This window comes from Pseudomonas sp. CFBP 13711 (assembly GCF_014842265.1).
Classification (GTDB): domain Bacteria; phylum Pseudomonadota; class Gammaproteobacteria; order Pseudomonadales; family Pseudomonadaceae; genus Aquipseudomonas.
The window spans coordinates 115,344-576,716 of sequence record NZ_JACYVI010000001.1 but is presented as its reverse complement, the minus strand read 5'-3'; the positions used below and the strand labels follow the sequence as shown (position 1 = coordinate 576,716).

The 461,373-nt window shown below is 60.1% G+C and carries 409 protein-coding genes, 5 tRNA genes, 1 other RNA gene, 6 pseudogenes and 2 riboswitches (2 of these 423 running past the window's edge); of the genes and pseudogenes, 210 read left to right on the top strand and 211 right to left on the bottom strand.

What is annotated here, in order from left to right; all coding sequences use genetic code 11:
• Both IFT47_RS02610 and pap read left to right on the top strand, forming a co-directional pair.
• Positions 1 to 3,365, top strand: partial view of a dermonecrotic toxin domain-containing protein gene (locus IFT47_RS02610; protein WP_192170971.1) — the 3' portion only. The gene continues 934 nt to the left of window position 1, outside the view; the window shows 3,365 of its 4,299 coding nt (coding positions 935-4,299); the start codon falls outside the window, past its left edge; the stop codon is at positions 3,363 to 3,365.
• A gap of 157 nt (positions 3,366 to 3,522) precedes the next feature.
• Complete coding sequence (gene pap, locus IFT47_RS02605) at positions 3,523 to 5,025, top strand: polyphosphate:AMP phosphotransferase (protein WP_192170972.1); 1,503 nt, start codon at positions 3,523 to 3,525, stop codon at positions 5,023 to 5,025.
• 75 nt (positions 5,026 to 5,100) lie between these two features.
• Here pap and IFT47_RS02600 read toward each other — a convergent pair whose 3' ends face one another.
• The gene (locus IFT47_RS02600) at positions 5,101 to 5,688 is read right to left on the bottom strand and encodes a UPF0149 family protein (protein ID WP_192170973.1); all 588 of its coding nucleotides are present in this window, start codon (positions 5,686 to 5,688) and stop codon (positions 5,101 to 5,103) included.
• A gap of 210 nt (positions 5,689 to 5,898) precedes the next feature.
• Between IFT47_RS02600 and recQ the strand changes: the two genes are divergently transcribed.
• The 5 genes from recQ to IFT47_RS02575 all read left to right on the top strand — a co-directional run bounded on the left by recQ (position 5,899) and on the right by IFT47_RS02575 (position 12,345).
• The gene (gene recQ / locus IFT47_RS02595; RefSeq protein WP_192170974.1) at positions 5,899 to 8,025 is read left to right on the top strand and encodes a DNA helicase RecQ; all 2,127 of its coding nucleotides are present in this window, start codon (positions 5,899 to 5,901) and stop codon (positions 8,023 to 8,025) included.
• A gap of 175 nt (positions 8,026 to 8,200) precedes the next feature.
• Positions 8,201 to 8,635 carry a MarR family transcriptional regulator gene (locus tag IFT47_RS02590; protein ID WP_065986915.1) on the top strand — a complete coding sequence of 145 codons (435 nt, stop codon included), beginning with the start codon at positions 8,201 to 8,203 and terminating at the stop codon, positions 8,633 to 8,635.
• Between the two features lie 143 nt (positions 8,636 to 8,778).
• Positions 8,779 to 11,106, top strand: coding sequence for a FimV/HubP family polar landmark protein (locus tag IFT47_RS02585; RefSeq protein ID WP_192170975.1), 2,328 nt, complete (start codon positions 8,779 to 8,781; stop codon positions 11,104 to 11,106).
• A gap of 3 nt (positions 11,107 to 11,109) precedes the next feature.
• Positions 11,110 to 11,406: a SelT/SelW/SelH family protein gene (locus tag IFT47_RS02580; protein WP_065986919.1), complete on the top strand. Its 297-nt coding sequence runs from the start codon at positions 11,110 to 11,112 to the stop codon at positions 11,404 to 11,406.
• Between the two features lie 120 nt (positions 11,407 to 11,526).
• The gene (locus IFT47_RS02575) at positions 11,527 to 12,345 is read left to right on the top strand and encodes a UDP-2,3-diacylglucosamine diphosphatase (RefSeq protein WP_192170976.1); all 819 of its coding nucleotides are present in this window, start codon (positions 11,527 to 11,529) and stop codon (positions 12,343 to 12,345) included.
• Between the two features lie 69 nt (positions 12,346 to 12,414).
• Here the strand turns inward: IFT47_RS02575 and IFT47_RS02570 are convergent, their stop codons facing one another.
• Positions 12,415 to 12,726: an Mpo1-like protein gene (locus tag IFT47_RS02570; RefSeq protein ID WP_192171058.1), complete on the bottom strand. Its 312-nt coding sequence runs from the start codon at positions 12,724 to 12,726 to the stop codon at positions 12,415 to 12,417.
• A gap of 107 nt (positions 12,727 to 12,833) precedes the next feature.
• Positions 12,834 to 14,288 (bottom strand): TrkH family potassium uptake protein, encoded by a 1,455-nt coding sequence (locus tag IFT47_RS02565; protein WP_192170977.1) that lies wholly within the window; start codon positions 14,286 to 14,288, stop codon positions 12,834 to 12,836.
• Positions 14,289 to 14,462: 174 nt separating this feature from the next.
• Between IFT47_RS02565 and IFT47_RS02560 the strand changes: the two genes are divergently transcribed.
• A complete protein-coding gene (locus tag IFT47_RS02560; protein ID WP_192170978.1) occupies positions 14,463 to 15,023 on the top strand; it encodes an NAD(P)H nitroreductase in 561 nt (186 codons plus the stop codon).
• A gap of 135 nt (positions 15,024 to 15,158) precedes the next feature.
• On the opposite strand, the gene IFT47_RS02555 is transcribed toward IFT47_RS02560, so the two are convergent.
• From IFT47_RS02555 to IFT47_RS02535, 5 genes are all read right to left on the bottom strand, one after another.
• Positions 15,159 to 16,496 carry an ATP-binding protein gene (locus IFT47_RS02555; RefSeq protein ID WP_192170979.1) on the bottom strand — a complete coding sequence of 446 codons (1,338 nt, stop codon included), beginning with the start codon at positions 16,494 to 16,496 and terminating at the stop codon, positions 15,159 to 15,161.
• Between the two features lie 93 nt (positions 16,497 to 16,589).
• Complete coding sequence (locus IFT47_RS02550) at positions 16,590 to 17,033, bottom strand: Spy/CpxP family protein refolding chaperone (RefSeq protein ID WP_192170980.1); 444 nt, start codon at positions 17,031 to 17,033, stop codon at positions 16,590 to 16,592.
• A 256-nt stretch (positions 17,034 to 17,289) separates the two neighbouring features.
• Positions 17,290 to 17,967, bottom strand: a complete 678-nt coding sequence (locus IFT47_RS02545; protein WP_074890298.1) for a response regulator transcription factor — start codon at positions 17,965 to 17,967, stop codon at positions 17,290 to 17,292.
• 273 nt (positions 17,968 to 18,240) lie between these two features.
• Positions 18,241 to 18,540 (bottom strand): YciI family protein, encoded by a 300-nt coding sequence (locus tag IFT47_RS02540; protein WP_192170981.1) that lies wholly within the window; start codon positions 18,538 to 18,540, stop codon positions 18,241 to 18,243.
• Position 18,541: 1 nt separating this feature from the next.
• Complete coding sequence (locus IFT47_RS02535) at positions 18,542 to 19,150, bottom strand: septation protein A (protein WP_192170982.1); 609 nt, start codon at positions 19,148 to 19,150, stop codon at positions 18,542 to 18,544.
• 65 nt (positions 19,151 to 19,215) lie between these two features.
• Here IFT47_RS02535 and IFT47_RS02530 point away from each other — a divergent pair, with 65 nt between their 5' ends.
• The 6 genes from IFT47_RS02530 to rluB all read left to right on the top strand — a co-directional run bounded on the left by IFT47_RS02530 (position 19,216) and on the right by rluB (position 24,086).
• Positions 19,216 to 20,076, top strand: coding sequence for a PHP domain-containing protein (locus IFT47_RS02530; protein ID WP_192170983.1), 861 nt, complete (start codon positions 19,216 to 19,218; stop codon positions 20,074 to 20,076).
• Positions 20,077 to 20,089: 13 nt separating this feature from the next.
• A complete protein-coding gene (locus IFT47_RS02525) occupies positions 20,090 to 20,722 on the top strand; it encodes an L-threonylcarbamoyladenylate synthase (protein WP_192170984.1) in 633 nt (210 codons plus the stop codon).
• 140 nt (positions 20,723 to 20,862) lie between these two features.
• Positions 20,863 to 21,561, top strand: a complete 699-nt coding sequence (locus IFT47_RS02520) for a segregation and condensation protein A (RefSeq protein WP_192171059.1) — start codon at positions 20,863 to 20,865, stop codon at positions 21,559 to 21,561.
• A gap of 17 nt (positions 21,562 to 21,578) precedes the next feature.
• A complete protein-coding gene (gene scpB / locus IFT47_RS02515; protein WP_192170985.1) occupies positions 21,579 to 22,382 on the top strand; it encodes an SMC-Scp complex subunit ScpB in 804 nt (267 codons plus the stop codon).
• A 54-nt stretch (positions 22,383 to 22,436) separates the two neighbouring features.
• A complete protein-coding gene (locus IFT47_RS02510) occupies positions 22,437 to 22,625 on the top strand; it encodes a DUF1289 domain-containing protein (protein ID WP_163022138.1) in 189 nt (62 codons plus the stop codon).
• Between the two features lie 213 nt (positions 22,626 to 22,838).
• Positions 22,839 to 24,086 (top strand): 23S rRNA pseudouridine(2605) synthase RluB, encoded by a 1,248-nt coding sequence (gene rluB / locus IFT47_RS02505; RefSeq protein WP_192170986.1) that lies wholly within the window; start codon positions 22,839 to 22,841, stop codon positions 24,084 to 24,086.
• Between the two features lie 83 nt (positions 24,087 to 24,169).
• Here the strand turns inward: rluB and IFT47_RS02500 are convergent, their stop codons facing one another.
• A complete protein-coding gene (locus IFT47_RS02500) occupies positions 24,170 to 25,138 on the bottom strand; it encodes a leucyl aminopeptidase (protein WP_192170987.1) in 969 nt (322 codons plus the stop codon).
• Between the two features lie 69 nt (positions 25,139 to 25,207).
• Positions 25,208 to 25,345 (bottom strand): hypothetical protein, encoded by a 138-nt coding sequence (locus tag IFT47_RS02495; RefSeq protein WP_163022139.1) that lies wholly within the window; start codon positions 25,343 to 25,345, stop codon positions 25,208 to 25,210.
• A gap of 484 nt (positions 25,346 to 25,829) precedes the next feature.
• Between IFT47_RS02495 and IFT47_RS02490 the strand changes: the two genes are divergently transcribed.
• Positions 25,830 to 27,254 (top strand): amino acid permease, encoded by a 1,425-nt coding sequence (locus IFT47_RS02490; protein ID WP_192170988.1) that lies wholly within the window; start codon positions 25,830 to 25,832, stop codon positions 27,252 to 27,254.
• Positions 27,255 to 27,307: 53 nt separating this feature from the next.
• Positions 27,308 to 27,721: an alternative ribosome rescue aminoacyl-tRNA hydrolase ArfB gene (arfB, locus tag IFT47_RS02485; protein WP_065986956.1), complete on the top strand. Its 414-nt coding sequence runs from the start codon at positions 27,308 to 27,310 to the stop codon at positions 27,719 to 27,721.
• A 15-nt stretch (positions 27,722 to 27,736) separates the two neighbouring features.
• Here arfB and IFT47_RS02480 read toward each other — a convergent pair whose 3' ends face one another.
• The 5 genes from IFT47_RS02480 to phhA all read right to left on the bottom strand — a co-directional run bounded on the left by IFT47_RS02480 (position 27,737) and on the right by phhA (position 31,899).
• On the bottom strand, positions 27,737 to 28,951 hold the full coding sequence (locus IFT47_RS02480; protein WP_192170989.1) for an MFS transporter: 1,215 nt from the start codon (positions 28,949 to 28,951) through the stop codon (positions 27,737 to 27,739).
• 235 nt (positions 28,952 to 29,186) lie between these two features.
• Complete coding sequence (locus tag IFT47_RS02475; protein WP_192170990.1) at positions 29,187 to 29,324, bottom strand: hypothetical protein; 138 nt, start codon at positions 29,322 to 29,324, stop codon at positions 29,187 to 29,189.
• A gap of 180 nt (positions 29,325 to 29,504) precedes the next feature.
• Entirely contained in the window at positions 29,505 to 30,701 is a 1,197-nt protein-coding gene (locus IFT47_RS02470; RefSeq protein ID WP_192170991.1) for an amino acid aminotransferase, read from the bottom strand.
• Positions 30,702 to 31,058 (bottom strand): 4a-hydroxytetrahydrobiopterin dehydratase, encoded by a 357-nt coding sequence (locus IFT47_RS02465; RefSeq protein WP_074890313.1) that lies wholly within the window; start codon positions 31,056 to 31,058, stop codon positions 30,702 to 30,704. It lies immediately after the preceding gene.
• 52 nt (positions 31,059 to 31,110) lie between these two features.
• Entirely contained in the window at positions 31,111 to 31,899 is a 789-nt protein-coding gene (phhA, locus tag IFT47_RS02460) for a phenylalanine 4-monooxygenase (RefSeq protein WP_192170992.1), read from the bottom strand.
• Positions 31,900 to 32,170: 271 nt separating this feature from the next.
• Here phhA and IFT47_RS02455 point away from each other — a divergent pair, with 271 nt between their 5' ends.
• Positions 32,171 to 33,724 carry a sigma-54-dependent transcriptional regulator gene (locus IFT47_RS02455; protein WP_192170993.1) on the top strand — a complete coding sequence of 518 codons (1,554 nt, stop codon included), beginning with the start codon at positions 32,171 to 32,173 and terminating at the stop codon, positions 33,722 to 33,724.
• 143 nt (positions 33,725 to 33,867) lie between these two features.
• Here IFT47_RS02455 and IFT47_RS02450 read toward each other — a convergent pair whose 3' ends face one another.
• The gene (locus IFT47_RS02450) at positions 33,868 to 34,134 is read right to left on the bottom strand and encodes a DUF2790 domain-containing protein (protein ID WP_192170994.1); all 267 of its coding nucleotides are present in this window, start codon (positions 34,132 to 34,134) and stop codon (positions 33,868 to 33,870) included.
• Between the two features lie 451 nt (positions 34,135 to 34,585).
• On the opposite strand from IFT47_RS02450, the gene acs reads away from it, so the two are divergent.
• From acs to astE, 14 genes are all read left to right on the top strand, one after another.
• Positions 34,586 to 36,541, top strand: coding sequence for an acetate--CoA ligase (acs, locus tag IFT47_RS02445; protein ID WP_192170995.1), 1,956 nt, complete (start codon positions 34,586 to 34,588; stop codon positions 36,539 to 36,541).
• 1,308 nt (positions 36,542 to 37,849) lie between these two features.
• Entirely contained in the window at positions 37,850 to 38,626 is a 777-nt protein-coding gene (locus tag IFT47_RS02440; protein ID WP_192170996.1) for an ABC transporter substrate-binding protein, read from the top strand.
• A gap of 91 nt (positions 38,627 to 38,717) precedes the next feature.
• Complete coding sequence (locus IFT47_RS02435) at positions 38,718 to 39,407, top strand: ABC transporter permease (RefSeq protein ID WP_065986205.1); 690 nt, start codon at positions 38,718 to 38,720, stop codon at positions 39,405 to 39,407.
• Positions 39,404 to 40,102 (top strand): ABC transporter permease, encoded by a 699-nt coding sequence (locus tag IFT47_RS02430; protein WP_192170997.1) that lies wholly within the window; start codon positions 39,404 to 39,406, stop codon positions 40,100 to 40,102. Before IFT47_RS02435 ends, IFT47_RS02430 begins: the two co-directional genes overlap by 4 nt.
• 1 nt (position 40,103) lies before the next feature.
• Positions 40,104 to 41,216 carry a succinylglutamate desuccinylase/aspartoacylase family protein gene (locus IFT47_RS02425; protein ID WP_192170998.1) on the top strand — a complete coding sequence of 371 codons (1,113 nt, stop codon included), beginning with the start codon at positions 40,104 to 40,106 and terminating at the stop codon, positions 41,214 to 41,216.
• A gap of 21 nt (positions 41,217 to 41,237) precedes the next feature.
• On the top strand, positions 41,238 to 42,002 hold the full coding sequence (locus IFT47_RS02420; RefSeq protein ID WP_192170999.1) for an ABC transporter ATP-binding protein: 765 nt from the start codon (positions 41,238 to 41,240) through the stop codon (positions 42,000 to 42,002).
• A gap of 149 nt (positions 42,003 to 42,151) precedes the next feature.
• Complete coding sequence (argR, locus tag IFT47_RS02415; protein WP_192171000.1) at positions 42,152 to 43,135, top strand: transcriptional regulator ArgR; 984 nt, start codon at positions 42,152 to 42,154, stop codon at positions 43,133 to 43,135.
• A 224-nt stretch (positions 43,136 to 43,359) separates the two neighbouring features.
• Entirely contained in the window at positions 43,360 to 44,580 is a 1,221-nt protein-coding gene (locus IFT47_RS02410; protein WP_192171001.1) for an aspartate aminotransferase family protein, read from the top strand.
• 193 nt (positions 44,581 to 44,773) lie between these two features.
• Positions 44,774 to 45,805 (top strand): arginine/ornithine succinyltransferase subunit alpha, encoded by a 1,032-nt coding sequence (aruF, locus tag IFT47_RS02405; RefSeq protein ID WP_192171002.1) that lies wholly within the window; start codon positions 44,774 to 44,776, stop codon positions 45,803 to 45,805.
• Positions 45,806 to 45,926: 121 nt separating this feature from the next.
• A complete protein-coding gene (astA, locus tag IFT47_RS02400; RefSeq protein ID WP_108121441.1) occupies positions 45,927 to 46,952 on the top strand; it encodes an arginine N-succinyltransferase in 1,026 nt (341 codons plus the stop codon).
• Positions 46,949 to 48,418: a succinylglutamate-semialdehyde dehydrogenase gene (gene astD / locus IFT47_RS02395; protein ID WP_192171003.1), complete on the top strand. Its 1,470-nt coding sequence runs from the start codon at positions 46,949 to 46,951 to the stop codon at positions 48,416 to 48,418. The genes astA and astD overlap by 4 nt, the downstream gene beginning before the upstream one ends.
• Before the next feature lie 70 nt (positions 48,419 to 48,488).
• The gene (gene astB, locus IFT47_RS02390) at positions 48,489 to 49,835 is read left to right on the top strand and encodes an N-succinylarginine dihydrolase (RefSeq protein WP_192171004.1); all 1,347 of its coding nucleotides are present in this window, start codon (positions 48,489 to 48,491) and stop codon (positions 49,833 to 49,835) included.
• A gap of 76 nt (positions 49,836 to 49,911) precedes the next feature.
• Positions 49,912 to 50,205, top strand: coding sequence for a topoisomerase II (locus IFT47_RS02385; protein ID WP_065986195.1), 294 nt, complete (start codon positions 49,912 to 49,914; stop codon positions 50,203 to 50,205).
• Between the two features lie 20 nt (positions 50,206 to 50,225).
• The gene (gene astE / locus IFT47_RS02380) at positions 50,226 to 51,233 is read left to right on the top strand and encodes a succinylglutamate desuccinylase (RefSeq protein WP_192171005.1); all 1,008 of its coding nucleotides are present in this window, start codon (positions 50,226 to 50,228) and stop codon (positions 51,231 to 51,233) included.
• A 291-nt stretch (positions 51,234 to 51,524) separates the two neighbouring features.
• Here the strand turns inward: astE and IFT47_RS02375 are convergent, their stop codons facing one another.
• A complete protein-coding gene (locus tag IFT47_RS02375) occupies positions 51,525 to 52,019 on the bottom strand; it encodes a 6,7-dimethyl-8-ribityllumazine synthase (RefSeq protein WP_192171006.1) in 495 nt (164 codons plus the stop codon).
• 126 nt (positions 52,020 to 52,145) lie between these two features.
• A riboswitch (FMN riboswitch) is annotated at positions 52,146 to 52,304 on the bottom strand.
• Between the two features lie 183 nt (positions 52,305 to 52,487).
• Between IFT47_RS02375 and ltaE the strand changes: the two genes are divergently transcribed.
• From ltaE to mgtE, 8 genes are all read left to right on the top strand, one after another.
• Positions 52,488 to 53,492: a low-specificity L-threonine aldolase gene (ltaE, locus tag IFT47_RS02370; RefSeq protein ID WP_192171007.1), complete on the top strand. Its 1,005-nt coding sequence runs from the start codon at positions 52,488 to 52,490 to the stop codon at positions 53,490 to 53,492.
• A gap of 142 nt (positions 53,493 to 53,634) precedes the next feature.
• Entirely contained in the window at positions 53,635 to 56,253 is a 2,619-nt protein-coding gene (gene alaS, locus IFT47_RS02365; protein WP_192171008.1) for an alanine--tRNA ligase, read from the top strand.
• A 90-nt stretch (positions 56,254 to 56,343) separates the two neighbouring features.
• Complete coding sequence (locus tag IFT47_RS02360) at positions 56,344 to 57,576, top strand: aspartate kinase (RefSeq protein ID WP_065986190.1); 1,233 nt, start codon at positions 56,344 to 56,346, stop codon at positions 57,574 to 57,576.
• Between the two features lie 178 nt (positions 57,577 to 57,754).
• Positions 57,755 to 57,943, top strand: a complete 189-nt coding sequence (gene csrA, locus IFT47_RS02355) for a carbon storage regulator CsrA (RefSeq protein ID WP_002554426.1) — start codon at positions 57,755 to 57,757, stop codon at positions 57,941 to 57,943.
• 62 nt (positions 57,944 to 58,005) lie between these two features.
• A tRNA-Ser gene (locus IFT47_RS02350) sits at positions 58,006 to 58,096 on the top strand.
• A 107-nt stretch (positions 58,097 to 58,203) separates the two neighbouring features.
• Positions 58,204 to 58,280, top strand: a tRNA-Arg gene (locus IFT47_RS02345).
• A gap of 139 nt (positions 58,281 to 58,419) precedes the next feature.
• Positions 58,420 to 58,496: transfer RNA gene (locus tag IFT47_RS02340), tRNA-Arg, on the top strand.
• Positions 58,497 to 59,344: 848 nt separating this feature from the next.
• On the top strand, positions 59,345 to 60,787 hold the full coding sequence (gene mgtE, locus IFT47_RS02335; protein ID WP_192171009.1) for a magnesium transporter: 1,443 nt from the start codon (positions 59,345 to 59,347) through the stop codon (positions 60,785 to 60,787).
• A gap of 126 nt (positions 60,788 to 60,913) precedes the next feature.
• Here mgtE and IFT47_RS02330 read toward each other — a convergent pair whose 3' ends face one another.
• The 3 genes from IFT47_RS02330 to IFT47_RS02320 form a co-directional block, all read right to left on the bottom strand.
• Positions 60,914 to 61,240: an Arc family DNA-binding protein gene (locus tag IFT47_RS02330; protein WP_192171010.1), complete on the bottom strand. Its 327-nt coding sequence runs from the start codon at positions 61,238 to 61,240 to the stop codon at positions 60,914 to 60,916.
• 414 nt (positions 61,241 to 61,654) lie between these two features.
• Entirely contained in the window at positions 61,655 to 61,852 is a 198-nt protein-coding gene (locus tag IFT47_RS02325; protein WP_192171011.1) for a PA3371 family protein, read from the bottom strand.
• A 74-nt stretch (positions 61,853 to 61,926) separates the two neighbouring features.
• Positions 61,927 to 62,175: a hypothetical protein gene (locus IFT47_RS02320; RefSeq protein ID WP_192171012.1), complete on the bottom strand. Its 249-nt coding sequence runs from the start codon at positions 62,173 to 62,175 to the stop codon at positions 61,927 to 61,929.
• 285 nt (positions 62,176 to 62,460) lie between these two features.
• On the opposite strand from IFT47_RS02320, the gene IFT47_RS02315 reads away from it, so the two are divergent.
• Positions 62,461 to 62,532: transfer RNA gene (locus tag IFT47_RS02315), tRNA-Arg, on the top strand.
• Between the two features lie 83 nt (positions 62,533 to 62,615).
• Here the strand turns inward: IFT47_RS02315 and IFT47_RS02310 are convergent.
• The 4 genes from IFT47_RS02310 to IFT47_RS02295 all read right to left on the bottom strand — a co-directional run bounded on the left by IFT47_RS02310 (position 62,616) and on the right by IFT47_RS02295 (position 68,677).
• Positions 62,616 to 64,193, bottom strand: coding sequence for a sensor domain-containing diguanylate cyclase (locus tag IFT47_RS02310; RefSeq protein ID WP_192171013.1), 1,578 nt, complete (start codon positions 64,191 to 64,193; stop codon positions 62,616 to 62,618).
• A 22-nt stretch (positions 64,194 to 64,215) separates the two neighbouring features.
• Positions 64,216 to 64,812, bottom strand: a complete 597-nt coding sequence (locus tag IFT47_RS02305; protein ID WP_192171014.1) for a chemotaxis protein CheB — start codon at positions 64,810 to 64,812, stop codon at positions 64,216 to 64,218.
• Between the two features lie 205 nt (positions 64,813 to 65,017).
• A complete protein-coding gene (mqo, locus tag IFT47_RS02300; protein ID WP_192171015.1) occupies positions 65,018 to 66,658 on the bottom strand; it encodes a malate dehydrogenase (quinone) in 1,641 nt (546 codons plus the stop codon).
• Between the two features lie 378 nt (positions 66,659 to 67,036).
• Positions 67,037 to 68,677 (bottom strand): methyl-accepting chemotaxis protein, encoded by a 1,641-nt coding sequence (locus IFT47_RS02295; RefSeq protein ID WP_192171016.1) that lies wholly within the window; start codon positions 68,675 to 68,677, stop codon positions 67,037 to 67,039.
• Between the two features lie 310 nt (positions 68,678 to 68,987).
• Between IFT47_RS02295 and IFT47_RS02290 the strand changes: the two genes are divergently transcribed.
• A complete protein-coding gene (locus tag IFT47_RS02290) occupies positions 68,988 to 70,592 on the top strand; it encodes a tetratricopeptide repeat-containing response regulator (protein ID WP_192171017.1) in 1,605 nt (534 codons plus the stop codon).
• Positions 70,589 to 71,281: a sensor histidine kinase gene (locus tag IFT47_RS02285; protein WP_192171018.1), complete on the top strand. Its 693-nt coding sequence runs from the start codon at positions 70,589 to 70,591 to the stop codon at positions 71,279 to 71,281. Before IFT47_RS02290 ends, IFT47_RS02285 begins: the two co-directional genes overlap by 4 nt.
• Before the next feature lie 91 nt (positions 71,282 to 71,372).
• On the opposite strand, the gene IFT47_RS02280 is transcribed toward IFT47_RS02285, so the two are convergent.
• Positions 71,373 to 72,095 (bottom strand): FadR/GntR family transcriptional regulator, encoded by a 723-nt coding sequence (locus IFT47_RS02280; RefSeq protein ID WP_133773389.1) that lies wholly within the window; start codon positions 72,093 to 72,095, stop codon positions 71,373 to 71,375.
• 409 nt (positions 72,096 to 72,504) lie between these two features.
• Positions 72,505 to 74,247, bottom strand: coding sequence for an IlvD/Edd family dehydratase (locus IFT47_RS02275; RefSeq protein WP_192171019.1), 1,743 nt, complete (start codon positions 74,245 to 74,247; stop codon positions 72,505 to 72,507).
• A gap of 230 nt (positions 74,248 to 74,477) precedes the next feature.
• On the opposite strand from IFT47_RS02275, the gene IFT47_RS02270 reads away from it, so the two are divergent.
• From IFT47_RS02270 to IFT47_RS02245, 6 genes are all read left to right on the top strand, one after another.
• Positions 74,478 to 75,794 (top strand): MFS transporter, encoded by a 1,317-nt coding sequence (locus tag IFT47_RS02270; protein ID WP_192171020.1) that lies wholly within the window; start codon positions 74,478 to 74,480, stop codon positions 75,792 to 75,794.
• Between the two features lie 51 nt (positions 75,795 to 75,845).
• Positions 75,846 to 76,838: an AraD1 family protein gene (araD1, locus tag IFT47_RS02265; protein ID WP_192171021.1), complete on the top strand. Its 993-nt coding sequence runs from the start codon at positions 75,846 to 75,848 to the stop codon at positions 76,836 to 76,838.
• Positions 76,839 to 77,054: 216 nt separating this feature from the next.
• Positions 77,055 to 78,380, top strand: a complete 1,326-nt coding sequence (locus tag IFT47_RS02260; protein WP_192171022.1) for an MFS transporter — start codon at positions 77,055 to 77,057, stop codon at positions 78,378 to 78,380.
• A gap of 84 nt (positions 78,381 to 78,464) precedes the next feature.
• The gene (locus IFT47_RS02255; protein WP_192171023.1) at positions 78,465 to 78,770 is read left to right on the top strand and encodes a DUF5629 family protein; all 306 of its coding nucleotides are present in this window, start codon (positions 78,465 to 78,467) and stop codon (positions 78,768 to 78,770) included.
• A 240-nt stretch (positions 78,771 to 79,010) separates the two neighbouring features.
• Positions 79,011 to 80,180 carry a lactonase family protein gene (locus tag IFT47_RS02250; RefSeq protein WP_192171024.1) on the top strand — a complete coding sequence of 390 codons (1,170 nt, stop codon included), beginning with the start codon at positions 79,011 to 79,013 and terminating at the stop codon, positions 80,178 to 80,180.
• 183 nt (positions 80,181 to 80,363) lie between these two features.
• Positions 80,364 to 80,546 carry a hypothetical protein gene (locus tag IFT47_RS02245; RefSeq protein ID WP_074890378.1) on the top strand — a complete coding sequence of 61 codons (183 nt, stop codon included), beginning with the start codon at positions 80,364 to 80,366 and terminating at the stop codon, positions 80,544 to 80,546.
• Between the two features lie 385 nt (positions 80,547 to 80,931).
• Here the strand turns inward: IFT47_RS02245 and IFT47_RS02240 are convergent.
• From IFT47_RS02240 to IFT47_RS02215, 7 genes and pseudogenes are all read right to left on the bottom strand, one after another.
• A pseudogene (locus tag IFT47_RS02240) lies at positions 80,932 to 81,204 on the bottom strand (hypothetical protein); the annotation flags it as partial.
• Positions 81,205 to 81,323: 119 nt separating this feature from the next.
• The gene (locus IFT47_RS02235; RefSeq protein WP_192171025.1) at positions 81,324 to 81,887 is read right to left on the bottom strand and encodes an imm11 family protein; all 564 of its coding nucleotides are present in this window, start codon (positions 81,885 to 81,887) and stop codon (positions 81,324 to 81,326) included.
• Positions 81,888 to 82,322, bottom strand: coding sequence for an AHH domain-containing protein (locus IFT47_RS28035; protein ID WP_446731157.1), 435 nt, complete (start codon positions 82,320 to 82,322; stop codon positions 81,888 to 81,890).
• Positions 82,314 to 83,736: pseudogene (locus tag IFT47_RS02230) on the bottom strand (RHS repeat-associated core domain-containing protein); the annotation flags it as partial. The gene IFT47_RS28035 and the pseudogene IFT47_RS02230, both read right to left, overlap by 9 nt.
• Positions 83,737 to 83,809: 73 nt before the next feature.
• The gene (locus IFT47_RS02225; RefSeq protein WP_192171026.1) at positions 83,810 to 84,220 is read right to left on the bottom strand and encodes an immunity 22 family protein; all 411 of its coding nucleotides are present in this window, start codon (positions 84,218 to 84,220) and stop codon (positions 83,810 to 83,812) included.
• Complete coding sequence (locus tag IFT47_RS02220) at positions 84,221 to 88,441, bottom strand: RHS repeat-associated core domain-containing protein (protein ID WP_244655829.1); 4,221 nt, start codon at positions 88,439 to 88,441, stop codon at positions 84,221 to 84,223.
• Positions 88,442 to 88,446: 5 nt separating this feature from the next.
• Positions 88,447 to 88,587: a hypothetical protein gene (locus IFT47_RS02215; RefSeq protein ID WP_192171027.1), complete on the bottom strand. Its 141-nt coding sequence runs from the start codon at positions 88,585 to 88,587 to the stop codon at positions 88,447 to 88,449.
• Between the two features lie 548 nt (positions 88,588 to 89,135).
• Here IFT47_RS02215 and IFT47_RS02210 point away from each other — a divergent pair.
• Positions 89,136 to 89,327, top strand: a complete 192-nt coding sequence (locus tag IFT47_RS02210) for a hypothetical protein (protein ID WP_192171028.1) — start codon at positions 89,136 to 89,138, stop codon at positions 89,325 to 89,327.
• A complete protein-coding gene (locus IFT47_RS02205; protein WP_192171029.1) occupies positions 89,324 to 89,554 on the top strand; it encodes a hypothetical protein in 231 nt (76 codons plus the stop codon). Before IFT47_RS02210 ends, IFT47_RS02205 begins: the two co-directional genes overlap by 4 nt.
• 34 nt (positions 89,555 to 89,588) lie before the next feature.
• Here the strand turns inward: IFT47_RS02205 and IFT47_RS02200 are convergent, their stop codons facing one another.
• The 11 genes from IFT47_RS02200 to IFT47_RS02150 form a co-directional block, all read right to left on the bottom strand.
• Positions 89,589 to 90,218: a glutathione S-transferase gene (locus IFT47_RS02200; protein ID WP_192171030.1), complete on the bottom strand. Its 630-nt coding sequence runs from the start codon at positions 90,216 to 90,218 to the stop codon at positions 89,589 to 89,591.
• Between the two features lie 2 nt (positions 90,219 to 90,220).
• Positions 90,221 to 90,730, bottom strand: coding sequence for a peptidylprolyl isomerase (locus IFT47_RS02195; RefSeq protein ID WP_037013702.1), 510 nt, complete (start codon positions 90,728 to 90,730; stop codon positions 90,221 to 90,223).
• A 101-nt stretch (positions 90,731 to 90,831) separates the two neighbouring features.
• Positions 90,832 to 94,479, bottom strand: coding sequence for an AAA family ATPase (locus IFT47_RS02190; RefSeq protein WP_192171031.1), 3,648 nt, complete (start codon positions 94,477 to 94,479; stop codon positions 90,832 to 90,834).
• Positions 94,476 to 95,717: an exonuclease SbcCD subunit D C-terminal domain-containing protein gene (locus tag IFT47_RS02185; protein WP_192171032.1), complete on the bottom strand. Its 1,242-nt coding sequence runs from the start codon at positions 95,715 to 95,717 to the stop codon at positions 94,476 to 94,478. The genes IFT47_RS02190 and IFT47_RS02185 overlap by 4 nt, the downstream gene beginning before the upstream one ends.
• 68 nt (positions 95,718 to 95,785) lie before the next feature.
• A complete protein-coding gene (locus tag IFT47_RS02180) occupies positions 95,786 to 97,480 on the bottom strand; it encodes a BatD family protein (protein ID WP_192171033.1) in 1,695 nt (564 codons plus the stop codon).
• On the bottom strand, positions 97,477 to 99,210 hold the full coding sequence (locus tag IFT47_RS02175; RefSeq protein WP_192171034.1) for a VWA domain-containing protein: 1,734 nt from the start codon (positions 99,208 to 99,210) through the stop codon (positions 97,477 to 97,479). The genes IFT47_RS02180 and IFT47_RS02175 overlap by 4 nt, the downstream gene beginning before the upstream one ends.
• On the bottom strand, positions 99,207 to 100,274 hold the full coding sequence (locus IFT47_RS02170; RefSeq protein WP_192171035.1) for a vWA domain-containing protein: 1,068 nt from the start codon (positions 100,272 to 100,274) through the stop codon (positions 99,207 to 99,209). Before IFT47_RS02170 ends, IFT47_RS02175 begins: the two co-directional genes overlap by 4 nt.
• Positions 100,267 to 100,758, bottom strand: a complete 492-nt coding sequence (locus IFT47_RS02165; RefSeq protein WP_192171036.1) for a DUF4381 domain-containing protein — start codon at positions 100,756 to 100,758, stop codon at positions 100,267 to 100,269. Before IFT47_RS02165 ends, IFT47_RS02170 begins: the two co-directional genes overlap by 8 nt.
• On the bottom strand, positions 100,755 to 101,699 hold the full coding sequence (locus IFT47_RS02160) for a DUF58 domain-containing protein (protein ID WP_172611290.1): 945 nt from the start codon (positions 101,697 to 101,699) through the stop codon (positions 100,755 to 100,757). Before IFT47_RS02160 ends, IFT47_RS02165 begins: the two co-directional genes overlap by 4 nt.
• 4 nt (positions 101,700 to 101,703) lie before the next feature.
• A complete protein-coding gene (locus IFT47_RS02155) occupies positions 101,704 to 102,663 on the bottom strand; it encodes an AAA family ATPase (protein ID WP_037013687.1) in 960 nt (319 codons plus the stop codon).
• Between the two features lie 187 nt (positions 102,664 to 102,850).
• Positions 102,851 to 103,213, bottom strand: a complete 363-nt coding sequence (locus tag IFT47_RS02150) for a hypothetical protein (RefSeq protein WP_192171037.1) — start codon at positions 103,211 to 103,213, stop codon at positions 102,851 to 102,853.
• 818 nt (positions 103,214 to 104,031) lie between these two features.
• On the opposite strand from IFT47_RS02150, the gene IFT47_RS02145 reads away from it, so the two are divergent.
• The gene (locus IFT47_RS02145) at positions 104,032 to 108,888 is read left to right on the top strand and encodes an NAD-glutamate dehydrogenase (RefSeq protein WP_192171038.1); all 4,857 of its coding nucleotides are present in this window, start codon (positions 104,032 to 104,034) and stop codon (positions 108,886 to 108,888) included.
• Between the two features lie 209 nt (positions 108,889 to 109,097).
• Positions 109,098 to 109,565 (top strand): hypothetical protein, encoded by a 468-nt coding sequence (locus tag IFT47_RS02140; protein WP_192171039.1) that lies wholly within the window; start codon positions 109,098 to 109,100, stop codon positions 109,563 to 109,565.
• A 339-nt stretch (positions 109,566 to 109,904) separates the two neighbouring features.
• Here IFT47_RS02140 and IFT47_RS02135 read toward each other — a convergent pair whose 3' ends face one another.
• Positions 109,905 to 110,408: a GNAT family N-acetyltransferase gene (locus IFT47_RS02135; RefSeq protein WP_192171040.1), complete on the bottom strand. Its 504-nt coding sequence runs from the start codon at positions 110,406 to 110,408 to the stop codon at positions 109,905 to 109,907.
• 699 nt (positions 110,409 to 111,107) lie between these two features.
• Here IFT47_RS02135 and IFT47_RS02130 point away from each other — a divergent pair.
• The 9 genes from IFT47_RS02130 to pdeM all read left to right on the top strand — a co-directional run bounded on the left by IFT47_RS02130 (position 111,108) and on the right by pdeM (position 121,866).
• Positions 111,108 to 112,160, top strand: a complete 1,053-nt coding sequence (locus tag IFT47_RS02130) for a ligase-associated DNA damage response exonuclease (protein WP_192171573.1) — start codon at positions 111,108 to 111,110, stop codon at positions 112,158 to 112,160.
• Positions 112,157 to 113,872: an ATP-dependent DNA ligase gene (locus IFT47_RS02125; protein WP_192171574.1), complete on the top strand. Its 1,716-nt coding sequence runs from the start codon at positions 112,157 to 112,159 to the stop codon at positions 113,870 to 113,872. Before IFT47_RS02130 ends, IFT47_RS02125 begins: the two co-directional genes overlap by 4 nt.
• 380 nt (positions 113,873 to 114,252) lie before the next feature.
• Positions 114,253 to 115,035: a transporter substrate-binding domain-containing protein gene (locus IFT47_RS02120; RefSeq protein WP_192171575.1), complete on the top strand. Its 783-nt coding sequence runs from the start codon at positions 114,253 to 114,255 to the stop codon at positions 115,033 to 115,035.
• A gap of 79 nt (positions 115,036 to 115,114) precedes the next feature.
• Positions 115,115 to 115,843, top strand: coding sequence for an ABC transporter permease (locus IFT47_RS02115; RefSeq protein WP_172609418.1), 729 nt, complete (start codon positions 115,115 to 115,117; stop codon positions 115,841 to 115,843).
• Positions 115,840 to 116,550, top strand: coding sequence for an ABC transporter permease (locus tag IFT47_RS02110; protein WP_192171576.1), 711 nt, complete (start codon positions 115,840 to 115,842; stop codon positions 116,548 to 116,550). Before IFT47_RS02115 ends, IFT47_RS02110 begins: the two co-directional genes overlap by 4 nt.
• A 9-nt stretch (positions 116,551 to 116,559) precedes the next feature.
• Entirely contained in the window at positions 116,560 to 117,678 is a 1,119-nt protein-coding gene (locus tag IFT47_RS02105) for a succinylglutamate desuccinylase/aspartoacylase family protein (protein WP_192171577.1), read from the top strand.
• Between the two features lie 12 nt (positions 117,679 to 117,690).
• The gene (locus IFT47_RS02100; RefSeq protein ID WP_192171578.1) at positions 117,691 to 118,455 is read left to right on the top strand and encodes an ABC transporter ATP-binding protein; all 765 of its coding nucleotides are present in this window, start codon (positions 117,691 to 117,693) and stop codon (positions 118,453 to 118,455) included.
• A gap of 265 nt (positions 118,456 to 118,720) precedes the next feature.
• Positions 118,721 to 121,213, top strand: coding sequence for a ligase-associated DNA damage response DEXH box helicase (locus IFT47_RS02095; RefSeq protein ID WP_192171579.1), 2,493 nt, complete (start codon positions 118,721 to 118,723; stop codon positions 121,211 to 121,213).
• Positions 121,210 to 121,866, top strand: a complete 657-nt coding sequence (gene pdeM / locus IFT47_RS02090) for a ligase-associated DNA damage response endonuclease PdeM (RefSeq protein WP_192171580.1) — start codon at positions 121,210 to 121,212, stop codon at positions 121,864 to 121,866. The genes IFT47_RS02095 and pdeM overlap by 4 nt, the downstream gene beginning before the upstream one ends.
• Before the next feature lie 119 nt (positions 121,867 to 121,985).
• Here the strand turns inward: pdeM and IFT47_RS02085 are convergent, their stop codons facing one another.
• Together IFT47_RS02085 and dcd are read right to left on the bottom strand one after the other, a co-directional pair.
• Positions 121,986 to 122,207, bottom strand: coding sequence for a hypothetical protein (locus IFT47_RS02085; protein ID WP_074889014.1), 222 nt, complete (start codon positions 122,205 to 122,207; stop codon positions 121,986 to 121,988).
• Between the two features lie 109 nt (positions 122,208 to 122,316).
• Complete coding sequence (dcd, locus tag IFT47_RS02080; protein WP_002554836.1) at positions 122,317 to 122,883, bottom strand: dCTP deaminase; 567 nt, start codon at positions 122,881 to 122,883, stop codon at positions 122,317 to 122,319.
• A 310-nt stretch (positions 122,884 to 123,193) separates the two neighbouring features.
• Here dcd and IFT47_RS02075 point away from each other — a divergent pair, with 310 nt between their 5' ends.
• On the top strand, positions 123,194 to 123,403 hold the full coding sequence (locus tag IFT47_RS02075) for a cold-shock protein (RefSeq protein ID WP_002554837.1): 210 nt from the start codon (positions 123,194 to 123,196) through the stop codon (positions 123,401 to 123,403).
• A 166-nt stretch (positions 123,404 to 123,569) separates the two neighbouring features.
• Here the strand turns inward: IFT47_RS02075 and apbC are convergent, their stop codons facing one another.
• On the bottom strand, positions 123,570 to 124,664 hold the full coding sequence (gene apbC / locus IFT47_RS02070) for an iron-sulfur cluster carrier protein ApbC (protein WP_192171581.1): 1,095 nt from the start codon (positions 124,662 to 124,664) through the stop codon (positions 123,570 to 123,572).
• Between the two features lie 182 nt (positions 124,665 to 124,846).
• Between apbC and metG the strand changes: the two genes are divergently transcribed.
• From metG to IFT47_RS02050, 4 genes and pseudogenes are all read left to right on the top strand, one after another.
• A complete protein-coding gene (gene metG / locus IFT47_RS02065) occupies positions 124,847 to 126,895 on the top strand; it encodes a methionine--tRNA ligase (RefSeq protein ID WP_192171582.1) in 2,049 nt (682 codons plus the stop codon).
• Positions 126,858 to 127,793: pseudogene (gene rsxB / locus IFT47_RS02060) on the top strand (electron transport complex subunit RsxB); the annotation flags it as partial. The gene metG and the pseudogene rsxB, both read left to right, overlap by 38 nt.
• A 20-nt stretch (positions 127,794 to 127,813) precedes the next feature.
• Complete coding sequence (nth, locus tag IFT47_RS02055; RefSeq protein ID WP_108122181.1) at positions 127,814 to 128,452, top strand: endonuclease III; 639 nt, start codon at positions 127,814 to 127,816, stop codon at positions 128,450 to 128,452.
• A 105-nt stretch (positions 128,453 to 128,557) separates the two neighbouring features.
• Positions 128,558 to 128,746 (top strand): PA3496 family putative envelope integrity protein, encoded by a 189-nt coding sequence (locus IFT47_RS02050; RefSeq protein WP_192171584.1) that lies wholly within the window; start codon positions 128,558 to 128,560, stop codon positions 128,744 to 128,746.
• Between the two features lie 100 nt (positions 128,747 to 128,846).
• On the opposite strand, the gene IFT47_RS02045 is transcribed toward IFT47_RS02050, so the two are convergent.
• Positions 128,847 to 129,473 carry a response regulator transcription factor gene (locus tag IFT47_RS02045; RefSeq protein ID WP_037012286.1) on the bottom strand — a complete coding sequence of 209 codons (627 nt, stop codon included), beginning with the start codon at positions 129,471 to 129,473 and terminating at the stop codon, positions 128,847 to 128,849.
• A 1,150-nt stretch (positions 129,474 to 130,623) separates the two neighbouring features.
• Here IFT47_RS02045 and IFT47_RS02040 point away from each other — a divergent pair.
• A complete protein-coding gene (locus tag IFT47_RS02040; RefSeq protein WP_244655866.1) occupies positions 130,624 to 131,178 on the top strand; it encodes a hypothetical protein in 555 nt (184 codons plus the stop codon).
• 170 nt (positions 131,179 to 131,348) lie between these two features.
• Here the strand turns inward: IFT47_RS02040 and IFT47_RS02035 are convergent, their stop codons facing one another.
• Together IFT47_RS02035 and IFT47_RS02030 are read right to left on the bottom strand one after the other, a co-directional pair.
• Complete coding sequence (locus IFT47_RS02035) at positions 131,349 to 132,566, bottom strand: argininosuccinate synthase (protein ID WP_007938916.1); 1,218 nt, start codon at positions 132,564 to 132,566, stop codon at positions 131,349 to 131,351.
• A 130-nt stretch (positions 132,567 to 132,696) separates the two neighbouring features.
• Positions 132,697 to 133,683, bottom strand: a complete 987-nt coding sequence (locus IFT47_RS02030) for an OmpA family protein (protein ID WP_192171585.1) — start codon at positions 133,681 to 133,683, stop codon at positions 132,697 to 132,699.
• Positions 133,684 to 133,827: 144 nt separating this feature from the next.
• On the opposite strand from IFT47_RS02030, the gene pyrC reads away from it, so the two are divergent.
• The 4 genes from pyrC to bfr all read left to right on the top strand — a co-directional run bounded on the left by pyrC (position 133,828) and on the right by bfr (position 137,082).
• A complete protein-coding gene (gene pyrC, locus IFT47_RS02025) occupies positions 133,828 to 134,874 on the top strand; it encodes a dihydroorotase (protein WP_192171586.1) in 1,047 nt (348 codons plus the stop codon).
• Entirely contained in the window at positions 134,871 to 135,548 is a 678-nt protein-coding gene (gene rnt / locus IFT47_RS02020) for a ribonuclease T (RefSeq protein WP_122536107.1), read from the top strand. The genes pyrC and rnt overlap by 4 nt, the downstream gene beginning before the upstream one ends.
• A gap of 638 nt (positions 135,549 to 136,186) precedes the next feature.
• The gene (locus IFT47_RS02015) at positions 136,187 to 136,405 is read left to right on the top strand and encodes a bacterioferritin-associated ferredoxin (RefSeq protein ID WP_065992556.1); all 219 of its coding nucleotides are present in this window, start codon (positions 136,187 to 136,189) and stop codon (positions 136,403 to 136,405) included.
• 200 nt (positions 136,406 to 136,605) lie between these two features.
• The gene (gene bfr / locus IFT47_RS02010) at positions 136,606 to 137,082 is read left to right on the top strand and encodes a bacterioferritin (RefSeq protein ID WP_065992554.1); all 477 of its coding nucleotides are present in this window, start codon (positions 136,606 to 136,608) and stop codon (positions 137,080 to 137,082) included.
• 88 nt (positions 137,083 to 137,170) lie between these two features.
• Here bfr and grxD read toward each other — a convergent pair whose 3' ends face one another.
• The 3 genes from grxD to IFT47_RS01995 form a co-directional block, all read right to left on the bottom strand.
• The gene (gene grxD / locus IFT47_RS02005) at positions 137,171 to 137,500 is read right to left on the bottom strand and encodes a Grx4 family monothiol glutaredoxin (protein WP_065992552.1); all 330 of its coding nucleotides are present in this window, start codon (positions 137,498 to 137,500) and stop codon (positions 137,171 to 137,173) included.
• 107 nt (positions 137,501 to 137,607) lie between these two features.
• Positions 137,608 to 139,716 (bottom strand): molybdopterin oxidoreductase family protein, encoded by a 2,109-nt coding sequence (locus IFT47_RS02000; protein ID WP_192171587.1) that lies wholly within the window; start codon positions 139,714 to 139,716, stop codon positions 137,608 to 137,610.
• A gap of 147 nt (positions 139,717 to 139,863) precedes the next feature.
• A complete protein-coding gene (locus IFT47_RS01995; RefSeq protein WP_192171588.1) occupies positions 139,864 to 140,166 on the bottom strand; it encodes a hypothetical protein in 303 nt (100 codons plus the stop codon).
• Positions 140,167 to 140,616: 450 nt separating this feature from the next.
• Between IFT47_RS01995 and argF the strand changes: the two genes are divergently transcribed.
• Positions 140,617 to 141,537, top strand: a complete 921-nt coding sequence (argF, locus tag IFT47_RS01990; protein WP_192171589.1) for an ornithine carbamoyltransferase — start codon at positions 140,617 to 140,619, stop codon at positions 141,535 to 141,537.
• A complete protein-coding gene (locus IFT47_RS01985) occupies positions 141,534 to 142,613 on the top strand; it encodes an ABC transporter ATP-binding protein (protein WP_192171590.1) in 1,080 nt (359 codons plus the stop codon). The genes argF and IFT47_RS01985 overlap by 4 nt, the downstream gene beginning before the upstream one ends.
• Before the next feature lie 42 nt (positions 142,614 to 142,655).
• Here the strand turns inward: IFT47_RS01985 and IFT47_RS01980 are convergent, their stop codons facing one another.
• Positions 142,656 to 143,444: a PhzF family phenazine biosynthesis protein gene (locus tag IFT47_RS01980; RefSeq protein ID WP_192171591.1), complete on the bottom strand. Its 789-nt coding sequence runs from the start codon at positions 143,442 to 143,444 to the stop codon at positions 142,656 to 142,658.
• Positions 143,445 to 143,552: 108 nt separating this feature from the next.
• On the bottom strand, positions 143,553 to 144,023 hold the full coding sequence (gene ybaK / locus IFT47_RS01975) for a Cys-tRNA(Pro) deacylase (RefSeq protein ID WP_192171592.1): 471 nt from the start codon (positions 144,021 to 144,023) through the stop codon (positions 143,553 to 143,555).
• Between the two features lie 297 nt (positions 144,024 to 144,320).
• On the opposite strand from ybaK, the gene glpK reads away from it, so the two are divergent.
• The 9 genes from glpK (at position 144,321) to IFT47_RS01930 (ending at position 155,465) form a co-directional block, all read left to right on the top strand.
• The gene (gene glpK / locus IFT47_RS01970) at positions 144,321 to 145,826 is read left to right on the top strand and encodes a glycerol kinase GlpK (protein ID WP_192171593.1); all 1,506 of its coding nucleotides are present in this window, start codon (positions 144,321 to 144,323) and stop codon (positions 145,824 to 145,826) included.
• Positions 145,827 to 145,921: 95 nt separating this feature from the next.
• Positions 145,922 to 146,677 carry a DeoR/GlpR family transcriptional regulator gene (locus IFT47_RS01965; RefSeq protein ID WP_074888955.1) on the top strand — a complete coding sequence of 252 codons (756 nt, stop codon included), beginning with the start codon at positions 145,922 to 145,924 and terminating at the stop codon, positions 146,675 to 146,677.
• 215 nt (positions 146,678 to 146,892) lie between these two features.
• Positions 146,893 to 148,464, top strand: a complete 1,572-nt coding sequence (glpD, locus tag IFT47_RS01960; RefSeq protein ID WP_192171594.1) for a glycerol-3-phosphate dehydrogenase — start codon at positions 146,893 to 146,895, stop codon at positions 148,462 to 148,464.
• A 398-nt stretch (positions 148,465 to 148,862) separates the two neighbouring features.
• Positions 148,863 to 149,777, top strand: a complete 915-nt coding sequence (locus tag IFT47_RS01955; RefSeq protein ID WP_122622341.1) for a glutamate/aspartate ABC transporter substrate-binding protein — start codon at positions 148,863 to 148,865, stop codon at positions 149,775 to 149,777.
• A 117-nt stretch (positions 149,778 to 149,894) separates the two neighbouring features.
• Entirely contained in the window at positions 149,895 to 150,641 is a 747-nt protein-coding gene (locus IFT47_RS01950; RefSeq protein WP_192171595.1) for an amino acid ABC transporter permease, read from the top strand.
• Positions 150,638 to 151,306 carry an amino acid ABC transporter permease gene (locus IFT47_RS01945; RefSeq protein ID WP_172612954.1) on the top strand — a complete coding sequence of 223 codons (669 nt, stop codon included), beginning with the start codon at positions 150,638 to 150,640 and terminating at the stop codon, positions 151,304 to 151,306. Before IFT47_RS01950 ends, IFT47_RS01945 begins: the two co-directional genes overlap by 4 nt.
• Positions 151,303 to 152,037, top strand: coding sequence for an amino acid ABC transporter ATP-binding protein (locus tag IFT47_RS01940; RefSeq protein ID WP_192171596.1), 735 nt, complete (start codon positions 151,303 to 151,305; stop codon positions 152,035 to 152,037). Before IFT47_RS01945 ends, IFT47_RS01940 begins: the two co-directional genes overlap by 4 nt.
• An 88-nt stretch (positions 152,038 to 152,125) precedes the next feature.
• Positions 152,126 to 154,024, top strand: a complete 1,899-nt coding sequence (locus tag IFT47_RS01935; RefSeq protein WP_192171597.1) for a sensor histidine kinase — start codon at positions 152,126 to 152,128, stop codon at positions 154,022 to 154,024.
• Positions 154,025 to 154,139: 115 nt separating this feature from the next.
• A complete protein-coding gene (locus tag IFT47_RS01930; RefSeq protein WP_192171598.1) occupies positions 154,140 to 155,465 on the top strand; it encodes a sigma-54-dependent transcriptional regulator in 1,326 nt (441 codons plus the stop codon).
• A 227-nt stretch (positions 155,466 to 155,692) separates the two neighbouring features.
• On the opposite strand, the gene IFT47_RS01925 is transcribed toward IFT47_RS01930, so the two are convergent.
• The 7 genes and pseudogenes from IFT47_RS01925 to IFT47_RS01895 all read right to left on the bottom strand — a co-directional run.
• Positions 155,693 to 156,622, bottom strand: a complete 930-nt coding sequence (locus tag IFT47_RS01925) for a PfkB family carbohydrate kinase (RefSeq protein ID WP_192171599.1) — start codon at positions 156,620 to 156,622, stop codon at positions 155,693 to 155,695.
• Positions 156,612 to 158,081 carry a purine-cytosine permease family protein gene (locus IFT47_RS01920; RefSeq protein WP_192171600.1) on the bottom strand — a complete coding sequence of 490 codons (1,470 nt, stop codon included), beginning with the start codon at positions 158,079 to 158,081 and terminating at the stop codon, positions 156,612 to 156,614. The genes IFT47_RS01925 and IFT47_RS01920 overlap by 11 nt, the downstream gene beginning before the upstream one ends.
• A 159-nt stretch (positions 158,082 to 158,240) precedes the next feature.
• The gene (locus tag IFT47_RS01915; protein WP_192171601.1) at positions 158,241 to 159,257 is read right to left on the bottom strand and encodes an ADP-ribosylglycohydrolase family protein; all 1,017 of its coding nucleotides are present in this window, start codon (positions 159,255 to 159,257) and stop codon (positions 158,241 to 158,243) included.
• Positions 159,254 to 159,967 carry a GntR family transcriptional regulator gene (locus tag IFT47_RS01910; protein WP_192171602.1) on the bottom strand — a complete coding sequence of 238 codons (714 nt, stop codon included), beginning with the start codon at positions 159,965 to 159,967 and terminating at the stop codon, positions 159,254 to 159,256. Before IFT47_RS01910 ends, IFT47_RS01915 begins: the two co-directional genes overlap by 4 nt.
• Before the next feature lie 169 nt (positions 159,968 to 160,136).
• On the bottom strand, positions 160,137 to 160,805 hold the full coding sequence (locus tag IFT47_RS01905; protein WP_192171603.1) for a DsbA family oxidoreductase: 669 nt from the start codon (positions 160,803 to 160,805) through the stop codon (positions 160,137 to 160,139).
• A gap of 110 nt (positions 160,806 to 160,915) precedes the next feature.
• Positions 160,916 to 161,908, bottom strand: a complete 993-nt coding sequence (locus tag IFT47_RS01900; protein WP_192171604.1) for an alpha/beta fold hydrolase — start codon at positions 161,906 to 161,908, stop codon at positions 160,916 to 160,918.
• Between the two features lie 156 nt (positions 161,909 to 162,064).
• Positions 162,065 to 162,673: pseudogene (locus IFT47_RS01895) on the bottom strand (5-methyltetrahydropteroyltriglutamate--homocysteine S-methyltransferase); the annotation flags it as partial.
• A 207-nt stretch (positions 162,674 to 162,880) separates the two neighbouring features.
• Between IFT47_RS01895 and metR the strand changes: the two are divergent.
• Entirely contained in the window at positions 162,881 to 163,798 is a 918-nt protein-coding gene (gene metR, locus IFT47_RS01890; RefSeq protein WP_065992512.1) for a transcriptional regulator MetR, read from the top strand.
• A gap of 40 nt (positions 163,799 to 163,838) precedes the next feature.
• On the opposite strand, the gene IFT47_RS01885 is transcribed toward metR, so the two are convergent.
• From IFT47_RS01885 to IFT47_RS01875, 3 genes are all read right to left on the bottom strand, one after another.
• Positions 163,839 to 164,243, bottom strand: a complete 405-nt coding sequence (locus IFT47_RS01885; RefSeq protein WP_192171606.1) for an NUDIX domain-containing protein — start codon at positions 164,241 to 164,243, stop codon at positions 163,839 to 163,841.
• Positions 164,244 to 164,245: 2 nt separating this feature from the next.
• Positions 164,246 to 165,337, bottom strand: a complete 1,092-nt coding sequence (gene ddlA / locus IFT47_RS01880) for a D-alanine--D-alanine ligase (RefSeq protein ID WP_192171607.1) — start codon at positions 165,335 to 165,337, stop codon at positions 164,246 to 164,248.
• A gap of 163 nt (positions 165,338 to 165,500) precedes the next feature.
• Positions 165,501 to 165,770 (bottom strand): type B 50S ribosomal protein L31, encoded by a 270-nt coding sequence (locus IFT47_RS01875; protein WP_122536087.1) that lies wholly within the window; start codon positions 165,768 to 165,770, stop codon positions 165,501 to 165,503.
• A 195-nt stretch (positions 165,771 to 165,965) separates the two neighbouring features.
• Between IFT47_RS01875 and IFT47_RS01870 the strand changes: the two genes are divergently transcribed.
• Positions 165,966 to 166,337 carry a hypothetical protein gene (locus IFT47_RS01870; RefSeq protein WP_192171608.1) on the top strand — a complete coding sequence of 124 codons (372 nt, stop codon included), beginning with the start codon at positions 165,966 to 165,968 and terminating at the stop codon, positions 166,335 to 166,337.
• A gap of 79 nt (positions 166,338 to 166,416) precedes the next feature.
• On the opposite strand, the gene IFT47_RS01865 is transcribed toward IFT47_RS01870, so the two are convergent.
• Both IFT47_RS01865 and IFT47_RS01860 read right to left on the bottom strand, forming a co-directional pair.
• Positions 166,417 to 167,742 (bottom strand): APC family permease, encoded by a 1,326-nt coding sequence (locus IFT47_RS01865; RefSeq protein WP_192171609.1) that lies wholly within the window; start codon positions 167,740 to 167,742, stop codon positions 166,417 to 166,419.
• 160 nt (positions 167,743 to 167,902) lie between these two features.
• Positions 167,903 to 168,718, bottom strand: a complete 816-nt coding sequence (locus IFT47_RS01860) for a carbon-nitrogen hydrolase family protein (RefSeq protein WP_192171610.1) — start codon at positions 168,716 to 168,718, stop codon at positions 167,903 to 167,905.
• Between the two features lie 132 nt (positions 168,719 to 168,850).
• On the opposite strand from IFT47_RS01860, the gene IFT47_RS01855 reads away from it, so the two are divergent.
• From IFT47_RS01855 to IFT47_RS01835, 5 genes are all read left to right on the top strand, one after another.
• Positions 168,851 to 169,663 carry a helix-turn-helix transcriptional regulator gene (locus IFT47_RS01855; RefSeq protein ID WP_192171611.1) on the top strand — a complete coding sequence of 271 codons (813 nt, stop codon included), beginning with the start codon at positions 168,851 to 168,853 and terminating at the stop codon, positions 169,661 to 169,663.
• 228 nt (positions 169,664 to 169,891) lie between these two features.
• A complete protein-coding gene (locus IFT47_RS01850) occupies positions 169,892 to 171,034 on the top strand; it encodes an OpgC domain-containing protein (RefSeq protein ID WP_192171612.1) in 1,143 nt (380 codons plus the stop codon).
• A gap of 213 nt (positions 171,035 to 171,247) precedes the next feature.
• On the top strand, positions 171,248 to 174,370 hold the full coding sequence (locus tag IFT47_RS01845; RefSeq protein ID WP_192171613.1) for a transglycosylase domain-containing protein: 3,123 nt from the start codon (positions 171,248 to 171,250) through the stop codon (positions 174,368 to 174,370).
• Between the two features lie 130 nt (positions 174,371 to 174,500).
• Positions 174,501 to 175,094, top strand: coding sequence for a PadR family transcriptional regulator (locus tag IFT47_RS01840; protein ID WP_192171614.1), 594 nt, complete (start codon positions 174,501 to 174,503; stop codon positions 175,092 to 175,094).
• Positions 175,091 to 175,861 (top strand): siderophore-interacting protein, encoded by a 771-nt coding sequence (locus IFT47_RS01835; protein ID WP_192171615.1) that lies wholly within the window; start codon positions 175,091 to 175,093, stop codon positions 175,859 to 175,861. Before IFT47_RS01840 ends, IFT47_RS01835 begins: the two co-directional genes overlap by 4 nt.
• A 73-nt stretch (positions 175,862 to 175,934) precedes the next feature.
• On the opposite strand, the gene IFT47_RS01830 is transcribed toward IFT47_RS01835, so the two are convergent.
• Both IFT47_RS01830 and IFT47_RS01825 read right to left on the bottom strand, forming a co-directional pair.
• The gene (locus IFT47_RS01830; RefSeq protein WP_192171616.1) at positions 175,935 to 176,597 is read right to left on the bottom strand and encodes a Pr6Pr family membrane protein; all 663 of its coding nucleotides are present in this window, start codon (positions 176,595 to 176,597) and stop codon (positions 175,935 to 175,937) included.
• Between the two features lie 28 nt (positions 176,598 to 176,625).
• Positions 176,626 to 176,856, bottom strand: coding sequence for a VF530 family protein (locus IFT47_RS01825; protein ID WP_192171617.1), 231 nt, complete (start codon positions 176,854 to 176,856; stop codon positions 176,626 to 176,628).
• 571 nt (positions 176,857 to 177,427) lie between these two features.
• On the opposite strand from IFT47_RS01825, the gene IFT47_RS01820 reads away from it, so the two are divergent.
• Positions 177,428 to 178,810, top strand: coding sequence for a carbohydrate porin (locus IFT47_RS01820; RefSeq protein WP_192171618.1), 1,383 nt, complete (start codon positions 177,428 to 177,430; stop codon positions 178,808 to 178,810).
• Positions 178,811 to 178,923: 113 nt separating this feature from the next.
• Positions 178,924 to 181,356, top strand: a complete 2,433-nt coding sequence (locus IFT47_RS01815; RefSeq protein ID WP_192171619.1) for a glucose/quinate/shikimate family membrane-bound PQQ-dependent dehydrogenase — start codon at positions 178,924 to 178,926, stop codon at positions 181,354 to 181,356.
• A gap of 105 nt (positions 181,357 to 181,461) precedes the next feature.
• Here IFT47_RS01815 and IFT47_RS01810 read toward each other — a convergent pair whose 3' ends face one another.
• The 4 genes from IFT47_RS01810 to IFT47_RS01795 are packed head-to-tail and all read right to left on the bottom strand — an operon-like array spanning position 181,462 to position 185,811.
• On the bottom strand, positions 181,462 to 181,893 hold the full coding sequence (locus tag IFT47_RS01810; RefSeq protein WP_192171620.1) for a group I truncated hemoglobin: 432 nt from the start codon (positions 181,891 to 181,893) through the stop codon (positions 181,462 to 181,464).
• Positions 181,893 to 182,783, bottom strand: coding sequence for a DUF3034 family protein (locus IFT47_RS01805; protein WP_192171621.1), 891 nt, complete (start codon positions 182,781 to 182,783; stop codon positions 181,893 to 181,895). Before IFT47_RS01805 ends, IFT47_RS01810 begins: the two co-directional genes overlap by 1 nt.
• Positions 182,784 to 182,797: 14 nt before the next feature.
• Entirely contained in the window at positions 182,798 to 185,143 is a 2,346-nt protein-coding gene (locus IFT47_RS01800) for a bifunctional diguanylate cyclase/phosphodiesterase (protein WP_192171622.1), read from the bottom strand.
• On the bottom strand, positions 185,140 to 185,811 hold the full coding sequence (locus IFT47_RS01795) for a methylamine utilization protein (protein ID WP_192171623.1): 672 nt from the start codon (positions 185,809 to 185,811) through the stop codon (positions 185,140 to 185,142). The genes IFT47_RS01800 and IFT47_RS01795 overlap by 4 nt, the downstream gene beginning before the upstream one ends.
• Positions 185,812 to 186,071: 260 nt before the next feature.
• Here IFT47_RS01795 and lon point away from each other — a divergent pair, with 260 nt between their 5' ends.
• Complete coding sequence (gene lon, locus IFT47_RS01790) at positions 186,072 to 188,489, top strand: endopeptidase La (protein ID WP_192171624.1); 2,418 nt, start codon at positions 186,072 to 186,074, stop codon at positions 188,487 to 188,489.
• Positions 188,490 to 188,619: 130 nt separating this feature from the next.
• Positions 188,620 to 189,012 (top strand): protease inhibitor I42 family protein, encoded by a 393-nt coding sequence (locus IFT47_RS01785; RefSeq protein WP_192171625.1) that lies wholly within the window; start codon positions 188,620 to 188,622, stop codon positions 189,010 to 189,012.
• Positions 189,013 to 189,097: 85 nt separating this feature from the next.
• Here IFT47_RS01785 and IFT47_RS01780 read toward each other — a convergent pair whose 3' ends face one another.
• Positions 189,098 to 190,894, bottom strand: a complete 1,797-nt coding sequence (locus tag IFT47_RS01780; protein WP_192171626.1) for a methyl-accepting chemotaxis protein — start codon at positions 190,892 to 190,894, stop codon at positions 189,098 to 189,100.
• 216 nt (positions 190,895 to 191,110) lie between these two features.
• Between IFT47_RS01780 and IFT47_RS01775 the strand changes: the two genes are divergently transcribed.
• The 3 genes from IFT47_RS01775 to cmoB all read left to right on the top strand — a co-directional run bounded on the left by IFT47_RS01775 (position 191,111) and on the right by cmoB (position 195,086).
• Positions 191,111 to 193,231 carry a TonB-dependent siderophore receptor gene (locus IFT47_RS01775; protein ID WP_192171627.1) on the top strand — a complete coding sequence of 707 codons (2,121 nt, stop codon included), beginning with the start codon at positions 191,111 to 191,113 and terminating at the stop codon, positions 193,229 to 193,231.
• A gap of 155 nt (positions 193,232 to 193,386) precedes the next feature.
• On the top strand, positions 193,387 to 194,130 hold the full coding sequence (gene cmoA / locus IFT47_RS01770; protein ID WP_192171628.1) for a carboxy-S-adenosyl-L-methionine synthase CmoA: 744 nt from the start codon (positions 193,387 to 193,389) through the stop codon (positions 194,128 to 194,130).
• Positions 194,127 to 195,086: a tRNA 5-methoxyuridine(34)/uridine 5-oxyacetic acid(34) synthase CmoB gene (gene cmoB, locus IFT47_RS01765; protein WP_192171629.1), complete on the top strand. Its 960-nt coding sequence runs from the start codon at positions 194,127 to 194,129 to the stop codon at positions 195,084 to 195,086. The genes cmoA and cmoB overlap by 4 nt, the downstream gene beginning before the upstream one ends.
• Before the next feature lie 236 nt (positions 195,087 to 195,322).
• Here cmoB and pdxJ read toward each other — a convergent pair whose 3' ends face one another.
• The 11 genes from pdxJ to rpoE form a co-directional block, all read right to left on the bottom strand.
• A complete protein-coding gene (pdxJ, locus tag IFT47_RS01760) occupies positions 195,323 to 196,078 on the bottom strand; it encodes a pyridoxine 5'-phosphate synthase (RefSeq protein ID WP_192171630.1) in 756 nt (251 codons plus the stop codon).
• A gap of 90 nt (positions 196,079 to 196,168) precedes the next feature.
• Positions 196,169 to 196,858, bottom strand: coding sequence for a DNA repair protein RecO (recO, locus tag IFT47_RS01755; protein ID WP_192171631.1), 690 nt, complete (start codon positions 196,856 to 196,858; stop codon positions 196,169 to 196,171).
• A 202-nt stretch (positions 196,859 to 197,060) separates the two neighbouring features.
• Positions 197,061 to 197,963, bottom strand: a complete 903-nt coding sequence (era, locus tag IFT47_RS01750) for a GTPase Era (protein ID WP_192171632.1) — start codon at positions 197,961 to 197,963, stop codon at positions 197,061 to 197,063.
• Positions 197,956 to 198,645, bottom strand: a complete 690-nt coding sequence (rnc, locus tag IFT47_RS01745) for a ribonuclease III (protein WP_037014347.1) — start codon at positions 198,643 to 198,645, stop codon at positions 197,956 to 197,958. The genes era and rnc overlap by 8 nt, the downstream gene beginning before the upstream one ends.
• Positions 198,642 to 199,019 carry a DUF4845 domain-containing protein gene (locus IFT47_RS01740; protein WP_192171633.1) on the bottom strand — a complete coding sequence of 126 codons (378 nt, stop codon included), beginning with the start codon at positions 199,017 to 199,019 and terminating at the stop codon, positions 198,642 to 198,644. The genes rnc and IFT47_RS01740 overlap by 4 nt, the downstream gene beginning before the upstream one ends.
• Positions 199,020 to 199,119: 100 nt before the next feature.
• Entirely contained in the window at positions 199,120 to 199,974 is an 855-nt protein-coding gene (gene lepB / locus IFT47_RS01735) for a signal peptidase I (protein WP_192171634.1), read from the bottom strand.
• Between the two features lie 9 nt (positions 199,975 to 199,983).
• Entirely contained in the window at positions 199,984 to 201,780 is a 1,797-nt protein-coding gene (lepA, locus tag IFT47_RS01730) for a translation elongation factor 4 (RefSeq protein WP_192171635.1), read from the bottom strand.
• 169 nt (positions 201,781 to 201,949) lie between these two features.
• Positions 201,950 to 203,386 (bottom strand): DegQ family serine endoprotease, encoded by a 1,437-nt coding sequence (locus IFT47_RS01725; RefSeq protein WP_197983661.1) that lies wholly within the window; start codon positions 203,384 to 203,386, stop codon positions 201,950 to 201,952.
• A gap of 292 nt (positions 203,387 to 203,678) precedes the next feature.
• Positions 203,679 to 204,641 (bottom strand): MucB/RseB C-terminal domain-containing protein, encoded by a 963-nt coding sequence (locus IFT47_RS01720; RefSeq protein WP_192171636.1) that lies wholly within the window; start codon positions 204,639 to 204,641, stop codon positions 203,679 to 203,681.
• Positions 204,642 to 204,649: 8 nt separating this feature from the next.
• Positions 204,650 to 205,237, bottom strand: coding sequence for a sigma-E factor negative regulatory protein (locus tag IFT47_RS01715; protein WP_192171637.1), 588 nt, complete (start codon positions 205,235 to 205,237; stop codon positions 204,650 to 204,652).
• 33 nt (positions 205,238 to 205,270) lie between these two features.
• Entirely contained in the window at positions 205,271 to 205,852 is a 582-nt protein-coding gene (rpoE, locus tag IFT47_RS01710; protein WP_037014368.1) for an RNA polymerase sigma factor RpoE, read from the bottom strand.
• A 495-nt stretch (positions 205,853 to 206,347) separates the two neighbouring features.
• Here rpoE and nadB point away from each other — a divergent pair, with 495 nt between their 5' ends.
• Positions 206,348 to 207,964 (top strand): L-aspartate oxidase, encoded by a 1,617-nt coding sequence (nadB, locus tag IFT47_RS01705; protein WP_192171638.1) that lies wholly within the window; start codon positions 206,348 to 206,350, stop codon positions 207,962 to 207,964.
• On the opposite strand, the gene IFT47_RS01700 is transcribed toward nadB, so the two are convergent.
• Together IFT47_RS01700 and IFT47_RS01695 are read right to left on the bottom strand one after the other, a co-directional pair.
• On the bottom strand, positions 207,933 to 208,400 hold the full coding sequence (locus tag IFT47_RS01700) for a protein YgfX (protein WP_192171639.1): 468 nt from the start codon (positions 208,398 to 208,400) through the stop codon (positions 207,933 to 207,935). The two genes, nadB and IFT47_RS01700, sit on opposite strands and share 32 nt — an antisense overlap.
• On the bottom strand, positions 208,384 to 208,638 hold the full coding sequence (locus IFT47_RS01695) for an FAD assembly factor SdhE (RefSeq protein WP_065992433.1): 255 nt from the start codon (positions 208,636 to 208,638) through the stop codon (positions 208,384 to 208,386). Before IFT47_RS01695 ends, IFT47_RS01700 begins: the two co-directional genes overlap by 17 nt.
• A 142-nt stretch (positions 208,639 to 208,780) precedes the next feature.
• Here IFT47_RS01695 and ygfZ point away from each other — a divergent pair, with 142 nt between their 5' ends.
• Complete coding sequence (ygfZ, locus tag IFT47_RS01690) at positions 208,781 to 209,722, top strand: CAF17-like 4Fe-4S cluster assembly/insertion protein YgfZ (protein ID WP_192171640.1); 942 nt, start codon at positions 208,781 to 208,783, stop codon at positions 209,720 to 209,722.
• 97 nt (positions 209,723 to 209,819) lie between these two features.
• Positions 209,820 to 210,641 carry an HDOD domain-containing protein gene (locus IFT47_RS01685; RefSeq protein WP_192171641.1) on the top strand — a complete coding sequence of 274 codons (822 nt, stop codon included), beginning with the start codon at positions 209,820 to 209,822 and terminating at the stop codon, positions 210,639 to 210,641.
• Between the two features lie 18 nt (positions 210,642 to 210,659).
• Here the strand turns inward: IFT47_RS01685 and IFT47_RS01680 are convergent, their stop codons facing one another.
• Together IFT47_RS01680 and IFT47_RS01675 are read right to left on the bottom strand one after the other, a co-directional pair.
• Complete coding sequence (locus IFT47_RS01680; RefSeq protein ID WP_192171642.1) at positions 210,660 to 212,084, bottom strand: sensor histidine kinase; 1,425 nt, start codon at positions 212,082 to 212,084, stop codon at positions 210,660 to 210,662.
• Positions 212,077 to 212,748 carry a response regulator gene (locus IFT47_RS01675; RefSeq protein WP_192171643.1) on the bottom strand — a complete coding sequence of 224 codons (672 nt, stop codon included), beginning with the start codon at positions 212,746 to 212,748 and terminating at the stop codon, positions 212,077 to 212,079. The genes IFT47_RS01680 and IFT47_RS01675 overlap by 8 nt, the downstream gene beginning before the upstream one ends.
• 496 nt (positions 212,749 to 213,244) lie before the next feature.
• Between IFT47_RS01675 and IFT47_RS01670 the strand changes: the two genes are divergently transcribed.
• The 4 genes from IFT47_RS01670 (at position 213,245) to IFT47_RS01655 (ending at position 217,298) form a co-directional block, all read left to right on the top strand.
• Positions 213,245 to 214,225, top strand: a complete 981-nt coding sequence (locus IFT47_RS01670) for a Bug family tripartite tricarboxylate transporter substrate binding protein (protein ID WP_192171644.1) — start codon at positions 213,245 to 213,247, stop codon at positions 214,223 to 214,225.
• A gap of 74 nt (positions 214,226 to 214,299) precedes the next feature.
• Entirely contained in the window at positions 214,300 to 214,758 is a 459-nt protein-coding gene (locus tag IFT47_RS01665) for a tripartite tricarboxylate transporter TctB family protein (protein WP_192171645.1), read from the top strand.
• Position 214,759: 1 nt separating this feature from the next.
• The gene (locus tag IFT47_RS01660; RefSeq protein WP_192171646.1) at positions 214,760 to 216,274 is read left to right on the top strand and encodes a tripartite tricarboxylate transporter permease; all 1,515 of its coding nucleotides are present in this window, start codon (positions 214,760 to 214,762) and stop codon (positions 216,272 to 216,274) included.
• Positions 216,267 to 217,298: an AbrB family transcriptional regulator gene (locus tag IFT47_RS01655; RefSeq protein WP_192171647.1), complete on the top strand. Its 1,032-nt coding sequence runs from the start codon at positions 216,267 to 216,269 to the stop codon at positions 217,296 to 217,298. The genes IFT47_RS01660 and IFT47_RS01655 overlap by 8 nt, the downstream gene beginning before the upstream one ends.
• Positions 217,299 to 217,485: 187 nt before the next feature.
• Here the strand turns inward: IFT47_RS01655 and ung are convergent, their stop codons facing one another.
• Positions 217,486 to 218,181, bottom strand: coding sequence for a uracil-DNA glycosylase (gene ung, locus IFT47_RS01650; RefSeq protein WP_192171648.1), 696 nt, complete (start codon positions 218,179 to 218,181; stop codon positions 217,486 to 217,488).
• A gap of 171 nt (positions 218,182 to 218,352) precedes the next feature.
• Here ung and IFT47_RS01645 point away from each other — a divergent pair, with 171 nt between their 5' ends.
• A complete protein-coding gene (locus IFT47_RS01645) occupies positions 218,353 to 219,465 on the top strand; it encodes an enoyl-CoA hydratase/isomerase family protein (RefSeq protein ID WP_192171649.1) in 1,113 nt (370 codons plus the stop codon).
• Between the two features lie 401 nt (positions 219,466 to 219,866).
• Here IFT47_RS01645 and IFT47_RS01640 read toward each other — a convergent pair whose 3' ends face one another.
• Positions 219,867 to 220,442 carry a hypothetical protein gene (locus IFT47_RS01640; protein WP_192171650.1) on the bottom strand — a complete coding sequence of 192 codons (576 nt, stop codon included), beginning with the start codon at positions 220,440 to 220,442 and terminating at the stop codon, positions 219,867 to 219,869.
• Between the two features lie 277 nt (positions 220,443 to 220,719).
• Positions 220,720 to 220,821: riboswitch (guanidine-I (ykkC/yxkD leader) on the top strand.
• A gap of 59 nt (positions 220,822 to 220,880) precedes the next feature.
• On the opposite strand from IFT47_RS01640, the gene IFT47_RS01635 reads away from it, so the two are divergent.
• The 18 genes from IFT47_RS01635 (at position 220,881) to IFT47_RS01550 (ending at position 246,053) form a co-directional block, all read left to right on the top strand.
• Positions 220,881 to 221,948, top strand: coding sequence for a putative urea ABC transporter substrate-binding protein (locus IFT47_RS01635; protein ID WP_192171651.1), 1,068 nt, complete (start codon positions 220,881 to 220,883; stop codon positions 221,946 to 221,948).
• 18 nt (positions 221,949 to 221,966) lie between these two features.
• Positions 221,967 to 222,782: an ABC transporter permease gene (locus tag IFT47_RS01630; protein ID WP_192171652.1), complete on the top strand. Its 816-nt coding sequence runs from the start codon at positions 221,967 to 221,969 to the stop codon at positions 222,780 to 222,782.
• Positions 222,779 to 223,543, top strand: a complete 765-nt coding sequence (locus IFT47_RS01625) for an ABC transporter ATP-binding protein (RefSeq protein WP_192171653.1) — start codon at positions 222,779 to 222,781, stop codon at positions 223,541 to 223,543. Before IFT47_RS01630 ends, IFT47_RS01625 begins: the two co-directional genes overlap by 4 nt.
• 12 nt (positions 223,544 to 223,555) lie before the next feature.
• Positions 223,556 to 224,281, top strand: coding sequence for an urea amidolyase associated protein UAAP1 (locus tag IFT47_RS01620; protein ID WP_192171654.1), 726 nt, complete (start codon positions 223,556 to 223,558; stop codon positions 224,279 to 224,281).
• A gap of 10 nt (positions 224,282 to 224,291) precedes the next feature.
• Positions 224,292 to 224,915, top strand: coding sequence for an urea amidolyase associated protein UAAP2 (locus IFT47_RS01615; protein ID WP_192171655.1), 624 nt, complete (start codon positions 224,292 to 224,294; stop codon positions 224,913 to 224,915).
• A gap of 128 nt (positions 224,916 to 225,043) precedes the next feature.
• A complete protein-coding gene (uca, locus tag IFT47_RS01610; RefSeq protein WP_192171656.1) occupies positions 225,044 to 228,733 on the top strand; it encodes an urea carboxylase in 3,690 nt (1,229 codons plus the stop codon).
• 151 nt (positions 228,734 to 228,884) lie between these two features.
• A complete protein-coding gene (locus IFT47_RS01605; protein ID WP_192171657.1) occupies positions 228,885 to 232,277 on the top strand; it encodes a dermonecrotic toxin domain-containing protein in 3,393 nt (1,130 codons plus the stop codon).
• A gap of 82 nt (positions 232,278 to 232,359) precedes the next feature.
• The gene (locus IFT47_RS01600; RefSeq protein WP_192171658.1) at positions 232,360 to 232,578 is read left to right on the top strand and encodes a cysteine-rich CWC family protein; all 219 of its coding nucleotides are present in this window, start codon (positions 232,360 to 232,362) and stop codon (positions 232,576 to 232,578) included.
• Positions 232,568 to 233,260: a pseudouridine synthase gene (locus IFT47_RS01595; protein WP_192171659.1), complete on the top strand. Its 693-nt coding sequence runs from the start codon at positions 232,568 to 232,570 to the stop codon at positions 233,258 to 233,260. Before IFT47_RS01600 ends, IFT47_RS01595 begins: the two co-directional genes overlap by 11 nt.
• Before the next feature lie 83 nt (positions 233,261 to 233,343).
• The gene (locus IFT47_RS01590) at positions 233,344 to 234,228 is read left to right on the top strand and encodes an alpha/beta fold hydrolase (RefSeq protein WP_192171660.1); all 885 of its coding nucleotides are present in this window, start codon (positions 233,344 to 233,346) and stop codon (positions 234,226 to 234,228) included.
• A gap of 278 nt (positions 234,229 to 234,506) precedes the next feature.
• A tRNA-Gly gene (locus IFT47_RS01585) sits at positions 234,507 to 234,580 on the top strand.
• Between the two features lie 852 nt (positions 234,581 to 235,432).
• Positions 235,433 to 236,899 carry a tyrosine-type recombinase/integrase gene (locus tag IFT47_RS01580; protein WP_192171661.1) on the top strand — a complete coding sequence of 489 codons (1,467 nt, stop codon included), beginning with the start codon at positions 235,433 to 235,435 and terminating at the stop codon, positions 236,897 to 236,899.
• Positions 236,896 to 240,309, top strand: a complete 3,414-nt coding sequence (locus IFT47_RS01575; protein ID WP_104723196.1) for a site-specific integrase — start codon at positions 236,896 to 236,898, stop codon at positions 240,307 to 240,309. The genes IFT47_RS01580 and IFT47_RS01575 overlap by 4 nt, the downstream gene beginning before the upstream one ends.
• Before the next feature lie 2 nt (positions 240,310 to 240,311).
• A complete protein-coding gene (locus IFT47_RS01570; RefSeq protein ID WP_080269598.1) occupies positions 240,312 to 240,986 on the top strand; it encodes a hypothetical protein in 675 nt (224 codons plus the stop codon).
• Entirely contained in the window at positions 240,973 to 241,311 is a 339-nt protein-coding gene (locus IFT47_RS01565) for a hypothetical protein (protein WP_229610940.1), read from the top strand. The genes IFT47_RS01570 and IFT47_RS01565 overlap by 14 nt, the downstream gene beginning before the upstream one ends.
• On the top strand, positions 241,308 to 243,209 hold the full coding sequence (locus IFT47_RS01560) for a hypothetical protein (protein ID WP_104723195.1): 1,902 nt from the start codon (positions 241,308 to 241,310) through the stop codon (positions 243,207 to 243,209). Before IFT47_RS01565 ends, IFT47_RS01560 begins: the two co-directional genes overlap by 4 nt.
• Positions 243,210 to 243,574: 365 nt before the next feature.
• Positions 243,575 to 244,621 carry a hypothetical protein gene (locus IFT47_RS27495; RefSeq protein WP_231992855.1) on the top strand — a complete coding sequence of 349 codons (1,047 nt, stop codon included), beginning with the start codon at positions 243,575 to 243,577 and terminating at the stop codon, positions 244,619 to 244,621.
• A 439-nt stretch (positions 244,622 to 245,060) separates the two neighbouring features.
• Positions 245,061 to 246,053 carry an SIR2 family protein gene (locus IFT47_RS01550; RefSeq protein ID WP_104723194.1) on the top strand — a complete coding sequence of 331 codons (993 nt, stop codon included), beginning with the start codon at positions 245,061 to 245,063 and terminating at the stop codon, positions 246,051 to 246,053.
• Between the two features lie 199 nt (positions 246,054 to 246,252).
• On the opposite strand, the gene IFT47_RS01545 is transcribed toward IFT47_RS01550, so the two are convergent.
• Entirely contained in the window at positions 246,253 to 247,029 is a 777-nt protein-coding gene (locus tag IFT47_RS01545; protein ID WP_024678832.1) for a hypothetical protein, read from the bottom strand.
• Between the two features lie 354 nt (positions 247,030 to 247,383).
• Here IFT47_RS01545 and IFT47_RS01540 point away from each other — a divergent pair, with 354 nt between their 5' ends.
• Both IFT47_RS01540 and IFT47_RS01535 read left to right on the top strand, forming a co-directional pair.
• Positions 247,384 to 247,752, top strand: a complete 369-nt coding sequence (locus IFT47_RS01540; protein ID WP_024678831.1) for a histone-like nucleoid-structuring protein, MvaT/MvaU family — start codon at positions 247,384 to 247,386, stop codon at positions 247,750 to 247,752.
• A 74-nt stretch (positions 247,753 to 247,826) separates the two neighbouring features.
• The gene (locus IFT47_RS01535) at positions 247,827 to 248,036 is read left to right on the top strand and encodes a hypothetical protein (protein ID WP_192171662.1); all 210 of its coding nucleotides are present in this window, start codon (positions 247,827 to 247,829) and stop codon (positions 248,034 to 248,036) included.
• Positions 248,037 to 248,056: 20 nt separating this feature from the next.
• Here the strand turns inward: IFT47_RS01535 and IFT47_RS01530 are convergent, their stop codons facing one another.
• The 5 genes from IFT47_RS01530 to IFT47_RS01515 all read right to left on the bottom strand — a co-directional run bounded on the left by IFT47_RS01530 (position 248,057) and on the right by IFT47_RS01515 (position 250,774).
• On the bottom strand, positions 248,057 to 248,260 hold the full coding sequence (locus IFT47_RS01530) for a hypothetical protein (protein WP_032608730.1): 204 nt from the start codon (positions 248,258 to 248,260) through the stop codon (positions 248,057 to 248,059).
• A gap of 84 nt (positions 248,261 to 248,344) precedes the next feature.
• Positions 248,345 to 248,977, bottom strand: coding sequence for an HAD family hydrolase (locus IFT47_RS01525; RefSeq protein ID WP_104723191.1), 633 nt, complete (start codon positions 248,975 to 248,977; stop codon positions 248,345 to 248,347).
• 49 nt (positions 248,978 to 249,026) lie between these two features.
• On the bottom strand, positions 249,027 to 249,395 hold the full coding sequence (locus IFT47_RS28030) for a DUF6957 family protein (RefSeq protein ID WP_371321908.1): 369 nt from the start codon (positions 249,393 to 249,395) through the stop codon (positions 249,027 to 249,029).
• Between the two features lie 342 nt (positions 249,396 to 249,737).
• Positions 249,738 to 250,034 carry a hypothetical protein gene (locus IFT47_RS01520; RefSeq protein ID WP_024678825.1) on the bottom strand — a complete coding sequence of 99 codons (297 nt, stop codon included), beginning with the start codon at positions 250,032 to 250,034 and terminating at the stop codon, positions 249,738 to 249,740.
• Positions 250,031 to 250,774, bottom strand: a complete 744-nt coding sequence (locus IFT47_RS01515) for a metallophosphoesterase family protein (protein ID WP_024678824.1) — start codon at positions 250,772 to 250,774, stop codon at positions 250,031 to 250,033. The genes IFT47_RS01520 and IFT47_RS01515 overlap by 4 nt, the downstream gene beginning before the upstream one ends.
• 285 nt (positions 250,775 to 251,059) lie before the next feature.
• On the opposite strand from IFT47_RS01515, the gene IFT47_RS01510 reads away from it, so the two are divergent.
• The 9 genes and pseudogenes from IFT47_RS01510 (at position 251,060) to IFT47_RS01480 (ending at position 260,276) form a co-directional block, all read left to right on the top strand.
• Entirely contained in the window at positions 251,060 to 251,536 is a 477-nt protein-coding gene (locus IFT47_RS01510; RefSeq protein WP_024678823.1) for a helix-turn-helix domain-containing protein, read from the top strand.
• A 162-nt stretch (positions 251,537 to 251,698) separates the two neighbouring features.
• Positions 251,699 to 253,606, top strand: coding sequence for a DUF7380 domain-containing protein (locus IFT47_RS01505; protein ID WP_050586418.1), 1,908 nt, complete (start codon positions 251,699 to 251,701; stop codon positions 253,604 to 253,606).
• 271 nt (positions 253,607 to 253,877) lie between these two features.
• Complete coding sequence (tnpA, locus tag IFT47_RS01500; protein ID WP_003317539.1) at positions 253,878 to 254,210, top strand: IS66-like element accessory protein TnpA; 333 nt, start codon at positions 253,878 to 253,880, stop codon at positions 254,208 to 254,210.
• Positions 254,207 to 254,542 (top strand): IS66 family insertion sequence element accessory protein TnpB, encoded by a 336-nt coding sequence (gene tnpB / locus IFT47_RS27490; RefSeq protein WP_004409766.1) that lies wholly within the window; start codon positions 254,207 to 254,209, stop codon positions 254,540 to 254,542. The genes tnpA and tnpB overlap by 4 nt, the downstream gene beginning before the upstream one ends.
• 83 nt (positions 254,543 to 254,625) lie before the next feature.
• Positions 254,626 to 256,152: an IS66-like element ISPsy43 family transposase gene (locus IFT47_RS01490; RefSeq protein ID WP_192171663.1), complete on the top strand. Its 1,527-nt coding sequence runs from the start codon at positions 254,626 to 254,628 to the stop codon at positions 256,150 to 256,152.
• 286 nt (positions 256,153 to 256,438) lie between these two features.
• Positions 256,439 to 257,599, top strand: a pseudogene (locus tag IFT47_RS28025) (HAMP domain-containing protein); the annotation flags it as partial.
• Complete coding sequence (locus tag IFT47_RS28020; protein ID WP_370661146.1) at positions 257,600 to 258,475, top strand: methyl-accepting chemotaxis protein; 876 nt, start codon at positions 257,600 to 257,602, stop codon at positions 258,473 to 258,475.
• A gap of 189 nt (positions 258,476 to 258,664) precedes the next feature.
• The gene (locus tag IFT47_RS27485; RefSeq protein WP_080269596.1) at positions 258,665 to 258,931 is read left to right on the top strand and encodes an antirestriction protein ArdR; all 267 of its coding nucleotides are present in this window, start codon (positions 258,665 to 258,667) and stop codon (positions 258,929 to 258,931) included.
• Positions 258,932 to 259,094: 163 nt separating this feature from the next.
• Entirely contained in the window at positions 259,095 to 260,276 is a 1,182-nt protein-coding gene (locus IFT47_RS01480) for a hypothetical protein (protein ID WP_244655867.1), read from the top strand.
• 116 nt (positions 260,277 to 260,392) lie between these two features.
• Here IFT47_RS01480 and IFT47_RS01475 read toward each other — a convergent pair whose 3' ends face one another.
• Complete coding sequence (locus tag IFT47_RS01475; protein ID WP_104723184.1) at positions 260,393 to 262,552, bottom strand: YecA family protein; 2,160 nt, start codon at positions 262,550 to 262,552, stop codon at positions 260,393 to 260,395.
• Between the two features lie 697 nt (positions 262,553 to 263,249).
• Between IFT47_RS01475 and IFT47_RS01470 the strand changes: the two genes are divergently transcribed.
• Both IFT47_RS01470 and IFT47_RS01465 read left to right on the top strand, forming a co-directional pair.
• On the top strand, positions 263,250 to 264,881 hold the full coding sequence (locus IFT47_RS01470) for a HamA C-terminal domain-containing protein (RefSeq protein WP_163022604.1): 1,632 nt from the start codon (positions 263,250 to 263,252) through the stop codon (positions 264,879 to 264,881).
• Positions 264,882 to 264,978: 97 nt separating this feature from the next.
• Positions 264,979 to 267,120, top strand: coding sequence for a DEAD/DEAH box helicase (locus tag IFT47_RS01465; RefSeq protein ID WP_104723183.1), 2,142 nt, complete (start codon positions 264,979 to 264,981; stop codon positions 267,118 to 267,120).
• Between the two features lie 795 nt (positions 267,121 to 267,915).
• On the opposite strand, the gene IFT47_RS01460 is transcribed toward IFT47_RS01465, so the two are convergent.
• The 4 genes and pseudogenes from IFT47_RS01460 to IFT47_RS01445 form a co-directional block, all read right to left on the bottom strand.
• On the bottom strand, positions 267,916 to 269,070 hold the full coding sequence (locus tag IFT47_RS01460) for a hypothetical protein (protein ID WP_158661238.1): 1,155 nt from the start codon (positions 269,068 to 269,070) through the stop codon (positions 267,916 to 267,918).
• Between the two features lie 670 nt (positions 269,071 to 269,740).
• Positions 269,741 to 270,775: a serine/threonine-protein kinase gene (locus IFT47_RS01455; RefSeq protein WP_104723180.1), complete on the bottom strand. Its 1,035-nt coding sequence runs from the start codon at positions 270,773 to 270,775 to the stop codon at positions 269,741 to 269,743.
• On the bottom strand, positions 270,772 to 271,155 hold the full coding sequence (locus tag IFT47_RS01450; protein ID WP_231992853.1) for a hypothetical protein: 384 nt from the start codon (positions 271,153 to 271,155) through the stop codon (positions 270,772 to 270,774). The genes IFT47_RS01455 and IFT47_RS01450 overlap by 4 nt, the downstream gene beginning before the upstream one ends.
• A gap of 232 nt (positions 271,156 to 271,387) precedes the next feature.
• Positions 271,388 to 271,504, bottom strand: a pseudogene (locus IFT47_RS01445) (efflux transporter periplasmic adaptor subunit); the annotation flags it as partial.
• A gap of 765 nt (positions 271,505 to 272,269) precedes the next feature.
• On the opposite strand from IFT47_RS01445, the gene IFT47_RS01440 reads away from it, so the two are divergent.
• Positions 272,270 to 273,079: an EAL domain-containing protein gene (locus tag IFT47_RS01440; RefSeq protein ID WP_192171885.1), complete on the top strand. Its 810-nt coding sequence runs from the start codon at positions 272,270 to 272,272 to the stop codon at positions 273,077 to 273,079.
• A 57-nt stretch (positions 273,080 to 273,136) separates the two neighbouring features.
• Here the strand turns inward: IFT47_RS01440 and IFT47_RS01435 are convergent, their stop codons facing one another.
• The 3 genes from IFT47_RS01435 to IFT47_RS01425 all read right to left on the bottom strand — a co-directional run bounded on the left by IFT47_RS01435 (position 273,137) and on the right by IFT47_RS01425 (position 275,280).
• Entirely contained in the window at positions 273,137 to 273,907 is a 771-nt protein-coding gene (locus tag IFT47_RS01435) for an alpha/beta hydrolase (protein ID WP_192171664.1), read from the bottom strand.
• 442 nt (positions 273,908 to 274,349) lie between these two features.
• Positions 274,350 to 274,826, bottom strand: coding sequence for a hemerythrin domain-containing protein (locus IFT47_RS01430; protein ID WP_133772400.1), 477 nt, complete (start codon positions 274,824 to 274,826; stop codon positions 274,350 to 274,352).
• 256 nt (positions 274,827 to 275,082) lie between these two features.
• Positions 275,083 to 275,280, bottom strand: a complete 198-nt coding sequence (locus tag IFT47_RS01425; protein ID WP_192171886.1) for an SPOR domain-containing protein — start codon at positions 275,278 to 275,280, stop codon at positions 275,083 to 275,085.
• A 213-nt stretch (positions 275,281 to 275,493) separates the two neighbouring features.
• On the opposite strand from IFT47_RS01425, the gene IFT47_RS01420 reads away from it, so the two are divergent.
• Positions 275,494 to 276,525, top strand: a complete 1,032-nt coding sequence (locus tag IFT47_RS01420; protein WP_192171887.1) for a DUF4917 family protein — start codon at positions 275,494 to 275,496, stop codon at positions 276,523 to 276,525.
• A 3-nt stretch (positions 276,526 to 276,528) separates the two neighbouring features.
• Here IFT47_RS01420 and IFT47_RS01415 read toward each other — a convergent pair whose 3' ends face one another.
• The 3 genes from IFT47_RS01415 to IFT47_RS01405 form a co-directional block, all read right to left on the bottom strand.
• Positions 276,529 to 276,972 carry a DUF2442 domain-containing protein gene (locus tag IFT47_RS01415; RefSeq protein WP_192171665.1) on the bottom strand — a complete coding sequence of 148 codons (444 nt, stop codon included), beginning with the start codon at positions 276,970 to 276,972 and terminating at the stop codon, positions 276,529 to 276,531.
• 3 nt (positions 276,973 to 276,975) lie between these two features.
• Complete coding sequence (locus tag IFT47_RS28015) at positions 276,976 to 277,209, bottom strand: DUF4160 domain-containing protein (protein ID WP_192171666.1); 234 nt, start codon at positions 277,207 to 277,209, stop codon at positions 276,976 to 276,978.
• Between the two features lie 120 nt (positions 277,210 to 277,329).
• Complete coding sequence (locus tag IFT47_RS01405; protein WP_192171667.1) at positions 277,330 to 277,560, bottom strand: hypothetical protein; 231 nt, start codon at positions 277,558 to 277,560, stop codon at positions 277,330 to 277,332.
• 374 nt (positions 277,561 to 277,934) lie between these two features.
• On the opposite strand from IFT47_RS01405, the gene IFT47_RS01400 reads away from it, so the two are divergent.
• A complete protein-coding gene (locus IFT47_RS01400) occupies positions 277,935 to 278,834 on the top strand; it encodes a DMT family transporter (RefSeq protein WP_192171668.1) in 900 nt (299 codons plus the stop codon).
• Here the strand turns inward: IFT47_RS01400 and IFT47_RS01395 are convergent.
• The 4 genes from IFT47_RS01395 to IFT47_RS01380 all read right to left on the bottom strand — a co-directional run bounded on the left by IFT47_RS01395 (position 278,831) and on the right by IFT47_RS01380 (position 282,225).
• Positions 278,831 to 280,048, bottom strand: a complete 1,218-nt coding sequence (locus IFT47_RS01395; RefSeq protein WP_192171669.1) for a class I SAM-dependent methyltransferase — start codon at positions 280,046 to 280,048, stop codon at positions 278,831 to 278,833. The genes IFT47_RS01400 and IFT47_RS01395 overlap by 4 nt on opposite strands.
• Positions 280,049 to 280,171: 123 nt before the next feature.
• Entirely contained in the window at positions 280,172 to 280,789 is a 618-nt protein-coding gene (locus IFT47_RS01390) for a TPM domain-containing protein (protein ID WP_192171670.1), read from the bottom strand.
• 27 nt (positions 280,790 to 280,816) lie between these two features.
• Positions 280,817 to 281,602, bottom strand: coding sequence for a TPM domain-containing protein (locus IFT47_RS01385; RefSeq protein WP_192171671.1), 786 nt, complete (start codon positions 281,600 to 281,602; stop codon positions 280,817 to 280,819).
• Positions 281,602 to 282,225 carry a LemA family protein gene (locus IFT47_RS01380; protein ID WP_192171672.1) on the bottom strand — a complete coding sequence of 208 codons (624 nt, stop codon included), beginning with the start codon at positions 282,223 to 282,225 and terminating at the stop codon, positions 281,602 to 281,604. The genes IFT47_RS01385 and IFT47_RS01380 overlap by 1 nt, the downstream gene beginning before the upstream one ends.
• Before the next feature lie 282 nt (positions 282,226 to 282,507).
• Between IFT47_RS01380 and bglX the strand changes: the two genes are divergently transcribed.
• From bglX to IFT47_RS01345, 7 genes are all read left to right on the top strand, one after another.
• On the top strand, positions 282,508 to 284,805 hold the full coding sequence (gene bglX, locus IFT47_RS01375) for a beta-glucosidase BglX (RefSeq protein ID WP_192171673.1): 2,298 nt from the start codon (positions 282,508 to 282,510) through the stop codon (positions 284,803 to 284,805).
• A 43-nt stretch (positions 284,806 to 284,848) separates the two neighbouring features.
• On the top strand, positions 284,849 to 286,612 hold the full coding sequence (locus IFT47_RS01370) for a sensor histidine kinase (RefSeq protein ID WP_192171674.1): 1,764 nt from the start codon (positions 284,849 to 284,851) through the stop codon (positions 286,610 to 286,612).
• Positions 286,606 to 287,952 (top strand): sigma-54-dependent transcriptional regulator, encoded by a 1,347-nt coding sequence (locus IFT47_RS01365; RefSeq protein ID WP_192171675.1) that lies wholly within the window; start codon positions 286,606 to 286,608, stop codon positions 287,950 to 287,952. The genes IFT47_RS01370 and IFT47_RS01365 overlap by 7 nt, the downstream gene beginning before the upstream one ends.
• 220 nt (positions 287,953 to 288,172) lie before the next feature.
• Positions 288,173 to 289,495, top strand: coding sequence for an MFS transporter (locus IFT47_RS01360; RefSeq protein ID WP_192171676.1), 1,323 nt, complete (start codon positions 288,173 to 288,175; stop codon positions 289,493 to 289,495).
• Positions 289,496 to 289,732: 237 nt separating this feature from the next.
• Positions 289,733 to 290,197 carry a hypothetical protein gene (locus IFT47_RS27920; RefSeq protein WP_192171677.1) on the top strand — a complete coding sequence of 155 codons (465 nt, stop codon included), beginning with the start codon at positions 289,733 to 289,735 and terminating at the stop codon, positions 290,195 to 290,197.
• Positions 290,198 to 290,604: 407 nt separating this feature from the next.
• Positions 290,605 to 290,928, top strand: a complete 324-nt coding sequence (locus IFT47_RS01350) for a hypothetical protein (protein WP_192171678.1) — start codon at positions 290,605 to 290,607, stop codon at positions 290,926 to 290,928.
• Between the two features lie 211 nt (positions 290,929 to 291,139).
• Entirely contained in the window at positions 291,140 to 291,763 is a 624-nt protein-coding gene (locus IFT47_RS01345) for a flavin reductase family protein (RefSeq protein WP_192171679.1), read from the top strand.
• On the opposite strand, the gene IFT47_RS01340 is transcribed toward IFT47_RS01345, so the two are convergent.
• Together IFT47_RS01340 and IFT47_RS01335 are read right to left on the bottom strand one after the other, a co-directional pair.
• Entirely contained in the window at positions 291,764 to 292,003 is a 240-nt protein-coding gene (locus IFT47_RS01340; RefSeq protein ID WP_192171680.1) for a hypothetical protein, read from the bottom strand.
• Positions 292,004 to 292,120: 117 nt separating this feature from the next.
• Positions 292,121 to 292,474 carry an antibiotic biosynthesis monooxygenase family protein gene (locus tag IFT47_RS01335; RefSeq protein WP_192171681.1) on the bottom strand — a complete coding sequence of 118 codons (354 nt, stop codon included), beginning with the start codon at positions 292,472 to 292,474 and terminating at the stop codon, positions 292,121 to 292,123.
• 369 nt (positions 292,475 to 292,843) lie between these two features.
• Between IFT47_RS01335 and IFT47_RS01330 the strand changes: the two genes are divergently transcribed.
• Complete coding sequence (locus IFT47_RS01330) at positions 292,844 to 293,797, top strand: AraC family transcriptional regulator (protein WP_192171682.1); 954 nt, start codon at positions 292,844 to 292,846, stop codon at positions 293,795 to 293,797.
• Between the two features lie 27 nt (positions 293,798 to 293,824).
• Here IFT47_RS01330 and IFT47_RS01325 read toward each other — a convergent pair whose 3' ends face one another.
• Positions 293,825 to 295,453 carry a 5-guanidino-2-oxopentanoate decarboxylase gene (locus IFT47_RS01325; RefSeq protein ID WP_192171683.1) on the bottom strand — a complete coding sequence of 543 codons (1,629 nt, stop codon included), beginning with the start codon at positions 295,451 to 295,453 and terminating at the stop codon, positions 293,825 to 293,827.
• 147 nt (positions 295,454 to 295,600) lie between these two features.
• Between IFT47_RS01325 and IFT47_RS01320 the strand changes: the two genes are divergently transcribed.
• Both IFT47_RS01320 and IFT47_RS01315 read left to right on the top strand, forming a co-directional pair.
• Positions 295,601 to 296,488, top strand: a complete 888-nt coding sequence (locus IFT47_RS01320) for a LysR substrate-binding domain-containing protein (RefSeq protein ID WP_192171684.1) — start codon at positions 295,601 to 295,603, stop codon at positions 296,486 to 296,488.
• A 458-nt stretch (positions 296,489 to 296,946) separates the two neighbouring features.
• A complete protein-coding gene (locus IFT47_RS01315; RefSeq protein WP_192171685.1) occupies positions 296,947 to 298,452 on the top strand; it encodes a DHA2 family efflux MFS transporter permease subunit in 1,506 nt (501 codons plus the stop codon).
• 18 nt (positions 298,453 to 298,470) lie between these two features.
• Here IFT47_RS01315 and IFT47_RS01310 read toward each other — a convergent pair whose 3' ends face one another.
• Both IFT47_RS01310 and IFT47_RS01305 read right to left on the bottom strand, forming a co-directional pair.
• Positions 298,471 to 299,292: a cache domain-containing protein gene (locus IFT47_RS01310; protein ID WP_192171686.1), complete on the bottom strand. Its 822-nt coding sequence runs from the start codon at positions 299,290 to 299,292 to the stop codon at positions 298,471 to 298,473.
• Between the two features lie 228 nt (positions 299,293 to 299,520).
• A complete protein-coding gene (locus IFT47_RS01305) occupies positions 299,521 to 300,165 on the bottom strand; it encodes a TetR family transcriptional regulator (RefSeq protein ID WP_192171687.1) in 645 nt (214 codons plus the stop codon).
• Positions 300,166 to 300,421: 256 nt separating this feature from the next.
• On the opposite strand from IFT47_RS01305, the gene IFT47_RS01300 reads away from it, so the two are divergent.
• From IFT47_RS01300 to IFT47_RS01290, 3 genes are read left to right on the top strand one after another with little or no spacing between them, the layout of a single operon-like run.
• On the top strand, positions 300,422 to 301,582 hold the full coding sequence (locus tag IFT47_RS01300) for an efflux RND transporter periplasmic adaptor subunit (RefSeq protein WP_192171688.1): 1,161 nt from the start codon (positions 300,422 to 300,424) through the stop codon (positions 301,580 to 301,582).
• 3 nt (positions 301,583 to 301,585) lie between these two features.
• Positions 301,586 to 304,720 (top strand): efflux RND transporter permease subunit, encoded by a 3,135-nt coding sequence (locus tag IFT47_RS01295; RefSeq protein ID WP_192171689.1) that lies wholly within the window; start codon positions 301,586 to 301,588, stop codon positions 304,718 to 304,720.
• The gene (locus tag IFT47_RS01290) at positions 304,717 to 306,183 is read left to right on the top strand and encodes an AdeC/AdeK/OprM family multidrug efflux complex outer membrane factor (protein WP_192171690.1); all 1,467 of its coding nucleotides are present in this window, start codon (positions 304,717 to 304,719) and stop codon (positions 306,181 to 306,183) included. The genes IFT47_RS01295 and IFT47_RS01290 overlap by 4 nt, the downstream gene beginning before the upstream one ends.
• Positions 306,184 to 306,265: 82 nt before the next feature.
• Here IFT47_RS01290 and pcaD read toward each other — a convergent pair whose 3' ends face one another.
• From pcaD to IFT47_RS01255, 7 genes are all read right to left on the bottom strand, one after another.
• The gene (pcaD, locus tag IFT47_RS01285) at positions 306,266 to 307,054 is read right to left on the bottom strand and encodes a 3-oxoadipate enol-lactonase (RefSeq protein ID WP_192171691.1); all 789 of its coding nucleotides are present in this window, start codon (positions 307,052 to 307,054) and stop codon (positions 306,266 to 306,268) included.
• Between the two features lie 87 nt (positions 307,055 to 307,141).
• Entirely contained in the window at positions 307,142 to 308,431 is a 1,290-nt protein-coding gene (locus IFT47_RS01280) for an MFS family transporter (RefSeq protein ID WP_192171692.1), read from the bottom strand.
• A 169-nt stretch (positions 308,432 to 308,600) separates the two neighbouring features.
• The gene (gene pcaF, locus IFT47_RS01275; RefSeq protein ID WP_192171693.1) at positions 308,601 to 309,803 is read right to left on the bottom strand and encodes a 3-oxoadipyl-CoA thiolase; all 1,203 of its coding nucleotides are present in this window, start codon (positions 309,801 to 309,803) and stop codon (positions 308,601 to 308,603) included.
• A complete protein-coding gene (locus IFT47_RS01270) occupies positions 309,800 to 310,579 on the bottom strand; it encodes a CoA-transferase subunit beta (RefSeq protein ID WP_192171694.1) in 780 nt (259 codons plus the stop codon). Before IFT47_RS01270 ends, pcaF begins: the two co-directional genes overlap by 4 nt.
• Positions 310,576 to 311,436: a CoA transferase subunit A gene (locus tag IFT47_RS01265; RefSeq protein WP_192171695.1), complete on the bottom strand. Its 861-nt coding sequence runs from the start codon at positions 311,434 to 311,436 to the stop codon at positions 310,576 to 310,578. The genes IFT47_RS01270 and IFT47_RS01265 overlap by 4 nt, the downstream gene beginning before the upstream one ends.
• Positions 311,437 to 311,594: 158 nt before the next feature.
• Positions 311,595 to 312,437, bottom strand: a complete 843-nt coding sequence (gene pcaR, locus IFT47_RS01260; protein ID WP_192171696.1) for a pca regulon transcriptional regulator PcaR — start codon at positions 312,435 to 312,437, stop codon at positions 311,595 to 311,597.
• 416 nt (positions 312,438 to 312,853) lie between these two features.
• Positions 312,854 to 313,051: a hypothetical protein gene (locus tag IFT47_RS01255; RefSeq protein WP_192171697.1), complete on the bottom strand. Its 198-nt coding sequence runs from the start codon at positions 313,049 to 313,051 to the stop codon at positions 312,854 to 312,856.
• Between the two features lie 205 nt (positions 313,052 to 313,256).
• Here IFT47_RS01255 and IFT47_RS01250 point away from each other — a divergent pair, with 205 nt between their 5' ends.
• Positions 313,257 to 313,454 (top strand): hypothetical protein, encoded by a 198-nt coding sequence (locus IFT47_RS01250; protein ID WP_037014498.1) that lies wholly within the window; start codon positions 313,257 to 313,259, stop codon positions 313,452 to 313,454.
• 244 nt (positions 313,455 to 313,698) lie between these two features.
• Entirely contained in the window at positions 313,699 to 315,171 is a 1,473-nt protein-coding gene (locus IFT47_RS01245) for an inorganic phosphate transporter (protein ID WP_192171698.1), read from the top strand.
• A 60-nt stretch (positions 315,172 to 315,231) separates the two neighbouring features.
• Here IFT47_RS01245 and IFT47_RS01240 read toward each other — a convergent pair whose 3' ends face one another.
• On the bottom strand, positions 315,232 to 316,722 hold the full coding sequence (locus tag IFT47_RS01240; protein WP_192171699.1) for a helicase HerA-like domain-containing protein: 1,491 nt from the start codon (positions 316,720 to 316,722) through the stop codon (positions 315,232 to 315,234).
• A 229-nt stretch (positions 316,723 to 316,951) separates the two neighbouring features.
• Here IFT47_RS01240 and IFT47_RS01235 point away from each other — a divergent pair, with 229 nt between their 5' ends.
• From IFT47_RS01235 to IFT47_RS01225, 3 genes are read left to right on the top strand one after another with little or no spacing between them, the layout of a single operon-like run.
• On the top strand, positions 316,952 to 318,064 hold the full coding sequence (locus IFT47_RS01235; RefSeq protein ID WP_192171700.1) for a glycosyltransferase family 4 protein: 1,113 nt from the start codon (positions 316,952 to 316,954) through the stop codon (positions 318,062 to 318,064).
• Positions 318,057 to 318,836 carry a DUF2334 domain-containing protein gene (locus IFT47_RS01230; protein ID WP_197983663.1) on the top strand — a complete coding sequence of 260 codons (780 nt, stop codon included), beginning with the start codon at positions 318,057 to 318,059 and terminating at the stop codon, positions 318,834 to 318,836. The genes IFT47_RS01235 and IFT47_RS01230 overlap by 8 nt, the downstream gene beginning before the upstream one ends.
• Positions 318,833 to 319,828 (top strand): flippase-like domain-containing protein, encoded by a 996-nt coding sequence (locus tag IFT47_RS01225; protein WP_192171701.1) that lies wholly within the window; start codon positions 318,833 to 318,835, stop codon positions 319,826 to 319,828. Before IFT47_RS01230 ends, IFT47_RS01225 begins: the two co-directional genes overlap by 4 nt.
• On the opposite strand, the gene IFT47_RS01220 is transcribed toward IFT47_RS01225, so the two are convergent.
• Together IFT47_RS01220 and purU are read right to left on the bottom strand one after the other, a co-directional pair.
• Positions 319,805 to 319,993 carry a hypothetical protein gene (locus IFT47_RS01220; RefSeq protein WP_192171702.1) on the bottom strand — a complete coding sequence of 63 codons (189 nt, stop codon included), beginning with the start codon at positions 319,991 to 319,993 and terminating at the stop codon, positions 319,805 to 319,807. The genes IFT47_RS01225 and IFT47_RS01220 overlap by 24 nt on opposite strands.
• Before the next feature lie 126 nt (positions 319,994 to 320,119).
• Positions 320,120 to 320,971 carry a formyltetrahydrofolate deformylase gene (gene purU, locus IFT47_RS01215; RefSeq protein ID WP_192171703.1) on the bottom strand — a complete coding sequence of 284 codons (852 nt, stop codon included), beginning with the start codon at positions 320,969 to 320,971 and terminating at the stop codon, positions 320,120 to 320,122.
• Between the two features lie 347 nt (positions 320,972 to 321,318).
• Between purU and mvaT the strand changes: the two genes are divergently transcribed.
• A complete protein-coding gene (gene mvaT, locus IFT47_RS01210) occupies positions 321,319 to 321,696 on the top strand; it encodes a histone-like nucleoid-structuring protein MvaT (RefSeq protein WP_192171704.1) in 378 nt (125 codons plus the stop codon).
• A gap of 99 nt (positions 321,697 to 321,795) precedes the next feature.
• On the opposite strand, the gene sbcB is transcribed toward mvaT, so the two are convergent.
• Entirely contained in the window at positions 321,796 to 323,226 is a 1,431-nt protein-coding gene (gene sbcB, locus IFT47_RS01205; RefSeq protein WP_192171705.1) for an exodeoxyribonuclease I, read from the bottom strand.
• A gap of 235 nt (positions 323,227 to 323,461) precedes the next feature.
• Between sbcB and IFT47_RS01200 the strand changes: the two genes are divergently transcribed.
• The 4 genes from IFT47_RS01200 to IFT47_RS01185 are packed head-to-tail and all read left to right on the top strand — an operon-like array spanning position 323,462 to position 328,032.
• Entirely contained in the window at positions 323,462 to 324,199 is a 738-nt protein-coding gene (locus IFT47_RS01200; RefSeq protein WP_192171706.1) for an RDD family protein, read from the top strand.
• A complete protein-coding gene (locus tag IFT47_RS01195) occupies positions 324,196 to 325,176 on the top strand; it encodes a stage II sporulation protein M (protein ID WP_192171707.1) in 981 nt (326 codons plus the stop codon). The genes IFT47_RS01200 and IFT47_RS01195 overlap by 4 nt, the downstream gene beginning before the upstream one ends.
• The gene (locus tag IFT47_RS01190; protein WP_192171708.1) at positions 325,163 to 326,809 is read left to right on the top strand and encodes a DUF4129 domain-containing protein; all 1,647 of its coding nucleotides are present in this window, start codon (positions 325,163 to 325,165) and stop codon (positions 326,807 to 326,809) included. Before IFT47_RS01195 ends, IFT47_RS01190 begins: the two co-directional genes overlap by 14 nt.
• Positions 326,806 to 328,032, top strand: a complete 1,227-nt coding sequence (locus IFT47_RS01185) for a DUF4350 domain-containing protein (RefSeq protein ID WP_192171709.1) — start codon at positions 326,806 to 326,808, stop codon at positions 328,030 to 328,032. Before IFT47_RS01190 ends, IFT47_RS01185 begins: the two co-directional genes overlap by 4 nt.
• 51 nt (positions 328,033 to 328,083) lie before the next feature.
• Here the strand turns inward: IFT47_RS01185 and IFT47_RS01180 are convergent, their stop codons facing one another.
• The gene (locus tag IFT47_RS01180) at positions 328,084 to 328,770 is read right to left on the bottom strand and encodes a zeta toxin family protein (RefSeq protein WP_192171710.1); all 687 of its coding nucleotides are present in this window, start codon (positions 328,768 to 328,770) and stop codon (positions 328,084 to 328,086) included.
• 43 nt (positions 328,771 to 328,813) lie between these two features.
• A complete protein-coding gene (locus IFT47_RS01175) occupies positions 328,814 to 329,077 on the bottom strand; it encodes a hypothetical protein (RefSeq protein WP_192171711.1) in 264 nt (87 codons plus the stop codon).
• Positions 329,078 to 329,373: 296 nt separating this feature from the next.
• On the opposite strand from IFT47_RS01175, the gene IFT47_RS01170 reads away from it, so the two are divergent.
• Entirely contained in the window at positions 329,374 to 330,495 is a 1,122-nt protein-coding gene (locus IFT47_RS01170; protein WP_197983667.1) for an AAA family ATPase, read from the top strand.
• Positions 330,492 to 331,847: a DUF58 domain-containing protein gene (locus tag IFT47_RS01165; RefSeq protein WP_192171713.1), complete on the top strand. Its 1,356-nt coding sequence runs from the start codon at positions 330,492 to 330,494 to the stop codon at positions 331,845 to 331,847. The genes IFT47_RS01170 and IFT47_RS01165 overlap by 4 nt, the downstream gene beginning before the upstream one ends.
• Before the next feature lie 11 nt (positions 331,848 to 331,858).
• On the opposite strand, the gene IFT47_RS01160 is transcribed toward IFT47_RS01165, so the two are convergent.
• Positions 331,859 to 332,218 carry a PilZ domain-containing protein gene (locus tag IFT47_RS01160; protein ID WP_192171714.1) on the bottom strand — a complete coding sequence of 120 codons (360 nt, stop codon included), beginning with the start codon at positions 332,216 to 332,218 and terminating at the stop codon, positions 331,859 to 331,861.
• Between the two features lie 313 nt (positions 332,219 to 332,531).
• Complete coding sequence (locus tag IFT47_RS01155) at positions 332,532 to 332,903, bottom strand: tetratricopeptide repeat protein (RefSeq protein ID WP_192171715.1); 372 nt, start codon at positions 332,901 to 332,903, stop codon at positions 332,532 to 332,534.
• Between the two features lie 179 nt (positions 332,904 to 333,082).
• Here IFT47_RS01155 and pyk point away from each other — a divergent pair, with 179 nt between their 5' ends.
• Positions 333,083 to 334,534: a pyruvate kinase gene (pyk, locus tag IFT47_RS01150; RefSeq protein WP_133772322.1), complete on the top strand. Its 1,452-nt coding sequence runs from the start codon at positions 333,083 to 333,085 to the stop codon at positions 334,532 to 334,534.
• A 74-nt stretch (positions 334,535 to 334,608) separates the two neighbouring features.
• Here the strand turns inward: pyk and IFT47_RS01145 are convergent, their stop codons facing one another.
• Positions 334,609 to 335,547, bottom strand: coding sequence for an iron-sulfur-binding ferredoxin reductase (locus IFT47_RS01145; RefSeq protein ID WP_192171716.1), 939 nt, complete (start codon positions 335,545 to 335,547; stop codon positions 334,609 to 334,611).
• A complete protein-coding gene (locus tag IFT47_RS01140) occupies positions 335,540 to 336,646 on the bottom strand; it encodes a GGDEF domain-containing protein (RefSeq protein WP_192171717.1) in 1,107 nt (368 codons plus the stop codon). Before IFT47_RS01140 ends, IFT47_RS01145 begins: the two co-directional genes overlap by 8 nt.
• Before the next feature lie 417 nt (positions 336,647 to 337,063).
• On the opposite strand from IFT47_RS01140, the gene IFT47_RS01135 reads away from it, so the two are divergent.
• Positions 337,064 to 338,587, top strand: coding sequence for a fumarate hydratase (locus IFT47_RS01135; RefSeq protein ID WP_081567934.1), 1,524 nt, complete (start codon positions 337,064 to 337,066; stop codon positions 338,585 to 338,587).
• Between the two features lie 74 nt (positions 338,588 to 338,661).
• On the opposite strand, the gene IFT47_RS01130 is transcribed toward IFT47_RS01135, so the two are convergent.
• From IFT47_RS01130 to IFT47_RS01120, 3 genes are all read right to left on the bottom strand, one after another.
• Positions 338,662 to 339,819, bottom strand: coding sequence for a phospholipase D-like domain-containing protein (locus tag IFT47_RS01130; protein WP_192171718.1), 1,158 nt, complete (start codon positions 339,817 to 339,819; stop codon positions 338,662 to 338,664).
• Positions 339,820 to 339,968: 149 nt separating this feature from the next.
• Positions 339,969 to 340,307: an amidase gene (locus IFT47_RS01125; RefSeq protein WP_192171719.1), complete on the bottom strand. Its 339-nt coding sequence runs from the start codon at positions 340,305 to 340,307 to the stop codon at positions 339,969 to 339,971.
• Complete coding sequence (locus tag IFT47_RS01120; protein WP_192171720.1) at positions 340,304 to 341,398, bottom strand: serine hydrolase domain-containing protein; 1,095 nt, start codon at positions 341,396 to 341,398, stop codon at positions 340,304 to 340,306. Before IFT47_RS01120 ends, IFT47_RS01125 begins: the two co-directional genes overlap by 4 nt.
• Before the next feature lie 195 nt (positions 341,399 to 341,593).
• Between IFT47_RS01120 and olsB the strand changes: the two genes are divergently transcribed.
• Both olsB and IFT47_RS01110 read left to right on the top strand, forming a co-directional pair.
• Entirely contained in the window at positions 341,594 to 342,349 is a 756-nt protein-coding gene (olsB, locus tag IFT47_RS01115; RefSeq protein WP_192171721.1) for an L-ornithine N(alpha)-acyltransferase, read from the top strand.
• Positions 342,349 to 343,137: a lysophospholipid acyltransferase family protein gene (locus IFT47_RS01110; protein ID WP_192171722.1), complete on the top strand. Its 789-nt coding sequence runs from the start codon at positions 342,349 to 342,351 to the stop codon at positions 343,135 to 343,137. Before olsB ends, IFT47_RS01110 begins: the two co-directional genes overlap by 1 nt.
• On the opposite strand, the gene IFT47_RS01105 is transcribed toward IFT47_RS01110, so the two are convergent.
• Entirely contained in the window at positions 343,098 to 343,694 is a 597-nt protein-coding gene (locus IFT47_RS01105) for an acyl carrier protein phosphodiesterase (protein WP_192171723.1), read from the bottom strand. The genes IFT47_RS01110 and IFT47_RS01105 overlap by 40 nt on opposite strands.
• A 280-nt stretch (positions 343,695 to 343,974) precedes the next feature.
• On the opposite strand from IFT47_RS01105, the gene IFT47_RS01100 reads away from it, so the two are divergent.
• The 3 genes from IFT47_RS01100 to IFT47_RS01090 all read left to right on the top strand — a co-directional run bounded on the left by IFT47_RS01100 (position 343,975) and on the right by IFT47_RS01090 (position 346,598).
• On the top strand, positions 343,975 to 344,283 hold the full coding sequence (locus IFT47_RS01100; protein WP_192171724.1) for an ArsR/SmtB family transcription factor: 309 nt from the start codon (positions 343,975 to 343,977) through the stop codon (positions 344,281 to 344,283).
• A gap of 37 nt (positions 344,284 to 344,320) precedes the next feature.
• The gene (locus tag IFT47_RS01095) at positions 344,321 to 345,487 is read left to right on the top strand and encodes an MFS transporter (protein WP_192171725.1); all 1,167 of its coding nucleotides are present in this window, start codon (positions 344,321 to 344,323) and stop codon (positions 345,485 to 345,487) included.
• 61 nt (positions 345,488 to 345,548) lie between these two features.
• Positions 345,549 to 346,598 (top strand): alkene reductase, encoded by a 1,050-nt coding sequence (locus tag IFT47_RS01090; protein ID WP_192171726.1) that lies wholly within the window; start codon positions 345,549 to 345,551, stop codon positions 346,596 to 346,598.
• Between the two features lie 304 nt (positions 346,599 to 346,902).
• On the opposite strand, the gene IFT47_RS01085 is transcribed toward IFT47_RS01090, so the two are convergent.
• From IFT47_RS01085 to IFT47_RS01075, 3 genes are all read right to left on the bottom strand, one after another.
• Positions 346,903 to 347,760, bottom strand: a complete 858-nt coding sequence (locus IFT47_RS01085) for an ATPase (RefSeq protein WP_192171727.1) — start codon at positions 347,758 to 347,760, stop codon at positions 346,903 to 346,905.
• A gap of 66 nt (positions 347,761 to 347,826) precedes the next feature.
• Positions 347,827 to 348,825, bottom strand: coding sequence for an NAD-dependent epimerase/dehydratase family protein (locus IFT47_RS01080; protein ID WP_192171728.1), 999 nt, complete (start codon positions 348,823 to 348,825; stop codon positions 347,827 to 347,829).
• Positions 348,826 to 348,913: 88 nt separating this feature from the next.
• Positions 348,914 to 349,813, bottom strand: a complete 900-nt coding sequence (locus IFT47_RS01075; RefSeq protein WP_192171729.1) for a LysR family transcriptional regulator ArgP — start codon at positions 349,811 to 349,813, stop codon at positions 348,914 to 348,916.
• 109 nt (positions 349,814 to 349,922) lie between these two features.
• Between IFT47_RS01075 and IFT47_RS01070 the strand changes: the two genes are divergently transcribed.
• The 11 genes from IFT47_RS01070 to IFT47_RS01020 all read left to right on the top strand — a co-directional run bounded on the left by IFT47_RS01070 (position 349,923) and on the right by IFT47_RS01020 (position 364,787).
• Positions 349,923 to 350,321: an ACT domain-containing protein gene (locus tag IFT47_RS01070; protein ID WP_192171730.1), complete on the top strand. Its 399-nt coding sequence runs from the start codon at positions 349,923 to 349,925 to the stop codon at positions 350,319 to 350,321.
• A gap of 36 nt (positions 350,322 to 350,357) precedes the next feature.
• Complete coding sequence (locus IFT47_RS01065) at positions 350,358 to 350,960, top strand: LysE/ArgO family amino acid transporter (protein WP_192171731.1); 603 nt, start codon at positions 350,358 to 350,360, stop codon at positions 350,958 to 350,960.
• Between the two features lie 202 nt (positions 350,961 to 351,162).
• A complete protein-coding gene (locus tag IFT47_RS01060; protein ID WP_065992213.1) occupies positions 351,163 to 351,759 on the top strand; it encodes a superoxide dismutase in 597 nt (198 codons plus the stop codon).
• Between the two features lie 311 nt (positions 351,760 to 352,070).
• Positions 352,071 to 354,122, top strand: a complete 2,052-nt coding sequence (locus IFT47_RS01055; RefSeq protein WP_192171732.1) for a putative bifunctional diguanylate cyclase/phosphodiesterase — start codon at positions 352,071 to 352,073, stop codon at positions 354,120 to 354,122.
• A gap of 209 nt (positions 354,123 to 354,331) precedes the next feature.
• Positions 354,332 to 355,687 carry an imelysin family protein gene (locus IFT47_RS01050; RefSeq protein ID WP_192171733.1) on the top strand — a complete coding sequence of 452 codons (1,356 nt, stop codon included), beginning with the start codon at positions 354,332 to 354,334 and terminating at the stop codon, positions 355,685 to 355,687.
• A 256-nt stretch (positions 355,688 to 355,943) separates the two neighbouring features.
• Positions 355,944 to 356,483: an AP2/ERF family transcription factor gene (locus IFT47_RS01045; RefSeq protein WP_065992198.1), complete on the top strand. Its 540-nt coding sequence runs from the start codon at positions 355,944 to 355,946 to the stop codon at positions 356,481 to 356,483.
• Positions 356,484 to 356,621: 138 nt separating this feature from the next.
• The gene (locus IFT47_RS01040) at positions 356,622 to 358,049 is read left to right on the top strand and encodes a di-heme oxidoreductase family protein (protein ID WP_192171734.1); all 1,428 of its coding nucleotides are present in this window, start codon (positions 356,622 to 356,624) and stop codon (positions 358,047 to 358,049) included.
• 27 nt (positions 358,050 to 358,076) lie between these two features.
• Positions 358,077 to 359,141: an imelysin family protein gene (locus tag IFT47_RS01035; protein WP_192171735.1), complete on the top strand. Its 1,065-nt coding sequence runs from the start codon at positions 358,077 to 358,079 to the stop codon at positions 359,139 to 359,141.
• 1 nt (position 359,142) lies between these two features.
• Entirely contained in the window at positions 359,143 to 360,240 is a 1,098-nt protein-coding gene (locus IFT47_RS01030; protein WP_192171736.1) for a DUF1513 domain-containing protein, read from the top strand.
• A gap of 291 nt (positions 360,241 to 360,531) precedes the next feature.
• The gene (locus IFT47_RS01025; protein ID WP_192171737.1) at positions 360,532 to 361,698 is read left to right on the top strand and encodes an efflux RND transporter periplasmic adaptor subunit; all 1,167 of its coding nucleotides are present in this window, start codon (positions 360,532 to 360,534) and stop codon (positions 361,696 to 361,698) included.
• A gap of 14 nt (positions 361,699 to 361,712) precedes the next feature.
• Complete coding sequence (locus IFT47_RS01020) at positions 361,713 to 364,787, top strand: multidrug efflux RND transporter permease subunit (RefSeq protein ID WP_192171738.1); 3,075 nt, start codon at positions 361,713 to 361,715, stop codon at positions 364,785 to 364,787.
• 75 nt (positions 364,788 to 364,862) lie between these two features.
• Here IFT47_RS01020 and IFT47_RS01015 read toward each other — a convergent pair whose 3' ends face one another.
• From IFT47_RS01015 to colR, 5 genes are all read right to left on the bottom strand, one after another.
• Positions 364,863 to 365,090, bottom strand: coding sequence for a hypothetical protein (locus IFT47_RS01015; RefSeq protein WP_108120736.1), 228 nt, complete (start codon positions 365,088 to 365,090; stop codon positions 364,863 to 364,865).
• Positions 365,087 to 365,806 (bottom strand): lipopolysaccharide kinase InaA family protein, encoded by a 720-nt coding sequence (locus IFT47_RS01010; protein WP_192171739.1) that lies wholly within the window; start codon positions 365,804 to 365,806, stop codon positions 365,087 to 365,089. Before IFT47_RS01010 ends, IFT47_RS01015 begins: the two co-directional genes overlap by 4 nt.
• 4 nt (positions 365,807 to 365,810) lie before the next feature.
• Positions 365,811 to 366,479: a class I SAM-dependent methyltransferase gene (locus IFT47_RS01005; RefSeq protein WP_192171740.1), complete on the bottom strand. Its 669-nt coding sequence runs from the start codon at positions 366,477 to 366,479 to the stop codon at positions 365,811 to 365,813.
• 161 nt (positions 366,480 to 366,640) lie between these two features.
• Positions 366,641 to 367,963: a sensor histidine kinase gene (locus tag IFT47_RS01000; RefSeq protein ID WP_192171741.1), complete on the bottom strand. Its 1,323-nt coding sequence runs from the start codon at positions 367,961 to 367,963 to the stop codon at positions 366,641 to 366,643.
• Positions 367,953 to 368,636 (bottom strand): two-component system response regulator ColR, encoded by a 684-nt coding sequence (gene colR, locus IFT47_RS00995; protein WP_037014624.1) that lies wholly within the window; start codon positions 368,634 to 368,636, stop codon positions 367,953 to 367,955. Before colR ends, IFT47_RS01000 begins: the two co-directional genes overlap by 11 nt.
• Before the next feature lie 234 nt (positions 368,637 to 368,870).
• Here colR and IFT47_RS00990 point away from each other — a divergent pair, with 234 nt between their 5' ends.
• Positions 368,871 to 369,614 carry a phosphatase PAP2 family protein gene (locus IFT47_RS00990; protein ID WP_192171742.1) on the top strand — a complete coding sequence of 248 codons (744 nt, stop codon included), beginning with the start codon at positions 368,871 to 368,873 and terminating at the stop codon, positions 369,612 to 369,614.
• A gap of 589 nt (positions 369,615 to 370,203) precedes the next feature.
• Here IFT47_RS00990 and groL read toward each other — a convergent pair.
• The 5 genes from groL to IFT47_RS00965 form a co-directional block, all read right to left on the bottom strand.
• On the bottom strand, positions 370,204 to 371,847 hold the full coding sequence (groL, locus tag IFT47_RS00985; RefSeq protein WP_133772246.1) for a chaperonin GroEL: 1,644 nt from the start codon (positions 371,845 to 371,847) through the stop codon (positions 370,204 to 370,206).
• Between the two features lie 49 nt (positions 371,848 to 371,896).
• Positions 371,897 to 372,190 carry a co-chaperone GroES gene (locus tag IFT47_RS00980; RefSeq protein WP_065992178.1) on the bottom strand — a complete coding sequence of 98 codons (294 nt, stop codon included), beginning with the start codon at positions 372,188 to 372,190 and terminating at the stop codon, positions 371,897 to 371,899.
• A 253-nt stretch (positions 372,191 to 372,443) separates the two neighbouring features.
• Positions 372,444 to 372,950, bottom strand: a complete 507-nt coding sequence (locus IFT47_RS00975) for an FxsA family protein (RefSeq protein ID WP_192171743.1) — start codon at positions 372,948 to 372,950, stop codon at positions 372,444 to 372,446.
• Positions 372,951 to 373,016: 66 nt separating this feature from the next.
• On the bottom strand, positions 373,017 to 373,748 hold the full coding sequence (locus IFT47_RS00970) for a HugZ family pyridoxamine 5'-phosphate oxidase (protein WP_192171744.1): 732 nt from the start codon (positions 373,746 to 373,748) through the stop codon (positions 373,017 to 373,019).
• A 221-nt stretch (positions 373,749 to 373,969) separates the two neighbouring features.
• Complete coding sequence (locus IFT47_RS00965) at positions 373,970 to 374,977, bottom strand: DUF481 domain-containing protein (RefSeq protein WP_065992174.1); 1,008 nt, start codon at positions 374,975 to 374,977, stop codon at positions 373,970 to 373,972.
• A gap of 160 nt (positions 374,978 to 375,137) precedes the next feature.
• Here IFT47_RS00965 and IFT47_RS00960 point away from each other — a divergent pair, with 160 nt between their 5' ends.
• Positions 375,138 to 375,506 (top strand): MGMT family protein, encoded by a 369-nt coding sequence (locus tag IFT47_RS00960; protein WP_192171745.1) that lies wholly within the window; start codon positions 375,138 to 375,140, stop codon positions 375,504 to 375,506.
• Between the two features lie 42 nt (positions 375,507 to 375,548).
• Positions 375,549 to 377,114, top strand: coding sequence for an AmpG family muropeptide MFS transporter (locus IFT47_RS00955; RefSeq protein WP_192171746.1), 1,566 nt, complete (start codon positions 375,549 to 375,551; stop codon positions 377,112 to 377,114).
• A 176-nt stretch (positions 377,115 to 377,290) separates the two neighbouring features.
• On the opposite strand, the gene IFT47_RS00950 is transcribed toward IFT47_RS00955, so the two are convergent.
• Entirely contained in the window at positions 377,291 to 378,139 is an 849-nt protein-coding gene (locus IFT47_RS00950) for a mechanosensitive ion channel family protein (RefSeq protein ID WP_133772600.1), read from the bottom strand.
• Positions 378,140 to 378,290: 151 nt separating this feature from the next.
• Positions 378,291 to 378,776 (bottom strand): YajQ family cyclic di-GMP-binding protein, encoded by a 486-nt coding sequence (locus IFT47_RS00945; RefSeq protein ID WP_065992166.1) that lies wholly within the window; start codon positions 378,774 to 378,776, stop codon positions 378,291 to 378,293.
• A gap of 172 nt (positions 378,777 to 378,948) precedes the next feature.
• On the opposite strand from IFT47_RS00945, the gene IFT47_RS00940 reads away from it, so the two are divergent.
• The 3 genes from IFT47_RS00940 to IFT47_RS00930 all read left to right on the top strand — a co-directional run bounded on the left by IFT47_RS00940 (position 378,949) and on the right by IFT47_RS00930 (position 382,563).
• Positions 378,949 to 379,869 (top strand): putative 2-dehydropantoate 2-reductase, encoded by a 921-nt coding sequence (locus tag IFT47_RS00940; protein ID WP_192171747.1) that lies wholly within the window; start codon positions 378,949 to 378,951, stop codon positions 379,867 to 379,869.
• 62 nt (positions 379,870 to 379,931) lie between these two features.
• Entirely contained in the window at positions 379,932 to 381,980 is a 2,049-nt protein-coding gene (locus IFT47_RS00935) for a sensor histidine kinase (protein ID WP_192171748.1), read from the top strand.
• Positions 381,981 to 381,984: 4 nt separating this feature from the next.
• Complete coding sequence (locus IFT47_RS00930) at positions 381,985 to 382,563, top strand: cob(I)yrinic acid a,c-diamide adenosyltransferase (RefSeq protein WP_192171749.1); 579 nt, start codon at positions 381,985 to 381,987, stop codon at positions 382,561 to 382,563.
• A 247-nt stretch (positions 382,564 to 382,810) separates the two neighbouring features.
• Here IFT47_RS00930 and IFT47_RS00925 read toward each other — a convergent pair whose 3' ends face one another.
• The 4 genes from IFT47_RS00925 to secA all read right to left on the bottom strand — a co-directional run bounded on the left by IFT47_RS00925 (position 382,811) and on the right by secA (position 388,526).
• Positions 382,811 to 383,755 (bottom strand): Nudix family hydrolase, encoded by a 945-nt coding sequence (locus IFT47_RS00925; protein ID WP_192171750.1) that lies wholly within the window; start codon positions 383,753 to 383,755, stop codon positions 382,811 to 382,813.
• 2 nt (positions 383,756 to 383,757) lie between these two features.
• Positions 383,758 to 384,384 (bottom strand): glutathione S-transferase family protein, encoded by a 627-nt coding sequence (locus IFT47_RS00920; protein WP_192171751.1) that lies wholly within the window; start codon positions 384,382 to 384,384, stop codon positions 383,758 to 383,760.
• A gap of 38 nt (positions 384,385 to 384,422) precedes the next feature.
• The gene (argJ, locus tag IFT47_RS00915) at positions 384,423 to 385,640 is read right to left on the bottom strand and encodes a bifunctional glutamate N-acetyltransferase/amino-acid acetyltransferase ArgJ (protein WP_192171752.1); all 1,218 of its coding nucleotides are present in this window, start codon (positions 385,638 to 385,640) and stop codon (positions 384,423 to 384,425) included.
• A gap of 135 nt (positions 385,641 to 385,775) precedes the next feature.
• Positions 385,776 to 388,526 (bottom strand): preprotein translocase subunit SecA, encoded by a 2,751-nt coding sequence (gene secA, locus IFT47_RS00910; RefSeq protein ID WP_192171753.1) that lies wholly within the window; start codon positions 388,524 to 388,526, stop codon positions 385,776 to 385,778.
• Positions 388,527 to 388,845: 319 nt separating this feature from the next.
• On the opposite strand from secA, the gene IFT47_RS00905 reads away from it, so the two are divergent.
• Positions 388,846 to 389,313, top strand: a complete 468-nt coding sequence (locus IFT47_RS00905) for a DUF721 domain-containing protein (protein WP_192171754.1) — start codon at positions 388,846 to 388,848, stop codon at positions 389,311 to 389,313.
• 536 nt (positions 389,314 to 389,849) lie between these two features.
• On the opposite strand, the gene lpxC is transcribed toward IFT47_RS00905, so the two are convergent.
• From lpxC to rsmI, 18 genes are all read right to left on the bottom strand, one after another.
• Positions 389,850 to 390,761 (bottom strand): UDP-3-O-acyl-N-acetylglucosamine deacetylase, encoded by a 912-nt coding sequence (gene lpxC, locus IFT47_RS00900; RefSeq protein WP_065992158.1) that lies wholly within the window; start codon positions 390,759 to 390,761, stop codon positions 389,850 to 389,852.
• 112 nt (positions 390,762 to 390,873) lie between these two features.
• Positions 390,874 to 392,064: a cell division protein FtsZ gene (gene ftsZ, locus IFT47_RS00895; RefSeq protein ID WP_074884474.1), complete on the bottom strand. Its 1,191-nt coding sequence runs from the start codon at positions 392,062 to 392,064 to the stop codon at positions 390,874 to 390,876.
• Positions 392,065 to 392,127: 63 nt separating this feature from the next.
• Positions 392,128 to 393,387, bottom strand: a complete 1,260-nt coding sequence (gene ftsA / locus IFT47_RS00890) for a cell division protein FtsA (RefSeq protein WP_037014678.1) — start codon at positions 393,385 to 393,387, stop codon at positions 392,128 to 392,130.
• Between the two features lie 15 nt (positions 393,388 to 393,402).
• Positions 393,403 to 394,275 (bottom strand): cell division protein FtsQ/DivIB, encoded by an 873-nt coding sequence (locus IFT47_RS00885; protein ID WP_192171755.1) that lies wholly within the window; start codon positions 394,273 to 394,275, stop codon positions 393,403 to 393,405.
• 3 nt (positions 394,276 to 394,278) lie between these two features.
• Entirely contained in the window at positions 394,279 to 395,238 is a 960-nt protein-coding gene (locus IFT47_RS00880) for a D-alanine--D-alanine ligase (RefSeq protein WP_192171756.1), read from the bottom strand.
• Positions 395,235 to 396,695, bottom strand: coding sequence for a UDP-N-acetylmuramate--L-alanine ligase (murC, locus tag IFT47_RS00875; protein WP_133772215.1), 1,461 nt, complete (start codon positions 396,693 to 396,695; stop codon positions 395,235 to 395,237). Before murC ends, IFT47_RS00880 begins: the two co-directional genes overlap by 4 nt.
• The gene (gene murG / locus IFT47_RS00870; RefSeq protein WP_192171757.1) at positions 396,688 to 397,761 is read right to left on the bottom strand and encodes an undecaprenyldiphospho-muramoylpentapeptide beta-N-acetylglucosaminyltransferase; all 1,074 of its coding nucleotides are present in this window, start codon (positions 397,759 to 397,761) and stop codon (positions 396,688 to 396,690) included. Before murG ends, murC begins: the two co-directional genes overlap by 8 nt.
• Positions 397,748 to 398,965 carry a putative lipid II flippase FtsW gene (ftsW, locus tag IFT47_RS00865; protein WP_133772211.1) on the bottom strand — a complete coding sequence of 406 codons (1,218 nt, stop codon included), beginning with the start codon at positions 398,963 to 398,965 and terminating at the stop codon, positions 397,748 to 397,750. The genes murG and ftsW overlap by 14 nt, the downstream gene beginning before the upstream one ends.
• Positions 398,962 to 400,308: a UDP-N-acetylmuramoyl-L-alanine--D-glutamate ligase gene (murD, locus tag IFT47_RS00860; RefSeq protein WP_192171758.1), complete on the bottom strand. Its 1,347-nt coding sequence runs from the start codon at positions 400,306 to 400,308 to the stop codon at positions 398,962 to 398,964. Before murD ends, ftsW begins: the two co-directional genes overlap by 4 nt.
• A gap of 5 nt (positions 400,309 to 400,313) precedes the next feature.
• Entirely contained in the window at positions 400,314 to 401,396 is a 1,083-nt protein-coding gene (gene mraY, locus IFT47_RS00855; RefSeq protein WP_037014691.1) for a phospho-N-acetylmuramoyl-pentapeptide-transferase, read from the bottom strand.
• The gene (locus tag IFT47_RS00850; RefSeq protein WP_192171759.1) at positions 401,396 to 402,766 is read right to left on the bottom strand and encodes a UDP-N-acetylmuramoyl-tripeptide--D-alanyl-D-alanine ligase; all 1,371 of its coding nucleotides are present in this window, start codon (positions 402,764 to 402,766) and stop codon (positions 401,396 to 401,398) included. Before IFT47_RS00850 ends, mraY begins: the two co-directional genes overlap by 1 nt.
• Entirely contained in the window at positions 402,759 to 404,222 is a 1,464-nt protein-coding gene (locus IFT47_RS00845; protein WP_192171760.1) for a UDP-N-acetylmuramoyl-L-alanyl-D-glutamate--2,6-diaminopimelate ligase, read from the bottom strand. Before IFT47_RS00845 ends, IFT47_RS00850 begins: the two co-directional genes overlap by 8 nt.
• Positions 404,222 to 405,967, bottom strand: coding sequence for a peptidoglycan D,D-transpeptidase FtsI family protein (locus tag IFT47_RS00840; protein ID WP_407073217.1), 1,746 nt, complete (start codon positions 405,965 to 405,967; stop codon positions 404,222 to 404,224). The genes IFT47_RS00845 and IFT47_RS00840 overlap by 1 nt, the downstream gene beginning before the upstream one ends.
• Positions 405,967 to 406,260 (bottom strand): cell division protein FtsL, encoded by a 294-nt coding sequence (gene ftsL, locus IFT47_RS00835; RefSeq protein ID WP_192171762.1) that lies wholly within the window; start codon positions 406,258 to 406,260, stop codon positions 405,967 to 405,969. Before ftsL ends, IFT47_RS00840 begins: the two co-directional genes overlap by 1 nt.
• Positions 406,257 to 407,204: a 16S rRNA (cytosine(1402)-N(4))-methyltransferase RsmH gene (gene rsmH / locus IFT47_RS00830; protein WP_192171763.1), complete on the bottom strand. Its 948-nt coding sequence runs from the start codon at positions 407,202 to 407,204 to the stop codon at positions 406,257 to 406,259. Before rsmH ends, ftsL begins: the two co-directional genes overlap by 4 nt.
• Positions 407,201 to 407,656: a division/cell wall cluster transcriptional repressor MraZ gene (gene mraZ, locus IFT47_RS00825; RefSeq protein ID WP_192171890.1), complete on the bottom strand. Its 456-nt coding sequence runs from the start codon at positions 407,654 to 407,656 to the stop codon at positions 407,201 to 407,203. Before mraZ ends, rsmH begins: the two co-directional genes overlap by 4 nt.
• A gap of 307 nt (positions 407,657 to 407,963) precedes the next feature.
• An RNA gene (gene rnpB, locus IFT47_RS00820) (RNase P RNA component class A) lies at positions 407,964 to 408,321 on the bottom strand.
• Between the two features lie 86 nt (positions 408,322 to 408,407).
• On the bottom strand, positions 408,408 to 409,313 hold the full coding sequence (rsmI, locus tag IFT47_RS00815; RefSeq protein WP_244655870.1) for a 16S rRNA (cytidine(1402)-2'-O)-methyltransferase: 906 nt from the start codon (positions 409,311 to 409,313) through the stop codon (positions 408,408 to 408,410).
• 222 nt (positions 409,314 to 409,535) lie between these two features.
• On the opposite strand from rsmI, the gene IFT47_RS00810 reads away from it, so the two are divergent.
• From IFT47_RS00810 to IFT47_RS00795, 4 genes are all read left to right on the top strand, one after another.
• Complete coding sequence (locus tag IFT47_RS00810) at positions 409,536 to 411,350, top strand: penicillin-binding protein activator (protein ID WP_192171765.1); 1,815 nt, start codon at positions 409,536 to 409,538, stop codon at positions 411,348 to 411,350.
• Positions 411,347 to 411,721: a YraN family protein gene (locus IFT47_RS00805; protein ID WP_244655871.1), complete on the top strand. Its 375-nt coding sequence runs from the start codon at positions 411,347 to 411,349 to the stop codon at positions 411,719 to 411,721. Before IFT47_RS00810 ends, IFT47_RS00805 begins: the two co-directional genes overlap by 4 nt.
• 194 nt (positions 411,722 to 411,915) lie before the next feature.
• Positions 411,916 to 412,509, top strand: a complete 594-nt coding sequence (locus IFT47_RS00800; protein WP_065992135.1) for a phosphoheptose isomerase — start codon at positions 411,916 to 411,918, stop codon at positions 412,507 to 412,509.
• Positions 412,506 to 413,084: a BON domain-containing protein gene (locus IFT47_RS00795; protein WP_192171767.1), complete on the top strand. Its 579-nt coding sequence runs from the start codon at positions 412,506 to 412,508 to the stop codon at positions 413,082 to 413,084. Before IFT47_RS00800 ends, IFT47_RS00795 begins: the two co-directional genes overlap by 4 nt.
• A 78-nt stretch (positions 413,085 to 413,162) precedes the next feature.
• On the opposite strand, the gene IFT47_RS00790 is transcribed toward IFT47_RS00795, so the two are convergent.
• The 7 genes from IFT47_RS00790 to rplM form a co-directional block, all read right to left on the bottom strand.
• Positions 413,163 to 413,576 carry a ClpXP protease specificity-enhancing factor gene (locus IFT47_RS00790; RefSeq protein WP_192171768.1) on the bottom strand — a complete coding sequence of 138 codons (414 nt, stop codon included), beginning with the start codon at positions 413,574 to 413,576 and terminating at the stop codon, positions 413,163 to 413,165.
• Between the two features lie 18 nt (positions 413,577 to 413,594).
• The gene (locus IFT47_RS00785; protein ID WP_037014722.1) at positions 413,595 to 414,212 is read right to left on the bottom strand and encodes a glutathione S-transferase N-terminal domain-containing protein; all 618 of its coding nucleotides are present in this window, start codon (positions 414,210 to 414,212) and stop codon (positions 413,595 to 413,597) included.
• A 226-nt stretch (positions 414,213 to 414,438) separates the two neighbouring features.
• Positions 414,439 to 415,206 carry a cytochrome c1 gene (locus IFT47_RS00780; protein WP_192171769.1) on the bottom strand — a complete coding sequence of 256 codons (768 nt, stop codon included), beginning with the start codon at positions 415,204 to 415,206 and terminating at the stop codon, positions 414,439 to 414,441.
• Positions 415,206 to 416,417, bottom strand: a complete 1,212-nt coding sequence (locus IFT47_RS00775; protein WP_192171770.1) for a cytochrome b — start codon at positions 416,415 to 416,417, stop codon at positions 415,206 to 415,208. Before IFT47_RS00775 ends, IFT47_RS00780 begins: the two co-directional genes overlap by 1 nt.
• Positions 416,417 to 417,010: a ubiquinol-cytochrome c reductase iron-sulfur subunit gene (gene petA, locus IFT47_RS00770; protein ID WP_192171891.1), complete on the bottom strand. Its 594-nt coding sequence runs from the start codon at positions 417,008 to 417,010 to the stop codon at positions 416,417 to 416,419. Before petA ends, IFT47_RS00775 begins: the two co-directional genes overlap by 1 nt.
• 123 nt (positions 417,011 to 417,133) lie before the next feature.
• Positions 417,134 to 417,526 carry a 30S ribosomal protein S9 gene (gene rpsI / locus IFT47_RS00765; RefSeq protein ID WP_065992123.1) on the bottom strand — a complete coding sequence of 131 codons (393 nt, stop codon included), beginning with the start codon at positions 417,524 to 417,526 and terminating at the stop codon, positions 417,134 to 417,136.
• Positions 417,527 to 417,540: 14 nt separating this feature from the next.
• Positions 417,541 to 417,969 (bottom strand): 50S ribosomal protein L13, encoded by a 429-nt coding sequence (gene rplM / locus IFT47_RS00760; protein ID WP_019693576.1) that lies wholly within the window; start codon positions 417,967 to 417,969, stop codon positions 417,541 to 417,543.
• Positions 417,970 to 418,209: 240 nt separating this feature from the next.
• On the opposite strand from rplM, the gene IFT47_RS00755 reads away from it, so the two are divergent.
• Positions 418,210 to 419,247: an NADP(H)-dependent aldo-keto reductase gene (locus IFT47_RS00755; RefSeq protein WP_192171771.1), complete on the top strand. Its 1,038-nt coding sequence runs from the start codon at positions 418,210 to 418,212 to the stop codon at positions 419,245 to 419,247.
• A gap of 78 nt (positions 419,248 to 419,325) precedes the next feature.
• On the opposite strand, the gene IFT47_RS00750 is transcribed toward IFT47_RS00755, so the two are convergent.
• Positions 419,326 to 420,462 carry an acyl-CoA dehydrogenase family protein gene (locus tag IFT47_RS00750; protein ID WP_192171772.1) on the bottom strand — a complete coding sequence of 379 codons (1,137 nt, stop codon included), beginning with the start codon at positions 420,460 to 420,462 and terminating at the stop codon, positions 419,326 to 419,328.
• Between the two features lie 220 nt (positions 420,463 to 420,682).
• Between IFT47_RS00750 and IFT47_RS00745 the strand changes: the two genes are divergently transcribed.
• Positions 420,683 to 421,603: a GlxA family transcriptional regulator gene (locus tag IFT47_RS00745; protein ID WP_172612965.1), complete on the top strand. Its 921-nt coding sequence runs from the start codon at positions 420,683 to 420,685 to the stop codon at positions 421,601 to 421,603.
• An 83-nt stretch (positions 421,604 to 421,686) separates the two neighbouring features.
• Here the strand turns inward: IFT47_RS00745 and zapE are convergent, their stop codons facing one another.
• From zapE to IFT47_RS00730, 3 genes are all read right to left on the bottom strand, one after another.
• Positions 421,687 to 422,781, bottom strand: a complete 1,095-nt coding sequence (zapE, locus tag IFT47_RS00740; protein WP_065992112.1) for a cell division protein ZapE — start codon at positions 422,779 to 422,781, stop codon at positions 421,687 to 421,689.
• Positions 422,782 to 422,842: 61 nt separating this feature from the next.
• Positions 422,843 to 424,192, bottom strand: a complete 1,350-nt coding sequence (locus IFT47_RS00735) for a tryptophan--tRNA ligase (RefSeq protein WP_192171773.1) — start codon at positions 424,190 to 424,192, stop codon at positions 422,843 to 422,845.
• A 27-nt stretch (positions 424,193 to 424,219) separates the two neighbouring features.
• Positions 424,220 to 424,849: an alpha/beta hydrolase gene (locus tag IFT47_RS00730; protein ID WP_192171774.1), complete on the bottom strand. Its 630-nt coding sequence runs from the start codon at positions 424,847 to 424,849 to the stop codon at positions 424,220 to 424,222.
• Between the two features lie 145 nt (positions 424,850 to 424,994).
• On the opposite strand from IFT47_RS00730, the gene IFT47_RS00725 reads away from it, so the two are divergent.
• Positions 424,995 to 425,432 carry a YhcB family protein gene (locus tag IFT47_RS00725; protein WP_133772171.1) on the top strand — a complete coding sequence of 146 codons (438 nt, stop codon included), beginning with the start codon at positions 424,995 to 424,997 and terminating at the stop codon, positions 425,430 to 425,432.
• 143 nt (positions 425,433 to 425,575) lie between these two features.
• On the opposite strand, the gene cysN is transcribed toward IFT47_RS00725, so the two are convergent.
• The 3 genes from cysN to IFT47_RS00710 all read right to left on the bottom strand — a co-directional run bounded on the left by cysN (position 425,576) and on the right by IFT47_RS00710 (position 429,313).
• On the bottom strand, positions 425,576 to 427,474 hold the full coding sequence (gene cysN / locus IFT47_RS00720; protein ID WP_192171775.1) for a sulfate adenylyltransferase subunit CysN: 1,899 nt from the start codon (positions 427,472 to 427,474) through the stop codon (positions 425,576 to 425,578).
• 15 nt (positions 427,475 to 427,489) lie between these two features.
• Positions 427,490 to 428,407, bottom strand: coding sequence for a sulfate adenylyltransferase subunit CysD (gene cysD, locus IFT47_RS00715; protein ID WP_065992104.1), 918 nt, complete (start codon positions 428,405 to 428,407; stop codon positions 427,490 to 427,492).
• A 147-nt stretch (positions 428,408 to 428,554) separates the two neighbouring features.
• A complete protein-coding gene (locus IFT47_RS00710; RefSeq protein ID WP_192171776.1) occupies positions 428,555 to 429,313 on the bottom strand; it encodes a Nif3-like dinuclear metal center hexameric protein in 759 nt (252 codons plus the stop codon).
• A gap of 98 nt (positions 429,314 to 429,411) precedes the next feature.
• Here IFT47_RS00710 and algW point away from each other — a divergent pair, with 98 nt between their 5' ends.
• Entirely contained in the window at positions 429,412 to 430,578 is a 1,167-nt protein-coding gene (algW, locus tag IFT47_RS00705) for a Do family serine endopeptidase AlgW (protein ID WP_192171777.1), read from the top strand.
• A 26-nt stretch (positions 430,579 to 430,604) separates the two neighbouring features.
• Here the strand turns inward: algW and hisC are convergent, their stop codons facing one another.
• The 10 genes from hisC to IFT47_RS00655 all read right to left on the bottom strand — a co-directional run bounded on the left by hisC (position 430,605) and on the right by IFT47_RS00655 (position 438,623).
• Positions 430,605 to 431,663: a histidinol-phosphate transaminase gene (gene hisC, locus IFT47_RS00700; RefSeq protein ID WP_192171778.1), complete on the bottom strand. Its 1,059-nt coding sequence runs from the start codon at positions 431,661 to 431,663 to the stop codon at positions 430,605 to 430,607.
• Between the two features lie 2 nt (positions 431,664 to 431,665).
• Positions 431,666 to 432,994 (bottom strand): histidinol dehydrogenase, encoded by a 1,329-nt coding sequence (hisD, locus tag IFT47_RS00695; protein ID WP_192171779.1) that lies wholly within the window; start codon positions 432,992 to 432,994, stop codon positions 431,666 to 431,668.
• 145 nt (positions 432,995 to 433,139) lie between these two features.
• Positions 433,140 to 433,775: an ATP phosphoribosyltransferase gene (hisG, locus tag IFT47_RS00690; protein ID WP_192171780.1), complete on the bottom strand. Its 636-nt coding sequence runs from the start codon at positions 433,773 to 433,775 to the stop codon at positions 433,140 to 433,142.
• 164 nt (positions 433,776 to 433,939) lie between these two features.
• On the bottom strand, positions 433,940 to 435,205 hold the full coding sequence (murA, locus tag IFT47_RS00685; protein WP_122536135.1) for a UDP-N-acetylglucosamine 1-carboxyvinyltransferase: 1,266 nt from the start codon (positions 435,203 to 435,205) through the stop codon (positions 433,940 to 433,942).
• Between the two features lie 23 nt (positions 435,206 to 435,228).
• Positions 435,229 to 435,468, bottom strand: a complete 240-nt coding sequence (locus IFT47_RS00680; RefSeq protein ID WP_065992095.1) for a BolA family protein — start codon at positions 435,466 to 435,468, stop codon at positions 435,229 to 435,231.
• 114 nt (positions 435,469 to 435,582) lie between these two features.
• Positions 435,583 to 435,888 (bottom strand): STAS domain-containing protein, encoded by a 306-nt coding sequence (locus tag IFT47_RS00675; protein WP_192171781.1) that lies wholly within the window; start codon positions 435,886 to 435,888, stop codon positions 435,583 to 435,585.
• The gene (locus IFT47_RS00670) at positions 435,885 to 436,538 is read right to left on the bottom strand and encodes an MlaC/ttg2D family ABC transporter substrate-binding protein (protein WP_192171782.1); all 654 of its coding nucleotides are present in this window, start codon (positions 436,536 to 436,538) and stop codon (positions 435,885 to 435,887) included. Before IFT47_RS00670 ends, IFT47_RS00675 begins: the two co-directional genes overlap by 4 nt.
• 11 nt (positions 436,539 to 436,549) lie before the next feature.
• Positions 436,550 to 437,017: an outer membrane lipid asymmetry maintenance protein MlaD gene (gene mlaD / locus IFT47_RS00665; RefSeq protein ID WP_192171783.1), complete on the bottom strand. Its 468-nt coding sequence runs from the start codon at positions 437,015 to 437,017 to the stop codon at positions 436,550 to 436,552.
• Entirely contained in the window at positions 437,017 to 437,814 is a 798-nt protein-coding gene (gene mlaE / locus IFT47_RS00660; RefSeq protein ID WP_192171784.1) for a lipid asymmetry maintenance ABC transporter permease subunit MlaE, read from the bottom strand. The genes mlaD and mlaE overlap by 1 nt, the downstream gene beginning before the upstream one ends.
• Positions 437,814 to 438,623 (bottom strand): ATP-binding cassette domain-containing protein, encoded by an 810-nt coding sequence (locus IFT47_RS00655; protein ID WP_065992087.1) that lies wholly within the window; start codon positions 438,621 to 438,623, stop codon positions 437,814 to 437,816. The genes mlaE and IFT47_RS00655 overlap by 1 nt, the downstream gene beginning before the upstream one ends.
• Positions 438,624 to 438,931: 308 nt before the next feature.
• Here IFT47_RS00655 and IFT47_RS00650 point away from each other — a divergent pair, with 308 nt between their 5' ends.
• From IFT47_RS00650 to IFT47_RS00600, 11 genes are all read left to right on the top strand, one after another.
• Positions 438,932 to 439,906, top strand: coding sequence for a KpsF/GutQ family sugar-phosphate isomerase (locus IFT47_RS00650; protein ID WP_192171785.1), 975 nt, complete (start codon positions 438,932 to 438,934; stop codon positions 439,904 to 439,906).
• Positions 439,907 to 440,440, top strand: a complete 534-nt coding sequence (gene kdsC / locus IFT47_RS00645) for a 3-deoxy-manno-octulosonate-8-phosphatase KdsC (protein WP_065992081.1) — start codon at positions 439,907 to 439,909, stop codon at positions 440,438 to 440,440. It begins immediately after the preceding gene.
• Positions 440,441 to 440,450: 10 nt separating this feature from the next.
• Entirely contained in the window at positions 440,451 to 441,023 is a 573-nt protein-coding gene (lptC, locus tag IFT47_RS00640) for an LPS export ABC transporter periplasmic protein LptC (RefSeq protein WP_192171786.1), read from the top strand.
• Positions 441,010 to 441,552, top strand: a complete 543-nt coding sequence (lptA, locus tag IFT47_RS00635; protein WP_037014791.1) for a lipopolysaccharide transport periplasmic protein LptA — start codon at positions 441,010 to 441,012, stop codon at positions 441,550 to 441,552. The genes lptC and lptA overlap by 14 nt, the downstream gene beginning before the upstream one ends.
• Entirely contained in the window at positions 441,552 to 442,277 is a 726-nt protein-coding gene (gene lptB / locus IFT47_RS00630; protein WP_074884367.1) for an LPS export ABC transporter ATP-binding protein, read from the top strand. The genes lptA and lptB overlap by 1 nt, the downstream gene beginning before the upstream one ends.
• A gap of 188 nt (positions 442,278 to 442,465) precedes the next feature.
• On the top strand, positions 442,466 to 443,959 hold the full coding sequence (locus tag IFT47_RS00625) for an RNA polymerase factor sigma-54 (RefSeq protein ID WP_192171787.1): 1,494 nt from the start codon (positions 442,466 to 442,468) through the stop codon (positions 443,957 to 443,959).
• A gap of 76 nt (positions 443,960 to 444,035) precedes the next feature.
• Positions 444,036 to 444,344 (top strand): ribosome hibernation-promoting factor, HPF/YfiA family, encoded by a 309-nt coding sequence (gene hpf / locus IFT47_RS00620; protein ID WP_037014798.1) that lies wholly within the window; start codon positions 444,036 to 444,038, stop codon positions 444,342 to 444,344.
• Positions 444,345 to 444,356: 12 nt separating this feature from the next.
• A complete protein-coding gene (ptsN, locus tag IFT47_RS00615) occupies positions 444,357 to 444,821 on the top strand; it encodes a PTS IIA-like nitrogen regulatory protein PtsN (protein ID WP_192171788.1) in 465 nt (154 codons plus the stop codon).
• 2 nt (positions 444,822 to 444,823) lie between these two features.
• Positions 444,824 to 445,681 carry an RNase adapter RapZ gene (gene rapZ / locus IFT47_RS00610; protein ID WP_192171789.1) on the top strand — a complete coding sequence of 286 codons (858 nt, stop codon included), beginning with the start codon at positions 444,824 to 444,826 and terminating at the stop codon, positions 445,679 to 445,681.
• Between the two features lie 16 nt (positions 445,682 to 445,697).
• Positions 445,698 to 445,970 (top strand): HPr family phosphocarrier protein, encoded by a 273-nt coding sequence (locus IFT47_RS00605; RefSeq protein ID WP_192171790.1) that lies wholly within the window; start codon positions 445,698 to 445,700, stop codon positions 445,968 to 445,970.
• Positions 445,971 to 446,014: 44 nt separating this feature from the next.
• Entirely contained in the window at positions 446,015 to 447,544 is a 1,530-nt protein-coding gene (locus IFT47_RS00600; protein WP_407073216.1) for a sensor domain-containing diguanylate cyclase, read from the top strand.
• A gap of 42 nt (positions 447,545 to 447,586) precedes the next feature.
• Here the strand turns inward: IFT47_RS00600 and IFT47_RS00595 are convergent, their stop codons facing one another.
• On the bottom strand, positions 447,587 to 448,060 hold the full coding sequence (locus tag IFT47_RS00595; RefSeq protein WP_192132711.1) for a PA2169 family four-helix-bundle protein: 474 nt from the start codon (positions 448,058 to 448,060) through the stop codon (positions 447,587 to 447,589).
• Between the two features lie 232 nt (positions 448,061 to 448,292).
• Between IFT47_RS00595 and IFT47_RS00590 the strand changes: the two genes are divergently transcribed.
• Positions 448,293 to 448,556, top strand: coding sequence for a DUF3820 family protein (locus IFT47_RS00590; protein ID WP_192171792.1), 264 nt, complete (start codon positions 448,293 to 448,295; stop codon positions 448,554 to 448,556).
• A gap of 28 nt (positions 448,557 to 448,584) precedes the next feature.
• Positions 448,585 to 449,790, top strand: coding sequence for an aminotransferase class V-fold PLP-dependent enzyme (locus tag IFT47_RS00585; RefSeq protein ID WP_192171793.1), 1,206 nt, complete (start codon positions 448,585 to 448,587; stop codon positions 449,788 to 449,790).
• Positions 449,791 to 450,138: 348 nt separating this feature from the next.
• Here IFT47_RS00585 and IFT47_RS00580 read toward each other — a convergent pair whose 3' ends face one another.
• Genes IFT47_RS00580 through zwf form a run of 3 tightly spaced genes read right to left on the bottom strand, consistent with a single transcriptional unit; the run spans position 450,139 to position 453,006 of the window.
• The gene (locus IFT47_RS00580) at positions 450,139 to 450,813 is read right to left on the bottom strand and encodes a bifunctional 4-hydroxy-2-oxoglutarate aldolase/2-dehydro-3-deoxy-phosphogluconate aldolase (RefSeq protein ID WP_122535897.1); all 675 of its coding nucleotides are present in this window, start codon (positions 450,811 to 450,813) and stop codon (positions 450,139 to 450,141) included.
• A gap of 17 nt (positions 450,814 to 450,830) precedes the next feature.
• Positions 450,831 to 451,550 carry a 6-phosphogluconolactonase gene (pgl, locus tag IFT47_RS00575; RefSeq protein WP_192171794.1) on the bottom strand — a complete coding sequence of 240 codons (720 nt, stop codon included), beginning with the start codon at positions 451,548 to 451,550 and terminating at the stop codon, positions 450,831 to 450,833.
• Complete coding sequence (gene zwf / locus IFT47_RS00570) at positions 451,537 to 453,006, bottom strand: glucose-6-phosphate dehydrogenase (RefSeq protein WP_122535895.1); 1,470 nt, start codon at positions 453,004 to 453,006, stop codon at positions 451,537 to 451,539. Before zwf ends, pgl begins: the two co-directional genes overlap by 14 nt.
• Positions 453,007 to 453,237: 231 nt before the next feature.
• On the opposite strand from zwf, the gene IFT47_RS00565 reads away from it, so the two are divergent.
• On the top strand, positions 453,238 to 454,107 hold the full coding sequence (locus IFT47_RS00565; RefSeq protein ID WP_065992054.1) for a MurR/RpiR family transcriptional regulator: 870 nt from the start codon (positions 453,238 to 453,240) through the stop codon (positions 454,105 to 454,107).
• 39 nt (positions 454,108 to 454,146) lie between these two features.
• Here the strand turns inward: IFT47_RS00565 and IFT47_RS00560 are convergent, their stop codons facing one another.
• The 7 genes from IFT47_RS00560 to IFT47_RS00530 form a co-directional block, all read right to left on the bottom strand.
• Positions 454,147 to 455,022 carry an aldose epimerase family protein gene (locus IFT47_RS00560; protein WP_192171795.1) on the bottom strand — a complete coding sequence of 292 codons (876 nt, stop codon included), beginning with the start codon at positions 455,020 to 455,022 and terminating at the stop codon, positions 454,147 to 454,149.
• A gap of 168 nt (positions 455,023 to 455,190) precedes the next feature.
• The gene (locus IFT47_RS00555) at positions 455,191 to 456,546 is read right to left on the bottom strand and encodes a carbohydrate porin (protein ID WP_192171796.1); all 1,356 of its coding nucleotides are present in this window, start codon (positions 456,544 to 456,546) and stop codon (positions 455,191 to 455,193) included.
• A 137-nt stretch (positions 456,547 to 456,683) separates the two neighbouring features.
• Positions 456,684 to 457,844, bottom strand: a complete 1,161-nt coding sequence (locus IFT47_RS00550) for an ABC transporter ATP-binding protein (RefSeq protein WP_122535892.1) — start codon at positions 457,842 to 457,844, stop codon at positions 456,684 to 456,686.
• Positions 457,845 to 457,846: 2 nt separating this feature from the next.
• On the bottom strand, positions 457,847 to 458,692 hold the full coding sequence (locus tag IFT47_RS00545) for a carbohydrate ABC transporter permease (protein WP_133772127.1): 846 nt from the start codon (positions 458,690 to 458,692) through the stop codon (positions 457,847 to 457,849).
• The gene (locus IFT47_RS00540; RefSeq protein WP_037014845.1) at positions 458,685 to 459,593 is read right to left on the bottom strand and encodes a carbohydrate ABC transporter permease; all 909 of its coding nucleotides are present in this window, start codon (positions 459,591 to 459,593) and stop codon (positions 458,685 to 458,687) included. The genes IFT47_RS00545 and IFT47_RS00540 overlap by 8 nt, the downstream gene beginning before the upstream one ends.
• Positions 459,594 to 459,749: 156 nt before the next feature.
• Positions 459,750 to 461,036 (bottom strand): ABC transporter substrate-binding protein, encoded by a 1,287-nt coding sequence (locus IFT47_RS00535; protein ID WP_192171797.1) that lies wholly within the window; start codon positions 461,034 to 461,036, stop codon positions 459,750 to 459,752.
• A gap of 138 nt (positions 461,037 to 461,174) precedes the next feature.
• Positions 461,175 to 461,373 carry the end of an ATP-binding protein gene (locus IFT47_RS00530; RefSeq protein ID WP_192171798.1) on the bottom strand. It continues 1,262 nt past the right edge of the window, so 199 of the gene's 1,461 nt are visible here — the last part of the coding sequence; its start codon lies beyond the right edge, outside the window; its stop codon occupies positions 461,175 to 461,177.

Below are 461,373 nucleotides of genomic sequence, written 5' to 3'. Positions count from 1 at the left end.
TCTTCAAACGCTTGCACGAGCGCCTGGCGCCCCATGTCCTGCACAGCGTCGCCCGTGGCAAAGGTTTTCACCGACAGCTGATCAGCGTTTCGGAAGTGGATCAGAATGCGTTCCTCGACCTGGAAGCCATCGATATGGGCGGCGCGCTGGGTGATGTTTTCTATCTTCATCAACTGCTGCGACTGAAGGATGACGCTCGCGTGCTCGCCGTCCCCACCGACGACGAGGACCAGAAAACCCGCGACCAGCGCCTCGCTGACTGGCTGAACTACGGCTTGGATGCACTGAATATCGCCGCGCTGTTCGTTCCCGGTCTGGGCGAAGTCATGATGGTTGTCGCGGGGGCGCAATTGCTCGACGAGACATTCGAAGGCATTGAAGCGTGGCGCCATGGCGACATGGATGAAGCGCTGGACCACTTGGGCAATGTCGCGGAAAACCTGGCATTCATGGGGGCGCTGGGTGTCGCAGGTGCCGTGACCGGCGCAATGGCGGCAGAGGCCGGTGGGTCGCAGCCACCATCGTTCATCAAACGTAGCGTTCCCGCCCGAAACGCTGCAGGTGGCCTACGCCTGACCGACGTGAGCGTGGCTTTGCGTCGTTTGCATCCGGAACTCGCGGACATCGACGACAACACCGTCGGCCGAATAATGGCAGTGAGCGGGGTAGATGAAGAGCATCTGGCCGCACTGCACATCGCCAATCAATCTGCACCCGCAGCGCTGCTCGATACCGCCAAGCGTTTTCGCCTGAGTCAGCAGGCGGCAGACTCAGCCGACGCCTTCAACGCGGCGTACCTCGCCAGCGAGCAGTCGAGCGATCCGCTGATCGTACTGCTCAGACGGGATTTCCCGTCCCTCACGTTGGCGGCAGGCCAGGAGCTGATCGCTGAAACCGCCAGCGAACAGAAACTGGCCATGCTGGACACTCAACGCATTCCGCTCGAAGCGGCCGGAAAGGTCCGTGGGCATCTGCGTCAGACCCGCATGAACCGAGCGCTGGAGGGTTTCTTTCTGACGCCCAGCACGGCCAACGCCGATCTCCAGCGCCTGACGGTGCGCAGCCTTGAAACATTCCCGGGATGGCCCGCTGACCTTCGCATCGAACTGAGGGAGGGCAGCACCACCGGGCCTTTGCTGGACAGCATTGGCGCCAAGAGTGCCTCGCAATGCCGTGTGTTGATCAAGGGCGACAAAGGCTTTCAGGTAGCGGGCACCGAGGAGTCGGAGAAAAGGGTCAGCCTGTTTGCCGCGATCTTGCGTGCGCTGCCAGAGAGCAGTCGTCAGACGATGGGGTTCAACAACCCGGAAACGGGCGCACGGGCCTTCAAGCGTCGCATTTTTAATTGGGTCCGGTCGCAGCCGGAGTGGGCGGCGGAGCAGTTGGGGCAATGGACGTTACCGACCGGGTTCAGGCCGCCGCAGCGTTTGCTTGACGGGCGCATCGGCTACCCACTCAGCGGGCGCGGTGTGCCTGTGGCTGACAGCGCGGTTCATCAGCAATTGCTCCAGGCAATGGCGCAGCTCTACCCGGAGAGTCTCGAGATGACGGAGCAGGTGCGTGGCATGGCCCGGCGGGGGCGATCACTGGAGCAACTGCTGCACGCGACGCGCGCTCGTGCTGTGGCCTATGACCAGTTGCACGTGAGCCTGATCGCCTGGGCGGAAGCCGACGATATCAGCGTGCTGCTCAATGACGGTGAACGTCTGGCGCGGCGTCGGGTGGCCAACGCGCTGGGTCGGGCCTGGCGCTACAGCCATGCTGATGCGCCACGGGGTACGCGCTGGCTGACGCTTGAGTTCCTGACAATGCCGGAATTGCCGCCCTTGCAAAGTTTCTATGGGGACATCACACAGATCGAGCTCAATAACGTGCAGTTTGATACCAACGCTGCCAATGCGTTTCTGGCGAACTTTCCGAACATGACCCACTTGAACGTGCGCGGAAGCTTCACCGAGCTCCCGAGTGTGTTACCGCAGTTTGAGTCCCTGCAGCACCTTTCGCTGGAGAACATGCAATGGCCCCTGGGCCAGCCTGCCATGGACACACTGATGGACATCCCCGCGCTGAATTCCCTGAGTCTGGCCGGCAGCCAGTTGGGTGAATTCACCGACACCAGCCGCCTGAGCCTGTCGACCTTGTGGATTAACAACACCGGCCTTACCCAGTGGCCTGAATGGACCGATTCGCTGGGCCTTGGCGAGCTGGACATCAGTGACCACCAGATCACCGACATCCCTTCCGACGTGATCGAAAACTCAAGGGATGATGGCCAGCACACGGTGATCTACGCCTACAACAACCCGTTCAACCGCCAGGACCTTGAGGATTACTGGCGCAACGACACCGGCTACGGTCATCGCTATCAGCTCGATTACGACTTTCCCGAAGACATCCGCGAGATCCACGTCGAAGGCGCGCCGATGGACACAGACTCTGAGCCATCTGATGACGAGTCCGCGTCTCATGGTCACCGCTCTGGTCCGAGCGCGGGTGCTGCCAGACCCTCGGCGCAGGTATGGTTGCGCACGGGGGAAGATGTGTTGAATCAGCGGTTGCTGGCAGCGTGGACGCAGGTCGAACAGGCCGCCGATGCGCCTCATCTGCTGGTGTTGTTGCAGCGTTTGAGGGAAACCCCGGACTTCCGCCAGTTCCATGCCGAGCTTGCCAGTGAAGTGCTCACTGTTCTGGAAACAGCTGCGCAGGATGCCGGGTTGCGCGGGCAGATCGAGGTCATGGCCAACGACCGCTTGTTCGGCGCCAACCAGACCTGTCAGGACGGGGCACGCCTGATCTTCAGCGACATCCAGGTCGCGGTTTACAGCCATGGTGCGCTGCGGGGCGTTGCAGAAAGCCAACGCACGGACGCCTTGCTGGGTGTCCTGCGTCAGCTTTTTCGCCTCAACGAAGTGCAGGCGATTGCGGATGCGGAGATTGCCCGGCGCGAAAGCCTGGGGATGGCGCTGGATCATGCCGAGGTGCGACTGGCCTACCGCGTCGGGCTCGCGGATGAACTCGGGCTGCCCGGTCAGCCTTACCGCATGGTCTGGGCGCGTCTGGCGGCGGTCGACCGTGGGGCATTGCTGGACGCTCGTCGCCAGGTGCTGGAAGCGGAACGCGGCCCGGCTTTCCTGCACTTTGCCGTCGGTGACCAGCAGTGGAACGCGCGGTTGCGCTCCGAGCATGCGCCCGCGCTGGCTTTGGCCACTGAATCAGTGCGCGCACGCATGGCCGCCCTGGAAGAGCATCCGCCAACCGATCCTGACGAGTACCACCGACAGGGCCTGGCCCTCATCGCCGAACGCGATGCGGCCGAGGCGCTGATGCTCACGCAGTTGACCGATCTGTACCGCGCGGGCTGGTAATTTGCTGAACAAGGTGGCACTCCCACGGTGCCGCCTCGTTACACCTGCAACCGAATGTTTCCCGCTGCAGTGATCCATCGCAGCGGTTGGCGGTCATAACCTGCATCGGCGCTGCCCGCCGCCTGCTAGTCTTGACCGATCCTGAAGGGAGCCTTGAATGTTCGAATCCGCTGAAATCGGCCACACCATCGACGACGAAACCTACGACGCTGAAGTCCCGGCGCTGCGCGAGGCGCTGCTGGAAGCTCAGTACGAACTGCATGAGCAAGGCAAGCGCCAGATTATCGTGCTGATCAATGGCATCGAGGGCGCAGGCAAGGGCGAGACCGTCAAGCTGCTCAACGACTGGATGGACCCGCGCTACATCGAAGTGCGCACTTTCGATCAGCAAACCGATGAAGAGCTGGCCCATCCGCCGGTCTGGCGTTACTGGCGCCAGTTGCCGCCGAAAGGCCGCATCGGCGTATTTTTCGGAAACTGGTACAGCCAGATGATCCAGGGCCGGGTGCACAAGCGCTTCAAGGACCCCGTGCTGGATCAGGCCATCAACGGCGCCGAGCGACTGGAAAAGATGCTGGTCGACGAAGGCGCGGTGATCTTCAAATTCTGGTTTCACCTGTCCAAGCGGCAGATGAAGCTGCGCCTCAAAACCCTCAAGGATGATCCCCTGCACAGCTGGCGGATCAGCCCGCTGGACTGGCAGCAATCGAAGACCTATGACCGCTTTGTGCGTTTTGGCGAGCGCGTGCTGCGCCGAACCAGTCGCGACTACGCGCCCTGGCACGTCATCGAAGGCGTCGACCCGAACTACCGCAGTCTCACCGTTGGCCGCTTGCTGCTCGAGGGTTTGCAAAATGCTCTGAAGACGCCTGAAGGGGCGACCCATCTAGTCGGACTCGGCCCTTTGCCCAACAACAGCAACGAGCTGAGCCTGCTCGACAACCTCGACATGACCCTGGCGCTGGAAAAAGACGACTACGACGAGCAGCTGATCACCGAGCAGGCGCGGCTTTCGGGGCTCATGCGCGACAAACGCATGCGCCGTCACTCATTGGTGGCGGTGTTCGAGGGCAACGATGCAGCGGGCAAGGGCGGCGCGATCAAACGTGTCGCCGGAGCCCTCGATCCGAGGCAATACCACATCGTGCCAATCGCCGCGCCCAGTCAGGACGAGCTGGCTCAGCCTTATCTGTGGCGGTTCTGGCGGCAGATTCCGGCGCGGGGGAAATTCACCGTGTTCGATCGGTCATGGTACGGGCGCGTGCTGGTCGAGCGAGTCGAAGGCTTCTGCTCCGAGGCGGACTGGTTGAGGGCTTACAGCGAGATCAACGACTTCGAAGAGCAGCTCACGGATTTCGGCGTGGTGGTGGTGAAGTTCTGGCTGGCGATCGACGACAAAACCCAGCTGGAGCGTTTTCAGGCGCGGGAGAAAGTGCCGTTCAAGCGCCACAAGATCACCGAGGATGACTGGCGTAACCGCAGCAAGTGGCCGCTTTACCGCGAGGCGGTGGGCGATATGGTGGACCGCACCAGCACTGAAATCGCCCCGTGGACGCTGGTGGAGGCTAACGACAAACGCTGGGCACGGGTAAAGGTACTGCGCACGATCAACGAAGCGATCGAGGCGGCATTCAAGAAGAGTGACAAAAAGCACAAGTAGCAGGGAGGGGGACGTACGAGCCGGAGTCGGCTCGTACGCTTCTCAATCGGTAACGGTGGGACGTTATTGTCGAGCTTAGTGGTGGCGCGGCTTGAGGATCGCCGGCTTTTCATCCGGGGCTTGAAGCAGCAGATACAGCGCGGTCAGCGCTTCCGGGATCTGCACGATCATGTCGTCCATCAGGTTGGCATCGGCGGCGATGTCGGCGAACTCTGGCTGTTCATCGAAGAGACCGGAACCGACCATGATCGGCAACAGCATCTCGCTGACTTCCTCTTCGTCGTTCTCGAACCAGGCGGATTCGCGCAGGAACACGCCTTCCATGAAACCGATGCACCAGCCACGCAGCTCGGAGTCGTCGGGGTCATCGCCCAGGTCGAGATCGCACGGCAATTCGAACTCTTCGTCCGACGCCAGCTGACGAGCGATGTGCGCCTTGAGCTGGATCAGGGTGGCTTCGATTTCCTCGTGCTGCGCTTTGTCAGCGTAGTGCGGGGGCTCGGCGAACAGTGCGTCGATCCACTCGCGATCCGGCACGGTTTCGGCGCAAATGGACAGCGCGGTCAGATAGCCGTGGGCGGCTACGTAGTCCAGCGCTTCGTCATGCAGCTCATCGGCATCGAGGAAGGCTTGCAGGCGGTGTAATTGCTCAGCGAAGGACATTGACAGACTACCTTGGGAATAAACGATGCTGAATTCTAGGCCCTGAGGGCGCCCGGCGCCAGCGGCGAGGCCACTGGAATCGGTATTCCGGTTAATTTCGACCGCCGGTGTCACCGCTGTCCAATCTGTCGGAGCGCTCCGGTATACTGCCGCGCTTTGCGATTTCCACAGCGATTCTCGACCGCTGTTGCGGCACCATCCGGGGTACTTATGCTCGACCAGGCTCAACGCGTACTTAAAGACATCTTCGGCTACGACAGCTTCCGTGGTCGCCAGGGTGCCATTATCGAGCGCGTGGCCAGTGGCGGTGATGCATTGGTGCTGATGCCCACCGGGGGCGGCAAATCCCTGTGTTTCCAGGTGCCGGGCCTGTTGCGCGACGGCCTCGCGGTGGTGGTTTCGCCGCTCATTGCGTTGATGGACGATCAGGTGGCGACGCTGGAAGAACTCGGTGTTTCAGCCGCCGCGCTGAATTCCACGCTCAGCGCCGAACAACAGCGCGACCTCGCCAACCGCATTCGCCTGGGCGAAATCAAGATGCTGTACCTGGCGCCGGAGCGTCTGGTCCAGCCGCGCATGCTGTCGTTTCTGCAGAACCTCAAAATCGCCCTGTTCGCCATCGACGAAGCCCACTGCGTGTCGCAGTGGGGGCATGATTTCCGTCCGGAATACCTGCAGCTGGGGCAACTGGCCGAGCTGTTCCCGGACGTGCCGCGCATTGCCCTGACCGCCACGGCCGACAAGCGCACCCGCGAAGAGATCGTCGAGCGTCTGCACCTGCAGAACGCCGAGCGCTTCCTGTCGAGTTTCGATCGCCCGAATATTTTTTACCGCATCGTGCCCAAGGAACAGCCGCGCAAGCAGTTGCTGGCGTTTCTGTCCGAGCGGCGCAGCGACGCCGGCATTGTTTATTGCCTGTCGCGCAAAAAGGTCGAAGAGACCGCGGCGTTCCTCAGCGACAACGGCTATCCGGCGCTGCCCTACCACGCCGGCTTGCCCATCGAGACCCGCTCCGGCAATCAACGGCGCTTCCTCAATGAGGAAGGGCTGATCATGGTTGCCACGATTGCATTCGGCATGGGCATCGACAAACCCAACGTGCGGTTCGTGGCGCACATGGATCTGCCCAAATCGCTGGAAGCCTACTACCAGGAGACGGGCCGGGCAGGGCGCGACGGTCTGCCGGCCGATGCGTGGATGGCATACGGTCTGCAAGACGTCCTGATGCTCAAGCAGATGCTGCAGAACTCCGAAGGCGACGAGCGCCACAAGCGCGTCGAGCAGCACAAGCTCGACGCGATGCTGGCGCTGTGTGAAGAAACACGCTGCCGGCGTCAGTCGCTGCTCGCCTACTTCGACGAAATCATGCCCAACCCCTGTGGGCATTGTGACAACTGCGTCGATGGTGTGCAGACCTGGGACGCCACCGAACCCGCGCGACAGGCGCTGTCAGCGATCTACCGAACCGGCCAGCGCTACGGTGTGGGCCATCTGGTCGATGTCTTGCTGGGCAAGGAAAACGACAAGGTCCAGAGCTTCGGTCATCAGAAGCTGGCGGTGTTCGGTGTCGGCAAAAGCCGCAGCGAAGGCGAGTGGCGTTCATTATTCCGACAGCTGGTGGCGCGCGGTCTGGCGGACATCGATCTGGAAGGCTACGGCGGCCTGCGCCTGAGCGACACATGCCGACCGCTGTTGCGTGGTGAAGTCACCTTGCAGTTACGCCGTGACCTGAAACCGCAGACCACCGCGAAAGCTTCCGGCAGCCCGGCGAGCCAGCTGGTGCGCGGCGAAGAGCGCGAACAGTGGGAAGCGCTGCGTACGTTGCGGCGCAAACTGGCGGAAGAACATGGCGTGCCGCCGTATGTCATCTTCCCGGATTCAACCTTGCTGGAAATGCTTCGCAGCCAGCCGGGCACCATGGCCGAAATGGGCCGGGTCAGCGGGGTGGGCGCGCGCAAGCTGGAGCGTTACGGCGAGGCCTTCCTCGAAGTGCTTGGCGGTGCTGCACCCGCGCCGCGTGTGGTCGCCGATGTGCGGCATGAACTCATCAGCCTCGCTCGCGCGGGCATGACGCCGATGCAGATCGCCGGGCAACTGCAGTGCTCGGAGAAGAACGTCTATACGATGCTCGCCGAAGCGATCGGCAAACAGCAGCTTTCGCTGGATCAGGCGCTGGACCTGCCCGAGGACCTGATGACCGAGATTCAGGACGCGTTCCTCGACGGCGAAGGCGAACTGCCCCCCGTTGCCGCCATTGCCGAGCTGTTCACCGGCCGTGTTCCCGAAGGGGTGCTGTATTGCGTGCGCGCGGCGTTGCAGTCGGAATTCGAGGTTTAACCCGGCTCCCACCGCGGCCGGCTGCAAACGTTCAAGCAGTTCAAGGCACTTCAAAGGCATACCCGCCGCATCCCGGCCTGTGCGACGAATCACCGTGTCCAGGCGCTTGCCTCATGCCGGGCTCCATGGTTAGCTGCCTATTAATTAGGAATCGCCTTTAACCATCGAGTTACCTATGCCGTTAACCGAAGAACACCGCTTTGGCATGCAGCTAGCCCATATGTCCCGGGGCTGGCGTGCCGAGCTGGATCGCCGGCTGGCTGACCTGGGATTGTCCCAGGCGCGCTGGCTGGTTTTACTGCATCTGGCCCGTTTCAAAACGCCGCCGACCCAGCGTGAACTGGCCCAGAGCGTGGGCGTTGAAGGGCCGACCCTGGCACGGTTGCTGGACAGTCTGGAAAATCAGGGGCTGGTTCTGCGGCAGGCAGTGCTCGAAGATCGTCGGGCGAAGAAGATCGTTCTCTGCGACACAGCGCGGCCGTTGATCGAGAAAATTGAAACCATCGCCACTGCGTTGCGCCACGAGTTGTTTGCCGGCATCGATGAAGAAGAACTGCTCATGTGCATGCGCGTTCATTCGAAAATCCTCGCCAATCTCGAAAAATCCTGAAAACCGCGCGAACGCCCGCGACAAATACATTGATGCGGGCGAAACATCCTGTTCTATTTGCACCCATACTGATGATGCCCGGATGACGTGTCCGGGCGTACCGAATGTGCAGGGAAGCCTGCCTCGTCTTCAAAAGGGTTCGCATGCGGAAGAGTTTTCAGGCCGGTAGTCGTCGCGAAGGAGATGCGCCCCTTCGCGTTCAGTCAGGTCTTCGTTCGGGTTTGCTCGCCATCGGTCTTGCTTCGGCCGCGTTGCTGCACAGCTCCGTGGCGGCTGCGCTGGGGCTGGGCGAGATCAGCCTGCATTCCGCCCTCGGGCAACCCTTCAATGCCGATATCGAATTGATCGAAGCGGGTGGGCTGAGTCCCGAGGAAATCGTCGTTGGGCTCGCGCCGCCCGAGGCCTTCACCAAGGCTGGCGTTGAACGCGTGTTCTTTCTCAACGACCTGCGTTTCACCCCGGTGATCCGTGGCAACCGCAGTGTGATTCACATCGAATCGCACAAGGCAGTCACCGAGCCTTATTTGAATTTCCTCGTCAGGCTGGTACGGCCTAACGGCGACCAGCTGCATGAATACACCGTGTTGCTCGACCCGCCGACATCGCCCACGGGACTCGCCGCGACGCGCAGCCGTACTCAATCGCCGGCGGCCAGCGCGAAGAATGATGAGTCGCGTCTGCCGGTTGCGCCGCCCCAGGCTCGACAAGGCAAGCATTACACGGTTGTGTCCGGCGACACCCTGGCGGGTATTGCCCGTCAGGTACAGGCGCCGGGCAGCAAGACCTCTTCTGCCGAGTTGATAAAAGGTGTGGTGGCGCTCAATCCGCAAGCGTTTCCCAATGGCGAGCGCAGCCAGTTAAAGGTCGGTCAGAGCCTTTTGCTGCCGGACAACGCCGTTGAACCGAAGACCGCCAGTGCGCCCGCCGCTGCAGGCAGCAACCCCTCGGCAGCAGCTTCCACCTCGACGTCTACCCCGGCGAACCAGAACGCGGTCGATCAGTTGTCGGCGACGGCACTGGAAAACCAGCAATTGAACAAAACGCTGGACGACCTCAAACAGCAAGTCCAGACGTCCACCGTCGAAGAGGCCGACAAGGACAAGCAGATCATCGAACTGCAGACCCAGCTCGCCGAACTCAAGGCGCAGTCGGCCAAACCTGCGCCCGCTGCTCCGACGGCAGGGGCGGTGACGACTGCGACTCCCGCTACAGCGCCAGCTCCGATAGCCACTCCCGCACCAGCGCCGACGCCGGTGCCGGTTGCCGCCGTGGACGATGACTTTCCCTGGACGTCGATTCTGGCGGCGCTTCTGGTGGTGTTGCTGCTCCTTGCGCTGGCCTGGTCGGTGCGCCGCAACCGGATCAAAAATCAGCGGGCCCTTGAGCCCGTGCCTGTCGAGCCAGTGGTCAGGCCTGCCGCGACGGTCACGCCGGTCTTCGAAGTGCCGGCTGTTACTGCGGCGCGTCCAGCCTCGGCAGCGCCTGCCGGCCAGCGCCTGGCGGGTGCCGCCACCGACGCGCTGGATGGTGCAAGCATCTACATCGCCTACGGTCGTTTCGCCGAAGCGCTGGCCATTCTGCGCGACGCGTTGGACAAACAGCCCGAGCGTACCGATGTCCGCCTGCGCATCCTTGAACTGCTCGGCGAGCAGGGCGACGTGGAAGGGTATGACGAAGAAGAAAAGGTTCTGCTGAGCCAGGGCGTCGATGGGCAGAAGCTCCAGGACATCCGCAGCCGCTATCCGAAACTGAAGCCCGAGCCCGTTGCTCCCGAACGGCCGTCCGCGCCAGTCGCCTCGCCTCCCATGACCTCGGCGGCAGCGCCTGCGGCGGCGCTGGGTGCAGCCGCGGTGCTGGCCAGTCAAACAGCCTCGGCCAGTCAAGCATCAGACGACCACCCAGAGCTCAGCCTGACAGAGCCCGCCCAGCTGGACGAAAATACGGCCGCATCGCTGAACCCGGTTGACCCTGCCGACGATTTCCAGCTCAACCTCGACGATCTCTCCATGGACGCCGACTGGGATCTGGTTGATCCGTTCGACAGCAAGCCCGCTCCCCGCAAGCCCGCGCCGGCGCCCGAGGCCGAACCTGAACTGGACACGTCGTTCTCGTCCGACCTGACGCAACTGCCTGAGGTTTTCGAGATGCCGGAAGAGCAGTTCCTCAGCGATTTTGCCGAAGAGGAAACGCCGCCGGAAATGGACGTCCAGTTCGAACCGGGTCCGGCAGCCGTCGTGCAGAGCAACAGCGATTTGCTGGACGACGCTTTTCTCGACAGCTTCATGATCGAGGAGGGCGGTTTCGATTTGCTGAGCCTGGACGAAGAACCGCTGAGCAAGATCAATGAGGCGCAGGTTCTGATTGATGAAGGCAACATCGACGGAGCCCGCCGGCTGTTGCAGGAAGTGATCGACGGCTCTGCCGACGGCCCCCAGCAAACGGCCCGTGATCTGCTGGCAGGGTTGGGCTGACCGATGTCCGCCAAGCCTGAAATCACCATCACCTACTGCACGCAATGCCAATGGCTGTTGCGTGCCGCCTGGCTGGCTCAGGAGTTGTTGAGCACCTTCACCGATGACCTCGGCAAGGTGTCGCTGATCCCGGGCACCGGCGGTGTGTTCCGCATCACCTGCGATGATGTGCAGATCTGGGAGCGCAAGGCCGACGGCGGGTTTCCCGAGGCCAAGGTACTCAAGCAGCGGGTGCGCGACCAGATTGATCCGGCCCGGGACCTGGGGCACAACGATCGTCACGCCGGCCTCGACACCTGAATGCGCATCGGCTGTCGCAAAGTGTTAATCCGTAGGCCGTGTCATCAAAGCTAAACACGGTCGTCATGTTCATATCACCGACCACGTCCACGCTTGGGAAAACCCAAGTGGAGGTGGTCCATGAGCATTGCCGAGAACGTGAAACCCAGCCGTAAGCAACGTGTCCGGACCTTGTGGATCTCCGATGTGCACCTGGGAACCCGTGACTGCCAGGCCGAACACCTCTCCGGATTTCTCAAGCAATACCATGCCGACAAGGTGTACCTGGTCGGCGACATCATCGACGGCTGGAAGATGCGCGGCGGCATGTACTGGCCGCAGGCCCACACCAACGTCATCCGCCGCCTGCTGACCATGAGCAAGCGTGGTACGGAAGTCATCTACGTCACCGGCAACCACGACGAATTCCTGCGCCGCTATTCAAAACTCATTCTGGGCAATATCCAGCTGGTCGATGAAGCCGTGCACCTGACCGCCGATGGTCGTCGGCTGCTGGTGATCCACGGTGACCAGTTCGACGTCATTACCCGCTACCATCGCTGGCTCGCCTTCCTTGGCGATTCGGCCTACGAATTCACCCTGACCCTCAATCGCTGGCTCAACCACTGGCGCGCCAAATACGGTTACGGCTATTGGTCGCTGTCGGCGTACTTGAAGCACAAGGTCAAGACGGCCGTGAGCTTCATCAGCGACTTCGAGGAAGCCATCGCCCATGAGTGCGTCAAGCGCGGGCTGGACGGGGTGGTGTGCGGACATATTCACCACGCCGAGATCCGTCAGGTGGGCGGCGTGGAATACCTCAACTGCGGCGACTGGGTGGAGTCCTGCACGGCCTTGATCGAACATTGGGATGGCACGATCGAGCTGTTCCGGCTGGCCGATGCACACGTCAAAGCCAAAAGCCCGCAAGCGCCTGAACCAGTGGGCGAAACGGTCTGAGCGCCAGCCGCTTTGTAGCTCAATCGGGGTGGCTGCAAGGCGTCATAAGTGATGCCGAGGGAGTGCCGATCAAAACGGCACTTTGCCCCTGAGCATGTCCTTGTACATCACGAAATCGCCGAGCAGGCTGTAGAACGGATGCTTGAACGTGGCCGGGCGGTTTTTCTCGAAAAAGAAATGGCCGACCCAGGCGAAGGTGTAGCCCGCCAGCGGCAAGACCCATAACAACGTCCAGCTAGCGCTGAGCACTGCGAATGTCAGGATCAGGATAACCAGGCTTGTACCGATGAAATGCAAACGGCGGCAGGTGCTGTCGCGGTGTTCCTGCAGGTAGTACGGATAGAAGTCTGCGAATCGGTCGAAACGCTTCATTGTTTCCACAAAACTGTGCTCCGAGGCAGGGTATTGGCTGAGCTTAGTCCAGCCTCCGCCGCTCGCCGCGAAATTTCTCACAGCTTCGCGAACCACATTGCCCGGCCCGCAGTGTTCTAGTGCCGCCAGAACGCCGGGATGCATAGCACCAGCACCGTGATGATTTCCAGCCGACCGAGCAGCATCCCCAATGAGAGAATCCACTTGGCGGCATCCGGCAGCGTCGAGAAATTGCCCGCCGGGCCGATGGTTTCACCCAGCCCTGGTCCTACGCCCGACACGGTGCTGGCGGCGCCGGTCAGCGCGGTCATCCAGTCCAGCCCCAGCAGCGACAGCATCAGCGCGATCAGGCAGATGGTGAAGGTGAAGAAAAACGAGAAGGTCAGGATCGAGCGCACGATCTCGTCGTCCAGCCGGTGACCGTTGTACTTCTGCTTGATCACCGCGCGTGGGTGAATCAACTGGTGCAGATTGGCGCGCAGCAGGATGTAAGCGACCTGAAAGCGGAAGACCTTCACGCCGCCGGCCGTTGACCCTGAACACCCGCCGATGAACCCCAGATAGAAAAACAGCATCAGGGCAAAGTTGCCCCACAGGCTGTAATCCCCCAGCGCGAAGCCGGTGGTCGTCACCACCGAGGTCACGTTCAGCGCCACGTGACGCAACGCGTCATACCACGGCAGATCGGTCGTCGCCCAATACCAGGCGCCCATCACCAGCCACGTCACCAGCAGCAGGACGAGGAAGCCCTGCACCTGCTGATCCTTGAGCAGCGCCCCGCGATTGCCCCGCAGCGTCGCGACATACAGGGTGAACGGCAGGGCGCCGAGGATCATCACCACGATCGCCACCCAATGCACGGCGGGTTGCGGCCATTTCGCCAGGGACTGATCCGAGGTGGAGAAGCCGCCGGTCGAAATCGCCGACATCGCGTGGTTGATCGCGTCGAACAGGCTCATGCCCGCCCACCAGAATGCCAGCGTGCCCAGCACGGTGATGCAGAGGTAAACCAGGACGATGAACTTGGCGACCATGTGGGAACGCGGCATGACTTTTTCGGAACGGTCCGACGACTCGGTCTGGAACAGGCGCATGCCGCCGATGCGCAACAGCGGAAGAATCGCCACCGCCATACCGATGAAGCCGATGCCGCCGAGCCAGTGCAGCAGCGAACGCCAGATCAAAATGCCGGGGGACATGGTGTCCAGCCCGCTGAGCACCGTGGAGCCGGTCGCGGTGATGCCGGACATGCTTTCGAAGAAGGAGTCGGTGTAGCTGATGTGTTGCGTGAGCAGAAACGGCAGCGCCGCGAAGACGCAGACGATGACCCAACTGCTGACCGTGAGCAGGTACATGTCCCGCGGGCGGAGGTGCACATGTTCAGGTCGGCCCTGACCCACCAGCGCCAGCCCGGACACGAAAGTGATCAGGCTCGACCACAGAAACGACGGCATGTCGGCGGTGCGGTGGAAGATCATCAGGGTGATCATCGGCACGACCATGGCGATGGCCAGGGTAATCAGGAAGATGCCGATAATGAAACCGATGATGCGGAGGGTCGGCAACGCCATGCAGTCGCTCTGATCAGGTAGTGAGAGGGCGGCCATTCTACTCGCGGGCCCGTTCGTGTAAACCGAGGCATTTCCGAGAGTGTTGTAAGTAAATGCCCTGGTTAATCGTTATTGAAGTTCAAGACTGCACCCAGGGCACTACAATGGCCCGTCATTTTTCCTGGAGACGACTTAATGGAAGCGCTCGACGTATTGCTTAATCGCGTGTCCGTGCCCCGCTTGATCGAACCCGCTCCAAACGCCGAGCAACGCGAGATCCTCTTTGGCGCCGCCCTGCGCGCGCCGGACCACGGTGTGTTGCGGCCCTATCGCTTTCTGACCGTCGAAGGCGACGCACGTAACCGCATGGGAGACTTGCTGGCCCAGGCATTGATCGACAAAGGCGGCGAGGTCGACGCCAAAGCGCTGGAAAAGGCTAGAAACGGGCCGTTGCGCGCGCCCTTGGTGGTCGTGGTCATCGCCAAGTTGACTGACCACTTCAAAGTGCCGAAAAAGGAACAAGTGATCACCGCAGGGTGCGCTGCCCATGGCATCCTCCTGGCCGCTTATGCGATGGGCATTGGCGCGGTCTGGCGCTCGGGGGATTTGTCCTACTCCCGCCATGTCGCCGAAGGGCTGGGGCTGACAGCAGACGAAGAAGTCGTCGGTTTTCTTTACCTGGGCACCCCGCAAAACCCGCCCCGCGAACCGGCAAAGCCGGACGTGGCCGAGTTTGTCAGCGCGTGGGAGGGTTAGTGGGACCGGCTTTAGCCGGGAAGGCATCAGGCGTTACGCCGCAAAACTGAGGGTGTGCATACCGGCCTCTTCCCGGCTGAAGCCAGTCCTACTGGGTACCGCACCCATTCAGCGGGAGTGGCTGCGACCGGTGAATCAGCCGTGCAGAGCGGTCAACTGGCGGGGCACCACGATGCTGGCCACGAATCCGCCCTGCGGGTGATTGCCCAGCACCAGCGTCCCGCCGTGCTTCTCGGCGGCGCGTTTGGCAATCGCCAGACCCAGACCGTAACCCGGTGCGGTCTGGTTTGGCGCGCGATAGAACGGCTCGCCCAGCTGCGCCAGATGCTCCGGATTGGCACCGGGCCCGTGATCCCGCACGCTGAGACGCAACTCATCCCCCGCAGTGCTCGCACTCAACTCGATCGGTTGCCCCTCCGGATTGAAACGCAGCGCGTTGCGCAGCAGATTGTCCAGTGCCCGTTCCAGCACGCTCGGCCAGCCCTGCAACTGCACGCCAGGTTCCACCGACACCGAAACCGTTTGCTCGCCGCCGCCCATTTCCGTCTCAGCCTGCAAATGATGCAGCAGCCCTGACACATCCACCGCCGTGGCGCTGCCCATGTCGGCGTCCAGCCGCGCCAGTGCCAGAATCTCACTGATCAACTCTTCCAGGCGGTCGCACTCACGGGTCAGGCGCGGCCACAGCTTGTCGCGCTCCACCGGCTCGGCGCGTTCGGCCAGGGCCAGGGCGATCCGCAGCCGGGCCAAAGGAGAGCGCAACTCATGGGAAACGTCGCGCAGCAACTGGCGCTGGCTGCTGATCTGACTTTGCAGGCGGGCGCCCATGCGGTTGAAGTCATTGGCCAGCACACCGAATTCATCGCGACGGTTGGCCAGTTGCGCCAGGCTGTTCTGCTGATACGTGGTTTGGCCGAGGTCATGCACCGCGCCGCGCAAACGGCTTAACGGGCGGGTGATCGACAACGTCACCATCAGGCTGAACAACGTCAGCACCACCAGGGCGATACCCAGCGCACTCAGCGGCCAGACCAGACTGTCGCGGTGCCAGGCGTCCAGCTCCGGATGAGGGATGCGGTAAATCAGCAGGTAGGTTTCCCCGGTTTTTTCACTGGTGTATTCGGTGGTCAGGCGCCGCCACGGCAGTGGCCGTGTGTCGTCATTCTGCCGCTCTTCAAAGGCCGCCGCGCGGGGCGGGAAGGTGCCGGGGATCACCGCTTCGCCGCTGTCGTTCAGCACCTGAACGTCGATGTGGTATTTGCGCTTGAGGTCTTGCAGATAGTCCTGGGCAGATTTCTCGCCTTGGCCTTCGTACAGCTCGACCCACTTCTGCGGCAAGTTGTGCAGACCAGGATGGCGACTGAGGATCCAGGCGTCCTGATTGAGCACATGCCCCATCAGAATCGACAGGCCCGCCACCAACGCGATCGCCAGCCAGAAGCTGGCCAGGATTCTCCAGAACAATGAACGCACGTGCTGCCCTCGACCCGGTTCGTCAAATAGAAAACCCGACACGCCGGGGAGCGTGTCGGGTTGGGGGAAGTGTAATGCCGCGCCAGCAGCCGGTTACTGGGTTTTTTGCGCTTTCTGCGCTTTCCAGGCTTCGAACTCGGCGCGATCCGCGCGACGCTGGGCCTCATCCTTCTGGATCTGGTCGAAGGTCTTCTGTTGTTCCGGCGTCAGCAAGGCGCGGATGTCGGATTGGGTTTTGGCCCGGGCAGCTTCCTGTTCATCCTTCATCGCTTTCTGGTCGGCAGCCGACAGCTTGGCCAGGTACTTCTGGGTGATCTCGTTGCGGCCGTGCCATTGAGCGCCCATCAACCTGTCGACTTGCTGACGTTGATCCGGGGTCAGGTTCAGCTGTTCCAGAGGACCTTTGCGGTGATGCATGCCAGGCCCATCAAAGCCTGGACCACCAGGGCCACCCATCGGGCCGCCTTCCGGAGGCATGGCCATTGCAACGGTAGGGAGGGCTGCGGCGAACATCAAAGCCATCAAAGTCTTGCGCATGGTGAATCTCCTTGTCTCGATTTCGGCTCTGTGCCGGTTGAGGCCAGTTTAGGGAGATCAAGGTCAAGGGAGGTCAGGCGTCGGTAAAGCTTGGGTAAAGGGGGCGCGCTGGCGTGTTGACGTAATGGGCCGGTTACCGAGTGCGCGCCCAGCTGTAAGCTTCAAGCGGCAAGCTACAAGAAGTGCGCGTCGCTGATGTTGCTTTTACTTGCAGCTTGCAGCTTGCAGCTTGAGGCTTACGCTCCCAACTCCCTCGTCAGAGGCTGTAATAATATCCACGGCTGCGCAGGGCCACTATGCGCGGGCGGCCGTCGGCGTGGGGGCCGATCTTCTTGCGCAGGTTGCTGACGTGCATGTCAAGGCTACGGTCGTAGAGCGTCAGCTTGCGACCCAGGGCCAGTTGCGCCAGCTCCTGCTTCTCGAGCGGCTCGCCGGGCTGGCCGAGCAAGGCCTCAAGCAGACGCGCTTCGGACACGGTCAGGGTGAATTCCTGCTCATCAATCGTGACCACCCCCCGCGCCGGGCTGAAGCACAGGTCGCCCAGCTCGATCTGCGACGAGACCGCCGTCGGATGGCTGCGGCGCAAGACCGCGCGCAGACGCGCCGTCAGTTCACGGGGATCGCAGGGCTTGGCCAGGTAATCGTCGGCACCCAGTTCCAGACCGAGGATGCGGTCCAGCGGTTCGCCGCGCGCCGACAGCATCAGCACGGGAAGGTCGGGGTGATCGGTGCGCAATTGTTTGAGCAGTTCCAGACCGCTGCCGTCGGGCAGCATCACGTCCAGCACCACCGCAGCGGGGGCGGATTCGGCGAGCGCCTTGCGCGCGCTCTGGCCATCGTGGCAGGCGCGCACGGCGAACCCTTCCTGACTCAACCAACTGCTCAGGAGCTCACACAGCTCCTGGTCATCATCAATAAGTAACAGCTCGCTCATGACTCACTCAATTTAGCCATTGCCGACGACGTCTACGCCGGCCGCTGGCAAAGATACCGCACTGGAGGGCCACCCTTGTTGCGCGGCCCCTCGCGACAAACCGTTGTTGTTCGATCATTACCCGCAAAGGCATGACCGCCCGTGCCTCTTTGAGCCGCCGTCAAAGCTCTTGGTTCTAGCAACTTATCGGCAGGCCAGTGCGAAGGGTGAGCAATGTAAAGCGGGTTGAAGGCGGTCCGGCTCATGTACGGAGCCGGGCGCTGGTCAGGCCTATCAGGGCAGGACTTGCTTGAACGGTTTGACGACCACGCCGGCGTAGACACCGGCTGCAACGTACGGATCGGCATCAGCCCAGGCCTGGGCGTCCTTGAGGGACTCGAATTCCGCGACGATCAGGCTGCCGGTAAAACCTGCAGTGCCCGGGTCGATGCTGTCCACCGCTGGCATCGGACCGGCGAGAACGATGCGGCCTTCGGCCTTCATTGCGTTCAGGCGATCAAGGTGCGCAGGGCGCGCGGCCAGGCGTTTTTCCAGCGAGTTGGCGACGTCGGTTGCCACGATTGCGTAGAGCATGTCAGTCCTCTCTTTTCTTGTTTGAAGGCTGGGTGGACGGGTCGGCGTCATGGATGTGGCGAGCCAGGTAGATGCCTTGGCCCACCAGGAACAGCAGGGTCATGCCCAGGCTGCCGAACACCTTGAAGTCGACCCAGAATTCTTGATAGGTAAAGGCCACATAGAGATTGGCCGCGCCGCAGAACAGGAAGAACACGATCCAGGCAATATTCAGCTTGGTCCAGACCGCCTGCGGCAGGGTCAGCGCGTGGCCCATGATGCGTTGAATCAACAGGCGGTCACCAATGAAGTGGCTGCCGGCAAAGATCAGCGCGAAGACCCAGTTGACCACCGGGGCTTTCCACTTCAGGAAGGTTTCGCTGTGGAAAGCCAGGGTCAGGCTACCGAAGACCAGACAGGCAATCAGCGTCAGCCACTGACTCTTTTCCAGTTTGCCCTGCCGGAAATAAAGGACGCCGTAGACCACCAGGGAACTGGCGATCAGCATCGCGGTGGCGCTGTAAATCCCGCCTACCATGAAGCTGTGGCCAAGGACATCGACGGCTTGCGGGCTGATTTTGTAAACGATGAAGAACAGGATGAGCGGGATGAAGTCGATGAATTGTTTCACAGTAAGAGCCAGAAGCTGGATGTGACGGCATAATAACAAACATCAATGACTGCGAAAGCGCCCCTATGAACGTCGATCTGCACTGCCACAGTACCGCTTCCGATGGCGCCCTTGCGCCCGCGGTACTCGTCGCGCGTGCCCATGAGCACGGCGTGAAAGTCCTCGCGCTGACCGATCACGACACCCTCGAAGGCCTGGCTGAAGCCCGTACTGCGGCGGTTGCGCTGGGTATGCAGCTGATCGATGGCATCGAACTGTCCTGCACCTGGGGCGGTGCCACCATTCATGTGCTGGGCTATGCATTCGATGTGGATGCCCCGCAATTGCGTGAAGCCATCGAGCAATTGCACACCGGACGCTGGTTGCGGGCCGAAGAAATAAGCCGCAAGTTGGCGATGAAAGGTATGCCCGGCGCGCTCGAAGGTGCGCGCGCAGTGCAGCAGGCACTGGGTGACAGCGGCAATGCGCCGGCCCGACCGCATTTTGCCGACTTTCTGGTGAATCAAGGGTTCGTCAAAGATCGCGCCGAAGCGTTTCGCAAATGGCTCGGTGCGGGCAGGCTGGGCGACGTCAAGCAACACTGGCCGACCCTTGAGGAAACGGTGGCGACCCTGCGCGCCGCCGGAGCCTGGATCAGCCTTGCGCACCCTTCGCATTACGATTTCACCCGCAGCAAGCGTCGCAAGCTGGTCGCTGACTTCATCCAGGCCGGCGGCCACGCAATAGAAGTGGTCAACGGCCTGCAGCCTGCCGATCAGGTCGGCAGTCTGGCGATTCTGGCCCGTGAGTTCGGTCTGCTGGTCAGTGCCGGCAGTGATTTTCATGCCCCAGGCGCATGGTCTGAAATCGGCGTTTATCGCCCATTGCCCGAAGACCTGCCCCCCCTTTGGTGTCGGTTCAAACATGACCAGCCTACTGCCGTCTGAACAGGAAATTACCGTGAGTCAATTTTTCCAGGTCCACCCGGAGAATCCGCAAGCGCGCCTGATCAAGCAGGCCGTGGAAATCATCCGGGCGGGCGGTCTGGTGGTGTATCCCACCGATTCGTCCTACGCGTTGGGTTGCCAGATGGGCGACAAGACCGCCGTCGAGCGCATCCGTCGCTTGCGTCAGCTCGATGACAAACACAACTTCACGCTGATGTGCAGCGACCTGTCCCAGCTCGGGTTGTTCGCCAAGGTCGACACGGCGGCGTTTCGCGTGCTCAAGGCGCACACGCCGGGGCCGTACACCTTTATCCTCGGCGCCACCCGTGACGTGCCGCGTCTGGTCCTGCACCCCAAGCGGCGGACCATTGGTTTGCGCGTGCCGGGTCATCCCATTGCGCAGGCGCTGTTGCAGGAACTGGGCGAGCCGCTGATGAGCGTCAGCCTGATCCTGCCCGGCGAGACCATTCCGATGAGTGACCCTTACGAGATGCGCGGGATTCTCGAGCATCAGGTCGACCTGATCATCGACGCAGGCGAGGGCGGCATTTCGGCGTCGACCGTGGTCAACCTGACCGATGGCGAGCCCCAAGTGGTGCGCGTGGGTTGCGGCGATCCGACGCCGTTCGGGGTCGAAGTCGAGTGACCCAGGCGCAAACGCTGGATGTTCAGACCGACGCTCACATCGACCCGCAGGCCAACGCCCAGCAAGAGCTGCCGTTTGCGATGGTCTATGGTCAGGCCGTCACACAGATGCCGGTCGACCTGTACATCCCGCCGGATGCGCTGGAAGTGTTCCTCGAAGCCTTCGAAGGCCCGCTAGACCTGCTGCTTTACCTGATTCGCAAACAGAACATCAACATCCTCGACATCCCCGTGGCGGAAATCACCCGCCAGTACATGGGTTACGTCGAGCTGATGAAAACCGTGCGTCTGGAGCTCGCCGCCGAGTATCTGGTCATGGCGGCCATGCTTGCCGAGATCAAATCGCGTATGTTGCTGCCGCGCTCGGAAATGGCCGAGGAGGAAGAGGGTGACCCTCGCGCCGAGCTGATTCGCCGCTTGCAGCAATACGAGCGGTTCAAGGCGGCAGCTGAAGGCATCGACCAGCTGTCTCGCGTGGGCCGTGATGTATTTATACCCAGGCTTGAGGCGCCCGAAGCGCGGGTGCGCAAGTTACTGCCGGATGTCGCCCTCGAAGAGCTGTTGATGTCGATGGCCGACGTGCTGCGCCGTGGCGACATGTTCGAAAGCCATCAGGTCAGCCGCGAGGCGCTGTCCACCCGCGAGCGCATGAGTGACGTGCTGGAGCGCTTGAAAGGCGCGGGTTTCGTGCCCTTTGCCGAGCTGTTCACAGCAGAAGAGGGGCGGCTGGGCGTGGTGGTGACGTTCATGGCCGTGCTGGAACTGGTCAAGGAGCAACTGGTGGAACTGGTGCAAAACGAAGCCTTCGCCGTTATTCATGTGCGGGCGCGAGCCGAATAAAGAGCAAGAGCTGATCAATGAACCTGAATGAACCCCGCGATCTGGCGCCGTTGCTCGAAGCGTTTCTGCTTGCCTCCGGAAAACCGCAGTCCCTGGAGCGCCTCTACGAGCTGTTCGAAGAGGGCGAGCGGCCCGAACCTCCGGTCTTCAAGAAGGCCCTGACGCTGCTGGCCAAATCCTGCGATAACCGCGCCTTTGAGCTCAAAGAAGTTGCCACCGGCTATCGCTTGCAGATCCGCGAGAAGTTCGCGCCGTGGGTCGGGCGCTTGTGGGAAGAGCGGCCCCAGCGTTATTCGCGGGCCCTGCTGGAAACCATGGCGCTGATCGCGTACCGCCAGCCGATCACCCGTGGCGAGATCGAGGACGTGCGTGGCGTCGCGGTCAATACCAATATCGTCAAGACCTTGATGGAGCGCGAGTGGATCAGGATCGTCGGCTACCGTGACGTGCCCGGCAAGCCGGCGATGTTCGCCACCACCAAAGCTTTTCTTGATCACTTCAACCTGAAAAACCTCGACGAACTGCCACCGCTGGCCGACCTGCGCGAGATGGAAACCGAGCCGGTGCTGGAATTCGACGACGCGCCGGTGCCCGCGCATTTGCAGGCGTTGGCCGACGCCAGTCTGTCGCTCGATGCTGACGCAGAGTCTGGCGCGGAGCCCGAAGCGCCCCGGGATGAGACCAGTTTCCGCAGCCTGCTGGCCGAGCTCGACACCATGGAGCAGGGCCTGAAAATCGACTTCGACGATTTATTGCTCGATGAGGCCGATAAAGAGTCTGAATTGGAAGAACCGCCGCAGGACGATGAAGATCCGCGGTGACGATGGCTGTGGCGGAAATGTCCGCAGCGCCCAATTCCTCACTCAGGCGAACCCATGAGCACCAAAAACCCCTGCATCAGCCTCTGCAAATTCGACGAGGAAATTTGCCTCGGCTGCGGTCGCAGCAAGCGCGAAATCAAGTCCTGGAAGAAGATGGAGAAGGACGAAAAGCGCTCGGTGCTCGCCGAGTCGGCTCTGCGGCTGATCAAACTCAAGGGCGCCAGTCGGCGGAAAAAGAAGTGAGCCTGAATTTTTCATCTAGTCTCTGGTGCGCAACGCGCGTCAGGCGCGTATGATTCGCGACCTTTTGGCGATCTACACGCGCCAGGGATTTCAGTTTTCTGCCCGTTCCGCTTCAGAGTTGTTCTGATCCGGAGCCGCTCTCGTCCAGAGAGCCGGGCCACAGGCCATGCCCACTCGCGCATGCCCTGATTCGACACACCGGGAGGTGCCCAGATGAGTGAACAAGACAAGCAAGACAAAGAGATCGGCCCAGCAGGCGAAAAACTGCAGAAGGTCCTGGCGCGCATTGGCGTCGGTTCCCGTCGCGACGTTGAAGCCTGGATCGGCGAAGGCCGCATCAAGGTCAACGGTGTTCAGGCCACGCTCGGTCAGCGCGTCGACCTGCACGACGCCATCACGGTCGACGGTCGCGTGATCCGCCGCGAAGAAGCCGCCGAGACCGTTCGCCGCGTCGTCATGTACAACAAGCCCGACGGTGAAATCTGCACCCGTGACGACCCTGAAGGCCGTCCGACCGTGTTTGATCGCCTGCCGCGCCCGAAAGAAGGCCGCTGGATCAACATCGGTCGTCTGGACATCAACACCACCGGCCTGCTGATGTTCACCACCGACGGTGAACTGGCCAACCGCCTGATGCACCCCTCGTTCGAAATGGACCGCGAGTACGCCGTGCGCGTCCGTGGCGAAGTCGATGACGACATGCTGGCGCGCCTGAAGGCTGGCGTGGTGCTGGAAGACGGCCCGGCGCGTTTCACCGACATTCAGCAGGCGCCGGGTGGCGAAGGCTTCAACCACTGGTACCACTGCGTGGTCATGGAAGGCCGCAACCGTGAAGTTCGCCGGTTGTGGGAATCCCAGGGGTTGGTGGTCAGCCGCCTGAAGCGCGTGCGTTTCGGTCCGGTGTTCCTCAATTCCGACCTGCCAATGGGTCGCTGGCGCGAAATGAGCCAGCAGGAAGTCGACATCCTCAGTGCCGAGGTCGGCCTGACGCCGGTCGCGATGCCGCAGATGACCGCCAAGACCAAAGACAAACTGGAGCGTTTGCAGCGCCAGTCGTCCCGTCCGTTGGGCAAAGGCGAACGTGTGCGTCAGGTTCGTCCGGCCAAGGATGCGGTGTCCCCGGATCGTCCGGCCCGCGAGCCGCGTCTGGCGGATGGCGAGCGCCCGGCGCGCAAGCCTGCGGAAAGCGGTCGTCCGGCGCGCACGCCGCGTCCGGCCATCGGTGGTCGTGGCGACACTGCCCGTGGCGGCAATCCACGTGGCGACAGCGCCCGCAGCGAAAGCGGTCGTGGCACGCCGGTGGCGGAACGTCCGAGCGACATGAACAAGCGTCCTGCCAAGCCGAAGCCTTCGCGTCCCGGCATCGGTCTGGTAGACGACAAGACCCCGTCCGGCAAACGCCGCGGCCCGCCAAGCGGCTCCGGTCAGCGTCCGGGCTTCGGTCGCCGCAAGCCTGAGTAATGCCGTTGTGAAACACTGACAGCGGTCTGCACTACGAAAAACGCCAGTCGAGAGACTGGCGTTTTTTTATGCCCGCTTGGGAGTCAGACGACGTAGGCGGTCCCGTCGAACACCACACGCTTGTCCACGGCCAGCGATCCGCTGTTGAAGATCAGGTCCATGTGATGGCTGCCCTTGGCGCCGCCGCCCAGGCCCAGGTGCAGCCCGCAGTGGCGCTCTTCGAACCCTGCGTTGCGCGCGTACAGCTGACTGACGCCTTCGTTGGTGCCGATCCCCAGTTCCTCGATGCGACGGTTCGAGGGATTGGCGTCCAGGTATTTATTGAAGTCGTGCTCCAGCCCCGGTACGTCCGTGGCGATGCGGGTCACCACGGAGTTCTCGATCCACAGTTCGAGTGGGGATTCGATGATGCCGTATTTGCGCGCGAAAGGGATGGTGCTGAGAAACGTGCCGAGAAACCGCACATGACCGTTGATGGATTCGCTGTGGGTGGCGATCTCGCCGGGTGCCAGGTCGTAGTTGCCGACGCCGTTGATGTTGGTCCACTTCTTCAGCTCGCGCAGCGGGGCCTCGAAGTACGAACCGTGGTCGTCGCTGAAGCTGAGGGTCTCGCCTTGGTTCATGGTGTCGATCAGTGCCGCATTCAGCTGCGCGATGCGCTCGGGTTCAACGCTGAAAGCGTCATAGAAATAGTCGCCGTAATCTTTGAACAGCAGGGATTTCTTCCATTGGGCCGACATCACTTCCTGCAACTGGCGAATGAACGGTGGCCCCTCCGCGCGAGGATTGGGCAGCGTTGAGGAATCGTAGAACAGGACGAAGAGATCGGAATCGGTGATGGCTTCTGTCAGTTCGCTGATAGGAGACGTGTCCAGCGGCATAGTGCTGAACCGGAAGAAATCCCGCGCCGTAGCGCTTTCGATGATGCCATTGACGATGCTGCGGTATTCCGGGGTATGGGCCAGTAGTACTTGGGGAGTGTTCATGCCGGTGACGGCGGGGTGGCGTTGCAGGTAATACAGGAAATGTTCGATTGCGCTGCTGTTATCCATAGTGCGCTCCGCTCCGAATGCTTAAAACAAGAGGGCGAACGCGTTAGCCACGTTCGCCCTTCAGCTGTTTTAGAACGGCCACATCGCGGTGCCAAACGGCACGACGGCGTCAGCCTGCATCATTTCCACAGCGGCATCATGAGTCGGTGCTTCAAACCAATCGTCCAATTGCAGTTCTTCTTCCAGAGCCAGTTCAACTGTTTGCATAGGTGAATCTCCTGAGAATGACGTACTTGCCGAATGCAGCGAGGAAGAAAGGGCATCGCCTTAAGTCCTCGTCATGGAAGCACACTGACCTTCGTGGCCAGCAAGCACTGAAAAAACTAGTGCAATAACCGGAGTGTTGCAAAATAAAAAATGGGAGATAAATGCTGGCATTTCGCCGGAATTATCGAAACTTCTTGCGAAAACAACGTTAGGCAGCTTTCGATTTTGGGGAATTATTTTTGCGACAGAATTGTGTCGGCAGAGTGATTGAGAGCCCAGTCAATAACAGATTCCCGGCTAAAGCCGGTCCTACTCTTCCGCGCAATCCGGTGTGAGCGGTGTACAATGCGCGCCCGTTTTTTCTGTGATCCACCGGCGTATGGACGCCAACCCCTCGGGGTTACCCACTCCGTTTCCCTCCGCCGCGTCATGAGCGCGTCGGGTTCGATTCCGTCACAGACAAGCGCGCCAAGGTGGTTTGCCAATGAGTGAAAACATGTCCCATTCGGGTGACTTGAAGCGTGGTCTGAAGAACCGTCACATCCAGCTGATCGCCCTCGGCGGCGCGATCGGCACCGGCCTGTTTCTGGGCTCGGCAGGGGTGCTGAAGTCCGCTGGCCCGTCGATGATTCTTGGTTACGCCGTCTGCGGCTTCATCGCCTTCATGATCATGCGCCAGCTCGGCGAAATGATCGTCGAAGAGCCGGTGGCCGGGTCGTTCAGCCATTTCGCCCACAAATACTGGGGCGGCTTTGCCGGTTTCCTGTCGGGCTGGAACTGCTGGGTCCTGTACATTCTGGTGGGCATGTCAGAGCTGACCGCCGTGGGCAAATACATCCAGTACTGGTGGCCGGAAGTCCCGGCGTGGGCCTCGGCGGCGGTGTTCTTCGTGATGATCAACGTGATCAACCTGGCCAACGTAAAAGTCTTTGGCGAGGCCGAATTCTGGTTTGCGATCATCAAGGTCGTGGCCATTCTGGGGATGATTGCCCTGGGCAGTTATCTGCTGGTGAGCGGCGAGGGTGGCCCGCAAGCGTCGGTCAGCAACCTGTGGGATCGGGGCGGCTTCTTCCCCCATGGCGTAAGCGGGCTGGTCATGGCGCTGGCGTTCATCATGTTTTCGTTCGGTGGCCTTGAGATGCTCGGCTTCACCGCAGCCGAGGCGGATCAGCCGCGCACCATCATTCCCAAGGCGATCAATCAGGTCATCTACCGGATTCTGATTTTCTACATCGGCTCGCTGGTGGTGCTGCTGTCGCTGACGCCATGGGACGCTTTGCTGATTGACCTCAATGCCTCCGGCGATGCCTACAGCGGCAGCCCGTTCGTGCATGTGTTCTCGATGCTGGGCAGCACAACGGCGGCGCACATACTCAACTTCGTCGTGCTGACGGCGGCGCTGTCGGTCTACAACAGTGGCACCTATTGCAACGCGCGCATGCTGTTCGGCATGGCCGAGCAGGGCGATGCGCCGCAGTCACTGGCGCGGGTCGATGGTCGGGGAGTTCCGGTGCGGGCGATTCTGGTGTCGGCGGCGGTGACGCTGATTGCCGTGCTGCTCAACTACCTGATGCCGCAAAATGCCCTTGAGCTGCTGATGTCGCTGGTGGTCGCCACGCTGGTGATCAACTGGGCGATGATCAGCTACTCCCACCTCAAGTTCCGCCAGCACCTGACCCGGGTCGGCCAGCAGCCGCTGTTCAAGGCGCTGTGGTACCCGTACGGCAACTACGTCTGTCTGGCGTTTGTGGTGCTGATTCTCGGGATCATGCTGATGATTCCCGGCATCCGGATTTCGGTCTACGCGATCCCGGTCTGGCTGGCGGCAATGTGGGTGTTCTACCTGATCAAGAACAAGCGTCGGGCCAGTAGCGAGTCAATGGCCCAGCGGACGTCGATCATCAAATAAGGCGAGAGCCGCCGGTGACGTCGCGGCGGCTTCGAACCAGGACACAGATTGCCATGCTGATCATTTCCAACAACATCCATCTGCCGGACAGCGACGTCGAGCTGACCGCCATCCGTGCCCAGGGTGCGGGTGGTCAGAACGTCAACAAGGTGTCCAGCGCCATGCACCTGCGCTTCGACATCAACGCCTCGTCGCTGCCGCCGTTCTACAAGGAACGCCTGCTGGCGCTGCGTGACAGCCGCATCACCAGCGACGGCGTGCTGGTCATCAAGGCGCAGCAGTACCGGACGCAGGAACAGAACCGGGCCGATGCGCTGGAACGCCTGAGCGAGCTGATCATCAGTGCGGGTAAGGTCGAGAAGAAGCGTCGGCCGACCAAACCGACCCTGGGCTCGAAGACCCGCCGGCTGGAGTCGAAAACCAAGCGCGGGTCGATCAAGGCAGGGCGGGGCAAGGTCGATTTTTAAACAGCGTTGACGGGATCAGCTGGCGACCGGCTTTTCACGCGTCCTGTTCGCGTGCTTGTACAGATACACACTCAGCCCCAGCCCGCTCAGCGAAGCCAGCGCGGCGAACAGGAAGATCGACGCAAAGCCGAAACCTGCCGCCACGGCACCCGCCACCGGCCCGGTAATCCCCAGCGACAGGTCGATGAACAGCGAATAAGCCCCCACTGCCGCACCCCGACTGGCCGGCGGCACCAGATTGACTGCTTCGACGCCGAGCGCCGGGAACACCAGCGAGAAGCCGAAGCCAGTCAGCGCCGCACCGGCCAGCGCCAGATTCGGGTTGGGCGCCAGCCACAGCAGCAGCAACCCCAACGTCTCCACTGACAGGCAGGCAATCGCCACGCGGAAGCCGCCGATGCGGTTGATCAGGTTGCCGAACAGCAGGCGTGCGCCGATGAAGCAGGCGCCGAACAGGCTCAGGCACAACACCGCATTCGGCCAGGTATGGCTGGCGTAATACAGGGTGATGAAGGTCGCGATGGTGCCGAAGCCGATCGAACCCAGCGCCAGCCCGGTGCCGTGGGGCAGCACGCGGCCGAGCACGTGAAGGAAGGGCAAACGCTCCCCGTGCACCAGCGGCGCCGGAGTTTTCTTCCAAGCCAGGGAAATACCCAGCGCTGCCAGCAGCATGATGCTGACGCCCATGCTCCACAGCCCCAGCGCGTTGACCAGCAACACACCCACCGGCGCGCCGATGGCCAGTGCGCCATAACTGGCGATGCCGTTCCATGAAATCACTTTGGCCGTATTGGCGGCGCCAACGCGGCCGATGCCCCAGCCGATCGAGCCTGAGCCAACCAGGCTCTCTGCGCTGCCGAGCACCAACCGGCCCACGAACAAGCTGATCAGGCTCACCATCGGCCAGGCGTCGAGCCAGTCGGCGAGGAGCATGAACACGCCGCTCAAGCCGCAGCCGAACAGGCCGATGATCACCGCTTTCTTCGGGCCCCGGGTGTCGATGATGCGCCCGGCGTAGGGGCGGCTGAGCAGGGTTGCGAGGTATTGCACGCTGATCACCAGTCCGGCGGCGACCGCGCCGAAGCCAAGGTCGGTGTGCACATAACCGGGCAATACGGCCAGCGGGATACCGATGTTCAGGTAGCCGATGAAGGTGAACAGCACGATGGAAACAACCTGCAGCGTGACAGCCATAGGACGTTGAGGGGCAGCGCTCGAAGCGTCTGGCATGGGCATAGATCCACGGTTACGACGGAAAAAGAATAGCGAGGGGGCAATCGGGTTGAAGCGTAGACGCTTGAATCCGCGCGAGGGCACATGATAACGAGGCACGGCGGTTCATGGGAGTGGCGGATGGGTGGATATGGGTCGGGGTGGAGCAGAGGTGAAACCTGTCGCGGATGATTCAGCCCTTATGGAAATACACCTTGAAGACGCTCTTCCATAGGGGCTGGACAATTAGCCTTCAGCGCGGGCTTTGGGCTTTGCTGCTCTCGTTACGTTTACCGCTGGCTTTCATCTCGATCGGCTGACCGAGTTCCTGGCGGGCTGCTGCGCTTTGCTGGGTTTGGCTTGGGAAGGGGAAGTTCGGGATTTCATGCATATCGTCGCTCCTCACAAGTGTGTTGCGGCTGAATTGAACAGCGCGTCCTAAAACGCTCAGGGAGGATACAGCAGTACAAATGACAATCAGACTTTTAAATGCGGGCCGCCGGTCATGTAGTGAGGATGGGTTCCTGCAACATCCGCGCGGCCCGCTAAAAGCGTTGAATCAGTGATCGCCTCAGTCTTTGCAAACCGCCGCAAACGCCGCTGCCAGTTCATCCAGCCGCGTGGCATCAATCCCCGCAACGTTGGCTCGACCCGCCGCCACCATGTACACGCTGTGCTCGTTGCGCAGACGCGCTACCTGATCGTCGTTCATGCCGGTGTAGGAAAACATGCCGCGCTGCACGGCGATGTGGGCGAAACGCTCACCCAGGCCCAGCGGTGTAAGCGCCTCCACCAGCCCGACGCGCAACTGCGCAATTCGGCTGCGCATCTCTTCCACTTCTTCAGCCCACAGGGTTTTCAACTCAGGATCGCCCAGGATCTCGGCGACAACGGCGGCACCATGATCCGGCGGGTTCGACCACAGATTACGGGCGGTCGCCGACAGCTGACTGCGCACATCCATCAGCTTCTCGGGGGTGTCAGCGCAGACCAGCAAGGCGCCGGTGCGCTCGCGGTACAGGCCGAAGTTTTTCGAGCACGAACTGGTGATCAGCAGTTCAGGCAGCTCGCCAGCAAACAGACGAACCGCCCAGGCGTCTTCTTCAAGACCGTCGCCAAAACCCTGATACGCGAAGTCGATCAGCGGCAGCAGATTGCGTTGCTTGACGATTTCCAGCACCGCGTACCAATCATCAGGGGACAGGTCGAACCCGGTCGGGTTGTGACAGCACGCATGCAGTAGGACAACGTCGCCTTCCGGAATGGTCTTCAACGTCGCCAGCATGGCCTGCACGTTGAGCGTGTTGTCGCTGCCCACGTAGGGGTAGTGGCTGACCTTCAGGCCTGCAGCGGCATAGATGGTTTCGTGAATCGGCCAGGTCGGATCGCTCAGCCAGATGCCTTTGCCCGGCAGGCAGTTGGCAATGAAGTCGGCGCTCAACCGCAGCGCGCCCGTGCCGCCAGGAGTCTGGGTAGCGCCGACGCGTTTGCTGGCGATCAGCGGTGAATCGGCGCCCATGACCAGCTCACAGATCAGCGTGCCGAAACGCGGTTCGCCATGGCCACCGATGTAGCTCTTGGTGGGCTGGGAATCGACCAGCCGTTGCTCGGCGATTTTCACCGCGCGGGGAATGGTGGTCAGGCCCTGCGCATCTTTATAGACGCCCACGCCCAGGTCGAACTTGTTCGGATTCGGGTCTTTGGCGTAGGCCTGAATCAGGCCCAGGATGGGATCGTCCGGTACGCGCTGGATCTGTGAAAAATGCATTTACTTACGGCCCTCGGCGCTTTTGGCCACCTCGTCTGTGCGGGAGGCCATGATGAAATCGTTGCGGTGCAGCCCCTTGATGGAATGGCTCCACCAGGTCACGGTCACTTTGCCCCATTCGGTCAGCAGACCCGGGTGGTGACCTTCGGCCTCGGCAATTTCGCCGACAGCGTTGGTAAACGCCAGCGCAAATTTGAAATTCTTGAACAGAAAGACTTTTTCCAGCTGCATGACGCCGTCACGCACTTCGATGTTCCAGTCCGGGATCTGCTTGAGCAAATCCGGCAGCTCGGCGTCGCTGACCTGTGGGGCGTCGGCGCGGCAGGCTTCGCATTGGGATTGGTTGAGAGCGGTCATTGAAAGATTCCTTGATCGGGTTCGGGCTGCTTTTTTTGGGGCGGCTTTTGTTTTAAGCGGCTTTATTTTTCGGTGGAAATTTCGGCGCGTGCAGCCCCAGTTCAGCCGCCGTGCGGGCCATGCCCATGATGTCTTCATGGGCTAGGTCGAACAGGCGCTTGAGGTCCGGCAGCACGAAATACAGCGGCTGCAGAATGTCGATACGGTAGGGCGTGCGCATGGCTTCAATCGGGTCGAAGGGCTGATGTTCAGGGGTTGTTGACACGCTGTAAACGGTTTCCTTGGGCGAGGAGAGGATGCCGCCGCCGTAGATCTTGCGCCCCTGGGGCGTGTCGACCAGGCCGAACTCGATGGTCATCCAGTAGAGGCGGGCAAGATACACGCGCTGCTCTTTGCTGGCTGCCAGACCGAGCTTGCCGTAGGTGTGGGTAAATTCTGCAAACCAGGGGTTGGTCAGTAAGGGGCAGTGTCCGAAAACCTCGTGAAAGATGTCGGGCTCTTGCAGGTAGTCGAGCTCTTCTTCGCTGCGAATAAATGTGGCGACCGGAAATCGCTTGCTCGCCAGCAAATCGAAGAAGGTTTGAAAGGGGATCAGCGCCGGCACGCGCTCGACTTGCCACCCCGTGGTCGCGCCCAGCACTCGGTTGATTTCGCCAAGCTGCGGAATACGGTCCTGGGGCAGGGCGAGCTGCTCGATGCCATCCAGATACTCCTGGCACGCACGACCTGCGATCACCTTGAGCTGGCGGGTGATGAGGGTGTTCCAGATTCTGTGCTCGGCTTCCGAGTAATCAATGAATCCGGTGGCGTCCGGCTCGCGGGCGACGTACTGCGTACTCATGGGGCTCTCCTGATGGTTTGTTCTTATATGGAGCAATGCGATTGGGGGTAAAACTGATGGGGCTATTGTTAGCTGATTTGGCGACTCTCAACTGCAAGGCTCCAGCCCGAGTTGCTGAGCCCTGTCCGATAATTCGTAAAGAAATCGTGACGATTGATCGGCTTCGCCTGAATACATTCACCCTACCGTCTCGTCTGGCCCTTGCGCTGTAACGTATTCTTGACGATAAACTCGGGCCAACCCGAAATCGATGCCACCCCGCGAGCCCTCCATGCGTATCAAAGTCCATTGCCAGAACCGCGTCGGTATCCTGCGCGACATCCTCGAGCTACTGGTGGCCTACGGCGTCAACGTCTCCGGCGGAGAAGTCGGCGGTGAGCATGGCGACGCCATCTATCTGCGCTGCCCAAACCTGATCAATCTGCAGTTCCAGGCGCTGGTGCCGAAATTCGAGACCGTCGCTGGGGTATTTGGCGTCAAGCGTGTGGGATTAATGCCCAGCGAGCGTCGGCACATGGAGCTAAACGCCTTGCTTGGCGCCCTTGAGTTTCCCGTGCTCTCCATCGACATGGGCGGCTCCATCGTCGCGGCCAACCGCGCCGCAGCGCAGTTGCTGGGCGTGCGGGTCGATGAAGTGCCGGGCATTCCGCTGTCCCGTTACGCCGAGGATTTCGACCTGCCGCAACTGGTGCGCGCCAACCGCTCGCGCATCAACGGTCTGCGCGTGAAGGTCAAAGGCGACATCTTTCTGGCTGACATCGCGCCCCTACAGTCCGAGCACGAAGACAGCGAAGCCATGGCCGGCGCGGTGCTGACGCTGCACCGCGCCGACCGGGTGGGCGAGCACATCTATAACGTGCGCAAGCAGGAGTTGCGGGGGTTCGACAGCATCTTCCAAAGCTCGAAAGTGATGGCGGCCGTGGTCCGGGAGGCCCGGCGCATGGCGCCGCTGGATGCGCCGTTGCTGATCGAAGGCGAAACCGGAACGGGTAAAGAACTGCTCGCGCGGGCCTGTCATCTGGCCAGCCCTCGCGGCCAGTCCCCGATGATGGCACTCAACTGCGCGGGGTTCTCCGAATCCATGGCCGAGACCGAGCTGTTCGGCTACGGCCCCGGCGCGTTCGAAGGTGCCCGCGCCGAAGGCAAGTTGGGGCTGCTGGAGCTGACCTCGGGCGGCACGTTGTTTCTCGACGGCGTTGCGGAAATGAGTGCGCGGTTGCAGGCGAAACTGTTGCGCTATTTGCAGGAAGGCTGCTTTCGACGCGTAGGCAGCGACGAAGAGGTTTACCTGGACGTGCGCATCATCTGCGCGACGCAGGTGGATCTTTCCGAACTTTGCGCCCGGGGTGAATTCCGCCAGGACCTCTACCTCCGGCTCAACGTGCTATCGCTGCACATTCCGCCCCTGCGCGACTGCCTGGACGGCCTCGCGCCGCTGGTTGAGCACTTTCTCGATCAGGCCAGCCGACAGATCGGCTGCACTTTGCCCCGGCTGGCGCCAGCGGCAATGGAACGCCTCAGCCAATACGATTGGCCCGGCAATGTACGGCAACTGGAAAACGTATTGTTCCAGGCTGTTTCGCTGTGCGACGGCAAATGGGTAAAAGCCGAACATATTCGCCTTCCGGATTACGGCGTGCGCCCACCCTTGGGCGACTTCTCTCTGGAAGGCGGGCTGGAAGATATTGTCGGGCGATTCGAGAAGGCAGTACTTGAGCAACTCTATGCGGCACACCCGAGCAGCCGCTTATTAGGCAAGCGATTGGGTGTTTCCCATACAACTGTCGCCAACAAGTTGAAGCACTATGGAATAGGCCAGAGTTGATAGTGGGTTATGACTGCAGAAGTGCGCTTGCCCGCGAATCGGTAATACTGCTGGCGGATATATAAACTCATGCACCGCAATACACGGGCAAGCACGCTCCTGCAAGTAAGCGGCGCGCTCAACTGATCAACAGAGCGTGCTGATCAACCGTTGCTGCACCCGTTACCCATGACCTGATACTCAAGCACGTGGCGTTTGCCCTGCGAGTCTTCGTAAGTCATGTGCTGCGGGACGACCTGGCAGACGTTAGGCACTTCGTCCACCGAAATGACTTTCGCGATATCCAGTTTGGTAGAGTAGGTGTACTTCTCGACACGCTGTTGCTGAGCCGCCACTTTCGCGCCGGATTCTTCTGCCATTGCCATGGCGCTGAAACCACAAAGAGCCATTACAACCAGTGCAGCTTTCATTACTCATTTCCTCTAAGTTGCTTCATTCACATTGCGTCGCAAGAACTGCGGTCGACAGGGTGCACAAAACCTTTTTGGGGCTCTGCTTGAAGCGAATCATGACCGGGTAGGTTTAGTTGATTGACAGTCCAGTGTGGGGGGGCTGTTGTTTATCAATCATTTGCCGTGTTGGCGGAACGGATTCTATGCCCCTGTTCTGAATTCATATAGAAACCATTTTGATAAAGTCTATTGAGCGAAACGGCAACAATCGCCGTTGTCGGGTTGCGGCCAGGCGTTCGATGGGTTCTTCAGTCGTAGCCGGGACATGAAGATTTGCCTGGAATCGGGCACTGGACCTGCTTTCGGCGCTATGCTCGGAGTCGGTAAGACCATCGTCGAATGGCCTTTACAGCCATCGGCGGATACAACAGGGTCATAAAACAACAACATTTCCACCGAGGTAAGAAAGATGAGTGCGGCTTCCCTGTACCCCGTCCGCCCTGAAGTGGCAGCCAACACGCTGACTGACGAGGCGACCTACAAGGCGATGTACCAGCAGTCGGTGGTCAATCCCGATGGCTTCTGGCGCGAACAAGCCCAGCGCCTTGACTGGATCAAGCCATTCACCACCGTCAAACAGACCTCGTTCGACGACCACCGCGTCGACATCAAGTGGTTCGCCGACGGCACCCTGAACGTTTCCTACAACTGCCTCGACCGCCATCTGGCCGAGCGCGGCGATTCGATCGCGATCATCTGGGAAGGCGACGATCCTTCCGAGAGCCGCAACATTACCTACCGCGAGCTGCACGAAGAAGTCTGCAAGTTCGCCAACGCGCTGCGCGGGCAGGATGTCCATCGCGGCGATGTCGTCACCATCTATATGCCGATGATCCCGGAAGCCGTGGTTGCCATGCTGGCCTGCGCGCGCATCGGTGCGATTCACTCCGTGGTGTTCGGTGGTTTCTCCCCGGAAGCACTGGCCGGTCGCATCATCGACTGCAAATCGAAAGTGGTGATCACCGCTGACGAAGGGCTGCGTGGCGGCAAGAAGACCGCGATGAAAGCCAACGTCGACCGTGCGCTGACCAACCCGGAAACGGCGAGCGTACAGAAGGTCATCGTGTGCAAACGCACCGGCGGCGACATCGAGTGGAACCGTCATCGCGACATCTGGTACCACTCGCTGCTGGACGTGGCTTCCAGCACCTGCGCGCCGAAAGAAATGGGCGCCGAAGAATCGCTGTTCATCCTTTACACCTCGGGCTCCACTGGCAAACCGAAGGGCGTGTTGCACACCACTGCGGGCTATCTGCTGTACGCCGCGCTGACCCACGAGCGCATATTCGATTACCGTCCGGGCGAAGTGTACTGGTGCACCGCGGACGTCGGCTGGGTCACCGGCCACAGCTACATCGTCTACGGCCCGCTGGCCAATGGCGCGACCACGCTGTTGTTCGAAGGGGTGCCGAATTACCCGGACATCACCCGCGTGTCGAAAATCGTCGACAAGCACAAGGTCAACATCCTTTACACCGCACCGACCGCCATCCGCGCCATGATGGCCGAGGGCACCAAAGCCGTAGAAGGTGCTGACGGTTCGAGCCTGCGCTTGTTGGGTTCGGTGGGTGAGCCGATCAATCCGGAAGCCTGGAACTGGTACTACAACACCGTCGGCAAGAAGAATTGCCCAATTGTCGACACCTGGTGGCAGACCGAAACCGGCGGCATTCTGATCAGCCCGCTGCCTGGCGCCATTGCCTTGAAGCCGGGTTCGGCGACGCGTCCGTTCTTCGGCGTGATTCCGGCCCTTGTGGATAACCTGGGCAACCTCATCGAAGGCGCAGCGGAAGGCAATCTGGTGATTCTCGACTCGTGGCCGGGTCAGTCGCGCAGCCTGTATGGCGATCATGACCGTTTCGTCGACACTTACTTCAAAACCTTCCGCGGCATGTATTTCACCGGCGACGGTGCCCGTCGTGACGAAGACGGTTACTACTGGATCACCGGCCGCGTCGACGACGTGCTCAACGTGTCCGGCCACCGTATGGGCACCGCCGAGATCGAGAGCGCGATGGTGGCCCACCCGAAAGTCGCCGAAGCGGCCGTCGTGGGCGTGCCTCACGATTTGAAGGGGCAGGGCATCTACGTCTACGTCACCCTTAATGGCGGTGAGGTTCCGGACGAAGCGTTGCGCATCGAATTGCGCAACTGGGTGCGCAAGGAGATCGGTCCTATTGCTTCGCCGGATGTGATTCAGTGGGCGCCGGGTCTGCCGAAGACCCGTTCCGGCAAGATCATGCGACGCATCCTGCGCAAGATCGCAACCGGGGAGTACGACGCGCTGGGCGATATCTCGACGCTGGCCGATCCGAGTGTGGTTGCGCATCTGGTTGAGACCCACAAGACCATGACTGCGGCGTGAAAGCCTTTAACGTCAAGAGCGTCTGCCTGGGCGCAGACGTTTCGCCTTCGGCGAGTTACTTTTAAAAAGCACTAAAAGTAACCAAAAGTGCCTGCTCTCGGTTGGGCCCGACTTCGTCGGGTTCCTTCACTCCGGTCTCGCTCCGTGGGCCCGCGCCGAACGGACATCCATGTCCTGACGGCGCTCTCGCGGCATCCATGCCGCTCGGCCCACTCCTCGAGACCTCCGTTCAGCCTGCACCAAAGTCGCGTTTTGCGGTGTCTGGGCTATCGCGTAGAAGATCAACTGCAAAAGCAAAAGCTTCCCGGCTGAAGCCGGTCCTACAGTCGGAGCCAGTCCTACTGACTGAACGCGCTGCTGTCAGTGGGACTGGCTTTAGCCAGGAAGAGGCCAGTCCAGGCGCCAACAATTTTGCTGATCGCACCCCCTCCCTGTGGGAGCGAGCTTGCTCGCGAATGCTGTATTCCAAGCACCAGATATTCGATGGATGTACCAACCCCTTCGTGAGCAAGCTCACTCCCACAAGTCCTCAGCGTTTGATCTGCCCTTGATTGGCCTTTGATCTGCTTTTGATCTTCATATGCAAAAGGCTCAGACACCGCCAATCGCGACTTGGGTGCAGGCTGAACGCAGGTCTCGTGGAGTGGGCCGAGCGGCATGGATGCCGCGAGAGCCGCCCCCCGCCATGGATGGCGGATGGCGGCGGGCCCACGGAGCGAGACCGGAGTGAAGGAACCCTGAGGAACGAAGGGCCCAACCGAGAGCAAGCACCCTTGGTTACTTGGGGTGCTTTTCCAAGTAACTCGCCGAAGGCGAAACAGTCCGCCCCCAGGCGGACGCTCTTGATCCTAATACCCGGACGGTCCCCCGAAGAATCGGGAAATATCGATTTGTTACCCCACACCCGCCCCGGTAACCTCCCGCCCCGCTGTGGGGCGTTTCCACCCGAAAACAAAGCATTTCATCGCCCCGAATCAACCCGCTCCCACGCTGGACTTGCCGGATCATAAGGCTTTGCCAATAATGGGCGCGTTATTTGCTTCGTTGATAGGTTTGCCAACTCTGGCACTTGCATAAAGCTTTTTGGATGTCAATTCGCCTGATCACGATTTCATGTGCTTCTGTAACTAGTTGTCGCATTGAAGAAATATCGACTTTCAGCCTGCCGCTAAAATGCCGACCACTCGCCGAAGGCTTGTCGGGTCCAGAGACCCGCCGGCACCTCGCGTCGCAATTTCTGATTCCTCCTGTTCATTGAGCGTCTCGCTCACTGCCATTTGTCGCGTTATACCGATGGAGTTCCAAGAAATGAAAAAGCTCATGCTGCTGGGTGCGCTGGCACTGACCGTATTGGCACAGCCCGTATTCGCCGATGAAAAGCCCATGAAGATCGGCATCGAAGCGGCATACCCTCCGTTTGCCTCCAAGGCGCCGGACGGCAGCATCGTCGGTTTCGACTACGACATCGGCAACGCCCTGTGCGAAGAGATGAAGGTCAAGTGCGTATGGGTCGAGCAGGAATTCGACGGCCTGATCCCGGCGCTGAAAGTGCGCAAGATCGACGCCATCCTGTCTTCGATGTCCATCACCGAAGACCGCAAGAAGTCCGTCGACTTCACCAACAAGTACTACAACACCCCGGCCCGTCTGGTCATGAAGCAGGGCTCCGTCGTCAGCGACGCGCTGACCGAACTCAAGGGCAAGAACATCGGCGTGCAGCGTGGCTCGATCCACGAGCGTTTCGCCCGCGAAGTCCTGGCCCCGCTGGGTGCTGAAATCAAACCGTACAGCTCGCAGAACGAAGTCTATCTGGACATCGCCGCCGGTCGTCTCGATGGCACCGTGGCGGATGCCACCCTGCTGCAGGACGGCTTCCTGAATACCGAATCCGGCAAAGGCTACGCATTCGTCGGCCCGGCCTTCACCGACGTCAACTACTTCGGCGACGGCGTCGGCATTGCCGTGCGCAAGGGCGACAAGGCTGATCTGGACAAGCTCAACGCAGCCATCGCGGCCATTCGTGCCAACGGCAAATACAAAGCCATTCAAGACAAGTACTTCGACTTCGACATCTACGGCAAGTAACGTGGTTTGAAGCCGTCAATGGCGCAAGCAGCCGGTCACCGCACCGACTGATTGCGCCATTTTTCTATCCCGCGCTTGAGGGCCAAACAACATGTTGAAAGGTTACGGAGCCGTCATCCTCGACGGTGCATGGCTGACCTTGCAGCTCGCTCTGTGCTCCATGGCGCTGGCGATCGTGCTCGGCCTGATCGGCGTGGCATTGCGGCTGTCGCCGGTGCGCTGGCTGGCATGGCTGGGCGATCTGTATTCCACCGTGATCCGCGGCATTCCCGATCTGGTGCTGATTCTGCTGATTTTCTACGGCGGTCAGGACCTGCTCAACCGCATCGCGCCGCTGCTCGGTCACGACGACTACATCGACCTTAACCCGCTGGTGGCCGGTATCGGCACGCTGGGTTTCATCTTTGGCGCGTACCTGTCGGAAACCTTCCGCGGCGCGTTCATGGCCATCCCGAAAGGGCAGGCCGAAGCAGGCATGGCCTACGGCATGAGCAGTGGCCGGGTGTTCTTCCGCATTCTGGTGCCGCAGATGATTCGTCTGGCGATCCCCGGGTTCACCAATAACTGGCTGGTACTGACCAAGGCCACCGCGCTGATTTCCGTGGTCGGTCTGCAGGACATGATGTTCAAGGCCAAGCAGGCGGCCGATGCCACCCGCGAACCCTTCACTTTCTTCCTCGCAGTCGCGGCCATGTACCTGGTCATCACCAGTGTCTCGCTGCTGGTACTGCGCTACATCGAAAAACGTTACTCGGCCGGCGTGAGGGTGGCAGACCTATGATTTTCGATTACAACGTCGTCTGGGAAAGCCTGCCGCTGTACTTCGGCGGTCTGCTGATCACCCTCAAACTGCTCGCGCTGTCGCTGTTTTTCGGCCTGCTCGCTGCCCTGCCGCTGGGCCTGATGCGCGTGTCGAAAATCGCCTGGGTCAATCTGCTGGCGTGGAGCTACACCTACGTCATCCGCGGCACGCCGATGCTGGTGCAGTTGTTCCTCATCTACTACGGGCTGGCGCAATTTGAAGCGGTGCGTGAAAGCATCCTGTGGCCGTGGCTGTCGAGTGCGACCTTCTGCGCGTGCCTGGCTTTCGCTATCAACACCAGCGCCTACACCGCTGAAATCATCGCCGGCAGCCTGAAATCCACGCCGCCGGGCGAGATCGAAGCAGCGCGGGCAATCGGCATGTCCAAAGCCAAGATGTACCGCCGGATTTTGCTGCCATCGGCCCTGCGCCGTGCGCTGCCGCAGTACAGCAACGAAGTGATCATGATGCTGCAGACCACCAGTCTGGCCTCGATTGTCACGCTGATGGATATCACCGGTGCGGCGCGCGCGGTCAACGCGCAGTTCTACCTGCCGTTCGAGGCCTACATCACGGCGGGCGTTTTCTACCTCTGCCTGACGTTCATTCTGGTGAAACTGTTCAAGCTGGCCGAGCGCCGCTGGCTCATTTACCTCGCCCCGAGGAAGCACTGATATGCAGCGCATCGATCACGATCTACCGTGGGGCAATCTCGGCACCCAGCGCACCCTGAGTGTGTTCCGTTTCGGTCAGGGCGAGCGCAAGGCCTACATTCAGGCCAGCCTGCACGCCGACGAGCTGCCGGGCATGCGCACCGCCTGGGAATTGAAGAAACGCCTGACCCAGCTGGAAGAACAGGGCCTGCTCAAGGGCGTCATCGAGCTGGTGCCGGTCGCCAATCCGATCGGTCTGGGCCAGTTGCTGCAGGGCAACCACCAGGGCCGTTTCGAGTACGGCAGCGGCAAGAACTTCAATCGCGATTTCACCGAGCTGAGCGAGCCGGTCGCCCAGGCGCTGGCAGGCAAGCTCGGTGACGACCCCCACGCCAACGTCAAACTGATCCGTCAGGCCATGGCCGACGTGCTCGAGCAATTGCCGCCGGCCGGCAGCGAGCTGGCCGGTATGCAGCGCGTCTTGCTCAGTCATGCCTGCAACGCCGACGTGGTGCTGGACCTGCATTGCGACACCGACGCTTCGCTGCACATGTACGCCTTGCCGCAGCACTGGCCGCAGTGGCGTTCGCTGTCGGCGCATCTGGGGGTGACCGTCGCGCTGCTGGCCGAAGATTCCGGCGGCAGCTCGTTCGACGAAGCCTGTTCGCTGCCGTGGTTGCGTTTGTCCAAGCAGTTTCCGGACGCGCAGATACCGCTGGCCTGCCTGGCGACTACCCTCGAACTGGGCGGTCAGGCCAACACCGGCAAGGCCGAAGCCGAGGCCTACGCCGAAGGCATTCTGGCGTTTCTGGCCGAGCAGGGCCTGATCAGTGGCGAGTGGCCGCAACCTGGCCATGAAGCCTGCGAAGGCATGCCGTTCGAAGGCACCGAAATGATTTATGCGCCCCATCCCGGCGTGCTGACCTTCTTGCGTCCAGCGGGGGCCTGGGTCGAGCCCGGCGAGCCGCTGTTCGAAGTCATCGACCCGTTGACCGATCGCGCCACCACCGTCTGTGCCGGTACCGCCGGGGTGCTGTTCGCCATCGAAAAACTGCGTTACGCCCAGCCGGGTTTCTGGATGGCCAAAGTGGCCGGCCGCACACCGTTGCGCAGCGGCCGCCTGCTCAGTGACTGATTACTTGTGAGAACCGACATCATGAACAAACTGGAAGTCCAGGACCTGCACAAGTGCTATGGCAGTCACGAAGTGCTCAAAGGCGTTTCGCTGACCGCCAAGGCCGGCGATGTCATCAGCATCATCGGCTCCAGCGGCTCGGGTAAAAGCACCTTTCTGCGCTGCATCAACTTGCTGGAGCAGCCGAAATCCGGCCGCATTCTGCTCAACAACGAAGAGCTCAAGCTGGTCTCCAACAAGGACGGCGGCCTGAAGGCGGCTGACCCGAAACAGCTGCAGCGCATGCGTTCGCGGCTGTCGATGGTGTTTCAGCACTTCAACCTGTGGTCGCACATGACGGCGATGGAAAACATCATCGAGGCGCCGGTGCATGTATTGGGCGTGCCGAAGAAAGAAGCGCTGGAAAAGGCTGAGCATTATCTGAACAAGGTCGGTGTGTATCACCGCAAGGACGCCTATCCAGGGCATATGTCCGGCGGCGAACAGCAGCGCGTGGCGATTGCCCGGGCGCTTGCAGTGGAGCCGGAAGTCATGCTGTTCGACGAACCGACGTCCGCCCTGGACCCCGAGTTGGTCGGTGATGTGCTGAAAGTCATGCAGGCGCTGGCCCAGGAGGGCCGGACCATGGTGGTGGTCACTCACGAAATGGGCTTTGCCCGTGAAGTGTCGAATCAGCTGATCTTCCTGCACAAGGGCCTGGTTGAAGAATCCGGCAATCCCCGTGAAGTGCTGGTCAATCCGAAATCCGAGCGTTTGCAGCAGTTCCTGTCAGGCAGTTTGAAGTAACCCGCCTGCCACGTGAGAGCGGTGCGTTTTGCTTCAGAACGGTTCATGCTGCGCGTCATTCAGGCCGCAGCCATTGACTGAAGGTTACAGAATCCCATCGCATGCCAGGCGTGCGACCCCTTTTAGCGACACGTTTCGGATTGCACGCCATGACTGCCCATCGAATCGGATTTCTCATCTGGCCCGGCACCAAAGCCTTGACCCTGGCGCTGGCGGAGGAAGCCCTGCGTGTTGCTCAGCGCGTTCACCCCGAAGTGGTGTACGAACTGTCGTTTCTGCAGGCAGAACCGCCGATTGATGGCAGCGGTTGGCAATTGCCGGGCGAGCCGTGGGTCGGTCGTCTGGAAGGGTTTCAGAAGCTGTTTCTGCTGGCCGACGAGCCACCGGCGCCCATGTCTTCGGCCCTCGGCGGCGCGCTCAAGCAACTGGTCCGCGCCGGTTGCGTGATTGGTGGGTTGTCGGCGGGTGTGTATCCGCTGGCGCAATTGGGCTTGCTCGACGGGTACCGGGCGGCGGTGCACTGGCGCTGGCAGGACGATTTCGCCGAGCGCTTCCCCAAGGTCATCGCCACCAGCCATTTGTTCGACTGGGATCGCGATCGCCTGACGGCCTGCGGCGGGATGTCGGTGCTGGATCTGTTGCTGGCCGTGCTTGCCCGTGACCACGGCGCCGAACTGGCCGGCGCGGTGTCGGAAGAACTGGTGGTGGAGCGCATCCGCGAAGGCGGCGAGCGTCAACGGATTCCACTGCAGAACCGTTTGGGTTCCAGTCACCCGAAGCTGACCCAGGCGGTGCTGTTGATGGAAGCCAACATCGAAGAACCGCTGACCACCGACGAAATCGCCCAGCACGTGTGCGTGTCGCGACGTCAGCTGGAGCGCATCTTCAAGCAGTACCTCAATCGGGTGCCGAGCCAGTATTACCTCGAACTGCGCCTGAACAAGGCGCGGCAGATGCTGATGCAGACGAGCAAATCGATCATTCAGATCGGCCTGTCCTGCGGGTTCTCTTCGGGGCCGCATTTCTCCAGCGCCTACCGTAACTTCTTCGGCGCCACCCCTCGCGAAGACCGCAACCAGCGTCGCAGCAGCAGCCCGTTCGAATTGTCATCGGTGCCCGCCGAGCGCGGTTGAAAATCCAGACGGGTCGCCCTGAACTCAACAGTGCCCCAACCGCACGCCAGTGTTTAAACTGCGCCTTTGTGACGCAATTTGTCGCATTGCCGAAAACCCCGTAAAAAGCCGGTTTGGCGCTATAAGAAGTTGTCGCTTGGCGGCAAGGCCCGGCCCGAATCAGTCCTTACAATCCTTCCATCGCTCGCCAGTTCCAGGCAGGCGTTCCTCTTCAGGAGACTCCGATGTCCGTTGAGCAAGTACCGGTGCAACGTGCCGATTTCGACCAGGTGATGGTCCCCAACTATGCCCCGGCAGCCTTCATCCCCGTGCGCGGTCAGGGTTCTCGCGTCTGGGATCAGTCGGGTCGCGAACTGGTTGATTTCTCCGGCGGCATCGCGGTCAACGTGCTGGGTCATGCGCACCCTGCGCTGGTCGGCGCGCTGACCGAGCAGGCCAACAAGTTGTGGCATGTCTCCAACGTCTTCACCAACGAACCGGCGCTGCGTTTTGCCAAGAAGCTGGTTGACGCCACCTTCGCCGACCGCGTGTTCTTCTGTAACTCCGGCGCCGAAGCCAACGAAGCCGCGTTCAAACTGGCCCGTCGCGTGGCCCACGATCTGTACGGCCCGGACAAGTACGAAATCGTCGCTGCCCTGAACAGCTTCCACGGCCGCACCCTGTTCACCGTGAGCGTCGGCGGTCAGCCGAAATACTCCGACGGCTTCGGCCCGAAAATCACCGGCATCACCCACGTCCCCTTCAATGACCTGGACGCGCTGAAAGCCGCCGTCTCGGACAAGACCTGCGCGGTGGTGCTCGAGCCGATCCAGGGTGAGGGCGGCGTATTGCCGGCCGAACTTGAATACCTGCAAGGCGCGCGCAAATTGTGCGACGAGCACAACGCGCTGCTGGTCTTCGACGAAGTCCAGAGCGGCATGGGCCGCAGCGGTCACCTGTTTGCGTACATGCATTACGGCGTGACGCCGGACATCCTCTCCAGCGCGAAAAGCATCGGCGGCGGTTTCCCGATGGCGGCCATGCTGACAACCGAGAAACTGGCCAAGCACCTGGCTGTTGGCGTTCACGGCACGACCTACGGCGGCAACCCGCTGGCGTGCGCGGTGGGCGAGGCGGTCATCGATGTGGTCAACACCCCGGAAGTGCTGGCGGGCGTGAAGGCCAAGCATGAATTGTTCAAGGCTCGTCTGGAGAAGATCGGTCAGCAGTACGGCGTGTTCAGCCAGGTGCGCGGCATGGGCCTGTTGATCGGCTGCGTGTTGACCGACGCCTGGAAAGGCAAGGCCAAGGAGTTCTTCAACGCCGCCGAGCAGGAAGGCGTGATGGTGCTTCAGGCCGGTCCCGACGTGGTGCGTTTCGCGCCGAGTCTGGTGGTCGAAGACGCCGACATCGAAGAAGGCCTGAACCGCTTCGAACGTGCGGTTGCCAAGCTGGCCGGGGTGTAAAGCCCTTCGCTAATGGACGCATAACCTCTGTAGGAGTGAGCTTGCTCGCGATAACGGTGTGTCAGCGAAACGCTTGGATCAGACACGCCGCATTCGCGAGCAAGCTCGCTCCCACAAGGTTGAGCGCCGCTTCAGCTTTTTTTTTTTCCTGTGCCGGACAACCGGCCCGATTTTTTTCTCAAGGAGTGACACCATGCTGGTGATGCGCCCCGCGCAAATGGCGGATCTGAGCGAGGTTCAACGACTCGCGGCAGACAGCCCGATTGGTGTCACGTCCCTGCCGGATGACGCTGGACGTCTGAGTGACAAGATTGCGGCGTCCGAAGCCTCGTTCGCGGCGGAAGTCAGTTTCAACGGCGAAGAGACCTACTTCTTTGTCCTCGAAGACACCGAATCTGGTCGTCTGGTGGGCTGCTCCGGGATCGTCGCTTCGGCGGGTTATTCCGAGCCGTTCTACAGCTTTCGCAACGAAACCTTTGTCCACGCCTCCCGTGAACTGAAGATCCACAACAAGATCCACGTGCTCTCGCAGTGCCACGACCTCACCGGCAACAGCCTGCTGACCAGCTTCTACGTGCTGCCTGAGCTGGTCGGCACGCTGTGGTCGGAACTCAATTCCCGTGGCCGTCTGCTGTTCGTCGCCAGCCACCCGGAGCGCTTCGCCGATTCGGTGGTGACCGAGATCGTCGGTTACAGCGACGACCACGGCGACTCACCCTTCTGGGACGCCATCGGCCGCAACTTCTTCGACATCAACTACGCCGAAGCCGAGCGCCTGTGCGGGTTGAAAAGCCGGACCTTCCTCGCCGAGCTGATGCCCCATTACCCGATCTACGTGCCGCTGCTGCCCGATGAAGCGCAGGAAGCCATGGGCCAGGTCCATCCGCGTGCGCAGATCACCTTCGACATCCTGATGCGCGAAGGCTTCGAGACTGATCATTACATCGACATCTTCGATGGCGGGCCGACCCTGCACGCGCGGGTGTCCGGCATTCGCTCCATCGCCCAGAGCCGCGTCGTGCCGGTCAAGGTCGACACGGTCAGTACCGGTGATGCGGTCAAGGGCGGGCGGCCTTATCTGGTTTCCAACGGCCAGTTGCAGGATTACCGCGCGGTGATGCTGGAACTGGACTGGGTGCCGGGCAAGCCAGTGGCCCTGAGCCTGGCCGCGGCCGAAGCGCTGGGTGTCGGCGAAGGCGCCAGCGTGCGCATTGTCGCGGTCTGAAAGCCGGGCTCGATGGATGAGATGAGTTGACGGTGATGGGCGCTGCAGTCGCAGGCCAACGCCGTAAAGCAGGTTAGCGAGTTCGCCGGCGGTTGCAGAACCACCGGCATGAGGAGAAAGCATGATCGTTCGTCCCGTACGCAGCAGTGACCTTCCGGCGCTGATCGAGCTGGCGCGCAGCACCGGCGCAGGCCTGACCACATTGCCGGCCAATGAAGAGCGTCTGGCGCACCGGGTCGGCTGGGCCGAGAAAACCTTCCGTGGCGAGGCCGGGCGGGGCGACGCTGACTACCTGTTCGTGCTCGAAGATGACGACGAGAAAGTCGTGGGCATTTCCGCTGTCGCGGGCGCGGTGGGGCTGCGCGAGCCCTGGTACAACTACCGGGTCGGCCTGACGGTCAGCGCTTCTCAAGAGCTGAATATCTACCGGGAGATCCCGACGCTGTTCCTGGCCAACGACCTCACCGGCAACTCCGAGCTGTGTTCGCTGTTTCTCCACGCCGACTACCGCAATGGCCTCAATGGCCGGTTGCTGTCCAAGGCGCGGATGCTGTTCATTGCCGAGTTTCCGGAGCTGTTCGGCACCAAGACCATCGCTGAAATGCGCGGCATCTCCGACGAACAGGGCCATTCGCCGTTCTGGGAAAGCCTGGGCCGACACTTTTTCAAAATGGAATTCAGCCAGGCCGACTACCTCACCGGGGTCGGCAACCGCGCGTTCATTGCCGAGCTGATGCCGAAGTTTCCGCTGTACAGCTGCTTCCTTTCAGAAGCCGCGCGTGAGGTCATCGGCCGCGTACACGTCAGCACCGAACCGGCGCTGGCCATGCTCAAGGCCGAAGGTTTCAGCTATCAAGGCTACGTCGACATTTTCGACGCCGGCCCGGCCATCGAGTGCGAGACCAGCAAGATCCGCGCAGTCCGCGACAGCCAGGCGCTGGTGCTGGCCGTCGGCACACCGGGCGACGACGCGACGCCATTCCTTATCCACAACCGCAAGCGCGAAGACTGCCGCGTGACCGCCGCGCCTGCACGCCTTGCCGCCGGCACATTGGTGGTCGATCCACAGACCGCCAAGCGCTTGCGCCTCAGCGCCGGTGATCAGGTTCGCGCTGTGCAACTGTCGCCCGCTCGGGAGAGTATTTGATGAACACTTTGTATATTGCCGGTGCCTGGCAGGACGGGCAGGGCGACGCATTCGAGTCCCTGAACCCGGTGAGCCAGCAGGTGATCTGGTCGGGCCAAAGCGCGACAGCTGAACAGGTTGATGCGGCGGTCAAATCGGCCCGTCAGGCGTTTCCGGCCTGGGCGACGCGCAGTCTGGACGAGCGCATTGCCGTGCTCGAAGCCTTCGCCGCTGCGCTGAAAAACCGCGCCGATGAAATCGCCCGTTGCATCGGTGAGGAAACCGGCAAGCCGCTGTGGGAATCGGCGACTGAAGTGACCAGCATGGCCAACAAGGTGGCGATTTCGATTCAGAGCTACCGCGAGCGGACCGGCGAGAAGAGCGGCCCGCTGGGCGACGCCACCGCCGTGCTGCGACACAAGCCCCACGGAGTGGTGGCGGTGTTCGGTCCTTACAACTTCCCGGGTCACCTGCCTAACGGGCACATCGTGCCGGCGTTGCTGGCGGGCAACACTGTGGTGTTCAAGCCAAGCGAGCTGACCCCCAAAGTTGCCGAACTGACCGTGCAATGCTGGATCGAGGCCGGTCTGCCGGCGGGCGTGCTCAATCTGCTGCAAGGCGCGCGGGACACCGGCATCGCACTGGCCGGCCATTCAGGCATCGACGGGTTGTTCTTCACCGGTTCCAGCCGAACCGGCAATTCCCTGCATCAACAGTTCGCCGGTCGCCCGGACAAGATTCTTGCCCTGGAAATGGGTGGCAATAACCCGCTGGTGGTCGATCAGGTCGCGGACGTCGATGCCGCGGTCTACACCGTGATCCAGTCGGCCTTTATTTCCGCCGGCCAGCGCTGCACCTGCGCCCGCCGCCTGCTGGTGCCCCAAGGTGCCTGGGGCGATGCATTCCTGGCACGGCTGGTGGAAGTGACATCGACCATTCAGGTCGGCGCCTTCGATCAACAGCCTGCGCCGTTCATGGGCTCGGTGATTTCTCTTGCGGCTGCGCAAGCACTGATCGATGCCCAGGAAGTGATGTTGGCCAACGGCGCAGTTGCCCTGCTCGAAATGACCCAGCCTGCCGCGCAATCGGCGCTGCTGACGCCGGGCATCATCGACGTCAGTGACGTGGCAGATCGTGAGGATGAGGAACTGTTCGGGCCGCTGTTGCAGGTGATTCGCTACGCTGATTTTGACGCAGCCATCGAAGAGGCCAATGCCACACAGTACGGGCTGGCGGCGGGACTGTTGTCGGATTCCAAGGCGCGCTATCAGCAGTTCTGGCTGCAGAGCCGTGCGGGCATCGTCAACTGGAACAAGCAACTGACCGGCGCGGCGAGTACGGCACCGTTCGGCGGTGTCGGCGCCTCGGGTAACCATCGCGCCAGCGCCTACTACGCGGCGGATTATTGCGCGTACCCGGTGGCGTCGCTGGAGACCGAAACCCTGGCGCTGCCTGCCAGCCTGACGCCCGGCATCACCCTGAACTGACCGCGCTCCTTGATAGCGCAGCGCACGTCGAAGAATGTGCACATAAAAACAGATCCACGGAGCCTCACCGATGAAATCCTGTGAAGTCAACTTTGACGGTCTAGTGGGCCCGACCCACAACTACGGTGGGCTGTCCTACGGCAACGTCGCGTCCCAGAACAACTGCCAGCAATCCTCCAATCCGCGCGAGGCCGCTTTGCAGGGGCTGGCCAAGATGAAAGCGCTGATGGAGATGGGTTTTACCCAGGGCGTGCTGGCCCCCCAGGAACGTCCTGACGTGGCCGGTCTGCGCAAGTTGGGCTTCAGCGGCAGCGACGCACAGGTCATCGAGCGCGCGGCCAAAGAGTCGATGCCGCTGCTGGCCGCCAGTTGCTCGGCGTCGAGCATGTGGGTGGCCAACGCCGCCACGGTCAGCCCGAGCGCCGACACCGCCGACGGCCGCGTGCATTTCACCGCCGCCAACCTCAACTGCAAATACCACCGCAGCATCGAGCACCCGACCACCAGCCGCGTGCTCGGCGCGATGTTCGCCGATCAGCAGCATTTCGCCCACCATGCGGCGCTGCCTGCCGTTGCCCAGTTCGGCGACGAAGGCGCGGCCAACCACACGCGCTTCTGCCGCAGCTACGGGGAGCCCGGCGTCGAGTTTTTCGTCTTCGGCCGCGCCGCGTTCGACAGCCGTTTCCCCGCGCCGCAGAAATACCCGGCCCGCCAGACCCTCGAAGCGTCCCAGGCCGTTGCGCGTCTGCATGGCCTGAGCGCCGAAGGCGTCGTCTTCGCCCAGCAGAACCCGGCCGTGATCGATCAGGGCGTGTTTCATAACGACGTGATCTCGGTGGGCAATGGCGAGGTCCTGTTCTATCACGAGGACGCATTCCTCAATACCGAGCCCATGCTCGCCGAACTGCACAACAAACTCGGTCAACGTGGCGGTCGCTTCCAGGCCATTTGCGTGCCGCGCAGTGAGGTAGCCGTGGAAGACGCGGTGCGTTCGTACCTGTTCAACAGCCAGTTGCTGTCCCGCGCCGACGGTTCGATGCTGCTGATCGTGCCGGAAGAATGCCGCAGCAACGAGCGCGTTTGGCATTACCTGCAGCGCCTGCTTGCGGACGACAGCCCGATCAGTGAGGTCAAGGTATTCGATCTCAAGCAGAGCATGCAGAACGGTGGCGGCCCGGCGTGCCTGCGTCTTCGCGTGGCCCTGAATGAAACCGAACTGGCGGCGGTCAATCCAGGCGTTATCATGACCGCGCCGCTGTACGACACGCTGACGCAGTGGGTCGACAAGCACTATCGCGACCGCATGAGCGACAGTGATCTGGCCGATCCCCAACTGCTGATTGAATGCCGTACGGCGCTGGACGAGCTGACGCAGCACCTGAAACTGGGCGCGGTCTATCCTTTCCAGATCAACTGATGCACCCCATCCGTTACGCCTGCGCCCGAGCGGCGTCAGGCGGCGATGTTTTTGCTTTTACAGAGAGAGTTTTGCCATGACCGACGCGCTGCGTTTGATCCTCGAAGACACCGACGGCACTCAGCTGGAAACGTCCTGCACCCGTCTTGCCGTTATCTGGCAGGGCAAAGAAGTCTGGATTCAACAGGACGGCCGTGGCCAGTTGCTGATCGGCGTTGACGTCGAAGAAGGCGATGCCGAATACGCCAACCTGCTGCTGCGTCCATTGGCGACCAACCTGGTCAGCCTGCAGCTGGAAATGGAACCGGCTGACATGAGCGGCGACGACGAAGAAGGCCACGTGCACGGCCCTGACTGCACCCACGACTAAGCCTGCGCAGGAAGCTCCCCATGCTCGCCCTCGGCAAACTGCTTGAACTGACCCTCGCGGGTCGCGAACCCGCGGAAAAGACTCAGCTGACCGTCGACGGCGTTCGCATGCGCTGGCTCGCCGAGGGGGCGCTGGAAGTCCGGCCTCCCGAAGCGCGGGGCAATGGCACCGACCTGCTGCTGTCCGCCGGCATCCACGGCAATGAAACCGCGCCCATCGAGTTGCTCGACGCGCTGATTCACGCCATCGCCCGGGGCGAACTCAAGCCTCGCGCACGTATTCTGTTCCTGTTCGGCAATCCCGAAGCGATGCGCAGCGGCGGGCGTTACGTCGAGCAGGACGTCAACCGGCTGTTCAATGGCCGTCATGAGCACAGCGGCGGCAGCGAAGCCTTGCGCGCCTGCGAACTCGAGCGTCTGGCCGCCAGCTTCTTCAATATTCCGGGCCGCTACCGCCTGCATTACGACCTGCACACGGCGATTCGCGGTTCGAAGATCGAGCAGTTCGCGCTGTATCCGTGGAAGGAGGGTCGCGCTCACTCCCGCCGCGAACTCGCCCGGCTGCGCACTGCCGGCATGGAAGCGGTGCTGCTGCAGAACAAGTCGTCGATCGTGTTCAGCGCCTACACCTACGACAAGCTCGACGCCGAAGCCTTCACCCTGGAATTGGGCAAGGCACGCCCGTTCGGGCAGAACCAGCAGGTCAATCTCGACAAGCTGAAATCCTGCCTCGAACGCCTGATCACCGGCACCGAAGCCGATGAGCCTGGGGATCTGGCCGGGTTGCAGCTGTTCAGCGTAGCCCGGGAGATCATCAAGCACAGCGACGCCTTCCGCCTGAACTTGCCAGCGGACATCGAGAACTTCACGGAACTGGAAAAAGGCTACGTGCTGGCCGAAGACCTGGCCGATTCACGCTGGGTCATAGAAGAAGAGGGCGCCCGGATCATCTTCCCCAACCCGAACGTCAAGAACGGGCTGCGGGCGGGGATTCTGATCGTGCCGGCGACGGAAGAGACATTGGCCTGACGCGACCTGTTCAAATCGCAGTCGCTCAATGATTGCAGGAGCGCACTTGGTTGTGACGGCTCTGGTTGAGTCAGGCGGGGCATCGGTGATTTTCCCGCTAATGCGGACTTGTGGGAGCCGAGCTTGCTCGCGAAGGGGCCGGTACATCCGCTAAATTTGTAGCGGCTGAAATGCCGTCTTCGTGAGCAAGCTCACTCCCACATGACCGTGTTCACTACGCCACATTGCGGTGTTTTCAACGGCCCTATATATCTTGCCGTTGAAGTGCCGGTTTCAGTGGGCGCCTCGTGATCAACCCGCCGCTTTCTGCCCCTCACTCACCCGACGCACTGCACGCAGCTTTGTCAGCGTGTCCGCGCAGGTCTTGGCCGCTTCCTGACCCTTGTGTACGAAGTGATCGAAGAAGAACTTCTGGTGCTCTTCACCGGCGTGGAAGTGGTGCGGGGTCAGCACGACCGAGAAGACTGGCACTTCGGTTTCCAACTGAACCTGCATCAGCGCGCTGATCACCGATTGCGCGACGAACTCGTGGCGATAGATGCCGCCGTCGACCACAAGACCTGCAGCCACGACACCGCCGTAGCGACCTGACTTGGCCAGCAACTTGGCGTGAAGCGGGATTTCGAACGCGCCGCCGACTTCAAAGAAATCGATGTCGGTCTCGGCGTAACCGTGTTGCGCCATCTCGGCGACAAAGCCCTTGCGCGCCTGATCGACGATTTCCTTGTGCCAGCAGGCTTGAATGAAGGCGATGCGCTCGTGAGCGTGAATGGCGGTAGGTTGCATGTGTTCTGACTCCTGTTTAATGAAAAAAACAGGGCGTTTTGGATCGAATGGGATGCCAGGGTACGTGCGAAACCGTCCGCGACGCCAAGCGCCTGGATTGGTCTCGAAACGATCCTGTTGTGCCAGTCCCGTTCTCTCTTCATCCGGACTATACCGTCGGCCCCGGGATCACACCGGGTCTGCTGACCTTGCATCGAGGGTAAGCTCGCTGCAAGCGCTCGCGGGCTAGACGTATTGCGCGCCATTACCGCCGGTGGGGAATCGCACCCCGCCCTGAGAACGTTGCCAACGGCGTTTTCCGTCGGCGTGCAGTTTGTAACATAGATTTCCGGGATTCGCTTGGAGCCTTTTTGATGGTTTTCATCAGCTTTTCTTATAAGGCGTCTTGGCATTCCAGTCCCAAGCCTTGATTATCGATGCCCCGGGCCTCAGAACTGAGGCTCGACCCTAATGAACGGGAGCTTCATCGTGGCGGTTATCGATCTGCGCAGTGACACCGTGACTCAACCCTCGGCCGGCATGCGCGACGCCATGGCCAGCGCGCCCCTTGGCGATGACGTGTATGGCGAAGACCCGACGGTCAACCGGCTGGAATCGTGGCTGGCGGAGCGTCTCGGTTTTGCCGCCGCGCTGTTCGTGCCGACCGGCACCATGAGCAACCTGCTCGGCCTGATGGCTCACTGCGAGCGCGGTGACGAATACATCGTCGGCCAGCAGGCGCACACCTACAAATACGAAGGCGGCGGCGCGGCGGTGCTCGGCTCGATCCAGCCTCAACCCCTCGACAACCAGGCGGACGGATCGCTGGACCTGAATCAGGTCGCCGCCGCCATCAAGGCCGACGACTTTCATTTCGCCCGCACCCGCTTGCTGGCCCTGGAAAACACCATGCAGGGCAAGGTCTTGCCGATGGAATACCTCGCGGCGGCCCGGGCATTCACCCGGGAAAAAGGGCTGAATCTGCACCTCGACGGCGCTCGCCTGTACAACGCCTCCGTCAAACTGGGCGTGGACGCGCGTGAGATTGCCCGGCATTTCGATTCGGTTTCCGTGTGCTTGTCCAAAGGGCTCGGCGCGCCGGTCGGCTCAGTGCTGTGCGGCTCAAGTGAGTTCATCGCCAAGGCCCGGCGTCTGCGCAAGATGGTCGGCGGCGGCATGCGTCAGGCTGGCATCCTGGCAGCAGCGGGGTTGTACGCGCTGGAGCATCAGGTCGAGCGTCTGGCCGACGACCACGCCAATGCCACCGCCTTGGGCAAAGCGCTTGCGGACCTCGGTTTTGACGTAGAGCCGGTGCAGACCAACATGGTTTACGTACGGATCGGCGATCGCGCCCAGGCGCTCAACGCCCTGTGTGCCGAGCGCGGTATCGTGCTGAGTGCTGCGCCGCGGTTGCGCATGGTCACCCATCTGGATGTGACGGCTGCGCATCTGGACAAGGTGGTTGCGGCATTTGCCGAATTTGGCGTTCGCTGATCGGGTGATCAGCCCGATTGCCGGTTTCTATCGAATAACACGCTGTACCGAGCGTACAACGCCTATATAATGCGGCCCTTTGCCGTCGCTGCGTCGAACGACGCTATGCATGTGCCAGGCCGCAGTTTCCGTGGAAGAACCTATGAAAAGCGCAGAAATCCGTGAAGCCTTCCTTCGCTTCTTCGAAGAGCAAGGCCACACCCGAGTCGCCTCCAGCTCCCTGATCCCGGGCAACGACCCAACCCTGCTGTTCACCAACGCAGGCATGAACCAGTTCAAGGATTGCTTCCTCGGCCAGGAAAAACGGGCCTACACCCGCGCCGTGAGCAGCCAGAAGTGCGTGCGTGCCGGTGGCAAGCACAACGACCTGGAAAACGTCGGTTACACCGCGCGTCACCACACCTTCTTCGAGATGCTGGGCAACTTCAGCTTCGGCGACTACTTCAAGCGCGACGCAATCACCTACGCGTGGACCTTCCTGACCGGCGTGCTGAACCTGCCCAAGGAAAAACTCTGGGTCACGGTTTACGCCTCGGACGACGAAGCCTACGACATCTGGACCAAGGAAATCGGCGTGCCGGCCGAGCGCATGGTGCGCATCGGTGACAACAAGGGCGCGCCGTACGCCTCCGACAACTTCTGGACGATGGGCGACACCGGCCCGTGCGGCCCGTGCACCGAGATCTTCTACGACCACGGCGCCGACATCTGGGGTGGCCCGCCGGGTTCGCCGGAAGAAGACGGCGACCGCTACATCGAGATCTGGAACAACGTGTTCATGCAGTTCAACCGCACGGCCGACGGCGTTCTGCACCCGCTGCCAGCGCCATCGGTCGACACCGGCATGGGCCTCGAGCGCGTCAGCGCCGTCCTGCAACACGTCAATTCCAACTACGAAATCGACCTGTTCCAGAGCCTGCTCGCCGCTGCTGCAAAAGCCATTGGTTGCAGCAACGACAATCAAGCGTCGCTTAAAGTCGTCGCCGACCACATCCGTTCGTGCGGCTTCCTGATCGCCGACGGCGTGCTGCCGTCCAATGAAGGCCGTGGCTACGTGCTGCGCCGCATCATTCGTCGCGCTTGCCGTCACGGTAACAAGCTGGGCGCCAAGGGCAGCTTCTTCTACCAGATCGTCGCCGCACTCGTCGCCGAAATGGGCGAAGCCTTCCCTGAGCTGAAAAACCAGCAGGCGCACATCGAGCGCGTGCTCAAGGCCGAAGAAGAGCAGTTCGCCAAAACCCTGGAGCAGGGCTTGAAGATCCTCGAGCAGGATCTCGCCGAACTCAAGGGCACCATCGTCCCCGGCGATGTGGTGTTCAAGCTCTACGACACCTACGGTTTCCCGATGGACCTGACCGGCGACATCGCCCGCGAACGCAACCTGACCCTCGACGAGGCCGGTTTCGAACGTGAGATGGATGCCCAGCGTGAACGTGCGCGTTCCGCCAGTTCCTTCGGCATGGACTACAACAGCCTGGTCAAGGTTGACGTGGCCACGCAGTTCACCGGTTACAAAGCCACCGCAGGCGAGGCCAAGGTCGTCGCCCTGTACAAAGACGGCCTCGCGGTCGAGCAATTGAGTGAAGGCGAGGACGGCGTGGTCATCCTCGACCAGACCCCGTTCTACGCAGAGTCCGGCGGCCAGATTGGCGACAGCGGTTACCTGACCGCGGGCGATGCGCGCTTCGACGTGAGCGACACTACCAAGACCGGCGGCGCGTTCCTGCACCACGGTGTTCAAGTGTCGGGCAGCCTGAAAGTCGGCACCACCGTCAGCACCGAAGTGGCTGCCGAAGTTCGCCAGGCCACGTCGTTGAACCACTCCGCCACGCACTTGCTGCACGCGGCTTTGCGCCAGGTGTTGGGCGATCACGTTCAGCAGAAAGGCTCGCTGGTCGACAGTCAGCGCCTGCGTTTCGACTTCAGCCACTTCGAAGCCATCAAGCCCGAGCAGATCAAGGCGCTTGAAGACATCGTCAACGCCGAAGTCCGCAAGAATACGGCCGTCGAGACTGAAGAAACCGACATCGAGACCGCCAAGAAGAAAGGCGCCATGGCGTTGTTCGGCGAGAAGTATGGCGACAACGTCCGCGTGCTGAGCATGGGCGGCGGTTTCTCGGTCGAGCTGTGCGGTGGCATTCACGCCAACCGTACCGGCGACATCGCGCTGTTCAAGATCATCAGCGAAAGCGGTGTGGCCGCAGGCGTGCGCCGTATCGAAGCGGTCACCGGCGCCGTGGCGCTGGAGTACTTGAACGCGGCTGGAGAACAACTGAAGGAAGCCGCGAACCTGGTCAAAGGCAATCGCGACAACGTTCTGGACAAGCTGTCGGCGGTGCTGGAACGCAATCGTCTGCTGGAAAAACAACTGGAACAACTGCAGGCCAAGGCGGCCAGTGCTGCGGGCGACGATCTGTCGGGCTCGGCAGTGGACGTCAAAGGCGTCAAGGTTCTTGCTGCCCGTCTCGACGGTCAGGATGGCAAGGCGCTGCTGGCCCTGGTTGACCAATTGAAGAACAAGCTCGGCCGCGCAGTGATCCTGCTCGGCGGGGTGCATGAAGACAAGGTCGTGCTGGTGGCAGGCGTCACCAAAGACCTGACTGGCCAACTCAAAGCCGGTGATTTGATGAAGCAAGCGGCTGCCGCTGTAGGCGGTAAAGGCGGCGGTCGTCCTGACATGGCGCAAGGCGGCGGTGTTGATGCTGCCGGACTCGAAGCAGCGCTGGCACTGGCTGTTCCGTTCGCCGAACAAGGTATTTAAGTCGACCCACCCGGGGCCCGTCGTTCGGGTCCCGGCGCTTCGCGGTTTGAATGATAACGGGCGCCCTTCATGGGCTGAGGCGGCTTTGAGATGGCTTTAATCGTACAAAAGTTTGGCGGCACCTCGGTGGGCTCGGTAGAGCGCATCGAACAGGTGGCCGACAAGGTCAAGAAATTCCGTGATGCGGGCGATGATCTGGTGGTCGTGCTTTCGGCCATGAGCGGCGAAACCAATCGCCTGATCGAACTGGCCCGGCAAATCAGCGACCAACCGGTGCCACGCGAGCTGGACGTCATCGTTTCCACCGGCGAGCAGGTCACTATTGCACTGCTGGCCATGGCGCTGATCAAGCGCGGCGTTCCGGCTGTGTCGTATACCGGCAATCAGGTTCGCATTCTCACCGACAGCGCCCATAACAAGGCGCGGATTCTGCAGATCGATGATCAGAAGATTCGCGCTGACCTGAAGGCCGGTCGTGTGGTGGTGGTCGCCGGTTTCCAGGGTGTCGATGAAGACGGCAACATCACGACCCTGGGTCGTGGCGGTTCCGACACCACCGGCGTGGCGCTGGCCGCGGCATTGAAAGCCGATGAATGCCAGATCTACACCGACGTCGATGGCGTCTATACGACTGACCCGCGTGTTGTGTCGCAGGCCCAGCGGCTGGACAAGATCACCTTCGAAGAAATGCTGGAGATGGCGAGCCTCGGTTCAAAGGTCCTGCAGATCCGTGCGGTGGAATTCGCCGGCAAGTACAACGTCCCGCTGCGCGTACTGCACAGCTTCAAGGAGGGTCCAGGCACCCTCATTACCATTGATGAAGAGGAATCCATGGAACAGCCGATCATTTCGGGCATCGCCTTCAACCGCGACGAAGCCAAGCTGACCATCCGTGGCGTGCCAGACACCCCGGGCGTTGCGTTCAAGATTCTCGGCCCGATCAGCGGCGCGAACATCGAAGTCGACATGATCGTGCAGAACGTTTCGCACGATAACACCACCGATTTCACCTTCACCGTTCACCGCAATGATTACCAGGCCGCGCTGCAGGTTCTGCAGAACACCGCCAACGAAATCGGCGCTCGCGAAGTCATTGGCGACACCAAGATCGCCAAGGTTTCCATCGTCGGTGTCGGCATGCGTTCCCATGCCGGGGTTGCCAGCCGCATGTTCGAAGCGCTGGCCAAGGAGAGCATCAACATTCAGATGATCTCGACGTCCGAAATCAAGGTCTCGGTGGTGATCGAGGAGAAGTACCTGGAGTTGGCCGTGCGCGCGCTGCACACTGCCTTCGAACTCGACGCACCGCGTCAGGGCGAGTAAGCCTTGAGCAGAGGGCGCGGTTTCTGCTGCGCCTTCTGCGAGTGGATGTGCGCAAGTCGCTATTCTTTTTCCGGCGCTGGTCGATACTGAGGCATGGACCTGCGGCCTCTGGCTCGGGATCATGCCGTTTGTCTGTGCAGACTGTAATCCCTTGAATGTAAGCCGTAAGGAGATAGGTATGCTGATTCTGACTCGCCGGTGCGCGGAAAGTCTGATCATTGGTGATGGTGAAATCACCGTGACCGTGCTCGGCGTAAAAGGCAATCAGGTGCGCATTGGGGTCAACGCGCCCAAGGAAGTGGCTGTTCACCGCGAAGAGATTTACCTGCGTATAAAGAAAGAGAAGGACGAAGAACCAAGCCATTAATTTTTATTGAATTTTTGGTTTGCAAACGGGGAAAAGGGTGGTTATTATACGCCCCGTGTTGCGGAGAGCTGGCCGAGTGGCCGAAGGCGCTCCCCTGCTAAGGGAGTACACCTCAAAAGGGTGTCGGGGGTTCGAATCCCCCGTTCTCCGCCATTATTTGCGTAGTACGTTGTAATCTGGCTTGATCTGTAAGTTGTTGAATTTACTAGAAAAAGTGCTTGACCAAGAGATTTGACGGCCTATAATGCGCGGCAACAAATGCACTCGTAGCTCAGCTGGATAGAGTACTCGGCTACGAACCGAGCGGTCACAGGTTCGAATCCTGTCGAGTGCACCATTTAAGCGTTGTTTGTAGTGATACGAATAACAGTCTTAAGTTAGAAAGAGCCTGGCTTCAACAGGTCTTCGGAAGCACCACTCACTTCCAGAAGTAAAATGCGATGCCCAGAGGTGAACTGGTTTAAAAAGCGCCATCTGCACTCGTAGCTCAGCTGGATAGAGTACTCGGCTACGAACCGAGCGGTCACAGGTTCGAATCCTGTCGAGTGCACCATAAAACGAAAAGCCCGCATGCAAATGCGGGCTTTTTGCTTTCTGGCGTTTGCCTTTTACACAGCCGTGTTCATCGAATGACACCTGTCTGCTGCGTCCCTTCTTCTCCTCATACACATAACGTACTTCAGCGTTACGGCTGATGATCTTGTCCGGTCGCCCCAGCAAGTTTTCCACGTCGCGTTTGCTCATTCCCGTTGGCGTCTGCTGATTGATAATCGCCTTGCGACGCTGCTCCGCGCTCAGGATATTTCCGCAACCATCATCGCGCTGACCCACGACCACCACTTCGTTACTTTTGCGCTTTTGCAGGGCGTCCGTTTTTGCAGGCGGAGGAGGGAGTGTGAAGGTCGTGCCTGAAGCCGGGTTGATGCCCTGCGCCGCTGTCGTGTGCCCGCTGGGGCAAGCCAGTGTGGTGAACGTCACGTTGCCGCTCTGATCCTGGCAGCGATTGACGGTGGTTGCGCCTGCGCCGAGTGGCGAAAACAGCAGCAGGGTGATGAAGAGCTTTTCAGTGTTCAGCGGCATCGCGATGTCCTCCCTGACCAGTGTCCGAGAAGGGTAGCGATGAGGATTTCTCGCGGCGAGCGGGTTTTGTTCACCGGATGTGACCGGGCGTCCTCGCTGACTCGGACAGCGATGAACGTTGTGTTGCAACCGATTGTTTCACGTTGAATTTTTAGCCTCCCGCCACGGCAAGCGGTGTATGATTGCGCCCGTCAGCCCCGCCGGGGCTTGTGGACTACCTCCATGGACTTACCCAGTAGCAACTCAACACTAAGTTTCACCAATCAAGAATCGACTGATTGATCTTCTGGCGGGTTCCACTGCTGGGAGTGGAGTTCGCCTATGACCCAAATCGAAGTAAAAAAGACGCAGGAAAGCCTTCAGGATCGTCTCGCCCAAGTCATCGACTTGCTGCAACGTCAGCGTATCGTCGAAGACCTGACACACCGTCAGGAAGGCCAGCACCAGGATCGCGTCGAGAACCTCGTTCACCGGCAGAACCTCGTCGAGCTGCAGCGTAAGCTCGACGACCTGCACTCCGCCGACGTTGCCTATATCCTCGAAGCACTTCCCCTCGAAGACCGTCTGACGGTCTGGCAGTTGGTGAAGGCCGAGCGTGACGGCGACATCCTTCTCGAAGTGTCCGATTCCGTTCGGGAAACCCTGATCGCCGACATGGACGATCACGAGCTGCTGGCCGCCGCCAAGGAAATGGACGCCGACGAGCTCGCCGACCTTGCGCCAGAGCTGCCGCGCGATGTTGTCCATGAGCTGATGGAGGCGCTGGACAGCCAGCAGCGCGAGCGCGTGCGCTCCGCCCTGTCCTATGACGAGGAGCAGGTCGGCGCCCTGATGGACTTCGAGATGGTGACCATCCGCGAGGATGTCAGCCTGGAAGTCGTTCTGCGCTATCTGCGCCGTCTGAAAGAGCTGCCCGGTCACACTGACAAACTGTTCGTGGTTGACTCCGATGGCGTGCTCAAGGGCGTTCTGCCCATCAAGCGTCTGCTGGTCAACGACCCCGAGAAGCAAGTGTCAGAGGTCATGGCCAGTGATCCGGTGAGTTTCCATCCAGATGGCGATGCCTATGAAGCCGCCCAGGCGTTCGAACGTTACGACTTGATTTCCTCCCCGGTGGTCGACAAGAACGGCAAGCTGATCGGCCGTCTCACCATCGATGAGATGGTCGACCTCATCCGTGAGGAGAGCGAGACCGAAGTGCTCAACATGGCGGGTCTGCGGGAGGAGGAGGACATCTTCGCCTCCGTCTGGCGATCCCTGCGCAACCGCTGGTCCTGGCTGGCCGTCAACCTGATTACTGCCTTTCTCGCCTCGCGGGTGATCGGCCTGTTCGAAGGCTCCATCGAGAAGCTGGTGGCGCTTGCAGCATTGATGCCGATCGTGGCAGGGATTGGGGGTAACTCGGGCAATCAGACCATCACAATGATTGTTCGGGCCATGGCCCTCGATCAGGTCAACACCGGCAATACCTCACGCCTGATGCGCAAGGAGCTGGGCGTCGCGCTCATCAACGGCCTAGTGTGGGGCGGGGTGATAGGGATCGTCGCTTATCTGCTGTATCACAGCTGGTCCCTTGGGGTGGTGATGACCGTCGCCATGACATTGAATCTCCTGCTGGCGGCATTGATGGGTGTGTTGATCCCGATGACCCTCGCGCGGTTCGGTCGCGATCCGGCGATGGGCGCCAGTGTGATGATCACGGCCATGACCGACAGCGGCGGGTTCTTCATCTTTCTCGGGCTGGCGACATTATTTTTACTCTGACCCCCACGGTTCAAACAAAGCCGCCTTCAGGGCGGTTTTTTAATGGGCGCGAAACACCGGCGGCATTAATTTCAGGCACAAAAAAGCCAGCAGAGCGCTGGCTTTCAAGTCTCTGGTTTAAACGACTTATTTGTCGTCGTTTGCCAGGCTAGTGTCGTGTGCAATCAGGGAAACCAGTGCGTTCTGCTGGCGGTGAGCCAACTGACGGAAGCGCTGCAGCAGCTCGCGTTCGTGAAGCGAAAGCTCAGGGCTGTCCAGGCGCAGACTTGGCTCGTCACCCAGTGAACCTTCCTGAATCAGACTCTGCTCAAGACGCGCAATAATTTCCGAGTTCATGCTGCGATGATGATGTTTGGCAACGTCCGCAATACGCTCGCGCATGCCTTCCGGTAGACGAACTACGAACTTGTCAGCTGTGCGACTGGAATAATTGGCCTGTTTCATAGGGCTCATATATTTAACCGAATTAGTTCAAAGAGAGAGGCGGTTCTTGCATTAGGCCGCGAGATGTCATGCTCTGACTGTCTTTTAGCTGAAATGTTCAACCACCCGCATAAAGGACCGCCATCCTGCATCAATACGTCGGATCCTTGGCGTCAAATGTGTGACAAATATTGAACTAGATAAAGGCTTTTAGCCAGCACCAATTATCCGAAATGCGTTCTGGTTTGCAAAGTGGATAATGAACATCCCGACAGCGCTGGACGACGCCGTGATGGCTATCTGTCTCCAGCGTAGTGGGAGAGTGGGGATAATACGAGGGGCCAGTCAAGAAAGAGACGAAGGGTCGAATGCTTCGAGGCAACTCACGCTTCAGGAGAGCCGCCGGAGAGATGGCGATTGCCTTGGCGCCAGATCAGCGAGCGCTCAGGGCTTGGCCTGGCGTAATACCGGATCGAACTTGATACGGCGGCCCACGAACAGCGCTGCCACGAACAGGCTGGCGAAAATACCGGCAGCTGCTTTAGCCAAGGTGCTCAGGGTTTCCATTGACGGATCCATGAGCTGGTCTGCGGCGATAGCCATCAGGGCCAAGATCAGGAACGAAATTGCTGCTTTGGACATAGCTGCTCTCTAATGGGGTGCTCTCTGACAGAGGGCGGGTCGGAGCCGTTGGAATGACTGACAGTGACTGTTGATCAAAACACCCAGCGTTCCGAGCGGATAACCGGCACGGCTTCTTCATTGTCATGGGCCAGAATGGCTTCTGTGCCTTGGCTTGGCATGGCTGCGAACCGCGGGGTCTGTTGCAGGAGGTAATGAGGCTGAGCCTGGACGGCGACGGTCTCTGACTTCACCGCCTCTGACTGGCTGCCATCACCCTGAAAATGAAAAGCGACCAATGCGGCAAGCGCGGCAGCGTTGAGCAGGGACAGTGTCATGTTCATCTCGGGTACCTTCGCTGGGACGGCGTTCAGAGGGTGATTCGCGAAGGTAACTAGTGCAGTCTGCGTGCCAATCTCTATGGCGGATAAATCCCTTATAAACCAATAGCATAGATCGCATTTTAGGGATTGTAGGGTTGCGATTTGCAATATGGCCCATGGCCGCCCTTGCATTCTGCACGATAACCCTCTGATGTGACTGGCAGGCAGCATCCTACGGCCCCTGTTGATAATGACGACATGACAAGCCAGCGCCTTGTCGTTAAGATGCACGCCGTCTGTTTTGGTGTCCTCTTAGTTCAACGGATAGAACGAGCCCCTCCTAAGGGCTAGATGCAGGTTCGATTCCTGCAGGGGACATATCTGATCTACTCCTCCCGCTTCAGCACGTCATCTCTCACATAAAACCTCTCGGTCCCCCGGCCATTCGAACACTCCCTCGTTTATGCGCGCGCGCTCGCTTGAGTGTGCTGATCCGCGTACCACCGATTGCGACCATTATTTTTCGCGTAATAAAGATAGGCATCCGCTGCTTTGATCATGCCGGCAGGCGTCGTGTCTTCCATCGCAGGGAACCTGGCTGTGACGCCGGCACTTGCAGTGACAATCTGCTCGGGGTGATCGGCGTGCGCCAGCGCGAGCCCCCGAATGGCCTGCAGAATGTCCTCGGCGAGAAGGCCCGCGCCCTGGATGTCGGTGTCCGGCAGCAGCACGGTGAATTCCTCGCCACCGTAGCGAACGGCGAGGTCGGCAGGGCGTTTCAACACCCCGCTGATGGCCTGCGCGACCTGCTGGAGACAGTCGTCACCTGCCGCATGGCCGTAGCGGTCGTTGAAGCGTTTGAAGTAATCGATGTCGAGCATGATCAAGGCGAGCGGGTAACGCTGTCGTTTTGCGCGGCCGATCTCGCTGTTGAGCGCCATGTCGAGTCGCCGCCGGTTGCCCAGTCGGGTCAGGCTGTCGGTCAGCGCCATGTCTTTGACCGCCTGATGGGCGAGGCGAATCTCGCTCTCCATGGCCATGCGACCGCGCAACTGCGTGAGGACGATGTAAGCAAATCCGATAAACCCGGCGATCAGGACCAACAGCACGAGTCCGGACTTGAGCAGGTCATGACGCCACGGCCCGACGAAGGACTCTCTCGACAGCCCGGCTGCGACCACCAGCGGATAACTCGACAGCGCACGAAAGCCGTACAACCGGTACGTGCCGTCCACCACGGCTTTGATCTCCACAGTCCCTTCATTGGCGGTCGGCAGGTAGCGTTTGAAGATCTCGCTGTCGGCCAGGCTTTGCCCCACCACGGAATCCATGAACGGACGCCTGACCAGGATCGTGCCGTCCCGCATCGCCAGCACCAGCGCGCCGCGATCATCAATCTTGAAGTCGCCGTAATAATCCATGAAGTAGCTGAGCTTGATAGTCCCCAGCAGCACGCCCGCGAACGAGCCATCAGGATTGTTCAGCCGGCGGGAGACGGGGATGATCAACTCGCCGGTGGAGCGGCTCTTGACCACGTTGCTGATGCGCACGCTTTGATCGGTATGGGTGCGGTGATAGTTGAAGTAGTCCCGGTCTGCGTTGTTTGCGGTGTCCGGGGTCACGTCTTTATCGGTCACGATCCATCGCCCGTCGGCGCCGTAGATGAACAACCCGTGAAGCTGAGGCATGAGTCTGGATTGCTGCGCCATCAGGGCGTGGATACGTGGAACGTCGATATTGGCCAGTCCATCGCCCTCGACACGCTCACCGATGGCGTAGGTCAGGATGTCGACCTGCCTGATGGCGTCCTCCGCGTGCTGCGCCGTGGCACGGGCCAGGTTGGTGACCGAGTCCCGGGCGAAGTCGTAGGCGTGGTTGTAATCGCGCCACGCGCGCCACCCCTCAACCGAAACGAACGTCAGCAGCACCAGAATCATGAATGCGAGGGTGAGGCGAAAGACGGCCGTGTTGCGCCCCGGGCCCAGGTCCAATAGATCGAAGGCGCCTGACGGCGGTGGATGCTGTTCGCCTCCTGGCATGCTCACTGGTCTCCTTTGATAGTCAGCTGTGGACGCTGCCGACCGCTTTGATCAGCGCGTCTGCCATTTCTTCCGCGCTCAGTTGAGGGCTCAACACGGTTTTGCGCATCGTCTCGATCGGCATGCTGGGCACGGGCGCTTCCTCGGGACGCTGGACGAAACTCAACCCGCCGGCGTTCCTGACCTCTACCGCGCCATCCGCACCATCGGAATCGCCGCCTGACAGCACGAGGCAGATCACCCGCTCGCGAAATACGTCGGCAGCTGTGGCGAACAGGCGATCGGCGGCAGGACGTGCGAGGTGCAGCTTGGGGCCGTCGTCTAGATGAATGATCCCGGGGGAGACGATCTCCAGATGCCGGTCAGGAGGTGCCAGGTACACACGGCCAGGCAGTACCGGCTCGCCTTCTTTGCCGTAGCCGACAGGCAGCGTCGAGTAGCGACCGAGCACCGACGCCATGTAGTCCGGACCTGTCGGGTTCGTGTGAATCACGATGAGCAGGGCAGCGGGAAAATCTTTCGGTAGCTTGACGAGCAGGTGCCGCAGGGCTTCCGTGGCGCCTTGCGCACCACCGATCACGATGACATCCCTCATCACTTGCGTGTTTTTAGCGTCCATACCTTTCTTCCTGAATGGTTCCATAGGATGGACACAGCGCAAGCGCTTGCCGTTCATTTTCACGTCTTCAAGCGCTGATGAACGTCACAACGTGCGTCGGGCGGCCGTGGGCTGTTCACCAGGCAATAAAAAAGCCACGAGACGCGAGGTCTCGTGGCTTTCGTGAACAGCCGCATCAGGGTAGATGCAAACCGGTCAGGCGTCGTTACAGCGCCATGTCGCTGGCGGGCTTGCTTTCAGCAGGCTTGCCCGGCGCGGCAGTGCTGGTGCCGACGCTCTGATCGAGCACTGGCGGTTTGCCCAGTTGCAGCACTTCGGCGGTGTAGTTCCACTCTTGCTGAACAGCGGCTGGCGAGTCATTCAGCTTGGTGCCATAGCTCGGCACGATCTGATGGACCTTCGCTTGCCACTCAGGCGTCGCGAGCTGGGTCTTGAACAGCTTTTCCAGGACGTTGAGCATGATCGGTGCAGCGGTCGACGCGCCTGGCGATGCGCCCAGCAGGGCAGCGATGGTGCCGTCCTGGGAAGAAACGACTTCGGTGCCCAGTTTCAGCACGCCGCCCTTGTCGGCATCACGCTTGATGATCTGCACGCGCTGACCGGCTTGCCACAGGCGCCAGTCTTCTTTCTTGGCGTGCGGGAAGTATTCCTGCAGCGCTTTGAAGCGGTCGTCGTCGGACAGCATCAACTGACCGGCGAGGTACTCCACCAGCGGGTACTGCTCAACGCCCACTTTGGTCATTGGCCAGAAGTTGTGGGTGGTCATGCTGCTGAACAGGTCGAAGTACGAACCTTCTTTCAGGAACTTGGTGGAGAAGGTCGCGAACGGGCCAAACAGGATCACGCGCTTGCCGTCCAGCACGCGGGTGTCCAAGTGCGGAACCGACATGGGCGGCGCGCCGGTGGAGGCGATGCCGTAGGCCTTGGCCATGTGCTGCATGGCAACGGTCGGGTTCTCGGTCACCAGGAACGAACCACCAACCGGGAAGCCTGCGTAGTCCTGAGCTTCGGGAATGCCGGATTTCTGCAGGAGCTTCAATGCACCGCCACCTGCGCCGATGAACAGGAACTTGGCGTCGGTACCGGTGGTGGTGCCGTCTTTCAGGTTCTTGTATTCAACGTGCCACGAGCCGTCGTCGTTGCGGGTGATGTCGTTGACTTCGCTGGACAGCTTCAAATCGAAGTTCGGGCGGGTCTGCAGGTACGACACGTACTGGCGGGTGACTTCACCCCAGTTGACGTCGGTGCCGATCGGCGTCCAGGTGGTCGCCAGCTTCTGCGAAGGATCACGGCCTTCCATCATCAGCGGGACCCACTTGGCGATCTGCGCCGGGTCTTCGGAATACTGCATCGGGCGGAACAGCGGGCTGGCTTGCAGCGCGTCATAACGCTTTTTCAGGAATTTGATGTTGTCATCGCCCCACACGAAGCTCATGTGCGGTGTGGTGTTGATGAACGAAGGCGGGTTCTTCAGGACGTTCTGGCGGACCTGCCAGGACAGAAACTGACGGGTGACCTGGAAGGCTTCGTTGATCTCGATGGCTTTGGAGATGTTGACCTTGCCGTCTTTGTCTTCAGGCGTGTAGTTCAGCTCGGCGAGGCCGGAGTGACCGGTGCCGGCGTTGTTCCAGCCGTTGGAGCTTTCTTCGGCGACGGCGTCGAGGCGCTCGACCATTTCCATCGACCAGCTCGGCTCGAGTTCATTGAGCCAGACGCCCAGGGTCGAACTCATGATGCCGCCGCCGATCAGCAGTACATCGACTTTCTTGCTTTCTGCGGCATGGGCTTGCAGGAAGGTGGCCGAAATCGCGAGGCCCAGTAGAGCGGTGCTCGTTTTCTTGAACATCGAATCATCCAATAGATAGAAAGTTATCCGCCTGCAGCAATCGTCGCGCAACGTCCTGCGATGCCGGGCGCCAGTGTGCGGCGCGAACGTCAGACAGGCTTCGCTCTCGGAAAACGAGGAGGAAGGGTCAAAAGGCCAGTGAAAAGGTCGACCTCGTGTTCTATGTCCCTCGGTGCTGTGCTTTTTATTCGATCATTGGAATCAGCAGCTTGAGTAAACATCGTCCACCGCAGGACCTGGTCATCAGGTCCATCCCCTGCGGCGGGCGGGGATTGTACCCGAAATGTCATTTTCGACAAATCGGGTGTCAAATTAGTCAATACGCCATTTTGTCTCAGGGTGGCGATTGGCTAGCCGGGCGCCGAAACGCCAAGCCGTTTAAAGGGTGAATTTGCCCACCATGGAGTGGAAGGATACGGCCAGCCGCGACAACGCCTGACTCGACGCGCTGGTCTGATTGGCGCCGGCTGCGGTTTGGGTCGACAGGTCCTGGATGTTCACCAGGTTGCGGTCCACTTCGCGGGCCACTTGCGCCTGCTCCTCCGCTGCGCTGGCGATCACCAGGTTGCGTTCGTTCATCTGGCTTACGCCTTCGCTGATGCGTTCCAGCGCGTGGCCGGCTTCGGTGGCCAGTGACTGGGTATGCACGGCGATCGCCTGGCTTTTGCCCATGGCCTGCACGGCTTCGTTGGCGCCATTGCGCACCTTGGTGATCATCGATTCGATTTCGCCGGTGGAGGTTTGGGTGCGGTGGGCGAGGGCACGTACTTCGTCCGCCACCACCGCAAAGCCACGGCCTTGCTCGCCGGCGCGGGCCGCTTCGATGGCCGCGTTGAGCGCCAGCAGGTTGGTCTGCTCGGCAATACCGCGGATCACGTCGAGAACTTTGGTGATGTCGCGGATCTGCCCGGCCAGCGCTTCGACGCGCTGGGTCGATTCGGTGATTTCCACGGTCATGGTGTTCATCGCGGTGACAGCCTGCTGCACTTGTTGCTGGCCCTTGATGGCATCTTCGGAGGTCTGCGCAGACACCTGCGAAGCGCTCGCGGCGTTGCGCGCCACTTCTTCCACCGCAGCGGTCATCTCGTTGACGGCCGTGGCGGCTTGCTGGATTTCATCGTTCTGACGCATCAGCCCGCGGGTGCTGTCGTCGGTCACCATGGTCAGTTCTTCAGCGGCGGACGCCAGTTGATCCGAAGCGGTGGCGATTTGCTGAACCGTGCCCTTCAGGCTGCCCTGCATGTTAGACAGCGCCTTGAGCAACTGGCCGGTTTCGTCCTGACCGCCGACCGCGATGGTCTGGCTCAGATCACCGCCCGCCACCCGGGTGGCGCTGGCCACGGATTGATAGATCGGCCGGGTGATCATGCGGGTGACGATCAGCCCCAACGCAATGGCGCACACCACCGCGATCAACGAACCGATGATCAGAATCCACGTCACCTGCTTGTCCGTTTCGATGCCTTGCTGGGCCTGTTCATTGGCTTGCCGCAGGTTGGATTCGATCATGATTTTCAGCTCGCCCATGGTCTTGCGATAGCTAGGCGTTACGCTGGTGGCGGCCAATTTGCTGGCTTGCTCAAGGTCGCCACTCTGCGCCACAGACAGCGCATTGAGGGCGGCGCTGATGTAAGCGGCCCAGTCGCGTTCGAAGTCATCGCCTGCGGCTTTTTCATCCGGATCAAGTGGCGTGGCGCGGTAGGTCTTGAAGTCGGTCTCGGCTTGGGCCTGGTTTTCCTTTAGGGACTGGATGGCTGCGTTGATGTCGTCCGGGTTGGCCTTGAGTGCGCTCAGTCCGATGGCTTTGAAAAAGTCGCGGTTGGTGGCGATGACGTTGGCCTTCACCGAATCGACCTTGGCGATCGACACCAGATTGTCGCTCACCGTGTTTTCAAACAGTTCATACAGCCGGGAAATACCGCTCTGCCCCAGCACACCCACCACCACGGTGATCAGCGCACACAAACAGAAAGCCGAAAGGAGCTTGGTCTTCAATTTCAGGTCGGTCAGCCAGGACATGGAGTGCACTCGAACGGGGATGGGGTTGCGGCTGGTTGGGTACGCGTTGCATGACTGGATATCGGCTGCACACCCAAGGACTTTACCCGTTGGCGTATGCCTCCTTTCGCGTCGATGCCCTGTCAACACGGCGCGAGGGCGTGATTTTTTCCCGCATGGCGTGCCTAAGCTTTGCCCTGCTGCCGCCGATAACTCGGACAAGTGGCGTCATGCCGCAACTTTATTGGCCCTCTCTGCCCAGACCGGGAACGAGACCGCCGCCCTTGCAGGTGCCTCAGGGCCGACTATTTATCCGGTGACAGGAATCTCGATGCTGGCGTGGAACCAAAAAACCTTTCTGATCGTCGACGATTTTTCCGACTTCCGCAGTTCGGTCCGCTCGATGCTGCGCGAGTTGGGCGTCAAGGCGGTGGACACTGCCGACACCGGCGAGGAGGCGCTGAAGATGTGCGCGCAGAAGCGCTACGACTTCATCCTCCACGACTTCAATCTGGGTGACGGCAAGAAGAACGGCCAGCAGGTGCTCGAAGACCTGATGTCCGATCGACTGATCAGCCACGAAAGCGTGTTCGTCATGGTCACTGCCGAGAACAGCCAGGCGATGGTGATGAGCGCGCTGGAGTGGGAGCCGGATGCGTACCTGACCAAGCCGTTCAACCGTGCGAGCCTGGCTCAGCGTCTGGAGAAGATCGTCCAGCGCAAGACCCTGCTCAAGCCGATCCTGCAAGCGCTTGACCGTGGCAATCCGACCGAGGTGTTGACGGCCTGTGCTGCGCTGACCAAGCAGGACCCACGTTTTGCGCCGCTGTGCCTGCGCTACAAAGCCGATGCACTGCGTGACCTCAATCAGCACGAGCCGCTCGAGGCCTTTCTCAAGTCGATCCTCGCCGACCGCCCGCAACCTTGGGCGTATGTGGCGCTGGGCAAGCTGCTGTTCAAGCGCGGGCGCAACGCTGAAGCGCAGGGCGTGTACGAAGAAGCGATTCGCGCCTTCAATGCCATGCCGGTACTGTACGACGGGCTGGCCGACGTGTTGGTGGCCAGCGGCGACAACAAGCGTGCGCAGAAGATGCTGGAAGAGGCGGTGCGGTTATCGCCGTATGCTGTGCGCCGTCAGCGTCTGCTGGGCAAGCTGGCGCTGGAAAACGAGGACTTCGATGGTGCTTCAAAGGCCTATCGTCAGGCCGTTTCCCAAGGCCAGTTCTCCCGCTTCAAGGACCCGGAGACCAACCTCGGTTTTGCTCAGGCACTGATCAGCCGTGGCGGCGAGCGCGGGCTGGATGCCCGCACCCGAATCGAGATCAACCAGACCCTCACCGAAGTCGCCAAGGAAAACGGCAACGACGCTGGCCTGCAAGTGCGCGCGCGTTTGATGAAGGCCACCAGCGTCGCATCCTCCGATCCGGAAATGGCCGCCAAACTGACCGAGCAGGCGATGGAACGGCTTGAGGGCATGGAGCAGTTTCTCAGCGCCGATGCGGCGCTGGCGGTGGCTTCGCAGCTCAAGGCGCTCGGTCAGGAAGACGCTGGCGCGGGCATTCTGAAAAGCTGTGCCGAAATCTACGGCGACGATCCAGTGGTGATGCAGAACATCGCCAGGCAGACCGACGATCCCGAGATTCTCGGCGCCGGCAAAGCGGCCATCGATTTCAATATCCAGGGCATTCGCTGCTACCGCGCCGGCAAGCTCGGCGAGGCGCAGGACCTGTTCCGTCAGGGCCTGGCCCTGCAACCGAAGAACATCAGTATCGCCCTGAACATGGCGCAGTCATTGCTGCACATGGGCGTCCAGAATCTCGACGCGGCGAGCCTGGCGGAATGCCAGAGCAGTCTCAAGATGGTCGGCAAGATGCCGGAGACCGACCCGCGCTTCGAGCGTTTCCAGAAACTGCGACTCAGGGCTTTCGGCGAATGAAAGATCAGGATCTCGGGCTCGACTTCTCGATGGTGATTGCGTCCACCGTTCACGACATGAAGAACGCGCTGGGGTCGTTGATCCAGGCCCACGGCCAGTGGGTCAAGCAGCTTCCCGAAGCCTGTCGTGGTACGCCGGATCAAGGCGTCATCGATTACGAGTTCGCCCACCTCAATGGCATGCTGGTGCAGCTGCTCGGGCTCTACAAACTGGGGGTGAATCAGCTGCCGATGCGCCCCGATTATCACGAGCTGGATGACTTCATTGAAGCGCAGCTGGCCTTTCATCAGGAAGTGCTCGTCAGTCGTGGCATCACGGCGCGCTATGCGGTAAACGACTTCGGTTTGCCGGGCTTCTTTGATCGCGAGCTGGTCGGTTCAGTGGTGTCCAACGTGGTCATCAACGCCATTCGCTTTGCGCGCAGTGAAGTGTTGATTACGGCAGGGCAGGTCGGCGAGCAACTGGTGATCAGCATCAACGACGACGGACCGGGGTTTCCGCGACGCATGATCGAGGAACAGACCGATTACGTGTTGGGCATCAACCAGAACAGCGGGAGCACCGGGTTGGGCTTGTATTTCGCGGCGAACATCGCCAGACAGCATCAGCGCAAAGGCGTCCATGGCCACATCGAAATCGCCAACGGCGGCGAGCTGGGCGGCGGGCTGTTCAGCGTTTATCTGCCCTGAGACTGTGTGCAGTCAGTAGGACCGGCTTCAGCCGGGAAGCCTTTGATCTGCTGTCGAGCTCAGCAAGACGCCCTTATTCGTTTTCACGGGGCTACAACTTCACGCCTTGCCCCAGCACCACATTCAGCGCGTTGCGCGCATCGTCCAGTTGCACCAGCGTGGCGTGATGGGCGCCCAGCGCATCGCGATTTTCGATGGCGGTGAGGATCGCACGATGGCGGGGCAATGCCAGCTCGTGCAGGTTCGGGCGTTTGTTGGAATGCTTCAACGCCTCGCGCAAGGCCAGCGAGAGCATGTTGCACAAGTGCGCGAGCAAGTCGTTGTGGGTCGCGTCGGCGATGCGGCTGTGGAAATCGAGGTCCGGTTGCAGCACGTCTTCAACGGTCGGCGCGGCGGCCATGCGCTCGTAGGCCTCGCCGATGGCGGTGATGTCTTCGGGGGTGGCGTGTTGCGCGGCGAGGGCGGCGGCCGCCGGTTCGATGATGCTGCGCACGCTGGTGAGCAGGGCGAAAAACTCGTTCTGCGGCGAGCTTTGCATCAGCCAGTGCAGCACGTCCGGATCAAGGATGTGCCATTCGCGGCGCGGCTTGACCACCGTGCCCACCCGTGGCCGGGAATACACCAGCCCTTTGGCGACCAACACCCGCGTGGCTTCGCGCAGCACAGGACGACTGACGGCATATTCTTCGCAGAGCAGGGCTTCGGCGGGGAGTTTGTCATCGGGCTTGAAGCGGCCCGAGACAATCTGCATGCCGATGTCCTGGACAATGCGCGAGTGCATGCTTTTACGGTCGGAGGGCTTACGGTAATCCATGGGGCGCGGGGCAATCCTGAGCGGTGAATGCGGCGCATCATAGCATTGGCGGACAAAGAGACGCGCCGCTCGAAATGACCCGGATTGGTTGCGGCTGAACAAACTGGATTCCCGCGACTCACGCAGATCCTGTGGGAGCGAGCCTGCTCGCGAAAGCGTCAGTCCAGCCACCGCATCTTTAGTGGCGGAAAATCAGTATTCGCGAGCAACCTCGCTCCCACGAGACCGTGGGTGACTTGAGATTTCGAGCCATGCCGAGGACCTGTGGGAGTGAGCTTGCTCGCGAAAGCGTCAGTCCAGCCGCTGGACATCTGGCGGCTGGAGGTCAGTATTCGCGAGCAAGGTGGAGCGCCACCCCGGTCGCTGCCGCAGGTCCGGCGGCGTGGCGCGTTCAATCAATGGCTTTCAATCAATGAGAGTGTCGTGGCACTTCCGAGCCGCGCATGCCGACCAGGAAGTCGAAGTCGCAACCCTGATCCGCCTGCATCACATGATCGATGTACAGCTGACGGTATCCGCCAATCAACAGCTGTGGCGGTGCTTGCCAGTCAGCCAGACGCGCGGCCAGTTCCGCTTCCGGGATGTCCAGGTGCAGGCGGCCGGTTGCGCAATCCAGCTCGATGAAATCCCCCTCCTGCACCACCGCCAACGGACCACCCGCTGCTGCTTCGGGCGCCACGTGCAAAACCACAGTCCCATACGCCGTGCCGCTCATGCGCGCATCGGAAATCCGCACCATGTCGGTTACGCCCTGGGCCAGCAGCTTGGCCGGCAGACCCATGTTCCCGACTTCGGCCATGCCCGGATAACCCTTCGGCCCGCAGTTCTTCATCACCAGAATGCTGCTGGCATCCACGTCCAGATCCGGATCGTTGATGCGCGCCTTGTACATGTCGAAGTTCTCGAACACCACCGCGCGACCCCGGTGCTTCATCAGCGCAGGCGTGGCAGCGGACGGTTTGAGCACCGCACCCAGCGGCGCAAGGTTGCCGCGCAGCACGCAGATACCGCCATCGGCCACCAGCGGATTGTCGATGGCGCGGATCACTTCGTCGTCGCCATAGATCGGCGAATTCTGCACGTTTTCCCACAGCGTCTTGCCGTTGGCGGTCAAGGCGTCGGGGTGGGGAATCAGGTTGTTCTCGCCGAGACGACGCAACACCGCAGGCAGGCCGCCAGCGTAGTAGAACTCTTCCATCAGGAAGCGCCCGGAAGGCTGCAGGTCCACCAGCGTCGGCGTGCCGCGACCAATGCGGGTCCAGTCGTCCAGTTCCAGGTCCACGCCGATGCGACCGGCGATGGCTTTTAGGTGGATTACCGCGTTGGTCGAACCGCCGATGGCTGCGTTGACGCGGATGGCGTTTTCGAAGGCTTCGCGGGTCAGGATTTTCGACAGCCGCAGGTCTTCGTTGACCATTTGCACCGCCCGCATGCCGGACATGTGCGCCAGGACGTAACGGCGTGAATCGACAGCAGGAATCGCCGCGTTGTGCGGCAGCGACGTACCCAGCGCTTCGGCCATGCACGCCATGGTCGAAGCGGTGCCCATGGTGTTGCAGGTACCGGCCGAGCGCGACATGCCGGATTCGGCGGAGAGAAATTCGTCGAGGCTGATCTGCCCGGCTTTATAGGATTCGTGCATCTGCCAGACGATGGTGCCGGCGCCGATGTCCTTGCCCTTGTGCTTGCCGTTGAGCATCGGCCCGCCGGTGACGACGATGGCCGGGATGTCACAGCTGGCAGCGCCCATCAACAGGGCAGGGGTGGTCTTGTCGCAACCGGTCAGCAGCACCACGCCGTCGATGGGATTGCCGCGAATGGCCTCTTCAACGTCCATGCTCGCCAGGTTGCGGGTCAGCATGGCGGTCGGCCGCAGGTTCGATTCGCCGTTGGAGAAGACCGGAAATTCAACCGGGAAACCACCGGCTTCGATCACGCCGCGTTTGACGTGTTCGGCGATGGTGCGGAAGTGGGCGTTGCAGGGGGTGAGTTCGGACCAGGTGTTGCAGATGCCGATGATCGGCTTGCACTGGAACTGATGGTCGGCGATGCCCTGGTTCTTCATCCAGCTGCGGTACATGAAGCCGTTCTTGTCGGCAGTACCGAACCACTGGGCGGAGCGCAGCACGGGTTTCTTGGCGGAATCAGACATAAATCGGCACTCTTATTGTTAGGCTTTATTTGTAAGACTAAAGGCTGCAGGTGCTGACTAAAATAGGCCGAAAATGTCGCGAGTGGAAGAGTTGTAGTCTTAAATAGTAATACTATATAGTCGATCTCAACCGAGGGACGACCCTGCCGGCTTCATCCGCAGCAATGCGCACACGAAGGCAGAGGCGATCCCCGCAGGCTTCCATAACAAAAACAATGAGGACCGCATCCATGAGCCAGGAACTCAGGCTTATTCGTCGCATCACCCTGAAACTCATTCCCTTTCTGATCCTGCTCTACCTGATCGCTTATGTGGATCGCTCCGCCGTCGGCTTCGCCAAGCTGCACATGGGCGCGGACGTCGGCATCGGTGACGCGGCCTATGGCATGGGCGCCGGCCTGTTCTTCATTGGCTACTTCCTGTTGGAAATCCCCAGCAACCTGATGCTCGAACGCTTTGGCGCGCGGCGCTGGTTCGCGCGGATCATGCTCACCTGGGGCGCGATCACCATGGGCATGGCCTTCGTCCAGGGCCCGACCAGCTTCTATGTCATGCGCTTTCTGCTCGGCGCGGCCGAGGCGGGCTTCTTCCCCGGCGTTCTGTACTACATCACCCAATGGTTTCCGGTCCGCCATCGCGGCAAGATCCTCGGCCTGTTCATCCTTTCCCAACCCATCGCGATGATGATCACCGGCCCGATTTCCGGCGGTTTGCTCGGCATGGAAGGCGTGGCCGGTCTGCACGGCTGGCAGTGGCTGTTCCTGTGCATCGGCGCGCCGGCGATTCTGCTCACCTTGCCGGTGTTGCGCTGGTTGCCTGATGGCCCGAAGGACGTGAAGTGGATGGATCCGGTCGAGAAACAATGGCTCGCCGGCGAGCTGAAAAAAGACCTGGAAGAATACGGCCAGACCCGCCACGGCAACCCCTTGCATGCGCTCAAAGACAAACGCGTTCTGCTGCTGGCGCTGTTTTATCTCCCCGTCACGCTGAGCATTTATGGCCTCGGCCTGTGGCTGCCGACGCTGATCAAACAGTTTGGCGGCAGCGACCTGACCACGGGCTTCATCTCTGCCGTACCTTATATTTTCGGCATCGTCGGCCTGTTGATCGTCCCGCGCAGTTCCGATCGGCTCAATGACCGCTATGGTCATCTGGCGGTGCTGTATGTGATCGGCGCCATCGGTCTGTTTCTCAGCGCGTACCTGACCGTGCCGGTGTTGCAACTGGCGGCGCTGTCGCTGGTGGCGTTCTCGCTGTTTTCCTGCACGGCAGTGTTCTGGACACTGCCCGGTCGTTTCTTCGCCGGCGCCAGTGCCGCGGCGGGCATTGCGCTGATCAACTCGGTGGGCAATCTGGGCGGCTACATCGGCCCCTTCGTCATCGGCTGGCTGAAAGAACTGACCGGCAACCTGGCCAGCGGCTTGTACTTCCTCTCGGGCGTGATGATCTGCGGCCTGATTCTGACCGGCGTGGTCTACCGTGTTCTGGAACGCAAGCACGCCTTGCCCGAATCGAAATTTGCCGCCAGCGCGCGCGGCTCTCGTTAACCTCAGGCCGCTCTGTGGGGCGGCCGTGTAGACCCCAAACAGGAGAACCCCATGCATTTAGTACAGTTCGAACTGGGCAACGGCCAGCGTCGCGTCGGTCTGGTGGACGGTCCGCTGGTGCGCGAAATCCAGGGCGCCACCAGCACCCGTGATCTGGCCCTGGCGGCCATCGACAAGAAGATCTCCCTCGCCGAGCAGGTTGACAGCCTGGGCCTGGGGGATAACCACGATTACTCGCAGCTGCGTGCCGATCTGATGATCCTGCCGCCGCTGGATCACCCTGATCCGGCGCACTTGCTGGTCAGCGGCACCGGGCTCACCCATCTGGGCAGCGCGTCGGCGCGGGACAAAATGCACCAGCAGGGCAATGACGAAGCGGGCATGACCGACACCATGCGCATCTTCAAATGGGGCCTGGAAGGCGGCAAGCCAGCAGCCGGTCAGCCAGGCGTGCAGCCGGAGTGGTTCTACAAGGGCGACGGCAGCATCGTCATCCGTCCGGGCGAGTCGTTCCCGCAGCCCCCCTTCTCCGAAGACGCCGGCGAAGAGCCCGAGCTGAGCGGCCTGTACGTGATCGGTCACGACGGCAAGCCTTACCGCCTGGGTTTCGCCATCGGCAATGAATTCTCCGATCACATCATGGAGCGCAAGAACTACCTGTACCTGGCCCATTCCAAGCTGCGCGCCTGCTCCTTCGGCCCGGAGCTGCGGGTCGGCGATCTGCCGCAGAACCTGGCGGGCACCAGCCGCATCCATCGCGACGGGCAGGTGCTGTGGGAGAAGGAGTTCTTGAGCGGCGAGGCCAACATGTGCCACAGCCTGGAAAACCTCGAATACCACCACTTCAAATACGCCCAGTTCCTGCGGCCGGGGGATGTGCATGTGCATTTCTTCGGCACCGCGACGCTGTCGTTTGCCGATGGCATCAAGACGCAGCCGGGGGACAAGTTCGAGATCAGCCAGCATGAGTTTGGTGCGCCGTTGATCAACGGCATTGCGCCGGCCGAGGCGGTTTTCCAGCCGGGTGGCATCAAGCAGCTTTGATGTCCCGCTCTTGCGGAACGCTTGAATGGCCAGGACTGCATGCGTGGTGATTCGCCGCGTTGCAGAAATCCTGTAGGAGTGAGCGTGCTCGCGAAGCGGTGATCCAGTCACTGAAAGGGGTGACCGGAATTTCGCTATCGCGAGCAAGCTCACTCCTACAGTGGCTGGCTGCTGCGCTCGATACGACACCCATAAAAACAAAACGAGGTGCGACCCATGACCGCCACTGCCATCCCGCTGGAACGCCTTGATGCCGACGCCCTCGAGGACAGCATCTACCGCAAGGTGAGCTGGCGAATCGTGCCGTTGTTCATCGCCTGTTTCCTGTTTGCCTACCTGGACCGCGTCAACATCAGCTTTGCCAAGCTGCAGATGGCCAGCGACCTTGGCTTCAGTGAAACCGTTTACGGCCTGGGCGCGAGCCTGTTCTTCGTCGGCTACTTCCTGTTCGAAGTGCCGAGCAACGTGCTGCTGCACAAGATCGGCGCGCGGATCTGGATCGCGCGGATCATGGTCTCGTGGGGCATCGCGTCCGCCTGCATGATGTTAGTGCAGACCGAATTCTGGTTCTACACGCTGCGCTTTCTGATCGGCGTGATGGAAGCCGGCTTCGTCCCCGGCGTCCTGTATTTCTTCACCCAGTGGTATCCGGGCTCACGTCGGGCGCGGGTCAACTCCTACTTCAAAAGCTCCATCTGCCTGTGCGGGATCGTCGGCGGTCCGATTGCCGGGCTGATCCTCGGTCACTTCGACGGTGTCATGGGCCTGGCCGGCTGGCGCTGGCTGTTCCTGATCGAAGGCATCCCGTCCATCCTGCTGGGCGGTGTGGTGTTCTGGCTGGTCAAGGACCGTATCGAAGACGCCACCTGGCTCAGTGATCAGGAAAAACAGGTGGTGATGGCGCGTATGGCGAAAGAGGCCCAGCCCGTCGTCAAGCAGACCGTCAAAGACATCTGGAAACACCCGACCACCTACGTGATGTCAGGCATCTACCTGTGTCTGGTCATGGCGCTGACCGGGCTGTTGTTCTGGATGCCGCAGTTGATTAAAACCGCCGGCGTGACCGACACCCTGAACATTGGCCTGTTGACGGTGATTCCGTATGTGGGCGCGGTGATCGGCAATCTGCTGATCGGCGCCAGCTCCGACCGCCACGGCGAGCGCCGCTGGCACATGGCGGGCTGCGCGACGCTGACCGCGGCGGGCTATCTGGTCTGTGCGTTGTTTCCCGGGCAACTGGTGCCGCTGATGATCGGCATGACCATGATCATGACTGGCATCATCGCCTGGATGCCGATCTTCTGGACCATCCCGCCGCGCTTCCTCACCGGTATCGCTGCCGCTGCGGGCATCGCGCTGATCAATTCCCTCGGGCAACTGGGCGGGATCATCGCGCCGTTCATGGTCGGCCGCATCAAGGACCTCACCGGCACGGCGACGCCTGCGCTGTTCGCGTTGTTCGCCGTCAGCGTGCTGGCCATCGCGCTGATTGTCTGGGGCATCCCGTCGCGCTACTACGCGAAGGAAGCGGTTCAGGACTGAACCTGCGGCCAATGGACGCCGAGGCCAGCGCTTCGGCGTCTTTTCACCTATCATTCGCGCTTTCACTGATGCGAACCCACTGCCATGACCACCACACCGCAATCCCTGCGCGCTGAACTCCAGACCGCGCTGACCGCCCAGAGCATGATCGAAATCGACGGCCTGCACGCTTTCGAATTCACCCTCGATGAAATGCTCCAGATCGAAAGCATGGACGGCCGCGAGCGCAAGGTCTGGCGTTTCTCCCTGGCGCAGATCGACGCCGCCGAATTCGATGCCGCGCTCCAGAGCTGGGTCATCAACGACGGCAACGCCGACCATCGCATTGTCGTGCTGCAAGGGATTGCGGCGAGTGACGAGGATGACGATGAAGAGGGCGAGCAGGAGTAACCGCGCACTATTGGACTGCAGTGAATATCGAGGGGACTGATTTATTTACAACGCTTCACCGTAAATCAATCTGTCCCCGGGCGCGCGACGCCCAACCATAAATCAATCCAGCCCCGCCAAGCGCCATGTCCCCGCAGTTTCACAGCACCCACTCGGCAACTACTCTACGCAATACGCTGTCATAGCCCGTGACCATCTGCGTGCACGGCGCGCCAACAACTCCAAAAAGAGAACAGCCCAATGACTCCCAGACTTCTGCCGTGGTTAGCGCTTGCCAGCAGCCTTTCCGCGCTCTCCGTTCAGGCCAAACCCATGACTGATTACGACGTACTGGTCGGTTCCTATACCGCCGGCGCCAGCGAAGGCATTTACCGCTTCGGCTTCAACACCCAGACCGGCCAGCTCGACGCCAAACCGCATCAGGTGATCAAGAGCGACAACCCGTCCTGGCTGACGCTCTCCAAAGACCAGCGTCATATGTTCGCGGTCAACGAGAACGGCCCGGGCCAGAAAGACGTCGTCGGCAAGGTCAGCAGCTACGCTATCGACCCCAAGACCCACGCGGTGTCGTTCCTCAATCAGATCGACACCAAGGGCGAAGAGCCGACCCATTCCAGCCTGAGCCTGGACGGGCGTTTCCTCTTCGTCGCCAACTACGCCGTCCACCCGCAACCGGGTGGCGTGCTGGCGGTGGTGCCGGTCGGCAAGGACGGCAAACTGGCGCCTGTGGTGCAGACCACGACCCACGAAGCGAGCAAGGTCAATCCGGAGCGTCAGGCTTCGTCCCACGTTCACGCGGCGGTACCCACGCCCGACGGCAAGTACCTGATCGCCATGGACCTGGGCGCTGACAAGATGTTTGTCTTCAACTACGACGCCAAACAGCCTCAGCCGCTGAAGCCGGCGAAAGTGCCTTCAGTCGACCTGCCACCGGGCAGCGGTCCGCGCCACCTGACCTTCAGCAAAGACGGCAAGCACGCCTGGCTGACGATGGAAATGAGCGCCCAGGTCGCGGTGTTTGATTATCACGACGGTGTGTTCAAGCAGACCCAACTGGTTGACCTCGCCAACAAGGAAGGTCAACAAAACCGTGCCGCGGGTGGCCTGCACCCTTCGCCGGATGGCAAGTTCCTCTACGTTGCCAACCGTGGCGAAGTGAACGAGCTGCTGGTGTTCAGCATCGATGCCGCGAACGGCCAGCTCAAGGAAGTCCAGCGTCGCACCGTGGAAGGCAAGGAACCTCGCGAATTCGCCTTCGACCCGAGCGGCCACTTCGTGCTGATCGCCAACCAGAAAAGCAACCAGATCGTGACCGTCCGCGTTGACCCGAAAACCGGTCTGCTGGGCGACACCGTGCAGAAAGTCGACTTCGATTCGCCGTCCGACTTCCATTTCCTCACCGCACACTGACAGCCCGTGACGCTTTGACGCAGGCCCATCCCTTGATTTTCAAGGGCTCTGGGCCTGTATCAATTCAGGTGATAAGGGCTAGTGCCAGAAAAGATTTTTTCCAGAACATCCTCGGGCGTAACTTTCATTCCACGGCCACGACGGTCAAGACTTGAAACGACACACCACAGCGAGGTACCCACCATGAACTTCAATATCTTCTCCATCATCGCCGCGTCCGCCATCTCCGCTACCGTTGCATTGCCTGCCAGTGCCAGTGTCGAAGCGACCGACAAAAAAGTCAGCTCGACCCAGAGCTACACCCCGAAGTACCTGCAACAAAGCGCCAACTTCTACGCCGCTCTGGATCACAAGATTCAACAATGAATAGTATTTCGAAGTGAATCCATTCCCCGTTAACGAACGTATCGTTGCCGGGGAATGGATTTGTAAGAACCTGATGTAAGCTGCAACTTCTTGATAATCGGAAAACGCTTTCGCGAGCAACTTCGTCTTCTACAGGTTGATGCGACCCACTGACCAATGCGTGTCAGGCCATGCATCAAGTGCCGGCGAGCTTGTTCGCGAAAGCGCTGAATTCCTCCCCTTTGATCCCCGTCTGCTGGATAAGCGATGGGGATTTTTTTGTGGGTTAGAATTAAGCGCCGATGCTAATCAGCTAATCATTCCTCATCTTGTCCTGCCGCCGCTCTGTCGGCTTCGGACACTGTTCTTGTGGGAGCGAGCTTGCTCGCGAAGGCAGCCTTGCGACCATGTCGCTGATCGGCAGACCGTCGAGGTTGAGTTGGTAAAGGTGGCCGCTGACGTAGCACAGGTGATTCAGGTGCTGACCCGTCGGCAACGTCAGCGTGGTCAGGTTGCTTAGCGGATCGTATTCGTAGGCCAGCCCCCTTTGCGGTGTGGTCTCTTCGATGGAACGCTCCAGCAGGTCATAACCAAGATTAAGGTGCTCTGCCGTCACACCCAGTTGTTTCCCGGCATTAGTAGGCTGGAACTCGGTGGTGAGCAACTGGTGTGACTGGTCTTGATGCGAAGATGAATAGTATTAATAATAGCTGCGCTGCCGTTACAATCTGCCCTGATACAAAGCTTTCAAATCAGATACATCGTAATTAAAAATCGAAATCCCAGCTCAGCGCTTTATTACATATTATCTTTCTCCGAGCAGAATTCCACACCCCTGACAGAGTTATTCTTAAAGTGTTCAGCAACATCATCAGAAACTACTACGTGAGAATTGCTTTCCGAAGCACGAAACATACCGCTCTTCGGAATTTTATCGAGCAGCACAATCCTACTAAATTTCTTCGGGCCATCTGGCGTTGACTTGATAAGCGATTTATAACTTGAACTGGTCATATCAAACGCACGCTCCGACCTAAGGTAGTTAATAATGAAATAATCATCATAGCTTTTACCATTAATCATAACGTCAGCACAGATCAGTTGAACATCGCTTGCAAATGTCGAGGAGTTAATAATTTCAGCGAGTTTAGCGCCAACTAGATCCGGGCCATCGCTGAAGAAATAGTCATATTGGCGGAAAGTACTCAATGAAATCTTTTTTGTGAGAGTCACTTTCGGCTTGGCGCCAGTGGCGGAAAGCTTTTTACACGTATTAAACTCTAAATGGTCAAGATTATTTGTGTGATCATAACTTAGCCAGTAACTTTCCGGATATCCATCTGAAGGTGTAAGTAATTTCATTTAGCACTCTCCCTTCCTAACAGAATTTTTGTTCAATTTTGTCTCTCCTTTACGGAGCCCTTGCCTGTCCTCGACGATCATGTCGTCGGGAGCAGCTTTGTATTGCTGCTTGCTCCAACCTTGCTCACGCCCAACTCTCTCAATCTCATTCAGATTGCCCCGAACTTCGGCAGTGTATCCCGGATGTGGGCCCAAGTGGACAGTTCGTACAGGATGATTTTCCGCGTGGGTTGGTAGATAAATTATGTTATTCGATGCATGGATATTCATACCTGACGCTTTCAGCACCGGGTGGCCAGAGAGCTGCAGCGGGATGATGTGAAATTTCTGAAAACCTGATTTCCCAGGCATCGTGTTATAAGTCACAAGGCCATTAGGATCCAACCACATGAGAGGGTTAGGCACATACTGATAGAGATTAAATTCACCTTCCAACCCAATCGGATCCTGCGTAATAAAACGCCCTATCTCAGGATCGTAGTACCTGAACGTGTTGTAGTGCAGGTCCGTCTCATCGTCAAAGTACTGTCCTTGAAACCGCAGGTTTTGCTCAGCCTCATTCACAGCCAGGGTTTCGACATCACCCCACGCCTTGTACGTTTGTCGAGGGTGCGGGTCAGTTCGCCAGCCGGATCGTATTGGTAGCGGCGGTGGATAGGGTTGTAGGCGTGGTCGATCAGCAGGCTGTTATTACCGGGGTTGTGGATCTGCGACAGCTTTTCCGCCGGAATAGTCGATGCAGACTGCCAGCTCTTGCGCCCCATCGCATCGTAACCAAAACAACTGGTGAGCTTACCTTGCGTGCGATAAACCTCTCGATGGAGGTCGTCGCGCTCCATGTCGCTGAGGAGCAAACCGTCGAGGTTGAGTTGGTGCAGGTGGCCGCTGCCGTAGTACAGATGATTCAGGTGCTGACCAGTCGGCAATGTCAGCGTGGTCAGATTGCTGAGCGGATCGTATTCGTAGGCCAGCGCGCCTTGCGATGTGGTTTCTTTGATCAACCGGCCCAGCAGGTCGTAGGCAACTCCAGTTTCTCTTCGCCAATGCCAAGCTTCTTACCGACCGAGGTAGGCAACCGCTCAATCGACAACAGCCGGTCTCCCTCGTCATAACTGTAATCCTGCCGCGCATCCTGATTGACCTTGGCCAGCAACCGTCCAATGACATCGCGTTCAAATTCGGTACTGCGCTGCGGCCGCTCCACCCTGTCGCCGTAGCCGATTTCATCCAAGCGCGTCAGATACCCACCCAAGTTGTAGGTGAACCGACGCGTCAGATTGTCGATACGCTTTTCTCCGATCAGTCGATCCGACGCATCGTAGGCAAACTCATAAGTCGCATTATTTTCGTTAACCAGCGCTGTAAGACGAATCGCCTTGTCGTAGTCGTAACGAATGCGCTGGCCCTTCGCATCCTGTCGGATAGAAGCAGCCCCCTTGCAGTACGGAGCAGACGCGTGGTCTGTCCCTTGCCATCGGTATGCGTCAGCACTTGGCCAAGTGTGTTGTAGGTAAACGACTCAGCGGTGCCATCCGGGTGCTCGATGCGCACAACTTCGCCATCAGGTTTGCGCTCAAGTCGTGTCGTCTGATTCAGCGCATCGGTGACGGCAATCAGATGAGACCGATCATCGTAGGCGTAAACGGTGCTTTTACCTGAACAATCCTGAAACCGCTCGACCTGAGCGAAGTTACTCCACCACAGGTATTTTGATTTGTAGGTCTCATCAATGATGGTGTGGGGAAACCGTCATCGCAGTTGAGCTGCTCGGCCTTATGGCCGAGCGCGTCGTATAAAACGATGAGGTAGCGTTCTCGTTGTACCGGGCATACCAGCCTCTGCCATCCGGAGGCAGTTTCGGTGATCACGCGGATACTTTCACCAGCGTGCTTTCTAATAGAACAGCAGCCAACGACCTAAATTCAATTGCCTTCGTACAAACCTATATACTTGAGGCCATTGTAATTCTGCTTGTACGGAGTAGGCACAGCTATTCCACCGTCCGAATACCAAAACATGGCATTCGCTTTATGCACTCCCAAGTTAAAGCATTCGGCCTTCACGTTTTCTAGCTGCGACGGGTCAATGGCAGACTCCTGAAGTAGAACATCCAAGTCGACCTCTTTATCTTTCCTAGGAATGATACCAATAAAATCTTCGTCATACCGCCTTTGCCCTATATCCTTACAAAATCCGCAAACTTTGTACGACGGCTCATCCAGCTCGGAGTCATAGTCCAACTCAAAGTACTTCTGATACTCCGACTCCGGCTCAAAATTAGTACCGATCCATAGATGCACTTTGTCGTACCGCTCAATATCGTATTCATCCACTTAGCACGCTCCCAATTTCATGTGTTTGCTATGGTGTTTATCAATCACACTTAACGCCTCAGCTTTGGTACTCGTTTTTGATAGATCCTTGATTAACTTGTTGTGGAAGTTTCGGCCCGCACTGCTGCCATGATGAGGGCCATCAGGGACTGGGTTGCCATGCTTATCCGTTACGCCCACAAAGATGATATCTTTGGTGGGTACCGTGAGTTCTTTAAGCTCCTGAGCACTAAAGCCTAACTCCTTAGCCTTGGCCGCCATAGATACCGGGAACATTTCATGTTTACCTCCAGGCCTACGAAGCGCGTCTTCAACTGCAGTCTTATTCGAAATTACATCTTTAACAGAGGCATCGTTAAACCAACTATCAAAGCCTCCTTTGGGCCAAGGAAGCCAGCCCAGGGGATCTATCCAAAGCGTAGGTGCTAGCACGTAAGAGTACAAGTTCAGGCCGCCCATCAAACCGATAGGGTCCTGCGTGACATACCGCCCCACCTCCGGGTCGTAATACCTGAATGTGTTGAAGTGCAGTCCCGTCTCCTCGTCGAAGTACTGACCCTGAAACCGCAGATTCTGCTCAACCTCATTCACGGCAAAAGACTCGACCTCGCCCCACGCCTTGTACGTCGCCTGCCAAACAATCTCTCCGTCGACATCGGTCATCTCCAGCGGCGTGCCGATCTGGTCGGTATGGAAGTAGTAAAGTTTCTGCTCTGCCTCACCTTCGTTTTGGTCTATCCGGGCCAGCGGCGCGTAGCTGCCCGGCTCATAAATATAGAGGCTGCTGTGCCACGGCTTTTCCTCACGCAGCATCCGTAGGCCTTGCCAGAGGAACTGGTTGTGCTCGGTTTGCCCTTCAATCTCGGACGTCTTTCCGACGCGCCGCCCTAGGCTGTCATAACGATACGTCCCAACGCTATGCACCTGGCTGTTGACCATCGTCTCCGCACGAACAAGACGGTTTTCGCAATCGTAGGTGAACGTCTGGAGCTTGCTCAGCCCTGAGCGTTTTTCAATCAGGTTGCCCCACGCGTCATAGGTATATTCCTGGTCGCGCCATTGCTTGATGCGGTTGTCTTTGACCTGATCAAACTGGCTGGTATTGAAATTCAGCCGGTTGGCTGCTGCGTCGTATCTGAACTCTTCGCTATCAACCAAGCGGCCAGTATCACGGCTGTGCAGCTGGCCGTTCGCTTCATACTCGTATTTGATCTCGCCGCGTAGTTTGTCGAGGGTGCGGGTCAGTTCGCCAGCCGGATCGTATTGGTAGCAGCGGTGGATAGGGTTGTAGGCATGGTCGATCAGCAGCCTGTTATTGCCGGGGTTGTGGATCTGCGAGAGCTTTTCGCCAGGTATCGTCGATGCGAACTGCCAGCTCTTACGCCCCATCGCATCGTAGCCAAAGCAACTGGTCAGTTTGCCTTGCGTGCGGTAAACCTCGCGATGCAGGTCATCGCGCTCCATGTCGCTGATGAGTAAACCGTCAAGGTTAAGTTGGTGCAGGTGGCCGCTGCCGTAATACAGATGGTTCAGGTGCTGGCCCGTCGGTAATGTCAACGTAGTTAGGTTGCCAAGCGGATCGTATTCATAGGCCAGCACACCTTGCGGTGTAGTCTCATTGATCACACGGCTCAGCAAGTCATAGGAAAATTCCAGACGCTCTTCACCGATTCCGAGCTTCTTACCAAGCGCCGTAGGCGTTCGTTCAATAGAGAGAAGACGATCACCTTTGTCGTAGGCGTAATCCTGCCGCGCATCCTGATTGACCTTCGCCAGCAAGCGGCCAATCACATCGCGCTCATATTCCGTACTGCGCTGCGGCCGCTCTGCTCGATCTCCGTAGCCGATTTCATCAACGCGCGTCAGATGTCCGCCCAGGTTGTAGCTGAAGCGGCGCGTCAGATTGTCAATGCGTTTTTCTTCGATCAGCCGATCCGACTCATCGTAGGCAAACTCATAAGCCGCATTGTTTTCGTTGACCAGCGCTGTCAGCCGGATCGCCTTGTCATACTCATAGCGAATGCGCTGTCCCTTCGCATCCTGTCGGCTAGAAGGGAGCCCGCGTGCAGTACGCAGCAAGCGCGTGGTCTGTCCCTTGCCATCGGTGTGCGTCAGCACCTGGCCAATGGCGTTGTAGGTAAACGACTCAGTCGTACCATCCGGACGCTCAATGCGCAGCACTTCGCCGTCGGGTTTGCGCTCAAGCCGTGTGGTCTGGTTCAGCGCATCTGTCATGGCGATCAGGTGGGACCTGTCGTCGTAGGTGTAAAAGGTGCTTTTGCCGGAGCAATCCTGAAAACGCTCGACCTGAGCGAACGTGTTCCACCAGAGATATTTCGACTTGTAGGTAGCGTCGATAATCGTGTGCGGCAGGCCGTCTTCGCTGTTGAGGTACTCGGTTTTGTGGCCGAGTGCATCGACTTCTGCGATGAGATTACCTTTTTTATCGTAACGGGCTTTCCAGGTGCTGCCGTCTGGGTAAGTGACCGACGAAACCAGCGTTGTCAGGTGGTGATAGCTGTAGCTGATGGTCCGGCCGAACGGGTCCGACTCCTCAACCAGTCGCGAATATTCGTCGTACTTGAACGTCAGACGGTTACCATCTGGCAGCGTCATTCCGGTCATGTTGCCGGTGTCGTCGATCTCGATCACGTAACGTTCGCCACCGTAGTCACGGCTCGCAACAACGCGATGATCCTCGTTGTAGTGCACCTCCAGCTCACGACCCAAGACTTCAACCGCCCAGGAAGTCCGGTTCTTGAAGTCATAACGGAAATGAAAGTGCTCGCCGTCGCTGGTCCAGTGCTCCACCACGCGGGGCTGACCGTCAAGGGTTTCCCAGCGGTAGTTGCAGCTCAGGCCCAGCGCGTTGCTGTGGCTGACAATCACGCCGTCGGCGTAGCTGAAACGGCGTGTCAAGTCGCCGTTGCGGTTGATCACTTCGGTGAGCTGACCGTTGTCGTCGTAACGGTACTGAACGAGGGTTTCGACGCCCAGGTTCTCGACCACACGTTTGACGTCGGTCAGGCGTCCCAGCGGGTTGTCATATTCCAGATGAACGCGCACGCCGCCAGTGGCACTGATGTCAGTGAGCGAACCGTCGACGGTGTAGGCGAAATGCAGAAAATGCCCCAGGGCGTTTTCGATGCGCTGGATCGGCGCGGGCGTGTTGTCGTCCGGAACTTCGCCAAAGTAGAAGAAGATGTTGTCGAGGGTTTGCAGCAGGTAATGCCCGCCCTCGGTGCAGACCAGATAAACCTGTTCGTGGGGGTTATAGATCCGCTGGCCCGGTTCGACATTCACGAAAGGAACGGTTCGACCCTGATTATCGGTGAGGTAAACGAAGCTGCCTTTGCGGCGCAGGCTCTGTTCCCAAGGCAGGATCCAGCCGCGACCCAAAATACTGTCTACGGCCAGATCGCTTGCATAAAACCGCGACCACTCAATTGGCATCAAACCGGGCAGGCTGAAATCGACTTCATCGGGGATGAATTTACGGCCTGTGGTCAGATCAACAGGGTTACCTGCATGACCACCGACCGCACGCTCAATGGCGGGGCCCACTACATATCGGCTGGCGACTTCGCCCGCGACAAAACCTGCGGTGAACTTCATGACGCACGGCATGACTGCTTTCATGCCTGCCTGGGTGCCCTGCTTGATCAGTTGGGCAATGCCGCCGGCAGCACCGGCCACCGCCATCAGTACATCAACGGTTGTGCGCAACCAGCCTGGAATTTCATCGTCGACGGGTAAATAACGGTAGGTACCGCCGCCAATGAATACGTTATCCGAGCCGCTGGAGATGGTACTGCCACAGGTGAGCTTGTCTTTTTTGCGCGCCGCCGCTGTGCCGTTGATGAAGACGTTGGTGGACCCCTCGGCTACCTGCGCGGGCGCCCCCGGATGCTTGCTGCATGCGCCTAGACTTTGGGCAACATGCGCCGCTTGGCGACTGTTAACGAAGACGTTGGGCGAAGCGGTTACGATCGTGCCGGAAGGGGACGAAAATAAACTACCCAAGGCTTCTCCCGCAGCAGTGAGCAGGCTACCTCCAACGCCTGCTGCCATCCCTGCGAGAAGCGCAACGCCAAAACCACAGGTGAAGGTGGCGATAGCAACTGTGGCCACCAGTGCAATGCCCAATGCAGCACCGAGGAGAAATCCTCCCAAGGCACCCGTATGCGATATTTCATCACCAAACCGAGCGGCTTCAAACATGAGGGCTACTCCTGTTCACTGGCGTCGGGCACGGGCTGGCCGTTTTGCATTTTGGCGAGCAAGTCGATCCGGTTCTGATTTTGCCCAGCACTCTTGAACAGGCGCCAGTTCTGGGGCGAGAGCAACGCGGCAAGGTCCATCATCATATAAATCTCCTTGAAGGCACGGGGGCGGAACGCTACCGCCATGCTCAGCAACAACAGGTTACGAGCATATCTGGCGCTGACGCCGTTTTTGCATGACCGCTTACGTCCACGCGCAAACGTCGTCACAGTCTCAAATTCGTTACAGATGTTTCAGCGTGCCAAAGAAGACACTCATGCACCTCGCCCTGTCAACTCGGCGCGTCGATTCACCCACTCACATGGCTTTAAACATCGGAGGAATCGTCGCTAAAAAGTTGATGACGCGCCAGGGTGCGAGGTCGCAGTGAACGCAGTTGCATTCCTACTGTTACGTAGGACGAAAATTACAGATGGGGTCGACTTGGTGCAGATTTTCACGGCCTATTCGCGAGCAAGCTCGCTCCCACTTGGATTGATGTAAATAGGACCAATGCGTTGGTCTATCAGCCTGATTAATTTCCCAAATAATCAACCCCATCGATCTTTTGAATCGCCAGCCATCGTTTTTTAACCCGCACAACTTCAAGCATTCTGGGCGCCTGAAACAGACACGTCCCGGAGCTTCAATCATGGCCACTGCCATCCTCAATTCAATTAAACACGGCGCATATACCGCCATAGCGTTGTATGTGGTTTTCATCGCAGTGGTTACCGTCGTCAGCACGAACCCACAACTCAATGCCCCGTCGCAGATGTCGACGCAAACCGCTTCGGTTGAATTCAATCGTGCGGCTGTTCAGTCCCAGGGGCGTGCGTCGTGAAAGGCGCGAACTTCTGGGTGATTGTGTTCTTCGCACTGATCAACAACGGCTGCTCATTGCTCGGCCATGGCGAAGGTTCGGTGGGCGGTGTGGCACGCAGCATGGAGTTAAAGACCGAGGTCGCTGAAGCGGTCGAGATGCAGCGCTCGCAGAAGCTTAACGCGGGTAATCCTCCGCCACGGCACAGCGAAATAATTTCACCGATCTTTCAACTGGACGTGGTGTAGCGAAGTGGTGGGGCTATTCAGCAACGCGCTGCAATCAGCGCTTGGCCATCGCATTGATGAACAGGTCCGAGGCGAGGAAGCGCTGCAACCAGCGTTGCAGATGGGGGTAGGGGCTTTGCCAGAACCAGTCCGCATCCACCGCGCAAAATTGCCGTATGAACGGCGCAATGGCGATGTCGGCCAGGGTCAGTCGATGGGCGATCAGAAAGTCCCGTGACGCCAGTAATTCGTTCAGCCTGCGCAGAAACCTCTCACCCCGCTGGCGGTATTCTTCCTGCGTGAATTCGGGATAACGCACGGCGTATTTGTAGTGATCCAGATCCTGTTTGAAGCTGCTGTCGTTTTCCGCGATCAGCGCGGCGATCTGTTGCTGACTTTCGACGTTGCGTGCGAGGGACCAATCGTCCGGGTCATGCTGCGCCAGCGCCCAGCCCATGATGTCCAGACTCTGCTCCAGCACCCGGTCTTCCAGCACCAGAACCGGCACAGTGCCCTTGGGTGATCGTTCGAGCATTTCAGCCGGTTTGGCCTTGAGGCTGACTTCCACCGTGTGCACCGGTACGCCGCAATACCCCAGCGCCATGCGAGCGCGCATGGCGTAGGGGCAGCGGCGGAACGAGTAGAGCGTCGGCACCGTCGATTCAGCGTGAGGCGCCGACGTCATGCTCAAGCCTCGGTCAGTTCGCCGCAATCGGCGATGACGACTTTCTTGCTGGTGCGGCCGGATTGCGAACCCAGCGCTTCGATGGCCTTGACCACGTCCATGCCTTCGATGACTTTGCCGAAGACGACGTGTTTGCCGTCCAGCCATTCGGTGACGATGGTGGTGATGAAGAACTGGCTGCCGTTGGTGTTCGGGCCAGCGTTTGCCATCGACAGGTCACCTGGGGCGGTGTGCTTGAGGGTGAAGTTTTCGTCTTCGAACTTGTTGCCGTAGATCGACTTGCCACCGGTGCCGTTGTGGTTAGTGAAATCACCGCCCTGCAGCATGAAGTTCTGGATCACGCGGTGGAAGGACGAACCCTTGTAGCTCAGGCCGTCGCCTTTTTCGCCGGTGCACAGTGCGCGGAAGTTTTCAGCGGTTTTCGGAACGACGTCGTTGTGCAGCTCCATGACGATGCGGCCCATTGGCTCGTCGTTGGCAGTGATGTCGAAAAATACTTTTGAGTTTGCCACGTGGTTTTACCTTCTTTCGAGTTTGGCGCGACTGTCGCGCAAGGGGTACAGGGTTGCACAGAAACGCCATCGGGCGCGTCCGTGCGTCGTGAAAAAACGGATTAGCCGCTGCTGACCTCCACGGTGCTCAGGCCATTGCCCTGACGCCGCACCTGAATCTGCACGGGGATTCGCTCGTGCATTTCCTGCACGTGGGAGATCACCCCGACCTTGCGGCCCTGGGCCTGCAGCCCGTCGAGGGCGTCCATGGCCAGTTGCAGGGATTCGGGGTCAAGGCTGCCGAAGCCTTCATCGATGAACAGCGATTCAATCTTCAGCGTGCTTGAAGCCATGGACGCGAGGCCCAGCGCCAGGGCGAGGGACACCAGGAAGGTTTCACCGCCCGAGAGCGAGTGAATCGAGCGCAGTTCGTCGCCCATTTCGGTGTCCATGACCAGCAGGCCGAGCATGCTGCCGCCGCGTTTCAGGCGATAGCGACGCACCAGCTGCTTGAGCTGCGCGTTGGCGTGGTGCACCAGCAGATCGAGGTTGTAGGCCTGGGCGATCTTGCGGAACGTATCGCCGGTGGCGGAGCCGATCAGCGCGTTGAGTCGGCCCCAGCGCAGATATTCAGCGTGTGCGTGGGCGATGCGCTCCTGCAGCTCGCTGCTGGCGTCGCGACGGCGGTTGTCTTCGCTGACCTGGGCGCGCAGGTCGGCGCACAGTTGATCTTGAACCACCGATTGCGCCTGCGCTTCGGTCAACGCGGCCAGTAACTGCTCGGCGTCGCCACTGTCGCTGTGCTGGGCCTGATGCTGCTGCAACTGCGCCGCGCGCTCTGCCACCAGAACCCGGGCTTGCTCCAGGGCTTTTTCGCTGGACTGCAATTGCTGACGCAACTCGCCAACGCTGTCGTCGCTCATCCCCAGCAACACCTCAAGCGCGGCATCGTCGAGCTCGCTGTGGCTGCTGCGCCACTCGGCGATCTGCCGTTCGAGTTCTCCCAACTCCTGTTCAAGGGCCTGCAAGCGCTGTTGCTCACCCTCCAGCTCTGCGGTGAGCTTGATCAGTTCGCTGCGCGCCGCTTGCAGTTCATGGGCGATGGCGTTTTGCGCCTCCCGCGCCTGCTCGACCGCCTGTTCAAGGGCGCGCTGCCAGCGCTCGGGTGACGCGTGGTCGCCGAGGGTCTGCGCCAGTTGCTGTTGCACTGTCTGGTGTTGCTGCTGACGGGCATCGAGTTGAGCCTGCAACTTTTGATGTTCTGCCGCGCGACTTTGCTGGGCGGCTTGCTCGCGCTCGAGTTTTTGCGCGCGCTCGCTGTGCTCCTGCTGCTCGGTCTTCTGCTGCTCGAGCTGCTCGACACGGGCGGCAATGTCGTTGTCCAGCTGCATGAAGCTCTGGGTCGCCGACTCGCGCCACTGGCTCAGGCTTTCGGCAGGCAGCAGCGGCTCAAACTCCTGCAGCGCCGCTTCGAAGCCCTGATTGTCGAGGGCGATATGGCGTTGCTGATCGTCGAGCAGCTTCATCGCCTGCTGACTGGCCTCGCGCGCATCGAGCACTTGCTGCTGCAGGGACTCGGCGTCCCGCTGCACTTTCAGCAAACGGGTCTGGCGCTGTTCGGCGCTGTGAATGTCCTGGGCCAGCTGATGCAGGCGTTCGCTCAGCCAGTCGCCGCGCAGGTGCTCGGGTTGCTCCAGCAAACGCGGATAGACCGGGTGAGCTTCCAGTTCAGGCGCCAGTCTTTCCAGCTGTTCGGCCAGTTGGTCCTGCTGCGGTTTGGACTGCTTGAGCTGGTTATTGAGCTCGGCGACTTCGGCGCGCAGCTCGGCGAGCTTTTCACTGAGCTGCCGGACGGTTTGCCGGGCGCGTGCTTCTTCGCCGTCGTCGTGCCCCGACAGCGCTTCAAGCAGCGCGGCGGACTGGTGATAGGGATGTTCTTCGCTGCCGCACACCGGGCACGGTTGCTGGTCGACCAGTTGCTCGCGCAGTTGCTCGACACTGGCGCTGCGGGCCAGGCGCTGGCGTTGCAGCAGTTCAACGGTGACCTTCAGCGCCTGCTCGGCGGCTTCGTGTTCGGCCTTGAGTTTCAGGCCTTGGGCGATGCTTTGGGCGCGACGCTCGGTGGCCTGCTGCTGGCGGGTTTGCACGTCGAGCAGGCGGCCGGCGACGTCCTGATGCCGCTGCCACAGACGTTCAAGTGAGTCGCTGGCGCCGTGCTGCTGGCGGTTGTCCTGCAGGAGTTGCCCCAGCCGTTCGATTTCGTGGCTGACCGCGTCGGCCTTGACCTCGGCGTCGTCGTACAGCGCCTGCAACGCGCTGCGGCGCTCGCTTAGCGTCTGCTCGGCGAGGGTGGCGTTTTTCTCCAGCTGCGGCAGCTCGGCACGTCCCTGAATCAGGCGCGCGCTGAGCTGCACGGTTTGTTGCAGACGCGGCCGGTAGGCGCTCCACGACTGACTCAGCGTGGTCAGCGACGCGCTCTGCTCCAGCTGCTCGGCGATCGACTGCAAACGCCCTTCGACCTGGCGCTGCTGCTCGGCCAGGTGATCGAGGGTCGACTGACCTTCGGTGCTGGCCTGCTGCGCGGCACGCGTGTGCTCGCCGAGTTGTTGCAGCTCCTGATTCAGATGGTTGAGCTGGGCCTGCTGCTCGAACGCTTCACTCAGGACAGGCCGCGCATTGAGCAGTTGTTCCTGCGCTTGCTGCAACGCGCCGTCGGCGCTGATGCGTTTGCTGTCCAGGTCGGCGATGCGCCCATCGAGCCCGGTTTGCTTGAGCTGATGGGCCTGAATCGCGGCGGTCAGCGGCGCGAGCTGAGCCTGAAGCCTGGACCGCTGACCGAACAGATGCCGCTGTGGCGCCAGACGCTCCAGCAGCGCAAGCCGCTGGCGATCGGCGCTGTGTGCGTCCCATGTCTGTTGGGCGCTGGCGAGCTGTTCGTTGGCCGCCTGATGGCTGTCGCCCAGGCGATTCAATTCCTTGAACCACTGCTGCTTGAGCTCCAGCTGGCGCAGGTGCGCCTGTTGCAGTTTCAGTTGCTGCTGGGCGTCGTTGAAGCGCTGCTCAAGCTCGGCGCGCTGCTCCGACTCCATCGGCGTCAGCGTGCCGGCCTGGGCCTGAAGGGTTTTCAGCGCTTCTTCGGCTTCCTTGCTTTTGCTGTAGGCGCGGCGGCCCAACTGGCTGTAGATCGCCGTGTCGGTGAGCTTCTCCAGCAGTTCGCTGCGGTCTTTGTCATCGGCCTTGAGGAAGGCGCTGAACTCGCTTTGCGCCAGCATCACCGCCCGGGTGAACTGCTGGAAGTTCAGCCCCAGTCGCGCTTCGAGCAGGGTCTTGTACTCGGTCTTGTTCTGCGTGCTGAGAATCTGCTCGCTGTCCAGGTCGATCAGTGTCTGGCGGCTGGCCTGGAGTTTTTTCGTGGCGTTGTCACGGGCGCGGTTGGCTTCCCAGCGCGCGCGATACCGGCGCTTGTCGATGCCGATGAAATCCACCTCGGCGTAACCGCTGCCGGTGCCGCGACGCAGCAGGTTGCGCGGATCGTTGGTGCTGATATCCCCGTCGATCTCCGGCACGCGGGACTGGCCGATGTTGTTCAGCCGGGGAATCGCGCCGAACAGCGCCAGGCACAGGGCATCCAGCAGCGTGCTCTTGCCCGCGCCGGTGGGGCCGGTGATGGCGAACAGGCCGGCGCTGGCGAGGGGCTCGGCGGTGAAATCCAGCTCGAACGGGCCAGCCAGCGAGGCGAGGTTTTTCAGGCGAATGGCGAGGATCTTCATGGCTGCTCGCTCTCCAGCTGCACGTCCTGAAGCAGGGTCGCAAAGTCCTGCAGCGTCTGTTCGTCGACCTCGCTGCCGTAGCTGTCCTGCCAGGCACGGCTGAACAGTTCTTGGGGGCTCAGTTGATCCAGCTCGATCAAGTCCTGGTTGGCGTCTTCATCGCGACCGCCCTTGCCGGCGTATTCGGCGGCGATGCGCACCAGTCGCACGGCCTTGCCTTCCAGCGCGGCCTCAATCTGGTTGCGCAGATCCGGCTGCGGCTCGTCCAGGCGTACGCGGACTTCGAGCCACGGTTGACGGTCGACGTCGGCCAGCAGGTCGATGTCCGGGAGATCCCGCAGTTGCAGCAACAGCTCGGCCAAGCTTGCCGGGCCGACCCGTTGCAGGTTCACGGCGCGGGGGATCAGCAGCGGTTTGACGCTGACCAGTGTGTCGCCGTCGCACTCGACTTCGAGGATCTGATGCTGGTAGCCGATTTCCGAAAACGACAGGGGAATCGGCGAGCCGCAGTAGCGAATGCGGTCTTCGCCATTGATTCGCTGGGGTTTGTGCAGATGACCCAGGGCCACGTAGGTGATGCTCTCGCCGAACAGGCTGGCGGGCAGGGCTTCGGCGTTGCCGATGATCAGGCTGCGTTCGGAGTCTTCCGACACCGAGCCGCCGGCCATGTGCGCGTGGCTGATGGCGATCAGCGACTGGCCTTTCTTGCGCCGCTGGTTTGCGGCGGCGATGAGCATTTCGTGGACCTGCCCGATGCCGCGCAGATAGTTATCGCCCAACGCGGCGCCGGTCACTTCGGCGGGGCGCAGGAAAGGCAGCGCCAGACACCAGCCGACGACTTTGCCCTTGGCATTGCTCAGTGGCAGCAACAGGCGATCGACGTCGAGCACGCCATCGTCGAGCCAGAGCACCCGGCCCAGGGCGTGGGTGCGCAGGCGTCGCATCAGCGGCGCGGGCAGTTCGATGCGCGAGCCGGAATCGTGGTTGCCGGCGATCATGACGATGGTCAGCTGCGGGTTCTGCTCGTGGGCGCTGACGATGAAATCGTACAGGCGCTCCTGGGATTTGACCGGCGGATTGACCGTGTCAAAGATGTCGCCGGCGATCAGCAGGACATCTGGTTTGCGCTCGGCCAGACGGGCCAGCAGCCAGGTCAGAAAGCTGGCGTGTTCGAAATCTCGCTCCTGACCATGAAGGTTCTGGCCGAGGTGCCAGTCGGAGGTGTGGAACAGACGCATGGGGGTACCTTGGTTTAACGATCAGCCTGTTTTCCAGTGTTGCCGGAAAACGCGCTGATCGATGGAAATCATTTTGGATACAGCGGCGGCAGGCTGTCGCCTCCGTTCGGGTCCTGAGGGTTTTCAATGGCGGGCAGCGCCTTCACGGCGCGCCAGAGGTCTTCGCCCAGCCACAGTTTTTCGGTCTCGCTGTACAGCGCGCCATTCAATCCGTCCAGCGCATGGGACAGCGGCACGAAGCGCGCGGCCATGTCGGCCAGGGTTTCCGGTTGTTGACGGGCCCAGGCGTCCAGCGCCTGGCGGGTCGCGTGGGGGTCGTTGGCCAGGCACGCGCGTTTCAGGTCGTCGAGCACTGTACGCGGACTCGGCCCCGTTTGCGCGACCCGGGCCAGTGCCGGTTGCCACCGCCCGCGCCACCACAGGCCGAAGCCCAGCAGCGTGGTGAAACTCAACAGCACCGTGCTCAACTGCCACGGCCACACCGGCGGACCGATCACCGTCACATTACCGTTATCGCTCACGGGCGTGTCCACGGCGAACGCCGGATTGAGGCTGACCTGCAAGGTGCGGGCGGGCAGGGCGCTGTGCTCCAGGTGATCTTCCTGGGTGTTCCACCAGACCAGATCGACAGCGGGAATCTCGATGGCGCCGGGACGATTGGGCACCAGCGCCTCTCGTTCCTCACGCACGCCGGTCAAGCCGCGCTCACCGGCCTGATTGCTCAGTTGCGGCTGGTCCGGGTAGCGCCGCAACGCGCTGACGTCGGTGGCAGGCAGCGGCGGCAATTGCGCGCTGGACAGCCCTTCGGCCTTCAATTGCAGGGTGCGGGTGAGGGAATCGCCGACCTGGCTATGGGCAGGTTCCGGGCTCCAGTTTTCACTGAGGCTGACGCTGCGCGCCGGCAGCCATGGCGTATCGGCGGGGTAGTGCGCCGGTTGCGGCTTCACGTCGAGGGTCAGGGGCAGCGACGTCACGTGCATCAGTCGGCCCGGTTTCGGCCCGCTGGCAATCGCGCCGGGCGCCATGGCGGCGGCCGCAGCGGCGTCGGTGGTGTCCTGAACCAGCGTGGCGCTGAACGCCTGGGCGGGGATGGTCAGCGCACCGCTGTGCTGCGGGTAAAGCGCATAGCGCATTTCGATCACGCCGTGGCGAATGCCATTGATCTGCTTCTCGTACGTGCGCGTGTCGCCAAGCTTTTCGATGCGCGCGTCGGGCACTTGCAGCGGTGTCAGGCTGCTGTCGTCGAACAGCGACACCGAGTGGTAGATGCGCACGGTGAGCAAGACCTGCGCCTGAACATACACGCTGTCCTGGTCAAGGCTCGCCTCCATGAATACCGGCGCAAGCTTCTGCTCCTGACCCTGGGCGGCGGGGCCGACGTCGACCACTTGCAGCACGATCGGCTGGCTGGTCATTTCGCCCAGCTTCAGCGGAGGGATTTCAATCGAGCCGCTGTGGCGCGGCATCAGCGTGATCAGCCAGCGGGTCGTCGCGTGAACATTGCCTTCCAGCGTGGTCAGGCTGTTGAGCTGGCGGGTGTCGCGGACCTCGAAGTCGGCGTCCAGCGCGCTCATGTCCGGTCGGCCGAAGACGGTCGCGTCGTCGGTTTCAAGGGTCAGTTCGACGGTTTCGCCGGTGTTGACGCGTGTGCGGTCAACGCTGGATTGCAGCGTGGAGCCTGCACTGTCGGCCTGGGCCAACGGCGCCACCAGGGCGAACAGGCACCACATTCCTGCGATCAGCAACCTGTGCAGACGACTCATCGGGTTTTTTCCTGATGCTGCTGTTGTTCGTACCAGAATTTGCGCCGCATCAGCTCACCGGGTTCGTCGGGGATCTGCCGCAGCCATTGTTCGAGCGCCTGTTTCTGCTCGCCATCGATCTGTCCGTCGGCCGGTTTGCCGGAGGCACGCGCCGGCTCGTCGCTGTCGGACCCTGCACCGGAAGCCTGCTCGTCGGCGGCGCTTTGCTGATCGCTGGCCGAGCGGTCGGCATCGGCATCCTGCTGGGCTGACGGCGCACTCGATGACGACTGTCCGGTATTGCCTTCGCGGGCATTGTCGGCGTTCTCGTCACTCTTCGCCTTCTCGTCCGCTTTCGCCTGGTTCGACGCCTTGTTCTGCTCCAGCACCTGCTCCACCAACGCCTTGTTGGCTGACGCCGCCGGGAAATCCGGTTGTCGCTCCAGCGCCTGTTCATAGGCGTCGATGGCGGCTTCCAGCTCACCGCTTCGGGCCAGCGCATTGCCGCGATTGTAATGGTCGGCGGCGCTGCTGCCCTTGGCGAAGCGCTGGACGGCGCCGACGTAGTCACCAGCCTGATACAGCGCGACGCCTTGCCACTGCGGGTCTTCGAAATGCCGCGCGGCTTCCGCCGGGTGATGACGCTTGAGCAAGTGTTCGCCCTGTTGGTCGGGGCGGCGCCACAGGTCTTCGAAACCGAAGGCATAGCTGGGTTGCGGCACGGCCATCAGCAACAGCGGCAGGCACAGCAACCAACCGCGTCGCCCGGCGCAACCGGCCAGCAGCAGAAGCGGCAGCAGCAACCAGTAGCCCTGATCGGCCCAGCGGTCGAGCCGCACCTTCTGGCCCTGGCTGATCAGGCTCTTCGGACCGTCCAGCAGGCCGAGGTCGTTCAGGTCCTGATTGTCCAGGCGCAGCGAGGCGTAACGACCGCCCATGCTGTCGGCGAAATCCTTGAGCACCGGCCCGTCCAGACGCGGCACAAGGATGCCGCCCTGGGCGTCCTTCAGGAAGCCGCCTTTCTCCTGGGTGACCGGCGCGCCTTCCGCGGTGCCTACGCCGAGCATCAGTAAAGGAGGGGCATCGCGGCCGGTCATGGCGGTGCGAATGCCCTGACGCTCGGCGTCGCTGAGGGACGAACCGATCCACAGCAGCCGCCCTTGGCCCAGGTCACCCTGTTCCAGCAAATCCAGCGCCTTGCGCACGGCAAGGTCCGCGCGCTGGCCGGCTTCAGGCATGATCGACGGCTTGATCGCATCCAGCAGGTTTTTGCTGGTCGCCAGATCATCGGACAGCGGCACCAGCGTGTGGGCGCTGCCGGCATACACGATGATCGCGGTCTGTGAATCGCTGCGCGCCTGCAACAGATCGAGCAACTTGCGTCGCGCCTGTTCGAGTCGGGTGGGCGGGCTGTCAGCCGCGAGCATTTCCGGGGTCAGCTCCAGCATCACCACCAGTGGATCGACCGGCCGCTGGCTGTTCTGCTCAACCCGCTGCCAGCTCGGCCCGAGCAGTGCCACTAGCGCCAGCAACCAGCCAAGACCCAGCACTACCCACGGCAATTTGCTTTCCCGACCGCCGCCACCACTGAGCAGGGCGGAATGAAAGGCACTGGGAATAATCATCTGCCAGCGCCCGACGCGCTTCTGCCGATTCCATAACCGCCACAACAGCCAGCCGAGCGCCGGCAGCATCAGCAGCCAGCCTGGGCGTGACCAGTGGGGCCAGAGACCGGAGAGGAATTCGATCATGGGCGCCTCGTCAGGCGCTTCAAGTGCTGACGCCACTGCGTACGCCACGCAATCGTCGGCCGGCGCGCGAAGAAGCGATAAACCGCGTTGTTCGGCCAGCGCTCCTGAACCACCAGCAGCAGGCTCAACAACAGCGCCATCGTCAGCGGTACGTGATAAAGCGCCCGCGCCGGACGTGCCTGGGTCGGTTGTTGCGCTACGGGCTCCAGCCGGTCCAGCGCCTTGCCGATGCTGGCGAGTTCGGCGCCATTGCGCGCGCGGAAATACTGCCCACCGCTGACCGCAGCGATTTCCCGCAGCGCAGGCTCGTCCAGATCCAGGCTGGGGTTGAGGCCGAGAATGCTGGTGGCGCCTTTGTCGGGATCGGCGCCAATGCCGATCGGGTAGATTTTCACGCCTTCGCTGGCGGCCAGACGCGCGGCGGTTCGCGGGTCGATCTGGCCCGCGTTGTTGGCACCGTCGGTGACCAGAATCAGCACGCGGCTCTGGGCCGGACGCTGGCGCAGACGCTTCAACGCCAGCCCGATCGCGTCGCCAATGGCGGTGTTCTTGCCGGCAATGCCGATGCGCGCTTCGTCCAGCCAGACCCGCACAGTCTTGCGGTCGAAGGTCAGCGGCGCCTGCAGGTACGCCTGACTGCCGAACAGAATCAGGCCGATGCGATCGCCCTGACGGTGCTCAAGAAAGTCTCCCAGCAGCATTTTCACTAGGGTCAGCCGGCTGACCTCGTCGTTTTTCCAGACCATGTCCGGGTAATCCATCGACCCCGACACGTCCACCGCCACCAACAGATCGCGCCCGCTGGCGGCAACCGGCAACGGCTCCCCCAGCCATTGCGGGCGGGCGGCAGCGACCAGCAGCAGGAGCCAGACGGTAATGAACGGCAACTGACGCCGCCAGCCCGGCAAACGGGTTCGGGCGCGGCGACCGGCGAGGCCTTCCAGCTCGGGGAGAAAGCTGATTTTCAACGCCGCTTCGCCGCTGTCTGCGGCGGGCAGCACGAAGCGCATCACCCACGGCAGCGGGAGGAGGGCGAAAAGCCACGGCCAGGCGAATTCAAACATGCTTGCGAATCCAGGTCTCGACCGACTGGGTCAGGCCGTTGATGGCCTTGTCATCGAGTTTGCATTCCGGCTTGTAGGCGCCCTCGACGAGGATCATCCAGCGCGTGAGGCCGGCGGCCGGACAGCGGTTGTCGAGAAACGCCAGCCATTTGCGGCCGTTGAGGGTGTGGCTCTGGCTGTAGGGGTAGTGATTGCGGCACAGGCGCTTGAGCAGACCGTTGATCTGTTGCAGCCAGGCACCGGCCGGGGCGCCGTCGTAGGGTTTGGGCATCTGCGCGAGTTCGACCAGTGCGGCTTGGCGCAAGGGGTCCAGTGGCTCGACGGTGTCGTTGCTGGCCTTTTTTGGCAGCAGTTTGCGCGCGCGCCACAGGCCGTAGCCCAGCGCCGGCAGCAGAATCAGCAGCAGCCACCAGCCCGGCGCGGGCGGCCAGAACCCGACCGGCTCCGGCAGGATCAGCGGTTGCAGCTGGTCCAGCGCACTCATGGTTGTTTTACCGGGCGCTGGCCGTTGAGGTATTCGCGCAGTTGCTCGACCATTTCACGCTGGGTGCTCAGCGGCATCATCAGCACGCGCAGCTTCTGCGCCAGCAATTCCCAGCGCGCCTGACGCGCCTCGCCCTGGGCACGGTAGCTCTGACGCAAGTCGGCGTTCAGCGTGTCGAGTTCAAGGTGCGCGCCCCGGTCAGCGAAGCGCAGTAAACCGGCGGCGGGCAACGCGTGATCCAGCGGATCGGACAGCGGCAGCAGCAACAGGTCGCAGTGCCGTGACAGCAGAGTCAGCTGTTGTTCTGCGGAGTCGGACAACGCGCGCTCGTCGCACAGGATGATCGCCAGACTGCCCGGACGCATGACTTCCCGCGCGCGCCGCAGCGCCACGCCGAAGGTGTCGCGGTCGGCAGCGGCCTCGGTGTGCAGCGACTGATTGACCCGCACCAGCCGGTTCAGCAGTTGCAGCAGGCTTTGTTTGCTGCGTCGCGGTTTGATTTCGTAATGCTCGTTGTCACCAAACACCAGCCCGCCGACCCGGTCGTTGTGGCCCAGCGCAGCCCATCCCACCAACGCGGCGGCTTGGGCGGCGAGAACTGATTTGAACATCAGCCCGGAGCCGAAAAACAGGCGGCGGCTTTGCTCGACCATGATGAAAATCGGCCGCTCGCGTTCTTCGTGAAACAGTTTGGTGTGGGGCTCTTGCGTGCGGGCGGTGACGCGCCAGTCGATGGTCCTGACGTCGTCGCCGGCCTGATAGACCCTGACCTGATCGAAGTCGACGCCGCGCCCGCGCAGCTTGGAGTGGTGCAGACCGATCAGCGGGCTGCGCTGGCTGGGCGTTGAAAACAGCTGCACCTCCCGCACGCGATGACGCATCTCAATAAGGTCGGCGAGGCTGATGCGAATGCCCGGTTGGGAGATCAGATAGGGTTGCATGGGCTCAGGCGACGGCCACGACGTCGAGAATGCGCTGGATCACACGGTCTTGATCGATGCCGGCTGCTTCCGCTTCGAACGACAGGATGATGCGATGACGCAGCACGTCGAAGACCATCGCCTGGATGTCTTCGGGGCTGACGAAATCCCGCCCGGCCAGCCACGCATGGGCCCGGGCGCAGCGGTCCAGGGAAATCGAGCCCCGGGGGCTGGCGCCATAACCGATCCACTCGGCCAGCTCGGCATCGAACTTGGCCGGCGTGCGGGTCGCCATCACCAGTTGCACCAGGTATTCCTCGACGGCATCGGCCATGTACAGGCCGAGGATTTCCTTGCGCGCGGCGAAAATCGCCTGCTGGCTGACCCGGCGCTCGGGCTTGGTCTCGCCATTGAGCGCTTCGCCCCGGGCCTGCTGGAGAATCTTGCGTTCGACGGTGGCGTCCGGGAAGCCGATTTTGACGTGCATCAGAAAACGATCGAGCTGCGCTTCGGGCAGCGGGTAGGTGCCTTCCTGCTCGATGGGGTTCTGCGTCGCCATCACCAGAAACAGCGGCGACAGGTCGTAGGTACTGCGCCCGACACTGACCTGACGCTCGGCCATGGCTTCCAGCAAGGCAGATTGCACCTTGGCCGGCGCGCGGTTGATTTCGTCGGCGAGCACCAGATTGTGGAAGATAGGGCCTTGCTGAAACACGAAACTGCCGGTTTCCGGACGATAGATCTCGGTGCCGGTGATGTCGGCCGGGAGCAGGTCGGGGGTGAACTGAATGCGATGGAACTGCGCTTCGATGCCTTCCGCCAGCTCTTTGATCGCTTTGGTCTTCGCCAGACCCGGCGCGCCTTCGACCAGCATGTGGCCGTCGGCCAACAGCGCGATCAGCAAGCGCTCAACCAGTTTCTCCTGCCCGAGAATCTGGGTGGAGAGAAAGGTCCGCAGCGCGATCAACGCTTCACGATGTTCCATCGATGACAGTTCCTGGCAGGAGAGGCAGCAGCGCCAAGTGGCGCCGAAGCTGGGGGCGTTACTTTAATCCATCGCAGGGGCGCCGACTAATCGGCCGGCGGGTTTTTTCGGCTTTTCAGCAAAGGACTGGGCTAAAACAAGAACTGTCTTACATTTGCGTCAATTGCCGCCCGGTGCTGCCGGGGTCTCAGTTGATCTGGCTGACGTACGTCCCGACACCGTTGAGGATGATCCGCAACGTGGCGTCCAGGTCGGTCAACTCACTGTCAGGTGTGTTGTGGCTAATGTCGTACGTGGTGTCGCCGCCCAGGGGTTCGGCATCGTTGGCGTCGATCTCGACCAACAGCCGGGTGGCGCTCAGGGTGACGGTGATGTTGTCTTCGACATGGATCGTGTCGTCACGAAACGTGATATCGACCTCATCCTCATCGGGGAAACGCGCGAGCAGAAACAGATCACCGGTGCTGCTGCCATGGCAGCAGGCCAGCGCCATATCATCCTCCTCCTCGTCGCATGGGTTATAGATGAAGCTGTCGGTGGTCATTTGCATGGCGGTAACTCCCGTGGATGGGTTCAGGGCAGGGATGGATTTTGCCAGTCCTGTGAGAGATTTGCTGAAGATTGCGGTGGGTGACGGGCCGAGTGGTTGGGTGGAGCCTGACCTGATGCGTTCGCTCCATTATTAACAGCGACCAAACCGGCCTCTTCCCGGCTAAAGCCGGTCCCACTAAAAAGCACTGCGTACATCCAGTGGGATTGGCGCTGACTGTAGGACCGGCGTTAGCCGGGAAGCTTTGCTTTTGATCTTCGTACGCAAAAAGTCCAGTCACCGCCAATCGCGACTTGGGTGCAGGCTGAACGCAGGTTTCGCGCAGTGGGTCGAGCCGCATGGATGCGGCGAGAGCGCCGTCAGGACATGGATGTCCGTTCGGCGCGGGCCCACGGAGCGAGACCGGAGTGAAGGAACCCTGACGAAGGAAGGGCCAAACCGAGAGCAGGCACTTTTGGTTACTTTTAGTGCTTTTTAAAAGTAACTCGCCGAAGGCGAAACCGAGGCCGCCAGGCCGACGCCCTTGATCCTGGCGCACTAAGCCACGCCGCAGGTCCAGGCCTGCAACCCGATGTCCGAATATGTCGCAGCATCGCAAGCAGATTCAGGGCGCCACTCGTTAAGCTGCACCCACGCCGAACAAATGTGACGGCACACACACCAAAAGCGTTAGTAAAAACAGGCAACGCGAAACGCGACGCCCCCTGTCACGTTATGCTGACTATCATCGACCAGACGCAAACGAGACAAACACACAAGCTCCACCCGACACACGCATCTCTCCTATATAAAAGCTCAAGCCAATCGGAGTACCACAGATGGCGTTCTTCACCGCAGCCAGCAAGTCCGACTTCCAGCACCAACTGCGAGCGGCACTGGCTCAGCACATCAGCGAACAGGCACTGCCACAAGTGGCGCTGTTCGCCGACCAATTCTTCGGCATCATCTCCCTCGACGAACTCACCCAGCGCAGACTCTCTGACCTGGCCGGTTGCACCCTCTCGGCCTGGCGCCTGCTCGAACGATTCGAGCACGGCACGCCCCAGGTCCGCGTCTACAACCCCGATTACGAACGTCACGGCTGGCAGTCCACCCACACCGCCGTCGAAGTCCTGCACCACGACCTGCCCTTTCTGGTCGACTCGGTGCGTACCGAACTGAACCGCCGCGGTTACAGCATCCACACGCTGCAGACCACCGTGCTGAGCGTCCGCCGTGACGCGAAAGGCCAGTTGCTCGAACTGCTGCCAAAAGGCACCACCGGCGACGACGTCCTGCAAGAATCGCTGATGTACCTGGAGATCGACCGTTGCGCCAATGCCGCGGAGCTGAACGTGCTCGCCCGCGAACTGGAGCAGGTGCTGGGCGAAGTCCGCGTTGCCGTTGAAGACTTCGAGCCGATGAAAGCCAAGCTCCACGAGCTGCTGGTCGGCATCGACGCCACCGAATACAACATCGACCCCGAGGAGAAATCCGAGGTCAAGGTGTTCCTCGAGTGGCTGGTGAACAACCACTTCACCTTCCTCGGCTATGAAGAATTTACCGTCGACGACGAAGGCGAGGGCGGTCAGCTTCATTACGACCCGTCGTCCTTCCTCGGTCTGACCAAACTGCTGCGCGCAGGGCTCACTGCCGAAGACCTGCACATCGAAGGCTATGCAGTGAAATACCTGCAGGAGCCGACCCTGCTGTCCTTCGCCAAAGCCGCGCACCCGAGCCGCGTGCATCGCCCGGCGTACCCGGACTACGTGTCGATCCGCCAGATCGACGCCGACGGCAAGGTCATCAAGGAATCGCGCTTCATGGGCCTGTACACCTCGTCGGTGTATGGCGAAAGCGTGCGCGCCATTCCGTACATCCGCCGCAAGGTTGCCGAAGTCGAGCGCCGTTCCGGCTTCGACGCCAAGGCCCACCTGGGCAAGGAACTGGCGCAGGTGGTTGAAGTGCTGCCCCGCGATGACCTGTTCCAGACCCCGGTGGACGAGCTGTTCACCACCGTCATGTCGATCGTGCAGATCCAGGAGCGCAACAAGATCCGCGTGTTCCTGCGCAAAGACCCCTACGGCCGTTTCTGCTACTGCCTGGCCTACGTGCCGCGCGACGTCTACTCCACCGAAGTCCGTCAGAAGATCCAGCAAGTGCTGATGGATCGCCTGAAGGCGACCGACTGCGAGTTCTGGACCTTCTTCTCCGAGTCGGTACTGGCGCGCGTGCAGCTGATCCTGCGTGTGGACCCGAAAGTCACCCTCGACATCGACCCGCAGCAGCTGGAAAACGAAGTCATCCAGGCCTGCCGTTCGTGGAAAGACGACTACGCCAGTCTGGTCATCGAAAGCTTCGGTGAAGCCCAGGGCACCAACGTGCTGGCCGACTTCCCTAAAGGTTTCCCGGCAGGCTACCGCGAGCGTTTCGCCGCGCATTCCGCCGTGGTCGACATGCAACACGTGCTGAGTCTGTCCGAAGCCAATCCGCTGGTGATGAGCTTTTACCAGCCGCTGTCGGGCGACAAGGCGCAGTTGCACTGCAAGCTGTACCACGCTGACACGCCGCTGGCGCTGTCCGACGTGCTGCCGATTCTGGAAAACCTTGGCCTGCGCGTGCTCGGTGAATTCCCGTACCGCCTGCGCCACACGAATGGCCGCGAATTCTGGATTCACGACTTCGCGTTCACCTATGGCGAAGGTCTGAAACTGGACCTGCAACAGCTCAACGACACGCTGCAGGACGCCTTCGTCCACATCGTCCGTGGCGAAGCCGAAAACGACGCCTTCAACCGTCTGGTGCTGACGGCCGGTCTGCCGTGGCGCGACGTGGCGCTGCTGCGTGCCTACGCGCGTTACCTGAAGCAGATCCGTCTGGGCTTCGACCTGGGTTACATCGCCAGCACGCTGAACAACCACGCCGACATTGCCCGCGAACTGACGCGTCTGTTCAAGACCCGCTTCTACCTGGCGCGCAAGCTCAGCGGCGGCGACCTCGACGACATGCAGCAGCGTCTGGAACAGGCCATTCTGACCGCGCTGGACGGCGTGCAAGTGCTCAACGAAGACCGCATCCTGCGTCGCTACCTTGACCTGATCAAGGCGACCATGCGCACCAACTTCTATCAGACCGACGCCAACGGCCAGAGCAAGAGCTACTTCAGCTTCAAGTTCAACCCGCGCCTGATCCCAGAGCTGCCGAAGCCAGTGCCGAAGTTCGAAATCTTCGTCTACTCGCCACGCGTCGAAGGCGTGCACCTGCGCTTTGGCAACGTGGCCCGTGGCGGCCTGCGCTGGTCCGACCGTGAGGAAGACTTCCGCACCGAAGTGCTGGGTCTGGTCAAAGCCCAGCAAGTGAAGAACTCGGTCATCGTGCCGGTCGGTGCCAAGGGCGGCTTCCTGCCCCGTCGTCTGCCGACCACCGGGACCCGCGACGAGATTCAGGCCGAAGCCATCGCTTGCTACCGTCTCTTCATTTCCGGCCTGCTGGACATCACCGACAACCTGAAAGAAGGCGCGCTGGTGCCGCCGGCCAACGTCGTGCGCCACGACGACGATGACCCGTACCTGGTCGTCGCCGCCGACAAAGGCACCGCGACCTTCTCCGACATCGCCAACGGCATCGCCATCGACTACGGCTTCTGGCTCGGCGACGCCTTCGCTTCCGGCGGCTCGGCGGGTTACGACCACAAGAAAATGGGCATCACCGCCAAGGGCGCGTGGGTCGGCGTGCAACGCCACTTCCGCGAGCGCGGCATCAACGTACAGCAGGACAGCATCAGCGTGATCGGCGTCGGCGACATGGCCGGTGACGTGTTCGGCAACGGCCTGTTGATGTCCGACAAGCTTCAGCTGGTGGCGGCCTTCAACCACCTGCATATCTTCATCGATCCGAATCCGGACCCGGCGAGCAGCTTCGTCGAGCGTCAGCGTCTGTTCGACCTGCCGCGTTCGGCGTGGACCGATTACGACACCAGCCTGATGTCCGAAGGCGGCGGTATCTTCCCGCGCAGCGCGAAAAGCATCGCGATCACCCCGCAGATGAAAGCGCGCTTTGACATCACCGCTGACAAGCTGACCCCGACCGAACTGATGCACGCGCTGCTCAAGGCGCCAGTGGATCTGCTGTGGAACGGCGGCATCGGCACCTACGTCAAGGCCAGCACCGAATCCCACGCGGACGTCGGCGACAAGGCCAACGACGCACTGCGCGTCAACGGCAATCAGCTGCGCTGCAAAGTGGTGGGCGAGGGCGGCAACCTCGGCATGACCCAGCTGGGCCGTGTCGAATTCGGCCTGATGGGCGGCGCGACCAACACCGACTTCATCGACAACGCCGGTGGTGTGGACTGCTCCGACCACGAAGTAAACATCAAGATCCTCCTGAACGAAGTGGTCCAGGCCGGCGACATGACCGAGAAGCAGCGCAACCTGCTGCTCGAAAGCATGACCGACGAAGTGGGCAACCTCGTTCTCGGCAACAACTACAAGCAGACCCAGGCCCTGTCCCTGGCGGAGCGCCGTGCCTACGAGCGCATCGCCGAGTACAAGCGCCTGATGAGCGACCTGGAAGCGCGCGGCAAGCTGGACCGCGCCATCGAGTTCCTGCCGGCGGAAGATCAACTGGCCGAGCGCATCGCCGAGAAGAAGGGCCTGACCCGGGCCGAGCTGTCGGTGCTGATCTCCTACAGCAAGATCGACCTCAAGGAAGCGCTGCTGGAATCCCGCGTTCCGGATGACGACTACCTGGCCCGCGACATGGAGACGGCGTTCCCGCCGTCACTGGGTGCGAAGTTCTCCGAGTCGATGCGTCGTCACCGTCTGAAGCGCGAAATCGTCAGCACGCAGATCGCCAACGACCTGGTCAATCACATGGGCATCACGTTCGTGCAGCGGCTCAAAGAGTCGACCGGCATGACCGCGGCCAACGTGGCCGGTGCTTACGTGATCGTGCGTGACATTTTCCACCTCCCGCACTGGTTCCGTCAGATCGAGGCGCTGGACTACAAGGTCCCGGCCGAGATTCAACTGGCGTTGATGGATGAGCTGATGCGTCTGGGCCGTCGCGCGACGCGCTGGTTCCTGCGCAGCCGTCGCAACGAGCTGGACGCGGCGCGTGATGTGGCGCACTTCGGTCCGCACATCGCGGCGCTGGGTCTGAAGCTGGACGAGTTGCTGGAAGGCCCGACCCGTGAGGTCTGGCAGACGCGTTATCAGGAGTACGTGGCGGCCGGCGTGCCGGAGTTGCTGGCGCGGATGGTGGCGGGTACGAGTCATTTGTACACGCTGTTGCCGATCATCGAGGCGTCTGATGTGACCGGTCAGAATGCAGCGGATGTGGCGAAGGTGTATTTCGCGGTGGGCAGTTCGCTGGATGTGACGTGGTATCTGCAGCAGATCAGTGCGTTGCCGGTGGAGAACAACTGGCAGGCGCTGGCCCGTGAGGCGTTCCGTGATGATATCGATTGGCAGCAGCGGGCGATTACGGTGTCGGTGTTGCAGATGGCGAATGGTCCTGCGGATGTCGAGGAGCGTTTGAGTCTGTGGCTGGAGCAGCATTTGCCGATGGTCGAGCGCTGGCGCGCGATGTTGGTGGAGTTGCGTGCGGCAAGCGGTAACGATTATGCGATGTATGCGGTCGCTAACCGTGAGTTGCTGGATCTGGCGATGAGTGGGCAGACGGCTGTGGTGTGATGGTTTAGTCGGCTGTAAACGGAAGCCCCGCGTTGAGAGACGCGGGGCTTTTTTATGGAAGGATTCTTGAGGATGAGGGCCAGGCGCTCGGTGTTGTTTAAACTGTATAGCGATTAAAGCTATGAACGCTATTTCGAAAGGGTCCATGTATATACTTTACGCCAACGACTATTTGCGTTAGTTTTTTAATTCAAATAAGGAGATGTCATATGGACGCGAATATTGCAAAACAGCTAGAGGTTAGCCTAGACAAGGTTGATTCTGAGCCGGCAGAAATCTTTTTAGATAAGGATGGTGATGGTAACCGAATAAAATTGCACTATGCTTATCTGACTAAAAATTATCTTTATGGAAATAATGTCCGGGGAGAGACCAAGCCTACAGACTGGGTGCTCCGAATCGACTTTAACGCTGGCTTCAACCTGACGCCTGGCGATCATCAGATTCCGGTAGATCGGGTATCCATATTACTCGTCGAGGGAGGTAGCTTTCATTACACCAGCGGTGGAATGGGGCTTGATGGCACCCTCCATATAGACGGAATAAATCTTGAGACCGGTACAGTTGATGGCTATATCACGGATTTGGTAGCAGGTGGTAGTGGTCGACCCGACGGAACGCCAATGCCTTCAGCACATATCAAGAAGATCACTTTCAAATCCCCTGTTAGCGTGTGACAGGATAATGCTTTCGGCTGTTACCCTGTGAATCAGTGGTAATAGAATAGGTCGCTCTCTCGTTGTAGAGTTTTTTCGATGGGACGGGCTTCATCCGGGAAGACGCTCGCTCAGGCAAGCGAAGGTTGATGACACGACACCGTTCTTTTAAGAGCGAGCTTGCTCGCAAATGCTGTTGATCGTTCAAGGGGATTTAGTGGGACTGATTTATTTACTACGCTTCACCGTAAATTAATTCGCTCCCGAATTATGCCCTTCCGCTGAGTCAGGATGATTGTACCCACGCGCCGCGTGGGTATGCAGCCTGTGACAATCAGCGTCGCTCTTTCTAAAGCGCGGTTATTTCAATCGCGCCATGCTGATGGCGTCGACGAGGACGCCGTCGCGTATGGCGTAGTCCCGCAGGCGGCCTTCGGTTTCGAAGCCGAATTTGCGGTACAGCGCCAAAGCGGCTTCGTTATCGGCAAACACGGTGAGTTCAACTCGGTGTAGGTTCATCCAGTTGTCCGCGACTTCAAGCACGGCGGCCATCAGCCGCGACCCCACCCCTTTGCCCTGCCACCCCGCCGCCACGCCCATGCCGATGGCGCCCACATGACGCTGGCGAATGCGCGCGTATTGTTCCAGACCGATGTTGCCAATCACATGACCCTGATGCAAAGCGACCAGCTTCACCGAACGGTCATCCGCCCCCGCCAGCCGTTTGCGCCAGACATCGGCCGACTGATACGGCATCTGAAGCACCTGACGACACACACTGGGGTCGTTATACAACGCAGTGACACCCTCGATATGGGCCTCGGTAAAACGATGGATCACCACCTGATCAACAGCAACATTCACTGGATTCGTCCTTTGAAAACAGAAAGAGGGGACAGTCTAAGCGGCTGACTGCGGACCTGGCTACGGCTACCAGGGTGCACAATCAACAGCATTCGCGAGCAAGCTCGCTCCCACGGGGACGGCGTCGCTTCATCGGCCTTCGCCCGCCTGAACTGGCGCCTTCCCGGCTAAAGCCGGTCCCACTAAAAGCAACGCATGCAGCCAGTGGGGCCGTCTTCCCGGCTAAAGCCAGTCCTACAAAAAGCATGCGCTCTGTCAGTAGGACCGGCTTTAGCCGGGAAGCTTTTGATCTGCTTTTGATCTGCTTTTCGCTTTTGATCTTCATACACAAAAAGCCCATTCACCGCCAAACGCGACTTTGGTGCAGGCTGAACGCAGGTCTCGTGGAGTGGGCCGAGCGGCATGGATGCCGAGAGAGCCGCCCCCCGCCATGGATGGCGGATGGCGGCGGGCCCACGGAGCGAGACCGGAGTGAAGGAACCCGACGAAGTCGGGCCCAACCTAGAGCAAGCACCCTTGGTTACTTGGGGTGCTTTTCCAAGTAACTCGCCGAAGGCGAAACAGTCGAGCCGTTAGGCCGACGCTCTTGATCTTGATCTTGATCTTGATCTTGATCTTGATCTTGATCTTGCTTCAAAACCCCGAACTTCTGCGCCCCGCCACCGCTCTACCTGACAAGTCCCCAAACCCGGTCAAACCATGGATCTCGTCATTGCCCGCCCCGAAGGCCTCTACTGCCCGCCCGGTGATTTCTACATCGATCCGTGGCGCCCGGTCGAACGCTCCGTCATCACCCACGCCCACGGCGACCACGCCCGCACCGGCAATGAACACTACCTCGCCGCCGCACCCGGCGAAGGCATACTGCGCTCCCGACTCGGCCAGGACATCAACCTTCAGACCCTCGCCTACGGCGAAAGCATCACCCACCACGGCGTCAAACTCAGCTTTCACCCGGCCGGCCACGTCCTCGGTTCCGCCCAGGTCCGCCTCGAATACCAGGGCGAAATCTGGGTCGCCTCAGGCGACTACAAAGTCGAACCCGACGGCACCTGCGAACCCTTCGAACCCGTGCGCTGCCACACCTTCATCACCGAATCCACCTTCGGCCTGCCGATCTACCGCTGGCAGCCCCAATCGGAAATCTTCGCCGGCATCAACGAATGGTGGCGCGCCAATGCCGCCGCCGGCAAAGCCAGCGTCCTCTTCGCCTATTCATTCGGCAAAGCCCAACGCATCCTCCACGGCATCGACCCCAGCATCGGCCCGATCCTCGTCCACGGCGCCGTCGAGCCGCTGAACCGCGTCTACCGCGAGGCCGGCGTGCGCATCCCGGAAACCCACTACGCCGGTGACTTCAAAAAAACCGACCCCGCCTTGCGCAGCGCCCTGATCGTCGCACCGCCATCCGCCGGCGGCAGCACCTGGATGCGCCGATTCGGCGAATTCAGCGACGCCTTCGCCAGCGGCTGGATGATGCTTCGCGGCACACGACGTCGGCGCGGCGTCGATCGCGGCTTCGCCCTCTCGGACCATGCCGACTGGCCCGGCCTGCTCTGGGCCATCGAAAACACCGGCGCTGAGCGAGTGATGGTCACCCACGGCTCGGTGGCCGTGCTGGTGCGCTACCTGCGGGAACTGGGCCTCGACGCCCAAGGCTTTTCCACCGAATACGGCGACGAAGAGGACGACGCAGCGGCCAAGACCGAACCCGCACCCGAACCTGCATCGACAGGCGAGGCCTCGTCATGAAGGCCTTCGCCGAGCTGTATTCCGACCTGGACGCCACCACCTCCAGCAACGCCAAACTGGCGGCCATGAAAGCCTATTTCAGCAAGGCCGCCCCCGAAGACGCCGCGTGGGCGGTGTACTTCCTGTCCGGCGGACGCCCACGGCAACTGGTGCCGACGCGCATGTTGCGTGAGCAGGCGCTGTTGCTGTCCGGACTGCCGGAATGGCTGTTCGAGGAGAGTTACCAGGCGGTAGGCGATCTGGCGGAAACCCTGTCGCTGTTGCTCCCTAAAGCCGAGCACAGCTCAGAGGAAGGCCTGGCCAGCTGGATGGAAAACCATCTGCTGCCCCTGCGTGGCCTGCCCCCGGAAGAATTGCTCGAGCGCCTGCCGACGTTCTGGTCGCAACTGGACCCGCAAAGCCTGATGGTCTGCCTGAAGCTGATCACCGGCAGTTTCCGCGTCGGTGTTTCGAAGCTGCTGGTGACCCGCGCCCTCGCCGCGCTGGCCGATATCGACAGCAAGCGCGTGGCCCAGCGGCTGGTGGGGTACACCGATCTTTCCCACCGCCCCAGCGCCGAAGGCTATTTGAAGCTTATCGCCGAAGAGTCGGCCGACGAACACGCGCAGCGGGGTGGCCAGCCCTACCCCTTCTTCCTCGCCCATGCGCTGCAGCAGCCGGTCGACCAGTTCGAGAACCTGCTGGGCGCCGCCGAAAACTGGCAGGTGGAATGGAAGTGGGACGGCATCCGCGCCCAGGTGGTCAAGCGCGAAGGTCGCCTGTGGATCTGGTCGCGAGGCGAAGAACTGATCACGGATCGCTTCCCCGAACTGCACAGCCTGACCCAATGCCTGCCCGACGGCACGGTGATCGACGGCGAGATCGTGGTCTGGAAAGCCCCGGCTGCGGAGAATGCCGAGGAAGGCGAATTCGCCCTGGACACCCCAGCCCCAGGCACGCCCGGCGAAGCGACGCCGTCGGTGCAGCCCTTCGCTCTGCTGCAACAGCGGATCGGCCGCAAAACCCTCGGCAAGAAGATTCTGGAAGACGTGCCGGTCGTCGTGCTGGCGTACGACCTGCTGGAATGGGAAGGCCACGACTGGCGCAGCCGCCCGCAACATGAGCGGCGCACGCAGCTGGAAACGGTCATTGCCAACGCCCGGAGCCCGGTGCTGATGCCGTCTCCCGTACTGACGGGCACTGACTGGCTCGACCTCGGCCGGCAGCGCGAGGCGTCACGTAGTCTCGGCGTGGAAGGCATGATGCTCAAGGCGCGGGACTCGCTGTACGGCGTCGGGCGCACCAAGGACATGGGCGTGTGGTGGAAGTGGAAAATGGACCCGTTCAGCGTCGATGCGGTTTTGATCTACGCCCAGCGCGGGCACGGCCGCCGCGCCAGTTTGTATAGCGACTACACATTTGCGGTCTGGGACGGCCCGCCGGAATCCAGCGAACGGACATTGGTGCCCTTCGCCAAAGCGTATTCAGGCCTGACCGACGAAGAGATGCGCAAAGTCGATGCGATCATCCGCAAGACCACCGTCGACAAGTTCGGCCCGGTCCGAAGTGTTACCCCGACCCTGGTATTCGAGCTGGGCTTCGAAGGCATCGCCCTGTCGAAACGGCACAAAAGCGGCATTGCCGTCAGGTTCCCGAGGATGCTGCGGTGGCGCCTCGACAAACCCGTTGCCGAAGCCGACAGCCTGGCGACGCTTCAGGACCTGCTGGCCTGAGCACCGTCGCGGTGCGCGAGGCCGGCTCGCGCCCGTGTCGAATGCGCTGAAATAGGGCGCACTGCAAGCCCCAGTCTCTCAACGGCACGCCCCACAAGGCGTTTCGAATCTCCCCTCAGCTGTTAAAAGCACCGCTGCAGACCTTTGAGGCTGCAACTTTTTCGCCCACTCTCAACGGGATGCGGCTACTCTGCCGGTGCCTGCGGGGCCTCAAAAAAAGACAAAAGATGGCTCTAAGTCATCATTGCGACAACTCCGTACATTTAAAACGCGCGTTCGTTTGTTTGGTTCGGAAATTGCTGTCTATTTACGGTCTGGCTTTTGCCGGTAGCAAGCCTTCGCGTGTTCCCAACGCTCAATTTGGTTTTAAGGACTGAACGATGAAAAAAGCATGGCTGACCCTTTCCGCACTCGCCATCTGTCTGGCCGCCGGTAACGCAATGGCCAAGGAATACAAGGAGCTGCGTTTCGGCGTCGATCCTTCCTATGCGCCATTCGAATCCAAAGCCGCCGATGGCAGCCTGGTGGGCTTCGATATCGATCTGGGCAACGCGATCTGTGCTGAACTGAAGGTCAAGTGCAAGTGGGTCGAAAGCGATTTCGACGGCATGATTCCGGGCCTGAAAGCCAACAAGTTCGACGGCGTGATCTCCTCCATGACCGTGACCCCGGCCCGCGAGAAAGTCATCGACTTCTCCAGCGAACTGTTCTCCGGCCCTACCTCGCTGGTCTACAAAAAAGGTTCCGGCCTGACCGCTGACACTGCGTCGCTCAAAGGCAAAACCGTGGGTTACGAGCAGGGCACCATCCAGGAAGCCTACGCCAAGGCCGTTCTGGACAAGGCGGGCGTGAAAACCCAGGCCTATGCCAACCAGGATCAGGTGTATGCCGACCTCGTTTCGGGTCGTCTGGACGCCTCGGTTCAAGACATGCTGCAAGCCGAGCTGGGCTTCCTGAAGTCGCCACAAGGCGCTGACTACGAAGTCAGCAAGCCAATCGACGATCCCCTGCTGCCAGCCAAAACGGCCGTCGGCATCTCGAAAGGTAACAAGGACCTGAAAGCGCTTTTGGACAAAGGTATCAAAGCGTTACACGATGGCGGCAAGTACGCCGAGATCCAGAAGAAGCACTTCGGCGATCTGAATCTGTACAGCGGTAAATAAGCAAACAGACGCCCGTTGATTTCAGCCAGAATCCGCTGCTGAAGTTAACGGGCGTTTTTATTGACTGTATAGGTTGCACATGTTCGAAACTCTCCTGCAAAACCTGGGACTGTCAGCATTCAGCCTGAAAGGCTTCGGCCCGCTGTTGCTGCAAGGCACCTGGATGACCGTCAAATTATCGGTAATGTCGCTGCTGCTGGCCATTGTGCTCGGCCTGCTGGGCGCCAGTGCCAAACTGTCAAAAGCCGCCGTGCTGCGGGTTCCGGCCCAGATCTACACCACGCTGATCCGGGGTATACCGGACCTGGTGCTGATGCTGCTGATCTTCTACAGCCTGCAAACCTGGCTGACCACGCTTACCGAAGCGATGGAATGGGATTACATCGAAATCGACCCTTTCTCTGCCGGCGTCATCACGTTGGGCTTCATCTATGGCGCGTATTTCACCGAGACCTTCCGCGGCGCGATCCTTGCCGTACCGCGCGGTCAGGTCGAAGCCGCCACGGCCTACGGGCTCAGCCGTTCGCAACGGTTTCGCATGGTGGTCTTCCCGCAGATGATGCGCTTCGCCCTGCCCGGCATCGGCAACAACTGGCAAGTGGTGCTCAAGGCCACGGCGCTGGTGTCGATCATCGGTCTGGCCGATCTGGTCAAGGCCGCGCAGGACGCGGGTAAAAGCACGTATCAGCTGTTTTACTTCCTGGTACTCGCCGCACTGATCTATCTGGTCATCACCAGCGTGTCCAACTTCGCCCTGCGCTGGGCCGAACGGCGTTATGCCGCTGGCAGCCGGGAGGCTCAACGATGATCGAGTTGCTGCAAGAATACTGGCGCGCCTTCCTTTATACGGACGGTCAGAACATCACCGGCCTGGCCATGACGATGTGGCTGCTCAGTGCCTCCATCGCCATTGGCTTTGTCGTTTCGATTCCTCTGTCCATCGCCCGCGTATCGCGCAATCCGCTGGTGCGCTGGCCGGTGCAGTTCTACACCTACCTGTTCCGCGGAACGCCGCTGTATATCCAGTTGCTGATTTGCTACACCGGGATCTACAGCATCGCCGCCGTACGTGAGCAGCCAATGCTCGGCGCGTTCTTCCGTGACGCGATGAACTGCACCATCCTCGCCTTCGCGCTGAACACCTGCGCCTACACCACCGAAATCTTCGCTGGCGCCATTCGCAGCATGAACCACGGTGAAGTCGAGGCGGCCAAGGCTTACGGCCTGACCGGCTGGCGCTTGTACGCCTATGTGATCATGCCGTCGGCGCTGCGCCGTTCGCTGCCTTATTACAGCAACGAAGTGATCCTGATGCTGCACTCGACCACCGTGGCTTTCACCGCCACCGTGCCGGACATCCTCAAGGTCGCGCGCGACGCCAACTCGGCCACCTTCCTGACGTTCCAGTCGTTTGGCATCGCGGCGCTGATATACCTCACGGTCACGTTCATTCTGGTGGGCCTGTTCCGACTGGCTGAACGCCGCTGGCTGGCCTTCCTCGGCCCGACTCACTAGGAACCCTGCATGCGACACCAGACCCATGATCTGCTGGCCCCGGTGCCCGGCACCGCGCGGCAGATCCACAGCTTTCACTACGGCCCGGAAAACGGCGCCTGCAAGGTTTATATCCAGTCGTCCCTGCACGCCGACGAACTGCCGGGCATGCTGGTGTCCTGGTACTTGAAGCAGCGACTGGCCGAGCTTGAAAACGCGGGCCAGTTGCTCGGCGAAGTGGTGGTCGTTCCGGTGGCCAACCCGGTCGGCCTGGAACAGGTCCTGATGGACATGCCGCTGGGCCGTTACGAGCTTGAGAGCGGGCAGAATTTCAATCGCCGCTTCGTCGACCTCGGCCAGCAAGTGGGGGATGAAGTCGAAGCGCTGCTAACCGATGACCCTAAGGGCAACGTCACGCTGATTCGCAAAACCCTGCTGGCCGCACTGAATAACTGCGTCGGCAGCACCCAACTGGAGTCCCAGCGCCTGACGTTGCAACGGCTGGCCTGTGACGCTGATGTGGTGCTGGACCTGCATTGTGATTTCGAATCCGTCGAGCACCTGTACACCACGCCCGAGGCCTGGCCGCAGGTCGAAGCACTGTCGCGTTATCTCGGCGCCCAGGCGAGCCTGCTGGCGACCGACTCTGGCGGGCAGTCATTCGACGAATGTTTCACGCTGGTGTGGTGGCAACTGCAGCAGCGGTTTGCCAAGCGCTTCCCGATCCCGCTGGGCAGTTTTTCCGTGACAGTGGAGTTGCGCGGCCAGGGGGATGTCAATCACGCTCTCGCCAGCCGCGATTGCCAGGCGATCATCAGCTACCTGATGCACCATGGCGCCATTGCCGGCGAGCCGGTTGCTCCCCCTGAACTGATTTACCCGGCGACTCCGCTGGCGGGCGTCGAACCTGTTGCCACGCCGGTCGGCGGTCTGCTGGTGTTCTGCACACTGCCCGGCGAATACGTCGAGGCGGGGCAACTGATCGCTGAGGTCATCGACCCGATCAGCGACACGGTGACCCCGATCCACACGGCCAACGCTGGCCTTATGTACGCCCGCTCATTGCGACGCATGGCGACCGCCGGCATGGTCATCGCCCATGTCGCCGGCACCGAAGCCTACCGCAGCGGCTACTTACTTTCTCCTTGAGGACTGCCCTTCATGTACAAACTGACCATCGATGGCCTGCACAAAAGCTACGGTGACCACGAGGTGCTCAAAGGGGTGTCGCTCAAGGCAAGCGTTGGCGACGTGATTTGCCTGATCGGCGCCAGCGGCTCGGGCAAGAGCACCTTCCTGCGCTGCATCAATTTTCTCGAACAACCCAATGACGGCGCCATGAGCCTGGACGGCCAGCCCGTGCGCATGGTCAGCGACGCCGGCGGTATGCGCGTTGCCGATCCGGCCGAGCTGCAGCGGATTCGTACGCGGCTGGCGATGGTGTTCCAGCATTTCAACCTGTGGAGCCACATGACGGTGCTGGAAAACATCACCATGGCCCCGCGCCGGGTGCTGGGCGTGTCGAAAGCCGAGGCCGAGGCCCGCGCGCATAAATACCTGGACAAGGTCGGGCTGCCCGCGCGCGTCGCCGATCAATACCCGGCGTTTCTGTCCGGCGGCCAGCAGCAGCGCGTGGCCATCGCCCGCGCCCTGGCGATGGAACCGGAAATCATGCTGTTCGACGAACCCACTTCAGCGCTCGACCCTGAATTGGTCGGCGAAGTGTTGAAGGTGATTCAAGGCCTCGCAGAAGAAGGCCGGACCATGATTCTGGTGACCCACGAAATGGGCTTCGCCCGCAAGGTTGCCAATCAGGTGGTGTTCCTGCACCAGGGCCAGATCGAAGAAATGGGCCACCCGGATGATGTACTGGGCAGCCCGAAGAGCGAGCGTTTGCAGCAGTTTTTGAGTGGAAATTTGAAGTAATTGCGGGCCTGACGCCTCACCGTTGTAAGGCGCGCATGCATAACCCGTGGGAGCGACCGGGGTGGCGTTCCACCTTGCTCGCGAAGGCATTCTGTCAGTCAGCCTACCTGTTGCTGACCCGCCGAATTCGCGAGCAAGCTCGCTCCCACAATGCCCGATACTGCCGGTACGTCTCTGCCCGACAACAATCGATCCAAACGGATATTCCATCAAACTATTGCACCCTCCCAGCGGTCTCTGACTTAACCCCTCCCAGAGCCTGCGCATGCCAAAAGCCGTCAATTTCGCCAAGCGCTGGTTTGCCGAGCGTGGCTGGAAACCCTTCCCCTTCCAGAAGGAAGTCTGGGCCGCCGTTGCTCGCGGCGAGTCGGGTCTGCTGCACGCCAGCACCGGCGCGGGCAAAACCTACTCGGTGTGGTTTGCCGCACTCAACCAGTTCGCCAGACCTGCGCCCGAGCCCACGGAGCAGAAGCCGCGCAAACGCAAGCCGGTCGCCGCGCCCCTGAGCGTGCTGTGGATCACGCCCATGCGTGCCCTCGCCGCTGACACCGCCCGCGCGCTGGAAGGCCCGCTGCAGGATTTACAGATTCCCTGGAGCGTCGGCCTGCGCACCGGCGACACCAGCAGCAGCGAACGCGCCAAACAGGGTCGTCGCCTGCCCTCCGCGCTGATCACTACGCCGGAGAGCCTGACACTGCTGCTGACCCGCGCCGATGCCCAGGCGACGATGTCGACGCTGAAGATGGTCGTCGTCGATGAATGGCACGAGCTGATTGGCAACAAGCGCGGCATCCAGTTGCAACTGGCGCTGGCCAGGCTGCGCCAGTGGAATCCCGAGCTCGTCATCTGGGGTCTTTCCGCAACCCTCGGCAATCAAGATCATGCGCAACAGGTGCTGGTGGGCGACCACGGCACCACCGTTCACGGCAAAGTGGTCAAGGAACTGATCGTCGACACGCTCTTGCCGCCCTCCATCGAGCGCTTCCCCTGGGCCGGGCACATGGGCTTGCGCATGCTCCCGCAGGTGCTGGCCGAAGTGGACAGCAGTTCCAGTTGCCTGCTGTTCACCAATACCCGGGCGCAGTCGGAAGTCTGGTATCAAGCGCTGCTGGAAGCCCGTCCTGACTGGGCCGGGCTGATCGCTCTGCACCACGGCTCGCTGTCCCGCGAGGTTCGTGACTGGGTTGAACGCGCCCTTAAAGAAGGCCACCTGAAAGCCGTGGTCTGCACCTCCAGCCTCGATTTGGGCGTGGACTTTCTGCCAGTCGAGCGCGTGCTGCAGATCGGCTCGGCCAAAGGCGTCGCGCGGTTGATGCAGCGTGCAGGACGCTCGGGCCACGCGCCAGGCCGCCCGTCACGGGTCACGCTGGTGCCGACTCATAGCCTGGAGCTGGTGGAGGCCGCCGCTGCCCGTGACGCCGTCAACGCCCGCCTGATCGAACCCCGCGAATCACCCCACAAACCGCTGGATGTCCTCGTACAACATTTAGTGAGCATGGCCCTCGGTGGCGGCTTTACCCCCGACGCGTTGCTCGCCGAAGTTCGCACCGCATGGGCCTACCGGGACCTGACCGACGAAGAATGGGAATGGGCGCTGGCGTTCGTGCGCTACGGCGGCTTGTCGCTGACGGCCTACCCTGATTATCGACGCGTCGAGCCGGACGAAGACGGCATCTGGCGCGTCCCCGATGCGCGCCTCGCCCGCCGCCACCGCATGAGCGTGGGCACCATCGTCAGCGACGCCAGCATCAACGTGAAGTATTGGAGCAAGGGTGGCGGAGGCGGATCCCTCGGCAGCGTTGAAGAAGGCTTTATCGCCCGATTGAAACCCGGAGACGGCTTTTTGTTCAGCGGTCGCCTGCTGGAACTGGTGCGCGTTGAAAACATGACCGCGTACGTGAAAAAAGCGACGAGTAAAAAAGCCGCCGTCCCACGCTGGAATGGCGGACGGATGCCGCTCTCAAACGAGCTAGCCGATGCCGTTGTCGAGAAATTCGATGCGGCTGCCCGGGGCGATTTCAGCAGTCCCGAGATGCACATCGTCAGCCCGTTGCTCGAAGTGCAACGGCAATGGTCAGCGTTGCCGCGCAAGGACACGCTGCTCGCGGAAGTCCTGAAGTCCCGGGAAGGCTGGCATTTGTTTCTGTATCCCTTCGCCGGACGGCATGTTCACCTGGGATTGGCGAGCCTGCTGGCCTGGCGACTGAGTCGGGACACGCCACTGACCTTCTCGATCGCCGTGAATGACTATGGCTTCGAACTGCTCAGCGCCACCCCGATCGACTGGAATGAGCGTCTGACGACTCAGCTGTTTTCCGAAGACGAGCTGCTCGCCGATATCATTGCCAGCCTGAACGCCGGTGAACTGGCCTTGCGCCGCTTTCGCGAGATTGCCCGCATCGCCGGGCTGGTGTTCTCCGGCTACCCCGGCGCCCCCAAAAGCAACCGACAACTGCAGGCCTCCAGCGGCTTGTTTTTCGAAGTGTTCAAACAGTACGACGCCAGCAACCTGTTGCTGACCCAAGCGCAGGAGGAAGTACTGCGACAGGAACTCGATGTCGCCCGTCTCGAACAAACCCTCAGCCGCATCAATAACCGGACCCTGGATTTGCACGTGATCAAACGCCCCACCCCGATGGCCTTTCCGCTGCTGGTCGAACGCATGCGCGAAAGCCTCAGCACCGAAAAACTCTCCGACCGCATCGCACGCATGGTCAGCGATCTGGAAAAAGCCGCCGGACCTGAGGTCATGACGTGAGGCCGTATCTTTCGATTCAGCTGGCAGGTGCGGAGTTGTGGTTACTGGCGGACAAAGCCATTTATTACCCGGCGGAGCGCGCGCTATTGATCGCCGACGCCCACTTCGGCAAGGCCGCTGCCTACCGACGACTGGGCCAGCCAGTGCCCCATGGCACCACCGACGATAACCTTCAGCGCCTGGATGCACTGCTGGCGAGCTACGACTGCGATCGGTTGATCTTTCTGGGGGATTTTCTTCATGCTCCGGAATCCCATGCGGCTGGCACTCTGGCGGCCATTCAGGCATGGCGCGACAAACACCACGATCTGGCAATCACCCTGATTCGGGGAAACCATGACAAGCGTGCAGGGGACCCGCCACCGGCGTTGCGCATGGACGTCGTCGAGGAGCCGATGTTTCTGGGACCATACGCGTTACAGCATGAACCTGACCCACACCCTGACTTTCACGTACTGGCGGGCCATGTGCACCCGGCGTACAGGCTTTATGGACGTGGACGCCAGCGATTGCGGCTGCCGTGCTTCTACGTGCTGCCACGGGTGAGCCTGCTGCCAGCATTCGGCGCGTTCACGGGGGGAATGAATATTGATCGGGCTGAGAACAGCAAAATCTATGTGGTAGGGGATGGCGCGGTGTGGGAGGCGGTTTGAGAAAAGCGGCAGTTCGAGATCGCGGGGCGACGTGCGCCGAGGCACCGCTGGTCATTAGCTGACGACCAAACTGGGGACAGATTGTGCCCGCCGATGCTGCGGCATCGACGGGACATGAATCAGGCGACCGGAGCGGGTGGCGGCTCGTCCGGGATTGTCGGCACGCCGCCTTCGTCAGGCTGGGGGTACTCGTTTGGACTGTCCGGGTCTGGCTGCCCGGGAATGCCCCCGGCGACCATATTATTGAGGTGTGGATGCGCTAACAGCGACCAAGCCAGCAAACCAACCTGATTGGCACTCGGGTCGGGTTCCTTGCTGCTGGTGTTGATGTGTCTCTTCATAGGGCACTCCTGAGCGTTGGCCCCATTCGCATGGTGCGGATGGGAACAGTTCAGTCAATAGAGTGCGAATTCCGAGACAAATTCAGTGACTGGCTGACAAATGGCGCTATCAGGTACGCGGCAGCGTCACACCGCGCTGGCCCTGGTACTTGCCGCCACGGTCTTTGTAGGAGACTTCACACTCTTCGTCGGATTCCAGGAAAAGCATCTGTGCGACGCCTTCATTGGCGTAAATCTTCGCCGGCAGCGTGGTGGTGTTGGAGAACTCCAGCGTCACGTGGCCTTCCCATTCAGGCTCAAGGGGTGTCACGTTGACGATGATGCCGCAGCGCGCGTAAGTGCTTTTGCCCAGACAGATGGTCAGCACGTTACGCGGAATGCGGAAATATTCGACGGTGCGCGCCAGTGCAAACGAGTTCGGCGGGATGATGCAGACATCGCTTTTAATATCGACAAAACTTTTTTCATCGAAATTTTTCGGGTCCACCGTCGCCGAATTGATGTTGGTGAACACCTTGAATTCGTCGGCGCAACGCACATCGTAGCCGTAGCTGGAGACACCGAAAGAGATCACTCGATCAGCGCCTTCGCCGCGCACCTGACGCTCCACAAACGGCTCGATCATGCCGTGTTCCTGCGCCATGCGGCGAATCCACTTGTCCGATTTGATGCTCATGGCGGTGTCCTGAATAGCGAGGTGAAAAAGATGTCCGGCATCTTACCGGTCGAACGCTCCGGGTTCAAAGATTGCGCGCCGTGTGCATTAAGGGCGTTGAGCCACCTCAAGAAAAAATCGCAGACAGCCCCTTTGCACATCTGAAAAAGTGGGGTAAGGTGGCTCCACTGTGTTGCTTGTGTCACTGAGAATATCTACACGATGTTGAATTTCGATCCAACCATCTCCAAGAATTTTTCCTGCTCTTTGCACTCAGTCTCGGCCAGGGCATTTCCTGAGTCGCAGTTAACTTTGTCCAAGGAGATACACCATGTCTAATCGCCAAACTGGTACCGTTAAGTGGTTCAACGATGAAAAAGGCTTCGGCTTCATCACTCCACAATCCGGTGACGACCTGTTCGTTCACTTCAAAGCTATCCAATCCGACGGCTTCAAAAGCCTGAAAGAAGGCCAACAGGTCTCTTTCATCGCTACCCGCGGTCAGAAAGGCATGCAAGCTGAAGAAGTTCAAGTTATCTAACTTGTACTGATTCGCTTAAAAGACCCCGCCCTCAAAAGCGGGGTTTTTTTATGCCTGTCAAAAAAGCACTTCTGCCCATCCCGCCTGCAACCTCCACCTGAAACCCCATCAGCGCGACATGCCGAGCATCCGACACATCGCGCATCTCGCCTGCCGGCTTAATGCCTCAATCGTCGCTGACAGAAATGCTCGGCATCTCCGCCGTGGCAGCTTCCTGCAGCACGATCCGCGCGCCCACATGACGCGCCAGCTCCTGATACACCATTGCGATCTGACTCTCAGGCTCGGCAATCGCCGTGGGCTTGCCGCCATCGGCCTGTTCTCGAATCAACATGGACAGTGGCAGCGAGGCCAGCAGCTCGACGCCATACTGGGTCGCCAGCTTCTCCCCTCCGCCTTCGCCGAATAGATGCTCGGCATGACCGCAGTTCGAACAGATGTGCACGGCCATGTTTTCAACGACACCCAGCACCGGGATGTTGACCTTGCGGAACATCTCCACGCCTTTCTTCGCGTCCAGCAATGCAAGGTCCTGCGGGGTCGTGACGATGACGGCGCCAGCGACCGGCACCTTCTGCGCGAGGGTCAGCTGGATATCGCCGGTGCCAGGCGGCATGTCGATGACCAGATAATCCAGGTCATTCCAGGCGGTCTGGGTCACCAGCTGCAGCAGCGCTCCCGAAACCATCGGCCCTCTCCAGACCATCGGTGTGTTGTCATCGGTCAGAAACGCCATGGACATCACGTCAATGCCGTGGGCCTCAATGGGCACGAACCACTTCTGATCCTTGATCTTCGGACGGGTGCCTTCGGCAATGCCAAACATGACGCCCTGGCTCGGGCCGTAAATATCGGCATCAAGAATGCCCACACGCGCACCTTCCCGGGACAGCGCCAACGCCAGGTTGGCCGCGGTCGTGGATTTACCGACGCCGCCTTTGCCCGACGCAACCGCCACGATGTTCTTTACGTTGGCCAGGCCGGGGATTTGGCCGAGGGCTTTGTGAGGGTGAATCACCGACGTGATCTGGACGCTCGCCGAGGCGACGCCATCCAGCCCTTCAATCGCCATCTGCAGCATCTGCGCCCAGCCGTTCTTGAACAGCGCGGCCGCGTATCCCAACTCCAGCTGGACGCTCACGCGACTCCCGTCGATCTCGATGGCGCGGACACACCCGGCACTGACCGGGTCCTGATTCAGGTAAGGATCGATGTACTGGCGAAGGACGGCTTCCACCGTTGCGCGATTGACAGCGCTCATGGGTGACTCCTTAAAGACTGAGTAAAACAGGCGGCCATCCTACCTTGTATGCCCGATAAAGAGCGCAGCGACGTTTTTCTTTCAAGCACATCGGCAGATTCCGACATGCAGCGCGGGATGAAAAAAAACGCTCAGGCCTTTATAGTGGCCGACCTCCGTTTCACTTCAAGTAGCCGAGCCCAATGTCCGAGCCACGCAAGATTCTCGTCACCAGCGCCCTGCCCTATGCCAATGGTTCCATTCACCTTGGCCACATGCTCGAGTACATCCAGACCGACATGTGGGTGCGCTTTCAAAAGCACCGCGGCAACCAGTGCATTTATGTGTGCGCAGACGACGCCCATGGTTCGGCCATCATGCTGCGCGCCGAAAAAGAAGGCATCACGCCCGAGCAACTGATCGCCAACGTGCAGGCCGAGCACAGCGCCGACTTCGCTGACTTTCTGGTGGATTTCGACAACTTCCACTCGACCCACGCCGAAGAAAACCGCGAGCTGTCGAGCGAGATCTACAAACGTCTTCGCGACGCCGGCCACATTGCCACGCGCTCCGTGACGCAGTATTTCGACCCGGAAAAGAAAATGTTCCTGGCCGACCGCTTCATCAAAGGCACCTGCCCGAAATGCGGCACCGAAGACCAGTACGGTGACAACTGCGAGAAGTGCGGTGCCACCTACGCCCCGACTGACCTGAAAGACCCCAAGTCCGCGATTTCCGGTGCAACCCCGGTACTTCGTGATTCCAAGCATTTCTTCTTCGACCTGCCTGCGTTCGATGCCATGCTCAAGAGCTGGACGCGAAGTGGCACACTGCAGGACGCCGTGGCGAACAAGATCGCCGAGTGGCTGGATTCCGGCCTGCAGCAGTGGGACATCTCCCGCGATGCGCCGTATTTCGGCTTCGAGATCCCCGACGAGCCGGGCAAATATTTCTACGTATGGCTGGATGCTCCTATCGGCTACATGGCGAGCTTCAAGAATCTGTGCGCACGCCGTCCGGAGCTGGACTTCGACGCGTTCTGGCGCAAGGATTCGACCACCGAGCTTTACCACTTCATCGGCAAGGACATCGTCAACTTCCACGCGCTGTTCTGGCCCGCAATGCTCGAGGGTTCGGGATTCCGCAAGCCTACCGGCATCAACGTCCACGGCTACCTGACCGTCAATGGCCAGAAGATGTCAAAATCCCGCGGTACCTTCATCAAGGCACGCACCTACCTCGAACATTTGTCGCCGGAATACCTGCGTTACTACTACGCGGCCAAGCTGGGCCGTGGCGTCGATGATCTCGACCTGAACCTTGAAGACTTCGTGCAGAAGGTCAACTCTGACCTGATCGGCAAGGTGGTGAACATTGCCAGCCGTTGCGCGGGATTCATTCAGAAAGGCAACGCAGGTCTGCTGGTGGCCGGCAATGCCGAGCCCGAGTTGACGGACGCTTTCCGCACCGCAGCGCCGAGCATTGCCGACGCCTACGAGGCGCGTGACTTTGCCCGCGCGATGCGCGAAATCATGGCGCTGGCCGACCGCGCCAACGCCTGGATTGCCGAAAAGGCGCCGTGGTCGCTGGCCAAGCAGGAAGGCAAACAGGACGATGTTCAGGCGATCTGCGCCCTGGGCATCAATCTGTTCCGTCAGTTGGTGATCTTCCTCAAGCCTGTGCTGCCGAATCTGGCCGCAGACGCCGAGCAGTTCCTCAACGTCGCGCCACTGACCTGGAACGACCACCAGACGCTGCTGAGCAATCATCAGCTCAACCCGTTCCAGCCGCTGATGACCCGCATCGACCCCGTAAAAGTGGAAGCCATGACCGACGCATCGAAAGAAGACCTGGCCGCCAGCGCCACCGACACAGGTGCGGCACCGCAGGGCAATGGCGAGCTGACGAAAGACCCGCTCTCTCCGGAGATCGACTTCGACGCCTTTGCGGCGATTGACCTTCGCGTCGCGCTCATCGAGAAAGCCGAGCACGTCGAAGGCGCCGACAAGCTGCTGCGCCTGACGCTGGATATCGGCGACGAGAAGCGCAACGTCTTCTCCGGCATCAAGAGTGCCTACCCGAACCCGGCGGAGCTGGAGGGTCGGTTGACCATGATGATCGCCAACCTGAAGCCGCGGAAAATGCGCTTTGGTATCTCGGAAGGAATGGTGATGGCAGCGGGTCCTGGCGGTGAAGAGATTTACCTTCTGAGCCCTGACAGCGGCGCCAAGCCCGGTCAGCGCATCAAGTAACCCGACCCGAACCGTAACATTCTGCACGTTATCGACGGCCCGCTCGGGTCGTCGATCTGGTCCAAGCATGAGCCTGATTCAGCGCATCGACGCCTTGCTGCCGCAAACCCAGTGTGGGAAGTGCGGCCATCCAGGCTGCCAGCCCTACGCCGAAGGCATTGCGAGCGGCGAAGCCATCAACAAGTGTCCACCCGGCGGCGACGAGACCATCGCAGCCCTGGCTCGACTGCTGAAAGTGCCGGTGCTGCAACTGGACATCGAACGAGGCCGCGCGCCGGCGCAAGTCGCGTTCATTCGCGAGGCCGAATGCATCGGTTGCACCAAATGCATTCAAGCCTGCCCCGTGGACGCCATCGTTGGCGCCGCCAAGCTGATGCACACCGTCATCGTTGAGGAATGCACCGGCTGTGATCTGTGCGTTGCGCCCTGCCCGGTCGACTGCATCGACATGCTGCCGTTGCCAGTGACCTCCGTGCCGTTCATTGGTGATTGCGCGATGGATGAAGAGCAGCGATCCGTCAGGGCCGTCAAACGCAGTCGTGCGCGGCAACGCTTTGATGCGCGCTCGGCCCGCCTGCAGCGCGATGAGCAGCGACGCCAGGCCGAACGCCAGGCTCGCCCGTTACGGACCGTCACGCCGGCCGTTCTCCAGCCAGATCCGGCGCAAGCCGCCCTGGCGCGGATTCGCTCAAAACCGTCGACAAGCAGTGACGCGGCGTTGAAACAGGCACGCGCCCAGGTCGCCATGAGCAGAGCTCAACTGCTGAAGTCGTTGAAAGCCTTTGGTCACCCGCCGATTGCCGAACAAGCTGCGCAACTCGTGCAACTGCAGCGTGGCCTCGACGAGGCAGAGCATGCGCTGGCCCAATTGCAGAACCCGGCGCCCGCAGCACCGTCTTTTCAGGAAAAGCCCACCCCATGAACGCCGCCAAACGCCTTGAGATCTTTCGTCGCTTGCACGAAGACAATCCCGATCCCAAAACCGAACTGGCCTACACCACGCCGTTCGAGCTGCTGATCGCCGTGATTCTCTCGGCACAGGCCACCGATGTCAGCGTCAACAAGGCCACGGCGCGTCTCTACCCGGTCGCCAATACGCCTGAGGCGATTTACGCGCTGGGTGTCGAGGGTTTGTCTGCCTATATCAGAACCATTGGCCTGTACAACAGCAAGGCCCGAAACGTGATCGAAACGTGCCGTTTGCTGATTGAATTGCACGGCGGCGAGGTGCCTCAGACCCGAGAGGCCCTCGAAGCCCTCCCCGGCGTGGGCCGCAAGACCGCGAATGTGGTCCTGAACACCGCGTTCCGCCAGTTGGCGATGGCAGTCGACACGCACATCTTCCGCGTCAGCAACCGTACCGGCATCGCGCCAGGGAAGAACGTGGTGGAAGTTGAAAACAAGCTGATGAAATTTGTGCCCAGGGATTACCTCATGGATGCGCACCATTGGCTGATCCTTCACGGGCGTTACGTGTGTATTGCGCGCAAGCCCCGGTGTGGCAGTTGTCGGATCGAAGACCTGTGCGAGTACAAGGCCAAGACCTCTGACGATTGAACGATAGCGTCTCAAGGCTTTGATCGATTAAAAAAATCTTTTTTACCCGCGCAAGGTTTGTCGTTATAAGGAGCGCCAACGACCGTTCACGCCTGAGGCTGAATCATGAGCGATGAAAAAGACACCATCGAAGTCGAAGTCGACGACGACTTCGTGATCGAGGACCCGGACGAAGTCCCGCCCGCGCCGGTAGAAACCGCCAAGACCAACCTCAGCAAGCGCCGCACGATCGACAACCTTCTGGAAGAGCGTCGCCTGCAACGTCAGCTTGCGGATTACGACTTCGATTTCTGAGCCGGCCGGGACGGCACTCTAACAGCAGGCCTCTCCCGACAGAGAGGCTTGGCGGCATCAGCTGATGACGCCGCCCTCAGATACCGTCCTCTCACGGCCATCAGACCAACCCGTTTCGTTGCGCGAGCTCGATCAAGTCCACCAGCGAATGCGCATTGAGCTTGAGCAGCAGGCGCGTCTTGTACGTGCTGACGGTTTTGTTGCTCAGGAACATGCCGTCGGCGATTTCCTTGTTGGTCTTGCCACGGGCCAACTGCTGCAACACCATCATTTCCCTTCCCGACAGACGATCCACCATCTCCGCCTCACTGGCATTGCCGAGACTGGAGCGCACTGTGTGCAACGCCTGGTTGGGGAAATAACTGTAGCCGGACAACACCGCCTTGATGGCGCTGAGCAACTCGGTCAGATCCTGCTGCTTGCAGACATAACCTGCAGCACCCGCCTGCATGCAGCGCATTGAAAAATGCCCCGGTGCCTGGGAAGTCAGGATCAGCACCTTGAAGGCCAGCGTCATCGCCGACAATCGGGCGATAACCTCAAGGCCATCGAGCTTGGGGATACCGATGTCCAGAATGACAATGTCCGGCAAGTGCTCGCGCGCCAGTTGTAACGCATCCACGCCGTTATCCGTCTCGGCAATGACTTCGTAGCCATGGCGTTCCATCAACATGCGTACGGCGAGCCTGATGACAGGGTGATCATCCACGATCAACACTTTATTCATGAGCAGTCCATTCTTCGCTGTTCGAATTTTCAGAGCCCGCACAATAGCTTAGTCGTTTAGTGCTTTGCATGGCGCTCCTCCCTGCAGATCAGCAGGCAAAGACCTTTCTCACTCAACCAACAGAAAAATCCTACAAAACCTGCCCTATCCGCTCTATTTTTTACGATGTTCAATCCCGTCTCAGTACGTGACCGCATAATGTCCGAGACCGCAAGTGGTAATTTTTGAATCCTGAATACGCTGAGCATTTCTCACTATATGAATGCGGGTTGATAGCGCGATTTGCCCTAAGGCAGGTCGGCGACCCGCTTGCTCCGCCGACGGGTTTGAATGCGCGGAAATCCAGGGCTTTCCTGGACGCTCGGGAAAAATGGTTATCTCTGTGAGAACTGGCTCAGGCCAATGGGTTTAAGCCCATTCACCTTGGGCGTATGGATTCAGCATATGCCCATATTGCCAGGCCGCCAGCAAACAAAAATCATAAAATATTGCAGGCCATGGGAACCGTATGCGACCGCACACACTTGGTTAAATGACACAGGCGAACTCGAAGAGTTTGATTACATCTTAAATACTCGAAAGGACCTACAGCGTGTTCAGAAATTTCTGAACAGTCCGGATTAACTTTCAACTGGTCCCGCCTTGATACGGGGTACCGGGAGGGGGCCAGATAGTTACGTCACTTACCCTCCCTCGAACCGGGTTACCCAAATTATAACGACCGCCTCACATCACCCCCTATTAAAAAGAGGGGCTGGCCCGCCTCTCACGTAATACCATTCAGACGATAACATCCAGCACCCTCAGGCCATTCCAGAAAAATACTACATAACTAACGGATTATTATTACCGCAAAGAACTTCACCGAAAGGAATTAAAAAACAAACCCCCTATTTTTTGGCTTTTTACTTGCCAAACCTATTACCAGTCGTTACTTTTTGATGAGCGAATGGTTCAGCCCACTAATAGTTAGTGGCTCTTATCACAATATAAGATTATTGCACACATAAATACTGGCGCTTCTATATGACAGTAATCCGTGCGCAGGCCGCTCTCCGGCTTGAATAAGCCATTCAGTGTTTAAACGCTCTTAAGCGTGAACGTCCCGGCAGTGAAGGCTGTTTAGTTGATATGTTCAAAGGAACCTACCATGACCAAGAAAATAAAATACTCCATTGGCGCAAGCAGTGACCCTATCAAACTGGCGGAGGCGGTAGAGCGCTATGTTTCCCAGGGCGGCGTCATTAACGTCATTGCAGAAGGAGAGTCGCGGGAGACGGAAGCGTCGAGGCAAACCCGAGAGGCCGATCCGGAAGCCGAGCTGTGCACCAAGGTCGACCTGCTCAAGGGCCTTGTGGCCAAGGGAGCTGGTGTCGCCGCGCTGCAATACTCGCTGCGCATGAACCAAAAGGACATCAAGCGTTTGGCCAGCGAGAACGGCCTGAAAATCCGCTACTGCCAGCCTGTTCGCCGGTCACGCGCATCCCGGCAACGAGAGCCGGTTACCCTGGACGACGCCATTGCCGGGCATGCCATGCATTACTCGGCGCTGGGTTACACCGTTCCGGAGATCGCTCAACTACTGGGTGTCGGCGTACGCGATATCTGGGACATCGGCAAAGCCTATCGTTTTGAGTTTCGTACAACTTCGCAGGGGGGTACGGCTGAGAAAGCCGCTGGCGGAGAGACAGATTTGCCAGATTGAGGCAGGAGATAACGCACAGCGCAAGAGCGTCTATTACTGCTCTTGAACGACGGCAACAACCGGCCGGTGTCGGATCAGTAAAGGTTGCAGGTGAAGCGGCAGCGGCATACGGAGGACAGGTGTAATGAGTGCAGCCCTGAACAAGGGCTGCACATCAATCACGACAACGATCAGAACAACTTGCGGCCTTTGTTCGCTGCAATCCGCATGCGCAATGCATTGAGCTTGATAAAGCCCGCAGCGTCTGCCTGGTTGTAGGCGCCGCCGTCTTCTTCAAAAGTCGCGATGTTGGCATCGAACAGCGACTCGTCGGACTTGCGACCGGTCACGATGACGTTGCCTTTATACAGCTTCAGGCGCACGACACCATTCACGTGGGCCTGCGACGCATCGATCATCTGCTGCAGCATAAGACGCTCAGGGCTCCACCAGTAGCCGGTGTAGATCAGGCTGGCGTACTTCGGCATCAGCTCGTCTTTAAGGTGAGCGACTTCGCGGTCCAGGGTGATCGACTCGATCGCACGGTGAGCGCGCAGCATGATGGTGCCGCCCGGGGTCTCGTAGCAGCCGCGGGACTTCATGCCGACATAGCGGTTTTCGACGATGTCCAGACGACCGATGCCGTGCTCGCCGCCAATGCGGTTCAAGGTGGCAAGGACGGTGGCCGGAGTCATTTCAACGCCGTCCAATGCCACGATGTCGCCATTGCGGTAGGTCAGCTCCAGGTACTGCGGCTTGTCCGGCGCGTTTTCCGGGGAAACTGTCCACCGCCACATGTCTTCTTCGTGCTCGGTCCAGGTGTCTTCCAGCACGCCGCCTTCATAGGAGATATGCAACAGGTTGGCGTCCATCGAGTACGGGGATTTTTTCTTGCCGTGGCGCTCGATCGGGATCGCGTGCTTCTCGGCATAGTCCATGAGCTTCTCGCGGGACAGCAGGTCCCACTCGCGCCATGGCGCAATGACTTTTACACCAGGCTTGAGCGCATAGGCGCCCAGTTCAAAGCGGACCTGGTCGTTGCCTTTACCGGTAGCGCCGTGGGAAATGGCGTCGGCGCCGGTTTCGTTGGCGATTTCGATGAGGCGCTTGGCGATCAGGGGGCGCGCGATGGAAGTACCCAGCAGGTACTCGCCTTCGTAGACGGTGTTGGCGCGGAACATCGGGAACACGAAATCACGCACGAATTCTTCGCGCAGGTCGTCGATGTAGATTTCTTTTACGCCCATGGCTTGTGCCTTGGCGCGTGCCGGCTCGACTTCTTCGCCCTGACCCAGGTCAGCGGTAAAGGTCACCACTTCGCAGTTGTACGTATCTTGCAGCCACTTGAGGATTACCGAAGTATCCAGGCCACCGGAATACGCGAGAACTACCTTGTTTACGTCCGCCATGCCATCACTCCAACGCGTTGTACGGAAAACCGACGAGTTTACCGATCACGCGCGGGAATTTACAGTGTCGCGACAGCTTCTGACGACAAAGCGACAGATTCTGTCAGTCAGACGACCTGGCCGCGCATCATCAAGACGCCTTGGCGGGGGTCGCACTGGCTGCTGTCACAGGCGCAGCGCCGGGGGTTGGCGTTGCGGCAGGCCCAGGCAATGGGGCCGGCGCCGGAGCGGGTGCAGCAGCGGGCGGTATGGCCGGAGTCTGCTGCGCCACACGCTCCAGATGAATGTTGACCCGGCGGTTGCGCGCGCGATTGGCGTTGTTGGTGTTGGGCGCCAGTGGGTACTGTTCGCCGTGGAAGCGCAGGGTTATCTGCTCTTCCGGGATGCCTTGGGCTTTAAGGTAGTCCATGACCGACAGCGCACGACGCCGCGACAGATCGCGGTTGGTCAATCGGTTACCACTGTTGTCGGAGTGACCATCGAGTTCGACATGATTGACCGTCGGATCAGCCTTCATATAAGCCAGCACGGTGTCCAGCTGGCGTTTGGCCTTGGCGTCCAGCTCGATGCCGCCGCCAGGGAAGCCGATCTCGGACTGACGCACTTGCTCGAAATTCATCGGCAACAGCTTCGCTGTACACTCTTGAAACTCGCCGTAGGCCTTGCTGAATTTGACTGGCAACAGACGGACTTCCATCGCGCCGCCGCCATCGCGCAGAGAATGACGAAACACCGGGCTGCGCCCTTCCATCAGGCCCGCGATCAGGCGTGTGGCCTGGGCCTGATTGGTATTGAAAGGAATCTCGCCGCCGCTGACTCTCACCGCGCCAAGATTGAGGTCACTGCGACCCGGCTGCCACGGTGCCGCGGCGGCAATCAACATGGCCGAACCGGACGCCAGACTGTAGCCATTGGCTTTCAAGCGAAAGGTCGGCTGCTCACCCGCGCGACGCACGAACTCTCCGGCACCGAAATCGGTGATTGGCTGCGTCAGCCTGCACTCGAACTGGTCGCCTTCCACCTTCCACTCAATATTCTCCAGACGGGTCTGGAATGTGAGCGCCATGGCCGGCAGGCTGGCAAACGCGCTGAGCAGAGCTAGATATCGCTGGCGCACGGGAGGCTCCACTGAATTTACGTGTAACAGGATTTATGACTTACACGTGGCTATCGGTAACTTCCCGCAAAACTTGATAGCGAGTGCCTGGAGGAGTCTTTTCCGGTAGCATTCCCAGCGAGTTTGACCCGCCTGGAATCCCCAATGTCCGAACGCCTGACCCTCCTGCGCCCCGACGACTGGCACATCCATCTTCGAGATGGCGCTGTTTTGCCCCACACCGTCGCCGACGTAGCGCGCACTTTTGGCCGCGCGATCATCATGCCGAACCTCGTGCCGCCGGTACGCAACGCCGAGCAAGCGGACGCTTATCGTCAGCGCATCCTCGCTGCGCGCCCGCAAGGCAGTCGCTTCGAGCCGCTGATGGTGCTTTACCTGACCGACCTGACGCAGCCCGAAGAGATTCGCGCCGCGAAGGCCAGTGGTTTCGTCTACGCCGCCAAGTTGTACCCGGCAGGCGCCACCACCAACTCCGATTCGGGCGTGACCAGCGTCGACAAGATCTTCCCGGTGCTCGAGGCGATGGCCGAAGTGGGACTGCCGCTGTTGATCCACGGCGAGGTGACCCGCGGCGACATCGACGTGTTCGACCGCGAGAAAATTTTCATCGATGAACATATGCGCCGTGTCGTCGAGCGTTTCCCGACCTTGAAAGTGGTGTTCGAACACATCACCACCGCCGACGCCGTGCAGTTCGTCAATGAAGCGTCGGCCCATGTCGGCGCGACCATCACTGCGCACCATTTGCTATACAACCGCAATCACATGCTGGTGGGCGGCATCCGTCCCCACTTCTATTGCCTGCCGATCCTCAAGCGCAACACCCACCAGGTCGCCCTTCTTGATGCCGCCACCAGCGGCAGCAGCAAGTTCTTCCTCGGAACGGACTCGGCGCCCCACGCGCAGCACGCCAAAGAAGCGGCATGCGGTTGTGCCGGCTGCTACACCGCATTCGCCGCCATCGAGCTGTACGCCGAGGCATTCGAGTCACGCAATGCGCTGGACAAGCTGGAAGGTTTCGCCAGTCTCCACGGCCCGGCCTTTTATGGCCTGCCGGCCAACACTGACACCATTACCCTGGTTCGTGACGAGTGGACGGCCCCCGCCAGCCTGCCGTTTGGCGAGCTTTCTGTTATCCCGCTGCGCGCCGGTGAAAAACTGCGCTGGCGCCTGCTGGAGGAACACGCGTGAGTGAAGAACATTACGAAGACGAGCAAGAAGGCTCCGGTGGCGGTACAGGGTCCCGGCACCCGATGGCTGCCCGTTTTCGCGGTTACCTGCCCGTTGTCGTTGACGTAGAAACTGGCGGTTTCAATTGCGCCACCGATGCATTGCTGGAAATCGCCGCCACGACGATTGGCATGGACGAGAAAGGCTTTGTCTTTCCGGACCACACCTACTTCTTCCGCGTCGAACCTTTCGAAGGCGCCAACGTTGAAGCGGCGGCACTGGAGTTCACCGGCATCAAACTGGATCACCCGCTGCGCATGGCCGTGAGCGAAGAAACGGCGCTGACCGACATCTTCCGCGGCATTCGCAAGGCGCTGAAGGCCAATGGCTGCAAGCGCGCGATTCTGGTGGGTCACAATGCCAGCTTCGACCTGGGCTTTCTCAACGCAGCGGTTGCGCGGCTCGACATGAAGCGTAATCCGTTTCACCCGTTCTCCAGCTTTGACACCGCGACCCTGGCGGGCCTGGCGTACGGTCAGACTGTCCTGGCGAAAGCCTGCCAGTCGGCGGACATCGATTTCGATGGCCGCGAAGCCCATTCGGCCCGTTACGACACCGAGAAGACTGCCGAGCTGTTCTGCGGCATCGTCAACCGGTGGAAAGAAATGGGCGGCTGGCACGACTTCAACGACTAAGTCGATGCTGCTGCGCGATTGAAGAACCGGCCCAAGTGGCCGGTTTTTTATGGGGTGGGGATCGAGAGGCAGTGATCGGCTCACACTCCGTCAGCGCGCCGACCGGCCCCTTCCCGGCTAAAGCCGGTCCCACTAATAGACCGCGCGCGCCTGTAGGACCGGCTTCAGCCGGGAAGCTCCTGTACTGCTTCTGATCTGCTCTTGATCCGCTCTTGATCTTCTTACGCAAAAGGCTCAGTCACCGCAGAACGCGACTTGGGTGCAGGCTGAACGCAGGTCTCGCGGAGTGGGCCGAGCGGCATGGATGCCGCGAGAGCGCCGTCAGGACATGGATGTCCGTTCGGCGCGGGCCCACGGAGCGAGACCGGAGTGAAGGAACCCTGACGAAGGAAGGGCCAAACCAGGAGCAAGCACCCTTGGTTACTTGGGGTGCTTTTTCCAAGTAACTCGCCGAAGGCGAAACGTTCTGCCGTTAGGCAGGACCTATCTATGCATCTCTGCGTATGGGGAATCAGCATTGGGACTCGGCTGACCACTCATCGGAGGTCACATCCAGAAGGCTGAGTAGTTTTGACAAGCATTCTCATTAACATTAGTATCCCTCGCATTGAGCCAATCACTCAGCGACGGTTTCTTATATGTATGTCTGCCTCTGCCAAGGTGTTACCGACGGACAAATCCGTGAAGCAATCATGGAAGGATGCTGCAGTTATCGTGACGTCCGCGAGACCCTGGGTGTCGCCAGCAAATGCGGCAAATGTGCCTGCCTGGCGAAGGAAGTGGTGCGTGAAACCCTGACCGAGCTGCAAACCAGTCATGCCGCCCTCGCCTACCCCGCAGAATTTTCAGCTGCCTGAATTACCGATTTCAAACAAAACCGGACACTGTCCGGTTTTTTTATGCCTTTAATTCAATCGCTTAGCAACAAGATGCGGAACACAAACATTCTTATTCCTATTTATTTTCACTTATTATTCAATAACTTAGGTTTGACAGAGTTATAGAGGGGGCTCAGACTTGCCGCCTGTATTACCTATACCTTCGACAGGACCCGATCATGAAAGGCGACATCACAGTCATCCAGCATCTCAACAAGATCCTCGGTAACGAGCTGGTCGCGATCAATCAGTACTTCCTGCATGCGCGCATGTACGAAGACTGGGGCCTGAACAAGCTGGGCAAACACGAGTACCACGAATCCATCGACGAGATGAAACACGCTGACAAGCTGATCAAGCGCATCCTGTTCCTGGAAGGCCTGCCAAACCTGCAGGACCTCGGCAAGATTCTGATCGGCGAGCACACCAAGGAAATGCTTGAGTGTGACCTGCGCATCGAGCGCAAGGGCCACGCCGACTTGAAAGCAGCCATCGCGCACTGCGAAACCGTTGGCGACTTCGGCAGCCGCGAGATGCTGGAAGACATTCTGGAATCGGAAGAAGAGCACATCGACTGGCTGGAAACCCAGCTGGGCCTGATCGACAAGGTCGGCATCGAAAACTACCTGCAATCGCAGATGGGCGAAGAGGACTGATTCCAGTCCCGGACATCGTCTTAAAGCATCGCCCAATAAAAAGCCCCGCGTCTCGGCAGAGAGCGGGGCTTTTTTGCGACTGCCGAAATCAGGCAGTAGCGTTCTTCGCAACAGCGTCTTTCACCAGTTTCTGCAGCGAACCGTCGGCCTGCATTTCAGTGATGATGTCGCTACCGCCGACCAGTTCACCACCGACCCACAGCTGCGGGAAAGTTGGCCAGTTGGCGTATTTCGGCAGATTGGCGCGGATTTCAGGGTTCTGCAGGATATCGACGTACGCGAACTTTTCGCCACACGCCATCAGTGCCTGAGAAGCCTTGGCCGAAAAGCCGCACTGCGGGGCATTCGGAGCGCCTTTCATGTAAAGCAGAACGGTGTTGCTGGCAATCTGATCTTTGATCGTTTCGATAATATCCATGGAGCACCTCGGCTAAACTTTACGACTGTATGTGTCGACACGGTGGCGCATTCTAAACGATTCCCGAGCATAACGCTCGGTCTTGGCCTTGATCGCCCCGATGACCGTCATGCCGCCGAAACCGTGACTGGCACCCCATTCAGCACGGCGTTACCGGAAATCCCGTCCAGCGCCCGCTCGTCAGTCAGGTCATTCGCGCTTTCACCTGGCTGTGCCGCCGCGATGTCCATTTTCACGCCCGGACGACCGTGGCCCCAGCCATGGGGCAGGCTGACGACCCCGGGCATCATGTCGGCGCTGCCCATGACCTCGACCTCGATCACGCCGACCCGCGAGCTGACCCTGACCCGCTGTCCGTCCACCAACCCTCGGCTGAGCAAGTCGTCGGGGTGCATCAGCAACTGATGCCGCGGCTTGCCTTTCACCAGACGATGGTAATTGTGCATCCATGAATTATTGCTGCGCACGTGGCGCCGACCGATCAGCATGAGGCCATCGGCGTGCGCAACCGGCTGCGCGGCGAAGCGAGCAAGATCGGCAAGGATCACCGGCGGCGCGGCCTGCACGCGCTGATTGACTGTTTTGAGGCGCGCAGCGAGGTTGGGCTTGAGCGGGCCGAGGTCCAGGCCGTGGGGATACTGCGCCAGTGTTTCCAGGGACAACTTAAACGGCGAAGCATCACCATACAGCCCGGCGCGCAGACCACGATCGACCATCTGCGCCGGCGGCATTGTCGGTTTCAGCTCGCGGCCGGTTTTCAGTGCGAACGCCTGGGCGAGGCCGACGAAGATTTCCCAGTCGTGCAGCGCGCCTTCGGGCTTGGCGAGGATCGCGCGGTTGAAGCGGGTGACGTTGCGCACGGCGAACATGTTGAACGTGGTGTCGTAGTGGTCGTTTTCCAGCGCGGACGTCGATGGCAGGATGAGGTCTGCGTGCCGCGTGGTTTCGTTGATGTATAAATCGACGCTGACCATGAATTCCAGCCCTTCAAGGGCGGTGTCGAGCTGACGGCCGTTGGGTGTCGACAACGCCGGGTTGCCCGCGACCGTAACCAGCGCCTTGATCTGCCCTTCTCCAGGGGTCAGCATTTCCTCGGCCAGTGCAGACACCGGCAGCTCGCCGCCGTACTCGGGCAGTTGCGAGACGCGGCTCTGCCAGCGATTGAAGCTGCCGCCGGAGGTCGACGCCACCAGATCCAGCGCGGGCTCGGTGCACAGCGCACCGCCTGCACGGTCGAGATTGCCGGTGACCAGATTGATCAGTTGCACGAGCCAGTGGCACAGGGTGCCGAACGCCTGAGTGGAAATACCCATACGCCCATAACACACCGCACTTTCGGCGGCGGCGAAGTCCCGCGCGAGCTGCCTGATCTGCTCGGCCGGCACCCCGCATCGAGGGCTCATCGCGTCGGCGTTCATCTCGCTGACCGCCGCGCGGACATCCTCCAGGCCATCAACGGCAAGGTGGCTTTCACGGGTCAGGCCTTCGGCGAACAGGGTGTGCAGCACGCCGAACAGAAACGCTGCGTCGCCGCCCGGACGGATGAACAGGTGCTGATCGGCGATCGCAGCGGTTTCACTGCGTCGCGGATCGACCACGACGACTTTGCCGCCACGGGCCTGAATCGCCTTGAGGCGCTTCTCGACGTCGGGCACGGTCATGATGCTGCCGTTGGACGCCAGCGGATTGCCGCCGAGGATGAGCATGAAATCGGTGTGGTCAATGTCGGCGATGGGCAGCAGCAGGCCGTGGCCGTACATCAAATGACTGGTCAGGTGATGGGGAAGCTGGTCTACAGACGTTGCGGAATAACGATTGCGGGTTTTCAGCAGCCCTAGAAAATAATTGCTGTGGGTCATCAGCCCATAGTTATGCACGCTGGGGTTGCCCTGATACACCGCCACCGCGTTCTGACCATGGCGCGCCTGAATGTCGGCCAGGCGCTCGGCGATCAGATCAAACGCGGCCTGCCACTCGATCGGCTGCCAGTCGTTGCCAATGCGCTGCATGGGCTGCCGGAGGCGATCGGGGTCATTCTGGATATCTTGCAGCGCGACGGCTTTGGGGCAGATGTGCCCGCGACTGAAGGTGTCCTGCGCATCGCCCTTGATCGAGGTGATCAGGGTGGTGGCGTCGTCCTGCGGGGTGGTTTCGAGGGTGAGGCCGCAAATCGCCTCGCACAGGTGACAGGCACGGTGGTGGAGAGTCTTGGTCATCGCCAGTCTCGAGTTTTTATAGGGCGATCAAGCCGATCGCGGATACAAAACTATGGGACCTGTCCGGGCGATGCGCCAGAAACGTCAGTGCCGTGAATCGGGCTGCATCAGGCGAGCCGATAGCTCACCCGATGAAGGAAGCGTCACTCAGGAAGCAGCGCCACCGATGGGCGTGACCACCTTGCGCTGCATCTGCACCTCATGAACCGTTTCGATCTGCTCCTGAGACACCTGGATGCCGGTGAGTTCGCCGATCAGCCGCCAGTGCTCGTCGAGTCCGGCGCTGATGGTGGCCATGCGATCGATCATCCGACGCCCCGCAGAACGTGTGACCTCGTCTTCGCTGCGCATCAGTTCGAACGACATCGACGTCATGGACGCCGTGAGGTGCGTAAGGGTTCGAGCCGTGAGCCCGAGCAGTTCCGTCAGTTGTTGCTCTTTTGAATCCATTCCCCACCTCTTTGGAGGACATAAGCCGCCTTTATAACCCACGCCGATGGTTTAGGAAACGTCCGGGTTTCCGCGGCGTAAAGCATGTCGCATAAGGCTGCACAGTGGTTTGCGACTGTTACGGATCAGGCAGTAATCGCAGCGACGCCAAAGGGTGTCACATGCGAGCGATCTGATCAGGACTAATGCGATGGCGAAAGGCCTGCGCAGAAACATGACTGTAGCACTTCGTTACATGAAAAGCGTCCTGCGAACGCCGCTTTCAGGCTACCGAACGTCCGACGACGATTTTCCATCGCGGCGGGCCTTGGCATCAGGCGACATTTTCTTATACCCTCGCGCCTTCCCTATTCGTCGCCCCGTGCGGCTTTCGCCGCAGGTCTCGCCCGTTTTTCCGAAAAAAACCCGGCTTTGAGGATCTGCGGTCTGTTGCAGACAAGGTAGTTAATGATGAGCGCAAGGCACTTTCTCTCGATGATGGACTACACCCCCGCTGAGCTGGTCGGGGTGATTCGTCGCGGCGTTGAGCTGAAGGACCTGCGAAATCGAGGCGTGCTCTTCGAGCCGTTGAAGGGCCGCATCCTGGCGATGATCTTCGAGAAATCCTCGACGCGGACCCGTGTCTCGTTCGAAGCCGGGATGATCCAGCTGGGCGGCCAGGCCATCTTCCTCTCTCCTCGGGACACCCAACTGGGCCGTGGCGAGCCGATTGCCGATGGCGCCCGGGTCATGTCGCGGATGGTCGATGCCGTGATGATCCGGACCTTTGCCCACAGCAACCTCACCGAATTCGCCGCCCATTCCCGCGTACCGGTCATCAACGGCCTGTCCGATGACCTTCATCCCTGCCAGTTGCTGGCCGACATGCAAACATTCCTCGAGCATCGCGGCTCCATCCAGGGAAAAACGGTCGCGTGGATCGGCGATGGCAACAACATGTGCAACAGCTATATAGAAGCAGCGATTCAGTTCGACTTTCAGTTGCGGGTCGCCTGCCCGGAAGGCTACGAACCCAGCGCGCATTTCCTGGCCCTGGCGGGTGATCGCGTGACCCTGACTCGTGCCCCCCACGAAGCGGTGAAAGGTGCGCATCTGGTCTCCACCGATGTCTGGACGTCGATGGGGCAGGAAGAGGAAGCCGCCAAGCGTCTGGCCCTGTTCAAGCCGTTCCAGGTCACCCGCGAAATGCTCGACCGCGCGGCTGAAGACGTGATTTTCATGCACTGCCTGCCAGCGCACCGTGGCGAAGAGATCAGCGAAGACTTGCTGGATGACCCGCGTTCGGTGGCGTGGGATCAGGCCGAGAACCGGCTGCATGCGCAGAAAGCCCTGCTTGAATTCCTCGTGGCGCCGGCCTTTACTGCCCCATGAGCCAGCCCCTGCTGCTGACCCTGCATAACCTCGCCTGCGGTTATCAGGACCAACGGGTGGTGCAGAACCTCAATCTGCACCTGAATGCCGGCGACATCGGGTGCCTGCTGGGTTCGTCCGGCTGCGGCAAGACCACCACCCTGCGCGCCATCGCCGGTTTCGAGCCGGTACACGAAGGCGAGATCACGCTGGCCGGCGAGGTCATTTCACGGGCCGGTTTTACCCTGGCCCCGGAGAAGCGCCGCATCGGCATGGTGTTTCAGGACTACGCGCTGTTTCCGCACCTCACGGTCGCCGACAACATCGCCTTCGGCATCCGCAACCATCCGCGCCAGAAGCAGGTGGTTCAGGAGATGCTGGAGCTGGTTAACCTGGGCGCACTGGGCGCGCGTCACCCTCACGAACTTTCCGGAGGACAGCAGCAACGTGTAGCGCTGGCCCGCGCACTCGCGCCGGAGCCGCAGTTGTTGCTGCTGGATGAGCCGTTTTCAAACCTGGATGGCGAGTTGCGTCGGCGCCTGAGCCACGAGGTGCGCGACATTCTCAAGGCCCGTGGCACCAGCGCGATTCTGGTGACCCACGATCAGGAAGAGGCTTTTGCCGTGAGCGACCATGTCGGAGTTTTCAAGGACGGTCGGCTGGAACAGTGGGACACGCCCTACAACCTCTATCACGAGCCGGCGACGCCTTATGTCGCCAGTTTCGTCGGACAGGGTTATTTCATTCGCGGGCACTTGATCGATGCCGAGTCAGTGCAGACCGAATTGGGCGTGCTGCGGGGCAATCGTGCCTACGCCGGCGCGCGCGGCACCCCGATGGATGTGTTGCTGCGCCCTGACGACCTCATTCATGCGCCCGACAGCCCGATCAAGGCCCGCGTTGCGAGCCTGACGTTTCAGGGCGCTGCCACTTTGTATCGCCTGCAACTGCCGACCGGCACGCAGCTGGAGGCGTTGTTCCCCAGCCACGTGGATCTGCGCGCCGGGGATCAGGTCGGCTTCGAAGTCTCGGCCGAGCATCTGGTGCTGTTTCCAACCTCGGGCAGCGTGCCGGTGCATCGAGACGTCGCGATCTGAAGGCCTGTCATTCTCGATCAGGCACCTTCAGCCCCGCATCAACTATCCAAGTATCAACGCGCCGCTGGCCACCAGCGTCGCGTGCCCGCCAATCTTCACTCGGTCACCCTCCAGCCGGCAGAACAGCTCCCCTCCCCGCGCCGACGCCTGATAACCCGTCAGGCTGAACTTGTTCAGTCGCGCCGACCAGTAGGGAATCAGGCTGCAGTGGGTCGAGCCCGTGACCGGGTCTTCATTGATGCCGATGCCCGGCGCGAAGTAGCGCGAGACAAAATCGTAGCGTTCGCCGTCACCCTTGGCGGTCACGATCACACCCGGCCATGGCAACCGCGCGATGGCGGCAAAGTCGGGTTTGCAATCGCGAACCGCCTGCTCGGATTCCAGCACCACGAGCAATTCCGCAGCACTCAGCACGTCGACGACGGCGGTGCCGAGAGCCCGCTCGATATCCAACGTCACCCCCTGTTCGGCGGGCGGCATCGACGGAAAGTCCAGGACCAGCCGATGACTTTCACGGCTCACGCTCAGCGGCCCGGATTTACCGGTGAAGTGAATGACTTCAGCCTTCTCGCCGTACTTCTCGAACAGCACGAAGGCGCTGGCGAGGGTCGCATGCCCGCAGAGCGGCACTTCATGGGTCGGGGTGAACCAGCGGATGTGCCAGGCCGGGGCTTCACGGACCAGAAAGGCGGTCTCCGACAAATTGTGCTCGGAAGCAATCTGCTGCATCAATTGATCGGAAAGCCAGGCGTCCAGGCGGTAGACCATTGCCGGGTTGCCTGAGAACGGGCGGTCGGTGAAAGCATCGACCTGATGGAATTCAAGCTGCATGGAAGGCATCCCCGTGTAAAGAAATGCGGCGACCCGGTTCGGGCGCTGCGGATCTGCGGCCAGCATCACCGCATGAAAGGGTCAGGCATTTCTGACGAACCTGGCGAATCATTCCCGGCCAATCCGGGCAAAGGAGGCACCGGTGTGTTGTGCAAGTACGGCGGCGGGCAGCTCGACTTCAAGCCCGCGTCGACCCGCGCTGACAAAAATCGTCGCGAAGGGTTGAGCGGACTCATCGATGAAGGTGCGCAGCCTTTTCTTCTGTCCCAGCGGGCTGATCCCGCCCAGGAGATAACCGGTGGCACGCTGGGCGGCGGCCGGGTCAGCCATTTCTGCTTTTTTTGCGCCTGCGGCATGGGCCAGCGCTTTCAGGTCCAGCGAGCCCACGACGGGGACCACCGCGACCAGCAGCTCGCCTTTTTCGGTGCTGGCCAGCAGGGTCTTGAACACCTGAGCGGGGGCCAGATCCAGTTTTTCTGCCGCTTCCAGGCCATAGGAGGCGGCTTTGGGATCGTGCTCGTAACTGTGCACGCGATGTTCGGCGCGAACCTTTTTCAGTAAATCCAATGCAGGGGTCATGCAGTGCTCCAGACAGCCAGACACTTTCTTGTTTGCTGCCGATACTTTAGGCCATCGGTTATCGAAATGCCTGCGTTTGCGCAGGACTTATCCACTAATATCGGCGACTCGAAACTTTCATCGATAAGGTTCGCTTTCGACCTTTGACAAGGTTCGTTTACGTCTATATTTTTTCGAATACGAATATCCCGCTTGCTTCCTTGACGCCATCCCGGTATTCAGTGCGCAAAGGCACTTGGCACAGGCAACAAAACGGACGGCAGTTTCCGGAATCTCGTTTCATCACAGGCATTCACCATGACCGACACCGAAAATAAGAATTACATCATCGCTCTGGATCAAGGCACCACCAGTTCCCGCGCCATCATTTTTGACCGTGATGCCAACGTGGTGAGCAGCGCACAGAGCGAGTTCGTTCAGCATTATCCCCAGCCTGGTTGGGTCGAGCACGATCCGATGGAAATCTTCGCCACCCAGACTGCGTGCATGACCAAGGTGCTGGCCCAGGCCAACCTGCACCACAACCAGATCGCCGCGATCGGTATCACCAACCAGCGTGAAACCACGGTGGTCTGGGAGAAAGACACCGGCCGGCCGATTTACAACGCCGTGGTCTGGCAATGCCGCCGCAGCACCGAGATCTGCCAGCAGCTCAAGCGCGACGGTCTGGAAGACTACATCCGCGACACCACCGGTTTGGTCATCGACCCGTACTTTTCCGGCAGCAAGCTGAAGTGGATTCTTGATCACGTTGAGGGCAGCCGCGAGCGCGCCCGCCGTGGCGAGCTGCTCTTCGGCACCGTCGATAGCTGGCTGATCTGGAAATTTACCGGCGGCAAGGTGCACGTCACCGATTACACCAACGCCTCGCGCACGATGATGTTCAACATCCATACGCTGGAGTGGGATCAGCGCATGCTCGATGTGCTCGACGTGCCCCGGGAGATGTTGCCTGAGGTCAAGTCGTCGTCCGAAGTCTACGGCCACAGCAAAAGCGGCATCCCCATCGCCGGGATCGCCGGCGATCAGCAATCGGCATTGTTCGGCCAGATGTGCGTCGAGCCGGGTCAGGCGAAGAACACCTACGGCACCGGCTGCTTCCTGCTGATGAACACGGGCAAGAAAGCCGTGAAATCCAATCACGGCCTGTTGACCACCATCGGCTGCGGTCCGCGCGGTGAAGTCGCGTATGCGCTGGAAGGCGCTGTATTCAACGGCGGCTCCACCGTGCAGTGGTTGCGCGACGAGCTGAAAATCGTCAACGACTCCATGGACACTGAATACTTCGCCACCAAAGTGAAGAACAGCAATGGCGTTTATCTGGTGCCTGCGTTCACCGGCCTGGGCGCGCCCTACTGGGACCCGTATGCACGCGGCGCCTTGTTCGGCCTGACCCGTGGCGTCAAGGTCGATCACATCATTCGTGCGGCGCTGGAGTCCATCGCCTACCAGACCCGCGACGTGCTGGACGCCATGCAACAGGACGCTGGCGAGCCCCTCAAGGCTCTTCGCGTTGACGGCGGCGCAGTGGCAAACAACTTCCTCATGCAGTTCCAGGCCGACATTCTCGGCACGCCGGTGGAGCGCCCGAAAATGCGCGAAACCACCGCACTGGGCGCGGCATACCTGGCCGGTCTCGCGATCGGGTTCTGGAGCGGGCTGGACGAGCTGAAGGGCAAGGCGGTCATCGAGCGCAAGTTCGAGCCGCAATGCGATGACGCCGAGAAGGAAAAACTGTACGCCGGCTGGCGCAAGGCGGTGGACCGTACGCGCGACTGGGAACCCCACGAAGAAGCTGAATAAGCGCGATCCTGAACGGAGCGGCGGAGGCATTTTTTCCGGCTGACAGGTAATGGCTGCCTGCGGCATCATGGGCGCCCGTGCCCGAAGGATAAAAAATGAATCTGCCACCCCGTCAACAGCAGATCCTCGAGCTGGTCCGTGAGCGCGGCTACGTCAGCATCGAGGAAATGGCGCAGCTGTTCGTCGTGACCCCACAAACCATTCGCCGCGACATCAATCAGCTCGCGGAAATGAACCTCCTGCGTCGCTACCACGGCGGCGCGGCCTACGACTCCAGCATCGAAAACACTGCCTACGCCATGCGTGCCGACCAGATGCGTGATGAGAAGCAACGCATCGCCGAGGCCATTGCTGCGCAGATACCCGATCATGCGTCGCTGTTCATCAACATCGGCACCACCACCGAATCCATCGCCCGGGCGCTGCTCAACCACAACCACTTGAAGATCATCACCAACAACCTGCACGTGGCGTCGATTCTCAGCGGCAAGGACGACTTCGAAGTGCTGCTGGCAGGCGGCAATGTGCGCCGGGATGGCGGCGTGGTCGGTCAGGCGAGCGTGGATTTCATCACGCAGTTCAAGGTCGATTTCGCCCTTGTGGGCATCAGCGGGATCGACGAGGACGGCAGTCTGCTGGATTTCGATTATCAGGAAGTGCGCGTTTCCCAGGCGATCATCGCCAACGCGCGTCAGGTGATTCTGGCTGCTGACTCCAGCAAGTTCGGCCGTAACGCGATGGTTCGCCTGGGGCCGATCACGCTGATCGACTGCCTGGTGACTGACCAGACGCCTGTGCCCGCACTGGCGCAACTGCTGACGCAGAACAAGATTCGGCTGGAAGTGGTTTAACCCTCGATCCATGGGCGAGCGCGATTCCAGCGCTCGCTTCACTTCCGATGTTCACTTTTGTTCCTTTCCTCGCTCTCCCATCAGTATTTTCAATAAATACTGAGTGGCTGTGTTCGCCTTATTGCGCTACTATTTTCGGAAATGAACATAAATGTTCGAATTCGCCCTCCCCATAGCGCAGCATTCGAACGCGATCGAACACTCAGGAGGCCCCGATGGCCCAGTCCAGTTTGCCGACCCCACCCCTTTCCGAGGTCTATGACGTTGCCGTGATCGGTGGTGGCATCAATGGTGTCGGTATCGCGGCAGACGCATCGGGCCGAGGCCTTTCGGTCTTTCTCTGCGAGAAGGACGACCTTGCCAGCCATACGTCTTCAGCCAGCAGCAAGCTGATCCACGGCGGCCTGCGCTACCTGGAACACTACGAATTCCGTCTGGTTCGCGAAGCGCTGGCTGAACGCGAGGTGCTGCTGGAAAAAGCGCCGCACATCGTCAAGCCGATGCGTTTCGTATTGCCTCACCGCCCGCACCTGCGCCCTGCGTGGATGATCCGCGCCGGGCTGTTCCTGTATGACCACCTTGGCAAACGCGAGAAACTGGCAGCGTCAAAGACCATTCGCTTTGGCGCCAACAGCCCGCTGAACAGCTCGATCACCAAGGGTTTCGAGTACTCAGATTGCTGGGTTGACGACGCTCGTCTGGTGGTCCTCAACGCCATGGCCGCCCGTGAAAAAGGCGCGCACATTCATACCCAGACCCGCTGCCTGGGCGCCCGTCGCAGCGGCGGCGTGTGGCACATGAACATGGAACGTGCGGACGGCAGCCTGTTTTCCATTCGCGCCAAAGCGCTGGTCAACGCAGCCGGTCCATGGGTCGCCAAGTTCATTCGTGAAGACCTGAAGCTCGAATCCCAGTACGGCATTCGCCTGATTCAGGGCAGCCACTTGATCGTGCCGAAGCTGTATGAAGGCGAAAACGCGTTCATTCTGCAGAACGAAGATCAGCGAATAGTGTTCGCCATTCCGTACCTGGAACGCTTCACCATCATCGGTACGACCGACCGCGAATATTCTGACGATCCCGGCAAAGTAGCGATCACCGAAGGTGAGACCGACTACCTGCTAAAAATCGTCAACGATCACTTCAAGAAGCAACTCAGCCGCGCCGACATTCTGAGCACGTGGTCGGGTGTGCGTCCGCTGTGCAATGACGAGTCTGACAACCCGTCGGCGATCACCCGCGACTACACCTTGTCGCTGTCGGGCAGTGCTCAAGAAGCGCCGATCCTCTCCGTGTTCGGCGGCAAGCTGACCACCTACCGCAAGCTGGCGGAATCGGCGATGCAGCAACTCGCGCCGTTCTTCCCGCAGATGAAGCCAAGCTGGACCGCGAAAGCCAGTCTGCCGGGCGGTGAAAGCATGACCACGCCTCAGGCACTGGCCGCCGAGCTGCAACAGCGTTGCACCTGGCTGCCGGCAGAGATCGCCAAGCGTTGGGCCATTACTTATGGGTCCCGCAGTTGGCGCATCGTGGAGGGCGTTCAGACACTGAGCGATATGGGCGAACACTTGGGCGGCGGTCTGTACAGCCGCGAAGTGGATTACCTGTGCAGCGAGGAATGGGCGACCAAGGCCGATGACATCCTGTGGCGCCGGACCAAGCTTGGTTTGTTCACCAATGCCCAGGAGCACGAGAACGTTCAGCGGTACCTGGACAATGTCGCCAGCAGCAATGGGGCGATTGACCGGCTTGACTGGTCAGTACCGGCACCAAAGATCCACGCATAATTCGCCAGACCAAATTCCCGGCTAAAGCCGGTCCTACTGAAATGACGCGATTTTGTAGGACCGGCTTCAGCCGGGAAAGCGTCAGAAGTCACACGGCAAAACCATTGGCTACCCACTCTGAAACCCCTGCGATACCATTCGGATTCCCGAACACCCTCCCCCTCCCGATTCGGAATCCCGGACGGCCGAGTCCCTGTGCACACATCCCTTCTGCGTAAATATCCCTAACTTTCATGCGCTTAGCTCCAGTCACCTCTCTGGCATGACTCATGCTCTACACTCTTGCACGATTGCTTCGATGTAGCGTGTCGCCTGACTGGGCCGCCGTTGAAGCGCTCTGAAACGATAGGGCCGTCCAACACCGGCCCAATAAAAAAAACAATGTCGAGGTAAACCAGATGCGCATCGTTCCCCACATCCTGGGCGCAGCCATTGCTGCCGCTTTGATCACCACCCCTGTTTTCGCCGCCGAACTGACGGGCACTCTGAAGAAAATCAAAGAGTCCGGCACCATCACCCTCGGTCACCGCGACTCCTCCATTCCTTTTTCCTACATCGCTGACGCTTCCGGCGTGCCAGTGGGCTACTCCGCTGACATCCAGCTGAAGATCGTCGAAGCGATCAAGAAAGACCTGGACATGCCTGATCTGAAGGTCAAGTACAACCTAGTCACTTCCCAGACCCGTATCCCGCTGGTGCAGAACGGTACCGTCGACGTTGAATGTGGCTCGACCACCAACAACGCCGAGCGCGCCCAGCAAGTCGACTTCTCCGTCGGCATCTTCGAAATCGGCACCCGTCTGCTGAGCAAGGCTGACTCGTCCTACAAAGACTTCGACGACCTCAAAGGCAAGAACGTCGTGACCACGGCCGGCACCACGTCCGAGCGCATCCTCAAGGCGATGAACGCCGACAAGCAGATGGGCATGAATGTCATCTCTGCCAAAGACCACGGCGAGTCGTTCCAGATGCTGGAATCGGGCCGCGCCGTTGCTTTCATGATGGACGATGCCCTGCTCGCCGGCGAAATGGCCAAGGCCAAGAAGCCGACCGACTGGGCCGTCACCGGCACCCCTCAGTCCTACGAAATCTACGGCTGCATGGTTCGCAAGGAAGACCCTGCGTTCAAGAAAGCCGTCGACGACGCCATCGTTGCGACCTACAAATCGGGCGAGATCAACAAGATCTACGACAAGTGGTTCACCCAGCCGATTCCGCCAAAAGGCCTGAACCTGATGTTCCCGATGAGCGAACAGCTCAAAGCGCTGATCGCCAACCCGAACGACAAGCCGGCGCCGGACAAGAAGGCCTGAGTCCTTCGCTCCGCCATTCTGACAACGTGAAAAGCCTGACTTCCGGAGACGCCCTGCGTCTTCGGAAGCCGCTACCTGGCGTGTGCGTGCATAACGATCGATAAGGGGGAGACCCTGATGAATTACAACTGGGACTGGGGCGTGTTCTTCAAGTCCACGGGCGTCGGCAGCGAGACCTACCTGGACTGGTACATCACCGGGCTGGGCTGGACCATCGCCATTGCCGTTGCTGCCTGGATCATTGCGTTACTCCTGGGCTCGCTGCTCGGGGTGATGCGTACGGTGCCAAACCGCATCGTTTCTTCCATCGCCGCGATTTACGTGGAAATTTTCCGTAACGTGCCACTGCTGGTGCAGCTGTTCATCTGGTACTTCCTGGTGCCGGATCTGCTGCCTGAGAATCTGCAGGAGTGGTACAAGCAAGACCTCAATCCGACCACCTCGGCGTTCCTGAGTGTTGTCGTGTGCCTGGGGCTGTTCACCGCCGCACGTGTCTGCGAACAGGTACGCACCGGTATTCAGGCGTTGCCGGTGGGGCAGGAATCCGCCGCCCGCGCCATGGGTTTCAAGCTGCCGCAAATCTACTGGAACGTGCTGTTGCCCCAGGCGTACCGGATCATCATTCCGCCGCTTACCTCCGAATTCCTCAACGTGTTCAAGAACTCGTCCGTGGCGTCGCTGATCGGCCTGATGGAATTGCTCGCGCAGACCAAACAGACCGCCGAGTTCTCCGCAAACCTGTTCGAAGCCTTCACCCTGGCGACGCTAATCTACTTCACGCTGAACATGAGCCTGATGCTGCTCATGCGTCTGGTCGAGAAGAAAGTCGCGGTCCCGGGCCTGATCTCCGTGGGAGGTAAATAATGGACTTCTCTGGAGTGATCCCTGCCATCCCGGGCATGTGGAACGGCATGCTCATGACGCTGCAATTGATGGCCATGGGCATCGTGGGCGGCATCATCATCGGCACGATTCTGGCGCTGATGCGGTTGTCGTCGAACAAGCTGGCGTCACGCGTTGCCGGCGCCTACGTCAACTATTTCCGTTCGATTCCGCTGCTGCTGGTCATCACCTGGTTCTACCTGGCGGTGCCGTTCGTGCTGCGCTGGATCACCGGCGAAGACACGCCGATCGGCGCGTTCACCTCCTGCGTCGTGGCCTTCATGATGTTCGAGGCGGCCTACTTCTGTGAAATCGTGCGGGCCGGCGTTCAGTCGATTTCCCGTGGCCAGATGGGCGCCGCTCAAGCATTGGGCATGACCTACGGCCAGATGATGCGCCTGATCATCCTGCCCCAGGCGTTCCGCAAGATGACCCCGCTGCTGTTGCAGCAGAGCATCATCCTGTTTCAGGACACCTCGCTGGTCTACACGGTCGGTCTGGTCGACTTCCTCAACTCGGCACGCTCCAGCGGCGACATCATCGGGCGCTCCAACGAGTTCCTGATTGTCGCCGGTCTGGTGTACTTCACGATCAGCTTCGCCGCGTCGCGCCTGGTCAAGTTCATGCAAAAAAGGTTAGCCGTATGATTTCCATCAAAAATATCAACAAGTGGTATGGGGACTTCCAGGTGCTGACCGTTTGCAGCACTGAGGTCAAAAAAGGTGAAGTGATTGTGGTCTGCGGCCCGTCGGGCTCGGGCAAGTCCACGCTGATCAAGTGTGTCAACGCGCTGGAGCCGTTTCAGAAAGGCGATATCGTGGTCGATGGCACATCGATCGCTGACCCGAAAACCAATCTGCCGAAACTGCGCTCGCGCGTCGGCATGGTGTTCCAGCATTTCGAGCTGTTTCCGCACCTGACCATCACCGAAAACCTGACCATCGCGCAGATCAAGGTGCTGGGCCGCAGCAAGGAAGAAGCCACGAAAAAAGGCCTGCAACTGCTCGAACGTGTCGGCCTCTCGGCCCACGCCCACAAGCATCCGGGGCAACTGTCGGGCGGCCAGCAACAGCGTGTGGCGATTGCCCGCGCGCTGGCGATGGACCCGGTGGTGATGCTGTTCGACGAACCGACCTCCGCGCTCGACCCGGAAATGGTCAACGAAGTGCTCGACGTGATGGTGCAACTGGCCCACGAAGGCATGACCATGATGTGCGTGACCCACGAAATGGGCTTCGCCCGCAAAGTGGCGGACCGGGTGATCTTCATGGACAAGGGCCAGATCGTCGAAGACTGCGAGAAGGAAGAGTTCTTCGGCGACGTCAACGCGCGTTCCGAGCGGGCTCAGCAGTTCCTCAACAAAATCCTGCAGCACTAAAAGCATTAGCCCTTCTAGGGCGTAAAAACCACCGGCCGCTCGTTCATGAATGATGAAACGAGCGGCTGGTCGGTCCAGGACGACTGTGATGAAATGCGACCCCCCTCTCTACCGCGCCGCGCCGCCATCACTCGCCGTGAAACCCCGACTGATCCGCCATCTGTTCGTGCCGCCGCTGATCATCCTGTTGATGATTGCGCTGGGTTACGTCACGTATCTGTACAGCGAGAAGAACGCCATCAAGGCGCTGGGTGAAAACGGTCAGCGTCAGCTGGAGCTGCACGCGCGCACCGTCGAGAGCGAGATCAACAAGTACAACTACCTGCCCAGCGTGCTGGAGCTGGAATCCAACGTTTCCGACCTGCTCAACAATCCGTCTGCGGAGTTGCGCGCCAAGGTCAACGATTACCTCGAAGGCCTGAACCGGCGCAGCCGCAGTCGGGCCATCTATGTGCTGGACACCACCGGCCGGGTGCTGGCGACCAGCAACTGGCGCGATGCCGACAGCTACCTCGGTGAGGACCTGTCTTTCCGCGCCTATTATCAGGACGCGATTCGCGGTCTGCCGGGCCGCTTCTACGGCATCGGCAGCACCACCGGGGAACCGGGTTACTACCTGGCCCACGGGCTGGAAGAGAAAGGCAAGATTATCGGCGTCGCGGTGATCAAGGTCCGGCTCGAAGCCCTGGAAGAACGCTGGCAGCGCGCGCGCCTGGAAGCGTTTGTCAGCGACGAGAACGGCATCATCATTCTCTCCAGCGACCCCGCCCGACGCCTCAAATCAGTCCGTCCGCTGACAGCCGAGATCAAAGAGCGGCTGGCGCGCAGCCTGCAGTATTACTGGTGGCCGCTCAACGAGCTGGTGCCGCTGGAACGTGAATCGATCGCCGACGGGGTCGAGAAGCTGACCTTTCCCGCCAACACCAGCGTCGACCATGAGCACACGGTGGTGAGTTATCTGGCACAGACCCGCGAACTGGCTGACACGCCCTGGCACCTGACCCTGCTGACGCCGCTGGAAGACTTGCGCCGGGAAGCCGCCAATCAGGGAATGCTGGTCGCCGTCGCCTGCGCGCTGGTGGCGTTTCTGCTGATTGCCTGGAACGAGCGCCGCAAGGTGATTTCCACCCGCCTCGCCGCCCGTGAAGCGCTGGAACAGGCGAACAACGAGCTGGAACGGCGCATCACCGACCGCACCGCCGACCTTCGCGCGAGCAACGAACGCCTGAAGGGCCAGATTCGTGAACGTCGCCAGGCCGAGGAAACCCTGCGCCAGGCCCAGGATGAATTGATCCAGGCCGGCAAACTCGCCGCCATCGGCCAGATGTCCACCAGCATCGCCCATGAACTGAATCAGCCACTGGCCGCGCTGCGCACGTTGTCGGGCAACACCGTTCGGTTTCTCGAACGGGGCGCGCTGGACACGGCGAGTGCCAACCTGCGCACCATCAACGATCTGGTGGATCGCATGGGCCGCATCACGGCCAGCCTGCGTGCCTTCGCCCGGCGAGGAGAAGACAAGGGCCAGGCGTCCCTGAGCAAGGCGGTCGAGGCTGCACTGCAGTTGCTGGCGGCGCGCCTGGACAATGCGTCGCTGGAGTTGCATCAGCAGATCGACGATATCGAACTGGCGATCGACCAGACCCGGCTTGAGCAGATTCTGGTCAACCTGATCGGCAACGCACTGGACGCCATGCAGGCGCAGCCGCTGCCGGTTCTGTGGCTGGAAGGTGACGTGTTCGAGGGCCGCTATCGGCTGCGGGTGCGGGACAACGGCCACGGCATCGACGCCGAAGCGCGCAAGCATTTGTTCGAACCCTTCTTTACCACCAAGCCCGGCGAACAGGGACTGGGGTTGGGCCTGACGCTGTCCGCCAGCCTCGCCGCTGCGGCAGGCGGCACGCTCAACGCTGAAGACCCGGCCGAGGGCGGCACGATGTTCGTGCTGGTGTTGCCTCTGGTTGATCCCGGGGCGGCGGGGGTATGAGAGATCAACGCATTGCCGGACATTTTCGGAGCCTGTTTGCTCGCGAAAGCAGTGTGGCAGTCACCCTGTCCAAAAACCTGACACACCGCTTCGCGGGCACGCACTGGAATACACCATGAACACTGATCTGACGGTCCTCATCGTCGAAGACGACCCGCATGTCCTGCTTGGCTGCCAACAGGCGCTGGCGCTGGAAGACATTCACAGCCAGGGCGTGGGCAGTGCGGAAGAAGCGCTGGCGTTGGTCAGTGAGAACTTCGCCGGCATCGTCATCAGTGACATTCGCCTGCCGGGCATGGACGGGCTTGAGCTGCTCAAGCGTCTGAAAGAGCGCGACCGAACCCTGCCTGTGGTGCTGATTACAGGTCACGGCGACGTGTCGATGGCCGTCGGTGCGATGCGCGATGGTGCGTACGATTTCATGGAAAAGCCCTTCTCCCCCGAGCGCCTGGTCGACGCCGCCCGCCGCGCCCTGGAGCAGCGCGGGCTGGCCCGGGAAGTCTGGTCGCTGCGCCGCCAACTGGCCGAGCGCAACTCCCTGGAAGGCAAGATCATCGGTCGCTCCCAGGCGATGCAGACCCTGCGCGCGCTGATCGCCAACGTCGCGGACACCTCGGCCAATGTGCTGATCGAAGGCGAAACCGGCACCGGGAAAGAACTCGTCGCTCGCTGCCTGCATGACTTCAGCCGCCGCCATGACCATCAGTTCGTAGCACTCAACTGCGGCGGCCTGCCAGAAAGCCTGTTCGAGAGCGAGATCTTCGGTCACGAGGCCAACGCGTTCACCGGCGCCGGCAAACGCCGCATCGGCAAGATCGAACACGCGCACAACGGCACGCTGTTTCTCGATGAAGTGGAAAGCATGCCCATCAACTTGCAGATCAAACTGCTGCGGGTGTTGCAGGAGCGCACCCTGGAGCGACTGGGGTCGAACCAGAGCGTGGCGGTGGATTGCCGGGTGATTGCGGCGACCAAGTCGGAGCTGAATGCGCTGAGCAAAGCGGGCCAGTTTCGCAGCGACCTGTATTACCGGCTGAACGTGGTGACCCTCGAACTGCCGCCCTTGCGCGAGCGGCGCGAAGACATCCTGCAGTTGTTCGAACATTTTCTGCAGCAGTCGTCACTGCGCTTTGACCGGGAAGCGCCGCAGCTGGACGCACAGACCCGCTCGGCGCTGCTCGCCCACGACTGGCCGGGCAACGTGCGCGAGCTGCGCAACGTCGCAGAGCGCTACGCATTGGGCCTGCCGGCGTTCAAGACCGCCGGTGCGGAAGTCGCCACCCAGAGCCTTGATTTCGCCGAAGCGGTGGAAGCGTTTGAGAAGAACCTGCTGGGCGAGGCGTTGCAGCGCAGCGGCGGGAATCTGAGTCAGGCCAGCCAGGAGCTGGGCATGGCCAAGACCACGTTGTTCGACAAGGTGAAGAAATACGGGTTGGGGTGAGCACTATCTCCGCTTGGTGAATCTGGCCTTAGGAGGGCGCTCTGATCGAGCATGCCGACACCGCCGAGATATCTGCCGACACATGACCTGTGGGAGCGAGCTTGCTCGCGAAGGGGACAGTACATCCGCTTAATCTTCAGCGGCTGAAATACCGTCTTCGTGAGCAAGCTCACTCCCACAAGGACCGCGTTATCTGCCCCACAAAGCGGCACATGGACGACCGGGTTTTAAAAGTCAGTGCTGCCCACTAGCTCATCCACCTCTGCCGCCGTCGGCGCAGTCGCCGGGCCCCAGCGGGTGACGGCAATGGCCGCAGCCGCATTGGCGCGCAATGCCGCTTGCGACGCTGAAAGCCCTGACGCCAGCCCGGCCAGCAACACCCCCGCATGGGCATCGCCGGCGCCGTTGGTATCGATGGCCGTCACCGGAAACCCCCGAACGTGCCGGGCTTCGGAACCCTGACGGATCCAGCAGCCATTCGGCCCGTCGCGCACAACAATCAGCGCGTCAGTGCGCAGCCAGTGCGCCAGCCTGTCGAGGGCCCCATCGATCGTCTCGCAGCGGGTGAAGCGCAGCGCCTCTTCTGCATTGCTCGTCCACAGCGTGATCAATGGCAACACCGCCGGCATGCCGGACGCCTGCGGCGAATCGATCAGCGGCCCCGGATCGAACACCACGCCCGCCCCTGCCGGCAACCGCGCGAGCCAATCCAGCAGCGTCGACACCTTGCATTCGTGCAGCAAGCTGTAGCCACTGACGAACACGAAATCCTCAGCCTGCACATCAACGCCGCGCAGATCCTCAGCCGACAAACTGCCCTCGGCACCGACGTAAGAAATGAACGAACGCTCGGCCGAAGGCTCGATGAGCGCCACCGACAGGCCCGTGTCCTGAACCGTGGAGGCCGCCGCCGCGATGTCGATGCCTTCAGCCGCCATGGCCTGCCGCGCCAGATCGCCGAAACGCCCCGCGCCGTGGCGACCGAGATACACCGTCGGCATGCCGCTGCGCCGTGCCGCGGCCATCACGTTGAATCCGCCGCCGGTTTCGAAAGCCGCCGAACGGGCGAGCACGTCGCCGCCGGAACGTGGCAAAGCGTCAAGCGCCATGACCAGATCGACCACGACCTGGCCGGTGTAGAGCAATCTAGCGGGCATGAACAACCTCTTTTGCAACGACACGACGGTCACGGGCACCGCCGAGCAAAGCATACAGACCGCCCGCCACCAGGAAGGTGACGATCCAGCCCAGTCCGTTATGGCCAAACCATGAGTCCGACAGCAAGCCCTTGAATATCACGTTCTCCGGCGTGGTGGCGACGGTGGTGAAACTGTAACCGAGCACGATGGCCAGGGCCCACGCACCCAGCGCACGCCACTCGATGCCGCCGCGATACCAATAGGCGCTGCGCGGCGAAACGTCCATCAAGTCAGCCGGTGAGTAGTAGTGGCGATGCATCAGGTCGACGACGAAGATCCCGACCCACGCGGTGATCGGCACGGCGAGCATCGAAATGAACGTGATGAAAGGGCCGTAAAAACTGTCGGCGATCAACATGAAGTAAATCGAGCCGGCGAAGATGGCCACGATGTCGACAATCACCGCGTGCACGCGTTTGATCTTCAGGCCCAGGGTCAGCGTGGTCAGCCCTGCCGAGTACACCGACAGGTTATTCGAGAGCAGCAGCCCGCCGAACGCCGTGATCAGGTACGGCACGGCCATCCAGGTCGGCAGCAGCTCGCGAATCGCGATGATCGGATCGGTGGCCGACGCCAAGTGGTCGTTGCCTACCGACAGCAGCCCACCCAAGGTGATCAGCAACACCAGCGGGATGCCCGCACCGAAAGCCGCCGACGCCACCAGCCGCGTGGCCTTGACGCTGCGGTGCTGATAGCGCGACATATCAGCGCCTGCGTTGGCCCAGCCGATGCCCGTGCCTGCCGCCATGGTGCCGATCCCGATGATCATCGCGCTCACCGGTGCAGGCGCAGCGTTGAACACAGCGGCCCAGTCGATGTGTGCGATCAGGAATCCGCCGACGATCACGTTCAACGCGCCGAAGATGTACGTCGCCCATTTCTGGATGACCAGCAAAGTGGCGTGGCCGAGGCCGGAAACGGTCAGTGTCATCAGTACGAAAATCGCGATGAACACCAGGGTCAGGCCCGGCGCACTCTTGGCCTCCACGGGCGTGGCGAAGAGGATCGAACACAGCGACAGCAGTACGAAAGCGGCGGTCGTGGTGTTCACGGTTTCCCAGCCCAGACGCGACATCAGCGAAACCATGGTCGGACCGATATTCCCACGCACCCCGAAAATCGCCCGCGAGAGCGTAAGACTCGGCGCCCTGCCCCGGCGGCCGGCAATGGAAATGACCCCGACCACCGCAAACGAGCCGGCCGCGCCGAGGATCGCCACGATGATCGCCTGCCCGATCGACAGCCCGCGAAAGGCCACGAGCGTCGCCCCCAGCGGCAGACCGAGGATGCTGATATTGGCCGCGAACCACACCCAGAAAAGCTGCAACGGGTGGCCGTTGCATTCGTTTTCCGGAACCGGTTCGATGCCGCGTGTTTCAAGCTGACCTGCGCCTTGAGCGGCGTTGGATGACGTCATGTGAATGCTCCTGTGCCATTTGTTCTGGTTGTGGGCAGTGCGCAAAGCAAACGACATCCGTGTCAGCGTGGGCTTTTGCAGGCTGCAAAAACCCTGGCTCGCCGCTGCATAGAGCCGCGAGGTAGGTCTTATTCGTTATACGGGCTGGCGTGGGTCGGATCAGACCCCGCGCAGGGACAACAACTGCTCGACAACCGGATACAGGTCGAGTCCGTTGACGGTCTGGATCTGTTTGATCAGCGGCTCAGGCCAGGCGCCCATGCCGGCGCAGGCACCGAGCATCGCCCCGAGAATGGCGGCGATGGTGTCGGTGTCGCCGCCCAGGCTGGCGGCCATGCACAGCGCATCAAATGCCGAGACCTGCCCGCGAGCCACGTGATGCGCGAGGGCGAAGGCTGCGACCACCGATTCCTGAGAGGCGACCGACGTGCCGATCACGTCATAAATCAGATCGGGCAGCTGTTCGTTGCTGCACCCGGCACACAGGTCTCTGGCCCACTGGATGCGCGCGGCAATGCGGCCCCCGGCGATCCAGTAGCCGAAGCTCTCGGCCTCTCGGGCGATGCGTCGACCAACCTCCAGAGCTTCGCCGAGGCTGGCACCGCTGATGCCCGCCGAGACCACCGCCGCCACCGCCGCTGCGCTGGAGATGCCGAGAGTGGTGTTGTGGGTGACCTGGCAGGCCTGTTTGACCGCCTCGATGAAGCGCGCTTCTTCGCGCACATCGAAGGCAATGCCCACCGGCGTGATGCGCATAGCGGCGCCGTTGGTGGTGCCGAAACGCCCGGCCTCCTCAGGGCTGTGCCCGGCCAGAATCATCTCGATGGCGCGCTTGGTCGAAGGGCCCAGCAGGTCTTGCGACCCTTTGGCCTGCATCACCGCCTCCCAGTCAATCAGGTGTTGCGCCAGGTCCGAAGGCTCGATGCGCCCTTCCCCGGCGACCAGCAATTCGGCGACCAGGACCGCCTGCTCGGTGTCGTCGGTGATCGACCCGGCGGGCATGTTCGGCGCAATCGGCTGATCGGCACCGGCGGCCTGCAAGGTTGTGATGCGGTCGAATCGCTGCCTGATCTGCTCGCGACTGAGGGACTGCGTTGGCATGCCCAGCGCATCGCCCAGTGCCAGTCCGTAGAAAGCGCCGAGGCCTCGGTCGCGGGTGTCGATCAGTGTGGTCATGTCGACGATCCAAAAGCCAGATGCAGACGAAAATGCACGGGGTCCAGCAGACTTTCCACGTGCTCCATGAAACGTTCGCGGCGATCAAAGGTGGTGCGCGTCGCCTTGAGAAACACCGAGCCCGGCTGCCGCAACATCAGCGCCGCGTCGTCGTTGCTCAGGGGCTCGGCGCCGATCCACTGATCGCCGCGATCACCGACATAGCCGTGGGCGGCCAGCGTGACTGTCAGCGAGTCTTCGATCAGCCCGTCGCGGGGCAGATTTTCCAGGCCGTCGCAAGCCGGAATCAGCACACGCTCCAGGGAAACCACGCTGCCATCCCCGGCAGTTCGACGGCGGTCCAGCGCGATGAACTCGGCTGTGCCAAACCGGCCCGCCAGATCAGGCCGCTGCACCGCCACCAGACGCAGAATCTCGGTGCTGACCTTGGCGCCGGTGTCGGCCAGGGCCTGTGCCCACCCGGCACGCTGATCCAGCGAGATGCCGTCATAGGTCACGATCGAACCGACGCCGGTTTGCGTGGCGATGTAGTTGCGTCGCTTGAGCTCGGACAGCGCTTCCCGCAGCGTGCCACGGCTGACGTTGAATTCCTGCGCGAGCAGGTTTTCGCCGGGCAGCAATTCGCCCGAGCCCATCTGGCCGCTCTCGATGCGCCGCGCCAGCTCATCCACCACGCGTTTTTTCTTGTCGAATCGAACCTGTCTAATCATGTACAAATTGATATCCGAAAGTGGCTGGGAGGAGCAAGTGTTTTTTGAAATGCAACCGTCGATGAGTAACAGCAGATGACGGTCAGCAGCGCGCGTTTTGATAAGTGTCCAAAGCCTGAGAGCCCGGAATACCCACAGGCGCGCTGCCCGTCATGGTCGACTACCCGCTTTAGTCGACCGGGTTAACCACGCTCGATTCTTCGCCCACGATCTGACGAATGGCGCTGACGAACACGTCGACAGGCTGCCCACCGGAAACGGCGTACTGGTCGTTGAAGACGATTGTCGGCACCGAGCTCACGCCCCGCGACACCCACAATTGTTCCAGTTCGCGAACTTCGCTGGCGTACTGGTCGCTGCCCAGCAAGGCCTCGGCGCGCACTCGATCCAGGCCCACTTTCTGCGCGACATCCGCCAGCACCTGATGGCTGGATACGTTGGCATGCTGGCTGAAATAGGCGGTGAACAGCGCTTCTTTCAGCGCGTGTTGCTTGCCTTCCAGCTCGGCCCAATGAAGCAGTCGATGGGCGTCGAAGGTGTTGAATATGCGTCGCTCGCCCTGCTTGAAGACAAACCCGAGTTCTGCGCCGCGCTCGCGAATGTTTTCGGCATTGGCCTGGAATTGCTCGCGGGTCGAGCCGTACTTTTCGGCGATGTGCTCGAAGATGTCCTGGCCTTCCGGCGGCATCTGCGGGTTGAGTTCGAAGGGCTGGAAGTGAATGTCGGCTTGAACTTCATCGCCCAGATGCTCGAGCGCCTGGTCCAGCGCGCGCAGGCCGACGATGCACCAAGGGCAGGACACGTCGGAGATGAAGTCGATTTTCAGCGGAATGCTCATGGCAGCCTCGTGCAAGAGAGGAAAAGCTGCACGATACGCCGATCACGACGGCGCTCACACCCTACACCGGCGCGCTTGTTCTCAAGCAGCGGATCAAGCCCGCCGCTGCATCAGAGCTGGGCGACGTGGGAAGCGTCCTCGCGATGCTCGCGTAAATACGGCAACACCGCCGCCAGCAACGGGGCTTTGAAGGCTTCCTGAAAACGGTGGGCCAAGCCGGGAATGAGCTTCAGTTGACTGCCCTGAATGTGCGCCGCTACATGAATGCCATGCATCACTGGCAACAGCGGATCCGCCGTGCCGTGCACGACAAGCGTCGGCACCCGCAGACGATTCAACAGCTCCACGCGGCTGGGTTCAGCGAGGATCGCCAGAATCTGCCGTTTCACGCCTTCAGGATTGAACGCCCGGTCGTAGGAAACCGCCGCCTGATGCAGCAGCATTTGTCGATCATCCTTGACCTGCGGGCTGCCCAACGCAGCCAGCAAATCAGCCTGCTGCTCGAGTGCGGTCTGCCGGTCCGGCGCGCCACGACGGGCGAGCAGTTGCAACAACGCCGGGCTGGGCATCGGCAGGCCGGGCGCGCCGGAGCTGGTCATGATCAGCGTCAGACTCTCCACGCGCTTGGGCGCCATGTCGGCCAGATGCTGCGCAATCATGCCGCCCATACTCGCCCCCAGCACATGGAATTGCTGAACATGCAGCGCGTCCATCAGGCCTAACGCATCCTGAGCCATGTCGGTCAGCGAATACGGCGCCGACACCGGCAGGCCGATCTTGTAGCGCAGCACTTCATAGGTGAGGTTGGCGCTCGAGGGGGCCTGGACCCAGGTCGACAATCCGACATCCCGGTTGTCGTAGCGAATGACCCGGAAGCCCTGCTGACACAGGGCGACGACCACCTCATCCGGCCAGTGGATCAACTGCCCGCCAAGCCCCATGACCAGCAGCAGCGCCGGATCGGAATCACGCCCGATGCTCTGATACGCCAGGTGCACGTCATCGAGCTCGGCCACTTGCGTGGGAACGTCAACATCGCATCGAGAGGCCGCAAAAGACGGCAGGCTGCACAAGAGCGCAGCCAGAAAAAGTAAAACCCGCATGGAAAAACACCGACACACAGAACCCCAGTAGGCCGCGAGTCTGATGAAGTCTGCTCAATCGCGCTGCCACAGTTGCGTGACAGTTTGATGAAGAGGGCTGAGCGGTAGCAAAACGGTCATCTGGGCCTGTGTTTACGCTGCTGCAGTTGTCGGTGTGCTGATCGAATCCGAGACCCAGAGGTTGTCGGCGAAGCGCAACTGAGCTTCCTTCACAACTTCCAGCGCGGCTTCAGCGTTGGCGCTGGCCGCGTCCAGTTCACCCACAACGCCCAATGACAGCACTTTGTAGGTCGGCAGGCGGTCCAGCACCAAGGGCATTTGTTCAGGCGCACTGAGCACATCGACATGCAGCCCTTGCACGGGCAGGCACACCGCGAGGCCGAGGTTACTGCCCAGCCCAAGACCGCCACACGAAACCGCGAGCAGCTTTTTAAGCGGCGAATATTGCAGGGCGTGGTAGGCGCGCTCGAAGGCGTTCTTCCAGTCCTGCGGCAAGTCCAGGGTCAGGATCGGCTCATCGATCTGCACCCACTCGACGCCCTTGCCCGCCAGCCGACCGAGGATCTCGCCATACACCGGCAGCAGACGATCCAGCAGGTCGAGCTTGTCGAAGCCTTCGCCCTCCGCTTGCCCCAGCCAGAGGTACGTCAACGGGCCAATGATTTCCGGCCGGATCGTATGGCCCTGCGCGCGGGCTTCATCGACCTCATCGAACAGCGGCGCCCAGTTCAGGTTAAAGCGTTGGTCCGGGGTGAACGTCGGCACTGAATCCACCTCAACGCCGTCACCCAGCGTCTCGAGGATGTGCTTGAAGCCCCTGGCCACGCCGATGTGAGGAAAATTCGAGTTGTTGACCTGGCCCATGCTGACTGCTTCCTTCAAAAGATGGCGCCATTGTCGACACTTCCCCTTACATGAGACAAACTCATTAAATTCGTGTTGATCACAAAATTTACTCATGGAGCGCCATCGGTGCTGGAAATTCGCCACCTGAAAACCCTGCATGCATTACGCGAAGCAGACAGCCTTGTCGACGCGGCTGACCGATTGCATCTGACCCAATCGGCGCTGTCGCACCAGTTCAAGGAGCTGGAAGAGCGCATGGGCATGCCGCTGTTCGTGCGCAAGACCAAACCGGTGCGGTTCACCAGCGCGGGCTTGCGCCTGCTGCAACTGGCTGACTCGGTGCTGCCGCAACTGCGCCATGCCGAGCGCGATATCTCGCGGCTCGCCGGCGGTGTCGCCGGGCGCCTGCACATGGCCATCGAATGCCACAGTTGCTTTCAATGGCTGATGCCGACGATCGATCAGTTCCGCGATGCCTGGCCGGAGGTGGAGCTTGATCTGGCGTCGGGTTTCGCTTTCGCGCCCCTGCCCGCCCTGGCCCGTGGCGATCTGGATCTGGTGGTGACCTCGGACCCGTTGGAACTGGCAGGCATTACCTATGTGCCGCTGTTCACCTACGAGGCCATGCTCGCAGTCGCCAACCAGCATCCGCTGGCAGCCAGGCCTTATGTGGTGCCGGAAGACCTGATCAATGAAACCCTGATCACCTACCCCGTCGAGCGCGACCGCCTGGACATCTTCACGCGTTTCCTTGAACCAGCCGACATCGAACCGGCGCAGGTGCGCACGTCCGAACTGACGGTGATGATGATGCAACTGGTCGCCAGCGGACGCGGCGTCTGTGGGATGCCGCACTGGGCGCTGCATGAATACAGCTCACGCGGCTACGTGAAGGGCAAGCGGCTGGGGGAAAAAGGATTGTTCGCCACGCTGTACGCGGCGATTCGCGCAGACATGCTGGACGCGCCCTACATGCGTGACTTCCTGCTGACGGCGAAGGACACGTCGTTTTCGACACTGGATGGGGTGAGCGCGGTTCGTTAATCCGCCCCGCTGCTTAACCCATGCAATGCAGCCCTGCAAATCAGGCGTTTTGCAGGCTTCGGTACAGCGGCAATATCGAGTCCCGGGTCAGCGGCGCCAAGTGCAGCTGGTCAATATCTCTGCCGTCGACCCAGATGGCTTCTTCGATCTCGGCTGCAGGATTGACCGGGTTCTCAACCTGAACGCCATAGAGCTGGCAATTCACTTCGAAGCCCGGTTCATTCGCCGCTACCGCCGAAAACTCACCCAGGAATCGCGTTTGCTCCGGCGCGATGACCAGCCCCAATTCCTCGTTCAGCTCACGGGCCAGCGCATCGAGCGCCGACTCACCGGCGTCGATCTTGCCGCCCGGCTGCATGAACGCTTCGGTCCCGCGTTTGCGCACCAGCAATGTTTTGCCATCGGCACGGGTCAGCAGCGCGGCGGCGATACGGAGGGTTTTCACCGTCACAGCACCACCTCGGTCTTCAGCGCGCGGGTTTCTTCGGCGCGTTCCAGCGCCAGCGTGATCAACCGGTCGATCAGCTCGGCGTAGCTCAATCCGCTGGCCTGCCAGAGTTTCGGGTACATGCTGATGGAGGTGAAACCGGGGAGCGTGTTGACCTCGTTGATGATGATTTCCCGTGCCTCGGTGACAAAGAAATCCACCCGTGCCAAACCGGCGCAGCCCAGCACGCGATAGGCCTGCAGCGCCACTTCACGCACGGCTTCGCTCATGTCTTCGGGCATCTGCGCGGGGATCGCGATGCGCGCCTGACCGTCGTTCAGGTACTTGGTGTCGTAGGCATAAAACTCGTCATTGGCGACGACTTCACCGCACACGCTGACCTTCGGTTCGTGGTTACCCAGCACGGCGCATTCCACTTCACGACCGACGATGCCCTGCTCGATCAGCACCTTGTTGTCGTAGTCAAAAGCCAGCTTCAGCGCAGCGGCATAACCGGCTTCGTCGACGACTTTGCTCACGCCGACCGACGATCCCTGACACGCCGGCTTGACGAAAAGCGGCAGGCCCAGTTGTGCCGAGACGCTGACAAAATCCACCGTCTCGCCACGGTGAAGGACCACAAACGGCGCAACCGAAATACCCGCATCGCGCAGCAGCCGTTTGGTCACGTCCTTGTCCATGCAGGCCGCGGAGCTCAGCACATCCGGGCCCACGAACGGAATGTCCAGCAGGCGCAACATGCCCTGCAGGCAGCCGTCTTCCCCGAAACTGCCGTGGATCAACGGGAACACCACGTCGATGCGCGGCACCTCTGCGCCGGTCTGCACTTCCACGAACTGCGGCCCGCTGGCGCCTGGCATCAGCGAAAGAAGGCGGCCGGATTCACTGAGTTTGATGTGCGCAGGATCGGTGGGGTTCTGCAGGTAATCTTGCTCGTCGAAGCGCAGCCAATGGCCCTGCTTGTCGACGCCGATAAGGGTGATGGAGAAGTTGTTGCGATCAATCGCGTTGATCACGTTGCGCGCCGACTGCAACGACACTTCATGCTCGGAGGATTGCCCACCGAAAACGATGGCGACTGACTTTTTCAAAGGGGGATGCTCCTGAATTTCAGGCCGCAGAGCTAAAAGCAATTTGGCCCGATAGTCCAGTGCCAAGGTGGCCTGCAAGACGGAATACAGTGAAAAAACGGCAAAAAAAATCCCGCGCCCGGGTGATCGACTGGCGATGCCCGGAGCGCGGGAAGTGCTGCTGTCATTCCTCTTTCTTGGCGCCGGAGCCGAAGGTGGCGAAGCGCTTGTTGAAGCCAGCGATACGGCCTTCGGTGGTGGTCTTGCGCTGTTGGCCGGTGTACATGGGATGCGACGCGCTGGACACGTCGAGGGCAACGTAAGGGTAGGAGTTGCCATCGGTGTGGGTGTGCGTGCGGTCGGTGTCAACCGTGGAGCCGATCAGAAAAAACACATCGGCAGCGGTGTCGTGGAACAGCACTTGGCGGTAGTCGGGATGGATGTCGGCTTTCATCGTCTTTCTCCAGAATGTAAGCAATCATGTAATACGTTATATAGTATCAATTCGGCAAAGTTCAATCGGAAACGATTTTGTAACCGTTACAACTTTCGGCTTTTCCGGCGCCTCCCCTGCCGCTAACGTTCGCGCCCTGACGACCCAGCCCCGTCACGGACGGGAACGGAATGAACAACACCAGGAGGTAGTGCCATGCACCTGATCGATCAATACGAAATGAGCGTCCCCGCACACATGAAGCTAATTGACGCCCGCAGCGCGTTGAATCATCTGCAGCGTCTGGTCCAGGCAACCGACGGCAAGCCTGACGCCGAGCAACTCGTCAGCCTGCTCGCCACGATCGTGGAGGCTTTTCACGAAGCCGCTGACGACGTCATGCCGGTCAACGACCACGACGTGTTCATGCGCCAGGCGTGCGAGTGGAACTACATCGGGCTGTCTCCCAAAGAGCGCGAAGTGCTCCACGAGATCCGCTGCTGCAATGACGACGGCAAAGAAGACATCTATCGAATGGTCAGCGAGACGCTGGACCGCAAGCCGATGCTGATGCCAGAAGCTCAGTAATCCAGGGTTGCGTTCAGGATCTGCTCGCACAAAAAGGGCGCCTGTGGATGGCGCCCGCGCTGCATCGCCCGCCGTGTCACTAGGCCGCTTCTTGAAAATCCATTTCCGGCGGCTGACGACGGAATCCGCCGGTCAGCCACGCCAGGTACACACAGCCGATGGCCAACCAGGCCAAACCCAGCATGATCGCCAGTTTGTCCAGGCTGATCATCAGCCACAGATCGGCAATCAGGCCAATCAGTGGGCAGATCAGGAACAGCAGCAGCTCGCGGGGCCCGCGTTTCTCGCCCGCAATCCAGTAGTGAAAAATGACCGACAGGTTGACCAGACTGAACGCCAGAAACGCGCCGAAGTTGATGAACGAGGTGGACGTGGTGACGTCCAGTTTCAACGCCAGCAAGGCCACCACCGCGCACAACAGAATACTGTTGACCGGCGTGCCGAATCGTTCACTCAGGCTGGCAAAGAACGACTTGGGCAACACCCCGTCGCGGCCCATCGCATAGAGCAGGCGCGAGCCGCTGGCCTGGGCGGAAAGCCCTGACGCGAACTGCCCGACGATAAGGCCAATGAGGAAGATCGTCACGAACACGTCGCCGCCGATATTGCGCGCGATTTCATAGGCGGCCGAGTCAACGTTTTCGAACTGAGCGGAGGGATGGGCAAGCTGCACAAAGTACGACACGCCGACAAAGATCAACCCGCCGATCAGCGTGATGAGCATGATCGCCCGGGGAATGGTGCGACGAGGATCGCGGGTTTCTTCGGTCAGGGTGCTGACGGCGTCGAAGCCCAGGAAGGAATAACAGGCAATCGCCGCTCCGCTCATGATCAACGGCATCTGCATGTCACCGTTCAGGAAGGGCGACAGCGTCCACAACGGTTTGCTGGCATCGCCGCCGATGTAATGGATGCATAGCGCCACGAAGGCGGCGAGCACCAGGAACTGCACGATCATCAGCAAGGCGTTGATGGTATTGGCGAGCTTGAGGCCAACGATGTTGATCAGGCTGGTCACGACGATGAACGTCAGCACCCACACCGGCTGTGGCACAGACGGGAACGCAGAGCCCAGATACGCGGCACCGATCAGCCAGATCGCCATGGGCAAGAACAGGTAATCCAGCAGCACCGCCCAGCCGGCAATAAACCCCAGCTTGGGGCTGATGGCTTTGCGCACGTAGCTGTAGGCAGAGCCGGCCACCGGAAACGCAGCCGCCATGCGGCCGTAACTCATGGCCGTGAAAAACATGGCAACCAGAGCGGCCAGGTAAGACGCGGGGACCATGCCGCCGGTGGTTTGCGCGAGGATACCAAAGGTGCCGAGCACAATGATGGGGGTCATGTAGGCGATGCCGAACAGCACCACCGACCCTAATGAAAGGGTGCGTTGCAAACGAGCCATGAGCGACTACTCCGAAATTTATAGGTTTTATGGCAGAGAAAAGTGCGGCAGAACAAAGGCGTATTTTTAGTTGGAGGGCGTGCATCCACTGCCGCGATCGACGCGGCAGTGAGGGTTCATTCTTCTTGTTAGGCTTGTTATGGATGTCGCTTCTGACGCTTCAGGGAATGATCAGCTCGCGCACGCCGTTGGCATGTTCGACGACTTCGCCCGGCAGTCGCAGGCGCTGGTCATCCAGGTAGCGGTAATCGCGACGCGCAGCCTGTAGCTGCCCAAGGTCGAGTTCGGCGGTGAGTTGCGTGTCTTCCCGACCCGCCTCGTGCAACAAAGCCCCGAATGGGTCAACCAGTGCGCTGCCGCCCGCGAATACCAGCCCGCCCTCGCCTTCGCCGACGCGATTGACCATGAGCGCGAACGCCTGATTTTCCTGAGCACGGGCCATGATTGCGGTGCGGTGGGTCGGACCGTAGGGGTCCATGTTGCCGTTGGTGACGATGATCAGATCAACGCCGAGTTGCGCCAGCGCGCGGGCCGACTCCGGGAACTCGATGTCGTAGCAGATCAACAGGCCGACCCGCAGCCCGTTCCACTCACAGGTGGCGTATCGATCGCCCGCGCTGAACACGCCGCGATCGGACGCCCACAAATGCGTCTTGCGGTAACGCAGGGCGATGCCTTCGGGGGTAATGAGCAACGTGGTGTTGAAGAACGCGCCGTTGTCATTTTCGGCCATGCCGATCACGACGGAGACACCGCGCGCCCGCGCCGCTTCACGAATGGCGCTGACACTGGGGCCGTCCAGCGCTTCGGACACCCGGGCAACGGTCTCGCTGGAGGGGAAGCCCATCAGGTGCGTTTCCGGGAACACGATCAGCGCAGTGTCGTCAGCGCATGCCGCAATGGCATTCAGCGCGCGCTTGAGATTGTGGACGGTGTCGTTGTCCTGGCCCGTCAATTGGGCGAGTTCCACCTTCATGGGTTCTCCTTATAAGGTCGCGGGCCGGTCAGGCACAAAATGCTGGCCTGATGAGTGGCTCTGCGGGCAGTATGCGCATCAGTAAGTGTTACGGGGAATTACGCAGCTGTAGTAACCCAATAGGGGTAGAGGATGACAATCGCACTTCAGGACATGGCCTGGCATCGCTCGGTCGGGCAGTTGATTGAAGCGCTGGACCGCCCCAATTTCTGGGCCCAACTGGTGCGGCTGCTTGATCAGTACGTCAGTTTCGATAGTTGGGTCGCGCTGCAATTCAGCTCCGGGCAGCGCCCGCAGGTGTTCGCCGAGAGCCCGGCTGAAGATGGCAGCCCCGACCAGCTGTTTCAGGATTACCTCAAAGGCCTGTACCTGCTCGACCCCTTCTACGTCGCCAGCCGCGAGCGCTCGCAAAGCGGCCTGTTACGCCTTGCCGAAGTCGCGCCCGAGCATTTCGAACTCACGGAGTATTACCAGCGCTACTTTCGGCTGAACGTCGTCGCCGATGAAATTCAGTTCAATTGCCAGATCGACCAGGACCGCACCCTGTGCCTGTCCCTGGGCTCAACCCAACGATTCAGCGCCGAACAGATTGCCCTGCTGTCGATGATCCAGCCGTGGGTCATCGCCCTGTTACGCCAGCGTCTGCCCTTCGAAATTGAAGCTGCGGCAACCGACCAAGAGCTGCTCGATACGCCGTTGCCGATGAGCAACTGGCGCAAACAGCTCGAAGCATCGGCTCAGCACAGCCGTGGCGCGCAGTTGACCGCGCGGGAGCTGGACGTCGGACGACTGATGCTCAGCGGCTGTTCGAGCAAGGAAATCGCCCGCAAGCTCGCCATTTCTGCGGAAACCGTGCGCGTCCATAAAAAGCACATGTACAGCAAACTTGGCATCAAATCGCAATCCGAGCTGTTTTCGATTTTTCTGCAAGCGCAGAGTGCTTGAGTCGCAGCACTGGCTTGCCTGATTGAAGCAATCGCGACGGTGCCAGCCAAGAAGGGTCTGTCTCGCTGTGTGAAGCGTCTCAAATCGAGACATCCTGCAACATCCACCCTTTGCTTTTACCCCGCAAACCCGCCACCCTGCGCGCCGCCGATCAGACCCTGCTGACGGCAAGGAACCACGGCCGCCACTGGCCCCTCTTCTTTAAACACCTTTGCAAGGCCCACCGTCATGACGAACGGACGCGACCATCGCATCGACTTCTTTCGGGGTCTGGCGCTGATTTTCATTTTTTGGGATCACGTGCCAGCCAACCCTTTCGCGCAACTGACGCTGCGCAATTTTGGTTTCAGCGACGCCGCCGAGGTGTTCGTGTTTCTCGCCGGCTACGCCGCCGTACTCGCTTATGGCCGCATGGCGCAACGGGACGGTTACGTGGTGGCTTGCGTGCGTATCCTGCGGCGCACATGGGTGCTGTACGTCGCGCACATCTTCTTGCTGACGCTGCTGATGGGCATCGTTTTCGTTGCCAACAATCACGTCGAAACCCGCGACATGGTGCGGGAGATGGGCCTGGAGTATTTCGTCGGCAACCCGCAGCAGGCGCTGGCCGATGAACTGTTGTTGCGCTTCAAACCCAACCTTACCGACCCGCTTCCGCTGTACATCCTGCTGATGGGCGCGTTGCCGCTAATCCTGCCTATCATGCTGCGCAACGCAGCGCTGGCGATCGGCCTGTCGATTGCGCTGTACATGATGGTGCCGCTGCTCGGCTGGAACCTGCGCGCCTACGAAGGCGGCGGTTACTGGTATTTCAATCCGGTCGCCTGGCAGTTGATTTTCGTGCTCGGCGGGGCCTTCGCCCTGCATACCCAACGGGCGCCAATCGTAATCGCCCCTGCTCGGCCGCTTTGGCAACAGCCGCTGTTTCTCATAGCGGCGGCTTACCTGCTGCTGGCCGGCGTCATCACCGTGCTGTGGAAATTTCCTGACGTGCATGACGCGCTCCTGCCTACCGCGCTCACTGAATTGATCTACCCGATCAGCAAGACAGACCTGTCTCCGGTGCGCCTGCTGCATTTCCTTGCGCTGGTGTATGTCGTCGCAAAAACGCTGCCGACTTCGGTAACCTGGCTCGACAACTGGCCTGTCCAGCAGACCTGCCGAATGGGTCGCTATTCGCTGGAAATTTTCTGCCTCGGCGTCCTACTCGCCCCGCTGGCCGACATGGCGAACGCGCTGGCCGACGATGCCTGGCAAATGCGCGTGATCACCGCGTTGTTGGGGCTGGGGTTGATGCTGCTGTTGTCGAACTGGCTGGAGTTGAACAAGCGGTTGGGCAGCCCGAAGGCGGCGCGGGTGGTGAAGGTTTGATGGGGCTGTCGCGCACTGCCTGACGGACAGCCTCTCACCACGGTTCGTGCCGTTCAGAGTCTCCATCCGCTCGTCAAATAAGCTCCACCTCGATCCGGAACCAAGGTTGCACATCGGAAAGATCTTACGCCCCTGCGCACAAAATCCCCTCCATGCCCACCAGCGTCTACGCTTGTAACAAGTGCGATGTGCAGGTTTGACCGGGCCAACGATATGGGCGCTTTTTGGCATTCCGATACGAAGAAGGCTGCGGTCAAGGCTGACAGTCAGGGGAACGGATCAATGCCAGCCAATGCTCGCCCACGGCGGTACGTGTGGCGGTTTCTGCTGGTGGCGGTGCTGACGGCAGCGGTGATCCTGGGATTTGTGGTCTCCACGGAAGTCCGCAGCTCTCGTCTGCAGGCCCAGGAATTCAGTCACCTGGCCCAAGGCCTGAGCTACAGCGTCGAAGCCGGTCCCAGCGACGCGATTGTGTATCCCGGCGAAGGGCCTTTCGACAAGCGTCTGGGCTATTCCGCTCTGGGCGAATTTCTGCCGCGCTTGCTCAAGCGTGACTACCTGATCAGCGCCCAGGCGCGTTTCTCCCCTGATCTTATGTCCTACGCCAAGCGCGGTTTCTTCGTGCCCTATCAGGAGAAGATTCAGTCCGGCCTGACCATTACTGACTGCCGCGCCGAGCCGCTGTATCAGTACACCTACCCGCAGCAGCTGTACCCGACCTTCGCCGCCATCCCGCCTGTGCTGGTCAACAGCCTGCTGTTTATTGAAAACCGCGACCTGCTGGACGCTCAGCGCCCGCTGGTCAACCCGGCGGTGGACTGGCCAAGGTTTTTCAAAGCGGCGCTTTCCCAGGTGGCGAAGGTGGTGGGGTTGCCGGGGCAATCGGCCGGTGGCAGCACGCTGGCGACTCAATTGGAGAAGTACCGGCACTCGCCGGACGGCCTGACGCTGTCGGGCAGCGAGAAGATTCGTCAGATGGTTTCTGCCAGCGTTCGCGCCTATCAGACGGGGCAGCAAACCCTGGAGGCGCGGCAGCGAGTGGTGCGGGATTACCTCAACAGCGTGCCGCTGTCGGCGGTACCCGGTCATGGCGAGGTCCACGGTATGGCCGAAGGTTTGCGGGTCTGGTACGGCGCGGACTTCGACCGCACCAATCACTTGCTGGCCTCGACAGCCAAGGACGATAAAACCCTGGCAGCGAAGGGTTTGGCGCTGCGCGAAGTCCTGTCGTTGGTGATCGCCCAGCGCAGGCCCTCACACTTTCTGGCGAAGGGTCGCAAGGAGCTCGCGGATCTGACTGACAGCCATCTGCGCGTGCTCGCACAGAACAATGTCATCGATCAACCGTTGGCCGACGCCGCACTGGCGGCCAGCGTGACCTATCGCGACTGGGTGCAGCAGCCGACCGTGCAGCCGATTGAGAGCAACAAAGGCATCACTGTCGCCCGCACGCGGCTGTCGAACATGCTCAACCGTTCGCTTTACGACCTCGATCGCCTGGATCTGTCGGCCACCAGCACGCTGCAAAACGACCTGCAGGTCAGCGTCGGTCAGTACCTGCGCGACCTTGCCAAACCCGAATTTGCCGGTCAGATGGGCCTGATCGGCGAGCACCTGTTGACCCCCACCAGCACCCAGGCGGTGCGTTACAGCTTCACGCTGTTTGAGCGCGACCCGGATGGCTCGCGGGTGCGGGTGCAAACTGACAGCACCGATCAGCCGTTCGACATCAACGAGGGCAGCAAGCTGGAGTTGGGTTCGACGGCGAAAATGCGCGTGCTGACGACCTACTTGCAGATCATTGCCGAGCTCCACGACAAGTACGCCGATCTGCCCAATAGCACCCTGAAAAAAGTCCCGGTCGAGGAGTCAGACCGACTCAGCCGCTGGGCCGTGGATTACCTGATTCAGAACAACGATCGTGACCTCTCGAAGATGCTCGCTGCAGCCCTCGATCGTCAGTATTCGGCCAGCCCCGGGGAGAGTTTTTTCACCGGCGGCGGCCTGCATCATTTCAATAATTTTCGCCGGGAGGACAACGCCCGCAACCCCACCCTTCGCGAGGCGTTGCGCGAGTCGATCAATCTGCCGTTCATTCGCCTGATGCGTGATCTGGTGCGCTACACCACCTATCAGGGGCCCAACAACAGCGCGGTGTTGCTCAAGGACGACAGCGATCCGAGACGTCAGGAATACCTGGCCGATTTTGCCGACCGCGAGGGCAAGTCATTCCTGTTGCGCTTCTGGAAGCGCTATAAAAACAAATCCACCCAGGACCGGCTCGACACCTTTCTCGACGGGGTGCATCCCGCTGCGAGCCGGCTTGCCGCCGTGCACCGCTATCTGCTGCCGGACGCCACGCAGAGCGCGTTCAATGCGTTTGTTCGTGCGCACATGGCCGGGGAAAAAGGCAAAACGGCGCTGACCGAAAAGCGTCTGGACGAACTTTATTTCGCCTATGGCCCTGGCAAGTTCGATCTGCCGGATCAGGGCTACGTTGCCCGCGTGCACCCGCTGGATCTGTGGCTGGTGGGGTATCTGCTGCAGAACCCGGACGCCACGTTCAAGGACGCCGTCGCGGCCAGCCGTTTCGAGCGGCAGGAAGTCTACAGCTGGCTGTTCAAGAGCCAGCACAAGAGCGCTCGCGACAGCCGCATTCGCACGATGCTGGAGATCGAAGCGTTCCTGGATATCCATCAGCGCTGGCAGCGGCTGGGCTATCCGTTCGATCATCTGGTGCCTTCACTGGCGACCGCGATCGGCAGTTCTGGTGATCGACCCGCCGCGCTAGCCGAACTCATCGGCATTCTCCAGAACGATGGTATTCGGCTGCCGGTGCTGCGCATCGACAGCCTGCACTTCGCCGCGCAAACACCTTACGAAACCCAACTGATCAACAACCCCGAGTTGGGCAAGCGGGTGCTGCCGTCGGAAGTCGCTGCGGCCATGCGCGAGGCGCTGTCACAGGTGGTCGATGCCGGCACGGCGAGGCGCGTGTCCGGCAGTTTCAAAACTCAGGATGGCAGCGTGCTGGCCATGGGCGGCAAGACCGGCACGGGCGACAACCGCATCGAAAGCATCGGCGCAGGCGGGCGAATCTTGGCGTCCAAGGCCATCAATCGCACCGCGACCTTCGTATTTTTCATCGGCGATAACCATTACGGCACGCTGACGGCGTACGTCCCGGGCCGCGCCGCCGAGAGCTTCAAATTCACCTCCGCCCTTCCGGTGCAAGTGCTCAAAGGCATGGCGCCGATTCTCAATCCCTACCTGGAGCCGGGCAATTTCACGCAGTGCAAGGTGCCCGTTCCTACGCAAGTCGCATCGCGTCTGTAGCCGGTTTTTCATTGAAGTCATCGCGTTCGTCTCCTGAAAACCGGGAGACAACCGTTCGTCTTAACGCGTCTTGTGGAAACAATAAGATATATCTTAAGGTATATCTAACTTGTACCAAGAGATGAAAAAAATGAAAGACCACTCACACGATCACCCCCACCACCATCGTCCTCACTTCGGCGAACACGGCGACGGCCGCGATGGTTTCGAGAAACGAACTGGCCGAGAACGCGGCGGCCGTGGGCCTCGGGTATTTGCCCCGGGCGACCTGAAATTGCTGCTGCTGGCGTTGATCGCCGATCAGCCGTGCCACGGGTATGACTTGATTCGCCAGATCGAAGCGCTGTTCGACGGCGCCTACAGCCCGAGCCCGGGCGTGGTTTACCCGACGCTGACCTTTCTGGAAGAGAGCGAGTTGATCCAGGGCGATGCCGATGGTGGCAAGAAGCGCTATGGCATCACTGAGGCCGGTCAGCAGTTCCTGACTGAACAGGCGGTGGCGCTGGATGGCGTGAAAATGCGCATCGACGTCAGCAAGCGTTCGTTGCGTGGCCATGATCGTCCGCCGGAAATTCACGAGGCCGTGCACAACCTGCGTCATGCCTTGCAGATGCACCACGGTCGCTGGAATCCTGAGGAAATCCTGCGGGTTCGCGACCTGCTGAACGACACCGCGAAAGCCATCGTCGACGGCCAACAACCTGCGTCGGAGAAATCGGAATGAATGCACCCCAGGGAATTCACCGCGTCAGCCACGAGATCAAACGTCGCAAGCTGCAAGTACTAAGGGTGACCGACGTCACCCCGCGCATGCGCCGCGTTACCTTGCACGGGCCGGAGCTTGCGGGGTTCATCAGTCTGGGCACGGATGACCACGTCAAACTGTTGTTCGCCACCACGCCCGAAGAGCAGGCGGCGCTGGACAGCGATGCGCCGCTGCAAAACGCTGAAGGCCCGCGCCCGACGATGCGCGACTACACCCCGCGTCGCTACGACCCGCAAACTGGCGAGCTGGACATTGATTTCGTGCTGCATGGCGACGGTCCGGCGGCGACCTGGGCGGCTCAGGCCGAAGCCGGGCAAACGCTGAATATCGCCGGGCCTCGGGGTTCGATGATCGTGCCGGACATGTTCGACAGCTATCTGCTGATCGGCGACGAAACCGCCCTCCCCGCCATTGGTCGTCGGCTGGAAGCATTGTCGGCCGGTCGACGTGCGCTAGTAGTGGTTGAAATCGATAACTTGGCGGAGCGTCAGGCGCTGACCAGCGATGCGAAGATTGAAGTGATCTGGGTGGTGCGTGGCGAGCAGGACCTGCTTGAAGTCACGCGCCAACTGACCCTGCCGCAAGGCAGTTTGTATGCCTGGGTGGCAACCGAGTCGTCCCTGTCACGCAAAGTGCGGCGCGTGCTGCTGGATGAGTTCAAGCTGGACGAAGCGGCCGTCAAGGCAGCAGGCTACTGGCGCGCGGACGGTTCGGACGAGGAGTGAGGTGTACGAGATCCTCGGGATGATTGAGTGCTGCAGGCGCGCCAGATTCGGGGCGTCTCAGCATGATTGAGGTTTACGACTGCCCTCTGCGGCCCAAAACCTTGTCTATCCCATAAACGACTGACCCGATTCCCACGAAGCCCGCCAGTACGCCCAACGCATTGGTCAGCGCCTGGGCCACTCCCAGCGTGCCGATGTCCAGGAATGGATACAGGTAGTCGCCGAAGGCATTTCCGCGTAACAGCAAATAGCCGAAGTAGACGACGGGATACAGCGTCCAGATCAGCACATGTCGGGGTTTCAACAGGCCTTTGGGCACGAAGAACAACCAGTAGCCGAGGAACAGCAGCGGCATGACGTCGTGCAGCAATTCATCGGCGATCCACTGCCAGCCCTCGGGCGTCCACAGATGGCGCAGCAGCAGGTTGTAGGCCAGGCTCACCAGAATAATGCTGGTGGTGATGCCCGCGCAGACAACGGGGGAACGGAAGAACCGATACCCCGCCGAATGCCGGTCAATGACCGCACAACTCAGCGTCACCGCTACCAGCGTGTTGGTCACCACGGTGAAGAAGCTGCAGAAGCGCACCAGTCCACCGAGGAGGCTGGCGTGGTCGATCCATCGCCCCCACAGAATCAGATACAGCTGCACCGCGAGCCCGAACCAGCCCAGCATGGCGGCCGTGATGACAAAGCAGCGCCCGCCTGGAGACAGGTGCAACGGGGGGCTGGGCATCTCGATCAAATCCTTGGCAGGCGGCAAGTCAGCTCGGGCGCCTGGTGCGCGCCAGCTTGATGTACAACCCTTCGACCTTCTCCCGCGCCCAGGGTGTTTTGCGCAGAAACGTCAGGCTGGACTTGATGCTCGGGTCGCTCTTGAAGCAGCGAATGTCGATCCGCTCAGCCAGCCCCGACCACTCGTAATGCTCGACCAGCGCGATGAGGATCTGCTCCAGCGTCACGCCGTGCAGCGGGTTGTTGTTGGGTGTGGTCATGGCGGGCCTATGGACGCTGATGGGACAGGACAGTTTCGCGAGCTGCGCACCTTAGCGGACGCACCGGCGGGTGTGAAGGGTTGGGTGATTTTCAGGATTTTAGTGGGACCGGCTTCAGCCGGGAAAGCGTCATTCGCCACGCCGCAAATTTGAGGGTGCTCACACGGGCCTCTTCCCGGCTAAAGCCGGTCCCACAATTTGATGGCATTTATCAGTCGGGAGAGCGCCAGCCGCCATGTCGCAGAATCCTACAACCTCAATACGCCTGACTACACACTCATCCATGCGCCGCCTGCAAAGGTCAGCGGCAAATCGCCCTTCCCCGCAGCACCGTAAACAGGCGGGTTGAACAGTGGACAGCGCTGCCCTGCCTGCCCGCCACTGTTACGCCAATCGCAACGATCCATGTCGCAATTTCGACTTTTTAAAAAATCGTTAGGGCCCTATCATCGCCGCCCTAAACGCTGAAACGGTTAATTCGTCATTTGTTAAGACCTTGCAATGCGCCTTCAAAGCGTTGCGAGCGGCATCGCCTTTTGCTCTCGAATAACTCAAAAAGACCTCCCGCCCTATGCCCAGTCATCTGAAACGCCTGACCTGCACCCCGACCTGCAAATCGTCCCGAGCCCTTCGTCATGCCAGCGCGCTGAGCCTTGCGGCGCTGGGGATCGCGACCTGTGCCCATGCCGCGCCGGCGTTCGACAGCACGTCGCCGTGGATGCTGGGTGACTGGGGCGGCAAGCGCAGCGAGCTTTCCGAACAGGGTTACGACTTCAAGCTCGATTCAGTCGTGGAAGTGGGCTCCACCCTGCACGGCGGTTACAACCATGACAAGGCGACCCGTTACAGCGACCAGTTCGCCCTCGGCGCGCACATGGACCTGCAGAAAATCCTCGGCTGGCACGACGCCGAATTTCAGCTGACCCTGACCAATCGCAACGGCGACAACATCAGCAACGACCGGGTGGGCGACCCGCGCACCGGCACCATTTCGTCGTCCCAGGAAGTCTGGGGCCGTGGCAACGTCACGCGGCTGACCGACCTCTGGTACCAGCAGAAATTTCTCGACCAGACGCTCAGCGTAAAAGTCGGCCGGTTCAATGAAGGCGAAGACTTCAACACCTTCCCGTGCGACTTCCAGAACCTGGCGCTGTGCGGCTCGCAGGTCGGCAACTGGGGCGGCGGCATCTGGTACAACTGGCCGATCAGCCAGTGGGCGATGCGCGTCAAATACCAGCTGAACCCCGAACTGTTCGTGCAGGTCGGTGCGTTCGAGCAGAACCCGTCCAACCTGGAAAACGATAACGCCTTCAAACTCAGCGGCAGCGGCACGAAGGGCGCGGTATTGCCGGTCGAAGTGGTCTGGTCGCCGAAGGTCAACGGCCTGCCGGGCGAATACCGCGCCGGTTACTACTACAGCACCGCCGACAGCAGCGACGTTTACAAGGACAGCAACGGTCGATACGCCGCCCAGAGCGGCGATGACTACGCCTCGTCGTCCAGCAAACACGGCATGTGGCTGACCCTGCGCCAGCAAGTCACCAGCCAGGCCAGCGATAACAGCCGCGGCCTGAGCCTGTTCGCCAACGGCACGCTGCACGACAAGAAAACCAACATGATCGACAACTTCGTTGCCCTCGGCGCGACGTACAAAGGCCCGTTCGACGCGCGCCCCGAGGATGACATCGGCGTCGGCATCAGCCGCATCCACGTCAACCCGGCGTACCGCAAGAACATCAACCTGCGCAATCAGGCCGAAGGCGTCTCGGACTACAACGACCCGGCCTTCCTGCCCGTGCAGGACACTGAATACAACGCCGAAATCTACTACGGCGTGCACGTCGCCAACTGGCTGACCGTGCGCCCGAACCTGCAATTCATCCGTCATCCGGGCGGCGTGAATCAGGTCGATGACGCACTGGTCGCGGGGTTGAAAATCCAGTCCTCGTTCTGATCAGCCCCACTCGTCCGGCTGCACCCAGGCATCGGCATTGAAGGCATGGCTAAACGGCCGCGCCTTCACGCCAACACGCGCTAACCACCACATCGTTACGGAGTACAACACTTATGAGCACTGAGGGTGCTTTCGGTAAGGGTCGCCTGCTTCCGAGCTTGCTCGGGCTGGTGATTCTGATAATGGGTCTGGCCTTGCTGGTCGGCGGCATCAAACTGCTGACCCTGGGCGGGTCGCTTTATTACCTGCTGGCCGGCATCGGCTTCGCCATCACCGGCGTCCTGCTGATGATGGGTCGCAGCGCGGCCTTCGGCCTGTACGCACTGGTGTTGTTCGCCAGTACCGTGTGGGCTCTGTGGGAAGTCGGCCTGGATTGGTGGCAGCTGGTGCCGCGTCTGTCACTCTGGTTTGCCCTGGGCATCGTGATGCTGCTGCCATGGTTCCGTCGTCCGGTCCTGCGTGGCCAGGTCGGCGATACCGGTACTCGCGCATTGGGCGCTGCCGTGATTGTCGCGGGCATCGCCGCGCTGGCCAGCCAGTTCACACACCCCGGTGAAATCAAAGGCCAGCTGGACCGCGAAACCGCCGGCACCACCAGCGCCGCGCCGGCCATGCCTGACGGCGACTGGCAGTCCTACGGTCGCACGGCCTTCGGCGATCGCTACTCGCCGCTGTCGCAGATCACCCCGGACAACGTCAGCAAGCTGGTCCCGGCGTGGACCTATCGCACGGGCGACATTCCGGATCCGAACGATCCGGGTGAAACCACGGCCGAGAACACCCCGCTGAAAGTCAACGGCATGCTCTACGTCTGCACGCCGCACAGCCAGGTCATCGCACTGGACCCGGACACCGGCAAGGAAATCTGGCGCTTCGATCCGAAGATCAGCAGCGGCAAAGCAGCCAACTTCAAGGGTTGGGCGCACATGACCTGTCGTGGCGTGTCGTATCACGATGACGCCGCCTATGCTGCCACCGCGCCGACCGACGCTGCCGCCCCTGCGCAAAGCCCGGCCGCTCCGGCAGTTGCTGGCGCAGCCAATGCCTGCCCGCGTCGGATCTTCCTGCCGACCGCCGACACCCGTCTGATCGCCCTGAACGCCGACACCGGCAAAATGTGTGAAGACTTCGGCAATCACGGTTCGATCGACCTGAGCGCCAACATCGGCACTTACGCACCGGGCGGTTACTACTCGACGTCGCCACCGGCCGTGACCAAAGACCTGGTGGTCATTGGCGGTCACGTCACCGACAACGTGTCCACCGACGAGCCGTCGGGCGTGATCCGTGCGTTCGACGTGCACACCGGCCGTCTGGTCTGGAACTGGGACAGCGGCAATCCGGACGACACCACGCCGATTGCCGAGGGCAAGACCTACACCCGCAACTCGCCCAACATGTGGTCGATGTTCAGCGTCGACGAAAAGCTGGGCATGCTCTACCTGCCGATGGGCAACCAGATGCCTGACCAGTGGGGCGGCAACCGCACCGAGGCGTCGGAGAAATTCAGCGCCGGTCTGGTCGCGCTGGACATCGCCACCGGTCACGTGAAATGGCATTTCCAGTTCACCCACCACGATCTGTGGGACATGGACGTCGGCGGTCAGCCAACGCTCATGGACATGAAAACCGCTGACGGCGTGAAGCCTGCTGTTCTGGCCTCGACCAAGCAGGGCAGCATCTATGTGCTGGACCGCAGCAACGGTCAGCCCATCGTGCCGATCAACGAAATCCCTGTACCCCAGGGCGCGGTTGCCGGCGATCACACGTCGCCTACCCAGCCGAAGTCCGACCTGAACTTCATGCCGCCGCCGCTGAAAGAGCGCGACATGTGGGGCGTGACGCCGTTTGATCAGATGCTCTGCCGGATCGACTTCAAATCCCTGCGTTATGAAGGCCCGTTCACCCCGCCGTCGCTGCAAGGCACGTTGGTGTATCCGGGTAACTTCGGCGTGTTCGACTGGGGCGGCATTTCGGTCGATCCCGTGCGTCAGATTGCTTTCGTGAACCCGAGCTACATGGCGTTCCGTTCCAAGCTGGTACCGGCAGCAGAAGTTGAAGGCGGCCCGGGTCGCAAGAGCGAAACCGAAGGCGTGCAGCCGAACAAAGGCGCGCCGTACGGTGTGATCCTTGAAGCGCTGTTGTCGCCGATGGGTCTGCCTTGCCAGGCGCCAGCATGGGGTTACGTGGCGGCGGTCGATCTGACCAACCACCAGACCATCTGGAAGCACAAGAACGGCACCGTGCGCGACAGCTCGCCGGTTCCGATCCCGCTGACCATGGGCGTTCCAAGCCTGGGCGGCACGTTCATCACCGCCAGCGGTGTGTCGTTCCTCAGCGCCACACTGGACCAGTACCTGCGCGCCTACGACGTTCGTAACGGCAAGCAGCTGTGGGAAGGTCGTCTGCCAGCAGGCGCCCAGACCACGCCGATGACCTACACCGGCAAGGACGGCAAGCAATATGTGCTGGTCGTTGCAGGCGGTCACGGTTCGCTGGGCACCAAACAGGGCGATTACGTCATCGCCTATAAACTGCCGGATTGATCAGTTTCACTGATTAGCTGCGTGCAGAAACAGAAAAGGCGGTCCCGTGAGGTGACCGCCTTTTTTGTGCGCGCTGAACGGACGCCAGGAGTGAGGCGCGAGAAGCTATTTCTCGATCACTTCGCCGCGTTGGGGCGCCAGCCGGGCAATGAACCGGTTCTGCGTCGTGACCGGAATGTGCTGCTCGTTCATCGCATCGATGAGGTCCTCGACCAGCGCATTGAAATCGCTGCGGCTGAGTTTCATGCCCTTGTGCACTTCTTCCAGAGAGTCACCCGTGTACGTGCACGGCCCGCCTGCCTCGACGCAGAATCTCTCCACCAGCTTGTCGCGCACCCGGACGATGTCGACCTTGGCGAAGTATTTATAGATGCGGTCATCCTGGGCGATGTGCAGGAGCATGCCTTCGACGATTTTCTGGATGCCGGCGCGCTGGCCCAGGTCCTGATAAAGGCTGTCGTCCTTGGGCGGCTGTTGGGCGCACCCCACCAGCAGCGACAGACTGAGCCCGACGATCAGCCACAAAGACCGCTTCATCAAAAGCTCCCTTGCACGGAAAGGTAGGTGCCGTTCTGGTTGTCCAGCGTGGCGATTTCACCGAGATGCGCGTAGGCCAGCACCACGGAAACATGCTTGTTGGGGAACCAGCCGACAAAGAAGTCTGCCCAGTCGCTTTCGCCGGCGAACGACAGGTTGTCGGGCTTCTCGCGGTAATCCATGCCCACCGCCCAGTGCGGGTTGAACAGGATGGCTGCGCCGCCCTCTTTCAGTACGCTGCGGGTATCGCGGCGGTCGCCGCCAAAGCCCATCAAACCGGTTTCGTTGGCGCGGCTGTAACGCAAACCGGCGTTGACCACTACGTTGTAGCCAAAGGCCGCGCCCATGAACAGACGGCTCGCCGTGACGTAGCCCTCGACATCCGAATCCCGCTTGGCGCCCACCAGGCTGGGGATGAGGAAATCGTTCTGGTGTTTGTATTCCAGCCCTGCCGAGACCTGCGGCAGCTGATCGTAGATCAGGTCGCCAAACAGGCGAACCTTTACGCCGAAGATGTCCTGAGTGAGGTTGTCCTCCGGCAGATTGAGCTTGCTGACCAGTGATCCCAGGTCGAAGCGTTGATGGGCGTAGGAAATCTCGACGCGATTGCCATAGGAAGCCGCAGCGCCGACCACATCCAGGGTGTAGTCCGGCAAGTCGACGTGGGTCGCGAAAGCATTGCCGCCCCACTCGCCCTGCTCGTCATACCCGGCGAGCATGGCCCAGGGAATGATCCCGCCGCCTGCGCCGCCTTCAATGCTGCTGGCGCCGCCGGTCGCGATCAGCCGGCCCTGTTCGGCTTCAGCCGTTGGCGCAACCCACGCTGCGCAGGCTCCCACCACACTGGCCAGTACCACGGGGCTCAAACACGTCGAAAGATTTCGTGCCATAAATCTCTGTTCCATCAATGCATCGTCATGCGGGGTGGGAGCTGGGCCTGCGCGATCCAGGCTTCGAATGCGACCGCACTCAGCGGCCGACTGATCAGATAGCCCTGTGCGGTGTCGCAGTGCCAGCGCTCCAGCAGACGCAGGCTATGTTCGTATTCGACGCCTTCGGCGACCACCTTCAGGCCCAAGTTATGGCTCATCTCGATGGTCGAGCGAACGATCACGGCGTCTTCACTGGTTTCATCCAGGTCGCGCACGAAGGACTGATCGATCTTCAATTCCTGCACCGGCAGCCGCTTGAGGTGGGCCAGCGAGGAGTAACCGGTGCCGAAATCATCCACTGACAGACTGATGCCGAAATCACGCAGGCGATTGAGCACTTTCAACGACTGCTCGGGCTCGCGCATGATCGCGCTTTCGGTGATCTCGAAAATCAACTGTTCAGCCGGCACGCGGTAGAGCTTGAGCAGCGCAGCAACGCGGTCAGCCAGATCGTTGCCCAGCAGGTCGTCCGCCGAGATGTTCACCGAGACCTGCAGAATGAGACCGCGCTGCGCCCACTCGGCGAGCTGGCGCAGCGCATCTTCGATGACCCAGTTGGTGAGGATCTGAATGCTGCCGGTGCGTTCCGCCAGCAGGATGAACTCGGCGGGCGATACCGAGCCGAATTGCGGGTGCTGCCAGCGCAGCAAGGCCTCGGCCTGAGTAACCCGGCCGTTGCGAATATCCAGTTTCGGCTGGTAATGCAGTGAAAGTTCGCCGTTGCGGGCGGCCTGGCGCAAGTCGCGGATCAGACTGATCTGCCGCAGGTGAGCCACATCGCGACCGTCCACATAGACTTGCAGACGCCCCGGCAACTGCGCCGCGTCCTGCCGCGCAATGGACGCACGCCTGAGCAGCTCGGTCGCCGAATCGCCATTGGCCGGATAGGCCGCGATGCCGATGCAGGCATCCATCGCGATGTCCTGCTCGCCGATGCGCTGGGGCTTGACCAGTAAACGCTGCAGCCGGTCAGCCACCGCGACGGCGCTGTCGGTCTCGGCGTTTTGCACCAGCAGTAGAAATTCGTTGTCGGAGAGCCGCGCCACCGTATCGCCGGGACGCAGCGGCTCTTGCAGTTGTCCGCTGATGATCCGCAGCAGTTGCTCAACCCCCTCCAGACCGACGTTGGTGCTGATCGCGCGGAAGTTATCGATGCCCAGATAAAGCAGCGCCACCGGTCGCTGTGCAACGACCGCGCTGCCGAGGCGCTCCATCACCAACGCGCGGTTGGGCAGCCCGGTCAGTGGATCATGCAGGGCATTGTGCGCCAGCTGCAGCTCACGCTCGGCGATCCCGCTCTGCATCGAATTGATGGCGCTGGCGAGCAGGCCCAGTTCGTCCCCGCGATCCAGCACCACGGGCGTTGCGTAATCACCTTCGCCAATACGCCGGGCGGCCTGAGCCAGGGCACTCACCGGCTGCGACAGGCTGCGCGCCAGTAACAACGCGCCGACCAGCGAACACGCCAACGCCACGACAGTGATCCAGAACAGCGTCTTATCCAGCGGCGCGAATGCCTGCATGGCTTGATCCAGCGGGCTCTGCAGCAGGGCCACGACCTCGCTGTCGCTGTTGCTGCCCAGCCGCAGGGTTTTGCTCAGAAAACTCTGGCTGTGGTGCTCGGTCATCTGCATCTCGTTGCTGGGCGGATTCATCATCACGCTGCGCAGGCTGTCAAACAGCGTCTCCGGCTGGGTACTGATCATCTGACCCGGCTGCTTTTGCACGAGCGACAGAAAAGACACCTGCAAACCACTCAACGAGCGCAATTCTTGCGCCAAGTCACCGTCCATGCTGAAACCCATCACCACGCGGGCAATCGGCAGCGGTGCGAGCACGGTGCTTTCAACCAGCAAGTGCGGCTGCCCCTGCAACGGCACGATCAGCATCGATTGATTCTTGCCCTTGAGGTCACGCAACGCCTGGATGTACGGGAACGGCGAACCTTCTGGGATCTGCGCGACGGTGCTGGCCATCACCGTGCCGTCCATGCCCAGCAGGAACATGTCATTGGCGTTGATTCGGGCGCCGTGGTTGAGCAGCACCGAACGAATGGTTGCCGAGTCCGCGGATGCCACGGCGTCACGGAAACCGAAGTCGGTGGACAACAACTGCACGGCGTCGCGCAGCCGCTTGCCGCGCATTTCCAGCAAGCCTTCAAACACCCGGGTGCCGACTTCGAGCTGCGCCTGGGCCTGTTTGCGCACAGCGTCCTGGGTAGCGGCTTTCACCGCAATAAACACGGCGAAGACCACGATCAGCAGCAGCATGATCAACACGCCGGCAATTCGCGCCTGAAAGCTGATGCGCACCTTCATTCGTGGGCCGCTTTATGAAAGGCGTCGCCAAACGCGCTGGACGGCGGCGCGGCGGGGGTGTTCTCGGCGTTGGGCTGTACGGCGATGCTGAACCGCTGCTTGAGGCCGCCGGCCGGAATGTCGATCTCGCCGCCGGACACCGGCAGCATGTCGGGGGCCTGCGGGTGCCAGAGGGTGACGGTGTAGTGACCGGCGGGCACTTGATCCAGGGTCAGCGCACCTTTGTCATTGCTCACGCCGAACCAGCCATCGTCGCTGACGTATACGTAACCGAGCATGTTGTCGTGCACGTTGCAGCCGAGCACCACCACGCCCGGCTTGTCGAACAGCACGGGGGCCGACGGCGTGCCGCCATACAACCGCAGTTCGAAACGCTTGGGCGTCGAGAACGAATACACCTGATGGCGGATCTGATCGCTGTTGGGAAAACTGATTTGGGTACCGGTGCGCACCGCCAGCACATGGGGGGCAAATTGCACATCGCGCTGGTCCATGTCGGCTTTCAGCGACCCGGCAGGGGGCGTAGTTGCACCGCGCAAGGTGAGCACCGCGTCGGGAAGCGGCTTGCCCTGGCCGTCGACGAACTCGGCGGTCAGGCTGGCCGCATGGGCGAAGGTGCCATACAGAGCGGTTACAACCAGCAACAACGAAATAAAAACACGGCGCATGACAGATGTTCCAGACAGCGAGGCCCGCAAAGAGAGCCTACTTGGCGATGATTTCCAGCGTAGCCCACGGATCGGAGGTCGGCGATATCAGACGGACTTCCGGCAAAGCACATGGCCACCACCTATTGGAGGCCACGGCCTGGCGCAACGCCACATATGCTTTTAAATCGGCCTGCTTAGTCATTGCTATCGACCAGCGCTATTGAAACCTGAGGCTTTGCGCCCCATCTAAGGCTCATCTCCATTTATGCAGGTGCCCCATGAGCGACCAGCAGTCCGACGCCAACCAGCCGCACCCCGACGACGATCATGAGCACGAAATCCTCGGCTCCGACAACAAGCGCCTCGCCCTGCCCGGCCAGAACCTGCCGGATCAGGTGTACATCATCCCGATCCACAACCGTCCGTTCTTCCCCGCGCAAGTGCTGCCGGTCATCGTCAATGAAGAGCCCTGGGCCGAAACGCTGGAGCTGGTCAGCAAGTCTGATCACCACTCGCTGGCGCTGTTTTTCATGGACACCCCGCCCGACGACCCCCGTCATTTCGACACCAAGGCGTTGCCGGAGTACGGCACGCTGGTCAAGGTGCACCACGCCAGCCGTGAAAACGGCAAGCTGCAGTTCGTCGCCCAGGGCCTGAGCCGTGTGCGCATCAAGACCTGGCTCAAGCACCATCGTCCGCCGTTTCTGGTGGAGGTCGAATACCCGCACCAGCCCAACGAGCCGACCGACGAGGTCAAGGCCTACGGCATGGCGCTGATCAACGCGATCAAGGAACTGCTGCCGCTCAACCCGCTGTACAGCGAAGAGTTGAAGAACTACCTCAATCGCTTCAGCCCCAACGATCCTTCCCCGCTGACCGATTTCGCAGCCGCCCTGACCTCCGCCACGGGCGTCGAATTGCAGCAGGTGCTCGATTGCGTGCCCGTGCTCAAGCGCATGGAAAAAGTCCTGCCGATGCTGCGCAAGGAAGTCGAAGTCGCGCGCCTGCAGAAAGAAATCTCCGCGGAAGTGAACCGTAAGATCGGCGAGCACCAGCGTGAGTTCTTCCTCAAGGAACAGCTGAAGGTCATCCAGCAGGAACTGGGGCTGACCAAGGACGACCGCAGCGCTGACATCGAACAGTTCGAAGAGCGTCTGGTGGGCAAGACCCTGCCGCCCCAGGCGCGCAAGCGCATCGACGAAGAGATCAACAAGCTCTCGGTGCTGGAAACCGGTTCGCCGGAATACGCCGTCACGCGCAACTACCTGGACTGGGCAAGCGCGGTGCCATGGGGCGTGTTTGGCGACGACAAGCTCGACCTGAAACACGCGCGCAAGGTGCTCGATCAACACCACGCCGGCCTTGATGACATCAAGAGCCGTATTCTCGAATTCCTCGCCGTGGGCGCCTACAAAGGCGAAATCTCCGGCTCCATCGTGCTGCTGGTCGGCCCGCCGGGCGTGGGTAAAACCAGCGTTGGCAAATCGATCGCGGAATCCCTGGGCCGCCCGTTCTACCGTTTCAGCGTTGGCGGCATGCGCGACGAGGCCGAGATCAAGGGCCATCGTCGCACCTACATCGGCGCCCAACCGGGCAAACTGGTGCAGGCGCTGAAAGACGTGGAAGTGATGAACCCGGTGATCATGCTCGACGAGATCGACAAGATGGGCCAGAGCTTCCAGGGCGACCCGGCCTCGGCGCTGCTGGAAACCCTGGACCCTGAGCAGAACGTCGAATTCCTCGACCACTACCTCGACCTGCGTCTGGACCTGTCGAAGGTGCTGTTCATCTGCACCGCGAACACCCTGGACTCGATCCCCGGCCCATTGCTGGACCGGATGGAAGTGATTCGCCTGTCCGGCTATATCACCGAAGAAAAGCTCGCCATCGCCAAGCGCCATCTGTGGCCCAAGCAACTGGCCAAGGCCGGCGTGTCGAAAAATAGCCTGATGATCAGCGACAGTGCGTTGCGCGCGGTGATTGAAGGCTATGCGCGGGAAGCCGGTGTGCGGCAGTTGGAAAAACAGCTGGGCAAACTGGTGCGCAAGGCCGTGGTCAAGCTGCTGGACAACCCGGACACCGTGGTCAAGATCGGCCCGAAAGAGCTGGAAGCTTCGCTGGGCATGGCGGTGTTCCGCAACGAGCAAGTGTTGTCGGGCACCGGCGTGATTACCGGCCTGGCCTGGACCAGCATGGGTGGCGCGACGCTGCCGATCGAAGCGACCCGCATCCATACGCTCAACCGCGGCTTCAAGCTCACCGGCCAGCTGGGCGACGTGATGAAGGAATCTGCAGAAATCGCCTACAGCTACGTCAGCTCCAACCTGGCGAAGTTTGGCGGCGACAAAACCTTCTTCGACGAAGCCTTCGTTCACCTTCACGTGCCGGAAGGTGCGACGCCGAAAGACGGGCCAAGTGCCGGTGTGACCATGGCCAGCGCGCTGCTGTCGCTGGCGCGTAACCAGGCGCCGAAAAAAGGCGTGGCGATGACCGGCGAACTGACCCTGACCGGGCACGTACTGCCGATTGGCGGCGTGCGGGAGAAAGTCATTGCGGCGCGGCGCCAGAAGATCTACGAGCTGATCCTCCCGGAAGCCAACCGTGGCAACTTCGAAGAACTGCCGGATTACCTGAAAGAAGGCATTACCGCGCACTTCGCCAAACGCTTTGCGGATGTGGCGAAGATATTGTTCTAAGCACTGACCTCGCCTCAACGTGTGGGGGCGCCACCCTGGCCGCCCTCACACGTCTTGTGCGGCCCACCTGATTAGCATCTCTCCCGTCTTCGGTTATGCTCCCCCCATGTTGCCTATGACCGGAGCCTTCATGACCGCTGCCCGCTTGCTCGTCCCGCTCAGCCTCACCCTGCTTGCCGCTTGCGCCCAGGCGCCAAAACAGATTGTCTCCCTGGACGATCAGCAAGACTGTCCCCTTTCTCTCAAAACCGGCCAGACCCTCATGCTGATGCTGCCCAGCAATCCCACGACCGGGCACCGCTGGCTGATGCAAAACCCTGCGCCGTCCATCCTGAGCAGCCTGGGACCCGAGGTGTTCAATGCCTCCAAAGACGTAGGTTTGGTCGGTGAAGGCGGTCAGTCAGTCTGGCGCTACCGAGCCGCCAATCCGGGCACGGGTCACCTGATGATGGTCTACCAACAACCCTGGGCGCCGGAAGTGGCGCCAGCGCGCACCTTCGACTGCGTCATTACAGTGAACTGATCGCCCGCCCATTCCACGGCCGCCCGCAGGAAAATCGTTGCAGGCGAAGGGCTGATCAGTCGCTGAGCACTGGCATGAACCTCTGTCACTCGGCCAGTAATTGCGCAGCGTCGAAGCCCATGCGCAAGTTGCCCCAATGACGGCCTTCGAAGAAGAACGGCACGTCAATTTCGGTCATGATTTCGCCGGTGTCGCGCAGGTAGGTTTGCAGCAGGAAGCGCTGTTGGTTAGCGGCTGCGCGCAGGCCGATGGGGTCAGCGAACATGCGCTTGTTCCGGCACACCGGTAGGTCGATAGCTCGGTCGCCCGTAGGTTTTTTCGACACCCAGCTGTTGTTCACCGGGCAGTAACCCTTGCTGTCGACGATGAAGGTGACCTTTCCGCCCCGCGTGCCTTTGGTGAGCGCGTCGCACTCTTCCTGACAGATCTGCGCAAAGCGTTCGGTGTAGCTGGTCGTGTATTGCTTGGGATCAGTCCCGGGAATCAATTTGTAGTTCTGATCGAACAGGTTGACGCCCTCACGTTGCAGCGCCGCCAGACGCACCTGGAGCCGATCGCGGCAATGACTGGCGCGGGTAATGCCAGCGTCCAGCGCGCCATGCCCGAGAACAAACCGGCCCAGCAGCGCCTGGACCTTTTCCGCCACGCCCGACAGGTCTCGGGTGGCCGTGGCCGAATGCTGCATGCGCTGGTCGATGGACTGGCTGTCCGCATGAATCTGCGTGACGCGGTCGTTGATGCCGGTGTTGCTGTCGGCAAACTGCTGGATGTGCGAGGCGATGTCCTCAAGCTTCGTGTGAGTGGATTCGAAGTCGCCGATCATGCTCTCGAAATGCCCAGACGCGCGCTCGACCACTTTCTGGGTCTCCCGGGCACTGTGGCTGATCTGGGTGGTTTGCTCGTGGGTCGAGCTCACCTCCAGCAACATGGCGTCGATGTTCTGGGAAATATCCTCGGTGGCGCGGCTGACGTTCTGGGCGAGGGTCCGGACTTCGTCGGCAACCACCGCGAAACCACGCCCGCTCTCCCCTGCACGCGCCGCCTCGATCGCCGCGTTGAGCGCCAGAAGATTGGTCTGGGAGGAGATTTGTTGAATCAATCCGACAATGGATTTGATGCTCGACGAACGTTGGTTCAGCGCCGAAACCAGGGTGCCGAACTCATTCAGGCTGCTGGAAATCTCACTGATGTTGCCGGTCACTTCCAGCAATTCGGTGTAGGAGTCGCGGGCCATGCTGAGGTTCTGCGCGGTGGTCCCGGAAATGCCCTGAGTCTGCCGGGACACTTCGGCAATCCGACCCACTGCGTCGTTGCTCTGCTCCATGACTTCCTTGGCGAAGCGCGCCTGATGGGTCGCGCTGTCGCTGGAATCGCTGATGTTTTTCAGCGAGCGCGCGGACTCCACGGCAATGTGCACGGTCAACGCCTGAACGCTGCTGATGATCTCCCGCTGTTTGGCCAGAAACCGGTTGCAGGTACTCGCCAGCACGCGAATTTCATCGTGGGTCAACAGCGGCAAGTCCTTGGACAGGTCGCCCTCCCCGTTGGCAATGCCTTCCAGCGCCAAGCTCATCTGGGTCACCGGCCGCACGATCAAGTGCCGGAAATACCAGACCATGAAGCTGACCAGACACAGGGTAAACAGCGTGCTGCCCAGAATGGCATTGCTCAGCACATCGAGTTTGCCCTCGATCATGCTTAGCGTCTCCGCCGGCAACTGCGCGCCGCGCAACTGCAGAAGAATGTCCGCGCGCAGGCTCACGGCCACCCAGTACACCACGGCGCTCACCACCACGATCAGAAAAAGGCTCGACAGCTTCTTGGTCAAAGAATTGAAAAACTGCCTTTCGATGGACTCGTACAACGCCTTGAACGCATGCATGCCACGGTTCCCTGTGCCAGTAATGAAATGAGTTGCGAATTAAGGTGTTTCGACTGCCGGGGGGAAAGCTTTAACGCTGCGGGGGAAGGCACCCGGTCATGGCCAGCGTTGCAGCCAACACCGACGAATGGAATAAATGACATTGATTCTCAATTGTAACTTGCCGATAATTGAGAACCATCACCATTTGTTACATTCGCCGGAGCGTTGCCCGCCATGCGTCACTCGATCCCCTTTTGCCCAAAGGCCCTTTCGTTAATCGCCCTGAGCGTGCTCAACACAGCGAATGCCGAAGAGACAGTGCTCAGCCTGCCGGCCACTGACGTGACGTCAACCGCCACCTACGGCGACACCGGCAACCCGCAGGGCTACCAGGGCAAGCCCAGCAGCACCACCACCCGGCTGGACCTGACCAACCAGGAAACGCCCCAGGGTGTGACCAACATCAAACGCGAGCAAATGGATGACTTCAAGCTCAACAGCATCCGCGATGTGTTGACCAGCACCCCCGGCGTCAACGTGCAGAAAGTCGAAACAGACCGCACCTACTTCACCGCGCGCGGTTTCGACATCAACAACTTCCAGTACGACGGCACGGCGATGCCGATGACCAATGGTTTGCTGGTGGGCGATATCGACCTGGCGCCCTACGAACAGGTCGATATCGTGCACGGCGCCAACGGCTTGATGTCCGGGGCCGGCAACCCCTCGGCCACGGTCAACTTCATCCGCAAACGCCCGACTTACGATCCCCAGGCAAAGATCGACGTGACCGCCGGTTCCTGGGACAAACGCCGGGTGGACATCGACGTCTCCGGCCCCCTGACCGACTCGGGCAACGTACGCGGGCGGGTCATCTACGCCAACGAAAACGGCAACTCATACCTTGATCGCTACTCCCGCGAGAAGAACATCTTCAGCGGTCTGCTGGCATTCGACCTGAGCGACAGCGACACGCTGACCCTTGGTTACGAGGACCAGAAAACCAACGCCAATGGCTCAAGCTGGGGCGCACTGCCGCTGGTCGACGGCAATGGCAACGCCATTCATTACAGCAGCACCCATTCCAATATTTCCCAGCCGTGGGTGCATTGGGACGTTCACACGCAACGTGCGTTTGCCGAGTGGGAGCACACCTTCGCCAACGACTGGAAGTCGAAGCTGACCGTCGCCGGCGCCGAGCACCGCGAAGACACCGAGATGTTCTACATGTACGGCGACAGCACTTCACCCACCGGTTACACCGGACTGGGCTCCAAGTACAAAGACAAGAACCTCGAACTCAGTGGCGATTACTCGCTGAGCGGCCCCTTCATGCTCGGCGGTCGGGAACATCAACTCACGCTGGGGGCGAACGCTGCACGCCAGCGCAATCGCGAATCCTCGCAGTACGGTGACGTCCTCAACTACTCGCCTGTGACCCTTGAAGATGCGCTGCATGGCTACCTGCCGCAGCCGAATTACGTCGCTGCGTTACCCGCTGCGACCTCGAACTACACCGATCGCCAGAAGAGCGTTTACGCCGGCGCGCGTTTCAGCCTGACCGACGATCTGCATGTGATCACCGGCGCCCGCATGCTCAGCGCGGACAGCAATGGCGACAACTACGACGCGGCGCGAGAGGTGCGCATTCACGGCAAAGTCACGCCGTATGCCGGTATCGTCTACGACCTGACCCCCGAATACGCGCTGTACGCCAGTTACACCGAAGTCTTTAATCCGCAGTATTACCTCGACGGCCAAGGCCGGGTGCTCGATCCGCTTGAAGGCAAAAGCTACGAGGCGGGCATCAAAGGTCAGTTGCTGGACAAGAAGCTCAACGTCAGCGCAGCGGTGTTCCATGCCAAGCAAGACAACGTGCCGGGCAGTTCGACCTATGACGCCAACCTGGGCGGCTATGTCTACGAGGCGATGTCCTACGACAGCAGCGGCCTGGAGCTGGAAGCGTCGGGCGAAGTGGCGCCAGGCCTGCAAGTCAACGGCGGGTACACCTACGTCTATATCACCGACGACAACGACAGTCGTGCGCGTAAATTCATCCCGCGCCACGCCCTGACGTCGTCGATGACCTACCAGTTGCCGATGGCACCGAAGGTCAAGGTCGGCGGCAGCCTGAGCTGGCAGAGCAAGACTCAGAACGACGACTCGCCGGTCGCCCGCCAGGACGCCTACGCGCTCATCGGCCTGATGACCCGCTACGACATCGATCAGCACTGGAGCACCCAGCTCAACCTCAACAACCTCACCAACGAGAAATACCAACAGAGCCTTCGCTACAACCAGAGCAACTTCGGCGATCCACGTAACTTCACCGCGTCGGTGAGCTGGAGATACTGAGTTCACTGCTCATGTATCGGCCGCGTGCGGGCAACCAGACGCGGCTTTTTTATGAGCGGATCAGACGTCAGCACACGAGCGATGAGATGAGGTTCCAGCCGAGGGACGGAATTGGCTAAAATGCCGCACTTTTCGCTTCGTACCCCGGAATCGCCGTGAGCCCAGAACCCGACCGCCTATTCGCCCAGCCGCTGCCCCAGGTGCCCGACTTCGCCTTCAACGAAGACGTCGTGCGGGTTTTCCCGGACATGATCAAGCGCTCGGTGCCGGGCTATCCGACCATCGTCGAAAACCTCGGCGTGCTCGCGGCGCAGTTCGCCCAGCCCCACAGCGTGCTCTATGACCTGGGTAGCTCATTGGGCGCCGTCACTCAGGCATTGCGTCGACATGTGCGCACTGAAGATTGTCGGGTGATCGCCATCGACAACTCGTCGGCCATGGTCGAACGCTGCCGCGAGTACCTCAACGCTCAGAACTCGATGTATCAGGAGCTGCTGCCGGTGGAGGTGATCGACGGCGATATCTTGAATCTCGAGTTTCAGCCCGCCTCGGTGGTCGCGCTGAACTTCACCCTGCAATTCATAGCGCCGGAACAACGCCTCGCTCTGCTGACGCGTATCCGCCAGTCGCTGCTGCCCGGCGGCGCGCTGATCGTGTCGGAGAAGCTGCGCTTTGATGACACCGAAGAGCACGCGCTGCTCACCGATCTGCACGTCGCCTTCAAACGCGCCAACGGTTACAGCGAGCTGGAGATTGCGCAGAAACGCAGCGCCATCGAAAACGTGATGAAACCCGACAGCCTTGAGCAACACCGCGAACGCCTGCTGGCCGCCGGTTTCAGCAAAGTCGTGCCCTGGTTCCAGTGCCTTAATTTCGCCTCGTTGATTGCCCTGCCATGATTGATCTCGCTCCCCTGGTCCGCCGTCTGGCGGGCACGCCACTGTATGCCTGGGCCCAAGGCCTGCAGGCGCAACTCGACGCGAAGATGGAAAAGGGTCATGGCGACCTCGAACGCTGGCAAGGCGCGCTCAATGCCTTGCCAAACCTGACGCCAAGCCGCATCGAGCTGAAGAACGATTTCATCCTCGACGCCGACTGCGATGACGCCACCCGCGAGCAGACTCGCGCCGCGCTGATGGGCCTGTCGCCGTGGCGCAAAGGGCCCTTTGATGTGTTCGGCGTGCACGTCGACACCGAATGGCGCTCGGACTGGAAATGGTCGCGGGTGTCGCCGCACCTTGATCTGAAAGGCAAGCGCGTTCTGGACGTCGGCTGCGGCAACGGCTATTACCAGTGGCGCATGCTGGGCGCTGGCGCCGACAGCGTGATTGGCGTCGATCCCAACTGGCTGTTCTTCTGCCAGTTCCAGGCCATGCGGCGCTACCTGCCGGACCTGCCGGCGTGGCACCTGCCGTTCACCCTGGAAGATCTGCCGGCGCGGCTTGAAGGATTCGACACGGTGTTTTCCATGGGCGTGCTCTATCACCGCAAATCGCCCGTCGATCACCTTCTGGCGCTGAAGGACTGCCTGGTCAAAGGCGGCGAGCTGGTATTGGAAACCATGGTGGTGGAAGGCGACGCGAATCAGGTGCTGGTGCCGGAAGACCGCTACTCGCAGATGCGCAACGTGTGGTTCCTGCCGTCAGTGCCCGCGCTGGAACTGTGGCTGCGCCGCGCGGGCTTTGTGGATGTGCGCTGTGTCGACGTCAGCACCACCACGGTGGAAGAACAACGCGGCACCGACTGGATGCGCTTTCAGTCGTTGAGCGACTTCCTCGATCCGGCGGACCACAGCAAAACCGTGGAAGGCCTGCCGGCGCCGCGGCGTGCGGTGATTGTGGGGCGCAAGCCGTAACCCGACAAAAGCGCTATTGCGCGCGCTCATTGAACATGACAACACCGCAGATGTCAGTGCGGACAAATCACCCGTGGGAGCGACCGGGGTGGCGCTCCACCTTGCTCGCGAAGGCATTCTGTCTGCCGACATAGTGAGTGAGAGTGCCGGCCTATTCGCGAGCAAGCTCGCTCCCACAAAGTTTGTGTCTGCTGCACGAAAGCGGAGTGTCAAGACGATGCGCAATCCCCTATCTGTCATTTGTCCTGAGCAGAACCCGCCGCTGCCAGAATCAACGCCTTCATCTCTGACACGGCCGACTTGAAGCCGACAAACAAAGCATGGGCCACCAGCGCGTGGCCGATGTTCAGCTCGTTGATGCCCTTGATCGCCGCGACGGCTTCAACGTTGTGATAGTGCAAGCCATGGCCGGCGTTGACGATCAGGCCCTGGGCCAAACCGAAGGCGACACCATCGGCAATGCGCTTTAGCTCTTCGGCGATGGCCGCCGGGGTTTCAGCGTCGGCATAACGGCCCGTGTGCAGCTCGATGGCCGGCGCGCCAACTCGGGCCGACGCTGCGATCTGGCGTTCATCGGCGTCGATGAACAACGAGACTTCGCTGCCGATGGCCGACAACCGCTCCACCGCCACCTTGATGCGCGCTTCCTGACCGGCGACATCCAGCCCGCCCTCGGTGGTCAGTTCCTGACGGGTCTCCGGCACCAGGCAGATATGCGCAGGCCGAATGCGCTCGGCAAACGCCATCATCGCTTCGGTGACGCCCATCTCGAAGTTCATGCGCGTTTGCAGCACGTCTTTCAGCAGCAACACATCGCGCTCCTGAATGTGCCGACGGTCCTCCCGCAAATGCACGGTGATGCCGTCGGCGCCTGCTTCTTCAGCATCCAGCGCTGCCTTGACCGGATCGGGATAGCGCGTCCCGCGGGCCTGACGCAAGGTAGCAACGTGGTCGATGTTCACGCCGAGCAGAATGCGAGTGCTGTGGGTCACGGGGTTCTCCTGATTACTGTGGCGGTGCCAGCCAATGGGTGGCTGATTACGCACGCGAGGAAGGATTTTCTAGGTTTGCGCCGCCGGACGCTAGAGTTTGCGAAACAATTCACGGCTGACCAACGGGCGCCCGCCCAGATGCACGGCCAGGGCCTGGCGCATCAGACGCTTGGCCGCGGACAGCGCGCCCGGCGAACTCCAGTCTGCTTCAGACATCGCCTGCAATTCGGCGCCCTGGAACAATCCGGGCTGAAACAGATAAACCCGCTCAAGGCCGGCATCCACCTGAAGCCGGTACAGGCCATCACTGGCCAGTGGATCGCCGTTGACGTCCGCGTCCAGCGCAAAACCGTAACCGAGATCGTCCAGCAGCCGCCATTCGAACGAGCGCAGCAACGGTTCCAGCGCGCGCCCCTCGGCCAGCGCCACAAGCGTCGCGGCGTAATGTTCGAACACGCCCGGGTGCGGGTCTTCGGCGGGCAGCAGGCGAATCAGCAGCTCATTGAGATAAAGACCGCTGAACAGCGCCTCGCCTTCCAGCCACGTGGCGACGCCAGCGCCTTCCATTCGCCCCACATTCTTCAACTCGCCCCGCCCGCGAAACTCGACTTCCAGCGGCACAAACGGCCGCGCCATCGTCCCCGCCTTCCCCCGCGCGCTGCGCAACACCGCACGCAAGCGACCCTGCGGGGTAATGAAGTCGACCAGCGCGCTGTTTTCGCGGTACGCACGGCTGTGCAGCACATAGGCGAGCTGACCGACGGGAAGGGTTTGTGACATGGCTATCTCGATGAAAGAACGCGGCCGGACGGGCAATCTTAAACGACTGTGGGAGTGAGGTTACTCACGAAAACCCGGCTCCATCCGCTGGATAGCCAGCGGCTGAAATACCGTCTTCGTGAGCAAGCTCACTCCCACAAGGTTGGATCTGCTGCGCGGCAATGTGGGATTTCCCCACAGAGCAGCGGTGTCGGTCGGCGTCTTACAAGTCGCCGTAACCCAGCGAACGCAACGCGCGCTCGTCATCAGACCAGCCGCCTTTGACCTTGACCCACAGGTTGAGCATGACCTTGGAGTCGAACAGCACTTCCATGTCGCGGCGCGCATCCGAGCCGATACGCTTGATGCGCTCGCCCTTGTCGCCAATGATGATTTTCTTCTGCCCGTCGCGCTCGACCAGAATCAGGGCGTGGATGTGCAGCGTCTTGCCCTGCTGCTTGAATTGTTCGATCTCGACAGTGATCTGATACGGCAGCTCGGCGCCAAGCTGACGCATGATCTTCTCGCGCACCAGGTCCGCGGCGAGAAAACGGCTGCTGCGGTCGGTGATCTGATCTTCCGGGAAGAAGTGCTCATTCTCCGGCAGATGGTCGGCAATGACCTTTTCCAGCGCTTCCAGGTTATGCCCCTGCTGCGCCGAGATCGGGATGATCTGGGCATTTGGCAGTTGCTCCTGCAGCCAGGACAGATGCGGCATCAGCGCGCTCTTGTCTTCGATGCGGTCAGTCTTGTTCAAGGCCACGATCAACGGGCCGGTCACGTACTGCACGCGCTCGAGGACCATCTGGTCTTCTTCGGTCCACTTGGTGCGATCGACCACGAAGATCACGACGTCGACGTCTTTCAACGCTGCCGAAGCGGTCTTGTTCATGTAACGGTTAAGCGCTTTGTCGCTGTTTTTGTGCATGCCGGGCGTATCGACGTAAACCGCCTGTACCGCGCCTTCAGTCTTGATCCCGAGCATGTTGTGCCGGGTCGTCTGCGGCTTGCGCGACGTGATCGCCAGTTTCTGGCCGAGGATGTGGTTCAGCAGTGTCGACTTGCCCACGTTTGGCCGGCCAACAATGGCAACATAGCCACAGCGTGTTGCAGGTGAATCAGTCATTGCCATTCTCCACACCCAGGGCGATAAGGGCTGCGGCCGCTGCTACCTGTTCGGCGATGCGACGGCTGACACCTTGTCCCCGGCTTTTTTCATTCAATAAAGAGATCTCGCATTCGACGAAAAAGATTCGGCAATGCGGCTCGCCCTGGATGTCCACCACTTCATAGCGCGGCAGGTCACAGGCGCGTGACTGAAGGAATTCCTGCAGCCGTGTTTTCGGGTCTTTGTTGGTGTCGACCAGCGTCAGGGTTTCGAACTCGCTGGCCAGCCAGGCCAGCACGCGATCCCTTGCCATGTCCATGCCGGCGTCGAGGTAGATCGCACCGATCAGGGCTTCCAGCGCGTCGGCCAGAATCGACTCCCGGCGAAAGCCGCCACTCTTCAACTCACCCGAGCCCAGGCGCAGGTACTCACCCAGATCGAAACCACGGGCCAGCAGCGCGAGGGTCTCGCCTTTCACGAGGCGGGCACGCAGGCGGGACAACTGACCTTCGCGCGCCTGGGGGAAACGCTCGAACAGCGCTTCGCCGGCGACGAAGTTGAGAATGGCATCACCGAGGAATTCCAGACGCTCGTTGTTGCGTCCGGCAAAGCTGCGGTGGGTCAGGGCCAGGATCATCAGTTCCTGATCCTTGAAGGTATAGCCGAGCTGACGCTCCAGGCGACTTAATGAAACGCTCACGGTTTACCCACGCTGAATTCGTGGTCGAACTTGACCACCAGATCGATGTTCTGGATCAGTGGTTCACGTTTTTCATACTTCAAATGGGCGAGGAACCTGTTGTTCTCCGTCGTCACAGTTAACGCCTTGTTCAAATCCAAATCCCGAATGTTATTAACCAGCATGCCTTTGGCCACGTAGGCGTTAAGGTCACCGGCGTTGGTGATGTCTGCCGTGCGATCAGTGCCGGCACTTTCGATGATTTTCTTCATCGACAGGTAGTCCATGTAGTGCGGCACGATCTTGGCGGCAGCACTTCCGACAAAGGCCAGAATCGCCAGCAACACCAGCCAGCCGATGAACGACAGGCCTTTTTGCGGACCGGCAGACGTCATGGTTGCTTTCAAGAGTAGCCCTTCCCTGTCACCTGCGAGATCGGCCACGCAACATGGCCCTGAATGACATACGGCGCTGCCAGTGGCAGCGCCGCATCGATTACTTGATCAGACCGACTCGCGAGAAGTTCGGAAAGTGGCTGAGCTTGGGTTCAGGCCAGCTCATCCAGACCGCGAAGGCCTTGCCGACGATGTTCTTGTCGGGGACCATGCCCAGCTCGTCCTTGGGAATGTTGGGGTCATCCCAATAACGGCTGTCGTTCGAGTTGTCGCGGTTGTCGCCCATCATGAAGTAGTGGGCGGCCGGAACGGTCCATTCATGGTCAGGGGGCGCGCGGTAGCGGCTCATTTCCTGACGGATCTGGTGTTCCACCTCGCCCAGCTTCTCGTTGTAGAGTTCTGCGCTACCCAGCGTGCCCGGTTCCGAACCGATCAGCTGCTTGGCCACCAACTGACCGTTGATGAACAACTGCTTGTCGTTGGTGTAGCGGATCACATCCCCCGGCAGGCCGACGACTCGCTTGATGTAGTTGACGTTGGGGTCGCTTGGGTAGCGGAACACCATCACGTCGCCACGCTGCGGGTCGCCGACCGGGATGACCTTGAGGTCGATCACCGGCAGGCGGATGCCGTACGAGAACTTGTTCACCAGGATGAAATCGCCCACGTCCAGCGTTGGCTTCATCGAGCCCGAAGGGATCTGGAACGGCTCGACCAAGAACGAGCGAAGCACCAGAACGATGAACAACACCGGAAAGAACGACTTGCCGTACTCGACCAGAAACGGCTCCTTGTTCAACCGCTCCACGACCGCGACATCAGGCTGGCTCACGCTGCCTTGATAGTTCGCAATCGCGTTGCGGCGACGCGGCGCCAATATGACCAGATCGAACAGGGCCAGCAAACCGCAGACAAACACGGCAACGACCAGCAACAGCGGGAAATTTAGTGACATAGGGCCTGACTATTCCAACCTGAGCACTGCAAGGAAGGCTTCCTGTGGAATTTCCACGTTGCCGACCTGCTTCATGCGTTTCTTACCGGCCTTCTGCTTCTCGAGCAGCTTGCGCTTACGGCTGACGTCGCCGCCGTAACATTTGGCCAGTACGTTCTTTCTGAGCGCCTTGACGGTTGTACGCGCGATAATCTGGCCGCCAATCGCAGCCTGGATTGCCACGTCGAACATCTGACGAGGAATCAGTTCTTTCATCTTTTCAGTCAACGCGCGGCCTTTGTAGGCAGCGTTGTCACGGTGCACGATCAGCGCCAGAGCGTCGACCTTGTCGCCGTTGATCATCACGTCCAGACGAACCAGATTGGCCGACTGATAACGATCGAAATGGTAGTCCAGCGAGGCATAGCCACGGCTGGTCGACTTCAGACGGTCGAAGAAGTCCAGAACCACTTCGTTCATCGGCAAATCGTAGGTCACTTGCACCTGAGTACCGAGGAACAGCATGTCGTGCTGAATGCCACGCTTCTCGATACACAGCGTAATGACGTTGCCCAGGTGCTCTTGAGGCACAAGAATGTTCGCCCGCACGATCGGCTCACGCATGTCCTCGATCGTGGACAGGTCTGGCAATTTCGACGGGTTGTCGACGTAAATGGTTTCACCGGACTTCAACAGCAGCTCGAAGATTACCGTCGGTGCGGTGGTGATCAGATCCAGGTCGTACTCGCGCTCGAGGCGCTCCTGGATGATCTCCATGTGCAGCATGCCGAGGAAGCCGCAGCGGAAGCCGAACCCCAGCGCGTCGGAGCTTTCCGGCAGATATTGGAGGGACGAGTCATTCAGCGTCAGCTTCTGCAGCGCGTCGCGGAAATCCTCGAAGTCATCGGAGCTGACCGGGAACAGACCGGCGTAGACCTGCGGCTGGATGCGCTTGAAGCCGGGCAGCACCGGAACGTCCGGCGTAGTGCTCAGGGTCAGGGTGTCGCCCACTGGCGCGCCGTGAATATCCTTGATGCCGGCAATGATGAAGCCCACTTCACCGGCTTTCAGATCGGCGGTGGCGCTGTGCTTGGGATTGAACACGCCCACGCTGTCAACCAGGTGCATCTTGCCGGTCGATTTGACCAGGATTTTGTCGCCCTTCTTGACGCGGCCATGACGCACACGCACCAGGGAAACAACGCCCAGGTAGTTGTCGAACCATGAGTCGATGATCAGCGCTTGCAGCGGGTCTTCGATGTTGCCGGTCGGCGCGGGAATGGTGTGGACCAGACGCTCAAGCACTTCGTCGACACCCAGGCCGGTCTTGGCGCTACAGACCACGGCGTCGGTGGCATCGATGCCGATGATCTTTTCGATTTCTTCCTTGACCCGGTCCGGATCGGCCTGGGGCAGGTCAATCTTGTTCAGGACCGGCATGACTTCCAGGCCCTGTTCGATGGCGGTATAGCAGTTGGCAACGGACTGGGCTTCGACGCCCTGACCGGCATCGACCACCAGCAGCGCGCCTTCACACGCCGCCAGCGAACGGCTGACTTCGTAGGTGAAGTCGACGTGGCCCGGGGTGTCAATGAAGTTGAGCTGGTAGGTGATGCCGTCCTTCGCCTTGTAATAAAGGGTGACGCTGTGGGCTTTGATCGTAATCCCGCGCTCACGCTCCAGGTCCATGGAATCAAGGACCTGAGCTTCCATTTCGCGCTCGGTCAGGCCGCCGCACATCTGGATGAACCGGTCAGCCAGCGTCGACTTGCCATGGTCAATGTGGGCGATGATGGAGAAATTGCGGATATGACTCAAATCACTCACGGATCAACACTCGAAAAAGGTCGCAGGCAGACTGCCCGCCAAAAATAGCCGGGAATTGTACCTGAAGGAACGATCAGGCGTCACGTTCACGCGCAGAGCCTGCGCGCCATGCCCTTCGGGCCACAAAAAAAGGAGCGGTTAAACCGCCCCTTTTTTTATTCCCGACGGGTTATTCCGCCAGCTTGAACGTGATGAACGTCGCACGGCCCTGACGCAGCACGCGCATGGAGACAGAGCGATTCTTCGGCAGGTCCTTGGCCACTTCGGTGAACTGCTTCGACGAAGTGATCGCCTGGTTGTTCAGGTGAGTGATGACGTCACCCGCCTGCAAGCCGATCAGCGAAGCCGGACCGTCCTGGACTTCCTTGATGACGACGCCGCCTTTGAGGTCCAGCGACTTCATCTGCTCGGCGGTCAGATCGACGACCGAAACGCCCAGACGGTTGCTGCTGCGTTCGACACCCGTGTCGGCTGCGCCCATCTCTTCGCCTTCGGCCGGCAAGGCACCCACTGTCACGGTGAGCTTCTGACGCTTGCCATCACGAATCACTTCAAGCTCGGCCTTGCTGCCGTCCTTCAGATTGCCGATCAGGTGAGGCAGGTCTGCGGACATCACGATCGGGGTGCCGTTGGCGCTCAGGATCACGTCGCCAACCTGCAGACCGCCTTTGGCGGCGGGACCATCTTCAAGCACTTGAGCCACCAGCGCACCGGCCGGCTTGTCCAGACCGAAGGATTCGGCCAGGTCTTTGTTCACTTCCTGGATCACAACCCCCAGCCAGCCACGATTGACCTTGCCGCTGGCCTTGAGCTGGTTGGCAACGTCCATCGCCACATCGATCGGAATTGCGAACGACAGGCCCATGAAGCCACCGGAGCGCGTGAATATCTGCGAGTTGATCCCCACCACTTCGCCCGCCATGTTGAACAGCGGACCGCCCGAGTTACCCGGGTTGATCGCAACGTCGGTCTGGATGAACGGCACATAAGTGTCATTCGGCAGGCTGCGGCCCTTGGCGCTGACGATGCCTTTGGTGACCGAGTGATCGAAGCCGAACGGCGAACCGATCGCCAGCACCCACTCACCCACTTTCAGCTTGTCGGAGTTACCCAGCTTGACGGTTGGGAGGTCCTTGCCATCGATTTTCAGAACCGCCACGTCGGTCCGTGGATCGGTGCCGATCAGTTTGGCTTTCATCTCACTGCGATCTGAAAGACGCACAAGGATTTCGTCGGCACCGTCAATCACGTGGTTGTTGGTCAGGATGAAACCGTCCGCGGAAATGATGAAGCCCGAGCCGAGTGACTGCGCCTCACGCTGGCGATCACCCTTGCCGCCTCCTGGCGCACGGGAGCCTGGTGGCGTGCTGCGCTCGAGGAATTCGCGCAGCATCGGTGGCAGGCCTTCCAGATCAGGCATCTGACCCTGGGCAACCGCGCGGTCCGGCAGCTTCTGCCGCGTACTGATGTTGACGACTGCGGGGGAAGCCTGCTCCACCAGAGAGGTGAAGTCCGGCAAGGCTTCGGCCTGAGCGGTGACGACCTGTCCGAGCATCAGCACAGCGGCCATCCAGGCCAGGTAAGGTTTCAAGCGTGGTATTGACATATGGCTCCCGTTTACAACGAGCATGGTTAAGCGGTACGAGCCCGCAGGCTCGCGAAGCATCTGTGCGTCGCGACTTCCCGCGACACCTGTATCTGCTCCAGTTTCCTGGACCCTGAAACAACAAAGGCCACAGCTGTGAAGCTGTGACCTATAGAAAAAAACACATCCGATTGCAACCGACAAAGCGCACCAAACATTTCAGCACTACCAGTGAAGCCCATATTTAAAGGCTTGTGAACGTGAAACGACCAAATGAAACCTTTTTCATCGTGGCCATCACCGGTGCGCCGAATCAGTTTTTGCTCGTAGCCGCAGCATCGTCCCGCATGGACAGCGCGATGCGCTCGGCCGTCCCGATCGGGATCTCGCCCACCACAGTCACCATGGCATCACCCTTCTGCGTGGTTACGCGACGGGAAACAGCAACGGTCGGGCCCAGCTGAGTACGAATATCGGTCACGGCCGCACCGCTGACCGGCTCGACGAATACCGAGAATCGAGCCAGGCCATCGTCATACATTAGACTCGTTACCAGACTCTTGGAATCCGGGTCCTTGCGTGCCGCAGCGCTGCTCAAGTCAAAACCCGGCGGCAGCCAGTCGGACCGCCACGCGACCTTTTGCTTGGGCGAATCAGTATTTGCTTTGACCACTTCGACCGGCTTGCAGTCAGCACCGGCGGCGAGCATCTGATCGGTCAGCGACTGCGAGGTATTGAGGTCAGTGAACTGAAAACGCTCGAGCAACTGGCCCTTGTCGCTGAGCAACAACGACTTCAGGGGCAAGCCGGTTTCACTGTCGAGGTGCAGTTCAATGCCGTAACGGTGCTGATCCCGGGGAGTCAGCGTCACGACATTAGCGAGACGTCCAGCAACACGCGAAGTGCCTGCCGATTTGATGTCGTACCAGGATGACAACCTGGCAGCATCGAACGCTCGGGCCGGAGAGTCAGGAACGCCGGACACCCCTTCTTCGAGGGTACCGCTAACGCATTGGGTTACCCCATTGACGCGCAGCACTTCCTGAGGAGAGCCATCCAGTTGCAGAAGATGCTCACGAACCTTGCCGTCGGCGACCCGCTGCCAGATTCGGTGAGTGGAGAAACTGCCGTTACGCTCGTAAACGAATGTGCCGATGTAGCTTTGCTGCTGCTCAGCCTGCGCAAGACGTTTCAACTGGTCTTGCGCGTCATCGGCATGAGCGGGAAGGACCAGCCATCCACCCAGCAGAAGCGGCAGTAGAGGGATGGCGCGCATGATCCTCCTTAACGGTTTTCCAGGCTTGCAGCGCGAGCGTACGGCAGAGCGCCTTCAGCGCCTTTCATCGCCGCTTGCTGAGCATGTTGACGCAAGTAACCTGGCAGACGCTGGTCATGCCAGCCGGCCTGGTTCTGCAGCACACCGCTTGCCATCGGACCCGGGGACTGTTCGCCCTCGGTGTAGCCCGCCAATACTGCCGGCCCTTTGGCCTGCGGCATTGCGACGTTGCTCGGCTGGGATTGCTGCGCCAATTGCGCCCCTGCAATTTCGTCCTGATTGTACATACGTACACCGGCCAGCACGGCAACCGTTACCGAGGCGGCTACGGCCAGACGGCCCAAGGTGCGCCAAGGACCGCGGCCGGCCTTCAGCGGGCTGACTTCATCAGCGATCCCGGCAGCAACAGCGGCCGAAATATCCAGATGAGGCATCAGTAATTCTTTATGCATCGCTGCACGGGCAATCTGATAACGGGACCAGGTGGCTCGTGCGTCCGCATCTTCAATAGCGCTAAGCACGCGACGCAGTTCCAATTCGTCCGCTTCGTTATCCATCACCGCGGACAGCGATTCCTGCAGGGCTTCACGACTCATGGCGGTTCCTCTCTTGTGGCTATCGCCGCTGTCTCAGGTTTCCTGCAACAGAGGTTGCAAGGCTTTGTCGATGGCTTCCCGAGCGCGGAAAATGCGAGAGCGCACGGTACCAACGGGACATTGCATGACGCTGGCAATGTCTTCGTAACTCAGACCGTCGAACTCACGCAAAGTTAAAGCTGTACGCAAATCTTCTGGCAGTAGCTGGATGGTTCGGTGGACGGTGCCCTCGATCTCATCCCGCAGCAATGCCCGCTCTGGCGACTCGATGTCCTTGAGGCCGTGATCGCCGTCATAGAACTCCGCGTCTTCCGATCTGACATCGCTATCCGGCGGCCGCCGACCTCGCGACACCAGATAGTTCTTCGCCGTGTTAATGGCGATACGGTACAGCCACGTATAAAACGCACTGTCACCGCGGAAGTTACCAAGTGCGCGATAGGCTTTGATGAACGCCTCTTGCGCAACGTCCTGGGCTTCGTGGGTGTCGTGAACGAATCTCACGATCAACCCAAGAATCTTGTGCTGATATTTCACCACTAGCAGATCAAAGGCTCGCTTGTCGCCGCGCTGTACGCGTTCAACCAGCTGCTGATCTTCTTCCTGGGTTAGCATGAACACTCCTCATAAAGCTTAAAGGAGCATCGCATCGGCTCTTTCGCAGGCTTGCAAACATAGACTCGGGCTTTAAGCAAAAGTTCTCCCCCCTTCAAGCAAGTTTCCGGCGAGCGTCTGCTGCCCGCACGGAAAACGCCGCTCGAACCAGGTCGGCTGCGTAAATAATCTTGTCGTCAGAAGCGTTCGTACTGGCTGAAAACCGCCATTGCGTAACGTCGACGCTGTTCCTTTATGGGCAACCCACTATTGAACGTGCGGGTTCGTGAAAAGTTCCCACCGTTCATTATTGGGTGTAAGACACACGTCCCGTCAGCTGTAGGACTCAATCCGTATGAAGCTGTAGGAAAGATCGCGTCCATCAAACGGGGTGCAGGACGTCGCAGGGTGGCGCACACTCCGCTCCCACTGTGATTCACCGTTGCCATAAAGCGCGGCCATTGTGCCGTTCCACCCTTGCTTATACTAGTGGCCATTTAGATACCGGAAGCAGAGATGAGTCAGCATTTCCAGCACGACGTATTGGTAATAGGCTCCGGCGCAGCCGGTTTGAGCCTTGCGCTGACATTGCCCGGGCATCTGCACGTGGCGGTCCTCAGCAAAGGCGATCTGGCGAACGGTTCGACTTTCTGGGCCCAGGGCGGCGTTGCGGCGGTACTGGATGACACCGACACCGTTCAGTCCCACGTCGAAGACACGCTGAACGCAGGCGGCGGGCTGTGCAACGAGGACGCAGTCCGGTTCACCGTCGAACACAGCCGCGAGGCCATTCAGTGGCTGATCGACCTTGGCGTGCCCTTTACCCGGGATGACCCATCAAGCGTTGTGGACGGCGGGTTCGAGTTTCACCTCACCCGCGAGGGCGGGCACAGCCACCGCCGGATCATTCACGCCGCCGACGCCACCGGCGCAGCGATCTTCCGCACATTGCTGGCGCAGGCCAAGTCGCGTCCCAATATCGAACTGCTGGAACAACGCGTGGCGGTTGATCTCATCACCGAATCGCGGCTGGGTCTGGAGGGGGAGCGTTGCCTGGGCGCCTATGTGCTGGATCGTGCGACCGGCGAAGTCGACACCCACAGCGCGCGCTTCACCATTCTGGCGTCCGGCGGCGCAGCGAAAGTCTATCTGTACACCAGCAATCCAGACGGCGCCTGCGGCGACGGTATCGCGATGGCCTGGCGCTCGGGCTGCCGCGTGGGCAACCTGGAGTTCAACCAGTTCCACCCCACGTGCCTGTATCACCCGCAAGCCAAGAGCTTTTTGATTACCGAAGCGCTGCGCGGCGAAGGCGCCTACCTGAAGCTACCCAATGGCGAGCGCTTCATGCAGCGTTTTGACCCACGGGCCGAACTGGCGCCCCGTGACATCGTTGCCCGCGCCATTGACCACGAAATGAAACGCCTGGGCGCCGATTGCGTGTTTCTGGACATCAGCCACAAGCCCGAAGCCTTCATCAAGAGCCACTTCCCGACCGTGTACGAGCGTTGCCTCACGTTTGGCATCGACATCACGCGTCAGCCGATTCCCGTGGTCCCGGCGGCGCACTATACCTGTGGCGGCGTTCTGGTTGACCAACAGGGCCGCACCGATGTGCCCGGCTTGTACGCCATCGGCGAGACCAGCTTCACCGGTCTGCACGGCGCCAATCGAATGGCCAGCAACTCGCTGCTGGAATGCTTCGTTTACGCCCGCTCCGCTGCGGCGGACATCGTGACTCAGCTCGAGCAAATCCCGCAGCCGCAAAACCTGCCGGCCTGGGATTCAAGTCAGGTGACCGATTCCGACGAAGACGTGATCATCGCCCACAACTGGGATGAGCTGCGTCGGTTCATGTGGGACTACGTGGGCATCGTGCGGACCAACAAACGTCTGCAGCGTGCCCAGCATCGGGTGCGGTTGCTGCTGGACGAGATTGACGAGTTTTACAGCAACTATAAGGTCAGCCGCGATCTGATCGAGCTGCGCAACCTGGCCCAGGTGGCAGAACTGATGATTGCGTCGGCGATGGCGCGCAAGGAAAGCCGCGGGTTGCATTACACGCTGGATTATCCGGACATGCTGCCCGAAGCGCTGGACACTATTCTGGTGCCGCCCACCTACGCCGGCTGAACTTCAGGCGTAGACGCAGGCGCCGGTGGCTGTCCGGCCCCATGGCGTCTGCCGGGATGCACAGACTCCGAACCCACAAGCGGCTCAGCCAAGAGCCCTTCGCAACCTTGAAGCGCAACACGACCACCTTAGGAAGCGCCAGGCTGTTCGGGCGTAGCTGCACCGGTTGCCAGCCGCCCTCTTCACTCCACAACGCCCAACCGCTGCTGTCACGCCGCAGCCCGGTGAGCGACTGCGGCTGATCGAGCAGAATGAATGGGCGAAGACTGCGGGATGCGTGCAAGGCGCACAGCAGGACGCCGATGGCTTTCGCCCACAGGGGAATTGAAAGGAGGACTATTGACGCCAGCGCAAGGATTTGCGTGACGAGGTACGCCGTCAGCAGCGCCCGGGAGGGTTGCCAACGGCATTCGAAACGATCACTTCGGCTGGACACGGTCCAGAATCATCCGAACCATGCGCTGCAGCTCCGGGTCTTCCGACTCCGCGCGCTGCATGAACCAGCCGAACATGTCCTGATCTTCGCAGGTCAGCAGGCGCACATAGAGGTCGCGATCGACCTGGTTGAGCGTCGGATAGACTTCTTTGACGAACGGCACCAGCAATACGTCCAGCTCGAGCATGCCGCGACGGCTGTGCCAAAAGAGGCGATTGAGTTCAACATCTTCGACCATGGAGGGCTCCTCGAATTTGCCGGCGAGTATACAGGCGCATTGTCCCGGGGCGTACTTGCAGTTGGTCGCAGCTTTTTGCGTATACCCATTAACGACACGCGGCACTATGATGGTGCCCCAGACTTCTACCCTGCGATGACTCATGGCCGCTCCAGCATTTTTCTGCCCCCTGTCCCATGAAGGTGTGCTCGCCGTTCGCGGCGTGGATGCCGGCAAATTCCTGCAAGGCCAACTGACTTGCAACCTCGATTACCTCAGCGAAGCCAGGGCCACCCTCGGTGCGCGCTGCACGCAAAAGGGCCGCATGCAATCCAGCTTTCGCATCCTGCTTGAGGGTGACGGCGTGTTACTGGCAATGGCCAGCGAGCTGATTGAAGCGCAATTGCTGGACCTGAAGAAATACGCCGTCTTCTCCAAATCCAAACTGACCGACGAAAGCGCCTCCTGGGTGCGATTCGGCCTGCAGGACGGCGACGGCGCACTCGTCAGCCTCGGCCTCGACCTGGCGCAGGAGACCGACTCGGTCGTCCGCGCCAATGACCTCATTGCCATTCGCGTCTCCCCGACCCGCGCCGAATTGTGGGTACGTGCCGAGCAGGCCGATGACGTGCGCAGCCGGCTGATCGCCCACGTCCCGGAAGGACCGCTCAACGACTGGCTGCTGGGGCAGATCCGCGCCGGCATCGGCCAGGTGTTCGGGCAGACCCGCGAAGAATTCATCCCGCAGATGATCAACCTGCAAGCCGTGGGGGGTGTGAGTTTCAAGAAAGGTTGTTACACCGGCCAGGAAATCGTGGCGCGGATGCAGTACCTCGGCAAGCTTAAACGCCGGCTGTATCGCCTGACTATGGCCGGCAACGAGCTGCCCGAGCCCGGCGCTGCGTTGTTTTCGCCAGTACATTCAAGCGCGGTAGGCAACGTTGTGATCGCGGCCCGGTCTGATGTCGGGATCGAGGTGCTGGCGGTCTTGCAGGCGGATGCGGCGGAAGATGGTCGGATCCACCTTGGTGGGGCAGAGGGCGAGGCCCTGCACTTGAACGAATTGCCCTACACCCTCGACGCGAAGCTCGAAACACAGCGTTGAACCCGGTTGAAGCATGTGCGAGACGTCAGCGTAGTCACCAGCGCCGTCCCCTCGAGTGGACGGCCGCTGGCCGGAATGCAATGTCCAGAGATCCAATATGAGTAGCATGGCTGACGAAGTGCAGAGGGATCTGATCAAGGCGATCGACAAGGATGCTCTGTTTCTGCCAACTCTCCCGGAAGTTGCACTGAGGATTCGCTTGGCGGCGGAAGACTCGGAAATCTCCATTGCGGCGCTGAGCAAGGTCATCGGCAGCGACACCGCGTTGTCGGCCCGGCTGATCAAAGTCGTCAACAGCCCTCTGCTGCGGCCGAATTTTGAAGTCAGCGACGTGCTGACGGCGGTTCGGCGCCTGGGCGTGAACTACAGCTGTAACCTGGCCATCGGGCTGGTGGTGGAGCAGATGTTTCACGCCAAGTCCGATGTCATTGAAAACAAGATGCGCGACATCTGGAAACTCAGCATGCAGGTGGCCGGGGTGTGTAATGTCCTCAGTTACCGCAGTGCGCGTTTAAAGGCTGACCAAGCCACCCTGGCCGGGCTCGTTCACCTCATTGGCGTGCTGCCAATCCTGACCTACGCCGAAGACAACTACGAGTTGCTCGCCGACCCTATCAGCCTCAATCACGTTATCGAACGCATCCATCCAGTCATTGGCGAACGGCTTCTGCGCTCGTGGGATTTCCCGGAGGGCCTGGCGATCGTGCCCCGGCAGTTTCAGAATTTCAGCCGTGTTTCCGATCAGGCCGACTACGTGGATCTGGTGCAGGTGGCGACGATTCACATTCATGAGATGAACGGCACGCCGTACTCCAATCTGCAGTTTCAGTCAGTGCCGGCCGTGTCGCGGTTGGGCCTGAACATGGCTGACGGCGCGCTGATCAACGAGATGAATCAGGCGATGACGCTGCTGTACTGATCGCTTTTATGGGCCCGCTCAGCCGAGTCCCACCAGTCCCGACTCCGGCACCATAAAGCTCACTCTCACTTTCAGGCCCCGCTGTGCGCCGTCATGCAAGGTGATGCGCGCCAGATGTGCCCTGCAGATTTCACCCACAATGGCCAACCCCAGGCCCGAACCCTTGCTCTGCTGATTGCGTCGATAGAAGCGCTCGAACACCCGGTCGCGCTCGTGAGCCGGAATGCCGGGGCCGTCGTCCTCGACTTCCAGCGTGCACGGCGCATGGACGCGCAAGATCACGTTGCCGCCCGCAGGGGTGTGGGCAAGCGCGTTGTCCACCAGATTGCTCAGTAGCTCGTTGAGCAACGTGGGTTCGCCGCGCATCCACACCGGCTCGTCGGCTTCCAGCGCCAACGCCACACCCCGGGCGTGGGCAAGCGGCGCCATGGCCATGCCCAGTTCCCGCGCCAGTTGGCTGAGGTCGAGCAATTGCGCGCCGCCCTCCGCGATGGCCCGCGCGCCGTTTTCGATGCGTGCCAGCGACAGCAACTGATTGGCCAGATGGGTCAGTTTGTCGGTGCCGGAGGCGGCGCTTTCGAGCGTATTGCGCCACGCGGCGGGGTCCTGATCACGCAGCCCCAGCTCCAGCCGCGCCTTCAAGGCGGCCAGCGGCGTGCGCAATTCATGGGCCGCGTCGGCGATGAACTGCGCCTGGCGCTCGAACTGCATACGCAGCCGCTCGGTGAAGTGGTTGAGGGAGCTGACCAGAGGGCGCAGCTCGTGCTGCACTTCGACCAGCGGCAGCGAGCGCAAATCGTCAGGCTGGCGTTCTTCCACCGCCGTGCGCAGGCGATCCAGGGGCCGCAACGCGGCGCTGACCGTGAACCAGACCAGCAACAACGCGCCGCTGCCGAGCATGCCCAGACGCAGCAAGGTGTCGGCCATCAAGGCCTGAGCCATGTCCACCCGGGCTTCTTCGGTTTCCGCCACGCGAATCTCGGCCATGCCGTTCATGTTCGGTTCGCTTACGGCCTTGAGCAGGCTGACCACCCGTACGTCCTGGCCTTGATAACGGCCGCTGTAGAACTTGGCGAGGGCCGGATAAGCGTCGGTGCGCGGCGTGCCCGGCGGCGGCGCGGGGATGTTTTCGTAGCCCGAAATGAGCTTCTGATTGATGTCGTTGACCTGGTAGTAAATGCGGCCCGCGCTGTCGTAGGCGAAGGTATCCAGGGCCACGTAGGGTACGTCGGCGCTGAGGGTGCCGTCGCGCTCCGACAGCCCGGCGGCGATGGTCCGCGCCGAGGCCAGCAGGGTGCGATCGTAGGCGGTGTCTGCTGCTTCGCGTCCGTTCCAGTAGGCGCTCATGCCGCTGGCGATCATCAGCACCACCAGCAGCAAACCCAGGTTCCACAGCAAGCGCCAGCGCAGGCTGTTTTCCGCTGAAGGAAACGGATTAAGCATCCCGGCTTTCCAGCAGGTAACCCAGGCCCCGGAACGTGACGATCGCAATCGGGTGCCCATCGAGCTTCTTGCGCAGACGGTGTACGTAGATTTCGATGGCGTCGGCGCTGGCCTCTTCGTCCAGCCCAAACACCTGCGCCGCCAGTTGCTCCTTGCTCATGACCCGACCGGGTCGGGCGATCAGCGATTCGAGCACGGACTGCTCGCGGGATGTCAGCGTCAGGAGTTCTTCACCGAGGGTGAAGCGGCGGGTATCGAGGTCGTAGACCAGTTCGCCACAGCGTTGCTGGCGTTCGCCACCGAGTACGCTGCGGCGCAACAACGCCTTGACCCGCGCCTCCAGCTCAGACAGTTCGAAGGGTTTGGCCAGGTAGTCGTCGGCGCCGAGGTTCAGGCCGTGGACCCTGTCCTTGACGTCGCTGCGGGCAGTCAGCATCAGCACCGGGGTGTTCTTGCCCCGCGCCCGCAGACGCGCCAGCACCTCAAAACCGTCCATGCGCGGCAGGCCGACATCGAGCACCACCACGGCATATTCTTCGCTGCTCAGGGCCAGATCAGCTGCAACGCCGTCGTGCAGAACGTCAACGGTCAGGCCGCTGCTCTTGAGTGCCAGCGCGACGCTTTCCGCCAGTTGCAGATGATCTTCGACGAGCAGGACACGCATCGATTTCTCCCCATTGAGCATTTTATGGGCGGAGTTTACAGGCGCGCCGTCGTCTGTGAAGGCCCGGCGCGCTGGAATGACTCCGGCGCTGACGAGCAACGTCTCTGCAACGGTCCAGCCGAACGCAGCCTGAGCGCTTCGTGAAAGGTAGTTGAAAGGTTGATGAAAGCTTCGCTGATTACGATCCCGTTACGACTTGTCACGATTGCGTCCCGCGTGACGCTGCTGATGCCAGGGTCGTGACGAAAAACGCCTCGATGCGTTTTCAACAATAAGAACAATATCGGAGTCATCAGTGATGCCCTCACTGCAATCATCGGCCCTCGCGCCGTCTGAATCCCATTATGTTTTCTGTTCACCTCGCAGCCCTGTTGCGCGGTGTTTCGTCACGTCTGCACGTTGGCTGCCCGCAGTTTTGCGAAGGTGTGACACGACTGCCTGACGAACGTACGACCGCCTGCCCCCATTAAAACAACAACTCCTCTGGAGACGGACCATGAACCTATCGTTGCGCCATATCAGCGTCGCCGCCAGCTGCATGCTGATGGCCACCCAATTGTGGGCCGCTGAGCCCAATCGTCCTGAATGCATCGCGCCGGCCTCGCCCGGTGGCGGCTTCGACCTGACCTGCAAACTGGCGCAAAGCGCGCTGATCAACGAGAAGATCCTCTCCAAACCGATGCGCGTCACCTACATGCCGGGCGGCGTCGGCGCCGTGGCCTACAACGCGGTGGTCGCTCAGCGTCCGGCCGACGCCGGTACGCTGGTGGCCTGGTCCAGCGGCTCGCTGTTGAACCTGGCCCAGGGCAAGTTCGGCCGTTTTGACGAGAACGCCGTGCGCTGGCTGGCCGCCGTCGGCACCAGCTACGGCGCGATCGCGGTCAAGGCCGATTCGCCCTACAAGAACCTCGACGATCTGGTTAAAGCACTGAAGGCCGACCCGGGCAAAGTGGTCATCGGCTCCGGCGGTACCGTGGGCAGCCAGGACTGGATGCAGACCGCGCTGATTGCCAAGGCCGCCGGCATTAACCCGCGGGAACTGCGTTATGTCGCCCTCGAAGGCGGCGGTGAAATCGCCACTGCCCTGCTCGGCGGGCACATTCAAGTGGGCTCCACCGACATTTCCGACTCCATGCCGCACATTCTCAGCGGCGACATGCGCCTGCTGGCGGTGTTCTCCGAAGAACGTCTGGACGAGCCGGAAATGAAGAACATCCCGACCGCGAAAGAACAGGGCTACGACATCGTCTGGCCGGTGGTGCGCGGTTTCTATCTGGGGCCAAAGGTGTCGGACGAGGACTACAACTGGTGGAAAGCGGCGTTCGACAAGCTGCTGGCCTCGGAAGACTTCGCCAAGCTGCGCGATCAGCGTGAGCTGTTCCCGTTCGCCATGACCGGCGAAGAGCTCGACAAGTACGTGAAAACCCGCGTCGCCGAGTACAAGACGCTGGCCAAGGAATTCGGCCTGATTCAGTGACTGAACCCATCGAAGCGTACTTGATTGGCTGAGGATTACGCCGCCTGTGCGGTGGCGTGATCCGGGAGTTTTCCATGGTGATACAACGCATTTTCGCCGTCGTGCTGCTGCTGGTCTGTATCGGCCTGGCAATGATGGCCTGGCCTTATCAGGCGCCCTTTTCCTACGAACCCGTCGGCCCTCGTGCTTTCCCGCTGCTGATGCTGGCGCTGATGGGCATTTCGCTGCTGTACATGGCGATTCGTCCGACGCCGATCGTGCATTCCGAGGAAGAGCCGGCGCTGGACCGTCCGACACTGATCAAGATCGGCATCTGCACCGTGCTGCTGCTGGTGTTCGCCGGGCTGTTCGAGCCGTTGGGTTTTGTGCTGAGCAGCATTCTGATCGGGATTCCCATGGCGCGTCTGTACGGCGGCCGCTGGCTGCCGAGTGTCGTGATCATCACCTTCATGAGCATCGCGCTGTACGTGCTGTTCGACAAAGTGATGGATGTGCCCCTGCCCCTCGGTCTGCTCGACGTTATGGAGAACTGATATGGACACTCTCGGCTATCTCGGCCAGGGCTTCGGCGTCGCGCTGACCCCTTACAACCTGATCACCGCCCTGTCCGGCACGCTGATCGGCACTGTCGTCGGCCTGCTCCCCGGCTTGGGTCCGATCAACGGTGTGGCGCTGTTGATCCCGATCGCCTTCGCATTGGGCCTGCCGCCGGAGTCAGCATTGATCCTGTTGGCGGCGGTGTACCTGGGCTGCGAATACGGCGGCCGCATCAGCTCCATCCTGCTCAACATTCCGGGCGAAGCATCGACCGTAATGACCGCGCTGGACGGCTACCCGATGGCGCGTCAGGGCATGGCCGGCGTGGCGTTGTCGCTGTCGGCATGGAGTTCGTTCATCGGCGCGTTCATCGCCACCTGCGGCATGGTCATGTTCGCGCCGCTGCTGGCGAAATGGGCGATTGCATTTGGTCCTGCGGAGTACTTCGTGCTGATGGTTTTCGCGATCGTCTGCCTGGGCGGCATGGCCGGTGATCGACCGCTGAAGACCTTTGTCGCTGCGTTGATCGGGCTGTTTCTGTCGAGCATCGGTATCGACGCCAACAGTGGCGTGTACCGTTTCACTGGCGACAACATCCATCTGGCTGACGGCATTCAGTTCGTCGTGCTGGTGCTGGGCCTGTTCTCGATCAGTGAAATCCTGTTGTTGCTGGAGAAAACCCATCGCGGCCAGGAAGCGGTGAAAGCCACCGGCCGCATGATGTTTAACTTCAATGAGGCCAGTTCGGTCTTTTGGGTGAACATCCGTTGCGGTCTGATGGGTTTCATCATGGGCGTGTTGCCGGGTGCGGGCGCGACGCTGGCCAGCGCCGTGACCTACATGTCCGAGAAACGCATCGCCGGCGCGAGCGGCAAATTCGGACAGGGCGACATGCGCGGTCTGGCAGCGCCGGAAACCGCCATTGGCGCGACGGCCTGCGGCGCGCTGGTGCCGATGCTGACGCTGGGCGTGCCGGGTTCGGGCACCACGGCGGTGATGATCGGCGCCCTGTCGCTGTACAACATCACGCCGGGGCCGCTGCTGTTTCAGCAGCAACCGGACATCGTCTGGGGCCTGATCGCGTCGTTGTTCGTCGCCAACATCATGCTGGTGATCCTCAACATCCCGATGATCCGCATCTTCACCCGCATCCTGTCGGTGCCGAACTGGGCACTGGTGCCGGTGATCGCGATCATCACCGGGATCGGCGTATACGCGGTGCATGCCACCACCTTCGATCTGTTCCTGATGGTCGGCATCGGCATCTTCGGTTACATCCTGCGCAAGCTGGATTTCCCGCTGTCGCCGATTCTGCTGGGGTTCATCCTCGGTGGGTTGATGGAGCAAAACCTGCGTCGCGCGTTGTCGATTTCCAACGGCGGCCTGGAGATTCTGTGGTCGAGCCCGATCACCCTGGGCATGTGGGTCGTGACGGCGTTCATGCTGGTGTTCCCGCTGATCCGCATCTGGCGCAAACGCTCCAGGCAGCGTCGCGCGCTGGCCGATGTCTGACCGGCCATTCAGCACGTGGTGGGGCACACCGCTGGTCGGCCTGCTGGGGGGATTTCTCGCCAGTCAGGTTGGCTGGCCACTGCCCTGGATGGTCGGCTCGTTACTGGCGATCATCCTGGTCCGCTGCCTCACCCCCTGGCAGCTGGCTGAAATTCCCGGCGGCCGCAAATGCGGCCAATGGGTGGTCGGCATCGGCATCGGCCTGCACTTCACCCCCGTCGTCATCGAACAAGTCCTCTCGCACTTCGGCCTGATTTTCATCGGCGCACTGGTGACCAGCGTCTCCAGCGTGGTTGGCGTGTGGCTGATGCTGCGCACCGGCGAGGACCGCGCCACGGCGTTCTTTTCCAGCATGCCCGGCGGTTCGGGCGAGATGGTCAACCTCGGCGCACGCAACGGCGCGATTCTCAGCAACGTCGCCGCCGGGCAGAGCCTGCGGGTGCTGGCAGTGGTGCTGTGCGTGCCGGCGATCTTCAAGTATTTGATGGGCGATGGCGGCCCGCCTTCCCATGGGACGGTGGTGGATTGGCGGTGGCTGCTGCTGTTGTTTCCGCTGGGCGCGTTGGTGGCCTGGGGCTGGGAGCGTCTGAAACAACCCAATCCGTGGCTATTCGGCCCGTTGCTGATCAGCGCGGTAATCAGCGTCAGTTTCGATTTGCACATCGGCCTGCCCCAGGGCGGCAGTCAGCTGGGGCAGTGGCTGATCGGCAGCGGCCTGGGTTGCCACTTCAACCGGGCGTTCTTTCGCCGCGCGCCGTCGTTCATCGGCCGCACGTTGCTGGGGACGGCGCTGACGATGAGCATCGCGGCGTTGTGCGCACTGGGGCTGAGCACGCTGACCCATCTGGATTTGCGCTCGTTGACCCTGGGGATGATGCCGGGCGGGATTGCCGAAATGAGCCTGACGGCGGAGGTGCTGCAGCTGTCGGTGCCGCTGGTGACGGCGATGCAGGTGATGAGGTTGTTGTTTGTGTTGTTTCTGGCCGAGCCGTTGTTTCGGTATTGGGATCGACGGCTGGGTTAACGACTCACTCGACATGTGGGAGCGAGCTTGCTCGCGAAGAGGTCAGTACATCCGCTAAATTTTCAGCGGTTGAAATACCGTCTTCGTGAGCAAGGTGGAACGCCACCCCGGTCATTCCCACAAGGTCTGCGTCTGTCCAGGAATGATCCGGTGTCAGGAGTACCCCAACTTCTGACGTCATCCCGCGCTAGACAACAGCCGGCAATCGCCACTCAATCGGCGCCAGGCCGTTCTGCTCCAGAAACTTGTTCACCAGACCAAAATGCCCACATCCGATAAACCCCTTGTACGCCGACAGCGGCGACGGGTGCACGGCGGTCAGGATCAGGTGCTTGGACGCATCGATCAGCTTTTTCTTGCTCTGGGCATGGGCGCCCCACAGCAGGAATACCAGGTGCGGCTGATGAGCGCTCACCGTTTCGATGATCTTGTCAGTGAAGTGCTGCCAGCCCTTGCCGGCATGGGACGCGGCGTTGGCGCGCTCGACGGTGAGCGTGGTGTTGAGCATCAACACGCCCTGCTCCGCCCACGACTGCAGATAGCCGTGATTGGGGATGTCAATGTTCAGGTCGCGCTTGAGCTCTTTGTAGATGTTGACCAGCGAAGGCGGCGCCGGCACGCCCGGCTGCACCGAGAAGCACAGGCCGTGGGCCTGATTGGGGCCGTGATAAGGGTCCTGGCCGAGGATGACCACTTTCACGTTATCCAGCGGCGTTGAGTTCAGCGCATTGAAGATCAGCGGCCCCGGCGGATAGATTTCCTTGCCCGCCGCATGCTCCTGACGCAGAAATTCGCGCAGCTCGCCCATGTAAGGCTTTTCGAACTCGTCGCGCAGGGCCTGCTTCCAGCTGGCCTCCAGTTTGATGCGGTCGTCGTTTGTCATGGTGTGATCCGGCAGAAACAATGCGCAACTTTAGGGACTGTGGCTGATTATTTCCAGCGCGGCGCCGTCGGATCTTCCTACACTCGTTCACAGCCGCCGGTTTGCAACTTCCGGGCGTCGCGGGGACTCACAACTCTCGATAGATCCCCGTACCACTGACAAGAGGTCACGATGAATCTGCAATTTGAAGAGCTCACCACCACGGACGGCGCCCGCCTGGGCATCGCCACGCTGGATGCGGAAAAATCCCTGAATGCCCTGTCGCTGCCGATGATTCTGGCGCTGCAGGACCGCCTTAATGAGTGGGCCAGCGACCCGCAAATCGTCTGCCTATTGCTGCGCGGCAATGGCGAAAAAGCCTTCTGCGCCGGTGGCGACGTGCGTGCGCTGGTCGAGGCCGGGCGTGGGCAGCCGGGCACGGTTCCGCCACTGGCTGCTCAGTTTTTCGCCGCGGAATACCGGCTGGATTACACGCTGCACACTTTTCCCAAACCGCTGATCTGCTGGGGCCACGGCTATGTGCTGGGCGGCGGGATGGGTTTGCTGCAAGGGGCGAACATTCGTGTCGTGACGCCGAGCAGCCGGCTGGCGATGCCGGAAATCAGCATCGGCCTGTTTCCTGACGTCGGCGCCAGTTGGTTCCTGTCGCGACTGCCGGGCAAGTTGGGGCTGTTTCTTGGATTGACCGGCGCGCACATCAACGGCCGTGACGCGCTGGACCTTGGTCTCGCGGATCGTTTTCTCCTGGACGATCAGCAGGAGGAAATGATCGACCGGCTGCTGCAGCTCAACTGGCAGGAGCAGACCAAGGTGCAACTGACCAGCCTGTTCAGGGCGCTGCAACTGGAGGCGGTGGATCAGTTGCCCGCCGCGCAATGGCTGCCTCGGCGCGAGACGATCGATGAGCTGCTGGATATCGCCGACGCACCGAGCGCCTGGAATGCGTTGAAACATCATTTGAATGGCGATGACCTGTTATTGGCCAAGGCGGCGAAAACGATGTCTGACGGCTGCCCGATGACGGCGCATCTGGTGTGGGAGCAGATTGAGCGGGCGCGGCATTTGTCGCTGGCCGAGGTGTTTCAGATGGAATACGCCATGGCCCTGAACTGCTGCCGGCACCCCGAGTTTGCCGAGGGGGTGCGGGCGCGGTTGATCGACAAGGACCAAACGCCTCACTGGCACTGGCAGGACATCGCCACGATTCCGCTGGCGGTGGTGGACGCACATTTCGAGAAGGCCTGGGAAGGACGGCACCCGCTGGCGGATTTGTCGGAGTATTGAGGCTTGAATTCATGCCTGCATGGACGGTGTTCAAACGGGCGCCTTCCCGGCTAAAGCCGGTCCCACTAATGGAATGCGTACTTTCTGTGGGACTGGCTTTAGCCGGGAAACCGTCGGGTGCTACACCGCAAATGTGAGGGTGAATGGACGGGCCTCTTCCCGGCTGAAGCCGGTCCTACATTCGAATCGCGTGCATTCAGCGGGATTGGCGGAGATCTCATTGTAGGACCGGCTTTAGCCGGGAAAGCGTCAGATGCCACACCGCAAATGTGAGGGTGAATAGACGGGCCTCTTCCCGGCTGAAGCCGGTCCTTCATTTGGAATGCGTACACGCTGGCCGATCGGGTCATCCATACAACCCATAAAAAACGGCGCTCCTCGGAGCGCCGTTCTTGTATCAGTCAGCGATTGCCGCCGCCCGGTCCGCCGTGTCCGCCGCGACCGAAACCGCCGTCTTCGCGGTGATTGCCGCCAGATCCGCCGGGGCCTGGGCGAGGACCACCGCCACCGCCGCCCCCACCCGGATTGCCATGCCAACCGCCGCCTGGCCCTGGGCCATTGCCGCCTCCGGGTCTCGGGCCTTGGGGTGGTGGACGATAACCGTTGCCACCACCGTTATAGCCACCCCCTCCGTGGTAACCGCCGCCCCCACCATTCCAGTTGCCGCCACCATAACCCGGGCGACCTCCGTAACCGGGGCGACCTCCGCCGTATCCAGGCCCGTAATAACGGGGTGGAGGCGCGTAATAACGCGGTGGCGGCGCGTAATAGCGAGGGGCAGAGTAGTAACGCGGCGAGGAGTAATACACCGCCCCTCCGGAATACACCGGAGCGACCGGGCGATAACTGTCGTACACGTAACCGCTGCTGTAGCCACTGCTATAGATCGGCTGCGTGTAGCTTTCTGATTCGTAATAACCTCCGTAACAACCTGCCAGGGACAACGTCATCAAAGCGGTAAGCAATCGTCGATACATGGCGGCCTCCCGGACCGCGGTAGAGCTCGAACCAGCGGCGCTGGTCGGCGTTCTCGAAACTGCCGAGAACGTTAACTGAGACTCCGAATTGCAGACCTAGTGCCCCACCGCGGTCCCCAGGCGCCAGACGGCGCCCTGCATCAGTGCACGTCTCGCCCGTCGTCAAACCACCTGCGCCCGCCCAGCTCAGGCGCCACAAGGGTTTTCGCAACTTGGCACAACTCTCGCTTGGAAGAGGATGTGCAGGAGTCACCACAGGTTCGCGGCACCATAATTTGCAATAGCCGACTAGGGTTCCGGCTCGCGTTTCGCGAGTGGCTGGTCCGAGAGTTGGCGACCTCCAGTAGAGGTTACACGGCGGGATAAAAGCCCGGGAGACAGGACACCAGTGGTGTCGCCGTGCTCCTGACCGTCCCTTTTCGCTACTGGAGACACCCCATGCAAAAGTCCCGTCTGTTCAGCCTGCTCACCGCAGGCGTCTTTGCCGCATTGAGCCTTTCGGCCACCGCCGCCCCGAAAAAAGATTTCGACGTCTGCTGGACCATTTACGCCGGCTGGATGCCATGGGAATACGCAGGGACTCAAGGCATCGTCGACAAGTGGGCCAAGAAGTACGGCATCCACATCAAAGTCACCCAGCTCAACGACTACGTCGAATCGATCAACCAGTACACCGCCGGCCAGTTCGACGGTTGCACCATGACCAACATGGACGCCCTCACCATCCCGGCCGCCGGCGGCGTTGAAAGCACCGCGCTGGTGGTCAGCGACTTCTCCAACGGCAACGACGGCATCGTCATCAAGGGCGACGGCAAGAAAGTCACCGACCTCAAGGGCATGGACGTCAACCTGGTCGAGCTGTCGGTGTCCCACTACCTGCTCGCCCGCGCCCTGGACTCGGTGGACCTGACTGAAAAAGACCTGAAAGTCGTCAACACCTCCGACGCCGACATCGCCGCCGCGTTCAACACCAGCGAGGTCAAGGCCGTCACCACCTGGAACCCGATGCTCTCGGAGATCAAGGCCAAGCCCGGCGTCACCGAAGTGTTCGACTCCAGCAAGATCCCCGGCGAGATTATGGACATGATGGTGGTCAACACCCAGACCCTGAAAGACAACCCGGCTTTGGGCAAAGCCCTGACCGGCGCGTGGTTTGAAGTGGTGGCGCTGATGAACGCAAAATCCGCCGAATCCAAAGCCGCGCTGGAGCACATGGCCCAGGCGTCGGGCACTGATCTGGCCGGATTCCAGTCGCAACTGGACACCACCAAGCTGTTCGCCACGCCTAAAGAAGCGCTGGAGTTCGCCACCAGCAAGCAGCTGCCGACGACCATGCGCAAGGTCGCTGACTTCTCCTTCGACCACGGCCTGCTGGGCGAAGGCGCCAAAGACGCCAGCGCGGTCGGCATGACCTTCGCCAACAGCGTGACCGAAGGCGACAAGGCCAACCTCAAGCTGCACTTCGACCCGAGCTACGTGCAGATGGCTGCCGACGGCAAGCTGTAAAAACCAAAGGTCTTTGCCATGCGCTTGATTAACCGCCGCCCGGATCGCGCCAGTCGATTGATCCTGGTGCTCCTGCCGTTCGCCCTGTTGCTGTTCGCCTATTTCACGGGCTCGGCGACGCGGCTGACGGAAAACCCCAACGACAAGCTGCTGCCCAGCGCCGTGCAGATGACCGATGCGATCAAACGGGTGGCGTTCGTGCCCGATCAACGCACCGGCGAATACCTGCTCTGGCAGGACACCGGCGCCAGTCTGCAGCGCCTCGCGGTCGGCCTGGCGATCAGCGCCATTGTCGGGCTGTGCCTGGGCATTGCGTCGGGGGTGCTGCCGTTGTTCAGCGCGCCGCTCTCGCCGTTACTGACCGTGGTGTCGATGGTGCCGCCGCTGGCGATTCTGCCGATCCTGTTCATCGTCTTCGGCCTGGGCGAGCTGTCGAAGGTGATGCTCATCGTCATCGGCATCACGCCGGTGCTGGCCCGTGATCTGGAGCAGCGCGCCCGGGAGATTCCGGTCGAACTGCTGATCAAGGCGCAGACCCTGGGCGCCTCGACCTGGACGCTGATCCTGCGGGTGGTGCTGCCGCAATTGCTGCCGCGCCTGTTGATCTCGCTGCGGCTGGTGCTGGGGTCGGCGTGGCTGTTTCTGATCGCGGCCGAAGCCATCGCCTCCACTGACGGTCTCGGTTACCGGATCTTTCTGGTGCGGCGCTATCTGGCGATGGACATGATTCTGCCCTACGTGGTGTGGATCACCCTCCTCGCCTGGCTGATGGACTGGGGCCTGAAAGCCCTCACGCGGAAGGCGTTCCCGTGGTACGAGGGGGCGCGCCCATGAGCTTTATTTCGGTCAAAAACGTCTGGCAGCAATATGGCGATCAAGTCGTGCTCGAAGGCTTGAACCTGAGCATCGCCGAAGGCGAGTTCTGCACCTTGGTGGGCGCGTCGGGCTGCGGCAAATCAACGTTCCTGCGCCTGCTGCTGGGACAGGAAGTCGCCAGCAAAGGCGCGATTCTGCTGGACGGCCAACCCCTGGCGAAGGAACCGGATTCGACCCGTGGCGTGGTGTTTCAGCGCTATTCGGTGTTCCCGCACTTGTCGGTGCTGGACAACGTTGCCCTGGGCTTGGAATTGCCGCGCTCGGCGTTGCTCGGGCGGCTGTTCGGCGCCGCCAAGCGTGACGCCCGGGAACAGGCGGCGGCGCTGTTGCACAAGGTCGGCCTCGATCACGCGCTGGACAAGTACCCGACTCAACTGTCGGGTGGCATGCAACAGCGTCTGGCCATCGCCCAGGCGCTGATCATGAAGCCAAGGGTTTTGTTGCTGGACGAGCCCTTCGGCGCCCTCGACCCCGGCATCCGCAAGGACATGCACGGGCTGCTGCTGGAGCTGTGGCGGGAGACCAAACTGACGGTGTTCATGGTCACCCACGACCTGTCCGAAGGCTTCAACCTCGGCACCCGGCTGCTGGTGTTCGACAAGGTCCGCATCGACCCCCACGCCCCCGGCGCCTATGGCGCGCGCATCACTTACGACATTCCCCTGAACAGCGATCGTCGCGCCGCCCGCGTGGCGCTTGATTCGCTGAAAACGGCTTGAAGGACATTGCCCATGACTGATTCAACCACGCTGTTTCCCGTGTTCGCCGAAGAGCTGCTGCCCGGCGGCGGCCACCTGTCGTTCGTGCTCAAACGTGGCGAACTGCTGCGCCTGACCGACCTGAACGGCAACGCCAACGTCAGCCTGACGCTGTTCAACGCCCATGAAAAAACCGAGCGCCTGAACCTGCCCGACAGCCTCAAATGCCAGCACACCGCCAAGCTCACCAGCGGCCATTGCCTGTATTCGGACATGGGTCGCGTGCTGGCCGCGATCACCGCCGACACCTGCGGCTGGAGCGACAGCATCGGCGGCGTGCTGTGCGCCGAAGAGGTCACCGAGAAATACGGCCAGGGCCGCTATCAGGAACTGCGCAACGGCTTCTTCCGCAACGGCGCCGACAACCTGCTGGTGGAGATGGGCAAGTGGGGCCTGGGCCTGTCGGATCTGTTGATGACGCTGAACCTGTTCAGCCGGGTCAACGTCGACGATCACGGCGCGCTGGCCTTCGTCCCGGGCAACTCAAAAGCGGGCGACAGCATCGAGCTGTACGCGCCGATGGACACGCTGGTCGTGATGACCGCCCTGCAACACCCGATGGACCCCAACCCCGAGTACGCGCCGCAGCCGGTCAAGCTGAGCTGGATGAAGGCCGACCCCAGCGTCGCCGAGCACTGCCGCACGTCCCGCGAAGAAAATGTGCGCGGTTTCATCAACACCGATCGCCTGTTCGCCTGAGGAGGCCAGTATGACCAGCACCATGACCTCTGCCCCCGTTTCCATCACCCACATCCCGGCCGGCGAGCCGTCGCTGACCGAACTCAAGGCCGGGCAAACCCTGCGCCTGCTCGACCTGGAAGGCAATCAGGCGGTCGACACGCTGTTCTACAGCCTCGCCAACCCCCGCGAACGCTACGACGTGCAACGCACGTTGCGCCGGCAGAACAACGTTTACCTGAGCAAAGGCAGCGTGCTGTATTCGAACCTGGGCAAGCCGATGCTGACCATCGTCGAAGACACCTGCGGGCGCCACGACACCCTCGGCGGCGCCTGCGCCCAAGAGAGCAACACCGTGCGTTATGCGCTGGATAAAAAGCACATGCACAGCTGCCGCGACAGCTACCTGCGCGCCTGCATCCATGACGGTCGGCTGGGCAAACGCGACATCGGCCCGAACATCAATTTCTTCATGAATGTGCCGGTCACGGCGGACGGTGGGCTGACGTTCGAGGACGGCATTTCCGGCGCCGGCAAGTACGTCGAACTGCGCGCCGAGATGGACGTAATCGTGCTGATTTCCAACTGCCCTCAGCTGAACAACCCGTGCAACGGCTACAACCCGACGCCGGCAGAACTGCTCGTCTGGGACTGACCGCTGGCCACAGTTTCAAGGCTTCAAGGCTTCGGCGCGAGGGACGGCCTTCGTGCAACGCGTACCACAGCGGGACGGCCCGCTACCCAGTGAGGGATTGATTGCTATCGATCCCCGGGGTCTATGCCATGTTCGACAAACTGCTGATTGCCAACCGCGGCGCCATTGCCTGCCGCATCCTGCGTACCCTTCGCGACCTGCAGGTCGGCGGCGTTGCGGTGTACGCCGAAGCAGACGCTGCCAGCCTGCACATTCTGCAAGCCGATGAAGCCCACAGCCTGGGCGAAGGTGGCGCCGCCGGCACGTACCTGGCGGTGGACAAGATTCTCGCCATCGCCCAATCCACCGGCGCCAAAGCGATTCATCCGGGTTACGGCTTTTTGTCCGAAAACGCGGCCTTTGCCCAGGCCTGTGAAGACGCCGGCATCGCCTTTGTCGGCCCGACACCTGAACAACTGCGGGTCTTCGGCCTCAAGCACACCGCCCGCGCCCTCGCAAAACAGCACGGCGTGCCGATGCTGGAAGGCACCGAATTGCTGGACAGCGTGGACGCCGCCCTGAGCGCTGCTGAAACCATCGGCTACCCGGTGATGCTGAAAAGCACGGCGGGCGGCGGCGGGATCGGCATGCGCGTGTGCCGCAGCGCCAGCGAACTGAGCGAGTCGTTCGAGGCCGTCAAGCGACTGGGCCAGAACAACTTCAGCGACGCCGGCGTGTTCATCGAGAAGTACATCCAGCGCGCTCGTCATCTTGAGGTGCAGGTGTTCGGCGACGGTCGTGGCGAAGTGATCGCCCTCGGCGTGCGCGACTGCTCGGTGCAGCGTCGCAATCAGAAAGTCCTCGAAGAAACCCCCGCGCCGAACCTGCCTGCCGGCATGGCCGATGAGCTGTGCGCTGCGGCGATCAAGCTGGCGAAAGCGGTCAACTACCGCAGCGCCGGCACCGTGGAGTTCGTCTTCGACAGCGATGATCAGCGGTTTTATTTTCTGGAAGTGAACACCCGTTTGCAGGTCGAGCACGGCGTGACCGAGCAGGTCTGGGGCGTGGACCTGGTGAGCTGGATGATTCAGCTGGCGGCCGGCGATCTGCCGCCGCTGGTTGAATTGCACGCGGTTTTACAGCCAGTCGGCCATGCGATTCAGGCGCGTTTGTACGCTGAAGACCCGGGCCGGGATTTCCAGCCCAGCCCGGGCTTGCTGACCTCGGTGCACTTCCCCACCGCCGACGGCAAACACCTGCGCATCGACACCTGGGTCGAGGCCGGATGTGAAATTCCGCCGTTTTTCGATCCGATGATCGCCAAGGTCATCAGCTGGGCGCCGGACAGGATGTCGGCCAGTGACGGTCTGGCCCAGGCCCTGAGCGAAACCCGGCTGTATGGGATCGAGACCAATCGCGACTACTTGCGTCAGATCATCGCGGACGTGCCGTTCGCCAGCGGCCAGCCGTGGACGCGATGCCTTGAGGGGCTGACCTATCGAGCCGACACCTTCGAAGTGCTGAGCGGCGGCACCCAGACCAGCGTTCAGGATTATCCGGGGCGCCTGGGTTACTGGGCAGTGGGCGTGCCGCCGTCGGGTCCGATGGACAGTCGATCATTGCGTCTGGGCAATGCTCTGGTGGGTAACGCTGAAGGCTGCGCCGCGCTGGAAATCACCATGAGTGGGCCGACGCTGCGCTTCAACACTGATGCGGTCATTGCCGTGACGGGCGCGGTCATTCCGCTGTCGGTGGATGGCGTAGCGCTGCCGATGAATCAATCGTTGCTTGTTTCTGCTGGATCGACCTTGGTGCTTGGCACCATCGCGGGAGCCGGTGCCCGCAGTTATCTGTGCGTGCGGGGCGGGCTGGACGTGCCGGATTACCTGGGCAGCAAGAGCACCTTTACGCTGGGCCAGTTTGGCGGGCACGGCGGGCGAGCGTTGCGCGCAGGGGACGTGCTGCATATCGCGCCTTTGTCTGACCGCAGCGCAGGCCAACAACTGGCAGCTGAACGCATCGCTGCGCTGCCGGAAGTGCGCGACATCCGTGTGATCTACGGCCCCCACGGCGCGCCGGAATACTTCACCGAGCGCTACATCGAGACCTTCTTCGCCACCGACTGGGAAGTGCATTTCAACTCCAGCCGCACCGGCGTGCGCCTGATCGGGCCGAAGCCGGAATGGGTGCGTGCCGACGGCGGCGAAGCGGGTCTGCACCCGTCGAACATTCATGACAATCCATACGCCATCGGCGCGGTGGATTTCACCGGGGACATGCCGGTGATCCTAGGGCCGGACGGGCCGAGCCTGGGCGGCTTTGTCTGCCCGGTGACGATCATCGAGGCGGATTTGTGGCAGCTCGGGCAGCTCAAGGCCGGGGACAAGGTGCGGTTTTATCCGGTCAGTCTCGACGCGGCCCGCTCGCTAAAACTGAACACCGATCTGTGTAGGAGTGAGCTTGCTCGCGAAGGGGCCGGTACATCCGATGGATCTGTGGCGGCTGGGCCATCGCATTCGCGAGCAAGCTCGCTCCTACAGGGTTTAGCGTTGACCTCACCTGTTGTGTTGCCACAGGGAGCAGCGTTGACTTCGCCGGTTGTGCTCGACATCGGCAAAGACGATACCCGCCTCGTTGCTCGCCTGTCCGGCGACACCCATCTGTTGCTGGAGATCGGCGCGCCGGAGCTGGATCTGGTGCTGCGCTTCCGCGGCCATGCGCTGATGCAGGCGCTGGAAAGCAAGCAGCTCAACGGCGTGATCGACCTGACGCCGGGCATTCGTTCGCTGCAGGTGCATTACCAGCCTGAGCAACTGCCGCTGAAAACGCTGCTTGATGTGGTCGCCGGCGAGTGGGACGGCGTCTGCGCCAGCAAGAATCTGGAGGTGCCGTCGCGCATCGTTCATCTGCCGCTGTCCTGGGATGATCCGGCCTGCCAACTGGCCATCGAGAAGTACATGACCACCGTGCGCAAGGACGCGCCGTGGTGCCCGAGCAACCTGGAATTCATTCGCCGCATCAACGACCTGCCGAACCTCGACGAAGTGCACCGCACGGTCTTCGACGCCAGTTACCTGGTGATGGGGCTGGGCGACGTCTACCTCGGCGCACCGGTCGCCACGCCGCTGGACCCGCGCCATCGGCTGGTCACCACCAAGTACAACCCGGCGCGCACCTGGACCGCTGAAAACTCCGTCGGCATCGGCGGCGCGTACATGTGCGTCTACGGCATGGAAGGCCCCGGCGGTTATCAGTTCGTGGGCCGCACGTTGCAGATGTGGAACCGCTATCGCGCGGTGGCGGCGTTCGATGGCAAACCGTGGCTGCTGCGGTTTTTCGATCAGATCCGTTTTTATCCGGTCAGCGCCGACGAACTGCTGACCATCCGCCGCGATTTCCCCCTCGGTCGGTACCCGCTGCAGATCGAGCACAGCACGCTCAATCTGACGGAGTACCAAACCTTCCTGGCCGAAGAAGCGCAGAGCATCGCGGCATTCCGCAACCAGCAGCAGAGCGCGTTCAACGCCGAGCGCGAACGCTGGATCGCCAACGGGCAGGCCTCGTTCGAGAGCGACGAAGCGGTGGCCGAATCCACGGAAGAAGCGCCGCTGCAAGACGGGCAGACCAGCGTCGACAGCCACATTGCCGGTAATCTCTGGCAGGTGCAGGTCAGCGTCGGCCAGCGCGTCGAGGCGGGGGAAACCCTGGTGATTCTGGAGTCGATGAAAATGGAAATCCCGCTGGTGGCGCCCCATGCCGGTGTGGTCAGCGACGTCCGCGTGCAGCCTGGCTCAGCGGTGCGCGCCGGGCAACGGGTGGTCGTGCTGGACGTTGGCTGAATTGGTGCTTGATGTTCCTTGCAGCTTGCGGCTTAACGCTTGCAGCTTTCATAGAGGCATAAGACGCGGTGGCATACGCGATACATAGTTACCGCCATTGCCACCCGGCATCGCGCCATAGTGGGCATCTTTCCACGTGGCGCGATTTTTCATGAACGACCGCAGCAGCTCTGATTCCGCGAGCGGCCTTGATCTCCTTTCCAACGACACCCTGCCCAATGGCGGGGATTTCAGCGTTTCGCCGTTCGCGGAACCTTTGCGCCCGGCTGAATCCCCGGAGCCCGCCGCCGCGTCCGCCAGCGAAGCTTACGGGATTAACCACAAGCGCTTGATGCGCCAGGCCGTCAGCCCGGTCGCCGAGTTGTTGTACGGATCGGTCTGGGTGTTGAAGGCCTGGCAACTCGATCTGGCGTTTCCACCTTCGGTCGCCCGCCATCTGGACCAGAGGCTGGAGGAAACGCCGCAGGCCAGATGTGGCGCTGCAATCGACATCGACGAGCTGCACGTCAGTTTTAGCACCGCGCTGGAGCCGGCCGTCGAAACCGACGGTCGGGAGCGTTTCGAGCTGCGCCTGACGCTGCGAGAGCTGGGCCGGGAGACGCTGAATCCGCCCGGACTCCTCGCCCTTCGACGCTGCGCCGAGGCTGATCGCCCGCTGTCGGCGTCGACGCCCACCCTGACCGTCTCGGCGTTTTTCGAGCTGCTCATCGAAGCCCGATGGACACTGGAATATGAGCAGGTGCAGCGTCAGTTCTGGGAGCATCACGGCGACACATGGAAGAGGCTCGCCGAGTTGGCGTTTCTCGATGGGGTGACCCGCCTGCATTCGCGCAAGCGCATGGATAACGAGGGCCATACGCTGGCACTTGATGCGCTGGGGCTCACACGTTTCCCGCTTGGTGTTCAGGACCTGCAGTCCGCCGGACCGCCGGCACGCTCGGTCGTGCGCGGGGTGGCGCTGAACGGCGAGACCATCCCAGGTATCTTCCATCTACGCTCCAATACCACGGGGCATTGCTATGTCCACGTGCTGGGCAGCGCGCCCCTGTGCCATGAGTACATCAGCGATGACGCGCCCTGGAAAGCGGACAAGGTGCTGGAGGCGATCAACGCATCGGCCTGGCATCGGATCAATCTTTCGATCGATGGCACGCAAATCACCCTGACGCTGGCGGCGCCTTCGGACGACGTATTCACTCAACTGCGTGTCGCCCAGCAACGCTTTTGCGCTGAGCGACTGACGGGCATCGATGCGGTTGAATCAACCGACGCATTCATCGACGACGACCACGCGGCGCTCATGCCCATCGAGCCGGCACTGGCACTGGTCAGCGCCCTCGATCACTGGCAGCACCATGAGCCGCTGCTGGCGCGAATCCCGACCCCGCTCGGGTTCGCAAACCGGCTCATGGGCCAGTGGCTCAGGCAGGTGTCCCCCCGACTCAAGCCTGTCCCGTTGAAGCAAACGCACACGCCGATCACAGACCCCCGGCGCGTATTCATCCGCTACCTGCCCGGCACGTCGAGGACGCCGTGGGGCCACCCGCGAATCGCAGCGGCGAACGTGATCGTCACGCCGGACGAAACGCCCGTCACGCTGAGTCAGGCACTGTTGAGCCGGTTCAGGGCGCTTCAGCCCCAGGGCTACGATGATGAAGGCGGTCGCTGGGTCGTCTACGCAGACCCGAGCGGGAACGGGGCCTGGAGGCCCGAGGCGGAATTGAACATCAGCGCCGCCAGCGTCGAGGCGCACATCCAGGGCGTCGATTTTCTCGGCCTCATGCAGCTTCGACTCGACCAGTTCTGGCGGCAGCAACGCGCTGACATCGAGCGTTCGCTCTGGTCGACGTTCGTCAGCCAGGCGCTGCTGGCCTTCAAGAGCGGAGACCTTTCCATGAACAGTTTCCAGAGGGTGATCGATGCCGTGGGGCAGGCGCAGCAGGTGCCTGCGCCAGAGCCGCCGCTTCTCGTTGCAGAAAGGATCTGCTGGAGCGCTGTGGGCTTTCACGTGAGCAGCGGACTGCCACTGAACTCCCACTGCCCTCCCTGCGTGGGCTTGCTGATGATCAGCGCGCCACACCAGGAAGGCGGGGTGCTTTATCAGGCCGGGCAGTCCACGCCGTTCGTGGCATTCAGTGATCGTCAGCAGCTCATCGACCACCTGACTACCGCTGCCGCCAACCCTGCATGGCGCGAGACCGTGCTCAATTACATGCCGCGCCGTTTTCACGTCAGGCTCGGTTATATCCTCGAACTGTGGGGCGGGGCCCGAGCGCCGGCCGAACCGGTGTCGATCCTGCGCCCCTGGACAGAGCCGCTCTACAGCCCGGACACCCATGCCGCCCGGCAGCGTGAACTGTGCGAGCAGGAAGTGTCCGGCTCGCCCATGGCGTTCATCTGTGAGGGCCTGCGTCTTAACGGCCAGTACGACGCCGAGGACAGCTTCGTGACCGACCGCGAGCAGGCACTCGGCGCCTGGATTCAACACCTCAATCGCCTGCAACTGTTATTGGCACCCATGGCGCTCGTGCTGCCGGCGGCCTCCATCGCGGCGCTGACGGCCAGCGCGGCCAGCGTTGCGCTGGGCATTCAGGCCGCCAACCTCCCCGGGAACCGTCAGGAGGAACGGCGCCAGGTGATGTTCGCCATTCTGTCCCTGGGGTTATTACACATGGCACCGGCCACGCCACGACTTTTTCAGGCGTTCCGCAAACTCGCAGCGCCTGCCACAGCACTGGGCCGAGGGCTGAGTCGAGTGAAGACTGCGCTGCCGGCACGCAATTTCGGCGACTGGCTGCGCAGGGCGACCCACCCACGCAAATCGCTGCTCAAGCCATTCTTCAATGGAGCGGGCCTGATGAAGACGTGGAGCGTGGCGGGTAATGCCGAATTCGGCACGTCGTCGGTTCAAGTGTGGAAGCTGGGGCGCAAATTTCTGCTGTGGACATCGGACCGGGCCCAGGCACGCACCCTGGTCGTCAGCAGCCACGGCTACTACTTGCCCTGGACGCGCACGACGGCCATTCCCAACGGCACCGAACTGCGAACTTACGCGCCCCACGGTCACGAGCTGGTCGACCCGATGCTGCACCGGATCGCCAGCCAGTCGGTGCGGCCCTACGCCCTGCTGAACACTGCGCAGCCGGTGCCCGGCCCCGGCGTCGGGCCCTTTCCGGACATGTTCGCCCGGGACACGCTGATGGCCGGCACTTCATTGCCGGGACGCATCAAGAATTACACCCTGGCGAAATTCCAGAGCGAGCACTACGAGAGTTACAGGGACATCAGCCAGATCGTGCGCAACAGCCATCAACCGCCGCTGCCCAGCCTGCTCCCTGCAACGCCCATGGATGTGCTGACCGTGCGCAACCGGTTCGGCATGACCCGCCCGACCCTGGAGGATCTGTTCACCGAACTGAGTCGGCAGGGCATTCACTACGACAACATCCTGCTGGTGCATTGCCGCTGTCCTGCCGTGGGTTCTATGCTGGGGCGCGCGCCCTCTTTCGTCGCCCCGCAAGGCCAGTCGCCGATTACCCCGTAGGCGCGTTGCCCGGGATCACATGCTCATGGCGCGAGACAGGGCCGCGCGCTAGCATTGGCGGCACTCAAAGGCGGCGCTCTACATGGACACTCACATCATCGACACGAGCATCTGCCCCGTTTGCGGCGCCAGTAACCGCTGCACCCTGGCTGATCCGCGCACAGTGGATCAAGCCTGCTGGTGTTTTACCGCCGAGATCGACCCGGCGCTATTGGCAGCGCTGCCCGAAGAGGTGCGTGGACAGGCATGTCTGTGTCCGCAGTGCGCAGGCGTTGGGGCGAAGATTCGCGATGCGTCTTGACCGTTTCCTCAGCAACCTGCCGCGCTTCAGCCGCAAAGAGGTACGACTGGCACTGATCGCAGGCCGTGTGCACGTCGACGGGTTGCTGGTAAAAAACCCGCTGCACGAGGTCCGCGAGTTCAGTCAGGTACGGATCGACGACGAAGTCCTTCAGCTCGGCAAACCCGCCCGGTATTTCATGCTGCACAAACCCCAGGGCTGCGTCAGCGCAACCGTCGATCCGCAGCACCCCACCGTGCTCGACCTGCTTGAGGAGACCGACAAGGACGACCTGCACATCGCCGGCCGACTGGATTTCAACACCTCCGGGCTGATGCTCATCACCAACGATGGGCAGTGGTCGCGCCGCCTGACGCAGCCGATCACCAAACTGGCGAAGGTCTATGACGTCGAGACCGAAGACGACATCGGCGCGCACTACGTCGAGAAATTCGCTGAAGGGTTTTATTTCGCGTTTGAAGACCTGACGACACAGCCTGCCGAGCTGACGATTCTGGGCAGTCACCGCGCCCGGCTGAGCATTGTGGAAGGGCGTTACCATCAGGTCAAACGCATGTTCGGCCACTTCGACAACAAGGTGACCCGGCTGCACCGCGAAAGCATGGGGCCGCTGAAACTCGACCCGGCGCTGGACCCCGGACAGTACAGAGCCCTGAGTGCCGACGAAATCGCGTTGATCTGAAACCTGCGTCCAATTGCCTACCTGTCACGAAACACGTGCAACGTGTCTACGCGCACCCCGTTTTTTCGTCAGGAGACATGGAGATGAAGCCAGAAATCACTCTGCTGGACATACAAGGCCAGTTCCGGGTTTACACGGAGCTCTATCGCGCAGACGCCGCCGAGAAGACCATCATTCTGGTCAATGGCTCGCTCGCCACGACCACCTCCTTCGCTCAAACCGTGCGCAACCTTCACCCGCAATTCAACGTCGTGCTGTACGACCCGCCTTACGCCGGCAAATCAAAACCGCACAACGCCCATGAACGCCCCCTGACCAAGGAGCTGGAAGGTCAGTTGCTTCTGGAGCTCATCGACCACTTCAACGCCGAACTGCTGCTGTCGTTTTCATGGGGTGGCGCGGCGGCGCTGGTCGCCCTGGCGCACCGGCCCAAGCGCATTGAGAAAGCCGTGATCAGTTCGTTCTCGCCCGTCATCAGCGACCCGCTGCGCGACTACCTCGAGCGCGGCCAGCGACACTTCGCCGCCTACAATCGCCATGGCGTCGGTGAGTTACTCAACAGCACGCTGGGCAAACACCTGCCTTCTCTGTTCAAGCGCTACAACCACAAGCACGTTAGCTCCCTGGATCTGCACGAGTACGCGCAGATGCACCACCACATCAACCATGTGCTGGACGCGAGCAATCATCCGCAGATGAAAGCGGCCCGGCGCATCAATGTGCCGGTGCTGTTCATGAACGGTGTGTGGGACGAGTACACCTCGGCTGCCGACGCCCGGCACTTCGCCCACTACATTCGCGACTGCCATTTCAGCACCATTCAGGATGCGGGGCACTTTCTCGACATGGAGAGCAAGGCAGCGTGCCTGGCATCGAAAGAGGCGCTGCATGGGTTTCTGACGCCCGCGCCCGGACCCCGGCGCATTCATTACAGAACGGATCGGTCGCAACAGGCGTTTGCGGTGTGATTGGAATGGGAAATGATAGGGCAGCAGCCGGGGAAGGAAGGGTTTGCTGCAGAGCCTGATGAGTGCCATTGGACGGCAAATCAGGGGGCGGCCACACGGATCGGGTCGGTGAGGCATTTAACGCTTCAATTCACCCGCCGCATCTGGTACAAAGTCAGCCGCTCCAAAGGCGTCAGGTTAAAAGCGGGTATAGTTTAGTGGCAAAACGAAAGCTTCCCAAGCTTTAGTTGAGGGTTCTTACTGGACAACCGCTTTTGTGAGCAAGCTTTTTATGTTATGCGGGTATAGTTTATTGGTAAAACTATAGCTTCCCAAGCTATCGAGGAGGGTTCGATTCCCTCTACCCGCTCCATCCCTTCCAAAGAAAAACTGCTTTTAATCAGATACTTCCGCTCTAAATCTCCGCGCACTCAATTATCGCCTATCCCCTCCTCGGCACACACGGCAGCAACGGTACGCCCCGCCAGACTGCAAATTTTTTGTGAGCGAAACCCAATTCTCGGCCCGCAGGCTCATGCGCCCACGACACCGTGCGCGGAATAATGCCCACCTACCTGTCACGCCGCCGCCAACCAGATTCAACGGAAACCACAGACCGCCAGACATTCGCTCTTCCGCGCGCAGTGAGCAGCCTTCCTAGCAATGAGTGAGACTGAAGAGGACGCGTGAGCAACTCAAGCGCCCTACAGGTCACCAAATCAAAAAGACGTCGGGAATGCGTTGTGACTAGGGGTGCCAGTCAATGCGACGATCGACCAGCGCATGGGCATGGGCACGGGCACGGGCACGGGCACGCCAGATGATCACATAGAGACAGAATACTTCCTGCCCAGTCGCAGACCATGAGAAAGGACTTAGTCGAACATGCTCAGCGTTAAAGGGCACCGACAAGCAAAAGGGTATGCACCGGCTGATCCGCGATCGTAATTCGAAATTACGCTGCCATTTCTCAGTTCTACCGCCCTACCACACTCTACCGCTCAGCACGCCGCGCCAGGGCCATGTAACTGACCGACAAGGCCGCCGAGCTGGGGTAGTCCCGCTCCAGCTTTAGAGACTAAAACTCAGTGTGAAGCCTGAAGAAACTCAACAACCTATCAAATAGCATGTATCAATAGCATTTATCTATCGAAAATCGCGTGATTATTTACTATCCATAGTGTATATGTGTATTCATATCACACATATAGGGACTAGTCAATATATGAGAAAATCGAATTTAATCGAATCTTTCACTCCAAGCGGCTCGTCCGTGGGCACCAGAAAAGAAGCGGAAGGCCAACCTCCAAAAGCTGGTAGTGGTTTAAAGAATGTGATCTTGATTCGCTGCGACCCGCCCCGCCTGTACGAAGCAGCAACCGGAGAACCTGTAGCCCCCTTCAACGCCTATTCACGCATCATCCACCGGATGCCCCGTAGCAAACGGTCGGAGAGCGCAAACTACCAGTACATAGGCCACAACGCATTTCTTGTCGATTATCTCTACGAAGCCAAAGCGCTTGGCGCAGGGGAGATCGACCCGAAAGCTTTGAGTGAAACCCTACAATCCTATTTCAAGCTCTTGACAGAGGCTGCTGGCAGTGACGACTACCTGATCAGAGTCATCGCGACCCGGCTAGGCAGGAGCCCCATCACCATCGCCTCAGCTAACAAATACAAAGCCGCGGCAAACGACTTCCTCCGCAAGTACTCGGCACTGCTAAGGGACTCGCTATCGAAAGTAAACCTCCTTAACCCTGAGGAGAAAGTGGAACTGCCTGCAGAACTCATTGAGCTCGAACCTAGGGCACGTAACCGATCTGAGATTAGCAAGATGCGGTCGAACCTTATGGAGTTCAAACCCAAGCCAGATGAGATGTTCCGGCAGGCGATAGGCGGCCTTCAGGGCGGCAAGGCTCCCACGGATACGAAACGGAAAGACTTTCCGAGCGACCAGATCCTAGATCTTCTCAAAAGCCTTCCACCGTTAGAGCGGACTGTGGCCCTGCTCCAATGTGGGGGCAGCCTGCGGCAGTCAGAAGCGTGGGCCATGAAAATCTCAGACATCAAGGTCTCGGAGCGAACGCTGCTGGTGGCCGATCCGAATAATCGTCGCGACCCATCAGCGAAGGAACTGCCATATAAAGGCAGGGCCACTGCTCACATCTATATGTTCGAACCCTTTAAAAAGATGTTCTTTGAGTCACTGGCAGAATATAAGATCGAGCGCCCCACTTCAGACAGTGATTTCCTTTTTGTGTCAGACAGCCCTAACAGCTACGGCGCACCTCTACTGGAAGCACTGGAAGCCAACTCGTTAAATCGTAGGCTTAATCGCGCGCTGTTGAAAGCCCAGACTGAGAACAAAATGGCTTTTACTGAGCGTGGTGGCAAGCCTTATACATCCCACAGCTTACGGCACTTCTACGGCTACTGGGCAAGAAACTTTATCTACATACCTGGTCGACCAAGCATAGGTTTGACCTTGGCCGAAATCCAAGTTCTGATGGGGCATGCCAATATCACTGCCACTATGATCTACGCAAAACTCGACCAAGAAATCATGATGGCCGAGATCGACGCGTCAGAAAAGATTAAACTGATTTGGAATAAAACAAAATCCATAGACAGCCTGCGTGCCGACTCCTACGAAGCCCTAGCGCGAGACTTGCGCAGGAGGCTGGCAGCGTGATTAATCTATTGACAGTGATAACTGTAGCAAACGCTAAAAAACTCGCAGCAGCAGCGTATATAATTTTTAACCTAATCATCAGTAAAATCAAATCAAAGGAAAACGGACTCAAAGAGAACTCTATCGACAAGCAGTATCACAAAAGAATTGCAATCCTAAAGTTATCTCACCTGAGACCACTAAATAACATATCAGAACAAGACCTGCAGATTATCTATGAAATATCCCAAGGGGTAGAATACGACAAAGCAGAAGACACAAAACTTTATCACAAACTTACCGGCTCAGATCCAGAATGGGCTGAAGACGTTTCGGGACTACGAGTAGTATTTAAAGAGTTTCTGTGCATACTGTGGTCAGAGGGTGTCGTGACGCTGCCCTACACATTTAATATAACGCACGCCTGGAAGAAAAATCCGGAATTTGAAGAAAAATATACGTATGGCTTCATCTGGGAGGTCGCGAAGGGTGTGAATTCTTTGGAGCGAGCCTCGCGTAACTGGCAGTACCGTACCAACTGGCATTCACCCAAAGACGTCGATTTCAACGAGCTGTGGTCGGCGGTTCCCGCCATGGTAGAGATTTACGGGAGCACAAAAAAGCATGGAAAATTCGCGCTCTTTAGCTGGGTCAATAGGTTTTCTACTTTACATCCCGAAATAATATCCCCAGATCAAGCCTTCTATTTAGAACGCTATCGAATGTACCTGGCTGCCAAGCGCACGCATGAAGGTGATGCGTCCCGATATACAAAGACATACTTGGAATACGTTAAATATTACGTCATGACACCTGAAGAGGCCAAAAGCCTGCCTACCCATGACAAGAAGCTGAGACGCTACAAAATCAGAAACATCAATAGGCAATACGCTCGGCCATCACCAAAGGCAATAGAAAATCGTCGTGAACAAAAGATAAAACAGCGTGCCGAGCAGTTGCTTTCGGAAGCCGGCGGAGCGGTGACCGAGGACGGAAGTCTGCTGGACACGCTCAGCATGGCGGTGTCAGCAGAAGACTACATGCTGTTGGTCGAATTTCCTAAACGAAACGCCGACCTTCACTGGATATCGAATACGTTCTATCCAGGTCGACAGAAAGTTGAAATTATGGAGCACTATAGCCAGTGGATCCTAATGGGATCTAAATTTTTCAAAAAACTCCAAAAATCAAAAAGAAAATCACAAGGCTATATCGATGCCCAAGTAAATGATTTTCGATTCCTATTGGATTATGTATTTTGTTACCTGCCACTATGGAAAGAGCAGCACCCAGACTCTCGCATTGTACTCCCCGAGCGCATCGAAGATTTCGAGCGTATTTTGTACTGGTGCGACGACCTAATTGATGAAGAAACTGTTGAAGCAATAAGCAATTTAAAAGGCCTTGATGACAGCTTTGAGGTTCCGTTAACAGCTTTGCAGTTACGCAACACCCTTAGAACACAGAAATCTAATAAGCCTTTTATCAATGCGGTGCATTTGTTTTTTGAAACAGTGAGAACTTATGGCCCTAGATACGACATCGTAGACGGCAAATACTCTAACCCTGTCAATATAAAAATGGACTCAACAGGCAGCGGCAGCCGGTCAAAAAGCAACAAAATTCCCTTTCCACGCGAAGCGGCTATTATTGCTAAGGCTTACATGCATACGCTTGACTCAATAGGCGTCCAACTCAGAACCATGATTATTGATGGCCGGATCAGTGTTGAAAACGCCGCCATAATTAAGCGAAGTGATTGGATAGATTTGTCTGAACTAGGAATTACTGCGTTAGTAACCATTCAAAGGTCAACCAACCCAGCTGAAAATCTTGAAATTCCGATCGACTCTATCCCCAACATTTATCATTGGTGGTACGGGGATTACTTTGTCCCTGAGGCCGAATATACAGAAATGATAACCTCGTATGTTCCGTGGCTTTCAAGCCTGAGAATGCTTGCGATTGCGTTATTCGCAGGCCAGAGGCTTCAGAATGGCCAGTGGCTAGACCTGAGGACATTTGACAAGGGTTTTGAGAGCAGCAAAATAGATGAATTTAATTTGTGTATGTTGCACATAAACACTGACAAATCCGGAAGCTCTCGGGACGTGGTGATTGATGGTCACGTAATGGAAAGCTTATTTGATGAGCGACGTTTTCAAACAGAGATCTATCGTATACCTCCAGGCCTCGTTTACTACGAAAATGATCCGAGAGATCCGCAAGGCTATGGTCAAATCTGCCCGTTGTTTCGCAGTCCATGGGGCGGAAACGATCTCCCGTTCGCTGACTCTACTTATTCAAATGAGTGGATACGTTTCTGCCAGGGACTTGAAGGGTTGTACAATTCGGTCGTATCACCTGATTCGCTTCACGCTTTTATCACACCAGGCAAAACAGGCGAAGATCTTGCAGTCCATGTGCCCCATGCTCTGCGAGCGACATGGATAACACATATGCGGATCTACGGGCATCTGGAAGTTACCATCGCGGCCCGACAAGCCGGCCACCGATCTGGTAACATGTCTGACTACTACACAATACTTCCTGCGGAAGAGCTTCTCGAAAATATCAACACGGCTAACAATATAGTTACCGAAAGTGCTTACAAGGCACTGATGGGCAAGATAAAGTCTCCAAACTCTCCTGGGAGCGCGATTGTTGAAGGCTGGAGCCAGGACAAACAGCAACTTATCAGAGATCAAAACTTCATTAGTAAACAATTCTATTTTATCAACAGCCAAGAAACCGGTCTTGATTTGATGGTAAAATCTCAAACAGTTCCGCTGTTCATGACCCATTGCATTTGCATGAGAAATGGTGATTGCCCTATGAAGTTGATGGAGTTTACACGCCGAGCTAGAACATGCAGTTTGTGTGATGGCGCAGTGTGGGGTGTAGACCATCTCCCTGGAATAAATGTTTGTATGAGACAGGCCCAACGCAAAAGCGAAAAACTTATTGAGAAGATTGTACAGCTCAGCTCAACCGATTTGCCGGCGGCAGAATTAGAACCATACCATTCAGATCTCACTATCACACGATACGAATTAGCGTCCTATACACGACTAGCTGATCAGCTTAATACATTTCTGGAGTCTGAGAACAGCAATCCCGGCTATATAAGCCGGTACCGGGATCTGGTTGGAGCAAAAAGGCACGCGGTCGACATGGCAAACCCTCGCCACCGCATCATTGCAGAAATATTGGATTCCGAAGCTTATCCACACTTGACGTCTGTCAACTACACTGCCGTAGTTGAGAAGATCGCCAAGTCCCCAGAACTCCTCTCGGCAGAATACCCCCAGCCTTCCTACTTCCGGCTCCTAGCCAACCAAATTGCGTCGATTCTTAAAGCCACAAACTGCACATTCGACGAAACTTTCGATTTGATATCGGAATCGATCCGAAAGTTGGGAGGCAAGTAAAAATGAGGAAGACTTCATCTCGTCCTGCAGATCAACTTAAAGTTGATAGATCCGGTCGAAAACTCCAGCTCACAAACACGCTATCCAAGACTCACGCTGTGCTGCAATCCTTCTTGAAGAACGGCGAAATCATCAAGAATGCCTCGATCCTAGCTCAAAGGGTGGCAGCAATTGTTGGCGTTGATCCTTCCTTATATCGCAAAAAGTCGACGCCTCACAAGGAATTATTTGACCAATACGCGGTTAAATTGTGTGTAAAACTTCCAAAATCAATACTCAATGCGAGCATTCCTGATGACGTAATTCGTCTCCAGCTAAGCGAGGCAACTCACCGTATAACAGTGCTCGAAAAAATACTGGGGGACTTGCCCCACCGAGCGCAACCAGTTGCCACCCCAGTAAGCAGGACAGACGCCAATCTATATGATTTTGAGAAAACCTGTCACTTGGTTGAGAAAATCCTACTTGAAAATCAATACCTCTATTTTGATAGTGGAAAATTAATGACGAGTGCGACGATGACCTCAATCCCCGCTGAGCTTTCAGACGCAAAGACCTGCAAACCATTCTTGGACTGGCGCCATGCAAGAACCAAAAATATTGGATCACTTAGCACAACTGAACTTGAGCAATCGCTTCGCCCTTCAGCTTCGGGAAGAGTTGATGAGCCTGATTAAAAATAGTATCCCTGTTCCTGTCCGCAAAGGCAGCATTGATCTGACCTGGCTTGCAGAGCGTATCGGCGCGACACGACAAATTTTTTATCCGGGGAGAGGAAGCTCCGAAGTTATTCAGCTTCTATCACTATTGAATCAGCACCTAAACAGCGGTAATCACCAAGCGACAAAGCCCTCTGAGCAGAATATTGAGTGTTCAAAGCTTCGAGTTGAACTGACCTTGGTGCGTCAAGAGAACTTAAACCTAAAGCAGCAGCTGCGTCTAGTACGTCATGAACAAGACATGATGCATGCGTCAGGAATAATGTTGGGTGATCTTGATTGAAAAAATATCTGATCAAGCGAATTTTTCATCGCCTCGACGGTATTAGCCTAGCGAGTTGCCACGATACAGGGAGTGATCGGACGGTATCTTTACGGTACCGCACCGCTGGGTTCGAACTACCTTTGGTGGCCGGGCGCATGTACCTGCTACGAACGAGTGCCCGTAGCAACGGGGTGAATTTGGTAGCAGTTCTGGAGTGCGGTGTAGACGCCTCGGGCTGGGACGAGCTTATCAAGAACAGTTTCTTTATAGACAGCTTTCACCTCCCCCCCAAGGCAAAGAAATTGCTTCTGTCACAGAGTCTTGGCTCGCGTGAGGTACTGCTTGAGTCTCTAACGAGCGGCGACATGCTTCCGTGGTGCAACGTACTCCTGGAACCCGAGCGCACTTTGCTCGGGCTTTCTTTTCAGGAAAGCCTGTCACGGTATCAGCGGATTAAGCGTGTGATGGCTTGGGGGTTAGCTCAAATCCACGCTGAGCGCTTTTATGAGACCTATGGTTCGCAGGCTTATGAATCATCATCAGCACAAGTGAAAGCCCTCCTCGCCTTCGCGTCACAGAACGAGAGGCGAGCAGCCCTCTCATCCACGGGAGCGAAGTTGTCGCCTGATCAGAGGACTGTACTTGAAGCCATGGGCTGGTTCCTGGAGCAAATTCGCGGCGAGCGCACGCTATTCCGTGAAACTGACGTACCTGTGAAGCTGAAAGAAGGGCTTAGGCTTAGCGCCAATGCCGGTTGGGTAATCACTGACGGCGATCACTATCAACTCAAGTCCAACGCTAACCTGCAAGTGGCTGTCCGCAGACAGCTTGAGCGCCTTTCGCGGAATTTTTTTCCAACCTATACCGCTGATGAAATTCGCTACAGTTATTCAAGATACAGCCAAGTCGTTGCGTCCTATAGCCATATTGATTACGAAGACGAAATCACCGCTGCCGTTAACTCCAGAATATCCATCATCCGCCCGCAGGACTTGAAGTGCCTTCATGAATTCATGGCCCAGTTGTCGGGGGTACTGCAAATTCTATATGCCTCGGCTCCACTGGTAGTCGTGTACTCCAGTGGTCTGAGCTCCATGCATGAACTTCATGCTGAAAAAGAACCAATCCCTTTTTACCGGCTGCCGCAAGACCTCCCCAAATACAGCACAATCATGGTTACCGATTGTGACTTGTTCAGCCTCAGCGATTTCCTGATCACCCTGCAAAACATCCCAGAAACCTCACGCCTGGTGCTCATTGACAGCCGTAGAACCAAGCCCGGAGCCACGCCACATTTCATTGATGGACTTGCCCGCTATTTCGCAGCTTTAGACGTCCAGCGCAACGTGATGCCTCAACGATTGACGCCCAATCAAGATTCGATCTGTCCGCAGGAGCCGTTCAATGTCCGCCATGCCGAGCAATGCCATAGAGGACATCCTGAAGAGGTCTTCGTCAGCGACCATCCGGCACTCGTTGATGCCATCAACCAGCGGCTGACTCGCACCCGTTCACCGATAGTTCTGGAGACTCAAGATAGAAGCTTTAGAAAATATGATCGAGTCTGGCTCCGACCGGCATATTCGAGCAAATGGGATCCGTTTATCTGCACGTTGCACTCGGTCAGCGCAAAAGGATTATTCGTCGAAATGGATGGGCGTTTTTTAACGTTGTCCAAACAGCTAGTGCAGGATGCAGTCGTCGCACTCGGTTTCGCCATGTCCCCGACGGCGGCGGTACAAACCAGGGCGCTATCGGTAGTGTTGATCGCCTCAAGGCCCCATAAGGAGGAATGGATCGCCTACCTTGTTGCATACGGGTTGAAGGTCACGGACTCTTTCCCCCATGATCTAGCTCCGAGTAGACCGTTCACAAAGGGGCTGGCGTACCAGCGTTTAGCGCCCCTGGTTGAATAGTATGCCTGGGGGGGGGGTATCGAACTCATTCCTCATCACCATCCAACTCAGCTCACCTCATCCGTTAAATGTTGCCTTACACTGATACCTGAGATTTGCATCCCTGACGCACTTCACATGAGGCGCAGCCCTGGCCCAGAAGCTCAGTAGTCTGCCGTGTATGCCAACGGGTAAATGTGTCGCTTCTACCCGCGCTCTTGATTGCACAATTTAAACCATACGTGATAGCGTCGAACTTTCGATCAACCTGGATCGAGCGGTCGGCACGCATAGCCTCTGTGCATCAGGATTAGTTCACATCTCTTCGCACGCATTTCGACAACAGTCAGCGGGCAGCCGACACCATGACGTATTGGAGAATTGCTATGCGCATCCCGATTTATTCGGAAGATCTGCTCCCCCAATCTGGCTTCAAGCGAATCGCGAAACGAGTCCAAAAACTGTGGCCAGGCCAAAATCCCATCAGCCTATCATTCGCGCGTGAGCTTCTTTCAAAATGGCTCGGGTATAGCGATTACCATGATGTGGTGCAAAGCTCAAAATCAAGCTCGATCAAACCACTGAGCCCCTCCGAGAGCGAAGTGCGGACAGCCATAGCGTCGGCAATGCTGACTACGCTTAGTTCCAGCCATGAACCCACTATTGCAGCCAGAACGCTGCGGGTATTCGCAGAGGCATTGCCGCTCCAAGCACTAGTCAGCTTCAAGCACCTCCAGCCGCAACCATCATCTGATACCCGCACCATTGGCCCCTCTAACGTCACTGCTGCCCAGAGCCTTCGGCACACTGAGGCCAAAAGTGATGCCCCGCCCCTCAAACCAGGTATCAAAAAAGCACCTAGGCTTGTCTCGCCTCGACGGACGATCAGTCCACATGAGTTAGAGGCAGTCAGAAGGGTGGTACAGGCCTCCGGCAACCTTCGTGATCAGAGCCTGTTTGCTCTCATTGAGACTGGGCTACGCTCGCACATGTTTCTTTCAGCCAAAGCCAATCTCGAAAAGCTTGATGACTCTAATCCTGGCTTCCTGATCCTGATTGATAAGCAGCGCCATACCGTTGTGCCCCAAAACACCAACGTCTTGGAGAGATACATCAGGTCTGAAAAATTAAAGACCGATGGCTATCTTTTTCCCTCCTCGAAAGCCCCTAATGAACCCATGTCAGCGCGGGAGTTCTCCGAAATCGTCAAGGGCTGGACATCAAAGGTAATCTCCGACGGTCTGCAACCCACCGCATATTCCATTCGAGCCGCAGTCATCGAACTTAGTTTGGGAAATCTCCCAGCTTATGACCAGTTACCCAAACAGGTGGGGCACCTCGAATCGGTCATGACCCAGCACTACCTTACGCCGTCTGACACAACACTGAACGGTGGTCATGCGCCGAAGACGGAGCCAGACGAGGCTGACTGACCGACGATCGACTCTTTGAAAAAATGGCCGGTGCCATTGGTTGAATAACCGCCCGGCCATACTCCCCTTTTCTAGTACACCAACCGACTTCTCTATAACGGCATTTTTCATCCGGCCAATGTCAACCCAGCCTTCTGTCTTCTCACTCAATTCCTAAGGCGGAGGATGCTCTGGTCGCATCTACGCGCGACAATGCTGAGCATAGGTACCAGAGGCCAAATCTGGGACAGATTAAGCTGATGAAATTCAACTACTCTCCGAGCTGGGTAGGACATTTCCCCCTGCTTGTCCGCTTTACTTATGACCAGCCGGCTGGGGCTACGAGTCGCCAGGGCCGTGGTGACCGAAGCGCTGGCTCACTGAGAAGCGATACACAGTTATGAAGCGAGTACGCTATTTCAGTCAACGATTGAAAATTCAGCCCCCCAAGGAAGTGATGATGCCAAGGAAGACATTGATATTTGGAAACGGCCTAGGGATGGCGCTTGATCCCCAACATTTTTCGCTTACCAACGCTATGGCTGATGTATGGAATGACCCTTTTGCCATCAGTGATGTGCACAAAGAGCTAATCAGTCAGTGCCTTGGTGGAAATGGCGTCATCCCCGCGCGGGAAGATCAGCTCGACCCACTGCACCTGGTGATCTCAGCGTGCAGGACGCTTAGTAGCATCAACATGTCACAGCGGATGAACGTTCACTGGTTATCGCAGGAAGGTCTGCAATTTCCGGTCGCAGTGGGAAACTACCTTCACAAGGTAGCCACCAGGCTGCACCTTTACGCCCATGGCCTCCCGCAGGCCTTTCTGGAACCAGTAATCGCGTTCGTTCGCCAGACAAAGTCACACGTCGCCACTCTCAACTACGACAAGCTTCTCTATGGAGCATTTCTAGATGCTGGCCTAATGGCGGGCTATTTCCATACCACGCTTGTGGACGGCATGGTTGCAAATGGCTTCAGCTCAGATGCACTGACGCGCTTATACAACAATGACTTTGGATACTACCTCCACCTACATGGCTCCCCTCTATTCTTTGACCACCATGGACTGGCCAGGAAACGTGATCGACATCAGCTCAACCCTTTTTCACCGGAAGGGTCTGATCACATCGTACTGACCCACGTTCGCCATAAGCGATCGGTGATTGGCGCCTCGACGGTGCTTTCCACGTACTGGAACTACCTAGGGCTCAGTCTGAACGAATCTCAAGAGATCATCGTGTTCGGGTACTCGGGGGATGATGACCATCTCAATGATGTGATCGCCGCCTATGCCCAGTCCAGACACATCGTGATAGTCGAGTGGAGCGGCGTTAATCAAACTGAAGCACAGAGACTTGCATTTTGGTCTCAAAAATTCAAAACCGGTAATTTCCACTTATGGCGCCTACCGAACGTTCTGACCTTCACGCAGTGGGATCACATTTATTGAGTTCGAGCGTCGGTGAAGGTCTGATCACTCCCTCGGCGCAGGGCCACATGATCAGGGTTGTAGCGGTGGTGGCTGAACGGTTTGAGTTCGATGAACTGATCGAGAAAATCATACTTTCCGTGAATAGCACAGGCCAAGATTTGAACCAGCTGTGGATCTGTGAAGGTCGACTTTCCCCGACCCAGCGTCGATCAGGGCTTCAGTTGCCCGCAGCGGCATCATGCAGTTTCGCCTGCGTACTCAGCCACTCCGCATACCCCATCACAAGCTCCCAAGCGATGGATCTGGCCAACTCGTACTCAGCCGGGCTCGGCTGTCTCAAGGCGCCGTCGGCTGTCCCTCGATGCCGACTGGCGGAGGTAGGTCTGTTACACACGGCTTGAAACTGGCCAAACTTGGAAAATTCTATCTTCAGGGCGTCCGCGACCTGATGGCGCTTCAGAAACTTTGATTCCAACGCATCCCAGATTTCGTACAGGTGAACAAACTCGTTATCTGGATCACGGAGAGAGTTCCGATGACTGGCCAGTATCCGAGCGAGAATCAGATCATCCGAGTGACTCTCCAGCAACAAAGCTTGCCGAGACTCTCGCTCAATGCGCTCCTGCTCCGAGTCCTCGATCACGACCCCATTCCTGATAATCTGAATTTCAAAATGATCGCTTATCGAGACAGAGGCATAGCATTCAAGGAACATCTCTCGTTTGCCATCCGAATGCGCCACAGTCAGGGTTGGAGGGTGTGAAAACTCTACTGCTTGTTGGAGCCTGCGCTGGGCAGGTGCCAGCCTAGCCTGGATCGCGACCAATAATTTATCAGCAAGCGTTGCATCCGCCCGATAGACCTGCTCATCAAAATCTGCTGTGACCCTGCCACCCGCAGCGACAACGCTACCACCAAACTTTTCAAACTCCAGCAAGCCGTCAATCAGGCCTGCGGGGCTATAGCTCCACTCCAAGGTCGCCTTGCTGCTCATGTGTCACACTCATCGCCTGCCGAAGGCCGTTTCTAACGCTTCGCCAGTACAATGACAATGCTGTCTCGCCCGGAAGCCATCTCGGCGTACAAAAGGCTACTGCGCATCCTGTCTCCAAGGGTTTTGTTCCACGTCATAGTACATAGGTACGAAGAGAGGCTGGAGTCATCGCGAAAGTAATTCTTCTAACAACGCTCGGGTCGATCATTACCGTTTCAGCCTGCATTGTCTGGATCAAAAGCACTGCATCCGCTTAACACTTTGAGCCTCAAGTTAGCCCATGGCCAAGCGGATCTGGATCGCGTGGTGCTACCATCGTACCCACACGTCCCCTACACAGAGACAGGATTTCCAATGTCAAAACTCGCAGAATTCCGCCAACTCGAACGCCATCTCGCCGAGCAGTTAGCGGCGTTGGAAGCAATGAAAGGCGACAAAGGCCTTGAGCAAGAAATTGAATTTGAAACCAAATTGCGTGGCTTGTTGGGCGAGTACAACAAGAGCTTAAGGGACGTCATCTCGATTCTTGATCCTCTGGGCGGCTTCAAGCCAGGCACGGCTGCTGCCGCGCCGGTGAAGGGCACACGTAGGCCTCGCGCTGTGAAACTGTACAAGAACCCGCATTCGGGTGAGGTGGTTGAAACCAAAGGCGGAAACCATAAGGTTTTGAAAGAGTGGAAAGCTGAATACGGCTCGGACACTGTGGAGTCCTGGATTTCCTGATCGCTGGGCAGGCTTGCCCTGAGGGTGGGCTCTTAGCCCATGGGCCTCTGACTACTACAAACTTTGGAAGCCCAATGAAGCACCAAACCAGCCCAGTCCATCTCACACCAGATGAATTCGCATCGATGATGGAAGAGTTCGATCAAGCTGGTGCGTGGATGCAGGAACAGCTTACGCGCAACGCTCAAGCTCAAGCTCAAGCTCAAGCTCAAACTGTCCTACTCTCAGAGCAATGCCTTAAGAATAGTCAAACGCCCCCGCCCGGCCCAGCCGAGCAGGTGTGAAGAGGCCCCAAAGCAGTCTGCTAATGTTTGGGCTTGGATTTTAGCAATCCGATTCTGTCTGACGCTGCGTAGCTGATGGAATCGGTGAGCTGGGCCTGCATGTCGTGAAATTTTTCTTCAAGCGCCGGGTAGCGACCAGCCTCGCGCAAGGCTCGGAGGACTTCGAGCATCTCGACAGCTTCTTCGAGAGTCATCTGGATATCGCAGTACACGCTTGCGCTCATCACTGCCTCCAACCTCTCCAGTGGCGTCATTCAGGATATTTGAGAAGGCGAGGTGCCTTGTTCTGCGACATTTGTACAGCGCGGCTACGATTCGCGAAGCACGTGCCTTGCGAAGACCATCAGATCATTGATGCCACTACACTGTGATCTGTCTAGGTGTATGCCAGTGATACCTACTTCGCGTGGGCCATGACAATCACAGCGCAGTGAATCACCCACCATGATGACTCTGTTCTCACCAAATCCATTGTCAGATTCGACGCCTAGCATTTCGCAGGTTGACTGATACATCCGTGGGTCTGGCTTAATCAGGCCAATTTCATAGCTAAACCCGAATGCATCCATGGTCGGAAATAACCTTCTGACAGCGCGACCGTATGGGTACGCAAGGTTGCTGCAAACTGCAAGCAGGAGACTACGCTCCTGCAGCAAGGCGACAGCTTCTAGGGCATCCGGGTATGCCACGACGGAGCTAATTTCTTGCTCAAGCATCTCTTGAATTTCAGCCAACCGTGCAGGGTGGACGTTGATGCCCAGGTGATCAGCCGCTTCGGACAACCCACCGTTAAACCTCATCAAATTTTTTGCATCGTCGGGCCTCGGACGACGTCCGTGCCGAATCCCTTCCTTCAAAAGCTGTCGATATGGATGTATGCCAGGCTTGATTTGCAAAATCGTCCCGAAAGCATCTAAAAGCACAGCCTTGTATCTCATCATTCGTCACCTTGTTCCGAGGGAAGGGGTCGGGCCACTCAATGAACAGAACTCACGAAGTTAGCGTGGTATCACTCAGCCGCAACTGGGCAGCCCTCACCACGGAAGCGTCCGCCTCCTTCCTAAAGCCTCGGCCCATAAGTATGTAGATGGTGCCGGCGGTTTCGAAAACCCCATCTTGGTTGTAGGACGTTGCAAACCCAGACATGACGCTGTCCCCACCGCGAAGCCTGTGGCTGTTATCTATCTGGACGTGGTGAGCGTACATGATCATAGGCAGCATTGGTTCCGGAAGCGGCACAGCCCCATCTGGACTGATCATATCAATCAGTACCCAGCCCGAAACCGCGCACCAAGGCTTACCTGAGGCCCGAAGCTTTTGCTCGATCGCAGAAGCGGCCCGTGAAGAAGCTCCTGCCATAGACTGACCTTCTAGAGAGATCATTTCGAAGAATAGTAATAGCTCCATTGTCATTCTCCGGGCAGCGTCAGCAGGTCGCAGCCTGGCGCAATCAGTACGTACGCGCTGCCTGTGAGGGTAATTGCGACGAGGTGATCTGCAATTTCGACAAACTCCAAGACATCGGATGTCCGAATCAAACGACCATTTCGGAACCGATCCTTGTGGTCAAAATAAACTCTACCGACCAGGCTAAATCCCTCAATCTCAGGCTGGTGCAGATACGCAGTGATAGCCCGCCCAAAACTGATCCTTGAGGCTGCCAACACCTCGATCGGTACGAACGCTCTTATAGCCACTGAGTTAACCCTTCCCCTGCTCGGTGACGATAACGTAGTGATCCTTTCCGCAGACGCTGCGCAACATCACAAATTCATCCTTGCGGAAAAGTCGCGTGACAGGTGGAGTGACCACTGTCATGCCATCCTCAGTGTTACCCGATAGATCGAAATAAGCCTGAGCAGCATACCTGTCGCCTATCCGCGCTGCGCCCAAAAGGTATGCGTCTATGGTTACACCCCAGTCGATGTTGCTGGCCACCAACACCTGAGACGGAATCGCCGGCGACGGAGATAAACTCGAAATCTGCCTGTTAGTCATGTGGTGATCTCCACAATCTTGTCCGGGTCGAATCCCGTTTCTTCGCCGGGATATCCCCGCTGATTCGAAATCAACCGACATTCGCCAAACAGGACATCGATGGATCGATGGGTGTGGCCGAAGATCCACACATTGGCCTTTTCCACTAATGAGTGCCAGCGATTGAAATAAGCTGCGCTGACGTGACCATCATGCTCATCGCCGGCAGCTTCTGAGATCGGGCAGTGATGGCTCACTACCACCGTTGTCCCCTCAAAAGGTGTACTGAGCTCTCGGTCAAAAAACTCACGAGTCGCCCGATTCTTTGCAATGAGGTCAGCCGGGCGAAGACGGCGATAATTGGTATCTGCGCGGATCATCTTGAAGTCATTCATCACACTCGCGCAGGTCATCGATGCTGCGACCACATCGCCCGTAGCGGAAAAATCCGTCCACCCCGTTCCGACCAAAAATCTGACATTGCCATGAGTCCACGATTCGTTCTCCAACACGTGGACATGATGCGCTGCAGCGGCTTTCATCTTGCTCAACGTGCGATCAAGGTGGCCTCGGTACAGCTCGTGATTACCGCAGCAATAGATGACTGGGCAGGTAAACGTCTCATTCGCCCAAAGTACACCTCTGGTCTGCAGATCGATGTCTCCTGCGAGCACGACTAGGTCGACCAAGTCGACCACGTGTTTTGGAGTCGGAAACGGTGCGAACTCATTGTGCAAATCGGATAAAACCAAAATTTTCATGATAACTCGTGGGTTCGCAGGACAGCTTGGTGTGCTGCTGATATGCGCTTTTTGGCCCAGTAAGGGACAGCCACCAATGATCGATTTATGGGTATATTGAACTGACCATTACGCCTCTCAGCCCAGCCCCCATAAAAAGGTTTTCGCGTTTGCTCCATCTATTGGAAAGGGACGCGCGCCTGAGCAATGCCAGCTCTGCTCACAGCAGAAGTCCCCTATAAGCAACTATATACAGTGGAAGGGGACTAGGCAACATGGCTTTATCGTTAGCTTTGGGGAAGCTCCATGAACCTTAGGCTCGCGATCGGCGCAGTGCTTCGCACGCTACGCAGTAAAGAAAAGCGAACCAGGGAAAGCCTCGCAGAAGCTAGCAGCCACACCTACCTGGCAAGATTGGAACACGGAAAATCAGGTATCACTGTTGAGAAGCTTGAGCTCATTAGCGAGACCTTCGGGATCAGCCCCCTGACATTTTTGACCCTCGCCCTAGCGACCAGTAAGGGGGAGACGATTGACAGTCTTCTACGTCAAGCGCGCACCGAACTCGACGAGTTCGAGGCGGACGGTGGACTGGACACGATTACCAACCAGGTCAAGGACGGTGAGCTGGTCACACGGCTCCCCGGCAGACAGATCGACTCGCAACGGCTGGAGAATGTCCTCAAGTGCAAAGCCCAAGGGATGACCCAGAAAATGACTGCAGAATCGTTGGGGATCAGCAAGCAGACGGTCAATAAGCTCTGGACGCGGGGCAAGGAATGAACCGCTATACCGATTCTCATATCTCGTTGTTTATTGAGCGTGTAGTCCTTCGACTTTCATTTCGTTGAGCACCCGCTGAGGTCTGGGACTACAGAGGGTAGGAGTAACTGAAGAGTGAACGCCACTGACCAACCGGATCCAGCTCGACAACCTGACAGTGGAATGAGCGAGCAACAACTGCAAGCGACCGCCGCAGAGCCAGACGCAGCAACCAATAGCGAGCCTAATCTCTTTGATTTGGAACTGGCGTCGATCAAGGACTTCCAGCAAACGAAGATAAGCCGCCTGCTGGAGACCATCGACACGCTCGAATTTTACTCGCTTGACGCCCAATTCAGCGCTCTGTCCAAACAGGCACTTGCCGAAGGTCAGCGGGGTGTTTATCTGGCTTATAGAGTACTGATGGTAGTGTGCTCGTACCATTTTTCCGTTGATCGCCATGATGCCTTCGGGCCAAGGCTGACCAGAGACGGAATGCGCACTCCTATTCCCGCAGACATCGCCGGTGAGCAAAGCCAAGTACTCGCCGCTATTGCGGAGAATATCGATCATCCACTCATACGAGCGCGGGTTGCCGACGTAGCGTGGTACAACCACAAAAGCCTTCACAAATGCGCTGGCTTAGCCATCGAGGCGTATTGCGAAGCAATCGAGTTCTATCTCGACGATAAACTCTCCTTCAGCTACGAACCGCCCTCCGGCTTGTCCTCCAAAGTTGTAGACCTGATCCACCGGGTGTTCCATATCATCGCAAACACCGGAAAGCGGAAAAATCCCCCTGAGGTTGCTGTTGCCTTATGGAGGCGCTTGTACGTTCAAGCGGATAAGCTTCGGTGCCACTCATCGTTTGATCGACTTGCTCGCCTAGGGCAGGCCTTCAGCCTGATTGAATGGACGCTGGTGGCCCAAGACGCAGAGAGGTCGGCAAACGATGCTGAGGCAAGTGATTATGCCTTGGCGGTCAAAGTGCTATGGGAGCTTGCTGCTCAGGCTCACCAGCAGTCCAAAGACCACGAGGGCTTCAAGCGCTGCAAGCTAAGGTCGATACAACAGACCCTCAAAATGGGCGAAGGAGTGGACAGCTTCTTGGCCAAAGCGAGCTGGACGCGAGATGCTATTCGGGAGCTTCGATCAATCCCTGGAATGCAGAAAGAGCTAGAAGCCTTGAAGGCCGATCTACTGGATCAGCAAGCACAAGCGGCTCACGAGTTCTCAGCTTTTCAAACTCCCATGGATCTGAGCGAAGATCGCCAAGGAACCATCGATATTTTCAGAGACCTGACGCTTCCAGACTTCTTTTACAGACTTGCCCATATTTGCAATGTGCCGCAGAAAATAGCGTTGCACACAGACATCATCAAAGATCGCAGCGATTCCTTTTTGTCCGACCTGTTCAGTGGACGGATTTACACAGATGTTTTAGGTCGTGTGGTCAATCAAGCTCCTGTCGTAAACCTGAACGAGACACCACCCCCCGAGTGGTATGCGCACGAGAGCCTGATCCCCCTTGATATCCATTACCAGATGGCAGTCGAAAGCCGAATTAAACCTGCAGCTCAGACGTTGCTGACAAAATTCGCTGTCGACGATCGCCATCTGATGGCGATCACTTCGGCCAGCCATTTCGTTTGCCCAGGGTTCGAACACATCTATGCCTTGGGCCTCGCGCGCTTTCTCCAAGGCGACATGATGTCTGCGTGTCACCTGCTGCTCCCTCAGCTAGAAAACTCTCTGCGCCATGTCCTTAGCGACTCAGGTTTCGATACGTCGAAACTCGATGAAGAGATGCGGCAAGAAGACAGGTCGATCAGTGGACTGTTGAAGAATCGACGCGATGAGCTGGAGTCGGTTTTTGGTGTGGATCTGATCTACACCATTGATCTTCTCTTCAATTTCAAGGGCGGGCCATGCCTGCGCCACGAACTGGCGCATGGAAAGTTGGCCTCTGGCAACTGCTACCTTCATTCAAGCATTTACGCATGCTGGTTGATGTACTACCTAGCTTGCCTGCCACTACTCGCACACTGGAAAACCCATGTCGCACCACAGCTGGAGGAGATAGCGCTCTGAACCTCCCTGCAAAAGCACTGCTGGATGTGCTTGGAATTTACAAGCGATGCCAAGCTCCGTCAGATAGCTACTCTACATCTGGAAGAAACGACCTCCATCGGCAGCCTCTGGTATGCCTAGCCGCTGGAGGACTTTAGCTACTAGAGTTGTGCAGCCAAAGCCAGCAACGTAACCGTCCGGGCAACACACCTTCCTGACACCGTCGCTTGAGGCGATGGTGTCCACCCAAATATAGGTGGACACCATTTTTAGCCTTTTTAAGCGGACGCCCATGCCACAAGAACGCCGTTCCTATTCCAAGTCCTTCAAGGCCCAGGTCATTGCTGAGTGCGCCCAACCTGACACTTCAATTGCCAATGTCGCCTTGACCCACAACCTCAATGCAAACCTCGTCCATAAATGGATTCGGGTGCATGCACAGAAAAACCTGACACTTCAAACCGCCTTCATCCCGGTCAAGACATCGCCGCCGGTGCCGATGCATCAGGCCCTTCCTGCCACGATCCGAATCGAAGTGCCGCATTCAAAAGGCGTAGTCGTGGTGAGTTGGCCGGCAGAAAATGCAGCGGCGTGTTCTGCTTTCCTGCGAGACCTGCTGCGATGATCCGCATCGACTCCATCTGGCTTGCCACCGAGCCCATGGACATGCGCGCAGGCACTGAAACTGCGCTGGCGCGGGTCGTGGCGGTGTTCGGTGCGGCGAAGCCGCACTGTGCTTATCTGTTTGCCAACCGTCGTGCCAATCGCATGAAAGTGCTGGTGCATGATGGCTTGGGGATTTGGCTTGCTGCCCGGCGCTTGAATCAAGGACGTTTTTTTTGGCCGGGCGTGCGGCACGGCTCTGAAGTCGAGTTGGATGCAGAGCAACTTCAAGCCTTGGTGCTCGGCTTGCCTTGGCAACGCGTCGGTTCCGGAGCAGCCATCACGGTGCTCTAATTCGCCTGCCATGGCCTGCTTGCCAGCGCAATTGGCCCATCAGTCTATCGCCGCCACTAGCCCTCTCTGGCAAAATCGGCGGCATGACTTCGCATCCGAATCTCGATCAATTAAACCCTGAAGAACTGCGTGCCTTGGCGGCGCAGTTGATCCAGCGCGTCGAGACGATGGACAAGCAAATCACTCATCACAAATCGGTCAACGAGAAGCTGGCCCACGAGATCGCGCTGCTCAAACGCTTCAAGTGTGCCAAGCGCAGCGAGCAGTTGAGCCCGGATCAAGCCAGCCTGCTCGACGACTTGATCGATACGGATATCGCCGCTATCGAAGCCGAGTTTGAGGCGCTGCAACCGGCACCTGTCGAAGCCAAAGTGCGCCAGCAACCCAAGCGCGCACCGCTGCCACCGCAGTTTCCTCGCACACTGATCCATCACGAACCGGACAACAGCCACTGCCAGTGCGGCTGCGCACTCAAGCGCATCGGCGAAGACGCCAGCGAAAAGCTCGACTACACGCCCGGCGTGTTCACAGTCGAACGCCACATCCGTGGAAAGTGGGCCTGCGAACAGTGCGAAACACTGATCCAGGCGCCGGTACCGGCGCACGTCATCGACAAAGGCGTCCCGACCGCAGGCCTGCTGGCCCACATCATGGTGGCCAAGTTTGCCGACCATCTGCCGCTGTATCGCCAAGAGAAAATCTTCGGCCGCGCCGGGCTGCCCATCGCCCGTTCGACCTTGGCGCAGTGGGTGGGCAACTGCGGCGTGCAATTACAGCCGCTGGTTGATGCGCTGCGCGAAGCCGTGCTGACGCACGACGTCGTTCACGCCGACGAGACGCCGGTACAAATGCTGACGCCTGGTGCGAAAAAAACTCATCGCGCTTACGTCTGGGCCTATGCCACCAGTCAGTTCTCCAACCTGGCGGCGGTCGTTTACGACTTCAGCCCGAGCCGCGCTGGCGAACATGCCCGAGCCTTCTTGGGCAGTTGGAACGGCAAGCTGGTCTGCGATGACTTTGCCGGCTACAAGGCAGGCTTTGAACTGGGCGTTACGGAGATCGGCTGCATGGCCCATGCCCGCCGGAAGTTCTTCGACTTGCACGTGACCAACAAGAGCCAGGTCGCCGAAAAAGCGCTGAACTACATCGCGGCCTTGTACGAAGCTGAACGAGAAGTCCGAGAGCTGGAGCCGGGTGATCGGCAGCGAATACGGCAGGAAAAAGCAGCGCCAATCGCCGACGCACTTCATACCTGGATGATCGCCCAAAGACAGCTTGTGCCTGAGGGTTCGGCCATCGCCAAGGCGCTGGATTACAGTCTCAAACGCTGGATAGCGCTGACGCGCTATCTCGATGACGGTGCCGTGCCCATCGATAATAACTGGTGCGAGAATCAAATCCGGCCGTTGGCTCTTGGGCGTTCGAACTGGCTGTTCGCGGGATCGTTACGCAGCGGTAAACGTGCAGCGGCGATCATGAGTTTGATCCAATCGGCGCGACTCAACGGCCATGATCCGTATGCTTATTTGAAGGACGTCCTCACGCGCCTGCCGACGCAGCGGGCAAGTGAGATTGCGGAGCTACTACCGCATAGGTGGCGACCGGTTTAGTTGCGCAAGACGGGATGCCCGGACGCACCTCCAACTGGTGCCATTACCGGTCTACTTAGCCTTTATGCTGGTTATCCATGCATTCCTCCCTACAGCTTCGCCCGGTTCAGCCGATAGTTTTCGTACCAAGAGAAGCGCGGCAATTCGATCCTGTAACAAAGGAGAGTAAGCGGCTTTTGAGGAAGATCTCTTGGAATGCTTTCATTACCTCATAACCATAAATGAGAGATGGGCACTTTTTAACGCCTAAGAAAGCACTCACAGACCTTGAGTGATCGAGAACCCGATGAATTTATTAGCGCCTGCCCTGTTCGTTACCAACCGTGTTCGATTCCCCATGAAATTCGCAATTTTGGGATTTATTGTCCTGATTCCTCTGCTCCTGCTAGGCACCCGGGCGATGCTTTCACTGAACACGAGCATCACGGGCATCAAGCATGAACAGGTGGGTCAACAATACTTGTTGGACGTCACCCCTATCCTGCGTCTAACCATGATTCAGAGGGCGCTGACACACGGCATGCTCAGCGGTGACACCAACGCAGTAGCCAATGCAGCACGCAATGCTGAAAAGCTTAACGATGCCTATGCGACTCTTGCTGCGCAGGACGCAAAATTTAGCACCCAACTGGCAACGACAGACCGAGTTCAGACGTTGCGTACCGCTAGTGTGCAGCTGGTTGAACGCGCCAAAGCAGGCGAAGCACCTTTGGTGATCTTTTCCGCGTGGAACGACCAGTTAACCGACCTAATGAATTTCGTTTACTACATTACGGCCACTTCCGGCATGATTTTGGACGAAGATGCAGGTTCGTTGTACCTCATCGATCTAAGCTCTATACGTCTGCCTCGGCAAATAAATCTGGTCGGACAGATTCGCGGTCTGGCCAGCGGTTTTAGCGCTGACCGTCCTCTGGACGACACCACTCGTATTTTTGCCCAGACTTTGTTGAAACAGGAGCTGCTAATGCGTCAAGAGTTGCAGCAGAGCCTTTCCCTGCTTCGCCGAGAAGAGCCGAAATTATCTGGTGTAGTTCAGCCGTCTGTAACAACAGCCATTACCGACCTGGAAAATCTGCGTAAAGACCTGGTGGACTACCTTGATCCGAGCAAGCGCTCAAACGTGAATGCCAACACCTTGGGCGAGCGTGGAAACGCCGTCGTTGCTCAGTTTTACAAAGCTCAGGATCAGATGCAGGAATCGCTGCGAATTCGAATTGATGAGCGTCTGAATACACTGAGTAATGAGCGTACTTTCGGCACTGAGCTATTTATCGCCATTGCGATACTGCTGCTCTATGCGTTCGTCGGCATCTACAAGGCTCTGCGGATTGGGGTTGATGAGCTCCTAGCTGTGACGGCACGTATTGCTCAAGGCGATCTGAGCGCGCGCGTCCGAATCAACAGCCACGATGAAATCGGTGATGTAGGCGAGGGACTTAACCGCATGGTAACGGCCTTCTCTGGCTCACTGAGCCAGGTGGAGCGTAGCTCGCATTCAGTCTCAGATGCGGCAAAGCGACTAGAGATCTCCATAGGCCAAGCCAAAGCCTCAATGAACTCACAACAGGCTGAAACCGAGCAGGTTGCTACTGCCATCAACGAAATGACCGCGAGCGTTGCCGACGTGGCCCAGAATACCGAGGGCGCAGCACGTGCCGCTGAATCTGCAAGCAGTGCGTCTAACGACGGCTTGAAAGTTATGATTGAAACAAGTGCCGCTATTGAGGCGTTGGCCAACGAAGTGGAGCTCAGTGCAAGCAAAGTCGAAGCGTTAGCGACACACAGCAAAGAAATCGGTGGTGTCATCGAGGTCATCAGTACCATCGCGGATCAGACTAACCTGCTGGCCCTCAACGCGGCCATCGAGGCGGCGCGAGCTGGCGAGCAAGGCCGTGGTTTCGCGGTCGTGGCTGACGAAGTGCGGACTCTGGCCTCGCGCACACAAAACTCCACAGAAGAAATTCGACGGATCATCCAACAGTTGCAAGGCGCTACTGATGCCGCTGTTCAACAGATGAAAGCTGGGCAAACCCGAGCTAGGGAATGCATTCAGGCAGCGAGCCAAGCGTCTGGCAGCCTGAACCAGATCAATGAAGCAGTAGACGGAATTGTGGGCATGAACACTCAGATTGCAAGTGCGGCGGTGCAGCAACATTCGGTCTCAGAGGATATCAATCGCAACGTCATCGGCATTCGAAACAGCAGCTTAATCGTCATGGAAGGCGTAGAGGACAACGCCGTAACGGCTGACGAGCTTTCATTGCTCGCTAATGAACTTCGCAGCGTAGTCGGCAAGTTTAAGTTATCCAGCAACGCTTGAAAGGAATCTCAAGCGTTTCAATTGTTGATAGCACGAGAAAGTGCTTTGATCGGGTCTGACTGGGGTGATGATGCCCGGCAGTCCCTGATCGACATTGAGGGCTGAGCTTCATCGTTGCGCAATCTCGTAAAACAATAGAGCCAGCTACGCTAGATGACTTGCCCGGACGGTTACCCAGCAACGGAGAAAATGCAGCTTATGAATCCATCGTTTGAGGTGCTACTTACGATCGCTACCCAATGGAAAGAGCGTCACAGAGAATGCCTTGGCGGCGTTGTACTGTTTTGGGAGGGCGAGGCGTACGCCTGGAAGGATTCCCTGCGGGACGCTGGACATGAGCGACCAGGTGTGCCCGCGATTGACGAAGCGGGTAACGTATTTATCGCAGAAGGCGGCGATGACTATAACGGTGCTAAATGTTGGGTTGTCGTTGACAAGGCTATGCATCAGCGTTGAAGAGCTTCGAGTGCGTCTGGCACATCCAAAGGAGATTGCCTTCGCGGTTTTGATCCGTCCATTAGGACAGTGGAAGCCGAGCCGCGCTTCGGCACTAAGGCAGTTTTAACACTGTAATTGAAGGTCGAGAGCGATCTTGAGCCTTCCTGGAGACCTTACTCTGATGGTTCCGACAATCAGGGCATCGAGCGCAATCTGGCGTGGAAGGATCGAGCACCTATCTCTCCGATTCGCATCCGAAGCTAAGTTCGTCGATGAGGACTTCGCAGGTCTCCTGGAGCAGCTGAAAATGAACATGGTCTGCACCTGGGATAAATCTTCCAGCGTGTACTACCTGACCATGAGAATGCTCGGGCACCAAGCCACTGATGCCTACGGCAAGTACAGCGCCTTGAGCGCTGCAATCTTTGCCGAATTGGCAGATGTGGGCGACACACGTGGACGCTGGTCGCAAGAAGTGAAACTCGTAGGCTCCGATGGCCACGTCTTCACCGAGCAAGACTTCGCCAGGAAGAAGCCCGAAGATTTCGGCGGCGCCACAAAGCAGCTGGAGATGTTCATCGCTTCCCTGAACTGGCTGGCCTACAAGTCCATCTACTATTCCATGGCAGCTAAGCACCTTAAGGCCGACTCGTTTATTCATCCGATACGCCATGCCTATCAGTTGCACTGGCTGAAAAAAAGCGGCTTCTTCGGTCACGACTTCACGGCTCGCCTCCTGGCCAACCTCTCCAGCAAAACACAGACGAGCATCGCTGAAATCAAATCTCACGGGGGTGCGCAGACTGTCGCTCTCGACCTGCCGCTTTTCTCAGCCTGGATGACCCAGGTCTCCGGCAGCGTGCCGAACGCGATCATGGCTGCCAAGCAGATTCGCAACGAAGACCATTTCGTCACCATCCGACAGACTCTGAAGGAAATACGGGTCGCGTTCGATGAAAAGGGCATCGGTGACGGCAACAGGTTGGTGACCAAATTGATAGGCGATGTTGACAAGATTTGCGGCGACCTGAAACGCAAATACGGCGTGCCCTCTGCCCAAGGCATCCAAGGAAGCTTCCTGATCAAAGCGGTTAACACCATGACTGGATGGGCCGGCATTCCGGGCTTACCGGATCGCGAGTTTGCCCTGTCCACCCCTGAGTTCATGAAGTCGCAGTCGACCAAGGCGTTCACGACCGTCGTAAAGGACATCACGGCAGAGCTGACGTCTATGGAGCGCCTCGGTGGTGTTCGAGACCTCATGGCCAAGTCGTTCGTTATCGACGAAGAAAAATTCGGCAGTCCGAAGGTTCAAAACCCCCGGTACCGTCACGCGACCTCTGAGTGGCAAAAACCAATGTAAATGCCGCTGCGTAGCCCTCCCCAGGGCATTGCTGTACACAGGGCGGGCCGTTCTGATGATGGGAGTGCCCACGTTGATCTGCATTCAGACCTCAGCATGACGACGCTACGCGCAGTCTAGAGACAGCAGTTTTTGTACTTAACACCGCTTCCGCAGGGACAGAGTTCGTTGCGCCCGTATTTCCTTGGGATCAACGCGCGCTCCATGGCTTTCATTCCTTGAGCTACTGATGAAGGAGGCTTCATTCCTTGGGTTAGGGTATCCATCGCTAGTGAGCGCTCCCAAGGAAACTCAAGCGTTACGCCGAATTGGAGTTCCCCCTCCAAACCAACCGACACGCCAAACCAACTTGCAGTTCGCTGAACGTACTTTCGCTTGGCGCACTGCACTTCTAGGACTTTAATGGCGTCCTCGCTAGGCTCAGGATTGCAATGCACACAGATCCCGCTCCCTGCGCCCGTCATACCAGCAGTGAAGTCATGCCGCTTCCCATCAAGCTTCGTCTGCTTGATAAGACCATCTATGGCTTTATGAATGGCGCTGCACGTGTCTTCCCCCATCGACAAAAGAGTGAATCCCAGCTCCATTGTTGACGGGACTGGACGGCGCTCGATCTGCTCGATCAGACGCTCGTAGTAGGTTCCATTCATTTTCGTCAACAGTCCCTCCGGAACCCGCTTTCCTGCAAGTCCTTCACGCCTCACGGTCATGGCGACATCAAGGTCAGCTGCGATCGAATCATCCAACATCAACATGCTGAATTCGTCTTGAAGCCACAGATTGGAATGAAGGTGATATGCAAGCGCGACGAGTTCATGACTGATCATTAACTTCTCGATCGCATCGATGCGCATGCGGACGTAGCTGAGGAAACGCAACGGCGTGTCCAGCATTTCAGCGAGGACATCGAGAAAGAATATGTCCATAACAAAGGGAGGGCGGATGATCGCATCAGCCGAATACTTCAGATACTGACTAGCCTGGAAGGCGAGCGCGGGGTAGTGATCCGACACCACGCAGAGCGGATAGATTTCTCTGATGTGTTCCGGTAAATCGACCGTCTGGCCCCGATCATTTTCAAGCCGGCACTTACCTGAAAGAATCGCCGTTGCACATTCGGCCCCCTGGTCGTAGGCTTTCTGAATCGCAGCTGCAAAGTCGGCCTTGATTTGTCCATCGCTGCCCTTGCGGGCGGCCAACGTCAGCTTTTTGGACTTGGCTTGGACGATGATCACCCGGTCGCCGAAAACAACCAGTACATCAGCCTCAGCAACGATCCTTTTCCCCTCGTACAAATTGACGTTGGTGTGGACATTTGCCGTACCGAACACCGCAACTAAACGACGGTAAGAGAATCGCTCAGTGAACGCGCCACGGTTGTCGGACGCCTGCTGCTTGTAAGCCTTGTCTTGGTTCATCCAGAAAAAAGGCGACTCATACAGCGCCTCATAAATTGCGTAGTGAGAAAACAGCAGTACTGAGCCCCTTCCAGTCGGAAGCAGCGGAGTCGCATTCACCTGGTTGAAGTCACCCACCTCTTTGAAGCCGGCATTGTCGCCGCTAAACGAAAAAACGTCGAAGAATGCCTCAACCACTGCGAGATCCTGACTGGCACGCTGAGCAACCTCTGCCGCAGTAAATTCATAAAAACTCACCACCGACTCTAGTGGTATTTCTCCTGCCTTCAAGTCGAGACTCGACCGAGTGTCCTTCGTCGCTCTGTAGTCCATCAAATCACACATAGCTCTCGCCATCCGAAACGCTTGCCCGCTGGAAAAACCTTTCACTCGGATAAGCCAGTCGTCATCGACAGCATGCTTCTCCACAAAGAAATCTCGGTACTGGAAGCTGTAAGCGGACTCGGCGCCATAGAAAATTGGCTCCTTCATCATTTCACCCTGCCAGAAATCGTCCATGCCTTCTGCGTTGCCGACGTGGCTAATCATTTCCCCCATGGCCGCTCCACTCATTGACTGATGAAGCTCCTCCATCAGGCCATCAGTAAGCGTTACATAACTCAAGAGCGTTGCGTTGTCAGGCTCGGTCAAATCAAGGGACTGCCTCATCATCAGCCCCAACAGCATGGTAGTTTCGTTCCGATTAAGACGAGTAGGATCGTACATATGGCTGAGATCGGAAGCTTCATGCTCCCCCTGAAAGGACACCATATTGTCTCGGTAGCAGATCCCGGCAATCGCATGAACGTAACCAGACTGGGCTGTCAGTTCGACAAGCTCTTCAATGACTTCAGCTTCACTTCGATTTGCAGCACGCATCTTGGTACTCCAGCGGGGGTTGCGGGGGAAATCTTGGCAGTTCTGAGCTCTGAAGCGCCTATTCCTTGCAGGCCAGCTATTCAACCGTTTGGGGGGCACCACCGGCTCTGGGCGCAACATTTTCACCATCGAACTCTATGCCACCCTCTCTCGCCATCGCCGGCAACGTCGCGTCATATAGCTCCGGGAGCAGCAGCCGCATGCGCCTGGGCCTGTGAGGGTAGCAGTATTTGAAGGCTTGTTCAGGAGTTCACACACCTGATCTTTGACCGGGAATTCTCCGTCAGAACAGTTGTTCCTTTAGGTGGCAGCATCGTTAGATTCGCGCTTAGATTACACATGGGTATGTTGAGAAGATGCATGGAAGCAGCTTTCGCTATACTGTACATGTATCCAACTAAATCAATAAAACACTAGTGGTTAATGCAGACCTCGATGAGCGGTAGGATGAGGCCGGAATATGTGCATTGGGCAGCGGAACGCCGCACACAGCCACATGCGGAACAGGCATGCAAAGCAAGTTAGCCATTCTCGCCGCCGCCCGCAGAGCGCATCACTGGATAATCTCAATATTGCTAATAGTCGGCCAATTGCCATTAGTGGTAGCGTTGCAGTATTGGCTGGCTCCGTTTGTGTGGCTTTGGTCGGCAAGACGGACGCCCGATTTCTGCAACTCTTCTAGCGATACAGGGATGTCATGGTGCGTATTACTAGCCCCTCCAACGCAGGTGGGCCAGCTGCAAGGCAAGGCTTCAAATACCAAGACCATGTTGCCGTCAGCTATATCTTCAAGATGCTCCGGGATAGCAGCTACCTTCAGGTGGAATGCGAGACAGCCGACGATATAGTCGTGGTATTCCGATGCGATCGGCAGCGCGTCAACGAGTACATTCAGGTCAAGACGACCGAAGGTGATACCAAGTGGAATTGGCTGGAAGTAACCGCGCTGGACGGTAAGAAGGCCGATTCTTCCCTGCTTCACAAGTCACTGAAGTGCGATGTGCGGCCAGGTGCCGCGCGCTTTCGGCTGGTGACAAAGCGGGACGTCGCAAAAATTCTTGAAGGCTTCAAGACAGAGCTGGATAAGCGGGTTTTGCCAGATACCACCACGGCCAGAGGCAATAAACTACTAAAAGAGTTTAAAATGTTCGTCTCTCCCCAAAATCGAAATTTCTCTTATTGGGCGGAAAATTGTGTCTGGCAAGTACATGGCGATGTTGAATCACTGGAAGCTGTCAATATCAAGGCCCTGTCCAGACTGGCAGAGGATTTGGGAAATCGCCCAAACAACACCCAGACGCAGGCAATTTACGACGATTTTCTGGAGATGGCCGACAAGGCTGCCACAGCTAACGTGAAAACAGCCGCAGCTTCCAAGATCATTCACAGGGAGTCAGCGTTGGCTCACTTGAAGCTGTTACTGGATACAGCTGACGACAGATCAACGGCGACCGCTAAACCCTACAAAAAGCGACCAGACCCGTTCTTGGTCGAATTTCACGCGAGCACCGAAGAGGGGCTGCTGCATACCTTTTCTGGGTTTGACGTGAAGTATTCGCTGAATCAATGGCGCCACGATAACTTCGCAAGGCATCTCATTGAATGGCTTCCCGAGTTTTCCCTCAAAGCCAGCGAGATCGTGAACATCCATGCGCACGACGCCGAAGCAATTCTTGCACGGTCGATTAGCGCTTTCAGCGACAGTGAGCTCCCACGCGACAGACTCATCGCGGAACTGATACTTCACGCCATCTTGCGAAGCCGCCAAAATAGCGAACCCGTCGCATGCAAGGTCTTCTACAAATCAGCCGGCAAGCTTTCGGAGTTTGGCAACGCTCATATCGTTCAGAAACCTGGCCAGGATGATCAGCTTTGGCTAGGCCTTGCTCGCCTGATCGAAGCGAATGACATGGATGCGTCGCTGGAGAAAATCTGCGAAGTCCTTGATGCCACGATTTCTGAAGCGGTGCTCTCGGCGGAACGCGAGATAATCATCTCCCTACGAGAACCGTTGCACCATCAGCCGAAAGCAGACGCATTCAACCAAGCCCTGCACCGCAATTCGCCGGTTGACGAAATGCTGAATGTCCTTTGCTTCCCCATCCTGTTGACCTACGACAGCGAAGCCCTCGCATCAGGCTGGCTCGCTGACTACGTCAACCATCTCAAGCTAGAGATCGAAAGCCACTTCAGCACCTTCACCACGCAACTGCCGGAAAATATCAGACAGGTGAAGGTGATGGTCTTCCTGGTGCCAATGGAAAGCATCGAGAAGCTAACCAAGGCCTTTAACGCGCGCTGCAAAAAACTCGAAGAATTGCGGGCCTGAACATCCCGCTTTTTGGTTCGTATGGCGGAAGGTACAGAGGATCTAGGTAACCGGAACAGGTCAGTCTGCGCCGAAGATCTCAAGGAAAGATGCGGTGATGAACTACGAAACGATCAAGAACAAGTTGACGAAGCTCGGAGACGAGGGCGCATCGACGATCGATGTGCTGCTTGCCATCAACACCATCGTCAACAGAAGCAATTCAGACTGGGAAGGCCGCGATTTAGTCATCCGAGCACTCGACAAATTCAAGCTTTTCGACACAGTCGAACAGTCGCTCCTACTCAATATGGTGCGAGCTGTTGGACTATATCCCTACATCACGCCTCACCTCAGCAGTATGGGACTTTCTGACCGCTTGGCATACGAGGCGCATAAGGTTGAAGGCGTAGAAAAAGGCATGGTGTTTCATCACCTACAGGCCCACGTCTTCAGCTTGATTATGCAAGGCCGAAACGTGGTGCTCAGTGCTTCTACAAGCGTGGGAAAAAGCCTGGTCATCGACGCCGTACTGGCGCAGAGACGATTCAAAAAAGTGGTAGTGATCGTTCCGACCATCGCGCTGATCGACGAAACCCGTCGCCGCTTGGTCAAGCGTTTCCAGGACTTCAACCTGATCACGCACCCCAGCCAGGAAGCAGCGCCCGAGACCACCAACGTCTATCTGCTCACCCAAGAACGTGTCATCCAGCGTCCCGACCTGGCGGATGTGGAGTTCTTCGTCCTGGATGAGTTCTACAAAATCGACCTTTCGAATGACTCAGACGAAGGTACCAGAGCCATTGACCTGAGCTTGGCATTTCATAAGCTCGCCAAGACCGGTGCCCAGTTCTATATGCTTGGCCCACACATCCAGAAGATTTCAGGCTTGGAGGGCTACGAGTACCACTTCATCCCCTCGGACTACAGCACTGTCGCGGTCGACATCCAGAATTTCAACCTAGGGATGCGCTCCAAAGAACGAAAGGAAAAGTTGCTGGAACTGATTACCACCCTGGATTCCCCTACCCTGATCTACTGTCAGGCACCGGCCAGTGCAAACAGGGTCGCCGAGTACCTGGTTCAGGAAGCTGGCCTGACCCCTGTGCCGGAAACGCAGGAAATCGCCGCGTGGATTTCGAAGCACTACCACCCTGAGTGGAACGTTGCCAAAGCGATTTCTCTGGGCATTGGGATTCACCATGGTGGAGTGCCACGCGCACTGCAGCAGTACATCGTCAAGCTGTTCAACGAAGGCACCATCAAGCAAATCATCTGTACATCGACAATGATCGAAGGCGTAAACACGTCTGCAGAAAACGTGATTATTTACGATCGCCGACTGAAAACCTCGACGTTCGACTATTTCACCTACAAGAACATTTCCGGTCGCGCTGGCCGCATGAACAAGTACTTTATTGGCAAGGTCTTCATGCTCGAAGCACCTCCGCTTGAGCAAGGCCTTACGGTCGAGTACTCCATCGGCAAACAGGATGAGTCCTCACCAATAGGCCTGCTCATGCAGCTGGAAAACGAGTATCTAACAGACATCTCGCGAGGAAGGCTGCAGGAGGCGTATGCCAATCCTGTGCTATCGCAAACCACCCTGATCGAAAACCGGCATATTCCCATCGAACGCCAAGTGGAGGTTGCGGGCAAAATTATTCGAGACCTTCCGGAGAGCCGCAAACTGCTGGGATGGAAAAGTATTCCTGAGCCGGCTCAGTTAAATTACCTATGCGAGCTGGTCTATAGCTTAGAAGACAACAACCTGATGGACTATCTGATTGCGTCCAGCTCACAGCTGGCTTGGCACATCAATGCCCTGCGAAACCAGAAAAGTCTGCCTCACTACCTGAAAGAAGCAGTCGAAAACCGGCGAGGCGATACCACCGCGAGCGAAGCCATAAACCTTCGCCTGAAGTTCATCCGTAACATGGTCTGCTTCCGGTTGCCTCGGGACATTATGGCCGTGAACAAAATTCAGGCCGACGTGCTGGCTAAACGAGGGATCGAACCCGGCGACTTCAGCTTCTTCGCGGAGCAGTTGGAAAATATGTTCCTCGACCCTCTCCTAACAGCCTTGGATGAATACGGGATCCCCACCCAGATCTCGACACAGATCAAAAACCTGATTTTGCCCTCGGAACACCTGAACGACCTGCTGGAAAAACTCCGAGCACTGGCCCCGCGAGTCCCGCGCCTTCAATTAACCAGCTTTGAAAAGAGCTTGATGAGCTGGGCGGTCGCCGAGATGTAGCGTTTCCCCCCGTGTGCCGCTCTCGTTGGGCGGCTAGAAACTTTCAGGCTTTTGCATTGTGACGGATAACAGTTTTGTGAGGAACTGCAATGCCCAACCCATTGGTAATTAAAGATCAAAGCTTTTCATCCCAGATTGACGCTGAACGCTTCTTCTACGGTCTACGTGACAAGAACCAAAAAAACGGTGGGACATCACAGGCGCTAACGACTTCGAGCTCCTGCAGGACTTGTACGTGCGGTACTGCACCGCGACTCGACCCACTCCAACCCAACTGACACGAAGCGCAAGAGTTCTTCAATACGCATGGGGGCCTTATAAGACCAAATGCATCAAGAAGCTCTTTGATCAGCTCAGCACCTGAGCCAAGAAAACCGGGAAGAGCAGACGGCTGATCTTGCCCCACAAGCTACGCCACCGCGGTGCCTACTCGACCCTCCAAAGCCCTGACTTGGGGAAGTCTCGTCACCCTTTCGAAGTCCTATAGGCACAACCTGAGATGGCCTATAAAAACTACACGCCGATCCCACATTACATCTACCAGTTGCTCGCTGATCGAGATGATCAACGACCTCAACAGCGAATCAGAAAGTTTCAGGATGTACTGATATTGAAGGAAAAATGCTGCTCATAATGCATAATCTACCTGCAGAGTAGGCAGCGCTCATTTAGCGAGAACTGTGGGAAGCTGGGAATATAATACGCCCATCGCCAAAGGTGGGTACTGAAGCCCTCATACCCACCACACCCAGCCAGGGGCTAGGCATCGAGCTCTGTCTGCCCCATTTTCGACTATTACTGATACGCGCTGATGGTTTCGATTTCGCTGACAATTCTTTTGGTCAACGCAGCGATCTGCTTTGGATCAGTGTACGCCAATCCCCAACGCGGTTTTCTGTCTGAAAAGTTGTAGCGCAGGAAGGTCTGGCCTGAAACCTCATGTTGTTCGTCAAACTCATCAGTGATGAAATCAGGCTCCCATTGATAGCCACCCTCAGCGCTCAAGTGCCCGAGCAGGTTTCGGCAATCGATCAAAATTGGTCTGAGATAGGGATATGCCGAAATTCGCGCTTTCTGCCTGGCCAAATTGTTCAGCAGCTTGTAGCCTTCCTCGACCACCACCAAGTCGCGCTTGTCGATTTTGGTGACAGCGTCGCTATAAGTACGAATCGCGCTGTACGTTTCACGAAGCTGATCAACGAATTTCTCAACACCACGAATCAAGTCGATATGTACCAGCGGGTCTTTGCCGACCAAGGCCAACGCCTGAACATCAATCGTCGATAACAAACTCTCGATCGCATGAACAGCCTCCAAGGTAGGAGGGTTTTTTTTCGGGTCTATCGGTTCCTTGAATCGCCGAACCTCATAATCCAGCGCCTGAACATCTAAGCCATCAAGGTGAAAATTTTGCCCCGCAGGAATTGCTACCTGCCATTTCCAGAGCAGAAATGTGCTCAAGCCGAGATAGCTACGAATTTCATCCCAGCCCAAGATATGTAGCTCAGGCAAAGCAACACTCGGCAAGCAAGGGTAAGGAGTCGAGTCATCCCTTTCATTCTGAGCCGCCGCATTTTTTTCTTCGATCCAATTGGATAGCGAAACTTTGACGTCAGGCTGTTTGATCATGAAGAAATAATGCGATACTTCCTTGTCATAATCCTCAAGTTTTCTCAACTCAGCACCAAGCTTGGTGGTGGTTATATCCTCATGCTTTTTGCATTGTGCAACGGCCTGAGTCGCAGGATCTCGAACATCAATGCCGAACTGCTTGTCACCACTCGTGCCATAGGCACTGATCCGGCTGTGAGTTCTATTGAGGATGGGTATTCTTCGAGCTTTGAGCACATATTCGAAAACGTCGACGCAAAGTTTTTCAAAATCCTTCGCGTCCACGGGTGGCTGAAACCGTTTGAGCTTATCCTCTACAGCGGGGGGAAGCCTATTCACTTTCGCTCCTGCATTTTGGAATGTGCCAAACTGAATCGTTCAGTCCAGACCGGTTCTTGTCATCTACAAGCTTAAGCTCTGCCCTCCGATTGGCTAGACCGAGAAGTCTTTATTCGTAGACCACCATGGTTCGCGACGAACATTACAGGGCAAAATCGTTCAATGAATGATGCCACAACGACATCATCGAAAAAAGCCGCCTACTGCGATTAGTGCGTTGCAAGCCCGCTCGAAGCGGTCAGGAAAAAGCGCGTGATAAAACAATATGAAGAAGCTATGACCAGAGCTGCTCACGCGCCTCCACAGGCACGAGAAACTGAAAAATAGCCGAAATCTGATGAGCAGACTGCGCCCTACCCTAATCGACCTCCCCACCCAGGATCGCCTGCGGTGGGCATCAGTCAAGGTCGCGCCCACCGAAACCCCGCACGTGCGAATTGCACACGTTTAAAATACTGGGTGGATACAAGAAGTAGGCCCCGCGCGGGATGCTAGCGCAGGGTCTAAGGGCTATCAGCGGGAGTGATAGATGATCTTCGAATCACCCATCAGGTCTTCGACGTTCACGAGGGGTACGGACGAGCGAACACGACCAGAGCTTGTCTGACTATGTCCTGTGGAAATCTGGGATCTGGTCAGATAACCGTCGCCTGCTTTCCTACCTGTCGGCTTACCAGTCTGATGACATGAGGATTTCATGAATCCGCTCCGGGGTGAGATTGGCTTCGCAAAAACTGGGTTTCCGGCGATAAACGCCAGATGCCGTCTTTTTCTGAGCCGTACACTGTCCATTATCGGCCACCTCTACCAAAAGACCCACGCCATCCGACGAAATACTTTCCCAGCGCTGGATGTTATCGGCGGTGGAAAAGCGCCAATCCAAGCCTACGTCTTCGATGGACGACAGTTCATTCAGTAGATCCATTACTGATTCATACCGCGTCTCAGGGTTGTACCTCAAGCACTTTTTGATGATGGCCTTGAGTTTTTTCGGCACGTGTCGCGGAATTTGCACAAGATCAGGATAGGCCTCCGAGCGCTGCGCCCGCGCGAGTTCAGCACCATTCGCGAAGGCATCGCGCTGCTGCTTCAGGGACTCCAGACCCACCAGTAACCGGTACAAGGTCAGCCCCACCTGATAAATATCTGCGCTGTTGTTGAAGTCGCGGGTAGCCGCGCTTTCGGGCGGCAAGTGGAGGCGGTACGTGGCCTCAGGTGTGGCAAAGCCATCGCCGTCCATGTTCTTCGCAAAGCCAAAATCGGACAGCAACGCTTCGTCGGTGTCAGAGATCAGGATGTTGTCAGGCTTGATGTCAAAATGCAGCAGCCCCTTGGAGTGGATGTTGTTGAGACCACTCAGGAACTGGATGGCATAGCGGATCAGCTGCCGACAGGTCAGTCCTTCTGCTTCCACGACCTGTTGAAGCGATCCCCTGCGATAATACGGCATGGCGATGTAGATGTGCTGAACATCCTTGCAGGCGTACAGCACCTGTACAACGTTGGGGTGCACGCTTTTGTAGAGCAACTGGGCCTCAAGCAGATACCGCTCTTCATTGAAGCCGTCAGTCTTGATCTGCTTAACCACGAGCTCAGCATCGAGGTGTTCGTCATGGACGACGTACACCTCGGAGTTCTCGCCGTTTTCGCCAATGCGCTGCTTTTTCTGGAACGACACCTGAGCTGTTTGATAAGGAATAATCATCGGGTCGCTCCTACGGCTACCAGAATGGCCTCACGAACGGCTGCAGCCTTGCCAGCTGGCCAGCCATTCACGTCATCCAGCTCAGCCTCACACTTTACGATCAAGGCGAACTGAGCTGGAGTAATGCCAAGCCGAGCGCTGATGCTTGGCTTGCGTCCAACGAAGTACTTTTTGATGCTGCTGCTGGCGAAGGACTCCATGAACACGGCTTCCAGATACAGCCGATCGGCGTCCTGATTCTGCGAGTTGCCCTCGGCGACCCGAATGCCAGCGACATCAACCTCGTACTCCCGAAGAATGTCGAGGATGCTGTGGCGCGCGAATTTGAGCTGCTCTGGCTTGTTCAATATCTGCGGGATGATCAAGGATTCGACGTTCAAGATTTGCCTAGCTTCATCGTCGTAGATGACGAAGGTTGCCTTTTTAGGCTCAGCGCGTATTCCGAGTGATCGCATGGCATTCCCTGCGTGCAGTGGTAATCAAGGAGTTGGACGGAGTGCGAACACTAGCATCAGGTCGCCGGCACCCACCATACCTTGCAGCTACTCTCAGCGGTTCTAATGACGTGAGCGCCTGCGAGGTTTAGCGACGACATCACCATTGTCTACAGCAACGCAAACGTAGCGCCTCATCTGGCAACTGATCGAAATCGACATATACCGGATCCAATTGCTGGATCCGCGCCATGAGGGTCGTCTCGATTTGGCCCACCAGCGCCCTGTCAGTCACCTACACCCGCACCAGATTGCAGCAAATAACACGGTAGTGCCCCCAATGCGCAGCGGTTAAACGCGCGAGCGATTCGACGTGCTGCTCAAACTCCTGCTGGCTCACATTGTTGCAGCACCCAAACAAGCCATGCACCCGGCAATGCTGATTACCGGTCAAGCCGCGTAGTGGCAGCTGACGTTCTGTGCCAGCTGAGTATCGTGGCCCACTGTGCGCCACAACGATCCGCTTCCCGATGAGGTTGGCGAAGGAGTAAGCGATGTCTGATATCAAGGGGGTCTGGGACGTCGCGGCTGGAGAGTTTGGTAGAAAACAAAGGTGTCCGGATTTCACATACTCGCTCACATGTGAGTGAGTCTGGAATTAAAGGTGCATCTCCAAGCCGAGGAGATGAGCCAAAGCAAAATCGGCCACCTCAGGATACACACCTACACGCTTTTACGGCATTTGCCTCGTGCGCGCGCCTACACACATACACAGCTCCGTGATCTCCTGTCCTATAAGAGTTCGATTCCCTCTACCCGCTCCATCTCCCCCAGTGTTTCCGGGCTTTTCAGCCGCCCTCCTCGCTCTGAATCAAGCTCGATTCCTGCCTCGTCTTCTAAAAGACCGACTCATACCGCCGCCTTCTCAGGCACCGATTTCGTTACCGTTAATCCCCTGCTGCAAATCCGCATCACAGATTCCGCGCCGACTGCCGATACAGAGAAACCAGTTGCTCAAAATTCATCCATCGAGCGACGAAATCTCAAGGCAGTGACGATCATGCAACATATCCCCTTGGCAACCTTCGAATCCATTGGCTGCGCTGAGTGTCGAAATCTCGAAGGGCTGGGTTTCGACTTCACCATGGCTTTCCAACCTATCTTCAACGTCACCACCGGAGCGCCCTTCGCTTATGAGGCGCTGGTCCGTGGTGTCAACGGCGAGTCCGCCGCGTTCATTCTGGGTCAGGTCAACGACGGCAACCGCTACCGTTTCGATCAGGCGTGCCGGGTCAGGGCCATTGAGCTCGCTACCCAGCTGGGCCTGCCCGCGATTCCAGACTGCAAGCTGAGTATCAATTTCCTGCCCAAAGCGGTGTACCGCGCAGAGACGTGCATTCGGGCAACGCTTGAGGCGTCTCGGACGTTCGATTTTCCGGTGGATCGGCTCATGTTCGAAGTCACCGAAGGTGAGCGTGTAGATGATCCAAATCATCTCAAATCCATTTTCGAAGAGTACGAGCGGCAAGGTTTCACCACCGCTATTGATGACTTCGGATCAGGTTATTCCGGCCTCAACATGCTGGCGATGTTTCAACCACAGGTCCTGAAGATCGATATGGCGCTCACCCGTGACATCGATCAGGACGCCGTGCGTCGGGCGATTGTTGAAGGGATTGTGCTGGTTTCGAAGCGGCTGGGAATCACTGTCGTGGCCGAAGGCATCGAGACCTGCGAAGAGCGCGACGCCCTGCTGGACCTGGGCGTCGAGCTGATGCAGGGCTATCTGTTTGCCAAACCCATGATCGGCCGTCTGCAACCGATGCCGGTGGACCTGATATGCGGCTCGGACGCTGTCGACGTGGCCTGATTCACAAGTGAGCCTTGGACGTTGCAAGGGTTGCAGGCCAGTCGTGGGTGCGATGCGTCAATCCGCCGCGTGGGTCGCTGCCTGTTCGATCAACGCGGCCACTTCCTGCGGACGGGACTGGTACACCGAGTGACTGGCGCCGTTGATCTCGATGGTGTGGCTGTTGGCTCGCTTGGCGTACATGCGCTCAAGGTCCGGGTTGATGATCCGGTCTGCCCCGGCCACTGCGTACCAGCTAGGCTTGGTTTTCCACGCAGGCACGCCAGCGGGTGTGGTAAACACTGACGCCGCGGTCGGCTCCTGGGAAATGGCTTCGAATTCAGCATGAGCCTTGGGCAGGTCAGCCGCGAAGTCCGCCGGATAGAACGCTGGGTCAAGGGAGAGGAAGCCGTCAGCGGTTTTCTTCACCGCTTTGGTGGCATTGGGGTACAGCTTGCCGTTCTGCGCTTCGGTTTCACCCTGATCCAGTGCGTGGGCGGCGATGTACACCAGGCCCACAACATGAGCGTCATTGCCGACATCCGTGATGATCGCGCCACCATAACTGTGACCGACCAGAATCGTCGGGCCATCCTGCTGGTCAACGATGCGCTTGACGGCAGTCACGTCATCGGTGAAGGAAGTCAGTGGGTGTTCAGCGATCGAGACGTTGTACCCGTCCTTGCGCAGGATCTCGTAAACCGGCTTCCAGCCCGACCCGTTCACAAAGGCGCCATGCACCAGCACGATGTTCTTCACCGGGGCAGCCTGAGCCGCACTGGCAACGCCCAGCGCCAAGGCGCCCGCCGTAAAAACGCTTAGCAGCAATGGCGCGTTGATTCTGTTCATGGGGTGCTTCCTCAGTGTGCAGCCATGGTCGGGGCCTCGACCGGGGTAGCTAACGCCTGGCCCCGCTCTTCGCTGTGAACCATTGAATGCGTTGCACGTATCTGCAATGTGTCGCTGTGGGCGAGCTTTCAGTCAGCACGTATCGGCAGGGGGTCTGGATACACAGGTATACAAAGCTCGCGTTTTTTGTGGGACCGGCTTCAGCCGGGAAGAGGCAAGTGTGTTCGCCATCAGCTTTGCAGCGTGACGGCTGACGCTTTCCCGGCTAAAGCCGGTCCCACAATGGAGGCCACCGCCAGTTCAGCTGAATGCATGCAATCCAAATGTAGGACCGGCTTTAGCCGGGAAGAGGCAAGTAAGTGCGCTGCACCAGTAAACCGGACTAAAACTTTCACCCACAAAAAAGCCCGGAAAAATCCGGGCTTGTTAATTCCATCAACGCTTACGCCGCAAGGCTCGGCGACGACAGGGACTTCTTGTACTCAGCCTTCATCGCTTCCATCTGCGCACCCAGCTCTTCCAGCTTCTTCTTGCCCAGCAACTTTTCAGCCTGCGGGAACATCTCTTCCTCTTCTTCCTCGATGTGGTGCTCCAGCAGCTCTTTGACCACTTTCACACGACCCGAAAATTCCGGGGTGGCAGGGTCAGTTTGCTTGAGGTCCGGCAGCACCAGAGCGTCAACGGTGCGGTGCTCTTCCTTGGCTTCGTAGTACATGATGTCCTGCTCTTTGCCGCCCGCCTCTTTAAACGCAGGATAGAGAATTTCTTCCTCGATCTTGGTATGGATGGTGATTTCCATCTCCAGTTTGGCCAGCAAGTCAGTGCGCTTTTTAACGCCGCGCTCGGTGGACTCGCTCAGTTGGGTCAAGATGGCTTTTACGCGTTCATGGTCGGCTTTCAACAGTTCGATGGCGTTCATGTTGTTTCCTCTGGATCACGGTAAGCGGATCGATCTAAGCGCCGACCCTGCAGGTTCGTGATGAGAGTTGCATCGACCGTGCCGATGTAGCGAGTTATCCAAAAGCTCAGTGAATCAAGCAGTTAGACAAACAGGGAAAATGCGAAATCGTGCAGGCTGCATGAAACTTCGCAAATGGATAGTGCAGTTCACGAGTTGCTATCCGGCAGATTGAGCTCCGGCAACACCAGAGCTCAAATGGCGACGAGTCGTGTCATTAGTGCGCTTTGGCGGCAGGTAATAACGCCGTTCGCTCTTGATAGGCTGGCAAGGAGGCCGCAAACGCCATGGCTTCTTCGCGCGTGGAGAATGAGCCTAATCGATCACGGTGGGTGCAGACCCGCCAAGGCCCGTTGTTCACGTTAATCACATCGTAACCGTTGAAGTGCGTCTTGCTGAGCATTGCGGTATGCATGGTCATCTCCTCTCATTCAAGAGAGTGTTATGGGTTGTCGGATTAAACCTTACACCCGTCATTCACTCTATAGACGTTACCGAGACCAGCGGCACCCTCCTCAAATTGTTCGAAGCCGGGATGCCGCGTTGACAATGCCGACCTGGGTTTCTATAAGTCCCCTCCGTTCTGGCGTCCGGTCAGTACCTGCTCACCTGAAAGCGAAGCGAGATGATGGAATTCACGGATTTTGATGCCGAACTGGCCGACTGGAACAAGCTGCAAGCCGTCAATCCCTGCTCGGGATTGCTGCTGGGCAACGGTGCCAGTCTTGCCGTGTGGAAGAACTTCGCCTACGACTCGCTGTTCGAGCTGGCGCAGACCACGCGCAACAAACCCTTGAGCGCCACCGAGCTGGCGCTGTTCAAATCCATGGAAACGGAGAATTTCGAGCCCGTACTCAGCGGCTTGAAAGTCGCGATGCGGGTCAACGCGGCGCTGACGATTGGTTCGTCATCGCCACGCAACCGCTATTTCGCGATCAAGGAAGCCCTGATTCATGGCATCCGCTCGGCGCATATTCCGTGGCGCCTGATGGAGGCGGCGACTATTGGCAAGATCAGCGAAGCCCTGAGCCCGTACCAGACGGTGTACTCCACCAACTACGACCTGCTGGCATACTGGGCAGCTATGCATGGCGCGCAGCCGTTCGATGATCTGTTCGACGATGACGCTGTGTTCAACCTGCACCGCACCGACAGCCACGCCACGCGCATTTTGTACCTGCATGGCGGCATGCACCTGGTGAAGAACTTCGATGGCACGGCGCGCAAGTTGCTGTCTTCGGAGAGCACGCTGCTGGGCAGTTTCGCGATCAACGCGCTGGAAGATGTGCCGCTGTTTGTCTGTGAGGGCCCTAGCGACGACAAGATGAAGATCATCCGCGGTTCGGACTATCTGTCGTTTTGCCACACCCAACTTGCGCAGCATGAGGGCGCGCTATGCGTCTTCGGCCACTCGCTGGGCAAGCAGGATCGACACATTCTCAACGCCATTCTCCAAGCCCGTCCCAAGCACATCGCCATCTCGGTATTGCCGCGCAGTGACGCCTTCATCCAGCACCAGAAACGCCGCTACAGCGAACTGTTTGAAGGGCAGAACATCGAGCTGACATTCTTCAACGCCACGACCCACCCGTTGGGCGATCCGGCGCTTGCGGTGCCGGTGGCAAGGCTGAAGGAAGCGTTGGAGTTAAAGAAGAGTTGAGGGTTAGCGCGGCGAGTGCTCATATTCCCAACCCCGACAGGCCAATGCCACGTGCTTGGGGATAAGTGCAGCACCGCTGCTGTAAGCAGTAATGGTTCGACGCGTAAAGCCCAGCTCGATGGCCGCTGCCGAGAGCGAGAGGTTGTTCTTTGCCATCCACTGTTTGAAGTCGCGCGTCGGCATGACTTCACCGGCCTGCTCCAGCGCGAGCCGGTGAAGCGTCGACGCAGACAGCTCGACATCATTCCCCCACGACACGTCGAACCCCCAATCACCCACAGTCACCTGACTGAACAGCGTTTCATCCTTCAGCGGCACCAGCGCTTCAAATTGGTCGATGTAGGCCGACAAATCAACGGTATGACGCTTGCCGTTGTTCCAGTCGAGGATCAACGAGCGGCTGTTCGCGACAGGTTGCGCAGCGACGATGCGTAATTTGCTGGTCATGCCTCAAGTCCTCCGATTCTGCTCATACCAGATACGCCACAAGTCCCGGGTATGATTCCTGGCCCACTGCAGCGCTTCTTTCAGCGCCTTCCCCTCAGCGCCCCTGCCTAAGACCCTTAAACCGTCAATCTGCACGAGTGACTCCCCGTCAGGCGTCTGGACATGGAAATGGGGCGGGGCATGGTCGTCCGGATAGATTTTGATCTTCCAGTTGCGATTGTTATGTACGGTAGCCATGGCGGGATACTAGAGAAATTTTTTCCCCAGTTCAAACTCTGATGACAAAAACAAAAACCGGACCCTACAGGTCCGGTCTTCCAATTACTCACCGCTTCAAATCTTCCCAGCTGCTGCCCTTTATTCGTTACCTTCCGACAACGACCCCACGACCACTGCCCCACCCTGCGTGTGTTTATTGACGCTGGTGGCGACCGATTCAGTGGTCAGGCGCATGCTGCTGAGAGCGGCGAGTCGGTCGCTGCTTGTCGTGTGCACGACGCTGCCTGACCAGTGAGCCGCCACCGTCGCCATCCATGCGAAAAGGAATACCACGACACCCTGCAACGCCCATTTTTCGATAACCGACACGATGGCTCTCCTGGCTGAATTCGACGGCACCAATTTGACCTTCAAACTGTTGCAGGAACGTTGCATTCAACTTCTGCACCAACATTTAGAGCGATTCATCCCACAGCCGCAAAATCCTCGAAAACGGCATTTCCGCCCTCGCCCGCTTCCCGGCTGAAGCCGGTCCTGCAATGAGGGCGCCCGCCAGGCCGGCTGAATGCACGCAATTGAAATGTAGGACCGGCTTCAGCCGGGAAGAGGCCGGCTTGAGCGCTACTGATCGAACGGACGAAGTGTATGGACGATTCCGCACGCATCTGTAAATGGCCCCCATGCCGCCTCTGTGGCTGAATGAGCACGCGTTTCGCACCAACAAAAACAAGGCACGCCCCCTTATGTCCTCTCGTGAAAACACCGGAATGGTCCTCGGACTGATCGGCGTGGTGATCTTCAGCCTGACGCTGCCCATGACCCGCATCGTGGTGCAGGAAATCCATCCTTTGCTCAACGGCCTGGGCCGCGCCCTGTTCGCGGCGGTGCCAGCGGCGGCGTTACTGCTGTGGCGCAGAGAAAAATGGCCGACCCGCGCGCAGTTCAAGGCGCTGATGGTGGTGGCGCTGGGGGTGATCGTCGGTTTCCCGGTGCTGTCAGCCTGGGCCATGAAAACCCTGCCCGCCTCCCACGGCGCGCTGGTCAATGGCCTGCAACCACTGCTGGTCGCCATCTACGCCGCATGGCTCTCCCATGAGCGACCGTCGAAAGCCTTCTGGGCCTGCGCGGCCATGGGCAGCGTTCTGGTGCTGAGTTACGCGCTGATCAGCGGGGCCGGCAATCTTCAGGCCGGTGATGTGCTGATGGTCGCCGCAGTGGCGATTGGCGGGCTGGGTTATGCCGAAGGTGGCCGTCTGGCCAAGGAGATGGGTGGCTGGCAGGTCATCTGCTGGGCGCTGGTCATTTCGATCCCGGTATTGATCGTGCCCGTCAGCTATCTGGCGTGGCAGCACCAGGGCCCGATTTCTCCCGGCACCTGGTGGGCCTTCGGGTACGTGTCGCTGTTCTCGCAATTCATCGGATTCTTCGCCTGGTACGCCGGGCTGGCCATGGGCGGCATCGCGCGGGTCAGCCAGATTCAGCTGGTGCAGCTGTTCTTCACCATGGCCTTTTCAGCGCTGTTTTTCGGTGAGCACATTGATCCGACGACCTGGATCTTCGCCGCCGGTGTCGTGGTCACGCTGGCCATCGGGCGTAAAACGGCGGTGATCGCGCCCAAGCCGGTCGCCGCCGCTCGCGTCTAACCCAGCAGGCCATCCGCCTGGAGCAAGCGCTCCAGGCACTGCTCCTGAATGCCGTAGAACACTTTCAATTCCTGGATCTTTGCCAGCAGCTCGGCAGGATCCGCCGGGGCGGCGCGCTTGACCGCCAGAATCATCTTGTTCTTGTTGGTGTGCTCTAGCGAGATGAACTCGAAGACCTTGGTTTCATAGCCGCACGCTTCCAGCAGCAACGCTCGCAAGGCATCGGTGACCATTTCGGCCTGCTGGCCCATGTGCAAACCGTATTGCAGCATCGGCTTGAGCAGCGTCGGGCTCTGGATCTGCAGGCGGATCTGTTTGTGGCAGCACGGCGAGCACATGATGATCGAGGCGCCCGAGCGGATACCGGTGTGAATCGCGTAGTCGGTGGCGATGTCGCAGGCGTGCAAGGCGATCATCACGTCCAGTTCGCTGGGCGCCACCGAACGCACGTCACCGCACTTGAACACCAGCCCCGGATGCTCCAGCCGCGCGGCAGCGTTGTTGCACAGCGTGACCATGTCCTCGCGCAGCTCGACGCCGGTGACGTTGCCTTCAGCCTGCAAGGTGTTGCGCAGGTAATCGTGGATGGCGAAAGTCAGATAACCCTTGCCCGAGCCGAAATCCGCGACCGTCACCGGTTTGTCCAGCGTGATCGGCGAGGTCGCCAGCGCGTGGGAAAACACCTCGATGAACTTGTTGATCTGCTTCCACTTGCGTGACATCGCCGGAATCAGCTCGTGCTGCTTGTTGGTCACGCCAAGATCGGTCAGGAATGGCCGGCTCAGTTCCAGGTAACGCTTTTTCTCGCGGTCATGCTCGGCGGTCGGGGCTTCGCGCTCCTGCTGGGCCTTGTTGCGGAATAGCGTGCTCTTGCCCTTCTTGCTGAACTCCAGCTGCACTTCATCGGTGAGTGACAGCAGATGAGCGTTCTTGAAGGACTCGGGCAGCAGGCTGGCGATCAGCGTCTGCGCCTCGGCGAGGGGGTGATTCTTGGTGATGTCGCGGGTCTTGTAGCGATAGACGAAGGACAGGCACGGCTGATCCTTGACCGTGACGGGCTTGATGATGACCCGCTGCAACTCCGCTTCGCTTCCGACGTACTTGGCCAGCACCAGTTTGATCAGCGAATTTTGCGTCAGACAGGTGTCAAGCAGACTCAGGAACTGAGCGCGGTGATCCTGCGCAGGAACGGTGGCGGGTGCGGTAACGGACATCAGAAAGCGCCTCGGGAGCGGAAATGCGAGGCGCTATTTTAGGCGGGTCGAGAGCGGTAGGTGCAATTAAATGACGCGGAGGTCAGCAGAGGCATTCCCCCGCGGAGCGCGGGAACGATCAGATCACTCCAACACCACTAACCGGTTTGGCAACTCGTTGCGCGCCTGGGTCACGGGCACCTGCTCGCTCAGCACCTCGCCGCACGAAGTAATGCACCCCATAAAACCTTCCACAATCCGGCCGTCCTTCACCTGCCGGGTGAAGGTCTCGACCATCGAGCGCCAGGCTTCGTTGTCCACGCGCCGGGCGATGCCGTCGTCGACGATGATCTCGACATAACGCTCGGCCTCGCTAACAAAAATCAGCACGCCGGTGCCATTGGCGGTGGCGTGCAGGTTCTGTTCAAGAAACTGCCGACGCGCCAGATTGCCCGCCCGCCAGTGCCGCACGCGAACAGGCACCAGCCGCGTGGTGATGCCCGGCAGCCGGCACACCAGCGCCACCACGATGAACGTGACAACCTGCACCAGCAGCAGATGATTGGCGCTGAGCCAGCCCGTCAGCAGGTTGATCAGCCCCGGTACGAGCAACGCGATGACCCCGGCCCAGATCAGCGGCACGTAGGTGTAGTCGTCAGCGCTGGTGGCCAGCACCGTCACCAGTTCCGCGTCGGTCTGACGCTCGACGGTCTCGATGGCGTGGGCAACCCGCTGTTGTTCGTCTTTATTGAGCAATGTCATGCAAGCAAACCCTTCCTGAGCGAACAACTACCAGCCACCGGAGGCACCGCCCCCGCCAAATCCACCACCGCCACCGCGCATACCGCCCGAGCTCGAACCGCCAGAGCCGCCAGAACCGAAGCCCCCTGAGCCGCCAGAGCCGAAACCGCCAAAGCCGCCGCCACCGGAGCCGATGGACCTGCCACGCCCGGAACGGGCGCTGATGTAACTGATGACCACGAACAGCACCAGAAACAGCAGGGTCACTTTCCAGTCGACGCCTTCGTCCTCGCTTGCCGCTGCGCTGCCGGTGGCGCCAACTGCGGGTTCGGCAAGGGGATCGCCGCCGAGCACCTGGACCATCGCCTCGGCACCTTTGGTGATACCGCCGACAAAATCGCCCTGGCGGAACGCCGGGATGATGATCTGACTGATGATCACCGACGACTGCGCATCCGTCAGACGATCTTCAAGGCCGTAACCCACTTCGATGCGCACCTTGCGCTCGTCCCGGGCCACCACCAGCAGCGCGCCATTGTCCTTGCCCTTCTGGCCGATGCCCCAGTGACGACCGAGCTGATAGCCGTAGTCCTCAATGGTCGAGCCCTGCAGGTCTGGCAATGTGACCACCACCACCTGCTCGGTGGTCAGCTCTTCATGGGCGCGCAGCATCTGTTCGAGATGCTCTTTGCTCGGGCCGTCGATCATCCCGGCGGTGTCAACGACGCGCCCGGTCAGCGGCGGAAACGTGAGGTCGGCTTGCGCCCACTGGGCAAATACGCCCACCGACATCGCCAGTAACGCGACCAGCACTCCCCGCCGCGCGCGTCCCATCAGAATTTCACTTGTGGCGCTTTGTCAGCGTCAGCGGCAGTGGCTTCGAAGTTCGGACGCACCGGCAGATCGCTGTACATCACGGTATGCCACAGACGGCCCGGGAAGGTGCGGATCTCGGTGTTGTAACGCTCGACCGCCGTGATGAAGTCGCGACGGGCCACCGCGATACGGTTTTCCGTGCCTTCAAGCTGGGACTGCAGCGCGAGGAAGTTCTGGTTGGATTTGAGGTCCGGATAGCGCTCCGAGACCACCATCAAACGGCTCAATGCGCCGGTCAGCTGACCTTGTGCGTCCTGGAACTGCTTGAGCTTGGCCGGATCGTTCAGCGTACTGGCGTCCACCTGAATCGACGTCGCCTTGGCACGCGCTTCGATGACTGCGGTCAGGGTGTCCTGCTCTTGCTTGGCGTAGCCCTTCACCGTTTCCACCAAGTTGGGGATCAGGTCGGCGCGGCGCTGATACTGGTTCTGCACCTGGGCCCAGGCAGCCTTGACCTGCTCGTCGTAGGTCGGAATGTTGTTGATCCCGCAGCCGGACAACAGGGTCGTCAGCAGCATCATCAACGCCAGTGACAATTTGTAACGACTGCCCCGGCTGTAGTCATAACGCTCTGTTTGCATGGCGTGCGTGCTCCCTGTACTCATCAATAGTTAATCCTGTCAGTCATGACTTTAGCCAAACCGGACGATCCCCGGCATAATCCCGCCCCATCGCGTTGTCGGGGCTCTGGATTGCCGGGCCACAATCAGATAAAACTCGTTGCGCTACTGATGCTCATATGAGGCAGGAGTTCAGCGGCGTTGCCGTCCTGACGACAATAAAAAACCAAAGGTTCGACACCTATAACAACGGCTGACCGGTATTACGTGCGAGTTGCCGGCAACGCCTTGAGAAAACCATTCATGAATAAGCTGTGTTTCCTGAGTCTCGTCATCGGCCTGGTCAGTCAGTCCGCCTGGGCCGAAAACGCCACCACTGGCGTTGGCACCCCCTCCACGCTGCAAGCCAAGAATGCATTCATCGCCAACCTGATGAAGCAAATGACCCTGGAGGAGAAGATCGGTCAACTGCGCCTGATCAGCATCGGCCCGGAGATGCCCAAGCCGGAAATTCTCAAGGAAATCACCGCAGGCCGCATCGGCGGCACGTTCAACTCCGTCGTGCTGCCGGACAACCGCGCCATGCAGGACGCCGCCGGGCACAGCCGCAACAAGATCCCCATGTTCTTCGCCTACGACGTCGTCCACGGCCAGCGCACCGTATTCCCGATCAGCCTGGGTCTCGCGTCGACCTGGGATATGAACGCCATCACCCGCACCGGTCGCGTGTCAGCGATCGAAGCCGCCGCCGACGGCGTGGACATGACCTTCGCGCCCATGGTCGACATCACCCGCGACGCGCGCTGGGGCCGCAGCTCCGAAGGCTTCGGCGAAGACACCTACCTGGTGTCGCGCATCTCCGCCACCATGACCCGCGCGTTTCAGGGCACCAGCATGCAGGCGCCCAACAGCATCATGGCGGTGGTCAAACACTTCGCCCTGTATGGCGCGGTCGAGGGCGGTCGCGACTACAACACCGTCGACATGAGCCCGGTGCGCATGCAGCAGGACTACCTGCCGCCCTACCGCGCATCGATTGATGCCGGCGCAGGCGGCGTGATGATCGCGCTCAATTCCATCAACGGCGTGCCTTCCACGTCCAACGCCTGGCTGCTGCAGGATGTCTTGCGCAGGGATTGGGGCTTCAAGGGCGTTACCGTCAGCGACCACGGCGCGATCAAGGAATTGATCGACCACGGCGTGGCCAAGGACTTCCGCGAAGCCGCCAAGCTGGCGATCAAGGCCGGCGTCGACCTGAGCATGAACGACAAGGCCTACGGCGAAGAACTGCCGGACCTGGTAAAGAGCGGCGAAGTGTCGGTCAAAGAAGTCGATAACGCCGTGCGTGAAGTGCTCGGCGCCAAGTGGGAAATGGGCCTGTTCGCCAACCCGTACCTGCGCATCGGCGCGGCAGTGGATGACCCGGCCGACCGCAACGCCGAAAACCGTCTGCACCGTGCCGAAGCCCGCGACGTTGCGCGCAAGAGCGTCGTGCTGCTGAAGAACCAGAACGACACCCTGCCGCTGAAGAAGCAAGGCACCATCGCCGTGATCGGTCCGCTGGCCAAGAGCTCGATGGACATGATGGGCAGTTGGTCAGCGGCCGGGCTGGCGCGTCAGACCGTCAACGCTTATGACGGCATTGCGGCGGCGGTCGGTGACAAGGCCAAGCTGGTTTATGCACTGGGCTCCAACATCACCGACAACCAGCACGCCATCACTTACCTGAACAAGATGGACGACCAGATCGCCATCGACCCGCGTCCCGAGCAGGAGATGATCGACGAAGCGGTCAAGGCCGCGCAGCAGGCGGACGTGGTGGTTGCCGTTGTGGGTGAGTCGCGCAACATGTCCCACGAAGCGGCGAGCCGTGTCGACCTGGTAATACCGGGCCGTCAACGGGACCTGATCCGCGCGCTCAAGGCCACAGGCAAACCGCTGGTGCTGGTGCTGATGAATGGTCGGCCGCTGGCGCTGGGTGAAGAAAACGAACTGGCCGACGCCATGGTGGAAAGCTGGTTCCTCGGCACAGAAGGCGGCAATGCCTTGGCTGACGTGCTGTTCGGCGACTACAACCCGTCCGGCAAACTGCCGATGACCTTCCCACGCTCCGTGGGTCAGGTGCCAGCCTATTACAACCACCTGAACACCGGTCGCCCGTACCGCCCGAACGACTCGAACTACACCTCGAACTACTTCGAAGAGCCGACCAGCCCGCTGTTCCCGTTCGGTTATGGTCTGAGCTACACGCAGTTCAGCGTGTCGGACATCACCCTGTCGATCAACAAGATGACCCGCAAGGACAAGCTGACTGCCAGCGTCATGGTCAAGAACACCGGCAAGGTCGCCGGTGAAACCGTGGTTCAGCTGTACCTGCGCGACGTCGCCGCATCGATCAGCCGCCCGGTCAAAGAGCTGAAGAATTTCCAGAAAGTCATGCTGAACCCCGGGGAAGAGAAATCCGTGAGCTTCACCCTGACCGAAGAAGACCTGAAGTTCTTCAACCCGTCGCTGAAGTACGCGGCCGAGGCGGGCGAGTTCAAGCTGATGATCGGCCTGGATTCGGAGAACGTGAAAGAGACGACGTTCAATTTGCTGTAAGGCAGGAATCCGGGGCGAATGCGCCAGCCACTGAAAGGAGGTCATGCCCATGCCCCGTTCCGTCCGCCTTGTGCTCTATGTGTTGCTGATCTTCGCCGGTACCGTCATTGCGGCGACGCTGGCGATGCATCAGGCTCAGCGGCATGCCCTGGAAGACGACGCTGGCCGCTCTAAAGATCGGCTGGCGCTCTACGCCAACACACTGCAGACCCTGATCGAGCGCTACCGGGCTCTGCCGGCCGTTCTGGCCCTTGATCCTCAACTGCGGACGGCGCTGAGCGGACCGGTCAGCGCCGACACCACCCAGGCGCTCAATCTCAAACTGGAGCAGATCAACGGCGCTGCCCAGTCCTCCACCCTCGAACTGCTTGACCGCAACGGCCTCGCCGTCGGCGCCAGCAACTGGCGTCTGCCGAGCAGCTACGTGGGCCACAACTACGGCTTCCGCCCCTACTTCACGCAAACCCGCGCCACTGGCATCGGACGCTTTTATGCGGTCGGCGTGACCAGCGGCATCCCGGGGTATTTCCTGTCGAACGCGGTGCGCGACGAAGCCGGGCAGTTCATCGGGGCGATGGTGGTCAAGCTGGAGTTTCCGGACCTTGAACACACTTGGGCGCAAAACGATGACCTGCTGCTGGTCAGCGACGCCAAGGGCATCGTCTTCATCGCCAATCAGCCGGGCTGGCGCTATCGGGCCCTGCGGCCGCTGACCGAGCAGGACCGCGCCGAACTGGCGAGCACGCGTCAGTACGACAAGCAGCCGCTGACGCCCTTGCATCAGGAGCTGCTGCACACGTTCGGCGAAAACAGCCATCTCAGCCGTGTTGACGCCCCCAACGAGCAGACCGATTTCTTGTGGCAGTCAATGCCGCTGCCGACCGAGGGTTGGACCTTGCACCTCCTGCGCAAACCGCAGGCCGCCAGTGAAGACGTGCGCAATGCCGGTCTCGCTGCGGCAGGCATCTGGCTGACACTGGTGTTTCTCGGGCTGTTTCTGTACCAGCGCTGGCGCCTTGGCCGCGTGCGCCAGCGCAGTCGCGAAGAGCTCGAACGCTTGGTCGAGGAACGCACGCGGGACCTGCAAACGGCGCAGGACGGTCTGGTGCAGTCGACCAAGCTGGCGGCCCTCGGGCAGATGTCTGCCGCCCTCGCCCACGAAATCAACCAGCCGCTGACGGCCCAGCGCATGCAACTCGCGACCCTGCGCCTGTTGCTGGAGCATGGCCGTGTCGACGATGCGTACAAGGCGCTGAGCCTGCTCGATCAGCAATTGACCCGCATGGCCGCGCTCACCGGCCACCTGAAAACCTTCGCCCGCAAAAGCCCCAGCGGCCTGCGCGAACGCCTTGATCTGGCCACCGTGGTCGATCAGGCGCTGCTGTTGCTGGACGCACGAATTCGTGAAGAGCGCGTCAGCTGCGTGCTCGACCTGACGCGTCCGGCCTGGGTGCGCGGCGACGCGATTCGGCTGGAACAGGTGCTGATCAACCTGATGCGCAACGCCCTGGACGCGATGGGCGACAAACCCCTCAAGCGTCTGGAAATTCGCATCGACGCGCAGAGCGAGCATTGGTGTGTTTCGGTCATCGACAGTGGCGGCGGAATCGCCGAAGAGCATCTGGCCAACGTCTTCGATCCGTTTTTCACCACCAAACCGGTGGGCGACGGTCTGGGCCTGGGCCTCGCGGTGTCGTTCGCCATCGTGCATGAACTGGGCGGCCGGCTCAGCGCCGAAAACGTCAACAACGGCGCGCGGTTTTTCTTCTGTCTGACCCAGGCCCCGGAGGCCGACGCCCCATGCTGAACTCGGTAATCGTGGTGGATGACGAGGCGCCCATTCGGGAAGCGGTGGAGCAATGGCTCACGCTGTCCGGGTTCGAGGTGCGCCTGTTCAGCCGCGCCGAGGAATGCCTGGCGCAGCTGCCCGAGCACTTTCCCGGCGTGGTCCTCAGCGATGTGCGCATGCCCGGCATGGATGGTTTGCAGTTGCTGGCCGAGTTGCAGCGGCGGGATCGCGACTTGCCAGTGATCCTGCTGACCGGCCACGGCGACGTGCCGATGGCCGTGGACGCCATGCGCGACGGCGCCTATGACTTTCTGGAGAAGCCGTTCACCCCGGAGACCCTGCTCGGCAGTTTGCGCCGGGCATTGGAAAAGCGCGCGCTGGTGCTGGAAAACCGTGCCTTGCATGAGCGGGCGGATAACCGCTCGCGTCTGGATGCAACGCTGCTGGGCATGTCGCCGACGATGCAGACATTGCGGCGGCAGGTCATGGACCTCTCGCCACTGCCGGTTAACGTATTGATTCGCGGCGAGACCGGCAGCGGCAAGGAAATGGTCGCGCGGTGCCTGCATGACTTCGGCCCGCGAGCCGACAAACCCTTCGTTGCGGTGAACTGTGCGGCGATCCCGGAGCAGCTGTTCGAAGCCGAGCTGTTTGGCCACGAAAGCGGTGCGTTCACCGGGGCCCAGGGCAAGCGCATCGGCAAACTGGAGTATGCCCACGGCGGCACGGTGTTTCTCGACGAGATCGAGAGCATGCCGCTGGCGCAGCAGGTCAAGCTGCTGCGGGTGATTCAGGAGCGGCGGATCGAACGACTGGGTTCGAACCAGAGCATCGATATTGATGTGCGCATCATTGCCGCGACCAAGCCCGATCTGCTGGACGAAGCCAGGGCCGGGCGTTTCCGCGAGGATCTGGCGTATCGACTGAACATCGCCGAATTGCGACTGCCACCGCTGCGTGAACGGCGAGAAGACATCCCGATGTTGTTCAGCCATTTCTCGCGGAATGCGGCAGAGCGCCTAGGCCGCAGCGCGCCGGTACTGAGCGGTGAACAGCTGAGCCATCTGCTCAGCCACGACTGGCCGGGGAATGTGCGCGAACTGGCGAATGCCGCCGAGCGCCAGGTGCTGGGGCTGGACGGTCCCGCCGCAGAGGGCATCCCGGTGGGTCAGTCGCTGGTGGCGCAGCAGGAAGCCTTCGAAGCCCACTGCATTCGCTCGGCGTTGCGACGCCATCGGGCCGATATCAAGGCAGTCATGCACGAACTGCAACTGCCCCGCCGCACGCTGAATGAAAAAATGCAGCGGCATGGGTTGGTGCGTGAGGACTTTCTAGCGGAAGACAGTCCTACAGGATGATCGCGGGGTGTCAGTGGGACCAGCTTCAGCCGGGAGGAGAATCGCGGCGATGAGCGGATTTTCGCTCAGGCATCTCACGCAACAAGCGGATTTCCGCTCATCCACCTCACGCCAACCCCTCTACTCCGGGCCTTTCAGCTTTTGGCACAGCTCCTGCTATCACTGTCGTCAGAACGCCTCGATGCGTTCCTTCTAACAACAATGACCTGCAGGAAATCCCATGGCCATCCCCAATTCTGCCTCCCACGGAGCGGCTGCCACGCCAGTCGCCGAGAAAACCACCGGAAGTCGCCTGAAATCCATTTTCAGCGGTTCGGTCGGCAACATGGTCGAGTGGTACGACTGGTACGTCTACGCCGCCTTCTCCCTCTACTTCGCCAAAGTCTTCTTCCCCAAGGGCGACACCACCGCCCAGTTGCTCAACACCGCCGCGATCTTCGCCGTGGGCTTTCTCATGCGCCCCATCGGCGGCTGGCTCATGGGCCTCTACGCAGACCGCAAAGGCCGCAAGGCCGCGCTGATGGCGTCGGTGCTGTTGATGTGTTTCGGTTCGCTGATCATTGCCCTCACCCCTGGTTATGAAACCATCGGCGTCGGCGCTCCGATCATGCTGGTGTTCGCGCGCCTGCTGCAGGGCCTGTCGGTGGGTGGCGAGTACGGCACTTCGGCGACCTATCTCAGCGAGATGGCGACCAAGGAACGCCGGGGCTTCTTCTCCAGCTTTCAGTACGTGACGCTGATCTCCGGCCAGCTCATCGCGCTGGCGGTGCTCATCGTGCTGCAGCAGACGCTGACCACTGAACAACTGCAAACGTGGGGCTGGCGCATCCCGTTTGCCATCGGCGCGTTGTGCGCGGTGGTGGCGCTGTTCCTGCGTCGCGGCATGGAGGAAACCGAGTCGTTCACCCGCAAGAAGGACAAACCCAAAGAAAGCCTGATGCGCACATTGATGCGCCATCCGAAAGAGCTGATGACCGTCGTCGGCCTGACCATGGGCGGCACGCTGGCGTTCTACACCTACACGACCTACATGCAGAAGTACCTGGTGAACACGGTGGGCATGAGCATCACCGACTCGACGACGATTTCTGCCGCGACGCTGTTCCTGTTCATGCTGTTGCAACCGGTGATCGGCGCGCTGTCCGACAAGGTCGGCCGCCGCCCGATCCTGATTGCCTTCGGCGTGCTGGGCACCTTGTGTACCGTGCCGATCCTCACCACCCTGCACACCATTCAGAGCTGGTGGGGCGCGTTCTTCCTGATCATGGCCGCGCTGATCATCGTCAGCGGCTATACGTCGATCAACGCCGTGGTGAAAGCCGAGCTGTTCCCGACCGAGATCCGCGCCCTGGGCGTCGGCCTGCCGTACGCATTGACGGTGTCGATCTTCGGCGGTACGGCTGAATACATCGCGCTGTGGTTCAAGAGCATTGGCATGGAGACCGGCTATTACTGGTACGTCACGGCCTGCATTGCGGTGTCGCTGCTGGTGTATGTGTTCATGAAGGACACCCGCAAGCACTCGCGGATCGAAACCGACTGACCTGAAACGGAGCTGTCGAGCAGCTTACAGAGGGCGAAAAAAAGGGTAGCTCACTCACATGAGCTGCCCTTTTGCATTCGCAGGCGTGGCTAAGTGCATGAATAACGATCGCTTTTTGCAGTATCAATTTCAGCGATGATCGCTACTAATGCGATTGACTTCTTAATAATTTAGAGGCGAGTAAAGTTCACTCCATACCGAGTTACCTACTAACTAAATCGATCTGGAGCAACTACCATGAAAACTAACAAACTGATCTTCGGCCTCGCTTTCTCCCTTCTTGCAAGCAGCGCCTTTGCACTTCCAGCCGTTGATGCGCACCACGCGGTGAATGCTGCGGTCGTTGCAGAAAACGGCTCGTCCCACACTAATATCGGTCGCGTCGCTGCTGACGGTTCTGACCACGTAGGTGCCAACCGCCTCGCTGCTGATGGTGCTGACCGCGTCGGTGCAAACCGCCAGGCCGCTGATGGCTCGGACCACGTAGGTGCCAACCGCCTCGCTGCTGATGGCGCCGACCGCGTCGGTGCAAACCGCCAGGCCGCTGATGGTTCGGACCACGTAGGTGCCAACCGTCTCGCTGCTGATGGCGCTGACCGCGTCGGTGCAAACCGCCAGGCCGCTGATGGCTCGGACCACGTAGGCGCAAATCGTCTCGCTGCTGATGGCTCGGACCATGTTGGTGCAAATCGCCTGAGCTGATACATCCATGACGTTCTCTCAGCCCGGCTTAATGCCGGGCTTAATTTTTCTGCGTAAAAAAACCTGAAACCCTTGGTTTGACTGGGCGCATGGCAGATATCCATCGGGAACGCAGCAGCTTGTCACCCCAATCCTGCTAACGCTCATACCCAGCCGACCCCCTACCCGGGCGCCGCGCTAGCAAACAAATGACACCCAAGTCAACAGGCAAATTCGCCATCACGAGCGAAAATTGCCCCATGTCAGCGCAAAAAGTTCTGCAACGCTTTAAAACCGGGCGCTCCAGCCCACTATCATTTTTGGCGATGGTCGTTACCAATACCGTTAACTTCAACTTAATCCGTACGCGCGTAATATCGGCTCCATTCCCAAGTTAACTAATTATTGAACTTACTGGAGCAACACTCATGAAAACTTCAAATATTATTTTTGGTCTTAGTCTGTCCATCCTGGCATCGAGCGCATTCGCTCTGCCTGTTTCCGAACAGCACTCTGCATTTAATGGCACTGTCGTAGCAGAAGGCGGTTCTTCTCACACCAATGCGTCGCACACCGGTTCTTATCGTCAGGCTTCCGATGGTTCTGACCACGTTGGCGCCAATCGTCTTGCCGCCGACGGCGCTGACCGCGTAGGCAACAACCGCCAGGCCGCTGATGGCGCTGATCACATCGGTGCAAACCGCCTGGCCTCTGACGGCGCTGATCGCGTCGGTGCCAACCGCGCCAGCTAATCGGTGCCCGCATCATCCCGTTGCATGTTTACCGCTTCATGTTTCACCTCCTGAACTCCCTTTGTAGCCCGACGCTTGTCGGGCTTTTTTTTGCCCGGGGTTCGGAGGCTGCTGGAATCCTCACCCAATGCCTTGCACTATGTCGGCCTGCATGCCGCACATGCGCATACCTTGGCCGCCTCGCCGGCACACCCTCATTCAGGAACACACCATGTCAGACGATATTCATTTCTACGAACCGTCCAAAGGTCATGGATTGCCCCACGACCCGTTCAACGCCATTGTCGGCCCACGTCCGATCGGCTGGATCTCGTCCCAGGACGGCGAAGGCAAGCTGAACCTGGCGCCCTACAGTTTCTTCAACGCCTTCAACTATGTGCCGCCCATCATCGGGTTCTGCAGCATCGGTCGCAAAGACAGCCTGAACAATATCGAACAGACCGGGGAGTTCGTGTGGAACCTCGCCACGCGCAGCCTGGCCGAGCAGATGAACATGAGTTGCGCGGCAGTGCCGGCGGACGTCAGTGAGTTCGAGCTGGCTGGCCTGACCGCAGAACCGTCGCGCATCGTTTCCGTGCCGAGGGTCAAGGAGACGCCGGTTTCGTTCGAATGCAAAGTGACGCAGATCATCCAGCTGCAACGCGCCGACAAGGAAGTCGTGCCGAGCTGGCTGATTCTGGGGGAAGTGGTGGCGGTGCATATCGCCAAGCGGCTGCTGAAGGAAGGTGTGTATGACACCGCAGCTGGCGAGCCCATCCTGCGCGGCGGCGGCCCGGCTGACTATTTCCAGCTGAGCGCGGAGTCGCTGTTCAAAATGTACCGGCCAAACGTCTGATCAATCCTCGGCGAACACCAGTTCGCCCTCTTGCGTGACGTCGGCAAGCCGCTCCAGCTCTTTGACGGCGGCGTCGTCAGCGGCGAGCGCGGTAGGGAATTTCTGTTCGGCGAGCACGCGGTGAAAGGTCGGCGCACCGCCCATGACCCGGGCCTTGACGGCGATTGCGGCACTGTAACCGTCGTCACCGGGGACTGCGGCCGAGACGGCTTCGTGGTGCTGGAATTCTTTGCGTGCCATGGTTCGACGCCTTGCCTGGAAAAATGAAGGCGAGATTTTAAACGCAGGCGTTCGAACACCTGAAAGGTTTTCTTCGCAGGCCCATCGCCTGCACCCGAGCAAAAGCACCGAAACCTGTCAGCCCGCCAGACGAGCACCCTCAGGGGCATGAGCCGCCTGTGCCTGAGACGCCGTCACGGTGGCGAAGGTTTGAAAGTCCAGGCTCGCCACCAGCATTTCGGTCAGCAGTTCGGAAAACAGGTTCAGTTCAGGCGCGGCAAACCAGTCGTTCATCGCGGAAGGGTCGGCCCACGTACCGGTGATAACCCAGAGGTCTTCGTCGGTCAGAGACTTCTGCAGCGCGAAGTGCAGACAACCCGCAGCAGCGGCCGACGGGCTGATCAGACTGCTCAAACGGGCACCCAGTTGGGCACTGCGTCCAGCACGGGCGCGAACGGAAACCCAATGGCTCACAACTGAAGTATTTAGCATGCTCTGCGCTCCTGCTTTTTTGCGTGCGTGTCTTTTGCGTGCGTGCCGCGCGCCGGGATCGGGAATCCATGAAACGAGCCGCGACGGGAAGTGAAGGTTAGGGTCAGGCGCGCGACCTGCGGTAGCCAATTACTGCCAGGTTATTGCCTGATTCTGCGCTGACAGGTTCATCGTTACGTCGGGGCTCGCCGCTCCGCCGCGTGATGCCCATGGACTTTCAAGCAACGATCCCAAGCGAACAGGGCACGTTCATGGCAACGCAACACAGCGGTAACAGAATCAGGCAAGCATCCGGCAGGATTCGCCTAACGCTTGCGCTTGCCCAAAAATAAGCTGTGCTGCATCAATGCTCTGTCAGAGGAATTCCCCATGTCGCTATCCGCTCTTGCGCCGTCCGCCCCGGATGCTCGACCTGTTGCCGAGCTGAGCGCGCAGATGACGCAACAGCGCGCCGAACTGGCGGAGCTGATCCGCCGTCATGCGCCCGCCGATGGCAGTTTCCAGACGGTGATCAAGCCGCTGTTCATGGTTCGCCACGATCATCCGTCGCAATCGGTGCCGGGGCTGGTGCAACCGGCGCTGTGCATCATGGCCCAAGGCCGCAAGGACGTGACGCTGGGCGGCGAGTTGTACACCTACGACCCGCTCAATTACCTGGTGCTGTCGGTGGCGCTGCCTATCAGCGGCAAGGTGATTTACGCGACACCGGAAGAGCCGCATCTGGCCCTGCGCCTGGAAATCGATCCGGTGGAAATCAACGCATTGATCGCCGAGGCCGGCCCGATGAGCGTACCGACGCGTCACAGCGGGCGCGGCATGTACGTCGAGCGGATCGATTCACAGCTGCTCGATGCCGTCATCCGGCTGATCCGCCTGCTGGACACGCCGAAAGACATTCCCATGCTCGCGCCGCTGATCAATCGGGAGATCCTTTACCGGCTTCTGCGTGGGAGCGAAGGGCACCGGCTGTATGAAATCGCCATCTCCAACTGCCAGACCCATCGCGTCACCCAGGCGATCAAGTGGCTCAACGACCATTTCCAGGAGCCGCTGAGGATTGAGGATCTGGCGAAGGAGGTAAACCTGAGCATCTCCACGCTGCACCACCGTTTCAAGTCCGTCACGGCCATGAGCCCGCTGCAATACCAGAAGCAACTGCGTCTGCAGGAGGCCCGGCGCTTGATGCTGGCGGACGGCCTCGAAGCGTCGGCCGCCGGTTACCGGGTCGGCTACGAAAGCGCTTCGCAGTTCAGCCGCGAATACAGCCGCCTGTTCGGCGCGCCGCCGTTGCGCGACCTGGCGCGGCTGCGCAGTACGGTTTGAAGCGCGCCGGTCAGTCAACGTAAACCGTCAGTCGAGGCTGCTCATCCAGCGCTGCTGATCGATCTCGATCAACGTCGGGCCGTCACGCTGACTGGCTGAGCTCAGTGCCGCCTTCAGTTGCTCAACACGGCCGACCGCCTCCGCGGCGCATCCCAGGGCTTTGGCCACACCGACAAGATCAGGCGTGAAAATGTCGACGCCGATGGGCTCGATGGCGCGGTTGACCATGTACTTCTTGATCTCTTCGTAGCCCTGGTTATTCCACAGCAGCACGACGATGGGCGTTCGCGCTTCCACCGCACTCGCCAGCTCGGACAGGGTGAATTGCAGACCGCCGTCGCCAATCAGACACACCACCGGGTTGGATTCTCCGGCGTCGCGGCTGCCCAGCCATGCGCCCACTGCAGCGGGCAATGCGTAGCCAAGGGTTCCGTAACCGGTTGATGAATTGAACCAGCGACGGGGCTTGTCGAGGTCCAGGGTCAGGTTGCCCGTGTAGACCGGCTGGGTCGAGTCGCCCACGATCACGGCTTCCGGCAGCACGTCGAGCACCGTCTGCAAAAACAGCGTCTGCCCACGGGTCGCATCGTCCCAGCCCGCCTCAAGACTTGCCTTCAGCGCGGCAACCCGCGCGGTGCCCCACTCCTCGCGGCGTGGCATCAGCACTTCGCTCGCCAGCGCATCGACCAAGGCCTCGGCGGCGTATTGAGCGTCAGACACCAACGCGACCGTCGGCGCGAAATGACGCACAGTCTGATCGGGGTCGATGTCGATGCGCAGTAACGCGCCCGGAATCTTGAAGTGGCCCTGAAAGGTGATGTCGTAGTCGGTCTCGGCCAGTTCAGTGCCGATGGCCAGCACCACGTCGGCACTTTCAATGACCTCACGGGTGGCATCGAGGGATTGCGTCGAGCCGATCAGCAGCGGGTGAGCGCTCGGCAGCATGCCTTTGGCGTTGATGGTCAGCGCGACCGGCGCGGCGAGCCGTTCGGCCAGACGCGTCAACGCCGGGGCGGCGTGAATGGCGCCGCCTCCCGCCAGAATCAGCGGCCGTTGGGCGGTGGCAAGCAAATTTGCCATTTGCCGGATCGCCGCAGGCGCCGGCCCTGCGCGACTCACCGATACCGGTGGGCTGTGCAGGGCATCGGCATTTTCCACCAGCACGTCCAGCGGGATTTCGATGTGCACCGGACGCGGCCGCGCCGTTTGGAACACCGCGAACGCCCGGGCCAGCACCGACGGCAGCTCGGCCGCTGACATCAGCGTGTGGGAGAACGCCGCGACGCCCGCGACCAGCACATTCTGGGACGGCAGCTCATGCAGCTTGCCGCGACCGCCTCCCAACTGACTGCGCGACTGTACGCTGGAAATCACCAGCATGGGGATCGAGTCACCATAGGCCTGACCCATCGCCGTGGTGATGTTGGTCATGCCGGGGCCGGTGATGATGAAGCACACACCCGGCTTGCCTCGCGTGCGCGCGTAACCATCGGCCATGAACCCTGCACCCTGCTCATGGCGCGGGGTGATGTGGGTAATCGACGAACCCGCAAGCCCTCGGTAAAGCTCGACCGTGTGCACGCCCGGAATCCCGAACACCCGCTCCACCCCGTAGCCTTCGAGCAACCTGACCAGCACTTCCCCGCACGTCGCCATGTGTCTGCCCCTTTTGTATGCCTTTCCCAACGCCACCCGCAATCTGCCAGGCTCGATAGGCGACCATTGAAGCTGCAGGGCCGTATCGACCACAACGCAAAAAATGTCATGCTTAGCCATGTCCTCAGCTCATGGCTCGTCCCCCCGATGAAACGCCTCCCGCCCCTGCCCGCTTTGCACACGTTCCTGATCACGGCGAAGTGCTGCAATTTCACCCGGGCCGCGGAGGTGCTGCATATCACTCAGGGTGCCGTCAGCCGGCAGATCTCCGGGCTGGAAATGCATCTGGGCTATCGTCTGTTCTATCGCGAGGCCCGAGGCTTGAGCCTGACCGCCCAGGGCCGCGAACTGCTGCCGCGCATCGAACAGGTGTTCAGCCTGATCGAAGAAGCGGTGGATCAGGTCGATGCCAAACCAAAGGCGCTGCGGATCAAGGCGCCGACCTGCATCAGCCGCTGGTTGTTGCCGCGCCTGATGCAGTGGCAGAAAGAGCGGCCTGACGTGCCGGTGCAACTGACCACGACCAGCGCCCATGCGGTGGATTTTCGGCGGGAAGAGTTCGACGCCGCCGTTGTGTTCGGCGCCCATCCGGGTGATTCCACTCACGTACGGCACCTCTTCGACGAACAACTGACACCCGTGTGCTCAGCGTCGCTGCTGGCGAGCAATCCCCTCTTCCGTCTCGCCGATCTGGAACATCACATGCTCCTGCACCCCACCCTCGATGAGCGTGACTGGGCACTGTGGCTGAAGGCCGCCGGGGCCAAGCTGATCAATGTCGCGCAAGGCCAGCACTTCGACACGATGGACCTGGCGATGACCGTCGCATCACAAGGGTCGGGCGTTGCCATCGGCGACTGGTCGCTGATCGGTGAAGACCTGAGCGCGGGGCGCCTGGTCATGCCGTTCGAGCTGAAAGTCCGGAGCGGCGCGGCGTATTACTTCGTGCACCCCAAGCGCGCCGAGGCGCCTTCCCCGCTTCAGGACCTGCTGGAATGGCTGTCGCTGCAGTCGGCTGAACGGCACACCGGTTGAGGGGCAGTGCCGGCTCTTCCCCAACGGCCCGGCTGATACAAACATTCAATCCTCATTGCCCGGCCCACCCGCCAATAGCGACCTACACTGACAGTGTCCGCTCTGAAACAGATGTCCTACCGGATCGAGGCAAATGTCATGAGAACCACAATAAAAAGACAGTGCGTTTATGTTGTCGCCGTTGCCGCTGTATTGAGCCTGTACGGCGCAGGTGCCTACCGAATCGAACAAATGCGGCAGACGCCCCGCATGGCGGTGGTCTGCACAATGGGACATTGCATGCCCACTGATGCAACGTTCAGCGCCCTTCGTTGACGGCAAAGGCCGGTCCGCGTAATGCGGGTCAACGTACTGCGAAAATCCCCACAGCCTGCTATCGATTAGCAAGCTAACGGACTAGACTTGGCACAAATTCCTGCGGGTGTTCAGCGGGTCAATCTGTCAGTCGAGTCCCTTCTGTGACGAGTCTTAGTCAACCCCGTCCGGACATCCGCAGCATTCTGTTCGCGCTGATGATGGCCGTATTTCTCAGTGCGCTGGATCAGACCATTGTTGCGGTCTCGATGCCGGCCATCTCCGCCCAATTCCAGGATTTCAACCTGCTTGCCTGGGTGATCTCCGCCTACATGGTTGCGCTCACCGTGGCCGTGCCGATTTACGGCAAGCTGGGGGATTTGTATGGCCGGCGCCGCTTGATGCTGTTCGGGCTGGCGACCTTTACCCTCGCCTCGCTGTTCTGCGCCATGGCGCAGAGCATGGAACAACTGGTGCTGGCGCGTGTGCTGCAGGGCATCGGCGCCGGGGGCATGGTGTCCGTGAGCCAGGCGATCATCGGCGACATCGTCCCGCCCCGGGAACGCGGTCGTTATCAGGGTTACTTCAGCGGGATGTACGCAGCGGCCAGCGTGGCGGGCCCTGTGCTCGGCGGCTTCATGACCGAGTACCTGTCGTGGCGCTGGGTGTTCATTATCAATCTGCCGCTGGGGCTGGGGGCATGGTGGGTGGCGCGCAAGACGCTGGTCGGCCTGCCGATTCCCCAGCGCAAACCGGTGATTGACTACCTGGGCACGGTGCTGATGATCATCGGCCTCACAGCCTTGTTGCTGGGCATCACCGAAATCGGTCAGGGCCACAGTTGGCGTGACCAGTCAGTGGTCATGCAATTGTCGGTGGCGCTGCTCGCGCTGGTGATTTTTGTGCTGTATGAACGGCGCACCCGTGAACCTCTGCTGCCCATGCACCTGTTCGCCAATCGCAGCGCGGTGCTCTGCTGGTGCACGATTTTCTTCACCAGCTTTCAGGCCATCTCGCTGATCGTGCTGCTGCCGCTGCGCTTTCAGACCGTCACGGGCGCAGGGGCCGACAGCGCGGCGTTGCACCTGATGCCGCTGGCTATCGGCATGCCCCTGGGCGCTTACTTCGGCGGCCGACGCACCTCGCTGACGGGCCGCTACAAACCGATCATCCTCACCGGCGCGGCATTAATGCCGCTGGCAATCCTCGGCATTGCCTTCACGCCGCCGCAGTCGGCCATTCTGACGAGCATCTTCATGGTCCTCACCGGCATCGCCAGCGGCATGCAGTTTCCGACCTCGCTGGTGGGCACGCAGAACTCGGTAGACGTCAAAGACATGGGTGTGGCGACCAGCACGACCAACCTGTTTCGCTCCCTCGGCGGCGCAGTCGGCGTGGCAACGATGTCGGCGCTGCTGCTGGCGATGCTTGCCGGCTCCGGCATTGCCCAGGTCGGCGGCAGTTCAATTGCGGGTGAAGGCTCTGGCAATTTGCTGATGGACAGCCTGCACGCCGCCAGCGGCCCGGCCCTTGAACTGCTGCGCGGACAGCTGTCGATGACCTTTCAGCACCTGTTGATGGGCAGCGCGGCGGTGTCGCTGCTGGGACTGTCCGCCGCGCTGGCGATGCCCAATAACCTGCTGCGCGGGCGGGACGACAAGGACCGGTAAACGAACCGGTCAGGGTGATCAGCCGCTGTAGTAACCCACCGCCACCATGAACTCACCGACCTTGCGCGCGTAGGCGTGCTTGTGTTCGATCTTGCTGGTGACCGGATTGCGCCAGCGGTATTCGTATTCACCTTCGGGCTGCTGCTTGACCAGCTCGAGCATCGGAATGCCGACCGGCTTGCCTTCCGGATCCTTGACCTTGCTGAAGTCGGTATTCACCAGCCGCAAGTTGGTGCCGTGGGCCACATAGCGTTTGGTATCGATGTTCACCACGAAGACGTACAGATCGTCCTGCAGAAATCCGCCCTTGAGGTCGTTGATCGCGCGGAGTGTGCCGTCCTTGTCCTGTTCCAGCGCTTTGGACGCCTTGTCGAGCAACGCCCTCGCCTGCTCGGGCGAAGCGCGGGGCAAGTAATAACCGACCGCCAAAACCCGATCGCCGATGCGTTGGAAATACACACGCTTGCGCTCAACCTTACCGTCGCGCCAGTTTTGCCAGCGATATTCGGCCTGCTGAACGCCGGCGCTTTCCGGCGTCTGCAGCACCTGCTTGAAGTTTTTTTGCAGCTCCGGATCGAGCACTGACGATACGTCGCGGCCGATCAACGCCACTGATGGCCCGCCACTGGCAAGCATGATCCCCTTGGTATCGGTGACGAAGACATAACGCTCGCCATCGACGAACTCGCCCTGACGGCTGAACTCGGCCAGCGCCTTATCCCCCTGGACGCGGTAACGGGCCACGGCTTTTTCCAGCAGCGCCTTGGCCGCTGCTGCTTCTTGCGCTTCATCCCCAGCGGCCCAGCCTTGCCCGATGCACAGGGCGGCGAGCGCACCCATCAGGAGTTTTCTGCCTACGTTTTTTGACACGACTGCCATCGCCCCGCCCCCACTCTTATTGGTTATGGGGCAAGCGTAGACGGGGGATTGCAATAGGGCAGCATTCGGCACTTCAATGGGTATCAGAGACTGGATGGTCGCCGAATCACCGGGCGCGCTGAGTAAAGCGAAGGTAAACCGCCTGTTCAGCGAAGGTCAGGCGCGGTATAGATAGAGGCCAAACGCCATTTAGTTCGACGAAATATCGCGTAACGCCGGGCTGAAGCGGAGCATGTCGAGGATGCCGTCGACCAGTCGCTCCGCATCGTCCTGCAGCGAAAAGCTCTCGGGCACCAGCAGCCACTGACCGATGATGCCGTGCACATAGGCATGCAGGCAGATCGCGGCGCGTTGGGGATTCAGGTCAGCGGGGAGCTGGCCTTGTCGAGAAGCATTACCGAGCGCCAGCGCAATTCGCTCGTTGGCGTCAAGCCAGACAAACTGACGCTGTTGCCGCATGTCACACATTTCGTCGGTAAATTCGAATTTATGAAACAGAATTTCATTGATGCGGCGGGTTTTAGGGTCGCTGGCAATTTGTTGAAACAAATGAGTGAGAAGCTTGCGCGTCCACCCCAGCGGATCAATTTCATCTTCGCTTTCGCTCGCCCTCGCCATTTCTTCGAGGGGCTCGTGCAGACTGTCGAGCATGGCCTGGACCAGATCGGCCTTATTGCTGAAATGCCAATAGATCGCGCCGCGGGTCACGCCAGCCAGGGCCGCAATGTCGGCGAGCGTCGTGCGGGAGACCCCTCGATCGTAGAAAGCCTGCTCGGCAGCTTCGAGGATCTGCTTGCGCGTTTCCTGAGCCTCTTCTTTCGTGCGTCGAACCATGGCAGTAAAAACCTCAATGAAAATGCCTCAGGCGCTCTGGTCGAGTGGCCTGCACAGCACGTCGGGCGGCCTTTGTGATGCCTTGTCCCGGACCTACAATCGATGCCCTCGGTGCGTTGGAGTGTCGCACTCGCGGGTGTTTACAAACAACCGTGAATGTAAGTATATTCATTAGCATCCTACTTATCTAGCTGGAATACTTTTCCTGCCCCCTTTCCACTTCCCATGAGTTCAGGCTCCTGACCCGAGGATCTTCATGCAATTCAAGCCAGCTGTTACCGTACTGGTCACTGCCGTCGCCCTGGCATCGCTGCTCTCCGGATGCAGCAAGAAGGAAGAAGCGGCCGCAGCACCACCGCCCCCTCAGGTCGGCGTCGTCACTCTGAAAACCCAGGCCTACACCCTGACGTCTGAACTTCCCGGCCGGACCACCGCGTTCCGTATCGCCGAAGTGCGTCCTCAGGTGAACGGCATCATCCTCAAACGCCTGTTCACCGAAGGTGCAGACGTCAAAGCCGGTCAGCAGCTCTACCAGATCGACCCGGCGATTTACCAGGCCACCCTGGACAGCGCCAAAGCCACCTACGAATCCTCAAACTCCCTCGCTGGCCGCTATAAGCAGCTGATCAACGAGCAAGCCGTCAGCCGTCAGGAATACGACACGGCGGTGGGTTCGGCTCGCGAAGCGAAGGCGGCGGTGCAGACCGCAGAGATCAACCTGCGCTACACCAAGGTCTACGCGCCGATCTCCGGCCGTATTGGTCGCTCGCTGGTGACAGAAGGCGCGCTGGTCAGCAATGGTCAGGCCGATGCGATGGCCACCATTCAGCAGCTCGACCCGATCTACGTCGACGTGATCCAGTCCTCGGCCGAAATGCTCAAGCTGCGTCGCGATCTGGAAAGCGGCAGGCTGCAGAAAGCCGGCGACAACGCCGCCAAGGTCAAGCTGGTACTCGAAGACGGCAGTCTCTACCCGATCGAAGGCAAGCTTGAGTTCTCCGAAGTGTCGGTCGACCAGACCACCGGTTCCGTGACCCTGCGCGCCGTGTTCCAGAACCCGGACCACACGCTGCTGCCAGGCATGTTCGTGCATGCACGACTGCAATCGGGCGTGGCCGAGAACGCGATTCTGGTTCCACAGCAAGGCATCACCCGTGACCTGAAAGGCACACCGACCGCACTGGTGGTGAACGCCGATAATAAGGTCGAGTCCCGCACGCTGGTTGCCAACCGCACCATCGGCAGCGACTGGCTGGTTGAGAAGGGCCTGAGCGCAGGTGATCGCGTGATTACCGAAGGGCTGCAATACGTCAAGCCAGGTGCTGAAGTGAAAGTGGCCGAAGCCACCAACGTCAATGCAGCTAACCCGGCCCCTGCCCCGGCAACTGATAAAGCCGCAGGCAGCAAAGGGGAGTAATTCATGTCGAAATTTTTTATCGACCGGCCGATTTTCGCGTGGGTAATTGCCCTCGTGATCATGCTGGTGGGGACGCTTTCGATCCTCAAGCTACCGATCAACCAATACCCGGCCATTGCGCCGCCGGCCATCGCGATCGCCGTGACCTACCCGGGCGCCAACGCGCAAACCGTGCAGGACACCGTGGTTCAGGTGATCGAGCAGCAGCTCAACGGCATCGACAACCTGCGGTATGTGTCGTCGGAAAGTAACTCCGACGGCAGCATGACCATCACCGCGACGTTCAACCAGGGTACCAACCCGGACATCGCTCAGGTTCAGGTGCAGAACAAGCTCAACCTGGCCACCCCGCTGCTGCCGCAAGAAGTGCAGCAACAGGGTATCCGCGTGACCAAGGCGGTGAAGAACTTCCTGATGGTCGTCGGTCTGGTGTCCGAAGACGGCAGCATGGGCAAGGAGGACTTGTCCAACTACATCGTCTCGAACATGCAGGACCCGATCTCCCGTACCTCCGGTGTGGGTGACTTCCAGGTCTTCGGTGCCCAGTACGCCATGCGTATCTGGCTCGATCCGGCCAAGCTGAACAACTTTCAGCTGACCCCGGTAGACGTCAAGACGGCCATCACTGCCCAGAACGTTCAGGTGTCTTCCGGCCAGATCGGCGGTCTGCCTGCGCTCAAGGGTCAGCAGCTGAATGCCACGATCATCGGTAAAACCCGTCTGCAGACCGCCGAGCAGTTCGGCAACATTCTGCTTAAGGTCAATCAGGATGGTTCGCAGGTTCGCCTCAAAGACGTCGGCAAAGTCGGTCTGGGTGGCGAGAACTACAGCATTGACGCGCAGTTCAACGGCAAGCCGGCTTCGGGTCTTGCGATCAAGCTGGCGACCGGCGCCAACGCGCTGGACACCGCCAAGGCGATTCGCGCCACCATTTCGCAGCTGGAGCCGTTCTTTCCGCCTGGCATGAAAGTGGTTTACCCGTACGACACCACGCCAGTGGTTCAGGAATCCATCACCGGTGTGGTTCACACCCTGGGTGAAGCGATCATCCTGGTGTTCCTGGTGATGTACCTGTTCCTGCAGAACTTCCGCGCCACCATCATCACCACGATGACCGTACCGGTGGTATTGCTCGGTACGTTCGGGATCCTCGCTGCCGCCGGTTTCACCATCAACACGCTGACCATGTTCGGGGTGATCCTTGCCATCGGCCTGCTGGTGGACGATGCCATCGTCGTGGTGGAAAACGTCGAGCGGGTGATGGCGGAGGACAAACTTTCGCCGCGGGACGCCACGATCAAATCCATGGAGCAGATCCAGGGCGCGCTGGTCGGTATCGCACTCGTATTGTGTGCGGTTCTGTTGCCAATGGCGTTCTTCGGCGGCTCCACGGGTGTGATCTACCGGCAGTTCTCGATCACCATCGTGTCGGCGATGGCGCTTTCGGTCCTGGTCGCGCTGATCTTCACTCCAGCGTTGTGCTCCACTCTGCTCAAGCCGATCGATCACGAGAAGCACGGGCAGCCGAAACGTGGATTCTTTGGCTGGTTCAACCGCACCTTCGACCGCAGCGTAGTCAGCTATGAGCGCGGCGTCGGCAACATGCTCAAGCACAAGATTCCGGCCTTCATCGTTTACGCGCTGATCGTCTGCGGCACCATCTGGATGTTCACCCGCATTCCGAGCGCGTTCCTGCCGGAAGAAGACCAGGGCGTCATCTTTGCCCAGGTGCAGACACCACCGGGCTCCTCGGCGGAACGTACGCAGACCGTCATCGACAACATGCGCAAGTACCTGCTGGAAGAGGAATCCGGCGCGGTCAACTCGGTGTTCACCGTTAACGGCTTCAACTTTGCCGGTCGCGGTCAGAGCTCCGGTCTGGCGTTCATCATGCTGAAACCGTGGGGCGATCGTGATGCCTCCAACAGCGTCTTCGAACTGGCCAAACGGGCGCAGCAGCACTTCTTTGGCTTCCGCGACGCAATGACCTTTGCGGTCGTACCGCCTGCGGTACTGGAACTGGGTAACGCCACCGGTTTCGACGTGTACTTGCAGGATCAGGGCGGCGTGGGTCACGCCAAGCTGATGGAAGCGCGTAACCAGCTGTTGGGCATGGCGGCACAGAGCAAGATTCTGGCGGGCGTGCGTCCGAACGGTCTTAACGATGAGCCGCAATACCAACTGGTTATCGATGACGAGCGTGCGCAGGCCCTGGGCCTGAGCCTGTCGGACATCAACACCACGCTGTCCATCGCCATGGGTGGCAACTACGTCAACGACTTCATCGACCGCGGTCGGGTCAAGAAGGTGTACGTGCAGGGCGATGCCAGTGCGCGGATGAAGCCGGAAGACTTGAAGAAGTGGTACGTGCGCAACACCGCTGGCGAGATGGTGCCGTTTGCCTCGTTCGCCACCGGCGAGTGGGTGTTCGGTTCGCCGAAGCTGTCCCGTTACAACGGTGTACCGGCCGAGGAAGTACTGGGTACTCCGGCGCCGGGTTACAGCACCGGTGAGGCGATGGCCGAGGTCGAGCAATTGGCGAAGAAGTTGCCGGCCGGCGTGGGTCTTTCCTGGACGGGTCTGTCCTATGAAGAGCGTCTGTCCGGTTCTCAGGCGCCCGCGCTGTACGCACTGTCCATTCTGATCGTGTTCCTGTGTCTGGCGGCGCTGTATGAAAGCTGGTCGATTCCGATCGCGGTGTTGCTGGTCATCCCGCTTGGGGTTATCGGTGCGCTGATCGCGACGAGCCTGCGCGGCCTTTCCAACGACGTGTTCTTCCAGGTAGGTCTCTTGGTGACGGTGGGTCTGGCGGCGAAAAACGCCATTCTGATCGTCGAGTTCGCCAAGGAGCTGCATGAGCAGGGCAAGGGCATCGTCGATGCAACCATCGAAGCCTGCCGGATGCGTCTGCGGCCCATCGTAATGACGTCCATGGCGTTCATCCTCGGTGTGGTCCCGCTGGCGATTTCCTCGGGCGCCGGTGCCGGTAGCCAGCATTCGATCGGTACAGGCGTAATCGGCGGTATGATCACCGCGGTTATTCTGGCGATCTTCTGGGTACCGTTGTTCTTCGTCTCGATATCCTCGATGTTCAAAGGCAAACAGAAACACACTCCACACGATGAGGCTGGCCAATGAGCAAGTCCCTGATCTCGCTAGCGGTCACCGCGTTCATTCTCGGCGGCTGCTCGTTGATCCCCGAATACAAGCAGCCCGCCGCACCGGTGCCGGCTCAGTTCCCGCAAGGTCCGGCCTATTCGCCGGCCCAGGCGGCGAATCAGGCGACGGCCGAGCAAGGCTGGCGTCAGTTTTTCCATGACCCGGCGCTGCAGCAACTGATTCAGACGTCGCTGCAGAACAACCGTGACCTGCGCGTCGCCGCGCTGAACATCGACGCTTACCGCGCGCAGTACCGCATTCAACGTGCGGATCTGTTCCCGGCCGTGGCAGCATCGGGCACCGGCACGCGCCAGCGCGTGCCGGGCGACCTGTCGCAAACGGGCGAGTCCGGTATCACCAGTCAGTATTCGGTGGGTCTGGGCATCAGTTCCTATGAACTGGATCTATTCGGCCGGGTGCGCAGCCTCAGTGAGCAGGCGCTGCAGACTTACTTCGCCGGTGAAGAAGGCCGTCGCAGCACGCAGATCAGTCTGGTCGCCAACGTCGCCAACGCCTATCTGACCTGGGAAGCGGACAAAGAGCTGTTGAAGCTGACCCAGGACACGTTGGGCGCCTTCGAAGAAAGCTTGCGTCTGACCTCTCGCAGCAGCGAAGTGGGTGTGGCCTCGGCGCTGGATCTGGCGCAGTCGCGCACCTCCGTCGAGAGCGCCCGCGTCAAGCTGGCCCAGTATCAGCGGCTGGTAGCCCAAGACGAGAACAATCTGGTGCTGCTGTTGGGCACCAGTCTGCCGGCCAACCTGCCCGCCTCGAAACCGTTGAGCGCTGACATGCTCAATGAAATGCCAGCGGGTCTGCCGTCGGAATTGCTGCAGCGTCGTCCGGACATTCTTCAGGCCGAATACAGCCTGAAAGCCGCCAACGCCAACATCGGCGCGGCACGTGCCGCGTTCTTCCCGAGCATCAGCCTCACGGCCAGTGCCGGTACGGCAAGCGGCGATCTGAGCGGTCTGTTCAAAGGCGGTTCGGGGACGTGGCTGTTCGAGCCGACGATCAATCTGCCGATCTTCAACGCGGGCAGTCTGCGCGCAAGCCTCGACTACTCGAAGATCCAGAAAGACATTGGCGTCGCCAACTACGAGAAGGCGATTCAGACGGCGTTTCAGGAAGTCTCCGACGGTCTGGCTGCACGCAAGACCTACACCGATCAACTCAAGGCGCAGACCGACTTCGTCAACGCCAACCAGGACTACTATCGTCTGGCCGAGCGACGCTATCGCATCGGGATCGACAGCAACCTGACCTTCCTCGACGCCCAGCGCCAGTTGTTCACCGCGCAACAGTCGTTGATCACCGATCGCCTGTCCCAGCTCAACAGCGAGGTCAATCTGTACCGCGCGCTGGGTGGCGGCTGGTACGAACAGACCCCGACCGGCGAGCGTCAGCCCACCGCGGGCGATGTGCCATCTACCCGCTTGTTCTGATACAACGTGCATGAAAAAACCCACCGATTGGTGGGTTTTTTTTGACCGTTTTCCAGGCTGTTTCAAGCAAAGACCACAGCGGTTACGCCAGCAAAAACTCCGTCACGCGCAGGGCGAAGACTTCACCCAGCTCGACGCTGGACAGGTGCGCGGCGTAATAGTCGGAGAGTTCGCTGCCGTGGATGTGGTTCTGCAGATAATGCCCGTCCGCCACGGTGGCGACGGCGTCATGGCTGCCGCAGATGATCAGCGTGGGCACGGTGATCGAACTGACTTGCTTGCGTAGATCGGCATCCCGAACGGCCGCGCAGCAGGCGGCGTAACCCAGCGGAGAAGTCGCCGCCAGCATGTCGGTGACGGGCGTGACCTTGTCGGCGTGCTGGCTGGCAAAGTCAGGGGTGAACCAACGCCCAACCGCGCCGGCGCCCATTTCCTTCATGGCCCGCTCACCGCCCTTCTCCACCTGGGCGATGCGCGGCGCCCACGTTTCCGTGTCGCCGATCTTCGCGGCAGTGTTGCACAGCACCAGCTTGTGCAGCCGATCGTTGGCATGAATGCCCAGCCACTGACCGATCAGGCCACCCATGGACAATCCGCAGAAATGCGCTCGGTCGATTTTCAACGCATCAAGCAGCGCCAGCACGTCTCGTCCCAGCTGCGAGAGGGTGTAAGGCCCTTGGGTGACGAGGGACTGACCGTGGCCGCGGGTGTCGTAACGCACGACGCGGAATGACTTGCTCAGCGCCGGAATCTGCGCATCCCACATGTGCAGGTCGGTGCCCAGTGAGTTGGACAGCACCAGCACCGGCGCATCCACCGGGCCATCAATTTGATAATGCAGTTCACCGTCTTCGAGTTGTACGAACGCCATGGCAGTCGCTCCGTGAAACACGTGGAATAAGTGTGATGAAGATGGACAGCACGCGCCCTGCAAGGACGCGCGCTCCAAGATCCGGGATCAGTGGTCTTCGTGGAGGTAAGCCGGCTTCTTCGGCAGGCGCAGGCTGAACAGGAAAGCAATCGCCATCATCGCGGTCACGTACCAGTAGAAGGTGTTTTCCATGCCCATGTTCTTCAGGCCCAGCGCCACGTATTCAGCGGAGCCACCGAAAATAGCGTTGGCCACGGCATAGGCCAGACCGACGCCCAGCGCACGAACCTGCACCGGAAACATTTCGGCTTTCACCAGACCGCTGATCGAGGTGTAGAAGCTGACGATGGCCAATGCCAGGGTGATCAGCACGAACGCGATGACCGGGCTGGTGGTGGTTTTCAACGTCAGCAGCAGCGGCACCGTGCACAGGGTGCCCAGCCCGCCGAACCACAGCATCGAGGCGCGGCGACCGATCTTGTCAGCGAGCATCCCGAACACCGGCTGCATGCACATGTACAGGAACAGCGCACCGGTCATGATGTAGCTCGCGACCTTGGCATCCATGTGCACGGTGTTGACCAGGTATTTCTGCATGTACGTGGTGAATGTGTAGAAAATCAGCGAGCCGCCGGCGGTGTAGCCTAGCACGGTGATGAACGCCGCTTTGTGATCGCGGAACAGCGCAGACATGCTGCCCGCGTCCTTGTTCTGACGCACTTCGGCGGTGGTGGTCTCTTTCAGCGACCGGCGCAGCACCAGCGAGATCACCGCCGCGACCGCACCGACCACGAACGGGATGCGCCAGCCGTAGGCTTTGAGCTCATCGGCACTGAGAAACTGCTGCAGGATGACCACGGTCAGCACGGCCAACAGCTGGCCGCCAATCAGCGTCACGTACTGAAATGAAGCGAAAAACCCGCGCTGCCCCCGCAACGCGACTTCGCTCATGTACGTGGCTGTGGTGCCGTACTCACCACCCACCGACAGGCCCTGGAACAGGCGCGCCATCAACAACAGAAACGGCGCCCAGGCACCGATCGACGCGTAGGTTGGCAGACAGGCAATGACCAGCGAGCCGGCGCACATCATCAGCACGGAAATCATCATCGAGTTTTTGCGGCCGTGCTTGTCGGCCACGCGACCGAACAGCCAGCCGCCGATGGGACGCATCAGAAAGCCTGCGGCGAAGACGCCCGCGGTGTTGAGCAACTGAACGGTCGGGTCATCGGAAGGAAAGAATGCAGGCGCCAAATAGATGGCGCAGAAGGCGTAGACGTAGAAGTCGAACCATTCGACGAGGTTGCCCGATGAGGCGCCCACAATTGCGAAGATCCGCTTGCGCCGCTCTTCTCCGGTGTAGTGAGTCGTTGTCATTATTATCTCCCCAGGTGTTAGTAAGGTCAGCCAGTCTAAGACATAACCTGCAACATTTAGACTTAAGCAGTAACGTTTCGACATCACAAGGACAACCACCCAAGTCAGCAAGTTGCCCCTTTCGCGGAGGCAAGCGATGACTCGGGTGGCTGAGTTGCAAAAATGTCGTCTAGCGCTCTATTGCGAGGGCCAGCCCCTGCCCCACGCCGACGCACATCGTGGCCAGCGCTTTGCTGCAGCCGGTTTTCTCCAGTTGGTGCAAAGCGGTCAGAACCAGACGCGCACCGCTCATGCCCAGCGGATGCCCCAGCGAAATCGAGCCGCCGTTTGGGTTCACCTTGGGTGAATCGTCAGCAATGCCCAATTCACGCAAGACCGCCAGGCCCTGACTGGCGAATGCCTCGTTGAGCTCGATGACGTCGAAATCACTGACCGACAAACCCAGCCGTGCCACCAGCTTGCGTACCGCCGGGACCGGGCCAATGCCCATGACGCGAGGCTCAACGCCGGCGCTGGCCATCCCCAGTACGCGAGCGCGCGGCGTGAGGCCGTGTTTCTTGACGGCGTCGGCGGACGCCAGAATCATCGCCGCCGCGCCGTCGTTCAGGCCTGCCGCGTTGCCCGCTGTGACGGTTTTGCCAGCCCCGTTGACCGGCTTGAGCTTGGCGAGCGCTTCAAGGCTGGTGTCGGCACGGGGGTGCTCGTCGGTGTCGACGACGGTCTCACCCTTTTTGTGGGCGACGCGCACGGGCACGATTTCCTCGGCGAAGAAGCCCGAAGCCTTAGCCGCCGCCGTACGCTGCTGGCTGCGCAGAGCAAAGGCGTCCTGATCCTGCCGGGAGATGCCGAAATCCTCAGCGACGTTGTCGCCGGTCTGCGGCATGGTCTCAACGCCGTACTGGTCCTTCATCTGCGGATTGACGAAACGCCAGCCCAAAGTGGTGTCTTCCAGCTTCTGGCCGCGGCCGAATGCCGTGTCGGCCTTGCCCATCACGAACGGCGCGCGGGACATGGACTCGACGCCGCCGGCAATGGCCAGCTCCATCTCACCGCAGGCAATGGCGCGGAACGCAGAACCCACCGCGTCCAGGCCGGAAGCACACAAGCGATTGAGGGTCACGCCCGGCACGCTGGCCGGCAGACCCGCCAACAGCGCAGCCATGCGCGCGACGTTGCGGTTGTCCTCCCCGGCCTGATTGGCGCAGCCGAGAAACACTTCGTCCAGCTCATCCCAATTGACAGACGGGTTGCGCGCCATCAGGGCCTTGATCGGCAGCGCTGCCAGATCATCCGCCCGAACGGTCGCCAGACCGCCGCCAAAACGGCCAATGGGGGTGCGAATCGCGTCGCAGATAAAGACGTCACGCATCATGCTTCTCCCGGCGCCTGGCCATGGGCTGTTGCGGTGCGCGCCTCCAGATCGCGCAGCGCAGTCAGTTCGTACTCGGTAGGCGCTTCGGATTGCACGACCGTTTCGGCAAAGCGTACGTTCCAACCGGTGGCGGCGATGACCTGCTCGCGGGTCACGCCGGGGTGCAGCGTGGTCACGACGAATTCGTGGGTGCCCGCTTCCGGCTCCATGATGCACAGGTCAGTGATGATGCCGACCGGCCCGGCGCCCGGCAGGCCGAGGCGCTTGCGGGAGTCGCCGCCTTCGCCGTGGCCCACCGAGGTCAGGAAGTCCAGCTTGTTGACGAAGGTCCGTGGCGATTGCTTGAGGATGATCAGCACTTCTTTGGCCGACCCGGCAATTTCCGGCGCGCCTCCGGCACCCGGCAGGCGTACTTTCGGCTGGTGATAATCGCCGACCACCGTGGTGTTGATGTTGCCGAACCGGTCGACCTGAGCCGCGCCGAGAAACCCGACGTCGACCCGCCCGCCCTGCAGCCAGTAACGGAAGATCTCACTGGTGGACACCACGGTGTCAGCGGTTTCCGCCAGTTCGCCGTCACCGATGGACAGCGGCAGCACGTCAGGCTTGGCGCCGATCGGCCCTGATTCGTAAATCAGCACCACGTCGGGCGAGGAAGTGAGGCGCGCCAGATTGGCCGCTTTCGAGGGCAGACCGATGCCGACAAAGCACACGGCGCCGTTTTTCAACCGGCGCGCGGCGGCGACGGTCATCATTTCGCTGGTGGAATAAGTCATTGGTGAGCCTCCGCCGCGTGGGCCAGCTTGTGCTTGAACTCACTGAAGTCACGGGTGCCATGGATGTATTCGTCGATCCAGGCGGTAAAGGCCTCACGGTCGCGGGCGATAGCGTCCCACGCTTGATAGAAACGGTTGTCGCGCTCGTAGTAGCCGTGGGCGTAGGAAGGATGAGCGCCGCCCGGCACGACGCAAACAGCACTCAGCGCCCAGGTGGGCAGTACGCAGGCGTTCATCGGCGTCTTGAGGTCATCGACAATTTCCTCGACCGTGACAATGCAGCGCTTGGCCGCCAACGCCGCTTCTTTCTGAACCCCGAGAATGCCCCATAGCAGCACGTTGCCTTTACGGTCAGCTTTCTGCGCGTGGATCACCGTCACGTCGGGGCGTACCGCCGGCACCGCCGCCAGCACTTCTCCGGTGAACGGGCAAGTGACCGACTTTATCAGCGGGTTGACCTTGGGCAGGTCCGAACCGGCATACGCCCGCAGCACCGCGAACGGCAGCCCGGATGCGCCCGCCACATAGGCATTGGCGAGGTCGGCGTGGCTGTGTTCTTCAATCTCCATGGGCTGCGGCCATTGCCGTTCGACGGCATCGCGAAGCCGATGCAACGAGCCAACCCCGGGATTACCGCCCCACGAGAAAATCAGCCGTTTCGCACAGCCTGCGCCGATCAATTGGTCATAGATCAAGTCAGGGGTCATGCGCACCAGGGTCAGATCTTTCTTCTTCTGACGAATGAGCTCATGTCCCGCCGCGGTAGGAATGAGGTGAGTAAAGCCTTCCAGTGCAACGATGTCGCCATCGTTGACGAACTGCTTCACGGCCTCGTGAAGGGAAAGAATTGCAGCCATGGGGTGCTCCAGGTTCACACTCGTTTGCCCCGCCATTTAAGGCGTGGCGTTGAGAATGAGGTTATGCCTGGGCACGGGCTGGAACAATCCGATAACCGACTAAGTGTTCGATCACCGAACGGAGAGTGACGGGCAGCTCATGGGTTCAACAGGCTGGGTCAGGTAAACAGCTGCGTGCTCAGGTCACGGCTGGCATTCAGCATGATTGGCAGAAACTTCTGCTCCAGATCATTGCGCGCCACCCGACCCGCACTGGTGCTGACATTCAGCGCCGCGAGTACCTGACCCGATGCGTCGTAGACCGGCACGGCGATGGAACGCAAACCCTGCTCCAGTTCCTGATCGACAATGCACCAGCCCTGTTGCCGCACTTGCTGCAAGCATTCGAGCAAGGCTTCCGGGGTGCGTAAGGTGCGGCTGGTTTTGGGTTGCAGATCGACGTGGTCGAGGTATTCCCGCAACGACACATCGTCCAGCGCCGCCAGCAGAATCCGGCCCATAGAGGTGCAATACGCCGGCAAACGTCCGCCCACCGCCAGGTCCACAGAGATCAATCGCTGAGTCGTCGCGGAGCGGGCTATATAAAGAATGTCATCGCCTTCCAGCGTGGCCATGTTGCAGGCCTCGTGCAGTTGGTCACTCATGCGGTCCAGATAGGGCTGTGACGAAACCGCCAGGGGTGTCGAGGACAAATAGGCATGGCCAAGCGTCAGCACTTTAGGCAGCAGCGAGTAAGTGCGCCCGTCAGTGGTGGCGTAGCCCAACTTGATCAATGTATGCAGGCAACGACGAACCGCCGCCCTGGGGATTTCGGTGCGATGGCTGATCTGCGCGATGGTCAGGTGCCGCTTGCGTTCCTGGAACGCGTGAATGACGGCCAACCCTCGCGCCAGAGAGGTCATGAAGTCAGGATCGCCCGTGAGCGCCTGAATCCTTTTAGCAGGAGACGCAACAATCGGCGGCGCAAGTGACGTGAAAGAATTACGCAATTGATCGTTCATGCTGGCACCGTTCGTCGTGGCCGCGAAAGCCTTGTAGAACGCCACTCTCGCCGTTTTTGAAGCCCACGGCAAGCCAGCTTTGGGCGATTATCGAACGAGTGGGCGATAATCGCAATTGACCGGCTGCCCAGTTGCTTATACCTTTCACATGCCATATGAGGCTTCTTTGGATTACTGGTCAGGTACCCACTGAGAAGTCCCAGGCACGGTCTTGCTAACCCAAGGCCGTTTTTGTCTCTGCCCTCCCCATTTATGTGTAACCGTTTAAATACACATCATTGTCCGCACGGTCATAAGCCGAGAATTTTACGTCGCCAGAAAACTGCCTGCGGCGTTAAACATTTGACTCGCCAAGTTGCGTCATAAATCAGACTGTCCAACTTAGGAACCTTCGTACATAAAAAAGGTATAAATCCTCAGTTGTCCGGCTGCGACAGTCTCGACAGTTGACTCGCCTGCGCATCTTCGCGATAGTGGCCGTCATTGAAGCCCAATAACGCTATCGCGTGTTTAAATCCTCGCCCCATCTGGCATGGATCCAAACACACGCAGACATTGTTCGACTCGATCGCAATGTTCAGCGACGGCAGGCCAATACCTTGGTCATCAGCCATCCTGCAGGCAATCAATAAAGAATGTTGCTACGACAGTTTTGTCATTCCGGTGCACGTAGCCGCCCTTGGTTGAAGTGTGAATCGTCTTGGCGCAGCGTCCCTGCCCGATGGTTATTCCTGATCCGATACATTGCGATCGTCAGGTCCGACACTTTCAGACTCGGCGTCATCACCGGGATTAAACTCGACCCGATCAGGTATTAACGTGACCAAAGATGAACTGCGCGCAGAATTAGAGCGCCAGGAACAACGTTACAAGGAAGTTTACGGCGGCGAAGTGACAACATACGCCGCCCAGCCCGAACCAGAGCGCAAGCCGTGGCGCAAACGGGCCAGCCTGCTTGACCAGGCGTTCAAGCAAGAGCTGCAAAAGATGGAAGAAGAACTCAAGGAAGAGCCATGAGCCGCCGCTTGCCTGTCGCTGACTCAAACAGCTGACGGCAAGCGTATTCATCGCGTTGAAGGCCAGGTTTTACAGACTCGTCCAGGGTTCAGGGGTGCTTCGCACTTTCTTTCCCGGCAGGAAGTCGACGGGCAGGCGGGACAGAAATTTCGTTGCAGGCTGCTACCAATGAGCGGCGCGCCTATCGCGCAGTTTTTTTTCTGTCATAATCCCGCCCCCTTAAGACCGGGTCAGAAAACCTTCCATGATCGATCTATTCAGCGGACTGGATGCTTGGGTAATTGTGAGCTTGTTGCTCGCCCTTGCGTTTGTCCTCACCTTCGAGTTCATCAACGGCTTTCATGACACCGCCAACGCGGTGGCGACAGTCATTTACACCAAGGCCATGCCGCCCCATCTGGCAGTATTTTTCTCGGGCGTGTTCAATTTCCTCGGGGTGCTCCTGGGTGGGGTCGGCGTGGCGTATGCCATCGTCCATCTGCTGCCGGTCGAGTTGTTGATCAACGTCAACACCGGTCATGGTCTGGCGATGGTGTTCTCGCTGCTGGCTGCGGCCATCACCTGGAACCTCGGCACCTGGTATTTCGGCATCCCGGCGTCCAGCTCCCATACATTGATCGGTTCGATTCTGGGTGTAGGCCTGGCCAACGCGCTGATCAATAACATCCCGCTGGGCGAAGGCGTGAACTGGCAGAAAGCGATCGATATCGGCGCCTCGCTGGTGTTCTCGCCACTGGCCGGTTTCATCGTGGCAGGTCTGGTTCTGTTGGCGCTGAAAGCCTGGCGCCCCCTCTCCAAGATGCACAAGACTCCAGAACAACGCCGCAAGCTCGATGACAAAAAACACCCTCCTTTCTGGAATCGCCTGGTTCTGGTGATTTCGGCGATGGCAGTGAGTTTTGTGCACGGCTCCAACGATGGTCAGAAAGGCATCGGCCTGATCATGCTGGTGCTCATCGGTATCGTCCCGGCGCAGTTCGTGCTGGACCTAAGCACCACGACTTATCAGATCGAACGCACCCGCGACGCGACCCAGCACCTGAGCCAGTTTTATCAGCGCAACAACGCGACGCTGGGCGAGTACCTGGCGCTGGGCAAATCGGCGGCGGGCGACTTGCCCGAGCGTTTCAGCTGCAACCCTGAGCAAACCGAGCCGACCATTGATGCTCTGCTGAACAACCTCAAGGGCGTCAACGACTACCACACCCTCGCACCGGAGCGTCGCATCGAAGTGCGTCGCTACCTATTGTGCCTGGACGACACGGCACGCAAAGTCGGCAAGCTGCCTGCGCTGGATGCCCGTGAAAAATCGGATCTGGAGAAGCTGCGCAAGGACCTGACCGCGACCACTGAATACGCGCCGTTCTGGGTCATCTTCGCCGTTGCACTGGCGCTGGGTATTGGCACCATGGTTGGCTGGAAACGCGTAGTGCTGACCATCGGTGAGAAGATCGGGAAGCAAGGCATGACCTACGCTCAGGGCATGTCCGCGCAGATCACCACCGCCAGCGCCATTGCGCTGGCCAACGTGTTCAGCCTGCCTGTTTCAACGACTCACATCCTGTCGTCCGGCGTGGCCGGGACCATGGTGGCGAACAAGAGCGGCCTGCAGGGCGGCACGGTTCGCAACATTCTGCTGGCATGGGTGTTGACCCTGCCCGCCACGGTCGCGCTGTCGGCAGGGTTGTTCTGGTTGGCGTCCAAAGCGCTGGCCTGACCTGACTGCACCGCCTGACCTGAAAAGCCCATTCATTGAATGGGCTTTTTTGTGGGTGCGCTAGCGGCGTTTCTTGCTGCCGCCCAGCAACGATCCCATCAACCCGCGCACCAGTTCGCGACCGATCTGGGTGGCGGCCTGGCGCATCGCACTTTTGACCGCCTGCCCCGCCAGCCCGCCCAGAAAACCACCGGCCATATCGGCAAAGCCGCCTTCTGACTTCTCCTCAGCGGCGGGCTTCTGCGCAGGATCCGCCGGGGCGCCCTTGCGCGCCAGGAGCATTTCGTAAGCCGATTCGCGATCCACGGGTTTGTCGTAACGACCGGCCAGTGGCGACCGTGCGATCAGCGTGTCGCGCTCAGCCTGGGTCAACGGCCCGATGCGCGATTGCGGCGGCGCGACCAACACACGCTGGACGATTTCAGGCGTGCCCTTGTCCTGCAGCGTGCCCACCAGCGCCTCACCGATGCCCAACTCGGTCAGCACCGAGAGCGCGTCGAACTCGGGATTGGGGCGAAACCCGTCCGCAACGGCCTTCAGCGATCGTTGCTCCTTGCTGGTGAACGCGCGCAGGCCATGCTGAATGCGCAAACCGAGTTGCGCCAGAACGGAGTCCGGCAGATCCCCCGGCGACTGAGTGACGAAATACACGCCGACGCCTTTCGAGCGAATCAGCCGCACCACTTGCTCCAGCCGCTCCTGCAGCGCTTTCGGCGTATCCGCGAAGAGCAAATGCGCTTCGTCGAAGAACAGCGCCAGCAACGGTTTATCGGCATCGCCGCGCTCAGGCAATTGCTCGAACAGCTCGGCCAGGAGCCACAGCAGGAAAGTGGCGTAGACCTTCGGCGACTCGTGCACCAACCGGCTGGCGTCCAGCAGATGAATCTGCCCGCGGCCATCGCTCGCGGGCTGCAAGATGTCTTCCAGTTGCAACGCCGGCTCGCCGAACAAGGCCTCGGCGCCTTGCTGTTCAAGGATCGCCAGCCGACGCAGCAGCGCCTGACTCGACCCCGTGGTCATCAATGCGCTGTCGTCGCCGAGGACTTCGGGGTTGTCGCGCAAATGATTGAGCAGCGCCTTGAGGTCCTTGATGTCCAGCAACAACAGCCCTTCCCGATCCGCCACCTTGAACGCGGCGTACAGCGCCGATTGTTGGCTGTCCGTCAATTCCAGCAAACTTCCCAGCAGCAGCGGGCCCATTTCCGACAGGGTTGTGCGCAACGGATGGCCCGTTTCACCGTGCACGTCCCACAGTGTCACCGGATAGCCCTGAGGTTTATGGTGCAGCCAGGGCATGCCGGCGATGCGCTCGGCGATCTTGCCTTGAGGGTTGCCCGGGGCGCCGAGCCCGCAGAGATCACCCTTGATGTCCGCCGCGAACACGGCCACGCCGGCGTCGCTGAACACTTCCGCCAGGCGCTGCAAGGTGACGGTTTTCCCGGTGCCAGTCGCGCCGGCCACCAGCCCGTGACGGTTGGCCAGACGCATCGCCTGCCCGATCGGCTGGCCCATCAGGTCAGCACCAATAAGAATCTGTTGTGAGTCAGGCATCCGTTCACCCAAGCGTTGCATTCGATATTTCCGAAGGGACTGCGGAGACAGCCCAATTGGACTGGCACCGCCGAGCCTCCCTCAGGCCACCTCGCTACTCTAGCGCAAGACTCTGGCGCAAGCGGCGTAACGCTAGTTCATGGGCGTGGGTGCGACGATCTGCAACCGAACATCTGTATCTGTAGATGGTCAACCCCAGAAGGACTGAATCAATGGACGAAGGCATCCCATGCACATTGCTGACATGACCATGTTCTACGCCCCTGCAAGCGGCGGCGTGCGCACGTACCTGGATGCCAAACACCGCCGCCTCGCGCTTTACCCGGGCGTGCGACACAGCCTGCTGATCCCGGGCCCGCAAAGCAGTCATGAAGACGGCGTGTACCGGGTTCCGGCGCCGCCCGTACCGTTTGGCAACGGCTATCGTTTTCCACTGCGCGTCGGTCCCTGGCGAGAGGCCCTGCGAAGTCTGCGGCCAAACCTCATTGAGGTCGGCGATCCTTATCTTACCGCCTGGGCTGCACTGGATGCCCGACGCCAACTGGACGTGCCAGTGATTGGCTTTTACCACTCCGACTTGCCGCTGCTGGTGAGCAACCGGATTGGCACCTGGCTGGGGGCCAATGTCGAGAATTACGTCAGCAAGCTCTACGGCAATTTTGACCGAGTGCTGGCGCCGAGCGCGGCGATGGCGGACAAGCTTATCCGCCTGGGTGTGAAGAATGTTCATGTGCAGCCGTTGGGGGTTGATCTGCAGACGTTCCATCCCTCCCGGCGAGATCCTGGTCTCAAGGCCGAGCTGGGCCTGCCGGATGAAACCCACCTGCTTATCTTTGCGGGCCGAGGTTCGAAAGAGAAAAACCTGACCGTTCTGCTCGACTGCATGAAGGCGCTGGGCGCGGGTTATCACCTGTTGCTGGTGGGCTCCCATATGCCGACCGGCGTGCCGGCCAACGTCACGGTTGTGGATAAATTTCGTCCTGCTGCCGAAGTCGCGCGCCTATTGGCGAGTGCCGATGCGCTGGTACATGCCGGGGATCAGGAAACCTTCGGTCTGGTGGTGATTGAAGCCATGGCCAGCGGGATTCCGGTGGTGGCGGTCGATGCCGGGGCCTTCCGCGAAATCGTCCCCGAGCACTGTGGCCTGCTGTGCGAACCCAATCAACCACCGGCCATGGCGGCAGCGGTGCGTCAGCTGTTTGCCGAGAACGCCCCATCCCGAGGCGAAGAGGCGCGGCGTCATGTCGAGGCACATTATGCGTGGGACGCCGTGGTCGCCGGCTTGCTCGGCCATTACCAGGCAGTCCTCGGCGCCCGTCAGCCGGTCTATGCCCATGGCTGAGATTCCCGCAATCACGCAGCGCAGCCTGTTACTGGTGCTCCACGACGTGGCCCCGCAAACCTGGCCGGATTATCGATCCTTCGTTGAGGCGGTCGACAAGCTAGGGAACATTCCCATCACCTGGCTGGTGGTGCCGAATTTCCACAAGCACGATCCGATCGACGCCAACCCGAATTTCCAGCGACTGATGCACGACCGCCTCGCACGGGGCGACGAACTGGCGCTGCACGGTTATTACCATTGCGACGACAGCCCTGCCCCACGCACGCCGCAGGACTTTTTCATGCGGCGCATTTACACCTGGGAGGGCGAGTTCTACACCCTTGACGAGCATCAGGCGACTCAACGGCTTGAAGCAGGCATGGAGGTGTTCCGGCGCAACGACTGGCCGCTTCACGGATTCGTCGCTCCGGCCTGGCTGATGAGCGAGGGCACACGCAATGCCCTGCGAAAATTGCCGTTGGACTACACAAGTGATGCCCAACACTTGTATCGTCTGCCGGACTTTTCCGAGATCGATGCGCCCGGCATCGTCTGGAGCGCTCGCAGCGCCTGGCGCCGGGGCGTATCGAAAATCGTCAGCAACCACCGTGAGGCTCAATTGCATAACGCCGCAACCATCCGTCTGGGGCTGCACCCCGTAGACATGCGCCACGACTTTTCCCGTCGTTACTGGCTGCAAGCCCTTGAGCGCTTGTTGAACGACGGCCGTACGCCGATGAGCAAATTTGCCTGGTTACAGGGCCTGAATGCCGCCAGGTCTGCGGCGTGAGGCGACTTGGCTGGCTCGCAGCAGCACTGATACTCGCCCTGCTGATTCCGTTCTTCATGGGCGGCGCAGACATGTTTCATCGCCTGCGCAACTTTCCGGTGATGCTCCTGATCGGCATGTTCGTCATGGTGTTGGTGGGCTGGTGCATGAACACGATGCGCCTGCGCCTGTTGCTCGGCGACGCCGCCAGCGGCATCGGCATGCGCAAAAGTCTCGCGGTGGTGATGGCCACTGAGTTTGCCTACTGCGCGACGCCCGGGGGCAGCGGCGCGCCCTTGACGCTGGTCGCCCTGCTCTCGCGCAGCGGTATTGGTCCGGCGAAAAGCACAGCGGCCTTTGCCACTGACCAACTGATGGATCTGGTGTTTTTTCTCCTCGCGCTGATCGGCATCCTGATTTACGCAGTGTTCCACCAGCTCAGCGAAAACCTTGAATGGATGCTCATTGCCAGCGCCCTGCTAATCGGCGCGGGACTTTGTGCCTGTGCCGGTTTCGCTCGTTATCACCGACGCATCATTCTGTTCAACGGCCGGGTGCTCAAGCGCCTGAAACGCAAGAACACCACGCGTATTCGCTGGGCGCGCAAGCTGCTGCACTTTCGCGACGCGCTGGCTGAAACCTGGAAAATGCCCCACCGCATTCTGCTGCAGGTATTTGCGCTGACCTGCGTGCACTGGAGTCTGCGTTACAGCGTGCTGTACCTGGCGCTGCAAGGGTTGGGCGTGAATATCGACTGGGCGTGGACGTTTCTGGTGCAGATGCTGTCGCTGAGCGCCGGGCAGTTCAGCCTGTCGCCGGGCGGTGCGGGAGCGGCGGAGTTGACGTCGGCGGCCTTGTTGGCGCCGATGGTGGGCAAGTCGACGGCAGCGGCCGCGATCCTCATCTGGCGGATCGTCACCTATTACTTCTATCTGGTCGCGGGCGGGCCGGTGTTTCTGCTGATGGTCGGGCGCCCCCTTTTGAACAAGTTACTGCGGATCAAGACGGTCTGATTCGTCTTCCTGTCTGGCAGACGTCAGTTCTTTCCATAAGGCTTCCGCCCCCTCGAAGTTCGTGCCGTCTTCCGGCGACAGTGCGTCGACGTCGTAACGGCTCAGGCATCCCTCGCCAAGGGTCGGCGGGGCTTTGGATGTGGCTTTGTCGAGGGGGTCGGTCATGGTGATTCCGCCTATCGTGCCGGAGAAGCTGCACTGTTCGCAAACAATCGAGTTGCAGTAAGCCGCTGAACTTAAGCGGCTCACCCAAACCGCTTAATCACTGCTTAATCACTGCTTAATCACTGCTTAATCAAAGACGACTGTCTTGTTGTCATGCACCAGCACGCGGTCTTCCAGGTGTGCGCGCAGGCCGCGAGCAAGCACCATCTTTTCCACGTCGCGACCGAAGCGCACCATGTTTTCAATGCTGTCGCGATGGCTGACGCGCACCACGTCCTGCTCGATGATCGGACCGGCGTCCAGTTCTTCGGTGACGTAGTGGCAAGTAGCGCCGATCAGTTTCACGCCACGCAGCGACGCCTGGTGATACGGCTTGGCGCCGACAAACGAAGGCAGGAAGCTGTGGTGAATGTTGATGACCTGATGCGCGTATTCCCGGCACAGTTGCGGCGGCAGGATCTGCATGTAACGCGCCAGCACAACAACGTCGGCTTCGTGGTGTTTGACCAGACGCGAGACTTCGGCGAACGCCGGCTCTTTGTCTTTCGGATCAACCGGCACGTGGTAATAAGGAATGTTGTGCCACTCGACCATACTGCGCAGGTCCTGGTGGTTGGAAATCACGCAGACGATTTCACAGTCCAGTTCGTCGCTGTGCCAGCGGTGCAACAGATCGGCCAGACAATGGGACTCCCGGCTTGCCATGAGCACGACGCGCTTTTTCTGCGCGGAGTCGGTAATGCGCCAGTCCATCGAAAACTCTTCGGCGATGGGCGCAAAAGCTGCACGGAAACCTTCGAGGTCGAAAGGCAGGGTATCGGCACGCATTTCATGACGCATGAAAAACCAGCCGCTGAGATTGTCAGAGTGATGGCTCGCTTCGGTAATCCAGCCGTTGTACGAGGCCAGAAAGTTACTGACCTTGGCAACGATACCGACACGGTCCGGGCAAGCAATCACCAGACGAAAAGTGCGCATGTGAAAAACTCCAGAACTTCGCAAAGGCCGCCATTCTAGCGATTACCTGACGACTGTGCAGTACCCGTATGCCGCTGATTTCAGGCGGCAAAAAAGCGCACCCTTCGGGGATAAATGCATTAGTGCCGTACCGGTTCATCGGCGACGGAAATTCGACGCCAGACACTTCGCTGAAAACAGCAAGGTCATTGGCGTTCTATAACGCTACATGTGTATCTAAATCGAGGGTATGTCTGCGGCTATTTCAAAATGCTACGGATAAAACTTTTCTTAAATGTTTACTTGCGCAAACACTCTGATTATTATGCGCCCATCGCATCATGCCCATCACAACATAGGTATCCCCCATGTCACTGATCAACGAATACCGCGCAACAGAAGAAGCCATCAAAGAACTGCAAGCCCGCCTGCAAAATCTGCAACAAGACGACAAACTGCAGAAAGAACTTGAGTTCGAAGGCAAACTGCGCACGTTGATGGGCGAATATCAGAAATCCCTGCGCGACATCATCGCGCTGCTGGATCCAGACTCCAAAATGAAGGCTCCACGCGGCGCTGTTGTAAAGCCGGTCGGCACCAAACGCGCTCGCAAGGTCAAGCAATACAAAAACCCGCACAACGGTGAAATCATCGAAACCAAAGGCGGCAACCACAAGACGCTGAAAGAGTGGAAAGCCAAGTGGGGCGGCGACGAGGTTGAAGGCTGGGCAACTCTGCTGGGCTAATTGCCGGTTTTAGAGTCAGCCGTCGCGCAGAGATGTTCGACTCAAAAAGACGCCAGCCATGCTGGCGTTTTTTATTGCCTGCCATTTACCCCTATGCGCTTATAGTCCCAGACGCTGTTTCAACACCAGAGAGTATTCCTGCCACTGGGCGAGCACTTTGAGTTGCTCGGGCGTGGCCTTCAGCGAGAGTTCGACCAGCGCACGGCTGAACGCCTTGAGCGTATTGGGGGCGCCGGCCTGAGGATCGCTCAGGCGCAACTGACAAAACGCCAACCAGCGCTGTTGCTCTGCAACGCTCAGGGTTTCGGCAAAGTTGCGGGCGCGGTAGCGGAATAACAATTCAGGCAATCGGGGATCATCGAACGGCCAGCCATCGGTAGCCAGTTGCTGGGGCTCGGCAATGCGCACCTGCTCGCAGAGACGACGATCCCGATCATTGATAAAGCCGTCGTACAACTGCTGTTCCGGATCCTCACTGACAGCGAAGTTGTCGTTCGCATAGACGCTTTTCAACTTGTCCTGCCAGATCGTCTGCCCTTCATTCAAGGCGGCCACGCGCGTTTTATAAACACTCATGTCCAGTTGCAGACGCTGACGGTCCTCCTCGCGAAGCACGCTCAGCGGGGCAATGACCGGGCATTTATTAACATGCAGCAATTTCAGCGGAACCGGTAACTGGCCTTCGAGCAGATCTTCGCGGCGAGTATATAGACGCTGACGCAAGGTCTCGCCGTCTTCGTCCAGCAACGGGCTGTGGTCATGGAACAGGTCACAGACAATCAATGCATTTCGGTTCACCGGATGCCAAGCCAGCGGAAGTACGACGCTCACATAACTTCGCGCTGCGGAAAAACGACCCGATATATGCACAAGTGGCTGCATCAATCGAATCTGATCTTGGACCTTGTGCCTGAAGCGCAAGCCAAAAAGATAATCGTAAAGTTTGGGTTGCTTATCGCGGACCAGACGCGCCAGCGCGATGGTTGCGCGGACATCGGAGAGCGCGTCATGGGCATGACCATGATCGATCCCGTTGGCCGCCGTCAGCCGCTCAAGTTTCAGCGTGACCCGGCCCTCTTCTTGCGGCCAGACAATGCCCTCCGGACGCAGCGCATAAGCCGTGCGCACCACATCAATCAAATCCCAGCGGCTGTTGCCGCCCTGCCATTCGCGTGCGTAGGGATCGAAAAAGTTGCGATAAAGACTGTAGCGGGTCATCTCATCGTCAAAACGCAACGTGTTGTAACCCGCGCTGCAGGTGCCGGGCAGAGACATCTCCGCGTGCAGTCGGGTCATGAAGTCTGCTTCACACAAGCCTTTTTCCGCGAGCCGGTCAGGCGTGATGCCTGTCACCAGGCATGCCGCCGGATGGGGGAGGATGTCATCGCTGGGCTGGCAATACAGATTGATCGGCTCGCCGATCTCGTTGAGCTGATCGTCCGTACGAATGCCCGCCACTTGCAGCGGCCGGTCGTTGCGTGGATTGATCCCGGTGGTTTCGTAGTCGTACCAGAAGATGCTGGAAGTCACGGGCTGATCCTGAACAAAAGACCGGGCGAGTTTAACAGATGCCCCCCCGCGCCTGACGCCAGCGAATACACACCGCGGCCCGGGATAGGGCGACACAGTTTGTGCGAAAGTGGCGGCTGTCGAAGGCCAGCAAGTTGTAACAGGCTCTTTCCCACACATTGTCCAGAATCATCCTGTTGCTTAGCCACTCCGGCGTGGCTAGCATCAAACCTCTTTCACCGGCGTACCTTTTTCTATGTCCCTTTCCCATGCAGAGCCAGGATTTACTGCACCGCTTGCCCTGCTGGACACTCGTGTTCGCATGGAAACGCCCGAGGGCATAGACCTCATCCTGCGCCCTGCGGGGTTACTGTCCCGGTCAATTGCTTTCGCCATTGATCTGATGATTCGCGGCGCGCTGCTGGGTGCGCTGTTTTTCGTGCTGGGAACACTGGGCGACTTCGGCACCGGGCTGTTCATGCTCGCGCTGTTTATCGGGACCTGGGGCTATATGGTGCTCTTCGAAGTGCTGCATCAAGGGCGCACGCCAGGCAAGCAGATCATGGGGCTGCGGGTCATTCACGATGACGGCACCCCGATTGGATGGTCGGCTTCAGTGCTGCGCAACCTGCTGCGCTTTGTCGACATGCTGCCCTTCGGCTATTGCGTCGGCGCGTTTACGTGTTTGCAGCACCCGCTGTTCAAACGCCTTGGGGATCTGGCGGCGGGCACGCTGGTCATCTATCGGGACGTGCCCCCGCAACGGCCGCCACTGGCTGAAGCCACCGCGAGGATTCCGCCGCTGCCCCTCTTGCTGGAGGAACAGCGCGCCATACAAGCCTTTGCCGAGCGGCAAGGCACACTTTCTTCGGCGAGGGCTCAAGAGCTTGCTGCCATCGTCACGCAGCCTTTGCAGTTGTCTAGCTCGCGAGGTCCTCACTACCCGGTCCAGCAATTGAATGGCATAGCCCGCAGCCTGGCCGGCTCGTCATGAAGCAAAGCCTGTTCGAACAACGCCATGCAGAAGACTGGCAGCGTTTTGCAACACGCCTTGAGGCGCTGGAAGCGAGTCGCCGCAAAAGCGGGTCCGGTGCCGGCTTCAGCCGCGAATACCGTCAGATCTGCCAACAGCTTGCGCTGGCAATCGACCGTGGCTACGCCAGTCATCTGGTCGAGCAACTGCAGCAGCTTGCGATGCGTGGGCACCAGCAGTTGTATCGCCACCGAAGCCAGTTGAGTGCGCAGTTGCTGAGCTTTGTGCTGGCGGACTTTCCACGTCTGGTGCGTGCCGAATGGCGATGGGTCGCCCTCGCCGGCCTGCTGTTTTTTGGCAGCCTGACGCTCATGGCGCTGCTGGTCTACGGCTATCCGGATCTGGTCTACAGCGTCGTCAGCCCCGCCGATGTCGCCGGAATGCACGCCATGTACGAGCCCGCCGCACGGCGTATCGGGCAAACGGCCGAACGCGCGTCGAGCACTGACTGGCTGATGTTCGGTTACTACGTCATGCACAACGTCGGCATTGCTTTCCAGACCTTTGCCAGTGGCCTGCTGTTAGGCGTCGGCAGTCTGTTTTTTCTGTTTTTCAACGGACTGATGATTGGCGCGGTCGCGGGCCATCTCACCGACGCGGGCATGGGCACAACCTTCTGGCCGTTCGTGGTTGGACACAGCGCCTTCGAACTGACCGGCATCATGCTGGCGGGTGCAGCGGGGCTGAAACTCGGATGGGCACTGGTCGCTCCCGGCCGACTGCGCCGAGGCGAGGCACTGCGCCGCGCTGCACGGATCAGCGTGCGACTGATTGGCGGGGTCATGCTGTTCCTCCTCATCGCGGCATTCATTGAAGCGTACTGGTCGTCGATGAGCTGGCCGCCCGCGGCAGCCAAATATGGGGTGGGCGCTTCTTTGTGGTTGCTGGTCGGCGCCTACCTGACTCTTGCCGGACGCACGCCCCATGCGCCTGACTGACGCCAGCGTTGTCATACGCCCACGCACGCCGTGGGAGGCCCTCGACCTGGGCGTTCTCCTGGCGCAACGGCACCGCGCCTTGCTGATGACCAGCTGGGCCATCGTCACCTTGCCGATCTTCGCGCTGCTGACCCTGCTGCTGTGGGATTACCCGTCAGTGGCAGTCCTCGTGTTCTGGTGGCTCAAGCCAGCCTACGAACGGCTGCCGCTGCTGATTCTGTCCCAGGCGCTGTTCGGCCCGCCACCGTCACTCAGGCAGGCGCTGAAAAGCTTTCCGTCGGCACTCAAGCCGCAGTTGCTCGCGAGCCTGACCTGGCGGCGTCTGAGCCTCAGCCGCAGTTTCTATCAGCCGGTGCAGCAACTGGAAGGACTCGACGGGTTGTCCCGGGCGCAGCGCATTGCCGTGCTTGGCCAGAAGGATTCCCGGGCGGCGCGTCTGCTGACCGCCTTGGGCAGCACCCTTGAAATGACCTTCTGGATCGGCCTGATGGTGCTGTTCTACGCCATGATTCCGCCGCAGATCGAAGCCGACTGGTCGTGGCGCAGCCTGCTCGACATAGAGGGTGAGTGGAACTGGCTGGAGCATCTGACCAACGGGTTTTATGCCCTAGTGCTGATCGTATGGGGCCCGGTTTATGTGTCCTGCGGATTTGCGCTGTACCTCAATCGCCGGACCACGCTGGAGGCGTGGGACATCGAGCTGGGTTTCCGCAAGCTGCGTCAGCGTGTTCTGGGCAGCGCACTGGCGTTGTTAATGGGCTGCTTCCTTGCACTGACATTGTTGCCGTCTTCTGCCATGGCAGAGTCCGCCCCAAACCAGTCGATGGCAGATCGGTCGATGGCGGACGAAATACCCAGCGAGTCGGGTAACAGCTGCCCGCTGCCGCCGCTGGACAACCCGCAGACCGACGAAGACGTTGCACCACCCGATTCACCTCGCCTGCTCAATCAGCCGCTGACCAGCCAGGCGTCGCAGAACGTCATCCATGCCGTGCTTGAACAACCGCCGTTCAAAAATCCCAAACCGGTGTCCGGATGGCGCATCGCCCAGCCCGCTTACGATGCCAAGCATGATGCCAAGTCAGCCGAGACACCGAACTGGCTGGCGCGACTGGTCGTCGGCGCGCTCAACGTAGGCAAGACCCTGTCGGCGGTATTCGGCGCGCTGCTGTGGACGCTGCTTGGCCTAACGGTCGCGTGGGTGATCTGGCGCTATCGGACCTGGTTCGCCACCTTCGTCGGCAAAAGCCCCCGCAAGGCGACGGCTCCACGAGACATCCCTCACCAACTCTTTGGCCTGCAGGTCCGCGCTGAAACCCTGCCGACGGATGTCGCCGATGCAGCGGAAAGACTCTGGCAACAGTCACCGCGCGAGGCATTGAGCCTTCTTTATCGCGCACTGCTGAGCCGCCTGTTGACCGATTACCAACTGCCGCTGAAAAGCGCCGACACCGAGGGCCAGATACTGGCACGCATTGCCGAGCTCAAGCAGCCATCCCTTGATGACTTCAGCCATGAACTGACGCGCCACTGGCAGAACCTCGCCTACGGTCACCAAGTGCCGCCGGATCAGGCGCGACACACGCTGTGTTCAGGCTGGCGGAAATTGTTCGCGCCGGGAGCAGGCGCATGAGCCGGCGCTGGATCATCGGGCTGGTCGCCGCGTTGATGCTGGTGAGCCTCGTCATCGCCAGCGTGCCCGCGCTGAAGCGGCTCGAGCGTTATCAGGAAACCGTCGACCAGGGACCCTCGCCTGAAGCGCTGGCCAACCCTTACCTCGCCGCGCAGACGTTCCTGCGTCAGCGAAACATTCAGGTGAAAACCGCTGAAACGCTTACCGCTCTCCCTGACATCCGCGACCAGCCGCAAACGCTCATGCTGCTGGATTTCCGCGAAAGGATGACGCCGTCCGAGGTCAAGCGCTTGCTGGCCTGGACCCGATCAGGCGGCCGTCTTCTCTTTGTTGCCGAACAGCTGTGGGACCCGACCAAGGGAAGCAGCGGCGACCTGTTGCTGGATCAACTGCAGATTCACCAATTCCTCACCCAAGACCTGCAAGAGCAGGACCGCGAACGCCAGCGCGAACAACTCAAGCCGGTCATCCCGTTGAGCACGCCGGACATTCAAGGCCCGGAAACACCGTGGCCCGAGCTGACCCGGCTGTTCGTGCAAAACGAAAACGACCCGGCCTACATGAGCTTCGACCCGGCCTTCCATCTGGATGACCCCGAGGACCATGCGCAGTCATGGGCCAACAGCGCTGACGCCACGCACCTGCTGCAAATGGTGTACGGCTCTGGATTAATCACGGTTGTCACCGACGCCGACCTGTGGAAAACACAGGCCATCGGCGAATACGATAATGCCTGGCTGCTCTGGTATCTGAGCCAGGACAGCACCGTCACGATGGTGCTGCGCACTGAACACGACAACCTGTTCGGGCTGCTCTGGAAATACTTCCCCCAGGCGCTGCTCGCCCTGGCACTGTGCCTCGTTGCCACGCTGTGGCATGCAGGCATGCGCCATGGCCCGATGTTGCCGATCCTTGCGCGCGGCCGTCGTCAGCTCAGCGAACACCTGCGTGCAAGCGCCGACTTCATGCTCCGCCGCGAAGGCGAGCACGGCGCGTTGCGCGCCTTGCAGCAAGACATCCTGCGTCGCGCCCGGCAACGGCATCCGGGCTTCGAGACCCTGGCCGTCACCGAACAATGGCAAACGCTGGCGCGCATGACGCGTCAGTCCACCAGCCACATCGGCCAGGCGTTGCGTCCGCGGCCGGAGCAGCGCTTGTCCAGCAGCGAGTTCACCCGTCAGGTTGCGTACCTGCAAACCCTCAGGAATGCCTTGAATGCGTAAGCGGACAATTCGCAGCGTCATATCGCTGCGCTGGCAAGTGGTAATACCGAATCAGTCTTCGGCTGCGCCCAGAACTTTGTCGACATAGTTCTCGACGAACCAATCGGGCAAGTTCTCGAACCGGAATTCGAAATCGGTGCCGTCGGTGACTTCTGCAAGCAAGACAGCCTCGGCCTCCGAGTTATCGAAAATGTAAGCACGATGGGTCGCCTCGACTGCGGCAGGAAGTAAATCAAGGGAGCCCTTGTAGCGCTTGCGGATTTTGTCTTCGGGTACGTTGTGCCCACCCTCCGCAACCCGGTTGGCTACCCGTTGAATATTGATGTCCACAGAGTCGGTGGAAACGTAATAGAGGTATGTGCGATAGCCCTTGCGCTGCGCCAGCTCCAGAAACTCGACTTTGTCAGGGCTGGACATCACCGTTTCAAAGGTGAAATTTTCGCCAAGCTCCAGTAACTGATGTCGAATAAAATCGGCAATTGCCGAGGCGAAATAGGAATCCATGGGTACGCGCGTGAAATCAATGCGGTCGCCATCCAGACCGATCAACTTCGCCTGTACCTGCCTGTTGAATCTGACGAGCAGCGAATGCTGGTCGATAAATGAATGCAATATTTGGGGCGTGGTGTGAATTTTGTAGATGGAGAGGTCCAGAAAGCCGGTCGCTTTGACATCGTGTTCGATGTCATCGGCGTTCACGTAGATACCAATGAGGTTCGCCGGAACAAAGCCTTTCATCGTGGATTTGCCGCTGCCATTAGGCCCCGCCCAGCAGCGCGCCCTAGGCACTGGCTTTCAGCCGGCGAACCTTGTGCACCTTGCCTAACAGGACCTTGGTACGAGGCTTGGCTGGGGCGATCACCCGCACCGAGCCGTCAGCTTTGGCTTCAACCATATTGGAGCCCTGGATGCGGTACACAGTCAGCCCCGACGACAGCGCCCGGTAGTATGCCGAGAGGGTCGCGCTTGCAGCCAATACAGGGATTTTGTCCTCAAGGTTCAGCATGTCTTCTTCAGACAGTTTTTTCACGTCGACCTCAGCCATGATGTTCTCCGGCATTCAGTTTCATTCGGTAAGCAGCTTCGTCGGGATTCTAGCCCAACTGGGGCCACCAATCTTGACTGTGTTGTGTCACAGGATCCGACTGGGTCCTCTCAGGGTTCTCGACATACACTCAAGATCGGACACATATGGATTCGGCTTTTTCCTGTCAAACCTCGACGCACCACCGCCTCTGACCTTTGAGGCTCGATATATTCGCATGATGCGGCGAGCCAGGCAGCTCGTTCAGCGGTGCAATGGCAAAATCCCCGAAGTCAAATCAGGTAAGCACTCGATTTATGGACGATAAAACGGACTTGAACATTAGCAAAACGCCCGAGCATGCGAGCGATCAACCGACCGAGCCAAGCCACGCGTCTAATCACCTCCCCATCCCTGAAACCGCAGCCGTGGACCACAAACACACCGAGCCGGCCACCGCTTCGGCCAGCCATCCGGCGCAGCAGCGCCAGCGCGCGATTCATCTGGCCCAAGCGGTGCGGCATGAGTTGCAAAAAGCAGTCATCGGCCAGGACGCCGTCATCGATGATGTATTGACCGCGCTGATTGGCGGCGGTCATGTGTTGCTCGAAGGCGTGCCGGGGCTGGGCAAGACGCTGCTGGTGCGGGCGCTGGCCCGGTGTTTCGGCGGCGAGTTTGCGCGCATTCAGTTCACCCCTGATCTGATGCCCAGCGACGTGACCGGCCATGCCGTGTACGACATGCAGAGCGAGCAGTTCAAGCTGCGCAAAGGGCCGCTGTTCACCCATCTGCTGCTCGCGGACGAGATCAACCGCGCCCCAGCCAAGACCCAGGCCGCGCTGCTAGAGGCGATGCAGGAACGTCAGGTCACACTGGAAGGCCGCGCGCTGCCGGTGCCGCAACCCTTCATGGTGCTGGCGACGCAGAACCCGATCGAGCAGGAAGGCACTTACCCGCTGCCCGAAGCCGAGCTCGACCGCTTCATGCTCAAGGTCCGCATGGATTATCCCCAGGCCGATCAGGAGCTGGAGATGGTCCGCCAGGTCACCCGCTCGACGCGCTCCGACATGCTCGATGTCCAGCCCCTTCGCACCTTGATGCAGGCAAAAGATGTGCTGGCGCTGCAACGCATCGCCGGCGATCTGCCGGTGGATGAACAGGTCCTCGATTACGCCGTGCGGCTGGCTCGCACCACTCGCACGTGGCCGGGCCTGACACTCGGCGCAGGGCCGCGGGCGTCCATCGCACTGATTCGGGGAGCGCGCGCACGGGCGCTGTTGCGTGGCGGCGAGTTCGTCGTACCTGACGACGTCAAAGGCTGCGCGCTGGCGGTGCTGCGTCATCGAGTGAGGCTAGCGCCGGAGCTGGACATCGAAGGCTTGTCAGTGGATCACGTGCTCAAGCAATTGCTGGATCAGGTGGCGGCGCCGCGTCGATGAAGCAACTGCTCAAGCCGTCGACACGCATGCTCTGGTGGCTGGCCGTCCTCCTCGGCGTCTCGGTGCTGCTCGGCATTCTGCAGGCATTGGGCCGCGGCCCGGCTGCCCGGCTGGACGGCTTTTTCTGGACCCTGCTGTGTGTGATGACTGCCGTCGCTGCGTTGGATGCCGCGTGGCTGTGGCGTCTGCCCTCCCCTCGGGCCAAGCGGCACCTGGCCGGCAGCCTGGGGATGGGACGCTGGAGCGAGGTGCGGGTCGAGCTGGAACACGATTCACCTCGCGCGCTTTCCTTAACCCTTTTTGATCATGGGCCTTCGGAGCCGGATGCCCGCTACGACACCGAGAATCTGCCCCAGGACGTCGTGCTGCGCCCACAGCGCACCGCCCAGCTGACCTATCGGCTGCGTCCGGCCAGTCGCGGGGATTTCACCTTCGAACGGACCGAGATCCTTATCCGCAGCCCGCTGCGCCTGTGGTCATCCCGACGTTATGTGCCCACCCATGACGCTGTCCGGGTGTACCCGGATTTCGCCCGTTTGCACAACGGGCAATTGCTGGGCGTCGAGAACTGGCTCAGGCAGATCGGCATCCGCCAACAGCCGCGCCGGGGGCTGGGCCGGGAATTTCATCAGCTGCGCGAATTTCGTGAAGGCGACAGCCTGCGTCAGATCGACTGGAAGGCCACGGCCCGGCATCGCGCGCCCATTGCGCGGGAATATCAGGATGAGCGCGATCAGCAAATCCTGTTCATGCTCGACTGCGGCAGACGCATGCGCAGCCAGGACGGGGAGCTGACGCATTTCGACCATGGGCTGAACGCCTGCCTGCTGCTGAGCTACGTGGCGTTGCGTCAGGGCGACGCGGTCGGTCTTTCAACCTTCGCGGGCGAACAGGACCGGCACCTGCCCCCCGTCAAAGGCGCTGGCCAGTTGAACGTGCTGTTGAATCACCTCTACAACGTTAACGCGACCCAGCGCCCCGCCGATTACGCGGTAGCAATGCGAAATATCCTCGTGCGGCAGAAACGCCGGGCGTTGGTGGTGTTGATCACCAACTTGCGGGACGAGGATGACGAGCAGCTACTGGAAGCGGTCAAACAGCTGAGTCGACATCATCGCGTGCTGATCGCCAGTCTGCGCGAGGCCGTCCTCGACGATCTGCGTCAAGCGCCGGTGCAGACCTGGCAAGAGGCTGTGGACTATTGTGGGACGGTCGATCTGCTCAACGCACGCAGCGGGCTGCATGAGCGTTTGGTCGCCCATGGCATCCCTGTGCTGGATGTGCGCCCCAGTGAGTTGGGGCCGGAGTTGGTCAGCCGATACATGAGCTGGAAAAAGGCCGGGGCTTTGTAGGGCGCCTGCCTTCAGGCGGACGCCTCCAGCGGATAGAAACTGAAGTAGTGCTGCAAGGCCTGAATGAGGACAAAGTATTCCGCCGGCGCCGCTTGCAGGCGGAAGCCGGAATCGAACACGCGTGGGGTCTCGTCTTCATGACACCACAGGCAGCTGGCGTCGATATCGATGTTGTACAGGCCGTTCTTGCCGTCGGGCACCTTCAGGCGCAGCTGAAAATCAGCCCCCACCAGAATGGGCAGATCGCTGATCAGCATCAGGCCTTGCTCAGACACGTTACCCAGGCAACCCAACGGTTTATCGGTATACCGGTTGAACACTTGCAGGTAGTAAGGCAGTTGGTGACGTTCGATTCGTCTTTCATTAAGCATTCGGACACTCGCCCTGAGATGACCATTGAGCATGGCCGCGCTAGTGCTTTGGGATTCGGTTGCACGGAACTGCCAGACCCGTGACGCCAGAATCCATCAGTTGAAAAACCGATGACGACATCTGACTCATTCGGCACTGGCAAAAGTCACTGATCCGAGCGGCCGATCAGCGATAACCCCGCTTATCACCCTGCTTTCGGATCAGTGGCGCTGCCGCCTTCGTCAAAACACTTAGGTCCCTACTCATCGCAGCCTAGCTCAGGTTTTCGCGATATCCACCCGAAAACGCGACCGTATATCCAGTCGGGTGTAACTAGCGTGAAGCACGCGGTGTGGCAGGCGGCGCGAGGTTGTCATGCCCCAACTGATGCAGGGTGTCCAGACGGGCCTTGGCGCGGAACGCGTACTCGCTTTCCGGGAACTGGGTGATGATGTACTGGTAGGTCTGCACGGCATCCATGTAGAACTTCTGGCGTTCCAGGCACTGGCCACGCAACATCGACACTTCGGGCTGGACATAGCGACGCGAACGGCTCTCGCGATCGACTTTCGACAGGTTGTACATCACCGCGTCACAGTCGCCCTGTGCGTAGGCGCGGTTGGCGTTGTTCAAATGGCTGTTCATTGCCCAGCGGGTGCAGCCACCCAAGGCAAGCAGCGCCACTAATATCATCACGATTCGCATGAGAGTCTCCTGTGCTCAGCCCTTGTATCGGCGTATTCCGGGATTTCTTCAAGGTCGATTTGACGGCCGCCGACCTGCCGATTGCCCAGCGATCCGGGGGGCAGGTAGTGCAAAGGAACAATGACTACAGAGCAATACAGTAGTAGCCTCTCGCTGCGCTTCATTTAAGGAGTTTGTGCATGACCGTTCGCCGCACCAAAATCGTAGCCACACTGGGCCCTGCCAGTAATTCGCCAGAAGTCATCGAGAAGCTGATTCTTGCTGGCCTGGACGTCGCCCGCCTGAACTTCTCCCACGGTACGCCCGACGAGCACAAGGCTCGCGCGAAGCTGATCCGCGACATCGCCGCCAAGAACGGCCGGTTCGTCGCGTTGCTGGGTGACCTTCAAGGCCCGAAAATCCGCATCGCCAAATTCGTCAACAAGAAGATCGAGCTGAAGGTAGGTGACAAGTTCATCTTCTCCACCAGCCATCCTCTGACCGACGGCAACCAGGATATCGTCGGTATCGATTACCCCGATCTGGTCAAGGACTGCGGCGTCGGCGACGAGCTGCTGCTGGACGATGGACGCGTGGTCATGCGCGTTGACACGCAAACCGCCGACGCACTGCATTGCACCGTGACCATCGGCGGCCCGCTGTCGGATCACAAAGGCATCAACCGTCGCGGCGGCGGTCTCACGGCTCCGGCGCTGACCGAGAAAGACAAGCAGGACATCAAGCTCGCTGCCGAAATGGACCTGGATTACCTGGCCGTTTCGTTCCCGCGGGATGCGGCCGACATGGAATACGCACGCAAGCTGCGTGACGAATCCGGCGGCACGGCCTGGCTGGTGGCGAAGATCGAACGCGCCGAAGCCGTTGCCGACGACGAAACCCTTGATGCGCTGATCCGCGCCAGTGACGCGGTCATGGTTGCCCGTGGCGACCTGGGCGTGGAAATCGGCGACGCGGAGCTTGTGGGCGTCCAGAAGAAAATCATCCTGCACGCACGTCGCCACAACAAGGCGGTGATCGTTGCCACGCAGATGATGGAATCGATGATTTCCAGCCCGATGCCAACCCGCGCCGAAGTGTCCGACGTGGCCAACGCCGTGCTCGACTACACCGACGCCGTGATGCTGTCCGCTGAAAGTGCCGCCGGTTCGTATCCGGTCGAAGCCGTAGAAGCGATGGCGCGTATTTGCGTCGGCGCCGAGCGTCATCCGACCGGCAAGACGTCCAGCCACCGCGTCGGTCACTCGTTCACCCGTTGTGACGAGAGCATCGCGCTGGCGGCCATGTACACCGCCAACCACTTCCCTGGCGTGAAAGCGATCATCGCGTTGACCGAAAGCGGCTACACCCCGCTGATCATGTCGCGTATTCGCTCCTCGGTGCCGATCTACGCGTTCTCACCGCACCGCGGCACCCAGGCGCGCGCGGCGATGTTCCGTGGCGTTTACACCATTCCGTTCGACCCGGCGGCACTGCCGGCCGGTCAGGTCAGCCAGTCGGCTGTGGACGAATTGGTCAAACGCGGTCTGGTCGAGCAAGGCGACTGGGTCATCCTGACCAAAGGCGACAGCTACCACACCATCGGCGGCACCAACGGCATGAAGATCCTGCACGTCGGCGACCCAATGGTTTAAGCGACACCGCCGCACCAAAAAGCCCCGCCTCGTGAGAGTGCGGGGCTTTTTTATGTCTTTGAACCCATGGACTGTCAGCCCTTCTCCACAAATACGTCCGCCAGTAACTGACCACGGGGCAATCCGGCAATGAACAACCGCTTCGAGAACGCCTCGACGCTGGCAGGCGACCCGCACACCAGCGCAATGGTCTGACGAGACGTCACGCGCAACCCACTCAGCACGGCCGAGAAGTCCGCCAGCTCGATCGACTCCACGTGCAGGTTCGGATGCTGGATCGCCAGCTCGCCGAGAGCCTCCGCCAGATAATGCCCTTGAGGCTCGCGCGCCAGATGTATCAGGCGAATCTCACCCTGATGGCCCTGCCGCAACGCCTCGCGCAGCACACCCCATAGCGGCGCCAATCCGGTGCCTGCCGCCAGCAGCCACAACGGCCGGTCCTGCCAGTCGGGGTCGTAGCGCAGCGCACCGCCCTGGAGTTCGCCGAGGCGGATCGGATCGCCCGGTTGCAGCGTGCGAGCGATATCAGCGAAAGCGCCAGGACGCTGGCAGTCGATGTGAAATTCCAGAAAGGGATCGTGCCCCGGCACGCTCGCCAACGAATAAGGCCGCGCCACGCCGCTTTCAGTCCACAGCACCAGATGCTGGCCGACGCGATAGCGCAACGGGCGTTCGGGGCTCAGTCGCAGGCGCAACACCGACGGGCTCAGCCAGTCAGCACCCACGACTGTCGACGGCAAGCCATCGCGCAAGGGGTCGAAGATTTCAACGGTCAGGTCGCTCGTCACCCGGCACTGGCACGACAGCCGCCAGCCCTGGGCGCGCTTGTCGGCATCCAGCGCGTCAGGCGCGGCATCCGCCGGATCACCACTGACGCAACGGACCATGCACGCGTGGCAACTGCCGGCGCGGCAGCTGTAGGGGACGGACAATCCGGCGTCGTTGAGGGCATCCAGCAAATTGGCCGCAGGCGCCACCGACCATTGCCGGTCGCCCACTCGCAACTCAGGCATCGGCGTAATCCCAGGCGCCGTGGCAGCGGTTGCGGCCCTGGTGCTTGGCGCGATACAGGGACTGGTCGGCCCGTTGCAGCGCCCGGTCCATGTGATCGCCGCGCTCGATAACCGTCATGCCGATCGACAGGCTCAGGTCCAGCTCAGGGAACTCGGGCAGCGTGACATGGGTGAAAGCGAGCCGGATGCGCTCACAGCAGTCGACCAGTTGCGCACGGGTGCAGCGCGGGATCAGCAAGACGAATTCTTCACCGCCATAGCGCGCGAGAATGTCATCGGAGCGCAGGCACTGGGCCGCGGTTTTGCCGAACATCTGCAGCACCCGGTCACCCGCGGCGTGCCCATGGATATCGTTGACGCGCTTGAAGTGATCAAGATCGATGAGCGCCAGTCCGGCGGTGTAATTGCCGTCCATGTGTTCGAGTTCGCGGGTGGCGATACGCAGGAAGTGACGGCGGTTACAGAGGTTGGTCAGCTCGTCGGTGGACGCCAGTTCTTCGAGCTGCAGCATCATGCCGCGCAGGGTTTCCTGATGCGCCTGCAAGGTGATGCGGCGCTGATGCATGCGGTTCCGTGAGTTCTGCACGAAGCGCGCGAACAGGCACAGCCAGGAAAAAACGATGAACAACGCGCAGGTCTGAATCGCCGCCAGCCCCGGATCGGCCAGGCGCCCGCGACTGGCGTCCCACAGGTTGATCCCGGCGAATCCCAGCAAGGCAAAGAGGGCGCAGCGGGCGAAAATACTGGGCCGCAGGTGAAACAATCCGAACATCAGCACCAGCACGTAAATGATCAGAAAGGTGCCGCGGGAGGCTTCCATATGGCTGATGAGAAACGTCTGCCAGGCCAGCCCAAGGAGCACCTGAAACTCGGTCAGGCTGGGGTCTTTGAAGCGTCGGTTGTAGCCACCGAAAAACACCAGGCTCAAGGCGGCCTGACAGAAAAGCACCAGCACACTGGTGCACCAGATCCCGAAGAAGGTGGCTTGATAGTAGCCGGTAAAATACGCCATCCATACGAGCATCAGCCCCAGCACATAGGTGCCGGTAGCGAGCGCGAAACGTTTCAGCAGCAAACGCTGGATAGTTTGGGCAGTCACTCGTTGACTCATCATGGGTATTAAGGGTCCGTCCCGTACCGGCAAGATGACCTGTGACACTTTTCAGGCACCAGATCAAAACCTTCCTGCGCCGTGCGCGGTAATGCAGGCAGCTTGCCACTGTAGTGCTTGCGTAAAAAAATGACTATTCAAATCCCTGTCTTTCCGGACAGCCGTAGCAATCTGTTTCATGCATGATTCAGTGCGGGTGCCGTACGGCGTTTTCGACGACGGTTTGGCCTTTGGCGGATGTACCTTAATCGACCTCGGGTTATACTGCCGCGCCTTTTTTACCCTGACCACGCCGAGGTGTTGCCCGGCTGTCTGACGCCTGATCAAGATGCTTTCGTCCGGCCCAAGCGGTCCCGTCGCCACCCGCAATTAGAATGTTCCCGCCAAATCAGAGGAGCGCGCCCAATGACCGTGATCAAGCAAGACGACCTGATCCAGAGTGTCGCTGACGCCTTGCAGTTCATTTCTTATTACCACCCCGTTGACTTCATCCAGGCCATGCACGAGGCCTACCTGCGTGAGGAATCCCCTGCCGCACGGGATTCCATGGCCCAGATTCTGATCAATTCTCGCATGTGCGCCACCGGTCATCGGCCGATCTGCCAGGACACCGGCATCGTCACCGTGTTCGTCCGTGTCGGCATGGACGTGCGCTGGGATGGCGCCACCATGGGCCTGGACGACATGATCAACGAAGGTGTGCGTCGCGCCTACAACCTGCCGGAAAACGTCCTGCGCGCCTCGATCCTCGCCGATCCGGCCGGCGCCCGCAAGAACACCAAGGACAACACACCTGCGGTCATCCACTACTCCATCGTCCCGGGTAACACCGTGGAAGTGGACGTAGCGGCCAAGGGCGGCGGTTCCGAAAACAAATCGAAGATGGCGATGCTCAACCCGTCCGACTCCATCGTCGACTGGGTGCTGAAAACCGTGCCGACCATGGGCGCTGGCTGGTGCCCGCCGGGCATGCTCGGCATCGGCATCGGCGGTACGGCCGAGAAAGCTGCGGTGATGGCCAAGGAAGTCCTGATGGAATCCATCGACATCCACGAGCTCAAGGCACGCGGCCCGTCGAACCGTCTGGAAGAAATGCGTCTGGAGCTGTTCGAGAAGGTCAACCAGCTGGGCATCGGCGCCCAGGGCCTCGGCGGTCTGACCACCGTGCTCGACGTCAAGATCATGGACTACCCGACCCACGCCGCGTCCCTGCCGGTGTGCATGATCCCCAACTGCGCCGCCACCCGTCATGCCCACTTTGTGCTCGACGGCTCCGGTCCGGCTTCGCTGGAAGCGCCGCCGCTGGACGCTTACCCGGAGATCGTCTGGGAAGCCGGCCCGTCGGCCCGCCGCGTCAACCTCGACACGCTGACGCCGGAAGACGTGCAGAGCTGGAAGCCGGGCGAAACGGTCCTGCTCAACGGCAAGATGCTCACCGGCCGAGACGCGGCGCACAAGCGCATGGTCGAGATGCTGAACAAGGGCGAAACCCTGCCGGTGGACCTGAAGGGTCGCTTCATCTATTACGTCGGCCCGGTTGATCCAGTGGGTGACGAAGTGGTGGGCCCTGCCGGTCCGACCACGGCGACGCGGATGGACAAGTTCACCCGCCAGATTCTCGAGCAGACCGGCCTGTTGGGCATGATCGGCAAATCCGAGCGCGGCCCGACCGCCATCGAAGCGATCAAGGACAATAAAGCGGTTTACCTGATGGCCGTTGGCGGCGCCGCGTATCTGGTCGCTCAGGCGATCAAGAAGTCGCAAGTGCTGGCCTTCCCGGAACTGGGCATGGAAGCGATCTACGAGTTCGAGGTCAAGGACATGCCGGTGACGGTTGCTGTCGACAGCAAGGGCGAGTCGGTTCACATCACGGGTCCCGCCATCTGGCAGAAGAAGATCAGTGAGAGCCTCGCGGTAGAGGTGCAGTAAGCATTTCGATCGTTAAAACGAAAAAGCCCGACCTGTGAGTCGGGCTTTTTTGTGGGCGATGGGTTGTGGAGCGTTTACCCCCGCCGATCCAGCACATTCACCACCAACCGATCCAGCCATCCCCAGACACGCTCCTGAACCCGTCGCCACAGCGGTCTGGATTTCCAGCCGTCCAGGGTGATTTCGCTGCTCACGGCGAAATCCTTGGTAAAGCTCGTGGCCACGGCGTGAGTCAGCGCGGGGTCGATCGCTTCGAGGTTGGCTTCCAGGTTGAAGCGCAGGTTCCAGTGATCGAAGTTGCAGGAGCCTACGCTGACCCAGTCGTCGATCAGCACCATCTTCAGGTGCAGGAAGCACGGCTGGTATTCGAAAATTTTCACCCCGGCCTTGAGCAGGCGCGGGTAATAACGGTGGCCGGCGTAACGAACCGAGGGATGATCGGTGCGCGGCCCGGTCAGCAACAAGCGCACGTCTACGCCCCGAGAGGCCGCGCGACGCAAGGCGCGGCGGACTTTCCAGGTCGGCAGAAAATACGGCGTCGCCAGCCAGATGCGCGTCTTGCTGGTGTTCAGCGCGCGCACCAGGGACTGCACGATATCCCGATGCTGACGGGAGTCGGCATACGCCACGCGCCCCAGCCCATGCCCACCGACGGGCGCCTTGGGCAGGCGCGGCAGACCAAAGTTTTCCGCTGGCCGCCACGCCCGCCGCCGAGGGTTGGCGTGGAACTGGCGATCGAACAGCGCTTGCCAGTCAATCACCAGCGGGCCGCGAATCTCGACCATCACCTCATGCCACTCGCTGCTGTTCAGGTCCGGGCGCCAGAATTCATCAGTGACCCCCGTCCCGCCCACCACCGCCAGCGCTTTGTCCACCAACAGCAGTTTGCGGTGGTCGCGGTAAAGGTTGCGCAGGCCGCGTCGCCAATGCACCCGGTTATAGAAACGCAGGATCACGCCCGAATCGGTCAGGCGCTTGCGCAAGCCGATCGTGAAAGCCGCCGACCCGAAATCATCGAACAGACAGCGCACGATGACCCCGCGGCTCGCCGCACCCACCAGCGCCTGCACGATCGCTTCGGCACAGGCGCCGGCTTCGACCAGATACAGTTCGAGTTCGATCTGCTGCTGCGCACCTTCGATCGCGGCGATCATGCGCGGAAAAAACGCAGGGCCGTCGATCAGCAGGTTGAACTGGTTGTCTTCGCGCCACGGAAAAATCGCGCCCCTCATGGGCGGCTCGCCGTGGCGGTCAGCAGGCAGGTTTGAGCAGCGCTTGCCGGGCGGACAAGCGAGGATGGAATGCGAATGGACATGCAGACTCCAGAGGGTGCGATACGCAACCCTATCCGCCTGTCTGACCGCAGGCAAACTTCAACGTTCTACGGCACCGGCGATGACAGCCGGCAGCCTTGGCGCTGGCCTTCCCAGCGCGCTTCGCTGTCGCGGCCCAGCCCTGTCGCGGTGATGCGCTTGTTCAGGGCATCCTCGTTGATCGTGCTGGGCAGCCACTGTTTGACGTAGCTGTGGCAATACTCCGCCGGGTTGTTCATGACGAAGCGGCACGAGCAATATTCCTTGGCGGTATAGGCGCTGATGATGCTGGGAAATACCTGCAGCTGAACCCGCCAGTTCCAGATCAGGCCGGCGATGATCAGCAGCACCAGTAGGGCGAGACTGCTGAACGGGCGGCGTCGGATAAAAGCTTTGCGAGCGATCATTTGCCACCCTCCCCGGCCACAGCGCTCAGCGCCAGCTTGAGCAGTTGATTGTGGTCGTAGCTGCCGTCGCGATCGTCGGCGTAACGAACGATCACCAGCTTCTCGCTGGGGATTACGTACAGCGCTTGCCCCCAATGGCCAAGTGCGGCAAAGGTGTCCGCCGGTGCGTCTGGCCACGGTTCAGGCTTGCCATCGGCGGTTTTGTTCAGCCACCAGTGACCGCCGGGGGCTTCATCGGGCGGGGTCGGGGTCAGGGATTTGAACGGCGTGAGGTTGAAATCAACCCAGGCCCTGGGCAGCAACTGGCGGTCTTGCCAGCGCCCGCCGCGTTCCATCAGCAAGCCGATGCGCGCCAGGTCGCGGGCCGTCATGTACGCGTAGGACGACCCGACAAAGGTGCCGGTGGTATCGCGCTCCCACGTGGCGCTGGAGATGCCCAGCGGCTCGAACAACGCAGTCCACGGGTAATCGCCGTAAGCGCTGTCACCGACCACGCCTTTCAGTGCAGCGGCGAGGACGGTGCTGTCGCCGCTGGAATACCGGTATGAAGTGCCCGGCGCACTGGCGACGCCGTGCTCGGCGGTGTACCGCGCCATGTCGCCGCGCCCTCGGGTGTAAAGCATCGCGACGACCGACGAGTTAAGGGGCGCGTATTTGTAATCCTCCTGCCAGTCCAGGCCCGAAGCCCAGTGCAGAAGGTCCTGAAGCTTGATGTCGGGATGCACGCTGAATGGCGGGTAGAAATTGGCGACGGGGTCCTCAAGTTTGAAGCGGCCTTCAGCAAAAGCGACGCCCAGCACGCTGGCCAAAATGCTTTTGCTGATCGACCAGGTCAGGTGTGGGGTGTCTGCCCGGGTCACGCCGCCATAGCGTTCATACACCACTTCGCCGTCGTGGATGATCAGCAGCGCATCCGTGCGCACGCCTTTGCGTTCGACCTCGTCGCGGGGCGGGAAGGCGTAGGCATCGAGGGCCGCTACGGCAGCGCTTTCACTGAGCGGGCGCTCGGACCACTCCGGCGCGGGCCAGGTTTCGGCAGCGGCCGAACAGCTGATGAGGAACAGCGCGAAGGTGAACAGCAGACGGGTCATGAAGGGGACTCGGGCTCGGATGCAGGCAACCCTAGCAGGCAAAAATGACAGCACAGGGAACCCAAACCCCTGTCACGCAACCATCACCAAAGCTTAATGGTGGTGACACGGCCTCTCCCTAGCCTGAATTCGTACAGCAATGCTCGAACAATCAGTCGACCCGCCTGGACGAAGGCGGGATTACGGAGACGCCGCATGACTCAGATCGCCAGCATTCGAGACACCCGAACCGAACGTCGCCTGCAGGCAGAACGCCTGGTCGGTGAGAAGGCCCTGCAGGAAGCACAGGCTTTGCGCTTCAGTGTGTTCAGTGGCGAGTTCAACGCCAGGCTCAAGGGCGCCGAGCTGGGCCTGGACGTCGATGATTACGACGTACACTGCGTGCACATCGGCGTGCGAGACCTGAGCAGCGGCCGCTTGGTCGCCACCACCCGTTTGCTGGACCACAAAGCCGCAAATACCCTGGGCCAGTTCTACAGCGAAGAAGAATTCAGCCTCCATGGCCTGCGCCATTTGCAGGGCCCGATCCTGGAACTGGGTCGCACCTGTGTCGATCCTTCCTACCGCAACGGCGGCACCATCGCCGTGTTGTGGAGCGAATTGGCCGAGATCCTCAACGAAGGCGGCTACAGCTACTTGATGGGCTGCGCCAGCATTCCGATGCAAGACGGCGGCATTCAGGCCCACGCGATCATGCAGCGCCTGCGCGAACGCTATCTGTGCACCGAGCACCTGCGCGCCGAACCGAAGAATCCCCTGCCGACGCTGGACCTGCCCAACAACGTGATCTGCGAGATGCCGCCGCTGCTCAAGGCCTATATGCGCCTGGGCGCGAAGATCTGCGGCGAACCGTGCTGGGACGAAGATTTCCAGGTCGCCGACGTGTTTATCCTGCTCAAACGCGACGACTTGTGCCCACGCTACGCCCGCCACTTCAAGGCTGCGGTGTGATGAGCACCTGGCGCAGTCATGCGCGCGTGGTGCGGGTGCTCTGGGTCATCGCGCTGGGCCTGAGCATCGCCGGCACCTTTGCCCTGATGGAACGCCTGCGCATCGGCAATTCCATGGCCCGTCGCCAGCGCTGGACCGCCTGGTTCATGGCGCGCCTGAGTGCGGCGCTGCCGTTTCGCGTGAACGTTAGCGGCAAGTTGCCGAGCGAGCCGATGTTGTGGGTGAGCAATCACGTGTCGTGGACCGACATCCTGCTGCTGGGGATGCTGGCGCCGCTGTCGTTCCTGTCCAAAGCCGAGGTGCGCACCTGGCCGGTGGCGGGCTGGCTGGCGTTGAAAGCCGGGACACTGTTCATCCGCCGGGGCTCGGGCGACAGCAAGCTGATTCAGAAGCAGATGGGCCAGCACTTGCTGGGCAGGCATTCACTGGTGATCTTCCCCGAGGGCACCACCACCGACGGCCGCAGCTTGCGCACCTTCCACGGCCGCCTGCTGTCGAGCGCGATTGAAACCGGCGTGCCGGTGCAGCCTGTTGCCATTCAATATGTGCGGGACGGCCAGCCGGATCAGATCGCGCCTTTCATTGGCGACGACGACCTGCTCTCGCACCTGCGTCGACTGTTTGCCAATGAGGTGAGTGAGGTGCACATCCAGTTACTCTCGCCGATCGCTTCCCAGGGGAAAGAACGCGCAGCGCTGGCGTTCGAAGCGCAGCAGGCGGTGCAGATCGCGTTGTTCGGCGAGGCGGTTCAACCGGCGACGGTAGGGTCCGCCGCCAAAGCCGCTTGAGCAAACGCCTGAAGCTCAGGGTAAAACGCGCTGAAGTCGTCACTCAGCGGTCGATACAGCGCGTGCAGTTCCTGGTAGACGCCGGCCAGCCCTTCCGGCCGTGACAAGCGCCGCGAGATGCCGGCCAGCGCATCGCCCACCACCGAAAATTCCCGGTACGAACCCAACCAGTCCTGCGCTGCCATGCGCGGGGCAATCAGCGCCAGCCGCTCCGGCAACGCAGGCTCATCGGCCAGCACGCGGTAGACCTTGCGGGTGAAGGCGTCCAGAGGCTGGTCTGAATACCGATGCCAGTCCCGCGCCAGGCAGTGGTCGAAAAACACATCCAGTGCGATGCCGGCATAGCGCCGACGGCCGTCGGGAAAACGCCCCAGCGCTTGTTTGATCAGCGGATGCGAATCGGTGAACGCATCGATGCGCCGATGCAGACGAATCGCGCTTTCGATGTCCGCCGGGAAACGTCCGGGCAGCAGCCCTTTGACGAAGTCGCCATACAGGCTGCCCAGCAATTGCGCCGGCGCCTGCCCGCCGAGGTGCAGGTGTGCGAGGTAATTCATGGTTGTTGCCTTTATTGCCGCGGGCCTTCTTTTTGCGCCTGTCTCCGCTGAATGTGCGGGGGGCCATTCGCAATGACGTGGGTACAGTCGCCACATTCCCCGCGCCTGTAAAGCGGGATCGCCTTCGAACGCTCTACCAAACCACCGGGCCAAAACCATATCGTTATAACCCGATATAACGATTGAGCCTGGGCTAAGCACCGATTCATATTTGTATATCGCGATTTATAGATATAAGGTTCGCCCCATCGCGATACAGCGCACCTGCACTGAGAACGACATGCCCACTGACATCGACATCGACGAAATCATCAAAGCCCTGGCTCATCCGGTTCGCCGGCAAATTCTGGACTGGCTCAAAGACCCGGTTGCGACCTTCCCCGATCAGCGTCACACGATTGATGGCGGTGTCTGTGCCGGCCAGATCGACCAGCGCGCCGGTCTGTCCCAGTCGACCGTTTCGGCCCATCTGTCAACGCTGCAACGGGCCGGATTGATCACCAATCAGAAGCACGGCCAGTGGCATTTTTTCAAGCGCAACGAAGACGTCATTCAGGCGTTCTTGCAGCAACTGACGCAGCGGCTCTGAGCCCTTCGCCACACACCCGCTTTTCAGGAGACGCAACGTGCCCCTTTCATTACTCATTCTGGCCCTGAGCGCCTTTGCCATCGGGACGACCGAGTTCGTCATCATGGGCCTGCTCCCCGACGTCGCCAACGACCTGGGCGTCAGCATTCCCGGCGCCGGCTGGCTGGTCACCGGCTACGCCTTGGGCGTCGCGATCGGCGCGCCGTTCATGGCGATGGCCACCGCGAAACTACCGCGCAAGGGTGCGCTGGTCACGCTGATGGGCATCTTCATCATCGGCAACCTGCTCTGCGCACTGGCGGCGGACTACAACATCCTGATGTTCGCCCGCGTGGTCACCGCGCTCTGCCACGGCGCGTTCTTCGGCATCGGTTCTGTCGTTGCTGCGGGGCTGGTCCCGGCCAATCGCCGCGCTTCGGCCGTCGCGCTGATGTTCACCGGCCTGACCCTGGCCAACGTCCTCGGCGTGCCGCTGGGCACTGCGTTGGGACAACAGGCCGGCTGGCGCTCGACCTTCTTCGCCGTCACGGTAATTGGCGTCATCGCCTTCATCGGCCTGATTCGCTTCCTGCCAAGCAAACGCGACGAAGAGAAACTCGACATGCGCGCTGAACTGGCGGCGCTCAAAGGCGTAGGCATCTGGCTGTCGCTGAGCATGACCGCGCTGTTCGCTGCGTCCGTATTCGCGCTATTCACCTACGTCGCGCCGCTGTTGGGCGAAGTCACCGGCGTCTCGCCTTTGGGCGTGACCTGGACGCTGATGCTTATTGGTCTCGGTTTGACGCTGGGCAATATCATTGGCGGCAAACTTGCCGACCGCCGACTGGCCGCTACGCTCATCGGCGTGTTCATCGCCATGGCGGTGATCTCCACGGTGCTGAGCTGGACCAGTACCGCGCTGATCCCGGCCGAGATCACCCTGTTTCTCTGGGCCACCGCCGCATTCGCCGCCGTGCCTGCCCTGCAGATCAATGTGGTGACCTTCGGCAAGGCCGCGCCCAATCTGGTGTCCACCCTGAACATCGGCGCCTTCAACGTCGGCAACGCGCTGGGCGCCTGGGTCGGCGGCAGCGTCATCGCCCATGGTTTCGGCCTGACCACCGTGCCGCTGGCAGCCGGCGCTCTGGCGGTCCTTGCCCTGGTGGTCACGTTGATCAATTTCCGTCAGCCCAACGATGCCGAACTGGCTGCCGCGACGAGCTGATTACCCTCATTTTTTGAAACCTGCGGATCCACCCTTTACCGACTGCACAAAGGATTTCACGATGACCACGATTTTTGACCCGATCAAGATGGGCGACCTGGAATTGGCCAACCGCATCATCATGGCGCCGCTGACCCGCTGCCGTGCCGACGAAGGCCGCGTGCCCAACGCGATGATGGCCGAGTATTACGTTCAGCGCGCCTCGGCTGGCCTGATCATCAGCGAAGCCACGTCGGTGATGCCGATGGGCGTGGGCTACCCTGACACCCCGGGCATCTGGTCCAACGACCAGGTGCGCGGCTGGGCCAACATCACCAAAGCCGTGCACGCGGCGGGCGGCAAGATCGTGCTGCAACTGTGGCACGTGGGTCGCGTTTCGCACCCGACCTACCTCAATGGCGAAACCCCGGTCGCACCGAGCGCCATCCAGCCAAAAGGCCACGTGAGCCTGGTGCGTCCGCTGTCTGACTTCGTCACCCCGCGCGCGCTGGAACTGGCGGAAATCGAAGAAATCGTCGACGCCTACCGCGTCGGTGCCGAAAACGCCAAGGCGGCCGGCTTTGACGGCGTCGAGATCCACGGCGCCAACGGTTACCTGCTCGACCAGTTCCTGCAAACCAGCACCAACACCCGCACCGATGCCTACGGCGGCTCGCTGGAAAACCGCGCGCGTCTGTTGCTGGAAGTGACCGACGCCGCCGTTGAAGTCTGGGGCGCTGGCCGCGTTGGTGTACACCTGGCACCCCGCGCTGATGCCCATGACATGGGCGACGCCAACCTGGCCGAGACCTTCACCTACGTCGCCAGCGAACTGGGCAAACGCGGCATCGCTTTCATCTGCGCCCGCGAACGCGAACTCGACGACAGCCTGGGCCCACGCCTGAAAGAAGCCTTCGGTGGGGTGTTCATCGCCAACGAGAAATTCACCAAAGAAAGCGCCAACGAGTGGCTGGCGACCGGCAAGGCGGATGCCGTGGCGTTTGGCGTGCCGTTCATTGCCAACCCTGACCTGCCAGCGCGTCTGGCCAAGGATGCCCCGCTCAACGAGCCGCATCCTGAAACCTTCTACGGCAAAGGCGCCGAAGGCTATCTGGACTACCCGACGCTGTAAGCAGGAAGGACGCGGAGCGTTGAGGGCTGCATTCCCACGCGGAGCGTGGGAACGATCAGAACTGATGGCGCACTCACTGGCCCTTCCCGGCTAAAGCCGGTCCTACAAAAGCACCGTACGCACCCGTAGGACCGGCTTTAGCCGGGAAGCTCTTGATCTGGTTTTGATTTGCTTTTGATCTTCGTACGCAGCAAGCCCAGTCACCACAAATCGCGACTTGAGTGCAGGCTGAACGGAGGTTTCGCGGAGTGGGCCAAGCCGCATGGATGCGGCGAGCGCACGCCGTCATCCAGAACTACCCGAACTACTGCCCCCGCGCATTAATCTGCTGCGACAACGTCTGAATCTGGCTCTGCAACGTATTGATCGTCCGCGTCATCTGCCCACGGAACGCATCAAACTCCTGCAGACTCGCCCCCGACGAAGCAGCCGCCGCCGGACGATTCTCCAACTCACTCTTCACCACCACCATATCCTGCTCAAGCTGCTCGATCGCCTGATTGCCGTTCGCCTTTTTCAGGTTAGCCACATCCGCAGTCAAACCCTTCAACTGCGATTCCAGCCGCTCCTGCTCAGCCTGAATCGACTTGCCATCCGGCACCGCCGCCTTCAACGCCGCCAACTCTGTCGCCACGGCTTTCAACTGATCCTGCAACTGCTGATTCACCGCCTGCTGCTGCGCACTCTGCGTGCTGATCTGCTCCAGCCGCTTGTCCAGTCCGCCCTGCAAACCGGCCACACCCTGTTGCTGCTTGCTCTGATCGGCCAACTGATCCTGCAACTGCTTGATCTGCGCCTTCAACGCTTCACTGCTGCTCGCCATCGACTCAGTGGCGACCACCTTGCCGGAAATATCCTGCAAGCGCCCCGCCGCCTCCTCACTGATGCGCGCGAAACTTTCCTGGGTCGCCACCAACTGCTGCTCCATCAACGACACCTGCTGAAAACTCCACCAGCCCAGGCCACAAAACGCGATAAACAACACACAGATCAGCGCCCACAACGCACCGGTACCGGGGGCCTTCACCTTCACCACCGGCGTGTCGCGGGAATACACCGTGGTGCGTTCGCGGGCACCCGGCGGTGGCAGAAAATCATCGTCATCATCTTTGGCGCTGAGGCTCGGGACGTCATCGACGTCGTCATAGGGATCTTTGCGCATGGGTTTACCTTTGAAAAACCGCTGAATCTGAATGGCTCGCAGTATAACCGCGGATGTTGACGCCTTTTACAACGGGCCGCCGTGCTGGGCTTTCCACCAGCCGCAAAACTCGTCGAGGGCGGTCCACACGCTCACGTCAGGCTGGTAATCCAGATAATGCCTGGCGCGACTGATATCAAGCGTGAAATCCCGGCTCATCACCTGCATCCCGATGCGCGACAGCGTCGGTTCAGGTTGACCCGGCCAGATCAGGCACGCCGCCTCATTCATGGCTGCAGCGGTGTAGGCCAGGCCGTAAGACCGATAACGCCTTACCGGCGGCAATTCCATCTGGCGCATGACGTAATTGACCACGTCCCAGAGCGGGACCGGCGCGCCATTGCTGATGTTGTAGGCCTTGCCCAGCGCAGAGCCGGCGGCCAGCAGACTGCTCAGCAGCGCCTTATTGAGGTTCTGAACGCTGGTGAAATCAACCTTGTTCAGGCCGTTGCCAATGATCGACAGGCGATTCTTGCGCTGTATCTCCAGCAACCGCGGGAAAATGCTGGTGTCACCCGCCCCGGTGACGAAGCGTGGGCGCAAGGCGATGACTTCCAGACCAAACTCTTCGGCACCAAACACCTTTTGTTCGGCCATGTATTTGGTCGCGGCATAGTGATTGCCGAAGCGCTTGGGCACTTGCTCCTCGCGGATATCGAGGTGCGATCGGCCATCAAAATAGATCGACGGCGACGACAGGTGCACCAGCCGCCGGACCCGTTGTTTCAGGCATGCTTCGACGACATTCTCGGTGACCTGAACATTGCCTTGGTGAAAGTCCTGACGTCGCCCCCATGTGCCGACCGCGCCCGCGCAATGGACCACGGCTTCGACGTCGTCACACAGCGCGTGAACCAGTTCCGGATCAGAAAGATCGCCCTGAATGAACTCGGCGCCGCGCCGTACCAGATGCTCGACACCCTCAGCACGACGGCCGCTGACCCGGACGCTCAAGCCTTGCTCCAGCGCGAAACGCGCGAAGCGTCCGCCGATGAAGCCGCCTGCGCCGGTGACCAGAATTTTCATTGCCTGCTCCGTTTAATCTTCTTTTGCCTGTGATCGCCGCGGCTGTTCTGCGAACAATCCCACACTCTACTGCGTCGCCTGTTGACGTTCACTGCGCGTCCAACGGCACCAGCCACTGCCCTGCTTTTTTCGCCAGATGGTCCGTCAGCTCCGTCAGCAACTGGCCGCCGTTGCGCCAATGATGCCAGTACAAGGGCACATCAATGCAGTGATCAGGCAGCAACTCGACCAACAAACCACTCGCCAATTGTCCACGGACCTGCAACTCCGGCACCAGTCCCCAGCCCATTCCGGCTTCGACCATGCGCGTGAAACCTTCGGACGACGGACACAAATGATGCTCGAAACCGCCTTCGACACCCAGTGAAGCGAGGTAGCGATGCTGCAGGAAGTCATCCGGGCCGAACACCAGCGCGGGGGACCGGGCGACCGCCTGAGGCGTCACGCCCTGGGGGAAATGCCTATTAATGAAGTCAGGACTGGCCAACGCCCGATAACGCATGGCGCCGAGCAATAAACTCCGCGCCCCCGCCACTGGCCGTTCACTGCCGCATAGACACGCGGCCACTTCACCGGCGCGCATGCGTTTGAGGCCGACGTCCTGGTCCTCGACCACCAGATCGGTGAGCAATCGATGCTCGGCACAGAAGTCCCCGACCGCGAGGGCCCACCAGGTCGCCAGGCTGTCGGCATTCAGCGCGATGCGCAAACGTTCTGGCATACCGCCCTCGTCCAGGGCCGGCACCACGCTTTGCAGATCCCGCTCCAGCAAGCGCACCTGCTGGACATGGTTAAGCAGGCGCCGACCGATTTCGGTCGGCGTGGGCGGCGTCGCCCGGACCAGCACCGGCTGGCCGACCCGCGCTTCCAGCAGCTTGATGCGCTGGGACACCGCAGACTGCGAAAGGCCGAGCACCTGAGCGGCGCGCTCGAAGCCGGCCTGCTCGATCACCGCCGCCAGCGCTGAAAGCAATTTGTAGTCGAACATCAGTTTCTCTAATGAGTGATGAGCTTTATTGGTTTTTCTTATACCTGCTGTCGACCGACAATCGCCACCACTGATTCACGGCACACCCTCAAAGAACGGCGGAACATCAATGACTGGTGAAACCTCTCTTGGCGCATTGCTGCGCAGCATGAACCCTGAACTCAACGAGGGTGACTACGTGTGCTGCACCGTGGCAGACAGCCGTCGCGTGGAGGGCGTCGAAGTCATCGGCAGCTTCCGCGAGCGCGAAGGCCTGACCGTCATCCTCGAACGCAGCCAGGCACAGCAACTGCGCCTGGACTGCGATTACGTCATGGCCTGGATCACCCTGACCGTTCATTCCTCACTCGCAGCGGTCGGGCTGACCGCCGCGTTCGCCAGCGCACTGGGCGCGGCGGGCATCAGTTGCAATGTGGTCGCCGGCTTTTACCACGACCATCTTTTCGTGGGCAAAGACGACGCACAGCAGGCCATGGAGACCTTGCGCGCTCTGGCGACGAACGCCTGATCCCGCCAACTCCTGAACTCATCGAGGCTCGACATCATGTGGCAAAGCTACCTCAACGGCCTGTTGGTTTCCCTCGGGCTGATCATGGCCATCGGCACGCAGAACGCCTACGTGCTGGCGCAAAGTTTGCGTCGCGAACACCACCTTTCCGTGGCCCTGCTGTGCATCGTGTGCGATGCCGTATTGGTGGCCGCCGGCGTCTTTGGGCTAGCCAATGTGCTGGCCCACAACCCCACGCTTCTGGCGGTGGCCCGCTGGGGCGGGGTGGTGTTTCTGCTGTGGTACGGCGCAATGGCACTGCGTCGCGCATTGTCGCCGCAAAGCCTCGCTCAGGGCGATGCCGACGGCCAGCGGTCACGCCGCGCGGTATTGCTGACCGCCTTGGCAGTGACCTTGCTGAACCCGCACGTTTATCTCGATACCGTGTTGCTGATTGGCTCGCTCGGCGCGCAGCAAGCAGTGCCCGGCGCCTACGTGGCCGGGGCCGCCAGCGCTTCAGTGTTGTGGTTTTCGACGCTGGCGATCGGCGCCGCCTGGCTGGCCCCGTGGCTGGCACGCCCAACGACCTGGCGCCTGCTGGACCTGATGGTGGCGGTGATGATGTTCAGCGTGGCGCTGCAGTTGATCAGAACGGCGTGAACATTCGTCTCGCCGACGCGCTTTTCAGCGCAACGCTCTGGAACCTCTATCCCACACAGTTGTTGCGTGGTTAAGGTCAGGGGCCGGTGCTATGATCCAGCCCCTGCGCTGCAAAGAGTACAAACTCGCCAGCGTAAGTTCTGTCTGGCCGCCCGTGATCGGCCTTGCGCAAACCGCAACTGACCTGATTAGGAGAATTACCATGGCTTTTGAATTGCCTCCGCTGCCGTACGCACATGATGCTCTGGCACCGCACATCTCCAAGGAAACTCTGGAATACCACCACGACAAGCACCACAACACCTATGTCGTGAACCTGAACAACCTGGTGCCAGGCACCGAGTTCGAAGGCAAGACTCTGGAAGAAATCGTCAAGACCTCTTCGGGCGGTATCTTCAACAACGCCGCTCAAGTCTGGAACCACACGTTCTACTGGAACTGCCTGGCGCCAAACGCCGGCGGCCAACCGACTGGCGCTCTGGCTGACGCGATCAACGCTGCTTTCGGCTCCTTCGACAAGTTCAAGGAAGAATTCAGCAAGACCTCCATCGGCACCTTCGGCTCCGGCTGGGGCTGGCTGGTGAAGAAAGCTGACGGTTCCCTGGCACTGGCCAGCACCATCGGCGCCGGCAACCCGATCACCAGCGGCGACACCCCACTGCTGACCTGCGATGTATGGGAACACGCTTACTACATCGACTACCGTAACCTGCGTCCTAAGTACGTCGAGGCGTTCTGGAACCTGGTCAACTGGAAGTTCGTTGCCGAGCAGTTCGAAGGCAAAAGCTTCACCGCCTGATGAATGCTTGAATGCTCGAATGAAAAAAAGCCCGGCACGTCCGGGTTTTTTTTCGCCTTCTGTTTGTCGTTTATGTATTGTCTGGAAGCGATAGCGGACTAATATCAAATTTCGTGCTGATTCAAACGGCTGGGCTCAAGTTTTCCCCGCGTACGACCGACACAGTACGGATAGCCTGAGTGGTCTGCCTATTAACTGTTTTCCCGATTGATGGGGTCACGCGCACGCCAGAAGCGTCTGATCCGAATGCCTGCATTGCCAGTGCTTGCATGCAGGCAGCCCGCTATCAGCATGGATAAAGGAATGGCCATTTGAAGCTGGAACTCAAAGACAGCTTGTCGGTGAAGCTGCTCCGCGTTGTGCTGCTTTCAGCGCTGATCGTGGGGGTCGTGCTCAGTTGCGCACAGATCGTCTACGACGCATACAAAACCCGCCAGGCCGTTGCCACGGACGCAGCGCGTATCCTCGACATGTTCCGCGACCCCTCGACCCAGGCCGTCTATAGCCTGGACCGGGAAATGGGCATGCAGGTCATCGAAGGGCTGTTTCAGGACAAAGCCGTGCGCCAGGCGTCCATCGGTCATCCCAACGAGACGGTGCTCGCCGAAAAATCCCGAGACCTCGAAGCCACCCACACCCGCTGGCTGACCGATCTGATCCTTGGCCAGGAACGGAGCTTCACCACGCAACTGGTCGGCCGCAGCCCGTACAGCGAATATTACGGCGACCTGCGCATCACCCTGGACACCGCCACCTACGGCGAAACATTTCTTACCAACTCGATGATCATCTTCATCTCCGGCGTGTTGCGCGCGCTGGCGATGGGTCTGGTGCTCTACCTGGTTTATCACTGGCTGCTGACCAAACCGCTGTCGAGAATCATCGAGCACCTGACCAGCATCAACCCCGACCGCCCCAGCGAACACCAATTGCCCTTGCTCAAAGGCCACGAAAAAAACGAGCTGGGGGTCTGGGTCAATACCGCCAACCAACTGCTGGCGTCCATCGAGCGCAACACCACCCTGCGCCACGAAGCTGAATCCAGCCTGTTGCGGATGGCCCAATACGACTTCCTCACCGGTCTGCCGAATCGGCTGCAGCTGCAGAAGCAACTGGACAAAATCCTCGTCGACTCCGGAAAAGTGCAGCACCGTGTCGCGGTGTTGTGCGTGGGTCTGGATGACTTCAAAGGCATCAACGAACAATTCAGTTACCAGGCCGGCGATCAGTTGCTGCTGGCGCTGGCCGATCGCCTGCGCAGTCACAGCGGTCGCCTTGGCGCCCTTGCGCGGCTGGGCGGCGATCAGTTCGCGCTGGTTCAGGCCGATATCGAACAGCCTTACGAGGCCGCCGAGCTGGCGCAGAATATTCTCGACGACCTGGAAGCGCCCTTCGCCGTCGATCAGCAAGAGATTCGTCTGCGCGCCACCATCGGCATCACGCTGTTCCCCGAAGATGGCGACAGCACCGAGAAGCTGCTGCAGAAAGCCGAACAGACCATGACGCTGGCCAAGACCCGCTCGCGCAATCGCTACCAGTTTTATATCGCCAGCGTCGACAGCGAGATGCGCCGTCGTCGCGAGCTGGAAAAAGACTTGCGCGAAGCCATGGCCCGCGAGCAGTTTCATCTGGTCTATCAGCCGCAGATCAGCTATCGCGATCACAGTGTCGTCGGTGTCGAGGCGTTGATCCGCTGGATTCACCCCGAACACGGCTTCGTGCCGCCCGACCTGTTTATCCCGCTGGCCGAGCAGAACGGCACCATTATCGCCATCGGCGAGTGGGTGCTGGATCAGGCCTGCAAACAGCTGCGCGAATGGCACGACCAGGGCTTCAGTGACCTGCGCATGGCGGTGAACCTGTCCACGGTGCAGCTGCACCACGCCGAATTGCCGCGGGTGGTGAACAACCTGCTGCAGATCTACCGACTGCCGCCCCGCAGTCTCGAGCTGGAAGTCACGGAAACCGGCCTGATGGAAGACATCACCACCGCCGCGCAGCACTTGTTGAGCCTGCGTCGCTCCGGGGCGTTGATCGCCATCGATGACTTCGGCACCGGTTATTCATCGCTGAGTTATCTGAAAAGCCTGCCGCTGGACAAGATCAAGATCGACAAGAGCTTCGTCCAGGACCTGCTCGACGACGATGACGACGCGACGATCGTGCGCGCCATCATCCAGCTCGGCAAAAGTTTGGGCATGCAGGTGATCGCCGAAGGCGTGGAGACCGCCGAGCAAGAGGCGTACATCATTTCCGAGGGTTGCCATGAAGGTCAGGGGTATTTCTACAGCAAGCCGCTGCCGGCGCGGGAGCTGCTGGTTTACCTGAAGCAGGCCCAGCGCACTCACAGCGAGGCGCTCTGACACAACGGGCTTTCGACGCAAAGGCGCATCCTTGGAAACACCGCCGCGCCTGCGGACATCCTGAATCATCCCCTGAAACAGCTTGAAATATCTCCCTCCGCCGGCCTGGGCAAATGGCCTTTACACAGAATGCAAATCTTTCGCATTATGTCGCAGCATTTTCTGGCGTTCGCCACCGTTCACACCTCTTCTCGATGCAGGATTCCGTCATGATTCGTATGCCCCTGGCAACCGCAAGTCTGCTGGCTGTCGCCATTGCTCTGGCCGGTTGTGATCAAGGCAAGGACAAGCCCGCCGCCGCAGCGCCTGCCCCTGCACCGGCCGCAACCGCCGCGCCGGCTCCAGCGCCGACCTCCGCCGCCGCGCCTGCCCAGCCCAACGAAACGGCCACCCGGGCAGTGGTCGCCAACTACGCCAATATGGTATTCGCCGTTTTCAGCGACGCCGAATCCACTGCCAAAAAGCTCAGCACGGCAGTCGATGCTTTCCTCGCCACACCCAATGACCAGACCCTGAAAGCAGCGCGAGACGCCTGGGTTGCGGCGCGGGTGCCGTACATGCAGAGCGAAGTGTTCCGCTTCGGCAACACCATCATCGACGACTGGGAAGGTCAGGTGAACGCATGGCCGCTGGACGAAGGCCTGATCGACTACGTCGCCAAGGATTACCAGCACGCGTTGGGCAATCCGGGCGCCACTGCCAACATCATCGCCAACACGTCGGTGCAAGTGGGCGAGGACAAAGTCGACGTCACAGAAATCACCCCTGAAAAACTCGCCAGCCTGAACGAGCTCGGCGGTGCGGAAGCCAACGTGGCGACCGGTTACCACGCCATCGAATTCCTGCTCTGGGGCCAGGACCTGCACGGCACCGGCGCGGGCGCTGGCGAACGCCCGGCCAGCGACTACATCGAAGGCCAGGGCGGCACCGGCGGCCACAACGATCGCCGCCGCGCCTACCTGAAAGCCGCCACCGACCTGTTGGTCAGCGACCTCGAAGAAATGGTCAACAACTGGAAGCCGGGCGTCGCCGACAACTACCGCGCCACGCTGGAAGCTGAGTCCGCCGAGAGCGGGCTGCGCAAAATGCTGTTCGGCATGGGCAGCCTGTCGCTCGGTGAACTGGCGGGCGAGCGCATGAAAGTCGCGTTGGAGGCCAATTCCAGCGAAGACGAGCACGATTGCTTCAGCGACAACACCCACAACTCGCATTTCTATAACGGCCTGGGCATCCGCAACGTCTACCTGGGTGAATACACCCGCGTCGACGGCAGCAAAGTGAGCGGCGCGAGCCTGTCCTCGCTGGTCGCCACCGCCGACGCCGCCACCGACCAGACCGTGCGCGCCGATCTCGATGCGACCCAGGCGAAGCTGCAGGTCATCGTCGACCACGCCAACAAGGGCGAGCATTTCGACCAACTCATCGCGGCGGGCAATACAGCGGGCAACCAGGTCGTGCGCGACGCGATTGCCGCGCTGGTCAAGCAGACCGGCGCCATCGAGCAAGCCGCTGGCAAGCTGGGCATCACCGACCTGAACCCGGACAACGCCGACCACGAGTTCTGATCCGCTTCAAACCGGAGGGACCGCGCCTTCCCGACTGAAGTCGGTCCCGCTGCAAACAAATGCCGACCCGTCCACGGGCCGGCATTTTTTTCGTCAATCGACGCCTGAAAGTCCCAGCAAAACGGCGTTGTTTGGGGACCGGTCTGTAAGCGTTGTAGGGCATTTCCTGTTCGCTCCTTGTCGGATTGAACAGGCCTCCCCCGCCGCCGATCATGCGCACTTCCTTGACCCCACCCTATCCAGGAGGAGACAGAAAGTGCCCAAGAGAAACAATAAAAGGCGCCGCGTCAGTAAGCTCAAAGCCAACGATTACGGTATTCACCTGCTGGTCGGCGTCAAGGGCCCGCGTGCCTGGAAGGTGACGATCTACCGCGACGGCAGAACCTTCAACCGACTGTTTTCCTTCTCCCGCTACGGTGGCCGAGATCCGGCACGCCAAGCCGCCGACGCGTGCCGTGACCAGCTGCTGCTGGCCCACCTGCCCAAGCTCAGCCGCGACATCCGTCAACGCATCATCGCCACCAACACCAGCGGTTATCCGGGGGTGCATTACCGCTGTTACACCGGCATCGCCTATTGGGTGGCGCGGACCACGCTGCGCAACGGCAGCAGTGTCACCAAGTCATTCAGGGTCGAACATTACGGCTACGAGAGGGCCAAGGAGCTGGCGATCCGCGAACGCGAACGGCAGCTCGACGGCATTGGCGATTACCGGTCATTCAAGGTGGTCGAGGGCGAGCGGCGTCTCATGCAACTGCTGGTGGAAAACCCGGCGCTGGAGATCGCCGGCGCGTGAGTTTTGCGGGCACGTCACCCGCGGATGATTTGGTAACAACACGTTACGAGAGGGCCTGCAAACGCTAATCCCTCTTATTCATCAAACTCGGGGCTGGTAAGCTTGCTCGCCCCGATTTCCCGCCTTTGCAGGACCTGTATGACTGCGTGGTTCCGTCCTTCGTTTCTCCTGCTGATGGCGCTTGCCATGAGTGGGTGCGATGACGCCCCGCGTTTCACCGCAGCCGAACCGGGCGAGTCGCGCTCCGGCGGCGCCACCACTGTCAACAAAAGCGACCGCAATGCGTTTTCCATGCCTTCAGCCAACCTGTCGCCCGTCCGGCGGCTGGACTTCAGCGTCGGCAACAGCTTTTTCCGCAACCCCTGGGTGATTGCCCCGTCGACTACCACTGCCCGCGACGGCCTGGGTCCGTTGTTCAACACCAACGCCTGCCAGAACTGCCACATCAAGGACGGCCGCGGCCACCCGCCCGAGCCCGGCGCCGACAACGCCGTGTCCATGCTGGTGCGCCTGTCGATTCCCGACGATCCGGCGTTCGCCGAACACATCAAGCAGTTGGGTCTGACGCCCGAGCCTGTATACGGCAAGCAGCTCCAGGACATGGCCATTCCCGGCGTCACGCCCGAAGGCAAGGTTCGGGTCGATTACGATTCGATGACCGTGCATTTTCGCGACGGCACCCCGGTGCACCTGCGCCGCCCTACCCTGCAGATCACCCAACCCGGTTACGGCCCGATGCACCCGCAGACGCGAGCTTCCGCGCGCATTGCTCCGCCAATGATCGGCCTCGGGCTTCTGGAAGCCATTCCGCAGGCGGCGATTCTGGCCAACGCCAACCCCAACGATGAGCAAGGCAACGGCATCACCGGCACACCCAACTGGGTCTGGGACGATGCGCAGCAGAAAACCGTCCTCGGCCGTTTCGGCTGGAAAGCCTCGCAGCCAAGCATCCAGCAGCAGAATGTCCACGCGCTGGCGGGTGATATGGGCCTGACGTCCACCTTGATGCCGGTCGACGACTGCACGCCGTCGCAGACCGCGTGCCTCGCCGCGCCCAACGGCAACGGCCCGAACGGCGAGCCGGAAGTCAGCGACAACATCCTGCGGCTGATCACCTTCTACACCCGCAACCTTGGCGTCCCGGCGCGCCGCGACGTGGCCGACCCGCAGGTGCTGGCGGGCAAGAGCCTGTTCTTCAAGGCCGGCTGCCAGCAATGCCACACGCCTGAATTCACCACTTCCGCCGACGCCGCCGAGCCCGAACTGGCGAATCAGGTCATCCGCCCCTACACCGATCTGTTGCTGCATGACATGGGCGAAGGCCTGGCCGACAATCTCAGCGAATTTCAGGCCAGCGGCCAGCAGTGGCGCACCCCGCCGCTGTGGGGCATTGGCCTGACGCAGACCGTCAGTGGCCACACCCAGTTTCTGCACGACGGACGTGCCCGCGACCTGATGGAAGCCGTGCTCTGGCATGGCGGCGAGGCGCTGCCGGCGCAACGTCAGGTGCTCGCCTTTGACGCGGAGCAACGCGCGGCGCTGCTGGCGTTCTTGAATTCTCTCTAACGTATTTCTGAAGATAAGGAGTCGGGCATGTTCCGCCCCAAGTTATTGCTCACCAGCCTCGCCGCTTTGGCACTGGGCGCGTGCGCGCCGTCGGATCCGCAAGCCGTGACGTCTGCCGCCATCGCCAGTCAGGTCATCCTGCCGACCTACAGCCGTTGGGTCGATGCCGACCGGCAACTGGCGATCAGTGCGCTGTCCTACTGCCAGGGCAAATCCGACCTGGACACCGCCCGCGCCGACTTCCTGCACGCGCAAAAAGCCTGGGCCGAGCTGCAACCGCTGCTCATCGGGCCGCTGGCAGAAGGCAATCGCGCCTGGCAGATTCAGTTCTGGCCGGACAAGAAAAACCTCGTCGGCCGTCAGGTGGAGCAACTGGTCACCGCACAGCCGCAGATCAGTGCTGACGCCCTGACGAAATCCAGCGTCGTGGTTCAGGGCCTGTCGGCCTATGAATACATCCTGTTCGACGCCGACATCGACATGGCCAACGCCGAGCAGAAAGCCCGCTACTGCCCGCTGCTGGTCGCCATTGGTGAGCGTCAGAAGGCGTTGGCAGAAGACATCCTCAACAGCTGGAACAGCAACGACGGCATGCTCGCTCAGCTGAGCAAGTTTCCCAACCAGCGCTACGCCGATTCCCACGAGGCCATTGCCGAGTTGCTGCGCGTGCAAGTGACCGCACTGGACTCATTGAAGAAAAAGCTCGGCACGCCGCTGGGCCGCGGCACCAAGGGTGTGCCGCAGCCGTTTCAGGCGGAAGCGTGGCGCAGCAAGGCTTCGCTCAGCAGCTTGCAGGCGAGTCTGGCCAGTGCCCAGACGGTCTGGGCCGGTGTTGATAACAAAGGTTTACGCGGGCTGTTGCCCAAGGAACAGAAGCCTTTGGCCGACAAGATCGACGCCGCCTACGCTGAGAGCAATCGCCAACTGGCCGCGCTGAAACCTCCCCTCGGGGATCTGCTGGCCACCGAAGAAGGTCGTCAGCAGCTCAACGCTTTCTACGACAGCCTCAACGTGGTCCATCGCCTGCACGAAGGCGAACTGGCCAAGGCGCTGGGCATTCAACTGGGCTTCAACGCCAATGATGGTGACTGATATGTTGCGACGTCAGGCTCTGGGTCTGGGCAGCCTGCTGCTCAGCGCCGTCACGTTTGGCGGCTGGACACTCTTCGCGAAAAAAGGCGAAAGCCCGCTGCTGCTGTCCGCCCGAGACGATGGCAACGGCCAGCACTTCGCCGTGGGTTATCGCGTCGACGGCACGCAGGTGTTTGCCACCGCCGTCGCCCAGCGCTGTCACGACATCATCAATCACCCGAACCTGCCGATCGCACTGTTCGTCGCGCGCCGGCCGGGGACCGAAAGCTACCTGATCGACCTGCGCGACGGTCGCTTGCTGCAGACCATCACCTCGCAACCCCACCGACACTTCTACGGCCACGCGGTCATTCACAAGGACGGCGAATGGCTGTACGCCACCGAGAACGACACGACGGAGCCGGGCCGCGGACTGTTGGGCGTGTATCGATTCGTTGATGAGCGGCTGCAACGCACCGGTGAGATTTCTACCCACGGCGTCGGGCCCCATCAGGTTTCATGGATGCCGGATGGCGAAACCCTTGCAGTCGCCAACGGCGGCATTCGCACCGAGGCCGAGAGCCGCGTCGAAATGAACCTCGACGCCATGGAACCCAGTCTGGTGCTGATGCAGCGCGACGGCACGCTGCTGAGCAAAGAGACGCTGTCGCAACAGATGAACAGCGTGCGCCATATGGCGATCGCCAGCGACGGCACCATTGTCGCGGGGCAGCAGTTCATGGGGCCTTCCCACGAATCCGCCGAGCTGCTCGCCATCAAGCGGCCGGGCCAGCCGTTTCAAGCGTTCCCGGTGGCCGAGCAACAACTGCAGGCGATGGCGCATTACACCGCCAGCGTCGCCATTCACAACGACCTGCGGCTGGTGGCACTGACCGCGCCGAGGGGCAACCGCTTCTTTATCTGGGACCTGGACAGCGGCTCGCTGAAGCTGGATGCGCCGCTGCCCGACTGCGCCGGGGTGGGCGCGGTGGCGGACGGCTTCGTCGTGACCTCCGGCCAAGGGCGCTGCCGTTTTTATGATTGCCGCGAGACGGTGCTGGTCGCCAAGCCGCTGGAGCTGCCGGCGGGGTTGTGGGATAACCATCTGCATCTGGTTTGATGGTGGATCTACGGCTGCCGCGCGGGCCTCTTCCCTGGCAAGCCCGCTCATCGAAACATGACAACGCCGCAGATGTATCTGCCGACAGGTGAACTGTGGGAGCGAGCTTGCTCGCGAAGACGATGGAACATCCGCTAAATCTTCAGAGCCTGAAATACCGTCTTCGCGAGCAAGCTCACTCCTACAGGGACCGTGCTTGCTGATCTCAAAATCCATCACCGCCACTGGCAACTAAACCCCGACAAGACTAACGTGCTCGCCTGATTCATCGGTTTTCCAAGGAAGTGGAATATGTTGCGTCGCCGCATGTTGATCATGTTGGGCATTGTCCTGATCGTGGTGCTGGCCCTGGGCGGGTACAAGGCGTTTTCGGTCTATCAGCAGATCCAGCAATTTACGGCGCCGAAGCCGCCGATCAATGTGGCGGTGGCCGTTGTTGCGGAGCGCCCGTGGCAGAATCGTCTGCCGGCCATCGGCACGCTCAAGGCATCCCAGGGCGTGGATCTTTCGCTGGAAATCGCGGGCACGGTCAAGGCCGTGCAGTTTGAATCCGGCCAGAAGGTCAAGGTCGGTCAGCCGCTGTTGCAGCTCGACAGCGATGTGGAAAAGGCCCTGCTCGGCACTGCCGAAGCGGACCTCGGTCTGGCGCAGGTCGAGTACGGGCGCGGCAGCAAACTGGTGGGCGAGTCGGCCATTTCCCGGGGCGACTTCGACAAGCTCGCCGCCACGCAGAAGAAAGCCGCTGCCACCGTCGCACAACTGAACGCCTCCCTGGCGAAGAAGCGCATTCTTGCGCCCTTCAGCGGCACCATCGGCATTCGTCAGGTTGACGTCGGCGACTACCTCGCCAGCGGCACGGTGATCGCTACCCTTCAAGACCTGACCAGCCTGTACGCGGACTTCTTCGTACCTGAGCAGATGCTGCCGAAACTGGCCCTCGGCCAACAGGTGCAGGTGAGCGTCGCGGCCTACCCGGACCGCGTATTCACCGCGCGCATCAGCGCCATCAACCCCAAGGTCGAAGACACCACCCGCAACGTCTTGATTCGCGCCATCCTGCCCAACCCCGACAGCCAACTGCTGCCCGGCATGTTCACCAGCCTGCAAGTGCTGCTCGGGCAGGACACGCCGCAACTGGTGTTGCCGGAAAGCACGATCACCTACACGCTGTACGGAAACTCGGTCTACGTCGTCGTGCCGAAAAAGACCGCCGACGGCCAGCCGGAACACAACAGCATGGGCGAGCCTCAGCTCATGGTCGAGCGGCGCTTCGTCGAGACCGGTGAGCGTCGCGGCGGGCTGGTCATCATCAGCAAAGGATTGAAACCCGGCGAGCAGGTGGTCACCGGCGGCCAGTTGAAACTGGATAACGGCGCTGCCGTCGCCATCGTGGCCGACCCGGCAACACCGTCTGACGCCACCTCGGCGGCGCAGAACAGCCAGCCCAAAGCTGACTGATCAAGGAATCGATCATGGCCTTTACAGACCCGTTCATCCGTCGCCCGGTGCTCGCCAGCGTGATAAGCCTGCTGATCGTGCTGCTGGGTTTTCAGGCGTTCAGCAAGCTGACCATCCGCCAGTACCCGCAGATGGAAAACGCGCTGATCACCGTGACCACGGCTTACCCCGGCGCCAACGCCGAAACCATTCAGGGCTACATCACCCAGCCGCTGCAGCAGAGTCTGGCGAGCGCCGAAGGCATCGACTACATGACCTCGGTCAGCCGGCAGAACTTCTCGGTCATTTCCATCTATGCGCGCATCGGCTCCAACAGCGACCGCCTCTACACCGAGCTGCTGGCCAAGGCCAACGAGGTCAAGAACAAGCTGCCCCAGGACGCCGAAGACCCGGTGCTGAGCAAGGAAGCCGCCGACGCCTCGGCGCTGATGTACATCAGCTTTTACAGCGCCGAGCTGAGCAACCCGCAGATCACCGATTACCTGTCCCGGGTCATTCAGCCGAAGCTGGCGACGCTGCCGGGCATGGCCGAAGCCGAGATCCTGGGCAATCAGGTGTTCGCCATGCGCCTGTGGCTCGATCCGGTCAAGCTCGCCGGTTTCGGCCTGACCGCCAGCGACGTCACCGAAGCCGTGCGCAAGTACAACTTCCTGTCCGCGGCGGGCGAGGTGAAGGGCGAGTACGTGGTCACCAGCGTCAACGCCAGCACCGACCTGAAATCCCCCGAGACCTTCGCGGCCATCCCGCTCAAGACCGTGGGCGACAGTCGCGTGCTGCTGGGCGATGTGGCGCGGGTGGAGATGGGCGCCGAGAACTACGACACGGTCAGCTCGTTCGACGGCACCCCGTCGGTGTACATCGGCATCAAGGGCACGCCCAGCTCGAACCCGCTGGACGTGATCAAGGAAGTGCGGCGCATCCTGCCCGAATTGGAAGCCCAACTGCCGCCAAGCCTGAAAGCATCCATCGCCTACGATGCCACGCTGTTCATTCAGGCCTCGATCCATGAAGTGGTGAAAACCCTGATCGAAGCGGTGCTCATCGTCATCGTCGTGGTGTTCCTGTTTCTGGGTGCCTTGCGCTCGGTGCTGATCCCGGTGATCACCATCCCGCTGTCGATGATCGGCGTGCTGTTCTTCATGCAACTGATGGGCTATTCGATCAATTTGCTGACGCTGCTGGCGATGGTCTTGGCGATCGGTCTGGTGGTGGACGACGCCATCGTGGTGGTGGAGAACATTCACCGGCACATCGAGGAAGGCAAGACGCCCTTCGATGCGGCCATCGAGGGCGCTCGCGAGATCGCCATGCCGGTGGTGTCGATGACCATCACCCTGGCAGCGGTCTATGCACCCATCGGTTTTCTGGAGGGACTGACCGGTGCGCTGTTCAAGGAATTCGCCCTGACGCTGGCCGGCGCAGTGGTCATCTCCGGAATCGTCGCGTTGACCCTGTCGCCGATGATGTGCGCCGTACTGCTGCGTCGGGACGAGAACCCCAGCGGCCTGGCGCACAAACTCGATCACGCCTTCGAAAGCCTGAAGGTCCGCTACCAGCGTGTCCTTCACGGCACGCTGAATACCCGGCCGGTGGTGATCGTGTTCGCGGTGCTGGTGCTGTGCCTGATTCCGGTGTTTCTCAAACTGAGCCAATCGCAACTGGCGCCGGACGAGGATCAGGGCATCATCTTCATGATGGCGACGGCGCCGCAGCCGACCAACCTCGATTACATGAATAAATACACCGACCAGTTCATCAGCATTTTCAAAGCGTTCCCGGAGTACTACTCCTCGTTCCAGATCAACGGTTTCAATGGCGTGCAGACCGGCGTCGGCGGGTTCCTGCTCAAGCCATGGGATGAGCGCAGCCGCACGCAAATGGAGCTGCTGCCGGAGGTGCAGGCCAAGCTCAACGGCATCACCGGGCTGCAGATTTTCGGCTTCAACCTGCCCTCGTTGCCCGGCACCGGTGAGGGCCTGCCGTTTCAGTTCGTGATCAACACACCGGGCGACTATGCCGCGCTGCTGGAGGTGACGGATCGCATCAAGAAGCGCGCCGCCGAATCGGGCAAATTCGCGTTTCTGGACGTTGATCTGGCCTTCGACAAGCCGGAAGTGGTGGTCGATGTCGACCGCGCCAAAGCCGCGCAGATGGGCGTGTCGATGCAGGACTTGGGCGGCAGTCTGGCGACGCTCCTCGGCGAGGCGGAGATCAACCGCTTCACCATCGACGGGCGCAGCTACAAGGTCATCGCCCAGGTTGAGCGGGCCTACCGCGACAACCCGGCCTGGCTGGCGAATTACTACGTCAAGAACACCGAAGGCAAGATGCTGCCGTTGTCGACGCTGATCACCGTCAGCGACCGGGCCAGACCCCGGCAGCTCAATCAGTTCCAGCAGCTCAACTCGGCGATCATCTCCGGCTTCCCGCTGGTGAGTCAGGCGGAGGCGATTGAGTTGGTGAGACAGATCGCCATCGAAGAGTCGCCGCCGGGTTTTGCCTACGACTACGCCGGCGCATCCCGCCAGTACGTACAGGAAGGCAATGCGCTGTGGGTGACGTTCGGCCTGGCCCTGGCGATCATTTTTCTGGTGCTGGCCGCACAGTTCGAGAGCTTCCGCGATCCGCTGGTGATTCTGGTGACTGTGCCGCTGTCGATCTGCGGCGCGCTAATCCCGCTGTTCCTCGGCATCTCGTCGCTGAATATCTACACCCAGGTGGGTCTGGTCACGCTGATCGGGCTGATCAGCAAGCACGGCATTCTGATCGTCGAATTCGCCAACCAGCTCCGCCGCGACAAGGGCCTGACCGCGCGGGAAGCGGTCGAGGAAGCGGCGGCGATTCGCTTGCGGCCCGTACTGATGACCACGGCAGCGATGGTGTTCGGCATGGTGCCGCTGATCCTCGCCACCGGCGCGGGCGCGGTCAGCCGCTTTGACATTGGTTTGGTGATTGCCACCGGCATGTCGGTGGGGACGTTGTTCACGCTCTTTGTGCTGCCGTGCGTGTATACGCTGCTGGCGCGACGGGACGAGCCGCAGCCCGAAGGCAATGGCCATTCGAGTGCCACGATGGATGCTCGTAACTGATACACGAACCTGGCCCCACGCCCACAAAAAAGGCCCCGATCTTCGGGGCCTTTAGGTCAGTGCAACAGAAAGGAATCAGCCTTGTGGTCCGCTTCCCTGGGCCAGGCCGAACATCAACAGAAGCAGATCGTGATCAGGCCGGGCCGTGTCGGACATCTTGGCCACCCGAGGCAGCGGGCAATGGCCTTCGCCATGCACTGCGCTCAAAATCTTCGGCCCGGGCTGATCCCAGGCGGCCAACGCGATGGAAGTCACCCCCAACGCCCCGACCAAAAACAAACCTCGCGCCATTTCTAACTTCATCGCTGTAAACCTTTGATGGGCCTGCCAAACGCGGTCTCGTAAAAGTAGACCAGCTTGGTCCAGTCCGCTGGATGAAACGACGAATGGCGACGCAGTTGTTTCATGTCGTGCTGGGCGGCGGCATAAGACGTCAACCGCTGGCGGCACTTCTCGAGATCGAGCAACGCGACCTCAGCCTTGGCATTGGCGCCCTCGCCCACGACGCGAACGAAAACGTGCTTGATGTAAATGCAGCTGTGCTGCCAGCGACCCTTGTGCATACGGGCCAGGTTGCTGGCGATTTCCTGAAGCATCTGCTCGTACACGACTTCGCCGTGCTGCTCGCGACCGCCGGCACGCAGCCAGTTTTCGAATTCGTCGAAGCCATCCAGCGAGGCCGTGACCAGCAATGCACGCCACTCGTTGTTCTCATCGCGCTCGGCACCGCAGAACACCATCCGCGGCACATTGACGTTGAGCTGGCGAAGACCTTCCAAGGCATCACGCTCGCGAAGCACGGTGGGACGGCCAAACGGGTGCAGCCAGCTGCGATAGATATGGCCGGTCTGACGCTTCACATACAGCAGCCGACCGTTTTCCGAGACGACACGCTGCACGCCACTTTCACCGCCACGGCGCACGTTGGGCTCTTCAACCCACTCACCCCGTGTGTTCCAGAAATAGGCGAAGCGGTCCTTGGCGGGAACGGCTAACTCTGTTGCGAAATCCACGGCCATCCTGTTACCTCTTACGTAATAGATACACACGCCACATGGCGTACATCGGCAGGAAATCCAGGCGTTCCTGAATCCGAAACCCTGCCTGTTCAAATTCGGCCTCTACGGTGGCCACCGGCAGCACGAAGCGATTCTGATAATCATGTTTCGGTCGCGACCCTTCAGCGCGGCGCCGCTTCCAGGCCTTGAAATTGCCATCCACCCACAGCGACAAGATCACGCTGTCCCGGCTCACCCGGTGAAACTCTTTCAACAGCACGGCGCGGTCTTCAGCCTTGCCAACGTGATGCATCAAGCGCATGCAGAAGATGCTGTCGACAGCGTTGTCCGGCATCTCGATGGCAAACGCCGATGTCTGCAGCGGCTGCACGCGCTTGACGATCTCCGCGGGTTGCGACTCGCAGGCAATCTTGACCATGGAAGCCGAGTTGTCCGCCCCGATGATCACCCGGTTGGCTTTCTCGGCCAGCACCGGCCAGAAACGTCCTGCGCCGCAGGGTAAATCCAGCACCAGCCCCGGTTCGCCCGCCAACGCCAGTGCGCGGCGTGCGAGTTGTTTGTCCCGGCGATCAGACAGGCGCCTGGCCAGTCCATCGTTGTGTTTGCGCAAATACCTTTTAGCGTGTTCGTCGTCGTATTTGCGTGAAAAATCCAGCTCGATCCGCTTGCTCATGGCTGCCTCCCCTTTGATGAGAGGGCCAAACTAAGCAGCGAAGCGTCACGCTCAGGTCAGATGAATGTGAAAAAAGCGTCCGAAAAAGTGAACAAATGTTACGAGATTATTCAAGGACTTAGGGCCAGCATACGGCCATATCCCGGTCTGTTTTAGCACCTTTACACAGGCTGTACATTTGTCGACGGCAACAGAGCGGAGTCTTTGCCAGGGCGCAAACCCATGTCCACGCTGAACCGGCAGCCGTTGGGCTCCATGGTGTCCAGGCTGACGGACCACCCCTGGTTCTCGCAGATACGCTGCACCAACGACAGCCCCAGGCCCAAACCTTCGCCGCGTTGCTCGGTACCGCGCACAAATGGCTGAAACATCGCCTCACGTTTTTCTTCCGGTATCCCCACGCCGGAATCCTCCACCATGAACCCGCCTTCTCGCAGGATCAGACGGATAAAGCCGGTGTCGGTGTAGTGCAACGCGTTGCGCAGCAAGTTACCCATCACGGCATAGAGGAAGGTGGCGTTGTAAGCGGTATCTGAGGGCTCGCCGGGCAGGTATTCCAGGGTCAGGCCTTTGCGTTCGATCGGTTCGCGCCACAGGCTGATCAGTTGCTGGGCGGCGCCTTGCAGGGTCAGTTGCGGGTACAGGGCGAGGTCATCGCGCTGGGTGCGGGCCAGCATCAGGAAGGTCTGCACCAGATCGCGCATTTCTTCGCACGCCCGCGCCACGCGCTCAACCTGGGCACGGGCGCGCTGATCCAGCGCCGGGTTCTCCAGCAGCAGCTCACAGGAACTGGCCAGCACCATCAACGGCGTGCGCAGTTCGTGGCTGACGTCGCTGGTAAACATCCGCTCACGGGTCAGGGCATCGCGCAGGCGGCCCAGCGTGGCGTCGAAGGCCACCGCCAGCTCACCCACTTCGTCGGCGGCGTAATCGGGGGCGAGAGGCGGGGCGAGGCCGAGCAGCTGATCGCGATGACGCACCTGTCGCGCCAGCCGTACCACGGGCGCCATTACCCGGCGCGCCAATATCCAGCCGAGGAAGATCGCCAGCGCCAGCGCCAGCACAAAGCCCACCAGCACGACGGCGAACAGCACGCGCTCACGCTCTTCGAAATCGCTTTGGTCCTGAAGCAGCACATAGTGACGGCCGTCTACCACCTCAACCATGGCGTGGTAGGACAACGGCCCGCGAAACACCTCATGAAAGCCCGGTTCCAGATGACGCAAATCTTTCGGCAGCTCGAAATCCCCCGGGCCGCCGCTGAAGTAAAACAGCTGATCCGGCTCGGGGCGATGGCTCCAGTCGTTGACGCTGTCCATCAGCAGCAGACGCGTCAGGTCGCCGCCCAGTCCAGCCGAAATCAGCTTCTCTTCGACCAGGTGCACCGTCGCGACGATGCCCATCGCGAAGCACCCGGCAACCAGCGCGCTCATCAAGGCGAAGGCGATGATGATCCGTTGGGCGAGGCTCTGCTTAAACTCCATCACGCCCCTCGGCGAGGCGGTACCCGACACCGTGGACGGTCTGCAACAGCGGCTTGGCGAACGGCTTGTCGATGACCTGGCGCAATTGGTGAACATGGCTGCGCAGGCTGTCGCTGTCCGGGCAGTCATCGCCCCACAGGGCTTCTTCCAGGACTTCACGACGCAGGACGTGAGGGCTCTTCTGCATCAACACCGCCAGCAATTTCAGGCCAACCGGGTTGAGTTTGAGCAGACGCCCTTCGCGAGTCACTTCCAGGGTGTCCAGGTCGTAGATCAGATCGGCGACCTGCAGGGTACGCCTCCCGCCACCTTGCGCACGACGCAATACAGCCTCGATGCGCGCCGCCAGTTCCGACAGCGCGAACGGCTTGAGCAGGTAGTCGTCGGCGCCGGAGCGGAAACCCTGCAGGCGGTCGTCGAGCTGGTCGCGGGCGGTGAGCATGATCACCGGCGTGTCGCGGCGCGCGTCTTCACGCAGGCGCTTGCACAGGGTGTAACCGTCGATGCCGGGCAGCATGATGTCGAGCACGATCAGGTCGTAATGCTCGGTCGCCGCCAGGTGCAGACCGGACAGGCCGTCTTGGGCACAATCGACGGTGTAACCCTTCAAACCGAGGTAATCGGCGAGGTTTGCCAGGATGTCGCGGTTGTCTTCAACCAGCAGAATTCTCATGGCGCGTGTCTCCCTATGCGGTGTGGCGAGACCCGGGACACGGCGCGAGATGCCGTTCAACAAGGTCAGAGTTGGCGGCAGCTTACGGCGATGCGCGCTCAAGGGCCAGCACCTCCGTGCATAACGTTTTTTTCACTCGCGGTTCACGGCGCCGCGACAGCGTTCTGCTCAGACTTCGCACCGCTCTGGCTCAATAAACCCCCGCTCCCCCTCGCCCACTACACGGGATTCGCCATGTCACACGCACTCGAACGGCCCGCCTCACGCCCGATCAACTTCTGGGTTTATCTGGGCATCCCGGCCGTGACCGCCATCGTTCTGATCTTGCTGGAACTGACTTCGCTGGACATGGACATCGCCAAACTGGCCTACGACCCCGTAGCGGGCGAGTTCATCGGTCGGCACAGCTTCTTTCTCGAAGACGTCCTGCACGACCGCGCCAAACAAGCCGTCATCGCCATCGGCGTGTTGTCCTTCGTGAGCTTCATCGCCTCGTTCTTCGTCAACGTGCTGAAGCCGTGGAAACGCGAGTTGGGCTGCATGGTGCTGTCGATGGCGTTATCCACCAGCTTTGTTACGCCGGTGAAAGTCGTGACATCGGTGCAATGCCCGTGGAGCCTGAAAGAATTCGGCGGCCAGGAAACCTACAGCGAACTCCTCAGCCCCCGCCCGCAAACCGACAAACCCGGCCGCTGCTGGCCCGGCGGTCACGCAGCCACCGGCTTCACACTGTTCGCCCTGTTCTTCGTCTTCCGCGACCGCAAACCCCGCTTGGCCAAAGCCGGCCTGATCTTCGCGGCGGGCCTGGGCACCGTCTTCTCCGTCGGACGAATGCTCCAGGGCGCGCACTTCTTCTCCCACAACATCTGGACAGCGGTGTTCTGCTGGCTGCTGTGTTTGGGGGCGTATTACTTTGTGCTGTACCGACCGGCCAAGAAGAAGAACGTGGTGGTGAATGGAGAAGCCGTTACAGGGTAATGCCATTTCAGGATGACGCGGAGCGTCACGGGATGCATGCCCACGCAGAGCGTGGGAACGATCGGGGGTTAGACCGAAAATTGATGGCGCCCAAGCGGGCCTCTTCCCGGCTAAAGCCGGTCCCACTGAAAGCAACGTGTCCACCCAGTGGGATCGGCGGCGCTCCCCGTAGGACCGGCTTTAGCCGGGAAACCTTGATCTGCATCTGCCTTTGATCTGCTTTTGATCTTCGAACACAAGAAGTCCAAACACCGCCAAACGCGACTTGGGTGCAGGCTGAACGCAGGTCTCGCGCAGTGGGCCGAGCCGCATGGATGCGGCGAGAGCGCCGTCAGGGCATGGATGCCCGTTCGGCGCGGGCCCACGGAGCGAGACCGGAGTGAAGGAACCCCGACGCAGGAGGGGCCAAACCAGGAGCAGGGCCTTTTTGGTTACTTTTTCGGCTCTTGGAAAAAGTGACCCGCCGTAAGGGCGGAAAGGTGAATCAGCCACACCACAAATAATGGATATGCCCCCCACCAAACCCAAAAAAAGCCCATAAAAAAACCCCGCCGAAGCGGGGTTTTTTCTACATCGGGGTACGGCTGGCTTACATCATGCCGCCCATACCACCCATGCCGCCCATATCAGGCATACCGCCACCAGCAGCCTTCTCATCAGCCACATCAGCAATCATCGCCTCAGTGGTGATCATCAGACTGGCGATCGACGAAGCAGCCTGCAGAGCAGAACGCGTCACCTTGGCCGGATCGAGAATACCCATCTCGATCATGTCGCCGTACTCGCCGCTCGCAGCGTTGTAACCGTAGTTACCCGTACCCTGCTTGACCTTGTCGACCACAACGCTAGGCTCGTCGCCCGAGTTCGCAACGATCTGACGCAGAGGCGCTTCAACCGCGCGACGCAGCAGAGCGATACCGACGTCCTGATCAGCGTTGTCGCCACGCAGTTCGGAAATCGCCTGCAGCGAACGAACCAGAGCAACACCACCGCCAGGCACCACGCCTTCTTCAACGGCTGCACGGGTTGCGTGCAGGGCGTCTTCAACGCGGGCTTTCTTCTCTTTCATTTCAACTTCGGAACCGGCACCGACCTTGATCACTGCAACGCCGCCCGACAGCTTGGCCAGACGCTCTTGCAGTTTTTCTTTGTCGTAGTCCGAAGACGTGTCGCCGATCTGCTGGCGGATCTGCGCGATACGACCGTCGATGTCGGCACGAACGCCAGCACCGTCGATGATGGTGGTGTTTTCTTTGTTCAAGATAACGCGCTTGGCATTACCCAGGTGTTCCAGGGTAGCGGTTTCCAGGCTCAGGCCGATCTCTTCCGAGATAACGGTACCGCCAGTCAGAACGGCGATGTCCTGCAGCATGGCCTTGCGACGGTCGCCAAAGCCTGGGGCTTTGACCGCTGCAACTTTGACGATGCCACGCATGTTGTTCACGACCAGAGTCGCCAGTGCTTCGCCTTCAACGTCTTCAGCCACGATCAGCAGAGGACGGCCAGCTTTCGCAACGGCTTCCAGAACTGGCAGCATTTCGCGGATGTTGGAGATCTTCTTGTCAACCAGCAGCAGCAGCGGGCTGTCCAGCTCGGCAACCATGGTGTCCGGCTTGTTGATGAAGTACGGGGACAGGTAGCCACGGTCAAACTGCATGCCTTCAACAACAGACAGCTCGTTTTCCAGACCCGAACCTTCTTCAACGGTGATAACGCCGTCTTTGGTCACTTTTTCCATCGCTTCGGCAATGATGTCGCCGATGGAATTGTCCGAGTTGGCCGAGATGGTGCCGACCTGGGCGATTGCCTTGGTGTCGGTGCAAGGCTTGGACAGCTTCTTCAGCTCGGCAACAATGGCGATGGTCGCCTTGTCGATGCCGCGCTTCAGGTCCATCGGGTTCATGCCGGCAGCGACGGCTTTCAGGCCTTCGTTGACGATGGCCTGGGCCAGAACGGTAGCAGTGGTGGTACCGTCGCCAGCGTCATCGTTTGCACGGGAGGCAACGTCTTTGACCAGCTGCGCGCCCATGTTTTCGAAACGGTCTTTCAGCTCGATTTCTTTGGCTACGGACACACCGTCTTTGGTGATCAGCGGAGCGCCAAAGCTTTTTTCGATGATGACGTTACGGCCTTTCGGGCCCAGGGTTGCTTTTACTGCGTCGGCCAGGACGTTGACACCAGCCAGCATTTTTTTACGGCCAGCATCGCCGAATTTAACTTCTTTAGCAGCCATGATCGTTATTCCTTAAATACTTTGTAGTAACGGGAAATGGGGTATCAACTCAGCCTTCGACGACCGCGAGAATTTCGTTCTCGCTCATCACCAGCAGGTCTTCGCCGTCTACTTTCACAGTGTTGCTGCCGGAGTAAGGGCCGAACACCACTTTGTCACCCACTTTCACGGCCAGCGCGCGTACTTCACCGTTGTCCAGGATGCGACCGTTGCCGACGGCGATGATTTCGCCACGGTTAGGTTTTTCAGCAGCCGAACCAGGCAGCACGATACCGCCAGCAGTTTTTGTTTCTTCTTCGCTGCGACGGATTACGACGCGGTCATGCAGAGGACGAAGCTTCATTGTCGATCTCCTAATTATGGTTTTTAAACGCCCGGTGCGGACACCGGCGGGTTAAAACATCCGGGCTTGCCGGTTACGGTTCGCGAGCGAACCGCAGAATACGGTCTGACGAAACGCGCCAGAAACCTTGCGGTGACCCATACATAAGGGCGAGCAAGCCGATTTCAAGGCTGACCCGAGAAATTTTTTGCATGAATGGCGGTCGCGAAAACGAACACGGCACCCGCAGGTGCCGTGTCGTGGTGACGTTGAATCACTTTTTATCGAGGGGTTCGAACTCGCCTTCGATCACTTCACCCTCAATGACTTCAGGGCGACGTGCTTCAGGGCGGGCAGCACCGGGGTGCATGGGACCTGGCGAATTCGCCGCATGCATATTCTCGGCAAACGCACGCTGGCGCGCGGCCTGAGCCTCGGCGCGGTTACGCACCTTGCCGACGATCATGCGACGGGTGAACGGCATGAGAAACAGCAGGCCCAGCACGTCGCTGATAAAGCCCGGCAGCACCAGCAAACCGCCGCCGATGGTCATCATCAAACCGTCGAGCATCTGCTGGGCAGGGAGCTCGCCACGGGCCAGACTCTGCCGGGCACTCAACGCGGTGGCGACACCGGCGATCCGCACCACGAAAACACCGAGCATCGACCCGGCAACGACCAACAGGAAGGTCGGCAGAAAGCCGATCGACATCCCGACTTTCACCAGCACGAACAGCTCGAGCACCGGAAAAAGCAATAAAAGCAGAAGAAAAACGCGCATCAAAGTGAGTTCCTAGACGGAAGAAGGCTTCCAGTAGCCCTTACGTGACGTCGCAAAGTCGTTAATTCAAGCCTCGGCCGGTTCAAGTGTGGGCCATTTTTCAGCGTGAGCCAGTTGAACCAAGGCCTGGCGGACTTGTGTCGGCGTATTGCAGGGCTCCGGGAAGGCCAACCAGTGCAGACTTTGGCCCACGCGCAGGTGCATGCCCTCGCTGTCGATGCCCACCAGCGTGGCGGGCTCGGTCTGTGGCAAACCGGCCAGCTCGACGTAGTGGGCGATGGCCTTGGCGTGATCGGCATTCATGTGCTCGACCATGCTGATCTCCGCAGCCCCGGCGAAGGGATTGGCCAATGCCGCGTCGTCCAGCCAGTGAATCGCGCCAAACCCGCCAATAAACCGGTAGCGCACCGGCTTCAGCACCCAGAAATCAAAATCGTGAGCACTGTGGTAACTCTCGGATTCAGGGAAATAACGGTAGTAACGCTGAGCGGCCGCTTCAATCTGCGCCTCGTCGCTGATCTTCTCGGCTTCGGCCATCAGCGTGACGCGCCCCACCGCTTGCACATCCTCGGCGCCGCGCTCGCCCACAAGCAAGGAACACTTGGCGTCGAGCTGCAGATTGTGGGTGTGCTGCGCGATGCGGCTGATGAGGATCAACGGACGGCCCTGGTCGTCCAGGCAATAAGGCACCACCGAGCCAAACGGGTAACCGGGCATCGACTTGGAATGGGTCGACAACACGCCGCGGTATTCCTTGAGCAGCAAGGTACGGGCTTGCCGGTTGGCGCTGGCGCTCATGTGAGGCTCCTGAACAGTAAAACGAAGGCATCGAAGGACGCGAAGCAGCAGACGGCGACGCAGGCCCCACGATAATCGTTATCGTAGGAAGGTGCCAGATTGAGCGGGGGTGACGATTTCGCGGAGGATTCGCGTAAGAAGCAAACGCTTGAAAATGAAACAAGCCAACGCACGCAGATCAGGTCGTCATCTGCGCACGCTCAGGCATTGATAAGGCTGTTTTACCAGGAAACACCAAAACCGGCGGTGTAGCGGGTCTTGTCCAGGTCGCCGTTGTCGGAGCCGCTGATGATGTCTTTCTCGGCCTTGAGGTTGAGCGACGCCCATTCTGTGACTTTGTAGCGCAGGCCCACTTCTGTCTCGAGGCTGTAGTCAGCCACGCCGCTGATAGGCTTGCCGACTTCACCGTTGGTGAAGAACTCGACCTTCTTGCCGATCAGGTAACGGTTGTAGTCCCAGGTGCCGGACACGGAATAGAAGTTGTCCTTCTCGCCGTTGGAATATTCGAAATCGGTGCGGTTAAGCAGCGCGCCGATTTTGAATGCGCCCAGTTCGTCGTCCCAGAACTGGTAGCCCGGACCGGTACCCACGGTGCGCTGACGGGCCAGGTCTTCAATGGTGTCACGCTTGTAGGTGATACGACCGTCCCAGAACCACTTGTCCGTGAAGAACCGGTCGACCGAGTATTCGGCGTCCCAGTTATTGGTGGTGGTCAGGCTGTCCTGCGATTCGCGGTTGTACTCGCCCTTGGCGTTGTGGCGCCACTGGCCATGGGTCGCGGAGGTCTTGAAGGCAATGTTGTAATCGTCGGTGTCGTTCTCGGCGCGCTGGAAGTCCAGTGCAGCATCGACGTTGCCCTTCCAGACCAGATCGGTGACCACCGGCTTGGGCTTGATGATCTGCTGGATGCTCGCCAGTTCAACCGTCTTCGGCGCATCGCCATTGGCCAGCGTGACCTTGCCATCTTCGGCCGGCTGCAACGACTTGGACACTTCGCCAGTGGTGGCGTCCTGCTTTACCAGAAGGTGCTGGTCACTTTCCAGCGTCTTGATTTCCTTCCAGTCCAGCGGGACGTCGCCTGCATATTTGGTATTGATCAGCAGCTTGCCGCCGTCGAAGAACTTGATAGTCCCGGTCATCTTGTCGCCGTTTTTCAACCAGACGGTGTCGGCGAGCAATGGGGTAGAAGCAGTAGCAACAGCAACGCACAACAGGGTTCTGGACAACATAAGCAACGACAAGGCTCTGGTTCGCGGAGAATCGGGCATTATCCGGATAGATAACGGGTTGGCAATCGGCAGACCGCCGACACAGGTAACACTGACAGTAGGAAGTTTCCCTAGTTCCTTATCGAAAATTCCCGTTCATCCCTTTTACAGGAACGAATGCGTGATCGAACAATCATCGGCTCAAAACGACCCTGCCGGCCTCTCTCCCGCGGAGGCACGGCGCACGGCGTTATACCTCACACTGCATCAAGTGCCGGAAGGCAAGGTGGTCAGTTACGGTCAATTGGCCGAGCTGGCCGGTTTGGGACGAGCGGCGCGTTTCGTTGGCAGAGCGTTGAGCCAGTTGCCGGACGGCAGCAGCCTGCCCTGGCATCGCGTGATTGGCGCCGGCGGGCGCATCAGCCTGGCCCCCGGAACCGTGTCGGGCGAGGAGCAACGGGCGCGCTTGCGGGCCGAGGGCGTGACCATCCGTAACAATCGTGTGGATATGCAGCGTCATGGCTGGCGCCCGACAGAGCACAACGGTTAGAGTGCGCGCTTTGTTTACGTAACCTGAGGCAGATTCCAGCCCATGCCCCGCAAAACCTGGCGCGCCGCGCTCGCCGCATATGCCAGCCCCTCTACGTTTGTGCTCCTGTTGCTCGGCTTTGCCGCGGGCATGCCCTACATGTTGGTGTTCTCAACGCTGTCTGTCTGGCTGCGCGAAGCCGGCGTTGCGCGTGAAACCATTGGCTACGCCAGCCTGATTGGCCTGGCCTATGCCTTTAAATGGGTCTGGTCGCCGCTGCTCGATCAATGGAGCCTGCCTTTGTTGGGCCGGCTCGGCCGACGTCGCTCGTGGCTGGTGCTTTCGCAATCGCTGGTGACCCTGGGGCTGATCGGCATGGGGTTCTGTGACCCGCAGCAGCATCTGTCGTGGCTGATCGCGATTGCCGTGCTGGTCGCGTTCTCCTCCGCAACCCAAGACATCGCCATCGACGCCTACCGCCTGGAAATCGCCAGCGACAGCCAGCAAGCGACTCTCGCCGCCAGCTACATGGCCGGCTACCGCGTGGCCGCCCTCCTCGCCACTGCCGGCGCGTTGTACTTCGCCGAAGGCTTCGGTTCGACCGGCTTTGCCTACAAGCACTCGGCCTGGGCTGGCACCTACGTGCTGTTCGGCCTGCTTATGGTGCCTGCGCTGATCACCAGCCTGATCATGCGTGAACCGTCCGTGCCGATCCGCACCCAGCTGGCGGCCGTGCGCTACGGCTTCGCCCATCAACTGGCCTCGGTGTTCGTGCTGATCATTCTGCTGGTCTCGGTGCCGGCGATGTTCACCCAGCTGTACAACACCGATTTCGCCAGCGTGCTGTTTCAGGGCACCACCTGGAAAGACCTGCTGATGGAAGACCGCGCCTTTCTGCGCGCGATCCTCTACACGCTGCTGACCGTGGCCTGCCTGTCGTCCATGGGCCGCCGCGGTCTGGCGCCGGTGCTGACGCCTATCAACGATTTCATCCTGCGTTATCGCTGGCAGGCCTTTCTGCTACTGGGGCTGATCGCCACCTATCGCATGTCCGACACAGTCATGGGCGTCATGGCGAACGTGTTCTATATCGACCAGGGCTTTACCAAGGATCAGATTGCCAGCGTCAGCAAGATCTTCGGGCTGGTGATGACGCTGGCCGGCGCGGCGTTTGGCGGTCTGGCGATCGTGCGCTTCGGCATTCTGCCGATCCTGTTCATCGGCGGTGTGACCTCGGCAGCGACCAACCTGCTGTTCCTGATGCTGGCCGACATGGGCCCGAACCTGAAGATGCTGATCGTCACGATCTCGCTGGACAACTTCAGCTCGGGCCTTGCGACGTCGGCGTTCGTGGCTTATCTGTCGAGCCTGACCAACCTCAAGTTCTCGGCCACTCAGTACGCGCTGCTCAGCTCGATCATGCTGCTGTTGCCGCGTCTGATAGGCGGATATTCCGGGGTCATGGTGGAGAAGCTGGGGTACCACAACTTCTTCCTGGCGACCGCGCTGATGGGCGTGCCAACGCTGTTCATGATCGCCCTGCACTGGGCGCAGGAAGCACGCCGAGAAGCGCGGGAAGAACAGGAAGAAGCTCCAGAACCCGCCAAGCCTGCGGATTCGGTTCTGTAAAAAGATTCGCTGGCGAACCCTATCCTGTGGGACCGCGTTTATGCACGACAGCGCGGCGTCTGAACGAGAGTGAGCGCGTACAAAGCAGCGAGGTCCATCGCCAGATAGCCTTTCCCACTCAACAAAAAGCCCCGCACTCTCACGAGTCGGGGCTTTTTGGTTTGTGCAATCGAGCGTTACGCCTTTGCGGGCTGCTCATCCTGCACCACACGAATCACCCGCTGCGGGAACGGGATGTCGATGTTAGCCGCGCGCAGGCGGTCGCGGATTTCAGCGTTGAAGCGGTTCGACACGTCACCGAAGTCACCAGTCTTGGTCCACACACGCAGGGACACGGTAATCGAGCTGTCGCCCAATGCCGCGACCACCGCCTGTGGCGCCGGATCCTGCAAGATGCGCGGATCATCCGCCATATCCATCAGCACTTGCAGCGCCTGCTTCAGGTCGGCGTCGTAATCGATGCCCACGTCGAAGGTGATCTTGCGCGTCGGCTGACGGTTGGTGTTGGTGATGATGCCGTTGGACAGGTTGCCGTTGGGCAGGATCACCGTCTTGTTGTCGCCGGTGCGCAGCACGGTATGGAAGATCTGAATCCCGTCCACGGTGCCCGACACACCCTGCGCTTCGATCCAGTCGCCAATGCGGAACGGACGGAACAGCAGAATCAACACGCCGCCGGCAAAGTTCGCCAGGCTGCCCTGCAACGCGAGACCAATGGCCAGACCCGCCGCACCGATCGCGGCCACGAACGAGGTGGTTTCAACCCCGATCATCGAGGCAACGCTGACAATCAGCAGGATCTTCAGAATGATGTTGGTGATGCTGCTGATAAAGCCCTGCAACGCCAGGTCGACGTGGCGCAGCGCCAACAGCGCGCCCACGCGGGACGTCAGTCTATTGATCAGCCACCAGCCGACCAGCAGGACGACCACTGCCAGCAGCACTTTGCTGCCGTATTGCATGACCATCGGGATCCAGGCCTGAGACGCTTTCACCAGATGGTCTACCTGGCCGTTTAAATCCAAGTCCATCTATTTCTCCTCGGGGTCGCGACATGGAAGGCTGAAGCAACGGCGCCAAGTGGGCCCGTTATTTCAGCCAGACCTGCATTCGGACGCACAGGAACCCCTCGGGTTCCTGAGCCAACATGAAATCGCAGGGCAAATAGCAGGGGAATCAGTCGCGGAAGTTGTTGAATTGCAGCGGCATGCCGAACTCGTGACCACGCAGCGCAGCGATCGCCTCTTGCAGGTCGTCACGCTTCTTGCCGGTGACGCGCACTTGCTCGCCCTGAATCGCAGCCTGAACCTTGAGCTTGGCTTCCTTGATGTGAGCGACGATCTTCTTCGCCAGCTCCTTGTCGATGCCTTCCTTGAGCGTGGCCTCCTGTTTCATTACCTTGCCGGACGCGAAGGGGTCCTTCAGTTCCAGGCACTGCACGTCGATCTTGCGCTTGACCAAGGCCAGCTTGAGGATCTCGATCATGGCTTCGAGCTGAAAACCTTCTTCGGCGGTCATCTTGATCAGCAGGTCTTTTTCCGTGAACTCGAAGCTGCCTTTGCCTTTGAGGTCGTAGCGGCGGTCCAGCTCTTTGATCGCGTTGTCGACGGCATTCGTGACTTCGTGTTTATCCAGTTCAGACACTACGTCGAACGAGGGCATTTAGATTCTCCAATTGATACGGCGCGGCTCGACATGTGGATGGAGCACGCCTGACTTGACGGTATGAAAGCCCGGTCATTATAACGAGACTTTTCCCACGTTCATGTGAGCCTGCGATGTTGATTTGGTTTTCCTTGCGCACCGAGATCTTCGTCATCGGGCGTGATTTCTTTTGAGTCGCGTTTGCTGGCATGTGCTGGGCGCGGGCAGCTTGGGCAGTCTGTGGGCCACGCGACTGGCCCGGGCGGGTCTGCCGGTGCGCCTGATCGTGCGCGACGAGGCTCGACTGGCGGCCTACAACACGCAAGCCGGTCTGACGCTCAACGAAAACGGTCAGCGCCAGACGTTTGCCATTCCGGCGCAGACGGTCAGCGCGGATGAACCGATCCAGCGGCTGCTGGTGGCATGCAAGGCCTACGACGCTGAACATGCGGTTGCAGCCGTCGCCCATCGCCTGACCGACAGGGCCGAGGTGCTCCTGCTGCAAAACGGGCTGGGCAGCCAGGACGCCGTGGCCGCCATGATTCCCGAGGCACGCTGCATCTTTGTCTCCAGCACCGAAGGCGCCTACCGCCATGAAGACGGGAGCGTGGTGTTCGCCGGACAGGGCTTCAACTGGCTGGGCGACACGCAGCAAGGCGCGGCGCCGGCCTGGCTGGACGAACTCAAGCAAGCGGGCATCCCCCATCAGTGGACCGCTGACATCGCCGAACGCCTCTGGCGCAAGCTCGCGCTCAACTGCGCCATCAACCCGCTGACCGTCTTGCACCAATGCCGCAACGGCGAGCTGCAGGCTCATGCCGAGGAAGTGACGGCGCTGTGTGCCGAGCTCGGCCATGTGCTGCACTGCTGCGGTCAGCCCGGCGCGGCGGAAGGGTTGCTGGATCAAGTGCAGCAGGTGATTGCCGCCACCGCTGCGAATTATTCCTCGATGTATCAGGATGTCGCCCAAGGCCGCCGCACCGAGATCCGCTACCTGCTCGGGCATGTCTGCGCCACGGCGGCGGCGCTTGATTGCCCGGCACCCACACTGAACCTGTTGCGCCTGCGCCTGATCGAACACCTCAACGCCCGAGGTCTGCCCAGCGACTGACGGGTTTGCTCACGGGCGGAACAGCGCTAACCTGCCCGCTCCTCCTTCCGGTGACCTGCCCCATGCCATTGCGCCAGCGCCTCGAAAACCTGCCGGTCGGTCAAAAACTTCTGGCCGCCTTGCTGGTATTGCTCACCACCGTGCTGGTGGTCGCCAACCTGACCTTCATCAGCGCCGCCTACTACATCTCTCAGGAAGCGATGGCGCCCCAGGCGTTGCAAACGATCGGTCGACTGATCAGCAATCCGGGGCTGTCCGAGCAAGCCTTATCCTCGACCTACAACGCCCAGGCGCTGCTCAAGGAACTGAAAAATTACGGCCCGTTGCGGGCGGCGGCTGTTTACGACAGCAGCGGTACGCGTCTGGCGCAGATGCAGCAGGGCGACAAGTTGCGCATGCCCGACCACTATCGGGATCTGGAGAGCTGGCGCATTACCGAGTTTCGCAACACTCAGGTCATCCCCATCCCCAAAGCAGGGCAAGCGCCGGGGCATCTGTTGCTGGTCGCGAGCAGCGAACTGCCGACGGCGTTCTACACCGGCACGCTGACCGCCAGTATCGGCATTCTGATTTTCAGCATCCTGCTCTGGGCCGGTGTCGCCCGGCAGATTCGGCGCTTCATCACCGAGCCGATCTACCAGCTTGAAGATTTGTCCCGGCGGGTGACCCGCGAGGAGAACTACGCGCTGCGGGCGACCCCCGGCAACAAGGACGAGATCGGTTCGCTCGCCGAGGCGTTCAACACCATGCTCTCGCGCATGGAAGCCCGTGAACAGCAGCTCAGACGCGCACGCGATGAGTCCCAGGAAGCCTACGATCAGGCGCAGGGTCTGGCGGAGGAAACCCGTCACACCAACCGCAAGCTGGAGCTTGAAGTGCAGGTGCGCAGCAAGATCGAGAAGAAGCTCACGGGGTTTCAGAACTATCTCAACAGCATCATCGACTCCATGCCTTCAGCGCTGATTGCCCTGGACGAGCAACTGTACGTCACCCAGTGGAATCAGGAAGCCGGCGCCCTGTCCGGCACCCCACTGGACGAGGCGCTGAACCAGCCGATTTATTCGGCATTCCCGCCGATGCGCGCGTTTTTGCCGCAGATCAAGCAGACCGTCGAGCGTCACACCGTCACCAAGATCGAGCGTGTCACCTGGGTCAAGGGCGAAGAGTCGCGTCATTACGCCATCACCTTCTACCCTCTGACCGGCGATGCAGGCCGTGGCGCGGTGATCCGCATCGATGACATTACCCAGCGCCTGTCGCTGGAGGAAATGATGGTCCAGTCCGAGAAGATGCTCTCGGTGGGTGGCCTGGCCGCAGGCATGGCCCATGAAATCAACAACCCCCTCGGCGCGATCATGCACAACGTGCAGAACATCCGCCGTCGGCTGTCGCCCGATCTGCCCAAGAACCTGGAACAGGCCCAGCAGGAAGGCATCGAGCTGGCCGCGGTCAATCAATACCTGATCGCCCGCGAAGTGCCGCAGTTGCTGGACGGCATTCAGTCGGCCGGAGCGCGGGCGGCGAAGATCGTCAGCCACATGCTCAGCTTCAGCCGACGCAGCAACCGGCAGTTGGCGCCCTGTGATCTGCCGGCACTGATTGATCAGGCCGTGGAGATCGCCAGCAACGACTTCGACCTGACCATCGGCTTTGACTTCAAGGGCCAGAACATCATTCGCCAGTTCGATCCTGCTCTGGGCCCGGTGCCTGCGACAGCCAACGAACTGGAGCAAGTGCTGCTCAACCTGCTGAAGAACGCCGCTCAGGCTATCCATCAGCGTGAAGACGCGAGGGAGCCAGGGCGTATTATTTTGCGCACGCGCCTGAACCCGCCCTGGGCGGAAATCCAGGTCGAGGACAACGGCATCGGCATGTCCGAGAGCGTGCGCAAGCGCACCTTCGAGCCGTTTTTCACCACCAAAGAGATCGGCCAGGGCACGGGCCTCGGGCTGTCGGTGTCGTATTTCATCATCACCAACAACCACAAAGGCCAGATGGAAGTGCATTCCACCCTCGGCCAGGGCACCTGTTTCACCTTGCGCCTGCCGCTGGTGGACAATTCGATAGAGATGCCTGCACCACAGGTCATTGGTCAGAACGACCGGGAGTAGAGCCATGGGATTTCGCTTGTCGAAAATTTACACGCGCACGGGTGACACCGGCGAAACGGGCCTGGGCGATGGTCGCCGAGTGCCGAAGGATCACCCGCGGGTCGAGGCCATCGGGGAAGTCGATTCGCTGAACAGTCAGGTCGGCGTATTGCTGGCGGGCCTTTCGGCGGCAGTCGCGACTCATCCGGCGTTGCAGGAAGTCATCGACGTATTGGCGCCGTGTCAGCATCGGTTGTTCGACTTGGGCGGCGAGCTGGCGATGCCTGAATATCAGGCGTTGAATGCGGCGGAGATCGACCGTCTGGAGACGGCGATCGACCACTGGAATGAAGAGCTGGGGCCGCTGGAGAATTTCATCCTGCCGGGCGGCTCGACGCTGATCGCCCAGGCCCACGTCTGCCGGAGCCTGGCGCGTACAGCGGAGCGACGCTGTCAGCACCTGAACGCGGTCGAGCCACTGGCCGGGGTTGGTCTGGCGTACATCAATCGGCTGTCGGATTTGCTGTTTGTCGCGGCGCGGATCATCGCCCGGCGTGAGGGTGTAGCGGAGATTTTGTGGGAGCCTGCTAAGAAGCCGCAGTGATTTGTGAGACAGTGCTGCGGTGCTGAGGGGCTGCTGTCCTGACGTGCTGCTGTCCTGATACACCGCAACTCAGTTGGCAAGCGCAAATCCTGTGGGAGTGAGCTTGCTCACGAAGACTGCGTTTCAGCCGCTAGAGATGCGGTGACTGATAAAGCTTCGCGAGCAAGCTCGCTCCCATAGGGGCTTCATTCGCCGTTGAATCTGCGGTGTAGCAACCTTTGTTCTCGAACTCAGATCGGAACAGCTTTTAGCCCTGCGGCCAGAACGCTCTGATCCCCGCCACACCCTGCGCGCCACATTCCCACGCGTGCTGACGATCCGTCGGCCCTACCCCGCCCAGCAGATAAACCGGCTTGCTAAAGCCCTCGATCAAGTCGCGAGCCTTTTCCCAACCCAGCGGCTGGGCGTCCGGATGGCTTTGCGTCGGCAGCACAGGCGAGAGGGTGACGAAATCCACGCCCATCTGCTCGGCCAGACTCAACTCTTCAGCGTCGTGACAAGAGGCTGCCAGCCAGCGATCTTCAGGAAACGGACGGCCCTTGCTGGCGTATTTGCGCAGCTGTTCGCTGGTCAGGTGCCAGCCCGCCGCCGGAAAGTCACCCAGCCATTCCCTCGGACCTTTGAGCATCAACTGCGCCTTGCCCGCGCACAGCCCGACCGCGTCCACCGCAACGTCACGGTATTTCGGGTCGTACATGTTCGGCGCCCGCAGTTGAACCAGCTTGATGCCGCCAGCCACCGCCGTGCGTATACCACGCAGCAGCTCGGGCGTTTCCAGATCGTCCGGGGTGATCAGGTATTCACCCGGCAAACGCGCAGCGGCCACGATCGGCCGATTGGCCGCCGGAAACTCATACTCGGCCAGTTCCCGCTGCGATACCCAGGCCAGCGGTTGCCCTTCAACACCGTGGGGCTCGCCGGTAAACGACGAGACTTCCCACACGTCCAGCAACACCTGTTTGTCCGGGTAGTCGTGCTTGATCTTGATCAGCGGACGCGCCGCCGTCACGACGATGCCGAGCTCTTCGTGCAACTCGCGGGACAGCGCGGCCTCGACCGATTCATCCGGTTCAACCTTGCCGCCAGGAAACTCCCACAAGCCGCCTTGATGCTGTTTGTCGGTGCGTCGGGCGATGAGGATCTTGCCGTCGCTGCCACGGATAACCGCCGCGGCCACATGGATGCGTTTCACGTTCAACCTTCCTCCAGACCCGCTTTCTGCCAGCGTTTGAACTCAGGCCACTGATAAATCGTTTCGACGTAGGCCGCCGCGTCCGCTGGCAGCTCGACGCGATAGGTACGAAAGCGCACGGCGACCGGTGCGAAGAACGCATCGACGATGCCCGGCGTGCCGAACAGAAAACCTTCGCTCACGCCCGACACCGCGCGGCATTCACGCCACAGCGCAACCATGCGGTCGATATCGGCCTGAGCTTCGACCGCGATGACCTCCAGCGCCTCGTCCTGACGCAGGTCCATCGGCAAGCGCGAGCGCAGACCGACAAAGCCGCTGTGCATCTGCGCGCATGCCGACCGAGCCTGAGCGCGGGCGGCGACCTCTGCCGGCCACAGACCTGCATCGGGGAAGCGCTCCGCCAGATATTCACAGATCGCCAGAGAATCAACGATGGTGCCGTGCTCGCACTTCAGCGCAGGGACTTTACCGGTCGGCGAATGCTCCAGAATCAGCCGCGTGGTGTCAGCCTGATTCAGGCGAATCACCTGATCGGTGAACGTCTCGCCGGTCAGCGCAAGCGCCAGCCACGGACGCAGCGACCAGGAGGAATAACGTTTGTCGCCGATGATCAGGCGCAGGCTCATGTCTTGGCTCCGTTGAGACCGGTGGACTCGCTCGTGACTCAGGTGCGGTATTCCGCGTTGATCTTCACGTATTCGTGCGACAGGTCGGTGGTCCAGATGGTTTCGCTGCAATCGCCACGGCCCAACTCGATGCGGATGGTGATTTCTTCCTGCGCCATCACCAGCGAGCCTTGGTCTTCAGTGTAGGTGCTGGCGCGGGCGCCTTTGCTGGCGATGCAGACGTCACCCAGAAACACGTCGATCTTGCTGACGTCCAGGTTCGGCACGCCCGCACGCCCTACGGCCGCCAGGATCCGGCCCCAGTTAGGGTCTGACGCGAACAGCGCGGTTTTGATCAGCGGCGAGTGCGCGACGGTGTAACCGACGTCCAGGCATTCCTGGTGATTGCCGCCGCCGTTGACTTCGACCGTCACAAACTTGGTCGCGCCCTCGCCGTCACGGACGATGGCCTGGGCGACGTCCATGCACACCTCGAAGACGGCTTTTTTCAGCGCTTCGAACAGTGGGCCCTTGGCCTCGCTCACCGCAGGCAGGTCGGCCTGGCCGGTGGCGATCAGCATGCAGCAGTCATTGGTCGACGTGTCGCCGTCGATTGTGATGCGGTTGAACGACTTGTTGGCGCCGTCGCGAATCAGGTCCTGCAGCACGCTCGGCGCCACCTTGGCGTCGGTAGCGATGTAGCCCAGCATGGTCGCCATGTTCGGACGAATCATGCCCGCGCCTTTGCTGATCCCGGTCACGGTGACCGTCACGCCGTCGAGCACGAACTGACGGCTCGCGCCCTTGGGCAGCGTGTCAGTGGTCATGATGCCGGTGGCCGCTGCGGCCCAGTTGTCGACGGACAAATCATCCAGCGCCGCCTGCAGCGCGCCTTCGATCTTCTCGACGGGCAACGGCTCACCGATCACGCCCGTGGAAAACGGCAGCACGGCGCTGGCGTCCACCCCGGTTATCTCGGCCAGCTTCGCGCAGGTGCGCTCGGCAGCGGCAAGGCCCGGTTCGCCCGTGCCAGCGTTGGCGTTGCCGGTGTTGGTCAGCAGATAGCGCACAGTGCCCTGCACGCGCTGTTTGGCGATGATCACCGGCGCCGCGCAAAACGCGTTCAGGGTGAATACGCCCGCGACACTGGAGCCTTCGGCGCAGCGCATGACCACAACATCTTTGCGCCCCGGGCGCTTGATGCCGGCGGAAGCGATGCCAAGTTCAAAACCGGGAACCGGGTGCAGCGTCGGCAAAGGACCAAGACCAACAGCCATGAAGTGCGCTCCTTGAAAGACAGTCACACCGCGCGGCCTCGCCGACACGGCTCGATTGATTGAAAAACGCCGCGACGGCTGAGCCGGTCGCGGCGTGATATTACAGGTCAGCTACAGCTCTTCGCGGTGGGCGAATTAGCTGATCTGGCCGTGACAGTGCTTGAATTTCTTGCCCGAACCACACCAGCACAATTCGTTGCGACCCAGCTTCTGGTCGTTGCGAACCGGCGACAGTGCGGCGGCTGCAGCTACCGCGACGTCTTCGCCCTCTTCAGCGAGCAGGTCCGGCTGATCCAGGCCCGGCGCTTCGGCATGCTGGAACTGCATGCGCTGCGCCAACTCCTCGGCTTCGCGACGCAGACGCGCCTCTTCCTCGGCCGGATCTTCGCGGCGAACCTGGACGTGGGACAGCACACGAATGGCGTCGCGCTTGATCGAATCGAGCAGCTCCTGGAACAGGGCAAACGACTCGCGCTTGTATTCCTGCTTCGGGTTTTTCTGAGCGTAGCCGCGCAGGTGAATACCGTGACGCAGGTGATCCATGGTCGACAGGTGGTCTTTCCACAGGTCGTCCAGCACGCGCAGGAGAATCTGCTTCTCGAAGGTGCGCAGCGCCTCGGCACTGGCCTGGTCTTCTTTCTCGTTGTAGGCCGCCAAGATGGCTTCCATCAACTTCGGACGCAGAGTGTCTTCGTTCAGGTGATCGTCTTCGTCGAGCCACTGCTGAATCGGCAGCTTCACGCCGAAATCGCTGTTCAGCGCGGCTTCCAGACCGGCCACGTTCCACTGCTCAGGCAACGACTGCGGCGGGATGTGCGCGGAGATTGTGGCATCGAGGACTTCTTCGCGGAACTCGGCAATGGTGTCACCAATGTTGGTCGCAGCCAGCAGGCTGTTACGCATGTGGTAGATCACTTTGCGCTGTTCGTTGGAAACGTCGTCGAACTCGAGCAGCTGCTTGCGGATGTCGAAGTTGCGGCCTTCGACTTTGCGCTGCGCTTTTTCGATGGCGTTGGTCACCATGCGGTGCTCGATCGCTTCACCGGACTGCATGCCCAGCGCTTTCATGAAGTTCTTCACCCGATCAGAGGCGAAGATGCGCATCAGGCTGTCTTCCAGCGACAGGTAGAAACGGCTTGAACCGGTGTCACCCTGACGACCGGCACGACCACGCAACTGGTTGTCGATACGGCGGGATTCGTGACGCTCGGAGGCAATAACGTGCAGGCCGCCCGCCTCGATCACTTGCTGATGGCGCTTCTGCCAGTCGGCCTTGATCTGCGCGATCTGCTCTGGGGTCGGGTCTTCCAGGCTGGCCACTTCAACTTCCCAGTTGCCGCCCAACAGAATGTCGGTACCGCGACCGGCCATGTTGGTGGCGATGGTCAGCGCACCCGGCCGACCGGCCTGGGCAATGATCTCGGCTTCTTTTTCGTGGAACTTGGCGTTCAGAACCTTGTGCTCGATACCTTCCTGCACCAGCAGGCGAGACATGTGCTCGGAGGTTTCGATGGTCGCTGTACCTACCAGCACCGGACGCTGCTCGGCCAGGCAGGCCTTGATGTCGGTGATGATCGCCGCGTACTTCTCTTCGGCGGTCAGGTACACGAGGTCGTTGAAGTCTTTCCGCGCCAACGGCTTGTTCGGCGGAATGACCATCACGGCCAGAGCATAGATCTGGTGGAATTCGAACGCTTCGGTGTCCGCCGTACCGGTCATGCCGGACAGCTTGTTGTAGAGACGGAAGTAGTTCTGGAAGGTGGTAGAGGCCAGGGTCTGGCTCTCGGCCTGAATATTCAGGCCTTCCTTCGCTTCGATGGCCTGGTGCAGGCCCTCGGACAGACGACGACCCGGCATGGTACGGCCGGTGTGTTCGTCGACCAGCAGGATCTGGCCGTCCTGAACGATGTACTCGACGTTGCGATGGAACAGTTTGTGGGCACGCAGACCGGCATAAACGTGGGTCAGCAGGCCCAGGTTGTGCGCGGAATACAGGCTCTCGCCTTCAGCCAGCAAACCGACTTCGGTGAGCATCTCTTCGATGAACTGGTGACCGGACTCGTTCAGCTCCACCTGACGGGACTTCTCGTCGATGGAGAAGTGACCCTGCTGGGTGACCTGGCCTTCCACTTCCTCGATGTGCTGCTCGAGCTTGGGGATCAGCTTGTTGATTTCGGTGTAGAGCTTGGAGCTGTCTTCGGCCTGGCCGGAGATGATCAGCGGCGTACGGGCTTCGTCGATCAGGATCGAGTCCACTTCGTCGATCACGGCGAAATTCAGCTCACGCTGGAATTTGTCTTCCAGGCTGAACGCCATGTTGTCGCGCAGGTAATCGAAACCGAATTCGTTGTTGGTGCCGTAGGTGATGTCGGAGGCGTAGGCGGCGCGCTTCTCTTCCGGCGGCTGGAAAGGCGTGACCACGCCTACGGTCAGACCGAGGAATTCATACAGCGGGCGCATCCAGTTGGCGTCACGACGGGCCAGGTAGTCGTTCACCGTGACCACGTGCACGCCTTTGCCGGACAGTGCGTTGAGGTAGACCGCGAGGGTCGCGACGAGGGTTTTACCCTCACCGGTACGCATCTCGGCGATCATGCCTTCGTGCAGCGTCATGCCGCCGATCAGCTGTACGTCGAAGTGACGCATGCCCATGATGCGTTTACCCGCCTCGCGGCAGACCGCGAAGGCTTCTGGCAAGAGCTGGTCGAGGGTCTCACCTTTGGCTATGCGGGCCTTCAACTCGTCGGTCTTGGCGCGCAGCTGTTCGTCCGAGAGGGCGAGCATTTGCTCTTCGAAGCTGTTGACGACCTGGACCGTCTTGAGCATGCGCTTCACTTCGCGCTCGTTCTTGCTTCCGAAAAGTTTTTTTAACAAAGGTGCAAACATATCGAAAGGATCTTCCACACATAGGGATGGAGGGCGGCCCCGTGAGTCGCCCGAGCAGCCCTCATGGCCGCATGCGAACGAGCATTCTACCCGGAAATGGTGGTGAGGAAAGTGGCGTTATTCCACGATGCTGGCACAGCAATGTTACGGGGCAGAAGTACAATAGGGTCATTTCCCGTGACTTCAACCCATGCGGGTGAGAAGTTTTATTAATGTTTTTTCATGATCGCGGGGCTTATTTGCACCCTGGACGCCTGACGCAAAGGTGCTTCTACCGATTCTGCTAAGATCACGCCCTGGCAACACAAGGCACCTCATCATGGCATTCCGTCCCCTCCCCGCCCGCGCACCGGCTGTGCTTCTGCGCGAAGCCCGGCCCCTCAAAGCCATCTTCAACCACGCCCAACGCCTCGCGCACTTGCAGCGTCTGCTGGAAAGCCAGCTACAACCCGCCGCCCGCGAGCACTGCCACGTCGCGTCATGGCGCGAAGGTACACTGCTGCTCATCGTCACCGACGGCCACTGGGCGACACGACTGCGTTATCAACAGAAGCGTTTGCAACGGCAACTGGTCGCGTTCAAGGAATTCGCCAACCTCACCCGGTTGCAATTGAAGGTTCAGCCCGCGAGAACCCACCGGACCGAAGCTGGGCATACGCGCGATCTGTCGGTCGCGGCGGCCGAGACCATCACCGCAACAGCGGAAGGCATCACCGACCCGAAACTGCGTGCTGCGCTCGAACGGCTGGCCGCGCATGCTGTGCCTAAAGAGGCTGGGGATTCGTAAACCTGCAGAATGCCGGCGTTTTCACTGGCCCCTTCCCGGCTAAAGCCGGTCCCACTAAAACGCACCGTGTACACGTGCGGGACCGGGGGCGCCCCCCGCAGGACCGGCTTCAGCCGGGAAGCTTTTGATCTGTTCTTGATCTGCTTTTGATCTTGATCTTCATACGCAAAAAGCTCAGACGACACCCATCGCGACTTGGGTGCAGGCTGAACGCAGGTCTCGCGCAGTGGGCCGAGCCGCATGGATGCGGCGAGAGCGCCGTTGCGGACATGGATGCCCGTTCGGCGCGGGCCCACGGAGCGAGACCGGAGTGAAGGTATTCCGACGAAGGAGGAACCCAACCAGGAGCACGGCCTTTTTGGTTACTTTTTTCTGGGCCGGCAATCCGGGCTGTTGGGAAAAGTGACCCGCCGTAAGGGCGGAACCATAACTCCAGTACACACAAAAAACGGATATGCCCGCTATCTAATCGACGCTCATAAAAAAGGCCACCCGAAGGTGGCCTGAAAACATCAAAACTAGGAAGAAGAGACTGTTTACACCGCCGCTACAGGGCGCATGTAAGAGATCGGTGCGGTGCTGGCATCTTCGAAGGTCACAACTTCCCAAGCGTCTTCCTGAGCGATCAACGCACGAAGCAAACGATTGTTCAGACCGTGTCCCGACTTGAAGCCCTGATACTCGCCGATCAGACTGTTGCCCAACAGATACAGGTCACCGATGGCATCCAGAATCTTGTGCTTCACGAACTCGTCTTCATAACGAAGACCGTCTTCGTTCAACACGCCGTCCTTGTCCACGACGATCGCGTTTTCAACGCTGCCGCCCAGAGCCAGGTTGTGCTTACGCAGATACTCGATGTCTTTCATGAAACCGAATGTCCGCGCACGGCTCACTTCTTTAACGAACGAAGTGCTGGAAAAGTCCACACAAGCCGTTTGCGTGCGGTTCTTGAGATACGGGTGATCGAAATCGATCTCGAACCCGACCTTGAACCCTTCAAACGGTAAGAACTTGGCGGACTTGCCGTCTTCTTCTACGCACACTTCTTTAAGTATGCGGATGAATTTCTTCGGTGCGTCCTGTTCTTCCAGGCCAGCCGATTGAATCAGGAATACGAAGGGACCTGCGCTGCCATCCATGATTGGAACTTCGGAGGCAGAAAGTTCAACGTAGGCGTTATCGATGCCAAGGCCGGCCATGGCCGACAGCAAGTGCTCGACCGTATCGACCTTCACGTCGCCATTGAACAGCGTCGTGGAGAGCGTGGTGTCACCCACATTCAACGCGTGAGCGTTGATCTGGACCACCGGCTCAAGGTCGGTACGGAAAAACACAATGCCAGCGTTCACAGGTGCTGGTTTGAGGGTCAGGTAAACCTTCTCCCCCGAGTGCAGGCCGATACCTGTGGCACGGATAATATTTTTCAGGGTGCGTTGTTTAATCATGGCATTGGCCGCTTCAGCGCGTATCGCGAATTAGTATCAACAAAGGCTGGCGATGATAGCAGACCCCGCCTTTGCTGAACACCAATCACCCTTATACCCCTGATAGAACCCATTAATCAGCCTGACGACGCAGGAACGCTGGAATGTCCAGGTAATCCAGATCGTCTTGCGGGTTCATCTTCGCTGCGGCTGTTGCGCCCGCGTGTGCCTGATTGCGCATCACGGTTGGACGGTCCAGATCGCGATAGTTGACCGAAGGCAACTCCTGGCGTGCGGCGTGCTGCTGCGCAGGTGCGGCTTGAGCGGTCTGCATGGTGTTGTCGATGACCTTCACAGGCTTCTCGATTTTTGCACCCAGGCCAGTAGCAACAACAGTCACGTGCAGCTCGTCGCGCATGTCTGGATCGATAACCGTACCGACCTTGACCATGGCGTGCTCGGAGGCGAACGCTTCGATGATGCTACCCACGTCGGAGTACTCACCCAGAGACAGGTCAGGACCGGCAGTGATGTTGACCAGAATGCCGCGAGCACCTTGCAGGTTCACGTCTTCCAGCAGCGGGTTGCGGATGGCCGCTTCGGTGGCTTCACGCGCACGGTTCGGACCGCTGGCGCAGCCAGTGCCCATCATCGCCATGCCCATTTCGGACATCACGGTGCGTACGTCAGCGAAGTCGACGTTGATCATGCCCGGACGCTTGATGATGTCGGAGATACCGCGAACGGCACCGGCCAGTACATCGTCAGCCTTGGCGAAAGCCGACAGCAGGCTGGCGTCTTTACCGAGGATGGTCAGCAGCTTCTCGTTGGGAATGGTGATCAACGAGTCGACGCTTTCGGACAGCGCGCGGATGCCTTCATCGGCGATCTGCATGCGCTTGCGGCCTTCGAACGGGAACGGACGTGTCACGACCGCAACGGTCAGAATGCCCATTTCCTTGGCCACTTCGGCAATGATCGGAGCCGCACCGGTGCCGGTACCGCCGCCCATGCCGGTGGTGATGAAGACCATGTTGGTGCCTTGCAGCACTTCAGCGATGCGCTCGCGGTCTTCCAGTGCAGCCTGACGGCCGACTTCAGGATTCGCACCCGCGCCCAAGCCTTTGGTCACGCCGGTACCCAGTTGCAGAATGGTACGTGCGCCAATATTTTTCAGGGCCTGAGCATCGGTGTTGGCGCAGATGAACTCGACGCCTTCGATGTTGCTCTTGACCATGTGATTGACTGCGTTGCCGCCGCCACCACCAACGCCGATAACTTTAATTACCGGGCTTTGTGGGATGTTGTCTACGAGCTCGAACATGTTCCCTCTCCTTCAGTTCTCTAGTTTTATGTCGCCTGTTGCCTGCCTACCACTTTTTGAATCTTAGAAATTCCCCTGAACCCAGCGCTTGAGACGCTCTAACACTGGAGCCTTCGGTTCATCGCTATAACTGCTACCGGAGCCGGAAAGGCCGGACAGCGAGATGCCGTCAGACTGCTTTTGCAGTCCGTACAGCAACAGGCCGACGCCGGTTGAGTAGATCGGGTTGCGAACGACGTCCGCGAGCCCTTTGACGCTGTGCGGCACGCCGAGGCGGACCGGCATGTGGAAGATCTCTTCGGCCAGTTCGACCGCGCCTTCCATTTTCGAGGTGCCACCGGTCAGCACGATGCCGGCCGGGATCAAGTCTTCGTAGCCGCTGCGACGCAGTTCGGCCTGAATCAGGGTGAACAGCTCGTCATAGCGCGGCTCGACCACTTCGGCGAGGGCCTGACGGGACAGTTCACGGGGCGGACGGTCGCCGACGCTTGGCACTTTGATGGTTTCGCCGGCGCCGGCCAGTTTGGCCAGGGCGCAGGCGTAACGGATCTTGATTTCTTCGGCGTACTGAGTCGGTGTACGCAACGCCATGGCGATGTCGTTGGTGACCTGGTCGCCGGCAATCGGGATCACCGCGGTGTGACGGATCGCGCCTTCGGTGAAGATCGCGATGTCAGTGGTGCCGCCGCCGATGTCCACCAGGCACACGCCCAGCTCTTTCTCGTCGTCGGTCAGCACCGAGTAAGCCGAGGCCAGTTGCTCGAGGATGATGTCGTCGACCTCCAGCCCGCAGCGGCGCACGCATTTTTCGATGTTCTGCGCCGCGTTCACCGCGCAGGTCACCACGTGAACCTTGGCTTCCAGACGCACGCCCGACATGCCCAGTGGCTCGCGAACGCCTTCCTGGTTATCGATGACGTAGTCCTGCGGCAGCGTGTGCAGCACGCGCTGGTCAGCCGGGATCGCCACGGCCTGGGCAGCGTCGAGCACGCGCTCAAGGTCAGCGGAGCTCACTTCGCGGTCGCGAATCGCCACGATGCCGTGGGAGTTCAGGCTGCGGATGTGATTGCCCGCGACGCCGACGAACGCCGAGTGGATGCGGCAACCGGCCATCAGCTGCGCTTCTTCTACGGCGCGCTGGATCGACTGCACGGTGGATTCGATATTCACCACCACGCCCTTCTTCAGACCGCGGGACGGGTGAGTGCCGATACCGACGATTTCCAGCGTGCCATCAGCCGCGACTTCGCCTACCAGCGCCACCACCTTGGAGGTGCCGATATCCAATCCGACGATCATTTTGCCGCTTTGCACGTTTGCCATGGGTCCTGCCTCTTATCAATTCTTCGCGACGGCGGGTTTGTCCGTCGTTGGCGCCGCTGCCTGTTCGCGCCAACCAACGGCAAGGCCGTTGTTGTAACGAAGGTCGACGCGCGCAATGTTCGTGATCTGGTCTTTCAGTGTCTTGTCGTAGATGGCGATAAAGCGGCGCATCTTCTCAAGCAGATTGCCTCGTCCCAGCAGCAGCTCCAGGCCAGGGCCTGCAGTGCCTGCGCCGGTGGTCAGAAACCAGCTGCCTCGCTCACGCAGTTCCAGGCGAGCGATGGAGAACCCCAGCGGGCGCAACATCTGGCTCAGCACCTGGTACTGATGCATCACCTGCTGTTGAGCCCGTTGAGGCCCGAACAACTGCGGAAGGTGTTCGTAGTTGGCCAGCTCACGCGGGGTGAATGCCTGACCCTGGTTGTTCAGCAGGGATTGATCGCCCCACCGCGCAACCGGTAGTTGTTCTTCCAGACGGATCACCACCTGATCCGGCCAGACGCGGCGGACCTCGGCGTGGGCAATCCACGGCATTTGCTCCAGCTCGGTGCGCATGCCGGCCAAATCAATGTTGAAAAAGCTGGTCGCCACGAACGGCGCGATCCGCTGCTGCACGGCCTGCTGACTGATGTAGCTCAAGTCGCCCTGCACGTTGATCCGCGAGATCGGCCGATCGGCGTAAGGCAGCAGGCGCTGAGCGGCTTCGTACGTACCAAAACCAAACACCACCAGCAGCACCGGCCACATGAGGCTGCGCAGGAAACCGAAATTCGGTCGTGGCATGCGCGACGACATGGGCTCCTTGGCAACCATGCGGCTGGCACCCCGCGGCACCGGCTTGTTGCGGCCGGTAGCGGATTGCTGATGACGAACCGTTGCGCCGTGCATGATCTACCCTCGCACCTGGACGCTGTCGGCCAGAATCGCTAACACCAACTGTTGGAAATCGAGCCCGGCTGCGCGTGCAGCCATAGGTACAAGGCTGTGATCGGTCATGCCGGGAACGGTGTTGACTTCCAGCAGCCAGAATTTGCCGTCGGCGTCCTGCATGACATCGGTGCGCGCCCAGCCGGCAATGCCGACCGCTTCACAGGCCCGGGCCGTGAGTGCCTTGAGTTCATCTTCTTTGGCTGCATCGAGGCCGCACGGAATCCGGTACTGGGTATCGGAGGCCAGGTACTTGGCGTCGTAGTCGTAAAAACTGTGGGGAGTACCCAGACCGATGGGAGGCAATACCTGCCCACGCAGAGAGGCGACGGTGAACTCAGGACCTTCGATCCATTGTTCGACCAACACTTGCGAATCGTAGGTACGGGCGGCGTTCCAGGCGGCGATCAATTCGTCGACGCCGGTCACCTTGGCCATACCGATACTGGAACCTTCATGGGCGGGTTTGACGATCAAAGGAAAGCCCAGTTCCGTCGCCGCAGAAATACAATCCGCCTCGCTGCTCAGCACGGCGTGGCGCGGCGTCGGCAAGCCGAGACTCTGCCAGACCTGCTTGGTGCGCAGCTTGTCCATCGCCAGCGCCGAAGCGAGCACGCCGCTGCCGGTGTAGGGAATTTCCAGGCACTCAAGCAGACCCTGCATGGTGCCGTCTTCGCCGCCACGACCGTGGAGGACGATGAACGCCCGATCGATTTGTTCACTGACCAGCCGCTGCAGGAAATCCTCGCCCACGTCGATACCGAACGCGTCGACGCCTGCGCTTTGCAGGGCTTCAAGCACTGCGCTGCCGGATTTCAGGGACACCTCCCGCTCCGCGCTCTTGCCGCCGAACAGCACGGCGACGCGACCGAAGCGTTTCGGCTCCAGCGTCGAGAACAGGGCGGACTGCAGGGCGGCTGTCATTTCAGCTTACCTTCGGTTGAGGCCACGATGGCGCCGGTGAAGAGCGGGCTTTTCAGCAGCTGTGGTGCAAGGCCGCCAATGTCGCCGGCGCCCTGGCACAGCAGGATGTCGCCGGCGCGCAGCAGTGGTTTGACCAGCGGGGCGAGTTCGACACCACGCTCGATGTAGATCGGATCAAGCTGACCGCGCTGACGAATGCTGTGGGCCAACTGACGGCTGTCCGCACCCGGAATCGGTTCTTCACCGGCCGGATAGACTTCCATCAGCAGCAACACGTTGGCCTCGTTGAGCACCTGCACGAAATCGTCGTACAGATCGCGGGTGCGGCTGTAACGGTGCGGCTGATAGACCATGACCAGACGACGGTCCGGCCAGCCACCGCGCACGGCATTGATGACGGCAGCCACTTCACGCGGGTGGTGACCATAGTCGTCGACCAGCATCACGTTGCCGCCTTCCACCGGCAGTTCGCCGTACACCTGGAAGCGACGGCCAACGCCCTGGAAGCCGGACAGGCCCTGAACGATGGCTTCGTCTGAGACGCCCTCGTCAGTGGCGATGGCAATGGTTGCCAGCGAGTTCAGCACGTTGTGCTTGCCCGGCATGTTGACCGAGACATCCAGTGGCTCGCGGTCGCGGCGCAGCACGGTGAAGTGTGTGTGCATGCCGTCCTGGCGCACGTTGATCGCGCGCACGTCGGCGGCGTCATCGAAGCCGTAGGTCATGATCGGACGCTTGACCGAAGGCAGGATGTCGCGCACCACCGGATCGTCGATGCAGACAACTGCCAGACCGTAGAACGGCAGGTTGTGCAGGAATTCGACGAAGGTCTTCTTCAGTTTGTTGAAGTCGCCTTCGTAGGTCGCCATGTGGTCGGCGTCGATGTTGGTGACCACGGCCACCAGCGGCTGCAGGTGCAGGAAGCTGGCGTCGCTTTCGTCGGCTTCGGCGATCAGGTAACGGCTGGTGCCGAGCTGCGCGTTGGTGCCGGCAGCGTTCAGACGCCCGCCGATCACAAAGGTCGGATCAAGGCCACCCGCCGCGAACACCGAGGCGATCAGGCTGGTGGTCGTGGTTTTGCCGTGGGTACCGGCGACCGCGATGCCGTGGCGATAGCGCATCAGCTCGGCCAGCATTTCAGCGCGTGGCACGACAGGAATGCGACGCTCAAGGGCAGTCGCCACTTCCGGGTTGGAGGTGTTCACAGCGCTGGAGACCACCAGCACGTCCGCCGTCGATGCGTTTTCTGCACGATGGCCGATGAAGATCTGCGCGCCAAACGATTCGAGACGCTCGGTCACCGGCGAAGCCTTGAGGTCGGAACCGGACACGTCATAGCCCAGGTTCAGCAACACTTCGGCGATACCGCACATGCCCACCCCGCCGATGCCCACGAAGTGGATACGACGGATACGGCGCATTTCCGGCTGTGGCATGGCGCGTTGATTCTCAACCATGGGCCACCTCCAGGCAGATATCGACGACGGTGTTGGTGGCGTCAGGCTTGGCCAGTTGGCGAGCCGTGACGGCCATGCGGTTCAATTGTTCGGGTTGCATCAAAACCTCTTTCAGGCGAGCGGCCATTTCGGCGGCGCCAGTTGTCGCTTGCGGCATGACGAAGGCAGCGCCCTCGCGAGCCAGATAGTCGGCGTTGCGTGACTGGTGGTCGTCGATCGCATGGGGCAAAGGCACCAGCAACGACGGCAGCCCGGCGGCAGCCAGTTCACTGACGGTCAACGCACCTGCGCGGCAGACCACCAGATCTGCCCAGCCATAGGCTTGGGCCATGTCTTTGATGAACGGGGCGACCTGCGCCTCGACACCGGCGGCGCGATAACGCTCGGCGGTCACTTCATCGTGATGCTTGCCGGCCTGATGAAACACTTCAGGGCGGATATCGGCAGGCACTTGTGCCAGGGCTTCCGGCAGCAATTTATTCAGCGGCTCGGCGCCCAGGCTTCCGCCCAGCACCAGCAAACGAGGCCGGCGGCCAATCAGCGTCTGGCGCGGCGTTTCGAAAAAAAGCTCGGCACGAACAGGGTTACCGGTGGTGCGACGCTTGGCCGACGCGGCGAAGGTCTGCGGGAACGCTTCACAGACGCGTGCGGCGAACGACGCAAGACTGCGATTGGCCGTGCCCGCTACTGCGTTTTGCTCATGGATGATCAGCGGCACGCCGGCCAGTTTCGCCGCCAGACCGCCAGGGCCTGTCACGTAGCCACCGAAACCGACGACGCAGACCGGCTTCAACTCACCCACGATCTTGCGCGCCTGCAGCAAAGCCTTGATCAACATGAAAGGCGCCTTGAGCAGCGACAGCCGGCCCTTGCCGCGCAGACCGGTGACGTTAATCAGGTGCAGCTTCAAACCTGCCGCAGGTACCAGTTCGTTTTCGATGCCGCGCGGCGTTCCGAGCCAGTGCACGGTGTAACCGCGGGCCTGGAACTCACGGGCGCACGCCAGCGCCGGGAACACGTGTCCACCGGTACCGCCCGCCATGATCAAAACGTTACCGGCGGCCATGGGTCGGCTCCTCGGCAAAGTCGCTTTCCTGGAACTCGGCCTCTTCACTGCCCATGTTGTTGCGCGATTCCCACTCGATGCGCAGCAACAGGCCCAGGCTGGCGCAGCAGATGATCAACGAGCTGCCGCCGTAGCTGAGGAACGGCAGGGTCAGACCCTTGGTCGGCAGCAGACCGACGTTCACCCCGATGTTGATCAGGAACTGACCAATCCACAGGAATGCCAGGCCATACGCGGTGTACGCAGCGAAGAACTGCTTGGCGCGCTCGGCCCACATGCCGATATACATCGCCCGGATACTGACGAACACGAACAGCGCGACCGTGGCGAGGGAACCCACCACGCCCAACTCTTCAGCCAGTACCGAGAACACGAAGTCGGTGTGCGCTTCCGGCAGGTAGAACTGCTTCTGCACGCTGTTGCCAAGGCCGACGCCGAACCATTCACCGCGACCGAAGGCGATCAGCGCCTGGGTCAGCTGGTAGCCAGAACCGAACTGATCGGACCACGGGTCGGTGAAGGTAATCAGACGCGCCATCCGGTACGGCTGCGCCTGAACCAGCACGAACACGGCACCCACTGCCAGCGCGACCATCAAGCTGAAACGGAACAGCCCGACGCCGCCGAGGAACAGCATCGCCGCCGCCGCGCCCATCATCACGACCGTGGCACCGAAGTCCGGCTCCATCAGCAGCAGACCCGCCATCGGCAGCAGCACGATGAACGGCTTGAAGAAGCCCATCCAGCTCTCGCGCACTTCCTGCTGGCGACGAATCAGATAACCGGCCAGGAAAATCACCACGAAGACTTTGGCGATTTCCGACGGCTGCACGTTGAACATGCCGAAGCCGATCCAGCGCATCGAACCGTTCACCTCACGCCCGATGCCGGGCACGATCACCGCAATCAACAGACCGAACGCGCCAATCAGCATCAGCCATCCCAAGCGCTGCCAGGTAGCAACCGGCACCATCATGGTCGCGACGCAGGCGATCAGGCCCAGCACCAGATAGATCAGGTGACGGGTCATCATGTACAACGCGTTGCCCGACTGAACGGCGGCCACTTCCGACGACGCGGAAGTGATCATCACCAGGCCCAGGCCCAGCAACGCGAGGCAACCGGCGAGCATCGGGAAATCGACGTCAACGCCACGGCCGCTGATGATCGGCGACGGGTACGGCTTGATCACGCCAAAAATCATGACAAGTCCCCCACGGCCCGGACGAACAGTTGTCCGCGCTCCTCGAAATTCTTGAACATGTCCAGGCTTGCGCAGGCGGGCGACAGCAACACGGCATCCCCTTCCTGCGCGATATCAGCAGCACGTTGCACGGCTTCTTCCAATGTAGTGACGCGTACCAGAGGCACCGAATCGCCGAAGGTCGCGGCGAGCAGATCCGCATCGCGGCCCAGCAGGACCACGGCGCGGCAATGGGCAGCAACCGGGGCTTGCAGCGGGGTGAAATCCGCGCCCTTGCCATCGCCGCCGGCAATCAGCACCAGCTTGCCGTCGATGTCGGCGCCCAGGCCTTCGATCGCTGCCAGCGCGGCGCCGACGTTGGTCGCTTTGGAGTCGTCGTAGTAATTCACGCCGTTGAGCTCACGCAGCCACTGGCAGCGATGAACCAGACCGGCAAATGTCTTGAGGCTCGCCAGCATGGCGTCAAACGGCAGACCCACCGCATGACCCAGCGCCAGTGCGGCCAAGGCGTTGGCCTGATTGTGGCCACCACGGATTTTCAGCTCGCGGACCGGCATGAGGTTGTCGAACTGAAAGGCCAGGTACTTCTCGCCGTTCTCTTCGCGCAAGCCGAAGCCGTTTCTGTCGGGCTTGTTCAAACCAAAGGTCCAGCACGGCACGCCTTCGCCGATCAACGGCCGGGTCAGCGCGTCCTGACGATTCACCACCACTTGGCGCGCGCCGCGGAAGATCCGGTGCTTGGCCAAGTGATAAGCCGGCAGGCCGCTGTAACGGTCCATGTGGTCTTCGCTGATGTTCAGCACGGTCGCCACTTCAGCGCCAAGCTGATCGGTGGTTTCCAGCTGGAAGCTCGACAGCTCCATCACATACAGCTCGACGTCATCGCTGAGCAGGTCCAGCGCCGGGGTACCGAGATTTCCGCCAACCGCAACTCGCTTGCCCGCTGCCGCCGCCATCTCGCCCACCAGCGTGGTGACCGTGCTTTTCGCGTTCGATCCGCTGATGGCCACGATGGGCGCCCTGGCATTGCGAGCGAACAGCTCGATGTCGCCGGACAGCTTCACGCCGCGCATGGCCGCTTGCTGCAGGGCCGGGGTTGCCAGCGCCAGACCGGGGCTGACATACAGCTCATCGGCGCGGCACAGGAATTCAACGTCCAGCTCACCACAACGCACTTCGACCTGCGGGTAGTCCCGGCGCAATGTCTCGAGTTCTGGCGGATGCTCCCGCGTATCGGCGACAGCAAACGACACACCCCGATTCGCCAGGAAGCGAACCAGGGACATGCCGCTCTTGCCGAGGCCGACAACGATGCGGAAGTGGTCAGAAGCGATCAGTGACACTCGTTCTACCTCAGTTTCAACGTGGCAAGGCCGACCAACACCAGAATCACGGTGATGATCCAGAAACGGACGATCACGCGCGGCTCGGGCCAGCCCTTGAGTTCAAAGTGGTGATGGATGGGCGCCATGCGGAAAACGCGGCGGCCGGTCAATTTAAAGGATGCGACCTGAATGACGACTGACAGGGTCTCCATTACGAAGACGCCGCCCATGATGAACAGAACGATTTCCTGACGGACGATGACCGCGATGGTGCCCAATGCCGCGCCCAGGGCCAGCGCCCCGACATCACCCATGAACACTTGAGCCGGGTAGGTGTTGAACCAGAGGAAACCCAGCCCCGCACCGATCAGCGCGCCACAAAACACGATCAATTCACCCGCGCCCGGCACGTAAGGGATCAGCAGGTATTCTGCGAACTTCACGTTACCCGACAGGTAGCAGAAGATCCCCAGTGCGCCGCCGACCATCACGGTCGGCATGATCGCCAGACCGTCCAGGCCATCCGTGAGGTTCACGGCGTTGCTGGAGCCGACGATCACGAAGTAGGTCAGCACGACGAAGCCAATGCCCAGCGGGATACTGAAGTCTTTGAGCATCGGGATCAGCAGCGTGGTTTCCACGGGCGATTGCGCAGTCATATAAAGGAAGATCGCCGCGCCCAGGCCGAACACCGATTGCCAGAAGTATTTCCAGCGGCTCGGCAGCCCGCGCGAGTTCTTCTCGATCACCTTGCGGTAATCGTCGACCCAGCCGATGGCGCCGAACAGCAGCGTGACGATCAGCACGACCCACACATAACGGTTGCTCAGATCAGCCCACAACAACGTGGCGATGCCGATTGCAGACAGAATCAGCGCGCCACCCATGGTCGGCGTGCCGGATTTGGAAAGGTGCGATTGGGGTCCGTCGTTACGCACGGATTGACCGATCTGCTTGCTCTGCAGGGCGCGGATCATCCACGGGCCCAGGCACAGGGAAAGTGACAATGCAGTGAGCACGCCAAGGATCCCGCGCAGGGTCAGGTACTGAAAGACCGCGAAGCCTTTGTAGAACTGTTGCAGATACTCGGCCAGCAGCAGCAGCATTAATGTTTCTCCAGGCGTGTTCCGCATAAGGCCGCTACGACGTTTTCCATCGCAGCGCTGCGTGAACCTTTAATCAAAATGGTGGTGTTTTTATCGTGCTCGGCGCCAAGCGCTTCGATCAGCTCGGCCTGAGTTTCAAAATGGCGGGCATCCTGCCCGAAAGCCTTGACCGCATGGGCCATCAACGGACCGACGGCATACAGCGCGTCGACTTTGCCGACCGCGTATTCGCCGACATCGCGATGGCCCTGCTCCGCCCAGGCGCCCAGCTCGCCGATGTCGCCCAGCACCAGAACCTTGCGGCCCGGAAAACCGGTGAGGATGTCGGTCGCGGCAGCCACGGAAGTGGGGTTGGCGTTGTAAGTGTCATCAATGACGCGCATGCCGTTCGGCGCCAGTTGCGCGACGGTGCGGCCCTTGACCGGCTGTACGTCGTCAAGCCCGGTGACGATGCCCGCGAGCGAAACGCCCAGCGCATGGGCAGCAGCCGCCGCGGCCAATGCATTGGCAACGTTGTGCGTGCCCAGCAGATTCAACTGCACCGGCGCGGAGCCGTTCGGGGTGTTCAACGTGAATGCCGGGCAACCGCGCGCATCAATGCCCAAGTCGCTGGCGTAAAAGTCAGCACGGCTGTTGTTGAGCGCGAAGCTCAACACGTTGCGCGAGCCGGCGCGGGCCACCCAGATATCGAACGCCTTGTCGTCGAGGTTCAATACCGCAACACCGCGAGCGTCCAGGCCTTCGATGATCTCGCCCTTGGCTTCGACGATCTTTTCCGGACCGCCGAACTCGCCCACATGGGCAGTCCCGGCGTTGGTCAGGACACAGACATGGGGCTTGGTCAGGCTGACCGTGAAAGCGATCTCGCCCACCCGGGAAGCACCCAGTTCGATGACGGCGGCGTCGAATTCCGGCGCCAGCTCCAGCAGCGTCAACGGTACGCCGAGTTCGTTGTTCAGGTTGCCGCGGGTCGCCAGCACGGGACCACGGGTGCGCAGGATGCTCGCCAGCATTTCCTTCACGGTGGTCTTGCCGCTGGAACCGGTGATCGCAGCGACCGGCTTGTCTATAAAGGCATTACGGTTCATCGCGCCGAGTTGCGCGAGGGCTTTGCGGGTGTCGGTGACGATCAACTGCGGCAGCGAACTGCCCGGGACCTCGCGTTCAACCAACGCGCCGACTGCGCCTTTGGCAGCGACTTGATCGAGATAGTCGTGACCGTCGAAGCGCGGGCCGGTCAGCGCCACGAACAATTGGCCGGGCGTGATTGCGCGGCTGTCGATGCTGACACCGGAAAAACTGCAGTCATGGCCGACACGACGTGCGTCGAGCGGCACCAGCAGTTCACTGAACGAGAGCGGCTTAAGCATGTGCAGCCTCCCAGGCGTCGAGCGCTTTGGTGGCTTCTTCCAGATCGGAGAACGGCTGACGCTGGCCGTCGATTTCCTGGTAATCCTCATGGCCCTTGCCGGCCAGCACGATCACATCGGCAGCGGACGCCTGGGCGATGATCTGCGCGATCGCCTGACCGCGCCCGGCAACGAAATCGACTGCGTTTGCCGAGACGAACCCAGCACGGATGTCATCGAAAATACGGGCCGGGTCTTCGCTGCGCGGGTTGTCATCGGTGACCAACACTTTGTCGGCCAGACGCTCGACCACTTCGGCCATCAGCGGACGCTTGCCGCGATCGCGATCGCCGCCGCAGCCGAACAGGCAGGTCAGTTGACCTTTTGCGTGTGGGCGCAAGGCGGCAAGCACTTTTTCCAACGCGTCAGGGGTGTGGGCGTAATCGACCACCACCAGCGGACGCGAGCCACCGCCCAGCCGCTGCATCCGGCCCGCAGGGCCTTCCAGCGTTGGCAGGACTTTGAGAATGTCATCCAGCGGGTAATCAAGCCCCATCAACGCGCCGACCGCAGCCAGCACGTTGCTCAGGTTGAAACGGCCCAGCAGGCTACTGCGCAACGCATGGCTGCCCTGGGGCGTAACCAGAGTCGCGCGCACGCCGTCGTCATCGAACTGCGCATCACGGCAAAACAGGTAAGCGCTGCTGTCTTCCAGGCTGTAGGTAATCAGGCGCGAAGGGTGCGGCGCAGCGGCGAGCTGGCGACCAAACCCGTCGTCAAGATTGACCACACGGCAGCGCAGGTCATTCCAGGCGAACAGCTTGGCCTTGGCAGCCGCGTAAGCCTCCATGGTGCCGTGGTAATCGAGATGGTCACGGGACAGGTTGGTCATCACTGCCACGTCGAAAGCCAACGCAGTAACCCGGCCCTGATCCAGCCCGTGGGACGAAACTTCCATGGCAACCGCTTTGGCCCCGGCCCTTTTCAGATCGTAAAGGGTCGATTGCACGGAGATCGGATCCGGCGTGGTGTGGATGCCGCTTTTCAGCTCGCTATAGAAGCCAGTGCCCAGTGTGCCGATGATGCCGCAGTGCTGGCCGAGCTTGTCCAACGCCTGTGCGACCAATTGAGTCACGCTGGTTTTGCCGTTGGTGCCAGTCACACCGATCAGGTTCAGGTTGCGGCTCGGGTCGCCATAAAAGCGCCCGGCAATGTCGGACAACTGCGCTGCCAGACCCTTGACCGGAATCATCGGGATATCGGTGATCGGCAGCACCTTGGCGCCTACGACCTCGTAAGCAATGGCCGCCGCGCCGTGGGCGATGGCGTCGGTGATGTGCTCACGGCCGTCAACCTTGAGGCCCGGAATCGCCAGAAACAGATCGCCCGGACGCACTTTGCGGCTGTCCAGGGTCAGTTCGCGAATCAGCAGATCGCGGTTGCACTGCGCAAACAGCTTGCTCAAATTCAAAGACATCAGCCACGTCCTCCCTTGACTGGGGCGGCGGCGGGCACAGCGTTGGCTTGTTGCTCAGGCGGAATCGGCGCGAGGTTGTCCGGGCGCACGTTCATCAAGCGCAGCGTGCCCGACATCACTTTGCTGAAGACTGGAGCGGAAACCAGACCACCGAAGTAACCGCCTTTGCTTGGCTCATCAATGACCACAACGACCGCGTAACGCGGGTTGCTCATCGGGCCGAAGCCGGCGAACAGCGAACGGTAGGAGTTTTCCGCGTAGCCCTTGGTGCCCACGGATGTCTTACGCGCAGTACCGGACTTGCCTGCCACGTGATACGACGGAACGCGCGCACGGTAAACGCCACGCGGGTCTTCGATCACTTGCTGCAACATGCCCTGCACCGTCTTGGCCGTCGCTTCCGGAATGGCCTGAACCGACTCGGCTGGATTATCAGTTTTGAGAATGGTCAGCGGCACGATCTTGCCGTTGTTGGCCAGCGCTGCGTAGGCGTGGACCAACTGCAGCGCCGTCACCGACAGGCCGTAGCCATACGACAGCGTTGCGGTTTCAGCCTTGCGCCACTCACGGTAGTTCGGCAGGTTGCCGACGCGCTCGCCCGGGAAGCCGAGGCCGGTGTATTGGCCCAGGCCCACACGCTGCATGGCGTGGAAAATCGCTTCGCCACCCACGTCGAACGCGACTTTACTCATGCCGACGTTACTGGAATTGATCAGAATGCCGGTCAGGTCGAGGATCGGGCCTTCGGTTTTGGTCACGTCACGGATGGTGTATTTGCCGATCTGCAACGTGCCCGGGTACACCTCGACCTTGTCGCTAGGCTTCCAGCGGCCGCTTTCCAGTGCGGCGGTCATGGAGATCGGCTTCATGGTCGAACCCGGCTCGAACACGTCGATGATCGCGCGGTTACGCATCGCCGCCGGCACCATGGTGCGACGGTTGTTCGGGTTGTACGTCGGCTGATTGACCATCGCCAGTACTTCGCCGGTTTTTACGTCCATGATCACCAGGCTGCCGGCCTTGGCGTCGTTTTCCTGAATGGCGTTGCGCAGCTCGCGGGTCGCCAGGTATTGCAGGCGCAGATCAATAGACAAAGCCAAGGTCTTGCCGGCCTTGGCGTTTTTCTTCACTTGCAGGTCTTTGATCATCCTGCCTCGCCGATCCTTGATGACTTGCCGCTTGCCGGGGACGCCGGCGAGCCAGTCTTCGTAGGCCAGCTCTACGCCTTCACGGCCGTGATCGTCGAGGTCGGTAAAGCCGACCATGTGCGCGGTGACATCGCCCGCAGGGTAGAAACGGCGGAATTCTTCCTTGCCGTAAACGCCCGGGACTTTCAGATCAAGCACCGACTGACCCTGCTCCGGGGTCAGGCCACGGACCAGATAGATGAATTCTTTGCTTGCCTGTTCGTTGAGTCGATCCGTCAATGCCTTGGGATCCTGCCCCAATGCTTGCGCAAGCTGGACCCATTTGGTCTTGTCGGCCTGCATTTCGGACGGGTTTGCCCAGATGGTGGTGACCGGCGTACTGACGGCCAGCGGCTCACCGTTGCGGTCGGTGATCAGACCACGGTGGGCGGGAATCGAAACGGTGCGAAGGCTGCGCGCATCGCCCTGCTCGATCAGGAAGCGATGGTCGATGACCTGTAGGTCGACGATGCGGTAGCAGATCGCGATGACCATGACCGACAGCAGGCCGACCACGACGCGAAACCGCCACGGGTAGAGCGCCCCTTCGAGTTTCATCATGGCGACACCATCCGGATGTCGGCGGCGTTCGGGATGCGCATTTTCAGCTGATCAGTGGCCAGGGCTTCGATACGGCTGTGGGCAGTCCAGGTGCTTTGCTCAAGAATCAGGCGACCCCACTCGGCCTGCGCTTTGTCGCGCACGCTGAGTTCACCGTAAAGGGAGTTGAGCAGCTGACGATTCCAGTGCGCGCTGTACGCCACACCGATCGCTGACACCAGCACGGCGATAAACAGCATCAGCATGAAGAAGCTGCCGCCCGGCAGGGGCTTGAAGAAACCGCGGTTCATCGGAGTTTCTCCGCGACGCGCATGACGGCGCTGCGCGAACGCGGATTGGCGCGGGTTTCATCATCGGACGCGAACTGCGCCTTGCCGATCAGTTTGATACGCGGCTCGAAGGCCTGATGACGGATCGGCAGGTTGCGCGGAAGGTTGTCGGCTTCGCCCTTGACCAGCTTGCGCATGAACAATTTGACGATGCGATCTTCCAGCGAGTGGAAGCTGATGACCACCAGGCGGCCGCCCACTTCAAGGGCGTCCAGCGCAGCGTCAAGGCCGGCTTCCAGATCACCCAGTTCGTTGTTGACGTGAATGCGCAGACCCTGGAACGCACGGGTCGCCGGGTTCTTGCCCTTTTCCCACGCCGGGTTGGCGACTTTCAGCACTTCGGCGAGATCGCCGGTGCGCTCGAACGGCTCAGTCTCGCGGCGGGCCACGACAGCACCGGCCATGCGGCGGGAGAAACGCTCTTCGCCGTATTCCTTGAAAACGCGGGCGATCTCTTCGGCGGGCGCAGTGTTGACGAATTCGGCTGCGCTGACGCCGCGGGACGGGTCCATGCGCATGTCGAGGGGGCCATCGTTCATGAAGCTGAAGCCGCGCTCGGGGTCGTCCAGTTGTGGCGACGACACACCGAGATCCAGCAGAATGCCGCTGACCTTGCCCGCCAACCCGCGTTCTTGAGCTTCGGCGCCCAATTCAGCAAAGCTGCGCTGCACAATGACAAAGCGGCCGTCTTCGGCCGCCAGCGTTTGCCCGGTGGCAATCGCTTGGGGATCTTTATCGAATCCGAGAAGCCGACCCTCCGGCCCCAGGTTCTGCAATATAAGGCGGCTATGTCCGCCACGACCGAACGTGCCATCCAGATAGCAGCCATCGGCGCGCACCGCGAGAGCCTCGACGGCTTCTTCGAGCAGTACGGTGATGTGGGTAAAGCCGCTATTCGTAGTCACAGGATCAAATCACGCAGTTCATCGGGCATCGCACCCGGTTTTTGAATGGCCGCAAGGTCCGCATCAGCAAGTGCGTTCCAGGCGTCCTCATCCCACAGTTGAAACTTGTTGAGCTGGCCTACCAGCATCACTCGCTTATCGAGCTTGGCGTATTCACGCAAACGTGGCGGCACCAGGAAACGCCCGCTGCCGTCCAACTCCAGATCAACCGCATTACCGATCAACAGCCGCTGCAGGCGACGGTTTTCTTCACGGAATGTGGCGAGCTCGCGCAGCTTGGCCTCAATCAACTCCCACTCGGGAAGCGGATAGATGCACAAGCACGGGTCGACGGTATCAATGGTGACAATCATCTGGCCGGCGCTACGCGAATCCAACTCGTCACGGTACCGGCTCGGCATAGCGAGACGGCCCTTTGCGTCGAGATTGATTGCGTTTGCACCACGGAACACAGGCGCGATCTCCAAATATTATCTTTTTGCGGTCAAAAAACCCACTTCACGCCACTTTCCGCCACTTGCGCACACTATAGGAATGCGCCCACCACACCGTCAAGGCGACTTCACGAGGAAAACCCTTACAGGACGGATATTTAGGAGCACTTACGCAGGAGATGTAGCGGATTTCAGACCCGTCCTACGGATATTTCCGTGGATGAACAAACAGATGAGGTCTGAAGTTAAAGTGATTTGTGAGGTTTAAGATTTTTTTGGTATTACGGAAGGGGATAAATCGTACAAACGAGGGGAAGAAAAGGAGGTGGAGAGTCGATCTGTAAGCCGGGTTCTGTCGAGGACAGTCATTCCTCTACGATGGCCATCACTGGACATCTTTAGCAACCTACCCGGTTCCAGCGCGGGCCACGCCTTGGAACCCTATTTGGTCTTGCTCCGAGTGGGGTTTACCTAGCCACGAACTGTTGCCAGACGTGCGGTGCGCTCTTACCGCACCTTTTCACCCTTACCGGCACCGAAGTGCTTAGGCGGTTATTTTCTGTGGCACTTTCCGTAGGCTCACGCCCCCCAGGCGTTACCTGGCACTCCGCCCTATGGAGCCCGGACTTTCCTCCCCCCTCCATTGCAGAACAATGAAAGGCAGCGACTGTCCAATCGACTCTCCGCCGCCAAGGTTAATGGGAGGGCGGCTCAAGAACAAGCTTTAATCGGCTCTCGCGCCATTTGCAGAGCTGCCCGCGACATCCCGTCACACGCTTTTCTGTTTATCCAGCGCCACCTGATAGAGCAGGTTCTTACGCACCCCGGTGATCTCTGCTGCCAGTGCGGCGGCACGCTTGAGGGGCATTTCCTCCAGCAGCAGATCCAGCACCCGCCGCGCTTCGGCGCCAATCACGTCTTCGCCTTCAGGCTCGCTCCAGCCCGCCACAAGCACCACGCACTCGCCGCGCTGCTGATTACTGTCGCCCTCAACAAAGGCACGAAGCTCGGACAGCGGCAGCCCCTTGAGGGTTTCGAACGTTTTGGTCAATTCGCGGCCCAGCACGGCGGGACGGTCCGGACCGAAGACTGCTTCCATGTCCTGAAGGCATTCGAGAATGCGATGGGGCGCTTCATAGAAGATAAGCGTGCGCGGCTCTTCCTTGACGAGTTCGAGCCGCGCCTTTCGGCCCACCGACTTGGCCGGCAAGAAGCCTTCGAAGATGAAGCGGTCCGAGGGCAACCCCGCCGCAGAGAGCGCCGCGATCAAGGCGCAGGCGCCAGGGACCGGGATCACTTGAATACCGGCTGCCCGGGCCTGACGCACCAGATGGTAACCGGGGTCAGAAATGAGCGGCGTGCCGGCATCGGAAATCAACGCAACGTTATCGCCGGCCAGCAGGCGCGTGATGAAGCGGCTCCCCTCCTCGCGCTCATTGTGCTCATGACAGGCCGCCAATGGCGTCGGAATGCCGAAGTGCTGCATCAGCCGTAACGAGTGGCGGGTATCTTCTGCGGCAATCAGCGAAACATCGCGCAGCACCTTCAAGGCGCGGGCGCTGATGTCATCCAGGTTGCCGATCGGCGTGGCCACCACATAAAGCGCGCCTGTAGTGGAATTCGAAGCACCCGGAGCAGTCAAAGCGCACACCTCATGTTGTGTAAAAGCCTGCATTGTACAGGCTGCGGCCGACAAAATTGGACGTCGCACCCCGTGAGTTCAGAAAAGCAGCTCGAACACCCGCAACATGGCAGCGACTCCGCGACAGTCCGACTCACGTCAACTGACGCGCCCGGAGACGATCAATATCGCCACTTTAACGCCTTCAACGTCGCGCCCCGGCCAGTGCTTGGGTACACTTCCACGCTAATTTGCTCGAGTATCAGGAACATACACATGATCGCTTGCCTGCGGCTGTTCTCTGCCCTCTGCCTCGCTGCCCTTCTGGCTGCCTGTGCCGGTTCGCCCTCCTCCAGCCTTGGCGAATTGCCTCGCTCCCCCGATGCCAGCATCGAACAACTGCTCGAACAGGCCGCTGCGGCAAAATCGCCTGACCAGGCAGCGTTGCTGAAACTGACGGCGGCCGACCTGGCAGCGCGCCAGAACAACCCAAGCCGCGCCGCGAGCATTCTCGAGCAGGTCCAGATGGACCAGCTCAAGACCGACAAGCAAATCTACGCCAACACCTTGTCTGCCGAACTGGCACTGGGTCGCAGCCAGCCGAAAGCTGCGCTGACCGCCCTCAACCACCCGAGCATGCAGCATCTGGGCGAGATGCCGGTTGACCTGCAGACCCGCACCCACACCGTTCGCGCCCGGGCTTTCGAAGCAGATGGTCAGACCCTCGCTGCTGCGAGCGAGCGTGTGTTCATGGGCCCGTTGCTGCAAGGCGACGCCCTGAACGCCAATAACGACGCCATCTGGACGCTGGTTGCTGCGCTGCCACCCGAGCAGCTGCAAAGCTCGGCCAACGATGACATGGGCGGCTGGCTGAGCCTGGCCCGCGCGGTCAAAGGCGCCGGCACGCTGGAACAGCAACAAGCGGCCATCGACAACTGGAAGGCGCAGAATCCGCAACACCCGGCGGCACGTCAGCTGCCGACTGCCCTCGCGCAATTGCGTGACCTGAAGAGCCAGCCGTTGACCAAGATTGCGCTGCTGCTGCCGCAAGACGGTCCGCTCGCCTCGGTCTCCCGCGCCCTGCGCGACGGCTTCATGGCCGCAAACTACCAAGCGCAGCAGGCCGGCGAGAAGCCACCTGCGATCGAAGTATTCGACAGCTCCCGCGTGACCTCGATGGACGCCTTTTATGCGCAAGCCAAGGCTGCAGGCGTGCAGTTGGTAGTGGGTCCGCTGGAGAAGCCACTGGTTAAACAGCTGAGCGCTCGACCTCAACTGCCGATCACCACGCTGGCGCTGAACTACAGCGATTCCGGCACCCAGGGCCCTGCCGAGCTGTTCCAGTTCGGTCTGGCAGCGGAAGACGAAGCCCGCGAAGTGGCCCGCCGTGCCTGGGCCGATGGCAAGCGCAGTGCGGTTGCCATGGTGCCGAAGGGCGAATGGGGTGATCGCGTACTGGAGGCCTTCCGTCAAAGCTGGCAGGCCAAAGGCGGCACTTTGCTGGGTGCTGAACGCATCGATCAGCCGGTCGCACTCGCTCAACAGGTTGCCGATCTGTTCCAGTTGCGCAACAGCGAAGGTCGCGCCCAGCGCGTGCAAGGCGCCACTGGCACGCAGATGGCTGCTCAGCCTTCCCGTCGCCAGGACGTGGACTTCATGTTCCTCGCTGCAACGCCTCAACAGGCTCAGCAGATCAAGCCGACCATGGTCTTCCAGTACGCTGGCGATGTTCCGGTCTATGCCACTTCGCACCTGTTCACCAACAGCGGCGACCCGGCGATGTACAACGACCTGAACGGCGTGCGCTTCTGCGAAACCCCGTGGTTGCTGAACGCCAACGACCCATTGCGCCAGCAAGTGACGGCGCAATGGCCACAAGCCTCCGGCAGCCTTGGCCGTCTCTACGCCATGGGCATCGACGCTTATCGTCTGGCGCCACGACTGACCCAGTTGAAAACGCTGCCTGAGAGCCGCATCGACGGCCTGTCCGGCAGCCTGGCGATCGGCCAGGGCCAACGCATCGAGCGTCAGCTGCCATGGGCAGAGTTCGTAGACGGCAAAGTCCAGCGCCTGCCGGACACCGCGCCTTGACCTCAGGCACGACCCGTCAAATCGCAGGGCGCAAGGCCGAAGCCTACGCCCTGCGTCACCTGCAACAGCATGGGTTGCAGCTGATTACCCGCAACTGGTCATGCAAACGCGGCGAGCTTGATCTGGTCATGCTCGACGGCGATACAGTAGTATTCGTCGAAGTTCGGTATCGTCGCCATGCCGGCTGGGGTGGTGCGCTGGAAAGCGTCGATTTTCGCAAGCAGGAAAAGCTCACGCTGGCAGCTCAGTCCTTTCTGCAAAGCGAGGTGCGCTGGGCCGATTCGCCGTGCCGCTTCGACGTCGTCGCGATCAATGGCGACCCCGGCACATCACCCGCGCTTAACTGGCTGACCAACGCTTTCGATTGCTGAAAACGCGATGATTCCGTGCGATTGCAGCGTAAGATCGGCCGCCTTCCCGGCTAAAGCCGGTCCTACTGCACCAACCCAACGAACCACACTGGCTCTTTTGCTCTTTGCTTTGCGGGCTGCACAGTTTTGTGCCGGGACGCCGATGACTTATCGGACGCCGCCCCGACCAGCCGCCCCTATTAAGGTTTTCATAGATGGACATGCAATCCCGAATTCGCCAGCTTTTTCAGGCCAGCATCGACACCAAGCAACAGGCGATGGATGTTGTTGCACCCCACATCGAGCAAGCCAGCCAAGTGATGGTCAACGCCCTGCTCAACGAGGGCAAGATGCTCGCCTGCGGTAATGGCGGTTCGGCTGGCGATGCCCAGCACTTTTCCTCGGAGCTGCTCAACCGTTTCGAACGCGAGCGACCGAGCCTGCCCGCCATAGCGCTGACCACTGACACCTCCACCATCACCTCCATCGCCAACGACTACAGCTACAACGAAATCTTTTCCAAACAGATTCGTGCGCTGGGTCAGCCGGGCGATGTGCTGCTGGCGATTTCCACCAGCGGCAATTCGGCGAACATTATTCAGGCCATCCAGGCCGCACATGATCGTGAAATGATTGTCGTAGCCTTGACTGGTCGCGATGGCGGCGACGTTGCGTCGTTGCTGTTGCCGGAGGACGTTGAAATCCGCGTCCCGGCGAAAGTCACCGCACGTATTCAGGAAGTCCACCTGCTGGCGATCCACTGCCTTTGCGACTTGATCGACAGCCAACTGTTCGGGAGTGAAGAATGATATCCAAACGTCTTAGCCTGCTGGCCCTGACGCTCTGCCTGGGCATCAGCGGATGCAGCTCGGTGATCAACGCTAGCCGTGAAGCGCCGATCGATGACGATCGCGGTACACGCACCTTCGGCAGCAAGATCGACGACTCGCTGATCGAGACCAAGGTCGCGGTCAACATCGCCAAGGCCAGCCCTGATCTGGACAACGCGTCGCACATCGTCGTGACCAGCTTCAACGGCATCGTCCTGCTGGCCGGCCAGACCCCGCGCGCCGACCTCAAACAACTGGCCGAGCAAACCGCCAGCCAGGTGCAGAAGGTCAAGAAGGTCAACAACGAGCTGCAGGTCACCGGCCCGTCCTCGATGCTGGCGCGCAGCAATGACGCCTGGCTGACGAGCAAGATCAAAACCGAGATGCTCACCGACAGCGCCATCCCGGGCTCGCGCATCAAGGTCGTGACTGAAAACGGCATCGTCTACCTGCTGGGCCTGCTGACCCAGGCCGAAGCCACCCGCGCCACCAACCTGGTGCAAGGCGTCGGCGGCGTGCAGAAGATCGTGAAGCTGTTTGAGTACATTGACTGACGGTGTGATAGCCGCCAATCGGCACACACAAAAAAGGCGATCCCTCGGGATCGCCTTTTTCGTTGTTGCAGCAGCGACTTACTTGACCACTTTCAGACTCGGCCGGCCCGTAGGGCGTGGTGGCTCGTCGTTCGGTGGCGGCATGTCGTCTTCGACGTCCAGATCTTCGTCTTCATCCACAGCAGGCTCAAGGTCGAAGACCATGCCCTGCCCGTTCTCGCGGGCATAAATGCCCATGATCGCGGCAATGGGCACGTACAGGCTGTGGGGAACGCCGCCGAAGCGGCCTTCGAAACTCACCGCGTCGTTGTCCATGTGCAAATGGCGCACGGCGCTCGGCGAAATGTTCAGAACGATCTGCCCGTCATTGGCGAAGCCTTGCGGGACTTGCACCGCTGGGTAATCGGCATTGACGAGTACGTGCGGTGTGCAATCGTTATCGACGATCCACTCATACAGCGCGCGGATCAGATAAGGGCGACTGGAGTTCATCAAACGGCTCCTAAGGCCTTAGCGCATGTCGCGTTCGACACCAGACAGACTTGCCTGAAATGCCTCACGCGCAAATTGGCGCTCCATGTAGTCAAGCAGCGGCTTGGCGGGCCGCGGCAATTCGATACCCAGAATCGGCAGGCGCCAGAGTATGGGCAATAGACAGCAGTCGACCAGACTTTGCTCGTCGCTCAGGAAAAAAGGCTTATCCGCGAACAACGGCGATACGCCGGTCAGACTTTCGCGCAGCTCCTTGCGCGCCTGAACACGTGCGGCTTCTTTGCTGCGCGGGTCCAGAATCAGATCCACCAGACCGCACCAGTCGCGCTGAATCCTGTGGATCAGCAAGCGGCTGTTGGCACGCGCCACCGGATAGACCGGGAGCAGCGGCGGATGGGGATAACGCTCGTCCAGGTATTCCATTACCACCGTCGACTCGTACAACGCCAGGTCACGATCAACCAGGGTCGGCACGCTGCCGTACGGATTCACCTCGATCAATTTGGGCGGATGACGGCCCTCGACAACTTCAATGATCTCGGCGCTGACACCTTTCTCGGCGAGCACAATGCGCACGCGATGGGAATAGTGGTCGGCGGGGTCGGAGTAACAGGCCAACCGATTGGTCACGCCCATGGCGGTCCTCCTCGCTTGTAGATATTCAAAAAGCAGAAATACGGATGCGCCGCGAGGGCGCTTTCGGCGACGTCCACGATGATCGGGTGTTCAACGCGGGCGACAAGATAGCTCATTTACTCAAGGTAGATTCTGCAATCTTCAGCCCGCCACTATACCCGCTCTGCCTCCATTACCTGAAACAGCGCAGCAGCAGGTGGCCGAGACACGCGAATCAGACGCCTGCTCAACGGATGTCTTTCCAGAATTCCCGCTTGAGCAGCCAGGCCAGGATGAACAACACGGCCAGGTAAAGCAGCACGTAGGTGCCGATGCGCTGATGCTGCAGCTTGTCCGGGTTGGCCGAATAGGCGAGGAAGGTGACAAGGTTCTTCACCTTCTCGTCGAACTGCGCGTTGGTCAGCGTGCCGGTGTTGGGCACGATGATCAGTTGATCGCAGGCTTCGTGATTCAGGGGCGTGTCGGTGTGTTTTTCCCCGTCTTCGACGCGCTGAACCTCTTTGCAACCGAGCCTCTGACGCCCCTGAAGCCCTTCCAGCACGTTGGGCATGGCCACGTTGGGGAAAACGGTGTTGTTCACGCCCCAGGGCCGCGTCGGGTCCTCGTAGAACGAACGCAGATAGCCATAGAGCCAGTCAGTTCCGCGAACGCGGGCGACAAGGGTCAGATCGGGCGGTGCTGCGCCAAACCAGGTTTTCGCATCCGCCGGCTGCATGCCGATGGTCATGTGATCGCCGATCTTCGCTCCGGCAGGCGCCAGCTTTTCCAGCATGCGCTCGTGGGAAATGCCCAAATCGTCCGCGACGCGCTCATAGCGCTGGAATTTGGCGCTGTGGCAACCCATGCAGTAATCAACGAACGTCCGTGCGCCATCCTGCAGGGCGGACTTGTCGGACACATCGATATCAACGCTCTCAAGGCCCGCGCCATGCTCATCCGCGAACGACAGCGCCGGCAACAGGGCCATGAGCAAAACAACGAGCAGCTTTTTCATCAGCTCGTCACCCTATCCGGCACCGGCTTCGTCCGCTCCATGCGCGTGTAGAACGGCATCAGGATGAAGTTGGCGAAATACGTGAAGGTGCAGACTTGTGACAGCAATGCGCGCCCGGGACTCGGCGGAAGAACGCCCAGCACCCCGAGCGTCACGAAGCACACGCAAAACACCGTTAGCCCCGCGCGGCTCAGCCAACCCTTGTAGCGCATCGATTTGACCGGGCTGCGGTCAAGCCACGGCAGCACGAACAGTACGGCAATGGCCGCACCCATGGCCATGACGCCGAGAAGCTTGTCCGGGATGGCGCGCAAGATCGCGTAGAACGGCGTGAAGTACCAGACCGGCGCAATGTGCTCCGGGGTCTTGAGTGGGTTCGCTGGCTCGAAGTTGGGCTGCTCGAGAAAGTAGCCACCCATCTCCGGGAAGAAAAACACCACCGAGCAAAAGATGAACAGAAACACCACGACGCCGAGCAGATCCTTGACCGTGTAGTACGGGTGGAAGGGAATGCCGTCCAGCGGGTTGCCGTTCTCGTTCTTGTACTTGTTGATGTCGACGCCGTCGGGGTTATTCGAGCCCACTTCATGCAGCGCCAGAATATGCAACACCACAAGCCCGAGGATCACGATTGGCAGCGCCACGACGTGCAGCGCGAAGAAGCGGTTGAGGGTGATCGCGGAGACCAGATAATCGCCGCGGATCCATTGTGCGAGGTCGTTGCCGATCACCGGAATGGCGCCAAACAGGGAAATGATCACCTGGGCGCCCCAGTACGACATCTGCCCCCACGGCAGCAGGTAGCCTGTAAACGCCTCCGCCATCAGCGCCAGATAAATCAGCATGCCGAAGATCCAGACCAACTCGCGTGGCTTCTGATACGAGCCGTACAGCAGGCCGCGAAACATGTGCAGGTAGATGACGATGAAGAATGCCGACGCGCCGGTCGAATGCAACAACCGCAGGATCGAGCCGTATTCGACGTCGCGCATGATGGACTCGACCGAGGCAAAGGCCCCCTCTGCCGTGGGCGTGTAACTCATGGTCAGCCAGATGCCCGTGAGGATCTGGTTGACCAGCACCAGCAACGCCAGCGCGCCGAAGATATAGAAAAAATTCAGGTTTCTGGGCACGTAGTACTTGCTGAGGTGGTTTTCCCACATTGAGGTCACGGGCAAGCGCGCATTGATCCAGTCCATGAGCCTGCTCATCACGCTTCCTCCTGATCCACGCCAATGACGATGATTGAGTCCGACTCGTAGGAATGCGGCGGCACTGGCAAATTCAGCGGTGCAGGCTGTGCCTTGTACACGCGGCCAGCCAAATCGTAACGGGAGCCGTGGCAGGGACAGAAATATCCGCCGACCCAGTCCTTGCCCAAGTCAGCGGGGGCGACTTCGGGGCGAAACGTCGGTGAGCAGCCGAGATGGGTACAGATGCCGACCAACAGCAGGATTTCCGGCCGGATGGAACGCACCACCGGATCGACGTAGCCAGGCTGGGTGGAGGCCTTTGACTCGGGGTCGGAGAGCTTGCCGGTAAGCTGGCCCAGACGGGAAAGGATCTCGGGCGTACGACGGACAACGAACACCGGCTGCCCGCGCCATTCGGCGATCATCTGCTGGCCGGGCTCGATCTTGCTGATGTTGACTTTGACAGGCGCTCCCGCAGCCCTGGCCTTGGCGCTCGGGAACCACGAGCCCACGAACGGCACGGCGGCGCCGACCGCCCCTGCTGCGCCCACCACAGACGTGGCCGTCACAAGGAAGCGACGCCGGCCCGTGTTTACGCCGTCATTGCCCATGGCGCCCTCTCCCGTCAGCATCCGAGATCTCCTTGACCAGGCCCTCGGAATCAATAAAAGACAGCCATAAAAAAACGCCCAGCTTCGTATAGAAACTGAGCGTTCTTTTTGAACGGAAGCGAATTAACGCTTCGAGTACTGCGGACGCTTACGCGCTTTACGCAGACCGACTTTCTTACGTTCAACTTCGCGAGCATCGCGAGTGACGAAGCCTGCTTTGCGCAGAGCGCCGCGCAGGGTTTCGTCGTACTGCATCAGAGCGCGGGTGATACCGTGGCGGATTGCGCCAGCTTGACCACTCACACCACCGCCGATGACAGTGACGTAGATGTCGAATTTCTCGACAGTCTGAGTCAGTTCCAGCGGCTGACGAACTACCATGCGGGCAGTTTCGCGACCGAAGAACGAGTCCAGGGAACGGTTGTTGATGGAGATGTTACCGGTGCCCGGACGCAGGAAAACGCGAGCGGTTGCGGTCTTGCGACGGCCAGTGCCGTAATTTTGAGTCGCCGACATAATGAACTATTCCGTTAAAACTTCAGTTCTTGGGGCTGCTGAGCAGTATGAGGGTGTGCAGCGCCCGCATAGACTTTCAGCTTACGATACATGTCGCGACCCAGCGGGTTCTTAGGCAGCATGCCTTTGACCGCGGTCTCGATCACGCGCTCAGGAGCTTTGGCGATCAGCTTTTCAAAGTTGATCGACTTGATCCCGCCCGGGAAACCGGAGTGAGAGTAGTAGATCTTGTCGGTGGTCTTGGCACCGGTCACACGGATCTGCTCGGCATTGATCACGACGATGTAGTCGCCAGTGTCAACGTGCGGAGTGTATTCCGGCTTGTGCTTGCCACGCAGACGGCTCGCGATTTCAGTGGCCAGACGACCCAGGGTCTGACCAGCAGCGTCGACGACGAACCAGTCGCGCTTTACTGTTTCCGGTTTAGCGGTAAAAGTTTTCATTCTTTATAGCCTCAAAGGCCGCCCTGAAAAATAGACGGCGGAGCATACTCATTAGTACGGTCTTTGACAAGTCAAAGGCCGCCGGGCACGAACGCTATAGGGGGCTCGGGTCAGCGCGTTCGATCGCAGCGGTTTCTTTTGGCGCGGGGCATCACTCCAGCGACAAAGAGGAGCGGAATTATGCAGATTGCGAAAAAAATTTCAACCTGCTTTTATGGCTCTTTTAAACAGGAGAGCCAAATGGACTACCGCCAACTGGGCAGAACCGACCTCAATGTCAGCGCAATCTGCCTCGGCACCATGACTTGGGGCGAGCAGAACAGCCAGTCCGAGGCCTTCGCGCAGATAGAACGGGCCAAGGCCGCCGGCATCAATTTCATCGACACCGCCGAGATGTATCCGGTGCCGCCGAAGAAAGAAACCTACGCCAGCACCGAGACCATCATCGGCAACTGGTTCAAGCAGAGCGGCGACCGCGCTGACTGGATCCTCGCCAGCAAGATCGCCGGTCCCGGCAACGGCATTGATTACATCCGTGACGGCCAGCTGAAATTCAACCGCGATCACATCGTCGCGGCGCTGGATGCGAGCTTGAAACGCTTGCAGACCGATTACCTCGATCTGTATCAATTGCACTGGCCTGAGCGCAGCACCAACTTCTTCGGCAAGCTCGGTTACAACCACAGCGAGGAGCACTTCACCCCGCTGCTGGAAGTGCTCGAAGCGCTGGACGAGCAGGTCAAGGCCGGCAAGATCCGCCACGTCGGTCTGTCCAACGAAACGCCTTGGGGCACCATGAAGTTTCTTGCTGAGTCCGACACCCATGGTCTAACGCGCCCGGTGTCGATTCAGAACCCCTACAACCTGCTCAACCGCAGCTTCGAGGTGGGTCTGGCGGAAGTGGCGATTCGTGAGCAATGTGGCCTGCTAGCCTACTCGCCCATGGCCTTCGGGATGTTGTCTGGCAAATACGCCGACGGCGCCCGTCCTGCCAAGGGCCGTTTGAGCCTGTACAGCCGCTTCACGCGCTACTTCAATCCGCAATCGGAAGCGGCCTGCGCGCGTTATGTTGCGCTGGCTCGCGAGCACGGTCTTGATCCGGCTCAAATGGCCCTGGCGTTCGTGACCGGGCGCAGCTTCGTTACCAGCAACATTATCGGTGCAACGACGCTGGAGCAGCTGGAAAGCAACCTGGCGAGCGCGGAACTGGTGCTGTCGGATGAAGTGCTGGCGGGCATTGACGCGATTCACAAGGATCAACCGAATCCTGCGCCTTGATCGGTGATTGCGTGATCGCTGATTGACTGTGGAACCGCAGAGGGTCTTTACAAGGCCCCTCTGGGGTTCCGCACAGGATTACAGAGACCGGGCGATGATCTCTTTCATGATTTCGTTGGTCCCGGCATAAATCCGCTGCACCCGCGCATCGGCCCACGCCCGGGCGATCGGGTACTCCCACATGAAGCCGTAGCCGCCATGCAGCTGCACGCATTCATCCAGCACCTTGCACTGCAGGTCGGTTGACCAGTATTTCGCCATGGCTGCCGTCGGCACATCCAGCTTGCCTTCCAGATGCAACTCCAGGTACCGATCGATGAACGTACGACCAATCTGAACTTCGGTGGCGATTTCGGCCAGTTTGAAGCGGGTGTTCTGGAAGTCGATGATGGCCTTGCCAAAGGCTTTGCGCTCACGCGTGTAATCGAGCGTCCACTGCAAGGCCGCTTCGGCGGAGGCAATGGCGCCGATGGCGACCGTCAGACGCTCCTGCGGCAGTTCCTGCATCAGATACGCAAAACCCATCCCGGCCTGGCCGAGCAGGTTCTCCTTGGGCACTCTCACGTCCTGGAAGAACAGTTCCGACGTGTCCTGCGCCTTCATGCCGACCTTCTCCAGTCGCTTGCCCTTCGCGAAGCCGGGCGTGCCCGCTTCCACAACGAACAGACTGGTGCCCTTCGCGCCTGCCTTGGGGTCGGTCTTCGCGACCACGATCACCAGATCGGCGAGAAAGCCATTGGTGATAAACGTCTTCGAACCATTGATGACGTACTCGTCGCCATCCAGCACCGCAGTGGTCTTGACCCCTTGCAGGTCGGAACCCGCGCCAGGCTCGGTCATCGCGATGGCAGTGACCAGCTCCCCCGAAACCAGCTTGGGCAAATAGTTGAGCTTCAGCGCCTCGCTTCCGTAATGCAGGATGTACGGCGCGACGATGTCCGAATGCAGGGAGAAGCCGATGCCGGTCAGGCCGAGGCGGGAAATTTCTTCGATCACCACCGTGGTGTAGAGAAAATCCGCGCCCATGCCGCCGTACTCTTCCGGCAAATGCGAACACAACATGCCCTGCTCCCCGGCCCGGTTCCACAGCGTGCGGTCGATGTGGCCCCGCTTCTCCCACTGGGCATGAAAGGGCGCCGCGTGCTGTTCGAAGAACTTGCGCACGCTATTTCGGAAAAGCTCGTGCTCCGAGCTGAAGAGTGTTCTGGGAAGCATGGCTGCACCTGATGCGAAGAATTGTCGGACAAAACGTCAGCAGAGCGTAGGCGCAGCCGGTTGACGGCGACACTGGACACATCCGACAAAAAATAAGACGATCACGCCGTTGCTTGACCACTTTCCCATATAAGAACAAAAGACTATGTCTATCCAACCAAACGCGCCGTTGCGGCGTGTCAGCATTCTTGCGATCGATGGAATTTTTGCCTCCACGCTCATGCAAGCCAAAGACTTCTTTCACCTCGCCAGCCTGCGCTACGGCAAGCAGTTGGGACAGGGCTTCAAGCCGGCGTTTGAAACCCGACTGGTCAGCCCGGACGGCAAGGAAGTCCGCAGTTTCAGCGACGTCGTGATCCCTGTAGACGGCGTGCTTGAACACAGCGACATCATCATCCTTCCCGCCTTTGTCGAAGACTTCGACACCCTGCGCGAGCGCTATCCGCAAATCCTGCCGTGGCTGCGTGAGCAGCATGCGCGCGGCGCCGTGCTCTGCGGTGAAGCCAGCGGCGTATTCTGGCTGGGAGACGCTGGATTGCTCGACGGCAAGGAAGCGACCACCTACTGGCGGTTCTTCAACGAATTCGCCGAGCGCTTTCCGAACGTGCTGCTGAATCAGGAAAAGCACCTCACCGACGCCGATAACCTGTATTGCGCAGGCGGCACGATTTCAGCGTGTGATCTGTACATCTACCTGATCGAGCGCTTCTGCGGCGCCCATGTCGCGCAGACCGTCGCCCGCGACATTCTCTATGAAGTGCAGCGCAGCTACGCACCGGGACGGATTGGTTTTGGCGGGCAGAAGCTGCACCAGGACGTGATCATCCTGCAGATTCAGCACTGGCTTGAAGAGCACTTCGCCGACAAATTCCGTTTCGAGGATGTGGCCCGGGAGCACGGCATGAGCATCCGCAACTTCATGCGCCGCTTCCAGACGGCAACGGGCGACAAGCCACTGCATTATCTGCAACGGCTGCGGATCGAAACCGCAAAGGGCTTGCTGTCAGGCTCACGAAAGAGCATCAAGACCATCAGCTATGAAGTGGGCTACGACGACGCCAGCTTCTTCGCGCGCCTGTTCCGCCAACACACCGACCTGTCACCGAACCAATACCGGCAGCAGTTTCAGCAGGCGGCCTAGAGTCAGCTTCAAGCGGCAAGTCTCAAGCTGCAAGTGGCGAGATGACCTCTTGCAGCTTGTCGCTTGAAGCTTGCAGCTGCTCCCTAGGGCTTATGCGCCCGCGACAGGAACTCGTGGGACTGCATTTCCAGCAACCGGCTGAGCGTGCGCTGGAATTCGAAGTTCAGGCGGCCGCCGGTGTACAGGTCTTTCAATTCGACTTCCGCCGAGATGATCAACTTGACGTTGCGGTCGTAGAACTCGTCGACCATGTTGATGAACCGGCGCGCGATGTCGTCGGTGGTCACGCTCATCTGCTCGACGCCGCTGAGCAGCACCGCATGGAAGATCTTGCCGAGTTCGATGTAGTCGTTCTGGCTACGCGGCCCGTCGCACAGCTCACGGAAGTCGAACCACGCCACGTCGTCGCAGGTACGGATGGCCTTGATCTGCCGATTCTCGATGATCAGCACATCGTTCTCGATGGCCTTGGTGCATTCAGGAGTCAGCGCGCGGAAGCTTTTGCGCAGGCTCTCCTCCGCCGCTTCGTTCAGCGGGAAGTGGAACAGCTCGGCTTGCTCCAGATGGCGCAGTCGATAGTCGACGCCGCTGTCGACGTTGACGATTTCGGTGTTTTGCTTGATCAGCGCAATCGCCGGCAGGAAACGCGCACGCTGCAGACCGTCCTTGTACAGACCGTCGGGAACGATGTTCGACGTCGCGACCAGGGTCACACCGTTCTTGAACAGCTCTTCCATCAGCGTGCCGAGGATCATCGCGTCGGTAATGTCCGATACGAAGAATTCGTCGAAACAGATCACCCGCGCTTCTTCAGAGAATTGCTTGGCAATCAGGGTCAGCGGGTTCTTCTCGCCCTTGAGGTTTTTCATCTCCTCGTGCACACGCTTCATGAAGCGGTGGAAGTGCGTGCGCGTCTTGTCTTCAAACGGCAGCGCTTCGAAGAAGGTGTCGACCAGGTAGGTCTTGCCCCGGCCCACACCGCCCCAGAAATACAGCCCCTTCACAATCGGGGCCTCTTTCTTGCCGAACAGCTTGCCCAGCAATCCCGGCTTGCGGTCATGGGCGGCGACCAGATCGTCGTACAGACGCTGCAGATGGCGCACCGCATTCTCTTGCGCGGCGTCGTGGAAAAAGTCCGGACGCTTCAGGTCAGCTTGGTATCGTTCTAGAGGGGTCATAGTCGCTTGCAAGGGAGCAAAAACGGGCCGTCACTGTAGCGATGGCCCATTGGAATGGCAATTAATCCTGTTGTGGCGCGAGCGCCAGTTTCAGGCTCTCGATCGCGGCATCACGGGCGGCGGCATCGGCGAACGCCGGGCTGTCGGCGACACAGGCATCACTCAGCCACAGGGTAAAGGCGTCGCCTTCGGGCCGAATGTCCAGCTCACCGCCCTGCTGCAGCTGTTTGGTCACGGCGCCGGCCGCCTTGCCGTCTGTGAAATTACGCGACAGCAGCAGTTGCTCGCCGTCGGCCGCCAGCAGGCGGAAGCGGAAGCTGCCGTCGTCTTCGCGGAAACTGATGAAGCGAGGGCCTTTGCTGGCCTTCTTCTTGGTCGCCGTGACGGTTTGCGCAGCGGTGCGGAATGAACGCAGGCCAACCGCTTCACGCAGCTCGCCCAGAAACGGCGTGGCCACACGACGGGCCTTCTCGGCGCCCGCTTGCAGAATGTCTTCCAGGTCGGTTGGCCGCTCGATCAGGCGATGGTAATTCTCCCGTGCCTCGCCCAGCTCCGCGTCCAGCAACTGGAACAGGCGTTGCTTGGCATCGCCCCAACCCAACCCCTGGAGCAGGTCGGCGCGGAACTCGTCGCCCTGTTCCCTGGTAGCAAATGCCTGGTACAGCGTGAACAGATGCGAAGTGTCCGGATCCTTGGCCTCGCCCGGCAGACGAGAGTCAGTAACGATGCGGGATATTGCTTCCTTCATGTCTTTGGCGCTGGTGAACAGCGGCACGGTGTTGTCGTAGCTTTTCGACATCTTGCGGCCGTCCAGGCCAGGGAGTGTCGCGACGCTTTCCTCGATCAGCGCTTCCGGCATCACGAAGAATTCTTTGCCGTTGCCGAACAGGTGATTGAAGCGCTGACCGATATCGCGCGCCATTTCGACGTGCTGGATCTGATCGCGACCGACAGGCACTTGATGGGCGTTGAACATGAGGATGTCGGCGGCCATCAACACCGGGTAGCTGAACAGGCCCATGGTGATGCCAGCGTCCGGGTCTTCACCGGCTTCGACGTTCTTGTCCACCGAGGCTTTGTAGGCGTGGGCGCGATTGAGCAGGCCCTTGCCGGCAACGCAGGTGAGCAGCCAGGTCAGCTCGGGAATTTCCGGAATGTCGGACTGGCGATAGAACGTGACGCGCTCGACGTCCAGCCCTGCCGCGAGCCAGGTCGCGGCGATTTCCAGACGCGAGCGCTGAATGCGCAGCGGGTCGTCGCATTTGATCAGCGCGTGGTAGTCGGCCAGAAAGTAGAACGAGTCGGCGTCGCTCTGGCGGCTGGCAACGATGGCCGGGCGGATGGCGCCGGCGTAGTTGCCCAAGTGCGGCGTGCCGGTGGTGGTGATACCGGTCAGGATACGAGTGGTCATGGCTAGTCGCTTATTTGGGTGCTGCGATCAATTCGAAAGGCGCGGCAGAATCAGATCCTTGAGATCGGTCAGCTTGCCGTGAAAAAAGTGCCCGCATTCTGCCACTTTCAGCAGCTCATGGGGACGCTGAAGCGTGTCAGACCATGCGTACACGAGTTGTGGGTCAACGACTTCGTCGGTTTCCGGCTGAATCAGCGTCAGCGCGCCTTTCTGCGGCAACGCCTCCACGTTGGCAATCCGCATTACGGCGGGTGCGACCATGAACACATGCTTCAGGGTTTCGCCTTCAGCCTCAAGACGCCCGCCCAGGGTAGCCGCCACGAAACCGCCGAAGGAGAAGCCGAACAACGTCATGGGCAGATCGGGATGTTTATCCCGCAGCCACTTCGCGGCAGCCTGTGCATCGTCGACTTCGCCTTCGCCCATGTCCGAGCTGCCAGCGCTGGCGCCAACGCCGCGATAGTTGAAGCGCAGCGTAATCAGACCGGCATCACGCGCGGTGCGCTGCAGGGTCGAGATCACTTTATTGAGCATGGTGCCGCCCTGAACCGGGTTAGGATGGCATATCAGCGCGATGCCCTTGGGCTCGTCCAGATCAAGGTACAACGCTTCGAGTTGGCCCACCGGGCCATCGATGAATACAGGGGTCTCACGCATGAGCAAGAATGAACTCCGTGACCTTCAATTGGGTCGACTCGTCTAGTTGATTGTCTGTGGCTGGCAGGCTGGCGACGCGTCGCCGCTATACAGCGCAGGTTCGAGCCGTTAACGTAAAGCAAAGCCGTTTATAGAGGAAGGACTCGTGGATTACTCGCTCTTAGTTTGGTTGCTGCCGACCATCGCCCTGGTGGTCGGTGTGATCATCGGTTTCTTCGTGGCGCGCGCGCTGCCCAATGCCGTGCCTAACGGGACTCAGCGCCAGCTGGATGACGTTCAGGAGCGTTTCGATACCTATCAGAACGAGGTGATTACTCACTTCAACAGCACCGCCAATCTGGTGCAGAAGCTGTCGCAAAGCTACCACGATGTTCAGGAGCATCTGGCCGAAGGCGCCAACCGCCTGGCCACCGACGACATCACCCGTCAACGCCTGCTGGCCGCGCTGCACCCGGAGGCGCTCCATCCGCACCGCGATCGCCTGACACCGCCGCGCACGGCCGCTGAACCACCGAAGGACTACGCGCCGAAGTCGCCAGACTCCCCCGGCATGCTGGATGAGCATTACGGTTTGAAGAAGTAAGAACACACGTTTCGCAAAAAGCCCGCCCTTGGGGTGATCAGGGGCGGGCTTTTTTGTGGGCGGCGGATTGATCCCGATCCGCAATGGCAAGAGAAACAAAAAACCCGCCATCACTGGCGGGTTTCTTGTTCGGCGACCGGCGCTTAGATCACGCCGCGGGTCCGCAGCAGGTCCAGCACCTGCTTGACGCTTTCTTCGACGTTCAGCGACTGCGTGTCGATGACCAGGTCGGCGTCCAGCGGGACGTCATACGGGAAGGATTCACCCGGGATGTTGTCCTTGTCGGCGGCGTAGAGCCCTTGCGGATCACGCTCACGACAGGCCTGCGGCGACGCCTGAACGTACACGGTGATCAGTCGATCATCGCCGATCAGCGCCTTGGCATTCTGCCGACCGCCCGCGTCCGGCGCGACGAACGCTGCGAGGGTCAGCAGGCCCGCTTCGTTGAACTGACGCGCAACGTGGGCGGCACGACGCCAGTTCTCGGTGCGACCGGCGCGATCCTGCGGCAAGCCCTTGTTGAGGTCGTGACGCAGGTTCTGGCCATCAAGGACGAACACCGCACGGCCCATGTCGAACAGCTTGCGCTCCACGGCATACGCCAGCGTGCTCTTGCCCGCACCCGACAAACCGCTGAACAGCACGGTCGCCGGCTTCTGGCCGAAGCGCTGAGCGCGCTCTTCTGCCGACACATGGGCCAGCGCGCCGTGATGACTCCCGCCACCCGCAACCACGGGTTTGGCGATGATCATGCCGGCCGCAACAGTCCCGTTGGTCAAACGGTCGATGACGATGAACGCGCCCGTCGTGCGGTTGCTGTCGTAGCCGTCGAGGGCGATCGGCGCGTCCAGTGCGATCTTCACGCGGCCGATTTCATTCAGCTGCAGCGAGCTGGCAGGGCCTTCTTCCAGCGTGTTCACGTCCACACGATGGGTGATGCTGGCAATCGAACCCGGCACGTAGGACGTGGCGCGCTTGATGTCGTATTTCTTGCCCGGCAGCATCGGCTCTTCGGCCATCCACACCAGCATGGCGTCGAAGGCGTCGGCCACTTGCGGGACGTTGTCGGCATGCACCAACAGGTCGCCACGGGAGATGTCGATCTCGTCTTCCATGGTCAGTGTCACGGCCTGACCCGGGCCCGCGTGCTCCAGCTCGCCTTCGAAAGTGACGATGGATTTCACGCGGCTGCTCTTGCCGGACGGCAGCACAACGACTTCGTCGCCCTTGTGCACGATGCCGCTCGCCAGGGTGCCGGCGAAACCGCGGAAGTTCAGGTTCGGACGGTTGACGTACTGCACCGGGAAACGCAGGTCGGTGAAATTGCGGTCGCTGGCGATCTCGACGGTTTCGAGAATTTCCATCAGCGACTTGCCGGTGTACCACGGCGAACGCTCGCTCCGGTTGACCACGTTGTCGCCCTTGAGGGCTGACATCGGCACGAATTCCATTGTGGTCGGCTTCAGCGCAATGCGGTCGGCGAACGCCAGGTAATCGGCCTTGATCTGCTCGAAGATGTTCTCGTCGAAGCCGTTGAGGTCCATCTTGTTGATGGCGACCACGATGTGCTTGATGCCCAGTAACGAGGCGATGTAGCTGTGGCGTTTGGTCTGGGTCTGCACGCCGTAGCGGGCGTCGACCAGAATGATCGCCAGGTCACAGGTGGACGCACCGGTGGCCATGTTGCGGGTGTACTGCTCATGCCCGGGGGTGTCGGCGATGATGAATTTGCGCTTGGCGGTGGAGAAGTAGCGGTAAGCGACATCGATGGTGATGCCCTGCTCCCGCTCGGCCTGCAGGCCGTCGACCAGCAGCGCCAGATCGACTTCGTCGCCGGTGGTGCCGGATTTTTTCGAATCGCGGGTGATGGCTTCCAAGTGATCTTCGTAGATCATCTTGGAATCGTGCAGCAGCCGCCCGATCAACGTGCTCTTGCCGTCGTCGACGTTGCCACAGGTCAGGAAACGCAGCATTTCCTTGCGTTCGTGCTGGCCCAGATAGGCGAGGATGTCCTCGCTGATCAATTCAGATTGATGCGACATGTTCAGACACCCTAATTAGAAATAACCCTGACGTTTCTTTTCTTCCATCGAGCCTGCGCCATCGTGGTCGATGACCCGGCCCTGGCGCTCGGAAGTTCGCGTCAGGAGCATTTCCTGAATGATGTCGGTAAGGCTGGTGGCCTCGGACTCGACAGCGCCCGTCAACGGGTAGTCGCCCAGTGTGCGGAAGCGGACCTTCTTCTTGACGATGCGCTTCTTGTCCTCGTCGGACAGGTGATTACGCAGGCGGTCGTCATCGATCATGATCCAGGTGCCGTTCATCTCGATGACTTCGCGCTCGGCGGCGAAATACAGCGGGACGATCGGGATACCTTCGAGGTAGATGTACTGCCAGATGTCCAGCTCGGTCCAGTTGGAGAGCGGGAACACGCGGATCGACTCGCCTTTGTTGACGTTGCCGTTGTACACGTTCCACAGCTCGGGACGCTGGTTTTTCGGGTCCCAGCGGTGCTTGGTGTCACGGAAGGAATACACACGCTCTTTGGCGCGGGATTTCTCTTCGTCACGACGGGCGCCGCCAAACGCGGCATCGAAACCGTGCTTGTCGAGGGCCTGCTTGAGGCCCTGGGTTTTCATGATATCGGTGTGCTTCGAGCTGCCGTGGGTCAGCGGGTTGATACCCTGCGCGACGCCGTCCGGGTTCACGTGCACGATCAGGTCCAGGCCCATTTCCTCGACCATCTTGTCGCGGAAGCGGTACATCTCCTGGAATTTCCAGCGGGTGTCGACGTGCATCACCGGGAACGGCAGCTTGCCCGGGAAGAAGGCCTTGCGCGCCAGATGCAGCATCACGGCAGAGTCTTTACCGACGGAGTACAGCATCACCGGGTTATCGAACTCGGCAGCGACCTCGCGGATGATGTGGATGCTTTCCGCCTCCAGCTGTTTCAGATGCGTCAGTTTGTCGACCATGGTTACTCACGGGATAACGTACGTGTATGGAGAGCCTGCGGGCTCTATCGAGCGAGGCACTTTATCATGGGGCCTGATTCTATTCAGCGGCGGGGATAGATCGAAACGATCTAACCATATACCTCATGCTTTGGACCCTCAGACGCTTTAAATCGGGTTCGGACAGTCGATGAACAGATGCTCCAGAGCAAAGCGCCGCGCCAGATAATCACCCAGGGCCTGCACACCATAACGCTCGGTGGCGTGATGGCCGGCGGCAATGAAGCTGATGCCGTTTTCCCGGGCGCTGTGAAAGGTCTGCTCGGACGCTTCACCGCTCAAATACAGGTCCACGCCGGCCAGCACGGCTTGATCGATGTAGCCCTGCCCGCCTCCGGTGCACCAGCCGACCCGGCGTATCATGCCGTCGCCTTCGATCAACAGCGGCTCGCGCCCCAGAGCGGTTTGGACGCGGTGGGCGAAATCCCGTGGGGTCATGGCCTCGCTGAGTGAGCCCACCAGCCCGACGATGCGCGGGTTGTCCGGGTCCAGCGGGCCTTCGACGGTGATCTCCAGTTGCTGGGCGAGTTGAACGTTATTGCCTACCTCAGCATGCAAATCGAGAGGCAGGTGATAGGACAGCAGGCTGATGTCGTGTTTGAGCAGCGTCTTCAGCCGACGCTGCTTCATGCCGGTGATGCAGGGATTCTCGCCTTTCCAGAAATAGCCGTGATGCACCAGCACCAGATCCGCATTGGCCTCCACGGCTGCGTCCAGCAACGCCTGACTCGCGGTGACACCGGAGACGATTCGGCTGACCTGCGGCCGGCCCTCGACCTGCAAGCCGTTGGGGCAATAATCCTGAATGCGTGCGCTACCGAGATAGCGGTCCGCTTCTTCCACCAGGGTGCTCAAGGCAACCGCCATAAAAGTCTCCTAAATATGCAGTCCAGACCGTGTCGGTCCTCGTATAATGCCGGCCATTATGGCGCAGCTAGGCGCTTCTACCTTCAGGACTCCGCTCAATGTTCAAAGCGCTGCGTTTTCTCGGCTGGCCCTTGCTCGCTGGTGTGCTTATCGCTTTATTGATTATCCAGCGCTATCCCCAATGGGTTGGGCTGCCAAGCCAGGACGTGAACCTGCAGCAAGCGCCGCAACAGACCTTCGTGCAACAGGGGCCGGTCTCGTACGCGGACGCTGTCAGCAACGCCGCCCCGGCCGTGGCCAATCTGTACACGACCAAGATGGTCAATAACAACAACAAACCCAACCATCCGCTGTTCGACGACCCGCAATTTCGTCGTTTCTTCGGCGACAACCTGCCCAAACAAAAGCGCATGCAGTCGAGCCTGGGTTCGGCGGTGATCATGAGCCCGGAAGGCTACCTGTTGACCAACAACCACGTGACCTCCGGCGCCGACCAGATTGTCGTCGCGCTTAAAGACGGCCGCGAGACGATAGCCAAAGTCGTCGGCAGCGACCCCGAGACCGACCTTGCGGTGCTGAAGATCGACCTCAAGAACCTGCCCTCCATTACCCTTGGCCGTTCCGACGCTATCCGCATCGGCGACGTTGCATTGGCCATCGGTAACCCGTTCGGCGTTGGCCAGACCGTGACCATGGGCATCATCAGTGCCACCGGCCGAAACCAACTGGGCCTCAACACCTACGAAGACTTCATTCAGACCGACGCGGCGATCAACCCCGGCAACTCGGGCGGCGCGCTGGTGGACGCCAACGGCAACCTGACCGGGATCAACACGGCGATCTTCTCCAAATCCGGTGGCTCGCAGGGAATCGGTTTTGCGATTCCGACCAAGCTGGCCCTGGAGGTGATGAAGTCGATCATCGAACACGGCCAAGTGATTCGCGGCTGGTTGGGCATCGAGGTACAGCCGCTGACTCAGGAGTTGTCGGAATCGTTCGGGCTGAAGGATCGTCCGGGCATCGTGGTCGCCGGGATTTTCCGCGACGGCCCGGCGCAGAAGGCAGGCTTGCAACTGGGTGATGTGATCTTGAGCATCAACGGCGAGCCGGCGGGCGACGGCCGTCGCTCAATGAATCAGGTGGCCCGCACCAAACCCACTGACAAGATTGCCATTCAGGTCATGCGCAACGGCAAGGAATTGAAACTGACCGCCGAAGTGGGCGTGCGCCCACCGCAGACAACGGCGCCTGCGGCGGAGAATTGATCGGTTGCCGTTAGGCAACCGTCAACTCAGTTCGACAAGTCCCCCAACGCATCCACCAGCGCCTGATTCTGTTCAGGCGTACCGATGGTGATGCGCAGGAATTGCGCGATGCGCGCCTGTTTGAAGTGGCGCACGATCACGCCCTGCTCCCGCACCTTCGCCGCCAGACCGGCAGCGTCGTGCTGAGGGTGGCGGGCGAAGATGAAGTTCGCGGCCGAGGGCAGCACTTCGAAGCCCTTGCCTTCCAGCTGCTCGACAAGCGCTTCACGGCTGGCAATGACGCGCTGGCAGGTGTGCTCGAAATACTCACGGTCATCGAATGCCGCTGCTGCGCCGACAATGGCCATGCGGTCCAGCGGATACGAGTTAAAGCTGTTCTTGACCCGCTCCAGCGCTTCAATCAGGTCCGGATGCCCCACCGCGAGGCCCACTCGCAACCCGGCGAGGGAGCGCGACTTGGAAAGCGTTTGAGTGACCAGCAGGTTCGGATAGCGGTCCACCAGACTGATCGCGGTTTCGCCACCGAAGTCGATATACGCCTCGTCGACGATCACCACTGAATCCGGACTGTTCTTGAGGATTTGCTCGACAGCATCAAGGGCTAGCAGGCAGCCAGTAGGTGCGTTCGGGTTCGGGAAAATGATGCCGCCGTTGGGACGCGCGTAATCTTCGACGCGAATCTGGAACTGCTCATCCAGCGGCACGGCTTCGTAGTCGACGTCATACAGGCCGCAGTACACCGGATAGAAGCTGTAACTGATGTCCGGGAACAACAGCGGTTTGTCTTGCCGGAAAAAGGCGTTATAGGCGTGAGCCAGCACCTCGTCCGAGCCGTTGCCGAGAAACACGCGATTGGCGTCGACGCCGTAGTAACTCGCTACGGCTTGCTTCAGCACGTCACTGTTGGGATCGGGATACAGGCGCAGGTCGTCACTGACCGCAGCACGCATGGCATCGATCGCCTTGGGCGACGGGCCATAGGGGTTTTCGTTGGTGTTGAGCTTCACCAGTTTGGTCAGCTTGGGCTGCTCGCCCGGCACATACGGCACCAGGTCGTTGACGAAGGGACTCCAGAATTTGCTCATGCTCAGTTGCCCTCTTGTTCGGTGTCGACGATGCGGTATTCGGCGCTGCGGGCGTGGGCAGTCAATGACTCGCCGCGTGCCAGTACCGAGGCCGTTTTGCCCAGTTCGGACGCACCCTGCTCCGAGCAGAAAATAATTGATGAGCGTTTCTGGAAATCGTACACGCCCAACGGCGACGAGAACCGTGCGGTGCCCGACGTCGGCAGCACGTGGTTGGGACCGGCGCAGTAGTCGCCCAGCGCTTCGGACGTGTGGCGGCCCATGAAGATCGCGCCGGCGTGGCGAATCTGCGGCAGCCAGGCCTCAGGATCAGCCACCGACAACTCCAGGTGCTCCGGCGCAATCCGGTTGGCGACTTCAATGGCCTGGGTCATGTCGGCCACCTTGATCAAGGCGCCGCGGCCATTGATCGAGGTCTGGATGATTTCCGCGCGCTCCATCGTCGGCATCAGTTTGGCGATGCTGGCGGCGACGCGATCAAGGAACTCGGCATCCGGACTGACCAGAATCGCCTGGGCGTCTTCATCGTGCTCGGCCTGGGAGAACAGGTCCATGGCGATCCAGTCGGGGTCGGTCTGGCCGTCGCACACCACCAGAATCTCCGACGGGCCGGCGATCATGTCGATGCCCACTTGGCCGAACACGTGACGCTTGGCGGTGGCCACGTAAATGTTGCCCGGCCCGACGACCTTGTCCACCTGCGGGACGCTTTCGGTGCCATACGCCAGCGCCGCAACCGCCTGGGCGCCGCCGATGGTAAACACGCGATCGACGCCCGCGATGCAAGCCGCCGCCAGTACCAGCTCATTGAGCTCACCGCGAGGTGTCGGCACGACCATGACCACCTCGCCTACGCCGGCGACCTTGGCCGGAATGGCGTTCATCAACACCGAAGACGGGTAAGACGCTTTACCGCCCGGCACGTACAGCCCGGCGCGATCCAGCGGAGTGACCTTCTGGCCCAGCACGGTGCCGTCGGCCTCGGTGTAGCTCCAGGAATCCTGCTTCTGCCGCTCGTGGTAACTGCGCACACGGTCAGCCGCTTTTTCGAGGGCCTGACGCTGGGCCGGCGTGATGCGGGTCAGTGCCAGCTCAAGACGCTCGCGCGGCAGAATCAGGTCGGCCATCGACGCAACGTCCAGGCCGTCGAAGCGACGGGTGTATTCCACCAGCGCCGCATCGCCGCGCTCGCGCACGTTCTTGATGATGTCGAGCACACGCTCATTGACCGAGTCGTCAGACACACTTTCCCAGCTCAGCAGATGATCCAGATGACGGGCGAAGTCCGGATCGGCAGCGTTGAGTCGGCGAATAGCGTTGGGAGTGGTCATAGCGTGGGCCTCAATGAATGGCGATTTCTCAGATGCCGCGTATAGGCAGATGCCTAAGCTAGCAAGCCATCCGCGCGGGCACCTGAGAAATTTGGCTATGACACGGATAGCTGGGCGTGATCCTGATGAGGGTCACGCGATGCAGTCAACCGCGGTGTCGCGACTCCACGGCAGCGCGCAGGGTGTCGATCAGCGACTGAATGCGGGCGTGTTGCATTTTCATGGATGCTTTGTTTACCACCAGCCGTGAGCTGATGTGGGCAATCATGTCCTGAGGTTCGAGGCCGTTGGCACGCAGCGTGTTGCCGGTGTCGACGACGTCGATGATCTTGTCGGCCAGGCCTACCAGCGGCGCGAGTTCCATGGAACCGTACAGCTTGATGATGTCGACCTGACGGCCCTGTTCGGCGTAGTAGCGCTTGGCAACATTGACGAACTTGGTCGCCACACGCAGCCGACCCTTGGGTTCGACGGCGCCGACTGCACCTGCAGTCATCAGCTTGCACTGGGCGATTTGCAGGTCGAGCGGCTCATACAGCCCTTGGCCGCCGTATTCCATCAGCACGTCCTTGCCCGCGACGCCGAGATCTGCAGCACCGTGCTCAACGTAGGTCGGCACGTCAGTGGCACGCACGATCAGCAGGCGCACGTCGGCCTGGGTCGTCGGGATGATCAGCTTGCGGCTCTTGTCCGGATTCTCGGTCGGCACAATGCCCGCCGCAGCGAGCAGCGGCAAGGTGTCGTCGAGGATGCGGCCCTTGGACAATGCGATGGTCAACATGGGAAACGTCAGTCCTTATCAGCAGCGCGTGCCGGGTCGCAACTGGCGCCCGACTACCTCCGGCTCAAGAAGCCAGAGTGGAACGAATCAGAAAATCCTGGCGCTATGGCCAGACACGTCGCCCGCGTCGATCACATCGACACGGGCGAACGCGCAGCTGCTGACTAGCCCGGAACGCGACGGATCTTCGCGCCCAGCATCTGCAGTTTTTCTTCGATGCACTCATAACCACGGTCGATGTGGTAAATGCGGTCGATCAGCGTGTCGCCTTCGGCAACCAGCGCCGAAATGACCAGGCTCGCCGAAGCACGCAGGTCGGTCGCCATCACTGGCGCGCCCTTGAGCTTGGTGCAGCCGGTGACGATCGCGGTGTTGCCTTCGACCTGGATCTGCGCGCCCATGCGGTGCATTTCATACACATGCATAAAGCGGTTTTCGAAGATGGTCTCGATGACCGCACCCGTGCCTTCGGCGATGGCGTTAAGCGAGATGAACTGCGCCTGCATGTCGGTCGGGAAAGCTGGATACGGTGCAGTGCGCACGTTGACCGCTTTCGGACGCTTGCCGTGCATATTCAGCTCGATCCAGTCCTTGCCGGTGGTGATCTCGGCGCCGGATTCACGCAGCTTCTCGAGTACCGCTTCGAGAATCGTCGGATCGGTGTCCTTGAGTTTCACACGGCCGCCGGTTGCCGCCGCCGCCACCAGGTAGGTGCCGGTTTCGATACGGTCGGGCATGACGCGATAGGTCGCCGAACCCAGGCGTTTGACGCCATCGATGGTGATGGTGTCGGTACCGGCGCCAGAGACTTTACCGCCCATGGCGTTGATGAAGTTCGCCAGGTCGACGACTTCAGGCTCACGCGCGGCGTTTTGCAGGACGCTGCGGCCGTTTGCCAGGGCAGCGGCCATCATGATGTTCTCGGTGCCCGTCACGCTGACGGTATCGAAGAAGAAGTTGGCGCCACGCAGGCCGCCTTCCGGCGCCTTGGCCTTGATGTAACCGCCTTCGACGTCGATGACCGCGCCCATGGCTTCAAGACCACGGATGTGCAGATCGACCGGACGCGAACCAATGGCGCAACCGCCAGGCAGTGCCACTTCGGCTTCACCGAAGCGGGCAACCATCGGACCCAGAACGAGGATCGACGCACGCATGGTTTTCACCAGCTCGTACGGAGCGACCAGGGTCTTGATGGTGCGCGGGTCGATTTCGACGCTGAGTTTCTCGTCGATGATCGGCTCGATGCCCATGCGACCGAACAGCTCGATCATGGTGGTGATGTCGTGCAGGTGCGGCAGGTTGGCGACGGTCACAGGACCATCAGCCAGCAGCGTGGCTGCGAGAATCGGCAGGGCGGAGTTTTTCGCCCCGGAGATGCGGATTTCGCCGTCAAGACGAATGCCGCCAGTAATAATCAGTTTATCCATTGGAATCTCGACGCCGTGTTGGCTCAGGTGCGCTCGGCCCATGCAGCGCGGCTGAAAAATTTCATGGTGACCGCGTGGATGCTGCCATCGGCGATCCATGGGTTCAAATGCGTGTAGATCTGCTGCTGGCGCTTGACCGGGCTCAGTGCGGCCAGTTCATCGCTGATTACGTTCAGCTGGAAATTGCAGCCTTCGCCCTCAACTTCGACCTGGATATCTGGCAACTTAGCTTCCAGGAAGCTTTTAACTTCTACGGCCTGCATGCTTAACCTCAATCGGCGCCCTACGCGCGCGGGTCGGCCATCATACAAAAAAGCCCTCTCGTTGCGAACCCTACTTTGCAGGGGCCGGACGAGGGGCTTGATCGATGAAAGCAATTAATGATGCTGCAACAGCTCGGTCAGGCCGGAGACCTGGGCGATTTCCTGCATGTCCTCAGGCAACGCGCGGACGGTGACCGACTTGCCTGCGGCCTGCGCATCACGCATGAACGCAAGGAGCACAGCCAGGCCGACACTGCTGGACTTCTCGACGCCGGAGCAATCGAGCGTCAGGGCTGCAGCGGTATTTGACTTGATCAGCGCCGCGCCCTGTTCACGCAAGGCCGGGCCGGTCCGATAGTCGATCACGCCGGAGAGCATCAGCTCTCCGCCGCCAGCGGCAGTTACGGACGCTTGACTCATTTGACGACCTTGTCGCTGGAGCTTTCCGAGGTCTGCTTGGCTTTGGCGACTTCGCCAGCCCAGCCGTCGATGGTTTTGTCCAGGTTGTTACCGTTGCGCTGCATGGCGTCAGCGAACTGATCGCGGAACAGCTTGCCGATGTTGATGCCGTTGATGATCACGTTACGCACTTTCCACTCACCGCCGATTTTGACGAGGGTGTAGGAAACAGGGTAGACCGCGCCATTGTTGCCCTTGACCGACATGTCGACGGAAGTGCGATCAGCCGCTTCCTGCTTGGCCGGGGAAACGGTGATGCCCTGGTTGTTGTACTCGAGCAGCGCGTTGCCATAGAACTGGATCAGGCTGCGCTTGAAGTTTTCCTGGAAGCGCTGCATCTGCGCCGGGGTGGCGTTGCGCGAATACTTCACGGTCATGATGCTTTTGGAGATGCCGTCAGCGTCGATAACCGGGCCAACGATGCCGTTAAGTGCATCGTAGAAGGCTTGCGGATTGGACTTGTAGGTTTCCTTGTTGGCGGACAGGTCAGCCAGCAACTGCTTGGTGGTGCGATCAACCAGATCGTGAGCGGAATCGGACGCGGCTGCGTTACCAAACAAAGGCAGGGCGGCCAGTAGCACCAGAAGGCCACGGCGCAGAATCGAGATCATGAAAAAACTCCTCATTTGGCGTCTTTGCCCACTGAATTGAGCAGGAATTTACCGATCAGGTCTTCGAGTACCAACGAGGACTGGGTGTCATGGATGACGCCGCCGTCTTTCAACAGTTGGTCATCGCCACCGACACTGATGCCGATGTATTTTTCACCCAGCAGGCCTGCGGTCAGGATGGAAGCGGTGGAATCCGAAGGCAGGTTGTTGACCCGCTTGTTCACTTCCATCGTCACACGCCCCGTGAAGGTATCGTGATCCAGATCGATTGCAGTGACCTTGCCAATGTTCACACCGGCCATGGTCACTTTCGCTCTGACAGTCAAACCGGCGATATTGTCGAAATTTGCGTAAAGTTTATAAGTGTCGGTGTTGGCGCTGGCGCTCAGACCGCTGACGCGCAGGGCGAGCAGGAGCAAAGCCAGGATCCCGGCCAGCAGAAACAGGCCTACACCGGTTTCGAGGGTGCGGTTTTGCATCAGAAGTCTCCAAACATCAAGGCGGTCATAATAAAGTCCAGGCCCAGTACGGCCAATGAGGCGTAGACCACGGTCTTGGTCGTGGCGCGACTGATCCCTTCGGACGTGGGCTCGCAGTCATAGCCCTGGAACACGGCAATCCAGGTGACGACAAAAGCGAACACAACGCTCTTGATGACACCGTTGAGTACATCATCGGAAAACGAAACGCTGTTCTGCATGTTGGCCCAGAAAGAGCCTTCATAGACGCCCAGCCAGTCGACCGCCACCCACGAACCACCCCAGATGCCGACCACGCTGAAAATCAGCGCCAGCACTGGCAGCGAGATGAAGCCTGCCCACAGACGCGGTGCAACGATGTACTTGAGCGGGTCAACACCAATCATTTCGAGACTGGACAGCTGCTCGGTGGATTTCATGTTGCCGATTTCAGCGGTAAGCGCAGAGCCTGCACGACCGGCGAACAATAGAGCAGTGACCACCGGACCGAGTTCACGCAGCAACGTCAGGGCAACCATCTGCCCCACAGCCTGCTCGGAGCCGTACTTGGCGAGAATGCTGAAACCTTGCAGCGCCAGCACCATGCCGATGAAAACCCCGGACACGACGATGATGGCCAGGGACATGACGCCCACCGAGTGCAACTGACGAACCAGCAGCTGAAAACCGCCGCCGATTCCGCCGCGCCCAAGCAACGCATGAACCAGAAAAATCCCTGAACGACCCAGCACTGCAACCATATCGATCGTCGAACGCCCCATCAGGCGTACGCGATCCATTAAAGACTTTCTGCGCATCAGCGCTTCCCCAAAAGATCGTCGCGATAATCCGGCGCCGGATAATGGAAAGGCACCGGCCCGTCGGGATCGCCCGTCATGAACTGACGTATACGAGGGTTATCCGACTCCATCAGTTCCTGCGGCGTGCCCTGTCCCAGCACCTGACCGTCACCGACGACGTATAAATAGTCGGCGATGCTGGCGGTCTCGGCGAGGTCGTGGGACACCACGATACTGGTGATACCCAGCGCATCATTGAGCAGCCGGATGAGCCGAACCAGCACGCCCATGGCGATAGGGTCCTGCCCCACGAAAGGTTCGTCGTACATGAGGATCTGGGGATCCAGCGCGATGGCGCGCGCCAGTGCAACACGGCGCTTCATGCCACCTGAGAGTTCGTCGGGCATCAGATCGACTGCGCCACGAAGTCCGACCGCCTGCAGTTTCAGCAGGACGATGTCGCGAATCATGTCTTCAGGCAGCTTGGTGTGAACCCGCAGCGGGAACGCCACGTTTTCGAAAACGTCGAGATCGGTGAACAGCGCGCCGCTCTGAAAGAGCACGCCCATCTGCTTGCGCGCATCGAAAAGATCGCTGCGCGAGAGTTTCGGCAAATTCTGGCCATTGACCCAGACTTCACCTGCGCTCGGACGCAGTTGTGCTCCCATCAATCGCAGCAGGGTGGTTTTGCCACTGCCCGACGGCCCCATGATGCCGGTGACTTTGCCCCGGGGGATGCTGATGTCCACGTTATTGAAGATGCTGCGCGCACCGCGCTTGAAGGAAACGCCCTTCAGCTCGACCGCGTAGGCGTTATCGGCACTCATCTAAACTCCTTGCGATGCAACCTGTCTCTCAGATGCCACGTTCTTGACGAACGACACACTTTTGGAGGGGCCGAACAAGCGGCGGACTATACCACCGCTGTCGCACGCCGCCCAAGCTCCAACGTGTCGAGTCGCAAACAAAGAAGGGTATTAAGGACGGTGTGGAATTTTCGTACCCATCGCCAACCTTTATCACGCTGTTGCTGAAGGACGTCTCCGTTCATTAAACAAACAGCAACGATGAAGCGTGAGGCTTTTGAACATTGCCGCTATAATCCCCGGCCTTTCACCATGCGACCCCTTCCGATATGTCCAATGCGCGCAACTTGATTGAATCGGCACAGAGCACCATCCGCCTTGAAATAGAAGCCGTGGAAGGTTTGCTTGCGCATATAGATGCCGATTTCGTCAACGCGTGCGACATGATTCTGGGCAGTCAGGGCCGCGTGGTCGTGGTAGGCATGGGCAAGTCGGGGCATATCGGCAAGAAGATCGCCGCTACGCTGGCCAGCACCGGCACCCCGTCCTTTTTCGTGCACCCCGCCGAGGCCAGCCACGGCGACATGGGCATGATCACCAGCGCCGACATTATTCTGGCCCTGTCCAATTCGGGCACGACGGCCGAAATCGTCACGTTGCTGCCGCTGATCAAGCGGCTGGGCATCAAGATGATCAGCCTCACTGGCAACCCGGAATCAACACTGGCCAAGGCCGCTGACGTCAACCTCAATGCGCGGGTCGAAAAAGAAGCCTGCCCGTTGAATCTGGCGCCCACCTCCTCCACCACGGCGGCGCTGGTCATGGGCGACGCCCTGGCCGTTGCGCTGCTGGACGCCAGAGGCTTCACCGCCGAAGACTTCGCGTTTTCCCATCCAGGCGGTGCACTGGGTCGTCGGCTGCTGCTGAAGGTCGAGCATGTCATGCACACTGGCGCCAACCTGCCGCAGGTGGCGCGGGGCACGCCGCTTCGCGATTCGCTGATGGAAATGACCCGCAAGGGGCTTGGCATGACCGCCATCCTCGAGGGCGACGGCCGCCTTGCCGGTATCTTCACGGACGGCGACCTGCGCCGCACCCTGGATCGCCCGATCGACATACGCCAGGCGACCATCGATGAAGTCATGACCGTCCACGGCAAGACCGTGCGCCCGGAAATGCTCGCGGCCGAAGCCTTGAAAATCATGGAAGACAACAAGATCGGCGCACTCATCGTGGTCGACGAGAACGATCGCCCGGTTGGCGCGTTCAATCTTCAAGACCTGCTCCGCGCAGGAGTCATGTAAATGAGCGCCGATATGAATGACCTGATGCAACGCGGCAAGAACATCAAACTGGCGATCTTCGACGTCGATGGCGTACTCACCGACGGACGCCTGTATTTCCTCGAAGACGGCAGTGAATTCAAGACCTTCAACACCCTCGACGGCCAGGGCATCAAAATGCTCATCAACTCGGGTGTGACAACTGCCATCATCAGCGGACGCAAGACCCCCGTGGTTGAGCGGCGCGCGAAGAACCTCGGCATCGCGCACCTTTATCAGGGCCGCGAAGACAAACTCGTGGTCCTCGACGAGCTTTTGCAGCAACTGAATCTAAGCTACGAGCAGGTCGCGTATCTGGGCGACGATTTGCCTGATCTGCCGGTCATTCGCCGGGTGGGCCTGGGCATGGCCGTTGCCAATGCTGCCAGCTTTGTCCGCGAGCATGCCGACGGCATTACCCAGGCACGTGGCGGCGAAGGCGCTGCCCGCGAATTCTGCGAGTTGATCCTGAAGGCTCAGGGCAACCTCGAAGCGGCTCACGCCGCCTACCTATAGAAGTGCATTTATGCTGAGCAAAAAGTTTCGAACGTTTCTGCTGTTCGGTGTGCTGGCCCTGCTGCTGGCAGCGGTCGGCTACTGGAACATCAGTCCGGAAAGCTTCCTCGACCAACCCAAGGCTGCCGTCGATGAAAGCGCTGTCGATTACTACGCGACCAACGCCCACAGCATTCAGTACCTGCCCGACGGGACCATGCAGTACGACATGACCGCGGACAAGGTAGAGCACTTGAAAGCCACCGACGTCACCCTGATGACCACGCCGGTGCTGCAGATGTATCGAGGTTCTACCTTCCCGTGGCACGTACAGAGCGTTCGCGCCGAAGTGTCGCCGGGGGGCGATCACGTCGAGCTGATCGACTCGGTGCGCATCAACCGCACCGACGAAAAAGACCGCACCACCATCATCACCAGCAGCCGCATGACTGTATTCCCGCAGAAGCAATATGCGGAGACTGCCCAACCCGTTAGAATCGACGGCCTTGGCGGTGTAACGACCGGCACGGGTATGAAAGCGTATCTGAAAGAAAGCAGGATGAACCTGCTATCCAACGTAAGAGGACAGTATGAGGCTCGTTAAAACCCTTCCTTTTTTGCTCGGCCTGGGCGCAGCACTGGGAAGCGCGAGCGCCTGGTCTCTGCCGACGGATCGCGATCAACCCATCCACATCCAGTCGGATGACGCGCAGCTGGACGACAAGCAAGGCATCGCCACCTACAAAGGCAATGTCATCATCACCCAGGGCACGATGAAGATCACCGGCAACACCGTGACCATCACCCGTACACCGCAAGGCGACGTGGACGTGTTCACGTCCGTGGGCAACCTGGCCTACTACGAGCAGAAGCCATCGGTGGACAAGCCGATCGTTCAGGCCTGGGGCGTCACTATCCAGTACTTCGCGGCCCAGAACCGCATCGTGCTGATCGACAAGGCCAAAGTGGTCAACGACGGCAACACGTCCGAAGGCGAGAAAATCGTCTATGACACCGTCAAGCAGGTCGTGAACGCCGGTCGTGCCAATGGCACCAAGGTCACCGCACCACGCCCTCGTATCGACATGGTCATCCAGCCGAAAAAGAAAACCGACCAGCAGAAGGCCCAGTAATGGCGACGCTGAAAGCCCAGCACCTGGCCAAGGCCTATAAAAGCCGCCAGGTCGTACGTGACGTCAGCCTGTCCATCGAGAGCGGCCAGATCGTCGGCCTGCTTGGCCCCAACGGCGCCGGCAAGACCACCTGTTTCTACATGATCGTCGGCCTGGTTCAAGCGGATCAGGGTCGCGTCCTGATCGACGACCAGGACGTCAGCCATCAGCCGATGCACGGCCGTGCACGCGCCGGTATTGGCTACCTGCCACAGGAAGCGTCGATCTTCCGCAAGCTCTCCGTCTCGGACAACATCATGGCGATCCTGGAGACCCGCAAGGAGCTCGATCGCGCTGCCCGCCGCAAGGAGCTGGAAAGCCTGCTGCAGGAATTTCACATCACCCACATTCGCGACAACCTGGGCATGAGCCTGTCGGGCGGTGAACGTCGCCGTGTGGAAATCGCACGCGCCCTCGCCACTTCGCCGAAATTCATTCTCCTCGACGAACCCTTCGCCGGTGTTGACCCTATTTCCGTAGGCGACATCAAGCAGATCATTCACCACCTCAAGGCCAAAGGGATCGGCGTGCTGATCACCGACCACAACGTGCGTGAGACGCTGGATATTTGCGAAACCGCTTACATCGTCAACGATGGACAGCTGATTGCCGAAGGCGACGCCGAATCCATCCTGGCCAACCAGTTGGTCAAGGAAGTGTATCTGGGTCACGAGTTCCGCCTGTAACCGCAGTGATGACATGAGGTTGTGCGGCTCCCGCAATGTGCGCCATCGCCAACCTCGTTTTTTAATTGTCATCACACTCTAGGCAAACCCTCCAGCTTCAGGCATATAATTTGCTTAAGTTGGCGCCCTCGGCGCCCTGCTAGTAAATGGCGCGCAGTGCGCCGGCGAATAAGGTGTTAAGCCCTGCCATGAAACCTTCGCTAGTCTTGAGAATGGGCCAGCAGCTGACGATGACACCTCAGCTGCAACAGGCAATCCGCTTGCTTCAGTTGTCGACGCTGGATCTCCAACAGGAGATTCAGGAAGCGCTGGAGTCGAACCCGATGCTGGAACGGCAGGAGGAAGGCGACGATTTCGACAACGCCGACCCCTTGGCGGATAACGTAGAGCAAAAGCCCAACGCTGATGTTCAGGAACCCACCTACCAGGAATCGGCGCCTACCGTCGACAATCTGGAGGACGGCGACTGGAACGAGCGCATTCCCAACGAGCTGCCCGTCGACACCGCGTGGGAAGACGTCTATCAGACCAGTGCCAGCAGCCTGCCCAGCAACGACGATGACGAGTGGGATTTCACCACCCGCACCTCCGTTGGCGAGAGCCTGCAAAGCCACCTGCTGTGGCAACTCAACCTGGCGCCAATGTCGGACACCGATCGCCTGATCGCCGTGACGCTGATCGACTGCATCAACAACCAGGGCTACCTCGACGAAACACTCGAAGAAATGCTCGACGCCTTCGATCCTGAGCTCGATATCGAGCTGGACGAAATCGAAGCCGTTCTGCACCGCATTCAGCAGTTCGAGCCTGCCGGCATCGGCGCTCGCAACCTGAGTGAATGCCTGCTGCTGCAGCTTCGCCAGCTGCCCGCCAAAACCAAGTGGCTGGCGGAAGCGCAGAAGCTGGTCAGTGACTACATCGATCTGCTCGGCAGCCGCGACTACGCGCAACTGATGCGCCGCATGAAGCTCAAGGAAGACGACCTGCGTCAGGTCATCGAACTGGTCCAGAGCCTCAATCCGCGCCCCGGCTCGCAGATCGAGTCCAGCGAAGCCGAATACGTCGTGCCTGACGTCATCGTGCGCAAGGACAACGAGCGCTGGCTGGTGGAGCTGAACCAGGAATCCGTGCCGCGCCTGCGGGTCAATCCGCAGTACGCAGGTTTTGTGCGTCGCGCCGATACCAGTGCCGACAACACGTTCATGCGCAATCAGCTGCAGGAAGCTCGCTGGTTCATCAAGAGTCTGCAGAGCCGCAACGAGACGCTGATGAAGGTGGCCACGCAAATCGTCGAACACCAGCGAGGCTTCCTCGAGTACGGTGACGAAGCCATGAAGCCCCTGGTTCTGCATGACATCGCGGAAGCGGTCGGCATGCACGAATCGACGATCTCCCGGGTGACCACGCAGAAGTTCATGCACACCCCGCGCGGGATCTACGAACTCAAATATTTCTTTTCCAGCCACGTCAGCACCTCCGAAGGCGGCGAATGCTCGTCCACGGCGATTCGCGCGATCATCAAAAAACTGGTCGCTGCGGAAAATCAGAAAAAGCCGTTGAGTGACAGCAAGATCGCTGGTTTACTGGAAGCACAAGGCATTCAAGTGGCCCGTCGCACAGTCGCCAAGTACCGCGAATCCCTTGGGATCTCGCCGTCCAGCGAACGCAAGCGACTGATGTAAAGGTCACACGTCAAAGCGTTCCAGTGGCAGGCATTACGCCTGCCTCTTAATGCACTGGCAACGAAGGAGAAGCTGTATGCAAGTCAACATCAGTGGACACCAGCTGGAAGTGACTGAACCTCTGCGTACCTACATCGGCGAGAAACTCGCCCGATTGGAACGCCACTTTGACAAGATCACGAATGTGCAGGTCACCATGGAGGTCGAGAAGCTCAAGCAGAAAATCGAAGCCACCTTGCACGTTCCTGGCGCTGAAGTGGTTGCCAACGCCGAACACGACGACATGTACGCAGCCATTGACCTGCTTGCCGACAAGCTTGACCGCCAACTCAAAAAACATAAGGAAAAACAGCAAAGTCTGCTGCAAGGCGCGACTGCTCGCTGACACTCCCCACCCATGATCCGACTTGAAAATATCCTGACCCCTGGCCGTTCACTCGTGAACGTGCCAGGCGGCAGCAAAAAAGCCGTACTCCAGAACATCGCCAAAATGATCGGCACGCAAGTGCCTGATCTGGATGAGCAGGTCGTGTTTGACAGCCTCATTGCCCGTGAAAAGCTCGGCTCTACCGGGTTCGGTAATGGCATCGCCATTCCCCACTGCCGCCTGAAGGGCTGCTCAACGCCTGTCAGCGCCGTACTGCATCTGGAAAAACCCATCGATTTCGACGCCATCGACGGCGCACCGGTTGACCTGCTGTTTGTGCTGCTGGTCCCGGAAGCGGCCACCGATGCTCACCTTGAATTGCTGCGCCAGATCGCCAGCATGCTCGACCGTGATGATGTGCGTAAGCGCCTGCGCGGTGCCAAAACCGACGAAGAGCTCTACAGCGTCGTGCTCGACGTCCAGAACGGTCACTGATCATGCGGATGATCATCGTCAGCGGCCGCTCCGGCTCCGGCAAGAGCACGGCCCTCGATGTCCTTGAAGACAGCGGTTTCTACTGCGTCGACAATCTGCCCGCCGGCCTGCTTCCAGAGCTGGCGGAGCGCGCGCTGATCAACACCGAACTGGCTGAGCCCCTGCTGGCGGTCTCGATCGACGCGCGCAATCTGCCCAGTCACCTGACGCGATTCCCGCGCATGCTCGCCGAAGTTCGGGCCCGGCACATCCAGTGCGACGTGCTGTTTCTCGACGCTGATGAAGCCACCCTGCTAAAGCGCTTTTCAGAGACCCGCCGTCGTCACCCGCTGAGCACGGCAACCCGCTCGCTGGCCGAAGCGATTCGTGACGAAAAAACCCTGCTCGGTCCGATCATCGACCTGGCTGATCTGACGGTCGACACCACGCACCTGAATCTCTACCAGCTGCGCGACATTCTCAAACTGCGCCTGCTGAACAAACCCGAACCGGGCACTGCCTTCCTCATCGAATCCTTCGGCTTCAAGCGCGGCATGCCCGTGGACGCCGATCTGGTGTTCGACGTGCGCTGCCTGCCGAACCCGTACTGGAAGCCCGAGCTGCGCGAGCAGTCCGGCCTCGACAAGCCGGTTGCCGATTACCTCGCGGCTCAACCGGACGTGGAAGAAATGTTCCAGGACATCTTTTCGTACCTCAATAAGTGGTTGCCGCGATTCGCCGCCAGCAACCGCGCCTACGTCACTATTGCCATTGGCTGCACCGGCGGGCACCACCGCTCCGTCTACCTGACCGAACGTCTGGGTCAGGTGCTGCAGCAATCGCTCAAGAATGTTCAGGTCCGCCACCGCGACCTAAGCTGAAAGGACCTCCATCGCGATGCCCGCTCTAGAAATCACCATCATCAACAAGCTGGGTCTGCACGCCCGGGCCGCCGCCAAATTCGTGGGCGTCGCCGGCAAGTACCCTTGCCAGATCAGGGTAGGTCGCACGCAGGAGACCATGGTCGACGGCAAAAGCATTATGGCCGTCATGATGCTCGCGGCCGGCAAGGGCACCCTGATTCACTTGGCCACCGAAGGTGAAGAAGCCGATGCCGCGCTGGCGGGACTGGTCGAACTGATCAATAACAAGTTCGACGAAGGCGAATAAGCCTTACCGCTGCCCGACGCGTCCATTACCGTCAGAGATGAGCGATGCCACTGACAGCCATGCCTCCATTAGCGCGAGGGGTCAGATCAAGGTCCGAGAAGATGCTGATGCTGGGGAGCACCCTGGCGGTGGCAGCCATCTTAGCCATCGTGACTTCGTTGCTGTTTCGGGAGCTGGGCACGGCCAACGAAGCCGCCGTGCGCTCCGCAAACAACGTGGTGCAGTTGATCGACGCAGATGTGCAGCGTAACGCCGAGCTGTACGACACCTCACTTCAGGGCCTGATCACTGCATGGCGACGACCCGACGTGATGACGATCTCGCCGGAGTTACGGCAACTGGTGCTCTTCGACCGGGCCACGGCGGCGCCCTTTAAGGGCGATGTGGTGCTGCTGGATGAAACCGGGCGCATCGTCGCCGACTCCACCTCGCTGACGCCTCGGCTGGACAACTTTTCCGACCGGCCGGGCTTTCAGAAACACCGGGACAGCGGTTCGCTGGCGCTGGTGGTCGACGGGCCCTTCCTGTCACGCTGGGGCTTCAAGGACCTGTGCATCAGTTTCAGTCGCCGCCTCCCCTCCGACAACGGCCAGTTCGTCGGCATTGCCAGTGCATCAATGCGCCTGTCGTACTTCGATCAACTGTTTCGCACCCTGGACATCGGCCCCACGAGCACCGTCAACCTGCTCAGCGCGGATGGCGTGATGCTGGCCCGGCAACCCGATGACAACAACCGGACCTTCATCGGCCAGAACTTCAGCATGCGGCCCAACTTCAAACGCATTCTGAGAGAGGTAAACGGCAGCTTTGCGGCGGTGTCCGAGCTCGACGGCGCACAGCGGCTTTACACCTTCTCACGGGTTGGAGACTTGCCGTTGATCGTCGTGGTCGCTCAATCGCGGGACGATGTCTACGCCGTGTGGAAACGCAACGCGTTGCTGGTGGCGGGCGCCACAGGTTTGCTGTGCATCGGGATTCTCTGGCTGTCGTGGCTATTGGGCCGCCAGCTGCGCCTGCGCCAGAACGCCGAACGCGAGCTGGCCGCGCTGGCGTCAACGGACGGGCTGACCGGTCTGGCCAATCGGCGCAGGCTGGACCAAGTGCTCAAGCAGGAGTGGGCTCGCGGGATGCGTTCGGGAAGGCCCCTGGCGTTGCTGATGATCGACGTGGACCACTTCAAGGCGTTCAATGATCGGCACGGGCATCATGGCGGCGACGTCGCCTTGCGCAGCGTTGCCCAGACACTGGCCGCCAGTATCCGCAGGCCCGGTGACCTGGCCGCGCGTTACGGCGGTGAGGAATTCATGGTGGTGCTTCCGGAAACCGACAAGGCAGGTGCCTGTGTCATTGCAGACAAGCTGCGCCTGGCGATTGAAGCGCTGCCGGCGTTCGCTGACGACACAGCGCCCATCACTGTCAGCATTGGTGTCACCACGCACCTGCCGGTGAGCCATGACGTGCCCGAGCTGCTGTTTCAGGCCGCGGACCGGGCCCTGTACCGCGCCAAGAAAAATGGCAGGAATCGCGTGGAATTCGAACCTTACGTCGCGCCCTCCACCGAACTGCAGGCATAAAAAAACGCCAGACTGGCTGGCGTTTTTTCGAGCGGCTACAAATTACTTGTTGGCAGCACGAACGGTATCACGCAGGGCTTTGACCTTGTCGTGGTTCGCTTGCACGCCCTGCAGCTGACGCTGGATCAGGGTAGTGACGTTGACTGGGAGGTTCTTCTCAGTCGCTTCCTGTGCGGCCTTTTTGTAAGCCTTCAGCGCGTGATCTTCACCGCTTTCGACTTCATTCAGGACTGCTTCGTCGTTCTTGCCACTCAAAGCGCTTTTCAGGTTGACCCAAAGACGGTGTGCGCCGCCAGCAATGCTGGAGGAGTCTTCTGGATCGCCGCCCAGTGCACGCACTTCAGCTTGCAGCTCGGCAACGGAAGTCTTGCAGCCAGAAGAACGGGAAAGCAGGTAAGCCTTGATTTCCGGGTTCTTGGCGTCTTCAGCAGCAGTGTGAAAACCTTTCTCACCGTCAATGCTGGTTTCGATCAAGTCATTCAGAATAGAGATGGCTTCTTTGTTGATATCCGACATTTTGCGGTTCCTTTCTGGCAGGTTTATCAAAGGTCTGGTTAACGAAACACTCGATAGAGGGGATATTGCACTCTGCATGCCAGCTTTAGCCGATAAATAATATCTATATTTTTCAATTACTTAGCAATATCAAGCGACAGTTGCGCCGCGCTTTCTGCATGATCTGTGTGTATGAGCAATTGCAGAATGCACGTATCGTTCAAGTTCACTCGAACGGATAAACGGTTATTGAATGAATCCAGAGAAATTGAAGTTGTTAGTCACACGCGAAATGCCGTTCGGCAAGTATCAGGGAAGGTTGCTGGCAGACTTGCCAGGTGATTACCTGAACTGGTTCGCCCGACAAGGTTTTCCGGCTGGAGAGTTGGGCAGCCTGTTGGCCCTGATGCATGAAATCGATCACAACGGCCTCTCGGCATTGCTGGACCCGCTGCGCACGCGGCCCCGCGAGCCGCTGCGCCAGGGCCCGCCGAAAGCCCCCATACGCTTCAACTAAACGCCCATAGATAAAAGCGAGCCGCTTGATGAACAGCACTGCATACGCAATAACGGAATTGGCGGATGAACAGGCTCGGGACGAAGCGTTCTGGCAGCAGGTTGCGGCGCAGTACGACGTCGAGCCCGGGCCGGTCAATTTCGAATACGGCTATTTCGGCCGTATGACCCGCGCAGCACTCAAGGATTACGAGCAGAACCTCGCTTACGTCAATCGCAGCAACTCGGTCTACGTGCGGCAGAAGTTCGATACCGAGGACAGCGAGACCATTCGCGCTGACTTGGCCGATCTGCTGAACGTGCCGGCCCGCGAAGTGGCCATCACCCGCTCCGCGTCCGAGTCGGTGCAAGCGCTGATTCGCAACTACAACGGCCTACTGGCAGGCGACCAGGTGCTGGTCAGCGACCTGGATTACAACAGCGTGCAGACCGGCATGCGTTGGCTGGCGAAGAATCGCGGCGTGGAGGTCATTGAGGTCACTCACCAACACCCCGCCAGCCATGACGGGCTGCTGCAGACTTACCGCGACGCCTTTGCCGCACACCCGCGCCTCAAGCTGGTGGCGCTGACCTACGTCACCCATCGCACGGGTCTGGTGATGCCGGTGAAAGCGATCGCCGAGCTGGCCAAGGCCCACGGCATCGAAGTCATTCTGGATGGCGCCCACGCGCTAGGCCTGCTGGATTTCGAACTGGCTGACCTTGGCGTGTCGTTCGCCGGATTCAACCTGCAGAAATGGATTGGCGCGCCGCTGAGCCTGGGCTTCATTTATGTGAAGCAGGAACGCCTGAGCGCCATCGACCCCGACATGGCAGACGAGCGCTACAGTGAGGACGATATCCTCGGTCGCGTACCTTACGGGACGCCGAACATTCCGGCCTTGATGACCCTGCCAAAAGTCTTCGCCTACCATCGCGCCATGGGCGGCGCACCCGCTAAAGGCGCACGTTTGGCCTATCTGCGAGACCTGTGGGTCACTCAGGCGCGGACCATCGAAGGCATCGACGTGCTAACGCCGGACGACCCTCGGCTCTATTGCGGCATCACGTCATTCCGCTTCAGCCGTCACGCAGATCAGGAGCTCATGGTCAAGCGCCTGCTGGATGAGCACGGTATTTTTGCGGTCACGCGGGAAGGCTCGGCCTGCGGGACGTGCATCCGCATTACGCCGGGATTCACCACATCGGCAAGGGATGTCGAGCAGTTGGTGGCAGCACTTCGTGCGCTGGCATAGGGTCTGCTCCCGAGTGGCCGCGCCGGGATCAAAACCTTCGGTGAGTCCGTAGAAAAAAAGACGGCGCCTTCATGACGAAGGCGCCGTAAATCCATCGAGAAACGAACTACAAAGGAGCGGCAAAGATAAGCGCTCCTGCCGCTGCCTGTGCGGTACATATGTATTACGTATGAAAGGCGCAAAAAAAAACGGCGTTCCCGACCAAGGAACACCGTAAAAAAGCCATGCAACAACGACTTCTGCAGCAACGCCCCGAAAGGGCGCCATAAACGGATCATGCTCAGCAGTTAACCAGCCTCCACTTGAACGGAAGCTGTCGAAAGCGGAGCCTGACCGGCAAATTCAGACTCAGTCGAACAACGCGATGGCTTCGGCCGTGGCGTCGGTAATCCGCTGCCAGTCGCCGTTTTTCACCCACGCGTTATCGATCATCCAGGTGCCGCCGACGCACATCACGTTAGGCAGCGCCATGTAGCTTTTCAGGTTGGCCGCACTGACGCCGCCGGTTGGGCAGAAGCGCACTTCCGGGAATGGACCGCCCAGTGCCTTGATTGCACCGACACCGCCACTGATTTCCGCCGGGAACAGCTTGAAGCGGCGATAGCCCAGCGCGTAACCGATCATGATTTCCGAAGCGCTGCTGATGCCTGGCAGCAGCGGCAATTCGCTCAGCGCGGCGGCTTCCAGCAGATCCTGCGTGCTGCCGGGGGTGACGATGAACTGTGAACCCGCCTCCTCGGCCGCCTTGAGCATATGACGGTCAAGGATGGTGCCGGCGCCGACGCTCAGCTCTGGACGCGCATCACGCAGCATGCGAATGGCTTTGAGCCCGAACTCGGAACGCAGGGTTATTTCCAGCGCATTCAGGCCGCCAGCGGCCAGTGCATCGGCCAGCGGCAGGACATCCTGTTCGCGGGCAATGGTAATGACCGGCAGAATCTTCGCTTTCGCGCAGAGTGCGTCGATCTGGGCAATCTTGCTCGCCATGCTATTCAACGGCTGTTTCACTTGGGTATTTTCCATGGCGGCTGATCCTTTGCTTATGGGCACCAGTAGATCTCTAGAGACGGGTTGAGGAACGCGCGCACCGGCATTTCGGCAAGGTCATCGCCTGCCAGTGCAGCGCGCAATGTGTCGAGTTTGGCTTGACCGGAGACGGACAGGATGGTGGTCGCTGCCGACGCCAGGACCGGACGCGTCAGGGTCAGGCGCTGATGGGGGACGGTCGGTGCGAGCATGGGCAGGCAACGACGGTCGCTGTTGAGGTCCAGCGCTTCTTTCAGGTGCGGGCTGTTGGGGAACAGCGACGCGGTATGCCCGTCATCGCCCATCCCCAGAATCAGCACATCAATCTTCGGCAGCGCCTTGAGCGCCTCGTCAGTCGCCGCTGCAGCTTCATCCACCGTCGTGGTCGGACGATAGAGGCTGAAGAATTCCGCTTCCGCCGCTGGCCCCTGAAGCAGGAAACGCTTGAGCAGGCCTTCGTTGCTGTCGGCGTGTTCGACGGGCACCCAGCGCTCGTCGGCCAGACTGACGCAGACTTTCGACCACTCGAGTGGCTTCTGCGCCAGCGCCTTGAAAAACGCCACCGGGCTTTTGCCGCCGGACACCACCAACGTGGCCGTACCGTGCGGGTTGCTGGAAATCGCAGCCGTCAGACGCTCGGCCACGTGATCGGCCAGCGCGTTCGCCAGGACTTCGGGGTTATCGAATTCGTGGGCCTTCAGGCCCGCCGGAAATTCAAGTTCACATATCGCCATACCAGGACCTCCCGTCACGCGTAATCAAAGCAATGGAGCTCATCGGCCCCCAGGAACCAGCGGGGTAAGGCTTGGGCGCATCGCCCGCCTTTTTCCAGCCAGCGATCAACTGGTCGCACCATTGCCAGGCGTATTCGATTTCGTCTTTGCGGACAAACAGGTTCTGATTGCCACGCATGACTTCCAGCAACAACCGCTCGTACGCGTCCGGAACGCGGGCGCTGCGATAGGCATCGGAGAAACTCAGTTGCAAAGGATTGCTGCGCAGCTGCATGCCTTTGTCCAGGCCCTGATCCTTGGTCATCACTTGCAGCGAGATGCCCTCATCGGGCTGCAAGCGGATGATCAGGCGGTTGCTGATCTGCAAGCGCTGCTCAGGGGCGAAGATGTAATGTGGCGGCTCTTTGAAGTGGATCACGATCTGCGACAGCTTCTGCGGCATGCGCTTGCCGGTACGCAGATAGAACGGCACGCCCGACCAGCGCCAGTTACGGATATCGGCACGAATGGCGACGAAGGTTTCCGTGTCGCTCTGGGTGTTGGAGTTTTCCTCCTCCAGATAACCCGGCACCGGCTTGCCCTCGCTGTAGCCGGCGATGTACTGACCACGCACCACTTGGGTGGCCAGACGCTCCGGCGTGAAAGGCGCCAGTGCCTTGAGCACTTTCACCTTCTCGTCACGAATACTGTCGGCGGACAGGTCGCTGGGCGGGTCCATTGCGATCAGGCACAGCAGCTGCAACAGGTGGTTCTGGATCATGTCACGCAGTTGACCGGCCTGGTCGAAATAGCCCCAGCGCCCTTCGATGCCGACCTTCTCCGCCACGGTGATTTCAACGTGGGAGATATGGTTCTGGTTCCACTGCGTCTCGAACAGGCTGTTGGCAAACCGCAGGGCAATGAGGTTCTGCACCGTGTCCTTGCCCAGATAGTGGTCGATCCGGTAAATGCGGGTTTCAGGCAGGAACTTGGCGACGGCATCGTTGACGCGACGGGACGACGCGAGGTCGTGGCCGATGGGCTTTTCCAGCACGGCGCGGGTGCGATCGGTCAGGCCCACCAGCGCGAGGTTTTCGCAGATGGCGCCATAGACCGACGCCGGTGTCGCGAAGTAGGCAATCATGGTCGGCGCGTCGCCCACGGCTTCGGCAAGCGCGACGTAGTCCTCGCCCTTGAGGAAGTCCACATGCAGGTAACTCAGGCGGGCCTGAAAACGCTCCACGTGTTCGGTCTCAAGCTGCGCCTCGGGGACAAAGCGACGCAGGCTTTTATCAATGTAGGCCAGGTGCTCCTCAGGAGTCCCCGGCTCACGGGCCAACGCAATAATTCGGGTCTCGGCATGCAGCAGTCCAGCTCGATCAAGCTGGTACAACGCAGGAAACAGTTTGCGTACCGCCAGGTCACCCAAGGCACCAAACAACGCAAAAGTGCACGGTTCAACCGTAATCGAGAGCATAATGTTGGTTCTTTTATCAAGTTAAGCTACAAATACCTTTTTTAAAGGCGTTACTCAAGGCCGAATGTAGTAATAACCACAACATTCCCACCTTAACCACATTAGAGTGGTGATCACCACAGGCCCTCAGTACGATAGGCCACCTTTGCGACAGGCTAAAGGCCGAAATTCCCTCACTGCAAATAAAGGCCTGTCGACCGGCCTGTCGCCGTTTCATCAGAAGGACAAACAATGGACCGCGTACGCAATCTTCTGGAGCAGATCCAGAGTCGTCTGGAAGAGCTGAACAAGGCCGAGCGCAAGGTCGCCGAGGCGATTCTGAGCAATCCGCAGCAGGCCACCCGGTTCAGCATCGCTGCGCTGGCCCAGGCCGCGAAGGTCAGTGAACCGACGGTCAACCGTTTCTGCCGCTCGTTCGATGTCAGCGGCTATCCCGAGCTGAAGCTGCAACTGGCCCAGAGCCTGGCCAGCGGCGCCGCCTACGTCAGCCGTGCCGTGGAAGCCGATGACAACCCGGAAGCCTACACCCGCAAGATCTTCGGCAGCGCCATCGCGTCCCTCGACAGCGTGTGCCAGGTGCTTGACCCCAACCTGATCAGCAAAGCGGTCGACCTGCTGATTCAGGCGCGGCAGATTCACTTCTTCGGCCTCGGGGCTTCGGCGCCGGTGGCATTGGACGCGCAGCATAAATTCTTTCGTTTCAATCTCGCCGTCACGGCCCACGCCGACGTGCTGGTGCAGCGCATGCTGGCGTCGGTGGCCCACACTGGCGAGCTGTTTGTGATCATTTCCTACACCGGGCGCACCCGCGAGCTGGTCGAAGTGGCACGCATTGCCCGGGAGAACGGCGCGTCGGTGCTGGGCCTGACCGCTGCCGACTCGCCGCTGGCGAAGGCCAGCACGTTGAGCCTGAACATTCCGCTGCCGGAAGACACCGACATCTATATGCCCATGACGTCCAGGATCGTCCAGCTGACAGTGCTGGATGTGCTGGCGACCGGCATGACCCTGCGTCGGGGCGTCGACTTCCAGCCGCACCTGCGCAAGATCAAGGAAAGCCTGAACGCGAGCCGGTACCCGGCGGACGATGAGCTGAATTAAGGGAACGCCTCATTTGCAGGCGATCCCCCGCTCCCACACTCAATGAACCAGGCTTGCCTGCAGGCGTAAGCTGGCGTGCTGCCTGGGCGCCAGGCTCAAGCAATCATCCACACCCGACGCCGCCTCGACGCGCAAGAAACCCATCGCTTCATCGCCGCCCACACCGAGCAAGGGTCGGCTGCCGGGGTGCCAGACGACGGTGCTGTCGCTGTCGCCGGTGTCGATGCTCAACCGCCGCTGCCAGGCGTCGTCTTGTAGTTCCAGCAGCCCTGCATGCTCGAACACCCGCTGACAACTGCCATGAACCCGAAGCTCGCCCCGCTGCTCGCAAGCGCTGCGGCTGAGTTCGTCGTAACCTTGCGCACCGTCGAGCCCCTGCAACGCGACGTCCGCCACATCACTGATGCGCCAGTAGGCGTGCAAGCCATGGCCGAAGTGACAAGGCTCGCTGTCGTCGTGACGCGTCTCAAGGCGCAGGTCCATTGAATGCCCGAGCTCGGCATAAAGATCGGCCTGCCAGTCCCACAGCTTGAGTTGCCAGCGCAATGTGACGCCCGCCTCATGCTCATGGCTTTCGACCAGTTTCCAGTCGAGGAGTCGGCCCCAGCCATTGGCCGGCCAACCGCTCTCCCCCGGATGACGTCCGACCCAGGGCCAACTGACCGGCACGCCACCGCGGATCGCGCCGACCAGGGGCCAGTGCGCGGCACACCACAGCCAGGGCTTCTGCCCGGCAGGTTCAAAATGCAACAGCTGAGCGCCCTGCCGACTGAACACGGCCTGACACTGCGCATGATTGATCACCAGCACATCACGCTGTTGGTAGCGTTCCCACTGAAAGGTCGGTTGCGGTCGCACCGCGGTGAAGAAACGCTGAAGAGGGTGCTCGGTTGAGCCGGGGTCCCTGAAGGGCATCGTTGTCGCACTCCAGATGGCGGTCACTCGTCACGCGAGAAAAAATGCCCCGAACGCGGAGCCATTGCTACGGAATAAATAGCGCGAAAAAAAACGGGCAGCTTGGCTGCCCGTAAAGCACACACGACCCTTGATCGTTTGTGGAGCGCGGAGGAGCGTCCGCTTAACTTAGAACTTCGATTGAATCTTGATACCGGCAACCAGTGCGTTCTGAACGTCGTCCACACCGCCCGGGCTCTTCACGTACTGCAGGTTAGGACGCACGGTCAGCCAGTCGGTTACGTGCACGCCGTAGTAGATTTCCGAGTTGTATTCGGTCTTCTGGATCGGCAGGTAGCCTGGGTTGTCGTAGTCTTCGATGCCGTTGACGGCGTTGACCAGACGACGGTTGTCCTGGGCATCATCGTTCACGTGGATACGCGCGACGCCGATACCGATGTCATCCTTCGGACGTGCATCGAACGGGCCTTTGTAGACGAAGCCGACCTGCTGGTAGTTGTCGACGAAGTTGGTGGCTTTGTCATGCACCGTCGCGTTGGCGAAAATGCTCAGACCACGGGATGCGTCGCCGTTGTGCGCGGTCAGCTGTTGCTGAGCCACGACCCACCAGCCGTGCTTGTCTTTGTGGGACTTGAAGTCACCGCCGGCGATTGCCTGTGGCTGACCGTTTTCGTTCTCGTAGAGATCGTCGGCGCTCGGGTTACTCACGTAGTAGCCCAGACGGTATTCGCCTGGCAGAGAGTTGACGTTTGGCGACCACACCACTTCAACCGGTACGACGGTGCCTTTGGAGCCGCTGCCGCTGAGTTTGAAGCTGTTGCCGGTTTCGAGGTACGAAGGGTTCTGCTCGTAGACGCCGATCTGGGCGAACAACTCAGGCGTGATGTTGTACTTCACGCGGGCAGCCCACTGGCTGACAGGCCAGTTGTACCAGGTGTTGACGTAGTTACCGACTTGCGAGCCGCAGAACGAAAGGTTCTGGAAGTCGCAAGGGAAGCTGTTGAAGTCTTCGCCTTCACCGAAACGACCAACCTTGATGTCCAGCTTACCGTCGAAGTACTTCTGCTTGACCCACATCTGGGTCAGACGCCAGGTCTGGCCACGGCCCCAGACTTCCTGGGAGGAGCTGAGCGTGCCGGCACGCGGATCGCCGATACGGTCGTTGGAAATGTTGTTGCCACTACGCTCGGTGATCGCGAGCTTGAACTCTGCGTCGTGCCAGCCGAGGATTTTTTGCAGGTCCATTTGTACGCCGAACGCAAACTGGTCGCTGTAGCGGCCGGTTCTGTCGTCGTTATAACCACCGTTGAGGTTGGAGGCGGCTTCGCCTACGTACTCGATCGGGAAGTCGTAACCCTTGTCGTACAGCTCTTGACGCAGCCCACCCCAATCACCAGTCATGTGCTCGCTGGCTTTGAAAGGCTCCATTGCAGACGCCGTTCCGGAAATCGTCAACGCGCTCAGGACAGACAACCCACCGATCAGCTGAAACTGGTTAAGCGACTTGTTACGTACCTTTTTCATCCCTTGGATCCTCGTTTTATTGTTATTAGCTTTTGAACAGCGTTGTAACCACGTACATCGTGTGCATGACGGGTTTTGTACGGCAGACATCCACCCGTCACAGGTGCTCGTTTGTGCAGTGCTCCTGCACATCGGGATCAGTTGCGGTTGAGCCGCGTGACATTCCCCATGTTCTCCACCGACTGACTCGGTGCCAGGACGCCAAGGCGCTCGCCGGTTTTGGCGTCGAACAGCAGAACCTTCGCCGGATCGAACTGCAACGTCAAGGTCTCGCCCACAGCGGGTGCAATATCCGGCGCCAGACGGCAGCAGACCTTGCTCTCGTTGAGGGTAACGAATACCAGCGTATCCGGGCCAGTCGGCTCGGTCACCTGGACTTCGGCGCGAATGGTCGGCAGACCGGCAGCATCACCGGACGCTAGCACGATTTGCTCAGGACGCAGGCCCAGAATCACCTCACGGTCCTCAAGACCGGCGTCGTTCATGCTCATCGGCAGCTCGCAACGGGCCTGACCGCTGTCGAGCAGCGCGACGAGGCGACCGTCCTTGCGTTGCAGACGCAGCGGGATGAAGTTCATCGGCGGCGAGCCGATGAAGCTGGCCACGAACAGGTTGGCCGGATCGTTGTAGATCTGCTTTGGCGTGCCGAACTGCTGAATGATGCCGTCCTTCATGACCGCCACTTTGTCGCCCAGTGTCATCGCTTCGATCTGGTCGTGGGTCACGTAGACCGTGGTGGTCTTCAGGCGCTGGTGCATCAGCTTCATTTCGGTACGCATCTCGACGCGCAGCTTGGCATCGAGGTTCGAAAGCGGCTCGTCGAACAGGTAAATCTTCGGCCGACGGGCCAGCGCCCGGCCCATGGCCACGCGCTGTTGCTGACCACCGGACAATTGCCCCGGCTTGCGGTTGAGCAGGTGTTCGATCTGCAGCAGCTTGGCGACCCGCGCCACTTCGGCGTCGATGTCGGCCTGATTCATCTTGCGAATCTTCAGCCCGAACTCGATGTTCTCGCGCACGCTCATGGTCGGGTACAGCGCGTAGGACTGGAAGACCATCGCGATGTCGCGATCCTTCGGGCTCATGCCGCTGACGTCCTGATCACCGATCATGATCGCGCCGCCGGTAATGTTTTCCAGCCCGGCGATGCAGTTCATCAGGGTCGACTTACCGCAGCCCGAAGGGCCGACCAGAATCAGGAACTCGCCTTCTTTGATGGAGAGTTCGATGTTCTTCAGGGTGTCCGGCAAACCGGCCCCGTAAGTCTTGTTTACATTGCGTAGTTCAAGCGTTGCCATGATTACCCCTTGACTGCGCCGGCCGTGAGCCCGCGCACGAAATACTTGCCTGCGACCACGTAGACCAACAGGGTGGGCAGACCGGCGATCATCGCCGCCGCCATATCAACGTTGTATTCCTTGACGCCTGTGCTGGTGTTCACCAGGTTGTTCAGCGCGACCGTGATCGGCTGCGAATCACCGCTGGAGAACACCACGCCGAACAGGAAGTCGTTCCAGATCTGGGTGAACTGCCAGATCAGGCAGACCATGATGATCGGCGTCGACATCGGCAGAATGATCCGACGGAAGATGGTGAAGAAGCCGGCGCCATCCAGACGTGCCGCTTTCACCAGTGCGTCCGGAATACTGACGTAGTAGTTGCGGAAGAACAGCGTGGTGAACGCCAGACCGTAAACGACGTGGACGAACACGAGACCTGTGGTGGTGCTCGCCAGGCCCATTTTGCCCAGTGTGAAAGACGCCGGCAGCAGGACGGTCTGGAACGGCAGGAAGCAACCGAACAGCAGCAGGCCGAAGAACAACTGCGAACCGCGGAAGCGCCACATCGACAGCACGTAGCCGTTCAGCGCACCAATGGTGGTGGAGATCAGCACCGCCGGAACGGTGATCAGGAACGAGTTCCAGAAGTAGCCCTTCACCGTCGCCCAGGCTTTGATCCAGCCGATGGCCGTCACTTCGGTCGGCCAGCTGAGCAGGTTGCCGCTGCCGATGTCTTCCGGTGACTTGAAGCTGGTCAGCAGCATCACCACCAGCGGCACCAGATAAATGAATACCGCAACGATCAGCACCGCATAGATGGCGACGCGGCTCAGGCTGAGGGCGGGCTTGTTGGCGAGACTAGTCATTGCGCTTGGCCCTCAGCTCGGAATACAGATAAGGCACGAGGATGGCGAGAATCGCGCCGAGCATCAGAATCGCGCTGGCGGAACCCATGCCCATCTGGCCACGGCTGAAGGTGAACGAGTACATGAACATCGCGGGCAAGTCGGACGAGTAGCCCGGGCCACCGGCCGTCATGGCCGCGACCAGGTCGAAGCTCTTGATGGCGATGTGCGCCAGAATCATGACCGCACTGAAGAACACCGGACGCAGGCTTGGCAGCACGACCTTCCAGTAGATCTTCGGCATGCTCGCGCCGTCGATCTGCGCAGCACGGATGATCGACTGATCAACGCCACGAAGGCCGGCCAGGAACATCGCCATGATGAAGCCCGACGCCTGCCATACCGCAGCGATCACCAGACAGTAAACGACGCGGTCCGGATCGATCAGCCAGTCCAGGCGAAAGCCTTCCCAGCCCCAGTCACGCAGCAGTTTGTCCAGACCCATGCCCGGGTTGAGCAGCCATTTCCAGGCCGTACCGGTGACGATCATCGACAGCGCCATCGGGTACAGATAAATGGTGCGGATAAAGCCTTCGCGGCGGATGCGCTGGTCCAGAAAGACCGCCAGCAGCACGCCGACCACCATGCTGATGCCGATGAACATGCCACCGAACACCGCGAGGTTTTTACTGGCTACCCACCAGCGATCGTTGTCGAACAACCGCGCGTATTGCGCCAGACCCACGAATTTGTAGGTCGGCAGGAAAGTCGAGTTGGTGAACGACAGAACGAACGTCCACAGGATATAGCCGTAGAAGCCCACCAATACGATGAACATGCTGGGCGCCAGCACCAGTTTGGGTAGCCAGCGCTGCAGTGCATCGAACGGCGAGGCTTTGCTGAACACAGCAACAGAACTCATGGTGAAATCCAGTACAGAAGAATGAAGAGTGCAAACACGCCGCCTTCTGCAGGAGTGGGCTTGATCGCGATGCGGCGTGTCAGTGCCGTCTGAATTGGCTGACATGACGCCATCGCGAGCAAGCTCACTCCTACATGGAGCAAGCGGTGTTACGGCTTACTTGGCAGACTTGATCGCAGCGCCCAGCTTCTTCGCCGCGTCGGCCGGATCGGCTTTCGGGTCGTTGATGAAGTTGGTCACGACGTCAAAGAACGCGCCCTGCACGGCCAGTGTGGTGGCCATGTTGTGCGCCATGCTTGGTTGCAGGCCGCCGGTTTTGGCGTCAGCCAGGAAATCCTTGGCAGCGGTCTGGGCGCACGAGTCGAAACCGTACTTGCCCATGTCAGCCAGCATGTCGTTGCGAACCGGGATCGAGCCCTTGTTGATGCTGAAGACTTTCTGGAAGTTTTCACCCAACACGACCTTGGCGATGTCCTGCTGACCGGCAGCAGTGCCCGCGTCTTTCTGCTTGAACACAGCCAGGGAGTCGATGTTGTAGGTGAACGCCTTGTCGGTGCCCGGGAACGCTACGCACTCGTAGTCCTTGCCGGCGACTTTCTTGGCAGCGGTCCATTCACTCTTGGCCCAGTCACCCATGATCTGCATGCCGGCCTTGCCGTTGATGACTTTGGCGGCTTCCAGGTTCCAGTCCTGGCCTTTGCCGTCGGCATCCATGTAGGTGGCGACTTTCTTCAGCTCGGTGAGCGACTTGACCATTTCAGGGCCGGTCAGCGCAGCGTTGTCGAGGTCGACCAGTGCCTTTTTGTAACCATCAGCGCCCATGACAGAGAGAACGACGGCTTCAAAAACAGTGCTGTCCTGCCAAGGCTGGCCACCGTGGGCCAGAGGGATGAAGCCTGCCGCTTTGAGCTTGTCGCCCGCTGCGTAGAATTCTTCGAGGGTGGTAGGGGCTTTTTCGATACCGGCTTTCTTGAAGACTTCCGGGTTGATCCACAGCCAGTTGACGCGGTGGATGTTCACCGGCACGGCGACGTAGTCACCGTCGTACTTCACGGTGTCGGAGACTTTCTTGTCCAGCAGGCTGTCCCACTTCTCCTCTTTGGAGACGTTTTTAAGCACGTCGGTATCAAGCAGGCCGGTAGAGGCCCATTCCTGGATGTCCGGGCCTTTGATCTGGGCAACGCCAGGCGGGTTGCCAGCAACGGCGCGGCTCTTGAGCACGGTCATTGCGGTTGCACCGCCGCCGCCTGCGACGGCGCCGTCTTTCCAGGTGAAACCGTCTTTTTCAACTTGCGCGCGGAGCACATCGGCAGCGGCTTTTTCGCCACCGGACGTCCACCAGTGCACAACTTCGACAGTGCCTTTGGCATCAGCCGCCATGGCGCTCAGAGGGAACAACGAGGCGAGGGAAATAAGTGCAGCGAGACGGGAAATCGAATTCATATCTGACCTTTCTTGTTGTTATGCATGAGCAAGTCGTGGCGCTTGCGCTGCGTGGATTCTAACTAAGGGGTTAGAGCAGACGGTAACGAAGGGATGCGCAAATGTCACAGGGCTGTGACATTGAGGAAAGGGACCGGATTACTCCACACCTCGCGGCAGATAGAGCGTGACCCGCAACCCGCCCTCGCGCATGTTCTGCAGCGTCACTTCGCCGCCGTGGCTGTGGGCAATATTGCGGGCGATTCCGAGCCCTAACCCATAGCCCTGCTGGTGTTTGCCGGCCAGCCGGAAGTGCGGTTCGAAGACTTGTTCCATTCGCTGTTCAGGCACGCCCGGG

Coding starts and splice junctions, on each gene's coding strand:
- pap (WP_192170972.1), top strand. CDS start 3,523: ATGTTCGAATCCGCTGAAATCGGCCACACCATCGACGACGAAACCTAC.
- IFT47_RS02600 (WP_192170973.1), bottom strand. CDS start 5,688: ATGTCCTTCGCTGAGCAATTACACCGCCTGCAAGCCTTCCTCGATGCC.
- recQ (WP_192170974.1), top strand. CDS start 5,899: ATGCTCGACCAGGCTCAACGCGTACTTAAAGACATCTTCGGCTACGAC.
- IFT47_RS02590 (WP_065986915.1), top strand. CDS start 8,201: ATGCCGTTAACCGAAGAACACCGCTTTGGCATGCAGCTAGCCCATATG.
- IFT47_RS02585 (WP_192170975.1), top strand. CDS start 8,779: ATGCGGAAGAGTTTTCAGGCCGGTAGTCGTCGCGAAGGAGATGCGCCC.
- IFT47_RS02580 (WP_065986919.1), top strand. CDS start 11,110: ATGTCCGCCAAGCCTGAAATCACCATCACCTACTGCACGCAATGCCAA.
- IFT47_RS02575 (WP_192170976.1), top strand. CDS start 11,527: ATGAGCATTGCCGAGAACGTGAAACCCAGCCGTAAGCAACGTGTCCGG.
- IFT47_RS02565 (WP_192170977.1), bottom strand. CDS start 14,288: ATGGCGTTGCCGACCCTCCGCATCATCGGTTTCATTATCGGCATCTTC.
- IFT47_RS02560 (WP_192170978.1), top strand. CDS start 14,463: ATGGAAGCGCTCGACGTATTGCTTAATCGCGTGTCCGTGCCCCGCTTG.
- IFT47_RS02550 (WP_192170980.1), bottom strand. CDS start 17,033: ATGCGCAAGACTTTGATGGCTTTGATGTTCGCCGCAGCCCTCCCTACC.
- IFT47_RS02545 (WP_074890298.1), bottom strand. CDS start 17,967: ATGAGCGAGCTGTTACTTATTGATGATGACCAGGAGCTGTGTGAGCTC.
- IFT47_RS02540 (WP_192170981.1), bottom strand. CDS start 18,540: ATGCTCTACGCAATCGTGGCAACCGACGTCGCCAACTCGCTGGAAAAA.
- IFT47_RS02530 (WP_192170983.1), top strand. CDS start 19,216: ATGAACGTCGATCTGCACTGCCACAGTACCGCTTCCGATGGCGCCCTT.
- scpB (WP_192170985.1), top strand. CDS start 21,579: ATGAACCTGAATGAACCCCGCGATCTGGCGCCGTTGCTCGAAGCGTTT.
- IFT47_RS02510 (WP_163022138.1), top strand. CDS start 22,437: ATGAGCACCAAAAACCCCTGCATCAGCCTCTGCAAATTCGACGAGGAA.
- rluB (WP_192170986.1), top strand. CDS start 22,839: ATGAGTGAACAAGACAAGCAAGACAAAGAGATCGGCCCAGCAGGCGAA.
- IFT47_RS02500 (WP_192170987.1), bottom strand. CDS start 25,138: ATGGATAACAGCAGCGCAATCGAACATTTCCTGTATTACCTGCAACGC.
- IFT47_RS02495 (WP_163022139.1), bottom strand. CDS start 25,345: ATGCAAACAGTTGAACTGGCTCTGGAAGAAGAACTGCAATTGGACGAT.
- IFT47_RS02490 (WP_192170988.1), top strand. CDS start 25,830: ATGAGTGAAAACATGTCCCATTCGGGTGACTTGAAGCGTGGTCTGAAG.
- arfB (WP_065986956.1), top strand. CDS start 27,308: ATGCTGATCATTTCCAACAACATCCATCTGCCGGACAGCGACGTCGAG.
- IFT47_RS02480 (WP_192170989.1), bottom strand. CDS start 28,951: ATGCCAGACGCTTCGAGCGCTGCCCCTCAACGTCCTATGGCTGTCACG.
- IFT47_RS02475 (WP_192170990.1), bottom strand. CDS start 29,324: ATGCATGAAATCCCGAACTTCCCCTTCCCAAGCCAAACCCAGCAAAGC.
- IFT47_RS02470 (WP_192170991.1), bottom strand. CDS start 30,701: ATGCATTTTTCACAGATCCAGCGCGTACCGGACGATCCCATCCTGGGC.
- IFT47_RS02465 (WP_074890313.1), bottom strand. CDS start 31,058: ATGACCGCTCTCAACCAATCCCAATGCGAAGCCTGCCGCGCCGACGCC.
- phhA (WP_192170992.1), bottom strand. CDS start 31,899: ATGAGTACGCAGTACGTCGCCCGCGAGCCGGACGCCACCGGATTCATT.
- IFT47_RS02455 (WP_192170993.1), top strand. CDS start 32,171: ATGCGTATCAAAGTCCATTGCCAGAACCGCGTCGGTATCCTGCGCGAC.
- IFT47_RS02450 (WP_192170994.1), bottom strand. CDS start 34,134: ATGAAAGCTGCACTGGTTGTAATGGCTCTTTGTGGTTTCAGCGCCATG.
- acs (WP_192170995.1), top strand. CDS start 34,586: ATGAGTGCGGCTTCCCTGTACCCCGTCCGCCCTGAAGTGGCAGCCAAC.
- IFT47_RS02440 (WP_192170996.1), top strand. CDS start 37,850: ATGAAAAAGCTCATGCTGCTGGGTGCGCTGGCACTGACCGTATTGGCA.
- IFT47_RS02435 (WP_065986205.1), top strand. CDS start 38,718: ATGTTGAAAGGTTACGGAGCCGTCATCCTCGACGGTGCATGGCTGACC.
- IFT47_RS02430 (WP_192170997.1), top strand. CDS start 39,404: ATGATTTTCGATTACAACGTCGTCTGGGAAAGCCTGCCGCTGTACTTC.
- IFT47_RS02425 (WP_192170998.1), top strand. CDS start 40,104: ATGCAGCGCATCGATCACGATCTACCGTGGGGCAATCTCGGCACCCAG.
- IFT47_RS02420 (WP_192170999.1), top strand. CDS start 41,238: ATGAACAAACTGGAAGTCCAGGACCTGCACAAGTGCTATGGCAGTCAC.
- argR (WP_192171000.1), top strand. CDS start 42,152: ATGACTGCCCATCGAATCGGATTTCTCATCTGGCCCGGCACCAAAGCC.
- IFT47_RS02410 (WP_192171001.1), top strand. CDS start 43,360: ATGTCCGTTGAGCAAGTACCGGTGCAACGTGCCGATTTCGACCAGGTG.
- aruF (WP_192171002.1), top strand. CDS start 44,774: ATGCTGGTGATGCGCCCCGCGCAAATGGCGGATCTGAGCGAGGTTCAA.
- astA (WP_108121441.1), top strand. CDS start 45,927: ATGATCGTTCGTCCCGTACGCAGCAGTGACCTTCCGGCGCTGATCGAG.
- astB (WP_192171004.1), top strand. CDS start 48,489: ATGAAATCCTGTGAAGTCAACTTTGACGGTCTAGTGGGCCCGACCCAC.
- IFT47_RS02385 (WP_065986195.1), top strand. CDS start 49,912: ATGACCGACGCGCTGCGTTTGATCCTCGAAGACACCGACGGCACTCAG.
- astE (WP_192171005.1), top strand. CDS start 50,226: ATGCTCGCCCTCGGCAAACTGCTTGAACTGACCCTCGCGGGTCGCGAA.
- IFT47_RS02375 (WP_192171006.1), bottom strand. CDS start 52,019: ATGCAACCTACCGCCATTCACGCTCACGAGCGCATCGCCTTCATTCAA.
- alaS (WP_192171008.1), top strand. CDS start 53,635: ATGAAAAGCGCAGAAATCCGTGAAGCCTTCCTTCGCTTCTTCGAAGAG.
- IFT47_RS02360 (WP_065986190.1), top strand. CDS start 56,344: ATGGCTTTAATCGTACAAAAGTTTGGCGGCACCTCGGTGGGCTCGGTA.
- csrA (WP_002554426.1), top strand. CDS start 57,755: ATGCTGATTCTGACTCGCCGGTGCGCGGAAAGTCTGATCATTGGTGAT.
- mgtE (WP_192171009.1), top strand. CDS start 59,345: ATGACCCAAATCGAAGTAAAAAAGACGCAGGAAAGCCTTCAGGATCGT.
- IFT47_RS02330 (WP_192171010.1), bottom strand. CDS start 61,240: ATGAGCCCTATGAAACAGGCCAATTATTCCAGTCGCACAGCTGACAAG.
- IFT47_RS02325 (WP_192171011.1), bottom strand. CDS start 61,852: ATGTCCAAAGCAGCAATTTCGTTCCTGATCTTGGCCCTGATGGCTATC.
- IFT47_RS02320 (WP_192171012.1), bottom strand. CDS start 62,175: ATGAACATGACACTGTCCCTGCTCAACGCTGCCGCGCTTGCCGCATTG.
- IFT47_RS02310 (WP_192171013.1), bottom strand. CDS start 64,193: ATGCCAGGAGGCGAACAGCATCCACCGCCGTCAGGCGCCTTCGATCTA.
- IFT47_RS02305 (WP_192171014.1), bottom strand. CDS start 64,812: ATGGACGCTAAAAACACGCAAGTGATGAGGGATGTCATCGTGATCGGT.
- mqo (WP_192171015.1), bottom strand. CDS start 66,658: ATGTTCAAGAAAACGAGCACCGCTCTACTGGGCCTCGCGATTTCGGCC.
- IFT47_RS02295 (WP_192171016.1), bottom strand. CDS start 68,677: ATGTCCTGGCTGACCGACCTGAAATTGAAGACCAAGCTCCTTTCGGCT.
- IFT47_RS02290 (WP_192171017.1), top strand. CDS start 68,988: ATGCTGGCGTGGAACCAAAAAACCTTTCTGATCGTCGACGATTTTTCC.
- IFT47_RS02285 (WP_192171018.1), top strand. CDS start 70,589: ATGAAAGATCAGGATCTCGGGCTCGACTTCTCGATGGTGATTGCGTCC.
- IFT47_RS02280 (WP_133773389.1), bottom strand. CDS start 72,095: ATGGATTACCGTAAGCCCTCCGACCGTAAAAGCATGCACTCGCGCATT.
- IFT47_RS02275 (WP_192171019.1), bottom strand. CDS start 74,247: ATGTCTGATTCCGCCAAGAAACCCGTGCTGCGCTCCGCCCAGTGGTTC.
- IFT47_RS02270 (WP_192171020.1), top strand. CDS start 74,478: ATGAGCCAGGAACTCAGGCTTATTCGTCGCATCACCCTGAAACTCATT.
- araD1 (WP_192171021.1), top strand. CDS start 75,846: ATGCATTTAGTACAGTTCGAACTGGGCAACGGCCAGCGTCGCGTCGGT.
- IFT47_RS02260 (WP_192171022.1), top strand. CDS start 77,055: ATGACCGCCACTGCCATCCCGCTGGAACGCCTTGATGCCGACGCCCTC.
- IFT47_RS02255 (WP_192171023.1), top strand. CDS start 78,465: ATGACCACCACACCGCAATCCCTGCGCGCTGAACTCCAGACCGCGCTG.
- IFT47_RS02250 (WP_192171024.1), top strand. CDS start 79,011: ATGACTCCCAGACTTCTGCCGTGGTTAGCGCTTGCCAGCAGCCTTTCC.
- IFT47_RS02245 (WP_074890378.1), top strand. CDS start 80,364: ATGAACTTCAATATCTTCTCCATCATCGCCGCGTCCGCCATCTCCGCT.
- IFT47_RS02235 (WP_192171025.1), bottom strand. CDS start 81,887: ATGAAATTACTTACACCTTCAGATGGATATCCGGAAAGTTACTGGCTA.
- IFT47_RS02220 (WP_244655829.1), bottom strand. CDS start 88,441: ATGTTTGAAGCCGCTCGGTTTGGTGATGAAATATCGCATACGGGTGCC.
- IFT47_RS02215 (WP_192171027.1), bottom strand. CDS start 88,587: ATGATGATGGACCTTGCCGCGTTGCTCTCGCCCCAGAACTGGCGCCTG.
- IFT47_RS02210 (WP_192171028.1), top strand. CDS start 89,136: ATGGCCACTGCCATCCTCAATTCAATTAAACACGGCGCATATACCGCC.
- IFT47_RS02200 (WP_192171030.1), bottom strand. CDS start 90,218: ATGACGTCGGCGCCTCACGCTGAATCGACGGTGCCGACGCTCTACTCG.
- IFT47_RS02190 (WP_192171031.1), bottom strand. CDS start 94,479: ATGAAGATCCTCGCCATTCGCCTGAAAAACCTCGCCTCGCTGGCTGGC.
- IFT47_RS02185 (WP_192171032.1), bottom strand. CDS start 95,717: ATGCGTCTGTTCCACACCTCCGACTGGCACCTCGGCCAGAACCTTCAT.
- IFT47_RS02180 (WP_192171033.1), bottom strand. CDS start 97,480: ATGAGTCGTCTGCACAGGTTGCTGATCGCAGGAATGTGGTGCCTGTTC.
- IFT47_RS02175 (WP_192171034.1), bottom strand. CDS start 99,210: ATGATCGAATTCCTCTCCGGTCTCTGGCCCCACTGGTCACGCCCAGGC.
- IFT47_RS02170 (WP_192171035.1), bottom strand. CDS start 100,274: ATGTTTGAATTCGCCTGGCCGTGGCTTTTCGCCCTCCTCCCGCTGCCG.
- IFT47_RS02165 (WP_192171036.1), bottom strand. CDS start 100,758: ATGAGTGCGCTGGACCAGCTGCAACCGCTGATCCTGCCGGAGCCGGTC.
- IFT47_RS02160 (WP_172611290.1), bottom strand. CDS start 101,699: ATGCAACCCTATCTGATCTCCCAACCGGGCATTCGCATCAGCCTCGCC.
- IFT47_RS02155 (WP_037013687.1), bottom strand. CDS start 102,663: ATGGAACATCGTGAAGCGTTGATCGCGCTGCGGACCTTTCTCTCCACC.
- IFT47_RS02150 (WP_192171037.1), bottom strand. CDS start 103,213: ATGCAAATGACCACCGACAGCTTCATCTATAACCCATGCGACGAGGAG.
- IFT47_RS02145 (WP_192171038.1), top strand. CDS start 104,032: ATGGCGTTCTTCACCGCAGCCAGCAAGTCCGACTTCCAGCACCAACTG.
- IFT47_RS02140 (WP_192171039.1), top strand. CDS start 109,098: ATGGACGCGAATATTGCAAAACAGCTAGAGGTTAGCCTAGACAAGGTT.
- IFT47_RS02130 (WP_192171573.1), top strand. CDS start 111,108: ATGGATCTCGTCATTGCCCGCCCCGAAGGCCTCTACTGCCCGCCCGGT.
- IFT47_RS02125 (WP_192171574.1), top strand. CDS start 112,157: ATGAAGGCCTTCGCCGAGCTGTATTCCGACCTGGACGCCACCACCTCC.
- IFT47_RS02120 (WP_192171575.1), top strand. CDS start 114,253: ATGAAAAAAGCATGGCTGACCCTTTCCGCACTCGCCATCTGTCTGGCC.
- IFT47_RS02115 (WP_172609418.1), top strand. CDS start 115,115: ATGTTCGAAACTCTCCTGCAAAACCTGGGACTGTCAGCATTCAGCCTG.
- IFT47_RS02110 (WP_192171576.1), top strand. CDS start 115,840: ATGATCGAGTTGCTGCAAGAATACTGGCGCGCCTTCCTTTATACGGAC.
- IFT47_RS02105 (WP_192171577.1), top strand. CDS start 116,560: ATGCGACACCAGACCCATGATCTGCTGGCCCCGGTGCCCGGCACCGCG.
- IFT47_RS02100 (WP_192171578.1), top strand. CDS start 117,691: ATGTACAAACTGACCATCGATGGCCTGCACAAAAGCTACGGTGACCAC.
- IFT47_RS02095 (WP_192171579.1), top strand. CDS start 118,721: ATGCCAAAAGCCGTCAATTTCGCCAAGCGCTGGTTTGCCGAGCGTGGC.
- IFT47_RS02085 (WP_074889014.1), bottom strand. CDS start 122,207: ATGAAGAGACACATCAACACCAGCAGCAAGGAACCCGACCCGAGTGCC.
- dcd (WP_002554836.1), bottom strand. CDS start 122,883: ATGAGCATCAAATCGGACAAGTGGATTCGCCGCATGGCGCAGGAACAC.
- IFT47_RS02075 (WP_002554837.1), top strand. CDS start 123,194: ATGTCTAATCGCCAAACTGGTACCGTTAAGTGGTTCAACGATGAAAAA.
- apbC (WP_192171581.1), bottom strand. CDS start 124,664: ATGAGCGCTGTCAATCGCGCAACGGTGGAAGCCGTCCTTCGCCAGTAC.
- metG (WP_192171582.1), top strand. CDS start 124,847: ATGTCCGAGCCACGCAAGATTCTCGTCACCAGCGCCCTGCCCTATGCC.
- nth (WP_108122181.1), top strand. CDS start 127,814: ATGAACGCCGCCAAACGCCTTGAGATCTTTCGTCGCTTGCACGAAGAC.
- IFT47_RS02050 (WP_192171584.1), top strand. CDS start 128,558: ATGAGCGATGAAAAAGACACCATCGAAGTCGAAGTCGACGACGACTTC.
- IFT47_RS02045 (WP_037012286.1), bottom strand. CDS start 129,473: ATGAATAAAGTGTTGATCGTGGATGATCACCCTGTCATCAGGCTCGCC.
- IFT47_RS02040 (WP_244655866.1), top strand. CDS start 130,624: ATGACCAAGAAAATAAAATACTCCATTGGCGCAAGCAGTGACCCTATC.
- IFT47_RS02035 (WP_007938916.1), bottom strand. CDS start 132,566: ATGGCGGACGTAAACAAGGTAGTTCTCGCGTATTCCGGTGGCCTGGAT.
- pyrC (WP_192171586.1), top strand. CDS start 133,828: ATGTCCGAACGCCTGACCCTCCTGCGCCCCGACGACTGGCACATCCAT.
- IFT47_RS02015 (WP_065992556.1), top strand. CDS start 136,187: ATGTATGTCTGCCTCTGCCAAGGTGTTACCGACGGACAAATCCGTGAA.
- bfr (WP_065992554.1), top strand. CDS start 136,606: ATGAAAGGCGACATCACAGTCATCCAGCATCTCAACAAGATCCTCGGT.
- grxD (WP_065992552.1), bottom strand. CDS start 137,500: ATGGATATTATCGAAACGATCAAAGATCAGATTGCCAGCAACACCGTT.
- IFT47_RS02000 (WP_192171587.1), bottom strand. CDS start 139,716: ATGACCAAGACTCTCCACCACCGTGCCTGTCACCTGTGCGAGGCGATT.
- IFT47_RS01995 (WP_192171588.1), bottom strand. CDS start 140,166: ATGGATTCAAAAGAGCAACAACTGACGGAACTGCTCGGGCTCACGGCT.
- argF (WP_192171589.1), top strand. CDS start 140,617: ATGAGCGCAAGGCACTTTCTCTCGATGATGGACTACACCCCCGCTGAG.
- IFT47_RS01985 (WP_192171590.1), top strand. CDS start 141,534: ATGAGCCAGCCCCTGCTGCTGACCCTGCATAACCTCGCCTGCGGTTAT.
- IFT47_RS01980 (WP_192171591.1), bottom strand. CDS start 143,444: ATGCAGCTTGAATTCCATCAGGTCGATGCTTTCACCGACCGCCCGTTC.
- ybaK (WP_192171592.1), bottom strand. CDS start 144,023: ATGACCCCTGCATTGGATTTACTGAAAAAGGTTCGCGCCGAACATCGC.
- glpK (WP_192171593.1), top strand. CDS start 144,321: ATGACCGACACCGAAAATAAGAATTACATCATCGCTCTGGATCAAGGC.
- IFT47_RS01965 (WP_074888955.1), top strand. CDS start 145,922: ATGAATCTGCCACCCCGTCAACAGCAGATCCTCGAGCTGGTCCGTGAG.
- glpD (WP_192171594.1), top strand. CDS start 146,893: ATGGCCCAGTCCAGTTTGCCGACCCCACCCCTTTCCGAGGTCTATGAC.
- IFT47_RS01955 (WP_122622341.1), top strand. CDS start 148,863: ATGCGCATCGTTCCCCACATCCTGGGCGCAGCCATTGCTGCCGCTTTG.
- IFT47_RS01950 (WP_192171595.1), top strand. CDS start 149,895: ATGAATTACAACTGGGACTGGGGCGTGTTCTTCAAGTCCACGGGCGTC.
- IFT47_RS01940 (WP_192171596.1), top strand. CDS start 151,303: ATGATTTCCATCAAAAATATCAACAAGTGGTATGGGGACTTCCAGGTG.
- IFT47_RS01935 (WP_192171597.1), top strand. CDS start 152,126: ATGAAATGCGACCCCCCTCTCTACCGCGCCGCGCCGCCATCACTCGCC.
- IFT47_RS01930 (WP_192171598.1), top strand. CDS start 154,140: ATGAACACTGATCTGACGGTCCTCATCGTCGAAGACGACCCGCATGTC.
- IFT47_RS01925 (WP_192171599.1), bottom strand. CDS start 156,622: ATGCCCGCTAGATTGCTCTACACCGGCCAGGTCGTGGTCGATCTGGTC.
- IFT47_RS01920 (WP_192171600.1), bottom strand. CDS start 158,081: ATGACGTCATCCAACGCCGCTCAAGGCGCAGGTCAGCTTGAAACACGC.
- IFT47_RS01915 (WP_192171601.1), bottom strand. CDS start 159,257: ATGACCACACTGATCGACACCCGCGACCGAGGCCTCGGCGCTTTCTAC.
- IFT47_RS01910 (WP_192171602.1), bottom strand. CDS start 159,967: ATGATTAGACAGGTTCGATTCGACAAGAAAAAACGCGTGGTGGATGAG.
- IFT47_RS01905 (WP_192171603.1), bottom strand. CDS start 160,805: ATGAGCATTCCGCTGAAAATCGACTTCATCTCCGACGTGTCCTGCCCT.
- IFT47_RS01900 (WP_192171604.1), bottom strand. CDS start 161,908: ATGCGGGTTTTACTTTTTCTGGCTGCGCTCTTGTGCAGCCTGCCGTCT.
- IFT47_RS01875 (WP_122536087.1), bottom strand. CDS start 165,770: ATGAAAGCCGACATCCATCCCGACTACCGCCAAGTGCTGTTCCACGAC.
- IFT47_RS01870 (WP_192171608.1), top strand. CDS start 165,966: ATGCACCTGATCGATCAATACGAAATGAGCGTCCCCGCACACATGAAG.
- IFT47_RS01865 (WP_192171609.1), bottom strand. CDS start 167,742: ATGGCTCGTTTGCAACGCACCCTTTCATTAGGGTCGGTGGTGCTGTTC.
- IFT47_RS01860 (WP_192171610.1), bottom strand. CDS start 168,718: ATGAAGGTGGAACTCGCCCAATTGACGGGCCAGGACAACGACACCGTC.
- IFT47_RS01855 (WP_192171611.1), top strand. CDS start 168,851: ATGACAATCGCACTTCAGGACATGGCCTGGCATCGCTCGGTCGGGCAG.
- IFT47_RS01850 (WP_192171612.1), top strand. CDS start 169,892: ATGACGAACGGACGCGACCATCGCATCGACTTCTTTCGGGGTCTGGCG.
- IFT47_RS01845 (WP_192171613.1), top strand. CDS start 171,248: ATGGGCGCTTTTTGGCATTCCGATACGAAGAAGGCTGCGGTCAAGGCT.
- IFT47_RS01840 (WP_192171614.1), top strand. CDS start 174,501: ATGAAAGACCACTCACACGATCACCCCCACCACCATCGTCCTCACTTC.
- IFT47_RS01835 (WP_192171615.1), top strand. CDS start 175,091: ATGAATGCACCCCAGGGAATTCACCGCGTCAGCCACGAGATCAAACGT.
- IFT47_RS01830 (WP_192171616.1), bottom strand. CDS start 176,597: ATGCCCAGCCCCCCGTTGCACCTGTCTCCAGGCGGGCGCTGCTTTGTC.
- IFT47_RS01825 (WP_192171617.1), bottom strand. CDS start 176,856: ATGACCACACCCAACAACAACCCGCTGCACGGCGTGACGCTGGAGCAG.
- IFT47_RS01820 (WP_192171618.1), top strand. CDS start 177,428: ATGCCCAGTCATCTGAAACGCCTGACCTGCACCCCGACCTGCAAATCG.
- IFT47_RS01815 (WP_192171619.1), top strand. CDS start 178,924: ATGAGCACTGAGGGTGCTTTCGGTAAGGGTCGCCTGCTTCCGAGCTTG.
- IFT47_RS01810 (WP_192171620.1), bottom strand. CDS start 181,893: ATGAAGCGGTCTTTGTGGCTGATCGTCGGGCTCAGTCTGTCGCTGCTG.
- IFT47_RS01805 (WP_192171621.1), bottom strand. CDS start 182,783: ATGGCACGAAATCTTTCGACGTGTTTGAGCCCCGTGGTACTGGCCAGT.
- IFT47_RS01800 (WP_192171622.1), bottom strand. CDS start 185,143: ATGAAGGTGCGCATCAGCTTTCAGGCGCGAATTGCCGGCGTGTTGATC.
- IFT47_RS01795 (WP_192171623.1), bottom strand. CDS start 185,811: ATGCGCCGTGTTTTTATTTCGTTGTTGCTGGTTGTAACCGCTCTGTAT.
- lon (WP_192171624.1), top strand. CDS start 186,072: ATGAGCGACCAGCAGTCCGACGCCAACCAGCCGCACCCCGACGACGAT.
- IFT47_RS01785 (WP_192171625.1), top strand. CDS start 188,620: ATGACCGCTGCCCGCTTGCTCGTCCCGCTCAGCCTCACCCTGCTTGCC.
- IFT47_RS01780 (WP_192171626.1), bottom strand. CDS start 190,894: ATGCATGCGTTCAAGGCGTTGTACGAGTCCATCGAAAGGCAGTTTTTC.
- IFT47_RS01775 (WP_192171627.1), top strand. CDS start 191,111: ATGCGTCACTCGATCCCCTTTTGCCCAAAGGCCCTTTCGTTAATCGCC.
- cmoB (WP_192171629.1), top strand. CDS start 194,127: ATGATTGATCTCGCTCCCCTGGTCCGCCGTCTGGCGGGCACGCCACTG.
- recO (WP_192171631.1), bottom strand. CDS start 196,858: ATGTCACAAACCCTTCCCGTCGGTCAGCTCGCCTATGTGCTGCACAGC.
- era (WP_192171632.1), bottom strand. CDS start 197,963: ATGACTGATTCACCTGCAACACGCTGTGGCTATGTTGCCATTGTTGGC.
- IFT47_RS01740 (WP_192171633.1), bottom strand. CDS start 199,019: ATGACGTCTGCCGGTCCGCAAAAAGGCCTGTCGTTCATCGGCTGGCTG.
- lepB (WP_192171634.1), bottom strand. CDS start 199,974: ATGTCACTAAATTTCCCGCTGTTGCTGGTCGTTGCCGTGTTTGTCTGC.
- IFT47_RS01725 (WP_197983661.1), bottom strand. CDS start 203,386: ATGTCAATACCACGCTTGAAACCTTACCTGGCCTGGATGGCCGCTGTG.
- IFT47_RS01720 (WP_192171636.1), bottom strand. CDS start 204,641: ATGCGCGCCATCCCTCTACTGCCGCTTCTGCTGGGTGGATGGCTGGTC.
- IFT47_RS01715 (WP_192171637.1), bottom strand. CDS start 205,237: ATGAGTCGTGAAGCCCTGCAGGAATCGCTGTCCGCGGTGATGGATAAC.
- rpoE (WP_037014368.1), bottom strand. CDS start 205,852: ATGCTAACCCAGGAAGAAGATCAGCAGCTGGTTGAACGCGTACAGCGC.
- nadB (WP_192171638.1), top strand. CDS start 206,348: ATGAGTCAGCATTTCCAGCACGACGTATTGGTAATAGGCTCCGGCGCA.
- IFT47_RS01695 (WP_065992433.1), bottom strand. CDS start 208,638: ATGGTCGAAGATGTTGAACTCAATCGCCTCTTTTGGCACAGCCGTCGC.
- ygfZ (WP_192171640.1), top strand. CDS start 208,781: ATGGCCGCTCCAGCATTTTTCTGCCCCCTGTCCCATGAAGGTGTGCTC.
- IFT47_RS01685 (WP_192171641.1), top strand. CDS start 209,820: ATGAGTAGCATGGCTGACGAAGTGCAGAGGGATCTGATCAAGGCGATC.
- IFT47_RS01680 (WP_192171642.1), bottom strand. CDS start 212,084: ATGCTTAATCCGTTTCCTTCAGCGGAAAACAGCCTGCGCTGGCGCTTG.
- IFT47_RS01675 (WP_192171643.1), bottom strand. CDS start 212,748: ATGCGTGTCCTGCTCGTCGAAGATCATCTGCAACTGGCGGAAAGCGTC.
- IFT47_RS01670 (WP_192171644.1), top strand. CDS start 213,245: ATGAACCTATCGTTGCGCCATATCAGCGTCGCCGCCAGCTGCATGCTG.
- IFT47_RS01665 (WP_192171645.1), top strand. CDS start 214,300: ATGGTGATACAACGCATTTTCGCCGTCGTGCTGCTGCTGGTCTGTATC.
- IFT47_RS01660 (WP_192171646.1), top strand. CDS start 214,760: ATGGACACTCTCGGCTATCTCGGCCAGGGCTTCGGCGTCGCGCTGACC.
- IFT47_RS01655 (WP_192171647.1), top strand. CDS start 216,267: ATGTCTGACCGGCCATTCAGCACGTGGTGGGGCACACCGCTGGTCGGC.
- ung (WP_192171648.1), bottom strand. CDS start 218,181: ATGACAAACGACGACCGCATCAAACTGGAGGCCAGCTGGAAGCAGGCC.
- IFT47_RS01645 (WP_192171649.1), top strand. CDS start 218,353: ATGAATCTGCAATTTGAAGAGCTCACCACCACGGACGGCGCCCGCCTG.
- IFT47_RS01640 (WP_192171650.1), bottom strand. CDS start 220,442: ATGTATCGACGATTGCTTACCGCTTTGATGACGTTGTCCCTGGCAGGT.
- IFT47_RS01635 (WP_192171651.1), top strand. CDS start 220,881: ATGCAAAAGTCCCGTCTGTTCAGCCTGCTCACCGCAGGCGTCTTTGCC.
- IFT47_RS01630 (WP_192171652.1), top strand. CDS start 221,967: ATGCGCTTGATTAACCGCCGCCCGGATCGCGCCAGTCGATTGATCCTG.
- IFT47_RS01625 (WP_192171653.1), top strand. CDS start 222,779: ATGAGCTTTATTTCGGTCAAAAACGTCTGGCAGCAATATGGCGATCAA.
- IFT47_RS01620 (WP_192171654.1), top strand. CDS start 223,556: ATGACTGATTCAACCACGCTGTTTCCCGTGTTCGCCGAAGAGCTGCTG.
- IFT47_RS01615 (WP_192171655.1), top strand. CDS start 224,292: ATGACCAGCACCATGACCTCTGCCCCCGTTTCCATCACCCACATCCCG.
- uca (WP_192171656.1), top strand. CDS start 225,044: ATGTTCGACAAACTGCTGATTGCCAACCGCGGCGCCATTGCCTGCCGC.
- IFT47_RS01605 (WP_192171657.1), top strand. CDS start 228,885: ATGAACGACCGCAGCAGCTCTGATTCCGCGAGCGGCCTTGATCTCCTT.
- IFT47_RS01600 (WP_192171658.1), top strand. CDS start 232,360: ATGGACACTCACATCATCGACACGAGCATCTGCCCCGTTTGCGGCGCC.
- IFT47_RS01595 (WP_192171659.1), top strand. CDS start 232,568: ATGCGTCTTGACCGTTTCCTCAGCAACCTGCCGCGCTTCAGCCGCAAA.
- IFT47_RS01590 (WP_192171660.1), top strand. CDS start 233,344: ATGAAGCCAGAAATCACTCTGCTGGACATACAAGGCCAGTTCCGGGTT.
- IFT47_RS01580 (WP_192171661.1), top strand. CDS start 235,433: ATGAGAAAATCGAATTTAATCGAATCTTTCACTCCAAGCGGCTCGTCC.
- IFT47_RS01570 (WP_080269598.1), top strand. CDS start 240,312: ATGAGGAAGACTTCATCTCGTCCTGCAGATCAACTTAAAGTTGATAGA.
- IFT47_RS01565 (WP_229610940.1), top strand. CDS start 240,973: ATGAGCCTGATTAAAAATAGTATCCCTGTTCCTGTCCGCAAAGGCAGC.
- IFT47_RS27495 (WP_231992855.1), top strand. CDS start 243,575: ATGCGCATCCCGATTTATTCGGAAGATCTGCTCCCCCAATCTGGCTTC.
- IFT47_RS01550 (WP_104723194.1), top strand. CDS start 245,061: ATGCCAAGGAAGACATTGATATTTGGAAACGGCCTAGGGATGGCGCTT.
- IFT47_RS01545 (WP_024678832.1), bottom strand. CDS start 247,029: ATGAGCAGCAAGGCGACCTTGGAGTGGAGCTATAGCCCCGCAGGCCTG.
- IFT47_RS01540 (WP_024678831.1), top strand. CDS start 247,384: ATGTCAAAACTCGCAGAATTCCGCCAACTCGAACGCCATCTCGCCGAG.
- IFT47_RS01535 (WP_192171662.1), top strand. CDS start 247,827: ATGAAGCACCAAACCAGCCCAGTCCATCTCACACCAGATGAATTCGCA.
- IFT47_RS01530 (WP_032608730.1), bottom strand. CDS start 248,260: ATGAGCGCAAGCGTGTACTGCGATATCCAGATGACTCTCGAAGAAGCT.
- IFT47_RS01525 (WP_104723191.1), bottom strand. CDS start 248,977: ATGATGAGATACAAGGCTGTGCTTTTAGATGCTTTCGGGACGATTTTG.
- IFT47_RS28030 (WP_371321908.1), bottom strand. CDS start 249,395: ATGGCAGGAGCTTCTTCACGGGCCGCTTCTGCGATCGAGCAAAAGCTT.
- IFT47_RS01520 (WP_024678825.1), bottom strand. CDS start 250,034: ATGACTAACAGGCAGATTTCGAGTTTATCTCCGTCGCCGGCGATTCCG.
- IFT47_RS01515 (WP_024678824.1), bottom strand. CDS start 250,774: ATGAAAATTTTGGTTTTATCCGATTTGCACAATGAGTTCGCACCGTTT.
- IFT47_RS01510 (WP_024678823.1), top strand. CDS start 251,060: ATGAACCTTAGGCTCGCGATCGGCGCAGTGCTTCGCACGCTACGCAGT.
- IFT47_RS01505 (WP_050586418.1), top strand. CDS start 251,699: ATGAGCGAGCAACAACTGCAAGCGACCGCCGCAGAGCCAGACGCAGCA.
- tnpA (WP_003317539.1), top strand. CDS start 253,878: ATGCCACAAGAACGCCGTTCCTATTCCAAGTCCTTCAAGGCCCAGGTC.
- tnpB (WP_004409766.1), top strand. CDS start 254,207: ATGATCCGCATCGACTCCATCTGGCTTGCCACCGAGCCCATGGACATG.
- IFT47_RS01490 (WP_192171663.1), top strand. CDS start 254,626: ATGACTTCGCATCCGAATCTCGATCAATTAAACCCTGAAGAACTGCGT.
- IFT47_RS28020 (WP_370661146.1), top strand. CDS start 257,600: ATGGTAACGGCCTTCTCTGGCTCACTGAGCCAGGTGGAGCGTAGCTCG.
- IFT47_RS27485 (WP_080269596.1), top strand. CDS start 258,665: ATGCAGCTTATGAATCCATCGTTTGAGGTGCTACTTACGATCGCTACC.
- IFT47_RS01480 (WP_244655867.1), top strand. CDS start 259,095: ATGGTTCCGACAATCAGGGCATCGAGCGCAATCTGGCGTGGAAGGATC.
- IFT47_RS01475 (WP_104723184.1), bottom strand. CDS start 262,552: ATGCGTGCTGCAAATCGAAGTGAAGCTGAAGTCATTGAAGAGCTTGTC.
- IFT47_RS01470 (WP_163022604.1), top strand. CDS start 263,250: ATGGTGCGTATTACTAGCCCCTCCAACGCAGGTGGGCCAGCTGCAAGG.
- IFT47_RS01465 (WP_104723183.1), top strand. CDS start 264,979: ATGAACTACGAAACGATCAAGAACAAGTTGACGAAGCTCGGAGACGAG.
- IFT47_RS01455 (WP_104723180.1), bottom strand. CDS start 270,775: ATGATTATTCCTTATCAAACAGCTCAGGTGTCGTTCCAGAAAAAGCAG.
- IFT47_RS01440 (WP_192171885.1), top strand. CDS start 272,270: ATGCAACATATCCCCTTGGCAACCTTCGAATCCATTGGCTGCGCTGAG.
- IFT47_RS01435 (WP_192171664.1), bottom strand. CDS start 273,907: ATGAACAGAATCAACGCGCCATTGCTGCTAAGCGTTTTTACGGCGGGC.
- IFT47_RS01430 (WP_133772400.1), bottom strand. CDS start 274,826: ATGAACGCCATCGAACTGTTGAAAGCCGACCATGAACGCGTAAAAGCC.
- IFT47_RS01425 (WP_192171886.1), bottom strand. CDS start 275,280: ATGCATACCGCAATGCTCAGCAAGACGCACTTCAACGGTTACGATGTG.
- IFT47_RS01420 (WP_192171887.1), top strand. CDS start 275,494: ATGGAATTCACGGATTTTGATGCCGAACTGGCCGACTGGAACAAGCTG.
- IFT47_RS01415 (WP_192171665.1), bottom strand. CDS start 276,972: ATGACCAGCAAATTACGCATCGTCGCTGCGCAACCTGTCGCGAACAGC.
- IFT47_RS28015 (WP_192171666.1), bottom strand. CDS start 277,209: ATGGCTACCGTACATAACAATCGCAACTGGAAGATCAAAATCTATCCG.
- IFT47_RS01400 (WP_192171668.1), top strand. CDS start 277,935: ATGTCCTCTCGTGAAAACACCGGAATGGTCCTCGGACTGATCGGCGTG.
- IFT47_RS01395 (WP_192171669.1), bottom strand. CDS start 280,048: ATGTCCGTTACCGCACCCGCCACCGTTCCTGCGCAGGATCACCGCGCT.
- IFT47_RS01390 (WP_192171670.1), bottom strand. CDS start 280,789: ATGACATTGCTCAATAAAGACGAACAACAGCGGGTTGCCCACGCCATC.
- IFT47_RS01385 (WP_192171671.1), bottom strand. CDS start 281,602: ATGGGACGCGCGCGGCGGGGAGTGCTGGTCGCGTTACTGGCGATGTCG.
- IFT47_RS01380 (WP_192171672.1), bottom strand. CDS start 282,225: ATGCAAACAGAGCGTTATGACTACAGCCGGGGCAGTCGTTACAAATTG.
- bglX (WP_192171673.1), top strand. CDS start 282,508: ATGAATAAGCTGTGTTTCCTGAGTCTCGTCATCGGCCTGGTCAGTCAG.
- IFT47_RS01370 (WP_192171674.1), top strand. CDS start 284,849: ATGCCCATGCCCCGTTCCGTCCGCCTTGTGCTCTATGTGTTGCTGATC.
- IFT47_RS01365 (WP_192171675.1), top strand. CDS start 286,606: ATGCTGAACTCGGTAATCGTGGTGGATGACGAGGCGCCCATTCGGGAA.
- IFT47_RS01360 (WP_192171676.1), top strand. CDS start 288,173: ATGGCCATCCCCAATTCTGCCTCCCACGGAGCGGCTGCCACGCCAGTC.
- IFT47_RS27920 (WP_192171677.1), top strand. CDS start 289,733: ATGAAAACTAACAAACTGATCTTCGGCCTCGCTTTCTCCCTTCTTGCA.
- IFT47_RS01350 (WP_192171678.1), top strand. CDS start 290,605: ATGAAAACTTCAAATATTATTTTTGGTCTTAGTCTGTCCATCCTGGCA.
- IFT47_RS01345 (WP_192171679.1), top strand. CDS start 291,140: ATGTCAGACGATATTCATTTCTACGAACCGTCCAAAGGTCATGGATTG.
- IFT47_RS01340 (WP_192171680.1), bottom strand. CDS start 292,003: ATGGCACGCAAAGAATTCCAGCACCACGAAGCCGTCTCGGCCGCAGTC.
- IFT47_RS01335 (WP_192171681.1), bottom strand. CDS start 292,474: ATGCTAAATACTTCAGTTGTGAGCCATTGGGTTTCCGTTCGCGCCCGT.
- IFT47_RS01330 (WP_192171682.1), top strand. CDS start 292,844: ATGTCGCTATCCGCTCTTGCGCCGTCCGCCCCGGATGCTCGACCTGTT.
- IFT47_RS01325 (WP_192171683.1), bottom strand. CDS start 295,453: ATGGCGACGTGCGGGGAAGTGCTGGTCAGGTTGCTCGAAGGCTACGGG.
- IFT47_RS01320 (WP_192171684.1), top strand. CDS start 295,601: ATGAAACGCCTCCCGCCCCTGCCCGCTTTGCACACGTTCCTGATCACG.
- IFT47_RS01310 (WP_192171686.1), bottom strand. CDS start 299,292: ATGGGTGCGCTCGCCGCCCTGTGCATCGGGCAAGGCTGGGCCGCTGGG.
- IFT47_RS01305 (WP_192171687.1), bottom strand. CDS start 300,165: ATGGTTCGACGCACGAAAGAAGAGGCTCAGGAAACGCGCAAGCAGATC.
- IFT47_RS01300 (WP_192171688.1), top strand. CDS start 300,422: ATGCAATTCAAGCCAGCTGTTACCGTACTGGTCACTGCCGTCGCCCTG.
- IFT47_RS01295 (WP_192171689.1), top strand. CDS start 301,586: ATGTCGAAATTTTTTATCGACCGGCCGATTTTCGCGTGGGTAATTGCC.
- IFT47_RS01290 (WP_192171690.1), top strand. CDS start 304,717: ATGAGCAAGTCCCTGATCTCGCTAGCGGTCACCGCGTTCATTCTCGGC.
- pcaD (WP_192171691.1), bottom strand. CDS start 307,054: ATGGCGTTCGTACAACTCGAAGACGGTGAACTGCATTATCAAATTGAT.
- IFT47_RS01280 (WP_192171692.1), bottom strand. CDS start 308,431: ATGACAACGACTCACTACACCGGAGAAGAGCGGCGCAAGCGGATCTTC.
- pcaF (WP_192171693.1), bottom strand. CDS start 309,803: ATGATGCGTGACGTCTTTATCTGCGACGCGATTCGCACCCCCATTGGC.
- IFT47_RS01270 (WP_192171694.1), bottom strand. CDS start 310,579: ATGACTTATTCCACCAGCGAAATGATGACCGTCGCCGCCGCGCGCCGG.
- IFT47_RS01265 (WP_192171695.1), bottom strand. CDS start 311,436: ATGGCTGCAATTCTTTCCCTTCACGAGGCCGTGAAGCAGTTCGTCAAC.
- pcaR (WP_192171696.1), bottom strand. CDS start 312,437: ATGAACGATCAATTGCGTAATTCTTTCACGTCACTTGCGCCGCCGATT.
- IFT47_RS01255 (WP_192171697.1), bottom strand. CDS start 313,051: ATGGCTGATGACCAAGGTATTGGCCTGCCGTCGCTGAACATTGCGATC.
- IFT47_RS01245 (WP_192171698.1), top strand. CDS start 313,699: ATGATCGATCTATTCAGCGGACTGGATGCTTGGGTAATTGTGAGCTTG.
- IFT47_RS01240 (WP_192171699.1), bottom strand. CDS start 316,722: ATGCCTGACTCACAACAGATTCTTATTGGTGCTGACCTGATGGGCCAG.
- IFT47_RS01235 (WP_192171700.1), top strand. CDS start 316,952: ATGCACATTGCTGACATGACCATGTTCTACGCCCCTGCAAGCGGCGGC.
- IFT47_RS01230 (WP_197983663.1), top strand. CDS start 318,057: ATGGCTGAGATTCCCGCAATCACGCAGCGCAGCCTGTTACTGGTGCTC.
- IFT47_RS01220 (WP_192171702.1), bottom strand. CDS start 319,993: ATGACCGACCCCCTCGACAAAGCCACATCCAAAGCCCCGCCGACCCTT.
- purU (WP_192171703.1), bottom strand. CDS start 320,971: ATGCGCACTTTTCGTCTGGTGATTGCTTGCCCGGACCGTGTCGGTATC.
- mvaT (WP_192171704.1), top strand. CDS start 321,319: ATGTCACTGATCAACGAATACCGCGCAACAGAAGAAGCCATCAAAGAA.
- IFT47_RS01200 (WP_192171706.1), top strand. CDS start 323,462: ATGTCCCTTTCCCATGCAGAGCCAGGATTTACTGCACCGCTTGCCCTG.
- IFT47_RS01195 (WP_192171707.1), top strand. CDS start 324,196: ATGAAGCAAAGCCTGTTCGAACAACGCCATGCAGAAGACTGGCAGCGT.
- IFT47_RS01190 (WP_192171708.1), top strand. CDS start 325,163: ATGCGCCTGACTGACGCCAGCGTTGTCATACGCCCACGCACGCCGTGG.
- IFT47_RS01185 (WP_192171709.1), top strand. CDS start 326,806: ATGAGCCGGCGCTGGATCATCGGGCTGGTCGCCGCGTTGATGCTGGTG.
- IFT47_RS01180 (WP_192171710.1), bottom strand. CDS start 328,770: ATGAAAGGCTTTGTTCCGGCGAACCTCATTGGTATCTACGTGAACGCC.
- IFT47_RS01175 (WP_192171711.1), bottom strand. CDS start 329,077: ATGGCTGAGGTCGACGTGAAAAAACTGTCTGAAGAAGACATGCTGAAC.
- IFT47_RS01170 (WP_197983667.1), top strand. CDS start 329,374: ATGGACGATAAAACGGACTTGAACATTAGCAAAACGCCCGAGCATGCG.
- IFT47_RS01165 (WP_192171713.1), top strand. CDS start 330,492: ATGAAGCAACTGCTCAAGCCGTCGACACGCATGCTCTGGTGGCTGGCC.
- IFT47_RS01160 (WP_192171714.1), bottom strand. CDS start 332,218: ATGCTTAATGAAAGACGAATCGAACGTCACCAACTGCCTTACTACCTG.
- IFT47_RS01155 (WP_192171715.1), bottom strand. CDS start 332,903: ATGCGAATCGTGATGATATTAGTGGCGCTGCTTGCCTTGGGTGGCTGC.
- pyk (WP_133772322.1), top strand. CDS start 333,083: ATGACCGTTCGCCGCACCAAAATCGTAGCCACACTGGGCCCTGCCAGT.
- IFT47_RS01145 (WP_192171716.1), bottom strand. CDS start 335,547: ATGCCTGAGTTGCGAGTGGGCGACCGGCAATGGTCGGTGGCGCCTGCG.
- IFT47_RS01135 (WP_081567934.1), top strand. CDS start 337,064: ATGACCGTGATCAAGCAAGACGACCTGATCCAGAGTGTCGCTGACGCC.
- IFT47_RS01130 (WP_192171718.1), bottom strand. CDS start 339,819: ATGAGGGGCGCGATTTTTCCGTGGCGCGAAGACAACCAGTTCAACCTG.
- IFT47_RS01125 (WP_192171719.1), bottom strand. CDS start 340,307: ATGATCGCTCGCAAAGCTTTTATCCGACGCCGCCCGTTCAGCAGTCTC.
- IFT47_RS01120 (WP_192171720.1), bottom strand. CDS start 341,398: ATGACCCGTCTGCTGTTCACCTTCGCGCTGTTCCTCATCAGCTGTTCG.
- olsB (WP_192171721.1), top strand. CDS start 341,594: ATGACTCAGATCGCCAGCATTCGAGACACCCGAACCGAACGTCGCCTG.
- IFT47_RS01110 (WP_192171722.1), top strand. CDS start 342,349: ATGAGCACCTGGCGCAGTCATGCGCGCGTGGTGCGGGTGCTCTGGGTC.
- IFT47_RS01105 (WP_192171723.1), bottom strand. CDS start 343,694: ATGAATTACCTCGCACACCTGCACCTCGGCGGGCAGGCGCCGGCGCAA.
- IFT47_RS01100 (WP_192171724.1), top strand. CDS start 343,975: ATGCCCACTGACATCGACATCGACGAAATCATCAAAGCCCTGGCTCAT.
- IFT47_RS01090 (WP_192171726.1), top strand. CDS start 345,549: ATGACCACGATTTTTGACCCGATCAAGATGGGCGACCTGGAATTGGCC.
- IFT47_RS01085 (WP_192171727.1), bottom strand. CDS start 347,760: ATGCGCAAAGATCCCTATGACGACGTCGATGACGTCCCGAGCCTCAGC.
- IFT47_RS01080 (WP_192171728.1), bottom strand. CDS start 348,825: ATGAAAATTCTGGTCACCGGCGCAGGCGGCTTCATCGGCGGACGCTTC.
- IFT47_RS01075 (WP_192171729.1), bottom strand. CDS start 349,813: ATGTTCGACTACAAATTGCTTTCAGCGCTGGCGGCGGTGATCGAGCAG.
- IFT47_RS01070 (WP_192171730.1), top strand. CDS start 349,923: ATGACTGGTGAAACCTCTCTTGGCGCATTGCTGCGCAGCATGAACCCT.
- IFT47_RS01065 (WP_192171731.1), top strand. CDS start 350,358: ATGTGGCAAAGCTACCTCAACGGCCTGTTGGTTTCCCTCGGGCTGATC.
- IFT47_RS01060 (WP_065992213.1), top strand. CDS start 351,163: ATGGCTTTTGAATTGCCTCCGCTGCCGTACGCACATGATGCTCTGGCA.
- IFT47_RS01050 (WP_192171733.1), top strand. CDS start 354,332: ATGATTCGTATGCCCCTGGCAACCGCAAGTCTGCTGGCTGTCGCCATT.
- IFT47_RS01040 (WP_192171734.1), top strand. CDS start 356,622: ATGACTGCGTGGTTCCGTCCTTCGTTTCTCCTGCTGATGGCGCTTGCC.
- IFT47_RS01035 (WP_192171735.1), top strand. CDS start 358,077: ATGTTCCGCCCCAAGTTATTGCTCACCAGCCTCGCCGCTTTGGCACTG.
- IFT47_RS01030 (WP_192171736.1), top strand. CDS start 359,143: ATGTTGCGACGTCAGGCTCTGGGTCTGGGCAGCCTGCTGCTCAGCGCC.
- IFT47_RS01025 (WP_192171737.1), top strand. CDS start 360,532: ATGTTGCGTCGCCGCATGTTGATCATGTTGGGCATTGTCCTGATCGTG.
- IFT47_RS01020 (WP_192171738.1), top strand. CDS start 361,713: ATGGCCTTTACAGACCCGTTCATCCGTCGCCCGGTGCTCGCCAGCGTG.
- IFT47_RS01015 (WP_108120736.1), bottom strand. CDS start 365,090: ATGAAGTTAGAAATGGCGCGAGGTTTGTTTTTGGTCGGGGCGTTGGGG.
- IFT47_RS01010 (WP_192171739.1), bottom strand. CDS start 365,806: ATGGCCGTGGATTTCGCAACAGAGTTAGCCGTTCCCGCCAAGGACCGC.
- IFT47_RS01005 (WP_192171740.1), bottom strand. CDS start 366,479: ATGAGCAAGCGGATCGAGCTGGATTTTTCACGCAAATACGACGACGAA.
- IFT47_RS01000 (WP_192171741.1), bottom strand. CDS start 367,963: ATGGAGTTTAAGCAGAGCCTCGCCCAACGGATCATCATCGCCTTCGCC.
- colR (WP_037014624.1), bottom strand. CDS start 368,636: ATGAGAATTCTGCTGGTTGAAGACAACCGCGACATCCTGGCAAACCTC.
- IFT47_RS00990 (WP_192171742.1), top strand. CDS start 368,871: ATGTCACACGCACTCGAACGGCCCGCCTCACGCCCGATCAACTTCTGG.
- groL (WP_133772246.1), bottom strand. CDS start 371,847: ATGGCTGCTAAAGAAGTTAAATTCGGCGATGCTGGCCGTAAAAAAATG.
- IFT47_RS00980 (WP_065992178.1), bottom strand. CDS start 372,190: ATGAAGCTTCGTCCTCTGCATGACCGCGTCGTAATCCGTCGCAGCGAA.
- IFT47_RS00975 (WP_192171743.1), bottom strand. CDS start 372,950: ATGCGCGTTTTTCTTCTGCTTTTATTGCTTTTTCCGGTGCTCGAGCTG.
- IFT47_RS00970 (WP_192171744.1), bottom strand. CDS start 373,748: ATGAGCGCCAGCGCCAACCGGCAAGCCCGTACCTTGCTGCTCAAGGAA.
- IFT47_RS00965 (WP_065992174.1), bottom strand. CDS start 374,977: ATGTTGTCCAGAACCCTGTTGTGCGTTGCTGTTGCTACTGCTTCTACC.
- IFT47_RS00955 (WP_192171746.1), top strand. CDS start 375,549: ATGCCCCGCAAAACCTGGCGCGCCGCGCTCGCCGCATATGCCAGCCCC.
- IFT47_RS00945 (WP_065992166.1), bottom strand. CDS start 378,776: ATGCCCTCGTTCGACGTAGTGTCTGAACTGGATAAACACGAAGTCACG.
- IFT47_RS00935 (WP_192171748.1), top strand. CDS start 379,932: ATGCCATTGCGCCAGCGCCTCGAAAACCTGCCGGTCGGTCAAAAACTT.
- IFT47_RS00930 (WP_192171749.1), top strand. CDS start 381,985: ATGGGATTTCGCTTGTCGAAAATTTACACGCGCACGGGTGACACCGGC.
- IFT47_RS00920 (WP_192171751.1), bottom strand. CDS start 384,384: ATGAGCCTGCGCCTGATCATCGGCGACAAACGTTATTCCTCCTGGTCG.
- argJ (WP_192171752.1), bottom strand. CDS start 385,640: ATGGCTGTTGGTCTTGGTCCTTTGCCGACGCTGCACCCGGTTCCCGGT.
- secA (WP_192171753.1), bottom strand. CDS start 388,526: ATGTTTGCACCTTTGTTAAAAAAACTTTTCGGAAGCAAGAACGAGCGC.
- IFT47_RS00905 (WP_192171754.1), top strand. CDS start 388,846: ATGGCATTCCGTCCCCTCCCCGCCCGCGCACCGGCTGTGCTTCTGCGC.
- lpxC (WP_065992158.1), bottom strand. CDS start 390,761: ATGATTAAACAACGCACCCTGAAAAATATTATCCGTGCCACAGGTATC.
- ftsZ (WP_074884474.1), bottom strand. CDS start 392,064: ATGTTCGAGCTCGTAGACAACATCCCACAAAGCCCGGTAATTAAAGTT.
- ftsA (WP_037014678.1), bottom strand. CDS start 393,387: ATGGCAAACGTGCAAAGCGGCAAAATGATCGTCGGATTGGATATCGGC.
- IFT47_RS00885 (WP_192171755.1), bottom strand. CDS start 394,275: ATGCACGGCGCAACGGTTCGTCATCAGCAATCCGCTACCGGCCGCAAC.
- IFT47_RS00880 (WP_192171756.1), bottom strand. CDS start 395,238: ATGACAGCCGCCCTGCAGTCCGCCCTGTTCTCGACGCTGGAGCCGAAA.
- murC (WP_133772215.1), bottom strand. CDS start 396,695: ATGGTTGAGAATCAACGCGCCATGCCACAGCCGGAAATGCGCCGTATC.
- murG (WP_192171757.1), bottom strand. CDS start 397,761: ATGGCCGCCGGTAACGTTTTGATCATGGCGGGCGGTACCGGTGGACAC.
- ftsW (WP_133772211.1), bottom strand. CDS start 398,965: ATGATTTTTGGCGTGATCAAGCCGTACCCGTCGCCGATCATCAGCGGC.
- mraY (WP_037014691.1), bottom strand. CDS start 401,396: ATGCTGCTGCTGCTGGCCGAGTATCTGCAACAGTTCTACAAAGGCTTC.
- IFT47_RS00850 (WP_192171759.1), bottom strand. CDS start 402,766: ATGCTTAAGCCGCTCTCGTTCAGTGAACTGCTGGTGCCGCTCGACGCA.
- IFT47_RS00845 (WP_192171760.1), bottom strand. CDS start 404,222: ATGTCTTTGAATTTGAGCAAGCTGTTTGCGCAGTGCAACCGCGATCTG.
- IFT47_RS00840 (WP_407073217.1), bottom strand. CDS start 405,967: ATGAAACTCGAAGGGGCGCTCTACCCGTGGCGGTTTCGCGTCGTGGTC.
- ftsL (WP_192171762.1), bottom strand. CDS start 406,260: ATGAACCGCGGTTTCTTCAAGCCCCTGCCGGGCGGCAGCTTCTTCATG.
- rsmI (WP_244655870.1), bottom strand. CDS start 409,313: ATGCAGGCTTTTACACAACATGAGGTGTGCGCTTTGACTGCTCCGGGT.
- IFT47_RS00810 (WP_192171765.1), top strand. CDS start 409,536: ATGATCGCTTGCCTGCGGCTGTTCTCTGCCCTCTGCCTCGCTGCCCTT.
- IFT47_RS00800 (WP_065992135.1), top strand. CDS start 411,916: ATGGACATGCAATCCCGAATTCGCCAGCTTTTTCAGGCCAGCATCGAC.
- IFT47_RS00795 (WP_192171767.1), top strand. CDS start 412,506: ATGATATCCAAACGTCTTAGCCTGCTGGCCCTGACGCTCTGCCTGGGC.
- IFT47_RS00790 (WP_192171768.1), bottom strand. CDS start 413,576: ATGAACTCCAGTCGCCCTTATCTGATCCGCGCGCTGTATGAGTGGATC.
- IFT47_RS00785 (WP_037014722.1), bottom strand. CDS start 414,212: ATGGGCGTGACCAATCGGTTGGCCTGTTACTCCGACCCCGCCGACCAC.
- IFT47_RS00780 (WP_192171769.1), bottom strand. CDS start 415,206: ATGAAAAAGCTGCTCGTTGTTTTGCTCATGGCCCTGTTGCCGGCGCTG.
- IFT47_RS00775 (WP_192171770.1), bottom strand. CDS start 416,417: ATGAGCAGGCTCATGGACTGGATCAATGCGCGCTTGCCCGTGACCTCA.
- petA (WP_192171891.1), bottom strand. CDS start 417,010: ATGGGCAATGACGGCGTAAACACGGGCCGGCGTCGCTTCCTTGTGACG.
- rpsI (WP_065992123.1), bottom strand. CDS start 417,526: ATGTCGGCGACTCAAAATTACGGCACTGGCCGTCGCAAGACCGCAACC.
- rplM (WP_019693576.1), bottom strand. CDS start 417,969: ATGAAAACTTTTACCGCTAAACCGGAAACAGTAAAGCGCGACTGGTTC.
- IFT47_RS00755 (WP_192171771.1), top strand. CDS start 418,210: ATGGACTACCGCCAACTGGGCAGAACCGACCTCAATGTCAGCGCAATC.
- IFT47_RS00750 (WP_192171772.1), bottom strand. CDS start 420,462: ATGCTTCCCAGAACACTCTTCAGCTCGGAGCACGAGCTTTTCCGAAAT.
- IFT47_RS00745 (WP_172612965.1), top strand. CDS start 420,683: ATGCAAGCCAAAGACTTCTTTCACCTCGCCAGCCTGCGCTACGGCAAG.
- zapE (WP_065992112.1), bottom strand. CDS start 422,781: ATGACCCCTCTAGAACGATACCAAGCTGACCTGAAGCGTCCGGACTTT.
- IFT47_RS00735 (WP_192171773.1), bottom strand. CDS start 424,192: ATGACCACTCGTATCCTGACCGGTATCACCACCACCGGCACGCCGCAC.
- IFT47_RS00730 (WP_192171774.1), bottom strand. CDS start 424,849: ATGCGTGAGACCCCTGTATTCATCGATGGCCCGGTGGGCCAACTCGAA.
- cysN (WP_192171775.1), bottom strand. CDS start 427,474: ATGTCGCATCAATCTGAATTGATCAGCGAGGACATCCTCGCCTATCTG.
- cysD (WP_065992104.1), bottom strand. CDS start 428,407: ATGGTCGACAAACTGACGCATCTGAAACAGCTGGAGGCGGAAAGCATC.
- IFT47_RS00710 (WP_192171776.1), bottom strand. CDS start 429,313: ATGGCGGTTGCCTTGAGCACCCTGGTGGAAGAAGCGGACCGCTATCTC.
- algW (WP_192171777.1), top strand. CDS start 429,412: ATGTTCAAAGCGCTGCGTTTTCTCGGCTGGCCCTTGCTCGCTGGTGTG.
- hisC (WP_192171778.1), bottom strand. CDS start 431,663: ATGAGCAAATTCTGGAGTCCCTTCGTCAACGACCTGGTGCCGTATGTG.
- hisD (WP_192171779.1), bottom strand. CDS start 432,994: ATGACCACTCCCAACGCTATTCGCCGACTCAACGCTGCCGATCCGGAC.
- hisG (WP_192171780.1), bottom strand. CDS start 433,775: ATGTTGACCATCGCATTGTCCAAGGGCCGCATCCTCGACGACACCTTG.
- murA (WP_122536135.1), bottom strand. CDS start 435,205: ATGGATAAACTGATTATTACTGGCGGCATTCGTCTTGACGGCGAAATC.
- IFT47_RS00680 (WP_065992095.1), bottom strand. CDS start 435,468: ATGCAGGCCGTAGAAGTTAAAAGCTTCCTGGAAGCTAAGTTGCCAGAT.
- IFT47_RS00675 (WP_192171781.1), bottom strand. CDS start 435,888: ATGAGTCAAGCGTCCGTAACTGCCGCTGGCGGCGGAGAGCTGATGCTC.
- IFT47_RS00670 (WP_192171782.1), bottom strand. CDS start 436,538: ATGATCTCGATTCTGCGCCGTGGCCTTCTGGTGCTACTGGCCGCCCTG.
- mlaD (WP_192171783.1), bottom strand. CDS start 437,017: ATGCAAAACCGCACCCTCGAAACCGGTGTAGGCCTGTTTCTGCTGGCC.
- mlaE (WP_192171784.1), bottom strand. CDS start 437,814: ATGCGCAGAAAGTCTTTAATGGATCGCGTACGCCTGATGGGGCGTTCG.
- IFT47_RS00655 (WP_065992087.1), bottom strand. CDS start 438,623: ATGAGTGCCGATAACGCCTACGCGGTCGAGCTGAAGGGCGTTTCCTTC.
- IFT47_RS00650 (WP_192171785.1), top strand. CDS start 438,932: ATGTCCAATGCGCGCAACTTGATTGAATCGGCACAGAGCACCATCCGC.
- kdsC (WP_065992081.1), top strand. CDS start 439,907: ATGAGCGCCGATATGAATGACCTGATGCAACGCGGCAAGAACATCAAA.
- lptC (WP_192171786.1), top strand. CDS start 440,451: ATGCTGAGCAAAAAGTTTCGAACGTTTCTGCTGTTCGGTGTGCTGGCC.
- lptA (WP_037014791.1), top strand. CDS start 441,010: ATGAGGCTCGTTAAAACCCTTCCTTTTTTGCTCGGCCTGGGCGCAGCA.
- lptB (WP_074884367.1), top strand. CDS start 441,552: ATGGCGACGCTGAAAGCCCAGCACCTGGCCAAGGCCTATAAAAGCCGC.
- IFT47_RS00625 (WP_192171787.1), top strand. CDS start 442,466: ATGAAACCTTCGCTAGTCTTGAGAATGGGCCAGCAGCTGACGATGACA.
- hpf (WP_037014798.1), top strand. CDS start 444,036: ATGCAAGTCAACATCAGTGGACACCAGCTGGAAGTGACTGAACCTCTG.
- ptsN (WP_192171788.1), top strand. CDS start 444,357: ATGATCCGACTTGAAAATATCCTGACCCCTGGCCGTTCACTCGTGAAC.
- rapZ (WP_192171789.1), top strand. CDS start 444,824: ATGCGGATGATCATCGTCAGCGGCCGCTCCGGCTCCGGCAAGAGCACG.
- IFT47_RS00605 (WP_192171790.1), top strand. CDS start 445,698: ATGCCCGCTCTAGAAATCACCATCATCAACAAGCTGGGTCTGCACGCC.
- IFT47_RS00600 (WP_407073216.1), top strand. CDS start 446,015: ATGCCACTGACAGCCATGCCTCCATTAGCGCGAGGGGTCAGATCAAGG.
- IFT47_RS00595 (WP_192132711.1), bottom strand. CDS start 448,060: ATGTCGGATATCAACAAAGAAGCCATCTCTATTCTGAATGACTTGATC.
- IFT47_RS00590 (WP_192171792.1), top strand. CDS start 448,293: ATGAATCCAGAGAAATTGAAGTTGTTAGTCACACGCGAAATGCCGTTC.
- IFT47_RS00585 (WP_192171793.1), top strand. CDS start 448,585: ATGAACAGCACTGCATACGCAATAACGGAATTGGCGGATGAACAGGCT.
- IFT47_RS00580 (WP_122535897.1), bottom strand. CDS start 450,813: ATGGAAAATACCCAAGTGAAACAGCCGTTGAATAGCATGGCGAGCAAG.
- pgl (WP_192171794.1), bottom strand. CDS start 451,550: ATGGCGATATGTGAACTTGAATTTCCGGCGGGCCTGAAGGCCCACGAA.
- zwf (WP_122535895.1), bottom strand. CDS start 453,006: ATGCTCTCGATTACGGTTGAACCGTGCACTTTTGCGTTGTTTGGTGCC.
- IFT47_RS00565 (WP_065992054.1), top strand. CDS start 453,238: ATGGACCGCGTACGCAATCTTCTGGAGCAGATCCAGAGTCGTCTGGAA.
- IFT47_RS00560 (WP_192171795.1), bottom strand. CDS start 455,022: ATGCCCTTCAGGGACCCCGGCTCAACCGAGCACCCTCTTCAGCGTTTC.
- IFT47_RS00555 (WP_192171796.1), bottom strand. CDS start 456,546: ATGAAAAAGGTACGTAACAAGTCGCTTAACCAGTTTCAGCTGATCGGT.
- IFT47_RS00550 (WP_122535892.1), bottom strand. CDS start 457,844: ATGGCAACGCTTGAACTACGCAATGTAAACAAGACTTACGGGGCCGGT.
- IFT47_RS00545 (WP_133772127.1), bottom strand. CDS start 458,692: ATGACTAGTCTCGCCAACAAGCCCGCCCTCAGCCTGAGCCGCGTCGCC.
- IFT47_RS00540 (WP_037014845.1), bottom strand. CDS start 459,593: ATGAGTTCTGTTGCTGTGTTCAGCAAAGCCTCGCCGTTCGATGCACTG.
- IFT47_RS00535 (WP_192171797.1), bottom strand. CDS start 461,036: ATGAATTCGATTTCCCGTCTCGCTGCACTTATTTCCCTCGCCTCGTTG.